We start from the raw sequence: 461,373 nt of genomic DNA, 5'->3' as shown, positions 1-461,373 counted from the left end.
TTTTCAGCTTCAGTCCATTTATCGCCGTAGTTCTCAATGGCATTTTTGCGAACAGGCTTTGTAGAAGTATGAATTAACATATCAGGAAAATAGGGCACTGATTCAGACAGAGTAATTTGCAGCGTTTTATCATCAAGTGCTTTGATACCTAATGTTTCAACCGTTGCCTCACCTGCCATTATTGCTTCTGCACCACTGACCTTGGCGTCTCCCAAATAACTGGCATACGGTGATGCCGTCTTTGGATCGACTAAACGACGCCAACTATAGACAAAATCCTCTGCCGTTACTGGATCACCATTACTCCACTGAGCATCGCGTAGCTTAAATATCCAAGTCTTATTGTCTTTGCTCTCCCAGCTCTCAGCCATACCCGGCACTGTCTTGCCTTGTCGATCCGTATCTACTAAACCAATAAACATCTGACGGATAATATTACCTTCTGGCACAGCCGATACTTTGTGAGGATCAAGAGATTCAGGCTCTGCAGTATTATTGATAACAATACTCTGGTCCTCAGCAAGCACGGTGTCATCGACTTTTTGGTTTTCTACCACTGTCTTATCGTCACACCCAACTAAAGAAATTCCCAATATAGCAGTTAGGGCTAACACCAGTGGTAATTTGACGGAAGATAGAGCTCGCGTGTCTTTAATCATAATAGTATCACTTGGTTTGCTATCGTTTATTAAAAGCGTCGCTTGCAAAGGCAGCCAAACTCAAACCCCTAGTCATGCTTGGCGATAGAAACATCTTTAATCTGCCAATTGCTTAACGGATCTTGAATAGGGAAATCAATCACGTAAGGCTTAACCATACTTAGCTTCACAATATGGAAAACGTTAAGCTGCGGCATATCCGCATCGAGCTGAGCTTCGGCTTGACGATATAATTCCGCACGCTGCTGCGGGGTTACGCCTTCTTTAAGCGTTTGCTCCATGATGCTATCGAACTTGGGACTCGAATAACCGCCCCAGTTATTACTATTGCCGGTCTTGGCAATGTTCAAGAAAGTCGATGGCTCATTATAATCGCCACACCAAGTGTAACGTGCCAGCTGATAATTACCATTGCGGAAAGTGTCCAAAAAGGTCTTCCACTCTTTGTTAATCAGATTGACATCCACAAAGCCGACCGCCTCTTTGAGTAGTGAGCTGGTCGCCACAGCCAGTTTTTTGTTGCCCTCGTTGGTGTTGTATAGCAGCTCAAACTCAAGTGGTTTTGATTCACTATACCCTGCATCATTCAGCAGCTTCTTGGCCTCGGCAATGCGCTTCTCTATACTCCAACCTTGCCACTCTGGTGTAAAAGGTGTCATGCCTTGAATAGAGGTCGGCGTGTATTGATACGCTGGCATTTGGCCCTGTCCCATCACCTTTTCGGTAATGATGTCACGATCTAGCGCAAGCGCAAGTGCACGGCGCACACGCACGTCATCAAACGGCGGCTTATTGTTATTATATTGATAATAAAAACTACATAGGCTAGGAGACACTTGGATTTGATCACCTAGCTCCGCCTTTAGAGAGTCAAATTGCTCGGTCGGCATACCACCACCGATATCAATCTCACCGGCTTTATAACGGGCAACATTGGTGGTCTCTGACTCGATAGGCAATATAGTAACGGTATTAATGGTGGTGTTGGCATCATCGTAATACGACGGATTACGCTGCAGTACGATTTTGTCATTCACTTGCCATTCGTTGATTTTATAAGGTCCATTAACCACGATATTGGCAGGGTCTGTCCATTTTGCGCCGAACTTCTCAACCGTCGCCGGATGTACTGGCGAGGTTGAGGTATGAATCAGCATATCGACAAAATAAGGGACTGGGTCGGTTAAGCGGACTTCAAGGGTTTTGTCGTCAATTGCGCTTACCCCAAGCATCTCAGGAGACTGCTCACCATTGATAATCGCCTCTGCCCCAACTACCTTGGCATCCGCTAAGTAACTGCCATAAGGAGAGGCTGTATTGGGGTCAACCACACGGCGTAGACTGTATACAAAGTCTTCGGCAGTGACAGGGTCACCATTGGACCATTTTGCATCCCGTATTTTAAAGGTCCAAACCTTGTTATCCGGACTGTCCCAACTCTCCGCCATCGCTGGAATGGTTTTACCCTCAGCATCGGTTGTCACTAACCCAACCAGCTGTTGGCGAATAATATTGGCCTCAGGAAGCCCTGAGATTTTATGTGGATCAAGTGATTCAGGCTCAGTGCCATTATTGATAACAATTTCCTGCTTTTCAGCAAGGGCGTTAGGGTCACTATTTGCTGCTTTCGTGTGCTCATTGCTAGATTGATCACTACAGCCACTAAGTAATAAGGCGCAGGCAACCGCACTACAACACACTGCTTTTTTGAAGACACGGTAAGACTGATTCATAGTCATATCCTTCAATCGCTAGTCATTTTGTAAGCCAGTTAAACAGATAAATCTCACCCTTCACTAATAGAATACGAGTGACCAATAAATATAGTCGGCGAACTTATAAAGAGTCACGGTGTTAACCTCGTTAAGCCTACTCCAGTAGTACTTGCACTCGGTTGACTTGTAACTACTTTAAAGCTCTTTGACTATAGCATTGCGGCAGGGGCTAAGTAATCTAGCCCCTGTCCAACCTAGCTTTGGTTAATCTGGTTTTGGTTAATCTAGTTATCGTTAACCAATGCTATTCAATGTTTATCATTTTATGATTATAGGTTCGGTTATTCAGGTTACAGCCATCTGGCATAACCCGAAAAAGCGTTGCATAAGCAGTTTTGCATAATTTATGCCAAAGTGTATTCGTTACCAGAGGTCTTATACTGACGTGGTGAACGATCAAGCAGACTCTAATGTTTAGCAATTTTTAGATCTTTACCTTGCCAGTTATCTAACGCGTCTTTGGTTGGGAAGCCGATAACGTATGGCTTGATAAGACGTGGGCTTACATAATGGTAAATATTGAGCAATGGCATATCTGCATCAAGCTGTTGTTCGGCTTGTTTGTACAGTTGAGCTCGCTGCTCAGGACTCACGCCTGCTTTTAAGGTTTGGGTAATGATGCTATCAAACCTAGGACTTGAGTATTTACCATGGTTATTACTGTTGCCAGATTTGACAATATTTAGGAAAGTAGAAGGCTCATTATAGTCGCCACACCAGCCTGCGCGCGATATGTCATAGTTACCATTGCGACGAGTGTCCAAATAGGTTTTCCATTCTTTATTAACCAAGTTGACATCGACAAAGTCTAACGACTGCTTCCATAGCGAGCTGGCAGCAACAGCAATCTTTTTATGGTTGTCATTGGTGTTATACAGTAGCTCAAACTTTAGAGGGTTGTTTTGGTTATAGCCAGCTTCGTTAAGCAGTTTTTTGGCTTCCTCAACCCGCTTTTCCTGACTCCAGCTTTGCCATTCAGGCTTATTATTTTCCATCGCATTAGTCGATACTGGCGTAAACTGGTAGGCAGGAGTTTGCCCTTGACCAATGACTTTATCGGTAATGGTGTCACGGTCTAGCGCCAATGCTAGCGCACGACGGACACGAACATCATCAAATGGTGGTTTGACGGTATTAAACTCATAATAGTACGTACATAGCATGGGTGACACTTGCAGCTGATCGCCCAACTGCTCTTTTAACGAGGCAAACTGCTCAGGCGGTATTTCGTTATAAGTGACATCGATTTCGCCAGACTGATAGCGTGCCACATCCGTGGTACTTGACGGAATAGCCAATAAAGTAATTTTATCTAGGGTCGTATTGGCATTGTCATAGTAGCTGTCGTTACGCGTTAATACGATTTTGTCATTTACCTGCCATTCACTGATTTTATAGGGCCCATTGACCACAATATTGGCAGGGTCAGTCCACTTATCACCAAATTGTTGCACGGCTTTAGGATTGACGGGCTTAACAGAGGTGTGAATAAGCGTATCTGGAAAATAAGGCACGGGCTCTGATAGCGTGATCTGTAGCGTTTTATCATCTAGTGCTTTGACACCCAAGGTATCTGGCTTAGCGTTACCATCAATAATATCTTGTGCCCCCACTACCTTGGCATCTGCTAAGTAGCTGGCATAAGGTGAAGCGGTAGTAGGATCAAGCACTCGGCGCATACTGTAAACAAAGTCTTCGGCGGTCACTGGATCGCCATTTGACCACTTAGCATCACGAATTTTAAAGGTCCAAACTTTATTATCAGGGCTATCCCAGCTCTCGGCCATACCCGGAATGGTTTTACCCTCAGCATCTGTTGTCGTCAACCCTACCAACATCTGACGCAGAATATTGGCTTCGGGCACCCCTGATACTTTATGCGGATCCAACGACTCTGGCTCAGCGCCGTTATTAATGACCATCTCTTGTTTGTCAGCCATCACATTGGGGTCAATATTAGCTGAGCCACTGGTATCAGCTGACTTATCACCACAACCAACTAGTGCCAATGCTAGCGCTAAAGAGGTGGGAACAAAAACGGCGTTAAATAGTGAGGTTGGTTTGAGCATGTTGACATCCTTTTAACTATGGCTAGGAAATAGTTCACGAGAACTATCGTAATCAATGAGAGGTTTAGGCGTTAAAGCAAACCCCATTAAACAGACATTTCAATCAAATATTGAAAGCAACGCTTTAAGTAAACCCAATCAAAGTAAACACAAGTAAACAAACTACAGGCGTTACATTGAGTATAAAATCTGATATCGAGTTTACTATTTATTACAGATGGTTAAAATAACAGTAATTGGCTATTGTAGGCATATTAATAAAAAAAATATATAACGTTGTCAATAAATTTTAATAGTTTTATGTTATATACAAAGCTTTTGACCTTAAGTCTAAGTATTATAGTCATGGTCAGATAAATACAAGTTAACTAGAGTTATATTGATAATAAGAATGATGCTTTGTTAGGGTTAGTAGTGAGGTTAAAAACCATACAAACGCTTTGATATAAATAGCCTCAGCCCCGCATTTATGATAATCCTCAATCATGCTAAATCCCTTTAGTATCAAAGCCCCTTCATGCTAAACCCCATTCATGCGAAATAAGGAACGTATCATGCGTAGTGCGTCTTATCATACTTTTGGCAATCCCTCTGAGGTTTTAACAGTCACCGATACCCCGATACCCGAACCTGGTCCAGATGAGATACGTGTCAAAACCATATTGGCTACTATTCATAATCATGATTTAGCCACTATCAAAGGTCAATATGGCGATAAACCCACCTTACCGGCCATCGCAGGTAGTGAAGCGTTTGGTGTGGTTGATGCCGTTGGTGAAAATGTAGAAGGATTTGCCGTTGGTGACCGAGTTGCTGCCGCCAGTGTTCAGGGTACATGGGCGGAGTATTTTACCGCTCCAGCAACAATGGTATTTACTATTCCAGAGACGCTTGAAGATCACATAGCCGCCCAGTTGATCGCTATGCCCCTGAGTGCCTTGATGCTACTTGAGTTTATGCAGTTGCAACCGGGTCAGTGGGCTATTTTAAATGCGGCAAACGGTGCGGTTGGCAAATCCTTTGCGATGCTAGCAGCAGCCCGTGGTATCCATACCATTTGTTTAGTACGCCGTGCTGAAGCTGCTCGAGAGCTTAATGAACTGGGGGTTAAACACGCGATTGATACCTCAAATCCTAACTGGAAGGATCAAGTACGCAACATCGTAGGCGAGTCTCAGATTAGTGGGGCGGCCGACTCTTTAGGGGGTAGTGCCAGTAATGAGTTGTTATCCGTATTGGGTCATGGCGGCACGTTAGTCTCATTTGGGGTGATGGCAGGTGAGCCTATGATGATAGACCCGGGCCCATTTATCTTTAAACAAGCAGTTATTAAAGGGTTTTGGGGCAGTAAAACCAGTCGCGAAATGGATCTTGAGAATAAACGTCGCCTAATCTCTGAGCTTGTCGAACGAGCCCTAAGCGAACAGTTGCTTCTTCCTGTCGAAGCTATTTATGACTTAGAGGATGTTAAAGAAGCGGTGTCGGATGAGCGCCAAAATGGTAAAAATGGCAAGGTGCTATTAAGAGTTTAAATCACACATTGTGACTTACAATTTAAACCAGCAATTTTGAGAAGTTATGACTTGCTGTTATTACTGGTGGGTTGTGAGCTTCTAAAAATAAAGGAACAACACTTGTGGTATTGCCCCTTTAACCATTTTTTATCTGAACAGTTTTTATCTAAGCAGTTTTATCTGAACAGTTTTTATCTAAACAACGACCCCAATATACCCCGCATAATCCTACCGCCTGTGGCGCCGCCCACTTGCCGTGCCACACTGGTCGCTAGCGTGCCAATGACGCGTTGTTTGATCTTTTCACGCTCTCTCTCAGCGCGTTGTTGCTCTTTTAAGGCCGCCGCTTGTTGCTTAGCCTTTAACTTATCGGCCTCTTTGGCTAGCTTCTCAGCGGCTTTAGCATCTGCTTCTGCTTGCTTAAGGGCTTCTTGCTGCTGTACTTGCTCAGTCTCTTCTTTTATGGCCTGTTGCGCCCGTTTATTGAGCAGCTCGTACGCACTTTCGCGGTCAATCGCCTCTTCATAGACCCCTGCTAGATCGCTATTATTCATAATATCCAAACGCTCGCCAGCACTAAGCGGTTTAAACTGGCTATTAGGCGCTAACATCCATACCCGCTCTACGGGCGTCGGTGTCCCTGACTCATCGAGCACACTGACTAACGCCTCACCCACCCCAAGCGTTGTTAATGCGGCTTCCACATCGACCTTAGGATTGGGTCTAAAGGTTTGCGCAGCGGCACGAATGGCCTTTTGATCTTTTGGGGTAAAGGCACGTAGCGCATGTTGAATACGGTGACCAAGCTGACCTAAAATATCATCTGGAATGTCGGTTGGGTTTTGAGTAATAAAATAGATTCCCACTCCTTTTGAGCGAATCAGACGCACCACTTGTTCAATCTTCTGTGACAATGCATCATTGGCATCTTCAAATAACAAATGCGCCTCATCGAAGAAAAATACCATTTTTGGTTTTTCCATATCGCCCACTTCAGGCAGCGTCTCATATAGCTCGGATATTAACCACAGTAATAAACAACTGTATAACTGCGGGCTCAGCATGAGCTTATCAGCGGCTAATATATTGATGATCCCGCGTCCGTGCTCGTCCGTCTGGATCAAATCATCAAGATTGAGCGCCGGCTCTCCAAAAAACTGTTCTGCTCCTTGATCCTCTAAGGTCAATAATCGACGCTGTATTGCTCCAACGCTAGCGGCTGAGATATTGCCATAACGATTGCGCAGATCTGACGCATTATCCGCGATAAACTGTAGCATCTGACGCAGATCTTTCATGTCTAGCAGTAACAGCCCCTCGTCATCTGCCACTCGAAAGGCAACGGTCAATACACCGGCCTGAGTGTCGTTTAAATTAAGCAGTTGCGCTAGGATCAAGGGCCCCATCTCACTAATGGTGGTACGAATCGGATGTCCTTGCTCCCCAAACACATCCCAAAACACACAGCGATAAGCGGTGAAACTAGGTGTAGGTAGCTGTAGTTCATCCAGCCTTTGTTGCAGCTTACTACTCATCTCGCCGGCGTGTGCCAGTCCTGAGATATCGCCTTTAACATCGGCCATAAATACCGGTACGCCTTGATCGGCAAACTGCTCAGCCAATACTTTTAGCGATACCGTTTTACCGGTGCCAGTTGCGCCGGCAATCAGTCCATGACGATTGGCCATATTTGAGCGTATAAAGAGGGGGCTGCGTTCTGTATCAGAGGTCAAGGTAGGGTATGCAATGGTTAGGTTTGCCATAGTTTAGCTCATCAGAAGGGTGTATTTAGTATCCTTAACTATAGCATTTAATGTTAATCCATCGCTACACACTATTTAAAACAATAGTGCTACGTGTTGATAACGTTTAAAATTAATAAGGACTTAAAAGAAACGAAGTTTGTAACGTTATCTTTTTATAAAAAAAGTTACTATAGTATTCAGGTTTCACGTGAAACACAGATTTTGTCATCATGGCATATACCTCATTTAGTTCAACGTTGTCATATAGTCAAAGAAGTCTAAAATGGTTACGAGGCAACCGAGTGCAAGTAGCAATTAATACGGGAGTAGGCTTAACGAGGTTAACACTGTAACCGTTTAGTAGTTCGCTGACTATAGGATTGATAATGCTACCGGACTCTATACTCCTACTATTGATAATAGCTATAATTTGTACACTATGGGAAGTGGTTTTACTGATTAAAAAGAAGGAGTTTATATTACTGCTTATCATTGTATTAACGATACTATTTTCAGATCTTAACGTGTTTTTGGCTATTTTATTATTGATCAAATTGACCCTATATTTACGTCATTGGGATGATAAGCAAGTACGATCGGTATGCTATTGTCAACTAAGCATTATTGTTATTTATTTCGCTACGATAGGTATTATTAGATTGGATAATATGAATGAGTCACGATAAACAAGACTATCTTTTGAGGCTATGTTTAAAGTGTGAGTGTTGTCCTTTTTATCCTTGAACGTCAACGTCAAAAGCGGTTTAGTCACGATTGCAACGGATATCCTGCTTATTGAGACGAATTGCAGAGGCTTGCTTTTTTCAGAAAATCGTAGATTTTCTCTTGCGTCGGGGTGAAGCAGTGCTTCACTTTATCCCTCCTCAGGCGCACGAAGTAAGCGACACCCCAAAGCTTAGCCTCTGCCTCGGATAAATAAGCAGATAGGAGTGGAAAGCGTGAATAGCTACTTGTTATTGATAAGAATTAGCAAGTAATCATTAAAAACATTAAATTTATCGTGTTATTAATGGGTTTTAAGGTATGGGTTTTAATTTTTTTGAATACAAATGTCTTGTTATTTAGCCCAATATTTAAATAACTTAAGTCGTTTAATATTTAAATAAAACCATGCAAGCACTAAGTTTATCCCCCAGGCTAATATACTTTCAGTTTGGTAGATATGAAGTGGGGTAAGCCATTCGAAGTATGGAGCGAGTTGATACAGCCCCAATTTTAGAAAACGTAAAGTAACCGCTGATAAGGTTAATGCATAGCTATAAACCATTAAGGTTCTGTGTCGTTTGAAACGTCTTTTTAAGGCGAAATAAACGCCCCCTAACGTAGTCAGTCCCCATAATAAACACAATACAGTAAAGCTAATCCGAACGGGCAGTCCACCTAGTGCTGTTAGAGCTAATACAAGCCCCGAAGGTAATGCCAATACTAGAATGATAAAGACATAACCATACCCCAATCTACGATGCCATTTTGCATAATTAGGAAAACGAACCGAGTTGAATATATTCCAAAACTGGGTAAACCCTGCCAACATGGCAATGCCACTACTATAAACATGGACTTTGAACGCAAGTCTCCACCAGTTGTACTCGACCCAACTTCTTTTTAAGATGAGAAACCCTGCTCTGTCTTCAAAGGGGATATAAATAAGTACCGTTTTGGCCATTAACCAACAAGACCAAACTAATAATCCTAAGGTAAGAAATTTTAAGGCCTTACCCAGTAATTTATGTTCAGCTTTATTAGTTGACATACAATAAGACCTTAATGGATTTTAAATGAATAATGAATTTAATTTAATTAATTTTTAATAGAATATGGTACATTAAATTTAACCTATTGATTCAATAATAATAAGAATTTTTTAAGACTTTCCAAAATTTTGCAGATGATGGATACCCTAAATCAATCTTAAGGAAAACCCATGAAAACGTTAACCCTTCCCATCGCTTTTATTGCAGTGACGTGTCTCGGCGGTATCAGCTATGCTAGTACCTATCCAACTGGTGTTTTCTCAGGCAAATTTGGTGACGGTAAAGCGACGCTATTTATTGACTCTGTCTCTAATGGCAACGTTCGGGGCAGCAGTTTATACAAACATAATAAACGCCCTTTAAACGGCACTATTAAGGCAGAAGGTAATTTTTGGCGACTGACGTTAAATGAACCTGCTACTAAGATAGGAGATGGACAATTTGATATGATGACCAATAAGAATAGTCCAGATCTGTTAATAGGAACTTGGAAAGTTTTTCCTAAAACCGATACGGCCTCTGGTTTATCAGCCAAAAGTTTTAATCTTAAACAAAAAGAATGTGGCTATAAAAAATATAAGGGTTATTATAGTGAGGCTTCAAATCGTTTGTTAACAGATGAAGAGTTGTTTACCAGTCCTTCAGATCTAGATTATATGCGTAATGAGATTTATGCTCGCCACGGCTATTCATTTAACTCTACTGAATGGGCTAAAACATTCGCTGAGGAAGATTGGTATGTGCCTTGTTATACCAATGTGGACAATAAATTAACCAGTATTGAGAAAAAGAATATTGAAAACATAAAAGCAATGCATAAATATATGGTTGCTAATCCAAGTACTTGGGGACGTTAGAGAGTCTAACTCCTTTGACTGATAAAGTTTATAATGACAAAAAAGCACCCAACTCAATGCTTTTTTTATTTATAAACTAATTCATCAAACAAAATTTAGGATTAGCAGGAGCATAATTTGAAAGGATTTAGACGTCGGTTAGGGGTTTTGTTTTCAGCTGCGTTATTGTCACTGTCAGCAATGGCGATGACCTTTTCGGAAACACAGGAGTTGGCCAACCAAGGTGATGCCACAGCTCAAAATATTCTGGGCAATATGTATATTGCTGGTGAAGGCGTACAACAAGATTATACCAAGGCATTAGAATGGTATACAAAAGCCGCTAGCCAAAGTGTTGCGCCTGCTCAATATAATCTAGGTGTAATGTACTACGAAGGTAAAGGCGTACGACAAGATTATGCCAAGGCAGTTGAATGGTACCGCAAAGCCGCTAACCAAGGTCTTGCCGAAGCTCAATCAAATTTGGGCTATATGTACGGCCAAGGTCAAGGCGTACGACAAGATTATGCCAAGGCTATTGAGTGGTACAGCAAAGCCGCTAACCAAGGTCTTGCGCATGCTCAATATCATCTGGGTATTATGTACTACGAAGGTGAAGGCGTACGACAGAATTATGCAAAAGCAATTGAATGGTTCAACAAAGCCGCTAACCAGGGTTTTGTGTATGCTCAATATAATCTAGGGGTGATGTACGACCAAGGTGAAGGAGTACGACAGGATTATGCCAAAGCCGTTGAGTGGTACACAAAAGCTGCTAACCAAGGTTATGCAGCTGCTCAAGTAATTTTAGGCTATATGTATGGTGATGGTCTAGGGGTTCGACAAGATTATGCCAAAGCTATTGAGTGGTACACAAAAGCTGCTAACCAAGATGATACGACTGCTCAATTTAATCTAGGTAGTATGTACTATAATGGTCAAGGCGTACAACAGGATTATGCCAAGACAGTTGAGTGGTACACCAAAGCGGCCAACCAAGGTCTTACGATTGCTCAATATTATCTAGGATTGATGTACAAAAACGGTGAAGGCGTACGGCAAAGTTATCACACTGCTAAAGAGTGGTTTGGCAAAGCATGTGATAACGGAGATCAAGATGGTTGCGATGAATATCAAATCTTAAAAGCTAGAGGCTTTTAAACTATATATAAGGATTTTAAAAGAAGGCTATTAAAATCAAAAAAAGCACCCAATCGGGTGCTTTTTATTTATAAACTTATCAATTGCTTAACATCAATTCTAAAAATTTGAGTAGCGAGGAAAACGAGTGACAGCACTACATCAAGTAGGCTGAACGAGTTTGACGAAGCTAATCAGATTTTTAGTTTGATGGCTAACCTCTACTCCCACTCAATCGTTGCCGGCGGCTTACTCGACACATCATAAGTCACACGCGATACGTCCGCAATTTCATTCATAATGCGGTTACTGACGGTCTCAATCAGCTCATACGGCAGATGCGCAAAGCGAGCCGTCATAAAGTCAATGGTTTCGACCGCACGTAACGCAATTACCCACGCATAGCGGCGACCATCGCCCACCACGCCAACGGATTTGACGGGGGTAAATACCGCAAAGGCTTGCGCCGTTTTTTCATACCAACCAGAGCGCTCAAGCTCTTGCATAAAGATGGCATCGGCTTGACGCAGGATATCGGCGTATTCCTTTTTGACTTCACCCAAGATACGCACCCCAAGTCCAGGACCTGGGAACGGATGACGATAAATCATCTTGTGCGGTAAGCCCAAAGCAATGCCCAACTTGCGAACTTCATCTTTGAACAAGTCACGTAATGGCTCAACCAATTCAAACGCCAAATCGTCAGGCAGACCGCCTACGTTATGATGGCTCTTAATGACATGCGCCTTGCCTTGATGCGACTTAGCAGACTCAATGACATCAGGGTAAATCGTCCCTTGCGCCAAGAACTCAACTGGCTTGCCGTCGCTACCTTGGCTCACATCACGTGCAGCATCGGCGAAGACATCAATGAAGGTTTTACCAATGATTTTTCGTTTGGCTTCAGGGTCCGCCTCGCCTGCTAGAGCACCTAAGAAGCGGTCTTCAGCATCGACACGCACCACTTTGACACCCATATTCTCAGCGAAGACTTGCATCACTTGATCGCCTTCGTGCTGACGTAATAGTCCATTGTCCACAAACACACAGGTGAGCTGATCACCAATCGCCTTATGTAATAATGCAGCGACCACTGAGCTATCCACACCGCCTGATAAGCCTAATAAAACCTGCTTGTCTCCGATCTGTTCTTTGAGCTGCTCAACACGCATATCGATGATGTTGTCTGGTGTCCAGTTGCCAGCGCAGCCGCACACTTGATGCACAAAGCGGGATAGCAACACATCACCCTGCAAGGTATGAGTCACTTCGGGATGGAACTGTAAGCCATAGTATTTTTTGTCTTCATTAACCATCACCGCAATCGGGCAACTTGGCGTGCTGGCAATCACATCAAATCCTTTTGGGGCTTCGACCACTTTGTCGCCGTGACTCATCCACACATGCAGACGACTATTGTCTTGACGCTCATCTTCAATACCGTCGAGCAAAGTGCTAGAACCCGTCACATCAATAACGGCGGCTCCAAACTCATGGACATCACTCGCCTGAACTTTACCACCGAAGTGATCCGCCATTGCCTGCATGCCATAACAAATGCCTAATATAGGCACGTCTAAATCAAATAAGGCTTGGTTAATACGAGGGCTATTGGCATCATGGACACTTTCTGGCCCCCCTGACAAAATCACCCCTTTAGCACCAAAAGCTTCAATGCGGCCCGCATCGATGTCATAAGGATACATCTCACAAAACACACCAGCCTCGCGCACACGACGTGCGATAAGTTGGCTGTACTGTGAGCCAAAGTCGATAATTAAGATACGATCTTCTTTAATGGTAGGCAGATTTTGGGTAGCGGTGCTCGGTGTGGCTATGCTCATAATGTGATCCATTTCGAGTGAAAAGTACAAAATTTAATGTGGCGTCTATTTTACCAACATTCTGCAGTATTATGGAGATTGTATCGCTAACTAATTTATTCAATGGATCATTTTAAATTAGCTGATTAAAAGCGGCTGATTAGAGGTGGCTAGTTGACAAGGCGCTTAGGGATTGTATATTGGACTGGCTCTATCATTAATTCTCGACGTTTGCTATTAACTGGACGTGTCCTGCTTTCTGCGCTATCGTAGTGATTAACGTCGCTTATCATTTTCAAAATTATCGAAGCTTAACCAACGAACAAGGTTTACCTCAATGAACATTAAAAGTGTACTGGTCTTCTTTTGTGTCGTTTTTATCCTAAACTATGTGATCAATTGGGCGATGAGTTTAGGTCAAGATTTACGGTACATCTTATTCTTGAGTCTCGTAACTACCGTTTTATTCTATCTACTGAACATTATGCGCGGTAGATGGACGAAGTAGAGTAAGTGCTAGGTGCCATATAAACTCATACAGAAAGTATTGTATGAAGGTTGCTTAGGGCTTGCTAACTACTTAACTTAATTATAAATATCATAAAAGTATTGCCACCTATCGCCTTATCAGTTCCCATTCAACCCTTGGTGTACTCGTTTTAATCCTTCCATTAATATCGACTCAGGACAAGCGACGTTCATACGCATTTTTAGATGCCCTTCGTCGCCATAGCTAATGCCTGCGTTTAACTCCACTTTTGCCTCACGCAATTTATCGTATAACGTTTTGTCGTCATCGGCATAAGCCGAACAATCTAGCCAAATGAGATAAGACGCTTCAGGGCGCATGACTTTGATATCGGGTAAATGCTCGTTTAAATAATTGATGATTAAGTCAATATTATTTTCGATATAACTCAGCACCTGCGCCAACCATTCTCCACCTTGCTCATAAGCGCTACGCATGGCGGTATAGGCAAATAAGTTTAATTCGTATTCGTCGTTTAACTGCTGTTGTTGCTTGATCTGGGTGGCTAACGCTTTGTCTTTGGCAAATATCATCGAGCCTTTAATACCGGCGATATTAAAGGTTTTGGTCATTGATGTTAGCGCCACCGTCATGTGCTCGTAGCCTTTGGCGATATTTAAAAATGGTGTAAAGGTATGACCCGTTAAGGTTAGGTCTTGATGAATCTCATCGCTCACAATAGCAACTTGATATTTTTTACAGATTTTAAAGATGGCTTGTAATTCTGACGCTGTCCATACGCGCCCGCCCGGATTATGCGGATTACACAGCAAGAAAACTTTGATTTTATGCTTTTTAATTTTGGCTTCAATATCGTCTAAATTAAAGACGTATTTGCCGTCTTGCTCGACAAGCGCAGAGCGAATAACCTGACAGCCATTAAGCTTTGTTTTGGTGACAAAAGGTGCATAAATGGGGTCGTTTATGAGTACCGCATCACCCATTTGAGTGAAAACGTTGAGCATCAACGAGATACTTGGTACCACACCGGGGGAGAATAGAATTTGCTCAGGCGTAAGATGCAAATCATAGCGACTGCCATGCCAGTTTATAATCGTTTGATATAACGCATCGGTCTGTTTGGTATAGCCCAATATGCCGTGGTTGATGATATGTTGAAGGCTATCTAACACGGGTTGGGGTGCTTTAAAATCCATATCAGCAACCCATAGCGGAATGGTATCGTCCTCATAGTGCCATTTGATCGACCCGGTATTACTTCTGTCGATGACTTCGTCAAAATTGTATTGCATTGGTGTGGTTCTCGTATTTGGCGTAAGGTGTGTTCTTTTTATTTAAATTGTTGTCTTAGGCATTTGTATTTATCACGTTATCCCTTTAATCCAATGGCCGATTCGGACTGACCTCTGCATAAGTCTTACCCTCAGGTACAGGGATACAATCAACCTCTCTTTGTGATTCAGTGGGTTTGCAAAAGTCTAGAGTTAGATACTCAGTTTTATAATCCCCTTCTTTACCGACTGGTACGGGCATAAGGTAAATTTGTCCCATATTGACATATCTTTTTTGACCATCAGCACTAGTGGTAAAGGCTAGCCCTCCGTTAGTATATGACTTGTATTCGTAGCCTTCTTTGAATATGGCAAGTCGCCCGCCTCCCCTAGACCTACGTTCCTGATAGCTTGGTCCATTGACTGTGTATTCAACCGTAGTAAATGGGACGGTGAAACGACCTTGTCCATCAGTGTAATCAAGAGCTTGACGATTGATCACAGTTTTAACCCCTTCAATAGGCTGATTGGTCTGCTTATCGATTACTTGCCCTGTGATTTCTGGTGTCGCATAAATTACTTTTGTCTGACAGGCCGTTAAGCTGGCTAGTGTAATAATAAATGTGGCTAAATATAGCGTTCTATGCTTCATGTTTTTCTTCTAATCCAACGGCTGATTGGGACTGACCTCTGCATAAGTCTTACCCTCAGGTACAGGGATACAATCAACCTCCCTTTGCGATTCAGTGGGTTTACAAAAACCTAGAGTTGGATAGTAAGTTTTGTACTCACCTTCTTTGCCAACAGGGACGGGGTTTAAATAAACCTTGCCCATATCGACATAGCGCTTTTCAGTATACAGTGTAGGTATAGACGCCAATCCTCCGTTTGCATATGACTTTATTTCATAGCCTTGTTTATAGATCATAAAACTAGAATTCCCATTAGACATAAGTTCCCGATGGCTTGGTGCATTGACTCTATACTCATAAGTACTAGGCGGCACAGTGAATCGACCATATTTATCAGTATAGTCCAAAGCCTCATCATCAATCACGGTCTTTACCCCTTCAATAGGCCGATTGGTCTGCTTATCGATTACTTGCCCTGATATTTCTGGTGTCGCATAAATCACTTTTGTTTGACAGCCTGTTAAGCTGGCTACTGAAAGAGCAAATAAAGTGAGATATAGTGTTTTGTTTTTCATATCAATCTTCCTCAAGTCTAGAGACCCATAATAAGCCTTTTACATCGGTTTCATTTGCGACTACTCGCTCATGAAAATCTAATGGTGCATTTTTTCCAGAATATTTATTTAAATCAAGTTCACCAGTAGTAGGGTAGTTATAATTACTATTAATTTTTTGCCAAAGGGTAGAACTGCCTTCATGAGTCAACGACTCCCAAGCGCCTCTATAGTCCCAAACGATTGAATGACCCATTTCGTGGGCGAAAGTTTCTTCAAAATCCCTCTGTGCCTTTACGTCATCATCATAACGCCAAGTTGAACCATACTTAATATAACCTACGTTATAAAAAACGTTCCTAAAAACAGGGAAACTGTTTGAACGCCCCCATTCGTTATTTGTATTAAAGGTCACTTTGGCTTGCGGTAGTGCATTTTGGTCAGCAATGACTGTATTAACGAATACCTCATAGGAGACCCCATTAATAGTGATACTGGGTGTGATTAAGGCATGTGTCGTACTGTTACGACTCCAATATTTATTCATCCCTGCGATGACCAAATTGCGTAACTGCTGATTGGTTTTTGTTTGATTTCTTAATATAGGCGTACTACTGGTGTATTGTGGAGAGGCCTGTATTTCAGCGATGGTACGAGCATTAGGATTGATGCCCTCAACTTGTATATTTGGATCAATATTTACCCTCATAGTCACATCAATTCGTTTTTTACTTCTATCAATGACCACATCTGCCCATTTCTCATCTTTAAACTCTGTTTCAATCTCATAAGTATGTTCGTCCGTGCCACCTGAGGCATTCACCCCTTGTACCTTAATGGCAGGACGGTTGTTTTTATCGGTAAACCATCGGCTGTCGTAAACATCATTGATAAACCCATCCCATTCTATTTCAACCGTTTGACCTGCGTTAAATGTATCGGTGCGCTCCTCAATCACATCGCTTAAGCCACTACCGCCTAAGACGGTTAATTTGCTATATGAACCTTGTTTTATCTTAATTTCGATAGTGAACTTACTGTGTTTTAAACCTTCAGCTTCAGGCTCACCAAATTTGGGCACACCTAACGGTACAAACTCGTTTTTATAAAGCGACACATCTTTAATCTCAAGGGCGGGCGACGCCTCTTTATCTTTATTAAAAAAGTCACTAAAGTTAGACTTATTAAACTGCAAAGGCTCAGGCTGCTTCATCGGCTCAATACCGCCAACCTCAAAGTCAGAGAACGCAAACGACTGCTGAATCGCAATGAGTTTTGCACCGCAACTGGTGACATCACCTTGTCTTGCTATGGGTTGACCATCCACAATAAAGGTCGGATCACCAGTAATGATAGTCGTGACCTTTTTACATTTCTTGCAGATGACTTTATCGCCTTTTCGAGCGATGGGTATACCATTATGAGTGGAATGGGGTGAGCCTGAGATAACGGTACCGCCATGCGTGGTTTTTGCACCGACTGTGATGTAGGCTGCCATAATTATCACCGTTCGACTTTAGTTGTTAAGGTATTGTTTAAAGATTAATATTAACATTAAACGTATTTAAATAGGCTAGGATTCATTAATTTTTAAGTAATATTAAAATATTAGAACAGATTATCCTATCACCTAGTTATGGCGGTAATGGCTATTTTATATGATGCACCCTATCAAGCCTCCTACAAACACTCAGAAGCTAAGCCAGAACTAAGCTATCACATACCAGCTTACGCTGAGTAGTCAGGTATCAATCCGCTCAAGCTCGATTATAGCTTGATTGCGATAATAAATATCATCACGAACGTTGAAGCCCATTTTCTCCCAAAAGGCATTACCAATATCGTTGCGCTTAAAGATAAATAAGCCGACTTTAGAAATGTGTAGATGTTTCATTTCATCCAATACCTGTTGTACCAAACGTTGTCCGATGCCTTGACTACGATAAGCAATATCTACTGCGGTATGATAGATATAACCGCGCCTACCGTCCTCGCCTGCGATAATCACTCCGACAATTTGTTTGTTGCCATTTTCATCATCGCTTTCTGCGACATAGCTTAGAGTTGGGTTGCGCTTCAGCATCCGCTTGATGCCTGATTGCGAGTCGTCAACGTCGTTAAGTCCCATGTTTGGGGTATTTATCCATAGGGTGTAGACAGCATCGTAATCATTGAGGGTCATTTGGCGGATAGTCATGAGGTTTGCCTTGCTGGTTGGCTAATGAATTGTGTTAAATACTCACCTAACTTTGGTGACTACTAAGATTTGAACCGATGCTCAAATTGGGAGGTAGGTTTGTAGCTAACTATTCCTCCTTTACGCTATCTGTTGTCACTGATAACTGTTGAATTGAGTCAACTAAAACATTCTCATTTTTCTTGATAGCAGATTTAAACTGTTGATAACTGTTTACAGCTTGCGGAACTGCCAGTTTGAATTTATAAATATCTCCACCATACCCATTTAACGTCCCCATCTTCAAATTAACATTATATTGACTAATAGTTGGGGCTATAAAACCACCACTATCTGCTTTATATAAATAGAGGTATGAGATGATTTGATTAAGGTCATCTCGACTAATTTTGTTATCTGCCATGCGCTTATATTTTGCGTCTAAGATGATATTCTTATCTTTTACAAAATCGGGATAGCGCCTTACATTATTACCCTCAAATTTCTGCACATAAGTATTGATACCGCCTTTTGATAGTTTATTCTGCGGATGATCATAGCCGATTTTAGACAATAGCGTATTTAAATACTCTTCCCACAGCCATGCACCATCAAATAAGACACCATAGGCTTTGTCTTTGCTTTTAGCATACTTAAGCCCTTCATAACGTAATAGCTGTAAGCAAATTTTTTGTAGGTGAGCATATTCTGTGAAGTAGGGATGCACGAAAGGTTTACGATTTTGATGAATAATCGCCTGCCTTTCTCGAGCATCATAAGATGGGGTGTGCTGAAATATCAAGTTAACAAAATCAAGTGTATCACTATCGCTGTGCAAAACATCCCGCACATTAGGTTTTTGTTTAATAAGCTCAATAGTATGGCGAACAAGCTGGGTTATTGGATTATCAAAGCTATATTCTCGCACCATATAAGCCATATTGCCTTGAAATGGCTGATTTCTTTTTATGTGTGTTTGAATATCAATCACACCTTTTAAACTGCTATCGTTATAACGTCTCTTTTGATATGCCTTGTATAACCCTTGCGATAGCGCCTTTTTAAGATAATAAGCAAATAAGTACACCAAAAAATCAAATATATTGGTTTGGCTACGACTATGCTTTAAGTCCAGCACATTAAACTTCAGCACTTTATGGAGCATATAGTGTAGGAAGTAATCTTCTTGACCATCATCAGATACTTTAGCAAATCGAGATTGAATTTTTAACTGGGTATCTTTAACACCAATAAATCCCATGATGTTGCCAGTCTCTAATATCGTTTTATAGCTTTGTAACCTCAATTCGAAGATAGCGCTTTTACTGATATCATCGTCATTGGCTTCAAAACTATCAGGAAATATTAAAAGCTCTGGGTGCGCTGTTGCTAGCTCAGCTATTGACTGATTAGCAAGCACTGATAAATCGGATATGACCTTTTTATGCTCTAAATCATCCGTGTTTAAAGCCAGTGATGAGTTATCTGTCGCTATGAGCATCATCAAGCCCTAATTTCAAATTATAAGCATCTTTTAAGCTTAAAAGCTGTTCTTCAGCGTCCGGATATCCTCGCAAATATTCAAATAATAATGACTCTAAATGATATGCCCATAGTTTACTAAAATCACCGTTATAGTCTGCAAGCTTTAAAAAATAAGCTGGGCCAACATGATAAGCAGCGTTAAGGCCTTGTACTGATTCAATCGCTGTATTCAGAGCAACCAAACGCTGTTCGGCTTCCTCTTTCCAAGAGTCGATTTTCTCATTCCACATGGATAATGTATCGGTAGCTTTGATTTCTTTCCATGCAAAACGGCGGCGCATCGCAAAATCAAAGGTTTCAACACTACGGTCGATATCATTCATCGTACCGATAATATAAACATTGTCTGGTATAAAAAACCCATCTTTAAATACATCTTCTTCTGTTTGCAAATTTGCATACTGAGTCGTAACCCGCCCTTTTTCTCCACGATAACCTGGGTCTATTGAAAAAAATAGCTCTCCGAATACTTTAGATATTTCAGCACGGTTAATTTCATCAAGGATGATGATAAATTTTTTATTCTCATCATCTGTACTCGACATTTTAGGATTATATTTCTCCCTGATATAATCGCAAACTGGTATTAAGTAAGGTTTCCAATCTAGAGCCTTGCCTGTCTCAAAATAGGTCTGTATTTTCTCTTTACTAAGCGTCATAGGCGTCTGCACATCGGTACTCGGCTTGGCAACAATATTTCCATTTGAGCTAACACTTATTTTAAAAGGTTTGTTTTGCACTCGAGTTTTAAGTACCAGACCATCTTCAGAGATATCATTAGCAAAATCGTGATACACCTCTTCGAAATTACTTAATTGCTGATTTCTCTGATATTTAAGCGCTCGTTTGCAAAACTGTTTAAAACTCCCATCTTTTAACTCAAAACCTACCTCTCCTTCTTCATTCTGGATGGGGCGTAACCCTTCGACAAAGTCCGTGTAGTCATAGGAGGGATGAAATTGAATCAGCTCAAACTCTGCGTTCCACGATTTAGCCAACTGCTTCGCTAAATAGGTTTTACCTGTACCTGGCGCACCGGTTAATACAAGATTTTCATTGGCTAATAACAAATCACCGACTTCTTGCATTAAAGGATCTGTTATGGTCATATCTATACCCTGTTTATGAGGTTTTCCAGCACTAGTTATTTCATTTGCTAAACTAAATATTTGTTTATACGCTTCAAACAAATCGCCTTTTAAATCATTCAGAATACTGTAATAGTCGATTAAAGGTATTGACTCATTATTGATAGGTAATTCTCTGCTAAAAAGGTGATACTCATCGTCACCCATTTTTTCTAAGTCATTTAATCCAACGTCTAATTCAAACCCTCTATTTTTAAGAGCGTTGATATAATCATTGTCCTGCAAGGCTACATATGCCTTTATAAATGGTCTCATATAGGCGAGGGGGCTTTTTTCGTTTTTAAAGGGCACATATTGGGTATTGAAACCTAGTCCATAATACAATTTCTTTTTATCATAGAAGATATGATACTGAATCTCCGTTCCACCACCCTCGTTAATCGCCCACTTTCTATCAGTTTCATCATATTTGAATAATATACTCGTTGTAGGAGACCTACCTAGATTTGCTAAACGCTTTCTTTCTTGCGCAAAACGCTTTGTGAAGTCTGATAAATCATTATTAATACAACTTACTAATACCTGTAAATCTGGAATATTTAATTTACTACTCTCAACAAAATCTAGTTCTTCGATAGCTTCAACGAGATCTTTACGTAACTGCCATTCAAACAGTCCTCCATCTACTTTTTTACCTCTCATTGTCACTAACCAAAACTTCTCTGAACCAGTTTCATCAAGAAGCTTAAACTTGTTTAATCTATCTTGAACTCGTGAGCTAAATTGAGTAATAAACCCACTGATTGACGTTGGATTAGTATTATATTTTTCGGCTAAATACTTACAGGTCGCCTTGTGTTCTGGCTCTAAGTAAAAAATACTTAGCACATATTTGTAGTTATTAGATATAAAGCTATCATCTGAGAGTATTTCGACCCATTCCTGTTTGGTAACTTGAGAGGCAATATCATAATCGCCATTTCTTACAATAATTTCTTGCACTTGAATATCCTTTTAGTAATCGCCCAGTTTGAGTATGAAGTAAGTTTGGTTATATGAGTCAATTTAATTTAGATTAGTAAATCTTGCCTTAGATGCGTCTTAGCCCCGATAGTAGCGGATATACTGCTTGGGTTAGCAAGTTGTGGGCGCTTGGCATTGGGTGGCTCGCGAAGCAAGAGACACTCAATGGCTTAGCGTACCGCCTTGCTAAGACGAGCAGATAGTAGCGGATAGCGGGATTGGCTACTAAATTATATTCCACCCAATAATGAATCTTTAGCGCCTAATGCTAACGCCCCTTAAACTCAGCCTCACGCCTTTCAACCATAGCCATTACCCCCTCTTTGGCATCTTCAGAAGCGAACAAAGGCGGTAAAAAACTATGAATGTTATCAAATGCAGTTGACGCACCATTGCGTTCGGCATCCTGTGCAGATGCCAACACCCCCTGTACCCCAAGAGGGGCAGCTTTACTGATCTGGTGTGCCCACTCAAGCGCTTTATCATACTGGCTACCTGATTCGACAACTTCGCTCACAAGATTTAGACGCTCAGCTGTCGCCGCATCAAATGGCTTTCCTGTTAACAAATACGGCATGGCTTTTTGCCAGCCTGCCGCTGCCACAAAACGCACGGTTGCGCCGCCAAACGGCATGATGCCACGCTGTACTTCCATTTGCGCAAAGTTGCAATCGCTACTGGCTACTACAACATCTGCGTTTAGCATCAGCTCAATACCAGCAGTAAAACAGGTGCCTTGTACGGCAACGACAACAGGTTTGGTGCGCTGTTTGCCTGAAATGCCCCATGGGTCAATTTTGGTGTCATCAAAATCAAACACGCCTTTATCGAGTTTGTCTTGTAGTTCCATTAAATCCAGCCCTGCGGTAAAGTGCTCGCCATGGGCAAAAATTAGCGCACAGCGTAGCTCGCTATCAGCTTCATAGCGGGTTAGGGCATCTGACAATTGCGCAATCATATGACTGTCGAAAGCGTTACGTTTGTTGGCTCTGTTCAGACCAATTAGGCAAATATAGCCATCGGTTTGATAGGTGATGCGCTCAATTTTTGCGGTGCTTGTATCATGAGCTGTCATGGGGAGCTCCTTTTTGATTTTATGGTTGTGTGGTGAAAATTGTCTGATTAATTATGTTGACTGTATCTATCCTATACTATTTAGGGCGATATAGTGCTGGGTAACTTGACGATTGAGTTAAGCGTTTAATAGTGGTAAATCTGTTAAACTAACCGTTACAGCATATTACCTACTTACCTACTTTTTGGATGTTTAAATCACAATGCCACAACCTTCGTACCCTAATCGCAAACCAATGCCTTCTAAAAGCAGCCTGCATCCGCGCAATCCGCATCAGGGTCGTTATGACTTCGAGAAATTAACCAAAGCGTTGCCTGAACTGGCGAAGCATACGATTGCGAACCCTAGCGGTGAGCCGACGATTAACTTCTCTGACGCTGACGCAGTCCTGACTCTAAATAAAGCCCTGCTGGCGCTACATTACGGCATTAAGTATTGGGATTTGCCCAAGGGTTATTTGTGTCCGCCTATTCCTGGCCGTGCTGATTATATTCACCAAGTGGCGGATTTATTGGCGGATAACAACAGCAAAAGCGTTAAAGAGCAAGAGAATAAAAAACCTCATGTGCTTGATATTGGTACAGGTGCTAGCCTGATTTATCCGATTGTCGGTAGTCAAAGCTATGGTTGGTACTTTACTGCTACCGATATTGATCCGATGTCGCTTAATACTGCCAAGACCATTTGTGATCTTAATCTTAACCTTAAAAAGTTAGTGACTGTCAAACCGCAACCCAATCCAAAAAATATATTCAAAGGTATTATCGGTGAGCATGATTACTTTGACATTACGGTGTGTAACCCGCCCTTTCATGGCTCAATGGAGGAGGTATTAGAGACCAATCGACGTAAGCAAGTTAAACTGCAAAAAAATCGTGCCCGTCGCAATCCGAACAGTCAGCTCGGCAGTAGTGCGTCGAGTCAACAAGCAAATGCGGCCAATAATCTCAATTTTGGGGGTCAAAATGCAGAGCTGTGGACCAAAGGTGGCGAGCTTGGCTTTATCAGCCAAATGATTAAAGAGAGTGTCCAGTATGCTGATCAAGTCAATTGGTTTACGACATTAGTCTCAAAAGCTGACAATCTAAAAGCACTTGATGCGCTGTTAAGAGAAGTGGGTGCCAGACAGATTAAAACCATCAATATGCAACACGGTCAAAAAGCGACGCGTATATTGGCGTGGCGTTTTAGTTAGATGTGATGCTGTTTTTTTAATATTAGGGCAGCTCAGACTCTATTTCTTGATTCATATTATACCAAAAGACACTCGTAGCCAATAATCCAAACAAGCCTATGATGATACTTGATCCAAATATATACCCTCCGTTTTGAACTCCGTTTTCAGGTATTTGTATTGGAAGCAAAAAGATCAGGATAGGCGCTATAAAACCTATCACATTAAACACTATTGGATTGTCGACGTTGCGTGATTTAAAGTACATATAGGTTGGTATAGCGATGAATAAACAACCTACTATGCCTATTAGGCTTGCAATAACGGCGACAATCGCAAATGCGCCCCCATAACTAAATATTGAAGCCGTAAGTACAAATGAGGCTGTAAAAACGCTTAAAGCACTAAAAAAGCTGGCTTTAGAATATGACATGTGGCTCCTAATCATTTAGTGTGTTTTATCTCATTTTTTTATTGAAACCGTTTTGTCTTAAACCTTTACAAACAGTAATTCTAAAAACCACCACTACGTTTTTCGCGCACTATGTATTGCCACTACACCCAAAGTGAGACGCTCGAATGCCACATCAACAAACCCAATATCTTCTATTTCTTTAGCTAACTTATCAGCAGTTGGGATATCCCGAATACCTTGAAGTAGATACCGATATACTGACCGGTCTTTTTCTGCCGTAAGGTTAGCTATAATAGGAATAATGATTGATAAGGCTTTTAGGTAACATTTATGTAGCCAAGCAATCGGAATAATGGATACTTCTATCGATATGAGTCTGCCATTTGGTTTTAGTACTCTATACACCTCTGTCAGCGCTTTTTGCCTATTGAGTAGCTTTAATCCCATTGATATGCTGACTACATCTTGGCTATTTGATGCCACATTTGTCAAATTATGCGCATCTAATACCATAAACTTAAGATACCTTTGATATTTATTAAGTTTTAATCTAGCGACATGCACCATTTCATCACTTAGGTCGGATATTATTATTTGTGGAAGCGCTGGTGTATTGCAGTGAGATGACGTTTTGAATGAGTATAGTGGCTTGTCAGCGACATGTGTATATAACTGGTTTTCAGTAGACTCTGAGAAAATTTCGGGATGTTGTGTTAATAACTTATACGCTATCTCCCCTGTTCCTGACGTGATATCTAGTAGGTTATGCCAACGTTCTTTATTTATAAACTCAATAAATCGACGTTTCCAAAGGTGATGTAAACCGAAGCTGAATAGGTTGCATATTAAGTCATAGCGACTGGCTATTCTTGTAAATACATTGTCATTTGTCGGGCTAAATTTTGAGGCGTTTTCGTTTAAATTATTCAACGCTTGTTGTTCATGTATCAGGCGTTTAGGGTGGGTTTGAGACCTATACCCCATCTGAGAATTATTATATCGCAGAAAACGAGTGCACTCGCTACAAGTCGCAGGTTCAGTGAGTTGGACAAAGTTAGGTTGTTTTTTTGAAAAGAGATGACAATTCTGCAGTTTAGTTGATCGCTGTTTTTTATTATATGGTTCAACCAGAGTGGAGGATTGCCATTTATGTTTGTGTTCTACACCTTCCATAGTGCTCGCTTTAAACATTGGATTTTCCTATACCATTTATTTTAAGTTAAGATGAATGTTAATTAACCATTTAGTAAACATATAAATAATTAGTTATTTAACTAATTAGTTAATTATTGTATTATAATATCCTAATAAATCAAGCTAATTTATTAGAAAGTTTTATATTAATGGTTAGTAGCCGTAGAAATTTATATGATATAAAGGCTTAACGGCTTATTATCATTTAAATTATTTTCTGTGGTTTGAATTTAACGGCTTGCATTCGCTATATTTAAATCCATCATCAAATCCAGAGGTTAAATATGTCTGATAATAATGAGTCAGCCAAAGTCTTTGAGGCGCTATCATCGACACCTAGACGTTTAATTCTAAGTTATCTATCGAGTGCTACGTTGACGCCAAGCGATATAGCCGAGCGTTTTGAAATGAGTAAACCTGCACTCTCTAAGCATTTAAAAATACTAGAAGGAGCAGGTTTGGTTAGAAGTGAGAAAAAAGGTCAGTATGTTTATTATTCAATCGTAGAAGATAATTTAATTTCGACATTGGTTAATTTTACTGCAAACTTTTGCCCTAAGGGTAGCCCTTTAAAAAAGGAAAGCAAACGTCTCGCTGAAAAGAATCAAACCACAGATTAACCAAAGCTTCTTTATGGTATTTTTACAAAACCATATTAACCCCAATCGCTATCAATACCAATCCTCCCAATATTTCGGCTTTATCTTCTAGCCAAGTGCCTGACTTGTATCCTAAGTAGGCTCCCACAAAGCCAAACATAGCGGTTATGATCGCAATAATAAAACAAGCAAGCAATGCATTAATATCTAGTAAATTTAAAGTAAAACCGGCAGCGAGCGCATCAATACTGGTGGCGATTGCCAGTGACAGCATTAACTTATGATTTGTTGTTATCGTGCGTATATTGTTTTCGGAACCCTTGTTGAGTTCGCTGCTTAGTAGCTCATCAGGTAGTAACTTATCAGGACCGCCACTAAACGCTTCATAAAGCATCTTGAGACCCAAACCAACCAATAGGATACCGCCTATCAATGGGGCGGCAGAGGCTAACCATCCAATTATCGCTGACCCTAATAAGTAACCTATTAAGGGCATGATGCCCTGAGCTATCCCGAAATAGAGTGCAGAGAGTAAAGCCAGTACTAGGATGGCACGATTGGGAACTGATTGGGAATGAGTATTAGATTCAGTAGTATCACTAGGGACAGCGGTGGTCTGTTTAGCCCCTAAACCAATCGAGACCGCGAAGGCATCCATCGCTAGAGCAATCGCTAATAGAATGACTTGTGTCATTATTCTGCAACCTTCTCCCAAAAGCTACGTTTTTTACCGTGTTTCTCTTTTAATGAATCAATATATATTTCATGAGAATTAATACGGATATAGCTAACGCCAAGCTTGTTAAGGCTTATATCAAGCTGATTTAGTCGGTTAAAATAACGAGCTGCTATATTATAAGCCTTGCTACGACCACTATTTAAAATATCATCAAGCAAGCTTCTATAGCATATAATCTGAATCAACTCCGTACCTTCAGGTAAGACCTCAAGTAGCTCAGTTAGCTTATTATAATGAACACCTTCAAATTCGATCTGACGGGTTACTGCCATATTGTTTGCTAGCTCAACCTCTCCCACTTCTACTAAAAGTGCCACTGAACTAATCACATTATCTTGATTTTTTGCTAATTCTAAAGCCTTTTTTCGCAATTGTGCTTGTTGGGCTGGCTTACTTATTGCCATAATATCTTTAAATCTCTGAGTAGAAGCATTTATTGCAAACGCTTCTCCTAGCATTTCTAACTGCTTATCAACATTACCTTGTTTAGCATATATTTCAGCTAACCAGTCTAGTTTTTCTACCTCATCCCTCTTACCTTGACTATGCCATTCATTGTTTAGATAGCCTAACGCTAGATCAAATTCATTTTGTTCTAACATAAACGTTAGTAAACTGTCTAATTGGCGCGGGTTAAGGGGTCTTTTAGGTCTATGCTTGAAATAAAGACGCTCAAATATAGTCACATCTTCAAGTGCTTGTGCCAAATACTCTAAGTATCTAGCAAGCTCACTTATTTTATAATCAAACTTTTTTGTATGTTCAAAATCAATATCAAAAAAATGGGTGAAATATTGATTTTTTAAGTATCGATTAGTCTTATTCTCCGTTTTTTGCTTTTGGTTTTTCTCTTTTTCTGCCTCAATAACCAAGTTATCGTAGGCTTGTTTATAGTCCTCAATTAACATTTTTATTTCATGTTTATCAAGCACTTGATTGATATTGCGTAAAATAGCATCTTTTAAGCTATATTCATTATCCTCCATGACCTTTTTTACTTTTTCTATCCAAGCTTGGCTTAAAAAATCCCGCTCAGCGGCAGATATATCTTCTTTTTCTTGCGTATAACAGACTTTTGCAAGCTGTAACCAACACTCGCTTAATTCGCAATACACATTGCCTACTTCACCATTGGAATCATCACAACGCTCTATACTTTTATTGGTAGTCTCCATAAATAAATGAATCAGGTCAAAACAGGATTTTGGATGCGTCTGTTGTAAGCTCATCACATCACGTTTTAAAAATTCAAGCTCTATTGCAAACTCACTAGATTCCCAATAGTCAATAAATTTACTGCGTCGTTTCAGTGATTTTATGGCTGTTGTTAGCTTTTTGATGAGCTTTGGTTTATCAGCTTGCAATAATAGTCGTTCTATCTTTTTATCCAATACTTTATCCACGCCGTGAGTATCGACAATAAAATCAACTAAAATAGAGTTAGGTAAACTCGCTAAAATTTTCTTTTGCTCATCATTAATCATATTGTTTGTCCCTATCAGGTTTGAATCAGTATAACCAAATTATGTTACATAGCTTAACGCTTTTATAGAGCAATAACACCGATGCTGAAAAACAACCTATCTGTTTCAAATTTACTTAGCCTATATTGGATAATGCTTTCACTCATTGTCCTTGATAGGTTTGTTTTTAGAAAGGGTATAGTAATAACTATTTCAAAGGTATTACAACAAACTAGTTTCACGTGAAACAATAAAAAGCCACCTTGAATAACAAGATGACTTTTAGTTTAGAAGGGATCAGCTAGCAGAATTGATTGACGACATTGCCGAACAAATAAGTCGGTATTCTAAATGTCTAAATTGGTCACCGTTAAAGCATTCTCTTCAATGAACTGACGGCGTGGCTCAACATCATCACCCATTAAGCACATAAATAGATGATCAGCGGCAATCGCATCTTCAATCGTTACTTTTAGCATCCGCCTATTTTCAGGATCCATCGTAGTATCCCACAATTGGTCGGCATTCATCTCACCCAAGCCTTTATAGCGCTGGACTGATAAGCCGCGGCGGGCATCTACCATCACCTGCTGCCATAAATGATCAAAGTCACGTAACAAGGTATCTTTTTCACCACGGCGAATAAACGCTGTCTCGGTTAGTAAAGTATTCCACTCTTTTGACAGGCGCATGAGTCGGGCATACTCACCCGAGTTAAAGAATCCCGAATCAAGTAAATAGTGCTGAGCAAGGTTGTGCACATAGATGGTAATACGGGGCAACCACTGTGGCTTAGTAGATAACATTTCACTATCACTGCCCTCAACTACTGTCGCATCTTCACCATCATCGTTTGGACTGTCTACTTTAGCGCCCACTTTAAACTTAAACTGATTTTGGGCATCTTTATCCGCTTCAGATAATGCATCGGTTTGCGGAGCATGGATATTATCAAGCTCAATAACCGGATGTAAATCACTACCAAAACGCTCTAATTGGGTTTGAAGAGCAACTTTCCAATCACTCATGGCCTCATGATCATAGGTCATGTCAGTGGTCAGCTTTGGCACATGCGTTAACGCATCTAACAAGACCGCAGGGTAGCGTATTTGCAAACGGGCTTTTACCAATTGCGTTTGGTTATAGTCGTTGAGTAATGTTTCTAACGCTTGTCCGGTAATAGGCGGCGCATCTTCGCTAACATGAAGCTTCATCTCATCAATGGTAGACGATAATAGATACGCCTTTAATGCCTCATCGTCTTTTAAATACAACTCTTGACGACCCTTTTTAACTTTATAAAGTGGGGGTTGGGCGATGTACACATAGCCGCGTTCAATAAGCTCTGGCGTTTGACGGAAAAAGAAAGTCAGCAGTAAGGTACGGATATGCGAACCATCCACATCCGCATCGGTCATGATAATGATTTTATGATAGCGTACTTTGTCAGGATTATATTCATCAGGGCCGATACCACAGCCTAGGGCAGTGATTAAGGTACCCACTTCTGCAGAAGACAGCATTTTGTCAAAGCGTGCACGCTCTACGTTTAGAATTTTACCTTTTAGTGGTAGAATCGCTTGCGTTTTACGGCTACGACCTTGCTTCGCAGATCCGCCAGCTGAGTCACCCTCCACAATATATAATTCAGACAATGCTGGGTCTTTCTCTTGGCAGTCGGCCAGTTTACCGGGCAAACCAGCGATATCGAGCGTGGTTTTACGACGGGTTAATTCACGGGCTTTACGGGCAGCATCACGCGCACGGGCCGCATCAATGATTTTATTAGCAATAGATTTAGCCGCCGAAGGATTCTCAAGCAGATAGTCATTAAACTTGTCGTGCATTGCTGACTCAACAGCAGATTTTACCTCGCTTGAGACCAGTTTGTCTTTGGTCTGGCTTGAGAATTTAGGGTCAGGCACTTTCACCGAGACAATAGCGGTTAATCCTTCACGCGCATCATCGCCCGTGGTATTGACCTTCTCTTTTTTCATCAGCTTCTCGTTGTCCATATAAGTATTTAGACAACGAGTGAGCGCAGAACGGAAGCCTGATAAGTGAGTACCGCCATCTTTTTGCGGGATGTTGTTGGTAAAACACAGTACTTTTTCGTTATAAGTATCGGTCCACTGCAGCGCCGCTTCGACAACGATACCATCATCTTGCTCACTGACGAAATGAAAGACCTCATTAAGCCCGTCTTTACCTGAGTTTATGTAAGCCACAAACTCGGATAGACCGCCTTTGTGCTCAAACACATGTTGTTTATCAGTACGCTCATCGGTCAGAACAATGCGCACCCCTGAGTTTAAAAACGACAGCTCGCGTAGGCGCTTGGCCAAGATATCAAACTCAAATACCGTCCCAGTGAAGACGTCTGGGCTGGGATAAAAGCGAATCTGTGTGCCTGTTCGATCCGTCTTTTCCAACTCTTGAATATCACTATCAGGCACACCATCACTATAGGTTTGCTGATAATGATGACCGTCACGCCAGATATTTAGCTCTAACTTTTTCGATAGGGCATTGACCACCGAGACACCCACCCCATGTAGGCCACCCGAGACTTTATAACTGTTGTCATCAAATTTACCGCCAGCATGCAACACGGTCATAATTACTTGTGCGGCTGACACTCCCTCTTCTGGGTGAATATCAATGGGAATACCACGCCCATTATCCATGACACTGACCGACTCATCTTCATGAATAATAATGTCAATTTGATCACAGTGACCTGCTAATGCTTCATCGATTGAGTTATCCACGACCTCAAACACCATGTGGTGTAAGCCTGTGCCGTCATCGGTATCACCAATATACATACCGGGACGTACGCGAACGGCTTCAAGCCCTCGCAAGACACGAATATTCTTAGAGCTATAATCATCTTCAGACGCAGCGACAGGTATCGCACCTTCTGGTAGCTCAGTTAACTCTATGTCGTTACCCTCTGTCAGAGCGTCTAATGGTGTCTGCTCGGTACTATGGTTTGACTCACTCATGTTCTATCCTTTCCTAAAACGGCAATACTGAATTAACAGCAATTTAAATAGCAATATGGTATGAAGCTTGATTGACAGTAACGTGTTGTTTTAGTTAGCGAACGGTTAAACAATTACGGTATCCATCTCGCTAAGTCCACGTCAGTAGTACTTGAGCAGTACTCATATACTACTGACGCTCGATAGCCTTGTCACCCTGTCCCTTTAGCGTTCTTTGACTGTAGATTTTGACCATAGATAATGGCGTCTTATTCTTACAGTAAGATTTTCTAATAATAAACACTGATTCAACCAAGCTCAACTTTGACTTTTGGCACTCCAATTTTGCCAAAACTCAAGATTTTCATGCCAATAAAATCGATACTAAAAATATTCACTATTATAGCATTTTTCGTCAAGAAAAGCATGAACCGCCCAGCGCCTAATTACCACTACATCTAGATTTTCATGGCGACTTTATAAGATAACATTGGTTAGTCATGTCCCCCTTCTATGACGTTACCTTGTTTCATGTGAAACAACTTAGCATTTGGCCAATAGTGATGTATCTGACTCATAATTGATTCATCTAAACTGGTAATGAACACTTGGCAGGATAGCCCAGAAAGCGTCTTTAAAAGTATGCTCAACGCTCGGTCGTCAAGCTCTGCGGTCACGTCATCTAATAACACCACAGGTAATATTGGGTTTTCGCCTTGGTTTTGATCAGAGTTCAAAGAAGGGTTGGGTGTTGGTAGAGAGTAAGTAGCATTATAAGAGGGGTTGGTATTGGACAGGGCAAGTAAGGGAAGTTGAGACAGTCTCAGTGCAGTAATTAATAATTTTTTCTCTCCCCGTGATAGGACATTTGCCGCTTGCTCACGCACATTGCTCGAAATAGACTCTTTATCCTCAGATGCAGGTATGCCTTCTTCTTTTTGGGCGTCATTGAGCACATTATCCTGATAATAAGTTAAATTATCCTTGATAATACCTTTGAATAACTCTGAGGAAGAGTCATTGTCCACTTTCGTATATATAGCTAAGCTTGACGTTGGATTATTATTATAATCTTTGCTATCTGTTAAGTCCGATGCGTCGTTCACTGATGACTGTTTGTGCTGCTTAGTAGCCGTTTCACGCGCGTGAACATCATCGACCCATAAGACCTGCACATCCGCACGATGACAGCCAATACGGGTATAGCCAGTTTGGCAATCTTGCTGCAAACGTTGCTTAAGAAGCTCATCCAACCCAACTTCAGTGTTATAACCGGGTGAAAATTTTAACTGGATAAAGGGTGCGTAATCGGGGAGCAGCTGCTCAATAAGGCTATTGAATAAGGGTTGCCACTCTGCAAAGGCTTCGCGCCGGTAATGCGTGATTAAACTGGCATGAGTTGCCAATCCTTTATCCCAAGCAGCCAACTCCTGCTGCTGGTAGGAAGATAAATGAGTAGATTGCTTTAATAAGGCATTACGTTGTTTTAATAACCGCTGATACGCTAACCACTGCGAATGGAAACCTGGTTTCACGTGAAACGTTATCCAATCGAGTAACTGCCTGCGACTACCACTTCCTATCTCCAGCACATCCATAGAAGAGGGGTCTATCAATAACGTAGGTAGTTGCTTTGTCAGCGCACTTTGAACATAGACAGTTTGTTGTCCTAAACGCAGTGTAGTACTGGCGTCCTGTGCCTTTTGGATAGCCATACTATGACCATCTACAAACTTTGCATGGACGGTTGTGTGCAGTGCATGATGACTAATATAACGCTTCGGCTGATGGTGGCGAAAGCTTTTACCTCGTGATAGCAAATATAAAGATTCTAATAAAGACGTTTTACCGCTGCCATTAGCGCCTATAAAAACATTACATTGCCCAACCTGAATACTGACAGACTGCAAATTGCGTAAATGATGAATACTCAGCTGGGTTAGCATAATTTAAGCACCTTATTTAAGAGCTTTATGTAAGAGCCTTATATATAAGCTTTATCTAAAAGCCCCAAGTACACTTTAAACATAAGACTTATTTGACACATTATGTTAAATAAAAACTGTATTTATTTCAGCGTTACTATGAATTCTATAAACCTAAAAAAAGCAAAATCCATAGATTTTGCTTTTTCATCTTTACTTGTACATATCCCATATTATGCAGTTCATATTGTCTAGATACGCATCGGCATGATGACGTATTGATGTTGAATATCGTTTAGCTGATTGACCAATACTGAGCTATTGGCTTGACTCATATGTAACTGAACATCACCCCCCAATACGTCTAATACATCCTGTAAATAAGCGGCATTAAAGGATAACTCTATAGGCTCGCCTTGGAATTGAACCTGCAATGCCTCCACGGCCTCGTCTTGTTCTGCATTATTAGCACGAACCTCAACATTGCCATCTTGGCTAAACTTAAAGATAACTCCGCGTGATTTCTCATTACTTAAGATAGCAACGCGTTTTAAAACATCGGTCATTTGTTCTTTATTGGCTAAGGCAACTTTATCCGTATTGGTCGGCATGACTCGGCGATAATCAGGGAATTTACCATCAATTAAACGCGCGGTAAAAGTGACTTTGACAGAGTCATCAATTTGGCCAGTACTGTCTACATTACCAAAAGGTAAGCTCACTTGCAGGAATTCACGTCCAAAACTTAAGGTTAAATTACCGTCTTTGTCTTCAACCAACTTACCCAGTTCATTCGCCAATCGCTCAAGTTCGATAACCGCTTTACGAGGTAATATAGCTTGCATCGAGAAGTCGTCAGCCACATCAATAACACTTCGTGCCAAAGCCAAACGGTGACCATCCGTTGCCACAGTGGTTAATTGTCGTTGATCTACCTCAAACAACATTCCGGTTAAATAATAACGTACGTCTTGTATTGCCATAGCAAACTGAGTCTTAGCCATTAAATCTAGCAATACCGTACGATTCAATGTCAGTGGCGTAATATTCGCAGGACGTCCCAATACGGGGAAATCTTCTGCAGGCAAAGTACCTAATACAAAGCGGCTTTTACCACTATTAATCACGCAGCGCTCATTGGCTTCAGCTTTCATATCTATCATGGTATCTTTAGGCAATAATTTGCAGATTTCATGCAATTTGGCGGCTGGTAAAGTAGTGGCACCCACTGTTCCAGTCGCGCCGTTGCCTAACTTCACTTCGGCACTCAACTCTACTTCTAAATCAGACGCCGTCAACATTAAGGCAGTCTCAGTTACTTCCAGTTTTATATTCCCTAATACCACCATGTTATGGCGTTTATCCGCTGCTTTTGCAATTAGATTAATGGCCTTTAGCAGCAATTCACGATTTATTGACAGTTGCATAATATATGGCTCTTCAATGAGGTCTTAAATTTATTTGGATTTATATTTAATGAATATCTAAGTGTGTTGTCTAACGCACTATGTTTAAAAGGGTTGTGCTTTAAAGGGTTATCACTCATAGGAATACTTTTTATAGCAGCACCATATATAGCTTATGGCATTTTATGATTTTAATATGGTCAACTCCCACTTAGTATAACTAAATATTAAACCCTCTGCACAGTTTCGACAGCTTAGTCTTACAAATGATACGTATTTCAATACGTGTCTTTTTACCTGCTAAGATTCCTATGAAAGTTAACCTTGTGGTAGCCTTTAAAAACAGCAATATTTCTTTGCGCCCTATACTCTATTCTCTATACCCTCTACGCCTGCTATCCTGCCTGTAATGTCATGGATAGGGCTTTGTATTCTTTATCCAAGACCGGATCTTCACTACGCAGCTGCGCAATCTTTTCACACGCATGCATGACTGTCGTATGATCTCGACCACCAAAAGATTGTCCGATATCAGGAAAGCTGTCTTTGGTTAATTCTCGAGCCAAAGACATGGCGATTTGACGAGGCCGAGCAATACTACGGGTACGCTTTTTACTCATCAAGTCTTTAACAGACACATCATAATACTCAGCGACTACCTTGCGTATATTATCCATACTAACGGCTTGCGAGCGTATCGCGATCACATCTTTTAGCGCATATTGCACCATATCTAAATCGATGGGATTACCCGTCAAGTTGGCATTTGCGACCACCTGATTAAGCGCGCCTTCAAGACGTCTGACATTGGATACCACATTTTGAGCGATAAATAACGCACATTCTTTTGGCAACTCCACACCGGATAAGTGGGCTTTCTTCTGTAAGATTTGCATGCGGGTTTCCATCTCAGGAGGCTCAATCGCCACGGCCAATCCAGACGAAAACCGCGAGCGAAAGCGTTCATCAAACTCGGTCATTTGCGAAGGATGGCGATCTGAAGCCAAAATCACCTGCTTGCCCTCTACCATAAAATCGGCAAATAACGATAGAAACTCACTGCTCGATTTATTCTTACCTGCCAAAACGTGCACATCATCGATAATCAAGAGATCTACACGTTTTATCTTCTTTTTAAATTGCTCAATTTTCTGATTGCGCAGCGCATATACCAGCTGATTAATAAATTTTTCAGACGAAAAATAATAAAAAGTTTTGCCAATTTTTAAGTATTTATGAGCCACTGAGTGCATTAGGTGAGTCTTACCGAGACCTGAAGCACCATATAAAAACAAAGGGTTATGGCGATTTTGCGATTGTTTTTTACCCAATTCTTGACAGGCTTTATATGCCAACATATTGGATTTACCACTAACAAACGTCTCAAAGGTAAATTGCGGATTAATATAACTTAGTGATTTATCTGAGGCCATTTGCACAGCATCGCTTACTGAACCGGCAGAACTTTTTCCATTAACGTAGTGACCCGAGCCACTCATTTCGGTGGCGTTATGCTGATCGCTTACACCATTGACAGGGTTACCATTATTTAAACGCCCTGATTTATTAGGGGAGCCCTGTTGGCTACTGCTTTCAACTTGAATGACAATATGGTTGATATCCCCATTGCTGTGCCGCTTTGCTAAGGTTTCAATTTCAGCAAAATGATGTTGCTGTACATGAGACACAAAATATTGGTTGGGGGCTAGTAACTCTAACTTATCCCCTACAATATTTGCTGATAGAGGACGCAACCACATCGTGAACTCATTTTCTTTGAGCTGATATCTTAAATCATTAAGGCATCTATCCCATAACGGCAAACTCTCTGACATGACCTGGTAACCCTACTAAAACAGATTCAAAAAGATGGATAGGATGGAAAACATCATTACGCTTAATGGCTTTTTTAAGACTCTCATTACTGTCTTTAATATGGTTCCAACCTATTTTGAAAGCCTACTTTAGCATACAAAAACGTAAATATCATCATAATTATTCTGTGGATAACTTTGTTATTAACCCTGTGGATAACTAAAAATGCAAAGTTATACAGAGTTTAATAACAGTTTATCAACAACAATAACCACAGGATAATTTACTGATATTTAATGATATTTTTGTGTTATACACAGGAATATAAGCTACTAATAATAACAAAAGAACTATTATATATATAGTTATAGAGCGTAATGCTTTCTGTGGATAAGTTTTTATTTAATGCCTGTATTCTTTTCAAACGACATCAGTTACCTTCACAAAAAAAATAATCTTGAGTTTGATTTTCATTACATATAATCAAAATTAATAACCCTTAAATCAATGTGTATAACCGTAAAGTTGGCAACCGTCAGTTATTGAATTGTCAGTTATTGAATTATCGAAACGACGACTCATAAAGTTTTGATATTATACGAACGACGACTTAAAGTTAGTTGAAAACGGCTTTAAATGATTCGAAAGCCGTTAAATTAATTTTTTAATTGTATAGCTGTTGATTTTATTAGCGCATTAGCTAGTTCCAGTATTTTAGATGTCTTTGTTTGATTAGATAAGATTGGGGTAGTTTTAAAACGGATTACTTTTAATTACTATATCAATTGACACGCCTTGTGTTCGACTTCTTTTTTATTGACAATAAGGGTTAACACTGGCATAATCGTCCGTTATTACTAATTCTTAGTGAACTCCATACACTTTATTTTCTTTGCTGTTACAGGTGATTTATGAAACGTACATTCCAGCCAAGCGTTATTAAACGTAAGCGCACTCATGGTTTCCGTGCTCGCATGGCCACTAAAAAAGGTCGCCAAGTATTGGCGCGTCGTCGTGCAAAAGGTCGTCATCGTTTAACGGTGTAATCTTAGCTACGTTATTTATATTTTAAGTTGTTTATATTTAATGACTTAGAATATGATGATAGATCTATCGATCTCTATATGTATAAAAAAGCACCTAATGATTAGGTGCTTTTTTATTATAATATTAACAATAACTATCCACGATATTCTCTACGATAATCATAGGCCGGTAAAAGAGGGTTATGGCAACCACTTTCAAGTCTGCATAGATAGATAGGCTTAATGAGGTTAATGCTTTAATTTTCTAGTTTGCCTATGCCCGACTTTTACTGGTATATGACCCTCCCATGACTGACTCTTGTGCCCAAAGCTCCCGCCCTTTAAGCCAATCTACTCCAAAGTTTGGTTACCCTAAAGCCAATAGATTGCTTAAACCTGTTGACTTTACCCCAGTATTTAATCAAGCTTTATTTAAGGTGCATCAAACGCACTTTATGGCGTTTGTTATCGACTCTAAGCACTCACAGGCACGACTGGGTATGGCTATAACTAAGAAAAAAATACCCAAAGCAGTCGCTAGAAACACCATTAAACGTATTATTCGAGAACAGTTTCGTCATAAACACTCTAAACTGCCTGGTCTAGACATTGTTTTTATCGTAAAAAAATCGACCAAAGAGTTGAGCAAAGCCCAGATTGCTGAAGAAGTCGGTATGATTTTGGATAAAGTGATCAGTAAATATCAAAGATTAAATCATAGCTAATCAAAAATTATGATCTAGGATTAGTATAACTTCACAATACCGTGGCTAGAAATAATCTAAAATAAGCAGATTGATACGTTGTTGATTGATAAGTTGTTCTGTAGAATTAGATCGATAATGGGGGTGAGTTTATATCATGATCTTAATTCTGTTGGTTCAAAAGTAACGATACAGCTTAAACCTAACGTTTATAGTTGAAACTTTATACAGTGTGATGGTTATGGTTAATGCTTTTCTTTCTCGTCTTCTATTGAGCCTTATTCAAGGCTACCAGTCTTTTATCAGTCCTGTGCTACCTGGCAGGTGCCGGTATTATCCAACGTGCTCACAATATGGCAAGCTGGCTATTCAATGGCATGGTGCGGGTAGAGGCGGGTTATTAACGGCCAAACGCATTTGTCGCTGTCATCCTTTAGGGGGACATGGCATAGATTTTGTTCCCTTACCTCTTTATAAATACTACTATACCCCTATCAAGTCTTTATCAATTAAAAAGTCATCAAACATTATGAATACTAATAGTCTAAATGTTTCACGTGGAACTATTCTAATGGAGGGTGGGGTGTATCGCGATAAAAGCAGCTATATCGCTCGGTTAAATCGTTTAATGTTATAATCGCCAATCATTTATAAAGCAGACTTTTAACATTCTAAGAAATTAACGTTTGGTAAAAGTCAAGCAAACTTAACCCTACCTTACTGCCCTCATTTATGCTCTATATCATTTAGCGTGTTTTTTTAGTAAAATACACACCATTTTGTAACCGTTTTAAGTATGATATAGCAATCTAATTTAGAGCTATTTATCAATACTGAGTGCTACTTGCTATGCTATAGCAGCAAGCTCACTACGATTACCCTATAAGTTTAAATTATTAAAACATTCATTTAGAGTTGTTTAGGACAATCTTATGCAAAAGATACTACGGGTGCTCATCATCATTGCGATGCTGATTACCGCCTACTTGTTAGTGCTAGCGTGGCAAAAAGATTATGCCAATGCGCCAGATACATCAGCAGACGCAGTAACCCCTTCTGTATCCTCAAGCACTGGATCAGACATTCCAACCAGTACAGGCACCAGTGCTATACCGGCAGCTGCAGCTACTGATGTGCCTGCCACTGATGTGACCACGCAAAGTATCCCAAGTAATGAGTCGACCGCGGCAACGCTTATTGACGTTACGACAGATTTGTACCATCTAAAAATCGATCCTACTGGGGGCGATGTGGTGTTTGCGGCATTACGTGAATATGATGCCACATTAGATAGTGAAGCACCGTTTGTATTACTCGAAGAGGATTCGCGCCGAGTCTATGTGGCTCAATCCGGCTTGAATGGTGCGAATGGTATTGATACATCAGCTGGCCGTGCAAAATATAGCTATCAGTCTGATAGTTATGTCATGCAGCCTGATCAAACAACGTTAGAGGTACCCTTAACTTATCAGCAGGATGGGGTAACGATTACCAAGACCTTTACCTTTACCCAAGGTAAATACCCTATCACCGTTAATTACAATATTAATAATGCCACAAATCAACCTTGGAATGGGCAACTCTTTGCTCAGTTAAAGCGTGATGGCAGTAAAGATCCGGGTATGGGTGATAAGGGGGCGCTAAGTATGGCCACCTATCTGGGCGGAGCCTGGGGTACGCCAGATGATGATTACAATAAGCTTAAATTTAAAGACTTTAACGATGGTAAGTTAAAAGCATCTAGTCAAGATGGCTGGGTAGGAATAGTACAGCATTATTTTGTTTCAGCGTGGACACCTGAGAACTTTCAGGGGCAATTTTATAGCTATGAAAAAGGGGGTAACTACTTCATAGGTATGAATAGTCAACCTATAGCGGTACCAGCGCTGAAGCAAAAAGATGTCACCGCAACTTTATACGCAGGTCCAAAAGATCAAGACGCTTTATTAGAAGTCGCACCTGGCTTAAATAAAACTGTCGATTATGGTTTTTTATGGCCAATTTCTAAAGTATTATTTGCGATACTAGAAGGCATACATAAAATAGTTGGCAACTGGGGTTGGTCAATTATTGCGTTAACCATCTTAGTGAAGATTGCCTTGATGTGGTTTTCAAACAAAAGCTACTATTCAATGGCAAAAATGCGTGCCATTGCACCGCGCTTAGCGGCTTTGAAAGAAGAGCATGGCGATGATCGTATGAAGATGTCGCAAGAGATGATGGCCATCTACAAAGAAGAACAAGTCAACCCAATGGCAGGGTGTTTGCCTATTTTGTTGCAAATGCCAATTTTTTTAGCCCTATACTGGGTATTGGTAGAGAGTGTTGAGCTGCGTCATGCCCCGTGGATTTTGTGGATTCAAGATTTGTCAGCGATGGATCCTTGGTTCATTCTGCCTATCTTGATGGGGGCGAGTATGTTTGCTCAGCAGATGTTCAGTCCACAACCTACTGATCCTATGCAAGCCAAAGTGATGAAATTTTTACCCATCATCTTCACCTTATTTATGCTGTTCTTCCCAGCAGGTTTGGTACTTTATTGGACCGTCAATAACTTATTTACCATGGGCCAACAGTACTTTGTCAATAAAAAAGTTGAAAGAGAGCAACAAGAAAAAGCAGCTCGCATGGCTGGATAATTAATCCCGTTTATAAGCTGCTATTAGATCATATCGAGATAGTAAGGCACCTATATAAGTCATATAGGTGCCTTAATTTTATGAAAAAGACTGTATAACAGATATTGTATTGATCAAACATTGAATATAGACGGGTTAGCACCTACTATAGTCACTGAGATGCTAATGATATCTTTTCTATAAAATAATCTATGTTTGTCAGACTCATTTAATCTACCCATGACCTTTTAATTAGAGCCATTACTTATGACAACCGTTAAAACTATCGCTGCGATTGCCACCCCTGTTGGTAGAGGGGGTGTGGGTATCATTCGCTTATCAGGGCCAAAAGCCTATACGATTGCTTGTCAGTTAACGGGGAAAACCGCGTTTAAACCGCGTTTAGCAAGCTTTTGTCGTTTTTACGGTGCCGATGACAGTGTGCTCGACGAAGGGTTGGTTTTATACTTTAAGGCCCCCCATTCTTTTACGGGTGAAGATGTGATTGAGCTGCAAGGTCATGGTGGTATGGTGCTACAAAACCAGTTATTGGCGCGCGTGTTTGAGTTAGGGGCGCATCAAGCTCAGGCTGGTGAGTTTTCGTATCGTGCTTTTGAAAATGATAAACTAGATCTGCTACAAGCGGAAGCGATTGCCGATGCTATTGATGCCACCAGTGCTGCCGCCGCGAGCAGTGCCATACGCTCCCTCACTGGAGAGTTTTCAAATAAAATTAATCAGGTGTTAGAATCATTGATAGAGCTGCGTCTATATGTAGAAGCTTCTATTGATTTCCCAGATGAGGAAGATGTTGATTTTTTGAGTGATGGTATTATTGAGAATAAGCTGAATGATATTCAAAATAAGGTAACCCACATTCTGGCTACCGCGCAGCAAGGTCAATTATTACGTGATGGGGTGCATGTGGTATTGGCAGGGCGTCCTAATGCAGGCAAATCTAGCCTTCTAAACAGTCTGGCTGGACAAGAGCGTGCCATCGTGACTGAGGTGGCGGGAACAACTCGTGATACCCTGCAAGAGACCATTGTACTAAACGGATTAACCATACATTTAACCGATACCGCTGGTCTCAGAGAGACTGATGATACGGTTGAGCGCATCGGTATACAAAGAGCCCATAACGCCATCAATCAAGCAGATTTGCTACTTTTGGTGTATGATTTATCTCAAGAAGTCGATCCTATTCAATTGGCAAAAGATTTATTTGATATTGATACCTCGGCAGCAGCAACCTCGAATTTGGATCCTGCTAGGTTATTGCTCATTGGCAATAAGCGAGATTTGGTTGACAATACCTTTATTGAAAGTTCTGTTAAAGGGGTTTCGACACAACCAAATCAAACGACCACGTTACCGGATAAAGTCACTATTAAGGGGTACGAACAAGTTAATGTTTCATGTGAAACCTCTCAAGGTTTAGATGTTCTAATTACCACATTATGTGACAAGGTCGGTTTTCACCCTCCGGAGAATAGCCTTATCGCCCGTACCCGACATATTGATGCTCTAAAACGGACACAACAACATTTGAATGAGGCTTATGAGCAACTGGTTGAGTTCCAAGCAGGTGAACTGGTGGCGGAAAGTCTACGTCAAGGTCAGTATAGCTTGGGTGAAATAACAGGAGAATTTAGTGCCGATGATCTACTAGGCCGTATTTTTGGTAGCTTCTGTATTGGTAAATAACTGATAAGTAAATTAAACAGACGCGTTTTGGCTGCCCGAGAGTCAACGGCTAGACCTTTTATTAAACCAAGAGTCCTTTACTGAGAATATATTATGCAGTGCCCTTATTGTAATGCTGGTGATACCAAGGTTATCGATTCACGCTTAGCGGCTGAAGGCGCACAAGTTCGCCGCCGCCGTCAATGTAACCAATGCCAAGAGCGCTTTACCACCTTTGAAGTCGTCGAAGTGGTTATGCCGCGTATTATCAAATCAAATGGTCGTATTGAACCCTATGATGCTCAAAAATTGAGACGTTCAATACAGCTGCCCTTACAGAAAAGACCGGTGACACTCGATGAGCAAGAGGCGATGATTAGCCGTATCGAAAAACGGATTCGTCAACTTGGAGAGCGCGAAATTAGCAGTAAGGATCTCGGTGAGGTGGTCATGAGTGAGTTAAAAGAGCTTGATGATGTGGCTTATGTACGTTTTGCCAGTGTTTATAGAGACTTTCAAGACATTGAAGCCTTTCGTCAAGAGCTACAAAATATTCGACCTGAAGATGATAAGTAATATTTTTTATCAAGCCCAATGTCCTATTTTCAAGCATCAGTTTCAGTAAGCACAATTTTATTAAGTAATGGTTTTATTCGTCCTTATACGCCTCATTAAATAAAAGTAATTTCACACTATGACCAGTCATTCCTCTAACTCGACTAAGCAAACGACGACTCTTCATTCGAATACATTAGAGCTTTCTCATAATGTTTTTGTAGCAAATAGCCCACTGCAAGTAGAAGATGATTACTATATGAATCTAGCGATTGAGGAGGCTAAAAAGGGACGATATACCACCCGTCCAAACCCTGCTGTCGGTTGTGTTATTGTTAAGAATAAATTAATAGTAGGGTCGGGGTTTCACCCTAAGGCTGGGGAGCCTCATGCGGAAGTCTTTGCGTTAAGAGAGGCTAAAGAATTAGCAGCAGGGGCGACGGCTTATGTTACTTTGGAGCCGTGTAGCCATACGGGTAAAACACCCCCGTGCGCAACTGCTTTAATCAATGCCGGTGTCGACAGAGTAGTCATTGCTGGCTTAGATCCAAATCCGCAAGTAGCCGGTCGCGGTGCATCGATGCTTAAAGAAGCCGGTATTAAAGTTACCGTTGGGGTTGGAAATGAACAGGCAGAAGCCCTCAACAAGGGCTTTCTTAAAAGTATGCGTACCCATTTGCCTTATGTGCGTCTGAAGATTGCCACAAGCTTAGATGGGCGCACCGCAATGGCCTCGGGCGAATCAAAATGGATTACTGGTTCTAAATCCCGTGAAGATGTACAGGCTATAAGAGCGCTCAGCGGCGCAATAATTACCGGCAGTCAAACCATTATTGATGATAATCCTAACCTAACGGTGCGCTCCTCTCAGTTAGGAGTATCCGCTGAGAATGTGCCCCAACCTAAAGTAGTCATATTAGACAGACGCCAGCGTTTAAAAGACAATACAAAATATAAGGTTTTACAAAGATCAGATACAGTGTTGTGGTCAGATTCTAACTTAACAGAGTTATTGCATGCGTTAGTAGAACACTACCAAATTCATGATGTTCTTATCGAAGCAGGTTCTAAAGTATCAGGAAGCTTTATTGAGGCGGGACTGGTCGATGAACTTATTGTGTATCAAGCCCCTTGTATATTAGGACATAAGGCGCAACCTATGCTGACTTTAGAGTTGGATGATCTGTCAGCACAGCACCGCTATAAAGTCGCCTCAATCACTCCCATGGGGTCTGATATAAAGATAGTGTACACCCCATATTCAACTGCTAGTCACAGGTATCCTAACTAGAAATGGGCAAACTGAAAACTTACCGCATTAACCTTATTAAAGGTTCGATCTTGCTCTATTGAACTAACTAGGTGAATAATAGCTTTTCAATAAAATAGCCTATCTTTGTTAGACTCGGTCAGGCTAATTAAGTCTTCTATTGTCGCGGTAGCGCTCAACGTTTACGATAGGTTGATCCCAATATTCAAAGGGTTTATAACTCGTCAAATGTTTATAATTATTATATTAAGGGTAAGTGTTAATTAGAGGTTATATTCAACGGCTTATTTATAACGATTTTTAGTAAATCAAGTTATCCACAATCTGAATTATTAATACACTAAATTAGGTTTTAAAACGAACAGTTTCACATGGAACTGTGGATTATTTACGTTTCACATGGAACTATAGATAACATATATATCTTGAAAACCTTGTAATACAAAGGTTTCATGTGGAACATGAGGGTTGGTAAGTAATTATAAGTTGATAAATCTAGGTTGTGGATAACTTTGGTTATAAGGCCTAATGATTACGACGTTTCGATATTTTATTTTAAGTTATCCACAGGCTAAGTTGTTTATAATATAGTTCACACACGACACATAAACCAATATAAAGTCAGTGTTTCATCACATTTAGAGGTAAATTTATGTTTACAGGTATTATAGAAAGTACAGGAACATTACAATCAATGACAGAGGTTGACGGTGATATTCGCTTAATTATTGAATCCGATAGTTTAGATTTTAGCGATGTAAAATTAGGCGACTCTATTGCTAGTAATGGCATCTGTCTTACTGTTGTTGATATTGAGAATAATAGCTATGCAGTTGATGTTTCACGTGAAACTCTAGCAAAAACGGCAATGAATAATTGGCAACAAGGCGATATTTTGAACTTAGAAAAAGCCATGCTACCTACCACCCGCTTTGGCGGTCATATGGTATCGGGTCATGTGGATGGTGTTGGCAGCGTTGAAGTCATGACAGAAGATGCGCGTTCGATCTATATTGAAATTGCCATTCCTGACGAGTTAAAAAAATACACTGCGACAAAAGGCTCAATTACAGTTGATGGTATTAGTCTGACGACCAACCTTGTTAAAGACAATATCGTCTGTCTAAATATTATTCCGCATACGGCAGAAGTGACTAATATAGCAAAGCATTGGAAAGTCGGTGGCCTTGTCAATATTGAAGTGGATCTCATTGCTCGTTATCTAGAGCGTTTGCATCACGCAGAAGCAAAATAATTTAGCACTGTCTTTTAATAAAACTTTCATTCAATTAAGCTGTAATTTAACAGCACTCTATTTTATAAGGTTATAAGGGGATGGTAGCTTATCGTGCTTTACGCTTGTCGTTAGTGGTTGGTGGTGAACAGCACCTAAACACCATCGTATTCCATTATTCAAGCGACTACGCTGGTGCAAGGCGCTGTATACACCACAAACCACTAAGCTACCGCTGCAATCACGGCTAAACCGCTCTAACTTACAAAGATTTATCTGATGTTAAAAACCCTATTTTAAAACCCTATTAATGAACCCAAACAACAAGTTAAGCAATATTATGACGACACCTAACGCAAAATATCGGGTAATTTTTGCCGGTACACCAGAGTTTGCAGCGGTCAGTTTGCAATCCCTCATTGAGCAGAAAAGTGAACTTAATATCGAGATTGTGGCTGTCTATACTCAGCCAGATCGTAAAGCCGGACGTGGTCAAAAGTTAACCGCATCACCCGTCAAACAGTTAGCGATTGAACACAACATTCCTGTAGAGCAACCTCTTAGTTTTAGTTTAAAGAAAGATACCGGTGTTGTTTCACGTGAAACCTTAAAGCAATATCAACCCGATATTATGATCGTGGCCGCTTATGGCTTAATTTTGCCATTAGGCGTGCTCAATACACCGACCCATGGCTGTCTTAATATTCATGCCTCCTTACTACCGCGTTGGCGAGGAGCGGCGCCGATTCATCGTGCTTTGTTAGCAGGTGATAAGCAGACAGGTATTACCATTATGCAGATGGATAAGGGTCTGGATACGGGCGATATGTTGTATAAGGTGGCATACGACATCGCTGCAGATGAAACTACTGCCAGTTTGCACGACAAAATGGCACAATTGGGTGCTGAGGCTATTGTTAAGGTATTAAAAGATTTACCACACTATCAAGCACAAGCTGAACAGCAGGACGATAGCTTTGCCAATTATGCCGAGAAATTGAGCAAAGAGGAAGGTGAAATTGATTGGAACAAGTCGGCGACTCATATCGAGCGTCAAATACGCGGTATGCATCCTTATCCGGGTGCTTATACCTTTTTGGCAAATTCAGAAGACAAAGGCGCGCCTAAACGTGTAAAAGTTTTATCAGTCATGTCTGTAAATCCTTCACAAACTACGGGCGAAAAGCCGGGTACAGTTATTAGTGTTGGTAAGAATGCGATTTTAGTGGCATGTGGTAAAAACAGCCCAAATGATGACGTGGCAACTACCCTGCGCCTAACCAAGTTGCAATTTGCAGGTAGCAAACCTGTCACTGCTGAGCAAATCTGTCATGGCAATCAACTAGATGATGGCGATCGATTTGTATCACAAAATTAAGTTCAATCAAGTAACCCTATATTAACCTGAGCAAATATATAATTAGGCATTCAATGAGCTATAACCAGCAGTATCAATCGAAACCAAAAAATGTGCGTGTGGCCATTATCAATACGTTGCTCGCTATTCAACAAGGTCAGTCATTAAGCACGTTATTAGATCCACTACTCAATAGTTTGGGTGGCGATGATAAAGGGTTTGCACATGCCTTATTACTCACAACTTTACGCCATTGGCATGCGACAGCACGCTTGCTAGATAGTTTAGCGGACAATCCAATTGATGAGATTGAAGTACGTACCACCATTCAATTGGGTTTGACTCAACTGTTGTACTTAAATGTCGCTGACCATGCAGCGATTCATGAAACGGTAGAAGCGGTGAAGCAGATCAAATTTGATCGGGCATCAGGTCTTGTCAATGCGGTACTTCGTAAAGTGGCTAAAAATCCAAATAAATTTCGAAAAAAGGCCAATAAAAATCACAGCCTGCCAAATTGGTTGGCGGGGCAACTCAAAGCCGATTGGCGAGAGCAGTATGATGACTTAACCCAAAGTCTGCGACAGTCGGCTCCGATGTTTTTACGGGTGAATAGCTTACAAACCGATTGTGAACGCTATTTGGCACAACTTAATGACGCCGAGATAGCAGCAGAGTTGGTAACCCTCAAAACCGCTATCAATAATGATGACGCTAAAGATACAGTTAAGATTGAACAACAGGCAATCGAGCTTATCGATAGTGTGCCGGTCAGTCAATTACCTGATTTCCAAGAGGGTATTGTCAGCGTTCAGGATGCGCATGCTCAACTAGCGGCACCTATTATTGATGCGCTACTTCAAAGGGCGATTAGTACTAATTCAGCACAAAATGTACGCTTGCTAGATGCTTGTGCTGCGCCGGGTGGTAAATTAGCTCATTGGCTTGAGCTGTTAGGCAACCAAGAGAAACAAGAAACAGGATTGTTTCACGTGAAACAGACCGACGGGCAGAATAGTCCTATTAACGAAATAGAGCTGACAGCGATTGATAATGAAGCGTCACGTATTACTCGTATTTTTGAGAACTTAGAGCGGTTACAACTGCCAGCGCCTATCGTGAATAGCAAATTGCATTTGGACATCGAATGTGTGGATGCAACCACTTGGCAAGCGAAAGATGCTACTGAACAATCAACTGGCTTTGATGCCATATTGCTTGACGCACCCTGTACCGCAACCGGTGTTATTCGTCGTCACCCTGATATTACCTTGCTGCGCACCGAGGAAGATGTGCAACATACGGCGCAGTTACAAGAGCAAATCTTAGATAACTTATGGCCACAGTTAAAGACAGGAGGTTACTTTTTATATGTAACTTGTTCGATATTAAAGCAAGAAAACGTGGAACAAATACAGGCGTTTCTTGAGCGTCATAAGGATGCGGTGGCTGTAACGTTTGATGATGGACAAACCAATTGGGGTATTGAGCAGATGGTTGGTCGTCAATGTTTGCCGTTAGAGAGTCAAAGTGGTGATGGGTTTTATTATGCGGTGTTAAGGAAGATATAAATTATTTAACAGTAATGGGTCATAGTGATTTATAACACTTTATATTCTCATCATTTAAAGATTAGATATATTGTCCGCAGCACAATAAGAACTTAGGCGCAGCGAGAACTTAGTGTCACCGACGGCGTCTGTTATATTCATAACTCTATCATATCCGCAACCTGATAGCCCAAATTACTGACTTCGAAGATTTCACCTTTATGCCCTCGCTCAATCAGCAAGTCGTTATACGCTAGCTCTTGAAGAGCGGACTCCCATTTAACAACTTCTCTTTGCTCATTTGGTTCAATTAAGTTCTTGTTATTAGTTTGTATGTCCGTTCCACCGAGGTAACGAGCATGAATTATTTGACCATGAGGGTCTAGGCTTGCTTCTTTGAGCAGAATACGGGCTTCTTGACTTAACTCTGGTAATTGAATCGTAGACTCGACTGGTGAAGAAATATTCTCTGAGTTTATATCTTTAAATAGAGGGTGTTCGTTTAATTTTAGTTGTAAATGGCCATAAAACTTTTCTCTAAAGTCTGAATGACTATCATAATCTTCATAAAGCCCGCGTTTTTGGCAGGAATTTTTAAATTCTTTCAGTTTCTCGAGCTGCTTTATGTCTACGGTGTGCATTGCAACAGGTTGGCTAGAAAAATAAAGCATGGCGGGTTTATCAGATAATATATGTTTTTCGATTTCTTCAACTGTTCCACTAGAATATTCAGATGTAGGGGTTCCAATACGAGTCCAAAATACACCAACCAGTAAATCACACTTATCTAAGACTTGCTTATTAATTATTTTTTGGGCACTTTCACCCATTTCAGGAGAAGAATGTGACTCCCAACCAACTGGCAATAGTACTATATTGCGTGTTTCAGAATGTACCGCATTCCATTCATAAATTACATCTCGAATGATTGTCCGTTCTGATGCTACGTCCCCAGGAGACGCAATCATCACGTTAAAAACTTTTGATAAGTAACTCATGCTTGAAAACTCTCCAATTAAATATAACAATTTATTATCATGTCATACTAGCATTGTATAAACCACCGATAATGTAAACACAGCATAACTGGCTTGCAATTGAATTGTTTTATCTATATCACTGATATCATAGCTATAATATTCAATATCACAAAATTAAGGGTTGTATAAGGATTTAAACACTAAAAAATACCTAATGGAATCTATTAACACGCTATGTATGTTTTAATAGGTCTTACTACATTACAAACCTTGCCTTAGGAGCGGTTTAGCCCAGATTGCAGCGGATATACTTGGTGTAGCATAAGGTTGCGGGCGCTTAGCAAGGGGCAGTATCGTGGCAGCAGGAATGCAAATTGCTATTAGCGCCCGCCCTTATGCCAACCAAGATAGTAGCGGAAAAGCTGGAATAGCTACAAAAACCAATCATATCTCTATTTAATATGGCTTATCTCTCAAAATATGCTACTCTTTTTCTAATCTAATATTATAAGACTCGTAGATAGGACAAAACATGAAATATATCTCTACCCGTGGTCAAACTGAGCCGATGGATTTTAGCGATGTGTTGTTGATGGGACTTGCGCCAGATGGTGGTTTAATGTTGCCTGAAAGCTATCCGCAGATTGATGGTGCGACATTAGATAAATGGCGTGAGCTGAGCTATCCAGAGTTGGCATTTGCGATTATGCGCCTATATGCCACGGATATTGATGACGCAGACTTAAAAGATATTATCGAGCGTACTTACACCAAAGCAATCTTTGGTAGCGATGAGATTGTGCCAGTACGTAAATTAGAAGATGATTTATATATTTTAGGGTTGTCTAATGGTCCGACGTTGGCGTTTAAAGACGTGGCAATGCAGTTTTTGGGTAATGCGTTTGAATATGTGCTCAAAACCAAAAACAAGCGTTTAACCATCATTGGTGCGACCAGTGGTGACACCGGCAGTGCAGCAGAATATGCGCTACGAGGCAAAGAAAATATCGAAGTGTTTATGATGTCGCCGCATGGCAAAATGAGTGCGTTTCAGCGTGCGCAAATGTACAGCTTGACCGATGCCAATATTCATAATATTGCGATTAAAGGCATGTTTGATGACTGTCAGGATATTGTGAAAGCCTTGCAGCAAGATGCGGATTTTAAGGCAAAATATAGCTTGGGTACGGTGAACTCGATTAACTGGGGACGTATTTTGGCGCAAATCGTTTATTATTTTAAAGCGTACTTTGCGGTAACTAACCAGACCGATAAAAACATTAGCTTTTGTATCCCCTCGGGTAACTTCGGTAATATCTGTGCTGGTCATATTGCTCGTGAAATGGGACTGCCGATTGAGCGTTTAATCGTCGCAACTAATGAAAACGATGTGTTAAATGACTTCTTTAATCAAGGAAGTTATAGCCCTCGCCCTGCGGAACAAACGTATGTGACCTCTAGCCCGTCTATGGATATTTCAAAAGCGTCTAACTTTGAACGTTTTATATTTTTATTGCTTGAAAAAGACAGTAAGCGGGTGCATGAGCTGTTCGATGGAGTTAAATCAGGTAAAGGTTTCGATTTGTCAGATGTACTTGAAGCGGTGAATACTCGCTATGGCTTTGCGGCCGGTAAGTCAACACATGAGGATAGACTCAATACCATCAAATCAGTGTATGACACATACAACGACCTGATTGATCCGCATACAGCGGATGGTGTGAAGGTTGCACGAGAGCTACAACGTGAGAATGAGGTCATTATTTGTGCTGAGACCGCCTTACCTGCTAAATTTTCCGAGACCATATTTGAAGCGGTTGGGCAGATAGAGATTGAACGTCCTGAACACACAAAAGGCCTAGAATCCTTAGAACAACATGTGACGGTATTGGACAATGATGCGAGCTTAGTGGCGGATGAGATTAAAGCGGTGGTTGCGCCTCAATAATTGTTTCAGTGCTAGAGTTCTTCGACTTTAGGTGAAGACCCTCTTTAATTTACTGCTATTAACCCCATAAGTGCCGACAAACTTATGGGGTTTTATTTATATAATATTGTCACATAAGGTATTTATATGGCTTTCGCCACATTAAACAATAGAGTCGAAGTACCTTCACAGGGTGACAGCTTTAAACTCACCGAGCTTGTTGAAGAAATATTGACACTTGCTTATTTTGAGCCACGTTTAATAGTATCTAACTATAGACGGTCTAGCCTAGACTCTTTTAAAACAGCGTTAACGTTAAGTGGGTACTCATTATGATAGACGATGTACCGCAACCGTTGCCCACAACTTAGCCCTGAGCAGTGCGCCATTTTGTTGTTATGGCAACGGGTAAATACCTCACTGTCAGCTTATGAGAAATTAAAAAAACACTTTGGATCACCTGAGAGTGCCCTACAGGCCAAACCCTCAGCATGGCGTGAATTAAAACTACATGCTAAACATATTGAGCGGCATACGCAGGCAACGGCTCAAAGCGATAGTGCGTTTATTGAGTCAATAGAGAAACGACGATTGGCCAATGATTTTCAAATCGTGTTTCAAGAGGATGCTCACTATCCACAGCAGTTGCTTTCAATATTTGATCCCCCTCCTTTACTGTTTTATCGAGGTAATATAGAGCGGTTGAATCAGCATCAAATCGCTATAGTCGGCAGTCGTAAGCCTACTCAGAAGGCACAAAAGTTTACCTTTGATTTGGCGCAATATCTGGCAAAAGTAGGGTTTGTTATTACCAGTGGTTTGGCGCAAGGGGTGGATGCACAAGCGCATTTAGGAGCATTGGCGCAGACGACAGAAGAGTCTGGACGTACGATCGGTGTTATGGGTACGGGTATCGATGTTTGTTATCCTACCCAACATCAACCTTTATTTAATAGAATGATTAGTGAAGGCGGGTGTATTATCAGTGAGCTATTTCCGGGTACGTTGCCGCATAAGCATACTTTTCCAAGACGCAATCGGCTGGTGGCAGGGCTTAGTTTGGGGACTGTGGTTACCGAAGCGGCAATCAAAAGTGGGTCATTAATTACTGCAAGGCTGACCTCTGAGCAGGGAAAGCAAGTATTTGCATTGCCCAGTAGTATTGACAACACGCATGCAGAAGGCTGTCATCATCTGATCAGAGAAGGTGCTACCTTGGTCTATCATCCTGATCAAATTATCAATGACATTTCTTGCCAGTTGATGCCCCCGATGACGGCTAAATTAGACGAGTCAAACAAGGTTCTGCTTAGTGGCGACTTTGATTCTGGCGCTCAGTCTGACGGATTGGCAGCGTCATCACTGTTTAACCAAGCTGAATCAAGTAGCTTACCGCTTACTTCTTCATCATCTACTAAGCCTGCTCTTCGACCTGATCTAAAAAAGCCGTTATCTCATCGAAATAAAAAACTAAATAATAATGTACCGAGCAACAGCAACCACCATCAGCGTCATCAAGCGGATGAACGGACTGCTCCTAGATCTGTTTCCGTATCTCAACACTTGCAGGCCTTATGGGTGCATATTGGCTTTGAGGCTCAAGATTTAGATGCGTTAATTACCAAGACCAAACTAGATACGGCTTCGGTATTAAGCCAGCTCATGGAGCTTGAATTAATCGGAGCTATCGAACAAGTGGGTGGGCGCTATAAACGTGTATAAATAAAACACCATACCGTTAAAAAAGTAGCAATTAACTCATATTAAAATACAGACTGTTACCCCATTCTCAACTCTTAACGTAGGCTGTGGCTTTAGCCCAGCATTTTTGATTAAAGGTTTTGATTTGCTGGTCTAACAGCACCAGCCTACAATGAGTTTTAATAAGTTAAGAACGAGGTACTGTTGTTCTAAAATTTTGACCTATCTATAAAGTTGTGATGTTATGAATTCAAACGCTCATTTTATTACCCAATGTCCAACAAAGGCCGCTCAATGGATTAGGCAAGGTAAGATACTGGCTTATCCGACCGAAAGTGTTTGGGGTATTGGCTGCGATGCGTATAACAAAGCAGCGGTTGAGCAGATTTTAGCGATTAAAAACAGGCCTATTGAAAAAGGAATGATCGTCGTTACTGATAGCGTTAGTCGAATTGAATCGTTGCTCGCAGGCTTAACGGATAGCTCTCGTCAGCGAATTATCGAAAGCTGGCAAAAGGATCATAACCATAACCATAACCATAACCATAACCATAACCATAACCATAACCTGAGCCGTCAAGCCTATACTTGGCTGTTACCTGTATTAAAGCAAGAAGCAGCATTAACCAAAGGACAGCTAAACTCTCATTTGCAGACGACAATCCCTAACTGGATAACAGGGCAACATGACTCTGTCGCAGTTCGGGTCATTGCCCATCCTTTAGTGCGTCAACTATGTCAAGAGTGTGTCAGCGATGTCAATCCTTATGGCTTCATCGTATCAACCAGTTGTAATCCCTCAGAGCAAGCCCCCGCCACTACGTTGGAGCAAGCCTTTGCCTATTTTGAAGACCGTATTTGTTATCTCAAAGGAGATACCTTGGGCTATACCTTACCGAGTCAAATTAGAGATGCTTTAACAGGTAAGGCGCTTCGGTAACGTATACTAACTAAGAGACAGAAGTACGAAAAAAAGGGCTATAAAGTAAAGCGACTCTGAAACAAAAAGACACGAAAGCAAATCGGCTCTAAAGGATAAAGACAATTAGCTGGTAGGTTATTAAGTCTAAAAATATGAGTACTCATAATTTTCTTTTATTTCTCTCTTGACAGAAATAAAAGAAAATAGCATACTCAAGGAAGTTATAATAATGACAACAAAAGAGACGCTTATATGATGTTAAATCCAGCTACTGAAAAGTTTGTATTACACTGGGGTGAAATGGGCTCACAATGGGGTGTCAATCGTACCATGTCGCAAATCCATGCTTTATTGTTCATTATCGGCAGACCTCTAAATGCAGAAGAAATAACCGAAACTCTTGGGGTCGCACGCTCAAATGTCTCCAATAGTATCAAAGAGCTGCAAAACTGGGGACTGGTACAAAGGGTATCGATATTAGGCGATCGCCGCGATCACTTTACTACTCATACAGATGTATGGGAGTTGGCACGTATTATAGTGGTAGAGCGTCAAAAGCGTGAGTTGACGCCCACCGTTGAGTTTCTACAACAGTTGATTGAAAGCCCTGAATTTGCTCAAGAGAATGTCGATGTACAAAGTCGTATCAAAGAGACGCAGGAGTTTGTGGATACGCTAACCAGTTGGTCCGATGAAATGTTAAAGTTGCCGACCACAACCCTAAAAAAGATATTAAAGCTTGGCGCACGAATCAAAAAGAAACTAAGTTAAATACACTAAGTTAGATAAACCGATCTAAATAAACCAGTCTAAATAAATTAGGTTAAACAAATTAAGTCAAATAAGTATAATAACACTATTGTTTTAAAAAATTTATCTAGTCATTTCTGTTATGACAGAAATTAATGAATAAAAAGTAGAGATTTATATCAAGTTATGTTTGTCTCCAGTACGGCTAGTCCGTATGACCATAGACCAATGCTATGAATCAAAACTTTCAATCAAAGCTATAAGCTAAAGGTTATGAACTACAGGTTTTTAAATAAAGGTTATGAACTAAAAATAGATGAACGAAAGATATATGGACCAAAATAAATTTCAACACAGAATGAATTAAGACTTATAAGCGCTACCATTCATAGAGAGGGACCTGACATGACACTTCTACCGGATACATTAAATAACCCGACAGTTAATCATAAGGCAAATAACGCGGCTGTGAATCATAGGGTTCGACAAGAGGTTAAGGACGTTAAGTGGCAAGACTTAAGGTCATTGACTAAGCGACAAGTCGCTTATAACCTGATTTTACCTTATCCTTTTTTAATAATATCATGGTGGTTTGCTTGGCAGTCTAGTTACGTTTTGGCGAGTGTCTGTACTTACTTATTTTTTGCCGCCGCTTTCAGACAAGCACATGATGGCTATCATCGTAGTTTGGGGGTTGGCAAGCGTAGTACGACCGTGGTTATTATGCTGCTCAGTGTCTTACTGTTGACAGGACTGCATAGTATACGAGCCACGCACATGTATCATCATAGATATACTTTAGCGGATGATGACCTCGAAGGAAATCTTGCCAAAAAGTCATGGTGGCAAGCATTAATAGGCGGTGTTCATTATCGTTTTGCACTCTATAAACGAGGTATGCAGCTTAGCTCACGCCACAACCGTCGTATCGCATGGATAGAATTTGCGTTAATAGGTTGTGTCATTGCTGGAATCATAATGGCTGCGTCAGTTATGGTTTTAGACAACTTTGTAGACAACAGTTTGTCGAATAACCTTTTGCATCGTATTCACTACTCGACTTATACACCCTTCATTCATGTGGCGGTTTATCATTTAGTAGTCATGTTATTGGCAAACGCGTTTATGGGGATTATTGCAGCTTGGAGCGTACACCATCACGTTGGAGATAATATCGCCCGTACAGAGCGTAATAAGCTGGTTAACCTACTAACATTTGGACTTTTGTTTCACGTGGAACACCATCTATTTCCGGCTGTACCTACTAACCACTTACCCATCCTTGCTAAGCGTTTAGACTTGATAGCGCCTCACTTAAGCGAAAAACGAGTGGTACCTACTAAGCAAGATGTGCTCGCTGTGCTCATACCTATATGGGATAAATTTAAAAGTAGCAGTAGCATTAGCACTAATAATAACAGGGATAAATCTGATGATACTTCTTGTCCAATACGTCGTCGATTTGCTTGATCGTAACAAATACATAACCGTCATATGATAATGACTAATAATGATAACGGATTAAATATGAATATTCTAATTAGTGGTGGGTCTGGATTTTTAGGCCGTGCGTTTAGCGAGTATGTGCAACGCCAACAAGGGGCACCTAGTAGTATTACCTGGCTGACTCGAAACGCTAATCAAGCACATCCAGATGACATTAGCATGATGAGTTATGACCAACTTCAAGTTACTCAAAAAACGTTTGATGTCGTTTTAAACCTAGCGGGTGCAGGTATTGCAGACGCACGCTGGACGGACAAGCGCAAAAGAGAGTTGTTCGAAAGCCGGCTACAACCGACTCAAGCCATTTTAGATTATATTGCCCGAATTAGCGTTAAGCCAAAGCTGTTAGTCAGCGGTTCCGCCATTGGGTGGTATGGTAATCAAGGTAAAAAACCGCTCGATGAACAAAGTCCTGCTGCATCACAAAGTCATAAAGCCGCTGGCGATACTGGTGAGGCAGACTTTGCGCATGCGTTGTGTGATCGCTGGGAAACGGAAGCCAAAGGCGCATCCGCTTTTGGAGTCGACGTTGTGTTATTACGAACCGGCGTGGTCATTCACCCTGAGGGAGGCATGTTGAGTAGGTTAATTACTCCGTTTAAATTAGGCACAGGCGGACAACTGGGAAATGGGCTGCAAATCATGAGCTGGATTAGCCGAGAGGATTGGGTTAGGGCCACTTGGTTTATCATTGAAAAGCATATGGCTGATTTGCCTTTTAAACAAGACTCAGAGTCAAGCTCTAAGCAAGCTAACGTCTATAATTTGACCAGTCCAAATCCAGTGACCAATGCGCAATTTACCAAAGCCGTCGGTCATTGGCTCAATCGCCCAACCTTTATGACCCTACCTGCTTGGGTATTAAAGACGATGTTTGGTGACATGTCGACACTGTTACTTGATGGTCAAAAGGTATTACCACAGGCTTTATTGGCTGAAGGTTTTGAGTTTAAGCACCTGAGTATCGAAAAGGCTTTAGAAGAGCAGATCTAAGCACATAATGGACACTGAATCAGTGTAGATATTCAGTGGGAAAATCATTTAAGAGGGGTCTTATGATTATCTATAAAATCAATGCAGATCACTTACCACCCTCAAAAGGCGACACTTTATCATCCTCGCCCGATGTTGATAAATCTATAACGATGTTTTTTGACAAGGAGTGCGTACTTTGTGTGAGTGAGGCGAAAAATCTTCATGCACTAAATCCAGAGGGTATTAAGCTTATACCTGTTGAGCAGGGGCTTAACACGTTAAATGAGGCGGGCTTTAGTCGCACAGAGGCACTGACCTATTTATGCGTTCAAGATAGCAGTGGCAATTGGTATACGCATATGGATGCCATACGTCTGCTACACAAAACAGCGGGTAAACCTTGGGCATCACTACTATATCTGCCTTTAATTAAACAATTAGGTGACGTCGCCTATCCTGTTATTGCTCGTAATCGATATCGATTGCCAGACTGGTTAATAAGCATTTTCTACGGTAAAAAAGCGGTATTAAACTGTCGAAAAGGGGTATGCAAGTTATCTATTGAAGATAGAGTGTCAAAAAAAGTCTAAAGTAAACCCTCCTCTATTAAATAACCAGTGTTTGTCAGGCTTACTGAGCCGATATTTGCAGCGTTTGATTAGATGCGTTTGGTTTGCTTTACTTGATTGGTTTATTTCCAGATTTGGTATAAAGTGAAAATGAGGTTTGTTAAACCCTCGCTATTTAACATAATTCTGTTAACACAATACTATTTTATGGAAATGGTTTTGCCTGCGGAATCCTTAGGTAAATCTGCTAAGCAGACAAGACTGTCATTATTAATACCACTGACCAAGAATTTATCCGAGTCCGCAAAATATTGCACGATCTCCACCGCCTCATAGGTCAGACGTTGATCTTGTCCGACAATCCATACATAGCCTTTGATAGGTGAAGTGGGTCTAGGATGCTTGTCTGAAAAGTTTTGCAGATTGGCTTCATGTATCGCCTGTTTCGGTAGTCGTACCCCTAACTCAATCTGACCATATTCGATACTCATCGCCGCATCCATCCCCGGTGCTAAAGATTCGGCACTATTTTCCCCAGGTATCAGAGGCGCTTTTACAATTAAAGTATCTGATTCTGGATCTGGGATAATATGGCTGATTTGTCCGGTAAAATCAGATTTAATGTCAAATACCGTAAAGTTTACCGGACGACCCACGGATAGTTGGGACTTAATCGATAGGGGTAGCCTGCCAATTAATTGTAGATGTTTGGTGTCAGATATAGTGATGATTGGCACATTATCGATAGCATTATAAGAGCTGCTATTCTGATTACTATTAAGCTTAGAGCTACTGAGTTCAGTATTAGGAGTCGTTTTATTCCTCTTATGGGACTCAGTTTCCAATTGACTAGAGGTGTTTAAATTGTCAGCTTCGGTTTCAGAAATAGGGTGGTTTGAGATTTGAGTTACTTCCCCTTCAATAGGCGATTTTTGCACTAAGGTCGCAGTTATAAGGGTTTCGGGAGCATTATTAGCATCAGGTTGCGCGCCATTGCTGTCATTAATAGAATGAGAGGCGGTGTTGTCAGACTTAATAGAATCTTTAGTAGCTGTTTTCGTTGCCTTGGTTTTTGGCTGAGATAATGATGGTTTTTCAGGGGCTTCGTCTGACGAACTGTTTGGGTTGTTTATGGGTTTAGGATTATCGGTGTCCATTGGGTTCAGTTCTGCCAGCGTATCTTCTTCTATTTTGTTGCCATCAATATATACTTCCGTAAAGTCACTCACCAAAGCTCTGGCTTTATGGTCATCTACCCTGACCACAAACTCCGCAACAATCTGACCTTGCTTAACGACATCGCCTTGTTTAACCAATACTTTACTGTCTATTACGCTCGACGCTAAAGAATCAGGAGCCGTTACCTCCATTTGGGTAACCGGAATAAGTGACCCTTCAAGGTTGTAACTGGGTTGGTAGCGCTCAGGAATACTGGTGTGAATCAATGATTTATCAACAATGACCGTGTCGGCAGTGATTGTCACGTTCTTTTCGTTATCGGTATTACTAACAGAAGTATCGCAGCCCACTATAATGAGATTAGACAATAAAATGGCAACCATTAAGCCCCTAACAACATGCTGTAGGTTTAGAGGACGAGTAGCGGTAATCGATGTAAAGGGCAACATACTAAGAGTAGTCCTATATAAGGTGTAAAGCGCTAAGTACTATTTAGAAGCCAAATAAATATATATTAAATCTAAATTAACATAAGCATTCTTGTAGGCTACGTTTCATACACTCAATAGTTATGCAAATTAAGACATTTAATTAGACATGTATAAGGTTCATATGACGAAGCCTACGATAGTATCTATATGTTTTTTTATTATAGTGGCCTAATATAATTAGATTTTAGAGTTATGTATATTAAAAGTGATGTACATTAAAAGAGCTGTCAAGGATACAAGGATACAACTGTCGTTTTAAAAATATTTTAGAGTATCAAATCCATAATCTTGTTGATGGTTTGTGTTTAGTTTGTGGTTAGACCTTGAAATTTTAACTAATGACCTTTATGAAGCATAAAGGTTACCTTGAGTTAAAAGCCACCTTAAGAATCCCAAAAATAGAATAAAAAATAAAATCAAAAAAAATTATGACAAATAAATGCTATGAGAGATTAAACGCCTAAGACGCTAATCAGAATTAAGCAAGTCACTCTTAAAAAGAGACCTTAAAAAAGAGACCTTAAAAAAGAGACCTTAAAAAAGAGACCTTTTATTTTAATAGTGTACTTTAATTACTGACGATAGCCCCGATATCTTATAAATGCAAATTGTTATCTTGTTCAAAGTTCCAAATTTAAAGGGTTCATAACTTAAGCTTCACTAAACCAAATTAAAAAAACGACCAAAGTAACACAGCTATCAAGAGTTTATTCATTGTTTTTAAAAGATTTGTTTTATCACACTAAGGAGACACCATGACTAATAATGATACCAATAATACAGCACCAAATCATGAGAATGACACTCAGAATCCTAATGCGGCTCAAAGTAATGTGGAGCAATCAGGCACTGTATTAAAGGAGACTTTAAACGAGTTTAACCCCCAAGCCAACGAGGGTGAAAATCAGACCGTAGATAGTGAGATCGATCTGCAAGCCTACAAAGATCGTATTGCTGAGCTTGAAGGCGAAGTAAAAGCGGCCAAAGAAGGTCAAGCTCGCGCTAATGCGGACGCTTATAATGCGCAAAAGCGTATGGAGCAGGAAACCGAAAAAAGCCGTAAATTTGCGCTACAAAAGTTTATTAAAGAGCTATTAGAAGTGGTCGATAACCTAGAGCGTGCCATCGTCAGCGTTGAAAATGATGACGATGCTGATGACGCTATTATGGAAGGGGTTAAGTTGACCCACAAAACTTTCCTAAACGTGCTAAATAAACAAGGTGTGGAAGTGGTTAATCCTGACAATGAAAAATTTGATCCTGAATTGCATGAAGCCGTGGGTATTGATCCCGAGGCGCCAGCGGATACAGTTGGAGAAGTGTTGCAAAAAGGATATACCCTAAATGGTCGCTTACTGCGCCCTGCTATGGTGAAAGTAGGACAGTAGTATCGATTGCGTAAATTTTACACTTAACTGCATATTTCACAAAAAAAGACAAAAAAATGTGGATTTGCAGGGATATTAGCTTGAAAAAGAGTCTTACTAAACCGATATATAAAGACAAGATGCAAGGCTTACTTTATAGACACAAGGTTGTCACACATGCCTTAAAAGAAAAAAGTAAGCAAATTGCGAATATTGACATAGACAAACAAAAATAAATTGGAGTTTTATATTATGGCTAAAACAATTGGTATTGATTTAGGTACAACCAACTCGTGCGTTGCAGTGATGGAAGGTGACAAAGTTAAAGTCATCGAAAATGCTGAAGGTACCCGTACTACCCCATCGATCATTGCTTATAAAGATGGTGAAATCTTAGTCGGTCAATCCGCTAAGCGTCAGGCAGTGACCAATCCAAACAACACTCTATTTGCAATCAAGCGTTTGATCGGTCGCCGCTTTGAGGACAAAGTGGTACAAAAAGACATCGGTATGGTGCCTTATAAGATCGTTAAGGCCGATAACGGTGATGCGTGGGTTGAAGTGAATGGTAAGAAAATGGCGCCACCACAGATCTCTGCCGAAATCTTAACCAAAATGAAAAAAACAGCCGAAGACTATCTTGGTGAAAAAGTAACCGATGCCGTTGTAACTGTGCCTGCTTACTTCAATGACTCACAGCGTCAAGCCACTAAAGATGCGGGTAAAATCGCGGGCCTAAACGTTAAGCGTATTATCAACGAACCCACTGCCGCTGCCCTTGCTTATGGTATGGATAAGCAACAAGGTGACCGCACTATCGCCGTTTATGACTTAGGTGGTGGTACTTTTGACGTATCAATCATCGAAATCGCTGACGTCGATGGTGAGCAACAATTTGAAGTACTGTCTACCAATGGTGACACCTTCTTAGGTGGTGAAGATTTTGACTTAGCCTTAATCGATTACTTAGTTGATGAGTTTAAAAAAGAGCAAAACTTCAACCTTAAAGGTGATCCATTAGCTATGCAGCGTCTTAAAGAAGCTGCTGAAAAAGCAAAAATCGAGTTATCAAGTGCGCAAAGTACAGATGTCAACCTACCTTATATCACCGCAGATGCGACAGGTCCTAAACATTTGGTAGTGACTATCAGCCGCTCTAAACTTGAAGCGTTAACAGAAGGTTTAGTAAAACGCACTATTGAGCCATGTAAAATTGCTTTAGAAGATGCGGGTCTAAAAGCAGGGGATATCGACGACGTTATCTTGGTTGGTGGTCAAACACGTATGCCAATGGTACAAAAAACAGTAGAAGAGTTCTTTGGTCAAGAGCCTCGCAAAGATGTGAACCCTGACGAAGCTGTAGCCGTTGGTGCAGCGATTCAAGGTGCGGTATTATCAGGCGATAAAACCGACGTTTTATTACTTGACGTAACACCGCTTACCCTTGGTATTGAAACGATGGGTGGTGTAATGACGCCAATCATCGAGAAAAACACCATGATACCTACTAAGAAGTCACAAGTATTCTCAACGGCTGAAGACAACCAACCAGCAGTGACGATTCAAGTGTATCAAGGTGAACGTAAAGTTGCGTCACAAAACAAGTTACTCGGTAACTTCAATCTAACGGATATCCCACCTGCACCACGCGGTATCCCACAAATCGAAGTAACCTTTGATATCAACGCTGATGGTATCATGAACATCTCAGCGAAAGACAAAGGTACAGGTAAAGAGCAGAGTATCCAAATTAAAGCGGACTCTGGTTTATCGGATGAAGAAATCGAGCAAATGGTACGCGATGCAGAAGCGAATGCTGCTGAAGATGAGAAATTCGCAGCACTAGCCCAAGTCCGTAACGAAGCCGATGGTCGTATCCATGCTATCCAAAAAGCCTTGAAAGAAGCTGAGGATAAAGTGACTGAAGATGAGAAGTCTGCTGTAGAATCCGCCATTAGTGAGCTTGAAGCGGCGACTAAAGAAGATGATCAAGATGACATCAAAGCGAAACTTGAAGCCTTGGATAATGCCTTCCTACCAATTAGTCAGAAGATCTATTCTGCTGGTCAAGGTGCGGAAGGGGTTGATCCTAGTCAAGCCGATGCCACTCAAGCTGACACTGCCGCAGATGATGATGTGGTCGATGCTGAGTTCACTGAAGTCAATGAAGACGATAAAAAGTAATGAGTCATTCAGTTGTCGTTATTAATGAATGACTGAATTAATGACGGGACTAATGACCGGTTATCAATAATTAGGCATCTTTAACAGCCGAGTTATTTTACGGTTTAAGAGTTACGCCTAATTATAAAAATAAAGACCATACTCTATGAGTGTGGTCTTTTTTAATTGTTTGAATTTAGAAGCTCTGAATTAGAAACCCTGAATTTAGAACAAAAGTTTCGCTTAAGTCACTGTCACTGTTAATTGTTAATTGTTTAACTCTTCGACAAGCCGAGTACAGTCAGGTGCAGTAAGCTTCGCATTCATGACTAGACGGATGCGTGCAGTGTTAATAGGGACGGTGGGCGGACGAATGGGCAACGCATAGAAACCGGCCTGTTGTAGCTGTTGCGCTTTTTGAACAGTACTAGCGTTATCGCCCAATATATAGGGGATAATCGGAGATTGGTAATCAACGTGTGTCTGTATCTCAGTATTAATGGCCTGCGAGACTTGTTGCGAAATATGGGCAAGGTGGCTTCGTAGCTGACTAAAAGAAGGCATTTTAGCCAATACAAATCTTGTCCAGCTATGGGTAATAGGAGGCAAAGCGGTACTAAAAATAAAAGAACGCATTTGATTGATCAACCAATGCTTAATAGTCGCTTCGCAAATCAGATAAGCTCCCATAGAAGCGAATGCTTTACCGAAAGTGCCGATAATATAGTCAATATCAGGCAAGGTGTTAGTTTCCTCGGCGAGCCCCAATCCATTACGACCAAGCACTCCAACCGCATGCGCTTCGTCAACATACAGCTCAATTCGTGAGTCCAGTGCTTTTAGCCTGACTAACGCTGGCAAGTCAGCACGATCACCATCCATACTAAAGATACTTTCTGTGACGATGATAATGCGTTCAATTGAGTCATCAACTTGCTCAATAATTGAAGATAAATGCTCCATATCGTTATGACGATAACGCTGATAGGTACAATGCTCTCTGTCTTTACTACTAATTAAACGAACACCATCGATAATGCTGGCATGAACCAAACTGTCTGTCAAAATTAGTGTCTTTAGCGGTAATCTAGCCAATGCGGGTAATATGCCAATATTGGCATGGTAGCCACTATTTATGACTAACACAGATTTGGATAGAGCGTCATGTTGCTCGTAAGGTATGGCAAGCTTATACCACTCTAGCAACTCGTCTTCTAATAAGGGCAGCTGTTCGTGGTTGCCTGTCAGCAGACGAGAAGAGGTTGAGCCCATTTGTGGACGCTGTGATTTGGGTAACTCTTGTAGCTGGGTCAAAAACTGCGACTGCAAGAGCGTATCACTGCCCAATCCTAGATAATCATTGCTTGAAATATTTAATAAAGGTTTGTTATTTATCTCAATCCAGCGGTCACAATGCCTCACATTTGGTAGATGGCGATATTGGTGATGTTTTTTTAGCGTATCCACCTTATCAAGGGCGCTTAAAAGTGAGGGACCTGCCATAAAAGTATCCTTAATTATGTTTTTAACCTTATAATGGAAAAAAGAGGAAAGAAATTAGAAAATAACCGCGATTTAATTAATAAAATATAGACAAAGTATTGCAGAAATCGAAACTTGTAACAAATAGTTTCATAACTCGAGAAATGTAACTCGTTAAATAACTAACCTATGCAAAAGTTAACTTTATCGCTGTCAAACAACGACAGAGTTAATGAAATATTTTGTTACTATGGGTTCATCGGAAGTCAGGCGAGATGTCTAAATAATTTAACTCGTTTGATCGTGATAATTAACTAGGAGAAAACTATGAATACTATTCAAAAAACATTACTTGCTCTAGCTGCTGGTTCATTAATGACAGCAGGCGCACAAGCTGCTGTGAACTATGGCAATGGTATGGTTGCTCAACCTTATATCGGTGCTAAAATTGGTCAATATGACGCAGACGGCGCTGACGATAAAGCATTTTCTTATGGTATCTATGGTGGTGCTAAGTTTACGCCAAACTTTGGTGTTGAAGCTGAGTATTTAACAACGAGTGATGCTGATGCTTTCAAAGATGGTACCGAAAGCGCAGAGTATAACGGTGAAGTTTATGGCCTTTATGCCACTTACGATTATGCCTTCCCTAATACTGGTGGATTATATGCCAAAGGTCGTTTAGGTGTTGCTAAAAATGAAGTCGAAGTAGATTATAAAGATACTGCTATACCAGCTGATAACGAAAAATTCAGTGAATCAGATACAGGTGTCGCTGGCGGATTAGGTTTAGGCTACAACATCGCGCCTAACGCTGCTATTGAGTTAGCTTATGATTGGTATCCTTCAATTGATGTTGATGGTGATGATCTTGATGCAAGCGGTATTACTTTAGGTGCTAACTTTAAATTCTAATTACTACCTAATCTAAACAATGTTTACTTCATTGAGTTAGAATCATTTAAATTTAAAAAACGATCGCTTCGGCGGTCGTTTTTTTTGCTTAAAATTATTCATTTTGCACAATATATGAGACTGTACAAGTTTACATTAAAAGATTGATTAATATCAAAAAACTGGATCATTAAAAGGCTTGCTCGTGAAAAGAATGGATAATATTAAAAGCACAAGGATACGCCTACGCATAAAAATGATAATATAAGGTAAGGATAAATAATAATAAATACTCTTTTAAGGATAATAGAATGTTAATGATTGAACCTTGGCATTGGTTGGTACTTGGAATGGTGCTTATCATCTCCGAGATGTTTTTGACCACATTTGCAACCTTGTGGTTTGGTGTTGCGGCCGTCATTGTGGCTTTATTGAGTTGGTTGTTTCCGTTGCCCCTATTTATGCAAATCATCTTATGGCTCATACTGTCTATCTTAATGGTAGTTATGTGGTTTAAATTTATAAAACCGCTAGCGATAGATCGTACCAAAGCAGGTTTAGGAGGCAGTGTCATTATTGGTGAAACAGGGATGATCACGGTAGCGCCTACCTTAAATCATGAAGGAACGGTACGCTTTAGTGTGCCTCTCGTGGGGGCAACAGAATGGAAATGTCTGACGCGCGGTGAGCCTCTTGAAGTGGGTCAAAGGGTGATTGTCGTTGAGGTGATTGGTAATCAGTTAGTGGTAGCACCTGCGAATACACGTGTTTAAATAAGGGCTCAAATATAGCTGTCAGCAAAAAAATACTGACAGTGTTAACCTCACTAAGCCAACTGGAGTAGCACTTGCGCTCGATTGGTTTATAACGGATCTAAATATAATAACAGGAGAGGAAAGATGGGAAGCTTTAGTATCGTAATGTTGGTATTAGTAGCACTGGTGGTATTCACCTTATTTAAAGGGGTACGCATTGTCCCTCAGGGCTATAAATGGGTAGTACAAAGGTTAGGTAAGTATCAGCAAACCTTAGAGCCAGGGCTAAATATTATTATTCCCTATGTCGACAGTGTGGCTTACAAATTAACCACGAAGGATATTGTGCTAGATATTCCATCCCAAGAGGTTATTACCAGAGATAACGTGGTCATTATTGCCAACGCCGTTGCTTATATTAGTATTGTCCAGCCAGAGAAGGCAGTTTACGGCATTGAAGATTATGAGTATGGTATTCGCAATTTGGTACAAACCTCATTACGCTCTATTATCGGTGAGATGGACTTAGACAGTGCTTTATCAAGCCGTGATCAGATTAAAGCCTTATTAAAACATGCGATATCAGAGGATATCGCGGACTGGGGCATTACTTTAAAAACAGTAGAGATTCAGGATATTAATCCATCAGATACGATGCAGACGGCAATGGAAGAGCAGGCAGCAGCAGAGCGTCAACGCCGTGCAACAGTAACCCGTGCAGATGGTCAAAAACAAGCGGCTATTTTAGAAGCGGATGGTCGTTTAGAGGCATCACGCCGCGATGCAGAAGCTCAAGTGGTGCTGGCCAAAGGTTCTGAAGAGTCTATTCGCCTAATTACTCAAGCCATGGGAGAGGAAGAGATGCCTGTGGTTTATTTACTGGGTGAGCAGTATATCAAAGCGATGCGAGAGCTTGCAGAGTCTGATAATGCCAAAACTGTGGTGCTACCTGCTGATATACTAGGTACTGTCAAAGGGATGGTGGGTAATAAGTTTAAAGTTTAGTAATGGCGCTCGATTGATTTGGTTACCTTATATCTCTTTAGGCATGTTTTTCCTTGCCTGAAATTATAGGTAGTCTGTAATATAACTAGCCTTTCATTTAAGTGGTATTATTTCAATGATATACCTCATTCACAACGCTTAACGTAGGCTGTGGCTTTAGCCAAGCATGTTTGATTAAAGGTCTTGATTTGCTGAGCTAAAAGCACTAGCCTACAGTGAATTTAAATAAGTTGAGAACGGGGTGGGATGTGCTTTACTAGCGAATTTATATAAGCTTAACCATGTAGTCAAAGAGTCGATCCGTTTAAAGTCACTAAACGGGTCGACTCTTTTTTTATTGCGACAGTATAGTGTTTTGTCGATTTTAATAGAAATCTTTAATTGGAATCATTGATTTTATCAAGTTGAGCTTAAGCAGTGACGCGTTACAATAAATATAACTAATAAGCGTATTTTGAGCATTCTCCACAGTAGCGTATAAATGATATGAGTTTATGGTTAATTAAGCTTTCGCAACTTATTAACTCTGACTATTTATCGGCTCTGACTATTTATTGGCTCAGGCAATTAGACTTTCACAACTCATTAACTGTCACACTTAAAAAAGTAATAAAGATCTAAATTTATTGACTCAGCGTCTATGAATGACTCACTCACTATCGCAATTTTAGTGACATTCATTGTCGTAAATAGGTTTGACTGCTCTCAGCTTTTCTTAAGAATTAGAAGGTGTACTACGCTTTAATTTACACATAGGTGACGGTATATAACATAATTATTATTTTGTCTATATTGATTCATTGCTAGAATTTTAGGGCAAGAAATATTTTTGTTATATGTTCACTGTTGGGTTTAACAAAAAAATTAGTCATAGCCAGACTAAAGAGTTACGGCGTTAACCTCGCTAAGCCTACTACAGTAGTACTTGCACTCGGTTGCCATGTACCTTTTTAGCTGGCTTCGACTATAGTGACATAAAATATGCTTAAATAAAAAAATTAAATTCAAAGCATATTGATTAGGTCTGCTTATTAATTAAATAGTGAATTACGCTACTAAACAAATAAAGCCAATTAAACATATAAATAAAGGAAGGAATCATGACGACTGAAAACTATACCATTGCAGATTATCTATTTGATCGTATCGCAGAAGTAGGTGTCACAGAAGTATTTGGCGTGCCAGGCGATTATAACCTGTTATTTTTAGATAATATTATTAAATCAGACAAACTACGTTGGGTAGGTAATACCAATGAATTAAACGCAGGCTATGCCGCCGATGGTTATGCGCGTGAACGCGGCTTTGCGGCTATGGTCACAACCTTTGGCGTAGGTGAGTTATCTGCCTTGAACGCAACCGCAGGCTCCTATGCAGAGTACGCACCCGTCCTTCACATTGTCGGTGCACCTAAACTAAATTATCAAGACAGAAAGTTAATTCTTCACCATAGCTTGGGTGAAGGCGAGTTTGATGATTTTATTAAAATGAGTGAGCCAGTTAACGTGGCTCAGGCTTTAATTACCCCAGATAATGCAGCAGCAGAGATTGACCGTGTCATCAGTGAGATTGTTAAAAAACAGCGCCCCGGATATATCGTGCTACCTGCGGATGTCGCAGACGTTGCTATTTATCGTCCTACCCGCCCACTTGCGCTTGAGAGAGAAAATGTTACTAGTCAGGAAGCACTGGCGGAGTTTAAGACAGCATTAAGCAACCACATTGAAGGCAAAAAAACCACTTTATTGGCAGATGTCATTGTCAAACGTTTAGGGTTGCAATCTGAGCTTAAAGCACTGGTAGCAGATACGAATATTACCTATGCGACCCAGTCTTGGGGCAAAAGCTTATTGAATGAAGACGATGAACGCTGGGCCGGCGTATATTATGGTGGTCTGTCGAACCCAGTCGTTAAGGACGCAGTCGAAAATGCTGAATGTTTGTTAATCGTCGGGGTGACCTTTACAGACACCACAAGCTCAGGCTTTAGCCATAAGATTGAGCAAGATCGCACCGTTAATATCGGCGCAGACAGTGCAATGATTGGTGACAAGACGTTTGCACCACTGAGTATGAAAGATGCGCTGCAAGCACTGCATGACGTATTGACCTCTGGAATAGATGTTGTTGCTAAGCCGTTAAGTGGCAAAATTGAGAAGCATGAGCAACAAGGTGGCGATAACGAGCCCTTATTGCAAGATGATCTATGGCATATCGTTGCGGATAGCTTAGACAATAGCAGTTTGGTATTTGCTGAGCAGGGCACGGCGTATACGGGTATGGGGCCGATCCGTTTGCCTGAAGGCGTGACCTTTTATGGTCAGCCGTTATGGGGCTCTATCGGTTATACCTTACCGGCAAGTTTAGGGGCTGGTCTAGCGTCACCTGATAAACGTACTACGTTACTCATCGGTGATGGGTCATCGTTATTGACCATTCAAGATATTGCGGTGATGCTGCGTGAAAAACTAAACCCAATTATCTTGTTGGTGAATAACTCAGGCTATACCATTGAACGCGCGATCCACGGTGAGAATGAGCTGTATAATGATATACCTAAATGCGATTGGCAGTTGATACCAAAAGCCTTTGGAGCCAATGATGACAACTGTGTTATGTTAAGTGTGAAGACGCCAAACGAGCTTAAGTCTGCGTTAGATAAAGCCAAAGCCACTGAAGATAAAATGGTATTTATTGAAGTATTTACCGAGATGATGGATATGCCACCATTATTAGAAAAAATGGCAGCGTTATTCTAATCACTGAATTAGATTGGTATAAAACCCCCTACAAGCTCAGAGCTTATAGGGGGTTTTCGTTTTGACCTAGTTTTCGACTATATGATTTACAAAGCAGAGATTGTCTATAACATAACTCTTATTTCTGCTATATTGATTCATTGCTAAAATTTTGGTGCAAGAAAGATTTTGGTTATATAACATCTATAAATATAAGTCATACCGAATCTTGAAATTAGCCTATCGAGTAAGGTAAGTCCAAACTCAATATATACACGCAACAAATAGTGGATTTAGTGAGTCTTACCAAGCCTGAAAAAGATAGGTAGTTTTATAAAAATAGTAAAAGGAATAAAGATGTCGACAGAACAATATACTATAGCTGATTATTTATTTGACCGAGTTGCTGAAGCAGGGGCAACCGAAATATTTGGGGTGCCTGGAGACTATAACTTATCTTTTTTAGATAATATTATTGCATCCGATAAGCTACGCTGGGTTGGTAATGCTAATGAGTTAAATGCGGGGTATGCGGCAGATGGTTATGCACGTGAGCGTCGATTTGCTGCTATGGTGACAACTTTTGGCGTTGGTGAATTGTCCGCAATAAATGCCACAGCAGGCTCCTTTGCAGAATACGCGCCCGTGCTACATATCGTAGGTGCGCCGAATACTAAGCTAAGAGAGGGTAGAGGCCGTCTGCATCACAGTTTGGGAGATGGAGAATTTAACCATTTTATAAAAATGGTAGAGCCTTTAAGCGTGGCCAGAGCAGAACTTACCGAAAAAAATGCCGCCTCGGAGATTGATAGGGTGATCCGAATGGTATTAAAAAAACAGCGCCCAGGCTACTTATTATTATCACCCGATGTGGCTAAATTACCCATCTATCCTCCCACCACTAAGCTTAAAGACAGCGAGGAGGATATTACTAGTCAAAAGGCATTGGTAGATTTTAAACAAGCCTTAACAGATTTTATAGCCGGTAAAGCCACGACCTTGATTGCCGACTTGATGGTTCATCGCTTAGGACTACAGCCACAACTAAAAGCGTTAATTGCAGATACTCATATCCCGTATGCGACCTTATCTTGGGGTAAGTCGTTGCTGGATGAAAATAGTGAGCGCTGGGCAGGGGTTTATGTCGGTGAGCCGTCGCAGCCTGTGGTTAAAGATGCGGTCGAAAATGCAGAGTGTTTGATTAAACTTGGGGTCAATTATACCGATACCACCACCGCAGGTTTTACTCAGAAGATTGATAGCTCACGGGTGGTCGACATCCATGAAGAGCGTGCCACGGTGGCGGATAAGATTTACTCGCCCATCGCTATGAAGGATGCACTGCAAGCCTTACATGAGGTTCTGACCTCTGGAGTCGATGTCATCCCTAAGCCTTTAATTGGACAAGTAGATGTGTATGAACAACAAGGGGGGGATGACGAGCCCTTATTGCAAAAAGATTTATGGCACCTGATCGCTGACTGCTTAGATGAGAATAATCTGGTGTTTGCTGAGCAGGGAACGGCGTACTTTGGGATGAGTGAGGTGCGCTTGCCTGAAGGGATTACGTTTTATGGTCAACCCTTATGGGGCTCTATTGGCTATACTTTACCTGCAAGCCTAGGCGCAGGCATAGCCTCTCCAAATAAGCGAAGTGTACTATTAATTGGCGATGGTTCAGCATTATTAACCGTTCAAGACTTGGCGGTGATGATACGCGAAAAATTAAACCCAGTTATCGTGCTTGTTAATAATTCTGGCTATACGGTAGAGCGCGCAATCCATGGGGAAAAACAGTCTTACAACGATATTCCTTACTGTGATTGGCAGATGATGCCTAAGTCGTTTGGTGCAAACGATGACAACTGCGTTATCCTAAAAGCGTCCACGCCCGCTGAACTGAGATCAGCGTTAGAGCAAGCAAAAATTACACAGGATAAAATGATATTTATTGAAGTGGTGACGGCCGTTATGGACATCCCACCTTTATTAGAAGATGTGGCTGCTGCACTTTAATTAGACTCAATATAGAATGAACTTAAAGCTAGATGCCATTAAAGTTCACCTATAGATAATAAAAAACCGACCCTTTTGGTCGGTTTTTTAGTGGTACAACCCCTAAATGACTTTAGAGAATCGACCTTTTTCTTTATTGGCTAAATAGCTATCAAACACCATCGCGACATTACGGGCAAGAAGGCGACCTTTGGGTAATATGCGTATACCTGCGGCATCCATGTCGATGAGTTTATCCTGTTGCATCTCACCTAACTGCTGGATTTCATTAATGAAAAAAGTAATGGCATCAATACCAAACTTTTGATTAACATCCTTAAAGTCAAGATAGTCATGACACAATAGATTCATGATGACATAACCGCGTAGACGGTCTTGAATGCTGGTTTTAATATGCTTTATCGCAGGTAGTTTACTAGCATCTACCGCCGCTTTATAGCGATCAAGGTCAGGATTATTCTGCAAGATATGAGTCGCTGCGCCGCCTTGACTGCCATAAAGCGTGCTATTGATTTGGCTTATCGCTGACACGCCAAAACCGAGTAGATCACAGTCACCTAAAATGGTATACCCTTGAAAGTTACGGTGCAGATTGCCTTCTCGCTGCGCCACTGACAATTCATCCTCAGGCTTAGCAAAGTGATCAATACCGATGTACTGATAGCCAGCTTCGGTAAGGGCCGCGATAGTATCGCTAAACATTTGTAGCTTTTGCGCAGGAGATGGTAGGTGTGCTTCTTCGATTTGACGCTGGGCTTTAAATCGATCAGGTAAATGAGCATAGTTAAAGATAGATAATCTATCTGGACTCATATCAATAATGCGCTCAACCGTATGTGCAAAGGTCGCCGGCGTTTGATGCGGTAGACCATAAATCAGATCTATATTGATCGAGTTATAGTTTAAGCGGCGTGCCTCATCCATAACGCTTTGAATCAATTCTTCAGACTGAATTCGATTAACCGCAATCTGCACTTTATCATCTAAATCTTGCACCCCAAAACTGACACGGTTAAAGCCCAATTCACGTAGTTTCTCTAAAGTAGTTTCACGCAGCTCGCGGGGATCGATTTCAATAGAGTAGTCACCTTCGCCGCCTTGCTCAGACGGGGCATCGAATTCAAACTGAGTTTGCAAAAACTTCCATAGCGCAATTAGTTCATCATCACTAAAGAAGGTTGGGGTACCGCCGCCCAAATGCAGCTGTTTTACAAACGGCTTTTTACCCAGCTCTAGGGTCGGCAATAAGGCTTGTTTTTGCTTAATTTCTGCAAATAGGTAATCAAGGTAATCACCGGCATCGCTGTTCTTTTTAGTAATAATTTTATTACAAGCGCAGTAATAGCAAAGATGACGACAAAACGGGATATGGAAATAAAGCGATAGCGGCGTTTGAGCATCACGCTGGGTCAGGATATTAAACTCCGTGCCTACTTCGATAGGCTTAAACTCAAGCGCAGTCGGATAAGAGGTATAGCGAGGGCCTGAGCGATTGTATTTTTGAATGAGCGCTTCGTCGTAGTCTAACTGAGGCACATTAGCAGACGCCTGATCAAATTGACGACGCGCATAAGGATTTGTCGGCGTAAAATCGGGACGCTCTGTGGTAGGAGGTAGGTTGGCTTGATCAGAAAAAAGGGAAGACGATGTCATAATGAAGCCTTATCGATAGACCGATAAACAAGGACACACCCTCGTACAGGGTGGGTGTTAAATAATGTGAACGTACGTTAAATCATACCTTTTCTATAAATACGCTATCTTTGTTAGATTCACTGAAGCTACTATTTGCCGCGTTTAATGGGTTGCGTTAGTACTACCCTGCCTCTATAGGTTAATTTCTAGATTTGGTATAAACAGGGTGACATAAAGGGTGACCTAAAAAGTGATTAGGTGGCTTAATTGTGACCCCATTATAACAAATAAAGGCAAGGTAACGGATACTAAGCTTGTCAGCTATGGTCAGATGTTATAGGTGTAACTATGTCGAGGTGTGACCATGCACTTGATAGTGCACTATTATTTGGGTAGATTTCACTGTGCCATAAATAATAAGCTCAATTATTTGCTAGTTGATTGTTAATCACTTATTATCAATAAAATTTTAACAATAACTATCTTTTATAAGAGAGCCTAACATGTCTTTTGCGCAAGTTAATACCCGATCGGTTGTGGGGCTACATGCGCCTAAAGTCATGGTAGAGGTTCATTTATCTCAAGGCTTACCTGCTTTGACTATTGTCGGTCTGCCAGAAGCAGCAGTGCGCGAAAGTAAAGATAGGGTTCGCTCTGCTATTATTAATTCAAACTTTCAGTTCCCCAATAGACGACTTACCATTAATTTGGCCCCTGCCGATTTGCCAAAAGATGGCGCACGACTCGACTTACCGATAGCCATGGGGATATTGGCAGCCAGTGGACAAATAGAGCCGGACTGGTTAACCGATTATGAGTTTATCGGTGAGCTGGCGTTAAATGGCAACTTACGTGCCGTAACAGGCGGTTTGGCAGTTGCCAGAGCGATTAAGACCGACAGCAATAGCAACAAAAACCAAAGTGCTGAGGGTGAGGTGGAAGACGGCACGGATAAAGAGGATAGTAAGGCTGCCGATAAGAATAAGGATACGGATGGCGACAGTGCTGTCGTGAAAAAACCGAGCCTATCTGACACTACCGTTAAGGCAAGTTGTAAGTTGATGGTGCCTAAGCTGATAGGGGTAGAGGCGAGCCGAGTAGCGGGTGTGACCGTGTATGGAGCACCAACGCTGAAAGCAGTATGCGAACATCTGCGCGCCGAGAATGAGATTAATTTTGCTAGCAATGGTCAGTCGAATACCGTTCCAGAGGGATTGCTCACCCCCATCGTGTCAAAAATACCTGTGAATAATGCCACCTATAAGGTGGATTTGGCTGATGTTAAAGGGCAGCATCATGCCAGACGGGCGCTTGAGATCGCTGCGGCGGGCGGGCATTCATTATTGTTTACGGGGCCGCCTGGCTCTGGTAAGACCCTGATGGCGTCACGACTGCCGACCATATTACCCGATCTAAGCGATGAAGAAGCATTAGAGGTGGCGAGTACGTACTCGGTTGCCGATACTGAATATCAGTATGGTACCCGACCCTTTCGCGAAATTCATCATACTATTTCAGCAGTGGCTTTAGTAGGGGGCGGCTCACGTCCAAAACCTGGCGAGATTACATTGGCGGACAAGGGCGTTTTGTTCCTTGATGAAATGCCTGAGTTTGACCGCAAAGTGTTAGAGGTGTTACGTCAACCGCTAGAATCGAAACAAATCACCATTAGTCGTGCCAATCAGCAAGCGACTTTTCCGGCCAATTTTCAGTTAGTCGCCGCTATGAACCCTTGTCCTTGTGGCTATCAAGGTGATCCCTCGGGCCGCTGTCATTGTCGTCCTGAGCAAATTCAGCGTTATCAAGATAAAATCTCAGGCCCGCTTCTAGACCGTATTGACTTACACGTAACCGTACCTGCGCTGCCCATTAGTGACCTACAAAATGCCAGTAATGGTGAACAATCAAAGATAGTACGTGCCAGAGTCACCGAAGCATATCGGCGTCAACAAACCCGTCAGAAAAAAGCCAACAGTGATCTGACGCCCAGTGAGCTTGATAGCTATACTCAACTTGGCGAGGGGGAGAAACAATTATTGGCGATTGCACAAGCCAAGCTTAATTTATCGGCTCGGGGCTACCACCGGGTATTGCGAGTGGCGCGTACTATTGCCGACTTAGCAAACAGTGTCGATATAAAAACCCCACATCTTAGTGAGGCCCTAAGCTATCGGGGGAATTAAAGGTTATCAAGGTAATTAATGGTGATCAAGTGCGTTAAAAATTATCGAGGTAATTAAAAGCTATTTAGGTGCTAAAACCACTCTATTAAGGGCTAGGATATAGCCCCTAATGTGAGGGTCACATATTCATTATATAAGCTATAGTCGGCGAACTTATAAAGAGTCACGGCGTTAACCTCGTTATGCCTACTGCAGTAGTACTTGTACACGGTTGCCTTGTAACCATTTTAGACTTCTTTGACTATAAGCATATTATATGGTAGCAGGTTTTAGAACAGCCCTGTTATGTTACCGTTATCATCTACGTCGATATTTTCTGCAGAAGGGCGCTTGGGCAATCCTGGCATTTTCATAATCGGTCCACATATCACCACAATAAAACCTGCACCATTTGATACAGTGACATCCCGAACGTGAATATTAAAGCCAGTGGGACGCCCGAGTAGCTTGGCATTATCACTTAAAGAATATTGAGTCTTGGCAATACAAATAGGCAGTTTATCTAAGCCTAAAGCCTCGAGACGGCGAATCTTAGCGAGGGCGGTACTGCTCAAGTCAATATCATTGGCACCATATACCCGCTGTGCCACTTGACGAATCTTATCGGTAATAGGCTTATCCGTATCGTATGCAAACTTAAACTGACTTGGCTCAGCATCATGGTCTTCAATTAACTCAATTAAGGTATTGGCTAACGTCTCACCGCCTGCACCGCCTTTTGCCCATACCTGAGTCAGTGCCACCTCTACTTTTAGACGTTTGCAGGCTTTACGCACCATATCTATTTCAGCATCGGTATCACTATCAAACTGATTAATCGCCACGACTACAGGCAAGCCAAATATCTCTTTCAAATTTTCAATATGCTTGGTCAAGTTAGGCAGACCTTGCTCAAGGGCGGGTAAGTTTTCAGTTGTGAGGGTGTCTTTAGCGGCTTCGCCATTATATTTTAACGCACGAATGGTAGCGACTATGACCGCAGCATCAGGGGTTAAGCCTGACAGACGACACTTAATATCACAAAACTTTTCTGCTCCAAGGTCAGCCCCAAAGCCTGCTTCGGTCAGCGTATAATCGGCCAAATGTAGAGCGGTACGGGTGGCAATCACTGAGTTACACCCATGAGCAATATTGGCAAATGGGCCACCATGCAAGATGGCAGGCGTACCTTCAATGGTTTGCACTAAATTGGGTTTGATCGCATCTTTTAATAGGGCAGCCATAGCACTGTGAGCGTTAAGATCTTTGGCATAGATAGGTTGTTTGTCTTTGGTATAAGCGACGAGTATCTCACCAAGGCGACGCTTTAAGTCAGCTAAATCGGTGGCGAGACAAAAGATAGCCATCACCTCTGAGGCAACCGTGATATCAAAACCATCTTCGCGCATTACCCCATCTGAGGTCTTGCCGATACCGCTAATAATAGTGCGTAACTGACGATCGTTCATATCCACTGCTCGTCGCCAGACTACCTGTTTTGGGTCGATATTTAGCGTATTACCTTGGTAAATATGGTTATCTACCATAGCAGCCAGCAGATTATTAGCAACCCCAATGGCGTGTAAATCGCCTGTAAAATGCAAGTTGATATCTTCCATGGGCAGAACTTGCGCATACCCACCACCGGCTGCCCCACCTTTAATGCCGAATACGGGACCGAGTGAAGGTTCACGTAGTGCTATGATGGCTGTTTGCCCGTTGTTTTTCTGTGCAAACACACGGTTCAGGGCATCTGCTAAGCCAATAGTAACCGTCGTTTTCCCTTCTCCTGCTGGGGTCGGGTTGATGGCGGTGACTAAAATTAACTTACCGTTTTGCGATTTGGCCGGCCTGTTAAATACATCATTTGGGTTAATTTTTGCTTTATAGTGGCCATAAGGTTCAATCTGCTCGGCAGATAGACCGATTTTCTCAGCAATATCAATGATGGGTTTTAAGGTTGCTTGTTGAGCAATATCGATGTCGCTAGGTGTGGTCATGGTTAGGTCTCAGTTATTCTGTCGTGTATTGTCAATTAATGGTTGTTATATCATACGACTATTTATAGATTCAAATAGTATCCCGTTTCAATAAAACAACCTATCCTTTTCAGACTCGAGCTCGGTCAGACTCATTAAACCTACTATATTGTCGCGTTTGATTGATTGATTTTGGACGTGCCTTCCTTGATAGGTTATTTTTTAATTTTAGTCATAAATATTTCTTAACCCTTCAGTAAGCGGGGGGTTAATTAAGGTTTTATTATGAATGTTGTTAAGTTATACTCAAAATACAATCTTTAATTAATGATAAGAGAAATGATTATGAAGCTTCAGCAGTCTCAATGGGTAACCGTTTCGAGTATAGCCATACTGGCCTTAGTATCAGGATGTTCGTCACAAGAAAATATGCAAGATGCGACTCGTTCGACTTCTGAAACTGAGGTAACCCCTACGCCCGTAATAGTGATTGAGCCTGCGCCAGCACAGGTCGCTGCCGAGTCAGAGCGTCTAGGTACGCAGTGGGGCGATGAGGTTGACTCAGAGGTGACTGAAGTTGATTTGCGACGTGTGGGTAGCGAACCAATTGAAAGTATTCAGGTCACTTATGCTGATAAAAACTACTCAGGTAGGGCATTAAATAGTATGTCACTCGTTGCAGGGAAGGTTGACTTTTCAGTAGAGAGTGACAGGGGACGACTGCCTATTTATCGTGATGCTGGCAATTATTATTTACAAGGTAAAGCGGGTCAGGCCTATCGTCTAACGTATCATAATAATAGTGACCATATTTATGAAATAGTGGCGAGTGTTGATGGTATTGATGTGTTAGATGGTAGCACGGCCAGTCGTTACAATAGGGGTTATGTGTTGTACCCACACGACGATTTAGTCATTGAAGGCTTTCGTAAAAGTCAAAGTGCGGTAGCATCTTTTATTTTTAGTAAACCTGAAAGCGCTTATGCCGCTAATACGCCGTCGGGATCCATACAAAATACCGGTATTATTGGTACGGTCGTATACGAGCTTTATGATCCTTCTAAACCTCGCCCTAAGCCTTATCAGCAGCCGCAAGCTTATCCTGCAGATAGTGGCTATGCACCACCCCCTCAATAATATTGACTTAAGATAAAACTACCAATCAAACAAGGTATGATATATCGAATAAGTAGAGTGGTGCACCGCTTGCGAAACCCAACACATCCGATTGTTGGGTTTCGTGCTTTAGCACTAATCAGCACTAACCTATCTACTATCTTTTTGCCGCCTCAATTTGAATATTGAGAACCACATCCTTCGTCATGCCCAATAACACGTATTTACTAATCCCCCATTGGGTACGGTCGATGACGGTCGTAAAATCACCGCCACATACTGACTTTTTAAGAACAGGACTGAGATAACAGTTAAACTTGGTGGCTTCAAGGCTGACAGGATGGGTTTCACCATGCAACGTCAAATTGCCATCGATACGAGTAACGGCGAGAGCTTCCTGACTGGTATTTGAGTCAAATAGCTTGCTAAAAAAAGAAGGCTGCTCTCCGAAATGCCATTGAGTAGACTCAAACGTCGCCGTTGGATAACGTGCCACATCAAAAAAATCACTACCTTTTAGATGTTCATCAAACTCACTATTACCGGTATTAATACTGTCTAAAGGAATGACAATAGACACTTTACCCAGCTGCTGCTTGGGGGCATATTCTATTTCACCCGTTAAGTTATAAAAACCACCAGTATTGGTCGATGTCTCGAAGTGATCAATAGCAAAGCGAACATTGGCATGAGTAGGGTCAATGTCGTAAGTGGCGGCTTGCACCGTACTCACTGTGCCTCCCATCAACAAGAGGCATGTCAAAGGATAAAAATAAACCGATTTAGAGAGGTGTATCATAAAGGTGCCTAGTTATAAAAAGTTGCCGTTATATGTCATATTGCATTATCGAGTCATAAAATCTAAAAGTGACGAAACCTAGGTTAAAACCTTAGAGTTAATGACCACAGTATGATCTTGTTTTGATTCAATAATACGCTTATCGCACAATACTTTTATCGTGCTAAAAGGCCAATTGACACTCCCCTAAGCGGTCGTATTCGCCGGTCCATTCGGACGCAACCATTTGCGTAATTGTTTTGAGATATCGTCCATAAAGGTATAGACCATAGGGATTACAATTAAGCTAAGGAGTGTTGATGTGACCAATCCACCCAGTACAGCGGCGGCCATCGGTTGACGGAAGGTAGGATCTGCCGACCCCCAACCAAACACTAGAGGCAACATTCCTGCACCCATAGCGACTGTGGTCATAATAATAGGCTGAGCACGCTTATGACATGCGTCGATCAAGGCATCAAAACGGTTCAACCCCAAGTCTTGCTCAGCGATGATGGCATAGTCCACTAACAAGATAGAGTTTTTGGTGGCAATACCCATCAGCATAATAAAACCAATCATCGATGGCATCGATAAGCTGCTATTGGTCAGTACCAAGCCGACAAAGGCACCACCAATAGACAGCGGTAAAGCCATTAGGATGGTAAAGGGCTGTAGCACCTTGCCGAATAACAGCATCAATACCCCAAAAATACAGATGATCCCTACTAGCATGGCGATAACAAAGCCACTCATGAGCTCCGCCATGCTCTCCGCTTGCCCTTGATCTATCACAGTAATGCTACTAGGCAGGCTATCAGGCTGTAATGATGGGATCGATTTAACGGCACTAATAAGCTCCCCAAGCTCTCCAGATCCAGGTTGCACACTTATTTTAATGGCGCGTTCACGGTCAAAACGACGAATCTGTGAAGGACCCGTACCAAATGATAAATCAGCAACCTCACTGATACGGGCAGGGGATGTAGTACCAGCCCGACTTGTCGGTACATATAGGTCATTCAGCTGACTGACGTTATCCTTAGCCTCATCCGTTAATCGCACCACTATGGGGACTTGTCGGGTATCTAGATTTAGCTTAGATAAGCGCTGCTCATAGTCGCCAAGTGTCGCAATGCGTAGCGTATCTGCAATGCCTTGAGTGGTAACACCGCGGTCTGCTAAAGCAACTCTATCAGGCAATACGGACAACTCTTGCATAGGTAGGCTACGGTTACTGGTTACGTTACCAGCGTTAGGTAGAGACCGTATCTCAGTCATGACTTGCTGAACGGTTTGCTCCAATATCTCAGGGCTAGCACTGGTCAAAGAAAAACTATAGCCCGTTTCGCCGCCACTCGATAAGCCGACATCAAAACGTGCACTTGGTACATCTGTAAGAACATCGGTGATTTGACGTTCAATTTGGGTTTTGCCAATACGCTCACTTCTAGGCGCTAAAATAATATCTAGACTGGCTTGGTTCTTAGCAGCGCTCTGATTTGAGCGCGAATCCATACTGGCCGCTTGAGGGTCGCCCACCACACTCAGCACATCGGTGACACCATCAACCTGCATCACCCGTTCACGTGCCAAAGCAGTAATGCGAGCGGTATCTTCCAAACTGGCATCTGGCGTCAGCTCGATACCTACGCGCGTTTGGTTAATATCATTATCAGGGATAAAGGCCGTCGGCAATAACTTAACTAAGGTTAAGGATGCCATAAACAGCACTAGAGTCACGGTAAAGGTTAACCAACGATGGCGTATCGTCCAGCTTACTGTTTTAAGATATTGACGCATGAGCCAACTGTCTTTTTCAACATAATTGTCTTCGGGTTTTAAAATATAGGCAGCCATCATTGGGGTAACCAAACGTGCCACCAGTAGCGATGCAAAGATGGCAATGGCCGCTGTCCAGCCAAATTGACGGAAAAACTGTCCTACCACTCCACTCATAAAGGCCGTCGGTAAAAATACAGCAATGAGGGTAAAGGTGGTCGCCACTACCGCCAGACCAATTTCATCAGCGGCTTCCATTGCCGCCTCATAAGGCGTTTTCCCCATCCTAAGGTGGCGCATGATGTTTTCGACTTCGACAATCGCATCATCCACCAATACCCCGATAACTAATGACAACGCCAGTAAACTGATAATATTTAAACTAAAATCGAACAAATACATCGCTAAAAAGGTAGGGATAACGGAGAGAGGTAGGGCAACGGCAGCGACGATAGTTGCACGGACATTACGGAGGAACAAAAACACCACCAGCACTGCCAGTATACCGCCTTCAATAAGCATCTTTAAGGAAGCGTGATAATCATCTGCAACAGGCGTGGCACGATCAAACACTTTAGTAATGGTGTAGTTAGGGAGCTCTTGTTGTAGTTTGGCGAGTTCAGCATCGACTTTTTCAACCACATCTACTTCACTGGCACCGCGGCTACGGGTGACATTAAACGCCACCACAGTGTCACCGTTTAATTGAGCCACAGAGTTTGGATCGGCAAAGCTATCGGTAATTTGGGCGATTGACCCTAAGCTTTGCGTGCCCCCTGTTGGCACCGTAATTTGCAGCTCATTAAGCTCACGTGCATTATCAACACCGCCAAGCACTCGTATGGTCTGAGTATGACCACCCACTTCAGCCTCACCGCCTGAAGTATCCTGTTGAATACTGGCAATTTGTTGTGAAAGCTGGGCTATAGGGATTTGTAATGCATTTAGGTTTTCAGGCTCTACGGCAACCGTAATCTCTCTATCAAGACCACCAACCCGGCTAACCGCACCGACTCCTTTGATATCTGACAAACGCTTATTAATCACATCATCGACAAACCAAGAGAGATCTACCCCGCTTACGCCTTCTGCAGAGACAGAGTAGGTCGCAACAGGAAGTCCTGCGGTAGTGCGTTTATTGATAATAGGATCATTTGCTGCCGCCGGTAACTCACCGCGTACTTCGCCCACAGCGGAGCGAACATCGTCGACGGCTTCTTGGATGTCTTTTTCTAAGACAAATTCAGTCGAGATGGTAGCAGCCCCAGTCTGCAAGGTTGAGTTAATGTGTTTAATCCCTTCGATACTGGCAATTTTATTTTCAATCTTTTTTGCCACATCATTCTCTAACTGACTCGGTGCAGCGCCCGGCAGTGTCACCGTAACGACCACAGCAGGGAAGTCAATATCAGGGAACTGCTGTACCTTCATTTGCATAAAACCATAGATACCGCCTAGAGTTAGCAGTATAAATAGTAATATGGCAACCAAAGGATTTCTGATGGAGTAGGCTGAGACATTAAGGCTCATAGAGTGCTTCCTGCGGAGAATAGGGTCAAAAATAGTTTACGGTTTTATCAGCCTAGGGCTTAACGTTTCATTAGGTCTGAGTTAGGTGGCAGGTTTGGGCATCGTTTCAGCGATACGAACGATGTCGCCATCACTTAAGAAGCTACCCCCTTGACGCACAATATTACCTTCACCTGAGAGTGGCTCAAGCAAGACCACGCGATCTCCCTGACGCTCACCAAGTTTAACTTTGACCTGTTTCACCCGGTAGATAGTATTGCGGTTGGCATCTTTAACCGCTTTTACTTGCATCACATAATCATAGCCATCTTGGGTGACCACGGCACTGACAGGGATAGTGACTTTTTGTTCACTACCTAGCTTAAACGTCCCACGCTGATACATACCTGCTCTTGCATTAGGATGAGGCGCAAGGGACGCGTAAATAGTAATTTGACGGCTACCATCTTCCGCTGTTGGTGATATGCGCGTGACTTGACCTTTGACGCTCTTGTTATTGGGCAAACTAACTTCAACAGGGCTTCCTCTATTGATTTCACCAATTTTATTGGGGTCTACTTGTGCTTGCCATTCAAGCTTACCGGACTCAATAATGGTAAATAAGGGTTCGGGACCTGGCACACTACCTACATTGGCATTTTTTTCACTGATTACCCCACTGACGGGTGCGGTCACTTGAGCATTTTTAAGATTGAGGTTTTGATTATTTAAACGCGCTTTTGAAGCCGCCACTGAGGCGGCAGCTTGATTGGCATTGGCCATATAACGGTCAGCTTCTTGTTGACTAATAGCATCGATATCTAGCAGGGGTAATACTCTATCAGCATCCCGTTTGGCAAGATTATAAGTTGACTCAGCTTCAGCAAGCTCAGCTTGGGCTTGAATTTGCTGTTGACGCATGGCCGCAGTATCAAACACTGCCAAAACTTGTCCTTTTTTTACCTGATCACCTTCTTTAACCAATACTTTATCAATGGCAAAGCCGCTCACTTTACCATTGACGGTCGAGGTGCTTTCAGGACTAATAGTGCCGTCTGCTGTTAAGTCGTTGTCTACTTTAGATTGGGTAGGAGTGACAGTTTCGACGGTCAATACAGGCTTTTGAGACCCAGACTTATCGACTTCAGTGATGCTGGTTGCGGTTGCGACTTGAGGGTTCACTGACTTTTCATCCGCAAGCTGCGCATCTGCAAGCTGTTTTTTTGCCCACATTTGTCCACCGACTAGTCCGGCCACAAGTGTGACCAAGAGCAACGGTATCATCCACAACCAGTTGGTTTTAGACTTGTGCTTGCCAGTGTAAGGGGGATACTCAACAGCACCCTCTTTACCCTTCTCATTGTGAGCTTTATTAAGGGCTTCACTAGTAGATTCACTATGAGAAGTGGCGTCATGCACAGTAACCTTATTGTCTAATGGTTTACTGTCTGATGGTTTGGTGCTGACATCCTCTGATGTCTGTTTATTGGGGTCAAAAGAACTTGTCATATTAGTCTCACAAACGGTTTCGTTTGGATGTATAGTTGCTGAATTTATAAAACGTTACCTTGCCAACCTCATTTAGCCTACCCTGGTAGACCCTTTATTCGGTTGCATGGTAATAGTCATCTTCAAATTAAAGAGCTTAGGTGCTAACTTCGTGAGGCTTACTTATGCCTTATTGGCATGCGGTTACCTCAATCTCATCATCCTGACAATGACTATATTTAAAATATGTTGACTATAGAAGAATTAAATTTTTGCAGATAGATGTTTTTGTTAAAAGACTTTCTTGTAAAGGGTTACTGCTATAGATATCAATGGTAATATAAGTTCGTCAAAATGCATTATAGATATTTAAAGTGCACATTAAATGTTATGTAGTATGATTTACAAAGCTATATAGAGGACAGCATTCACTCACGATTTCATAACAGTTCACTTTACAAATAGACTATAAACATACAACTCTCAAGTAAAATTTTACAAAGCCCTTATAAAAACAACCTACTAAGCTTTTATTATACTGTTAATATCATATCATCTAGATCGTATTATATAGGCTACTTCGGCCATCTATAAGATATTTTTAATTAATTAACACTTTAACATAAATTTTAATTTGGAGAAGCATATGATGTTTAATAATAAATCGTTAGTATTTTCAGCATTAGTTGCAAGCTTATTCGCAGTATCGGGGACAGCTGTTGCAGCAACTGGCCCTACTTATACTGGCTCTGGGATGACAGGTTATCAGGTTGGAAATCAGGACGTAGATCATGGTGTTATAAATCGAGGTAATGTTACACCGGCTAATGAACTTGAACAACCTGTTGATAATACATTGCAAAAAAAGGTAAGGGGTCAACATGGCGAGCTGTTGGCTACACAACCAGGTCGTGTTGAGATTAATCAACATACTCAACGCAGTCATAGCATGAACAATACTTCAAATAGTAATGAGAGTGTGAACCGAGTCAACGCGATTAGTACTGCACCTTTATTAAAGGGAGAAAGATCAGCCAATCAGGTAAATAGAGGCAATATAACGCCAGCTAATATGCGTACGACGCCGGCACCGATTACTCTGCAACAGAAAATCCAAGATAAGCGTGGTGAGCTTGTTGCCACTCAACCGGGTGAAGTTGAGATTCAAGAGACGCGTCATTATGGAGCGCAGTAAGCTATATTTAGTGGATAACACTTAGACTAAAAAATAGTTATATCAAAAAGGGTTGGCTTCTATGCCAACTCTTTTTTTTGTTTCACCTTTTTAATTCGATCCTTTCAATTAATGCTTATGATTTTATTTTTTTGATAGTACTTTTTTTGATAGTACTTTTTTGGATAGTACTTTTTTCCAACTTTCCTCAAGACAGTCAATAGCAAGCCATGGCTGAATGACATCGGCGTCAATAGTTTGTTTTGCGTTGGCAAGTTGCCATAGCTTGTCCAAACTTGCAAAAGGGTAGGGTCGCTCAATTAAATATACAGGCAGGTCTTGACGAATAATACCTTCTTTAACCACTTCAAAATACCAACCCGCAATACCTTGTTGGGTAAACCACGAGGCAATATTTTTATTCCTATTGCTAGTACTAGATAGCATGCCTATTTGATCGTTAATTTTATAGCAAGGCCGTCTTGGTTGCACAATACGCAGCTGAACTGCGTCTTCTGCATCTCCATACTGAAAGACATCGCCAATGCATACTGTTGATTCAGCCAAATCAGCATAACCAGGCAGCGGTACAGTGGTTAAGTTTTCACCCAATAAACCAATCGAAGTTTTTAACCCAAACTCTAGGTTAAGCTTATCATAGGTAGCTGATGGCATCTGATGAACCGCCTTTAAATGACCACCATGGTGACGTCTGTCAGCTTGCTCATCTGTGACAAGCCCCATATAGTTAACGGCAGTGGGTTCAGAGATTGGGGTTTTGTTAATAGCGCTCAGCTGTTCACGGGTGAATGGCATGGCCTTCCCAGCACGCACATGACTTAAGGTGGCGATATGAAGCGGCATTTCTTGAGTAGCAAAATCACTGATATTAGTCCTTGCATTGATACCATCATTGGTGCGCTTTTCTGGACTTTCTGGGGACAGAGTCATGGCTTATATTTCCTAATATGAATGACACCTTTATGAGTTATACCTTTCATGTAAAATAACCTATCTTAGTTAGGCTCGATTAGGGTCACTGAACCTACTATAGTCAAAGAAGTCTATAATGGATACAAGGCAACCGAGTGCAAGTAGCAAGTAATACGGAAGTAGGCTTAACGAGGTTAACACTGTAACCGTTTAGTCGTTCGCTGACTATATTTGTCGCGAATGATTTATCGGGTTTAATACGCTTTTTGAGTTTAATTCAAAGAAAACGCACATTCAATCCGAAGTTGAATGTGCGTTTATTATTGATGCGAATAATTTGCTAACTCTTGCTTAAAAATATAGGGTCTTAAACTAGAAGCGGTAACCCACACCTAAGTAAGTAATATAGGGATCTATATCAATATTCGAAACCGCTTTGATTAATTGCTCGCCATCATCGTTTTTCACCGTAATGGTAGTATCGCTGTCAAGCTTAGCGTATGACACTGAGCCTACCGCAAACCAACTTTCATCGAAGTCATAAGTCGCACCGACGGTGACGATAGGTGCCCAAACACTGTCCGCTTCAACCTTAAGTTCCATTCCACTATCAGACGGTATACCTTCAAGGGAAGCCCCTGCTTTACCATTTTTAATATTTTGAATCATATCTCCAGCTGCTACTAGGTCTTTAGCAATACCAGAGTTAAGCTCAATATCATTAAAATAAGCATACATCAAACCTGCACCGACATAGGGACGGAACTTATCAACCCCTGACTTACCAAATTGATAATGGACTTCTGCAGCCGGTAGCCAAGCACGTGCTGTGGAAGCAGTGCTACCTTGAGATAGATCGGTAATTTCAATGTCTTTTTGAACTTTAAACTCGGTTGATACAGCGGGAGAGGCTGCCTTGCCAGAAAAAGGCGCTACAACGGTACCTTTTCCTAAAATATCTACTTTAGGAGGGACACCTGCTTTAACTTCTACAGACCAGTTGTCATCAATATAATAATTAAATAACAGACCCACGGTATCTACGTCATCAGCTTCAAGCCCTGTACCAGCAGTTGCAAAACTTTCGAGACCATTAATGGTAGTTGTGCCTGACACATCGCCAATAACTGGAATATTTGAAAGATCAATATCATTAGGTAAGCTATTTAAAAGGGATAGCTGATCCAAAACGTCTTGCGGTTGACTTTGATCAACAATATCTTTGACTGTACCTGCTTTTACGCTACCATTTTGAGCTAAGGTACCATCATCGATAGCAGTGGTATTTTTAACAGGGGTCGCATCACCCGTAGGACTGGCGTGTAACCAACCTGCTGATACAGAAAATCGCTTGAAGCTACCATCTGTTTTGAAATAATCAAATTCAGCAGCAGCAGATTGACTAAACAGAATTGGCGCAGCAACGGCGCAGGCGAAAGATAGGGATTTATTCATGTTACGTCCTTGTATAATAGTAAAATGAGGTAGAAGATAAGATAACGAATCGTTAAGTCAATAGAGTGTCAAAAGCTTTGTCATAAACCAGCCTACGATGGGATGTTATAAGCAGCAAACTCTTAGGGAGTATGCTAAAGGGTAGAGGATCAAACCATCTGCTAAAATAGTGTAGAAAACCCTACTCTTAAACCGTCCTTGTATACACCCAACGTAGCCATTTAAGACAATCATGTTACACGATTATATCAGCATAGTGATAATTGTTTTAAAGGTTGCCTTATTCTAAAAAACTTGATGAGTATAGTCAAACTATTTTATTAACATAGTCCTAAGAAATTCTTACGAAAATAACAACTTAATATGTAGATTAACGCCTCACCCCTAACGCTATAGGATGTTATTTTGACCTCGTCATCTGATATACGTAATTATAAGGAAAAATATTATGAATCATACAACAGTAAAGCATTTAGAAACAAAAGATTTGGACGATTATTCTCATGATAATTTAGTGGCGTCTCATACTCATAATGGTTCAGAGCAGCGGGATGGTTATCGTGATGCCATTGCCAAGTTAAAACAACAGTTTGGTGATCAACTGAGTGTGAATTTAACCAACCGTCAGCAGCATGCACATACCATGACATGGCTACAAAACCAACCTGCGGATGCAGTACTTGTGGCACGAAATAAACATGATGTGGCAAAAGCGGTGGAGATATGTAACGCCTATCAAATGCCAGTTATCGCATTTGGTATAGGCTCGTCGTTAGAAGGTCAACTCAATGCCCCCTATGGAGGGCTGTGTATTAATATGAGCGAAATGAATGAAATTATTCAGGTGAATAATGAGGATTTGACGGTGACCGTGCAGCCGGGAGTTACCCGTGAGCAGCTCAATCACTATTTGCGCGATACCGGTTTATTTTTCCCGATAGATCCAGGTGCGAATGCCACTATTGGAGGGATGGTTGCCACCCGTGCGTCAGGCACCAATGCGGTACGTTATGGCACAATGAAAGATGTGGTACTAGCCCTAGAAGTAGTCACCGCTGACGGTACTCTTATTAAAACCGGGACCCGTGCCAAAAAATCAGCGGCAGGGTATGACTTAACCCGATTAATGATAGGCTCTGAGGGGACTTTAGGGGTTGTCACTGAAGTGACCTTAAAATTATTTGGTATTAGTGAATGTATCGGCAGTGGTATTTGTCACTTCCCAACTGTCGAAGCGGCCTGTGAAGCCACAATGTTGACGATCCAAATGTGTCTACCAATTGCCCGTATTGAGCTGTTAGATACCCTGCAAGTCAAAGCGTGCAATCAATACTCAAACCTAAATCTTAAAGAGTCGCCTACTTTATTTGTTGAATTCCATGGCAGTGAGGCCAGCGTTCAAGAGCAAGCGCAGATTTTTTCTCAGATCGTGGAGGAATGCGGGGGGTCTGACTTTGCTTGGGACAGTAATGAAGATGAGCGAAGAAAGTTATGGCATGCCCGTCACAATGCGTATCCTGCCAGCTGTGCGTTACGTCCAGAAGCCAAAGCCTTATCAACGGATGCTTGTGTGCCTATTTCAAGGTTGGCGGAGTGTGTCAGTGAGACGGCCAAAGACATTGAAGCCTCGGGCATGATAGGGCCTATCGTCGGTCATGTCGGAGATGGTAACTTTCATGTACTGCTGCTGGTAGACACTAATAACCCTGATGAGATCAAAACAGCTGAAGAGCTGGTGGGACGTTTGGCGAAGCGAGCTATTGATATGGATGGTACCTGCACCGGTGAGCATGGTATCGGACAAGGCAAACAAAAATATATGGCTTATGAACATGGTGAGGCGGTCAAAATGATGCAAGCGATCAAACAGGCGCTCGATCCTAATAATATATTAAATCCCGGTAAAGTGTGGCCTCCAAAAGACGCTGCGTGAGTGTGCCACTAAACGGAGGTGTCAAAGGATGTTGTAAAAGAGAGTGACTAATAGGGAGTGTTAAACAGCATTGATTAAAAGAGCATTAATTAAAATGTTGCTTAAGACACCCTTAATAGTAATATCCTATGTCGTTATAATCATATTGACACATTTAGGACGTAGCATGAGTGGTAATAATTTTAAAATTTATGACCTGATTTATTGCGCTCATTGTCAACTATCAATTATGAAAACTAACTTATTAAAACTAACCTGTTAAAGACAGCAAACCCACTGTCGGTTAAGCGAGTTTGACATAGATAGGTTGTTTTTCAGCATTGGTATCACTATAGGATTGTCTTGTGTCTTCACTCAGTATTGTGATTATTACTTTAAATGAAGCCGAGCGTATTAGCGGCCTACTTAGCGATTTGGTTAAGCAAACCTATCGTGATTTTGAAGTCATTCTGGTGGATTCAGACAGTGATGATGATACCTGTGATATTGCCCGTCGCTATATTAATGTGCTGCCACGCCTACGCATTGAGCAGATGCTAATAAGAGGAGTGAGCTTGGGGCGTAATACTGGCGCCGAGCTTGCTGAGAATGAAAATCTGCTATTTTTGGATGCTGATGTGAGATTAGCGCCGGATTTTCTTCAAAGAGCGATGGCCTATAAGGCAGCAAAAAAGCTCGAAGTTGCTGGGGTTTATTTATCACCTAAAGGACTACCAAAACGCTATATCCTTGGCTATCAGCTCTTTAATATGGGTATCTTTTTGACCCAGTTTACGTTTCCTACGGCAGTGGGTGCGTGTATGTTTTCAACTAAATCAGTCCACCAAGCGATCAATGGGTTTGATACCAGTATTACGCTGTGTGAGGACTGTGATTATGTGAATCGGGCCAGTCGTCACACTAAGTTTCGTATGCTACCGATAGGGTTTACCTTTGACCCTAGACGGCTTAAACAAGATGGTATCTTAAAGACGGGTAGCAAGTATTTGTATGCCAATACGCACCGTTTATTTATCGGTGAAATTCAAAATCAAAAAATCCGCTATGATTTTGGTCATTACAAGTCCAATAAATCCAAATAAACAGCGTTATACCTTACGCCAATCTCAACTTAAAGTACACGCTATAGCTTTTGCAAGCTTTAGCTCCCTTCCTTTTTCAAAGGAAGGGTTGGGGTTGGATTTTCGTTAAAAATCCCCCTAAATCCCTCTTTAGAAAAGGGGGGCTTGCAACCCTTTTCAGTATTTTTTAATAGATGAACTAAAAGTACTGTTGATAATTCAGTTATTAAGGTCGATTGTCTAAAAGCGCTTTGTACACTGCTGCATCTGCTGATGAAAAACAACAAAAAACGATGTCAGTGATCGGCAACGGTGAGTTTTCCTTAAGCGACGTCTCTATAAACTGCTGTACTGTCTTTATCGCTATCTGAGTGGCTTCTTTAATAGGGTAACCATAGACGCCCGTACTGATCGCTGGAAAGGCGATACTTTTAATATGATGATGTAGTGCTAATGTCAGCGAGTTTCTATAGCAGTTTGCCAGTAGTTCAGATTCATTGTTATTGCCGCCATGCCATACGGGTCCTACAGTATGTATGACATATTCAGCGGGCAGATTAAACCCTGGGCTAATTTTGGCCTCACCCGTTGGGCAACCCTTTAAGCCGCGGCAGTAGTCAAGTAGCTCACGGCCCGCCGCTCTATGGATCGCCCCGTCAACACCGCCTCCGCCCAATAAGCTCGAATTGGCAGCATTGACAATAGCGCCTACCTTAAGCTGGGTAATGTCCGCTTTAATGACGGATAGTCGCAGCGTATCAGGGTTAGCTCTCATCTCATCAAGCTCATGATAAGTGCTATCAGCAATGCTAAATGTCTTTTGAGCGATGGTCTCAATCTCTTTTAACGACAATGCCGTCATGGTGTTAGTCTCCGTTTGTGGTATGCTTTGATATAATTATAAACCGCCTCACAACTATGACAGCGTTGACCTCACTAATTTTAAATCGTCATTACTCAAATTAGGTCGCCATGTTAAATTTTTAAATGAGCGTCGCTGCATTTAAAATGAGCGTACTATTTTATCATTGAACCATACTTAAATTGTGACAGCGTTTAACAGATATTTAATTGACGAATATTTTTCCGTTACGACACGCCATAAGTCAGTGAGGCAAGGAAAGACAGTGTCTATAACGAATAAATCTACAAAATAAACAATTTTCAGATTCACATCTCAATACACTATCTAAGGTGACAGTCATATGGCAAAAAATGCCTTACAAGCGCAATTATTAAAAGCGGGATTGGTTGACAGCAAAAAGGCCAAAAAGATAAGCAAGCAGACGCAACATGCCAAGCGTACGGGTAATGATCCTGATGCAGAGGTTAAGAAGGCTGTGGCAGCAGCACAAGCAGAAAAGTTTGAAAAAGATCAGAAGTTAAATCAACAAAAGCAACAAGCCTTAGAAGAAAAGACCCGCTATGCCAATATTATCCAAATGATTAATCAGCATCAGATTGCCGATACCCAAGGGGATATTGAGTACCGCTTTGTCGATGATTCAAAAATCAAAAAAATTCATATTACCCAAAAGCTATTTGATCAAATAGTCGCCGGCCATGTCAGTATTGCACGCTTAGAAGAAGGCTATGCGTTACTGCCGAGGCCACTGGCGGATAGGATTAACGATAAGATGGCAGGCTTTATCGTTGAGTCGAATGATAAAGCAGTAGACGCACCAGCCGAAGATGATCCGTACGCCGCTTATGTTATTCCAGATGATTTAATGTGGTAGAGCGGCTTATAATTAGACCCGCTATATCATACCAGTTAAATTAGGCATCTTAATAGACTGGTGTAATTGACTAATAAAGGTTTGTTTCACGTGAAACAATACAATCTATTTTCTTATCAATACACTTTATGCATATTCAAACACTTATTACAGGGTGCAAACTATGTAGCATACGCCCTGCCATAATAACTAAAACCTAACCCTTTGCCATATCGGTATAGGGTTTTTTATGGGCTTAATGAAAGCTGGAGATACGCATAACCTACACAGCTTACGAAACGTTAAATCTTTCATCACCTTACTAACGCAGGAATTTGCTAAATTAAGGAGATGAAGGTATCGATATTGCTTATACATGTACATGACGTTGTAAATAATCTTATATATAACGTTTAGACATCATGTGTTTTATTATTTTAATTATTCGTTGAATTTAATGTTTAAATAAAAGGCTGGCAGTAGTTAACCATTTAACGCAATTTAGAAAACACGCCAATCTCAACTTAAAGTATTAACTGTAGCTTTTGCAAGGTTTAGCTCCCTTCCTTTTTCAAAGGAAGGGTTGGGGATGGATTTTCAGTAAAAATCCCCCTAAATCCCCCTTTAAAAAGGGGTGACTTGCCACCCTTTTAAGTATTGTTTAATAGTCGATCTAAAAGTACTGTTGATAATTCAGTTATTAATATTGCCAGATATTAACTTTATGGTGGGATTTAAAAATACCTATATATCTACAAACTCAAAAAATAAAGGAAGAAACAATATGAATATTAAAGAAACGCTAGGGAATATTAAGCAGACTCTTGGCTTTGAGCCACAAGAAATTGAAGAGGGTATATTTATCCCTGCGGAATCGGCACTCAAAATCGCCGCACCTAAAAAGAGTGACTATGATAATACCGTTTTTGATACTCCGTATAGTGGTAACAAAAAGATTATGATGGTCTGCACCGAACAAAAATATATGACCATGGAAAATGGTAAGAAGTTTGCAACGGGTAATCAGCCCATCGAGATGATGGTGCCGATGTTACATTTCAAAAAAGCAGGGTTTGAAGTTGATGTGTTCACTCCAACGGGTAAATCTGTTGAAATTGAAACGTGGGCAATGCCAAATGAAGATGACAACGTCAAAAACATTTATCAAGAATACAAAGATAAGTTTGAGTCGCCAAATAGCTTAGCAGACTTCGTTAAAAACGACATGGCAGATAGCGAAGACTATGTCGGCATCTTTATACCCGGTGGACATGGCGCGATGTTAGGTCTACCAGAAGATAAAAACTTAGGGGAAGTACTGCGTTGGGGACATAAAAAAGAGCTTGTGACTATGGTAATTTGTCACGGTCCAGCCGCTTTGTTAGCCGCTGATCTAGCGCCCGCAGATTCTACTGATAACGACTCTGAAAATAAAGCAGATGGCGACTTCATCTATAAAGGATATGATATTGTTGCGTTCCCTGATGTCATGGACAAGCAAATGCCTAAGATGGGCTATCTACCCGGTAATATGCCATGGTACTTTAACGAAAAGCTTGAAGCCTTAGGAATGACGGTTACTAATAAACTGGCAACCGGCCACACGCATCAAGATAGAAAACTAATCTCGGGTGACGGTCCACTAGCCGCCAATGACTTTGGTAAACTCGGTGTTAAAGAGCTGTTAAAAGTCGTTAGGTAGGTTATCTGAATTAATTTAATCTTTCTAACAATACGCTACTAAAACAATAAGCTACTAATACATCCAGTCATAAAAAAATAAAGACCCTTAAATACCGTTTGCCACTTAGCAAACTTTTTAAGGGTCTTTTTTATCAAGGCGCGAAATGTTTTATTTCAAGTCCTATTTTATGCATTTGCTTTAAACCGCTACCGACTTTAAACCGCTACTTGCCAAATCTTAGCCATTTGTCCTCAATTCTATGATATTTGAGCATAACGGTATCCGTTAAATAGTTATTAGTGACTAGCCATGGATAGCGGTCGCCCTGTTTAGGAAGGACGTTTTCAGCTCGTTTAATATATCCAGCTGTTAAGGAACCCATTACTGTGCCGGATTGTTTGACAGCAACTTCACCATCGTCAGCCACGGGGCTTGGCACCACAGTTGAGTAGCCATTAAGGTACATATGGCGCAATAAACGGGTAATATAGCCGCAAGCCAAATCGATTTTTAAAGTCCAAGAAGCATTGGTATAGCCAAATAATACGGCTAAGTTTGGCGCCCCATCTACCATGACAGCTTTATAAGTCATACGCTCGCTTACTTCTCTTAGCTCACCATCTATATAGACTTTTGCCCCGCCAAGCATTTGTAGCTTAAGGCCAGTCGCTGTTACTATGAGATCAGCCTCTAAATGGCGTCCTGATTCAAGTTCAATACCTGATGGCGTAAAGCATTTGATAGAATCTGTCACTATGTCAGCTCGCCCGCTTTGTATGGCTTTAAACAGATCGCCATCTGGAACCGCACACAAACGCTGATCCCAAGGATCATAATCGGGCTTAAAATGCTCAACGCTAACAACGCTTCCTTTTAGTGCTTTTTTGGCATCTCTTATTAACACGGTTTTTAACACTTTAGGGGCAACTTTAGCTAATTTATATACCCCTTGTTGAAATAAGATGTTTTTGCCACGTACAAGGCTATAGGCTGTATCCGAACTAAGTTTAAAGCGCTCTATTAACAAGGTTATGCTGTTATCCTCACTAGGTACACTACCAATATATGTGGGCGATCGCTGTAGCATCGTCACATGCGCCGCTATACGGCCCTTGGGATTAGACGCTGATATCGTCTTATCAAGTAGCGCAGGCACCAAAGTCACCGCCGTTGCCCCACTACCGATCACCACCACCCGCTTATTGTTATAGTTAATGTCATGTGTCCACTGCTGTGGATGAACGATCTGACCTTTAAACGACTCTTGTCCCTTAAACGTCGGTTGATAGCCTTCTTTATAATCGTAATAACCGGTCGCCCCGATGATAAACCGACTAGTAATCTGTTGGGTTTTACCAGTTTTAATATCGAGTACAGTTGCCGTCCAATACTTAAGCTTACTCGACCACTCAATTTTTGATACCTCTGTATTAAACTGTATTAGCGAGTCGATCCCTACATCTTCAGCGGTCTCCACGATATAGTGTTTAATAGACTCGGCATCGGCCAGCGTTTTTTTACCAAGCCAAGGCCGATGCGCAAATCCAAACGTCGTCATATCGGAGTCAGAGCGTATCCCTGGATACTTAAACAAATCCCACGTCCCACCTATAGCAGCCCGTTTCTCAATAATAGCGACTCGCCCGGTCTTGATAGACTTTGAGAGTATTTTATCGCGCTGAATATGACAGGCCATATCAATTCCTGAGACACCCGCCCCGATAATCAACATGTCATATTGCGGATGTTTGTGGGTAAAGGGCAGGCGCGGCATCAATCGCTTTGCACTAGCCAGCGCCCGCTTTGGCATATTTGGCAGTGGCGGTAATTGAGGCAGTTTTTGTTTAAGCGGAGTTTTCGGTGTTGCTGGTGGTTTAGGTGGGGTAGCGTTGGACTGCGTGAAGTCTGTCATTGAGTCACGCAATTTACGTAGCGTTGATAGCGATGGCATGGCTCATCCTTGAGAATGATAAGTTTGATAAATGATAAGTTTGACAAAAGATTGGTGTTATTCTCTATTATACCTATTATTGCGTCCTATAAAACGGCAACGCTATGAAGGGCGCTAGTAGTTAAAAGATAATGCTTATGCAGCCAATCCCGCTTTCGCTACTATCTGTTTATTTGTGCAAGGCAGTGTCACGGTGTGGGATGTCTCTTGCTTCGCGAGCCACCCCACAACCTAGCCACTGCAACGTGCCCAAACAAACAGGATATCCGCTACAATCGGGGCTAAACGACCTTGTTAGGGCGGGGGTTGTTTAATGGAGGTTCATTCTTTAATCGTCTTTTGAATAAATTAGCGGTGTTTTTATGACTTAAATCTTTAGAATAACGTGTCATGGTTATACACTATAGTCAGCGAACTACTAAACGGTTACAGTGTTAACCTTTTTAAGCCTACTCCCGTATTACATGCTACTTGCACTCGGTTGCCTTGTAACCATTTTAGACTTCTTTGACTATATCACGAGTAAGTAACCCTCAAGCTAAAAATTGATTATCCTAAATCATGTTAATCAATAGTCAAACCTAACTAAAAATATAGATGTTAATTCAAATAAAGATTTAAACGTGGGTTTCGCTGCGCTACACCACACGCTACACATTTTGCTCACTATATTTAGGGTTTGAGTATAGTAAAATAAAAATGAAATATACGATCATAAGCTGACTTTATAAAATAAAGACTTCATAATAAATGTTTATCATCTTAAGGTGGATCAAGCAAATACTAAAATCTTACCTTGCTTCCTTTTTAAAGTTCTTTCTAGTTCTATTTTTATAGAAAGCAGTAACAAGAATTTTTATTATATCTAAAAGTATATGTACGAATTGCAAGATAATAAACATTCAAACTGCTAAAATAATAATTGATATACAGTTAACTTTGAGCTAAACGATATGGTACATGCGCTAATTAATCCAAAGATAATCAGTTGGGCGATTCAACGCTCAGGATTAACTGTGTCTGAGTTATCTAAAAAACTTAAGATTGATGAAGAAAAACTAGTCGAAATTGAACAAGGTTTTACTCCGATAGCCTTTGGCAAAGCCAAATTACTCGCTAAATATACCAATACCCCTTTTGGATTTCTATTCCTTGATAGGGTGCCCGAAGAGATAAAACTGCCACTTCCAGACTTGCGTACTATAGAAAGTAGAGAAATTTCAGAGCCAAGTTATGAACTAAAGGAAATTATACGTATCAATCAAGAAAGGGTGGAGTGGTATCGTGACTATCTAAAAGAGTATGGAATTGGATACAATGACTATGTTGAGTCACTTGACGAATCAACTGTGAATGAAATGGTTGAGTTTTTAAATGAGAAACTTAACGTCAAAAGAGGTGGCGATGCTAAGGCTTATCATCGTCGACTGATTGAAGCCATCGAAAATCTTGGAATCATGGTAATACAGGACAGTAATTTAGGCCACCATTCTAGACCCTTAAATGTTGAAGAGTTTAGTGGTTTTGCTATTGCAGATAAAGTGGCGCCATTAATTTTTATTAATACTGCGGACAGTTTGAATGCCCAACTGTTTACGTTAATCCATGAATTAGCCCATATTTTGAAAGGGGAGTCTGGCATTTCTGTTAATAGTATTTGGGCAACTAATCCTATAGAGCAGTATTGTAATGCTGTTGCAGGTAAATTTCTTGTGCCTAAAGAAGATTTTAAAAATCAATGGCATAGTTTAGACATTGACCATATGGATATTGAGTTGCTTCTGAGCGATTTAGCGAAACACTTTCATGTCAGTCGTTATGTTATTGCGAGAAGAGCATTGACTCTAAAATATATAGATAAGTTGCAATATGAGAATTTCATAAAGAAGTTACGAGAAGCTTATCAAGCCGATAAAAGAAATAAATCAGATTCTGGTGGACCTAGTTACTATATTGTTAAAAACTCAAAATTGAGCTCACGGCTGTCACAAGCCGTTATCTCAGAATCTCTTTCTGGAAAAATGTTATTCAGAGAGGCAGGTTACCTACTAGGGGTTAATCCAGGTAAGCTTGAATCGTTTGCTCAAAAATCAGGCATTCAATTATGAGCTACCTTTTAGATACCAATGTTTTTGTTGAAGCCAATAAACGCTACTATGGTTTAGACTTCTGCCCCTTATTTTGGGATTGGTTACTCAAGCATGAGATTAAAGGTAATATATGTAGTATACGACCTGTCTATGACGAGATTAAAGGTTATGGTGATAATTTAGCACAATGGGTAAAATCATATGACCATTGCTTTATTTCTGTTGATGACGAAGATTGTCAGAAGAATTTTAAAACGATCGTTAATTTATGCAATGATAACTATGATTTAACGCATAGAAAAAATGAACACTTCTTGGATTCAGCAGATCCATGGCTAATTGCAAAAGCGATGACAGAGGGATCTACTGTTATTACAGAAGAGAAATACGCCCATCAAGCTAAAAAAATAATTATTCCAAATCTGTTTCAAGAACTGGGTGTTAGCTATCTCAATACCTTCGATCTAATGAGAAAGTTTGATGATTGTTTTAAATAATAAAAATTACTTAACTATCAACTGTAAAGCTATTATCACTAGTGCCTTTCATTAAATGCTCGTTACCTTTTACCCTAATCAATTTATAAATTAAGTCTTTTGTAAGTCATGCTTAAACTGTAGATTGAGTTAAGTTCTCGGCACTTGAGTATCATCAGTTAAAATTATTAGGCTTGGTACCTTGAAACCAATCTACTAAAACACCGCTTATACTTTTCTTAGACCATAAAAAAACGCATAAAAGCGTTAGGAATGACCTCCACTTTTATACGTTATGCGTATCTTAAAGAGTTGTCCTTAAGTTATGCTAGTGCAAGCCGCTATTTGCTAGCGATTAACCCTTTTATAAATTCAACCACTTTGGCGCTGTGCTCAGAGTTTTTAACTTCTTCTAGCAATTCTTCTTTTGACATATTTTTATATTTTTCAATATCAGCCATATCAAAGTCTTTTGCCATATCCATAACACCAGACAGACCACCGCCTTCTGAGTTGTCATCGCCTTTGGCCGCGCCGACAATATCCTTCATGTTAATCATTTGTGATTCCTTTTGAAAATAGTTTGTGCTTCTTGTTGAAACTGTTCAACGATTCATTTTAACTGAAATAGGCAGTAATGACTGTTTTTTTTGGAAACCGGACTAAGCATCGGAATAAACCCCATACTAAACAACATGCTAAACATTGGTATATTTACTCGCCTCAGGCATCCAGCGATGAATTAATTGGGTGACCTCAGTTTTACGTGTATCATCATTAATTAAACGTTTGGCCAAATGGCTGGCAATCATCAGTAAGTTTTCATCACGGCTAAGATCAGACACATAATAGCCCACATTACCGGTTTGACGTTTACCCAATAACTCGCCGGGCCCACGTAACTCTAAATCTTTTTGGGCAATCACAAAGCCATCATTACTGTCACGCAATACATTCAAACGCTCAATGCCCGTTTCAGACAAAGGCGTCTGATATAACAGCACACAAAAGCTTTTGGTCGAGCCACGCCCCACACGACCACGTAGCTGATGGAGCTGCGATAAACCCAAACGTTCAGCATTTTCAATGACCATTAAAGAGGCATTTGGCACATCGACGCCTACCTCAATCACGGTCGTGGCGACCAATAAATCCAGCTCGGCATTTTTAAAAGCGGCCATGATTTCCTGTTTTTCTTTGGACTTCATTTTGCCATGCACCATGCCGATGCGGATGTCCAATCGTGCGCTTAGGTCGGCAAACGTGGCTTCAGCAGCTTGAGCATTAAGGGTGCTAGAGTCCTCTACCAAAGGGCAGACCCAATACGCTTGCTTGCCCTCTTTGCAGTTTGCGGCAATACGCTCAATCACTTCGTCACGACGATTGCGATCAATCGTCACGGTAGTTATCGGAGTACGACCAGGGGGTAGTTCATCAATGATGGAAGTATCCATATCGCCATAAGCACTCATCGCCAGTGTCCGTGGAATAGGGGTGGCGGTCATAATGAGCTGATGCGGGGTGCTGTCGGCAACACCCTTGTTGGTCAGCGCCATACGCTGCTCGACCCCAAAACGGTGCTGTTCATCGATAATGGCAAGACCCAGTTTGGCAAATACCACGGTCTCTTGGAATAAGGCATGGGTACCGACAACGATTTGCACCTCATTTTCTACCACATCGGCTAAGGCCTCACGACGCTGTTTTGCGGTTTGTTTACCGGCTAGCCAACCGACACCAATCCCCAAAGGTTCAAACCAAGTTTTGAAGTTAATTAAATGCTGTTCAGCGAGGATTTCTGTCGGTGCCATGACTGCCACTTGCCAACCACTATCGAGGGCATAACAGGCGGCCAATGCGGCAACGAGTGTTTTACCCGCACCGACATCGCCTTGTACCAGACGTAACATGGGGATAGAGGTCGCCATATCGTTGGTAATCTCTTTAATCACTCGAGTTTGTGCTTTGGTTAAGTCAAAAGGTAGATTGGCAAGGAGTTTATCTGCAAGGGGACTGTTGTCATCGCATTTAGGCGCTTTGTGCTGGTGTAACTGCTTGCGGCGATACAGCATGCTTAACTGATGAGCAGTCAATTCTTCAACGATAAGACGCTGGCAGGCAGGGTGGGTACGTTCTTTTAATTGCTCAAGTTGTGCCACTTGCAGACTGATATCGGTGTGCATCGGCGGTGTATGAATGAGGGTTAACGCTTCAAATAAAGTTAGATTTTGCCAACTCGGTGCGTGTGTATTGGCGGTCGTATTCGAAGCAGTATGACTAGATGTTGACGTTATCGGCAAGCCATAAGAATTCGTCGGTAGTGGCGCAGGCAGTTGGTTAATGGCGTCCCAGTCTGAGCGGTTAAAAACACTGAGCGGTAAGCCTTGTTGATGCACGGTCTGTAATGCCAACTTCAGCAACGTACGCAGTTTGTTTTGATGAAGACCTTTGACACTCGGATAGATGGGTTGCAAACCCGTATTAATAACAGGAGCGCCAGCCGTTACCACAGTATATTCAGGGTGTGCAATTTGTACCCCATAGCGACTAAACTTTACCTCACCAAACAGTCGTAGCCGTGTCCCTAAGGTCATGGTTTGCACCAAGCCTGCATACACTTTAAAAAAGCGTAGCTGAATGGCACCCGTGGCGTCTTCTACCACCACCGTCATGCCACTACGTTTGTTATCGACATAGGTAACTTCGCCTTCAATCAAGGCGGATTGACCATCTTGTAGGTCGCGAATGTTGACCAATCGGCTACGGTCTTCATAGTCACGAGGCAGATGCAGTAATAAGTCAAACAGCCGCTCGATACTCAATTGTGCCAATTGTCCTTCAATCTTACTGCCGACACCCGCCAACACGCTCACAGGAAGGTCAACCGCACTCGCCGGTTTGTTATGAGGGGCTTGGTTGTGAGCAAGGTGTTTAGGACTGTTTGGGACATCTGGGTTGGGTGTTGTCGGCATGTTTGGATTCTTGAGTAGCGTCAATAAATGAATATAAATAGTATAGATTGAGAGTGTGGTGGTCATTATACAGATTAGATCTTATACGATGTAACTGGGTTAACCTCCCACTTAGAGTATAGAATATAACCTGTCTATGGCGTAGTGGCAATTATGCTGTGTTAACGTCAGTAGATATAGTTTAAAGCGAGAATCAGTGCCAGTGGCCTATAGGTGTTTAACGCCTGTTATTTTAATTAGTGTTATTTGCATTAGTCCTAATTGATGATGTAGGTTTGGGATTTTTTAATGTCATGCTGTTATGATACGCATAGTTAAGATGATGCTTAAAATAGTCGACGTTTTATAGACAGGTGTTTTAGCGGATTTATTTTGAGTGTTTCTTTTTTTTTCTTATGTTTTGGTTCTTTTACTTTATTTGAATTACCCAGTTACTGGAGCCGTTATGCGTGCCTCAACCCAACATGTGCAACAACGACTTAATACGTCTACATCTTCCCAGCAAGCATCACAGTTACCGATGGGTATCACTATCGTCATAGCGTGGCTGGCGGGGGCGATGTTTATGTTATCGTTGGCACCGTATGGTTATTGGATTATTGCATTGATATCGCCGGCGCTGCTGTATGCGCTGCTATTGGCGCCAATGACTAATAAGCGGGCGTTTGTCATCGGTGAAGCCTATGGTATGGGGCTGTGGTGTGTCGGGGCGTTTTGGCTGTATACCTCAATTCATGAGTATGGCTATATCTCTGTGCCGTTGTCGCTACTTGCTATAGCGGTGATGGGGCTGGGTATGGGCTTATTCCATGCGTTTATGGCAGTGATTTTCAATCGCTTTGTCGGCAAGCAGCCGTTGGCGTTCGCCGCCCTTTGGGTATTACAAGAGTGGATGAAAACGTGGCTGTTAACGGGTTTTCCTTGGTTGTTTGTGGGCTATGCCTTTACCGAGCAACCTTGGTTGTCCTCTTTGGCGCCTGTGGCAGGGGTATTTGCGGTATCGTTCGTGGCGGTGTTATTGGCGGTAAGTTTGGTGGAGGTATTTCGCAAGCGAGCCGGTTATCTACTAGTCACAGCTGTCTTATTGGCTATCAGTATCGGGTTATGGTTGCTGGATCCAGCATGGACCAAGCCCAAAGACAATACTGAAGACTTAAAAGTTTCGCTTATTCAAGGTAACATCTCGCAAGATGTTAAGTGGCTGACCGAGTTTCGGTATAAAACGCTAGAGATTTATGCCACGCTAAGTAGTACAGAGTGGGGTCAGGATTTAGTGGTCTGGCCTGAGTCGTCCATTCCGATGTACCAAACAGAGGCGCAGCCATTTATCAATGAAGTGGCGAAAGTTGCCAAAGCGTCAGATAGCGCTTGGGTAACTGGGATACCCTATAAAGATGACGCCGCTTTTAATCCTGAGACAGACAGCTATGCGCCATTTTATAACAGTGTGATGGCGCTGGGTGCGCAAGCAGAGGGTCTGTATAAAAAGCAAAACTTGGTGCCATTTGGCGAGTACATTCCTTTTCAAGGAGCGCTTGATCTATTTCCCAAATTGGCGGGTAGTGAGGAGATACTAAGCTATAGCAGTGGCTCTGCAGGTCAGGCACCCCTTAATATACAGGGTCATAACTTAGGGTCTGCAATTTGCTACGAAGTGGCGTATCCTGATACCACAAGGCGTAATGCGCAACACACAGACTTTATGTTGACTATCTCAAATGATGCTTGGTTTGGCACCTCAGCAGGTCCGCTACAACATTTGCAAATGGTGCAGATGCGCTCGCTTGAAACAGGGCGTTGGTTTATGCGTGCCACCAATACAGGGGTAACTGCCATTATTGATCACAAAGGAAAAATAGTGGCACGGGCACCGCAGTTTGAGCGTACGGTATTACGCGGTGAGGTGCAGTCTCGGACGGGTATGACCCCGTTTGTGCTTTTCGGTAATTATCCGATATTGATAGTAATAGCCTTAATGCTAGTGCTAAGTTATGCTGGCAGGAGCACATATAAGCGTTAAATTAATAACAAAGATGGCTGTCTTAAAACTAATTAAATAAAAATGTACTGTTAATCCACAAATAGGATAGGGCATTTTCACAAAATGTAGCAAATTGCGATATAATAGCAAGAAATGGACACTGCTTTTGAATGATGTGGATTAATGACACTGTCATTCAAAGAATAATATATACTCAGAAAAATAGTGACTCCCCCTAAATAAATGACAGAGGATATCATCCTCTTAAACCTTCATCACATTTTACAGATAGGTGACCTATGGCAGATGCAAGCCAAAACAAACCGAAAAAAGAATTACTCTACGCACTCGTTGGTGTTGTGGCTTTTTTGGCTATCGTACTTCTTATTGGAATTAGCGCTTTCTTACGTCCAGCGGGCGATCATATCACGCCTGAGCCTGCTGTAGATGCTACAACTGAAGAGATGTCTGCTGACACAGACGCGGCGGCAGCAAATACTACCGAAGCGACTGAAACAGAAACCGCTGAACCAACAGAAACGACGGCCGGTACGGAAACCACTGATGCGGCTGATACTGCAACAGACGGCACGGAAGCGACAGTTGATGAAACAACTGATGTCGCAGAAGCCACTGCTGAAACAACTACTGCTGAAACAACTACTGAAGGTGCTGAAGCCGCAGCGGATCAAGCAGAGGCAGCTACTGATGCTGCTGATGAAGAAGTGACTCAATAAGCAGCCGTAGTTTGCTTTAAGGTTATTTCTTAAACGAGTTTGGCTCGATGAAAACATTTTGAGCCATTACTTTCTGTATTATTAACCGCAATATTTTACTCTTAATTTAAATTCTTACGCCATTTTTAAACTTTTTTACTTTATCTGTTAGCTTTATTTTTGACCGTTTTTTAACGGATAGAGTATAAAACGTTTGCTTAAACCCGCCTAGTCTCAAGGACTCGGCGGGTTTTTTTATGTAATTTTGTCACTCAATCTTTACTCTCTTTTATCGGCATGAAACAATAGCACGTTTTTTTTATCTCATTAATTTTTAATACCTTTTTAAATCGCTTGAATTTCGATAAAGGTGAATATGAACGCTAGGATAAGTGTTAGCGTCTAACTTTGTTTTTAATAGGTTAAAGCAAATAAGGAAATGAAACTATGAGTGTAGAGCCACGGACAACGAATACGTCTGCCGAATTTAAGGCACTAGACGATGGATTTATGGGGCATCCACAGCCGTTAAGATCTTTGTTTTTTACCGAAATGTGGGAGCGGTTTTCTTATTATAGTATCAGACCCTTGTTGGTACTGTTTATGGTGGCTTCAGTCAGTAGCGGTGGTTTTGGCTTTGACGATGTTACCGCTTCGGCGATTTATGGTATCTTTGCAGGCACTTTATACTTAGCGGCTGTGCCTGGAGGGTGGCTCGCTGATAACTGGCTCGGTCAAGAGCGCGCACTGTGGTGGGGCAGTATTATTATTGCGCTAGGTCATTTGTGCATTGCTTTATCCGCCATGTTTGGTATGGCGTTGTTCTTTATTGGACTGGTGTGTATCGTACTTGGTTCTGGATTATTCAAGACCTGTATTTCAGTGATGGTAGGCGCCTTATATGGCAAGGATGACTCACGCCGTGACGGGGGATTTACCTTGTTTTATATGGGTATCAACATCGGTGCACTGTTTGCCGCCTTGATTGTCGGATTATTTCAAGAAAGACAAATGTGGCATATTGGTTTTGGGGTGGGCGGTATTGGAATGCTGATTTCATTACTGGTTTATCGCTTTGCTGCACGCAAAAATTTAAAGCGCTATGCTAATGCCAAAGGCATCACTGCTGAATGGGAACAGCCAAATACTCAATATAATCATATAGGGCGTTGGGTTGGCGTTTTTATGGCAATACTTATTGCTGTCATTGCACTGATTGCCACCGGTATCATGCCCTTTAATCCGAGTATGGTGGCCGAGTATATGACCTATACTATTGCGGGCATGGTGATACTGTACTTCCTAGTGATGTTTATCTCGCCAAAGCTTGATAAGACGGACAAAATTCGCTTACTCATTTGTTTCTTATTAATCATCGGTTCAACTTTATTCTGGTCAAGCTTCGAGCAACAACCGACCTCTTTCAACTTATTTGCAGATCGTTATACCGACCTTAATGTGATGGGCTTTACGATTCCAAGCATTTGGTTTCAGTCATTAAACCCTATATTTATCCTTATGTTAGCCCCGATTGTCAGTATCATTTGGGTAAAACTGGGCGAGCGTAATCTGGAGCCAAATAGTATGACTAAGTTTGCCATGGGTATGTTACTGGCGGCGGTTGGTTTTGGTGTGATGATTTTGGCTGCCAAACAGGTGGTGGGTCATCCAGGAACATTGGTGTCGCCACTATGGTTAACCGGTAGCTTATTACTATTAACGCTTGGTGAGCTGTGTCTGAGCCCTGTCGGCTTGTCGTCAATGACAAAGCTTGCTCCCAAAGGCATGCAAGGTCAGATGATGGGTCTATTCTTCACCTCGTATGCGATGGGTAACTTGGTTGCTGCCTTCTTTGGCGGTCATGTGTCAGCTGAGACTATTGATGGATTACCCGGCTTATTTACCACGATGGCAATCTTCTTAGTGGTGACGGCGCTAATATTATTGGCTTTATCAAAACCTATAAGAGCGATGTTAGATCGAAGTGAAGATGAGGATAAACAGACCGTTTAACGGGCCTTGACTCACGGTTAATTTAAATAAGGTTTACGAGGTTTAACCAAGTCAAAATCGCATGATAAATGAAACGTGTTACCATGATTGGTAGCACGTTTTTTATTTGAAATTGTAAAAAATAGCCCTATAAAAGTATCGGTACAATAGTGATTTTAATAATAAAGTAGACGGCAGAACAAATACACTGAGACAATAAAAATATACTGAGGTAATGAATGAGTAAACAAATTTTCCAAGACCGTATTACTAAACTGCGTCAAATCCTAAAAAACAACGAACTCAGCGCAATTATTATTCCGACCGCAGACCCGCATTTGTCCGAATATCTACCAGAGTATTGGCAGGGTCGTCAGTGGCTGACAGGATTCACAGGATCAGTCGGTACATTGGTTGTTACCCAAGATTTCGCTGGTCTTTGGACCGACAGTCGCTACTGGGTGCAAGCCGCAGACCAGCTAGAAGGCACTGGCATCAGTTTGCAAAAGCTACAAAAAGGTGCGCCAAACCATATTGATTGGCTAGCAGCAAACTTGAGTGCTGGTGATAGCGTGGCAATCGATGGCAATGTGCTATCACTTGCAGAACAAGACCGCTTATTGGACGCGTTTGAAGACGCTGCCAATGAAGACAATGTTGAAGAGCGTACTGACAAGAGTGTTACAGATGCACCAGACGAAGAGGACGGTATTCGCCTGATTACCGAGCAAGACTTCTTAGAGGAGCTATGGCAAGAGCGCCCAGCGTTACCTAGCGCCAAGCTATTTGCTCATGATGCCCAGTTTGTCTCGCAGTCGGCTCAAGATAAGCTGGCAGATGTGCGTGCTCAGATGCAGCAGCTTGGGGTCAGTCATCATCTACTCTCAAGCTTAGATGACATCGCTTGGCTGACCAACTTGCGCGGCAGTGATGTGGATTATAACCCCGTATTTTTAGCGCACATGATGATCACCCAAGACACCGCCACCTTATATGTCGATAACCGCAAGATAGAGGATGATGTCGCTAAATTATTAGCAGAGGCGGGTATTGACGTTGCAGAATACGATCATATTCAGTCGGCGCTAAGCGAGTTAACCCCTGATAATTTACTCCTGCTGGATCCCAATAAAGTCGCTGTCGGCACTCTAAAAGAGCTTGGCGATGATATCGGTATGATTGAAAGCATCGCACCTAGCACCTTGTTAAAATCTGTCAAATCAGATGCGGATATCGAGCACATCCGTGATGCCATGCGTCAAGATGGGGCAGCATTGTGTGAGTTTTTCAGTGAGTTTGAAAGTCGATTAGACCAAGGCGAGCGTCTCAGCGAGCTAGATGTCGACAGTATGCTGATAGATGTACGCAGCAAACAGCCACACTATGTCTCACCGAGCTTCCCCACCATCGCTGGCTACAATGAAAACGGCGCATTGCCTCATTATCGTGCCACCGAAGACAAGTTTAGCTACCTTGATGGTGACGGTTTATTGCTGATTGATTCAGGTGCCCAGTATCAAAACGGTACCACTGATATCACCCGTGTGGTCGGTATCGGCACGGTTAGCGAGGCTCAAAAACGTGACTTTAGTATCGTTCTAAAAGCCCACATTGCCTTGGCAAAAGCCTGTTTCCCAGACGGGATTGCTTCTCCGTTAATTGATGCCATTTGCCGTGCGCCATTATGGCAAGCGCAAATGGACTTCGGGCATGGTACCGGTCATGGCGTCGGCTACTTCCTAAACGTCCACGAAGGCCCGCAAGTCATTGCTTATAGTGCCAGCACACCGCCTGAGCGTGCGATGAAAGTGGGCATGATTACCAGTAATGAGCCCGGCTTATATCGTGAAGGCAAATGGGGGATCCGTATCGAAAACTTGGTTGTCAATCAGCCTGTACCGACCCCGCAAGAGTCAGAATTCGGTCACTATTTGCACTTCGAAACCGTAACGCTGTGCCCGATTGATACCCGTTTGGTCGATAAAGCCCTATTGAACCAAGAGGAAATCGACTGGTTAAATGCCTATCATCAGTACGTTTATAATGAGCTAAAAGACCGTGTAGAAGGGGAAGCTTTGGCTTGGTTAACTGAGCGCACAAAAGCGATTTAAGACCTTTTAACCGTATATAAAGTATGAGCAAAACCCTCTTTTAGTGATTTAAAAGAGGGTTTTTTATAGTGCCGTTTTTATTAAATATTTCGAATTGACCTATGATATTTAGGGCTGACCTAACATTAAAGTTTATGGCGAGCGCATAGTATTTATTTGCATACGTCTTAGTCTTTATAAGATTGTGTAGCTATTCCTGCTGTCCGCTTGTATCTGCTAGCCTAGGCGAGGCGTGGACTAAGGCGAGATGGGTTCCTGTTGTCTCGATACCCCTTCTCACCGAAGTCCACGCACCCCGCCAAGACTATCAGGATATCGCTACCATCAGGGCTAGCGGTTATATCGCGTATTTGCCGGTATTTATCGTGGTAAACGTTTATGCAATAACAACGTTGCCCATCCACCCTCAATATCAACCAATATTTAGATTCACGCACAATCCGTAGGCGTTAGCGAAGCGTAACCCACTAAATAGTTTAATAAGATATCATTGATAATAGTATGCGGTTAATGGTGCGCGTGGCGACACCCTACACATACATATCGTGCAAGGTGTATAGATTGGTGTTTGGTTTTGCTTTGAATGTGGTCGTAAGACGGTTTTTAGCCCCGACAGTAGCGGGTATCCTTGGTAAAGCACAGGGTTGCAGGCGCTTGGTTAGAGGCAGTCTCGTGGCGCAGGAATGACGCTAGCCTTAGTGCCTTTAGAAAATCATAGATTTTCTCTTGCGTCGGGGTAAAGCAGTGCTTTACTTAATCCCTCCTCATAGGCAAGCCAAGATATGAGCGGATGGCGGGATGGGCTACGGTTGTTACGCACACTACAACAACCACTCAATCGGTAGCAACGAACATATCCAGACCCCAATACGCGACCAGAGTGAGCTGTGGGGCTCATCGTCAAAAGTAACAAGCTGGTTATCTTCTTTCGTTTCCCAGTGCAGCTTTCCTTGCGAGGTTAGGCTGACCGCATAGCTGTAATGCATCTGATTCTTTTTCATATTATCCGCCAAATAGCTGGCCAACTCAGGGCTATCAAACACAAATCCCATTTCGGTATTTAAACGAGCTGAGCGGGGGTCTATATTAAATGAGCCGAGAAATAAGGTCTTGTTATCAACAATAAAGGTCTTGGCATGTAAGCTTGCACCGCCACGTTTGATCATGCCGCCACGATCTTTTTGAATGATAACGGTCGCCATGGGTTTGAGTTCAAATATCGAAACGCCAGATTCGAGAAGGGGTTTGCGGTATTTGGCATAGCCGGAGTGCACGGGTACCACATCCGTGGCCGCCAATGAATTGGTAAGTACGGCGACCCGTTTACCGTCCTCAGCCAAGGTGGTAAATAGTGAGTTACCTCGCTTGGTGGGCACAAAGTAGGGGGAGATGATAAGTAGCTCTTGTTGAGTTTGCTGCATCATGGGGAGGATGTCAGTCAATAAGGAGCTGGAATTCTTAGATGTCTTTAATACCTTAGCAGGGGAGTCACTAATCAGCTTGGTTTTGGTCCATATCAGAGGTATATCGCCCTGTTTGAGTTGTTTGACAAAGGCGGAGTGTTGTAAATCGTTTAAGAAGGCTTTTGTCTGTTTATCATCAGCGGGCGTCGTGTCAAAGGCTTTAGGGTTCGGAATATCTACGATACGCTCAACAGGATAAGCTGATTGACTGGCCCAATAGCGATCAAAGTCTTGCTCGACATCTTGGGCAGCAGGTCCGACTGCCAGTAGATCCAAATCGGCAAACATCACTCCGGTGCCAAAGCCAAAGTATTCATCACCGACATTACGCCCCCCACCGATGGTCATTAGGCCATCGGTGGTAAAGGTCTTATTATGCATCCGTCTATTTAAGCGAAAAAAATCACTTAAGTAGCCAAGCGGGCGAAAGCTGCGCTGCATAAAGGGATTAAACAGACGTACTTCAATATTGGGATGGGCATTGACGCTGGCGAGTAGCTCATCCATACCATCGGTGTTGTTGTCATCGAGTAGTAGCCGCACCCGTACCCCACGTTCTGCCGCTTGGTACAGGCTTTGCATCAGTAAATGTCCAGTCGTATCATCGTGCCAAATATAATACTGCACATCGAGGGTCTTTTGAGCTGCTGAGGCCAGTGCCAGCCGTGATAAAAAGGCTTCGTGACTGTTATCCAGTAAGTAGATGCCACTTTGATCAGGATGGGCCGCCATAGCAGGTAATAACCGTTTGGCAATCGGGCTATCACTATCGATAGTATTGTTATCGATAGTGCTTATATCAAGAGTGCTTATATCAACAGGTAGGTGCGTCGAGACAGGGCGATTCGTATTATCGGGTAGGTCTTGATAGGTGATGACGCCCAACAATGCTAATAGGCCAAACAGAACCAGTAGGGTAATGAGCAGTTTCTTTAATAGGCTTATCCACATAATGGGCTCAGGGTCGTTTAAAGCATAGCTGGTATAGTGTCACACCTTCAAACCAGTGACGGTGTCAACTTTATTAACCTAATGGTGTCATACTTAAGCTCGGTTACGTTGACCCTAATTTAAAGGTATATCACGATATATGAAAATGGTGAGAAGAAGTCCTTAGCCTTTGTTGGCCATATACGTCACGAACTTATAGCTCAAACCACTATTGTCATCCGAATGAGTATCAGACTCTGCTGTGACTTCAAACTCGTCTGACAGAATAGGGTAGAAAGCGGAACCATTTTCAATCTCAGTATCAATAATGGTCAGCTCAATGCGGTCAGTATACATCATGGTGTTTTTGAAAATCTTTTCACCACCGATGACCCAAATGGTATCAAACTTCAATCCATGAGCGACGTTGGCTGCATGAGTCAAAGCATCATCTATATTGTGTACGACATGCAGGTCTTCTTTTCCTTCCAGATTGTGCTCCTCCGCATAATCCATCTGGGTAGTGATCACAAAATTGACCCGTTTTGGTAAGGGTTTAGCCCCCATCGACTCAAAGGTCTTGCGTCCCATAATGACGATACCCTTGACGCCACTATCTACATAGGCATCGGTTTCAGCAGTGGTCATCGCTTTAAAATGCTTTAAATCATTAGGGATGTGCCATGGCAATTCACCATCTTTACCAATACAACGATTACTACTGATGGCGGCTATTTGGGCAATTTGAGTATGGGCATAGCTCATAAGGGCGTCCTTTAAGATAATGATTTTAATTGGTTTTTATTTGATTGTTTGTTCAGTGGAATTTTTTTGATTTTGCTAGTAAATACTATACGGCGACCGGTGCTTTAATGGCCGGATGTGATTGATAATTGTCGACGCGAATGTCATCAAATTCAAAGTCAAAAATATCTTTAATGTCAGGATTCAACCACAATGTTGGTAGCTGATAAGGCGTCCGTGACAGCTGTTCATTAACCTGTTCGAGGTGGTTTTGGTACAAATGACAGTCGCCACCTGACCAAATAAATTCACCGACCTCTAAGTCGCAAACTTGTGCAATCATATGCGTTAGTAGCGAGTAGCTGGCAATATTAAAAGGCACACCCAAAAATAAATCTGCTGAACGCTGATACAGTTGGCAAGATAGTTTGCCATCAGCAACAAAGAATTGGAATAAAGTATGGCAAGGTGGTAGGGCGACCAGATTCGCCTCTGCTGGATTCCATCCAGAAACAATCAGCCGACGTGAGTTGGGATTATTTCTAATCTGTTCAACTACTTCCATGATTTGATCGACACCATCTAGATTATAGTTGCCATCGTCATTTTTGCTGGCACCATAGTTGCGCCATTGATGACCGTATACTGGTCCAAGCTCACCCTCTGGGCGACCAAATCGAGCCGTCTGTTCCGCCGTTGACCATTCATTCCAGATACGCACGCCGTGGTCTTGGAGATATTGAACGTTGGTGTCGCCCTTTAAAAACCAAAACAACTCATAGGTAATCGACTTCATATGCACTTTTTTGGTGGTCAAAAGCGGAAAGCCGTCACTAAGATCAAAACGCATTTGCGCTCCGAAATGGCTTAGGGTGCCTGTGCCTGTTCTATCGCCTTTGGGCGTTCCATGGTCACGCACATAGCGAATAAGGTCGAGATAAGCGGCTTCGTTTTTGCTGGTGATCATAGTGATGACCCTATCATGTCGTTTAAATAATGTTGTTAAAGTACTGTTGTTTAGGTGCTGTTACTCAAGTAGTGTTATTAAAATAGTGTTGTTTAAAAATAGTGGATAACAGTGTTTGCCAATTAAAAAGTGACATTGTCGCCTATATGCTATTTTGCTGCGTACTTGCCCCAATCAAACACTTGATTGCGGTACGCTAACACCATTAGTACTAAGCCGATGATAATCATGGGTAACGTATAGAGCTGACCTTTACTCATCCAGCCAAAGATTAACTGGTAGCCTTCATCAGGCTGGCGGAAAAACTCAATGGTAAAGCGGCTAAAGCCATAGCAAAGCATAAATAAGGCCGTCACAGCCATACGCGGACGCGGTTTAGAAGAAAACCACCAGACGATAATAAAGGTCAACAATCCTTCTGCGAACGCCTCATACAATTGAGAGGGGTGACGAGGCAATAAATAATTTCCTTCAACTTGTCTCATCAATGACTGCATGGCCGGATTGGTAGTAATCAGCGCAGCGTCAAATTGGGCGGCTTGTGGGAAAAAAGTTAACCAGTTGTATCCGCCCTCTGAAACACGGCCCCATAGCTCACCATTAATATAATTACCAATACGTCCAAATAACAAACCTGTTGGCACACACGGCGCAATAAAATCTAACACGTTAAAGATAGGTTTTTTGTATTTACGTGCAAAATAAGTCATTGCCAAGGCGACGCCAATAAGGCCACCATGGAATGACATGCCACCTTCCCACACTCTAAATAAGTAAGTGGGGTTGGCTAGAAACTCCCCAAACTGATAGAGCAGAACGTAGCCGATGCGCCCACCCAATATCACGCCAAGCGCGCCGAAAAACACCAAGTCAGATACCATATCTTGGGTCCAGCCGTCACGTTTTTTACTGCGGTACGTTGCCAGTCCATAAGCGGCGGCAAATGCCAGCAAATACATAAAACCATACCAGTGCACTTGAACGGGGCCAAGCGATAGAGCAACAGGATCAAATTGGGGATGAATCATCATGGGCGAAGTCTACTGTGGGTGATAAGTATGAAAAGCTTATTTGTGATAGATCATCGTATTAAGGCGATGCTAGTGAAAGCCATAATAGCAAAAAATAGCGATGTAAGCATTACGCTCTGACGAACATTTCAACCATAGTTGTTTTTGTCTGGATTAATAAGGCATAAAAATGAGGCATAAAAAAACCGAGCACTGATGTGCTCGGTGGAGAAATTGTAATCAGCGTATAAAACGGCTTAGGACAAATTTCTAAGTTATCTGTCTACCGTATGCTAATTTAAAAAGATAGATAAGTTATAAATGTATGGTTTATGCGTGCTTAATAATACCTTTTCTATAAAACCGCTATCTTTATTAGCCCTATTAAATCCGCTATTGATAGCGTTTGATTTATACGTTTAAACTGGCCTTCCTCGGTAGGTTATTGTCTAGAAAAGGTATCACTAACGATGAATAACAGGCCACTTAAGCTTAAATCGCGACCAACTCTTGAATGTTATTTTCCGCCATCGCATCGCCAGGCCCTTGAGCGACGACTTGACCACGAGAGAGCACCGTGTAATTATCGGCAAGCTCTTCTGCAAATTCATAGAACTGCTCAACCAAAACAATCGCCATATTGCCTTGCCGTCCGAGATCTTGAATCACGCGACCTATGTCTTTAATAATAGAGGGCTGGATACCTTCAGTGGGTTCATCCAAAATTAGAACGGTTGGCTCAGATGCCAGTGCGCGAGCAATAGCAAGCTGCTGCTGCTGTCCTCCCGATAAGTCCCCGCCACGGCGATGTTTCATCTCATCGAGCACCGGAAAGATATCGTACAAATGTTTGGGTACCTTGCTCGCTTTGCGCTGTGAAAACTTTGCCATGCCGATAAGGATGTTTTCCTCAACCGTTAACGTAGAAAAAATATCACGTCCTTGAGGCACATAGGCCATGCCAGCACGTACACGTTGTTCTGGCGTCAATTTACTAATGTCTTTATCATTTAATAAAATTTCGCCGGACTTAATGGGCAAAATACCCATCAAACACTTGAGCAAGGTGGTTTTTCCGACACCATTACGGCCGAGCACCACACTACATTCGCCTATCGGAGCAGTTAAGTTGACATCACGAAGAATGTGACTACCCCCATAATATTGATTTATGGCATTCACTTGTAACATATTAAACCCTTTATTCTTGTGTATAGTGACATAGATTCAAGCCAGTTGCGGCATTAACGGTGTTCATCCAACTATTGTAGTAATGCTATTAATATCAATATCATTATCAATGTTAATACTGCTACTAATACTTGACTTACCTAACTCTACTGGACGACTCTCATTAGAAGAAAGGACACTATAGGTCTGTTTTTAAGCGGCAATATAGTCAAAGACGTCTAAAAGGGTTACAAGGCAACCGAGTGTAAGTACTACTGGAGTAGGCTTAACGAGGTTAACGCCGTGACTCTTTATAAGTTCACCGACTATAGTTCGCTGACTATAACCATTATCGGCCTAGATAGGTCTCAATCACCGCCTCATCATTTTGTACTTCAGCTAACGTGCCTTCAGCTAAAATTGCCCCATTTGCCAATACCGTGACTTTTTCACTAATGGCATCGATAAAGGTCATATCATGTTCTACAACGACTAAGGTATGATCCTTTTTAAGACGCAAGCACAGTTCAGCCGTGTGTTCGGTTTCGGCATCCGTCATGCCGGCGACAGGCTCATCAAGCAAGATGAGCTTTGGTTGCTGCATCAACAACATTCCAATCTCAAGCCACTGCTTTTGTCCATGAGATAACAGCCCAGCAGGCTTATTAATCATATCTTTTAAGCGAATTTGGCTTAGCGTAGCGTCAAGCGTATCTTGAGTGTCCGCATCAACTTTGGTAAACCAGCTTTTTGAAACCCGTTTGTCTTTTGGGGCAGCCAACATCAAGTTATCAAGTACGGTAAAGTTCTCAAACACGGTTGGTTTTTGGAACTTACGACCAATGCCCGCTTCGGCGATCTCTTCAGTAGACAGTTTTGATAAATCATGAATTTGACCAAAGAAGGCCGTTCCTTCAGTCGGACGCGTTTTCCCTGTAATGACATCCATTAAGGTGGTTTTACCCGCGCCATTAGGGCCGATGATGCAGCGTAGCTCACCTTCTTCAATATATAAAGACAAGTTGTTAAGGGCTCGAAACGAGTCAAACCAAACGCTAACTTCTTCTAAATACAGCGCAATCCCATGGCTCATATCAGGCCCTGACTTAGGTTTAGGATGCGCTAAGCCATCGCTATCGCCGTAGTCTTCTGCCAACGTTGTCACTGGGTTGTTATGAGTCGCTGATGGGTGAGTATCTACTGTCGCATTATCCGCTACAGGAGTAGTGTCTACGCTATGCGTAGAGGTCGTTGCAGTTGTAGCACCTTCTTGATTTAATTCTTGATTTAAAGACTCATTCTTAGGTGTTTTTAATAAACGCTCTGTTTTAGTTGGCTGTGCCACAGTCGTATCCGTCGTTGAATCAATAGATTGTTTTGGCATTATTCTTTTTCCTTCTTAAAGCGGTCGAGTAGGCCAATAATGCCATTCGGCATAAATAAGGTAACGACAACAAATAACCCACCTAAGATAAGTAACCAAAATTCAGGATAGGCAACTGTAAAGTAGGTTTTAATGGCATTGACCGCGCCAGCACCGACAATGGCGCCGATCAAGGTTCCACGGCCACCAGCAGCTACCCATACTGCCATCTCAATGGAGTTAACAGGATTCATCTCGCCTGGATTGATGATGCCGACTTGGGGAACATATAAGGCCCCAGCGATACCGGCGATCACCGCAGACAATACCCAAGCAGATAGCTTGTACCAAAGCGTACGATAGCCCAAATATTGCAAGCGATTTTCACTATCCCGAATGGCGCCAAGCACTCGGCCATAAGGCTGATTCATAAGATAGCGTAGTCCTAAATAGGACAGCAGCAGCGCCACAGCGGTAGTAAAGCACAGCATGGCTCGTGTTGATGACGCAGTGATGTCATACCCTAACAGCGTGGTGAAGCCAGTAAAGCCGTTGTTACCACCAAAGCCCGTTTCATTACGGAAGAATAGCAAGGCGGCAGCATAGGTCATGGCTTGGGTAATAATGGAAAAATAAACCCCTTTGATTTTTGAGCGAAAGGCAAAGAAACCAAATATAAAAGCGATCAGACCGGGGACTAACACCACAAGCGCCATCGCCCACCAGAAGTTTTGCGTTCCAGCCCAATACCACGGCATTTCTGTCCAACTTAAAAACCGCATAAAGTCAGGCAAGCCCGCGCCAGCGGTTTCTCGCGTCAAATACATCCCAAAGGCATAACCGCCTAAGGCAAAATAAAGACCATGACCTAAGCTTAGGATACCGGCATAACCCCAAACCAAGTCTAAAGCCAGTGCCACCATAGCAAGCGCCATGATCTTACCAATCAGGGTAATCCAGTAGGCAGATAGGTGCAACGCTGATGTTTCTGGCATTAAATGTAGCCAAGGTAGTATCAGTAGTACTAGGAAACACAGTCCAATAAGAATAGAGTTTCGCGGTGAATCAGATAATAGTTGGGTAATACGCATGAGGTTCTCCTTAATCCACAAAGCGGCCTTTGAGGGCGAATAAACCTTGTGGACGTTTCTGAATAAACAGAATCACAAGAACCAGTAACACAATCTTAGCCATCACAGCACCAATGCCAATTTCAAGCACCGTACCACTGACACCAAGACCTAGAGCTGCCAATACAGCGCCCCATACTTGTCCGACACCACCAACGACAACGACTAAGAAGGCATCAATAATATAAGTCTGACCTAAGTCAGGACCGACGTTACCCACTTGTGCCAATGCGCAACCAGCGAGTCCTGCTAGCCCTGAACCAAGTCCAAAAGCGAGCATGTCGATGCGAGCAGAAGGAATGCCTACGGCACGCGCCATTTGGCGGTTTTGAGTCACTGCGCGCACAAACAAACCAAAGCGGGTTTTGTTCAGCAAATACACCAGTAGCGCCAATACAATCACGGTAAAACCGATAATAGCGATACGGTTATAAGGCAGTGATAAGCTTGCGGACACCTGATAAGCACCGCTTAACCAGTCAACGTTACTCACTTCAACGTTTTGTGCGCCAAAGATCATACGCACTAATTGCATCAGAATGAGACTGACACCGAAGGTCGCCAGTAAAGTTTCAAGCTCACGACCATACAGAGGACGAATGACAACACGTTCGATAATCATTCCAATAATGGCACTGACTAAAAAGGCAACAGGGATGGCGGCAACCAGATACCAGCCTGCCATACCCGGTAAATACGCTTGAAATAGGTTTTGCACCACATAAGTGGCGTAAGCGCCGATCATAATCAGCTCACCATGCGCCATATTGATGACACCTAGTAAGCCAAAGGTGATGGCAAGACCAAGAGCGGCTAAAAGCAAGATACTGGCGGTACTCATACCAGTAAATAAATGACCCGTCCAAGTGCTGACTTTAATGCGATTGGCAACACTGCTCTCAGCTGCCACTAAGGCGCTTTTTAACGCAGGATCTAAATTGTCAGCAGTGAGAGCGGATTGAATATCAACTAGGACTTGCGGATTGTCGCTATCAGCCAGCTCATTAACGGCAGCAACTTTAGTGGCAAGATCGCCATCTCTAAAATTAATACGAGCTTGCAAGTCGGCAAGCGCCTCTTGCACCTTGCCATTATCTTCTTTAGCAGCGGCGGCTGTAATCGTCGCAGGATCTACTTGATCTATATTGTCAGATAAAATTTCTACTGCCTGTAAACGCTGAGCGGTATCGTCAGATGCAAGCTTGACCTTAGCTTGACCAAAAATAAGGGCAGAGCGTAGGGCATTGGTCAGCGTAATTTGTGATAAATCGCTGGGCCAGTCAGCAGTTTCTTGTTTATCAGGATAAGTGAATAATTGATCGTCACTATTGAGAAGATAAGTCTGACCGCCATTGCCTTGATACAGCTCATCTTTACTAATCAGCTCAACCAACGTATCTAAGCTTTCAGCTGTTCCAGGCCAGTTATTTAACATCGCTTGACGTTGAGCGAAATCAGCGGCGACAAACTGCTCAATGGCATCACCTGAGCTCGCAGTCGGGTTATCCAAGGCTGCTGGCGTGGTTAGAGAGTGCTCATTTTGATCCTGCAAGGTGTCACCATCAGTATTTACGATTTGAGAGGTAGCAGTGACCGTATCCGTTGCCGCCACTGCAGATGTCTGCTCAGCGTGCGCAGGCACCAGCAAGGTAAGGTAAGTGACAAAAAACAAGGGCAGCCACGCTAAAAAGCGGAAAAACCGTGTTATCAGCAACGGCTGCCTCTTATACGAGGGCTCTGCTATTGAGCGTGAGTTATGGCGCGGCATATGCGGCTCCTTAATGAGAATAGTATGATGTTCGACAAACCCTTGATGTCTAATCTTCTTTAATAGAGGAGTGTCTAATCGTAAAGAGATGACGTATACAGCAAGGGTTTATGGAAAATAGCCAAGTAATAAAATAGTCAGTTGTAAATAGCTTGTATGGACATAAGACGTTACTATGAAACATTTATATGAAACGCTACAACGAAGCGTTAAAATTAAAAGCTGAAATATAAGGTGGCGGTGAAAAGAGGAAGTAAACTTCCTCTTTTATTGTCCTTTATTGACCTCAGTCTTTTACCAGTTACCACTCATATCAATTTAGCGTCATGTATAAGGGTGACCAATTTGAGTTAACTAATATGAGTTACTTATGAGTTACTTAGGAATGTACTGACTCCAAGGTTCCGCACGGATTACCTCTGGCGTTTTACTAATCACATCGAACTGACCATCGGCACGGATTTGACCGATCATGACAGGCTTCCATAAGTGATGGTTTTCTTCATCCATTTTCAAGGTGTATCCAGAAGGGGCATCGAACGTTTGACCACCCATACTGATACGTACTTTATCCACATCAGTTGTGCCTGCTTTTTCAACCGCTTGTTTCCACATATTGATGCCCACATAAGTGGCTTCCATAGGATCATTAGTCACTACTTTGTCAGCATTCGGTAGTTTATGATCCAAGGCGTACTTTTTATATTTTTTGGTAAAGTCACTATTAACTGGGTTTTTAACCGACATAAAGTAGTTCCACGCTGCCAAATGCCCTTGTAATAAGCTGGTATCGATACCGCGTAGTTCTTCTTCCCCTACTGAGAATGCCATAACTGGGATATCAGATGCTTTGATACCTTGGTTGGCAAGCTCACGGTAAAATGGTACGTTTGAATCACCATTAATGGTAGAGATGACCGCTGTCTTTTTACCCGTAGAGAAGTTCTTTATGTTACCGACGATAGTCTGATAGTTGCTAAAGCCAAATGGGGTATACTCTTCCATGATGTCTTCATCTGCCACACCTTTAGACTTCAGGAAGGCGCGTAAAATCTGATTGGTGGTACGAGGATACACATAATCGGTACCCAAAAGTACGAAACGCTCAGCACTACCACCCTCAGGGCTCATTAAGTACTCAACAGCAGGGATGGCCTGCTGGTTAGGCGCTGCGCCGGTATAGAAGATGTTTTCTGACTGCTCTTGACCTTCGTACTGTACAGGGTAGAACATCAAGCCGTTCAGCTCTTCGACAACCGGTAGTACAGATTTACGAGAGACAGAGGTCCAACCCCCAAAGATGACATCTACTTTATCTTGAGTTAGCAGCTGACGCGCTTTTTCTGCAAATAACGGCCAGTCTGAAGCAGGATCAACCACGACAGGTTCAAGTTTTTTGCCTAACACACCACCATTAGCATTGATTTCATCAATGGTCATAAGCGCGGTGTCTTTTAGTGAGGTCTCAGAGATGGCCATTGTGCCAGATAAGGAGTGCAAGATACCCACTTTGATAGTGTCGCCATCTGAAGCAGGGGTAGGGGTTGTCTCGGTGCTGGTTTCTGTTTCAGTAGGGGTAGTCTCCGCAGTGGTTTCTGCAGGTTTTTGGCAGCCAATTAGGCTTAAGCTTCCGACTATCGCGACGGCTAATACAGATAAACGTGATGACACACCAGTTTTAGAAGTGCGAGGCACTAGGGCAGGTACAGTGGCTAATAAAGACATGAATTTCTCCAAGAGTAAAATAACAGCTATGTAAGCTGAGGTAATAGAAGGTTACTAACTGTTATTAATGTTTCAATATTTGTGCCAACTTTAGAGGATTAAATTTGCACCATTTTTGTTCTTTTTGACTATAACTGCCTAATTTTTGACCCAAAATCGACTATTTATTTTATCTACACGATAAGGCTCTGTTTTTTATGGAATAAAAATGAGCATAAATAGAACAATTTGATTCTACATTTAAAACCAAAGACCGACTTTTTATTTATATTTTTCATTAAACAAAGGAAATCTAATGTGTATAGCGGCTATTGCTTGGCAATTATTCGATGAGATGCCATTAGTGCTATTGTCTAACCGCGATGAGTTTTTGGCACGACCCACCACACCAGCCCATCAGTGGACAGATGAACCAATCTATGCCGGTCGTGATAATAAAAGTGGCGGAACTTGGCTTGGCGTGCACCAACAAAGCACAAAAGGAGAGGTAGTGACACAAAACGGGCGATGGGCGGCGGTGTTAAATTTTCGAGATGGCGTACAAGCAAGCGAAGACCAGCGCTCTAGAGGCGAGCTGGTTACCAGTTTTTTAATCAGCGACTTATCGCCACTAGCGTTTGCCCGTCAGCTTGATCTACAAGCCTACGCAGGATTTAATCTAATTGTTGGTGATACCCAGCAAGCAGTGATCGTCAATAACCGGGGCTATCCACCGACGCCGTTACACAGTGGTCTTCATATTATCTCAAACGGTCAACCAGACGATGCGTGGTTTAAGTCTGAGCGTTTGCGCGGACGAGTACGCCAAGAAGTGCTGCCTTTGATTAGTGAAAGTATTGAGTTTCAAAATGCAGACAAACACTATTGGCAATCGGCTGCATGGCAGGTATTGTCAGATACCCTACAAGCCCCCAGCGATCAGCTTCCGAATACGGGACTACCTAAGGCGCTTGAGCAAGCGCTGTCCTCTATCTGCATTGACACACCAGAAATGCCTAACTATGGCACCCGAACCCAAAGTATATTGACGATGAGTGTTGAATCACCTCTAGCGGCCGCTCAAACAACTCATTTAGAGTCATCAACTCATTTAGAGCCATCTAGTCCAACCTTAAAGACTGCAGTCCCCAAGCCAGTATTAACGTTAGAGAGTCGTGAGTATCCTTATCAGGGATAAGTGGCTATAAATAGAGACAGTTAAGTTACCAAAATCCATAAAAATAATGTGGCTTTAAACTTTCTTGTCATATATAAAGGGTATAGTCAAAGAAGTCTAAAATGGTTACAAGGCAACCGAGTGCAAGTACTACTTAAGTAGGCTTAACGAGGTTAACGCTGTAACCCTTTAGTAGTTCGCTGACTATATATACTAATTATAGGAACAACAGTAAAGGGAAGAGACTGTTTATCTGACACCAGAAACAGCTGCTTTGTTGATAAAAGCCAACACACAAGGAAGATATAACATGAGCATGATGAAAACGCTAATATTTGTAGAACCAGGTAAAATTGAACTCTCTGAAAAGAAAATACCAGACATCGGCCCTAATGATGCGCTGATTAAAATTACCACTACTACCATTTGCGGTACCGACATTCATATCTTTAAGGGTGAATATCCTGTGGCGCAAGGTCTCACCATCGGTCACGAGCCTGTTGGTATTATTGAGAAGCTAGGTAGTTCTGTCATGGGCTATGAAGAGGGGCAACGCGTTATTGCTGGTGCGATTTGTCCAAGCTTCACCTCATACGCATCACAAGACGGTTTCCCTTCCCAAGACGGTGGTTATATACAACCTGATGGCACCTGTCCATGTCATGGCTATAAGGCCACAGGTGGTTGGCGCTTTGGTAATATCATCGACGGTACACAAGCAGAATACGTCTTAGTGCCAGATGCACAAGCAAACTTAGCCCCAGTCCCTGATGGCTTAACCGATGAGCAAGTGCTCATGTGCCCTGACATAATGTCGACAGGCTTTAAAGGCGCTGAAAATGCCGATATCCAAATTGGTGATATCGTCGCTATTTTTGCCCAAGGGCCAATTGGCTTATGTGCCACAGCAGGCGCTAAGCTAAAAGGCGCATCAACCATTATTGCGATCGATGGTAATAACGATCGCTTGGCAATGGCCAAAAAGATGGGTGCAGATGTCACCTTAAACTTCAAAGAAGTCGATGTTGTCGATGAAGTGATGAAGCTAACAGGCGGGCGCGGTGTTGACAGCAGTATCGAAGCTCTAGGTTTGCAATCGACCTTTGAGCAGGGGCTAAAGATTCTCAAGCCGGGTGGCACATTTTCAAGCTTAGGGGTCTATTCAGAAGACTTGACCATTCCTATGGCACATTTTGCCGCAGGTCTTGGCGACCATACCATTCGCACTGCACTGTGCCCGGGGGGTAAAGAGCGTATGCGCCGTCTGATGAATGTTATTGAATCAGGTCGCATTGATTTGTCTGAAATGGTCACTCACACCTACAAGCTTGATGATATCGTTGAGGCGTATGAGTTATTTATGCATCAGCGTGATGGTGTGTTGAAGGTGGCTATCAAGCCGTAATGCTTACCCCTTTTTAACGAATATAAGCAACAAAAAAGGCCTGCATCTAATGCAGGCCTTTTTAATAAAACAAATATCATAAATAACTTAGAGTGTAATAAAAAAGAGATTAAACTTGAATCAGATGATTGGTCTGCTCAGGGATAATCAACTCTTTTTTCAAGGGTAGCTCGCGTGCCAGTTGCTGTAAAGCACGGCGATATACTCCTCGCTTAAAATGAACCACCTGACCCAATGGATACCAATAGCTCACCCATTCCCAATGGTCAAACTCTGGTTTCGCTGTATCAAAGCGGATATGTTCTGTATTCGGCTCATCTAGCTGGAGCAAAAACCACTTCTGTTTTTGCCCGATACACAGGGGATATTGCCCATGACGTATATAACGTTTGGGCAGACGATATCTTAGCCAGTTATCCGTAACTGCTAAAAGCTGAACGTGTCGAGGATATAAGCCTACCTCCTCCCACAGCTCTCGGTACATAGCATCGACAGGAGTTTCACCCGCATCGATACCACCTTGTGGAAACTGCCAAGAATCATGACCAACTCGTTTTGCCCATAGTACTTGTCCTTGTGTATTTGCCAAGATGATACCGACATTGGCTCGAAAGCCGTCTGCATCAATCATGACGAAAACCTTAAATAAAATATGTGAAAAAAAGTAATCAACCTGTCGCTTTTTATAACTCTAGATTTTTATAACCTTAGCTTTTATGGCCCTATCTTTTATGACCTAAGCTACCTATTTTCGTTTTAATCTTCAACAGGTTATAAAAAATGACAGATTGAGAATCGTTAACACTATTAAACCAGTAAATCATGTTAAATGGTAATAATATTTTGATATAAAATGTTTCACAGCACAGCGTTTGACGAGATTAGACAACTTTATAGCATCGCTTATTGATAGCTTCTTATTTTTAGAAGCTAATCCCGCTTTTTCGCTACTATCTGTCCCCCTAGGAGAGGCAGTGGCTAAGCTGTGCTGGGTATCTCTTGCTTCGCGTAGCTACCGCACAGTAAGCCACAGCAGCTCACCTAGCAGGACAGGATATCCGCTTCAATCGGGGCTAGCGGTGACATCGCATCCTTACCCCTATGTATCGTATTAAATGTTTTTATAATGCGATAGCTTAACGTGTCTCGTGTTTGATAGTGTCTCTACAGTTAATACCAATCCAAATCCTAATCCCAATCCTAATCACAATCACCATACCAAATACTCTTAAACCCACCTCAAATTACCTTATTGCACAATACAATCGCAAAGTGATTGTTTGCTTATAGCGTAAGATGTACAATCGTTCACTACCAACATATAACAATGGTAAATAACATAATAACGTCAAACAAGGAAGTCAAAATGATGCATACATTAAACCTACCCAGGCTCAATACCTTATCCAAATCTATGCTAGCGATAAGCTTGCTGATGTCCATTAGTGCGGTTGCCAGTCAAGCCCAAGCCGCTTCCCAAGAAAATGACACTTATAGTAGTGTGACCTTTTTTGGGGACAGTCTAACCGATGGCGGCTATTTTAAGCCTTTATTAGACACAGAGAACTCAGGTCAATTCACGACCAATCCAGATAATACTTGGGCGACCTCATTTGCAAATCATTTGGGCTTGACGTCGACGGCACAGACACTTGGCGGTGATGGATCAGGTAATAACTACGCCATTGGTGGTGCAAGAGCAGGCCTTGATGTCGAAAGGGAGGGGTTACCAGTCGCTTCTGCAAAAACTCAGCTAGACACCTTTCTAACCAATAACAATGTCGACCCAAAAGGACTGTACTCAGTCTGGATTGGCGCCAACGACTTATTGGCAGTAGTGAATGATTTGCCAAATGCCAATAGTATTATCACTACTGCGGTTGCTGATGAGGTGGCAACTATCCAAAAACTTCATGACAATGGCGCCAATTATATTTTAGTACCAAACATTCCAGATGTTGGGCTAACACCTTATTTAGCATCAGCTGGTAGTCAGGCTCAAGCATTCGGTACAGGGTTGTCTAACCAATATAACGATGTCTTATATACTGAGGTTACAGGTACAGGGGCCAACGTTATACCATTAGATACTTTTAGTTTATTACAAAAAGTAGCCGATAACCCATCCGCCTATGGATTTACGAATGTGACGAAAAAAGCCTGTGGTGACGTTAGCTCTCTTGAATGTGGACCTGACGACTTGGTGGAAGATAACGCCAATAATAGCTATTTTTTTGCAGATAATATTCACCCCACAGGTCGCGCACATCGTATGATTGCCGATTATGCCAGTGCTGTCGTTACAGCGCCAACTCAGGTGAGTGTATTACCGCATATTGCCACACAGGCTGGATTAGCAACCAATGAACGTTTGCAAACGCATATCAATCAGCGTCAAGCGAACAACTACGCGGCCCAAAGTGCCAGCCCCGAAGGCTGGGTGTCAGCCAATGTGAATGCGCTGGATGTGGCTGGTTTTGAAAGCAGTGGCAATGCTCAGTTATTGTTTGGACTGGACATTGCTCACAGCAGCGTACCAAATTCTATGAGCGGAATTTATGCCAATCTGAGTCAATCAGAGTTAGACAGCAAGGTACGCAATGGTCTTGATAAGGTTGATTTTGATGAGCTAGGTATTGGTCTTTATCACAGTCGTAATTTAGGTAATGTTCAGCTAAATGGTGCGCTCGGATATAGCACGATTGATATGGAAGTCAACCGTCAGGTGCGCTTAGATAACTATACTCAAAACTATAAGTCTGATGTCGATGGCAGTCGCTACTATGCCTCGTTACAAGCAGGCTATCCAATGTCATTGAATAAACTGTCTCGGTTTTCAGACATTAGTTTAACCCCTTATCTAGGTGCGACAGCCAATCGCGTGAATCTTGATGCCATTAGGGAAAGTGGATCAAGTGATCCGCTTGCTATGCAATTTGATGACCAAAAGTATAATACCGTTTATGGTACCCTGGGTGTTAAGGGCAGTAGCCGTTTGAGCAACACCTTAAATATCTTTGGGGACTTGTATTACCAAAAGCAGTTAGATGACAATCATAAAGAAGTGACTGCACGGGTAAACACCTTATCCAACATTTCATATAAAACACCTAAAGCGGATTTCGACGATGACAGTTTTGGGATAAGCCTAGGATTATCTAGTCAATTTGGTTCAGTGCTAGGAAGTGCGGGAGTCTCACTCAAAACAGGCGATGATGATGACATCACTAGTGTATTTATTGAACTCATTAAATAGGTAGTTAACTTAAATAGGTATTTACTTAAATGGGTAGTTAGCAGCATGGTATTTTTCTCTTATCAGTCATTAACCGTGTGATACGATTAAGGCTGAATAGTTCTGACTATTCAGCCTTTTTATTGTGATGCTGAAATTTGTTTTGAACGATACAAAAACAGCCAATAAGCTAAACTGAAGGTAATGATTACGCGAAGCATATTTGCATCGCACCAATAGCATGGTACGATTGGCTTCTAAAGCCCTATCAAAAAACAAAATACCAGACACATAACCAGATACAAAACAGGTTAATACAATGAGTAATGATGCGCCCACGTTAGATCCAAAATCAATGCCACTACAAGGCCAAGTGGTCTGGCAACAAGACAGACATTTTGTAGGGACGGCGCCTTCGGGCAATGTGGTACATATCGACGCTAATAAAACTGAGGGTGCAAGCCCAATGGAGTTAGTGTTATTAGGCTTAGGCGGTTGTGCGAGCTATGATGTCGTCGGTATTTTAGAAAAAGGCCGTCAAGATATTCAAGATGTACGCTGTGAGCTATCGGCAAAGCGTGCTGATACCGTACCTGCGGTATATACTGATATCCATCTACACTTTGTGGTGACAGGCAAGGATGTAAAAGAAAAACAAGTGGCTAAAGCAGTCGAGCTATCTGCCGACAAATACTGCTCAGCCAGTAAAATGCTAGCAGCGGGCGGGGTGCATATTACGCATAGCTTTGAGGTGGTCGCCGGTTAAATGTATTTATCAGACTCAGATAAAGGTCAGTATATAAGGTCAATACAAAGGTCAATACAAAGGCCCAATCAAAGGTCTATATTAAGGCCCAAAAGGATAACAAGATGAGTTGGTTTTTTGCCCTAATACCGGATACTGCCAATGTAGCGATATGGATGATGATCGTTGCCAGTCTCCTGCCTTATGTATTTGCTATGCTCGCCAAAGCGATGGGCGGAATGGGTATGGCAGACAATGCTCATCCCCGTGAGGCATTGTCAAAATTAACGGGTAGGGCAGCCCGCGCCAATGCTGCACAGCAAAACAGCTTCGAGAGCTTGCCGATATTCTTAGCGGCAGTGATTGTGGCGATGTTGTTTTTTGTGCCGCAAGTTGTGATTAACTATCTGGCAGTGATGTACGTGCTACTGCGCGTGTTATATGGCGTAGCATATCTTGGCAATTTACCGACGCTGCGCTCTATTATATGGGGACTGTCACTTGTCTGCTGCTTTATGCTGTTTTATTTGTCATTGCGGATGGCATTTTAGAGGCTGATACCCTTATTTAAAATACCATTATTAAGCCAATCTCAACTTAAAGTATAAGCTGTAGCTTTTGTAAGGGTTAGCTCCCTTCCTTTTTCAAAGGAAGGGTTGGGGATGGATTTTCGGTAAAATCCCCCTTTGAAAAAGGGGGACTTGCCACCCTTTTCAGTATCTTTCAATAGATGAACTAAAAGTACTGTTGATAATTCAGTTATTAATATTTCCAGTTATTAAGTTGAGAGTGGGATATTATTAAAAAAGGTGTGCATGAAACACACCTTTTTTTAATTTCATGGGTTAGTTTAAGACTCTGACCTCATTATACCTGCGCTTGAAGATAATCAATAATCTGTTGCTTATCTCGCACTCGTTTAATGCTCGTAAATAACGTCAAAGCTTCCTCATAGCCTTTGCTTAACATGCCTAGCCACTGTTTATAGCGACCGACTAATACCTTATCGTTTTTGGCATCACCCTTCAAAAACATAATTTGATGCGGGATAAGCTCACGCCAGCTAAGCTGTATCTCAGGTTGGTCAACTTGGGCGATTAAGTCCGGCCGGCTCACCGCACCTCGGCCTAGCATTAAATGGGCAGTATTCGATTGGTCAATACAGCGAAGCGCCTGTTCATTATTCCAGATCTCTCCATTGGCAATCACCGGAATAGGCAGTTCAGTAAAACCCGCTATTTTCTCCCAATAAGCAGGGGGTTTATAGCCTTGTGTCTTAGTGCGGGCATGTATGGTGAGCCAGTCTGCCCCACTGTCGGCGATTGCTTGTCTGATGTCATCTATGTTACTGGTATCTGTATAGCCCAAGCGGATCTTAGCCGAGACAGGCAGGTGGCTTGGTACGGCATCACGCACTGCCGAGATGATATCGCGCATTAAGCTAGGCTCATCAAGCAATACACTACCGCCTCGGTGATTATTCACTGTTTTGGCAGGACAGCCAAAGTTTAAGTCGATGGCAAGTGCACCCAGCTCGCAAGCGGCCAACGCATTGGCGGCCATCAGCTCAGGCTCACTACCAAGCAATTGAACATGAATAGGGGTGCCACTTTTAGTGTGACTGTTATTTTTTAATTCCGGCACATAGCGATAAAATACATGGTTGGGCAAGACATGCTGGGTGATCCGAATAAACTCACTGACCGACCAATCATAAGGACGACCCAAATCACTGGCAATCTGGGTCAGTATTTGCCGCATTAAGGGATCAGTAAGCCCCTCCATTGGGGCAAGCAGACGCACAGGCTTTGAGAAGAACTGGGTGGTAAACGACATATAGCTCACGTATGCAGATTTAAATGAGGTAGTATAACAGCTTATTTTTTTAGTCTCTTTTATTAGTCTCTTGGAATGAGAGACAATTAAGCAACTATTTTAATAAAGTAAAAAGTTTAATAAATTAATAAGAGAACGTTTAGTTTATTTTTTCCTAAAATAATTAGATAAAAACCAGAGTAGAAGAGTTGATGAATAAAGAAACGATAACCTTTTGGAAAGACTATAAACAAGAAACTGGTCAATATGATATTAAAGCAACGGCTTGGCAGTTTGGGTGTGAGCCAGATGAGTTATTGCAATTAGTCATAGATGGTAAAAAGACAGCGACATGTTCTTGGTACAGATTATACGAAATTGAGGGAGAGCACTTACCACAAGTCGGGTTGCACCAAATTATTTTAAACAGTGAGGACAGGCCAGTGGTTATTATTAAAACCAATGAAGTGATGCTGCAACCTATGGATAAGGTGCCTATTGAGTTTGCATTATCCGAAGGTGAAGGCGATGGTACATTTAAATATTGGTGGGAGGGGCATTTAAAGTTTTTTAATGAGCTAGCAAATGAGTTCGAGATTCCCTTTACGACTCAAGAGTTATTAGTATGCGAAACTTTCGAAGTCGTTAAAATAAACTCTAAATTTATCAATATGCCTAAAGGTATTAAGAACTCACCCTCTTAATCTTTTTTTAAAGTATTAAGTATATCTGAACCATTAGTATCATGACACTGACTGGCAGTTTGGTTTGATTGTTTTAGATAAACACCTTAAGATCCATAAATGACTTTTTTACCTGTTTTAAGACCGGATATTAAGTCTTTAATATTATGAATATCTAAGTTATCTTGCGCACGGGTACATGCCACATAGAGCAGACGTAATTCTTCAGGGCTGATCTTGACCCCATGCATCGTCACATCATAATAAAAGTCATCGTCAAGCTGTACCCGTCCCCACTCAAGCCCTTTGGCTTTGTGCGCCGTAGAGATTACGTAGTCTGCATCTCGCACATCGGTTAAGCTATTGACCGCTTTTGACAATACCTCAGTACCGTGATCGTCCACCAGCTTTACCAAAGTCTTAAGATCACTGCCTTCATTGGTTTCGGCATAGTCCTGTACATCAGACCAGTGATAAAAATAAGCCAATTCAGGCACGCCATAAGCAGATTTGCCCGCTTTTAAACTTTCAGCCGCTTTACAGAACTTCAGCATTCTATCGGCATCAGCTTGCAAAGCGACTTTATGCCCATTTTTTAACCCTGCCAATAGCTGCGACATTGCCGCTGCATTAGTACGGCATAATATGGCGTCTCTTTTACCCATGGCTAACGTTTTGTCGGTACTTGACTGTTTTTTCGGATTGCCTTTTAACGGCACCTCTTCTTGTAGCGCCTTGAGTAATAAGTTGGCCACATCGGCAATATCATCACCGAAGCGAAAAGACTGGGTTAATAAGGTTTGCGGTAGTGGCAGTTTCTTCATGGCATTGACCGCCCCTCGCCATTCATATATTTGTTGATGCGCATCTCCCACATAAATAACCTGTCTAGGCTGCTGAGTGAGAATACCCATCATCAAGGGATCTGCATCCTGCGCTTCATCAAATAATATAAAGTCAGCAGGAATAGAGGGTTTTGATAACGCCCAAAGCTTTAGATAGATGTCATGTCCGATGCCGGCAGGATGACGCGGGTCAATGGATTGTAGCCAGCGTTGTTCTACAGCCGGATAGAGCATTTCACGCAGTTGCTCGGCATCAGCATCCGTTATCCAACTGGGAAATTGCAAATGGCGCGGCGCAGGGTAGCTGGCGTGCGTACTACAAAAGTGGCTAACGGCGTCACTGACAAAACGTGCTTGGCGGGCAGGTGTTAGGTTGACATAGTTGGTTTTACCGTCCATTTGGCGGCGCACTTGTACAGTACGTAATCCCAGATCATCACCCAAGCGCTTTGGCGAAAATCTAGGCAGGGACAGCTTGGCAGTGATATCGCGAGGCACGTGGCGATAGGCGAGGGAGTGAAAGGTGCGACAATCAACATGTCCGGGGAATTTTTGTTTGGCTTCTGTCGCGATGCCTTTGTTAAAGGCTAAGTATAGACCACGCCCGCGCAGACGCTCACCGATAAGCTTTAAGGTAGTGGTTTTACCAGCCCCCGCATAGGCCACAACTTTAAAAGACTTATGGTCCATCGCCATATTTAGAGCAGCCAACTGTTCATCGGTCGGATCGCTCATATAAGCAGGCATTTGAGCGGACGCTGAATCAGTGTTGGACATACGGTTACCTACGGTGATGGGTGGACAGAGACAGTGAGCTTATATTGGTCTTAAAAGCGCTTTGACGATATTGTTTTATCAGTCTCTTATGTTATAAGAGTCTTGCTTTAGCAAGCTTGCTTGTAAAAACTGTACTGACAAAAAAACCATTGACGGGTCAATGGCATCATTTAATAACATCATTTTAAAAACGTCATTCTAAAACGTCATTCTAAAACATCATTCTAAAACATCATTTTAAAAAACAATAGCGTGCATCTAAGAGGTTTTAAAAGTAGAGGCTAGTCATACAGCTTTTAATTAGTCTCTAAAAAAAACGATTATAACAGATATTGGTTGCTAAGCTTATCTAAAAGACCTTATTTATCAGACCTTATCAATCAGGTATTATTAATCAGACAGTGTGTCATCTAATGCTGAGCCTGCCGCTAGCGCTGCTTTCTTTTCTTTTACTAGCAGACGCGCCATGAGCAAACCAAACTCAAATAACAATATCATGGGTAGAGCCAATAAAAACATAGAGGGCACATCGGGCGGCGACATCACCCCTGCCGCTGCAAAACACGCCACGATCACATAGCGCCGCTTATCCGCTAAAGCAGCGGTGGACACGATTCCAGTCACTACCAAAATAAGAACCACCACTGGTATTTCAAAAGTAAACCCAAACATCATCAACAGCTTGGTCACAAAGCTAAGATAGCTTTCGATATCCGTCATCGGTACCACACTGGAAGGAGAAAACGTAATTAAAAAGCTTAATGCCCGTTTTAATACAATAAAGTAAGCAAAGGCCACCCCAGTATAAAACAGCACAATAGAGGACAATAAAATGGGTATAGCGATCCGCTTTTCGTGCTTATACAGACCTGGCGCGATAAACGCCCAGATTTGATACAGAATAAACGGCATCGCAAAGAAGGCCGACGTTAACAGGGTCAGCCGAATAGGCGCCATAAAGTTGGCAACCGGATCAATCGCAATCATGGTAGACGCTGTTGGCAGTATGTCCACCAGGGGCTCAGCGATAAAGTCGTATAGTTCCCGTGAAAATCCGACTAACCCCAAGAATATAACAGCGACCACCACCATGATCTTGATAAGGTGGGCTCTTAGCTCAACCAAGTGCTCCGTTAGGGGCATATCCGCTAAGCTATCTTCTTTATTAGACGGGTCCTCTGCGTGGTGCATCGTATCGCTCATCGTGTCGTCTGTTGTCTGATTTTCTGAATTAAACCGAGGCTTTTTCTTTTTTGACAGCTTGTTTTTTGATAGCTTCTTTTTTAAAAGTCGCTTGTTATTGAATAAACTCATGAGTCTATCCCAGTACGACTTACCGTCCCAGTACCAGTATGGTTGGCTGAACCAGTAGACGACTGCGCCAAGTTGTACAGTAAAACATTGGCTTTATAATTGGGCAGCAGGGGTGCAGGGGGCAGGCGTCTCACCCGATCATAGTCCCCTAATAAAAACCACATATTTTCCCAAGGACGCGTCATAATTGGTTCAGGCACACTATTGACAGGTAAATCAGTAGAACCAGTCGAATTAGGTGAAAGTGTCGAATCAGGAGAATGCTTCAAGGATTCTGCTTCTGCTTGCAAGCGCGGCGAGTCCTTTGCTAGATCGTTAGAGGCTTGAGTTTGGGCGTCGGAGGCTTGAATTTGGGTGAGTGATGGATCAGGATTAACAGTAGAATCAGAGGTGGTTACAGGATGCACCCAATCTTTATCAGCAGCATGAGTGTCGGCAGACTCAGTGGCCGACGACGTACTTAAGGTTTGCTGAAGATGCGATTTTTGTTGGTGTTCATACTGCTGCATACTGCCACGCAGCTGTTCCATTTGCCGCTTCATCTGAGCTTCAGTCTGACGAATTTTGGCCAATTCTTCCTGCATCTGCTGGCGGGTTTCCGCCAAATCAAGTTCTGCCTCCATCTCAGCCTTTAACGTACCTACTGTACGCCGAAATTTGGCATAGTAAGTGCCTAACGTACGAACGGCTTGGGGTAGCTTTTCAGGGCCGAGAACTATGAGCGCGATAATACCAAATACCACGAGCTCATAAAAACTAAAGTCAAACATAACCGCTTATCGTCCTATCACAGTATTGAAGAGCAGAACTGTCGCAAAAAGCTATTAGGATTAATCAGTGTGTTTCTTCTTTGACTTTAATCTCATCGACATGCACTTTCGGTTCACTGGCAGACGCGTCATGATCTAAGACTTTATGCTGAGTCTTTTTAGCATGAGCTTCATCTTCATCTTTAACCGCATCTTTGAAGCCTTTAACCGCGCCCCCTAAGTCCTTTCCAGCATTTTTAAGCTTGGAAGTACCAAAAATAAGTAGCGCAATACCGAGTATAATTAACAACTGCATTGGAGATAGGCTCATAATCGTGTCCTTTTGTTAAACTCATCAATTTAGCAGGTCAGCATGGCTTGTTGAGTAGCCTGTCAAGAAAGCCGGTAGCGACACTCTTGGCTAAGGGTTGCGTGTTTATCTAATTTGCAAATAATTCATTTTGCATATAATGCATTTAAATAGTCGGTTAAGACCGTTTTATGACATTCGGCTATTTTTCTCTTCAATACCAGACAGTCCAAAGCGCCGAGCCAACTCCGCTAAAATGCGATCAGACCCGATATTAAACCACGCTAATGTGACTACTGTATGAAACCAAACATCCGCTATTTCATAAATTAAATCATCTTCCAGCGCCTGTCTATCAGCCTGCTGCGGCGGATTTGCTAAGTCTTTGGCAGCGATTATGGTTTCCACCGCCTCTTCGCCAACTTTTTCTAATATTTTATTAATACCTTTGGCATACAGGCTTGCGACATAAGAGCTGTCCGCATCAGCGGTCTTACGCTGCGCCAATACATTGTCTAACTGCTTAAGTACGGTTGCCGCACTCATCTCAGGGGCATCCACTTGCGGTTGAGCACCTTCTATTATAGCACTCCTTTGGGGTTTACTATCACTCCCATAAATATCTTTTGGGTCCTTAATCACAGGCGCAATCGTTTGCCAAGAGGGCTGCTCACCTGAGACATCAAGCTTACGATAGAAGCAAGACTTACGGCCCGTATGACAGGCGATACCACCCATTTGAGTCACCGTTAATACAACCACATCCGCATCACAGTCCAAATGAATATCATGCACAATTTGAGTGTGCCCTGACGTCTCTCCTTTATGCCATAACTTACCCCGTGAGCGTGAGAAATATACAGCGGTATTAGTGTCAGCAGTGAGCTGTAAAGAGTCACGGTTCATCCAAGCCATCATCAAAATATCGCCCGTCGATTTATCTTGGGCGATGGCAGGTATCAGACCGTCACTATTAAAGTGAATCTCATCTAGCCAAGAAGCCGCGGATTTACCCTGATTTTGTTCTGCTGTAGGACGCTGTGTATCTGAATGGGACATGTGGCAACACTCTTATTAACAAAGTTTCAAATAAATATCCGAATAACTCGTAGTATAAAGCTTTCTTAATCAATCATCACCCATTTAACAGGGTTTTTTAAAGGGTAGGGGCTTCTACTTATTCTTCTTATCGTTATTTCAGCTATAGTCATAGGCAACTAAATGAGATACAAGGCAACCGAGCGCAAGTACTACTCTAGTAGGCTTAGTGAGGTTAACGCTGTCGCTCTTTAATTTACCTACGACGATATAAGTAGCTATTCCCGCTTTCGCTACTATCTTGGCTGGCAACAGGGCGCGTGCTAAGCGTTATCCCGTTCCTGCTACCGCGATAACGGGGTAACGCAAGCACTTACACCCTGCTGCTAGGCCAAGGATATCCGCTACAATCGGGGCTAAACCGCTCTCACTTTTCACTGTCTTATGTAAAACCTAGCTCGTTAAGACTGCATTTTTTACGCAAATCTCATCTTAACGGATGACGATATCACCAATTTTTTGTCATAGAAGGGTTTGAGAAAGCTGGCATGATATCTGATAGCGTGTGGTATAGCGGAGCGAAACCCACGGCATGGGATTTGGCAGTAAATAATCACAACCAATATTCACACTATAAAACTGGGTGAGGCGGATTTTAGTTGGCTATTGGACACAGTTCTGCTAGAATACGCTCTTCCCACCTCAAGGCAGTGCTATTTTTGCTAACATATTGAGCTAATTTTTAATATTTTTTAAACGTTATTCAGTATCAAGCCCATTTAATACACTGACAAACAGGTTTTCCCTTGGCTGTTAATATCAGTATTGTCGTAGCGATAATGACTGAGCTTAACAACAAAGATTAAGAGGTTCTTATGAAAAAGATCAAAATGAAAACAAAACGTGGTGCCGCTAAACGTTTTAAGAAAACGGCAAACGGTATTAAGCGTAAACAAGCGTTTAAACGTCACATTTTGACCAAAAAGTCTCCTAAGCGTATTCGCCAATTACGTGGAACTAAAATGGTGCACGTTGCTGATGTAGCTGCGGTTCGCCGTATGTGCCCTTATTTATAACCCACTTAACTTATATCGTTCTTGTATTATTTTTATCAACGTTCCCTTATTGATAATATAAGTTCAGGCAAATCAATTTTTTAGGAGTATCTTATGGCCCGTGTAAAACGTGGTGTTCAAGCAAATCGTCGTCACAAAAAAATCTTAAAGCGCGCTAAAGGTTATTACGGCGCTCGTTCACGTGTTTATCGTGTAGCCGTCCAAGCGGTTACTAAAGCTGGACAATATGCGTATCGTGACCGTCGTAACAAAAAACGTTCTTTCCGTCGTTTATGGATTGCCCGTATTAACGCTGGTGCACGTTTAAATGGTTTAAATTATAGCCGCTTCATCAATGGCTTGAAAAAAGCAAACATCGAAATCGATCGTCGTGTATTAGCAGATATCGCTATGCATGATGCTGCTGCATTCACAGCCTTAACTGAAAAAGCAAAAGCGGCATTGTCTTAATTCGCTTTTTTATAAGCAGATTATTACAAGCGGATTGGGTGTGACGTAAGTATAATCTAACTCAAACCTTAAGCCGTCATCTCAAGTGTCATCACTGTTAAAAAAAGAAGCCATCGTATTGATGGCTTTTTTTGTTTTATTTGCTTACAATTACCCTAATGATTCAATAGGGCGTGTGGAACATTCGCAAATTAGCACTGCTGATAGCTAAAATCGTTCTAGACTAGGCGCAAACTGACGCTAATGTCTAGACCTTGGCTAGGTTTGTAACAACGTCTGGGGCGATTTTAGTATCAGCCCGAAGGGGCGGGACTCTTTTTTGCCAATATATGGCGAAATTTTCTAACTTAGAATGACTAAGCGTCAAAAATTTCACTGCAAATTGACTAAAAAATAGTCTCCGCCAGTGCCATGGTCGAATGTTCCACACGCCCTAGTTAAGAAAAATAATAAACAAGCTATAAATTGCGGCGAGTATCTGATTTATTTTACACGCTATGCGTTCTTCTCGATTAAAAGAACGCTCATAGCAAACAACTTCTGAGAATGCATACATGACTCAATCTGACGATTTATCCTCAAACAACACATCTAATGCTGAAAGCAGCACTGCAAGCAATGCGGTCAGCAGTGCCGAAAGCAATACAGCTAACCATCCTGCGAGCAACACTTCTGAGCCGAAACAAAGCTTAACGGCGCTGATTGCCAGTCTACCAAGCCTATCTGAGGTGTTAAGTGATCTTACCGAAGCTGAGCTACAAGACTACGCCGAAGCGGTAAAGTCTGCGATCAGTGAGATTGCGAGTGGCGCTGATTTACAGCAGATGCGGGTTAATTTAACAGGTAAAAAGAGCGCGTTAACCCAGTGGTCGAAGCAAATGGGCAAGCTTGATGCTGATGATAAGAAAACAAGGGGTGGTTGGTTACATCAGCTGCGGACGCAAATTAATGACAGCTTAAACACTCAGCAAAAGGCGCTTGATGATGCCGCGCTCGCCGCCAAACTTAATGCAGAGCGCATTGATATTACGCTACCAGCCCGTGGTCAACAAAAAGGACAACTGCATCCAGTGACAATGACCGCTCAGCGTATGCAGCTGTTCTTTACTCAAGCAGGATTCAATGTTGCTACGGGTCCAGAAGTTGAAAGCGATTATTACAATTTTGAAGCGTTAAATATTCCCTCGCATCACCCTGCACGTGCGATGCATGACACCTTTTATTTTGATGCTCATTATTTGCTGCGCACGCATACCAGTCCCGTACAAATTCGTACCATGGAAGAGGGCGCGCCGCCTATTCGCATTATTTGTCCAGGACGCGTCTACCGCAATGACTCAGATCAGACGCATTCGCCTATGTTCCATCAGCTAGAGGGGTTAATGGTGACCGAACATACCACCTTTGCTGAGCTAAAAGGACTGATCAATGAGTTCTTAGAAGCGTTTTTTGCCAAGCAGCTGACGGTTAGATTCCGCCCGTCATTTTTCCCTTTTACCGAGCCGTCTGCTGAAGTGGACATTTTAGCGGATAATGGCAAATGGCTTGAGGTCATGGGCTGTGGCATGGTACATCCAAAAGTTTTAAGCAACTGTGGAATCGATAGCGATAAATATACTGGCTTTGCCTTTGGTATGGGTATTGAGCGTTTTGCGATGCTATATTATGGCATTGACGACTTACGTTTGTTCTTCCAAAACGATGTGCGCTTTTTACGCCAATTTGGCTAAAATAAGCAGTTCTAAGTAAGTTGCTTGAGATAAGAGTCTTAAATAGTTGAATGCGCTTAAAACCTTAAAGCCATATAGACACCATAAACCCTATACAAAACAACTAAAATAATTTGAAAGCTTTTTGAGAATTCTATGAAAATTAGTGAACAGTGGTTACGCCAGTGGGTGAATCCAAATAATAATACGCAACAATTGGCCGATCAGTTAACCATGTCAGGTCTAGAGATTGACGGTATTGAAGCCGTCGCTGCTGATTTTAGTGGGGTGGTTATTGGGGAAGTACTATCTGTAGAGCCTCATCCCGATGCTGATAAATTGCGCGTTACCCAAGTAAATATCAATGCGGACGAGCCGCTACAGATCGTCTGCGGCGCCCCTAATGTGCGTGTCGGTATGCGTGCCCCCGTGGCGACAATCGGTGCCAAGTTACCAACTGACGATGGCAAAGGCTTTAAAATTAAGAAAAGCAAACTTCGGGGTGTGGAGTCACAAGGTATGCTCTGCGGTGCCTCAGAGATTGATCTGCCGGATGTGGTTGATGGTCTTCTTGAGCTACCTGAAGATGCGCCAGTGGGCACAGACATTCGTGACTACTTAGGCTTAGACAATAAGATATTAGATATCTCTATTACCCCAAATCGTGGCGACTGCTTCAGTGTGCGCGGTATTGCGCGTGAGATAGGGGTGTTAAACGGTTTGCCGGTGACAGTGCCTACGATTACCACACAAGCTAATGAGGTGGATAAGAGCCAAGACGTCGTTGTCGAAGCTGTCGAAGCTTGTCCACGCTATTTGGCACAGCCCGTCCTTAATATAGATCGCACTATCGAAACGCCTGATTGGATGCAGAAGTCTCTATTGCAAAGTGGGCAACGCTTGCATAACTTTTTAGTTGACGTTACCAATTATGTATTGCTAGAGCTTGGACAGCCTCTCCATGCTTTCGATGCGGATAAAATTGTTGGTACTATAACCGTACGCATTGCCAATGAAGGCGAACAGCTAGCGTTACTCAATGAGCAGACCGTGACGTTTAAAGGGGATGAGCTAGTTATTGCGGACGATGAGGGTATTCTGGCATTGGCGGGTATTATGGGCGGTATGCGTAGTAGCGTCACCGACGACACCACCAATATTGTGATTGAGAGTGCTTTTTTTGATCAAATCGCTATTGCAGGCCGCGCCCGTCGCTTTGGCTTACATACTGATGCGTCGCAGCGCTTTGAGCGTGGGGTTGATTTTGAATTGCCGGCCATAGCACTTAACCGCGCCGTGAATTTAATCAGTTCGATCGCATATGGTCAAGCGGGTCAGGTAACGGCTATTGAGCATTTAGAGTATTTACCACAACGTGCTACAGTAGATTTACCCCTCTCTAAAGTGGCTGAGGTCCTTGGTATTGAGATTGATAAACAGCGTATTATTGAGATTTTAAGTCACCTTGAGATTGACGTTAAAGAGTCGCAACAAGACGATCAAACCATTTTGAGCTGCTTGCCGCCTAGCCATCGATTTGACATTGAGATCAAAGAAGATCTTATCGAAGAGATTGCCCGTATTTATGGCTATGACAATATTCCTAGTACGTTGCCCAATCTTGGCGTAGACATGCGCTATGACGACAGCGCCGATTTAACCCTCCGCTTAAAGCTGGCTATGGTGGACGCAGGTTATATGGAAGCCATTAGTTTTAGCTTTAGTGATGAGAAAGTCGAAAAAGTACTGGACGATCCAAAGCTTGGTAATCTGTTGGGTTTAGCAAATCCGATCTCAGCAGACTTAGCGGTGATGCGCCGTACTTTGCTCTCAAGCTTAATTCCTTGTGTACAGTACAATCTAAATCGCCAACAACCCAGAGTTCGCTTTTTTGAGACAGGTTTAAGTTTTGTTGGAGCGACCATAGAAGAGCTGGTACAAACGCCAAGCCTTGCAATAGTCGCCACGGGGGAGGTTAATCCTGAGCAGGCTCATGATAATCGCGCCATGGATTTCTTTGATCTTAAGCATGATGTTGAGCAACTATTACCGGCCACTATGGATGAGTCGCGTATCCGCTATCAGCGCAGTGAGTTGTCCTTTTTACATCCCGGTCAGAGTGCTGAGTTGCTCATTGATGGTGACGTCGTGGGCTGGTTAGGGCAGTTACATCCTAGCGTGGCACAAAAACTAGATTTGCCAACGACTTGGGTTGCCCAGTTGGCATTAGCGCCTATTTTAGAGCAATCTCGTAGCCTACATAGTATCCAAAGCCCATCGAAATTCCCACAAGTACGCCGTGATATTGCGTTATTAGTCGATGCCGATATCCCGCGTCAAGCTTTATCAGAGACCATACGTCATGCGGGTGGTGAATTACTGCAGCAGCACTGGTTGTTCGATGTTTATCAGGGTGAGCATACCCCTCAAGGCAAGCGCTCAGTGGCGTTTGCTTTAGTATGGCAAGACATCGCCCAAACCTTGTCGGATGACGTCGTTAATAGTGCGGTTGAGAAAGTGGTGACTGCGCTTCAAAACGATCATGGCGCACAACTAAGAGACAGCTAGGCGGGGCTATAGTAGCAGATTACTTAATATTATTAATGTATGTTACAGTATATAGAACACTGACTATAAGTTAGAGCCTTTTAAAGGACAATTTAGGCTATGTTAATATGGCTATTAAATCCATGCTTATATTGGCTGTTGAGTTTGGCTGTTAGACTATGTTTCAGGATGGATTGTGAGGTTGGGTTTTTAGTCAGGTTAGGTTAAGTGATTAAATAAATCTCTTAAAAAAGATTAAGGTGCTAATCCGAATTTTTGCAGCGTTTGCATATGTCTTATTCAATATGTTAAATTTCAGGTTTGGTTTTAGAGAGTTCTTTGACTATAGCAGTTATAGTATAGTAACCGTATTTATGTATTGGTACAGTATCGACCCTGCTTTAAAACATTAATTGTATTATTAGCTCGGCTAATACGTTGTTCCAATCTTAAATGCTTAGATAAGTTTTAGTATCATCTATACAGTGCCCATTTAGCAGGATGCTGGATAGGGGACATAATTATAAATTACTGCCTTTTGCTTAAGCACTGTGTATTTTAATCCCCAGTAAAGTAAGAGGTATAGACGAAAAGGAAGCCGTAATGACAGAAATAAAAGCTGAGACATTAACCAAAGCCGACATCATTGACCATCTGGTAGGTAAATTTGGTTTTACTCGGCAGCAAGGTCGTATTTTAGTAGATTCTTTTTTTGGAGAAATTTATGACAACTTAGTGGAAGGTAGAGATGTTAAGTTGTCAGGATTTGGAAACTTTATCTTGAAAGACAAGAAAAGTAGACCAGGACGTAATCCAAAAACTGGTGAAGAAGTTGAAATATCGGCTCGACGGGTTGTAACATTTAAAGCAGGTCAAAAATTACGCCGTCAAGTGGATGACAAGCAACTACAACCGTAATTTCAAATTTAAAAACAAAAAAAAGAGAGCTAAATTAGCTCTCTTTTTTTGCATAATCAGTAATAAATTATTGAGCAACAGTTTCTTCGGTGCCATCTGCAGCAGCTTCAGCGGTAGCAGCAGCTTCGTCAGCAACTGGAGTTTCAGCTTCCATGTTGTTAGCTTCTTCAACAGCTTCAGCATCACCACTAGCAGCAGCAACTTCAGCCTCAGCAGCGGCAGCTTGGGCATCAGCTACAGCAGCTTGTTCATCAGCAACATTTGCGCCTTCAGCAGCAGCATCATTGATCTCAGCTTTTGCATCTTGTAACTCTTCTTGTGCATCATTAACGTCTTCAACAGCGTTTTCTTTGTTGCTGTCACAAGCAGCTAGGCCCATAGTAGCAGCCATTAAACCAGAAAGTGCGATTAGCTTGAAATTCATAGTATTCTCCAAATAGTGAAATATAACTGACTAAACATTTTATAAAAAGCCAAGCAGAATAAAGTATTAACTGTCATATAACTAATTACAAAACAAATATTGTAGAGTCAGAATTCGTTAGCGATTATACATCACTAATATTACATTTCAAAGTAATTTTGTTTAAATAAAATATTTAGATACATTTTTTAACGAAAACTTGCGATCTAAACCTATAAGTACCCGTTAATACCTATATTTATTGACTTGTAGAGAGTTTTTGAAAACTAAAATGATTTAAATAAATATTAAATGACATATTTATGCATAAAATAGATGCTTTTTGAAGACCTATAACTGATTATAATATAATGACATAGCTTAAAATACATTTAAAATTTTAATTAAATAGTCACTAAATGTTAAAATAAAATTTGCTTTCTTCATTATATAAATATAACTTTCTATAATACAGCAGCCTAATCTAAAACTTAAGACACACTTGAATCAAGTTTCTAGAGTTATTCTTTTAAAGTAGTACTCAAAAATGCTCTAAAGAAAGTATCTAAAAATGACCCCAAATAAAATTTAATGACATTCCGAGGCAAATACTGATGAAATGGCGTGATAGAAGACGTAGCTCAAATGTTCGTATGAGCGGTGGGAAAGCAGCTGGTGGCGGTATCTTTGGTATTATTATTGGTTTGGTTCTTTGGTTGGTATTTGGGGTGAATCCCATGACTGCTTTCCAGACGGGTCAATCAATGACTGCCGGAAGTAGCTCAACGACGCAACCGGTAGATGATAATAGTCGAGATGCACAGTTTGTTGAAACTGTTTTGGCAGATACGGAAGACGTCTGGCACCAAATTTTCCAAGAGTTTGGAGAAACTTATAAAGAACCGACATTGGTTTTATTTGAGGGAAGAGTAAACTCTGCTTGCGGTAGTGCAACCTCTGCAACTGGCCCTTTTTATTGTCCAGGAGACCAGCAACTGTATTTGGATACCTCTTTCTTTAAGGAAATGCGGCAAAATATAGGGATTGCAGGTGATCAACAGGGATCTGGTGATGCAGAAAACCAAGGTAAAGCGGGTGACTTTGCGCAAGCCTATGTCATTGCACATGAAGTGGGACATCACGTCCAAACGTTACTTGGTACCTCGCAAAAAGTCAATCAGGCGCGCCGTCAAGTCAGTGAAGCACAAGGTAATGAGTTGTCTGTGCGTCAAGAATTGCAAGCCGATTGTTATGCTGGTGTTTGGGCCAATCGCAATCAACAGCGCGTGCAATTTTTGGAAGAAGGCGATATTGATGAAGCCTTACATGCGGCTAGTCAAATCGGTGATGATCGTTTAGCAAAAGCCAGTGGGCAATCCGTAGTACCAGATAACTTTACTCATGGTACCAGTCAGCAACGGGTAAACTGGTTCACCAGAGGGCTTGAAACAGGAGATATCCGTAATTGTGATACCTTCTCTGGCGCTATATAAACGACTTTCGTCTTCATCGATAGGTTGATAGATCTGATGCAACTAAATTAACATCAATTGACCAGAGAATAAAAAAAGACCGCTGTTCATCAGTGGTCTTTTTTTTATAAGCACTTAGGTAATCGGGTGTCATCGCTCAGTTGAGCCTAATTTCTTAAGTTAAGCTTAGTTTTGCGATTTGCGCGTCATTTGATCAAAGAAATCATCGTTAGTTTTGGCTTCTTTTAATCGATCTAATAAGAACTCAGTGGCCTGAGTACCATCCATAGGTTGCAGCAGCTTGCGCAAGATCCAAACTTTACGTAGCGTGTCTTCATCAAGTAAGCGCTCTTCACGACGCGTTCCCGACTTTTTGATGTTAATCGCAGGGAAGACACGCTTTTCAGCTAAGTCTCGCTCTAGAGTGATTTCTTGGTTACCTGTCCCTTTAAACTCTTCGAAGATAACGCTGTCCATCTTACTACCGGTATCGATAAGGGCGGTTGAAATAATGGTCAAGCTACCGCCTTCCTCGATATTTCTTGCCGCACCAAAGAAGCGTTTGGGCTGAGCGAGGGCATTGGCATCCACACCACCGGTCAATACCTTACCTGAAGAGGGAACCACAGTGTTATAAGCACGAGCCAAACGGGTAATTGAGTCAAGTAAAATGACCACATCTTGTTTATGTTCAACAAGCCGTTTCGCTTTTTCAATAACCATCTCAGCAACTTGAACATGGCGCTGTGGTGGCTCATCGAAGGTTGATGCTACGACTTCTCCACGGACAGTACGCTGCATTTCGGTCACTTCCTCTGGGCGCTCATCTATAAGCAATACGATTAAGTAACATTCTGGGTTATTGCGGGTAATGGATTGTGCAATAGTTTGCAACAATACCGTTTTACCAGCTTTGGGCGGGGCAACAATGATAGAGCGCTGACCCTTACCGATAGGAGCGATAAGATCGATAACCCGGCCTGTTAAGTCTTCTGTAGTACCGTTACCCATTTCAAGTCTTAGCTGTTCTGTTGGGAATAAAGGCGTTAGGTTTTCAAAAATGAGCTTATGACGAGAGCGATCAGGGGTATCAAAGTTAATTTCACCGACTTTAAGTAAGGCAAAATAACGTTCAGAATCTTTAGGAGGACGAATGGTGCCTGCTATCGAGTCGCCTGTCTTTAAGCTAAAACGACGGATTTGACTTGGGCTTACATAAATATCGTCGGGGCCAGCTAGATAGGAGCCTTCTGAAGAACGTAGGAAGCCAAAACCGTCAGGCAGCACTTCTAGTACACCATCGCCATAGATGGCTTCCCCGTTTTTCGCATGCTTTTTTAATATAGCAAAAATGATGTCTTGTTTGCGGCTTCGAGCTAGGTTATCTAGCCCCATTTCCTTTGCGATATTAAGAAGTTCAGTAACGGAGTTCTTTTTAAGTTCAGTCAGGTTCATAGAGGTTTCGTTTGATGGTTGTTGAGTCATAGTCATTTGCCAGTACGCCAAAGTAAACTAAGCATATGCGATAAATAATAGAGGTTTAGACGATAGCGAGGTATCGCTATAGACAAGTGGAATTAACAAGTTCTGAAAGGAATAAAATAGTGTCATTAGCATGAAGCATTGGTTTAGATTTAATAAAAACTTATTTTAATAGACAGTAATATACAGACTTGTAGAGTCACCATATAAGTAAATAATGCATTATAAAACTGCTTTAATAATTGTTATTCACAATTAATGTGTTACTCGGTCAGGTTGACTTACCCTGTTAATGAAGTCTTGATGACAGTGTTTGGTGTATTAAACGTAGTCAACTTTATTGACCAAATTGACCGAGCTATCTGACTTAGACAAAGGTGGTAAATGATATCTTCGAGCAAAGATGAGGCATACTTTTTATTTAAGAAAGTGTGAAAAGATATAATGATTGTCAGTATGTGACTGAGAATATCAATACTAGATCATAAAAAAATATTAATAACTGGCGCCATATCGAGCAGAAAGCACGTTATATGGGAAGCATTAAGGCAAGGAATGATCGAGCAGAGATTGCGTGCAGATTAGGGTCTACTTGTTAAAAGGGATCAACAAAGTGCGTATTTCTAATTGCAACTCACAAATTGACAATAGGTATTCTCTAGGACTCAAACTATACGGTGTTTACCCGCTTTATGTCAATGGTTTTGTTAAACTAAAGCAAAATTTAAAAGAAAGCAGCTTAATATTGTTCCTTAAGCTAAAAATTGTTCATAAAATAGCTCTAAACAACTCTAAAAAGAATAACTTAAAAAGATAAGCCCTAAGAAGATAAACTCTAAAAATATAAAGTGACCGTTATTAAACAGTCACTTTATCATCACTGGTAAAAATGATGCCACTAGACTCTAATGATTTAAATAGAAACTTATATCAAATAGCGGTATCCATTAGTGGCTTATAAATGCTTATCTAATAGGGCAGCAAGATCCGCTTTTGGTTGTAAGCCCATGACCGTGTCTACTTTTTCGCCACCTTTAAATACCATTAACGTTGGGATGCTACGAATACCAAAACGGCTGGCTGTTTCTGGATTTTCGTCAACATCAATTTTCACAATAGTGACTTTGTCTTTATATTCGTCAGCTAATTCTTCAAGGATAGGCGCGATCGCTTTACAGGGTCCACACCAGGCTGCCCAAAAGTCTAATAATACAGGGAGCTCAGAATTAATAACGTCTTGATCGAAGTTTGCATCTGATGAGTTAATGATTAAATCTGACATGGTTGTATCCTTATGAAATAATAATAAAGTATAGAAATGAAAGGGAAGAAAGTAAATAGGTATCAAAAGATCGTATCAGTCAACCCAAGCTGTTACTGTCCAAAGTACAAGCGGGTGCTAATTGAAGAACATATTACCAATAATAAAAAAAAGGTAAGATTCGTTAAATTATACGCACTATAATACCATTATTAGATTAAATTTTTGTTCTTACCCCGTTAAGTATGGTTGATAATTGGTATTGATGTAATTGATGGTATACTCCTGCTATGGATTGGCTTAAGTATATTACCGGCAGTTAATCCTCTATTTAACCTGATACCAATTCTAGAAATTAACCTATCGAGGAAGACGCGTACAAACGCTACCAATACTAGGTTCAGCGAGACTGACAAAGATAGATTATTTTATAGAAAAGGTATTACACACCTTCAGCCATTGCGACACATTATGCCACTATCAATTGAAACCGTTAATCGACTAAATATTGAAGAAAATCAATACAACGAGCAGTTTTTTAAAGATTTTTTATCTCAAATTACCCTCTATGAAGATGAAGACATTCTACTCGTCAATAAGCCTGCAGGACTACTAAGCATTGACGGTAAGGACTTAAAGGTCAGCCTATTATCAAGACTTGAGCGGGCAATGCCTGAGGTGAAACTGATCCATCGACTGGATATGGATACCTCAGGCTTAATGATATTTGCTAAGAACAAACCAGCACAGACCCATATTAGTAAGCAGTTTATTGAGCGTATTCCCCAAAAGGAATATCAGGCCATCGTGCAAGGCACTTTAGCAATACCCGGCAAAAAAGGGGAGATCAATATTCCTGTGCGCTATGAGCCCAGTATTAAGCCCAAACATGTCGCAGATCCTGAGTGGAAAAAGCATGCCTTAACTCGTTATGAAGTCTTACATCATGAGCTTCGTAAAGGTAAACCCGTCACCCGTGTGGCCTTACATCCTGTGACGGGACGTAGCCATCAGTTGAGGGTGCATATGGTGCATTTAGGACACGTCATTATTGGCGATCCGATTTATGCAGAAGGGGAAGCATTGAGCCTAGCACCGAGACTAAATTTGCACGCGCATAAATTACGCTTAAAACACCCGACCATGAATACGTGGATGGCGTGGGAGAGTGACGTTCCCTTTTAGAGTAAGTTCTAAATTTTTAGAAAAAACTTTCTTTCGTTTGAAACAGGTAGTATTTTATAAATAGTAGTAGTTAATGGTAATAGGTGATGTCATATTTTGACGATGACCACCCATTGTTCGTGTTTAGTGTCCTTTCTGAACTCATCTTTTATTTGAAGCCAAGCTTGTGTTAGACACCAAGCTTGTATTTTAACTAAATACATCTCTTCCCTCTCATACAAGGATAGTCATATGAGTATTATTCATCCTTTCTCTCACTTTAAATCAGCCCGAGATGCCGCAAAGCCATTAGATCGGGTTGAAGATGTTCGAGGGGCTGCAACAGACTTTCGTAACACCATGCTAAGCAAGCCAAAAGTAAAGTTTTACAAAACCTTTGAGCTTATCCGTATTCCGTATCCTACTAAATACGGCTATCTGAATGCCTTCGGACTACCCACGCCCTACCTGCATATCTGTAATAAACTGTTTGTCATTCAGTTTGATAGTGAAGAAGGTATAAAAACCTTGCTCGTCAGTCCTTCTGATTGGGAACATCAACGAGATACGCCTTATTTCTACCATATGCTACAAGATACAGGTGTCTTCGCAAAACCAGTTGAGACGTTAATCGTCAAACCTAAAAACACCGTTTTGGGGGCACTTAAACAGCTTGGTCTAGATCCTGCAGATGTGGACTATATAACCTACGATCATCTGCATACTCAAAATATTACTCGGTGGTTAGGCGGTCAACGTGATGGTGAAAGTCATGCTGCTATTTTCCCTAATGCAAAATTATTGGTCATGCGAGAGGAGTGGGAAAGTACGCAAGCGCTACTGCCTTGGCAAAACCAGTGGTATTGTCCAGGAGGTATTGATGGGGTAGAGGACAGTCGTATTGAGTTGTTGGATGGGGATGTGTTCTTAGGCGACGGCTCTGTAGCGCTCATGCATACAAAAGGTCATACCGAAGGCAATCATTCGATTGTCGCGCATACCGATCAAGGACTATTGGTTACATCGGAAAATGGCGTTAGCATGGATGCTTATGCACCACAACACTCTCAAATTAAAGGATTGGCTAAATATGCAGAGTTGACTCAATCCGAAGTGGTGATGAATGGGAATACATTAGAATTTGGGGTGGATCAATACCTGTCAATGATTCAAGAAAAAACGGTAGCTGGTCCTTATCCTAAAGATGAGCGTTTCTTCAATATGGCGTTATCCTCAGAGTCAGCTGGTTTTACGCTATTTCCAGGGACTGCGCCAACGGTACGTATGGGTGAATTAGAGTTTGGTAAATTTACACCCAAAACTAAAAATAATAAAAAAAGAGGTGGGATATGGCGCAAACTTATATCGTAACGGGCGCTGCATCCGGCATTGGATACGCACTAAGTCAAAGACTACTAACATTGGGTCATAATGTCTGTGCCTGTGACCTCAATTATGAGGCGTTACAAGCGCAGTATTTGGATCACGCCTTAGCCGATAAAGGAGGTCCACTTATGTTGCAGCAATTGAATGTGCGACGTATCGAGGACTGGAAAGCGATGGTGGAGCGCGTGCTCAGTCAATGGCAAAAGATTGATGTATTGTGCAATGTTGCGGGCGTTCTTAAAGAGAATTGGATAGCAGATATTGTGGTACCAGATGACGTTGATTTTCATTTTGATATCAATGTTAAAGGCACGATATTTGGCACGCAAAGCGTGGTAGATACTATGGTTAAGCAGGGCAGTGGTCATATTATTAATATAGCATCACTCGCGGCGTTATCCCCAGTGCCTGGATTATCACTTTACAGTGCCAGTAAATATGCAGTGCGCTCGTATTCATTGGCGGCCGGTATGGAGCTGGCAGAACATGGTATTGCAGTGACAACCTTGTGCCCTGATGCGGTACAAACACCGATGCTGGATCAACAAAAAGATAAGGCGCAGGCGGCTCTTACTTTCTCTGGCAACCGTACTTTAAGTGTTGATGAAGTGGTCGATGCTATTGTTGGACCGGTATTAAAGAAACGTCCGTTAGAGATGGTATTGCCAGCGAGTCGTGGTGTGGTGGCAAAAGTTGCCAATATGTTCCCACAAACGACGGGTAGATTTGTCGATATCTTCCAAAAGCAGGGAGCGAAGCGACAAGCAAAAAGTGAATAGTAATGTTAAAAATGTGGGCTTAACAATAAACACCAAAAATAACTTATCTTTGCCAAACACTCTTAGCCAACAATGGGTTTGTTTCCAAAATAGGTTCAGTTTCAAAATAGGTTCAGTTTCAAAATAGGTGAATTTCAAAAATGCTATCAGAGTGTTCAACAGACCCTAAATAAAGGTCAATAAAAAAGCAGCCCTAATTTCTCAGGGCTGCTTTTTAGATCTCATTAAACATTATGTATATCACAATGCTCATTTAAAGAGATTATTTTTAATACCTTTTCTATAAAATAACCTATCTTTGTCAGTCTCGCTGAACCTACTATTTGTAGCGTTTGCACTCGTCTTCCTCGATAGGTTAATTTCTAGATTTGGTATAAGATCAGCGATGATTATTTACCGAAAACTTTCATACGTTTTTCGATAGATTCGAACTCTTTGTCGCCAGCTGGTGCTTCAATACCACCGAATACCATTTGAGCAACTAGATCCCAGTTTTTATCAATATTCCAAGTGCTTGCAACTTGGCTATCGATTAGTGGGTTATAGTGCTGTAAGTTCGCACCAACATTAACGCTGGCTAGTGCAGTCCAGACAACATATTGATGCATTGCATTGGTTTGCTGTGACCAAATTGGGAATTTGTTTGCATATAAAGCAAAGTTGTTTTGTAAGTACTCAACAACGCCTTGGTCTTCAAAGAATAAAACAGTACCAGCGCCAGCTTTAAAGCCTTCAAGTTTTTGTTTAGTGCCTTCGAACTGCTCGTCATCTTGTACTACTTTACGTAGCTCGTCTTCAGTGATTTGCCAAAGTTTTTTATGGTCTTCACCAAATAACACAACGATACGAGTTGATTGAGAGTTGAAAGCTGATGGGGTGTGCTTGATAGCATGCTCAACGATATCAACAACTTGTTGCTTATCAACAGGAAGTTGATCATTTAAAGCATAGATTGAACGACGAGCTTCTGCAGCGTTTTGAAGGGTTTTTAAGTCTGACATAATAAATCTCCATTTAACTAAATTGATTAATGAACAATAATCTTGTTTATAAATTGACACATTTGAAATGTATGACTCAATGTTATAAACAGACCCTAGTCTCAAGTACTAATTTTAATACTTAGTTTTTTCTTAGTTATCGTACTTTAGATCACTCAAATAACTTGAGACAATTATAAAAACTAATGCTTAGAACTGACATTGTATTTTTGTAAAAAATTTTAACAATGACCTCTCTAATTTAACTATTAATAAATAATTAAAATAGTATTTATTCTTTAAAACCCTCTGGTAAAGCAGGGGCCTCTAGACGCTTCAAATCCGAATCAACATTACCAAAGCGAGGATGATGATTATTCCAATCTTCAATGGCTTGTTCTATATCTTCTTTATTGTCTGAGACAAAGTTCCACCATAGTAGAACCTTTTGGTTGAGTGGCTCGCCCCCTAATAGCATAAATCGGGTGCCTTTCTTACCTGAAACCTTAATTGTCGTCTGCTCTGTCACGTCATCAAAACGAATTAATTCATTTTGCTCATATTGGGTACCGTTATAGTCAACACCATCGACGACCATCAATATCCCATAGTCTAAACCCGGTTCTAAGGTTAACTCAACGTCACCATCTTTAATAAGATGGACATCTACCCCAATTAATTTTGAATACTGAATAGTAGGTGCTTTATAACGATCACCTTCTGGGGTAGTGTACTCACCTGTTGTCAATACAAATTCAGCACCTTCTGCAGTCCAGCTTGGTAGCTCTGGATAATGATGGAAGTTACGTTCAATGTTCTGATCTAAAGGCAACGCAATCCATAATTGGACCATATTCATACCGCGCCATGCGTTGGCTGAACCACCAGTATCTGGAAAAACGCTTTGTTCGGTATGGCTAATGCCCTGATCTGGTCCAGTGCCTGCGGTCATGACGTTGACTTGGTTTTTGGTGATGACTTGCTTATTACCAATACTGTCTTTATGCAGTACTTCGCCATCAATCATCCAACTAAAGGTCTGCAAATTGATATGGGGGTGACGACCGACTTGCATACCCTCTTCATCTTCGCCAAATTCAGCGGGGCCGGCATGATCCATAAAGCACCACGCACCGATAGGCTCCTTGCCTTTATTAGGCAATAAACGGGCAATAGGAATACCACCAACATCGGCTAAGCGGGGTTCAAGTGTTTTAGTTTTCATATTTACCTCTAAATATTTATTATTTATGATAGCTCAATAGTATTACTAATAGGTTATAAGAATTAAAAGGTATGTATCAAAAGTTGTATGAATACCGTGTTAAAAAACATTATTAACCATATATGAGCAAGGGGAAGTAGTACAGTAGTTTATCTCACTATTTTAAAATAAGCGACTTCGTTAAAAATTGTAATACTATGTCAGGGTCTACTCGTAGCGATAGGTCACATTGCCTATACTTCAAGATATTGGGCTGATTTTGTCTATTAAACGGTTGTTATTGCACAAGACTGGTCTAAATAACGACTGTCTGAATTAGTTATCATTAAGTCGTTTATAGTGTTAGTGGCACATCCATCACCAACACTTGCGCATTTTCCAAGACATCCATGGTAAAGTTCTTGGTATCAGAAATACCGAGGCCATCTCGGCCTTCTAAAACCTGACCATGAATCACGACTTTTCCAGAAATGACAAAGACGTACGCCCCATTAAGAGGACCGCGTATGCTATAAGTCGTGGTAACGCCTTTATCGAATTGTCCCACACTAAACCAAGCGTTTTGATGAATCCAGACACCTTGATCGTCAGGGAATGGGGACAGCACTTGGCTAAATTGATTTTGCTTAAGTAATTCAACTAAGCTGACTTGTTGATAGCGAGGTTCGACATCTAAGGTATTTGGCACTACCCAAATTTGTAAAAACTTAACTGGTTGCACATCATCGCCGTTCATTTCAGAATGGGTCACCCCTGTTCCAGCAGACATGACTTGAATGTCACCACTTTCAATAACCCCGTGGTTACCCATACTATCGCCATGTTTTAACTTTCCAGACAGGGGAATACTAATAATTTCCATATTAGCATGTGAATGGTCGCCAAACCCCATTCCTCCATCAACATGATCATCATTGATCACGCGCAGTGCCCCAAAACCAACACGATCAGGATCATAATAATCCGCAAAGCTAAAAGTATGTTTACTTTTAAGCCAGCCATGATGAGCGCCCCCACGGGAGCTTGCCGCATGATAAACGGTTTTCATATTTAATCCTTAACCGGATGTTTATTTTATATTAATAAAACTTAACTAATAAGTATTAAAATTTAATATAGCTACATAATAAGGGTTTATACAAATTTTTCAAGTCCTTAGTATGTTAATGATTTAAAATATTATTTTATAGAGTTTTAGGTAGCTACACATCATCACTAGACGTTAGAGCGTTCAATAGCTATTATGAGTTAGTAAATGGGTTAATAAACCTGAAATAGCTTTAATATTTATGTTGCTAAAAAAGCAAATAAAGTGAATAAAGCAAATAACACTGAGCATTTAACTAAATAAAAAAGAGTATCACTATGACCAATAATGAACACCCTAAATACGATGTCGTTGATAATAAAGAAGCCAAACGCTTTGAGATTCATGTTGATGGACATGTCGCCTTTGAGGACTATGACTACTTTACAACCAGTGCGGGCGAAAAGGGTATTGCCTATTTACATACCGAAGTGCCAAAAGAGCTTGGTGGACGCGGAATAGCAGGATATTTGGTAAAGTATCTTTTAGACTATGCCGCTGACAATAATTTACGGGTTAAGCCAATCTGCCCTTATGTTAAGGCCTATATTGACAAGCATCCTGAGTATCAAGATAATTCTGTTTTTCACAATGCAACGCCATAAGGCGTGATTGTTCGACTAAACATACCAAATGCTCTCGCTAATTAAATGAAAAATGCCACATCTCATCAGATGTGGCATTGTCGTTTTTGATGCTAAAACAATGATGTCTTTTTTACTACTCTCTGTATCGGCTAAGCGAGTTAACCTTATACGTCTTATTTCTTGCCAGTTAACTTGTTATAGCTGTCAATAAGAGGGGCATAGGCAGGAATGTTTTCATAGAATAATTGAGTATAACCTTCCATATCCTCACGCCAGTCACGACGTAATTCATTAGACATTGCAAACCATGGCATCAGTTGCGCGCCAGCTTGTTGCATACGTAACCATGCAGAGTGACGGTTAATTTCGTTGAATGTACCTGATGCATCCGTGATAACGAATACTTCATAGCCTTCTTCAAGCGCTGCTAGGGCAGGGAATGCAACACATACTTCGGTAACAATACCAGCAATGATAATTTGCTTGCGACCTGTTTTCTTAACCGCTTTTACAAAGTCAGGGTTGTCCCAAGCACTAATTTCGCCTGGACGCGCAATATATGGCGCTTTAGGAAACTTTTCCTTAAGTTCAGGCATGATAGGACCATTTGGACCGTCTTCAAAGCTGGTCGTCAAGACTACTGGCAGATCAAAATATTCGGCACAATTGGCTAGTGCCATAACATTGCTTTTGAATTCTGCAGGTTCAATATCGCGCACTAAAGACAAAAGGCCTGCTTGATGGTCGACAAACAAGACCACGGCGTCATCTTTGTTTAAGCGATTATAAGTATATTTTTGACTATCCGATTTAGAGCTAAACATGAAAATATCCTTCGTTATAAGTTATTTTAATTTAAACAAATAAGAAAATAAATTGTATCGAAACAATGATTATTTCTAAATAGTACTTAATAAAATAGTTCTAAAAACCATTAAAACTTAAAGTTCCAATACAGATTTAGAATAGCATTGGCTAATTTAATGACCTTATAAAGTTGGTATTGTTTAGTAATGGGTTTGTAAGTTATGTATGAATTATCACAATTATTTAACCATACTAAATAAAAACCTGTCATAAAACGTAGATCTGTTGACTGCTTAAGACTCGCTATACATATTCTGATGCTTAAGATACTGGACATTGCGAGTTTTTAAAGCAAGATATAGTATGGCAATGATAAAAGGTGCAATCGACCAAAAACCAATATATAAATACAAAACAGCACCGGCAAATGCACCGAAAACAAAACTAAATACCACAGTTGAGCTGTACTTTAAGCTATCCATATTACATTGGGTGCGGTTAAAGACATAATCTGACAGATCCATTCCAAACTGAGTGGTATTACCTGTCATTAATAGAGTTGGGCGGGTTTTACCCATGACGGTTCTGTTTGCTGTGTTACGAATAGCAAACGCCATCAAACCTAAGAAACCTGTAATCGCAACATCCCACGCACCGGCAGTATCGAAGGGGCCAAACACTAAAGCGGAAATCATAAAGGCGGTTAAAAATGCAACTTCTGCAAACAAGAGTTGGCTTAAGATCGGTTGACCTGACTGTCTTAGGTGAATAATACGCTGAGTGATCATAACGGTAATGATAAATACCGGTAAGGCACCAAGTTTTATCCATAGGCCTTTATCGTCTTTAACCATCCCTGCACCAGCCATCACTAAGTTTCCTGTGACATGATTGGTGAAGAAGCCTAGCAAGGCAACAAAGCCTATCGTATTAATGGCACCGCCCACAAGGGTAAGTAAAATGGTAGACTCAAAGCGCTTCCACCAGCCCTGGTGTGCTTCGGGGTTTGAAGTAGTGCTCATGTTACTCTCCTATAAACTCGACTAGTGTATTAGCCAAGTGTGTCAAAAACATCTGAGTTCGCTCAGAGCTGACACCCTAATCATCCTATAAAGTTAAACTTGACTGTTAAAACGAGACGCTAATAGAGCGATCAGTTAGCACGCGACAATAAGTTAGCACACAATAAAAGACGACTGATATCAACCATGTCAATATCAGTCGTTTATAGTAGCTTAAAAGTCAGAAAATTATACTATATATTGTTAGATATATAGAAAGGTGTCGCTATTAAAGGGTGCGTGTTGGGCGACGATCATAGTCTTCTGGATAGGTGTATTTATCTTTATCGATTGATAAAGCGCCAGGGCCATGGCCTGCAATCATTAAGAAACCACCAGCAATAGCTAGGTTTTTCATAAAGTGCATCATTTGGTTTTGATCAGCAAAATCAGCATGGAATATGACAGCAGATGCGATGGTGAAAATAGCAAGGATCAAGGCAATCCAGCGTGCTTTAAACCCGACAAGAACAGCAATACCACCTAATATTTCTAAAGCAATGACCAAAGGAAGTAATCCTCCAGGCACACCCATAGATTCCATATAACCTTGCGTACCTTCATAGCCAGATATTTTTGACCAACCTGACATGATAAATAGTACGACTAATAATAGACGGCCTAATGGAGCAGCATAACGAAGTGCATTGTTCATAAGGTTCTCCTAACGTTAATTAATGTACATCAGTTTTTGTTTATTGTTTATACCTTTACTCTTGTGGTGCTATACTAATTGTTGACGCAGAAGAAATAAACCACTCAAATTGCAAATGATAATTCAGATTTTGAGAACAATAGCATTTAGTTTACCTTCAAAGATACTAAATCCCTTTTGATGGTTAATACCTTCTCTATAAAATTACCTGTCTCTCAGACACGTTGAACCTACTATTTGCTGAGTTCGCTCTTGCCTTCATCGATAAGATAATATCTAGATATGGTAGACAATATTTTCGGTAGTGTGCTTTTAAAGTTCTCTTCAAAACATTCTTCAACGCCAATTAATCAGGACATAAGAATATCCAGTTTATTTGAGTTACAGAGTAGTACTAAGGTTGTTATTTGGTTAATAACAGAATCTGAGAGACTATAACAGGCTTGTATTAAATTTTTTTTAAATAGCATTAAAGGTTGGACTGCGAGGAGTGGTATGGGACAGTTAGAAGATATGTCGCTGTTTGTGCGTATCGTGGAGGCGGGCAGTATTACTAAAGCTGCTGAACAATTGGATATCGCAAAATCGGCAGTGAGTCGCCGTCTAAAAGATCTAGAAGATCGATTAAAAACTCAGCTTATCAACCGCACTACGCGTAACTCGACCTTAACGGAAGCCGGTGAGCAGTATTACCAACAGGCACGCATTATTCTTGGTGATGTGGCGGTGCTTAATGAAGAAATTAGTGGCGTCAAAGCCCACATTGAAGGTACGTTGAAAATAACGGCGCCATTGTCATTCGGATTGATGCACCTTAGTGACATCATTGACAGCTACGCTATTCAGCACCCAAACTTAGATTTTGAATTGGACTTTTCAGATAGGCGAGTGGACTTGATCGAAGAGGGGTATGAGCTGGCTATTCGTATTGGAGAGCTTAAGAACTCAAGCTATCAAGCAAGACGCCTCACGGTCATTCGGTATGTTTTATGTGCCAGTCCAGACTATATTGCACAAGCAGGTATGCCCAAATCTTTAGCGGACTTGCAACAGCATTCTTTTTTACAATATGGGTTTAACAAACAAAACAGCTTGGTATTAATCGATTCAGAAGGCAAGTCTCACAAAATAGACACGACATCAAAGATGAAGGCCAATAATGGTGACTTTTTGATAAAAATGGCAGTAAAAGGTCAAGGTATTGCCTTTTTACCAACCTTCATTGCCTATGAGACGATCGCCAGTGGTGAGTTGATACCTTTGATGACGCAGTACCAACTCCCTACGTTAAATGCTTATGCCGTCTACCCTAAGAATAAATTTTTATCACAGCGTTGTCGCTGTTTTATCGATTTTATCGTTGAGCAAATAGGGGATGAACCCTATTGGGATCAACTAGCTTTTGATAACGCAAGTTTTAGCAGTGCAAGCTTCAAGTAATGCAACAGCTTAATTTTCGTTTAGTCAGTAAAACACTAATCGTTAGAACGGCGACTGTAGCCTTAAGCCTTACGTTTCGCTTGCAGCTTTAATTTTGTTAAGGATATTGATAATCTGTAAAGCCGTGAGATATCTAGGGACGGCATATGTATCACGAACTTCTTTAGCAGCAGCTTTGGCAATTTTCTTAAAGTCACTACTTTGCATACCCTTAACGGTATTATCTATATTCAACTTTTTGATTAAAGTGCTGACATGCTCGATAAAATAGTCGGCCAAATCACGATCATCTACTTTTGCGCCAGTCGTATCGATAATGCCCGTTATTTTAGCTAAGTGAGCAAGCCTTGTTTTACTGACCTCTCGATTGATATCAAGTATATAAGGCAACACAATGGCATTCGCACGACCGTGGGGTACACCATAATAAGCCCCTAACTGGTGAGCAATAGCATGCACATAACCTAAGCCCGCTTTATTAAAGGCTATACCACCGTAGTGGGCAGCAATACCCATCTGTTCCCGTGCCTTCAGGTCATTCCCATCTTTATAGGCAAGGGGTAGATACTGCATCACCGTTCTGGTGGCAGAGGCGGCATAATAGTCTGTCTCACTACTGGCGTTCACACTCATCCACGCTTCTAGCGCATGAGTCAGAACATCAATACCCGTATCCGCTGTGATATGAGGGGGCATACCTTGCATAATAGTCGGATCTATCGCGGCAGCTAAAGGCACCATTCTTGGGTCTATTGAAATGGATTTTTGATGCGTCTTATCATCTGACACTACGGCGCCAAGCGTCGCTTCCGAGCCAGTGCCTGCAGTAGTCGGGATACAATATAGCGGCATACATTTTGAAGCTTTTAGCAATCCCATCAGCTTTTGCGGCTTACGCTTTGTGGCTTGACTGATGGCCAAAATTTTGGACGCATCGATGACAGAGCCGCCACCTAACGCTAAGATTGCATCGCAGTTATGGTTTATCGAGTGATTTAGACCTTCTTCAACCACACTGAAAGTCGGATCTGGTGTGATGCCATCATACAGATGATAGTCAACATTATGCTCTTTTAAATACCGAGTTATTTTGTCAGGGATACCCAAATTGTTTAAAACAGAATCGGTCACAATCAAGATATTTGTGGCGCCTTCATTGATCATCATATCGCAAAGCTCGAAGCACGATTGTTCACCTATAAAGAGTTGCGGTCTAGGTATAGGTACTACCATGGCAAATGCTTGCAAGGCTTTGGCGCGAGTTTTGGCAATAGCAAGATAGCCGGTATGGTTTAAGGTACGTGGAGATAGTGATTTTAGGGTACTAAGAGGCTTAATTGCTGGCATGTAAAAGTCCTTTTAACGCTGCGTGCAGGGTATTTGCTTGCGTGTCAGAAAATGGTGAGTATCAAATAGCATTTAGCTCTGAGGCCTGACTACCTGTATTAAGATAGATAAAAAATTAAATGATTTAAAAGTCTTAGATAAATCAATATTTTAATAGGCGCTCTTTCATTGAGTATGCTTAATCAAAGGATATAGTAATTCTTATAACAGAACAACAAAAAACGTAACTAGACAGTATAATGCAGCGCATGACAATTTTATTTGATTAAAAAAGCCTACCACAGCTCTGCGGTAGGCCCTTATTAAGATTGACAAAGATAAATCTATTGAGAGTAATCACTCATAAATTATTTACAATTTTTTTGCTCATAAAGCTTGGTTAGGTTATTACGGCGTTCTTTAGCGGCATCGATAGCTTCTTCAGTATTAGAGTAAGTGCCAATTAACGCTGGCCAGAATAGCACCGCAGCTGCGACGTTTTTACCGGTAACTTTACGTTCATCACGTGCTTCTTTTTCAAATCTTTCCGCCTCTTCAATTTCAGAGACAATTTGCTGACATGTCAAACTTGCGTCACTAACTTTTTTAGTTTGAACCACGTGTGGTGTCGCACAGCCTTGCATTAATAGCGCCAATAAGCCAACGCTTAGAAAAACCTTTTTCATACTTCCCTCATATTATTCAATTGATTAATTAGAAAATAGAACAAAATAATGTAGTCAAAACATTCAGATTATTCGGAATGTTGAAACTATGAGTTAAGTTTTATTTATATTAATTTGTTGCTTAAATGTCAATAAATTTTTACAGAAAATTTAAGTTAGTTATTAAATATTGCTATATAGATACTTATTTAGTGAATAGTTCTCTAACAGAAAGGTATAGAACAAGAGATAAGTATATAAGGGCTAAAATAAAGGACTGAAAAGACATGATAATAAGCATTATTAAAAGTTATATGAAGGTATTAGAAAGAGATGAACTGTTTTGAAGGTCTGGAGAACATAACCCTATAATGCGGATGTGTCTTTTATTTTTAGTACTAAAAAAGACAGGAGACAATACCTAAATATGGGTCACATTAAATTCTGACAAACTTAATTAAGATAGGTCGTTTTATAGAAAAGGTATGGTTTCGATACAAGCTGATTTATAAGCAAACTTAAAACTTGGTTTGCCGAATGTGTAACGTGCGGAGTAGAGAAACAGAACCTACGGCTCAAGTTTTGAGCTTTATAATAGCAAGACTATATAATCTGATTAGGATTTTAAGGATTATGGATATAGGAAGATGAGGGTTAATTTTAATTCAACTCAACATAGCGTTGATTCAACATACTATCGGAAATGTTAGAAAAGCCAAATTAGTCATGGACAATGAATATTAAAAATATTGAGGAAATATTGGCAAGGCACTTTGTAATAAGGCACTAAGCAATAAGGAACTATGCAATATAGGGGGGAAGGGGGTTATAGAATAAAGCGAAAAACAAAATTGGCGGTGAAGGAGGGATTCGAACCCTCGATACGCTATTAACGTATACACACTTTCCAGGCGTGCGCTTTCGACCACTCAGCCACTTCACCGTTTTGAGCGATATAGTATACCTAAAGGCAAGTCAAATGTCATCCTTAGCGATCCGTTTTATTTATTGTCGGTAATTCGACCTATATTGACTCTATATTTTCACATTTGGTTCGACAAATCTGAGCATTGAGTGCGTCACCAAATGACGTTTAATTGTACTCAACGCTTTACACTTGCTATAACCATTGGTAGCATGACCTTCTTTTGCCTTTATTGACCAGCGCTATCTTATTAAAAACAAAGTTTTTTTTTGATAATTTATGACATATAACGCATATAGCTGGCACTTATAATCAAGGCGTAAAAGCAGCAGTTAACAGTAGGTAACTTGGTCAAAGTAGAGGCGGTAAACGTGGTAAGTGGTCATGACCAAACAATGCGATATAAAGTTCCCTTAATCTTAATGTCCTTATTAATAGTACGATTTTTAAAAATACCTTTATTAATACCTATATTTTTAATGCTTTTATCAGTAATCACGAGGGTATTAATAGCTGGGTTAATGGCTCTAAAGGCGGTGGTGTATTTACCTAAAGCGTCTACAATGAGCTTTCACAGAGTGTTACCGTTTTGTTTAGCATTAATGAGCAGTACGGGTCTGTCTACAGGGGCGTGGGCAACAGATTTTAGAGACTGTGATCAAAACTTTTATGCTGCCACGGCACCAGATTATATCGACGACAGGGTCATCAAACGAAGTGTCCCCTTGTGCTTTGAAGGCTTTGCTACTTTATACTCAGGCGTATCGCGCACCCCGCTGTGGTCAGCTGAACACATTACACGGAAACGACTTGATCAAGCAGAGGAAATTCCAAGAGAGGACAGCTTTCATAGTGAAAGCAGACTGCCTGAGTCTCTAAGGGCAGAAATATCAGACTACAAAAACTCAGGATTTGATCGAGGGCATCTGGCACCTAATGCAGATATGGCCAATACTCGTCAGCAATATGACAGCTTTAGTCTTGCCAATATCGTGCCTCAATCTCCTAAAAATAACCGTTATGTCTGGCGCAATATCGAATCTGTGACCCGATATTTAACTAAAAAATACGGTGAGGTTTACGTCATAACGGGTGTGGCGTTTAAAGGCAGTAAGCTGACTCAGTTACATGATCGAGTCTTGGTACCGACACATATGTTTAAAGCCATATTTATTCCTGCTACGGGTGAGGCGGGCGCCTATTATGCGCCTAATGATGATAGCGAGCGCATAGAAGTTATTAGTATTGATGAGCTCGCTCTGCGATCTGGTATTGATGTCTTTCCCGCTATTGCTTCAGAATCTAAAGCAGTCGCCATGGCATTGCCCACAAGCGTCAGTGATATTACTGATAGAGACAGTAGCACTAAAAGCTCTAATCAAGCAGATGATGAGCCTCTTTGGTATCTTGTTTTGATTGAAATCTTACGTTGGATTGTTGATAATTTTTTGTCAAAATAACCGTTTAGATAATGACGCATAAAGCACAGGTTCTTGGTAATATGGATATGACTTGTAATTTTGCGGACATTTATCCTGTACTTTTTATGGATACTTATATTGATGCGCAATTAAGGGATATGCATTATGAAACATCCAGACATTCCAGACATTCCAGACAATAAGACTGAAAACAATCCAAGCTTTGAGACAACAGCATTTTTGCCTTATCAAAATGACCATCAAAGTATGCAGATAGGGGAGTTGGTGTTTGAGAACCAAACAGATAAAGTCACTGTCTATGGGGATATAGATATTATTAAAAGTGAAGCAGGATTAGAGCAAGCGTTAAAGCTTCAGCACGTTTTTCAAGCGATAGTCGATGAGTTACAAAAGGCAAAAACCGCGGGAAACCTTCACGATACGGCAACAAAAGAGTCTATTGTAAGCGAGCAGACGCAAACCAGTAAGAAGATAGACAATCCGTTTTCATAACTCTTACACTAAAAAAAGGTAAGGGCAATAGTTTGTTGATTTAGTGCTTTTTTTTGATAAAATTATCGTTATAATCAGTTATAGCACTCATGGCAGATAAATAAAAAATATCTTGACCGCTCTACCTTGAGCCTCTAAGATATCCAAACCATGAATTACGACATAATAGATTAGCTGCTAATTATTTAGACAACTTTCAATTTTAAGCTAATCTCTCTTATGGCTTGTATTTAGTTTTAAGTACTCAAGTTAACATTTTCTCTCGAAAGGAATCGCATTATGAAATTATTAAATCAATCTGTTTTAGCTCTTTCAGCTCTAGGTCTTGCAACAGTCGCTATGGCTGCTGATCCGTTAGCCAACACGACTTGGCAAACGTATGACGATGGTGAGCCAAAAGCGCTTATCAAAATTACTGAGTCTGGTGGTGCCTTAACTGGTAAAATCATCTCTACTAACCGTGCTGAAGGTAAAAAGTATGTTGGTCGCACGGTGATCTCAGGTTTGAAAGCTGATGGTGGTGGTAAGTATAGTGGTGGTAAAATCACTGATCCAGAAAACGGTAAAACATATCGCTTAACTGCGACGCTAAGTGGTAATACTTTAAAACTTAAAGGTCACTTAGGTCCATTCTCACGTAGCCAAACGTGGAAAAAGAAATAAGTTAATCTAAAATCGTATGCTTGAAGTGTATGACTAATAGCTCATACATAATTCAACTACTATAAGCGATTAAAGACACCTTATTATAAGAAGCCAGACTCTAGAAGTCTGGCTTTTTTTGTCTGTTAGCTATGCTATACATTAGTTATTCTATAAATTAGCTTTGCTATAAATAAGTACGGTATCAATTAATGGGTGGGTGGTTCTAATAGTACTTATCTTTTAAACCTAGTCTTAGTAAACCTTAGCCGTGACTTATCGAACCTCAAAAGAGCGTGATCGACCCGAATAAGGGGTGATGGTATCGTCCCAACCGTTTTTCCAATCGCCTTGATGGACAATACGGTAGGTGCCAGTGGGCGTCTTATCAGAGATTCGCCACTCAATCGTAACCCTACTATACGCAACCCCTTCACGTTGCCAATGGTAGGTGGTATCGAAGTCTCTATCGGTAAGATAATCTACCCACTGTCCATTTATTAAGCGTTGTACCTTTAAAAAGGTATCTTCGGTACGCAGATTATTTTTTGGATGGGCGCCACGGAACACAACGTGAGCGGTCTCGCCTTTTTGATAGCTCAGTGTGGGCGGTGTTAGTACTTGTCCCCAGTGTTGATGTATCGGCTTGTCATCGTAGAGTACCCCTGGTCTTTCAGCAAACTTTTGAGCAGAACGATCAGGTGGTGCAATAGCGCTGTCTATATTAGTGTCTTCTCGTATCGCTTGCGCCAACTGGGTATATTCTTGGATAAAGGCATTACTTTGATAGGGCCCATACTCGGTGGATGCCCCTTCATAATGCTGTAAGGCGTACTCTTCAGGCGTTGTTATATAACCTGTATAGTTATTAGCGAGACCGTTTACTATTACCGTATCTACTCCTATTGGTTTTAATTGTTCAAGTACCGCAGAGCGTAGATGCCGTCCTACCATTGTGGTAGGTTCACCTGGTATGGCGACAATAGCAAGATTGCCAATGCGCATCAGTTGCACCGGTTGTTGGCTAGTGACCCAGCCCCATTGCCCCGTCGGAAGTAAGACTGGCTTTTGTGCCTGACAGTCATCTTGATTGACTGACGATACAAGGCTAAAAGCACCTCGGGTAACACTGCCGACAACAGAAGTATCTACTTTATTGACGCTATCAGAGATGCGTAAGGTATCACGAGTCATTCCTTCATATATGCCAGGGATATTTGAGGGACCATTTTCAGCACCCGCTGCAAAAGAATAGCCACGTGCCGGTAGGCATAACGTCTTGTTACCAGCGCCATCTGTAAATTTAGCATCAACCTGATAGCCATTTAAGTCGATCCAACGCGAGCGAGTCGACACAGAACCTGATACTAGTCGTCCCTTGTCCCACAGATCAAGCGCCTTGTTAAGCTGGAGTGATCCATCACGGACGACATTATCCCACTCATTATCACTGCCTTCAAAACCAGGAGCTGAGTTGGCATTACCCCCTGCAGCTACCACATCCCCTTCATCAGCATTGGCGAAAGCGGCAACAAACGGATGCCCATAGCGCTGAGCCATGGAGGATTCGATACCGAGCTGAGCCACCCCTTTGTTGTCTGCGCTCAAATATTCGAATTGGTTACTAAAGCTGGTCGGATGTATCGCAAACCAGTTGATCAGACCTAAAGGCGTACCATCTAGGGCGTCGAGGCGCAATTGGGTCATCAGCTCATTGACGTTGCTATCGTATTGCTTGGCATCAGGATTCATATTATAGGCGGATACTGAGCGATTTTTCGTAGCGCCTTGCAGTTTATCTTGAGCTATAGATAAGGTACCTGGGGTCAATGAGTGATGAGCACGCTCAATTGAAGTGACAATACCGTCAACTATGGCGTTAAAGTTTTGGCTACTATAGCCGGCACCGGTGTCGTCTTTACTGGCAATTTGATACAGTCTTTGATGAGAGTAGCCAGCATTGCCGACATGGGTATGGGTGGCCGTAAGCATGACATTACTATCGGTGTAAAGCGTGCCATATTTTGTGTGTAGCTTTTTAATGACGGCTTGTTTCACGGCAGTGAACATGGCGCCCATGTCTGCTGAAACATAAACCACACGATGCTCTGATGGATTATCTTTGTCGTTATCTTTGTCAATATTGGAATAGGTTTTTGAATTATAATGTGCGTCTGAATTAACCTTAGCGCCTGAGTCATGAGTAGTGTCTACATGATGACTTTGTTCAGACTGTAGCGACTGATGTGAGCTTGAGTTGTCTTCTGCAATAATAAAAGCATGCGCATATAAACGGTCGTTAAGACCCTCAACCACCTGTTCAGCAGCATAACCAAACATGCCTGTCTCAGCGGCAGCTCCAGTAATATCTGCTTTACCAGCACCAATTAAGTACTGGGTTGCTCTAGGCTTAGGTGTACTAGTCTCAGAGGCATTTGATTTAGAGGGATTGAAAATAGAGGAGGGTGTGGTGTGGCTAGGTAACGCTTCATATGATTGTTGGTCAAACGCTGCATTGTCAGGCTCTACTAGGTGAGGCTGTATTTTGTCAGGTGCTATTTTGTCAGGTGCTATTGGATAAGGCGCGCTGTCTTTGGATGTATAGATATTAGAGGCAGCAATAGCATTGTTGAGAGAGCCATCAAGGAGAAGGTTAACAGTATCGTTCAACGGGTCTTGTGTCTCGTTTAGTGCTGTATAACACGCAGTGGTAAGAGCAAGTGCGCTAGAACAAAGTGTATTTAGTAGCATAGTAACCGTCTCAGTTTTGTCTAACGACCCTAGTATCTGTTAGAGTTTCGTCAATGATAATGAATCGATGGTTTTATCAACATCGTTTAGAGGCTTAAAATATGATATCCAAAATCTGTCCCTGTCGCATACAGCTGACTGAGCCAAACACTCAACGTTTTGAGTCTACTACGCCCAAATCTAGTCAGGAGAGTCATGCTCTAAGAGCTCTAGACTCGAAATTAGATAAACCAAATAGTCAACTTACCTATAGTGAGTGCTGTCAGCCGTTACATGAGGGTAGGGAAGTCGCCGAAAGTGCTGAAGCCTTAATGCGCTCTCGTTATTCGGCGTTCGTCTTAGCATTCACCGACTATATCGTGTCTACGACAGTGCCTGCTCAGCAAGCATATCTTGATAGGTCAGCAATTCAGGAATGGGCGTCACAAACCGATTGGGCCGGCTTACAAATAGTGCATCACGACCCAAAGCTTGGCAAGCGTCATGCTCAAGTCGAGTTTAAAGCCTATTATCATGACTTACAGTCTGGTCAATCTGTGCTCTTAGCCCATCATGAGCGGTCCACATTTGTCAAACTAAAAGCGGGGCAAGGGGTGGCAACTACCATCGAACAATTATCAACACCATCCACAGCGCCATCCACAGCAAAGTGGTATTTTTTAGACCCAACTGTCCCAATTCGCCTGACTCAAAAACAGCCATGTCTTTGTGGTTCAGGCGAAAAGTTTAAGCGCTGCTGTCGCCAGTATCTGTGATAAGACGCTTAGGGTCTATTAGGTATGAAGGGTTAGCATAGGGTGTATAGCGATAGAGCTCACAATTATTGTGTTGCATATCTTGTGTTGCGTGACTCTTAACGATAATAGCAAGCAATATAACCGCCAATGTATAACTGCCAATAATCAACAATTAATTTTAAAGGCTCGCCCCAACCTCGCGCGCTATGGCGATACCCTCTTCAATGGTTAAATATTTGCGTAAGCTTGGTGTGTCTTGGAACAGAATGTCACCGTCACGAAATACCAAGCACTCATTGACCGCTAATTGTTGCCACTGTTCATTTTCAGTTAAAGGAACGGTTACCAAAATAGTGACTTTGTCTTTATCGGTCGTGACATCACTAAAATTAATTGATAAGTCATCATCGGCAAGCTTAGCTTCACCAAACGGCGCCTTACGTGTTAGATAAAATAATAACGAATTGGCATAAGCCAGTTGCCAGTCTCCATTAGATAACAAACAGTTAAAGAGCCCATTAGCCGCTAAATAGCGACATTGAGCGGTCAAAAATTTAAACAGCTCTTCGTCCGAAGGTCGTTTTTTATAAGTCGATTTCAAACGATTAATAAGGTAACAAAAAGCAGCTTCTGAGTCTGTGGTACCGACTGGGCGGCAATACTCACTATTACCATTATCCTGTAAACGCTGACAACGCTTAATAAAACCTTCGGTCATTTGCCCATTATGAGCGAACACCCACTGCTCGCCCCACACTTCACGAACGAAGGGGTGGGTATTAGCCAGACAATTCGTTCCTTGAGTGGCTTTGCGAATATGAGCAACTACATTTAATGCTTTGATAGGATAGTTTTTTATCAATTCAGCGACGGGCGACTCAAAGCTAGGCTTATCATCGTGAAAGACTCTAAGCCCACGGCTGCGATTTTTGGCGGTGTTAGCCTTATCAATCTCAGTAGAGTCAGTATCATTCGTGTCAGCGTCTGCATAAGTCGTACACCTATTCGGCTCAAAGAAGGCAATCCCAAAACCATCGTTATGATGGTCTGTATTACCACCTCGGTGCTGAAAACCCGAAAAACTGAATCCAATGTCTGTCGGAGTGTTGGCATTCATGCCTAATAACTGACACATTTATAACTCACCACCTTGGTCTCTAATTGGCTGATTAACATTGGTCTGATCAGCCTCATTTTCTAAGCGACTGTCTAACTCACTGTCTAAACCATTGTCTAAGTTATCGTCTAATTCGTTGGCAATAGAACCTTTATCAATATTATCTAAGATTTGTTTTGCGGTCTCTAAATCATCATTTTTAACCCAAATGACACTGCCTGAATTCATGCCAGGTATGGCACTTAACGTTTGTACAGACACAGGGATACCATTATTCTTTAATAAGTTGGCATGCAGTTCACCCTGAATATTGGTGTCATAGCTAGCCAGCTTATGCCAGTCATCAATGTGGTCGCTCATTATATTTTCCTTTTGGCAAATCAGGACCAGTCGTGCAGATCATTGATTTTGATTAATATATTTAGTCGATAGTAACGTTTGATCATAAACATCAGAGTCTGATCAAATAGACCTTACGCTTTGCAAATTGACTATTTAATTATTGTTTCACGTGAAACAAACCTTTCATTAAAAGAAGACTCTAAGTTAAAACAAACTAGGCTTAAGAGTCACTAAATCCAGAAGACCAATTGATCTCACCTAAGGGATAGGCATCAATATGAAAGCCATTCGGATAATTTTTAAAGCCCGGCTTGTCTTTAACTTTTTCTATCGCAGCCCGCGCTTGACCCTCACTAGTGAATATCCCAACAAGAGAACAATCCTCAAGGATATCATCCCTATTGTCATTTTTGAAGCGGGCATGTTCTAGCACATAGACCGTCTGCTGTTGATGACGTAATTTTTCTACCTCACCCCAATGATAAGCGGCTAAACGCTTCATCAAGTCTGGGTTTTTCACCATGATATTATCGCCAGTACGACCTTGCTCACGGTTATAATAAATCACATTTAAGCGTAGTAACCAAAAAGTAACTGCAGCCATAGCCAGCATAGTAGGCATGGCCGCTTGCTCTGCTTCATTTAAGGGACGTATACTTTGATAGCCATCAATAAAGGCGTTCATTTTTTGGGTGTTAAAGTTGACCGACTCACCATCACCCGCATCGCCCCATGTGGTACAAAAGTCATTAATGGTAATGGCAATATCCATCACATAATGTTCAATGCTAACCTCAGTAAAATCAAGCAAGCCGGTTAGCTGTTCCTTACCTTCACTAAGATCCCATAAGGTATTATCGGCAAACATGTCTAAATGACACAACCCTTGCGGTAAGCTTGATAAAGGCAAAGTCTCATAGCTTTGCCAGATATCTTGCATCAGTTTGGCTTCATCGGCTGGCATAAACTGAATTTCGCGATCACGCACTTCATGCCAAGGATACAAAGGGACTTCATAGTCTTCAGCGGGTGTCAAACTCTGAAGGCTGTTGTGCAATGTGGCCAACGCTTTTCCCATTTTGTAACACATGTTAGCGGTGGTAATGGTCGGATGGCTACCAGATAAGCAGGGCACTAATGTAATGGCTTTACCTTCATAATGGATCAAATAATCATCAAAGTCTTCAGCTTTCTCTTTAGCTTCATTGGATTGTTTGGCTAAGGGGGCTGCAACAGGTAGCGTGCCTTTAAGACGATTTAGGATAGCTGCCATTTTGGCGATATCAGAAGGGGGACGCTCCTCAAATAAGGTAAATACATACGAGTACTCACCGTCATCATCTTCTGTGGTTTGGATAAACCAGTTTGAGTTTTTGATGCCTTGAGTGATGGGAATGGCCTTGGCAAATGACACCCCAAAGGTTTGGCAAAAATCAGTAAATTGGTCATGAGACAGATGGGTATAAACAGACATGAGCTTCTCTTATGGGGCTATTAAAGATGAGTAATACCAAATCTATAAAATAATCTACCCTTGATAGAGTCGGGCAGGCTCATTATATGGACTGTGTGTCGCATTGGCATTCGCCTTCTTCGATAGGTTAATTTCAGATTTGGTATCAATTGTTTAAAGGTTTTTATTTTAGAGTGTTGTTAAAAATATTTAGATAAATAATTTGAAGATTATATAGCATATTCATACTCTCATTATATACTTAAGCTGACAAGGAGCATTTCACTCAATAATAAGTCTTAAGTGTGACGTATGATGCCTTTGACTGCATTGATGTTATCTTATTTTAAACACTGTTTTATAAAAGCAATGTTAAAACAGCTATGGTATAAAAACTGTGTTATAAAAGGTGCCCTGAATAATAGGGTCGGTGTATGACATCTATTAAAGAACTATTTTAAATAAATGGACTATTTTTAGCCACAAGATATCTACCCACCACCCACCAAGGCTAATACCTTTTCTATAAAACAACCTATCTTTGTCAGGCTCACTAAACCTATTATTTATAGCGTTTGTATTCGCCTTTCTCTATAGGTTGATTTATAGATTTGGTATAAGTTGAGGTATCACTCAATTTTAGCAAAAATCGAGTGTTTAATTTTGCTAAAATGCGGCAATAGAATACTAATAAGCTAAACGTTAACCAAGATGAATGTCATCGAACTCATAAGGCGCAACCGATGTTAGCAAAACGAATTATTCCATGTTTAGATGTTGATAATGGCCGTGTGGTAAAAGGGGTGCAGTTTGTCGATATTAAAGATGCAGGCGATCCAGTAGAAGTAGCTAAGCGTTATAATGAGCAAGGAGCAGACGAGATTACCTTTCTCGACATTACTGCCACTCACCATGGGCGAGAAACCACGTATGACATGGTCGAGCGTATTGCTGAAACGGTATTTGTCCCCCTTACTGTCGGCGGAGGCGTTCGTAAACTTGAAGATATTCGTAACTTATTAAATGCTGGAGCGGACAAAGTTGCCATCAATTCAGCCGCAGTGTTTACGCCAGAGTTTGTGGGAGAAGCGGCCGCTAAGTTTGGCAGTCAATGTATTGTGGTGGCGATTGATGCGAAGCGAGTAGAGGATATCGATGGCCAGCCAAGATGGGAGATATTTACGCACGGCGGGCGTAAACCAACAGGAATAGATGCCGTTGCTTGGTCAGAAAAAATGGCAGACTTGGGTGCAGGCGAGCTATTGGTTACCTCAATGGACGGCGATGGCACCAAAAAAGGCTATGACCTAGCACTTATGAAAGCCATCACTAGCCGTGTCAATATCCCAGTGATTGCCTCGGGCGGTGTGGGCAACTTGCAGCATTTGGCCGATGGGGTGCTCGAAGGCGGTGCGGATGCAGTATTGGCAGCCAGTATCTTTCATTTTGGTGAGTATACCGTCAGTGAAGCAAAACAGTTTATGGCAGAACAGGGCATTGAGATGCGTCTTTAAGCCATTTTCGTCATTGAAACGTCTGTTTACCAGAGATGTATATCCCTTGTTAGCCTGCTTATAAAGCGGATGATTTGTCTTGAATAACCGAACTAATAACAACAAATCACTGCTAATTTTATCCTCAAAAAATGTTATGATAACAGTCATTTTTATTCATATATATCTGCCTGCTCATATCTATCTATTTTGCTCAAATAGATCTTATTAATCATTTCATTAGGATGCCATTATGCAAGATTTACAAAAAGAACGTGACGCCATTACTCACCTTGAAGGTAATTTATATCAAAATACAGATGCCCGTATTGGTATCGTTGTTGGACGTTTTAATGCCTTTGTCGTCGAGTCATTAGTGGATGGTGCGATAGATACCTTATTACGTCATGGGGTATCTGGTAGTAATATCAGTGTGATTCGTGTACCTGGTGCTTTTGAATTGCCTTTAGCGGCGCAGCGTGCTGCTGAGTCTGATCGCTTTGATGCCATCGTGGCGCTAGGTGCAGTTATCCGAGGCAGTACGCCGCACTTTGACATCGTTGCAGGTAGCTCTGCCAATGGTCTGAGCAGTGTCTCAATGGATTACAATATTCCAGTGATTAATGGCATTATTACGACTGATAGTATCGAGCAGGCCATTGAACGCTCAGGCACTAAAGCCGGTAATAAAGGTGCTGAAGCTGCATTAGTTGCGCTTGAGATGATTGCAGTACTGTCGCAACTTGAAGTCGATTATGATGAAGACGAAGACTAGTGTAATAAGTTAAGCTGCCTGTTTGTATGGCGCTCAGATTAACGTTAGGACATGATTTAACATTAAGTTTTTATAATGCGTCAGTCTTAAAACGTTTAGCGCCAATTTCGATAGCGAGCGTTTAACACCATAGTCCGAGTCTGTTAACCCTAAAAGGCTTGCGCAGCTTTTAATTCAGCTATAGCCGATGTTTTAAAAAGACCCAAATCCATAGTCATAGTAACGTCAAAGCCCCTCTTTGATGATAGGTATTTATATCCATGAGTAATCAACATCCGGTACAACCTGCAGACACCTCTCATTCAAATCTTCAGTCAGATACTAACCCTAAGCTTGACCCTAAGTCTGACTCTAAGTCTGACTCTAAGTCTGATGATCAGTTTGATATTAGTGAATCCACGTATAAGACAAGTCACACTGCTGTGCGAAAAGCACGCCGTTTTGCATTACAAGGGTTGTATGAGTGGTTAATGACAGATCGTCGCTTTGAGCAGTCAGGTCAAGTCGAATGGAAAGAAAATCCACCCCATGATATTGCGGCGCGTACCCGTGCTACGAATGCCATGCATACCGTGCACTTGGGTTATTATCATACGATGATGCGCGAGATTCCACAGCAAATAGATGAGCTCGAAACGTTAATTGCTCAACACTTGGATCGCGGTATTGATCAGATTGATAGGGTTGAGCATGCGGTTTTACTCATTGGTGCTTATGAACTAAAGCACAGCTTACATATTCCCTATAAAGTGGTGCTCGATGAAGCGATGAAGCTCAATACCCACTTTGGGGCGACCGACGCCCATAAGCTAATCAATGCGGTAATGGACAAGCTTGCAGCAGAGCTTAGAGCAGTTGAGGTAGAAGCGGATACCGGTAGTGGCTATAAGCACAAAAAACAACAAACCAAAGCGAAGGCCAAACAACAAGAAGCGTCATCGAAAGACAACGGCTTTGACAAAGCCAAGGATGGCGACAGTCAGGTTGATAATGACACTCAGTCGCTCGATTCAGAGACAACAGCGGATACGAGCATTCCCCAAACCGAGCAGACACGCCAGCCCAAACCAAGGATTGGTCTAAAATCCAAAAAACTTAATAAGTAACTTCATAACCAATAAACCTAATAAGCAACTCTATAAATAATAAGCCTAAAAAGTAACTTAAATCAAAAGTTAACGCCTAGCCGACATTGTATGATACGGCATTTTAGTATTTTACGATAGCTTTAAAAAAAGCGCTTTTCATACTGGACTACAGTGTTTAAAGCTACAGTGTCTAAATTAAGATCAGCAGAGTGAAAGAAAGCTTTGCAGACTCTCTAAATACAGCAACAAACATTGAGAATGAGTTGTGCATTAACCCCTCTTTAAGGATGACGCAGGATGACGGAATTTGAGCTGATTGAACGTTATTTTAACCAGCAGCACCTTAATCAACAGCAAGATGACAGTCAGTCTGCTGAGCAGGCAGCAATCACCAAAGGTTTGGGTGACGATGCGGCAGTGGTGACGTTAAACGGCTCAGTCAATCAATGGGTAACCTGTGTGGATACGCTGGTTCAAGGGCGCCACTTTAGTGAGGATTGGGATCAGGTGTCATCATTGGCCTTTGCGATTGGCTATAAATCTGTGGTAGTCAATGTCTCTGATATCGCTGCTATGGGGGCGACGCCGCATAGTATTTTACTGGCTTTGGCATTACCTGAACGCTTGGCGCATCAAGATTGGCTAAGTGAATTTGCCAAGGGTTTGTTTCATGCTTGTACTCAGTATGGTGTGCGTCTGATCGGTGGTGATACGACTCGTAGTGATAAGCTGGTCATCAGTATAACTGCTAATGGCATCATGCATAAAGGGGTATCGCCAATATATCGTCATGGTGCGCAAGTGGGCGATAAAATCTATCTCTCAGGCACGGTTGGTGATGCCAGTTATGCCTTATATCACCCTGACAATGAGGTTGGTCAACACCTTGCTCATCGCTTGCATATGCCCACACCACGCGTCAAATTGGGTAAGACCTTGTCTCGTCTTTCTCAAGCAACCTCAATGATAGATATATCAGATGGATTGGTGCAGGACTTGGGTCATATCTGTCAGCAGAGCAGGGTTGCTATGCGGGTTGATTTAGAGACGTTACCTGCTAGTGAGCCTTTACAGCAGATAGAGATAAGTGAGAGACTACGGTGTCAATTGACAGGTGGTGACGATTATGAATTGGCCTTTACCTTGCCAGCATCCGTGAGTCTTTCAGATGAGTTTATGGCCTCGGTGAATACTCAAATAACTTGTATCGGTGAGGTAATAGCTTGTGATAGCACCTTGCATAATAGGGCCTCGCAAGAGTGCGCTCAAAATAGCCGCCAAACCCCAGTAGCTCCTACTTCAGATACTTTGGTTAATCCATCGATTAATCAGCGTGTAAAACTGCTGTATCAAGGTAGTGAGGTAACACAAGAAAACCCTTATCCGTTTACACAGTTACCTGACTTAAGTGGCTATCAGCATTTTATTCACTAGCACACCAAGTTTAAGGAATGCCTTTATATGTCACCTCAGTCTGCTTCAAATGATACCAAAGAGACACCGCCGAGCCATAAACCAGATATTCGCAAGGCAAATACTTGTCCGCCTTTACCGATAGGCGCAACTTTGCTTGATAAAATAGTCTATTGGCTGGGTATTGGACTGGGTAGTGGGTTACCGAAGCGTGCGCCCGGTACTTGGGGGACATTAGGCGGGCTTGTCATTGCTTTGCCGATGCTTCAGTTGGGTTTTATCGCTTTTTTAATGCTGACCATATTTGCGAGTATTATTGGCATATGGATATGTGATCGCACCTCTCATTTGATGCAAGTTCATGATGACCCGCATATTGTTTGGGATGAGTGGGCGGGTATTTGGATAAGCTTAATTCCGCTATCCTTTATTATCAGCTATGTCCCTCAGTATTTGACCCTGGGTACTTATTGGTTTGCGATCGGTTTGGCCTTTGTATTATTCCGCTTTTTTGATATTACTAAACCCAACCCTATTAGATGGGCGGATGTTAAGGTATCGGGTGGACTGGGTATCATGTTAGATGATATCTTAGCCGGTATTATGACGGTAGTCGCTTGGCTGATGATTGTGGCTAGCCTGCTGGTTTTTTACCCCTCCTCTTAAAATTTGTGTCTTTCTATTCATTGTAGACGTCAATCGCCAATTATGGGACCTAAATACAACTCGTTAAATAATGAGAACTTCACTACAGTTGTTATAAAAAGGCATATAATAAAAATGTAACCTAGCTTTGTAATAATGCCTCTTTTTTTAATTCGCAGTTTGCTACAGACCTTTTTGACATTGCTGGATTCTATATTATTCTTATTTAAAGAGCTTAGGTCTGTTTGATGATTTGTTCTTGATAGGGAGTTAAATTATCCTCAAGACTATATTTTTATAATGATGACGTGTGAATGAACAATTAGATTTTTTATTTGATAGACTTTATTTTTATCGCTTTTGTTAATAGTTGAAAACTTATGGATAACACGCTTACGACGATCATTCTTGCCGCTGGCAAAGGCACCCGCATGCAGTCAGCTAGACCTAAAGTATTGCAAACTTTAGCCAATAAACCCTTATTAGCGCATGTATTAGATACCTGCCTTAGTATCAAAGTTGATAAAACCATTGTGGTATATGGATTTGGCGGAGACCAAGTTCAAAAGGCGATGGCCGACTACAACGTGACATGGGTAGAGCAAACCGAGCAGTTAGGGACAGGTCACGCAGTGAGGGTCACGTTGGATGATTTACCCAAGGACGGTAAAAGTTTAATTCTATATGGTGATGTGCCATTGGTTGGCGCCGAGACATTAACGAAGCTAAAAGAGGCGAATACGGAAGGGCTGTCTATGCTGACCTTAACCGTAGAAAATCCTTTTGGTCTAGGTCGTATTAAACGCAATGAACAAGGTAAAATTGTCGCTATTGTTGAGCAAAAAGATGCCACTACTGAAGAGCAAGCCATACGAGAGATAAATAGTGGTATTTATTGTGTAGACAACGCTTTATTGCATAAATATCTACCTCAGTTGTCAAATGATAATGCACAACAAGAATACTATCTTACCGATATTGTGAAAATGGCCGTTGCCGATGGAGTTACTATAGCCGCTATTGAGCCTGATCGAGCGTTTGAAATTGAAGGGGTTAATAACCGTCAACAATTGGCTCAACTAGAACGCAGTTGGCAAGCAAAACTGGTCGAAGACTTGCAAGTAAAAGGGGTGCAGTTTGCAGACCCAAAACGTGTGGACATACGTGGCGAGATAAGCGTTGGTCAAGATGTGTTTGTTGATGTTAATGTGATATTTCAAGGCAACGTATCGATAGGTCATAATGTGACTATTGAGGCCGGCTGTATCATTAAAGACAGTCAAATCGGTGACAATGTGCATATAAAGCCTTACTGTGTATTGGATGAAGCTAAGATAGGGAATGAGGCTACTGTCGGTCCTTTTGCACATCTACGTCCTCATACTGTGTTGGGCGATAACACAAAAGTGGGTAACTTTGTCGAGATGAAAAAGTCGACGGTTGCTCAAGGCAGCAAAGTGAACCATTTAAGCTATATTGGCGATGCTGAAGTCGGAAGTAATGTGAATATTGGCGCAGGGACGATTACTTGTAATTATGATGGTGTCAATAAGCATAAAACCATCATTGGTGATAACTCATTCATAGGCACAAACTCATGCTTGGTTGCACCGGTAAAAATCGGTCATACTGTTACCGTAGGTGCAGGCTCAGTCATCACGAAAGATGTAGATGACAATGCACTGGCAATAGGCCGGGGACGTCAAGTACAAAAGGATAATTATCAGCGTCCTACTAAGAAATAACGTCAGTTATCCAATAAGTGCTATAAAAGAAATGTTATAAATCGAAGACGTCACAAGACAAAAAGTCAGCATACGATAACTTAAGCAATATTTAAGCAGTATACAGCCCCTAAAGGCATCGCGAACAAGTTATACAAACTAGATGACATCACGCTATCAGCGATAAGGTGCGCATCAAAAAGAATACATTGAGGATAGAATATGTGTGGAATAGTCGGCGCAATCGCTGAACGTAATATATCTAGTGTTTTATTAGAAGGTTTGAAGCGTTTAGAGTATCGAGGTTATGATTCGGCTGGATTGACGGTCATTCGTGAAGGTCAGCTCCATCGTGAGCGTCAGGTCGGTAAGGTACAAGCCTTGGTAGATGCCGTTGCCAATGATGACGCCAACTTTAAAGGTAATATAGGGATTGCTCATACACGCTGGGCAACTCACGGTGAGCCTGCTCAGCACAATGCTCATCCTCATGTATCTGGTAAAGTCGCCGTTGTGCACAACGGTATTGTGGAAAATTACGGTCCCCTTAAAGAAGAGTTGATCGAAAAAGGGTACGCCTTTACCTCTCAGACTGATACAGAAGTTGTCGCGCACTTAGTCGCCGAAGCCTATCAAGAGACCAATAATTTATTCAAAGCAGTAGAACAAGTCGTTCCGCGTTTACATGGGGCGTTTGCGTTAGGTGTCGTTCATGTCGATAATCCTGACGAACTTATTACCGTTCGTTTAGGTTCTCCCTTAGTCATCGGTGTGGGCATCGGTGAGAACTTTATTGCCTCAGATCAATTGGCATTATTACCCGTAACCAACCGCTTTATGTATTTAGAAGAAGGTGATATTGCCATCATTAGACGCGATAGCATTGAAGTGTTTGCGAATGGAAAGCCTGTCGAGCGTCATATCACTGAATTAGATGCCAAACATCATAATGCGGATAAAGGTGAGTTTAAGCACTATATGCTTAAAGAGATTTATGAGCAGCCCGATGCGGTGGCATTGACGCTTGATATGGGCATAGAAACCAACGATTTAAAGGCGGGTTTCTTACAAAGACATGAAGAGACATTGGCAGGTGTGCGTCACATACAAGTATTGGCGTGTGGTACCAGCTATCATGCAGGTATGGTGGCCAAATACTGGTTTGAAAATTTAACACGTCTGCCTTGTTCAGTAGAAGTGGCTAGTGAATACCGCTATCGTAATCCTGTGGTGATGGATGATACGCTAGTGGTATGTTTGTCTCAATCGGGTGAGACTGCCGATACGTTATCTGCATTGCGTGAATCTCAGCGCAGAGTCAAAGAAGGCGAGATTAAAGGGCTGGTGAGCTTAAGTGTCTGTAACGTCGCCACCTCATCACTGGTACGTGAGACGGATATCTTCTTGCCCACACACGCTGGGGTGGAAATCGGTGTCGCATCAACCAAAGCATTCACCACTCAACTTGCCGCTTTAATGCTATTGGTATTAAAAGTGGGTAAAGTGCAACAGCGTATTGATGCCAAAGTATTCAGCTCGATCATAGAGGGCATGCATGATTTGAAAGGCCAGCTTGATAGAAGCTTGGCGTTAGATCAGCCGATTGAGGAGATGAGTCAGAAGTTTGAAAATAAGCAAAGTACTTTATTTTTAGGCCGTGGCGTTCAGTATCCCATCGCTCTTGAGGGGGCATTAAAGCTAAAAGAGATCTCTTATATCCATGCAGAAGGTTATGCGGCCGGAGAGCTGAAACATGGTCCTTTGGCACTAGTAGATAAAGACATGCCAATCGTGGTACTCGCGCCAAAAGACAGTATGCTTGATAAGCTTAAAGCCAATATGCAAGAAGTTCACGCCCGTCATGGAGAGCTGTTTGTATTCGCCAGTGAGAGTAGCAAGTTGGTGAGTGATGAGAGACTGCATGTCATTCATGTACCGGATGTCAATGAACACTTAGCGCCTATTGTCTATAGTATCCCCGTGCAGTTTTTATCCTACCATGTGGCCGTTATGCGCGGTACGGATGTCGATCAACCTCGGAACTTAGCTAAGAGTGTCACGGTTGAGTGATGTAAGTGGATGTTGATCAAAACAATGTCAGCGAGTAATAAAGTATCATACTTTTGATTTCAGTATTACCCCTACTAAAGTTGAGGTAACTTTAGTAGGGTTTTTTTATGTCAGATTCAGTATGAGTTTATCTGTTAAAGACTCTAATGTGCCTCATAAACTGCTAAGAATAAAGTATTCTGATTTGGAATACTATATATGCGCCGAATCTGCGGACATCACATGAATTAATAAGTAGACTCCTAAACTGTTTGGGTAACAAACCTGCCCTGTATGGTCTATCATTTTCCAGTAGGAAAAAACAGAGGCTGGTGCATTCGGAGCTATAAAATCAACACATATATCTACGCTTTCACCAGGATAGGTTAGTGCTATATCTACCGTTGGCGTAGTTGTAGTAATTTGAAGTCTTTGTTTAGAAGCTAAAGGTGCTAACTGTTCAAGTGTCATTAAATCGGTATTCTGACACTGTAGTTTTCTATCTCTCCAAGTCACCTCTCCAGTGTTTTGTAGACGCCATGTCTTAGTAAATCTCTCGCCAGTTTTGACTATACTCCCGTCAGGTATTGTTTCGGAAATGAAGTATGAGCAATCAACATGATTATGGAACCATAGTTTAGGCTCTTTTAAAGGTTCTATTGGATAGACTGAGCTACCTAATGTATTAAATCGCATCCATTCAAGTTGAACTAGATATTGGGGGTGTACCTGTAGAGCGGTAGCAAGTTTAATAAGATTACTAACAGTAGGACTACCATTTCCTTCCATCCAGTTATATAAAGAACTGCGCGATATATGAGCATGATCAGCTATACGACTAATAGTAGTATGGTATTTGTGGCAATACTGATGAATATATTCTTTTAATGTCATTAAATATTTGCCTTTATTTAGAAGTCAATTACTTAATCTAATGGGATTTTATTTTTTTGTAAAGCTTATCAAAGTGCACACCAGTCGATTAATGTCCAACATATTGGACAAATTGTTTATTTCTAAATGTTAGTATTTTATTTATTCTTTGTAAAATCACGTTAAATAAATTCAATTTCTAAGACCTATCAATTTACTTAAGTCTTATGTACCAATTACTAGTTGGCGACATAGAGTTATTTAAGCTCTCGATAGACTTTGCGTAAAGCATATAAATTTTTAAGTTATTAACCTTACCTGTATTGGAATTAACAATGAACCATATCTACCGAGTCATTTTCAATAAAAGTACCAATACTTATCAAGCCGTAGCGGAGAATGCAAAAGGTCATACTAAGACCCATTCTGCAAAGGTGAGTACGTTAAGCACCTCTCCTAAGTTAATCTTAAAACCATTGACCATGTTGATAGCACTCTTATCCAGTACGATGGCTATTGCTGCTCCCAATGGTGGTCAAGTGTCTGCTGGCGAGGCTAATATTGCCCAGCAAGGTAATGTAACCAATATTAATCAGTCTAGCCAAAACGCAGCGATTAACTGGCAAAGATTCGATATTAATCCTAATGAAACCGTTAATTTCAAACAACCAAATGTCAACTCTATTACATTAAACCGTGTATTAGGTAATGAGCAGTCTGTTATTAATGGGGCGCTAAATGCGAATGGTCAAGTATTTATCCAAAACCCAAATGGGGCGTTAATTACTAAAAATGCCCAAATTAATGTCGGTGGACTAGTAGCTACCACAGCTAATATCAGCGATGCAGACTTAATGACTGGTCAGCTTAAATTTACGGGTCAAGCTGGTGGGGTTATTGAAAACTTAGGCACTATTACTGTACCTGAAGGTGGTGTCGTTGCACTGATTGCACCCATTGTAAAAAATGAAGGACAAATAGTCGCACCTAAAGCAAATGTATTATTAGCATCCGCTGAAAGTTTCAGTATTACCATGCCTACGGATGGGTTTAGTTATACTCTCGATAGAGGTACGCTCGAAGGATTGGTTGACAATGGGGGAGCAATATTAGCGGATGGTGGCCGTGTTGTGTTAACCACGTTAGGCATTGATGCTGTTAAGAAGTCTGTATTAAAGCACTCAGGTATTATTGAGGCAAATACAGTAAAAAATAATAACGGTGTTATCGAGTTGCTCGGAGATACGAGTTATAGTGATACCAAAATTACAGGTACTTTGGCAGCAAAATCAAACGGTAGTGATACAGGCGGTCATATTGAAGCTAGTGGTGCCACACTGGATATTGAAGATAGAGATAACATTCATCTCGATAAAGGCACTTTAAAGTTAAAAACACCAGGGTTAACCGTTGCTAATACAAAAGAGCATATAACAGGTGACGAAGTAGAAGAATTTTTAAAGACTAATGATGTTGTACTAGCAAGTAGTGGAGATGACAGTTTAAATATTAATAACCCAATCACTTGGGATAAAAACAAGCTGACCCTAAGTTCAGAAAATGATATTCATATTAATCAAGATATGAATGGGTCTGAGTCCGCTAAGCTTGCAATTGAATTTGGTAAAAAAGGTAAAATCGATGCTGATGTCTATCTAGGGGGTAATCAAATCAATCTGTCTGAAGGTTATAACCTTGAAGTCAAGCAACATGGCGATGATGACTTTGCTAAATACTTAGTCCTTCATTCTATGCCAACAACAGATGAGTTTCCTGAAAAGTATATCGCTATAGGCAAAGACATAGATATTAGCAATACTAAGAATCGTAGTGGCTTTAATGGATGGAACTTTCCTGCTATAGCTATAAGTCCTAACACTACAAAAAAACACGGCTATTTATGGGGATTAGGACACACGCTTGATGGACTTACTATTAATAGCAATGAAGATAATGTGGGCTTAATTCGAGAGCTTAATAAAGGGGTTATTCGAGACATCACTTTAGAAAATGTCAATGTATCTGGAAATGACAATACAGGGGCTTTAGTCGGAGAGTTCAATCACTATTATGATAAGGTTCTAGATAACAAACGGAATGAGTATTCATATATATTGAATAATAATGTTGAAGGAAAAGTTAAGGGAAGCAATGCTACAGGTGGTCTTATAGGATTTTTCAACTCTACAGGAAGATCAAATGCGTATGGTACTGTATCATCACCCCTTACCTTAGTGAATAATAATAGTATCTCATCTGAAGTAAGTGGTATTAATACAGTAGGAGGATTAATTGGCGTTGCTAATGCTTCAAGCGCAGGGGGCATTAGCCTTAATGCAACAAAAGCCGAAGGTCTTGTAAGTGGTGATGATGAAGTTGGAGGGATAATTGGCTCTGTAAGTGCGTCTGAAACAACAGTATCAATTAAGGAAAGCTATGTTTCATCAGAGGTAGAGGGTAATAAAAATGTTGGGGGCTTTTTAGGTTCTGCTGGCGCAGGTGGACATGGAGTCTCTATTATTGAAGATAGTTATTTTAAGGGCCATGTAAAAGGAGCTGAAGATATAGGAGGATTTATAGGGAGAAATTCGAATAATGGTCGTATTACAGATAGTTATATAGCAGGTACATTAGAGGGAAGAAAAAATACTGGTGCATTTGTGGGTACATACAGTTCTTATGATAGTCCTCATTATGGATATCTAACTTTAGACATATTAAACAGTTTCTATAATACGGATTCTACAAAACAACTAGATATAACGGGCAATGGTGAAGGTGGCAACTTTGTCAGTAGTGGGGGTAAGACTACGTTAGAGATGAAACAGAAAGCGACCTATGAGAATATAACTCATCCAGATCATCCTAATATATCGCATTCGTGGGACTTTGATAAAGTTTGGCGTATCGACGATGGTAACGACTATCCAAGACTACAGGCTTTAACAGAAGCGACAATCGTAGTAGATCCTACAAATATGGGGATCAAAGCTAACGACTTAACTAAAGTTTATGATGGAAAAGTTATTGAGAGCCAAGTAGATCTTGAAAAGTTAGATGGATGGAATGGTAATGGGGTCACTATAGATGGTCTCTTAGATGGCGATACTCTGACCGATGATAACGTCTTTTCAGGTGAATTACGCTTTGATGGTGAAGGTAGTAATTGGCAAGGTGCTGTAGATGCAGGTAAGTATACCATTGTTCCAACAGGTCTAGGTTCACAGAAATACGAAATTAAATTTGATAACGGTAATCTAACCATTGATAAACGTGCTATCCCTCTTGTCGGTCAAAGGGTATATGACGGTACTACTAAAGCTCGAGCCTCAGAAATTGCCTTAAATTCCTTAGACTATACACACACTACGCTCGGGGTGGTAGATTCTGATGTTAAAGATGTGTCAGTTACTGGCACAGGTACGCTTGCATCAAAAGATGTATTAGAAGGAGGTGTTAAGCTTCTTGAGAATGATTTCAAGTTAACTGGCTCAAAGTCGGGAAATTATTATCTTAAAACCGATGGATATGGCATTTGGGGAATATCAAAACGTCCATTAACCATATACACACTTCATCATATTAATCGTGAAGGTACTGAGTTTAATCGGGCCGATGTTGGTCTTGTTGCAAATGGCTTGGTTGTAGGGGAGAGAATTAGAGATATAGAGGTTACTCAAAAAGGTGACATGATTAGTCCTACAAAAGTCTCCTTATCAAAAGGTAAGCTCGGTAACTACGATGTTAAATTTAAAGGCTCAGAATTAATTACTATACCTGAGAATACTAGATTAAGAGCTAGTTTTGTATTTGATGGTGAACTGTTTGGTAATGCAGAAGATGTTCAAACCATTAGTGACTATAATCAAATAATGCAGAATATTGGTGATGAACTGATTCTTGCAGGTGATCTGGTATATAGAGAAGACTTTGGTAAAGGTAACACAGGTGATTTTAAATTTATTGATGATTATACTGATGCGACCAGTGGGTTGCAAATGGCTGCGTATAGAGATAACTCGGGTAAAAATGCCTACTACATAGTCTATAGAGGTTCAGAAAAACCTAATAGCTTTACGCTTGACTGGGTAGATAATGCCATAAGTGTACTAGAACCATCACCTCAACATAGGACTAGTTTAAATATTACTAAAAAATGGATTGATGTTATCAGGAAAAATGAGCCAAATGCAAAAATTATCTTGGCAGGGCACTCATTGGGCGGTAATTTGGCACAGTACTCAGGTGGCATATTAAATGATGGAAAAATTAAAGTAGCTACTTTTAATAGTAGTCCATTGTCTAAAGGGATTGCAAAAAAAATAGTTAAGTCTAGCGGAAGTAAAGATTATAGTCATTTCTACAATGTTATTTTCGACAATGAAATATTGCAGTACATAGCTAACGACTACTCTCCATATCTCAATGGTGTTCAAAAAATAGACTTATTTACCAATGGTACTATCAATGATCATAAATATAATCATATGGCTTTGTCTCATCAGATAATTACTGATATGGATGAAAATTACCAAATTTCTAATGATACAGATAATACGGTATTAAAGTATCCTTACTGGTGGAAAGCAGCAGATAATGATCCAAAACCAGCTGATCCAAAACCAGTCGATCCAAAACCAGTCGATCCTCCTAAGCCTGCGACACCAAACGAAGACTCCGCCATTAATAAATTAGCAGAAAATGCTTATTTCAAAGGTCTTACTAGTGCTGATGGTTTAACTGATGGTGGCGTTGTTAAGTTTATTGCTGCGTCGGGCTCTAATTCTAATGTCAATGCTAATGTAGTCAAACATTTTCACCCTACTACATCACTTGATACGAGTAAATTGCCTTTGGCATCAACGCCTAGAGGTGAAATGGCTAATTGGCTAGGTACTGGTGCAAAAGTCATTACTTACGCAAATACTGCTAATAAAGGTATGAAAGTTATCAATGCTGATGATGAAGTACGGGCGGGTGCTGTCTCTGATCTTGCAGTAGATCTTGTAAGATATGCTCCTATTCCCGCAGTTCAGTTATATGACATAAGTAGTGCTATAGCGACTGTAATCTCAGGAGGGAACATGGGAGATGCTTATAAAACATACTTAACCTCTACTTATGATCAAACAACTATATTTATGGATAAAAATGAGTTTATCGTTAAAAGTCTAGCTAGTGGACGGATAACAGAAGAGGAGGCGAAAGATCAGTTTAGCAAAAACAAGAGAGACTCGTTAATATTCCTTGATGAAAACGTAAATGCCAACGTTTTTGACTTTAACTGGGAAAGCCTAATAGCTTCAACTGTAGCAAGAATTGATGGTAATCAGCTTGATAAGGATAACTTAGCAAAAGCTGTTAAAGATAATACACACTTTATTAGAGCCCTGGATTTTACAGTAATTCGTGAATGGTCTAATAACATCAAGAAAGATCAACAAACAGGGAACTAAAGAAATGAAGAAAATTATTTTTGTTGGATTAAGTTCCATAATGTTTATATTACCTGCTTATTCGCAAGTTCCTGATGCTGGAGATGTCATTCGTGAAGTTGAGCAAGGAACAATAAATAAAAATGATCATATGGATGCACCTGTAGTTACAAAGAATAAGTTTAGTGAAGATCAAACACCTATAAAAGTTAATCATATTATATTAAATGGCAGAAGCATGCTTACTGAACAACAGCTTCAACCATTATTAAGTGAATATATAGGAAGTACGACTACATTTGGCGAGCTTCAATCTTTAGCACATAAAATTGGTCAGTTATACCGCTCGGAAGGTTACCCTCTTGCAACAGTATTTATTCCAGCGCAAAAAATAGACAATGGTGTTGTGGTATTAAATATTATAGAAGGTAAAATCAATGAGGTTGTATATCAAAACGAATCTCGAATATCTGATCAAGCATTAAAAGGATATACGGAGCACATAGCACAATCGGATCAAGCTTTAAAGCAGTCAGAGAGTGAACGTGCTTTATTATTAGTTAAGGATTTATCTGGTACAAATGAAGTCAATTATCGGCTAACTGGAACGGAAAAAGGTACAGCACTGAGTGTAGAGTTAAATCGTTCTCCCGTTGTTAATGGCTCTATAAACGTTGATAACTATGGTAGTGATTCCACTGGAGAGTGGAGAACACGTGCTGACGTTAATTTAAATAGTCCATTTGGTAGAGGTGAGCGTATATCCTTACAGTCGATGTCAAGCTTTAAAGGTGTAAATTATGCGAAATTAAGTAGCGATATTCCGTTGGGCTATGATGGTCTTAATTTAAATATAGGTGCTTCACATACCAAATATGATCTTGGTGGCGACTTTAAAGCTCTTGATGCCACGGGTACAGCAAACACCATAGAGGCAGGATTTAGGTATCCAGTTATACGAAGTAATGATATAAATGTTTGGCTAACTGCTAACGGTGAGTTTCGTGATCTAAAAGATGAAATTGGGGCAACCAATACCGTAACTGACAAAACTTTAAAAGCAGTTAAGCTAGGTGTTAACGGGTATTCGCAAGATTCGGTACTTAAGGGTGGTTATACGCAATGGAGTATTATAAATACGGTAGGAGAGCTTGATATAGACAGCGCTGATGCACGAGCGATTGATGCTGTCTCTGCTAAAACACAAGGCAGTTACCACAAAGTAAATGTAGTATTAGCACGCACTCAATACCTGACACCTCGTTTAAGTTTATATGGTGGTATACAAGGGCAGTGGTCAAATAAAAATCTAGATTCAGTAGAGCGACTTAGTTTAGGGGGCGTGGACTCTATAGCAGCATATCATTCTAATGATTTATCCGCTGATTTAGGAATGATAGGGCAGATGGAGGCTCGTTATGCATTAACGCCTAATGTTACTATAAGTGCATTTTATGATGCTGGGCGAGCTAAATTGAGAGAAACTCCCTATACAACTGATGATAATTTTATCAACTTACATGGTGGAGGCATTGGTGTTTATGCACAATACAACAAGCTATTTTTGCAAAGTAAAATAGCTTGGCAAAGTAGTAAAGATAATTTAAAAAGTGACGATGACCCACGTTTGTGGTTAAAAGCTGGATATGTGTTTTAGTTTCAGAAAGTCATTGATTTAGGCAGTGATCTAATAGATTGTATACAATTAAAGAGATTGTGCTTTGAATTTAGCAACTTACAAAAAAGAGTTATAGTCTAACACAGTATTTCTCAGTGATGACACTAATATTCTTACAATTGTTGATGCAATTTAAGCGGATTTTTTTAAGCAGTCATGTTTAAAATGATAGCTTCATTTTAAAATAACGCCTTACTAATTAGTAAGGCGTTATTGTTTTGCTTTAATTAATTCGAGATTTTTGCTTTAGTAATAAAGGCGAGTTTAAAGCTGTTTTACGAATTCAACATAGACGTTTTACTGAGCTTTAGGCACTGCTTTAAAGTGGGAGACTTGATTGTTATTAGTAATAACTAACACAGGCGTTTTCTGAGCATCTTCGCTAAGCGTATACTGGCCCTGTATAGTTGATGCTGCAGCAGTATCAAATTTGGCCTGTGGTTCAGGACATGCCTTCAGTGTAGACATAAGAGTGCCTATTTTTACAGTACCGCTGTCCACGCTATAGCTTGATGACATTCTATTACAAGTATTTATTAACGATACGATATTATGGCCATCAGCTTTTGAGAAGCTTAAGGTGAGGGGCTTAGCAGGATCAATAAATAGCTCATTAACCTTGCTACCATCATTTAGCGTAGCATCGATAAGTTGCCAGTTAGTAGCCTGTAAAGCTTGATGGGTAATTGGGTAAGTCGTTAGTTTCATAGAGGTTTGAGACGAAGATTGAGACATGCCAGTAGAGGTTTGACATCCTGTCATCAAAGCACCTATAGTAAGTATACCGGCCAAAAGTGAAGTCGATAAGATTTTCATAAAAATCCTTATATTATTAAGTGGTTAAAATGAGTCGTTATAAGATACAAATAAATCAATATGACTATCAATAGATAGCAGTAATAGACCTGCAGCTTTATGATTTCTGCTAATGTAGGACTGTATTACCATTATCTTACTAATGTTATAGTACTAAGCCTTAATCAATCTTAATTAGCCAAATTGTACCTAGATTGCATAGCTAAACAAGTCACATTAACCTATTACATACCATATCGATTAATTAAATTACTGACGAATAAGCTTAGGAAATTAAGCGATACATGGTTTTTAAGGTGAATACGTGATTATTTTTTAAGCTCATTAGCGTATAATAACCTTAAGTTTCATAGGGTAGATAGCGTTATTGTCTTAAAAAATCTGTATGCTTGCTAAATGCTTTTTATAATTAGGTCTTATTCAAGTATGTCAATTGTAGGATTAATCAGCTTAGATCAAAGCTGATCAGATGACTGGCGCTATAGAACTAACGCTAAAGTAGATTTTCCAATAAAAGGCTCGATTTTGTCATAAAATAATTAATTGTTTTTATGATTTCATTTTTTTCAATAGGAATTAGGAAAAATTATGAGTTATCAACAACAGCTTGAACGCATCAAAAATGACATTGGTTTTATCGCCGCTTTAGACCAAAGTGGGGGTAGTACACCAAAGGCTTTACGAATGTATGGGGTAGAAGAAAGCGAATACGCCAACGATGATGAAATGTTTGCAAAAGTGCATGAGATGCGTACACGTATTATGACGTGTGACTGCTTTGATAGTGGACGTGTATTGGGCGCCATTTTATTTGAAGATACTATGGATCGAGAAGTCAATGGTAAGCCAACGGCCAACTATCTTTGGGAAGATAAAAATATCGTACCATTTTTGAAGGTGGATAAAGGGTTAGCTGAACAGATAGATGGTGTACAAGTCATGAAGCCAATCCCTAATTTAAGTGCTTTGTTAGAAAAGGCAAAAAATTACCCTATCTTTGGTACCAAAATGCGTTCGGTTATCCATAAAGCAACACAACATGGTATCGAAAAAGTAGTACAGCAACAGTTTGATATTGCCAAGCAGATTTTATCTGAAGGTTTTATGCCAATCGTTGAGCCAGAAGTCAATATTCAAAGCGAAGACAAGCATGAAAGCGAAGTGCTGTTAAAAGAGGAAATTTTACGCAATTTGGATCGTTTGGATGATGATCATCAGGTTATGCTTAAGCTGACATTGCCAGAAGAGCAAGGTTTTTATAAAGAGTTAGTGGATCATCCAAAAGTACTAAAAGTGGTTGCTTTATCTGGTGGTTATAGCCGTAATGAAGCGTGTGAACGTTTACAGCAAAACCCTGGTATGATTGCAAGCTTCTCACGTGCGTTCACTGAGGGCTTATCAAAAGGTCAAACTGATCAAGAATTTAGCGATACGATCAATGCCTCTATTGAAGAGATTTATACGGCTTCAAAAGTATAGTGTTGTTCATAAAATTTGATGCATTAATTTGATCTAAGTTTATTTCATTTTACGGTAATAAAAAAAAGCTTGAGCTCCATTACGGAACTCAAGCTTTTTTACTTACACGTACAGTTAAAGCAGGCTAACTAGAACTTAGTTTCGAACACAATAGCCGCACCCTGATCATCATAATTATCACGCCACTCGCCACGATAATTAGCAGAGATCGTCGTATTAGCCGTTGGTTTGAATGCTAAACCAATGCCTGCGATACCAATGGCCTCTTTACTCTCTTGACCTTTGGTATTGAACTTAGCAGAGCCCACATCAGTAAAGCGTGCAGTGATATCAGAATAATCATCCCCATTCTCAATTGCACCTGCCAATTGACCGGTTAACGATAGGCTAGGAGTAACCGCTTGATTAAAGCGCACACCTGCTGTCAAGCGTAAAGACTCATAACTATTATCATCTACCGTTAAGTTATACGCACCGGCACCAGACTCACGATAGCCATCACTTTCTGCACGAGCATAGTTAAAGCTTGCAAACGGTGATACATTACGAGCTTCTGTTCCGACCCGATGCGACACACCAAGTCCCGCTTGCAGAGTATCGACATCATAGTCGGATTTAGCGGTTAGGGCAGACGGTAATTGGATATGACGCTCACCTTTCACGCTACTTTGACCGGCACCGGCATGGAAGTTAATACTCGTTGTATCACTTGCGGCATAGTTACCATAACCAAGGACTTGCCAGTTTTTAGCTTCCACCTCATGATTTAGCGCATGACCATCAGTATCTGCATCGTTTTCGATATAAGAGACGGCAACACCTAAGTTGAGGTCAGGATTGACAGGCATATCTAAACCGACGATAGCGCCATAATTCTCAGAGTTATAACCGGTTACATAGCCATCCGCATCATGCGTCATATCACTACCAATAGCTTTCGCCCAAAGGTTACGCTCAGGTGTGGTTTGAGCATGCTCACTGATCGCATCGCTAACAGCATAGTTGCTGTCGGTGATTAAGCGATTCGTTCCACCCATAAATAGGGGTTGAAGCTGTTCTGCTGCCTCGCCCACTTGAACGTGACTAAAGTTTTGGGTATCTGAAATTAAAGCATTGGCTAACGCATTATTGTTACTGGCGACTTTGTCAGCAATTGCATCGTCTAATACACCCGCTAAGTTCAACGCAGGGTAGTTATTGATTAGCTGAGTCGCTTCAACAAAAGTAATATCGTCGTTACTTGGCGTAGGTTCAGGAGTTGGCTCTGGTTCAGGAGTTGGTTCTGGCTCAGGAGTTGGTTCTGGTTCAGGGGTCGGCTCTGGCTCAGGAGTTGGCTCTGGCTCAGGCGTTGGTACTGGTTCAGGCGTTGGTACTGGTTCAGGCGTTGGCTCTGGTTCAGGAGTTGGTTCTGGCTCAGGAGTTGGTTCTGGCTCAGGAGTTGGTTCTGGCTCAGGAGTTGGCTCTGGCTCAGGAGTTGGTTCTGGCTCAGGCGTTGGCTCAGGCTCAGGCGTTGGCTCAGGGGTTGGTTCTGGCTCAGGGGTTGGTTCTGGCTCAGGGGTTGGTTCTGGTTCAGGGGTTGGTTCTGGCTCAGGGGTTGGCGCTACCACTTTTAAATGAACGGCATTCGCATCACTATAATCTGCTTGGAAACCTACTAAAGGGCTGTTATCAATAATGTCTTTAAACTCACCGTTTAGTTTGGTTGCGGTAACGACCTCTTTATATACTGAGTTTAACTCGGGGTTTTCAAAATATCGAGCTATATAAACCTTTAATTTTCCATCTGAAATATCTAGATTACCAATAACGGATATACTTCCATATTCGTCATTATCTATCTTACCGTCTTCATTCCAGTCAATTAATCCTACCGCTAGACTCTCGCCTTGTGGCATCTTGTAGTCACCTTTTAGTATTAATTCACCCTCACTAGCGCCCCAATCTCCTGTCCACTGCTTGTTATAGGTAGTTAGTTCTAAGCTTCCCACACCAGTTTTGACAAACCCACCAATATCATATTCATCAGTAAGATTAATATCGAGGCTACCAACATCGCCGGTAATAACTGCATTAGGATCTACTACGACCGAGATGGGCTTCGCAACATCGTCGCCACCATATTGAGGTATCTCTGAACTAATATAAGCGCCTTTAGTACCAAGATGAATTATATTTTTATCTGTGAAGTTATCGAATAGGAGTTCTTCGTCAGACGCTATCTCTATCCCACCGCCATTGATATAAATATCAGACTTAATTGAATTAGGGTTACGCCCAAGATATTCTGTTTCTAAATCTCCCGCATTATTTAAATGTAAGGTACCCGAACCTGTATTTCCAACCAATACCTTTGGACTAACATAGGTACTGTCATTAATTGTCAGACTACCTGTGGCTGTTGTGCTATCAGGACCATATCCGCCAATATAGGTAACATATCGGGCTTGAGTCAGGCCACCATGGTATGGCGTGTTCTCAATAACTATATTTCCTTGACCTTGTTTACCAATTATTAAGTTATCGGTTCCAAGATATCTATAACCAGAGACGGTTATATTACCGATTCCTGATTTTTTGTTACCCAGTATTGCATCCTTTGAAACGTATAGCCCACGATAAATATGTTGACTAGACTTTTCAGTTTGAATCATGGAGATACTACCACTGCTAGTATCTCCAATGATGACATTATTTTGGGAACTAATGCCGCTAGCTGTATTATCAAGAAGAATAACCTGACTATTATTATCTATAATCAAATTATTTTCTGCGACTATGCCTTCATCGTTACCTAGCTCAATAATCTCACCTTGATTGATTATGAAATCATTAGGATTAGTTGCAGAAAAAGCTATATTAGAACTCAACACACCGAGCATTGCTACAGACAGCGCTGTTAAATTTAACATGGATTTATGGCGTGTAGTCGCCGACTTACCCGATGACTTGCCACGAGACTTTGCAATTTCTGATACACACTGATAAACGCCTAAAGCGCGATTGAAAACGATACGGTAAACATGGTTCATATATAACACCTAAAAAAAGAATTGAGGGGCCAATTTGACTGGAGCTTGATGTTTGAGGGCTAAGTTTTGCAAGCTTATCTGTTACATAAATCTCAAAAAAAAGTGTTGTTGATATTAAAATAATACCCTATTTTAATATCAACAACACAGATTTTTTACAAAAACTAAATATGTATTAAACTATTACCGTAAAGTTAATTGGTAATTTGTTATATTTAGCTTACACCTCTTTATAAAGCTGACGTCCTTCTGTATTATACTTTTCACTCATTTCTTGCATGCCTTTTTGAACCTCATCAAAGCTTGCTTCACCTACCTGACCGACAAGTTCTGTATCCACTTGTTTAATCAGATGAGCCTCATCTTTTAAGTCGCCACTGCTCGGTGTCACAGAAGGTGTCACTGGTGTTTTTAGACCAGCGGCATATTCGCGCACGTTTTGAGTGATCTTCATTGAGCAAAACTTAGGCCCACACATTGAGCAGAAGTGTGCAGATTTATGCGCATCTTTCGGCAGCGTTTCATCATGGTATTCACGCGCCGTGTCAGGATCTAAGGCCAGATTAAACTGATCGTCCCAACGGAATTCAAAGCGCGCTTTGGACAAGGCATTGTCTCGTGCTTGAGCACCCGGATGACCTTTGGCCAAGTCAGCAGCATGGGCAGCTATCTTATAAGTGATAATGCCGTCTTTTACATCTTTTTTATTGGGTAAACCCAAGTGCTCTTTTGGGGTTACGTAACACAGCATCGCCGTACCATACCAGCCGATCATCGCCGCACCGATAGCACTGGTGATATGGTCGTAACCTGGTGCAATATCTGTGGTTAAGGGGCCAAGCGTATAGAAAGGCGCTTCATGACACATCTCAAGCTGTAGATCCATGTTCTCTTTAATACGGTTCATGGCAACATGACCCGGACCTTCAATCATCACTTGTACATCATGCTTCCAAGCAACTTGAGTAAGCTCACCTAGAGTGCGTAGCTCACCAAATTGTGCATCGTCATTAGCATCTTGAATACAACCAGGGCGCAGACCATCTCCTAAGCTAAATGCCACGTCATACTGTTTCATAATCTCGCAAATATCTTCAAAGTGAGTATATAAGAAGCTCTCTTTATGATGTGCCAAACACCACTGTGCCATGATTGAGCCGCCACGAGACACAATCCCTGTCAGTCGATTGGCCGTTAAAGGTACATAACGAAGTAGCACGCCTGCGTGAATCGTAAAGTAATCCACACCTTGTTCGGCTTGTTCGATCAACGTATCGCGGAAGATCTCCCATGTTAAGTCCTCGGCGACACCATCTACTTTTTCTAGCGCTTGATAAATAGGCACGGTACCAATAGGCACAGGAGAGTTTCGGATAATCCACTCACGGGTTTCATGAATGTGCTTACCGGTTGATAAATCCATAATGGTATCGGCGCCCCAACGAGTCGCCCATGTCATTTTGGACACCTCTTCATCAATACTTGAGCCTAATGCTGAGTTACCAATATTAGCGTTAATCTTGACTAAAAAATTACGCCCGATAATCATTGGCTCTGATTCAGGATGGTTGATGTTGTTCGGTATAATGGCACGGCCCGCGGCGACTTCATTACGGACAAATTCAGGCGTGATAATTTTTGGAGTATTAGCACCAAAGGTTTCACCATCATGTTGACGCATATCGGTTAGCTCGTGTTGTTTCTGAGTTTCGCGAATAGCGATGTATTCCATTTCTGGGGTGATAATACCTTGACGAGCGTAGTGCATTTGGGTGACATTACCAGCTTTACCATTGACAGTTTTTGCACGACGAGGCTTCTCAATATGGGCAAACCGTAGATTAGCCGTTTTGATATCACTAGCGCGCTCACGTCCATAATTGCTGGATAATCCCTCTAACTGTTCGGTATCGCCACGTTCTTCAATCCACTTTTCACGTAGCTTAGGTAAGCCTTTGGTGAGATCAATATCAACATTGGGATCGGTATATACACCCGAAGTGTCATACACATAAAACGGTGGATTTTTTTCACCATTTTCTAGACCAAACCCTCCGGTGGGGGTATCGGTTAAAGTGATTTCACGCATGGGGACTTGAATGTCTGGCCGAGAGCCTTCTATATAGACTTTTTTGGAGGCAGGTAAATTGCGGGTTAGATCTCGCGCTTCTTCATCGAAGCGTTCATCCGTTACCGAGCGGTGAGCAGGGGTTTTTATAGTATGATCAGAGTGACTCATGTGATTGTCCTTATTTTATCTAAAAGGCGTGATGCCAAATTGGTTTATCGTTTTTAGGGAGACCAAATAGCGCTATAAGCTATCAACTGTAGGGCTATAAAAAAAGAAAACCGAAGAATAAAAAAAGACTCGATGAGTGCCGTATCTTCTTAATACTTAACCACAGTGAGGCAATATTGAAATGAGTCATAAATACGTCAATTCAAAAAGCAAACTGCAAATAGAAAGGTAGCCATTTGAACAAAACTTATTTTACCAATACTTACCGTGACAGATAGAACCTCAAGCTGTACTGGCGTAATCAGCATTGATGATAACTGTTTAAATAATTACTGTTTAAGTAGGATAGATCAAATAAGGCTGACACTTTCATTTTAAGCTTGCCATAACAGCAGAGTAACTATAGTTACTTTGTTATGTATTAAGAATAAGCGATGACTTTCCTACGACGGTATTAACCGTATCAGGTTCAACGGGTGATGTCTCAGCAAACGCATCTATAAGTTGGCTTTGTAACGACGTGACAATTACTAAGGCATTATAGATGGACTGCACCCCGAGTCTTATTATGTTACCTATATTAGCAGAATAAAGTGAAAACTGCTTTGTCTAATCATACTTTCTCTACTCTTTAATAAGACAGCCACTTATATGATATTGCCTATAAAAGGCATTTGAAAAAAATAATGTCAATGAGTTGCCGTAGATTTGTTAATGAGGATTTAAATTAATTTACATTGTTTAACAAATAAAATCTAATTTCATCAAACTGTCATATTTAAGAGTCAAAATGTTGTCAATCGAGTAGGGAGAGTTTTTTTAGCTTCTTCCTGTTTTGTGATAGGACTGTTTCTGTATAAGCCTTATTAATAATATTAATTAATCCTTTGTAATTAAAAATGACAACTCTTTAGGAGAGAATATGCGTTATTCATTATTAGCTGTTGCAGTAGCAAGTGCGTTGACCTTAGCTGCTTGTGATAAAAAAACTGATGACACCGCGACCACAGGTGATGAAACAGCCACTACTGCTACATCAACAACACCTGCTGAAACGACAACTACTGCTGGTGGTGCTGATAGTTACACTGATATCGAAGGCGTAGAAATGAATATCAGTGGTGCCGGCGCTTCATTCCCAGCACCTATCTACCAAAAATGGTCTGCAGACTACCAAGCCGCTACTAAAGGCCAAGTGAACTATAACTCAATCGGTTCATCTGGTGGTGTTAAGCAAATCAAGGCAAACACAGTTGATTTCGGTGCCTCTGATAAGCCACTTAAGCCTGAAGAGCTAGAAGAAGCCGGTCTTATCCAGTTCCCAACCGTTATCGGTGGCGTTGTACCTATCGTGAACATCGAAGGCATTGAGCCTGGCGAGTTAGTATTAAGTGGCGAAGTATTGGCTGATATTTACTTAGGTAAAATCACTAAATGGAATGATCCTGCGATTACTGCATTAAACGAAGGCGTTGAGCTTCCGGATGCCAATATCACAACCGTTCACCGTTCTGACGGTTCTGGTACTACTTTCAACTTCACTTATTACTTAAATGAAGTTTCTAGTGACTGGGCTAATGTTGGTGTTGATAAGAGTGTTGAATGGCCAACTGACCAAACAGGTACTGGTGTTGGTGGTAAAGGTAACGAAGGCGTTGCTGGTATGGTAACTCAAGCACCTAACTCTATTGGTTATGTTGAATATGCTTACGCTAAGCAAAACAACATGTCACATACTTCTATGATTAATGCTGCTGGTAACCGTGTTGAGCCATCTGCTGAATCATTCGCTGCCTCTGGTAACGTTGATTGGTCAAAAGCGGAAGGCTTCTACAAAGTTATCGCTAACTCTGATACTGCCGATGCATGGCCTATCGCTGCTGCAACATTCATCTTAGTACACAAACAGCCTAAGAACCCTGAAAAAGTTGCTGGTGTATTGAACTTCTTTAACTGGGCATATAACGAAGGTGATCAAGCGGCATTAGACCTTGACTATGTTCCATTCCCAGACGAAGCCGTTGCATTATTCAAAGAAGAATGGAAGCAAGTAGTTGGTGCTGACGGTCAGCCAGTTTACAACCCTAAATAATATTCGTTAACTTGTCACTGTTAATGAACGTTAAAGCAATTGGCAAGTAAATGATATTTCATTTGCTTGCCTTTTATTAGTTAAATTATTAGTTAAATTCAGATAGTTTTATTAAAAATATTTTACTTACGTTGGGGTTACCATGTCTGACTTACACGCTCAGTTAGCAAAGCAGCGAAGAAATGACGTCTTGTTTGTTAATTTGACCAAGTTTTTTGCACTATTGGTTCTGGTCTCACTAGGCGGAATTATGGTGTCGCTGGTTATCGGAGCATGGCCAAGTATTAAAGAATTTGGTTTTGGTTTTTATACCAGTTCGAACTGGAGCACCGTCAATGATGAATATGGTGCTTTAGCACCTATTTACGGCACAATCGTGACCTCAATCATTGCTATTTTAATCGCCGTACCTGTCAGTTTCGGTATTGCTATTTTCTTAACAGAGCTTTGCCCTAAGACGTTACGCCGTCCCTTGGGCATGGCGATTGAGTTATTGGCTGGTATCCCCTCAATTATTTATGGCATGTGGGGTTTCTTTGTACTGGCACCTTTATTCGCTAAGTATGTACAACCTTTTATTATTAAAGTTATCGGTCCAGTCCCTGTTATTGGCAATTTCTTTGGTGGGCCACCACTGGGTATCGGTGTTTTTACAGCATCACTGATCCTAGCCATCATGATTATCCCCTTTATCGCAGCAACCATGCGGGATGTGTTCTCTGTAGTTCCAGAGCTATTAAAAGAATCGGCTTATGGTGCTGGAGCAACCACGTGGGAAGTCATGTACAAGATTATTCTTCCTTACACTAAAGCAGGTGTTGTCGGCGGTATTATTCTTGGGCTTGGTCGTGCCCTTGGAGAAACCATGGCAGTGACGTTCTTGGTCGGTAATACTTATAACATTAACTCTAATTTATTTGGCTCAGGGGTTACGATCACATCGTCCATTGCCAATGAATTTGCTGAAGCATCAAGTGAGATGCACGTCGCGACCTTATTACATTTAGGCTTAATTCTATTTGTTATAACTTTTGTTGTTTTATCAATATCTAAAATTATGCTGTCACGTATTGACAAGAAAGCGGGTAACTAATCTTAGTAACTAATCTTAGTAGCTAATATTAGTAGCTAGGTTTAACAGTTATTAGATATTAATGAGTCGATAACCAGCTCAAATTAGACAACACAATGATAGATATTTAGCAGGAATAATATTATGACAATGAATTCAAGTTCAACACCAGTAGCCAGTCGTTCAACCAGTTTTGAGCAGCGGATGAATAAGTCGCTATACTCGAAGCGTAAGTTTTATAACGTATTAGGTCTTATCTTTGCTTTTTTAGCGATGGGGTTCGGTCTCATATGGTTAGGTTGGATTCTGATTGATCTACTGCGTAATGGTATGGAAGCGATGTTAACGATGCCTATCTTCACTGCAGATACGCCACCCCCAAATACAATCGGTGGTTTGCGAAATGCAATCGTAGGCTCAATCATGATTGCGGGTACAGGTCTATTGATAGGCGCACCTATCGGACTCATGGCTGGCGTTTATTTAGCAGAGTTCTCTCAAGGCTCATGGCTTGGTAAAGCCACTCGATTTATTAATGATATCTTGCTATCTGCACCTTCTATCGTGATTGGTTTATTCATCTTTACGTTAATGGTGAATAACCGCAGTTTCTCAGGTTGGGCGGGCGCTATTGCATTATCACTCATTATCATTCCTGTTGTGGTACGTAGTACCGAAACCATGCTGAACTTAGTTCCAAACCAATTACGTGAAGCCTCCTATGCACTAGGTGCACCAAAATGGAAAGTGGTGACGGCGGTCACTATGAGTGCTGCAAAATCAGGCTTAATTACAGGTGTTCTTTTAGGCTTTGCACGTATCACCGGTGAGACCGCACCTTTATTATTCACAGCACTGAACAACCGATTCTTTAGCTGGGATATGGGAAGTGCGATGGCTAACTTACCAATGACTATTTATCAATTTGCTGCAGCTCCCGATGACACACAAAATATGATAGCATGGGGCGGAGCACTGCTTATCACATTTTCAGTATTGGGTCTTAACATCATTGCACGCATCGTTGGGCGGGATAAAAAGTAAGCTGACACATTGTTGAAACGTGTAAATAGATTATTGACCAACATTTATTAAAGAGTTTAAAAGGTAGTATTATGACTGATACAATTGAAAAGAAAGTAGTGGTAAAAGATACTCAAGCCTCAAGCGAGAGCATGCTTGATCAGCCAATGGAGACAGGTAATCAACAAGAACAGCCTGATACGTCTTCATTCACAAAGCAAACAGTCGCAGATTTGCCAGACAATATGCCAGATGCAAAAATGCAAATTCGTGATTTAGATTTCTTCTACGGTGATTTTAAAGCCCTAAAACAAATCAACATCGACATACCTGAAAAGAATGTCACCGCTTTTATCGGACCGTCAGGGTGTGGTAAATCGACTCTATTACGTACTTTTAACCGTATGTATGATTTGTACCCTGGTATGCATGCCGAAGGTAAAATCCTTCTTGATGGCAAAAATATCTTAGATAAAGACGTTGATGTTAATTTGTTACGTGCGCGAGTGGGTATGGTATTCCAGAAGCCAACGCCATTCCCAATGTCCATTTATGACAATGTAGCATTTGGTGTGCGTTTATACGAAAAGCTAAGCAAGTCAGAGCTTGATGATCGTGTTGAATGGGCTTTGAAAAAGTCAGCCTTATGGCCTGAAGTAAAAGACAAGCTTAAAGCTTCAGGTTTGTCATTATCTGGCGGACAGCAGCAGCGTCTATGTATTGCTCGCGGTGTAGCAACAAAACCTGAAGTATTGTTGTTAGATGAGCCAACATCGGCACTAGATCCAATTTCAACTGGTGCGATTGAAGATCTGATTGAAGATTTGAAACATGATTATACTATCGCGATTGTAACGCATAACATGCAACAAGCTGCTCGTGTTTCTGACTATACTTGCTATATGTATCTTGGCGATATGGTTGAGATGGGTGAAACCAATCAAGTATTTACCAACCCAGCTCAAAAAGCGACTGAAGACTATATCACCGGTCGTTATGGCTAAAATTGTATTGGGTTTGGTTCATCACTCAACTCTTCAAGCCAGATACTGACTAAAATAAGGTATCTGGCTTTCTGGTTTTTGGGGTGGGTAAAATGGTGCAGTCACTTAAATCTTAATAACTTAAACCTTTTCTATAAAAAAACCTATCTTTGTCAAACCTGCCTAGTCCACAATGGGTAGTACTTGCCAATATAACGTTTATTTTTCTTTATATGTTAATTTTCAAAAATGGTATATTATTTTATCGTTTAAAACTACGACTATCAGGGTGATAGATTGCATACTATGATGGCATAGGTTTAATATACTTAGGGATAGATAGTCCGAATTTAACAACACTTTGAACAGTAATTAAAAATAATTATTAAGGATATACATCCATGCCAGTTAATGAAAAACATTCGTCACGCAGCTTTGATAATGATTTAAATGAATGTTTAGATTTATTCATGCATATGGGAAATATGGCTGCCGATCATGTCACGCTTGCCACTCATGCCTTAATTGACAGTAACGAGGAAGTAGCTGTTAAAGTAATAGATGATGATAATGAGATCAATCAGATGGAGATAAAGGTTGATGAATTGCTAATTTTATTGGTAGCAAAGCGTCAACCGGCCGCTAATGACTTACGTTTAGTGATGGCGATGACCAAAGGTGTTGTGGATATCGAGCGTATTGGTGATGAAGCCAGCAAAATCGCTCGTATGGCAATTCAGTTGAAAAAAGAAGGCGTATCACCACGCGGCTATTCAGAAGTTCAACATTTATCAAATCAAGTTCGTTTAATGCTATTAAATGCTTTAGAGGCGTTTTCACAAATGGATCCTGAAAAAGCTTTTGCCGTCATGCAAAGCGATGAAAACGTCAATGTAGAATATCAATCGGCATCTAGAGCGTTAATGACTTATGTTATGGAAGACAGCCGTCATGTCTCAAAAGTGATCAATATCTTATGGGTGTTACGTGCTTTAGAGCGTATTGGCGATCACGCCCGTAATATCGCAGAATTGGTTATATACTGCATTAGCGGGAAAGATGTCCGTCATACCGACTTTTATACCATAGAGCAAGCGGTACAACTGGCTACTGATAGTATTGCAGCACGCAATGGAGATAATGGCACTGTGCCTCCCAAAATTGAAGGTGGCAACAAACCGAATGAGGATTAATCTTTGAGTTTTAAAGCCCTTATTTATAGACCATAACGTTTGATAACATCTTTAGAGCGCCAACGGTAGCAAGATACTTGTGACTTTCTATTTCAGTGAGTCCTGCCTCCTTATCGACAATCCACGATTAATGGTTTTTAATATCAGGAATGATATCGATGCGAGACAGGCGCTTCCTATTTTCTGATTTATCCTTCCGATCAGGCTGTTCAATGCGACGACGCACAATAGAGTCATGAGCATTTTGAACAAGCTCTCGCAGAGCACCAGTCTCACGCATAGCAAAAGTAGGGATAGAGGGTGTCAGTGAGTCCTTTATTTAGTAAAAGTTACTTAATGTCACCTATTTAGTCTCAGGTGACCAGCCTTCTGGACGTTGGTAATCTTCATTATCCAAGAACTTTTCACGCTGCTCATTGATGAACTTTTTAGCTTCTGGATCAATCATACTTAAGTGATTTTCATTGATTAACATGGTTTGCAGTTCTTGCCATTCATCCCATGCCTTTTTAGAAACGGTATTTTGAATCTCTTCGCCTTTCTTATTCGGGAAAGGTGGGTTTGGCATTTTAGGTAACTCTTCTTTATATTTACGGCAAAACACCAAGTTTGCTTTTGGATCAAAAGTAGCTGTCATGGTTTTATCCTATTATTGTAAATGTGAATGAAGTCTATCCGTTGTTAATCGAGAAACTTGCAAATAAATACTTAATCGACTTTAATTATCAGCGTTCTTTAATAATAAGTGTTTTAAGCGTCAGTGTTATATTTCTCAAGACGCTTACGACCACGAGCAACTGCTTGCATCACCTGATTTGGCGCAGTCCCACCGAGATGGTCACGAGCAGCAAGTGAGCCCTCTAAGGTCAAGTAATCAAACACATCCTCACCGATAGCGTCACTAAACTGTTGTAACTGAGCAAGCTTTAATTCGCTAAGATCAACGCCCTCTTTGATGGCCAGCGCGACCGCATTACCAACCACTTCATGGGCATCACGAAAGGCCACACCTCGGCGAACCAAATAATCTGCTAAGTCTGTTGCCGTGGCATAGCCTTTCATGGTTGCCGCTCGCATATTGTCTTTATTGGGCGTGATATTGGGTAGCATATCAACAAAAGCAAGTAGAGAACCGGTTAGTGTGTCTACACAGTCAAATAAGGGCTCTTTGTCTTCTTGATTGTCTTTGTTATACGCCAGTGGTTGATTTTTCATGAGAGTAAGTAGGGTAATCAGTTGACCAAAGACGCGGGCCGCTTTACCACGTACCAACTCGGGCACATCTGGGTTTTTCTTTTGCGGCATAATGGATGAGCCGGTGCAGAAGCGGTCTGGAATCTGCACAAAGCCAAACTGAGCGGACATCCATAAGATAATCTCTTCACTCATACGGGATAAGTGCATCATTAAGATAGATGCCGCAGAGGTAAACTCAATCGCAAAGTCTCTGTCTGATACAGCATCTAATGAGTTTTCGCAAATTCCTTCGAAACCCAATAACTCAGCGGTGATGCTACGATCAATGGGGAAAGTAGTACCCGCAAGGGCAGCACTGCCTAAAGGCATTTGATTAATACGGCGACGGGCATCAATAAGACGCTCAGTATCTCGGTTTAACATCTCAAACCATGCCATAACATGATGACCAAAGCTGACAGGTTGCGCCGTTTGTAAATGAGTAAAGCCTGGCATAATGGTCTCAGTATGTTGCTCCGCCAACCCGAGTAGTCCAGATTGCAACTTGACCAATAGCTCGACAATATTATCAACCTCTTCACGTAGCCAAAGGCGAATGTCTGTCGCAACTTGGTCATTACGGCTGCGTCCTGTATGTAGCTTTTTACCAACTGTACCGATGATATCGGTTAAACGTGACTCTACATTCATGTGCACGTCTTCAAGCGCAATCGACCAGTTAAACGTGCCAGCATCGATTTCTTGTTGAACGTGATGCAGTCCATCGATGATGGATTTGACCTCATCAGAGGTTAAAATATCACAGCGACCTAACATGGTCGCATGAGCGATCGAGCCTTGAATATCGTGTCTGGCAAAACGCTGGTCAAATCCGACAGAGGCTGTAAAAGCTGCCACAAAGCTGTCAGTCGCTTCGCTAAAGCGTCCGCCCCACATCTGTTGACCTTGTTGGCTTTGTTGGGGTGCGGTTGTACCTGATGTGTTTGATTGGTTTGTTAAGTTGTTACTAGAGTCGTTATTGTCAGTCATATCAGTTAAAATCCAGTAAAGTACATCGAGCAAATAGTTTATCAAAGGCAGTATAGCAAAGGACAAGGTGGCGGTGCTAGCTAAGCGGCTTTATATTAGTAAAACAGTATATTAGTAAAACAGTATATTAGTAAAACAGTTTGATTTAGCAAAAGAGTTTGCATCGTGTTTGTAATATAATTAGTTTGTGACACTCTTTATCGTTTATTAATCATTTGCATCATCTCATCTGCATCATTAAGCCTACCAGCATTGCGTCACTGTAATAATTATTGATTTATGATTAAATAAGCGGCTTTTAATTATTATTAGACTTAATCGCCTTTTTGATCCCCTAATAGAACCCTAAGAAAAGAATTTTATGACCAAATCAGCGCATAGAACCAAGTTAAAAACCCTAAAGATTGCCACCCGTAAGAGTCCATTGGCCATGTGGCAGGCAGAGCATATTAAGTCACGGTTAGAATCTTTATACCCTGATTTAGAGGTCAGCTTAGTGACAATGGTCACCAAGGGCGACAAAATTTTAGATACGCCACTGGCAAAAATTGGCGGCAAAGGTCTATTTGTTAAAGAGCTGGAGCAAGCCTTATATGATGGGCGTGCCGATATTGCGGTGCATTCTTTAAAAGATGTGCCGATGCAGTTACCCGAAGGCTTAATGCTGGGCACCTATTGTAAGCGTGAAACTCCAACTGATGCGTTTGTGTCGAATCTATATGATAATTTAGACGCTTTGCCACAAGGTGCTATAGTCGGTACAGCAAGTCTGCGTCGTCAATGTCAAATAAAAGCCTATCGTCCTGACTTAGTGATTAAATCCTTACGGGGCAATGTACAGACTCGCCTAAGCAAGCTTGATGCTGGAGAATATGACGCAATTATCTTAGCCACTAGTGGCCTCATTCGCAGTGAGCTTAGTGACCGTATTAAAGAAGAGATCGATATTGAAGTCAGTTTGCCTGCGGTAGGGCAGGGTGCACTTGCTATCGAATGTCGCAGCGATGATAAAGCGGTACTTGATTTGTTAAAACCACTAAATGACGGTCAAGCCCGAATTCGTCTGAAAGCAGAGCGTGCTTTAAACCGTCGTCTTGAAGGCGGCTGTCAGGTGCCTATCGCAGCTTTTGCCGTCATTGAAAAAGAGTCTGAAACCTCTAATGCCAAGACATTATGGCTACGGGGGCGCGTCGGCTCAGAAGATGGTCAGACGCTACTCAAAGCAGACAAACGCGTGGTCTTAAGTGGTAATCAGGCAGATCGTGAAGAGCAAGCGGAACAGTTAGGCATTGAGGTTGCAGATCAGCTTTTATCCATCGGGGCTGAAGATATCTTAAAAGCTATCTATACTGATAAAAACAAGTAAGTCTGACAAAATTAGGCAGACAAAAAAGAGTCAGATAGCTTTTTTAACAGTTAATTCCTTGAAAATGACTTCTTTAATAATTTGTCAGTAGTAATTTGTCAGCAATAATTCATCAGTATCGGTATTATAAGGTATTAATAGTTGTTGTTGGTGTCAGTCCTAGTCATGATTTCAGATGGGTTTAATGTGGTGCTATGATATTTATCAACACTCGTCCTGCTAACCGCGCGCAAGCTTTAACCTCCGCTATGCAGGATAAAGGCATGACTGTCTTAGAGCTGCCACTATTAGAGCTAGTGCCTGTTGCTATTAGTGATGGCGAACATCAGCATCAACAAGACTTCTGTCAGCAACCAGATAGTTATCAAGCCTTAGTTGTAGTAAGTCCTACTGCAGCTCAGCTAGGTCTGGCTTCCTGCCCTCAAAGCTTTGTACCAAAATGTCCTGTTATTGCGGTAGGTCATGCGACAGCCGAGGCGCTACATGTTGCAGGCTGGCAGGTTCAATGTCCTGATGAGTATAGTAATGAAGGTATGATGCGTATACCTGAATTAAATACATTGGCGCAGGGTGATAAAGTTCTGGTTTGGCGCGGTCGAGGCGGACGACGACAATTAGTCCATTTCTTACAAGGTGAAAAAGTGACCGTAGATGCTATTGAATGGTATCAAAGGCGCTGTCCCCCAGACGCCTTAGAGAACTTTAAAGCCATGCAACGTGACATTATCGAGTCAAACGCAGCATCTCCACATTCACCTGCACCGACTTCTGAGAAAAGCAACAGTCATCAACATGACACTCTCCTCGAAGAGGATGGCGCTTTCGGTTTTCAAAAATATGAAAAACCAGTGGTACTAATCAGTAGTGGTGAGGCTTTTACCAATTGGCGTTTGTTAGTCACTGAGCAAAACCAATACATACAAGACCAACGCTCGCAACATCAACGCTCAGAAACTGCTACTTTCCAGGACAGCCATCAGCCTACTGATTTAAAACCTGCGGATATTCAATTAAGCAGCTTCAACTACCTCACCTTTGGCAAACGCTTAACCCAAACGTTGCAGGATTTAGACTTAACGTGTGTGCGCATTGAGCATCTTGATACCGATGAAGTTTGGCGCGGAATAGCCTTTATACAATCAAATTATAATTAATGTCATTAGGATATTGAACACCATGAGCATCCCTAACAATACCGAAAATTTTGAAACCCCTGATGAGTTATCTAAATTCGCCAGTGTGTATGTGCAACCCGTGATTTGGAATGACATGGATGCGTTTAATCATGTTAATAACGTTGTTTATTACCGATATGCCGAGTCAGCTCGTATTAACTATCTAAACCAAACTCAGGCTTTTTCAGACGACGCAACGAATGTGTTAGCCCAGTCAAGTTGTACTTATCTCAAGCCTGTGGTGTATCCCGATACCTTGCTTATTGGCGTACGGACCAAAAAGCTCGGTAACACCAGTGTGGTGATGGAGTACCTTTATTACAGTACGGCGCAGCAGGCAGTCGTGGCGACAGGCGATTCGGTGATGGTGAGACTTAATAAAGACGCCACATCAAAAGAGCCTTGGACTGAAGCCGAACGTCAGACGATTCTCGCTTTTGAACAAAGCGCGGGTCATACCCCAGAACAGTAATGTTTTCCTTTTTCAAAACGCAGTCTAATATCCAGACTACTCCTGTGCTGCCGCATCTTGATCAGAGTCTTTATCCTATGCAGTGGTATGGGCAGGACGTTGATTCTGCGCAAACCCTGTTATTCCATGGTTTAAACAATAGAGTTTTAAACAAGCAGGCGTTAAATAATTTACAGTTGCGCAGCTTAGATCTTAATGATCTCAATACTGAATTAGATTTGAATGACGAGGTTAAAACTTCTAAACCTAAGTCAGACTTAAAGGCGGATAGACATCAGGCGTTTACTCAAACGTTAACTTCTGAGCAAACGCTGTTTAGCCAGCATCTGCAAGATAATGAGGTGTATCAAGATTGGATAAACTTTACAGTGTTTGGGCGTTATGTTCAGCGCAGTTTTAGTGCCTTTTATCGGCAACAAGAAGATGTGTTTAATGCTGATATGCCAGAGCTATTAAGGCATGAGCTTATGCGTCATACCCAGCGGCTGCCCATAGATCAAGTGTTGTTTAGTGGGGGTCAATTGCCGAATACCGTGCGTCAAGAAAAGCTATTAATGACCACTTTGAATCCATTTACGGCAATCATTGATGCTATAGGTGGTATAAACTCGGCGCTTCATCAAAAAGTAAATCAAGTGGTTCATCAGGCTGATCATCACTCTGGTTTGCACACTAGGCTAAAAACTAAAACATCTGACGCCAATAGACGACAGCCTATTCAAGTTAGTCAAGCTGACCAAGTCAGGCAACTAAAGCCAGCGCAGATGTTCATCATTAATATTATTAGCGTGACGTCTGATGCTGTTAACGCCTTTGCCGTAAAGCACAACAAGCGGACCAGGGAAGGACTTCGCAACGAGGTCATGATTTTAGATTTCAAATGGCTAACGTTAATCAAAGAGGAGCCCTTTTCGAATAATCATCAATCAGATAACGCTTACCCAGCTCAAGGTCTAATAAGATACTACAAGATAAGTTAGACGTTTTTGGCGATTCATTAACCCCAACATGACACCTTATTTTGTGCCAAATATCTTATCGCCTGCATCACCAAGACCGGGGATAATATAGCCATCTTCATTAAGATGACTGTCCAAAGAGGCGGTATAGATTTTGACATCTGGATGTGCCTCATTGACTAAACGCACACCTTCAGGCGCTGCAACCAATACCAAGGCTTTAATATCACAACAGCCTTTTTGCTTTAACATATCGATGGTCGCAACCATCGAGCCACCAGTTGCCAACATCGGATCGATAATAAGGGCAGGACGGCGGTCAACATCCGACACCAGCTTTTCAAAAAACGGAACGGGTTGTAGCGTCTCTTCATCACGTTGCAGACCCACCACAGAGATTTTAGCTGTAGGGATCAAGTCCAATACCCCGTCGAGCATACCAAGACCGGCTCGTAAAATTGGGACCACCGTGACTGTTTTACCAACGATTTGCTCACCCGTAATTTCTGTACCATCCCAGCCTTGCATGGTGATTTTTTCGATTTTAAAATCACGACACGCCTCATAAGCCATCAAGCGAGCAAGCTCTTTGGTCAACGTCCGAAACTTATAAGTACTACAGTCTTTGGCGCGAATTAAGCTTAGTTTATGGCGTACTAAAGGGTGGCTAATGATTTCAACATTTAACGTGTTCATAAGACCTCTTGGACGGGGGTAAAATTAGGGTGCACTATATTTTAGCGTTAGTCTTAATAAGTTAACGCTTTATAACTTACGTTAATTATAGCAATAAAACAAAAGCCACTGACACACTTCACCGTTTAGATAGGCTATGAAATACAATATCGAACCTCACCTATCAAACTTCATATAGGAGTAAAGCATTGAGCGACCCAAAAGATAACCTTGCCATTGATTCAGTTGACAACTCTCACAGCGAACAACCGGTCGAAAGTCACCCCTTTGGCCCCGTGCTTCCTAGCGATGCCACCATTATGATGATGGGCACTTTCCCCCCTACCTCAGACAAATGGGGCATGAGCTTTCACTATCCAAACTTTTACAATGACATGTGGCGCATCTATGGGCGCGTCTTTTTTGAGGATGGGGATTACTTTCGTGATGGTGACAACAAAGCCTTTGACCCTGAGCGCATACAAGCATTCATGCACCAGCGAGGTATCGCCTCTTGCCCGACGGTTAAAAAGGCCATCCGTGAACAAGGCAACGCCGCTGACAAACACTTGAGCATTGTTGAACCCGTTGATTTAAAACAAATCTTAAAACAAGTCCCAAAGGTGCATACCCTCTTCACCACGGGCGGCAAGGCAACCGAAATACTGATGGGCTTATTAGCAGAGGAACAGGGCAAACCTATTCCCAAATCCCAAATCCCAAAAACCAATCAACACATAGCGTTTCCCTATGCAGGACGTGACTTGACGCTGTATCGCTTACCATCTACCTCCCGCGCTTATCCATTATCATTGGATAAAAAAGTCGACGCCTATCGAACATTTTTTCAGTGGGTAGGCAAAATAGAGTAGTGTGCAAATTGAAGTACACGATAACTACACGAAAAGTGCCATAAGTAGCTCATCCCGCTTTTTGCTACTATCTGGGTGTGCATAAGGCAATGTGCTACGCTTTACCTCGTTCCTGCTTCGCGATAACGATTTAAAGCAAGCACCTTTGCCTTATACTCCACCCAGTATAGCCGCTGCAATCGGGGCTAGCGGTGCCATTCATTCAAGAACACGATGTATCGTAGTTATAATAACGCTATCATTAATAGCCTTTACTACTTTGAAAGTATGCTTATTCATAAGAACTATAGAACAGAAAATGAGTGAAAAACTGAAGGTGTTTGTTCATAGGAGGGGACGGGCAGCTCAATAATATAACAATACCTCATGCTCAACCCTTAACGTAGGCTGTGATTTTAGCCCAGTATTTTTTATTAAAGATCTTGATTTACTGGGCTAAAAGCACCAGCCTACTGTGAAATTTAAAAAGTTAAGAACGGGGTAACGATGTAAATAGATATAGTTGCGTAAATAGAACATAGCCGCGAAATTAGCACGTAAATAAGAAGGTTATAAGCTTAAAGTATTGATTTAAATTAATTTGTATAAAAGCCTTGACCAATGTTAAAAACGCTCTATAATACGCCACCTGTTTAAGAGAACAAGAGGAGAGAACAAGAGGGTAGTAAAGACCATTTTGTTCATGGATTAGTTTGCTAGATATCTGTTTAAAGATTCGTTTTCGAACATAAGGTATTGAAAAGCCATCTTAACAAAAAGTAAATTAAATCAAAAACTTCTTGACAGACAAAATAAACTGCGTATAATACGCACCTCATCAAGGCAATGAAGAATAAATACAGGCTTAACAACCCACATTTATTGCTCGTTAATTTGATAAACGATTTAAAATCAGCTTGACAGTTATTTTATATAAGATATACTAGACGGCTCGCTAAGTAAAAATGACTACTCGAATTGAGTAAGTTCTTTTGAACTTAGTACAACTTACCTTGGACGACAAGATAAGTCAACTATTTAAAAGCTAGAATCAAAGAACAACTTGTGTGGATTTTTGTTGACATAGGATGCTGAGAAATTAAAGTTGGGATTTACTCTAATCGGGTAGATGACTAACTATAAAAAAATATCATTCTTAACAGCAGAAAAACTCGAAGTTAATTCATTATATGAAACATACGAAAAGCAATTTGCTAGTAAAAGAATGAGCCAAGTTTAGAAGCTTCTTTAAAGAGCTTCATAGCAAGATTAAACTGAAGAGTTTGATCATGGCTCAGATTGAACGCTGGCGGCAGGCTTAACACATGCAAGTCGAGCGGTAACATTTCTAGCTTGCTAGAAGATGACGAGCGGCGGACGGGTGAGTAATACTTAGGAATCTGCCCAGTAGTGGGGGATAGCACGGGGAAACTCGTATTAATACCGCATACACCCTACGGGGAAAAGGGGGCGCTTGCGCTCTCGCTATTGGATGAGCCTAAGTCGGATTAGCTAGTTGGTGGGGTAAAGGCCTACCAAGGCGACGATCTGTAGCTGGTCTGAGAGGATGATCAGCCACACCGGAACTGAGACACGGTCCGGACTCCTACGGGAGGCAGCAGTGGGGAATATTGGACAATGGGGGCAACCCTGATCCAGCCATGCCGCGTGTGTGAAGAAGGCCTTTTGGTTGTAAAGCACTTTAAGCAGTGAAGAAGACCATATGGTTAATACCCATATGCGATGACATTAGCTGCAGAATAAGCACCGGCTAACTCTGTGCCAGCAGCCGCGGTAATACAGAGGGTGCAAGCGTTAATCGGAATTACTGGGCGTAAAGCGAGCGTAGGTGGCTTAATAAGTCAGATGTGAAATCCCCGGGCTTAACCTGGGAACTGCATCTGATACTGTTGGGCTAGAGTAGGTGAGAGGGAGGTAGAATTTCAGGTGTAGCGGTGAAATGCGTAGAGATCTGAAGGAATACCGATGGCGAAGGCAGCCTCCTGGCATCATACTGACACTGAGGTTCGAAAGCGTGGGTAGCAAACAGGATTAGATACCCTGGTAGTCCACGCCGTAAACGATGTCTACTAGTCGTTGGGGGACTTGATCCCTTAGTGACGCAGCTAACGCAATAAGTAGACCGCCTGGGGAGTACGGCCGCAAGGTTAAAACTCAAATGAATTGACGGGGGCCCGCACAAGCGGTGGAGCATGTGGTTTAATTCGATGCAACGCGAAGAACCTTACCTGGTCTTGACATATCTAGAATCTTGTAGAGATACGAGAGTGCCTTCGGGAATTAGAATACAGGTGCTGCATGGCTGTCGTCAGCTCGTGTCGTGAGATGTTGGGTTAAGTCCCGCAACGAGCGCAACCCTTTTCCTTAGTTACCAGCGGTTAGGCCGGGGACTCTAAGGATACTGCCAGTGACAAACTGGAGGAAGGCGGGGACGACGTCAAGTCATCATGGCCCTTACGACCAGGGCTACACACGTGCTACAATGGTAGGTACAGAGGGTAGCTACACAGCGATGTGATGCGAATCTCAAAAAGCCTATCGTAGTCCGGATTGGAGTCTGCAACTCGACTCCATGAAGTCGGAATCGCTAGTAATCGCGGATCAGAATGCCGCGGTGAATACGTTCCCGGGCCTTGTACACACCGCCCGTCACACCATGGGAGTTGATTGCACCAGAAGTGGGTAGCCTAACCTTCGGGGAGGCGCTCACCACGGTGTGGTCGATGACTGGGGTGAAGTCGTAACAAGGTAGCCGTAGGGGAACCTGCGGCTGGATCACCTCCTTATTGACGCATCCGGTCAGCAAGAATTCACAACAAGTTGTTCTTTGGTTTTAGTAGAAACAAGCTTTAGCTGTAAACGAGCAGATGCTAGTAGGCAGAACGATTAGAAAATCCCCTTTAAGAGATTTTCTCTTGCGAGCCTAATATTGCACTTATTGTTTTATAGCTTACTGAGGTATTGAGTTATTTGAAAATTCTATTTAAAGAATTTTCCTTGCGCTCGGGATGAAGCAGTGCTTCATCTATATCCTCGCTCAGGGTCTGTAGCTCAGCTGGTTAGAGCACCGTGTTGATAACGCGGGGGTCATAAGTTCAAGTCTTATCAGACCCACCATATTAGACTATGAGAGTAAGCTGAGCTTTTGAAAATCCTATTTAAAGGATTTTCCTTGCGCTCGGGTCAAAGCAGTGCTTTGACTGTATCCTCGCTCAGGGGCCATAGCTCAGTTGGTAGAGCGCCTGCCTTGCACGCAGGAGGTCAGGAGTTCGACTCTCCTTGGCTCCACCATATTTTAATAGACTCTAAAGCGAACAGTAAACAGATATAAGATAAACCAGAACTAAGCAATCAGTAAAACGATTCCTTACTTCTGTTTTATACAGAAAGCGTAAAAGATATAAATGACGATCTGATGAAGACGTCATTACTATTTAAAAACATAGATATGAGTTGTAATAAACGGTTAGACAATGAATTATTTACTGAGCCATTGTCTAACCAGTAATCAACCTTTTTAACGTCAATAGCTAGTAGAGTATTGTTGTTATCCCAAGAGGTTGATTACAAAGTAAAGAGAACTGAATCAAGCGTAAATTATCAAGGTGATATCGTTATAATTGCGGAACATATACTCTAAAGAGAAGACCCTTTGGGGTTGTATGGTCAAGTAATTAAGCGCACATGGTGGATGCCTTGGCAGTCAGAGGCGATGAAAGACGTGACAGCCTGCGATAAGCTTCGGGGAGATGGCAATAATCTGTGATCCGGAGATTTCTGAATGGGGAAACCCACCTAACGTAAGTTAGGTATCCTAATTTATTAGGAAGCGAACGAGGGGAAGTGAAACATCTCAGTACCCTTAGGAAAAGACATCAAACGAGATTCCCCTAGTAGCGGCGAGCGAACGGGGAGGAGCCGACTTAATTTTATGTAGAAGAACAGAGTGGGAAATCTGGCCATAGTGGGTGATAGCCCCGTATTCGAAACATAAATGCAAGCATATTAAGTAGTGCGGGACACGAGAAATCCTGTATGAAGATGGGGGGACCATCCTCCAAGGCTAAATACTCCTGACTGACCGATAGTGAACCAGTACCGTGAGGGAAAGGCGAAAAGAACCCCTGTGAGGGGAGTGAAATAGAACCTGAAACCGTGTGCGTACAAGCAGTGGGAGCGGACTTGATCCGTGACCGCGTACCTTTTGTATAATGGGTCAGCGACTTATATTCTGTAGCGAGGTTAACCGTTAGGGGAGCCGTAGGGAAACCGAGTCTTAATAGGGCGTTTAGTTGCAGGGTATAGACCCGAAACCGAGTGATCTATCCATGAGCAGGTTGAAAGTGCCGTAACAGGCACCGGAGGACCGAACCCACTGTCGTTGAAAAGCCAGGGGATGACTTGTGGATAGGGGTGAAAGGCTAATCAAACTCGGTGATAGCTGGTTCTCCCCGAAAGCTATTTAGGTAGCGCCTCGGACGAACACCATTGGGGGTAGAGCACTGTTTCGGCTAGGGGGTCATACCGACTTACCAAACCGATGCAAACTCCGAATACCGATGAGTGATATCCGGGAGACACACGGCGGGTGCTAACGTCCGTCGTGGAGAGGGAAACAACCCAGACCGCCAGCTAAGGCCCCAAATTCCTAGTTAAGTGGGAAACGAAGTGGGAAGGCATAGACAGCTAGGAGGTTGGCTTAGAAGCAGCCATCCTTTAAAGAAAGCGTAATAGCTCACTAGTCGAGTCGGCCCGCGCGGAAGATGTAACGGGGCTCAAACTAGGAGCCGAAGCTGCGGATTTGAACATGTTTCAAGTGGTAGGGGAGCGTTGTGTAAGCCTGTGAAGGTGTGTTGTAAGGCATGCTGGAGGTATCACAAGAGCGAATGCTGACGTGAGTAACGATAATGGGTGTGAAAAGCATCCACGCCGGAAGATCAAGGGTTCCAGTCCAACGTTAATCGGGGCTGGGTGAGTCGACCCCTAAGGCGAGGCCGAAAGGCGTAGTCGATGGGAAATCAGTTAATATTCTGATACTTGTTTATGATGTGATGGAGGGACGGAGAAGGTTATACCAGCCTGGCGATGGTTGTCCAGGTGAAAGGATGTAGGCAGACTACTTAGGTAAATCCGGGTGGTTATATGCTGAGATCTGATAGCAAGCCAGTTTACTGGCGAAGTGGTCTATACCATGCTTCCAGGAAAAGCTTCTAAACTTAAGTCATAAACGAATCGTACCCTAAACCGACACAGGTGATCAGGTAGAGAATACCAAGGCGCTTGAGAGAACTCTGCTGAAGGAACTAGGCAAAATGGTACCGTAACTTCGGGAGAAGGTACGCTGCTGGTGGTGAAGCCCTTTGCGGTGTAAGCTACTAGCAGTCGCAGATACCAGGCTGCTGCAACTGTTTATTAAAAACACAGCACTCTGCAAACACGAAAGTGGACGTATAGGGTGTGATGCCTGCCCGGTGCTGGAAGGTTAATTGATGGGGTAAGCCGTAAGGCGAAGCTCTTGATCGAAGCCCCAGTAAACGGCGGCCGTAACTATAACGGTCCTAAGGTAGCGAAATTCCTTGTCGGGTAAGTTCCGACCTGCACGAATGGCATAATGATGGCAGCGCTGTCTCCAGCAGAGACTCAGTGAAATCGAAATCGCAGTGAAGATGCTGTGTACCCGCGGCTAGACGGAAAGACCCCGTGAACCTTTACTACAGCTTTACATTGAACTTTGACCTGACTTGTGCAGGATAGGTGGGAGGCTTTGAAGCAGATACGCCAGTATTTGTGGAGCCACCCTTGAAATACCACCCTGGTCATGTTGGGGTTCTAACTCAGGTATAACAATACCGAGGACAATGTATGGTGGGTAGTTTGACTGGGGCGGTCTCCTCCTAAAGAGTAACGGAGGAGTACGAAGGTGCGCTCAGAACGGTCGGAAATCGTTCAAAGAGTATAAAGGCAAAAGCGCGCTTAACTGCGAGACCCACAAGTCGAGCAGGTACGAAAGTAGGTCTTAGTGATCCGGTGGTTCTGTATGGAAGGGCCATCGCTCAACGGATAAAAGGTACTCTGGGGATAACAGGCTGATACCGCCCAAGAGTTCATATCGACGGCGGTGTTTGGCACCTCGATGTCGGCTCATCTCATCCTAGGGCTGAAGCAGGTCCTAAGGGTATGGCTGTTCGCCATTTAAAGAGGTACGCGAGCTGGGTTTAGAACGTCGTGAGACAGTTCGGTCCCTATCTACCGTGGGCGTTGGAAATTTGAGAGGATCTGCTCCTAGTACGAGAGGACCAGAGTGGACGAACCGCTGGTGTTCGGGTTGTCATGCCAATGGCATTGCCCGGTAGCTACGTTCGGATTGGATAACCGCTGAAAGCATCTAAGCGGGAAGCCAACCTCAAGATTAGATTTCCCTTAAGAGCCGTTCAAGACTAGGACGTTGATAGGCAGGATGTGGAAGCGCAGTGATGCGTGTAGCTAACCTGTACTAATTGCTCGTTTGGCTTGACCATACAACACCCAAGTGGTTTTAGTATGTCGCCAATTATTTCGATATCACCCTGATGATTGCTTATAAATAGCAACCTTGATTCAGGTTCTTGATATATTTAGTCAATACAACGTTAAGTAAATAACTTAACCAACTCATATCTATACCCCCTTTGCTGACGACAATAGCACGATGGAACCACCTGATCCCTTCTCGAACTCAGAAGTGAAACATCGTCGCGCCAATGGTAGTGTGGTTCGCCCATGTGAGAGTAGGTCATCGTCAGCTCCCTATACCTAAAAGCCCCCGCAACTTACGTTGTGGGGGCTTTTTCCTTTGGGTTAGGATCTTTTTGGCTATAAAATATTGTTAGAAAACACAAGAGTAATATTTGCAGTTTTGAAATAATGAATACTTATAGATACTGCTTACCATCCTTATGTTTAAATGAGTTTCTAGGAGTTGGTAATGATCTTTGTAATTCGAGATAAAAGAATGGATGGATAGGTATCCTTCAGCTTATATTATAAATAGTATCTGCGAGTCTATTTAAGCTAGAAGGTTATGTATTCTAATCCATGAGTTGATGAATTAAATAGAGATACTTAGGACGATTGGATTCAGGGGATATTTAAAATAATAAGAAATCTATAGTATGAGCAGTTTTATTCTAGTAAACCTAATAGAATGTTAGAGTTTGATAGATATTAAATAAAAATCATAAAACCCCTTGACTCAAAAAATAAACCCTCTATAATACGCCCTCACTAAGACGGACATCGGGCAATAAATCGAAAGATTAGAAGCCTAACATCTTAGAAAGAAATAAAATTAAGTGTTGACAACGATATTCAAATCTATATAATAGTCAGCCTGCTAAGCGATACTGTCGTTACTTATTAATAACAGTAAAGCAAAGCAAAAGAACAAACTTACCTTGGACGACAAGATAAGTCAACTATTTAAAAGCTAAAATCAAAGAACAACTTGTGTGGATTTTTGCTGATTTAGGATGCTGAGAAATTAAAGTTGGGACTATCTCTTTTCGAGATAGTGACTAACTATAAAAATTATCATTCTTTAGAAGCAGAGAAACTCGAAGTTAATTCATTATATGAAACATACGAAAAGCAATTTGCTAGTAAAAGAATGAGCCAAGTTTAGAAGTCTCTTTAAAGGACTTCATAGCAAGATTAAACTGAAGAGTTTGATCATGGCTCAGATTGAACGCTGGCGGCAGGCTTAACACATGCAAGTCGAGCGGAAACGATAGTAGCTTGCTACTAGGCGTCGAGCGGCGGACGGGTGAGTAACACTTAGGAATCTGCCCAGTAGTGGGGGATAGCACGGGGAAACTCGTATTAATACCGCATACACCCTACGGGGAAAAGGGGGCGCTTGCGCTCTCGCTATTGGATGAGCCTAAGTCGGATTAGCTAGTTGGTGGGGTAAAGGCCTACCAAGGCGACGATCTGTAGCTGGTCTGAGAGGATGATCAGCCACACCGGAACTGAGACACGGTCCGGACTCCTACGGGAGGCAGCAGTGGGGAATATTGGACAATGGGGGCAACCCTGATCCAGCCATGCCGCGTGTGTGAAGAAGGCCTTTTGGTTGTAAAGCACTTTAAGCAGTGAAGAAGACCATATGGTTAATACCCATATGCGATGACATTAGCTGCAGAATAAGCACCGGCTAACTCTGTGCCAGCAGCCGCGGTAATACAGAGGGTGCAAGCGTTAATCGGAATTACTGGGCGTAAAGCGAGCGTAGGTGGCTTAATAAGTCAGATGTGAAATCCCCGGGCTTAACCTGGGAACTGCATCTGATACTGTTGGGCTAGAGTAGGTGAGAGGGAGGTAGAATTTCAGGTGTAGCGGTGAAATGCGTAGAGATCTGAAGGAATACCGATGGCGAAGGCAGCCTCCTGGCATCATACTGACACTGAGGTTCGAAAGCGTGGGTAGCAAACAGGATTAGATACCCTGGTAGTCCACGCCGTAAACGATGTCTACTAGTCGTTGGGGGACTTGATCCCTTAGTGACGCAGCTAACGCAATAAGTAGACCGCCTGGGGAGTACGGCCGCAAGGTTAAAACTCAAATGAATTGACGGGGGCCCGCACAAGCGGTGGAGCATGTGGTTTAATTCGATGCAACGCGAAGAACCTTACCTGGTCTTGACATATCTAGAATCTTGTAGAGATACGAGAGTGCCTTCGGGAATTAGAATACAGGTGCTGCATGGCTGTCGTCAGCTCGTGTCGTGAGATGTTGGGTTAAGTCCCGCAACGAGCGCAACCCTTTTCCTTAGTTACCAGCGGTTAGGCCGGGGACTCTAAGGATACTGCCAGTGACAAACTGGAGGAAGGCGGGGACGACGTCAAGTCATCATGGCCCTTACGACCAGGGCTACACACGTGCTACAATGGTAGGTACAGAGGGTAGCTACACAGCGATGTGATGCGAATCTCAAAAAGCCTATCGTAGTCCGGATTGGAGTCTGCAACTCGACTCCATGAAGTCGGAATCGCTAGTAATCGCGGATCAGAATGCCGCGGTGAATACGTTCCCGGGCCTTGTACACACCGCCCGTCACACCATGGGAGTTGATTGCACCAGAAGTGGGTAGCCTAACCTTCGGGGAGGCGCTCACCACGGTGTGGTCGATGACTGGGGTGAAGTCGTAACAAGGTAGCCGTAGGGGAACCTGCGGCTGGATCACCTCCTTATTGACGCATCCGGTCAGCAAGAATTCACAACAAGTTGTTCTTTGGTTTTAGTAGAAACAAGCTTTAGCTGTAAACGAGCAGATGCTAGTAGGCAGAACGATTAGAAAATCCCCTTTAAGAGATTTTCTCTTGCGAGCCTAACAAAGCAGTGCTTTGTTTTAACGGCTCTCAGGGTCTGTAGCTCAGCTGGTTAGAGCACCGTGTTGATAACGCGGGGGTCATAAGTTCAAGTCTTATCAGACCCACCATATTAGACTATGAGAGTAAGCTGAGCTTTTGAAAATCCTATTTAAAGGATTTTCCTTGCGCTCGGGTCAAAGCAGTGCTTTGACTGTATCCTCGCTCAGGGGCCATAGCTCAGTTGGTAGAGCGCCTGCCTTGCACGCAGGAGGTCAGGAGTTCGACTCTCCTTGGCTCCACCATATTTTAATAGACTCTAAAGCGAACAGTAAACAGATATAAGATAAACCAGAACTAAGCAATCAGTAAAACGATTCCTTACTTCTGTTTTATACAGAAAGCGTAAAAGATATAAATGACGATCTGATGAAGACGTCATTACTATTTAAAAACATAGATATGAGTTGTAATAAACGGTTAGACAATGAATTATTTACTGAGCCATTGTCTAACCAGTAATCAACCTTTTTAACGTCAATAGCTAGTAGAGTATTGCTGTTATCCCAAGAGGTTGATTACAAAGTAAAGAGAACTGAATCAAGCGTAAATTATCAAGGTGATATCGTTATAATTGCGGAACATATACTCTAAAGAGAAGACCCTTTGGGGTTGTATGGTCAAGTAATTAAGCGCACATGGTGGATGCCTTGGCAGTCAGAGGCGATGAAAGACGTGACAGCCTGCGATAAGCTTCGGGGAGATGGCAATAATCTGTGATCCGGAGATTTCTGAATGGGGAAACCCACCTAACGTAAGTTAGGTATCCTAATTTATTAGGAAGCGAACGAGGGGAAGTGAAACATCTCAGTACCCTTAGGAAAAGACATCAAACGAGATTCCCCTAGTAGCGGCGAGCGAACGGGGAGGAGCCGACTTAATTTTATGTAGAAGAACAGAGTGGGAAATCTGGCCATAGTGGGTGATAGCCCCGTATTCGAAACATAAATGCAAGCATATTAAGTAGTGCGGGACACGAGAAATCCTGTATGAAGATGGGGGGACCATCCTCCAAGGCTAAATACTCCTGACTGACCGATAGTGAACCAGTACCGTGAGGGAAAGGCGAAAAGAACCCCTGTGAGGGGAGTGAAATAGAACCTGAAACCGTGTGCGTACAAGCAGTGGGAGCGGACTTGATCCGTGACCGCGTACCTTTTGTATAATGGGTCAGCGACTTATATTCTGTAGCGAGGTTAACCGTTAGGGGAGCCGTAGGGAAACCGAGTCTTAATAGGGCGTTTAGTTGCAGGGTATAGACCCGAAACCGAGTGATCTATCCATGAGCAGGTTGAAAGTGCCGTAACAGGCACCGGAGGACCGAACCCACTGTCGTTGAAAAGCCAGGGGATGACTTGTGGATAGGGGTGAAAGGCTAATCAAACTCGGTGATAGCTGGTTCTCCCCGAAAGCTATTTAGGTAGCGCCTCGGACGAACACCATTGGGGGTAGAGCACTGTTTCGGCTAGGGGGTCATACCGACTTACCAAACCGATGCAAACTCCGAATACCGATGAGTGATATCCGGGAGACACACGGCGGGTGCTAACGTCCGTCGTGGAGAGGGAAACAACCCAGACCGCCAGCTAAGGCCCCAAATTCCTAGTTAAGTGGGAAACGAAGTGGGAAGGCATAGACAGCTAGGAGGTTGGCTTAGAAGCAGCCATCCTTTAAAGAAAGCGTAATAGCTCACTAGTCGAGTCGGCCCGCGCGGAAGATGTAACGGGGCTCAAACTAGGAGCCGAAGCTGCGGATTTGAACATGTTTCAAGTGGTAGGGGAGCGTTGTGTAAGCCTGTGAAGGTGTGTTGTAAGGCATGCTGGAGGTATCACAAGAGCGAATGCTGACGTGAGTAACGATAATGGGTGTGAAAAGCATCCACGCCGGAAGATCAAGGGTTCCAGTCCAACGTTAATCGGGGCTGGGTGAGTCGACCCCTAAGGCGAGGCCGAAAGGCGTAGTCGATGGGAAATCAGTTAATATTCTGATACTTGTTTATGATGTGATGGAGGGACGGAGAAGGTTATACCAGCCTGGCGATGGTTGTCCAGGTGAAAGGATGTAGGCAGACTACTTAGGTAAATCCGGGTGGTTATATGCTGAGATCTGATAGCAAGCCAGTTTACTGGCGAAGTGGTCTATACCATGCTTCCAGGAAAAGCTTCTAAACTTAAGTCATAAACGAATCGTACCCTAAACCGACACAGGTGATCAGGTAGAGAATACCAAGGCGCTTGAGAGAACTCTGCTGAAGGAACTAGGCAAAATGGTACCGTAACTTCGGGAGAAGGTACGCTGCTGGTGGTGAAGCCCTTTGCGGTGTAAGCTACTAGCAGTCGCAGATACCAGGCTGCTGCAACTGTTTATTAAAAACACAGCACTCTGCAAACACGAAAGTGGACGTATAGGGTGTGATGCCTGCCCGGTGCTGGAAGGTTAATTGATGGGGTAAGCCGTAAGGCGAAGCTCTTGATCGAAGCCCCAGTAAACGGCGGCCGTAACTATAACGGTCCTAAGGTAGCGAAATTCCTTGTCGGGTAAGTTCCGACCTGCACGAATGGCATAATGATGGCAGCGCTGTCTCCAGCAGAGACTCAGTGAAATCGAAATCGCAGTGAAGATGCTGTGTACCCGCGGCTAGACGGAAAGACCCCGTGAACCTTTACTACAGCTTTACATTGAACTTTGACCTGACTTGTGCAGGATAGGTGGGAGGCTTTGAAGCAGATACGCCAGTATTTGTGGAGCCACCCTTGAAATACCACCCTGGTCATGTTGGGGTTCTAACTCAGGTATAACAATACCGAGGACAATGTATGGTGGGTAGTTTGACTGGGGCGGTCTCCTCCTAAAGAGTAACGGAGGAGTACGAAGGTGCGCTCAGAACGGTCGGAAATCGTTCAAAGAGTATAAAGGCAAAAGCGCGCTTAACTGCGAGACCCACAAGTCGAGCAGGTACGAAAGTAGGTCTTAGTGATCCGGTGGTTCTGTATGGAAGGGCCATCGCTCAACGGATAAAAGGTACTCTGGGGATAACAGGCTGATACCGCCCAAGAGTTCATATCGACGGCGGTGTTTGGCACCTCGATGTCGGCTCATCTCATCCTAGGGCTGAAGCAGGTCCTAAGGGTATGGCTGTTCGCCATTTAAAGAGGTACGCGAGCTGGGTTTAGAACGTCGTGAGACAGTTCGGTCCCTATCTACCGTGGGCGTTGGAAATTTGAGAGGATCTGCTCCTAGTACGAGAGGACCAGAGTGGACGAACCGCTGGTGTTCGGGTTGTCATGCCAATGGCATTGCCCGGTAGCTACGTTCGGATTGGATAACCGCTGAAAGCATCTAAGCGGGAAGCCAACCTCAAGATTAGATTTCCCTTAAGAGCCGTTCAAGACTAGGACGTTGATAGGCAGGATGTGGAAGCGCAGTGATGCGTGTAGCTAACCTGTACTAATTGCTCGTTTGGCTTGACCATACAACACCCAAGTGGTTTTAGTATGTCGCCAATTATTTCGATATCACCCTGATGATTGCTTATAAATAGCAACCTTGATTCAGGTTCTTGATATATTTAGTCAATACAACGTTAAGTAAATAACTTAACCAACTCATATCTATACCCCCTTTGCTGACGACAATAGCACGATGGAACCACCTGATCCCTTCTCGAACTCAGAAGTGAAACATCGTCGCGCCAATGGTAGTGTGGTTCGCCCATGTGAGAGTAGGTCATCGTCAGCTCCTATACTTAAAAGCCCCCGCAACTTACGTTGTGGGGGCTTTTTCTTTGGGCCGATCTGGTATCTAGATAGCTTTTTCCATTCTAATTTTATGACGTCTTACTTCGATGAACCCTTTAAATCTGAGTAAGAGTCTAATTGAGTGACTTTTGCGATACTAAAGCTGTAGTATAATTATTCGAAGGTTATCTTGATTTACGTTAGCTCCCCTTAATTGAAAGCCCCCGTTCATTAGTTTGAGCGGGGGTTTTCATTTTAAGGAAAAGTCATATTTAACATAACTATTTTAGATTTTTATTAAATTAATTACTCTCTAAAAAAGCTATTAATTTTAATAGACATTGCAGAATAATATTGCTATATTTTAAATATTATCTAAATAAATACTAATAAAATATTTAAATATACTAAATCAACTAGAATTCAGGAGTCAGGAATTGATAAACAAAGTGATGCTGTCTATATTCTTATATAGTTTTATTAACGTAGCAGTTGCTGAGAATTTAAATGCTGAAAATCAACAAACATCAATCGATGTTATCTCCCCAGTTATTAAACAAGATAACCAAGGTTTTATTGATTTTATAAATAATAAATTAAGTTTTAATATTGAAGCTAATTATTATGACTGGGAAGGTGATAATAATATAAATAAAGGTAATCAGCTGTTTGTACCAATAACCCTATCCTATCGTGAAAATAACGTTGAATTAGGTCTTAGGGCTGCCTACATTGATTCAGAAAATGAGACTGAAAATCGTTCAGGGGAAGTAAAAACTGTATCCGATACTAACTTTAGTTTTGCCTATACGAACCCAATAAGTGATAAAACGAGTATAAGATTAAACACTGAATGGAATTTGCCTACTGGACAAGACTCTTTAAAGGGCAATGAGAAGAATGCAGTTATGGATGGGGCTTTAGTGAGCCAGGTAAGATTTGGGGAAGGATTAAATACGACTTTAGGTTTAAGTTTGGTACATAATTTTACGGATAGTCTGATTGTTGGTGCAGGTTATGGATATACTAGACTAGGCGAGTACGACCCTAATGCTGATTATGACTCGGATGATTTAGATCCTGGAGATCAACAGCATATAACCATTCAATCCCAATACAATGGAGGCCGATTCCTACTACTTGGTGGAGCGACCTATACCATCAGTGAAGAGACAGAGTTTGGTGGCAATCCTTACTATGAAAAAGGGGATAGATTAGATGCCAATTTGGCAGGAATCTATGCTATTACTACTAATGATCGAGTCGTGTCAGGTATCCGTTATACAACTCAAGATCCAGATAAGTTCGTCAATAGAATTTCAGGTAATTTTGAACAAGAGTCTAAAAATATTAATGGTGATAGTATTTATGCTTATGCCGAATATGCTAAAGAATATATTCCTGACCATACCATTAAAGCTAATGTAAGCTATTTGGATATTGATTCTAATAGTTACGACTTCGCAAGTGATCTATATAATGCAGGACGTCAAAAATTAACTTATGGCGTGGGCTATGATTGGAAAGCGACGGATAATACGACACTTAAATTAGGTGTTAAACGTTATGAAGTTGAAGATAAAGCAACAATAGCAACTGGAAAAGATACAGAGTATTCTGGGTGGAACACTCAATTGGGTTTGAAAACTAATTTTTAAGGATAGGAACTATGAAAACGTATAATTTTTCAGATGATAGTAAGCAATTAGTTAGAAGTTTTGCAGTTTTAGTTATAGGTGGAGTTGCATTTAATCTAGCCAGTGCTAATGAATTAAATGTAGAACAATATCAACTTCATAATATGTTAGGTAGTATAACTAATAGTAATACCTCAACTATTGGTAGCTCGATGGGGTTTGCGATTACTCCTTCTCAAGATATAACTAAAGAACTTATTAATGGACATACTAAACAGGAGCAACCTTTCGTAGCAAATGAAAACAGTATTATTATCACTGGTGCACAGCAATCAGTCTTGATCAATGATGTTACAATTGCCTCTGGTGACTGGATAGTGGTTGAAGGCGACCCGACAAAACATTTATCTATCGGTAATAATTTTGGCAGTATTGCATCTCCAAATGGTGCTGATATAACAGCTCTTAATAATGCCGATGTTCAGAAAACGGTTATGGAAAGAGTTTATTCAGTTCCTGATGGTATATATAGTGTAACTACTAGTGTTCTAGCAAACTATGTCACCACAGAATTTCCAGAATGGGTAGGTTCAGAGTTCAATGATACTGTCCAAATTGATGTTGTAACTGGTAGTGGCAATCAGTATCAAATCGATACACCGTTTAGACAAGAATTGAATAGTGCCGAACTAATAGCAGTTTCTGGATTACCAGAACCAATGCTAAAGCCTTATGCTTATGGTCCTGATGGAATGGTGGAAGAAATGGTGATAGATACTGCTCTTAACACTGGTGGACAAACGGGTTTCATACCTGTGAATATTAATAATATCCCAGTTGCAGGTGGCGGTGATATAACTATTAGAGTAACAAGCGAAAATGTTGGAGATGAGCTATTTCCTAGTGCTATATTAGTAAGTGAGAGCAACTGATTAAGACTTTCATATTAAAAATCCCAATTGTTCAAAATATAAGGTATGCATCAAGCATACCTTTTTTATTCAAACAAATCGCCAATTTCAACTTCTTCAAAATCCAATTCCATTTGCTCATCTTGGCGCTTTCTCAGTTGATCAATCTTCTTTTTGCGTCCCACAATAAGTCTTAGTACCTCTCTCTTTTCTTCATTCGTCATCTTCAACCAAAGCTGACGTTCTGGACGGCTACGCAAACAGCCAAAGCAATAGCCTTTTTTATTACTTCGGCAGATACCAATGCAAGGATTTTCAATTTCAAAAAGTTCTATTTGATTAAACATGAATGGATTACCAGTCCTTGGTTTGGACACCGAGTCTAAAAAAAAAGTATTAGTCGCATAAAACTTAATGATCACGTAGTAGAATAAGCTTTTGCCTTATTATTAATTTTATCATGATTTCATCAAGTATTTCTTTCATGATAACCTCGTACCATTAAATGCATATAAGGGATGAGTATGAAGATTATATATGTCCACGGCTTAGACAGTTCTGCAAACTCCGTAAAAGGCCAATTACTTGAACAATATTGTCAACATCATCAATCTAATATCTCTGTTATACGACCTGATTTAAACGAATCACCTGATAAAGTATTTCGACGGTTATCTCATTTTGTTCAAGAGTACAATGTTGACAATGAGAAGACAGAGGATGTTGTTCTGATAGGTAGCTCGTTAGGGGGATATTTTTGCTCATTGGTCAGTAATGAGACAGGCTGTCCTGCTATATTATTGAACCCAAGTACCCAGCCTCATATAAGTCTACAGCGTTTTGTTGATAAAGTAGACGATCAATTTACTGGCTCTAAAAATATGAGTAATACAAAAGAGGATACAGTGATCTATCGTACTTCAGGGGGATGGGACTTAACTCTTGGGGATATGGTTTGGTTTAATGAGCATAAGTTAAACAGCATTAAGTATCCAAATAAGATATTAGCCATTATTAAATCAGGTGATGAGTTGTTAGATCCTAATGTGGCTATTGATTTTTACCAGTCACAAGGTGTCGAGCTCAATATACAGCAAGGTGGCGATCATCGGATGACTGATTTCCAGGAACAGCTACCAATGATTATTACTCATTTAAATTCGCTACTGCGATAATGTTTGCCCCAATTTAAAGATTATAAAGCGGTTTTGAATTTTAGACGTCAAACAGTGTCGCTAAGCTTAATAGAAACGCAAATGTTATTATAATATTCGTTATAATAGATAACTTAAGATATAAACTGCACACATCAAAGGAAGTCATTGTGAGTAAATACACTGCTCAATCGCTTGAAGTCTTAGAAGGGTTAGAGCCTGTCCGACGTCGTCCTGGTATGTATACAGATACAACCAGACCGAACCATCTTGCTCAAGAGGTGATTGATAACTCAGTAGATGAGGCGTTAGCAGGACACGCCAAAACGATTAAGGTACAGCTTCATAGTGACGGCTCATTATCCGTTGAAGATGATGGTCGGGGTATGCCTACAGATATTCATCCAGAATTTAAACAAACCGGTGTAGAAATTATCCTAACTCGTTTACATGCTGGGGGTAAATTTAACACCAGTAATTATCAAGTGTCGGGCGGTTTGCATGGTGTTGGGATTTCAGTCGTCAATGCGTTATCCAAACGAGTCGAAGTGACAGTCTGGCGCGATGGCACTCAATATGACATTGCTTTTGAGAATGGGGCTCCGGTTACTACCTTGAGTGAATCAGTCAGCTCAAATAAGCGTAAAAGAGGCACTAAGGTTCGATTTTGGGTTGATGAGTCCTTTTTTGACAATCCGAAATTTAGCGTTAAGCAATTAAAGCATAATTTAAAGGCAAAAGCGGTATTGGCTGCGGGTTTAACCATAGAGTTCTTTGACGAGATTAATAACGATAAGGTTGTTTGGCAGTTTGATGATGGGGTCGTGGAGTATCTTAATGAGCAACTTGATGGCTTAGAAACTCTGCCTCCTGAACCCTTTTATTTTAGTTATGATGCTAAAGAAGGAGAGCGTGCTGGGGTAACGTTTGCATTGTCTTGGATACCAGAGGGTGGTGTACCTATCCAAGAAAGCTACGTTAACTTGATTCCTACTGCACAAGGTGGTACGCACGTTAATGGTCTGCGCACCGGTATTTTAGAGGCTTTACGGGAATTTTGTGATATCCATAACTTGTTGCCTAGAAGTGTTAAATTGACTGGTGAAGACGTTTGGGACGGTGTTAACTATATTTTATCCCTAAAGTTCTCTGAGCCACAGTTCTCTGGGCAAACTAAAGAGCGTCTATCGAGTCGTGAAGCTGCCGGAGCCGTTCAAGTACAAGCTAAAGATGCGTTTAGTTTGTGGCTTAATCAACATGCAGAACTAGGCACTCAAATTGCCGAATTAGCTATTTCAAAAGCGGGCAGACGATTAAAGTCTGCTAAAAAAGTGGCGCGCAAGAAGATTACTCAAGGTCCTGCGCTGCCGGGCAAACTAGCCGACTGCCGAGGGGGTGTACGAGACGGTGCAGAGTTATTCTTGGTAGAGGGGGACTCAGCAGGTGGCAGTGCAAAACAGGCTCGTGACCGTCATTTCCAAGCAATACTTCCGCTACGTGGTAAGATTCTAAACACGTGGGAAGTGTCACCTGATACGGTGCTGTCTAGTCGTGAAATCCATGATATTGCGATAGCGATAGGTGTTGATCCTGCATCAGATGATTTGTCTGAGCTACGTTATGACAAGGTATGTATCTTAGCGGATGCAGACTCTGATGGTCTGCATATTGCGACCTTGATATGTGCTTTATTTGTCAAACACTTTCCTGTTTTGGTAGACGCTGGGCATCTGTTTGTCGCCATGCCGCCTCTTTATCGCATTGATATCGGTAAAGAGGTACACTATGCGCTTGATGAAAGCGAGCTTGAGCATATTTTGGGCAATGTATCCGGTAATAAAAAACCTCAAATTACCCGATTTAAAGGTCTCGGTGAGATGAGTGCTGAGCAGTTACGTGAGACAACGATGAACCCTGATACGCGAAGATTGGTGCAGTTAGATATGGATGATATGCAACTTACCAATAATATAATGGATATGTTGCTTGCAAAGAAACGTGCCTCTGATCGCAAAACATGGCTTGAGAGCAAAGGGGATCTTGCTGATATTGTGGTATAGTCACAAGCAAAATTTATAGTGACGGTAACCTACAAAAATAACTATTTTTTGCGTTTGCAATCGCCTTGATAGGTTAATTTCAAGATTTGCTATTATAGATTTTAACTAATGGAAATAAGAGTAAGGATACAACATAATGTCTAAACGAGAAGCATCGAAAAATGCATTGGTAAACATTAGGAAGCGACTTACCCATAAGGGGTTAGGTAACAAGGTTCCTAGACGTGGAGGCATGATTGCGCCGCCTTTGTCACGTGCTATTCTTAAGGCTATGGGCTGGAAAGCGGTTGGAGATATCCCAAATGTCCCTAAAGCCGTTTTCCTTGCCCTACCTCATACTTCAAACTTTGATGGCCTCTATGCGATCCCACTGGTGCTTGGTCTCGATTTAGATATTAAACTCCTTGGTAAGGATAGCCTGTTTAAATATCCGTTATTGGCTGCTTTTTTTAAGTGGGCAGGTATTGTTCCTATCAACCGAAGCAAAAATGGTACCGTTTTACAAGCCAGTATAGATCGGTTTAACTCCAGTGAAACGCTATACTTAGGATTGGCGCCAGAGGGTACCAGAAACTATACAGATAAGTTGAGAACAGGGTTTTATTATATTGCCCATGGGGCAGGGGTGCCTATTATCCCTGTCGCGATGGATTATAAAACCAAAGAGATTCGATTTATGACGCCTGTTTATCCGACAGGGAACTATGAAGAAGATGTGGCATTTATTTTGGAACAATATAAAGGGGTGGTACCTAAGCATCCCGAAAAGATGGCTCAGCCACTACAAGATATCAATAAAATGTGACTATTAAACGATTTAGATTCTGACTAAGTTGGTTTTACTCAAATTAAAAGACCTGCAGTTAGCAGGTCTTTTTTTATAGAAATACATTTTGTATAAAATAACCTATCCTATGCTTGTTAAATTCGGCCAGACTCATGAACTTACTATTTATAGTGTTTGCTTTGTTGCGTTTGGACTTGCCTTACTCCATAGGATGATTTTAAGATTTGGTATAACGTTAACCATTAAACATTTAGAATGACTTAGTGAATTGTTAGACTAAAACCACCATCTACAGGTAGGGTCACCCCTGTAATCATACTAGCATCAGCACTCGCTAAAAAGGCTATCGCATCGGTAATGGCCTCTAGTTCTATTAACTCTCCTAACGGACTCTGAGCTAAAAATTGTGAGACGTTTACCTCCTCATCCTGGTGTTCAGTTGTTAAGCCTGCAATAACAGCATTTACCCTCATTCCTTGACGACCATATTTTAAGGCAAGCTCACTGGCTCTTTTTGTAAATTCTGTGTGATTTGAGCCATAGCCTTCTATACCCCAACCACCTTGTGTCTCTGAAATCAAGGATACATTCACTATGTTACCTTTGGTTTTGATCAGTTCAGACAATAGGGCTTGCTCAATATCAAAGTTGGTATTTAGATTAATTAAAGCGTCCACTTTTCCATATTTATCAACCACATAATTTACCAGTTGAGCAGTTTGCTGTTTATTATTAATATCGGAAGTCACGGTCAAATGGTTGCCGGCATTAATCCACGTATGATCAAGGGGCAATTCCTCAGCGATATCACTTAATACATCACTATTCATACCAATTAAAATAACGTTAGCGCCTTCTCGAGCGAGTCTTAAAGCCGTGACTCTTCCAATTTCTGAGTCTGCACCGGTTATTATCACAGCTTTATCATTAAAACGTTTCATAAAATACAAACCCTTATAGTTACCATTGACACTGCTTGTATGATTTTGACAAGAAACCGCAAGTATAGCAACCCTGTATAAAGGATAATATATACAAACCCTAGTCTTCGTTATAACTAAAGTGTGACAACGCTAACCTTACAATATAAACAGCAGTGGACTTATAAGGCAAATAAATAGACAAATAAAAAGGCAAATAAAAAGGCAAATAAAAAGGCAAATAAAAAGGCAACCCCTAAAGGCTGCCTTTTTATTCATTTGAACATTCAAAATATCGTCAAATTAACCGTTATAAACCATCAACTTAACGATAATATTTAAATGTAACCTTCAATAAATCAAATCTTCAATAACGATTACTTGTTATCAAAGTTAGGTGTTGTAGGTTCATCACCTGAGATCGTTGTAATCGAAGGCTCTTTACCTGTTTCAACTTCAGTGTTGGCGATTGCTTTTTCAGCTTTTGCTTTCTCTGCTTCAGTTTCAGCTTTATCTTGAAGTTTACGTAGGAAGCGAGCGGCTGCTTCTTGACCCCCAAGACCAAATGATAGTGCGAAGGCAACGGCAACGGCACCCAAGGTAAGACCAAAAGCAAGGTTAACAATAGAGTCAGCAATACCCATTGCTTTTAAGCCCATAGCTAACACAAGACCCATGATAAGGACGCGGATAATATTTGCAAGGAACTGTGAACCTTTATCCGAACGCTCAACTGCACCAGCAATGATGTTTGCTAACCAAAAACCGATGAATAGGATGATGGCACCTAAGATGATGTCTGCACCAAATGCGATGAACATGGTTATGATAGCGCTAATCTGTTCAAAGCCTAATAAGTCTGCAGCAAGAATACCGGCAAACAGCATAGCAAAGAATATAATAGCATGACCAACAAGATCAGATATCTTAGTATTACCCATTGTGCTGTCTAAACCAACTTTCGCTGGTAGTGCATTAACTGTCGTATTTTCAAGCAAGCCTTTAACAACATTTGCCACCATTTTCATGATGAAGTAAGTGATGATCAAGATAGCAGCTGCTGTAAAGATATTAGGTAATGCACTCATGATTTCGTTCAGCATATTCGTGGCTGGACGAGAAATCACTTCAATATTTAAGGTGTCTAGTGCAATGATAATGGTTGGAATAATAACCAATAAGAAAGCAAGTGAGCCTGCAATACTAGGCAGGCTGTTTTCACGATTATTGCTGATGCCTGCTTTCTCAGCAAAGCCTTGTAGGTTTAAGCTTGATACCATGTTGGTTACGATACCGCGTACGATTTTCGCAACGATGTAGCCCACAAAGAATACAATACCAGCCATGAAGATATTCGGTAGATATCCAATAGCTTTATGAAGCATAGCACTTAGTGGTGCAAACAATCCATCTAACTGCAATTGACCTAAAACGATGACGAGAACGAAAAGCAAGATCACCCAGTAAACCATATCAGCGATCGTACCACTCATAGGTTGAACACCAGCTTCAGCGCTTAGCTTTTCATCTAAAGTGGTTTTTGATAAGGCAGCATTAATAGCGGTACGGGCAACAGTAGCCACTACCCAACCAATCACACCAATAATCACAGCACCTAAAAGCGTTGGTATAAAGGATAAAACGCTATCAATCATATTCGCAAATGGAGCTGAAATAGCATTTAGACTAAGCATACTTAATGCACCAGATATGGCCATTAAGAAAATAAACCAAAAAACAACTTTCGAGATAATATTCTCAATATCGTATGTTTTACCCGTTGAGCTATTCATACGTTGATTTAGGTTCACGCGTGATAGCAAGTTACGAACCACACCAGCTAAGGCCATGGCAATTAACCAGCCAATGACAAAAACCAGAATAGCTGCGATAATCGAGCCAATTGGTCCGCCTAAATTATTATTAAACCAAACAAACATGTTATCCATGTTGTTACTCCTATAAAGTTTGCAAAAAGATAAAAGTGGCAAGTAGTCACACTTCTATATAATAGTTTTGTAGTTTTTAATCTAACTTTTGAATAAAATTGAAGTAGCAGTATACTAGATAAGCTAACTTCATTAAAAATAAAACAATAAATATGAGAAACCAAAGTTTCATGACAGTGTAAATCAAATCAGTTACTTAAAGTTTTTCATAATAAAATAAAACTTAACTTAAGTTAATAAAAACTATACTTTTTAGACACTGACGAAATATCGCTTATTTTACAATCGATAGTTTACACTACACTTTAGCGGAATAATTAACAATAATAAATAGCTTTCTATCAGATGTGCTTAAATATAAGCGATAAGATGTGACATAGTGCCGATATGTTAACATTTTCTATACATTAGTAGTTCTATTTAGTGCTGCTATATGGTGATTCAGTGCCAAGTTTGATAATATGACTGCCATAGTTTAAGGACATAAAATGTTATGTTGCGATAATAATCTATATAGTTTCTTCTCGCCCTTATGCCTAAATAACCTAAATAAGCTAACACCCTAACTTTACAAACTATGTTAGCGTTTCAATTCACTGTAGAGATAATGTCTTATGAAAAAAGTAATGGTTCCAAAAGTCTTAACAATAGCGATTTTGACGTCGCTCGTTTCATTTGGCTGTGCTAATAATGGCAATAAAGCAGATCAAAATGGGTCGAGCGCGACAGTAACAGAAAGCAGCTCTGAACTTGAAAAAGTAGGCTATAGTATCGGCTTTGCGACTGCTGAAAGTTATAGAGATACGTTAGACGATCTCAATCTTGAGACTTTTGAGCAAGGCTTCCGTGATGCCTATGGTGAAAAGAAGGCAGCTTTGACTAAAGAGCAAATGCAAGATGTAATGACGAAGTATGAAGAGAAGAAACAAGCCGAAATCATGGAAAAAATGAAACAATCAGCGGTTACCAATAAATCAGCCGGTGACAAGTTTCTTGCAGACAATGCTAAAAAAGAAGGCGTTAAAACCACTGAATCTGGATTACAGTATAAGGTACTAAAGCCAGGTACTGGTAAGTCAGTAAGCGAAAGTGATGTGGTAAAAATTAACTATGAAGGCAAATTGCTTGATGGCACTGTATTTGACAGCTCTTTTGACAGAGGTGAGCCTGTCGTATTCCCAGTACAAGGTATGATACCTGGGTTTACCGAAGGGTTAACTTTGATGAAAGAGGGGGGCGAGTATGAATTATACATTCCTGCTGACCTTGCATATGGGGAAACAGGAAGTCCAGGGATTGAGCCAAATAGCACCTTAATATTTAAGGTACAAATGATAGAGGTTAACCCTAAAATGCCTGAGCAACCAGATCAATAGTTTGACGGTTTTATAGTCAGCGAACTACTAAACGGTTACAGTGTTAACCTCATTAAGCCTACTACAGTAGTACTTACACTCGGTTGCCTTGTCACCATTTTAGACTTCTTTGACTATATCAAGCTTTTAGCTTCAAGATTCAAAAAAATACCTGCTTCTCATGAGCAGGTATTTTTTTGCAAGTTGTGTAAAACTTTAGAGTCTTTTTTGAAAGACTTTGGAGTTTCGACCATTATGATAAGCGGTGCGACGCGGCTCAGGTAAGGTATCCGCATTGACTTCAACAAAACCTTGTTCGACGAACCAATGAGAAGTCCGAGTGGTCAATGCAAATAGATGATGACGACCATGACTGCGGGCCTGTTGTTCTAAAAAGGCGAGTAAATCTGTCCCTCTACTGCCATTGCGATAATCTGGATGAATAGCGATAGAAGCAACTTCAGCGGAGTCCTCATCTAAAGGATATAAAGCGGCGCATCCTAAAATCATACCATCACGCTCAATAACACTATAAGACTCGATCTCTTGCTCTAATCGCTCTTTAGACCGCTGGACTAAAATACCCTGTTCTTCTAAAGGTGATAATAGCTCAAGTAGACCCACCACATCATCGATAGTCGCTCGGCGGATCTCTTCATAGGGGTCATGACTGATTAGAGTGCCAGATCCATCTCGGGTAAACAGCTCTTCAAGTAAAGCACCATCTTGAGCATAAGAAATAATATGAGTGCGGTGAATACCTGCACGGCAAGCATCGGCAGCACAATGTAAGAAATAATATATTTCACGGTCTAAATTGCGATCACGTAAGAAGCGGTCCACTTCATTTGGAATCATGGCATGTAATAAGCGACCTTCTTCATTAATACCGGTTTCACTGCCTAAGAAAATAAGTTTATCAGCATTAAGAGCAACGGCAGCCGATAAAGCAACATCTTCTCCTAGTAAGTTAAAAACTTCACCAGTTGCGGAGTAGCCCATCGAGCCTAGAATCACAATATGATTATGTATTAGGTTGTTTCTAATGGCTTCAGTGTCAATGGAGCGCACTTCACCCGTCATTTGATAGTCAACGCCATCACGAACCCCATACGGTCTAGCGGTAACGAAGTTGCCAGAAACGGCATCAATGCGTGAGCCATACATAGGTGAATTTGCCAGTCCCATCGACAGCTGTGCTTCTATCTGTAAGCGAATAGCACCGACCGCTTCAAGAATGGTAGGCATAGCCTCTTTAGGGGTGACACGGATATCATTATGCAGAGGAGAATCTACACCGAGAGCGGCTATATTTTTCTCAATTTGCGGGCGGGCACCATGAACCAGTACCAGTTTTATACCGAGGCTATGTAATAGCGCAAAATCATGGATTAAGTTACTGAAATTGGGGTGATTTACAGCTTCACCGCCAAACATGATGACGAACGTCTTGCCTCGATGCGTATTGATATAAGGGGCAGAGTTACGAAACCAATGAACATAGTCTGGAGTAATTTGTGGCATAGCAGTATCAATCATATCAAAATATCACATTAGGCTTAGGGCTAAGAAAAACTAAAAACGCTTTAACGATAGCAAAAAATACAGTGTTGAGCTATCTTTATTTGAACAAGCACACAGACAAAGACTTAATTTACACATCATATTACAGCTGAATATAGATAGTTACCTTAAATTGTTCCATACTATCGTTGCTAGCACAGTTGTTGCTAAGCATTGATATTGCTAAGAACTGTGTTTTAGATCTAACATGAGTGTCTTAAGACGTATAGTTAAATTAGTATACTTAAGTTTATAAAGGCATAACAGTTTGTTAAAGGGTCTGTTTAATATTCACCACGTAAGCTACCTTCTAAGTATAAAAGTCTAAGTATAAAAGTCTAAGTATAAAAGCTATAAGCTTAAAGCTCGTAAGCATAAAACCTATCAGCTTAAAAACAGTGTGGTTTTAAGGATAATGTTACACCAATTTTTCTTTTAGAACGCATGCTCAAACTGGCCCTTTATCATCAAATTAATCACAAGAACAGGTGCAACTTAGTCTGATAATCATTAAACTATACAAAAATATTGATCAATGCTAGTCTACATATAGGCTTAAAATAAGTATACCCTAACAATCGATATAGGAATGATCTTTTATGAAATCTTACACTTCAACCTCTTCTAGAGCTGCCTCTAAATTTGGTGGCATTACCGCCATTGCTACGCTAATGTTAGCAGGTACTCTAAGCGCTCACGCAATGTTGCCTACCCCTGAGCCAGAAATGAGCAATCCCAGCAATCAGACCAATACCCAGATTATGCAGCAGTCGCGCACCACTCAAAATCAAGCGAGTGCTATCACTACCAAAACGGTTGCTGCTTTGGTTAGTATTGATAATCAAGGTAATCCAGTATTAAAACCTATAATTGCGAATACGCGTCTACAAAAGGGTAATGTAATTGAGTATTATACCTATATTACTAATAATGGTGATGATCGTATGCGCAAAATGGACGTTACGATGAACATTCCTGATGAGTTGAAGCTGGTGGGACAAGTGTATCCAGATACCGCCTCCGCCAGTCTTGATGGCAAAAGTTTCAACCGTATGCCATTACGAGGTCGTGTGGATGGACAAGTAAAAGATGTGCCACTTGAGTATTATAAGCATTTGCGTTGGACTATCGAAGGGTTGGGTGTGAATGAGACGGCAGCAGTGAAATATCGTGCAATAGTTCGCTAATAGCTCAGGATTTAATACGAAGCGTTGAATTTATTTATATTACTTCACTTTACTAAAAAACTGATAACTGATAACTGATAACTGATTACCCACTACTCATTAGCAACATAGTAGTGGGTTTTTTTATGGTCATACCAGTTCTTTCAAATAACTTATCTTAGTCATGCTGATTAAACCGACTATTTATAGCACTTATTTTATAGCATTGATTCTTGCCTATCCTTAATAGGTAAATTTTTAGATTTGGTATACGTTTAGCGGCTACTAGAGATTCAACCTATACGTGGAGTTTGGTTTTGAGGATAATTTAACTATTATCGGTTCATTTTATTTTAGCGAATGAGTGTCCAAACCTGTCCAAATATTTAAGGTTATTAATTAATGTCATCAAGCCTTAATAAATAATGAGTATTTTGTCTTATTTGTAGAAAATTTTTACTCACTAAAATGCTCTTTAATGACATCACACTATTAAGGCTACGATGCTATGCTATTTCCTGTTACTCAATCAAAACGCACTGATTCAAAACGCAATGATGTAAAGTACAAGAACCAACTCATAAGCACCGACACGCTACCTAGAGTCTTATCCAATCGTTATTTTAGTTTAATAGGACTAACTGGATTATTAACCACTAGCCTTCTGATGTCTGCCTGTGCCAATCAGGCAACCTCTCAGCGAACTACTGGTGTGAATAAGCAATTAGATACAAGTCGTCAAAGTGCTGACTCACAACAGTATCAAAGCGTGACGTTTACCCCAGCAGGTAGCTATGTGCACGGGGCATTTGATGAGTCGGCGGCCGAAATTATCGCTTATCATCCAGCGACCCGTCGTAGCTTTGTGGTCAATGCACAAAATAAAAAAGTAGATGTGATCGATCTGTCAAATATTCACAAGCCTGTATTGGTGCGCTCATTAGCAGTATCTGATATTGGAAGTGTCGTTAATAGTGTGGCTGTGCAAGGTGATTTGATAGCCTTAGCTGTACAAGCAAATACCAAGACGGATAATGGGCATGTGGTCATCTTTGATGCCAATACCCTTGAGCGTATCCAGACAATAGAAGTAGGCGCTTTGCCTGATATGGTAACCTTTAGCCATGATGGACAATATTTATTGGTCGCCAATGAGGGTGAGCCTGACGATGATTATAAAGTCGATGCCGAAGGTTCGGTCAGTGTGATCAGTCTTAAAGATATCCGTAAGCCCGAGGTAAAAACGGCGACCTTTAATCCGTTTAATAATCAAAAGCAGTCTTTAATCAATGCTGGCGTGCGCATCTTTGGTAAAAAAGCTGATGGCACTATGAGTACCGTGGCGGAAGATTTAGAGCCAGAATATATTGTGGTCGATAAAGACAACAAGACTGCATATGTGAGTTTGCAGGAAAATAACGCCATTGCCATTATTGATATTGCGACTGCCCAAGTTAAGGCTATCAAAGCGTTAGGCGCAAAAGACCATTCTAAGGTAGGAAATGAACTGGACGTCAGTAATAAAGATGATGCCATTAATATCACCACGTGGCCAATCATGGGCATGTATATGCCAGATGCCATTGCCTATTATACGGTAAATGGTAAAGATTATATTGTTACAGCTAATGAAGGTGATGCCCGTGAATGGGGCGATTTTAAGGAAGAGATTGGCTTTAATGATGTAAAAACAGACCCTGTGAAATTTAACCGTCAAGCCTGTCATAACATGGACTGTGGTGACAAAAAAGCGCTGGGTAAAATAGACTTTTCGGCCTCGATGGGCGACAGTAATGGCGATGGCGTTTATGACTCTCTATATAGCTTTGGGGCGCGCTCGTTTAGTATTTGGGATGCTGATAATTTAACGACGCCGGTCTATGACAGTGGCAGCTTTATGGGTAAGTATACCGCGCAAAAATACCCGAAAAACTTCAATACCAGCAATGACAAAAATTCATTTGATAATCGCAGTGACAATAAAGGGGTCGAGCCTGAAGGGGTGACAATAGGACAAGTAGGATCACAAACGATAGCCTTTATTGGGCTAGAGCGTATATCAAGCGTGATGGCCTTTGATGTTACCAATCCTAAAGCAGTACGTTTCTTAGGTGAAGTTAATACTCGTACGTTTGATGATGCTAAACTAAAAGCGGCTGAAAAGGGCAGCATGCCTGCCAATGCAGATGGTGACTTAGGCCCAGAGGGCTTGACCTTTGTTTCTGCAAAAGACTCACCTTCTGGTAAGCCTCTATTATTAGTCGGGTTTGAGGTTAGTGGTAGCTCAAGAGTGTTTGAGCTAGATTTTTCGCCAGCGCTGGCTCGATAAAGCTGTGACGACATTTCAGAGCATAAAACTCATCTAAAGTTTTAGCAACAACCTAATTAAAAGTCAAACTAAAGAAGGGGACAGTATAAGTATACTGCCCCCTTCTTTGTATTTAAAAAGGAAAGCTGTCTCATTTTATAAACCATAAAGGGTTAAGGATCAATTTAATAAGCTTAATTAAAATAACGGATTAAGTAAGTGGTTATACCGAATTAAGGTTACCCAATCTAAACGCTTAACCTAATAACAAGGGCAAGGGAGGGTACAAACGCTATAAATAATATATACGTGTAAATAATAGAGGTAATGAGCCTGATAAAGACCTGATAAAGATAGGTTGATTAACGGAGTTAATTGACCGTATAGGTATTATGTTGAAGCTTAGCTTCTCTATTTGCTTGTTCAATCGCCGCTTTAATAGCAGGCATGTTTTGCTCAGTGGCCGTAACGCCTGCCGCAATTGCTTTCTCACGGTCTAGCGTATTAATAGGGCTCATATCAGCAACATCAGGACGTAACACCACAGTAGCACGGCCTATTTCTGCTTTATTAATAGCCGCATAATTTTTGGTATAGGGTCCTGATTTATGGCTTTGCGCATTGGCACTCATATAGTCATGATAGCCTTGTTCAATCAAAGACCAAATCGTCCTACTCGAAGTGCTGTTTGAGCCCTTCGCTTGTGACTCTTGTCCCACTTGCAAATCAACGGCAATAATCACATCGGCACCCATTGCTTTAGCAGTATCAACTGGCACGATGCTAACAACACCACCATCAATGTATTTTTTGCCAACCTGCCCTGATGTCTTAGGATCGGGTATGCGAGGGGCAATAAAAATATTAGGGACGCTACTTGAGGCTTGCACGATGAGACCGGCTTCTCCTTCAGTGAACACGGTTTTTTTAAGGGTATGTTTTTCGGCGGCTACTGCCCCAAAACGGATAGGAAACGACTGAATTGGTTGATTGTTTACCTGTGTATTCACAAAATTCCGTAGCTTAGTCCCTTCAATAATGCCTTGGTATGACACGGTGAAGTCTGTCAATTCACTATCTTTAGTCGTTACCGCTAGAGATTCAAGTTGCGACGCTGATTGACCACTGGCGTAGAGACTGCCAACGAAGCTACCGACACTGGTGCCGACTACTAAGTTTGGGTGGATGTTATTGGCTTCTAAAGCTTTAATAACCCCAACATGAGCAAAGCCCTTAGCGCCACCACCACCCAATACTAACGCAATGACAGGGCCTTGTTCGGTCTCGGCTTTGACAACAGGCGCACTTGTCGTTGTGGTACAAGAAGCGACAACAAGACAAGTACAGAGCCCAAGTGCTTTCCCTATGTGATTGGTCGACACTGTATTAAGACAGTGATGATGTTTTGGATCAGTCGCTAAGGTAGAAAACAAAGTCAGCATTGGTTTAATAGTCTTCTCCTACTTCAATAGTGACTGGGGTTAGTTCAAGAAGTTTAATTAAACGGGCATCTACATCGGTAATCGCGATATGCCAGCCTTGGATAACAACCGTCTGACCTTCTAAATCGCCCACATAGCCAAGCTCTTGCATCACTAGTCCACCCATGGTGTCAACCTCAGTGTCATCAAACGAGGTGTTAAGCTCTTCATTACAGTCTTCAATTAAGGTTGAGGCTTGAACGATCCAAGTATTGGGCTTATCAGGATGTGGAATAATATTATTGATGTCACTGTCTTCATTAAAGTCATCGTGCTCATCTACGATATCCCCCACAATCTCCTCTAATAGATCCTCCATGGTAACCACACCGACCATGTTACCAAACTCATCAACCACTACTGCCATATGGACTTGAGTACGCTGAAGGGAGCGTAGTAAAGTGTCAGAACGGGCCGTTTCACTGATGTAGAGGGGTTGACGAATAAGGGACTTAAGGCGAAATGAGCTATTAGCCTCATCATCTTCACGAATAATATTGACCAATAAGGGGATAAGGTCTTTAGCCAGTAAAATACCAATCACCGCATCATCATCTTGGCTATCAAAGACAGGATAGCGAGAATGACTGGTCTCGAGTATCATATCCATGATGTCTTTTAGGTTATCATGCTCTCGCACCCCTTCTACTTGTGGGCGCGGTGTCATAATTTCTCGGACTTGAGTGGCAGGGAGGTCAAGTACACCCTCTAGCATATCAACCGTATCAGGCTCTAAGAATTGGCGTGAATCTTGTACCAGCTTGATGAGTTCATCCCGAGTTTCCGGGGCAGTATTTAGCCAGCGTTTCAATCCACGCATGGACCAATTGGATGTACCAGAGTTGTCATCGGACATGGGGGAAGTATCACCTCGTATGGTTGTTAAGTTGCTCTCACTTTATCTTAAGGTGGGCTGATATTCAATGTTAAATACTAATAAATTGCTTGCTATTTTGTATAGCTATTTAATGTTGCCACTTTTAGTGACCATTAAACTTGTAATGCAACTTGAAAGTTGCTATGTGACTCGTACTACCATAAACTAAGCCCTTATTTAAGGTTATAAAGTCAAATTGTTATGTCAAAATCTAGTCTGTCTCCTGAGTCAAACTCAGTTTCTAATCTCAAACACGGCCTTATAAAGCGTACGGTGTTAAGGTTGGTCAGAGGCGTCAAGTTTGTGGCATTATCAATAGCAGCACTGTGGGCAAGCCTTGTGGCATGGGTTCAGCTTAACGATTACGCCATACTGCGCTGGCTAGCCATTATAGCTATAGTTACTCTTACCGTTGTGGTTTTTAGCTCTTTTTTAAGGCGATCCGAGCTTTGGGCTTATTGGTATAAGTGGCTGGTTTGTGTCTCACTCATACTATGGGTATTGTTGGCGGCTTGGTTTATCTGGTTACCCGCCAAGCAAGATAGAGCTTGGAAGGAAGAGGTCAGTCATCAAGTGAGTGTCACTATCGATGACGCTAACCCTGATAGGGTTACACTACACAATGTTCGTAACTTCGACTGGGTACGCAAGAGAGGTAGTGAGAAGCTAGTCCAACCTAACGAGCCGTATTATCACAGTGTCGGTGACAGTGGTCTAGATGAAGTCGCAAAAGCCCGATGGACTGATCGGACAATTGATCTGAGCAAGCTTAGCGGGGTTGATATTATCAACTCATATTGGATGGGTAAGCAAGTTGGACACACCCTGTTAAGCTTTAGATTTGAAGATGATCGACCACTGAGCTTCTCGATAGAGATTCGCAAAGAAGAAGATGAGTCTTTTTCTGCGCTGGGTGGCTTTGTTAAGCAGTTTGAAATGACGTTGATAGCGTCTGAGGAGCGCGATATTGTTTATACCCGCAGTAATGTAAGGGGTGAGCAGGTATATATCTTTCCACTGCAAGGATTAAGTTATAAAAAGGTTCGCGAACTGTTTCAGGCGTATTTACAGCAAGCTGATGCGCTAAATCAGGATGCAAAGTGGTACAACACCTTAATTGATAACTGTACGACGGTAATATTTGATATGGCTCGTGACGTCAATAAAGATAGGTTTCCATGGGATTACCGCATACTATTATCAGGTTATGTGCCCAATTACTTATATGATGAAGGTCTATTACCTCACAGCGTGGCTCATTCAGATCAGAATGATGAGAATGAAATATGGTCGATAGCGCAGTGGTATGCCAATGCGCATATCAATCCTAAGGTGGCAGACTTTGATTTTGATGCTAATCAGGATCCAGAGTTATACTCTCAAAAGATACGTCAAGGGTTGCCACAGCCGAGTCTGATAAAGGATTAATCAACTTAGAACTCTATTAAACATAGACCGTTACTATGCCTAGCGTCCATTTAGTTTCCTTCTAGCGCCCAGCTATCGTATCAGCACCTCAGGGAGCATCGCATCTTTTAATAACCACCACGTAATCGGGTCACTCACTTTGCGATAGAAGGGATCAAACGGCGGTGCAATTAAAATAAAAGTGAGTACTAACGCATACAGTCCGATGTAATAAAACCGCTGCGAGTGAGTATAGAACTTCATCGCAGTACCTGAGGAGCGCTTTAGGCGATTGTTGAGTAAATCGACGCTATAGGCTTCATCAAGACCTAAATGCACCAATGACCCCAGTAATAAAAATGCCCCGTAAAACCAGCTTACAATAGAAGAGGTCTCTAAAAGGTAATAGTTGACACAAGTTAGTCCTAGTGCCAACAATATCATATAAGGGACAGAGTGAATGATACCTCGGTGCACGGTCAGCTTTGTAAATACAGCAAAGACCGCATAACGTACAAAGACGTACCCTACCAACCAAAGCAGTAGCATAGAGAGTAGGGACAACTCGCTACGCCAATGAATAATCAACATATAAGCAAGTGCCAACGAGAGAATATCAAACCCCATTTTAATGGGTGTTGAATTATCCGAATCGATGTCTGGCAGTAGACCGCCAATCGTGCCAGTGAGTACACACATCAAAAACTCATGAGCATCGACCAGTCCTGCCTTGAATGTTATCAAGCCCAAAACCCCACTAACAGCAAAGCCGCCAGTGAGGTGGGTTTTAAAATTTGCCACAGAATATAAACCTAATGAAAGTGATAAGTAGGGTGAGAAGGGGTTATAACATTAAAAAACCTTGGGTTGAACAATTTCTTCCATACGTTTAGCAAGACGTATGTCATGACTTGAAATACCATTTAAGTCATGAGTCATAAGACGAACGCGCACTTCATTAAAGATATTAGTCCACTCTGGATGGTGTTCAAGCTCTAATGCCCGGTAAGATGCTTGAACCATAAAGCTCATTGCCTCGGCAAAATCATTAAAAACAAACGTTTTAACGATAGCATTGCCATCCTTGCTCCATCCTTTTAATTCTTGTAATTGTAGCTCTACTTGAGCGTCTGTGAGATGGCTCATAAAGCCCTCCAATATTAGGTCAAAGATAAGCTATATCATAATATAAAAGAGCAATGAAAGAATAGCCTCTAAAATAATATAATCAACCAACGTCATTTAAAGTAAAAGTAATTTAAAGTATCTGATGCAACCCGCTTTAGTTAGCGGTATTAGATGAACCAGATAATATTAACCAAAGCTAATCATCCAGAAAGAGTCATCCAAAGTTAGTCAACCAGATCTTGATACTCATCATGCTTATTAATATAGGCGGCAACAAATGAGCACTGGGGTACCACTTTTTTACCTTCCTCACGTGCATAATCCAAAGCGTGTTTTGCTAAAGCAGAGCCGACGCCTTGACCACCGAGCTCAGGTGGGACAATAGTATGGTCGTAAATGATAGTATCACCGTGATCTTGATAACTTAGAAATCCAGTATGACCGTCTATAGTGGTTTCAAAGCGGTTGTCGCTAGTATTATGGGTGATGTTAATATCGATGCTCATTGTTAGCTCCTTATGTTTTTTTATAAAAGCTATTTTTTATAAAAGCTATTTAGCCTGCCATGTTAATCAAAGAAAATAGGTCGATTAAAAAAAAGGTCGATTAAATAGTGAGTTATATATTAAGTGAACTCAAATAGGCTGGTCAGTAGAGAAATAGTAAATGACAGTATGGTATCGTCATTAGTTATGATTTAAATTGAATCATTGCAGAGGATAATTTACTTATGAGGATCTCGCTAGACCAACTCACTATCAGCCCCTTATCTACTAATGACTATAGAGCATTATTTAACTTTGAGCAACGCAATTGGGACTACTTTGCGCAATCTGTCGGTGCAAGACCTGATACTTATAAAGATTATGAGAGCTTTTGCAACGTTCAAGATGGTATTATGCAAGAGCAAGCTGACGGCACGATTGCCTTTTATCTACTATACCAAAAAGATAAAATCATTGGACGGATTAACTTGCGAAACATCAAGAATGGCAATGCTAGCTTGGGCTATCGTATATGCGAGTCCACAATCGGGCAGGGTATGGCGAGTTTTGCTGTGAGTCAGATATTACGAATAGCAAAACAGAAAGGTTTAACCCGTTTAAATGCTGAGGTAGCGGATACCAATCTGGCGTCAGAAAAAGTATTACGAAAAAACGGATTTAAATACTCACATACAGAAGTTGAAGCGGTATCTTTAAATGACAAAATGATTAATCTCAAACACTTTTATAAGATGATAACTTACCCCTGATATGCGATAATACAATGACTGTTAGTCCTAATTTCATTAACGTTATTTCATTATAAATCTTAAGACGGAGTCTTAATGGCACAATATATTTACACCATGAATAAGGTTTCGAAGCTTATTCCCCCTAAGCGTGAAATTCTTAAAGATATTAGCTTATCCTTTTTTCCTGGCGCCAAGATTGGTGTTTTAGGTATTAATGGCGCAGGTAAGTCAACCTTGCTTCGTATCATGGCTGGCGTGGATACCGAATATAGTGGTGAAGCACGTGCTCAGCCTGGTACTAAAATTGGCTACCTTCCACAAGAGCCACAACTTGATGATAGCAAAGATGTACGAGGTAATGTCGAAGATGGTATGCGTGAAGCCCTTGATGCGCTAGCACGTCTTGATGAAATCTATGCCGAATATGCCGCGCCTGATGCGGACTTTGATAAGTTGGCAGAAGAGCAGGGTAAGATGGAAGATATTATCCAAGCTTGGGATGCGCATAACCTCAATACTCAGCTAGAAAAAGCCGCTGATGCGCTGCGTCTGCCACCTTGGGATGCTGATGTTAGCAAACTCTCTGGTGGTGAGAAACGCCGTGTAGCATTGTGCCGTTTGTTGTTATCCCGTCCTGATATGTTGCTACTTGATGAGCCAACCAACCACTTAGATGCTGAGTCGGTGGCGTGGCTAGAGCAATTCTTGAAAAACTTCAGCGGTACGATTGTGGCGATTACCCACGATAGATACTTCTTAGATAACGTGGCAGAGTGGATCTTAGAGCTTGACCGTGGTTATGGCTATCCCTATGAAGGCAACTATACTGAGTGGCTTGAACAGAAAAACAAACGCTTAGAAGAACAGCAAAAGCAAGAAGAGTCGTTTGCCAAAGCGTTGAAAAAAGAGCTTGAGTGGGTCCGTAAAAACCAAAAAGGTCAACAAGCCAAATCTAAGTCTCGTATCCAGCGCTTTGAAGAGCTAAACTCGAAAGAGTTCCAACAGCGTAATGAGACTTCTGAGATCTATATTCCACCAGGTCCACGCCTAGGTAATAAAGTCATTGAGGTCAATAATATCTCAAAATCTTTTGGTGATCGTCTGCTATATGAGAACCTAAGCTTTAATGTGCCACCAGCAGGTATTGTCGGTATTATCGGTCCTAATGGTGCGGGTAAAACGACCTTGTTTAATATGATGACAGGACTTGATACGCCAGACACGGGCAGCGTTGATTTAGGCGAGAGTGTCAGTGTGGCTTATGTTGGTCAGGTACGTGATAATCTCGATGACAGCAAAACGGTGTGGGAAGAGGTGTCCGATGGTCTAGACGTTATTAAGGTTGGCGAATATGAAACGCCAAGTCGTGCTTATATCGGTCGCTTTAACTTCAAAGGTCAAGATCAGCAAAAGTTAGTTGGTAATCTATCGGGTGGTGAGCGTAACCGTCTACAGTTGGCTAAGACGCTTAAGCAAGGCGCTAACGTAATCTTACTTGATGAGCCTTCAAACGACTTAGATGTTGAGACTCTGCGAGCGCTTGAAGATGCGATCCAAGTCTTCCCAGGTACGGTACTGGTGGTTTCGCATGATCGCTGGTTCCTAGATCGTATTGCAACTCATATCCTAGCTTTCGAGCCGGAGGGTCCAGTCTGGTTTGATGGTAACTACTCTGAATATGAAGCGTACCGTAAGAAAACAATGGGTGATGACGCCGGTCCAAAACGTATGAAGTACAAGAAGATAACTAGCTAAGAGTGGGCTGATTTAATGGTTTAATAAATGATTTATAAATAGTTACCCATTGTTAAACCATCGTCTTGCATAATTTTACATTATTTACTATAGGCATAACTGCAAAAGCAGTTATGTCTTTTTTAATGGCTGTCATTTATCTATAGTTGATCCTGTATTCTATAGGTCTGCGTAATCAAATAGAGTGTTTATTAAGAGGGTCGTGTAAAAGTTCACTATAAATCAGATGATATTGTAAACAGTTTATTATCCGATAAATGTTAAGGGTTTTTCATATTTCTAATGATTTAATTGTTAAATCAACATTATTAAATTTTTCAATCCTTAATAATTTGGAGTTAGTGTTTAAGGCGCCAGTCGTTGCTAATACTTAGAATCGAGGCATATTTAAGGTAAAACTCATTAAAAATACGTTAAAAATTTTCAAATTATTTCTTTTAGAAATATCTTATAGATTATTATAAGACTATTTAAATAAGCTAATTAATTCAATGGGTTGATAGTTGATTTTGTCACATTCAGATACAAAACTAGGCTCTCCAGTACTCAAAAATTTTGATAGTTTAAGTCTTGAAGTTCAGAAAATTAGTGAAGCAGAAAACAAAGAGCAATCGTTTAAAATAAAATTTCTATTTGTAATATAAATAAAATATAAATTTGATTAGCTTATTAACCCATTGTTTTAACTTCTAATTTTAATATTATGACTTCTAGACAGCCGATCTTTTCAATATGGCATGGGCGATATCAGAATAGGGTTGGCGCAAATTGTTAAAAGTGTAGATTGTAACTACACGTTTAAAAAGGGCAAGGTTATGAAAAACAATAAAGCTTTTAAATTATCACCTCAAGGCCGGATTGCTAGCGCGGTTAGCATGGCTTTGGTATTACCCTTTATGAGTGTGGCCGCACAGGCTGATAACATCAACCCAATTGGCGATACAACCGTCAGTCAAGTTGGTAATGTGGATGTGGTAAATATTGCCAACCCAAATGCCAATGGACTGTCTCATAACCAGTATAAAGATTTTAATGTAAGCGAATCAGGCGCAGTTCTAAATAACTCATTGAGTTCAGGTAAGTCACAACTTGCCGGTCAGCTTGATGCCAATAGCAACTTAACAGGATCAGCGTCAGTGATCTTGAATGAAGTTGTGTCAAAAAACCCATCACTTCTTTTAGGGCAACAAGAAGTATTTGGGATGGCAGCTGATTATATTCTAGCGAACCCAAACGGTATTACTGGTAAAAATACTGGGTTTATTAATACCAATCGAGCCTCATTAGTGGTAGGTAAACCAACTATCGAAGAGGAGCATCTAGCGGGCTTTAGTGTCGGCGATCGCAATAATAAAACATTAGCGTTAAGCGGTGATGTGCAAGGGGCAAAACGTTTAGATTTGTTGGCACCGAAAGTCGATATCAATGGCAATATTAAGGCATCTGATGCGATCAATGTGATCTCTGGTCGAAATAATATTGATTACGATACGTTAGAAGTCAGTGCGCCTAAAAGACTTCAACCTCATGTCACTTTAGATGGACAGATCCTAGGTAGTATGCAGTCTGGTCGTATCCGTTTACATAATACTGATACCAACGCTACTCAGACCTTACAAGGTCAGTTCAGTGCCGACCAAGATTTTGATGCGGCAGCGAATACCCTAAAAGTATCTGACAGTGACATTTCGGGCAAATCAGTGTCTCTTGTTGGGGCGAAGCAGCTATCTATCGGCGGTGAGCTACAAACCGCACGTACTGATTTACCAGAGAGTAAAGAGCAGCTTGATGATAATGTCACGTTGACTCATTCTGGTTATAAAGAAACACAAGTCTTTAAAGGCTCAAAGGTTGCGGGTGATACCATAGCGCTTGGTGGTAGCAACATTGACATTGAAGGTAGTCAGTTACAAGGTAATAGCATCAATGCCGCTGGTGATAATATTAGTGTAAGCGGTGTGACCACAACCAATACCGATAGCACAACCGCAAGCAATAGCAAAGGTCTATGGTTTAATGAAAATGAAGCCTTAGATAAAGATCAGCAGTATCATCAGTCTCAGCTAAATGCGATAGATGATATCAGTTTAAATTCATCAGCAGATTTAAAAATCGTTGGTGCTGATATCCAGGGCGATAGTGTTTCTTTAAGCTCTGGTAATGATTTAGTTGCCACAAGCGCAACAACAGAAAAATCGCACAGTGATATTAACCGTTATAAAAATGAGACGGCAGATCTTAAATCAGGTGCTCGTACAATCACTCAAGCGACCCAAAGCGGAAATCAAACCACTATAAATGGCGAAAATGTAAGCTTAAATAGTGGTGGTGAACAGCGCTTAGAAGGTGTTCAGCTAACTGCGGATACGGCTAACTTAACCAGTGATGGCGCATTGACCGTAGCAAGTAGCGACACAAGTAATCGCCAAACGGATGAAGAAGACTTTAAATACTGGGGTGGTATTGGTGGTGGTGAAACCCATATCAATAACAAAACCCAAACCGCTTTAACAGGCAGTCAAATAAAGGCAAATAATGCAACATTGAGCAGTGATAGCGATGTTACAGTCAGCGCTAGTGGTATCAAAGCGGATAACGCATTGAATGTGACTGCTGCTGGTGACGTTAATATTAGTAATGGCTTTGCCACTGAGCAAGATTATGCAGAAGACCGTCATGGTACTGCGTTTAACATCACCGATAAGAAAACAGCGGTCGATCGTTTGGCTCAGAGCACTGTCGCAAGTAATGTGTCTGCAAAGGAGGTATCTTTAGCCGGTGACAATATTACTTTAACCGGTAGTGATGTAGCGGCAACGGGAGATTTTGATACGTCTGCTAAATCAGCGTTAACCACCAATGCTGCCAATGCTACTGACATTACCAAGACTGAAACGTATGATATCAGTACTGATGGCAAAGCAAGCTCTAACCTTGATCTAAAAGACGACTTTGATAAGGTGATTAAGGGCGGTGTTGACGGTGTATTAAACGGTAGCGTGACCAAGTTGGTGACTGACGGTATTGACCAATTAAAAAATCTTGAGGTTGAGGCTTCAGGCTCTATTAAAGGGGTGACAACGCTCACTACAAAAGGGTCAGGAAATGCGCGTAATAACACCATATCTGCTAATAATGCGACACTCAAAGCACAAGAGGTCAGCCTAAATGGTACAGATATCAATGCGGCTAACAATGCGGTTATTGACGGTAAGCAAGTGTCAACGGGTGCAAGCGAAGCCTTAACGGCAGTAGACAGCAAAGTCTATAAGAGCACTGGACCTGAAGCCTATGTCAGAGGCGGCGCAACGGGTGTGCAAGTCGGTGTTAGCATTGGGCACAATCAGATCATCGATGAGCACAATGAGTATCAAGCGGCTAACTCAACGATCAAAGCAGGTAATAAAGCTTCCTTAAACGCAGAAGAAAGCTTGAGCAACCAAGGTACGCAGATAACCGCTGCAACAGTAGACTTAGCGGGTCAAGACATTAATAATGATGCCTCATATGATCGAGTTGTTGATCGTAAAGTGGTCGCTGGCGGTGATGCTGCATTAGACCTATTTGCCGGTACTAATAAGCCTTTAGGCGGCGGTATCAAGTTATCGGGTGACGGTGATGGCGTTACTACCGAGGTTAAAACGGCGCATACTACAGGTATCACAGCGACTAATGATGCCAACATTGCCGCTCAAAATACAGCGGTAGATGCGGGTACTCAAATCTCTGCAAATACCATTAACATCAATGCCGATGACTATACCGGTACAGCCGCTTATGACTCAACTGTAACCACCTCTCACCGTGGTCGTGGCGACATCAATGTCACTGCGTCAACCAGTGATTTCACAGATGTAACAGTGGACGCAGGTGGTAAAGGCACGTATCAGTATCTACAAACAGGAGATGCTAAAGCCATTAAAGGTAGCTTAAAAGCAGATAATGTCACGGTAAATGGCGGTACTCGCGCCGTTGCCGCACACGATGTGACTGCGAACCAGTACAGTGTTACTGCAGGTGAAGAAGCTCGTATCGGTCAAGACAGTGATAAACAATGGAATACGGCCGGTGGCGCTGAGCTAGGTGGATCAGTTGGCGTTACGGTTATTCCAGCGGCAGTGACTACTGGGGTGGGTGTACTACCTTCTGTCTCTGCTCAAGCAGGTTTTAACTACTTAGGTGTTGAAGACCAGCAAGCCAAAGCTGCAACGGTCAATGTTAAAGACGTGAGCGTGACAGCAGATGAGCTTGCTCAAATTGATGGTGCAAACTTAACGTCTGATAACGTCACTATCAAAGGCAATAAAGCTAATATTGCGGCTGCACAAGATACACATCGTGCAGTTGGGGTATTGATGAATGGTAATGGTGGATTCGCCCCTGATCTTGCCAGTGATAAGCTTGGCTTAGGCGCAAAACTTGGTGTGGTAAATGAAACCAGCAACAAAGCACAGGGTGCAACTGTTAACACCAAGAACCTAACTGTTGCGGCTAATGAAGCGGGTGATGCGCTGTCAGTACAAGGCGCTAATATCACTGCTGATAATGTCAGCTTAACCAATGCGAATGCTAAAGGTGATGTCAACCTAGTCGCTGCTGAGTCTAAAGACTATGTGGGTAACTTTGGTATAGATGGTAACCTTGGCGGTACTGTTAGCTCAGAGAGCTTCGATAGCAGTGCGGCAGGTGCTCATCTTAATGTAGAAACCGACAATAGCAACTATTATCAATTAGGGACGGTGAAAGCTAACCGTGTTGATATTAATAGTGGCAATAATATCGGTTTGCAAAGCAATATTGAGGCAGGCACCTTAAACACAGTGGCTGGTAATGGTCTTGCGATTAACTCTGCTCAAGATAAAGTCGCTAAAGTCAATGTGAAAACAGGTTTGAGTTTTGATGGCTCTCCTATCAAGTTCGTTGATGAGGTTACTGCTGGTAATGTTATAGATGCCCTCAAAAATGACTTTGATAATGGCACTATCTTAGGCGTTAGCGTCGCCGGTGAAGCAGGATTTGATGTTGATCATGAAAAGACCACCCATCAAGCGACGGTTAATTCTGACTCTTTAAATACTACGGTTGGTAGTGGTGCTATAGACGTCAATGCTGCTAAAGTAAGCGCGAACAGCTCTAATCTTGGTGGTGCAGTAGTCAATAGCAGTAACAATGATGACTTCGTACATAAAGTTGGAGCGTCAGTAGATGGAAAATCATTTAGTGTGCCAAAATTTGTTGAAACTATTCCTAGTTTGATTAAAGATGCGTTTACTGGAAAACCAATTGATCTTGGTATCCCTGTACATGCGGATGTCAATTATGACTGGGATGACAAAGACGGCGCGAACACTAAGTCTGATGTCAATCTATAGTCGGTTCTATTGAATTCTGTAGCTATTTTATGATCAACAGACGCTACTATAAAGCAAGATAAACTCATAGATACTAGTTTACTAAGCTAAAGCCCAAACCTAAGTAGGTTTGGGCTTTTTTTATTGTATCGTCAGCGAACTACTAAACGGTTACGGCGTTAACCTCGTTAAGCCTTCTCCCGTATTACTTGCTATTTGCACTCAGTTGCCTTGTAACCATTTTAGATTTCTTTGACTAGGGCATGTGGAACATTCGCAAGTTAGCATCAGCCCTGAGAACGGATTAAGCAAAGCACTGCTTTGCCCGTTCGCAAGGCGAGAGCTATGCTCGAGTGAAGGCGGGATTCTTTTTTGCCAATATATGGCGGCTTTTAAATATTTAGGGTTCTAACTTAGAATGACTAAGCGTCAAAAATTTCACTGCATATTGACTAAAAAATAGTCTCCGCCAGTGCCATGGACGAATGGTCCACATGCCCTATATAAAACTATTCAGTGACTTCTTGTTCGTTAAGCAACTATAAATTAAATATAAATAAATTTTCTATCAAAATGTTAATGACATAAAGAATGACTGTTAAGTTTAGTTAGACGAAATTGTCCTAATAGTGATATAGGGTGATTGATAAAGCAGTAAATAATATTCATTAATTATATATTATTGAATAATTTTACTTAATTTAAAATTAATAAATATTTAATAATAATTTTAATCCGAATAGGACTAAAAATGTACTACAAAACTTTATAAATTTAAGTTTGATTGTCTTTTATACAAGTAATATGACAGTAAAATTCAAATCTATATTTATTACTTAAAACAATACCAATTCTATGAGTATTTTAAATATCTTATTAAATTAATTTAAAGTTATTATAAACATATCTGTGCATTCTAACATGTAAAGTATAGGTAACTGATTATTAAAAAAAACTTGCTAAAACCAAAATAATGTTTAAAAATAATATCTGAAATTTTTAATGAAATTATGTTTATTTTTATTGTTTTAATAAAGTCATAATTAAGTAATATTACTTTACTATATTGTGGCAGAATTAGTGATAGTCCAAGCTTATAAATAGCTTGACTTAGTAAGCTTTTTCTAAGATGGCATTTGTTTAACAACCAATCTTAATAGTCCAGACGTTACCGTAATGTGTTATCTCAATTAAGTGAGGCATAAAGCAAAATTTATGTTTGTAGCATGTTTTGAGTGACAAGTGCTGTATTGACACTGGCTTTTATGATGAAGGCTTTTACGAGCAGTTTCGATAATAACGACTTTTTTTAATAACCTAATAAGGGCAAAGCAATGAATATTAATCATTCTTTTAAGTTATCTACACAAGGTCGAGTTGCTAGTGCGGTAAGTATGGCAATGGTACTCCCGTTTATCAGTGGTGCAGCAATAGCGGGCACTGTTACCCCTGTTGGATCGACAAATGTTAATAAAGTTGGCAATGTCGATGTGGTTAATATTGCTAATCCAAACGCTAATGGATTATCACATAACCAATATACTGACTTTAATGTTAGCAAGTCAGGATTGGTTTTAAACAACTCAATGAGCTCAGGTCAATCGCAGCTTGCAGGTCAACTTGGGGCAAACAAAAATCTATCTGATACTGCTACTGTCATTCTTAATGAGGTGGTTTCAAAGAATCCCTCTTTATTACTTGGGCAGCAAGAAGTCTTTGGGATGGCAGCGGACTACGTATTAGCTAATCCGAATGGCATCACCTGTGATGACTGCGGATTTATTAATACAGATCGTGCATCTTTGGTTGTGGGTACACCGACCATTGCAGCTGATCGACTGGCTGGTTTCAATGTGGGGAATGGTCAGAATAATAAGTTGGTTGTTAAAGGTGATATTGAAAGAGCCAAGCGCCTAGACTTGCTGGCGCCAACTATTGATGTGAATGGTAATATCACTGCGTCTGACGAAATCAACATGATCTCTGGGCATAATACGGTTGATTATGACACGTTAGCAGTGAGTCAGCTGACCAATCAAGAGGAGGTGACACTTGATGGGTCGGTATTAGGTAGTATGAACTCAGGTAAGATACGTATTCATAATACCGATAAAGATGCCAGTCAGCACTTACAAGGTAAGTTCAATGCTGAAGAAGTATTTGAAGCCAATGCCGATAATTTAATCGTCAATGATAGTGATATTGAAGCAGGGTCAGTCTCCTTATTAGGGGGATCAACATTATATGTCGGTGGTGACGTAAAAATGGATCGAGACCTCACGCCAGAGACGACTAAAAGAGTGGACAATTGGGTTAAACAAACTCAATCAGCGGATACACAAAATCAGAGTTTTGAAGGTTCCACGATTCGTGGTGGCGACGTCAAGCTAGTTGGTGGTGATGTCGATATTGAAGGCAGTAAAATTGACGCAAGTACTATCACCGCTACCGGTGGCGATATTGATGTCAGCGGAATGGTCACTACCAACAAAACAACCAGTAAAGTTCGTAATACTAAAGGGACGTGGTACAACGAAACTAGAACGGAAGAAAGAACTCAACAATTCTATGATTCTAGCCTAAACGCATCTGACAGTATTGATTTATCCTCTAATGAAGACCTAACCATATCTGGTACCACTTTAGCAGGTGGCGAGGTTGCTTTAACTGCGGGTAATAATTTGACTGCCAACAGTGTGATCACTGAAAATTCCAAGTCTGATACCAATCGTTATAAAAATGAAACTGCCAAGTTAAAAACTGGTGAGAAGCTTGTTTCACAAGGTACACAGGCTGAGCACCTAACTAGTATCTCAGGTACTAATGTAACCATGAGCAGTGGTGGTGATCAGCGTCTGGAGGGCGTTCAGCTAGCAGCTGACTCGGCAGCTCTTAGCAGCGATCAATCATTAACGATTTCAAGCAGCAAAACTACCAACCATAAGACTAATGATGAAAACTTCCTCTATTGGGGAGGCATCGGTGGTGGTGAGACTAATATTGATAATGAGCAACAAACCAATCTCACAGGCTCTACTATCACGTCGAACGGCGCGTTGTCTTTATCCAGTCTTGGTGATACGACCATCTCTGGGAGTACTATTAATGCCACTGGGGATCTGAATCTTGATACTGGGAATGATCTAAAGATTAATCACGACCTTGCGGTAGAGTCTGATTACTTTGAAGATCGCCATGGCTCTGCATTTAATATTACTGATGAAAAATATGCGAAAGACCATAAGAAACAAACTGCTCAGAAGTCTATTTTAACCGGCAATAATGTGACGTTATCTGGGGATAATATTGCGATTACGGGTAGTGACATTACTGCAGCAGGCAAACTTCAAACTGATGCGACTAATGCGCTGACGACAGACATTGCAAACCCAACAGACATTACTGTCACTGAGAACTTTGACATTAGGACGGTAAACACCTCGAAAGTAACCGGTAATATCTTCGGTTGCATACAATGTGCTGATGACGTTAATTTAGAAGACTTTAGTTTTGAAGCATCTAGTGGACTTAAAGGGGTAACCACTATTACTACAACCGGTACCGGTGAAGGGATTGCCACGACTCTAACTGGGGCAGATACCACATTAACAGGTCAAGTCGTTGATTTGAAAGGTACTCAAGTAACAGGTACGAATAATGTAGATATTGACGGTACGCAAGTATCGACTGCGGTAGGTGATGCATTAACTCTCGTTGATAGTAAATTGGTGAGAAGTACAGGTCCAGAAATATATGTTAAAGGTGGGCTGACAGGTATTGAATTTGGTATTGGCCTTGGTCACGATCAAATCATTAATGAGCATCATGAATATGACGCTGTGGACTCTACGATAAATTCAGACAAAGATATCGATATCGTGGCTAATGACTCTCTTACGAACTTAGGCACCAAAATTAAAGCGGATAATGTAAATCTATCTGCTCAAGATATCGTGCAGGATGCAGGCTATGACCGCGTTGTTGATCGAGATGTGATCGCTGGTGGAGACGCTGCATTAAAACTATTTGCTAATGTAAGTCCAATCGTTGGAGCGTCTGTCGGTATTTCAGGTCAAGGCATTGGTAAGGTTACTGAGAATAAGACCGCAATTGTCACCGATATTAATGCACAAAATGAGCTAAATATTACGGCTACTAATTCTGCAATGGATGCTGGTAGCAATTTGAATGCAGATACCATTGATATTTCAGCCAACGATTACACCAGTACGGCTGCTTACGACTCTGAGGTTATTACCACGCATAGTGGTAGCGGTGAAATAAATGTCAGTGCGACGACCAGTACGTTCCAAGATGTCACTGTGGGATTAAATGGTAAAGGCGAGTATCAGTATCAACAGACTGGTGATGCCAGCGCCGTACAAGGTAATGTCACTGGTAATAATGTCAATATTAATGCAGCAACGAATGCCAACATTGCCAATAACTTTGATACCGATTCATTGAATATCAATGCTGGTCAACAAGCTATAGTGGGTCAAAACGATGATAAGCAATGGGATACGACGGGTGGTGGCTTCTTTTCTGCCACAGTAGGCCTTAACTTCTCAGCGGCATCGTGTGGTGCATCTCCTGCATTCTCTGGTGCTGGTGGCTTTAACTTCTTAGATATAAACAACACGCAAGCTAAAACGACTGCTATTAATACAGGTAGCCTAAACTTAACAGGTGGTACATTAGCCCAAGTTGCGGGTACCAATATCAATGCGGATGATAGTGTCGTCATTAAAGCAAATAAAGCCAGTATACTAGCAGCGCAAGATACCCACACCGCTTTGGGTGCTGACTTTACGGCTAAAGGTGGTTATTCTGGTTCAATTGATGCTGGTGCGACCTTAGGGGTGATCAACGAAAAGACCAATAAGGCCACATCTACTACCTTAAATGCGGCTGATCTAAGTATAACAGCCAATAGTGAAGGTGATGGGTTGGTTATAGAAGGTGCAAATATCACTGCAGACAATATTGATCTCACGAATACCAACGCCAATGGTAATGTTGACATCCATGCGGGAACCTCTAAAGATAAAGTAGGTAACTTCTACTTGGGTGCGAATGTTGGCTTATCTGGTGGCTCGGGTGGTAAGTATAGTAAAGGTTGTAGCTCCTGCTGTAGCTCTTGTGGCGGAGGCGGTAAGATGAACTATATTCCAACTAGCCTTGGTGCACAGCTAATCGTAAATTCTGATAATAGTGTCTACCATACCTTAGGATCTATCGAGGGAGGTAATGTCAATATTAATAGTGGTAACAATATTGATCTTCAAAGTAATATTGATGCAGATAATTTAACGCTAAACGCTGGAAATGATCTAAATATCAACTCTGCTCAAGATATTGTTAAAAAGGTTGATATCAATCAAGGTATCTCTGTTGGTATCGGATCTTTAAAACTAAAATCAGGTATCTCTTCTGAAGAGCTATTGAATACAGTGAATGACGGCTCGAAGATTGATAATATGGTGAATGTGAATCTAGCAGGGAAGTCAAACTTCTTGATTGATGATCAAAAGGTGACCCAGCAAGCGACGATAAATGCTGATAATTTAAATGCCACTGTAGGCAGTCAAAACATCATGGTAAATGCTGCAAATCTTAATGCCACTAATTCAAACCTAAATGGTGCGACAGTAGCGACCACTGATAATAATGACTATGTGCATACTATTGGTGCGACAGCAGAGTTTGATGCGATGAACATTCTAAAACTTAACCAATATAGTAGTGCTGAAGACTTTAAGGATGTTGTAAACATCGACTTCACTAATAACTGGAACGATGAGGATGGTGCAAACACTAAGGCTAATGTTAAACTATGATATTAGCTAAGAGAGTGTCACGGTTTTATTTTCTGGTGATACTCTCGTCTTTGTTAACAGTCCTTTCATATAGTGAGATTAAAATTAACTCATAAATATATTCAAGCCCATGCTTATCATAGTTATGGGCTTTTTATCCTTATAATATTAGTAGACTACTATGCAACCTATATGTTCAATCAAACACCTCTCCAAACCTAAATCTTGTCATAAATCGTCATTAATAGGTGACTCTAATACTGTTAATAATCAGTCTATTGACTCATCTACAACTCCTTCTATGCTGAGCAATAGAGTATGGCGTTTTGCCATTGGCATCGGAGTTGGCAGCGTTGGAGCTTTGTTACCTACACTGTCTAATGCTGCAAATGAGCTACCAGGGGTACCGATACCTGCAGCTTCTATACAAGACCCCTCTTGGCAAAACCCTATTGAACAGCAGCAAGTATGGCAAGATTCATTGCAGCAGCAACGAATTGAATCATTACGTCAGTCTCAGTCGAAATATGAGTCGCAATCTGAAAATGATTTTACCGAGAGTCAGACAGTCCCAACACCTAGTACAGATATGCCTCCACAAACACCTGAGGTTGACTGTCTACCTGTGCAGCGTGTTGAACTGGGCACATTGCCAGAGCTTGGGAAGGCCGCACAAGCTAAATTGCGACAGCAAGCTGAAAGCATTTCTGTATCATCATCCACGGTGATGAACCAAATAGATGAGACAAACCAAGCAGCAACAAACGCGACTCAACAACCCACTGAGAATAATACTCAATGTGTTACCGTTGAAGATGCGAATGTGTTGCTGCGTAGTGTTACAGAAGCTTATCTTGATGCTGGATTTTTCAAAATTTCTATTGATCCGGTAACCGTCAAGGCCAACAAGTCGATCTGGCACATCCATGTTGCCAAAATAACCGATATAGACAATCAAACTAAGCTACCGACGCCTCGTCTGATGGGTGATGTTATTGGTCAACCAGCCAATATGGCGGCTCTAGATCAGGCGGTGAGTAATGGTGAGCGAGTTATCGACGGTCAGTTGCTAGTGGATGTTTACCCTGTCGGTGAAAATGGCAAGGACGTTCGTCTTAAGGTAAGCCAACAAGGTGAAGTGGATACCGTCAGCACCGATATGGAATGGCGTTATGATCCTGATGACAGCTATGGTCATAACCAAATCAAGCTGCATAGCACACTACGCAATGTCTTAGGTCAGGCTGATTTAACCTCCTTATCCATCCAGCAAAGTCTCACTGATAAATATGGTTATGATGAGGACAACCAGCGCCGTAGCGCCAGCCTTTATACCACGATCCCGAATGGACGTTGGCAGTGGTCTGGATTGTTAGCTGCAGATGAGTATACGCGCACTACTCAATTGCCCAATTCAGTACTCGAACAAACGGGGGACAGCTGGCAGGCCAATATTCGCGGTGACTATACCTTTAATCGAGACAAAGATAGTATCTCAACCTTATATGGCCAAGTCGCCCATCAAGATGTCACCAGTGAAGTGTTGGGCAGTAAAATTGATGTGCAAAGTCCGACATTGAGTAGTGGCAGAGTTGGTATCAGCCATACCAAGCTATTTAATAAGCGCTCAGCATCAGATCCTAACAAAGTCACAACAGGTGCTTGGGTGCTAGATCTGAGTGCAGAGAAGGGGTTTGGTAACCATGACAATCCAGCGACGGAACAAGGGCTTAGCGATGATTACCTGCGTTGGTTATTATCAGGCTATTTGACTCATCAGCACCCACTATTATCATCAAGAAAAAATATCGGGTATTGGCAGATGACTCACGAGCTACAAGGCCAATATAGTGATGATCAACTCTTTGGTATCTCTCAGCAGTCTCTAGGCTCTACATACTCCGGTGTACGGGGTATTGATAATGCGTATAGTGCCGCAGAGTCAGGCATTACCTTACGTAATACCTTAAGCTTTGAGCCGATGCAGACAAGCTGGAAAAGTTTCGGTAATCAGAAAATTCGCTGGTCGCCTTATGTTGGACTAGACTATGGCGTTGTTAAATATACCGACAGTGGGCTGAATGATGATACTAGCGATGCTACCAGTGGTACATTAGGTCTAAAGCTAACAGGCTATGATTCAGATCACAGTATGCTCGATAGACGTTGGGAACTAGATGTGAGTGCCAGTAAAGCGCATACTGATTACTCCAATCAAGAGAATGACGGTACCCAAGATACTGAAGTGTCAGCAGCATGGCAGTGGTTTTTCTAAACCTGCTTGACTGATTCCTTTTTTGGTAGCGTATAAAAATAATGCCAGTCAGTTAAGCTGACTGGCATTATTCTATTAAGCACTTTTAATATTAATTTAACTCAACAAAAGGTAACTCTTAGTTTGAGGAATTAATTATTGCTTTTTGCGGGTAAATTTACTCTGTTTTTTATTGTTAATCTCACTAATGGCATGATTCAACTCATCTTCATCCAAGTTTGCGACATGCTCCAAGATCTGCATTATTTCAGGGTTTAAAATGTAATGAGCATGGCGGGCGATATTGTTAATGCGCTCGTCAAACGTCAGTAGATTAGTTTCCTCATCCTTATGCACATAGTCTAAGCGCAATAACGCACTTAAGAAGCTGGTAAACAAGGCACGATCGAAGAAATCAGGGATGTCATCTGCATACAATACGGACAGACGTTGGCCTAATAGATGACATAGGTCGACAACTTGATCAGCTGTTAAGTTGCCTGAGCCTTGTTGGGCTAATAGCGCTAGTGCCATGAAGTAGCGTTCCAGACTTTGGGAGACTGGTGCTGCGAGCATATCTAACTGTTGATATTGTTCGCTGTTTTTCTCAGGTGTCCCTAGAATGCCGTCGCCAAGCTCAACCACGACCCCAAGCTCAATTAAATTACTTAATTTTTCATCAATTAAGTGGGGTAAGTTGCGGACAGCATTGTATAAAAACAGCTCGCTTTGTAAGAAAGGGTATAGCTGGGTTACGATGCTATCTAAGTGTTTGCGCTCAATACGTCCATTACGATATACCAGCGCCGCCAAGAAGGAAGATATGATAAACACATGCAAAATATTATTACGGAAATAGCTTAATATGGCCATTTGTTTAGGCAATACTTTAATCATATCTCCTAGGATATGAGGCGTCCGTTCAATCAGCTTAAGCTTAATACCATAGTCAATAATTGACTGGGGTGCCATATCCGTGACAATCGTATCATCGGCATAAGGCGAGCCAGTGGCAATGTGTTGACATAAGGCAATTTGTTCACGACAGCTGTCTTCGTCTAAGGCAGCTTTGGGGGTCGATAGAAGGACCAGAGACAGTAAAGATATCGGGTTAACCACCGCAGCCTTGTTGATATTCTGCATGATCTTGATGGCTAGATTATCTATCATTGCGGTTGTATTATTATCAAAGGGTGTATCGGTACGGTCAGCTGGCAAGCTATTGGGCGCCACATCAAACTTGGTCATAAAGTCCTCCATATGCAGCGGCGTGCCGAAGCTTAAGTGGACATGACCAAAGATACGCTCAATCTTACGGCTGACTTTTAGCAAGCCGAGTAGCGACTCTGACTCTTTCGGTTTGCCTTTAAGTTCACCAATATAAGTGCCACCTTCCATAATACGTTCATAACCGATATAGGCAGGAATAAAGGCAAGTGGCTTGTTAGACCCACGTAAGTGACTGTGGACAGTCATCGCCAGCATGCCAAGTTTAGGCGGCAATAAACGACCTGAGCGTGAGCGCCCCCCTTCAATAAAGTATTCGATAGGCGTATTGCGCTGGATTAAGGTATGTAGATACTCACGCAATACCGCCTTATATAACTCATTGTCTTTAAAGCTCCGACGTATATAAAATGCGACAGCGTTACGCAGTAAAGGACCAATGACGGGGACATCTAAGTTATTACCAGCGGCCACGTAAGGTAGACCCAATCCACGACGAAATATCACATAGGCAAGCAAGAGATAATCGACATGGCTACGATGGCACGGCACGTATATTAACTCGTGCGTAGCGGCAAGCTCTCGAACACGCTCGAAGTGGTGAACTTCAACACCATCATATAGTTGAGTCCATAACCAAGCCAAAAAGCGCTCAAAGAAGCGAACCACTGAGTAGCTATAGTCATTGACTATTTCATTGGCATAGCCGCGGGCAAGAAGCCTAGCTTCATTAACACTAATGTTTTTTTCGTCCGCTTCTTTTTGGCACGCGATATTAATGGCAGGAGAGTGGATTAAATTATCGACCAAATTGCGTTTATCCGACAAATCCGGTCCGATCATACTCTGACGGTGACTATCGAGAAAGGCGTTTAGCTTATATTGCACTAACAAAGTTAAGCTAAAGTTGGCTTCTGTGGCAGTCAGTAAGGCCGTTGAATGCGTCAGAGACTGAGCGTCTACATGCCGTTTTGCCTGTAATAATAGGTCTTTCTCACTCTCATCTAACTGAGAGGCTTTTGCATTATCACCAAACAATTCAGCTGAGATTTGTTGGGCATTGATTTGTTGAGTATTGGGAACGTTTTGACTATCGACAACATCTTGAGTGTGTTTATGGAGGACAATATTTGAAGATGTGGTCAATGAGTCAATAATGTCATGTAGCGACTGGGGGGGATGGAACTGAACAAACGTATCGCGTCCCTTAATGCCAATATTAAACAGCTGTTTGGCGATAGTAGGTTCTTCCCAGTTATCCGCCATCAGTAGTTTAAACAGTGAGTCTTCATTATCAGGGGCACGTCCCCATAATATAGAAACAGGTACTAGATTGATCTTAAGGGTTGAATCTTGACGACAGGCATTGACCAGTCTTGCCAATCTTGGCGATACTTTATGATCATTGGCATTGGGATGATGTAAGAATATAATGGCCGCATTCTCATCGATATTATGAGCTGCATCATTGACGCCAACCAATGCTGGTGGGAACCCTTGTGCTTTGGTTTGCAAATCCACCAGGACACTGTTTGAGCGCGAATACTCACGCAATACATAAAATGTCAGTGCCCCGTTCTCATTAGTGATCTCAGGTAAGGTGCCGATTATTTTAGGCTTTACCGCCAGATCTAACGCTTGTCCAGAAACTTTGCGGTACAGCTGATTGACCGAACGACCAGATCGTGAAATAGCGGCACTCGCTTGAGCCGCTTGCTCTTGAAAGCTTGGCGCAGTCCGTTGAGAGTCGTGAGAGCGCTCTCGATTGTTTTTTTGGTTTTGGCGCTGTTTTTTTAGGCGCCTTTTTAGAGAATGCAATAAATGAGAAGGAAACATAAGTCTTAGTCAAACCTATTAAAAGAGATAGGGTTAGTTTGCCATAAAATCGGATAAAGTAATACACTTGTTCGCTGAAATTTTAATCATTTAAATCTAAAAAATAACCTATCACGTCAGACACGTCCAAAAACAACAAATTAAACACTACAAATAGAAGGTTTAGTAAGCCTGTCAAAGATAGTAGGTTTTATAACAAAGCGATAATGACTTTATTATAATGCATTTACGTAAGTGCTATGTTAAAACATTCATTTAATGACACGATTAAAGACACGATATAAATAATGACACGATATAAAGCGAATGATATAAAATGACACGATATAATAACGGTGCTAATGTTGCCGAACTAATTTTGCTCAATTAGTTTTTGCTAACGTTGGGTTTAATGAGGGCTTATTGGCCCTTCTGTTTTATTTGGCGTTCATTTAGCAATTTTGTGGTATTTTTTTAAGTTTACTTATAACCCCCTAAGGTCTTTTGGAGATGATAAATGCTTGACTGTAAACAGCTTGTAGACCAACTATTAGAGACGCTTGATTTAACGGAAGTGTCCCCAGATGAATTCGTAGGCAAAAGCTATGACTATGTTGGTAAGCGTATCTTTGGTGGTCAAGTTCTAGCACAAGCGATTATGGCAGCATCTCATACGGTAGCAGAGGATAAGCCGTGTCATTCTTTACATGGATATTTTTTGCGGGGGGGTAATATTAACCAATCTGTCACTTACAAAGTACGCCGCCTTCGAGATGGGCGTAGTCTATCCGCGCGTGAAGTAACGGCAGTGCAGTATAAAGAAGACCAAGACGGTAATAAGGTAGAGCAAGTCGTATTCTCTATGCTGGCCTCCTTTGCACCGATGGAAGGCGGTCTCGATTATCAGGAAACAATGCCCGCTTATCCACCGCCAGAAGATCTAGAGTCTGAACAATCGTTAAAAGAGCACCATGTGGGGGACGTACCCGAAGCCTTGCGGGAGCGTTTTATGCGGCCCCGTCATGTCAAGATTAAGCCTGTAAAACCCCGTAACCCTGTGCTTCCAGAGCCTATGGTGCCGAAACAAGCCAATTGGCTGCGTATTCCTAAGCTAGGCAAACGACCCGTTGCTATGCAGCAAGCGTTATTGGCATTTTCATCAGACTATTACTTGGTGGGGACAGGTCTAATGCCACATGGCATTAGCTTTATGACCAAAGGCTTGCAAGCTGCTAGTATTGACCACTCGATGCATTTTCATCGCCCGTTTGATATCAATGAATGGATTTTATATGACATGTGGTCTGATACCTCATCGCACTCAAAAGGACTCAATCACGGTCAGTTTTGGCAAAATGGCAACTTAGTGGCAACCGTGCAGCAAGAAGGCTTGATGCGCCTGCGTGATGCTTAAAAATAGTCAGCGAATTGCTTAAAAACAATCAGCGAACGACTAAACAACTATTTAAGAGTTCTGCGACTATATTTGGGTTTTGTCCATGAAAAAAGCCACTTTCTATTGCTAGAAAGTGGCGTATCAAACCGACTATAAGACTAGATGCAGTGCCTAGTCAGCGGTGCAATAAGCTAATAGAATAGCAGCTTAGTGGGCTAGCAAATTAGAAGTCTACCGAATCAGTAGTCTACCAAATCAAAGAAGAGGCACTACGCTGAGTCACAAAGCCATCAGGTGTCTGACCATTGTCTGCTTGCCAACGCGCAAAAGCGTTACGGGTATTGGTACCCATAATACCATCGATGCCTTTGGTATCGTATCCAGAAGTAGTGAGTCGTTGTTGCAGATTTCGGACCTGACCGCTGGTCAATGGTTGTTCATAACGGGGCCATGACTTTTGAATGCCAGACTGTCCATTAAGCGCACGACCCAATAAGCTCACACCCAGCGCGTAATTTGACGAATTATTATAGACCTTAATCACATCAAAGTTTGGGCTAAGTAATAAGGCAGGGCCGTCTTTACCCGCAGGTAGCCACATCTCAAACGGCGTACCCGCCTCTAAATATGAGCCATCGATGGTATTAATGCCCATTGATCGCCATGCAGAAGCAGGTAATTTTTGACCGATTACACCGTAATCAAAAGAGGCGGGAAGAGTCACCTCATAAAAAGGAGACAGCCCGCGTACCCAGCCTGAGTTACTTAGATAATTAGCGGTTGATGCCAGTGCATCAGCTGTCGTCCAAGGGTTGCGGTGTCCGTCACCATCACCATCCACACCGTGCGCAAGCCAAGTACCGGGGATAAATTGCGTCTCTCCCATACCGCCTGCCCAAGAGCCATCAAGCTGTGAGGGGTAGACATCACCGCGTTGTAGCAGCTGCATCAACGCCAAAAGCTGATCTTCGGCCCAGTTACGGCGGCGACCCTCATAAGCCAATGTTGCCAGCGAGCTAGGGATATAACTGCTTCCCGTCACCGCCCCATAAGAGGATTCCATACCCCAAATGGCCGCAACTATTTCCGCATTCACCCCATATTGAGACTCAAGACGCGATAACAGCGAACGCTGCTCATTAAACTTACTTTGACCTCTGCTCACACGGCCATCTGACACCGCAGAGTCGGCGTAATCCCAAGGCATCTTAACAAACTCAGCTTGATTATTATCCTGCGATATCACACGGTTATTCAACTGTGCCGAATCCAGTAATCGACTAACATCATAAGCATTGTAGCCTTGGCTAATGGCTCGCATACTAAAGTCGCTTTTCCACTGCGAAAAGCTGTTATAACTTGTCTCTGGACGTGGTGTTGGTGCAGGTTGAGGTTGAGGCGTTACCTTCGGTGTCTGAGGTTTGACAACAATGACTTGAGCAGGTTGTTGTTGTGGTGTTGGTTTTTGAACCGGCACCTGCCGTGCAGGTGGCTGGCTTGTACAACTGGCTAAAATAATAGCTGGTCCTAGCGTCAACACACTTTTTAGTAGGATATTTTTATTGGGTTTATCAGTAAAAGTTAGTTTATTTTGAAGCATAAAAAGGGGTCTCACGTACGTTATTGACAGTTAAAAAAAGCGTTACGGATATATTCTCAAACGAATTATAAAAAAAGTTATTATTAAAAGTTATTTTCAGAAATGTAAGGAGTAGCTATGAAAGCACTGTATCAACAAATGGCTATAAAGTCGATGGCTCATACATCTGATACCAAAAATTTATTGAATAAATTAAGTCTTAAGACAAATGAGACTGTATATAACACCCCTTTATATCGTCGATATACATAAACTTCGCCATATCAAACCGCCATACCGATGGCGAATACTGTCGAGTATCGTTTGGATATAAGCGATGAGGGCGTAATGCAATTGCGGGTTGTCAATGAGTTGATGGAGTAGTCGTTACTATAAAGGAAGCTAGAGCCACTCCCGCTTTTGCTACTATCTGCTTATCTACCCGAGGCAGTGGCTAAGATGTGGCGTGTCGCTTACTTCGTGCGCCCCACCACAGCAAGCCACTGCAACTCGTCTATCTAAACAGTATATCCGCGACAATCGGGGCTAAAAGACCTTGTTCGGGGAGAGAGTGTATAATGTATCAACACTTAGAAGTCTAGTAGGGTGGTAGAAGCCAGGTAGGTTAGCGTTGAGATTGTCACACCCAACATATTAAAATTATGTGACTTTTAGGTATCTTAATAGGTATCAAACTTCTAGGTTTCAAATTACGATATCGACTTACCATCACGCTAACCATCACAATTGCCTCATACAGGATTCGTGGGTTTCGCTTCGCTACACCGCACGCTACACATTCTGCATACTGTAATGTACGTTTGACTATAGCTAGCCTAATCAGAATCGTTAAATTTACAGTTCAAAGTAACTCTACTCTTTAACGATCTAAATAAATTCCTTTTCAATATTCATAATTCGTCCGTCAACAATGCTTTGTATCTTGTCCTCAATCTGAGCGCATAACGACTCGGCCTCACGTTTAGAGGCTTGCACCACTACAAAGGTCCATTCACTGGCATCATGCCGGTCACGCTCACCGCTTTCACAGACGGCAATAGCAGGATTTTTACCAAAGCGTTGATGTAGTCCGCCCACCCGAGTACGCTTCTCTTTCAATGAAGCGCATCCAGGCAAAGTTAAGGTTATCGTTAGGATAGCGATGTGCATATTACTCTCCGTGTTCAATCGATCTATAATCGATCCTTTAATCAAGCTGTGATTGACCTAAAAAAATTCTTAACCAACTACTTCCAATACCTTCAGCATCGCCTTCGGTAATCCTAGCGTTGCCTTTGCCTCATCAGCTGACAACCAAACCATCTTAATGTCTGCTTTTTCAAGGTGCTGTGTTAACGCTATTGTTTGCTTATTATCAAGAATAAGCTGCTTAGGTTGCAGGTACCAATGGAAATGGGTCAGGGTATGTTTAATAGGGGAGTCGTCTAATAACTCATTACTAATTGAGATGGGATTTAAGCTATTATCTGCAATCCATTTATCAACCACTTGTTCTGCAAGCGTGTTTTCACTTTCAAAAGCGTTGTCTTCGTCTGATGTGTACACGACCGTTGTTCCCAGTGTCTTTTTTTCGAACTGCAACGGCAATACCCACAGTCCGCCCCAAATACCACTATCAGGACGTTGTAGCCAAAGTATGTCGTTTTTAGGGTTAGAAACCACCAACGCATTGCTAAATTTGCTAGGTTTAGGCTTCTTTTTGGCTTTCACCGGATAGTCCATTTCACGCCCCTGAGCATGAGCGATGCAATCATTACTAACGGGGCATTGCTCACAATTGGGATTGCGACGGGTGCATAAGGTAGCGCCCATATCCATCATCGCTTGAGCAAAGTGTCCACTATCATCTTTGGGTGTCAATCGTTCTGCCAATGCCCACAACTCTTTGGTGGTGGCCGACTTCATGATATCGCCATCATTACCTGCCCAGCGAGTAATCACTCGTTTGACGTTACCATCACAAATTACCCCGTAACCATGCAGTCCCATTGCTACGATAGCGCCTGCTGTAGATGGCCCTACCCCTGAGATGGCTTCCCAACCCTCTAGGGTTTGCGGAAAATCATCTGTCTTTTCAATGATCTCGGCCAGTTGCTTAGCCCCTTTGTGCAAGTTGCGGGCACGGGCGTAGTAACCCAACCCTGCCCAATGTTCGGCAATGACATCCCACTCAGCATTGGCTAAGTCTTGCACCGTTGGAAATGAGGTCATAAACCGCTGAAAATAAGGTATAACCGTAGTGACTTGGGTTTGCTGTAGCATCACTTCTGATAACCAAACGATATAAGGGTTTGGTGTGTTGGTTTTGTGCTGTTGCCATGGCAAGTCATGGCGACCGTTTTTATCGAACCAGTTAAGAATACGGGGAGCGAAGCTGTCAAGTGCGGAGGGTGTGTGGTTAAAGGTTTGAGATTTGGAATGGGTTTTAGTTTGGGATTTTGAGTTAGCGGTTGGCTGGGTCATGGGGTCTTTTTAAATAAATTGGGTAAGAACGTATTATACCTTTTATACCTTAGGTTTAAATTTTTTTTGCATAAACCATAAGCTATAACGGACGGCAAGATAATGAATAAATAACATGGCAACTGCCTGTATCGATCTATAATAGAGCACATCAGTTTTAGTAATAAAGTTTTCTATACCAAAACTATCTGGTAGAGATTTTTTTAGTATAAAAATAAGTAAAATATCTGATAAAACCACCTCTATAAAAGCAGTTATCATACCAATATAGCTACATTCTTTCTTGTTTAGAGCTCTTTGCTGAGTTTTATTAAATAATGTAATAATAAGCGTATTCAGGACGAGTATTACAAAACTCGTTATTAATACCCAATCTAAATATAAGCCTAATTTTGATAAAAAAATAGGCAAAAAATGATAACCGATTGCATAGGGGAGAGCATATTTAAGCAGGCTCTTAAAGTTTGATGTGTCTTCGGGTACTGTAATGGCAGTATTGTTTTTTTTAGAACTAAACATACTATATAACCTGTTTACTATCTATTTTCTATAAAACTGGATTTCTGCTATTAATATGCAAGTTTGTAAATTTTATTTTATATATTTCTATCTTAGTGGAAGCAAGTCATCTGATAGGGAATGAAAGCTGGCGTAAACCACGATATATATGCAAGAACACGATGTGACCGCTAGCCCTGATAGGAGTAGTATCCTGCTGTTCTGGGCGAGTTGGGCGGAAAATCACAGATTGTCTCTTACATCGGGTTGAAGCAGTGCTTCACTTTATCCCTCCTCAAGTGGCTAGATTTTGAGGCAGTATCGAGGCAACAGTAATTCCTCAAATCGCGTTACAGCCTCGTCTAGACTGACCGATACAAGCGGATAGCAGGAATAGCTACCTTCATTGGCGCAATTGTTCAAGGTCATTCTCCCAACTCAACTCACCACGCAATTGTCTGATATCTTGTTGCTGAAGCATTTGTATTAAAAGTTTCAGTGCTTGTTCAATAGCTGCTTCAGGAGTATTTGATCCCGATAGACGCTGGGCTTCACTGATAAGCTTGTCATCAATATCAATAGTAATCTGCATGCTCCGTTTCCTATAAAATCTACTTGCGATTCTTCCTTGCCCGTTTTTTACGCAGCTTTTTCTCTTCAATCTTAGCCAGTCTTTTAAGCTCTGCTTCTTCTCGTATCCGCTCCACCAGTTTGTCTTCTTCCTCACGCATGGCAGGGGTCTCCAAAGTAATACGCCCCAATGTACCACTGCGTAACTCGTTAACCAAAATCTCAGACATACGGTAAGTATCCACCACACCGCCTTTTTTCAATAGTCCTCTATTGCGGCCTGCCACCTCGAAGAACTCCCAGTCAGTTTGCGGTAGATCCTCTATTTTATAACGCTCTTTTAATAGGTTTGGGTACGCCTGAATCAAGTATTCAGCGGTATAACTTGCCACATCCGCAAAGTCAAAGGCAGTATCTTTGATGCCACCTGTCGCCGCTAAGCGAAAGCCGGAGTTGGGATTCTCAATTTTTGGCCATAGCATGCCGGGGGTATCGTATAGCATGATGTCGTTGTCGATTTTTATCAGCTGCTGGGACTTGGTGACCGCTGGCTCGTCGCCTGTTTTGGCGATACTACGTCCTGCTAGGCTATTGATAAGCGTGGATTTTCCGACGTTGGGAATGCCCATAATCAATACTTTAATTTGTCTACCTGTGCCCGCTTTATTAGGCATAAGCTCTTTACACAGTTGTACGATGCGTTTGACATCGCTTGACTTGTTATCATCACAGGCGATGGCTTTGACTTGATCTTGTTGTTCTAAATAGTCAATCCATGCTTGGGTTTGATTGGGATCAGCAAGGTCAGCTTTGTTTAGGATTTTGATAACGGGTTTGTCGCCCCGTATCTTGTCTTTGTATAAACTGGCGACCATGGGGTTTTCGCTACTAAACGGGATGCGTGCGTCGATTACCTCGATGACCACATCCATATCGGGCATGATTTCTTTGATTTCGTTACGGGCTTTATTCATGTGGCCAGGGAACCACTGGATGTTATTGGGCTGATTGATATTGTACTGACTCATTGCTCGAACCGTCGCTTATATAGGATTGTTTGATTATATTTTACATGATAACCCGACTTTAGGTTGACTTGTTAAGCCAACCTGTAGATCGACTGTCTATTATGATTGGTGTTTATTGATTAGGGTTCATCGAGTGACGCCTATCGATTAGTCGTTAGGTGTGGCGGCTTCTTCAGGTGGCAATGGCGCTAAATACCCTATTAATAATATCAAACTACCGGCACCCAAAAAGGAGATAACTCGCCAAATGGCATCCGTCTGTGATAAGTCAACCAATACCAGTTTGACAACCACAATACCAAGCAGGCTAATTCCCGTAAACCACCAAAAGCGTCTGCCATTGCGGCTTGACATAAAGGTGGCAATCAGTGCGGTCAGCGTCCATAAAATGGTCAACCCGGTTTGTACTTTATCGCTGTTCCATGCGCCATCACTCCACAATGATGTTCCTGCATAGGTGTGCAAGGTTCGAACTAATATACTTGAGAGTACCCAAAAACCCAGCAGACCTATTATTTTTAATAGCACCGTCTTTTTTGAACTCTGTCCTAAGCTGCGGCGTAACCAATGCGTGCTTAACAAATACAGTAGAACCAGTAATACACTGATGTCGTACAAATTTAGTAGCGGTATATAAGGCAGTCCCCAAACGACACCGTCATGTTGTAAATTGCTGATTACTACCCACACAATGGCTATAGGTACAAAAAAATAAGAACTACCCAATAAGGCAGATTCCCAATTAAACCAAGAGGGTAGCATAATTTTGCTTCGTGCCTCCCAATACGCTAACCCAATGAGACATATGCTTGGGGCGATAATACCTAACACGCCCCCCGAATCTGGTAATAGATAATGTGTAAATTGCGCAATTAGAAGTATGCTCGTTGACAACCAAAGTGTAGGCTGAATGCTGCCAACGTTATGCGAGGCCTTTTGTTCAGTAATTTTATGTTCAGTTATACGGCTATCGTTATCTCTATCATGTTCTATATTTTCAATATTTGATTCATGTTCTAGATTTGCTCTATTTGTTATCACTGTTTGATCATCTTCGAACCAACTTTTTATCCATAACTGTCCTATCGTGAGACCACCAATAACAAGAAGAGCATAGATTAACCAGTTAAAGGATTCGTTTGCATAATAGCTTTCAAAGTGTTCAGGTAGGATTAAGAGGAGTGCCACATAAAATAAGCTTAGCAAACCATGATTTAATATGCTGACCTCAGACCACGTGCGATAGCGATCAATAAGATAATAAACGATAAGATTACTCAGTAGAGCAGTTGCCATAAACAAAGAGACATCTAACCTGCTCAGGTTAAACCAATTATCAAGATTTAAAGCGGTTACCAATAGTGTCCAAAACAGTCCTATTAAGGTTAATAAACGGATGAAAGCAAGAGACTGCCATATGGCTTTAAATACTGTGCTATTAGTGTTTACGCAAGACAATAAGTTCTTGTCTCGTACCGAATCAGAATGATGGGGTGAATAGGCGTGACGCAGTACAAACATCGATGCCATCCAGCATAGGGCGGACACACTCAGTGCCAAACAGCTGGCATGCGCACTCGTTAAGTCAAATCCCATGCTATCTAACAAACTTAAGATGGCAAGCGCTTGTAGCAATACCCCAAAAAGTACTGACCATGCGCGTAGTGAGCGCCGACCAAACCAGACTAAAGCGAGGCCCTGCACACTCCAACCAAATGCGACCCACTGGGCATCCAACTCAAGTGGAACAATCAACGCCAAAAACCCAAATCCTAACGCCAACATGCCTTCGGTAAGCAGCGCATAACGACGACTACGCTGTGCCAATATCCACCCCACCCCAAGATAAGTCACAGACATAACCGCACTGACTACGGTTAAACCATGAGCGACATCATCCAATAATGTCGCCAACAAGCCGAAAACTAATAAGGGGGTCGCAAACATTAGGCCTGTATCTATAGGGAATAAAACTGCCTGCTTGATGGATCGATTGGTATCAATAGACTCTATGTCAGACACGGTATGGTTATAGGCGATAATTTGCTGGGCGTAGCGAATGGCAATAAACAGGTACAGCACCCAATGTAAGCCAGTTATTAAAACCAGTGGCCATCGCTGCGCTGCAAATGTTGCAAAATTATTATTTATCGCATCTGTAAAGCCCCAATAATAGGCTAGACCAAAGGTAACCGCTGCGCCTAATAGGTTTAGCACCTTCCACGTACGATAGTGAGCAATAATGGCAATAGCGGTATTTAGCAGCAAATAATAGCTAAATAATACCGTCAAGCTACCCGCATCACTACTGGTCAATATAGGGGCTAAAAAAGCACCTGAGAATGCCAAAAGTGCTAATGGAAAAGCATTTTGGCGTATTGCCAGTGCGACCGTAATCGTCGATAGGACGCCCAATAGTACAAAACTAGGTACGCTTGGGAGGACGTGATATACCTGATAGGCAAAGAAAGTCGTTAAGTAGGCAGTACTTAGTCCAGCACCTTGCAACGTAATACCATAGCTAAAGCGCTTTTTCACTAGCTTTAACCCTAACCCTGCAACGACCAGCCCAATAATGCCGATGGATAGTAATTTAACTTCGATCGGGGTGTCAAAATACTCACTCAATAAGCGTAGCAATAGCACCACGCCCATAAGCAATACGATTGCGCCTACCCGTACTACCAAATTGCCACCAAAGAACCAGTTTTTAAAGGAGCTTAATAATGACGTCACGATAGGCAGTGACTGCTCGTCTGGTGCGGACACCTCTTTTGACACAGATTGGGACAGGTTAGAAGACGCGTTATGAGATTGGTGAATTGTTTCTTTCAGTTCAGCGTCTGCTTCAGCAGTAGTGTCGGTTGTGTGGTTTAAATAGATGCTTTTTACATCAGCTTGAGCGGTGTCCACGTCAGACTCGATTTGATTTTTAGCTTGAGTTTGATTTTTATTTTGATCGGAATGATAGGATGATAGATTGGCTGGAGTCGTCTCAAGCGATGAATATTCAAATGAGTTTTCTTCAGAGGCAGGATGTTTTAGGGTATCTGGCTTAACTAATTTATTTGAGTTATTCGAATCATTTAGTTGACTTGAGTTAATTTGCTCAGAGACGTGTTGCAGCTCTTCTTTTAATGTTGAAATGTCATTCTTTAGCGCATCAATTTTACGTTCAAGCACAACATAGAGTAGTATCACTACAACTAAAAAAATAACCCACATAAGCATCCTTACCACCGATATTAATATTTACAGCAGTGATAGTGACGCTTATGGAGCTAAAACGCAAGTCTTAGTAGCCTACATTTATAGATATATATACCTATAATTTAGACTACAATTAATTATAACGCTGTTTTCATAACGCTCTATTCATAATGGTTATGTAACTTCTCACGCATAAACGCGATCATTTTATTCCAGCTCTCATTAGCAGCTGTTTCGTTATAGCCTAAATCAATGTCGTTTTCTGCGGCACGCTTATCTGCTTCAGGATTACTAAAGCCATGTTTCGCATTATCATAGATATCGACCGTGTACGTGACATCAGCGTCATCAAGTTCTTTTTTAAGATTCTCAATGGCATCCATTGACACCATGCTATCGTCACGGCCATGAGCCACCAATACCTCTGCGTTAAATGTACTTTTTTCAGCAGGTTGTTTTGGGGCAGGATTACCATGGAAGGTTGCCACTGCTTTTAGAGGCATACCTTCACGCGCCATATCTAGGACAATTTTACCCCCAAAGCAAAAACCGATGGCTCCTAGGTTATTAACGTCGACCGGCAATTGGTCGCTAAAATCATTTAGTATTGATCGGCAACGTGCCATTAGCTTATCTGGGTCAGCCAGCATTTGCTCCATCCATTCGTTCGCTTGCGCCGCGTCAGTTGTAAGCTTACCCTCGCCATAAATATCCATAGTAATAGCCGCAAAACCTGCTCTGGCCAACTTTTCAGCAACGTGTTGCGGGTATTCTACTGAGCCCCACCATTCTGGCGCCACTAAAATACCAGGTACTGAGCTTTCATCAGTTGTATCTTCTGGAAGTGCGACATAGCTGATTAGCTCCATGCCATAGTCAGCAGTTGTTTTAAGCTCATAAGTCTTAATATCCATTGTTCTATATCCTTTTTAGTTTGGGTTTATTTTTAAGTCAATTAATCGATAGTGTTTTATTTAAATAGCCAACACTAATAAATGATTAACAGGTGCTAGCTATTCTTGTTTTACGTACGTTTTAAAATATAAGATTTACCCTGTTCTCAACTTATTTAAATTCACTGTACGCTGGTGCTTTTAGCCCAGCAAATCAAGAGCTTTAATCAAAAATGCTGGGCTAAAGCAACAGCCTACATTAAGAGTTGAGATTGAGGTAAGATTTCTAAAATTGTATACGTTCTAAAATAGCAAAGATAGGTTGCCGTTTCGATTTAAGAATTGTGAAGATGTTTTGTGTTTTAACATCGACTTTGTAGTGAAAGACACTTTTTTCAGTTTTTAATTTAAGGTGATATGCTTTTATTTTAAGGTGCTAATTTAAGATGCTATTTTAAAGTGCTAAGTGAAAAATTTAAGCCAAACGATTTTCAAAAGCCCTTTATAATAGCGTTAAATAGGATACGTTCTATTTTAAGTCCTATTTCATCGTCTCCTACTCTATCGTCTACTGTTGAGGATTAATGTGACCCAAACGGATGTACTACGCCCCAATTTTTGGCAGAACTATACGCTTAAAGAGCTGACGCTGGCTGAGTGGGAGGCACTGTGCGATGGCTGCGGCGGCTGTTGTTTGGAGAAGTTTTTAGATGATCCTGATGAGCCTTATGAGGTGGAATACACCGATGTAGCTTGTAAACTATTAGACTGTGATACGGGTTTTTGTTCTAATTATGTCAATCGCCATCAGTTTGTACCTGAATGTGTCTCTTTAACCGCTGATAAATTAAAAGACATGATGTGGCTACCCAGCAATTGCGCTTATAAGCGATTGTATTTAGGCCAGGGTCTGCCAAGTTGGCACTTATTGATCACCAAAGACGTTGAGGTGACTCAACAGGGAATGAAAGAAGCAGGGGTCGGGGTAGCAGGGCGCTGCGTTAGTGAGATTTTTGTGAACGAAGATGAATTGGAAGATAGGATTGTACGCTGGGTAAAAGCCTAGAACTATAGTCGTAGGCAAGCTAAAAAGCTACTGCGTTAACCTCATTAAGCTTACTAGAGTAGTACTTTCGCTCGGTTGCCTTGTATCTTATTTAGTTGCCTATGATTATATTACTGCGAATTTTGTTTAAACTCTTCAAAGGCTAACCCTCTTCCTTTTCTCTAAAGGAAGGGTTAGGGATGGGTTTTCTAACCAACAAAAATAGGAGCCCGTTAAGGACTCCTTTTTTGATGACTAAAGCGACACTAACTAAAACCTAAATATAAAGGACTAGTTGACAAATTCAGGATAGGCTTCTTGACCACATTCTGATAAATCACCACCTTCATACTCTTCTTCTTCTGAGATTCTAATACCCATAACGGCTTTAAGAATACCCCACACAATCAAGCTACAGACGAATACCCAAACAAAGATTGTGATAGCGCCTACAAACTGACCAAAGAAGTTAGTCTCAGGGTTGGTAAAAGGCACTAGCATAAGACCAAAGAAGCCAACCACACCATGCACTGAGATCGCACCAACCGGATCATCAATCTTCATTTTATCTAATGCTAAGATTGAGCAGACCACGATAATACCCGCCATCATACCAAAGATAGTCGCCAATAAAGGCGTCGGCGTATCTGGGCCAGCCGTGATAGCCACTAGTCCAGCCAAAGCACCATTTAATAACATGGTTAAATCCGCTTTACCAAAGATGAGGCGGGCTAGAATCAAGGCGCCAATTGCACCACCAGCAGCGGCAGCATTAGTATTAACAAATACGATAGCGACTAAGTTTGAACTGGCGATATCGCCAAGTTTCAATACTGAACCACCATTAAATCCGAACCAACCCATCCAAAGGATTAGAGTACCTAAAGCAGCTAAGGGTAAGTTAGCACCAGGAATAGCACGTATCTCTCCATTCTTACCATATTTACCCTTACGAGCACCAAGTAATAATACCCCTGCTAAGGCAGCAGCGGCACCTGCCATATGAACAATGCCAGAACCTGCAAAGTCAGTAAATCCTAAGTCACCTAGTGAGAACATTCCAAATACAGAATTGCCGCCCCACGTCCAGCTGCCTTCCATAGGATAGATAAAGCCTGTCATCACAACGGCAAAAGCAAAGAAGGCCCAAAGCTTCATACGTTCAGCAACCGCGCCCGATACGATAGACATACAGGTTGCCACAAACACAACTTGGAAAAAGAAATCGGAAGCCGATGAATAAACAGAATCACCATCAAAGCCGTTTTCTGCTGAAGCAGCTAGTGCATCTGCTACTAGTGTATCGCCTCCCATAATACCTTCTAAAAAGAAGCCACCACCATACATAAAGTGATAACCGCAAATGAGATACATGGTACAAGCAATGGCAAACAGGCCAATATTTTTGGTTAAAATTTCAGTGGTGTTTTTTGAGCGAACAAGACCTGCTTCTAACATGGCAAAACCGGCTGCCATCCACATAACTAGGGCGCCGCAGATTAAGAAATAAAAGGTGTCTATAGCATACTGTAGTTCAAAAATATAATTTAACTGATTTTCCACGATAATTCCCCCTTGGAATACAATCTAATGATGCGTGTTAATGTCTTAACCTCTGAACGTCTAAATGAAAAATGTGACGAAAAGACGACGTAAGAACACTAATTAAGTTGACTGGTTTAAATAGCGTCGGGACCTGTCTCTCCGGTACGAATACGAATCACTTGCTCAAGTGGGGAGATAAAGATTTTACCATCACCAATTTTGCCGGTACTTGCTATGCGAGTAATGGCTTCAATAGCAGGCTCCACCATTTCATCGGTGACTGCCACCTCCACTTTAACTTTAGGTAGAAAATCAACCACATATTCCGCGCCACGATATAGCTCGGTGTGTCCTTTCTGACGACCAAAGCCTTTCACCTCTGTAACCGTAACGCCCTTAACACCTATTTCAGAGAGTGCTTCACGCACATCATCTAATTTAAAGGGCTTTAATACCGCTGTAATCAATTTCATAAGAAATCCTTAATAATGATTTTGATAGTTATATAGATAGCTCGTTGGATAGTTATTGGCAATAAACCGCTGGTAAGCAGGTTATCGTTAAACTATTTATCACTTGTGAAGTCAATGTTTCAAGAATTGTGCCAACTAAAAACGAAGGGGGATAACGTTTTTAAAGCAATAAAAGTTACAAAATGGTGCATTATTTAGATTATGCACCAAATAGGTACGCACCATAACGGCTAATAACGGATTTATTATAGCGAAGTTTACCCCGATTAGGTTAGTCATTAGTTAGCAATTTGTGAAACCTTTGAAAACCATAAAATAGATAACTGACGACCCATTGGGTTATTAAACGGTGGGACATTTTAAGCAATAGAACCTGTATTCATACTCTAAATTTAAGGTATTTTAGACAATAGGTAGGTATTTTAGACAATAAGACACTTTTTTGAGTTATGCATAAAAGGATAAGTGGCGACGGCTAAACGATGAATACAACCAGGGTTAGTGACGGGGATATAGTAGATAGGGGGTGCTACTGGCCTTTAACATTTGACGTGTGTTACTGCCGTGCAATAGCTCATGTAAGCGTGACTCTCCAAACGCGCCAGTAATTAACATATCAAGTTCATTTTGACGTTGGTAATACATCAGAGCGGCTGTCACATCACGACTGTCTATTAATGCCTTCTTACACTGAATACCCGCTTGTTTAAGCTTTGCATAAGCCTCGCGTAGGGCATCTTTGTTACGTTCATTCTCTTCACCCACCATGACCACATGTAGTGTTGTGTTACGCACCAAAGCATTGCTACATAGCCACTTTAACAGTGCATGGCAAGTCGGACGATTGTCAAACGCTAATAGCGCTGTTTTTGGTGCTTTAAACGCTTCTTGGGTAACTAAGGTAGGGCAGCGACTCGCCCGAATCAATTGTGATAAAGTGTCTTTACACGTTACCTGATGACCAATAACGATCAGTTGGGCGCTATTGTTAACATAGTCCAAGCTTTCAGAGATGGAGGAGTGGCGGTGTAGAGAATAAGTCTGCTGTTTATCGAGACTCTTATGCTGTTGACAGTAATTAGCAGCTTGTTTTAGCAGTAAACGGCCTTGATTGTGACGCTTACCGTTGGTATTTTTTTCTTCTAAAGTTAACTGGTTGAGTATGGCGTCACTATCATCAGCAATTAAGCAACCTGAAAAGTCTACCGCAGCTTTAGAATGAACACTGGGTACAGAGTACAATAAGCCAATGGGGGCGTGTAACATTTTAGTAGCCCACAGGCTACCATCAAGTACGGCTTGTACATGGTCCGGACGATCCAGACAAGCGATGACACTACCAGGTTTTAAATTACTCATATCAATCACTCAATCGGGACAGCTATCGAAAAAATAAAAACAACTTAGGGTCTGTTGAGCATTCAGGCATACTAATAACACAGACTGTTTTTAATAACATTGATTTTTAATAACATGAATTTAAATTAATCAAGCAAACCGATATCACGGCGATCATGGACTGAGAACTTGTCAATGATAGTACGGCTCGCATTATTTAGTCCCATAACTTTAACATCAATCCCTTCACGTTGGAAACGAATGACTAATTTATCCAGCGTATCAACCGCCGTGATGTCCCAAAAATGAGCTTGGCTGACATCAATGACCACTTTATCTAACGCTTCTTTGGTATCAAAGCTGTCTATAAATTGCGTGCTTGAGCTAAAGAATACTTGACCTTGAACATAATAGTAGCGTGTGTTTTGGTCTTCGTCGTACTCACTGAATACACTTAAGAACTGACCAATCTTGTTTGCAAAGAACAGCGCAGACAAGAGTACACCGACTAACACACCATACGCTAAATTATGAGTAAATACGGTCGTTATAACGGTCGCTAACATCACTACGTTAAACGACATGGGGTGTGTTTTAAACTCTCGCAATGATTCCCAGTTAAAGGTACCGATTGACACCATGATCATCACAGCGACCAGTGCCGCCATAGGAATTTGGCTGACCCATTCACTCAAAAATACCACCATAATCAGCAGTACCACACCGGCAATAAGGGTCGATAATCGGGTACGACCGCCAGATTTGACATTGATAACGGATTGCCCAATCATCGCACAACCTGCCATGCCACCAAAGAAGCCTGAGGCAACATTAGCAATGCCTTGACCACGGCACTCACGGTTTTTATCACTGGGGGTATCCGTTAAGTCATCAACGATAGTTGCGGTCATCATCGATTCAAGCAAGCCCACTATCGCCAGAGCAATAGAGTAGGGCGCAATAATCAGTAATGTCTCAATAGTTAACGGAATATCTGGCAATAAAAACATCGGCAACGTATCTGGCAGCTCACCCATATCACCGACATTACGGATATCCAATCCCATGTAAAGGGCCACAATAGTCAGACCGACAATACAAATTAAGGGGGAGGGTATAATTTTACCGATCTTAGGAATAAGCGGAAAACCATAAATAATTGCAAGGCCAGCAGCGGTCATAATATAGACAGGTAGCCCTATTCGACCTGCCGCATCTGGGTTCAGGGCGGGTACAAGCTCAGGTAATTGCGCCATAAAAATTAAGATAGCTAGGGCGTTTACAAACCCTATTACGACAGAGCGTGACACAAAGCGCATCAGGTTTCCAAGCTTGAAAACCCCCATAAAAAATTGAATAACCCCGCATAATAATGTTGCGGCCAGTAAGTACTGTAAGCCGTGATCCGCCACCAAGGTAACCATCACCAAGGCCATCGCACCGGTTGCAGCAGAAATCATACCAGGGCGTCCCCCCACGAAGCTGATAACGACGGCAATACAAAAGGATGCATATAACCCAACTTTTGGGTCAACGCCCGCTATTATAGAAAAGGCAATGGCTTCAGGGATTAATGCTAGGGCGACAACTAAGCCGGATAACACATCACCGCGCACATTAGAAAACCACTCGTCGCGTATTGTATTTATTGAAGGTACTTTCATAGTATTTGGGTCGATTACTAATTTATGGGGTTAAATGTTAGGGAGTTGTCAGTATTTAGGTCCGACATAGGGTCATGTGTCATTAATAAAGTATGTTATATAGCCCCTAGGGTCATGGTAGAATAAGAAACGCAATTTAACAAAATTAATTCATCCATTATTTTATCATTGATTCTATTATGATGATTAGGGTCTGTTGAACATTCAAATGTGGAAATGTTCGACAGACCCTATAATCTGATAGGCGCTGAGTGTCGATCTCATGCTTGATTAGCTCAGATGCCCATCAAATCAAAGTTACTACAAATTAAAAGTTGTTACAAAAAATAGCTGCATCATATCACAATAAAGAAATAAGGACAGACTATGAGTACTGACCCAAGCGTTAGCCCACTGCCGAAAACAATAAACAAAGTTTCTTACAATAAGGACAGTGATTATCATCAGTCTATTAATGGTAATTTAAATAATCCTAATGCAAATAACCCTAAATCTAATAATTCTAGTTCTTATAACAATAATGCTAATAAACAGGTGCAGCAGTATAACCCTTCTTCCATAGCAGACTCAGAACAATTAATACAAAAAGGCAATGGGTTGCAAGTGGTCATTGGGCTGGGTCAGTCAGGTCTGGCAACGGCTAATTATCTTGCACGTCGAGGCTATCGTGTCGCTATCACCGATGCGAGTCCCGCGCCAATACTGGAAAATAAGCTTGATCCTAGCATTGAGATTCGGTCGTTTGGAAACCTTGATGCTGATCTGCTATTAAAGGCAAGTCGCATTATTATTAGTCCAGGGGTTCCATTGACCACACCAGCGGTCGCGCAAGCAAAGCTGGCAGATATCCCTATTGTCAGTGATATCCAGCTATTTAAAGAAGCCTGTCAGGCTCCTATAATCGCAATTACAGGCTCTAACGCTAAAAGTACGGTAACAACGCTAGTGGGACAAATGGCTCAAGATGCCGGTATTAAAGTAGGGGTAGGCGGTAATATCGGTCTGCCTGCTTTAAGCTTATTAGAGGATGACTCGTTAGGAGATAACATGGAGTTGGCAGTATTAGAGCTGTCTAGCTTCCAACTTGAAACGGTAACAAATTTAGGTGCACAAGTGGCAACCGTGCTTAATATGTCACCAGACCATTTAGACCGGCACGGAGATATGTTAGGCTATCATCAGGCAAAACATCGTATTTTCCAAGGGGCTAAATCCATTGTCGTTAATCGTGACGACGCTTTATCAAGACCTTTAATTGGTGATGATATTCCACGTCTAAGTGTGGGGTCAAATGCCCCAGATCTGGGAGAATATGGTTTAATCACTGAAGGTGATGGTAGTATATTTCTATCTAAAGGCACTCAAAAATTAATCAGTGCAGATGAGCTCAAAATTAAAGGCAAGCATAATTTAGTCAATGCTTTGGCAGCACTAGCATTAGGCGAGCTGGCCGGTATAGATAATGAGAGCATGCTGCAAACGTTGCAAGCGTTCTCTGGCCTGCCCCATCGTTGTCAATTTGTGGATAATGTATCAGGCGTTGACTATTTTAATGACTCAAAAGGCACCAATGTTGGCTCTACTTTGGCTGCTATTTCAGGGTTAGGCTCTGTTTACAGTGCCCAAACTGATGGCAAGACAAAGCTGCTTTTAATACTGGGTGGGCAAGGTAAAGGTCAGCAGTTTGGGGAGTTAACCCCTTTAATCAACAAATATGTCAGTCAGGTTTTATTGATTGGGGAAGATGAGTCTATAATCGCTGAGCATATACAGCAAGCTCAGTTGAGCGATGATGTCGAGGTATATCACTGCCACACACTTGACAATGCAATGGATAAAGCGCAGTCCTTAGTTGCGAGTAGTTTGTCGCAAATAGCCGCAGTATTGCTATCCCCTGCCTGTGCAAGCTTCGATCAGTACAGCAGTTATACTCATCGTGGTGAACACTTCTGTCAGTTAGTTGAGCAGTTACCAAGTTAATCCTATGGGCTTTATTGTCCTGTTATTATAAAACGGGCAAATATATACCTTAATAAATCGTTAAATTACAGTTGAAATCCTATGGCAAAAGACACTCCACCTGCATCAGCGTATACCCCAAATGCACTTTCCCAACGTCCCCGTAATAATACAGGTATATTTTCACTGCCTTCTGCTGGTAGTGTGTTGCTAACTAGCGTTTCTTGCTTATTAGTATTGAGTCTTATCATGGTAGCCTCGGCGTCAATCCCTTTTGCCAAAATGCATGAGATGGCACCACTTTTCTTTTTTGACCGTCATCTGTTGTATATGGGGGTTGGCCTATTTGCTGGACTGTTGTTTTATAAGCTACCACTGCGGTGGGTCTATGACATACTGTCATTAGCTTTTGGACTCGCTGTCATTGTGTGCTTGTTGGTGTTTACTCTGATATTTGGCGATGCTATTAATGGGTCTAAGCGTTGGATCGAGATAGGTTTTATTAATTTTCAGGTGGCAGAGCTGGTTAAGCTCGTCATGGTAGTGTTTACTGCAGATTTTGTGGTTCGCCGAGCCAATGAAGTACGTACTGGTATGGGTGGTATTCTCAGGATGAGCGCTTTAGTCAGTGTGTTAATTTTTCTATTAATTATGCAGCCTGACTATGGGTCGTCTGTGATTCTTACGGGTACTATCTTAGCGATTTTCTTTGTCGCTGGCGCCCCCCGCGCTCAATCTATAAGCCTTATCATTGGGGTGACAGTGTTAGGCGCAATGGGGATTATGTTTCAGGAGTATCGGTTGATACGTGCGGTATCATTCCTAGATCCCTTTGATGATATACAAGGATCAGACTATCAATTGGCACGTAGTTTGATAGCTTTTGGGCGCGGCCAAATCACTGGCGTTGGCTATGGTGAGAGTGTGCAAAAGCTTGCTCATTTACCAGAAGCGCATACTGATTTTTTATTGGCGGTGACGGGCGAAGAGTTGGGTCTGGTAGGGGTGGTAACGGTTTTAGTTCTTGAGGCTATGATGATTATGAGTATTATGCGCATTAGTTTTAATGCACTCAAACGGCGTCAAATGCGTTTAAGTTACACCGCTTTTGGTTTCGGCATTATTTTTATTGGTCAGGTAACGGTCAATGCCGGCATGAACATGGGTATTTTACCGACGAAAGGGTTAACTATGCCGTTCTTTAGCTACGGCGGCTCATCAATGTTAATCAGCTTAATCATGGTCGGACTGCTGTTAAGCATCAATAAGCATAGTCCTAATATAAAGAGTGCCTCGTGTCGTTATTATTAGAAATAGTATCTGTTGAACATTTACCACATGAGTATATGAATGGCACTGTTTTAAAATAAAAGGCAGATTTAGCAATTTTGACATAGGGTTTACGAGAAACGTTAAGTTAAAGATTAAACTTTTCCTAATACGCTTTGATACTTGAGTGGGGTGTTAGACCATTGTTGAACCGCTTGAGCCAGCATCGTTTCAGGACTGCCTATCTCAACGTCTGGTTGTTTTAATAAACGGAGCGAGTGTTGGATAAGTTGTTGGCATTTTGCAATACTATTCGTATCAATGGGCGTCGCTAAATTTTGCTTAGATAATTTCTGACCCTGATTATTTTCAACGAGTGGAAGATGATACCAATGTCCAACCGCAGGTAAGTTAAGATACGACATAATGGCAATTTGAGCCGTGGTTAGTGGCAATATATCTAAGCCTCGCATGACATGGGTAACCCCTTGTAGGCCATCATCGATACTGGCCGCTAAAAAATAGTTAATGGTGCCATCCGCTCGCCGTAACACAACATCCCCTAACGTAGTCTGAGGGTTTGCCCATTGAACCCCTTGGATACCATCAATAAAGCCCATAATATGGTTGGGCATTTGTATTCTTACTTTGTTATCACTTAATTGCTCTATGTTATGTTTATGCGGTAAATAAGAAGCTGTATCCGTAAGGTTTGATCGGAGCTTACTTTCCCTCGTTAAGCGATTATTGTTCAAGCTATTACTCGTTAAACAATATCTTGGATAGATATCGTGGCCTTGCAATTGTTTACGTGAGCAGTGACAGGCATATATACGGTCTAGAAGCTGGGTGTGTAACAGATCATTATACAGTGCCTCTCTTTGTGACTGATAGCAAACGTCGCCATCCCAGTGTAGGCCTAAACGTTCTAAATCTAGTAGTATTTGCTTTGAATACGTAGCATGGCAGCGTTGATGATCGGTATCTTCAATACGCAGTAACCAAGTGCCGCCAAGCGACTTAATATGGCAATAGCTGGCAATGGCTGTGGTCAGAGAGCCTAAATGAAGCTCACCTGTGGGGGAAGGGGCAAAACGGCCCACAATTGACCCTAATTTAGGATCAACTGAGGGCCGTTCAGGGGTATTGATAACCATAAAGAGTCACATTGTCATCTATAACAGGTCTTTGGGTCATATTTGATAAGCGATAACAAAGCTTAAATCAGTTAGTTAGATGGATATAGACAACCACCGCACGTGACCCATTATCTGTTATAAGCGTTAAGAGTGTCCCCAATTTTGACGTTCTTTAATTTCTGATAAGGTCTTGCAATCGATGCACTGAGTGGCAGTAGGACGAGCCTCTAAACGGCGCAAGCCAATTTCAATCCCACAAGTTTCGCAATAGCCATAATCACCATTACTAATTTCAGCCAGTGATTTATCGATCTTACGAATTAACTTACGTTCGCGATCACGCGTACGTAAGGCCAGTGCAAACTCTTCTTCCTGAGTCGCTCTATCATTGGTGTCTGACAATGACGTTGACTCATCTTGAATGTAGCTTTTGGTACGGTCAGCATCACCTGCAAGTTGAAGCTTCCATGCTTTTAGAATGGTTTCGAAGTGTTTTAGCTGAGCATCTGACATATATTCTTCATCTGCTTTCGCGTCATAAGGCTTAAAAATTAGGTCGTCAGTAGCAGTTTGACTCATGACAATTTCCTATATCCATTTAGAAGGGGTGCCGAAATAAAATAATTGACTCTTATATCACAATTTTATTTGATTTACTAGAAGTATTAAATAAGTTCACCTTACAAATAGTTCAAATTAAACTCAAAGAATGAAGCAGTATAAGTCGATCATAACGTTTATTAATGACACTGACACCATAGAATAATGACTTACGATATTGAGTTATCCGTCAGTCTGCTTATCCAGCTTTTAATCTCACCATTGGCAGATAGACTTAACCAACGGTAACCAGGCGCTGCATGTTGATCAATTTCGAAGTCATCTTGCTTGGGGGTAAATTGATAACACGTTGAGGGCGTGCTATATACCTCGATATTGCAATGTCTACCTTCATAATATTGATGAACATGCCCTGTCACCACCGCTTTTACCATAGGGTATTTGCCGATGGTTTGCCAAAATAGTTGTGCGTCTTGGGTAATATGAGCATCAATCCAGTCGGAGTTCATGGGTAGCACGTGATGATGCATGGCAATTATGACAGGATAATGACAGTCTGCTAGAGTTTGATGTAGCCATTGCAAGTTTTTGTCACCAACCCGCCCGTAGACCTTACCTGGTACACTGCTGTCTAACAGTAGGATATGCCAGTTATTTACCTTAATGCAGTAACGAGAAAGTAGTCTGGCATCGGGATTATGAGCCACGAACTGACGTTGATCATAGGGTAAGTCAGTGCCTAATTCATCAGTAACATCATGATTGCCGGCGATACAGGCGAAGGGAATACCTGTTTTTGACAGTATGGCATAAAGACGATCATATATTTCAGGCTTCACTTCATTGACTAAATCGCCGGTGACTAAAATCAAATCACAGCGCCGGTTCTCATTTAGTGCTTGCTTAAGACAGGCCATGAAGCTTTGATGATTATTAATGCCTGCGACGGATGTTGAGGTGTCTAAATAAAGATGAAGATCCGTTAGCTGTAGGATATTCACTTTGCCATCTGGGGTTTCAATGTTGTTTAGCGCCGCGTCATTATGCATATAATCCTGCCGGTTAGGTATAGAAAATTTGATATAAGATGGAAGGTAGAGAATTAAAAAAATAATAGGTATAAAATAAATCCATCACGTTTAAATCTTAGATACCATAAACGCACTAAAAAAGACAATTGCCAAGCCTAATACTATGGCTAGTCCTGTCGAAATATCTAGTAGAACACTGCCCCAAATGCCGGCAGTAACGGCTAATTGTGCCAGAATAATTGAGATAATTACCATCTGTTTAGGAGAGTGCGAAAAGAGACGGGCAGTCAGTGCAGGAAGGATTAAGAGTCCGCTAATCAATAAGCTGCCTACCGCTTGCAATGCCAATGCACAAAATCCTGCTAATACGCCCAAAAAGAACAAGCGTTGGCGGATCGCATTTACTCCCGCCACTTTGGCTAAGTCTGCATGAGTGGCAAGGATGACCTGAGGACGCCAGATATAAGCTAAGAAGACTATTCCAATTGCGACACAACCTGACAGTATTGGCAGATCATACCAACTAACTTCCAGTAAGTTGCCAAATAAATAGCCCATGACATTAGCCTGCATCTGGGTCAGTTGGGTTAAGCTCAATAAACCCAAACATAGCATGGTCACTGAGACAACCGCTAATAAGGCATCGTTCGGAAGTCGCTCGTCTTCAAGCCATAAAAGTCCCAATACCACAATCATACTCACGATGGCGATACCAACGGCGGAGGGTAATTGCCAGATAGCAGCTAAAGCGACGCCAAATAAAGTTCCATGTGCCAAAGCATCGGCAAAAAAAGCCATGCGTCGCCAAAGTACCAAGCAGCCTAAGGGGGCAGATAATAAAGCCAGTAGACTGCCTGCAATCCAAGCAGGCGCAACGATATCTAGCCATTCAGTCAGCATATAAAATCTATCCAAAGCGGGTATCAAAAACATTTAAAAAAGGTATAGTCAGCGAACTACTAAACGGTTACGGCGTTAACCTCGTTAAGCCTACTCCAGTAGCACTTGCACTCGGTTGCCTTGTAACCATTTTAGACTTCTTTGACTATAATGTGCAGTCTCAAATCTGGCTATTCATGATAACTGTACTTTATCGGAGTCGTAATTAGTCAATTCTATAACGCCCTTACTATAGAACTTACGTGTCAGAATTTACGTGTCATCAAAATTTGAAATCACTACGGATACCGAGATTATTGAAGGTGAGGCGCATCATGCTGGCAGTCATGGGGCTTGTGAATATAAGGTTGCTCATATTGATGACCAAATAGTTTCTTAAATTCATCAGACACTTCAAGCTCACTGGGTTGACCTTCGCAGCAAATATGTTTATTTAAACAGACTACCCGTCGACTACCACGCATTACCCAGTGTAAATCATGTGAAACCACTACCATAGCACATTGTAAAAACGAGGGCAGGTCATCAATAAACTCATACAACCAACGTTCACTTTCCGGATCTAACCCTTGCATTGGCTCATCAAGTATCAATAAATTTGGTTTTATTAACAATGAGCGAGCCAGCAACATACGCTGGGTTTCCCCACCAGAAAGATGAATAACTTGCTTTTTTAACAAGCGATTAATTGAAAGTCGATCATATAAAGCCGTTTGTTCTTCATCATTCAACTGATTTTTGGTTTGTGCTAATAAATCTTCAACCCTTAAAGGTAGAATAGAGGGGACACTGAATTTTTGTGGCACATAGCCGACTTTTAGGTCAGGATGACGACTGATATGACCGGAAGTAGGGGCTATCAGTCCTAAGATCAGCTTCATTAAAGTAGATTTTCCGGCACCATTAGGCCCAATGACACTGATTTTTTCATAAGGCAAAATTTGTAAGTCAATATTACTGAGCAGTACCTTATGTAAGGGGCTTGTATCCGCACTATCGGCTGACTTTGAAGAGCGGGCACTGCTAAGCCAGCCCTTATTTTCTAAACGGTTTGATGAACGGTCATTGAGTTGATAACCTACTGAGTCTAATGTCATTAGTATCGTATCAGCAGGCAATTTACTAGCAGACAATTTACTCGCAGACAAGGTATTAGAAGGCAATAAGCCATCGCTCTTGGCTGGGTCGGATGGATTGCCACTGGTATTAGAATGAGAACTGTCTTTGATAATCATCATTTATGATACGTCCGCAGAAAACGCTGGTGGGTTAGGCAGGCATGTATGACATACCCCTTTTAACTCCATGACGCTTTGCTGTACTTTAAAGCCAACTTGCTTTTTGACATAACCGACAATTTCTTGAACGGGTAGGCCACTAAACTCCTGAACACGCTGGCAAGCAGTGCATAATAAAAATACTGCATTGTGCTCATCACGAGGATGGCAGCAAGGGACAAAGGCATTAATTGAGGTCAATTGATGAATAAAACCAAGCTCTAATAAAAACTCTAAGGTACGGTAAATGGTTGGGGGAGCTACCATTTTAGCTTCGTTACCTTGCTGTTGGGCGCGGTTGTCTTGCAAGCTTTGGATTAAATCGTAAGCTCCCAAAGGTTTATCGGCTTGCAGTATTAATTGATAAACGGTTCGCCGCAGGGGCGTAAAACGAACCCCTTTTTTAGTACACATCTGATCAGCACTGTGCAAACGGGCCTTTATATCTTGTTCACAAAGCGCGTGTACATCGTGTAAATGCGGGCGTTTATCGTTTTCGATATTGTTATCACCTTTACTTTCTAAACAAGAATGTTCTTCACAAGAGGTATTCACATCTATATGACCCTCTGTTATTAGATCTTTCATTGTGCACCTCCTAGTATTAGATAGCGTCAAGTAAACCTCAGTAAGAGTTTAAATAATAAACATTTATTGAGTCAAAGATAGCTATTTTAGTCAAAAAATAAAAAAATGCTTAAATTATTATTTGTTATAGTATAACATAGCAAGTCATTCATCGATGATGGTTTTTCTAAAGACCACTATTGAGCCAGTTTAACGAGTCGTATGAGCCAGTTTAACGATTCGTAAGTTAGTCAAATGCTTCGATAGATCTTAATATTATAAAAAAAGAGTGTGCTATGAATATTGTCAAACCTAAAGCTAAGTCGATAAATCCATCACAGCGTTATCGCTTATTTCAGCGTGTCATGCAAAGGGTGGGTTTATCGCTACTAAGTCTCACGTCCTTATTCGCATTTTTAACCGTCCCCGCTCAGGCCGTCGATGATGTGCACCAAGAACAACATGAGCATCATGACCATCTTGATAATGAACCACAGGTGCAACACGCTAATCAGTTGTCAAATAATACAGATAAAAATCAGGCATCACGCCAGTATATAAGTATTAATGACTTACCCGCTAGTATTCGTAACAAAACGGAGGTTGCTATTAGTAACTATCCCCTGTTTTTGCTTAGTGAGGAGGTCACTAAAGGAGCGCCCTCTGGAAAGCTATTACTAGATGCCGGAGACGTAGGGCATCATGGTAGCTTAAGCCCTAGTGACATGAAATATGTCAAAGACAGTCGTTACGTGGTCTGGTTTGGAGAACAGTTGGAGTCTAATTTAGTAAAACCGCTTGCCAATAGTCCCAATACCATTAGCTTATTTGATCTAAATGCCTTTAACCGGTTGCCTGTGAGAGATGTCAAAGCGCAACCGATGGAGGGTACGCTAGATCCCCATATTTGGCTAGATCCAGATAATGCAAAGGCTATTACCCGAGCACTTGGGGCTATTTATAGTCGTGCTAATCCTAAGTACAAAGCAGTCTATGAGGCAAATGTTCGACGATTTGCTAAAGAAATGGATGCTGCAGTGGCAAAGGTGCAAGTTCAATCGGTAGCACAAAAGCCTTATTGGGCTTATCATGACGCCTTTGGCTATATTGAATCAACGTTAAACTTAACGTTATCAGGGGCATTAACCACAGATCATCATCTGCCGCCTAAGGCCAGTCAGTTTTATTGGTTGAAACAACATAGACCGCAGCAAACCATGTGTATCTTATTACAATCTGATAGCAATCAAGGCGTACTTAGCAAGTTAATGCCAGTAAAAAGTAGCGTGCAGCAAGAAGATATGAGTTCTGCTGATAGTTTTATTTCAGGTTGGTTGGCGCTGGCAGAAGATATAAATCAGTGCGTGCGTTAATTAAAATATAGAGGTTCTTTGAGATAGTCGCATATTTTGAAATAATTGATTGTCTAGTTACTTTGTTGTGAAAGACGCTCTTGTTATTAGTCATTAATATAGATGATTGTTGTAGACAGTAAATGTTCCTATGTATTTTAAAGAACAATACTAAGAACTTATACTAAAATCTGAAGGTAAGCGCTTAGTATAGTCATAGCCAGACTAAAGAGTTACAGGGTTAACCTCGCTAGGCCTACAACAGTAGAACTTGTACTCGGTTGCCTTGTACCTTTTTTAGCTGGCTTCGACTATAGTTAAGAAATAATGATACTATTTTTACATAAAATTATAAAAATAGTATTTTAGCTAATGTTGATTTTCTACTTGCTTTACTATAAAGCCATAACTATAATGGTCGGCGTTTTGTATGACAGAATTGTTATGGTAACTCCTTCAAAATCGCCGTTACGCGCCTCGCAGAGACTAGCGCTACAACGTCTCAAATTACGACAACAAGCCTACCATAGGGCCTTTGTACTCGTAATCATAATTGCAGTTGCCTGCGTGGTAGACTTTTGGGTGACAAGCAATACGGTCGATGGTTCTTTAAAGCACAATTTTGCGATAGCAAAGAGTGTCAGCTCAGGCGCAATACTAAATTGGTTTGCGCAAACGGTATTCGCTGGATTTGTCTTTAAATATACTGGCGCACCCGCTAAAAACAATATTGTGAGCTATTTATATTTAGGTCAAATAATTAAGTGGGTTATAGTCGTTGCAGGTTTTAGCTTAATATTTATGACTATTAAGTCGATTTTAGCTTCAGCGACTATTATTGGTTTCGTGGCTATGCAAGTAGGACACTTTGTTGCTTTATTAAAAATCCGTTGAAGCCAATGGTTAAAGTATTTGTGATAATCAATGCCACATTAATAAGTTAACAAAATGCGCGTCATACGAATTAAACACAACTCTGTTAGATTCAACCTTAGCTTTTATAAATTGCAAAATTAATTCGTATATAGTGTATGATATGTTGCAAATCAGTAATACAGTATTTGCTAAAGTAACAGTCAAGAAAGAGAGATTAAAAAAATAAACGTAATCTTTACAGATAAACCTCTCTACTTTAATATATGTAGAGTTTATTTTGGGGTCGGAATTTAATTAGCAAAGAGTCTATGAATGATATTTTTTGCTAAGTAAATTAAAGGTTAATACACACTTATAAGAAGCTAATATTATGGCAGCTGAAACATCCTCGTCTGATTATATTGCTCACCATTTGACAAACTGGACTTATGGCTACTTACCAGGTGAAGGCTGGAAGGTTGCGCATACTGCACAAGAAGCCAGCGACATGGGCTTTATGGCCATTCATTTGGATTCAATGCTTTGGTCAATTGGTTTGGGTATTATATTCTGTGCCTTATTTTGGTTTGTTGCAAAAAAAGCAACATCAGGCGTTCCAGGTAAGCTACAATCAGCTATCGAAATGATTGTTGAGTTTGTTGATACAAATGTTCGTGATTCATATAGCGGAACCTCAAAACTGATAGCGCCACTAGCGCTAACCATATTTGTTTGGGTCTTTTTAATGAACTTGATGGATTTAATTCCAATTGACTATATTCCTGCATTGGCACAGAAGATTGGTGCCGCAATGGGTCATGATCCTCATCACGTTTATATGAAGATTGTACCAAGCACAGATCCTAACATCACATTAGGGATGTCTTTCTCAGTTTTTGCTCTTATTATTTATTACAGCATTAAAGAGAAAGGCTTAGGCGGATTTGTTGGAGAATTAACCCTACATCCGTTTAGTGCAAAAAATCCAATCGCAAAAATTATTTTAATTCCAATCAACCTCATCTTAGAGTCTGTTACGTTAATTGCTAAACCAATTTCACTTGGTCTGCGTTTATTCGGTAACATGTACGCAGGTGAGCTGATCTTTGTATTGATTGCCTTAATGCCGTTTTGGATTCAGTGGGCACTATCAGTACCTTGGGCAATTTTCCATATCTTAGTTATTACACTTCAGGCGTTCGTATTTATGATGTTGACGATAGTTTATCTGTCATTGGCATCACAAACCGAACATTAATTAAAGTTATTTTAGGTAAATGAGGATACATCAATGGATCCAGTATTAGGTGGTTACACAGTTATCGCAGTTGCATTACTAATCGGCTTAGGTGCTTTAGGCACAGGCATTGGTTTTGCTATCTTAGGTGGTAAGTTTCTAGAAGGTGTTGCACGTCAACCAGAGCTTGGTTCACAGCTGCAAACTCGTATGTTCATTGTTGCCGGTCTATTAGATGCGGTGCCTATGATTGGTGTTGGTATTGCGATGTTATTGTTATTCGCTAACCCTCTGGCTTAATTAAATCATCAGTGACCCCTGTTGACCATTCGAGATAAAATGAGTTTTAATCAGATACCGAGTGGTCAATGCTACTGATTTTTATTTATAAAGAGGTGATCGTGTGAATATCAATCTTACCCTAATCGGTCAGAGCATAGCATTTGCAATTTTTGTTCTATTTTGCATGAAGTTTATTTGGCCTGCTTTAATGGGTGCAATTAGCGAACGTCAGCAGAAAATTGCTGATGGGCTTAATGCAGCTGAAAAGGCGAAAGCAGACTTAGCAAGTGCTGAACAGTTAGCTGAGAAAGAACTTGCAACCGCAAAAGTTAAAGCAGCAGCTTTAATTGAACAAGCTAATAAAAGCGCTAACCAACTAATCGAAGATGCTAAAGCGCAAGCTCAAGTCGAAGGCGAACGTATTCGTCAACAGGCTCGTGAATCCATAGACCTTGAGATCAATCAAGCGCGTGAGAGCTTACGTAAACAAGTTTCAGAACTTGCGGTATTGGGTGCTGAGCAGATTTTAAAAGAAAAAATCGATGCTCAAAAGCATGCCGGTATGCTTGAAGAGTTGGCAGCTAAGCTATAGTTAATCTAATTTTGAATAATGCTGACGTTCGATTTATATTGTTATCATTTGATAACCATCAAATACGTTAGAAGCTATCGTGCTATCGTAAAATTTCTATGATATTACTTAGTATCATACAGATTGTGGTTTTAACGTTACGATAGAGGTCAGAGTAGTCAATATTCAATTTTAGATATCTGGTTGTTTAATTAAGTTTTCAATAAATATGTGGCTAAGAGGACATAATGGCTGAATTATCTACACTTGCAAGACCCTATGCCAAAGCAGCATTTGACTATGCCCATGAAAACTCGGTCATTGGTGATTGGGAAGACTTCTTGTTTGTCACAAGTAGCGTGGTGAGTGATCCTGCCTTTATGCGTTTGCTAGAGAATCCTGCTACGACCGCTGATCAGAAAGCAAATTTGCTGATTAGTATTTATAACGAGCAAGTAACGACCTCAGATGCAACGGCTCTAAAGTCCCTACTATTCAGCACTCAAAATCATGCCAGAAAAGGCCAGCCCTCAGACCCGCTAGCGGCAGCATCATCTCAAATTCAAAACTTTGTGCACCAATTAGCGGAGCAAGAGCGTTTAAGCTTACTACCGCAAGTATATGAACAATATAGCTTGTATCGTGCAAAAGCGCTTAAGCAAATCGACGCATACGTCACGTCTGCATATCCCTTGAGTGAATCACAAAGAGTGATGATTCAACAACGTTTAGAACAGTCTTTAAAAGCGTCTGTTATTATCCATGAAGATGTAGATCCCAGTTTATTAGCGGGTGCCACTATCAAAATTGGCGACAAGCTTGTTGATGACTCAGTACGTGGAAAATTAAAACAGTTAAAAACCCAGCTAACTGCTTAACGCATAATTAATAATGAAAAAGTGGCTTTGGTAAATTAATGAATCTCAACCCCATCGCACACCCTCATTGAATGGCTTTCTAAAGACTGATAACAGTTACTAGAGCATTAATAAACCAGCGAGTAAGCAGGCAATCACAAATTAAAGGAAACAAGGCAATGCAACAATTGAATCCAGCAGAAATCAGTCAACTGATTAAGCAGCGAATTCAAGACCTTGATACGGGTGCAACCGCTAAGAATGAAGGCACTATTGTCAAAGTATTTGATGGTATTGTTCAGATTCATGGTCTTGAAGATGCGATGTATGGTGAGATGATTGAGTTTGAAGGCGATGTCTATGGTATGGCATTGAACCTTGAACAAGACTCCGTAGGCGCCGTTGTTTTGGGTGATTACCTCAGTCTTCAAGAAGGTCAAAAAGCTTACTGTACTGGTCGTATTCTCGAAGTACCCGTTGGTCCTGAATTATTAGGCCGTGTGGTTGATGCCTTAGGCAATCCAATCGACGGTAAAGGTCCAATTAATGCTAAATTAACGGATAAAGTTGAAAAAATTGCACCGGGTGTTATCGCGCGTCAATCAGTAGATGAGCCAGTAATGACAGGCTACAAAGCTGTTGATACGATGATTCCCATTGGTCGTGGTCAGCGTGAGCTCATCATTGGTGACCGTCAAACTGGTAAGACTGCTTTAGCCATTGACGCTATTATTGCTCAGAAAAATTCTGATATTAAATGTGTCTATGTCGCAATTGGTCAGAAACGTTCTACGATTGCTAACGTGGTACGTAAGCTTGAAGAAACGGGAGCGTTAGCCTATACCACCGTGGTGGTGGCTTCTGCTTCAGAGCCTGCAGCACTACAGTACATTGCGCCATACTCTGGCTGTACTATTGGCGAATACTTCCGTGACCGTGGTGAAGATGCTTTAATCGTATTTGATGATCTATCAAAACAAGCTGTAGCGTATCGTCAAATTTCACTATTATTACGTCGTCCGCCAGGTCGTGAAGCTTATCCAGGGGATGTATTCTATCTTCACTCACGTTTATTAGAACGTGCATCTCGTGTTAATGCTGATTATGTAGAAGAATTCACTAACGGCGAAGTTAAAGGTAAAACAGGGTCGTTAACGGCATTACCTATTATCGAAACACAGGCAGGTGACGTATCTGCATTCGTACCGACAAACGTCATCTCTATTACTGATGGTCAGATTTTCTTAGAATCAAGCTTATTTAACTCAGGTATTCGTCCTGCAGTTAACGCGGGTATTTCAGTATCTCGTGTAGGTGGCGCTGCTCAGACTAAAATCATTAAGAAATTATCGGGTGGTATCCGTACCGCTTTAGCTCAGTATCGTGAACTTGCTGCATTTGCCCAGTTCGCCTCTGATCTTGATGATGCTACTAAAAAGCAACTTGATCACGGTGAGCGCGTTACAGAGCTTATGAAACAGAAGCAGTATCAGCCAATGTCTGTTGCTGAGCAAGCTGCAGTGATTTATGCATCAAATGAAGGCTATTTATCAGATATCCCCGTTGAGAGAATCGGAGCGTGGGAAGAAGCCTATCTACGCTATATGCATGATGAACAAGCTGACTTGATGAAAGAGATTAACGACACTGCAAATTATAATGATGATATTGCGGGCCGTTTAAAAGCTTCTGTAGAAACTTTTTTGCAAAATCACTCGTTCTAATTTAATTTAGGCGACTGGTTAGACCAGTCGCCATCTTAACTAGTGTGATTATGAGATCTAACCTCATTTAAACCCCGCCGAATTGGAAATGTTATGGCAAGTTTAAAAGAAATTCGTGCTAAAGTTACCAGCATTAAGAGTACGCAGAAAATTACGCGTGCGATGCAAATGGTAGCCGCCAGTAAAATGCGCCGTGCTCAAGAGCGTATGGAAGTTGGTCGACCTTATGCTGAAAGTATGCGTCGTGTGGTTTCACACTTAGTCAATGCGTCTTCAGATTATAAGCATCCCTATATGCAAAGCCGTGCGGTAAACCGTGTAGGCTATATCTTAGTGACTTCTGATCGTGGTTTGGCAGGTGGACTAAACGTCAATTTGTTTAAGCAATTGATGCATCATGTCAAAGATTATGAAAAACAATCTGTTGAAGCTGAGTTTGCAGTCATTGGCTCTAAAGGGGTTAGCTTCTTTAAAAGCTTCGGCGGTAAAGTAACTTCGGCGGTCACTGATTATGGGGATAATCCCTCATTTGAGCAATTAAATGCACCTGTTCAAGCCATGCTTGACGATTATGCAAACGGTCACTTAGATCGCATCTATATCGTTTATAATAAATTCGTTAATGCAATGACGCAGAAGCCTTTGGTCAATCAACTTGTGCCACTTCCTGAAGAGTCTATTGATGCTAACTCCGGCTTAAATACCAACAACAATTGGGATTATATTTACGAGCCAGATGTTAAGACATTAATTGAAGGTCTTTTAGGTCGTTACATCGAATCAATTGTTTACCAAGCAGTGATGGAAAATATCGCATCAGAGCAGTCTGCACGTATGGTCGCTATGAAAGCTGCGACCGATAATGCTGGTGACCTAATCAATGATTTACAGTTAGTTTATAACAAGCTGCGTCAAGCGGCAATTACCCGAGAAATTTCGGAAATTGTTAGCGGTGCTGCTGCTGTTTCCTAATTGACCCACTTACTTTAGAAAGTCCATATTTTAGAAGTTCAAGGAGAACGCTATGAGTAGCGGTCGTATAGTACAGATTATTGGCGCAGTTATTGACGTCGAGTTTAACCGCACTGAAGTACCTCAAGTCTATGATGCCCTAGTTGTTGACGGTACTGAGACGACACTAGAAGTTCAGCAGCAGCTGGGTGATGGTGTTGTGCGTACCATTGCGATGGGATCTACCGAAGGTCTTAAACGTGGTATATCAGTTACCAATACTGGAGCCCCGATTACCGTTCCTGTTGGTGAAGCTACCTTAGGTCGTATTATGGATGTGTTGGGTCGTCCAATTGATGAGCAAGGCCCAGTGAGTTCAGAAGATCATTGGTCAATTCATCGTCCAGCACCTTCTTACGACGAACAAGCAAATAGTACTGACCTTTTAGAAACAGGCATTAAAGTCATTGACTTACTTTGCCCGTTTGCTAAAGGGGGTAAAGTTGGTCTATTCGGTGGTGCCGGTGTTGGTAAAACCGTTAATATGATGGAGTTAATTAACAACATCGCCCTTAAGCATTCAGGTTTATCTGTATTTGCGGGTGTGGGTGAGCGTACTCGTGAAGGTAATGACTTCTATCACGAGATGCAAGAGGCAGGTGTGGTTGACGTTGAGAACTTCACTAACTCTAAAGTTGCGATGGTGTATGGTCAGATGAATGAGCCACCAGGTAACCGCTTACGTGTGGCATTAACTGGCTTAACAATGGCGGAATATTTCCGTGATCAAAAAGATGAAACAGGTAAGGGTAAAGACGTACTACTATTCGTTGATAACATTTATCGTTATACACTTGCCGGTACGGAAGTATCAGCACTTCTAGGTCGTATGCCTTCTGCGGTTGGTTATCAGCCAACACTAGCAGAAGAAATGGGTGTGCTACAAGAGCGTATTACATCGACTCAAACCGGTTCTATTACTTCAATCCAAGCGGTATATGTACCGGCGGATGACTTAACGGATCCATCACCTGCAACGACCTTTGCTCACTTGGATGCGACTGTCGTATTGAGTCGTGATATTGCCTCACAAGGTATTTATCCTGCGATTGACCCGCTTGACTCTACCTCACGTCAGCTAGATCCTTTAGTGATTGGTGAAGAGCATTACGCTGTCGCCCGTGGTGTTCAGGAAGTGCTTCAGCGCTATAAAGAGCTAAAAGATATTATCGCAATCTTGGGTATGGATGAGCTGTCTGAAGAAGATAAGATGGTTGTATACCGTGCTCGTAAGATTCAGCGTTTCTTATCGCAGCCATTCCACGTTGCAGAAGTATTTACAGGGGCACCCGGTAAATATGTGACCTTACGGGATACGATTTCAAGCTTCCGTGATATTTTAGATGGTAAGTATGATGATTTACCAGAACAAGCCTTCTATATGGCGGGTAGCATTGATGAAGTGGTTGCTAAAGCTGAGAAAATGAAATCTGCAGCTTAATGTCTGCTTGATGATAGTGGGTAGTCAAACTGGGTTTTAGCAAAGTCATTGTCTTTTTAGAAATGTTTATTTTAAACTGGGTTATTTTAGACTAAATAATTTTAAACTAGCTTATTTAAGATATAGCTTGTTTAAGATTAGGTCACTTAAAGACTAAGTTAAATAGACCTTTTTAAGTGCTTTGTTAAAACCTGGACCTATGTTGCTTCATAGCAATATAACTATCTAAATAGATAAGTACCAAACTAGCGTTTTTAGATAGTAAACGTTTATATCAAATTAGTATGTTAATGACGGAGAGTCGCATGGCAACTTTACAGTGCCGAGTAGTAAGTGCTCGTGAAGAGATATATGCTGGTGAAATCAGTATGTTAATTGCGACGGGTATTGACGGCGAAGTGGGTATATTAGCTGGTCACACCCCGCTGATCACACTACTTAAACCAGGCTCAATGCGTATCCAAACCCCAGATGGTAACGAAGAAATAGTGTATGTCTCTGGCGGTGTTCTGGAAGTTCAACCTAAGATGGTAACGGTTCTTGCGGATACTGCAGTACGTGCTCACGATTTAGATGAAGCTAAAATTGTTGAGGCACGTAAGAAAGCGGAGCAAATGCTAGTTAATCAGTCCGAAACATTGCAAACCAATGCTGCATTAGCCTCATTAGCTGAGTCAGTCGCACAATTACAAACTATCAAGAAATACCGTAACCGTGCTTAGGTTATCTAACATTGACCAAGTGCAATTGCATTATAACGATATACATATTCGCTATTGAATAATAGAACAGCCTATATTAGGCTGTTTTTTTTGTGCTAATATTAGCGTTATAACTGATTACATTATGATGAAAATTATATATACTGTGCTATGAAGTGGTATTTAAAAATAAAGAATTTGAATAAATTTAATAAATTGTGATTGTGTTTTGTCAATTTTGAGGAAATGATAATGTCTAATACAGATGATGAACAAACCCCACGAATTTTAATTGTTGAAGATGATGAACGTCTTGCCATGTTAACTCAAGATTATTTGGTTAAAAATGGCATGGATGTGGCTATTGAGACAGATGGCAACCGTGCAATACGTCGTATTATCAGTGAGCAGCCTGACCTTGTGGTTTTAGATGTGATGTTACCAGGTAGTGATGGTTTAACAGTGTGCCGTGAAGTACGTCCGCATTATCATAGCCCCATTCTCATGCTAACTGCTCGTACTGAAGATATGGACCAAGTATTGGGTCTTGAGATGGGCGCCGATGATTATGTCGCCAAACCTGCTCAGCCTAGAGTATTGCTTGCCCGAATTCGTGCTCTATTGCGCCGTTCAGAAAATGCGCCTTCTGAAGAAGTACAGCAGCGTCTAGAATTTGGTGAATTGGTTATCGATAATGGTGGACGTTCTGTTACCTTAAATGGTGATTTGGTTGATTTTACCAGTGCTGAATACGATTTATTGTGGTTGTTGGCTTCTAATGCTGGTCGTATTTTATCTCGTGAAGATATTTTTGAGCGCTTACGTGGCATTGAGTATGATGGTCAAGACAGATCTATTGATGTTCGTATTTCTCGAATTCGACCAAAAATTGGCGATGATCCAGAAAATCCAAAACGTATTAAAACCGTACGAAGTAAAGGTTATCTATTCGTCAAAGAAGGTAATTAGTTTGCTATTTGAGAACAATTTGTCTGTCATATTAGGAGCTTGGAGCTTTAATACTAATCAATGTTGATAACAGTTGAATGTAAGCAATTCATAATTTTAATGACTTTGTATCAAGACATTTGTTCCAATTAATAGTAACGAAAGCCAGCTACTCAGCTGGCTTTTGGCATTTTAAAAATAGTATGGATAAATAAATTAAACAGCAGTATCAAAAAACTATAAAAAACTACATAAATTTAAAGTTAACCTTTTACAGTGCTTATAGGTTAAACCTTTTATTTAAGGTAGACTTATATCAAATAATCTAATTAGATGTCATATGCCAATATTCTCATCATTAAAACATAGTATATTCCTACGTATTTACGCTGGGTTGTTATTGGTCTGCCTGTTGGTCGCCTTATTTGCGCAGTTGTTGGTCGATACGATAAACAAGGAACGGATACAGGCCTATAGGGAAAATATCGCGACTGGTGCGTTGTATCTAGTTGGCGCGGGCCTAAAGCAACAATCAACAGAAAGTCAGCGTGAATATTGGTTGAATGATATCAGCCAGCTATTTGGTAATAACTTTAGTATACAACCCGAATCAAGTATTGATTTTAAAGCCAGTGAACTTAAACGATTAGAACAAGAGAAAACGGTAGTACGCTATGTGATGCAGCCTGCGCATGCGGATATTTTCCATCCTATTGAGGGTGAGGACAATGTTATCACGGTGCGTATTACCAAAGTAACTGAGCAACAAGTACGTGCAATGGCAGTGCTATTACTAAACGACTTGTCTTATTACAAAGGTCTTGAAAGCAAACGTCAACGATTAAAAGAGATCTCACAAAAGTTCGCTTTTCCCCTTAGTATCGAAAAAGTTGAAGACCTTGAGCTCGATGATGATCAAATGCGGCGTTTAAAACGTGATGAAGTTGTGATGTTGTTTCGTGATAGTACCAGCTCTGACGACTCTTCTATCAAAATTATCGCCCCCTCAGAACTTGAAAATATGGTGGTGGTAATTGGTCCAGTTGCTCTATTCAAATGGTTCCCATTCAACCTTATTATAAGTGTGGTGCTCATCAGTATGTTTCTGATCAGCCTTGGGGTATATGCATTAATTTTCCCCCTAGAGCGTAAGCTGCAATTGATACAATCTGGTGTTAATGAAGTCGGCGAAGGTAATTTAGAGACTCGCGTACAAGTTGTTGGTCAAGATGAGATAGCGCGATTGGCCGCGACATTTAATACTATGATCGAGCACATTAAACGCTTGATTGAATCTCAACGAGAGCTGACACGGGCAGTATCACACGAGTTAAGAACGCCAGTAGCACGTATTCGTTTTGCGGTAGATATGTTGGCCGATACTGAGGATGAAGAGTCGAGACAAAAACAAAGAGATTATATTGATGAAGATATTGAGTCTCTTAATAGCTTAATTGATGAAATCTTGACTTATGCGAAGCTTGAAGAGGGGTCACCAAAGCTTGATCTTGAGTCCGTTAACTTACGGGATTTAGTCGAGCAAATTGTTCGTGAAACGAACGCTCTGGGTAAGCCTATTGAAGTGGTTGGTATCTCTCCTTCTCCCAAAGTTAGTGCTATTGCAGATAGACGTTACTTACATCGAGTCCTTCAGAATTTAGCCGGAAATGCACTGCGCTATGCAGAATCAAAAATTGTTATAAGCGCAGGTGTCCATAAAGGAAAAGCTTTTGTTACGGTCGAAGATGATGGTCATGGGATACCTGAAGAAGACCGAGACAAGGTATTTGTGCCTTTTGCAAGACTTGATGACAGTCGTACTCGGGCTTCAGGCGGTTATGGATTAGGTTTATCTATTGTGTCAAGAATTGCGTTTTGGTTTAACGGTAAAATGTCAGTGGATGAGAGTCCTAAATTAGGCGGTGCACGGTTTACAATGAGATGGCCGGTACGACCCTTAACTCAAACCATTGCAGCCGATCAGTTAACGCAGGAAAAAGGGGCGCGAAAAATTATTGAAAGTGATGAGCAATGACGGGTAATTTTTACCATTTTTAAGCCATTACTGGACGTTTATTTCTATTTAAAACGTATTAACTTTTAACGACTAGACTGTAACGCCTATTAGTATTCACTAATAGGCGTTTTGTTTGTTAAAGGGATATATCCTCGATAGGTTAACTTCTAGAGTTGGGTGTAAAGGCTATTTTAAAGCTATAAATACCGATTCTTCTTAGACTTTTTTATAAGGTTACTCATTTTCTTGTTACTATTCTTTTGTCTTCAGCTTATTGTAACTGGGTTTCTTTGAGCTTATTTTGGAGTTATTAAGTTAAGTAAACATAAACATTGAGGTGTCGGGTACGGTTATGGCTTTAAAACCATACTACTTAGCGTCTATAGGATTAAGGCTTTGGTTTTGCTGAGTAGTGTTTTCATCTATAGATTGCGCCTCAGATAGCAACGGGATACGAACACATACTTGCAACCCGCCTTCGGGGTGATTGATCGCCTCGACAGTCCCATGATGCAGACCAGTAATGCGCTGTACGATGGCTAAACCGAGTCCACTACCTTGGGTAGTACGCGCTGACTCACCGCGCTCAAACGGCTGCATAATGCGCTCTAAATGATCTTTTGCCACCCCTGGTCCACAATCGCGAACACATAGGATAAGTTGCTCCTTGGCTTTGCGAACGATATTGGGCGTGGATACTGACTTTTCATCATCCTGATCAACCTCTTTAGAATGAAAGGTCGGGGTAATAGTGGCGGTTAAATATATGGGAGGCTTGCCATATCGTTGAGCATTAACGATTAGGTTAATGATCAGGCGTTTAATTGATAATGGTCGAACAGGGACTTCTTTGAGACCCTCTGTCTGATAAATAAATTCTAGCGGGGCGAACTGCACCATGACTTCATTAAAGATGCTGTCCAAATCAGTGAGACTAACGGCTTCATCTGAGCCGTCTTTCATGAATGAAATGAACTGCTCTAAAATGGCATCCATATCTTCAATATCATAAATGAGCCCCTCTTTAAGAAATTCATCAGGTAGCATTTCAGCGGTTAATCGCATACGGGTTAATGGGGTGCGTAGGTCATGAGAAATACCAGCCAACATGATCGTTCTCTCCTTTTGCGCCTGACTTAATGTGCTAAATAAGCGATTAAAGGCCATATTTACCCGCCGTATTTCGGTGGTGCCAGTATTGATTGGTAGCGTGGTCGCAGTACCAAGACGAATATAGTTGGTAGCGGCTTGTTGTAGTTTACGCAGGGGTCGATTTAATTGGCGTACTAACAGCAAAATGGTCAACAAGGTAAACAGCGGAATACCTAAAATGAAGAATATTAAGATACTTGGACTATATTGGGCATAAAATACCACAGGTTCCCGTATCCAAAAGTCGGGCGATGCTGTATCCTGAACCCAGAGCTGAGGGGTTGGTTTAAATTTAAAATAAACCACACTTTCGCGACCGAGCTGTTGACTGATTTCCTGCTGAATGACATCAGTAAAGAAACCAACCACAGCTTTATCTGACACATCAGGAAAATCACTTGGATCTTCGACCATGACGACATGACTATGGGAGAGAATCCATTCGGTAATATCTTTATTGTCTGCCCACTTTTCACGTGCTGCCGTAACCAACTTAAGCTCTGTCGTTAGGTATCGGGCATGATTTTTTAACTCAGGTAGATACAAACTTCGCCAAAAAAACCAAATAGATGCCACCACACTTATTGTCACCATGAGCATGACGGCAAGAGTCGTTTGCCACGTATTGGAGTAAGGTTTGAGGCGAAGCTGAGATAAAAAAGAACGGGACGAGGTGTTATTCATGAAGATATCGCTTAGTTTAAGGTAGATTGGTAATGTTTTATTAACTTAAAGGTTTCCAAGTGATTAGTAATCTGATATAATTATGCCCTTTTTGGTATACCTACGGAAGAGAGAACTCAAATGGTTGTTATTCGTTTAGCACGGGGCGGTGCCAAAAAACGCCCATTCTATCAAGTTGTTGTAGCAGATCAACGTCGCTCACGCGATGGCCGTTACATCGAAAATCTAGGTTTTTACAATCCACTAGCGAAAGGTCAAGAAGTTGAGCTTCGTCTAGACATGGAAGCGTATAATGCTTGGATCGAAAAAGGCGCGCAGCCTTCAGACCGCGTTAAAGCTTTAGCAAAGGGTTACAAGCCTGCTACTGAAGAAACTAACGCATAAAACATGGTTTCACTAAGAGATAGTATCTCATTGTGAGGCCATTTTTAGTATGTGTTTTTTATCAATAGTGGCAGAATTTTAAATCTTGACGACTTTAAATTATCGTTCTTAATTTGTCGTTGAATTTAATTTTATGCGACTGACATTAAAATGATATTTGTCTTATGACCGCACCTAATGCTGACAGTCTTATGAAGATAGGACAACTAAAAAAACCATACGGCATTAAAGGCTGGCTATGGGTTTTTAGTGAAACTGAGGATCGGGAGGCTATTTTTAGCTACTCACCTTGGTGGATGAAAACAGCGACAGGGTTTAAACCACTTACTGTCAGTCAATGGCGTAAGCAGGGAACGGGGCTTGTGGCTCAATTTGAGCAAGTACCGGATCGCAATGTCGCTGAGACTATGAACGGTGTTAGTATTTGGATCGATAAAGACAGCTTACCTGGCACTGAAGAAGACGAATATTATTGGTCTGATTTGGTTGGTTTAAAAGTTGTTAATAAGCAAGATGAGTATCTAGGTTCCATTAAAGAATTGTTCGAAACTGGCGCACATCCCATTATGAGAGTGGTGCCAACGAGTAACAGTATTGATGATGAAACCCGTTTAATACCTTGGCATAAACAAACTGTTGATGACGTTGATTTAACCACGCAACAGATTATTGTAGATTGGGAACGAGATTTTTAAGCTTATCGCCTGTTTAAAGCTATAAGCTTTTATGTCTGAGTTTAATTAAGTTTAAGTTTAAGCCTAATAACTCTAAGTTCTTTATTTACCCTATCTACTACACTGAATTTGAATGACTGTATAAAATGGAGGTGACCTGATGTACTTTGCTGTCATCACCATATTACCAGAGATGTTTACCGCGATTCGTGAGTTTGGCATTACTGGTAGAGCCGTTCAAAATCAGCAAGTGGTTATCGACTGTATAAATCCTCGCGATTTTACAACCGACAATTATCGCCGTATTGATGAACGTCCTTTTGGGGGTGGTCCAGGTATGGTGATGATGGCTGAGCCACTGGCAAAAGCGATTGACTATGCAAAGAAACTAGCCAGTCAGCATGGATGTCTTGTTGATAGCGATCATTGTCCCGTTGTCTATTTATCTCCGCAAGGAGACGCATTAGATGAAAACAAAGTGGTGTCTATGCGTGATTATGACGCTATGATTTTGTTATGTGGTCGATATGAAGGGATCGATGAGCGGTTGTTACAGCGCTACGTTAATATAGAGATCTCCATTGGAGACTACGTATTAACAGGGGGTGAGCTACCTGCAATGGTATTAATGGATAGTGTGATTCGCAGATTGCCTGATGTAATGGGTGATGCGCAGTCTGCAGAGCAAGACTCGTTTGTTGAGGGATTGCTTGATTGTCCACATTATACCAAGCCTTATAACTTTGAAGGCTTGCAAGTGCCAGAGGTACTACTCTCGGGCCATCATGCTAATATTGCAACATGGCGGTTTCAGCAACAAGTGACTCGTACGAAACAAAGGCGACCTGATCTATGGCGACGTTTTACGCCCAATAAAGAGCAGGCCCGTCTACTTAAAAAGTTGACCGATGAATAGAGCATATAGAAGATAGACTTTTTTATCTTTATTAGGCAATCGTTTTAATATTTTATTGATTTATATGTTTAGACTGACGAATTTAAAAACCCTGTTAAGGCTTTTAATGTTCGTTAAGGTTATTGACTTGATGTCAGTTACCTCTAAAAACCAGATTTTAAAGCCAAATTCCTATTCCTGTTTCCTCTTATTTCTCTAACTGAGTCGAAGAGGTTATTATTATAAACGGGTGGTACGCGCCTTAGCCTATGCCATCCCATGTGAGGAGCAATCTCATGAGTAATGCACATCCATTAGTACAAGCTGTTGAAAATTCACAACTTCTTGAGCGTCCTAACTTCTCTACTGGCGATACAGTAGTGGTTCAAGTGAAAGTACGTGAAGGGGATCGCGAACGTCTTCAGGCCTTTGAAGGTGTGGTTATTGCAAAGCGTAACCGTGGTCTAAACTCTGCCTTTACCGTTCGTAAAATCTCAAGTGGTATCGGTGTTGAGCGTGCATTCCAGCTACATTCTCCAATTATTCATAGCATCGAAGTGAAGCGCCGTGGTGCGGTACGTCGTGCGAAACTTTACTACTTACGTGAGCGTTCAGGTAAGTCTGCCCGTATTCGCGAGAAGCTCTCTGCGCGCCGTGAAGGTGTTCAAAGCAAAACGGATGCAGGTGTACCAGATGCGGTTGAAACTGCACCAGGTATTTAAGATACTAAGTATGCTATCACTTACTTGAACTTCGCTTAACGGTTAAGTTTAAGATTAAATTACCGTATACCAAAAAGAACTAATGACTGTTATGGTGATTAGAAAAGGGTCTTCAATCTATTCGATTGAAGACCCTTTTATTATTTATAACTCATACGTCTATAATCCTACGTCAGTGCTTGTAATCTGAATGATTTCTCCCCATTAATATAAAACATATACGTTACTTGTGAGCTCTTAAAAGTTATGGTTAGTAAGTCTGTAGCGACTGATGTCGATGATAAACAAGCCCGCCTAAAGCATCTGATTAAGCGCCTGCCCAATTTGCCAGGGGTGTATAAAATGCTGGGCAAAAATGGGGATATTATATATGTGGGTAAAGCAAAATCCCTAAAAAATCGGGTTAATAGTTATTTTGCTAAAACCATAGATCATCCTAAAACACGAGCATTAGTGTCACGTATTCACAACATTGAAACCATTATTACTCGTAGTGAAACAGAAGCACTCTTACTAGAACAAAACCTCATTAAGGAATATCGTCCCCCTTATAATGTCCTATTGCGCGATGATAAATCCTATTTATATGTGTTTATTTCAGCGGATAAACCCTACCCAAGACTGGCTTATGGTAGGGGGAAAGCGAAACATCAAAAAGGCAAGTTTTTCGGCCCTTTCCCTTCAGCATATGCGGCCAAAGAGACGTTAGTGCTGATGCAGAAAATGTTTCAAATGCGTCAGTGTACTAATACCTTCTTTAAGCAACGCAAACGTCCTTGTCTTGAATACCAAATAAAACGATGCCGTGCGCCTTGTGTTGGTTTAGTCTCTCCTGAAGATTATGCCGTAGATGTACAAAACACCGTCCGCTTTCTAAGGGGGGACTCAGGTGATATTCACGAGGCACTGATTAATAAAATGGAAGGGGCAGCCGACAAGCTAGATTTTGAAAAAGCAGCTTTTTATCGTGATCAGCTGTCAATGCTACGTGAGGTCCAGTCGCGTCAAGCCGTTTATACCGTACAAGGTGAGGCCGATGTAGTCTCAATCGCCAGTCAGGCAGGTATGACTTGTGTCAATGTCTTGACTGTCCGAGGTGGGCGAGTATTGGGGGGTAAAAACTACTTTCCAGATGTTGACAGCAGTGAACCCTTAAGTGATAACTTGTCTGCTTTCTTAAGCTCGTTTTATTTTCAGGTTACTGATGATTTGCCAGGTGAAATTATTATCAGTCATGAGCTACCGGATCAAATGGCTTTGCAAGAAGCCTTAAGTACCCATTTTGAGAGTAAGACGGTCATTAAGACTGCGGTACGTGAGCACCGTGCTGAGTGGTTAGATTTGGCTAAACTCAATGCTCAAAATGCGCTAAAGACTAAGTTGGGTGATTATCTCGAGCTTCATGCTAGATTTGGCGCTCTTAAAGAGGTGCTAGAGCCAGTTACACAGAAGAATATCGATAGAATTGAATGTTTTGATATCTCGCATACCATGGGAGAGGCGACCATAGCGAGCTGTGTGGTATTCGATCAGGGCGGTGCTCGCAAGCGCGATTACCGACAATATGCGATTCATGGTGTTCAAGATGGCGATGACTATGCGGCTATGGCTCAAGCGCTAACTCGTCGCTACAAAAAGCACCCATTACCAGATGTATTGTTGGTAGATGGCGGCAAAGGTCAGTTAAATATGGCCGAAGAGGTATTAACCGAGCTCAATATTCTTGATGATACACTGCTGATAGGGGTGGCAAAAGGCGAGGGGCGTAAAGCGGGTTTGGAGGTGTTGCACTTTTTGCAACATGAGCCATTAGACTTGCCGATGGACTCAAAGGCACTACATTTGATTATGAATATACGCGATGAAGCGCACCGTTTTGCGATCACCGCCCATCGCAAAAAGCGTGACAAGCGCCGTTCCTCATCAGTACTGGAGGCGATTCCAGGATTAGGAGAGAAGCGCCGGCGTGATCTACTCAATCATTTTGGTGGCTTACAGCAGCTATTGGGAGCTTCTCAACAAGAGTTAGAAGGAGTAAATGGTATTGGTAAAGTCATGGCAAATACTATTTATAAAGTATTGCATGAGTAACTATAGTCAGCGAACGACTAAACGGTTATGGGATTAATATCGCTAAGTCTATTTTAGCAGTGCTAGTTTATATAAAGATAGAAATATAAGGTAACAATCGCTCAGTATTTATATATTATTTATTGCCTAGACGAGCGTTTACCTGATCGCGTAACCAGGATTTAAGATCTTCTGACATGGCGCTCAGTTGCTCACTTAAGTAATCGTCAATACGACTTTCTAACTCTTTGAGGAACGCTTCATCAAGCTCACCTTGTGTGGTTTCGAATTCGAAGTTTGGCGGTGTGGTAGTCGCATTTGACGCCACAGATGTCATATCCTCTGAGTTATCTGGATCTATCGGATGATTACTATTATCAGCAGTAGACTCTGACGACGACAAAAGTTCTGTAGATTCTGACTCTCCAGCCTTTTCTTCTTCCTCTTTAACCGCCAGTTGCTCGTCATACAGCTTCGCAGCTTCTAGATTGGTCCTATCGTTTTCAGCGTCAACTTTTTCTGCCTCAGCTTTTTCCGCCGCCTCTTTCTCAGCTTCAAGTCTTTGGGCTTCAAGTCTTTCTGCTTCAATTCGTTGTGCTTCCAATAGGGCAGCCTGCTGTTCCGCGGCAATGTCTGTATAAATGGTATCAATATAAGCATTCAGATCGGGTTGCGAGAATTCAAACGTCTCTAAGTCAGTGTCGTTGTCCAACAACCGTACAATGTCATCAAACTCTTGTATCAAAGCGTTTTTGACCGCTTCTGGCGCATTAGACCAGCGATGAGAAAATTGGTGTGAGAATGCGACTTGTGTCATATTAGCGAGTCTCCATGTTTGATATTAGTATTGTACGTTATCCGTTATTCAGACCAACGTGAGAAAATAAGAGAACCATTGGTTCCCCCAAACCCAAAGCTATTAGACATGGTATAGGTTAAGTTAGCGACTGTCCGTGCTTGATTGGGCACATAATCCAAATGACAGTGTTCATCGATATTATCTAAATTAATAGTCGGGGGTACGACTTGTTCTTGTAATGCCAATATACTAAAAATAGCTTCTATAGCCCCTGCAGCACCCAGCAAGTGACCCGTCATTGACTTTGTTGAGCTCACCAATAGGCTGTCTTTACAAGCCTCAAATACTCCCTCAATAGCCTGCGACTCAGCGACATCACCTGCGGGAGTACTGGTGCCATGAGCATTAATGTAACCGATGTCACACGCTTTAATGCCTGCATCCTTAATGGCGTGCTGCATGGCACGAGCAGCTCCTTCACCCTTGTTTGGTGGGGCGGTAATATGATGGGCGTCGTCACTCATACCGAAGCCTGCTAATTCAGCCAATATGGTGGCACCTCGCGCTTTAGCATGCGCCAAGCTTTCAAGGACAACAACCCCAGATCCATCGCCCAACACAAAGCCATCGCGGTCTTTATCGAATGGTCTACTGGCACGGGTAGGGTCCTCATTGCGTAATGACAAAGCCCCCATGGCAGCAAATCCAGCCATTCCAAGAGGGCTAGAGCCTTTTTCACTACCACCAGCAAGCATGACGTCACAGTCTCCGTATACAATCAGTCTGGCAGCCAGACCAATGGCATGAGCCCCTGAAGTACAAGCAGTAGCAGTCGCTAAATTTGGTCCACGTAAGTTATGCTTTATGGCCACCATCCCTGCTGCCATGTTGACAATAGCACCCGGCAAGCTAAAAGGAGAGACACGGCGAACCCCTTGTTGTGCTAGCGCATCTCGTCCATTTTCTAAAGTCTGCAATCCCCCAATGCCTGAACCGATAATGACGCCGAAACGGTCAGCATCCACATGCTGTACAGGGGTAGGCTCCGAGGAGATGTTATCAATAAAACCTGCTTGTTTAAGCGCCATGCTAGAGGCTGCCACGCCATAGTGTATGAAGCTATCATAACGACGGGCTTCTTTTGCTACCATATAGTGGCTAACATCAAATCCTTCAATGGTGCCTGCAAACTGCGCGCGATAAGAGGAGGCGTCAAAGTGGCTAATAGGTCTGATGCCACTTTCACCTTGAATCAAGCGTTGCCACGTACTTTGAACATCAAGACCTAAAGGAGTAATAGCCCCCATACCTGTAATGACCACACGCTGGTCATCACGACGTTTAAAATGGGGTACCTTAGCCGTATTAGCAGTAGTTGCTTGGCTGTTTTGAGTAGACTCTGGTGATGTGATGGGCTGACTCATGGTTTTGTTGCCTTAATGCGTATTACCTTAACTATTTGATGCGAATGAAGAGTGCGAATGAAAAATGCGAATATATAACTTTTATTAACTGCTAGACGACTTATAAACCTTTTAAACCATCGTTAAACTATTCTGAATCTTTTATTAAAAAGCTACACCGCCTTGTGTATCAATCACTTCTCACCATAGACTTTAAGATTGGCGGCAAAGGCACAGTTTTTAAGTCGTGCAGATTGAACCACAGCATCTCTTTCTCCGAATAAACGGGATAATTTGGCATCACGAGCTTGAGAGTTATTACTTTTACCCAGTCCAATATTGATGTTTGGCGATACTCCCCAACGTCCTGCTGATATACCCACACCGACGCCTGTGGTGGTTATTCCAGAATAACTGCCGCTCTCATTATTAATATAAGTGGTGATGCGATTATATTCTTGCGATAAACCTGAACAGTCATAGCTTTGGTAAGTGCTTGGCGGAATATATTGCGGAGACACATTACCTGTACTGGCACAGCCAGATAACAGTAAAAAACCACCAAGTGCAACACTTGAGAGTGACAGAGATTTTAAAGTGAATTTTGACATTTTTTTTCCTAAAGGTTCCGTGTGTTTTCCATTTGAAAGTCGTGAATCAAACACAGATTTAATTAATTGGTTGTCACGTTGTTTATTTAAACAACTTATTTGGTTTTAGTGCTTACTTGTAATTTATGAAAACGCTTCATCAAAATGTCTTCTTAAAACGTTTTATCAAAAAAAGTTAGCAGGTTTGGTTATCGCTAAAACTATAATACCAATATAAGCGATAGACGCAATAAATATCCCTGCCTTTCTTTGGACAGGCGTCGCAGTCGGTCTGAATGCTTTAATACTAGCACTTATTGCCGCAATGAGTAATATAATTTTCGCACCTACCCATTGAAGAGGTGCATTGGTAGATAGCAATGGCATCACATTTAGCACACCAGACACTATTAACAAGGTATACACAATATGCGTCGCAATTTTAGCTTTTTTACTAATACTATGACCGTCCGATAGTGATAAATAGGACTGCCATATAAATAATAAGATGGTTATTACCACCATTAGGATATGAAAGTGTTTCATAATTTCCTCAAATTATTGTACATTACATTAAAAAAGTTTTAGCTTACTGTTATTATTAGCATGCTAGTTACGTTTGCTTGCGCATAGGGGGCTGGCGGGGACACTGCTCGATGTATCCGCCAACTTTTGCCACTCATCAGGCGTATAAGCATGAATCGCAAGGGCATGAACTGAGCCACCTTGGCTGGTCATCAAATCATCAACCAGGTTATAAATTAATTGGTGTCTGGCAACCAACCTTTTTCTGTCAAATTGTGTACTGACAACCGTCAATTTAAAATGGCTTTCTTTACCGTCAAAATAGCCAGAATGATTCATGGACTCATTTAAGAGGTCGACATGTTCTGGACTGAGCGATTGTAAGCGGTTTATTATTTCATTATATACTTTCAAAATAGCACTCCTAACACTTAAATAATTTTTAGACCTCTATAGTAACAGTTAATCATTATGATGCTCTATAGTCAGCGAACTACTAAACGGTTACAGTGTTAACCTCGTTAAGCCTACTCCAGTAGTACTTGCACTCGGTTGCCTTGTAACCACTTTAGACTTCTTTGACTATAGTGTGTCACTGCAACACTTCAATTTCTCAGTGTTAACTCATAAACACTGACACAAAAAAACAGCCACTGCATTGCAGAAGGCTGTTTTGAACTGGCAGAATACAAAATTATTGTTTGTATGATGATGTCACTTGCGGAATAAGCTCTTGCAAAGTCGCAATACGATTAGAGCTTGAAGGGTGAGTGCTTAAAAACTGAGGTGGCTCACCTTGGTTGGCACTTTGCATTTTTTTCCAAAGTGTAATTGCGGCATTAGGATCATAGCCTGCTCTTGCCATAAGCACTAAACCAATTTTGTCCGCTTCAGACTCTTGAGTACGACTGTGGGGACGTGCAATACCCAAATCTCCAGCAATAGTCGCCAATTGGGCTTGACCCTGTGACAGACCAAAGATACTGGCGGCAATACCGATGCCTGTCTGCGTAGCAACTTCACTCGAAATTCGTTCACGCGCATGCTCACGGATGGCATGCGCCATTTCATGCCCCATAATGGCGGCAATTTCGTCATCAGTCAGATCCAATCGATCAATGATGCCCGAGTAAAACATAATCTTACCACCCGGCAGTACGAAAGCATTTAATTCATTAGAACGAATCGTATGCACTTCCCACTTCCAAGTTTTAGCATCGCCGCGATAGAGCTCCGCTTGGTTGATTAACTTTTGGGCGATTCTGTTAAGACGGGCCAGCTGAGCTGGATTGGTATCGAGCACCCCTTCAGCACGAGCCTCTTGTAATAATTTCTGATAGCTTTGGGCTGACATCTGTAGCACTTGGTCACTGGAAACCAGCAACAGCTGTTGTCTTTCACTACCCAATACTCCAGAATTGGTGGTAGAGCTACAGCCTGATAAAGCCATTAAAGATAGCGATGCGGCTAAGGTACTGCGGATTAATATTTTTTTCATAACTGTCCTCGTTAGTAGGTATACATCCCTGATTTTAAGGGTAATTGCCATACCTCATAGATTAGCAACTGTTCATTTCGGAGCGGACTATCAGTCTATTGCAATAAATTAATGATAAGTCATTTACACAATGTAGAGTGGTTATTATTGGGTAACTTTTGAGCAATGACCTAAATAGGTCTAACGATGATCATTAGTCTAGTTCAAGAATATAATGGATACGTTGTCATCTTTTATAAACGTACATAGACAAAGTTTATCGAATAACTAACCATAATACAGCTTTAAATTGTAAACTATGTGTCAGTAGGATTAATTAAACATTCATTAAGATATTTTAAAAAGGTTAAGTCTGTTTAATTATCAGTAATTTGCAATGTATTGAACAGACAAATGATATCTAGAAAGCTTTGAATGATGTTAACGATGTGATCATATAATAATATGAAAAAAAGTGTTGACAGGATTTATATTTAATCTATAATAGCCCACCTATCAAGTTACAGTAACTTAGCTTATAGATATTAGTTATCCACTGATGTTTGAGTATAAGTTATCAGGTTTATGCGGGAATAGCTCAGCTGGTAGAGCACGACCTTGCCAAGGTCGGGGTCGCGAGTTCGAATCTCGTTTCCCGCTCCAAATTTTGTTTTTATATATCGTTTTAGCAATCTTAACTATGACAGCAACTTTAAATAAAACTTGCTTAATAGAAGAATATTAGATAATTGCTTGATATACTAGGTGTGGTATTATTTCATAGTAAAATGATAATAGCATCATCCTACCAAATGCGGGAATAGCTCAGCTGGTAGAGCACGACCTTGCCAAGGTCGGGGTCGCGAGTTCGAATCTCGTTTCCCGCTCCATATTCTAAAGAAGCCTCACTTCATAGTGAGGCTTTTTTTTGTCTTTAAAATCAGTAGGTTAATAGGGAGTTATCTATCAGATCTAAAGGACTTTATTAATCATATCTTAACATTAAAAATCTTAATAGATAGAGGCGTGACCAAAACGTGACCCTTTCGTGCCCAAGTAGTAAAACCCCAACTGTAAAATTGACCTAGACCTTCTTTAACCGTAAAGTATTAACAACCCTCAGTCACCAACTGAGCTTCACTCTAACAGTAAAGCCCAAGGTTAAGAAAGCTGTATCATAACGCTCGATGATATCGAATTAACTGACTACCCAGATTGTCTTGGTCTGACAATATTGATCAAGTGCCTCCAGCCCTTTATCTCGACCGCCAAAACCTGACTGTTTGTAGCCGCCAAAGGGAGTTGTCATATCGCCTTCAGAGAATCCATTAATAGACACTGTCCCTGCACGAATTTGACCCGCCACTCGCAGCGCTTGTTTTAAGTCTTGGGTGTAGAAAGATGCCGCTAATCCATAGTCGCTGTCATTGGCTAACTTGACCGCTTCTTCTTCTGTTTCAAAGGTGGTAATGGCTAGCAGAGGGCCAAACACTTCTTCTTGGAAGATAGACATCTGCGGCTCCACGCTATCAAAAATAGTAGGTTCAATATACCAGCCGCTGCCTAACTCCTCATGAATTTCGCCGCCGACAACGATTTTTGCGCCTTCATCTACAGTCTTATTAAGGTAACCAGCGACTTTTTCAAAGTGTGCTTTTTCAACCATAGGACCAATCGCAACGTCCTCTTCTCGAGGATCGCCCAGTTTCCAAGCTTTCAAGCCTTCTTGCAATTGTTCAATAACTTGCTGCTTAAGGCTACTATGTACCAGTAACCGAGAGCCACAGCTACAGTTTTCACTCATGTTCCAAAAAGCGGCATTTAAAATATTATCTACAGCTTCTGCATCAATTTCGGCATTTTCAAAAATAATTTGCGGGCTCTTGCCACCGCATTCTAAGACCACTTCTTTTAAGTTACTTTGAGCAGAATAAGTTAAGAACAATCTGCCAACTTCGGTTGAGCCAGTAAAGGACACCATATCAACATCGCTATGTTTACCGATGGCAGCACCCACCGTTTCACCTCGGCCACAAATCATTTGTAAGGCAGCTTTTGGTATGCCTGCTTCATAAGCAAGCTCGATCATTCGATAGGCTGATAAAGAGGTTAATTCAGCAGGCTTTACGATAACGCTGTTGCCCATAATTAGGGCCGGCGCGACTTTCCAAGCAAACATCTGCGCTGGGAAGTTCCAAGGCAACACCACACCGACCACTCCGATAGGCTCTTTGACGATCCACGACAAGGCATCACTGCCGGTCGGCGCAACTTTACCAAAGACTTTATCAATCGCTTCTGCATACCAATCAAAGGTTTCAATCGTCGCAGGTAGATCAGTATTCAGACACTCTGTAATAGGTTTGCCTGCATCGATACAGTCTAAGGCCGCAAGCTCCTCGATATTTTCTTCCATTAACCTGGCCCACTTTTGCATCAATTGCTTGCGCTGGCTAGGGGACATCGTTCGCCACTCACCTTGGTTAAACTGCTCCCGTGCTGAGGCAACTGCGATATCTACATCAGCGGCGGTCGCATCGGCAATCTTACCAATCACACTGTTGTCAATCGGGGTGGTGTTCTCTACAGTTTTAGTAGAAGACTGCCCTTCAATAAGATTCCCTGCATATAGCTTTTTTTCTTCAGCAAGTTGAAAGACCTGCTCTTTAGTGAGAGGCTGATTTGTCGTTGAGCTCTTTTTAATTGACATGGGTTACTCCATTATTTATTAAGTTTCAGGTAGATGGCAGAAATGTATTTTAAAAACCTGCGATAACTATTTTGTTTACTAAAGTTTGTTTGCAAAAGTTACGCCAAAAGGTCTCGAATAATAGTACGATTAACTTAGTATAACGGCTATTTGGCAGGCGTCTTGCAATAACTGTTAAAATTTTTTTATTCTTTTATTAACTTTTCATATGGTTATACTGCATATTACTCGTCGATGTGATGACGTATTCTAGTCGGTAATATAAAGGTTTAGAAACCCAATCAAAGCGAGAATGTTATGACGTTGCAAATTGAACAATTAAGTCCAAATATTGGTGCGCTCATCAAAGGATTTGATTTTAGCCAACCAATGACAGATGACATCAAACAGCGTATTACTGATGCCTTATTACAGCATCAAGTCATTTTCTTCAAAGATCAACCGATTACACCGACACAGCAGGTAGCGTTCGCCAAACAATTCGGCACCTTGCATATTCATCCTATTTTTCCGCATGCTGAAGACGCACGTGAAATCGTCGTGCTAGATAATCATCAGCTAGATTTGACGGATAATTCGATTTGGCATACCGATGTTACCTTTATTGAAAAGCCGCCACTGGGTAGCATTTTGGCTGCCAAAAAAGTACCTGCCATTGGGGGAGATACCGTATGGTCGAGTGGCTATGCGGCATGGGAGGCTTTATCTCCAGCGTATCAGCGCCTGTTAGAAGGACTGACCGCGACACATGAGTTTGTTAACTCTTTCCCGCTTGAAAGATTTGGTAGTACGCCAGACGCCTATAAAAAATGGATTCAGGTACAGTTAGATAACCCGCCAGTGGTTCACCCTGTGGTCAGAACGCATCCCGTTACTGGTAAGAAGCTGATATTTGTCAATGAAGGTTTTACGAGCAAGATCAATGAGGTGTCACCAGCAGAGAGCAAATCCATCTTAAATTTCCTATATCAGCATATCAATAAACCTGAGTTTACGGTACGCTGGCACTGGCAAAATAATGACATCGCCTTTTGGGACAACCGAGCAACGCAGCATTATGCGGTAGGCGACTATACTCGATCAAGTCACCGGATTATGCATAGAGCTACTATTAATGGGGATAGGCCGATTTAAAGAGAGTTTCAACCAAACTCTTTGTTCATTTTATTGTGCTTAAAATAAAGGTACTATGCGTCGTTAATTTACCCGTTCTAGATGCTTTATAAGTTCCATGACTTAATCTTTTGACTTATTTGGCAACTTGAAATGGCGACTTATAATGGAAGATTCACACAGGCACTAATGAGTTTATACATACTTAACCCTACTAGTAGCCCTATCAAAAGCCTCACAACTTTTATAAAGTCGTGAGGCTTTTATGTTTTATATTTTTATTTTATGGCGGATTTATAATTTATTTATTATTATCAAGTTAAAACAGATAGTAACATCATTATTTGTATGAACAGTAGGTTATAAGGGGTGTAGATAGCATATAGTAAGATAGTATACAGCGGTTATACCTCATATGAGAACGATTATTATTTACATTGATTTTTTTATAGTTTATCATTAGCAAAATAAATGGATAATGACCTAAAGATAATTATCTAGAAATGATATGTTATAATATAACAATATATCGTATTAAACAATATCATATTAGATAATTTCAATAGGTATATGTCAGTCACGTCAAAAGCAACTGAGTTCACTTTTTTTATAAGATTAATAGACAGCCATGACACCTGAAAACCAAAATAGAAAATCCTTATCCCTTGTTACGATAGCTACTTTTATTGCTGTTGTGGCTTTGCATGGTGGTGTGGCGACAGCATTAGCACATATGGAAGCACGAGAGATTAAGCTACCTGAAAAAAAAGAGACGCCACCAATAGAGATTGAGCTCATCAAGCCTATTGAAGAAGAACCACCAGAGCTTGTGGATATAAAAGATAGTGAGCCAACGGCCGAGAGTAAAGCTAACTCCAAAACAAATGGAAACACTAAACCTAAACCGAAGCCTAAACCAGAGCCTAAACCAGAGCCTAAACCAGAGCCTAAACCAAAGCCTAAACCAAAGCCTAAACCAAAGCCTAAACCAAAGCCTAAACCAAAGCCTAAACCAACACCTAAACCAACACCTAAACCAAAGCCTAAACCAAAGCCTAAACCAAAGCCTATACAAGAGCATGTGCCTAAAGAGTTACCAAAATCAAATCCAGAAGTAGATCAGGTAAAAGATAAAGTAGAAGATGTAGAAGATAAAGTAGATCGAACAGGGAATGATGGAGGCGGAAGTGGAGGCGGAGGTGGAAACGGACCTGGAAATGGACCTGGAAATGGACTTGGAAACGGACCTGGAAATGGACTTGGAAATGGACTTGGAAATGGACTTGGAAATGGACTTGGAAATGGACTTGGAAACGGACCCGGAAACGGACCCGGAAATGGACCCGGAAATGGACCCGGAGATGGACCCGGAGATGGACCCGGAAACGATCCAGGTCCACAGAAATTTGATGCGAGCGATGCCAAATGGAAATCCAAGCCCAAACTGAAGTTTCCTCCAAGGGTAACAAACTCTTTGGAACCTGGAAGATACACCGTCTTAATTAAGATTACAGTTGATAAACAAGGCAATGTAACTAAAGCTGAACCAGTCCGTTCTTCTGATGTAAGAAAGCTCGATAGGAGCGCTTTACAGGCGGTAAAAAAAGCTAAACTAATTCCCTTTATGAAGGGCGGTGTACCCGTAGTAGGTATTGTAACCGTACCAATAAATTACGATGTAGAATAAATCTCAGATTTAAACCGAATATTGGCATATAAAATCAAGCCAACTCAAAATTTTTCTCTAAGGATTCAGTATGGAATTTGCAAGTTATTGGCAATATACCGATATGGTCACCAAGTGTCTGTTTTTTATATTGATAACCTTATCGGTTATGTCTTGGATAACGGGCATTTTGCGTATCTATCATAGTATTATGCTCAAGCGTCAAGTCGCCACTGATCTCTCACAAGCGGTTCGTACTCAGTCGCAATCTATGTCTGTGTTAACCAGTGCTGAGCGTAAAACCGTTACCGAACAGATACTATTACAACACATCGGTCGCTATCGTTTTAAGGGCGAAAAAGGCCTGTCGCTATTAGGTACCACTGCAAGCGTTGCTCCATTTTTGGGCTTATTTGGTACGGTTTGGGGTATCTTTCATGCCCTACATAGCATCGGTGAGTCTGGGCAAGCAGGTCTTAGTCAAGTGGCGGGTCCGGTGGGCGAATCCCTGATTATGACAGGTCTTGGATTGGCAGTGGCGATACCTGCCGTCGTGTTTTATAACATTGCGGTTCGTCTAAACCGTCGAACCCTATTTACAGCCAACGACATGGCTTATAGCTTATTAGGTGAGACTGCGAAAGCTGAGCGCAAGGAGCAGACAGCGGTAGTAAATAATAGTACTGCTAAGCCAATGTCTCAACCGAAAGACAGTGGATATTCATCAAGCGACGCGTCGCCACATGCACCTTCCTCTAGTGCGCAGTCCTCCAATGCGCAGTCGTCTAATGCGCACTAATGGGTTTGATTGACTGTCTTAACTAATTGGTTTAATTGATTGTTTTAAAAGTGTCTTAATGTCATTGCTAAAACCCTTTGATTGAGAGTTGACGTTAAAGGGATTGAAACACTAAAAGAAACAAAGCGATAGGAATACAACATGGCCTTTCAATTAGGTGAAGATGATATGCAAGGTATGAGTGAAATGAACCTCATCCCTTTGATTGATATTATGCTGGTATTGATGATAATTTTCATGGTGACTGCCACGGTATTAAACCCTTCTGTCCCATTAGATCTGCCCAAAACCAGTGCCACCGTGCAACAGCAACCGCCCCAAGTCATTCAAGTCAGTGTCGATAAAGATTCTGGCGTATATTGGGATGATGAGCCTATCACATTTGATGAACTTGAAAAAAGGATGCAGGCTCAGTCAAAACTTGAGCAACAGCCCACCATTCGACTACGTGCCGATAGAAATACCCGTTATGAAACGGTTGCGGATATCTTGGCAATCGCCAGTAATGCCAAACTTAGCAAAATTGCTTTTGTTAGTGAGTAGGGGGCTATAAGAGCTTTGGTTAAACGAGATGAGCGCAATAGAGACGATGTTATAAAGAGCTAAGATTACGACTATTGACGCCAGTACACTTTAATAACTACATTTGAATGGTCTAAATCAAAGCGCTTTCGCAACATAGGTCTCAACTTTTTGACCGTACTTGCCTCTAAAGCCCCCCATATTTTATCAATTTTTAGCGGATTATAAGCCAAATAGTCCTCTAAAAATCCGTCTATAATCAATGCTAAAGCCTCACCATTAAAAGCATCACCTGTTATCAGGGGCAATATGGATATGTCAGCATCAATATTAGTATTTAAGTGAGCATCTTCAAAATACGCTTGGTCTGATTCGTCGTGGGTAAGGCATAAGATCAGTGGCGGTATTGGATTACGCCATGTTTCAATTAATCTGGCGACAGTCGGCATTGAGGTTTCATCGGCAATGAGTAACGCCTGCCCTTCAGTAAGATGCCCAGTCTTCTCTGGGAATTCACGTTTGCTTTTTATAATATCATTTGGTTGCAATGCCTTTGCCCAGTGACTCCCTGACGTATCACCGTGATCATAAACATCTACCCAAGCTTCAATAGTATCATTGGTATTGCCTGATTCTGTGGTCACTGGAAACGCTTTACGCAGAGTATAGTAGCAATGTTGCCGCTTAGGAGGATTGATGGGTTGTGGAGTAGTTAAATCAAACAGATAAGCATAACCTGCTTCGTGAGACAGTAAATTTTGAGTATCCTCATAAGTTTGTTTGCCGTTAGCAGTAGGTGTTAGCACCAGTCGTAGTATATTCTTACTCACCCGATAGCTGTCTTTAACTTTAAAGTATAGTTCAACCAGTTGAATGGTTTTTTTACCAATTTTTTTATCAGCGTGTTGTTTTAAGAGCACATACTGCATTTGCAGTTCTTCAATAGTGCTAATAGGATGCTTAAAGGCAATATAGTATGTTTTATTTGAAAGACCACCTTCAATGGCTGAGCAATCCTCTAAAGGCTTGGAGTTGACTCGTTTATATGTTTTAGGCTGCAACTCTATCCTCATCCCTTCAGCATAAATATCTGTCAGCTTTGCATCAGACCTTTTTAAATCAGTAACTTCTACGTTTTTAAATACCTGCAAAAAGTTCTGGATTTCATCCAAATAATCTTCATTGATATAAGCAATTATTGATTCTATTTCAGGGTGCAAAAATTGGGTCATCACTTTGGGTAAAACAGAATTGGATAGCGCCGTTTGTGATGCTCTAGATTTAGGTGAAGACTCTGACATAGTTAATCTCGTAAATAGTTACTAGTAAAACGGGTGTGTGAGTGACAATCATGCGTTAAAAGACGCTTTATACCTTTTCTATAAAACAAGAAATAAGCTATCTTTATCGGGATTATTAATCCTAGTTTTCTTATCGTTTGATTGGCTGCGCTAATTGCCTTTCTCGATTGGTTAATGTCTAGATTTGGTTTTATAAGTGAATATTTATACGATAATGATAATCGTTCTTATTAAAAAATACTAGATAATAATTCTATAGACGAACAGTGCTTCACTATTTAACGCTCTACTTCAATAGATTACCCATACTTTATAACTAGTTTATAGCTAGTTGATCCTGTTTTTAGCTGCTTTTAGCCTATATAAGATAGCTTCGTATCAACAACCTATTGATTACTTAAGATATATTGATTGAAAGTGCTATTGATATTGATTATCATTACAATAATTAAAATAGATGGTATCCATTCATGATTGACAATCAGTTACAAGTAAATCAGCTCAGTGTCGTGAGACAGGGTAATTTACTATTACAAGACATCAAATTTGACATTCCTACTCAGCAGTTGGTTGCTTTGGTCGGGCACAATGGCTCTGGTAAATCTACCCTTATCAAGGCGTTAGCAGGTGAGATGAAGCAAACTCAGGGTACCATTACTTTAAACAATCAGCCGCTTGAGCAATACAGTAGTAAAGAGTTGGCAAAGCAATTAGCTTATTTGCCTCAACAGTTACCCGATGCCGCTAGTTTTACCGTTAGCGAGCTTGTGATGTTGGGTCGTTATCCACATCAAAAGTGGTTACAAAAAGCTTCCGATGAAGACCATCAAAAGGTCAGAAATGCTATGGAGCTTACCCAAATTGAGGGGTTTGCAGACAGAGTTGTGGCGTCTTTATCAGGCGGAGAGAGAGCCCGAGCTTGGTTGGCCATGTGCTTAGCGCAAGATACGAATTACTTATTGCTAGATGAGCCATTAGCGGCACTGGATGTACATTATCAGATTGAAGTCGTTAGTTTAATCCGTCAGCTTGTGACGCAACAAGGTCTTGGGGTGATAATGATCGTGCACGATATTAATCTTGCGGCACAATATGCCGATCGTATTATTGCCTTAAAAGGGGGTCGTATATGCCATGATGGAACTGTCCATAGCACTATGAAACCAGAGGTTTTAAGAAATATCTTTAATGTTGATATGCAGTTGCTGACACACCCTGTCAATGGTCAACCCGTTGCGGTGGTGTAATATGAAAGAACACCCTTGTACAATTTTTAGACTACCCTCTAACAAGTCCTCAGCTAAATTTAATGACCCTCAAAATATTTTAAGCCGTTTTAGTTTAACTTTCATAGTTAGCTCACCAAAGTCGATGCTATCGGCACTCATATCATTAACGGTGCTGATATCTGGCTGTGATAGTCAACACGCATCAATCGAACACACAAGCCCTGCAAATGAGGAGATAAATGTGGTTTCTCCAGACTGGGGAAACGCCTCTACTTTAACAGCGATGGGGCATCCGCCTATTGCGACTGGGGATATCAGAGTTTGGGATCAATGGGTAGGCAAACCTGAGCTACCAAAATCAGTGACAGATCTAGGTATTCGATATCAGCCTAATGCAGAGCTCGTTGCCCAGCTACCAGTGGACATGGTAATAGATAATTTCTTCTACCAACATGCCCGTAATCTATATGGAGATGTGCCTGCTGAATCTGTTCTATTCGCTGCGAAAGAGGCAACTTCTAAATGGGAAGATTATGTTAAGCCGACGCAGAGATTAGGACAGCTTATTCATCAGTCAAATGATACCAATGCGTATATCGCTGAAAGTCGCATTGATATTGAAAAAGCGGGTCGGCGTTTACACCAGCACTATCCAAATGTCACAAAGTTTTCGGTCGTTCAGTTTGTCGATGCTAATAATATGCGAATGTACTCTTATAACAGCTTATTTAATACTGTATTTTCGATGATGGATTACGACTTTATTGCGCTTGATGACGGTAACTCGTGGGGCTTTACACCGATTCAATTAGGTGATCTTGCCAAGCTTGATGACGACGTGTGTCTACTGGTTATTGAACCCTTAAGCCCAATAACCGAAGCCCAGTTACAGCATAGTTTGGTCTGGCAACGGCTCGGCTATGGAAGTCGTCGCTGCATGGCGAAGTTAACACCAATATGGATCTATGGGGGTATACCATCCCTCACTGCTTTGGCAGATAACTTAGCCTCTGCCAAGCTAACGGGAGGCACTGCCAAATGAGTTTATCACGCTCTCCAAAAGACTCAGATCATTCGAACTCAGACCATTCAGACAACATTCACTCAAGCACTGATACCACTCATTCAAATACAGTGAACTCAAAGACTTCAAGCTTAAGTAAGTCAAAAGCAAGCCCATCAATCGCAGGGTTGTCATGTCGAATGCTTGCCTTGTTATTGCTATTAGCTTTGGGTATTAGTCTCAGTGGCTGGTCTCTAATAAGTAGCTCTTGGACACAGCCCCTTGCCAATCTATTCACGCCAAGTTATCAACTAAGTGTCGGCGATATGGCCATTCAACTGCGTCTTATTGCCACCAGTGTCGTGGCAATACTAGCAGGAGGTCTATTAGGCGTGGCAAGCATTCTACTGCAACAGCTTGTCAAAAACCCATTAGCTTCGGATACCACCTTAGCCATCGGCACCGGCGCTCAACTCGCGCTATTAATGACCACATTGTTTGTACCAAGCTTAGCGATATATGGCGGGGTATGGGTGGCAGTAATCGGGGCATTGGCCAGTTTGGGATTGGTGTTCTTACTATCAGCGCCTAGCCGATTTAATCCTTTGATTATCGTGCTAGCAGGTTTGGTCGTCAATATTTTATTGGCCGCCATAGCTGGGGTAATGGTGTTGTTCTTTACCGAACGAAGTGTGGGTATCTTATCTTGGGCAGCAGGGTTTTTAAGCCAAATTAGCTGGCAGACTAGCATTACTCTTGCCCTGACAACAGCGGTATTAGCTGTTGTGAGTATTCCCTTACTCAAACCCTTGACCTTAATGAGCTTAGATGATGCTCAAGCTAAGCGCTTAGGGGTCCCCCTTAACGCCATTCGTCTTGGTGTTGTCGGGTTAGTGGCAGTGGTCACGGCGCTGGTAATTAGTGAGGTAGGATTGATAGGCTTTATTGGTTTAGGTGCAGCAACATTGGTCAATGCACTTGGCGTGGTCCGAATTGGGCATCGATTACTGGCTTCTTTTGTCTTTGGAGGACTACTGCTTTGGCTGACCAGCAATGTCGCATTGCTTCTTGAGCCTATACTTGGCATGCCGATCCCAGCGGGTTCAATCACAGGAATATTAGGCGCGCCACTTATTATTTGGCTAGTGTTACGTCAGCGTCGACAAGGTATCGAGACTATTTCTCCTATGGTGACAAGCCAGCGAAAACCAATCCATTGGTGGCGATGGGGCGGTGTTGTGGCACTCGTTATGCTAGGGGTATGTCTTGTAGTTAATGATATAAATGGTTTTGGCATCAGTACGGATTGGGCATTGACTCAACACTATCGTCTACCTCGTACTTTAAGTGCTGCAGCGACCGGCATGATGTTAGCTATAGCTGGGGTGATTTTGCAGACACTGACTCGTAACCCGATGGCGAGTCCAGAAGTATTAGGTATCAGCTCTGGGGCAGCATTGGGGGTCATCGTCGGCTTTTTATTACTGCCGATGCTTGGGTTGGAAGCTGGAGCAGTGATGCTAATAGGCTCAGGACTGGCAGGTGCCTTGGCTGTATTACTATTGATTATATGGCTTGCTCAAAAGGTGACCCCTGCTTACTTGCTCTTGGTGGGTATTGGTATTGCGGCAATGATGGAAGGCATTATGGCGTTGGTTAAATTATCAGGTGATCCGAGGCTCGCGGCCATGCTGAGCTGGTTATCTGGTACAACCTATAGTGCCCGTCCTGAAACCACCGTCTACTTAATAGGGATAGCAACCGTATTGGTGGCGCTAAGTATGTTAATGATTACACCATTAAGAGTACTAGGTTTGGGTCGCCCGGTGGCACGTAGTTTAGGCGTTGCGGTCAATTTTCAAAGTCTTATGTTATTGGTCTTGGTGGCTTGTCTTAGTACGGCGAGTACCCTGGCTGTAGGCCCATTAAGCTTTATTGGATTAATGGTGCCTCACCTTGCGACATCACTCGGTGCAGTACAGCTCGAAAAACAACTGCCATTATCCGCCTTACTGGGCGCTGGTGTTATGGTAATAGCAGATTGGATAGGGCGGTATGTGATTTTCCCTTATGAATTACCGGCAGGTTCAGTGGCGGCCATTATTGGTGGCGTCTATTTTTTATGGTTAATACGGCAAAACTCACTTAGTGCTTTGGATACGCACTCAAAATAGACGTCATACTATTGGTAACATTTGAAACAGTTGAGAAAAAAATGAGTAAACACTTTACTCAAACTATATAAATGATTATCATTATCGTTTATTATATTCATAAGTTATCAATTAAAAAGAATGAATGCTCCATAAATTTTATTTATCACGAAAGCTATATCTTACATGTGGTATGTAGATTAGCGCTCTATAGAAAGCCTTCTACAAGCATTTATTAAGACCCAGCGTTAATTACCATCCTTTAACCGTCAATAAGGGACCACTTATGACATTATCTCGAAATCTTACTCTTTCCGTTCTGACACTATGCATTAGCCAACAGCTTTACGCACAACAGACTCAAAACCAATCTCAAAACCAAAGCATAGTGTCAGCTGATACAGAGATGCCAGTGGCCAACTTTGAAGCCATAAATGTGGTAGCAAACGCTAAAACGGGCACTGTATTGGCGCAAAAAATCAGTGAAATGCCTGCCGTCACCCAAGTTATCCATACAGAAGATATTCAAGCGCAAGCAATAGGTAACCGTACTACTGGAGATATTTTAGCGCAGCTTATTCCAAGTCTTGGGACCAGTAGTGGCTCTACCAGTAACTACGGTACAACCATGCGTGGACGTCCTGTACAGTATCTTTTAAATGGTGTGCCGTTAACGGGATCACGCAGTCTTTCAAGAGAGCTTAATAGTATAGATCCCAGTCAATTAGAGCGAGTAGAAGTGCTGTCTGGTGCTACCAGTATATATGGTGCAGGGGCAGCGGGAGGATTGATCAATTTGGTGACCAAATCAAACCAAGGCTATGGGTTTTCAGGTCAATCCAGAGTCGGCATCAGTGGTAGTCGTGATTTCGATTCAGACTCTCTAGGATATCATGTTGGCCAAAGCCTCGGCTACGGTGGTGAAAAGGTATATGGCAACTTAGATGTGGATTTTGAAAGTAAAGGCGGTAAATTTGACAGTCATGGTGATCGAGTTAGCACCGATATTTACCAGACCGACCAACAAGATACGGACTCAATCAGTGTCAATGCCAATCTAGGGGTAGACTTAACAGATACACAAACTTTGAGTCTGGCAGCCACCTATTACGACGATGAACAAGATACCGACTATGGTTTTGACTATGGTGATGGCCTATCCGTTTTATTGAAGGGAACACCACCTTCTTTAAAGGCTATTAAGGGGGCTAAAATAGACAAACAGCCCGAAACGAAAAAGACCACCGTCAACTTAAACTACAATAATAGCGATGTGCTGGGGTCTAATTTAAGTATTACGGGTTATTATCGTGATGAAAAAGGTCGTTTTTATCCTTCTGGTAAGTCAGCTGCCCCTATTGCGGCGGAAGAGCTAATGGCTATTGGATTTCCTAAAGAAAATGCCAAGAAGCTATCTGGCTATGCTGTATTAGTGGCTCAGTCTGAGGCGGACATCGAGGTAGCAGGACTGCGTGCTGCAATGCAAACCAATACGGATATAGGCGGTAAAGATACTTTATTTAGCTATGGTGTCGACTTTGAGCGTGAGAAAAGCGAACAGTACTATTACGGTCAAGACTTAGATACCTTTATTGCGAGTAGTGGCTTGGTCTCAAATCCAAATGGCATTAGCTACAATGCTGGTCCAAAAACCACCACGGATAAACTCGGTGCCTTTGTTAACGCGGATGTTGATTTGACCGACAAGTGGCAAGCCAGTGCAGGCGTTCGCTATCAGAAGCTTGAAGCGGAGACGGATGCCTTTATTCCTATTTATGAACAAGTGTTAGAAGAGTACTTTGCCAATCCAGCGGTTAGTAAATATACAGGAGGCTATACCTATAAAGCGGGTGAGGTGAAAGCCGGCGATACGGACCACGATAAGACTTTATTTAATCTAGGGACCAGCTATCAGTTAACCCCGAATGACCTGATATTTGCCAATTTCTCGCAAGGGTTTACCACCGCTGATATCCAGCGAGCACTGCGTGATGTTCGCAAAGGCTTTGTGGTCAACTCTGACAATGTTCAGCCCATCGCTATTGATAACTATGAGCTTGGTTGGCAAGGCAATTATGGCAACACCAATGCTAAATTAACAGGCTTTTATAATGAGTCTGATAAAACGGTACGCTTTACTAAAGACTATTTGGTTGAGGTTGTCGATACCGATGAGCGGGTCTATGGTGCAGAAGCATCATTAAGTCACCAGCTAAATGACCACTGGCAAGTAGGGGGTACCGCCGCTTATACAAGAGGACAGTATAAAGACAGCGGCGACTGGATAGAGCTGGATGCCGTACGTGTCACCCCGTTAAAAGGCACGGCTTTTGTACAGTATAACTTCGATGGCGGTAGCAATATGCGTCTACAAGCATTGGCTATTGATGGTACGGATAAAGCACACAAAGAGCAAACTGCGATAGATCCTAAAGCGAACGCCCAGCCAGTAACGGGCTATGCGACATTAGACTTACTGGGTCAAGTCAAGCTAGCAAAAGGTAGAGTAGATTATGGTATTTATAATTTACTTAATAAATACTATAAGACGGTATACCATCAAACCACTTATGATGCAGGTAACCGACTCCCTGCTTCAGGTTTGAACTATGGTATTAGTTATACCATTGATTATTAGGTGGGATTTGAACACGTTTAACATAAAACTTATATGTTGAGTTTTATAGTTGATAATAGTTATCATTATCATTATACTAACTGAGTAATTAAGGCTTGCTCTTGGCATCCTTGATTACACTCCAATAACAGTCTAGATAAATGGCTGTTTTCATAAAGAATAATAACAACAATAATGGCGTTTCCGTATCATCTCCAACCCGACTATCGTTATCATGGGCGATAGTCGGTTTTTTTATGTCTGTTAAAAAGAGATAAATTTATCAGTTATAATACAAATACCGACAATATCAATTCCCCAAACTCCTAACCATCCTAAACAAAATAACCAACCCCAATCCCAAACTCAAATCTAATAAAAAGAGAGCCCACTGATGATCACGGTTTCAGAGTTAAAAGCCGCCATTACCGAGCGTATTCATGCGTATAACCAGACAGATTTACCGCTAAGCCGTCGCGCCATAGAGACCCGTGATTTGCTGGCCAGTCAACATCATATACTGGCCAAAGACATTGCGTCAGACTTTGATATCCCACGGCAAAATATATCTGCGATGGATGGTTATGCGATAGTCACCGGTAGTGTGTTGGACAAAGACACCTCAATTGAGATAATCGGCGAGTCGCAAGCGGGCAGGCCTTATACGGGTAAGCTTGAGGCAGGGCAGGGCGTGCGTATTTTCACTGGCGCCGTCGTGCCCAGCGACTGTGATACCGTGGTAATGCAAGAGAATACCAACTTTGCTGATATCAAACACTCCCTCGATAAGTCGCAGCCCTATGCGATTACCCTGACCAGCACCGCAGCGCGCGACAACAATATCCGCAAGCAAGGGGAGGAGATTCAGCAGGGCGAAGTGGTATTGCATTCAGGCAAGCGCATTAATCCTGCTGACATCAGCTTACTGGCAAACTTAGGCGTGGCAGAAGTTGAGGTCTACAAGCCTCTGATAGTCGGACTTATCGCGACAGGGGATGAGTTGGTGAGCGTCGGCGAGCCTCTGCAAACCTCAGCGCAAATTTATAACTCCAACACCCCAACCCTTAAAAGCATGCTCGCCCAGTTGCCAGTTGAGATTCGCGACTACGGCATTATCCCTGACCAGCTTGAGCAGACCCGCAATGCCGTATTGACCGCCATGACCGAGTGTGATGTGGTGCTCTCTACCGCAGGCGTCTCGGTCGGCGATTATGACTTCTTAACGACGGTTATTAAAGAGCTTGGGCAGATTAATCATTACAAAGTTGCGATGAAGCCGGGTAAGCCATTCGTGTTTGGCGAGCTGTCAAAAGACATGCCCGTGCCGACTTTATATTTCGGTCTACCGGGCAATCCATTATCGACCGTGGTGGGCACGCTACAGTTTATAATTCCGGCGTTATGGCGCCTGTCGGGGATCAATACGGCTGACATGCCATTGACAATATCTCTGCAGGCCACCTTGGCTGAGGACCTAAAGAAAACACCGGGGCGCATGGATTTTCAGCGTGGCATTTTGCAACAACAGCCTGATGGCAGTTATATTGTCACCCCCGCCGGCAAGCAAGATTCGCACCGTATTAAGCAACTGAGCTATGCCAACTGTCTGATTGTATTGCCTCAAGAGTCAGGCAGCCTGCCTGCCGGTGAGACGGTGAGCGTACAGCCCTTTTCGTGGCAGTGTTCGCCCTAGGGTTAAGGACTCACAAGGTTTCGCCCATTGTCAGGTTTCATTATTTGTTGGTCACTCAGTCAGCTTTTGCTATGTCAGTAGTAGAAGGAGCATCTCGCGCTTTTCGCTACTATCTGCTTATCGATACGGCGCAGTGGCTAAGAGGTGGCGGGTCGCTTACTTCGTGCGCCCCGCCACATCAAGCCACTACAGGCCGTCTCGCTAAGCAGTATATCCGCTGCAATCACGGCTAAACCGCTCTTTTAATAAAGCCTCTCTGAAGTGTGCCAATCTTCAGCTCGCTGAGATTACCTCAGGGGGCTTATATATCAGTGGGCTTATAAAATAGTGGCTCATAAACATAAAATAGTGGCGCTATAAAACACAAGTATGGGATCATGGCAAAAACCGATAACAACATCAAAAAAACCTTAACCCTGTTCCGTAGGTCACATAGCGTTACTTAACAAGCAGATTAAGTAAGTACCTGTTAACGTCAGCGCTTGAAATCACATAACCTGTTATAATATCCCTCACACTCATGACACTCATACTTCATTCATAACCTGAGGCAACGCTTAGAGCATCCTCCATTCATTATGTTTACGGTATCCCATATGACCCTTCTAACCTCCAACCTAGGGAAAGCTGAGCTATACTTCCCGTCATCACAACCTGCTCGTTTTGAAGGTCATGGTTCTGTTAACGCTAAGCATCCTGTGAAAGATGGCCCTGTTATGACCTTGCCTCAACATCCGAGCAGTACTAAGATTAAGCGTCCTCACCAATCTAAGAACACACCTGCGACAGACACGGTTAAAAATACGCCGCAACCTAGCTCTCATTCTAGTTCTCAGTCTAATGCTCATTCTAGTAACCCTGTCTTAACTGATAAGTTCTCACGCGAGCTCACTTATTTACGTCTGTCCATTACCGATTTTTGTAATTTTCGCTGTGGCTATTGCCTGCCAAATGGCTACCAAGGCAAGCGTCCTGATAACGAGCTGACCCTTCAAGAAATAGAGATTCTCATTCAAGCTTTTGCCAAAGTCGGCACCCAAAAAGTACGTCTAACCGGCGGCGAGCCGTCTATTCGTAAGGATGTCAATCAGATTATTGAATTGGTCAAAGCAACCCCAGGTATCAACACCGTGGCGATGACCAGTAATGGCTATAAGCTTGGCAAACATATTGCCAACTGGCAGCAAGCAGGTCTCGATCAGTTAAATATCAGCATCGACAGTTTTGATCCCGCCACCTTTAAGACCATGACAGGCTTCGATATCTTGCCAACGCTACTGCGGGATATAGATACCTTGTTAGACACTACTGACATTAAGCTAAAGCTTAACGGCATTTTGATGGAAAGCACCGCCTACGACACTTTGCTATCGGCTTTAGAATACGTGAAGACGCGACCGGTCACTTACCGCTTTATCGAGTTTATGCAGACCAGTGACAACAGCGACTTATTCTTCGCACAACACGCCCAGTCGGCACTGATTACCGATTATCTCTTGCAGCGAGGCTGGCAAGCCAATGAACGAGGTCGAAGTGATGGGCCCGCGATAGAGTACAGCCACCCTGATTATGTCGGACGTATTGGCATGATTGCGCCGTATGCCGCTCATTTCTGCGACAGTTGCAACCGTTTGCGGGTCAGCAGTCTTGGCAAGGTGCATTTGTGCTTATTTGATCAAGGCAATTATGATATCCGCCCCTATTTACAACAGCAGGATGTGAATGGGCTGATTCAAGTGTTGCATGAGTTTATGCCTATCAAGCCTGAACATCATCATTTGGCAGAGTCCAATAGCGGCATTATGAATAACTTGTCTATGATTGGTGGATAGAGTGCTAAATACTAAATAAAGGCGGCTATATCGATTTATAACTATATCGGTAGCGTGCGTCCCACTCACCAATGAGATAACATATCGATATAGCCTATTGGATTAATCGGTGCGCTAGTGAGATTTTTACCGAAAATCCATCCCCAACCCTTCCTTTGAAAAAGGAAGGGAGCTAAACCTTGCAAAAGCGACAGCTTATACTTTAAGTTGAGAATGGCGTAACTATTTTAAAATCTAATTATTCTAAAAACCAATTACTCAGAAACCCAATATACATAGGTTGTATTATGTCAAAAGAAAAAGTATTCACCGCGTTAAATGTCGCCGTATTAACCGTCTCAGATAGCCGTACCTTAGCAGAAGACACCTCAGGTCAATACCTTGAGGACTCCTTAAAAGAAGCGGGTCATACTATTGCAGACCGCCAGTTAATTACCGATGATATTTACCAGATTCGGGCGGTGATCAGTACTTGGATTGCTGATCCTAATGTCCATGCGGTGATTACCACCGGCGGTACAGGCTTCTATATCCGTGACAGTATGCCCGAGGCGGTCAGCGTCTTATTTGACAAGACCGTTGACGGCTTTGGTGAGATGTTCCGCTTAATTTCAAAAGATGAAATCGGCATGTCCACCATTCAGTCGCGGGCGATCGCCGGTATCGCAAACAATACCGTGATTTTCTGTTTACCCGGCTCATCAGGTGCTTGTCGCACTGGCTGGACTCAGATTATTAAAGAGCAATTGGACAGCCGTACCGGACCTTGTAACTTTGTGCCACACCTGATGCGTGTCAATCCCGGCCATGATTGATAGTCTAGCGGGGGTTCTGATATTAGCAGGCGGTTTATCCACTCGTATGGGGCGACCAAAAGCACTGCTAACCCTGCCAACGGGTGAGACGTTGCTTGACTATCATGTGCGTCATGCCAGTCAATTTGCCGTCCCCATCTTGATTGCTGATAATGAGCAAGGGTTTACCAGCACGGTTGATGTCGCACCTCAGCAGGTTATTCATATTGCAGATTATCAGCCAAAGAGTAGTCACCCAAAAGCACAGCTAAAGCATTCTGCAGGGCCGTTAGGGGCGATATCGGCAGGTTTGCAATATCTGATGTCTACTTCTATGCCTACGTCTACGTCTATGCCTATGCCTATGAGCGATAACGTCAACGCCGCATCATGGCTATTGGTGGTCAGCTGTGACAGTCTGATCAGCGCACTGGATATTTGGCAATACTTGCAGCCTGATTTAAAGAAAACAGAGAAGAGGTTGTCAAGCACACATAGTCCACTGAATGCTTCATTGAACGATGCATTGAGCGACTCATTAAATGACTCTTTGGCTGATTGTGTGACTGATTCTGTGGCTGATTTTGGGAATAGGCCACAGGTTTTTGCTCTAAGTGATGGTCAGCGAATGTATCCTTTATTAGGAGTGTATACTCTTGCGATAACTGACGCGTTAACGTCATATTTAGATAAGGGCGAGCGTCGGGTGATGGGCTTTATAAACCCCATCTGTCATCCGGTACTGATGCCAGAGTCGTGGTACGTTTTATCTAATTTAAATACCCCGGATAGCTTTGAGCAAGCCTGTCAGTACCTCGTTACAGATAAGTCCAAGTGATAGATAAATCTTTTTGAGTAAGAGGGGTATAAAAGGGGTGGGGAGTAACTTAGAATGAGTCGCTTTTTGCGTAGCGTGCGGTGCAGCGAAGCGAAACCCACGGTTTAAGGTCTGATTATTATAATAAGAGCAACCCTATAGTTAATGCTTTTTCTCTAAAATGCCCTGTCTTCTAAACATTTAGCCTGTTATACAATCGCCTATAATATCAGTCGGCTGTTATGCCAATCTCTTAGCAACAAAAGTCAAAGGTCAAAGTCATCATGTCAAACCCTTCACAGTCATTACCAACATCAAAACAGCCCTCGTCCAAGCTGTCATCAAAACAGCTGTCGCATTTGGATGCTGATGGTGATATTCATATGGTAGATGTTGGTGATAAACAGGTCACCACTCGCGAAGCCGTGGCACAAGGTTATGTTGTTTTTCCCGCTGATATTTATCAGAACATCAAAGCCGCGGATGGCATGACCAAAAAAGGCAGCATTACGCAGACGGCGCACATTGCCGGCATTATGGCAGCAAAGCGTACCCATGATTTGATTCCCTTGTGTCATCCTTTGCCCTTAGATAAGATTGGGCTAAGTTTTGATTATGTGGATGAGCAGCAGGCGATCAAAGTCAGTGCCAGCGTACGAGTAACGCATAAAACAGGGGTTGAGATGGAAGCACTAACTGCCGTCAGTGTGGCCTGTTTGACGATATATGACATGACCAAAGCCCTATCGCACGATATTATTATCAATGATATCCGTTTAGTCACTAAAACGGGTGGCAAGTCGGACTATCAGCGGTAATGACACCGTTAAATAGCTAATACTAAGTACCAAATAACGAATACCAAATAGCTAATACTATATAACTCATACCAAATAGCTAATACTGACGAGAACCTTATGAATATTACCTTATTGTACTTTGCCAGTTTTGCCGATAAAGCCAACAAAGGCCAAGAGCAGCTGCAACTAGACGCAGACACTACCTTAACCGAGCTTTATAACCAACTGCAAGCACAGTATGGATTTAATCTAGAAGCGTCGCAGGTACGTGTTGCCATAAATGATGAGTTTTCAGAATGGGACGATAGCCTGCATGATGGCGATACGGTTGTTTTTATTCCGCCCGTTGCTGGCGGTTAGATAGACCTTTGTCTTATGAGAGTATGACAGCATTACAGTGTCAGTAAACGTATAAAAGCGCTCCCTTGATCTAGATGAGAAAGCCTTTAGATGAGAAATCCTTTAGATGAGAAAACGATACCATGTCCCAATCAAATCAACCCGCACCTGATAACGCCCATCAACACGCCAGCCACATTACTCTGAGTATAGATGAAGCCTATCAGACAGCGCAGCAACAAGGTTTTGCATTGTTGGATGTTGCGATAGATGCTCAGCGTCTCAAAGACTTTCTGCAAGACGAGCAGTGTGGGGCACTTGCGACATTTGAGGGCTGGGTACGCAATCATAACAATGACAGCAAGGTCACAAGCTTGACCTATTATGGCTACGAGCAATTGGCGATCAATCAAGGTAAGCGTATTATTGAAGAGTCCAAGCGCCGATTTGATATTGAAAATGCCGTGGCGATCCATCGTATCGGGGCGTTAGACATTGGTGATATGGCGGTTTGGGTCGGGGTTAGCTCTAGGCACCGTTATCCGGCATTTGATGCCTGTCGCTGGATACTCGATACCATAAAGGCGGATATTCCCGTCTGGAAACAAGAGTTTTACCAAGACCAGTCATCACAATGGCTTAGTAACAATGGCTAAAGTCAAGGGCTAAAGTCAAGGGCTAAAGTCAAGGGCTAAAGTCAAGGGTTAAAGGTCAGATTACGGGTGATACGTATCTCATATTATGCACGATGTGTAGCGTGTGGTGTAGCGAAGCGTAACCCACGGCTTAATGTCTGATTATTACAAAAAACATTCGCTGTACAATTTATTTATGTGTAAATTGTAATCAATAAATGCCAAAGGGCAAGGAAGACAGGACAAGAAACCCACCACACCACAATAAACCAAACCATATCATGATTCCCTCAAAGCTTTTCTTCACGCTTCTCAAGCTAGGGGTGCAGGCTAGTGATGCAGGATTGAACATAAATTATTCCTTTCTCATTTATCCCCACGCGTCAACCGATGATTTAAGCTGGCGATTAATCCTACCAATACAATTCCCAACACCACTAGCATGAGCGACATGGTATGTGCCATTTCATAATTTAATGCTTCCACTTGCTCATATATAGCGATAGAGACCACCTTGGTTTCCCCTGCAATACTACCGCCAATCATCAACACCACCCCAAACTCGCCAATGGTATGCGCAAAGCTAATTAGGCTACCTAGGATAATGCCTGTTTTAGCTTGGGGCAATGCCACCGCGGTAAAGCGCCGAAAAGCATTCGGCTCTAGCAACAGCGCCATATCACGGACACTGTTTGGAATACGCAAAAACTGCGCATACACCGGCTGCATAAAGAAGGGTAACGAGTAGACGATTGAGCCGATGACCAAACCCTGAAAGCTAAAAGCAAGAGTCGGCAGATCATGAGCGATCAGCCACTGACCTACTTGTGAATTGGGGCTCATCAGCAGCAACAGGTAAAAACCCAACACCGTCGGCGGCAGTACCAAGGGCATGGCAATCACCCCCATCAGCATAATTTTGAGGCGGGCAATCCACGCATTGTCAGAGGGTCTCGCCATCCAATACGCCACAGGGGTAGCAAATACCAGTAAGCACAGGGTAGTGATGCCGGCAAGCTTGATACTCAGCCACAAAGGAAGCAACATGTCAGAGACGTGTGGGGAGAGTAGTGACATAGGTTGGGATAAGTAAGTAACATTAGGATAGGTTTAGGCTTACAGAGTGTCGGCATAGCGTTCAGTATAGAGGATAGCGAGCGGCTTCTCAATTCAATCTGGTCTATTCACTAACTGGCGAGCTAGTTGCGCTGGGTAAACTGGTTGAGCTGGGTAAACTGGTTGAGCTGGGTGAACTGGTTGAGCTAGTTGAGTTGGGTGAACTAATTGACAAATACCCTGCCTGCTTAAACAACTGCTGAGCCGAGCGAGATTGCAGGTAATGCGCAAAGCTGACTGCCTGAGGATGCTCACTGATCACAATGCCATCTTGCAAAATAGGCGGATAACTATTAGGTGCCAACACCTGGTATTTACGAGTCGCTACTTTGGCACTCATTAATTGAGATAGCGCCACAAAGCCATAATCGGTACTGGCAGTATGCGTATATTGAAAGGCCTGACCAATATTTTCGGTCTGAATCAGTTTCTTTTGATCCTTTAACACATCATATAGCTGCATATGTTGCAAAAAGGCTTTGGCAGATGCGCCATAAGGTGCCAGATCTGGATTGGCCATGGCGATTTTGATATTGCGGTTTGCGTCGCTCAGCCACAGTTTCTCTAGGCCCGTTTTACTTAAAGCGTTGGTTAAACTACTACTTAAAGCGCTGCCTAAGTCCAAGCCGCTTAAGACATGATTGCTGCTGTACAACGCCAACTGCCCCCGCGCATAGGTGAAGGGCTGCCGCTGTGGGTCGTGACTTGGATGCGCCTTACTGTATTTCGCGGGGAACTGCTGGTCAGCGGACAAAAACACATCATAAGGAGCGCCAGCATTCATTTGCGCGTACAGTTTGCCAGATGAGGCATAAGTGACTTCTATTTGAGGCGCTTGATTCTGAGTATCTTGTTGATAACCGTCAATAATCGTGGGCAGTACGCCGGCAAGATTGGCGGCAGCCGCGATACGTATTACCTGAGTGTTATCGGTAGTGTTGTGCGGATTAGCTTGAGACTGAGATTGACTGGCAGTAGTGTCGTTATTACTTTGCATACTGTTTTGATTGCTGGCTTGATCGTTTGAGCAGCTAGCAAGCAACAAAGCCATTGGGAATAGTGCAAGTTGTTGTAGACGCACCGTCAGGGTTGTGGTTGGCTTAGAGGTTAACGCTAGTTTGGGTATGAATAGGGCGAACATGGATCACCTAGATAATATTGGAATAAGGACTAACGCAAAACAAAAATAGTTATAGTCAGCGAACTACTAAAATGTGTAGTGTGTGGTGCAGCGCAGCGAAACCCACGTATAAGTCTTTAATCGAATGAAAGTGCCTATTTTAATTAAGGATTTACTATAACAGTGTAAAGACCACAATTTGCGTAAGCCCTAGGTATAACCTAAATTCGAGATAATCAATTCATATAACTAAAGGTTATACACTCCTTTGTGACAAAGCAATGCATCTCACCTTGTAGACAAACGATCATTCATCCCTTTTTAACTTTGGAAAGGTTAGCTCCCTTCCTTTTCCAAAGGAAGGGGTGGGGATGGATTTTTAACTCAAATAAAAACAATGGCTTACTAAAATTCTTATCCCAAACTCAGGTTAGGCATACATTAGGGCTGGAGTCTCCGCCAGTGCCCTGATGGAATACGATAATCTAATACGATGGTCGAATACGCCAACACGCCCTAGATTAAAATAAAACGCGACATCACTGTTGCAGCACTTCTGCGATCGCATTAGCGACATAATCGACATTATGAGTATTTAAGCCGGCGACACACATCCGAGAAGTGGCCAATAGATAGATGGCATAGTCTTCTCGTAGGCGATCGACCTGTTCAGGGGTCAAGCCGGTGAAGCTAAACATCCCCTTTTGAGACGTCATATAATCAAAGTTATGATCAGGCAGTTTAGCTTCTAATACCGACTTGAGCTTATAGCGCATGGCTTTGATGCGATCTCGCATCGAATATAATTCACCCACCCATTGCTCATACAACGCATCGTCACTCATGACGATATTGACCACATGCTCCCCATGGAATGGTGGGGTAGAGTACAGACGGCGTACGACCAGCTTCAGTTGCCCAAATACCCGCGTTGCCTCATCCTCAGATGGGCAGACGATAGACAGGCCACCGACTCGCTCCCCATACAAAGACAGGTTCTTTGAATATGAGTTACTAACAAACACTGGCAAGCCCAACGCTACCGCTTTACGAATCGCATAAGCATCGCTGTCTAAGTCCTCACCAAAGCCTTGATAGGCAATATCCATAAAGGGGATAAGCTCACGCTCTTTCACCACATCCAGTACGGTGTCCCATTGCTCATGCGTCAAGTCAACGCCAGTGGGGTTGTGACAACACGGATGCATCAGCACCACATCGTGTTTATTCAGGCTCTTAAAGAAGGCGATCAGCGCCTCAAATTTAAGTCCGCCCGTCTCTTTGTCATAGTAAGGATAGCTACCCACTTCGACTCCGCTACCTTCAAAGATAGCAACATGATTGACCCAAGTCGGGTCGCTCACGTAGCATTTTGATTTTGGGAACCAAGCTTCGATAAATTCCGCACCGACTTTCAAAGCGCCAGAGGCTCCGACTGTGCCAATGGTTGCGACACGATTTTGTTGTAATACTTCCGCATCTTTACCAAACACTAAGTTTTGGCAGGCTTTATGAAAGCCAACCAGTCCCTCCATCGGTAGATAAGGACGCGGTACAATTGGGTTTGACAGACGCGCTTCTGCTGTCTTCACGCACTCTAGTACCGGTAGCTGACCGTGCTCATCCAAATAGATACCAACCCCCAAGTTTACTTTATTAGGATTGGTGTCCGCCAAATAATGACCCATCATTTCTAAGATGGGATCACCTGCATAAAACTCGACATGTTTAAACATTTTAGAACCTTACGTTTTACGTTGCCCTTTATTGCCCTTCATAACGTTCATGAGCCACATTGAGCAACAATAAGCCACTTTATTGATATCAATATAACTATTGGAATTATGATTTGGGTTTATGATTAAAGTATAGGTAAAATTAGTGATAATTGCTATGATGCGTCCGTAACATAGTGTCCAAACCTATCGGTAGCAATATAGGTAGCAATATAGGTAGATAGACAGCTCGACAGCATAGCTCAAAAACATAGCTCGAAAAATAGAAGACCAAATCTGACGCAACCCAAAATAGCCAAAGCAGAACAGCCGTTACAAAACAGCAAATCTATCAATAAATCCCGAAGCAAAAAATACCCGCCATTTCATTATTGGGTCAACAGGAGGAAGCGTGTATGACGACAGCGCAGACAGACACCGCTCAACAACCGTCCCCAGATCTAAACCAGACCAGCTCACCGCCCACTCAACCGCAAAGTGCGCCCCCACCACACAGCCGCCCGCCCAGTCCACCGCAAAGTCCACTACCGACGCCACTATGGGCGCTTATCATTGCTGGCCTAGTGATATTGATTATGGGTATCACTATGATAGGCTTTGGCTGGGTGCCTCACTTGTCGTTGCTATTGGCGATTTGCTTCTTATTCTTTATCGGTAAGACTCGAGGTTTGAGCTTTCAGCAGATGCAAGCCCACATGGCAGAAGGGGTGATGAGTGGTATTGGCGCCATCTATTTGTTTTTCTTTATCGGACTGATGGTCGCCGCTTTGATGATGTCTGGCGCTATTCCGACCCTCATGTATTATGGCTTTGAGCTGATCTCACCTGATTTTTATTATATCTCGGCGTTTGTGTTGACCTCGATTATCGGTATTGCCTTGGGCAGTAGTCTCACCACCGTCGCTACCTTAGGCGTTGCGTTTATCGGCATGAGCCATGCCTTCGATGCCAATGTGGCGATAGCGGCGGGTGCGGTGGTCTCTGGCGCATTCTTTGGTGATAAGATGTCGCCGCTATCAGATACGGGCACTATCGCCTCGTCTGTGGTCGGTATTGATTTATTCGAGCACCTTCGCAATATGGTATATACCACCGTACCGGCATGGCTGATCAGTGTCGCCTTATTTTGGCTATTCTCAGGGCAGACCCACAGTCCAGAATTGGCGCAAGTCACGGCATTGGCGCAAGGCGAGGTTCTCAGTCAAGCAATCGATCTTAGCCAAAGCGGCGGTCTTAGTAAAGTCACCGTCCTGCAAGCACAATTGATCGACAGCGGCTTAGTACACCCCTATGCGGTATTGCCGTTTGTGGTATTGATCGTATTGGCCCTACTGCGCGTCAACGCCATTTACACTATTATCGCCACCATCCTCACCGCGTTAGTCATTACATTTAGCCACAGCACGCTCAGCATCGAGCAATTGGGTGGTTACTTCTTTGCAGGCTATACGCCAACTGGCCCCTCTGGGCAGTCGTTAGAATTGGGTGAGGTCGGCGATATGTTGTCACGGGGCGGGGTGCAAAGTATGTTTTTTACCCAGACCATTGTGATATTGGCGTTAAGCTTAGGCGGACTGCTAAAAGCCTTGGGCATCTTACCTGCTTTGTTATCCGGGCTACGCGATACCTTAACCAATGCCGGACAAGCCATATTTGCCGCCGCCATGACCGCACTGAGTGTCAATGTATTGATTGGCGAGCAGTATTTGAGTCTGTTGCTAGCGGGCACCGCGTTTAGACCGACCTTTGAGCGTCTCAACCTCCATCCAAAGAATTTATCGCGTACCCTCGAAGATGCGGGCACAGTGATTAACCCGTTAGTGCCCTGGAGTGTCTGCGGGGTATTTATTAGCCAAGCGTTAGACGTTCCGGTATTGGATTATCTGCCTTATGCGTTCTTTTGTTACTTGTCGTTGTTATTGACCCTGATATTTGGTTTTACTGGGTTTACCATTAGTCAAAAACAACCCAAAACCCTAACCAATCCTCATAACGATCAATGACAATAACACCCAATAATAACAATCAGTTCGTCATACATAACGGGTGCAATGCATCGTATTAAGAGTATGAAGGCGATAATACAACAGGAGCTGACCCAGCTTTACGCTACTATCTGCCCGTCTGTGCAAAGCGTTGGCAAGTGGGCGTTGACTGTCACTTGCTTCGCGTGCCAGCCAACCCCCAGCCATCGCAATTTGCACCGTCAGGCAGTATATCCGCTGCAATCTGGGCTAGCGGTCACATCCTGTCGTTTACCACTATCTATCGTAATCTGAATTAATGTCTTCTTTTCTTAAAGAATGGTTGCGCTGGATTTTTTAGCCCCTTCCTTTCTCAAAGGAAGGTTGGGATGGATTACTTAAAGGAGGGCTGTGCAGGATATCATAAAACAAACAAGACGTAGCGTGCGGTGCAGCGCAGCGAAACCCACGGATATTGAATTAATTTAAGTTCAGGAAGCGATATAATTACTTCCGTAATCCATTATTTTAATTAAGCGTTTTAAATCCCTCCCCAGCCCTCCCTTTACAAAAGGGAGGTAGCTATCCTTTCTAATTACATAAAAGGTCAAAGTGTGATGAATTTTAAACACACCGTCGTTTCTCAAAGCAAGGTTGCGATGGATTTAAGCCCCCTCCTTTTTTAAAGGAGGGCTGGGGAGGATTTTTCGGTTGAGATTAACAAAAAAGGCTGAACAAATTCATTGTTCAGCCCAGATATTAAAAAATTAGAAATACCAAAAGGTTCAAGCTATTTAATTAGCATCGTCCTTTAACACTTCTGCCATCGCATTCGCTACATAGTCGATGTTACTGGTATTGAGTCCCGCCACACACATACGCGAGTTGGACACCATATATACCCCAAACTCCGCTCTTAAGCGTTCGACTTGCTCAGGTGTGAGACCAGTGAAGCTAAACATACCATTTTGGGTAGTCAGATAGTCAAAGTTACGACCCGGTACTTTCGCTTCAAGCACTGATTTAAGCTTTAAGCGCATGGCTTTGATACGGTCACGCATACCATACACTTCGCTGACCCATTGCTCATATAGCGCGTCATCGTTCATCACGATATCGACGATATGACCGCCATGTGACGGTGGGTTTGAGTAGGTACGGCGTACGGTAAATTGCAATTGACCAAACACCCGATCGGCAAGCTCAGCGGTCGGACAAACCACGGATAGACCACCGACACGCTCGCCATATAGAGATAAGTTTTTAGAAAACGAGTTACTGACAAACAGTGGCAAGCCTATATCGACCGCTTTGCGAATGGCATACACATCGCTGTCCATATCTTCACCAAAGCCTTGATAGGCGATATCCATAAACGGGATTAGTTCACGGGTTTGGATGACCTCCAGTACTTTGTCCCATTGCGCAGGTGTCAAGTCCATACCGGTAGGATTATGGCAGCAAGGATGCAGGATGACGACGTCGTTTTTATTCAAGGTTTCAAAGAACGCCACCATCTCATCAAATTTGATGCTGTTGCTGGCTTTGTCATAGTACGGATACTTAGCCACAGGCACATTGCTGTATTCAAAGATAGAGATGTGGTTGCCCCAGGTTGGGTCACTGACATAGGCTTTGGCATCAGGGAACCATTCATTGATAAATTCTGCGCCGATTTTAAGCGCCCCAGAGCCGCCCACTGTGGCAATAGTTGCCACACGTTTGTCTTCAAGTACTTGAGCGCCTTTACCAAATAATAGCTCTTGGCACGCTTTACGGTGTCCAGGCAGGCCTTCCATCGGTAAGTAAGGACGCGGAGTGATAGGGTCTGCAATACGCTGTTCTGCTGTCTTCACACAGTCCAGTACCGGCAATTTACCGTCTTCATCATAATACACGCCCACACCAAGATTGACTTTATTGGGATTTGGGTCAGTGGCAAATTTTTTATTAAGACCTAAAATGGGGTCACCAGGGTAGTAATCGACACGATCAAACATATTTTATCCTTTACAGGTTGGTGAGTCATAGCATACAAAGGATAAACCAGAATGAGGGTTAACTCAATCTAAGATTGTTTAGTTTCCTTACTTATCAACAAATAGCTTGTATAATGTAAGACGTAATGAACATAGTTATAATTAATAAATAAGTGAGAGCAATTTATGACCTTAACCAATACTGAAAATGCAACGACTGATAACAGTCAAAATAATAAGATATTAGTCACGGGTGGCGTCGGCTATATTGGCTCACACACCTGTATTGAGCTGATAGCAGCGGGCTATGATGTGGTGGTATACGACAACTTATCAAATAGCAATATTGAAGCGTTAAGACGTACTGAGCAAATCACCGGCAAGGAAATTCCTTTTATTAAAGGCGATGTACTGGACAAAACATTGCTCAATGACGTATTTGATGAGCATGATTTATTTGGAGTGATTCATTTTGCAGGGCTTAAAGCGGTGGGAGAGTCAGTCGCCAAGCCTTTACTGTATTATAAAAATAATGTCAGTGGCACGATTAACTTACTTGAGGTGATGCAAGCACATAGTGTCAATAACGTTGTTTTTTCCTCATCGGCCACGGTCTATGCTGAGGAAGAGGTCTCTCCTATTGCAGAAGATGCTTATCGTTCCAGTACTAGTCCGTACGGTCAGTCTAAGCTTATGGTGGAGCATATTTTAGAAGACTTGGTACGTTCAGATGCTCAATGGAGTATTGCCTGTTTGCGTTATTTTAATCCAGTAGGTGCTCATCCGTCAGGAATGATTGGCGAAGATCCCAATGGTATTCCTAATAACTTGATGCCTTACATTAGCCAAGTTGCAGTCGGTAAATTAGAGACCTTAAATATTTTTGGGAAAGACTATCGTACCAGTGATGGTACAGGAGTAAGGGATTATATCCATGTCGTTGATTTAGCACAGGGTCATGTTGCCGCTTTGGATTATATCAAAAGTCAGTCAATGGACACTCCCATCGGTTTTGAGGCCATTAATTTAGGAAGAGGCAAAGGGACTTCTGTACTACAGATGGTGACCGCTTTTGAAGAGTCGACAGCTCAACAAGTCCCTTATCAATTTACGGATAGGCGCCCGGGTGATATAGATGCGTATTTTGGAAATGCTGATAAAGCAAAGCAATTATTAGGCTGGCAAGCTCAGTTAACGATTGAGGATATGTGTAAAGACAGTTGGCACTGGCAAAGCAAAAACCCCGAGGGTTATGTTTAATTAACGAATTATAAAACGCTATAGATATTAGTTATCTAAAAAAAAGCTCTAAACCGTCGGTTTAGAGCTTTTTTTAGCCCCTTCCTTTTAAGCCCCTTCCTTTTTTAAAGGAAGGTTGGAATGGATTTACTCAAAGGAAAGCTAGGATAGATTTTTAAGCCCCTTCCTTTCTTAAAGGAATACGGAGATGGATTTTTAAGCCCCCTCCTTTTTTAAAGGAGGGTTGGGGAGGATTTTTAAGCTCCTTCCTTTCGTAAAGGAAGGCTGGGATGGATTTGTATCCACACTAAAAGTTAGTAAACTCAAGCCCAATACCACCGCCAATATCGGTTGAGTGGATATCAGAGTCAGAGACCCAAGCACGACTAGAGACAGACGTTTTTGGATTCACCTGATGCTCCCAAGCCACATCCAATACTTTAAGTTTGTCAGATTCAGGAAAAGCACGATTATTTCGATAAGAGCGACTACCCTCTACCCCAGACTGGTTAACTTTAGCATACTGCAGTTTAGTAGTGATAAAGTTCTGGTTATCTAGCCATAGTTTACCGCCAACAGTGATGCTTTCAGTATCACCGCCTAGCGCATAGCCTAGAGGATATCCCTGCTGATAATAACCATCGGTATAGTTTGAATGATTATATGAGATACCTTTGACATCGCCACTAGTACGGGTATCAGTCCACTCGGTATATAACTGGTAAGGCACCGCACCAAACTGTTCGGTATCGAAGCTCGCAGCATAGTCGATACCTGCTAAGTACATATTTTTAGCAGGCAGTCCACCCGCTTCATCTTCTCCGACATAGCTACCATAAAGTCCGACAGGCACATTGACTAAGGGGGCTAGATTAACACGGGCATCAAAACCAGCCAATTGGTTAGCAGGATCAGGATTACCCGTACCGCCATTATCATTGGTGCCTTCTACCGCATCCCAAAACGAATCCCAGTTTTCGGGACGACCGTCACCACCCCACATAAAGCTACGTGACGCGCCAACTTGTAGCCACTGTGTTGGATTGGCAGTCAAGCGCATCCCAATGAGTTTAGCATCGGGCACGGCATCATAGTCCTCAAGCTGTCCAGCAAACAGTTGATACTGCCAAGGTCCGACCCAGTTTAGAAAGGGTGTGGTTGGTGCGGCTTGTGTGTCCCGTTGCATCGTGACACCGATGACAGGTTTACTGGCATCGCCACGGACTAAGCTACCATCATGTCCAGGTCCCCACCAGCTCGGTATTTGACCAGCTATCAGCCATTGGTTAGCAAGCTTACCTGCAATATAAGAGCCCTCAAAACTGACGTCTTCATCATCTATAAGATCATCTTCTTTGATATTGGCTTGTATATTAACTTCCCAGTTATCTTCACTATAGCCTGCTTGGGCAGTCGCTTCGAAGTCTGCCATTTTATCGTCGGCGAAGGTTTGCGGAAGCTGAGCTCTATCGGTCTGAGCGTAGGCAGATACGGTCGTGTTAAGCAGTGACTTCGGTTGTTTGTTTAGAGTGTAACGGATAGACTGGACGATTTGTTGTTGCTCAGGGGTTTCAATACGGGCACTTTCAAGGGCACGATTGATTTCGTTAGTCGTCAGTGGCCAGGTACTGGTACTTATCTGGATCACGCCTTGAGCTTGTAACCAGTCAAGCTCTGACTTTAGGCTCATATCATTCATTTGTAGATTTTGAGCTGACGCTAAGCTGCTTATCAGACAGATGCTAACAAGGTTTAGACCAGTAACTAAACTTAAGGTGATCCGTTTAAATACTGTCTGGTTCAATGAGGTTAGATGTTTAGCCATGATAAGACGCTCTTTATAAGATATGAGTTTAATGTTGCCAATTTGATTTCGTTAGCTACAATAATGACAGCGCATATTATAACTTAATACTAAACAAAAGTTCATATTTTTAATTCAATCGCATAATTAGACCTAAGTATTTGAATGAAATACGCAACTGTAATCGTTCAATTATTAACTAATCAAAGTGTCATAAAAGTGTATTCTATTAAGCCTGTTGATCTAACTGAGTAAATACGTCATTAATGGCTTGGATAGTTTTATCAATTTCACTATCTAATAGAGTAGGGTGAACCAAGAACATCAGACTGGTTTCGCCTAACTGTCTAGCGACAGGTAGTCTCGGATCTGGACGCAGACCAGTATCATCAAAGGCTTTTTCTAAATAGACTTCAGATGCAGAGCCTGAGTAGCAAGGAACACCTAACGCATTTATCTCGTCGATAATACGATCACGCGACCAGCCTTCCGGTAAGTTCTCAAAGTTTACATAGACGTATAGTTTGTAGTAAGCATGTGTGCAGTCTTCAAAGCCTGAAGTCTCTTCCATAACAGGCACATTAAGATAGCCTTTTTCTTCCCATGGTTGGCACGCTTGCAATATAGCTTGTGCATTTTTTGTGCGCTTCGCCGTCCACTCTGGCATACGGGTTAGTTGAATACGACCAATAGCAGACTGCATTTCAGTCAGCCGCCAGTTGGTTCCGAAGCTTTCATGTAGCCAGCGATAGCCGGGTGGGTGTTCGGTTTCATAGACAGCCGAGTAGCTTTTGCCATGATCTTTATAAGCCCACATTTTACGCCAAAGTGCCTCATCATTAGTCGTCACCATGCCACCTTCACCCCCTGTGGTCATGATCTTATCCTGACAAAAGCTCCAAGCGCCAATATGACCAATACTACCCACACTGCGACCTTTATATTTAGCACCATGAGCTTGTGCACAGTCCTCAATCACATATAGGTTATGCTTTTCAGCAAGTGCCATGATGCCATCCATATCACACGGCCATCCTGCTAAGTGGACACAAACGATAGCACGTGTTTTATCAGTGATGACGGCTTCGATGGTCTCTGGAGAGATATTGCCACTATCTTTATCGATATCAGCAAATACAGGTGTCAGACCGGCATTGACCACACTAGAGATACTAGCAATAAAGGTACGTGGCGTAACGATAACTTCATCATCAGGCTGTAACTCTAGTGCTTGTAATGCCACATCCAAGGCTAACGTCCCATTACCCACAGCCACGGCGTAATCGCTATCGGCCCACTTTGCAAATTCCTTTTCAAATTCGCGACCCTCTTCTCCTGTCCAATAGTTGACTTTGTTGGATAATAGAACACGACTAACCGCATCAGCTTCTTCTTGCGTAAAACTTGGCCAAGGTTGGAATGAGGTGTTTAACATAATGACTTTGGTTACCTTTATTTTAGAAAGTTTTAACTAACGTTATTAAGGTTGGTTAGTTTGAAGTTATAGGTATCTATTATTTTTTAATCAGTGGTCTAGCAGGATTACCAACAACGACGGCACCAGCGGGTACATCTTTGGTCACTACGGCACCCATACCTACGATAGCGCCTTTACCAATGACTAATGGCTTGTCAGGAGTGCCTTGTTTAATGGTAGCACCTGTACCGATATAGGCATGGTCATGAATATGAATATTGCCATTACAGTTAACTCGAGGCGCAAAGGTGACATAATCCCCAATAATACAATCGTGAGCTATATAACTATAGATGTTGGCATGAAAGTATTTACCGACTTTGATATTAGAAGTCAAACAGGTGTGATGACATATAATACTACCCTCACCCAGCTCTACGCTATCTAAGATAGTAGCGTTATCTGCTTGTACATCAATGTTTTGAATATTATCTGCACTGAGCTTATCGGCTAATAGTTGACGTATTTTACTGTCTGCAATAGCAATAGTGACGTATTTGTTCTGAGCATTACGTTTTAAAAAGTCCTTATAGGTGATGACTTTATATCCGTTTAAATTATTTATAGCATCTGCATCATCAATAAATACAAATGCCTCTTTATTTAGGTGAGCATATTGTTGCCTAACCAAAGGCATGACTTCTCTACCAAAGCCACTAGCACCGTAAACACCGATTAGCTCATTCATCATATATCCTTAATAAATTTAACTACCAGTAAACTTGCTCATTGTGGCTTCACCTTCAGCACTAATACCATCCTTGATCAGTACTTGCTTAACTGTCTTCGCTAGAATTTTGAAGTCTAGCCACAGTGATTGGTTATCAACGTACCAAGTATCGAGTGCAAACTTTTGCTCCCAACTGATCGCATTTCGACCGTTGACTTGAGCGTAGCCTGTTACTCCTGGGCGCACTTTATGACGACGCGCCTGTTCGCTGTTATACAGAGGTAAGTACTCCATGAGCAATGGGCGAGGGCCAACTAAGCTCATATCACCTTTTAACACGTTCCAAAGCTCAGGAAGCTCATCAAGACTGGTACTACGTAGTTTTTGTCCAAAGGGTGTAAGACGCTCACTATCAGGAAGGGGGTTACCGTCTTTGTCTATGGCATCTTTCATGGTACGAAATTTGATCATTTCAAAAGGCTTACCATCTAGACCAGGTCGTGTTTGTTTAAACAACACAGGTGACCCTAAGTTTCTCTTAACTTTATAAGCGACTGTAGCTAACACAGGGGAAAGGACTACTAAAGCTGTACCACTGGCAGCTATGTCTATTAATCTCTTAATATCATGCATTACTATTAACCTGTAGATAGTTTGTTTATTAATTTATTGGCTAGTTTTTCATAAGTTAGATTCTCTAGAACAAACTTTTTCCCACGATTACCCATTTTAGAACGTTCGTTAACATTTAGAGACTTTATTTCTAAGATTGCTTTAGCTATTGCTTTAGGGTCTTCAGCCTCTACAGTAATTCCCGATGATGTCTCACGAATAAAGTCTCCTTTTCCTGAAAAAGAATGTATAACCGGTTTTGCAGAGTACATATATTCAGGAATTTTATTTGCAGCGATACCAAATTTATATAGATCTTGCTTATGCCAACCGATATAGCATACGTCAAACATATCTAACATAGATTGCACTTGGGTTTTTTCTATAGGCTCAATAAAAGAGATATTAGTTAATTTAAGATCTTTAGCTTGCTTAATGAGATGATGCTTCTGTTTACCAGAGCCAACCAGAATAAAGTGGATATCAGAATATTCTTTTAAGATAGCCGCAGCATCTAAAAGATAATGCATAGCATTTGCTTCACCGAGGGTTCCAGTGTAGCCCACAATAAATTTATTATTTGGTATCTGCTTCAAGATATGCTGTGAAAGTGGTTGTTTTTTTTCTAATTCAGCTAAAGAGATACCGTTAGGTATCCAGGTAAATTTATCCTTATTCATCCCTCTTGCTTGCATGTGTTCAACAGCATTCGCCAGGTTAGAAAAGACATGCTTTGCTTTTTGATATGCTTGGTCTTCGGTCCATTGTAATAGCTTAATAAAAGGGTGGTTTTTGGAATATCCACCGAGTTTGATTAGCGTTAAAGGCCATATATCTCGAACTTCAAATATATATTTAGCTTTCAGTTTTTTTGCTAAATAGATAGCACCGAAGTAACTAATCAATGATGGTGAGGAGTGTATAATAAAATCTGGTTTAGTAGGAGTGATATGAGTCAGTTTTGTGATTTGTTTTGCAAACAAGAACTCATTTATTATTCTTTTTTTACTATGCGCATGCTCGTATTCAGGGAGTTTAACCCAGATATATTTGAAGTTTTTATCAATATTATCAGTCAGAAAGTCAGTTTTAAAATTAATTGGGTTCTTTAATAGATGACTGTAGCTTCCAGTGATAACACTTACAGTATGACCTTGTTTAGCTAACTCCTGAGCTAAATAATAGTGTCGTCCACCCATGCCAGTTTTGGGTGTAGAGGCATATTGGTTAATAATCCAGATAGTTTTATTTTGCTGCATTGGTAGTAAACACCTTCTTATCAACTTTTTTGAGCACTTATATAAAGGTTAATTACTAGTATATCATTTGTTACGTTTGTATTTATCAATAACTTCTTTATATAGGTTAACCATAGTGGTTACGCACACATCCCAATCGTAGGTTTGACTAACATGCTGTTTACCCGCGTCACCCATAGCAATTCTTAACTGTTTGTCTAAGATCAATTCTGAAATAGCCTTTGCAGCTGCTTCAGGATTATCTTTAGGCACTATGAGGCCAGTCTTATCTTTAATAACGACTTCTGGTAACCCGCCCACGTCGGATACAACTACAGGCCTACTAGCCGCACCTGCTTCAATAATAGCCACACCAAAGCTTTCGCTATCTAGCCTGCTTAGGGCAATATAAATATCTAATTTGTTTAGTTCAAGAGGGACGTAATCACTATCCACTCGACCTATAAAGTCAACCTTATTAGATATTTCTAATTGCTGACACAGACTCTCTAGTTCAGTACGTTGAGGACCGTCGCCTACAAGGCGTAATTTAAGTTTGCTCACTATCTCAGGATGATGGTCTGTAAAGTTCCTAAGGATAATTGCGAAGGCCTTGATTAATGTATCAACACCATACTTAGGTGCTAAAGTTTTAACAGTACCAATCACTATTTCCTCTGTATTATCTCGAGCTGATAAAGAATCAGTTAAAGAGTCGTATAGTTTTGTATCAACACCGAATGGAGTGATAGCAATATTTTCTAGCTCTGGTGTAAATGATTTGGTCTCTTTAGCCATACAGTGACTGGTAGAGGCTACTTTATCTGCAGATAACAAGTTTTTACGGACTAATAGCTTATGGACTGATGATTTATTGGGGAAATCATAAACATCACTTCCCCATACCGAGAGTAACCATGGGTGATAACCTAGTAGGTGAGCGGTAGTAGCATAGCCACTGGCATAGTGTGCATTTAAAATATCCGGCTTTATCATTTTGATAAGCTTTCTTACAGCAGGAACCATCGTGAAGTAGCCTAATACCCCCCTGAAAGGCAAAATATGGACATGAACTTCTTTATCAATTGGTTCTAACTGTGGATGTTGGCTAATAACGTGGACATCTAATCCATCTCTTGCAAGGCCATTAGCCCAGCGAAGTGTATGAACTGAAGAAGCGCTGGAAAGTAAAACAATTTTCATCAAGTTTAATCCTTTTGGTATAGCTTTTCTATTTCAGAGATCTCTAAGTCAATTCTATCTTTCCAGCTCATTATATTCTTAGCAGAGTATTTTATTGCACCAGTCCTTAAAGGTTTTAAGGACATATCACCTAAAGATATTTTTTTAAGAAAATCAACTAAATCTGCAACGATATTATCTTCAGAAAGCAGGTAGCCATTATCTAGGTTTTTTACAAAAGAGGATGTGTCACCATTATTAACTGCAATGAAGGGTGTTCCTACACTCATAGACTCAAAGAAGGGGTTACCAATATTTGAAGACTCATATAGACTTAGTACCATTTCTGAATGTTTCATTAAAGAATAGACTTCTTCATTAGGTAATGCACCTAAAAAAATCACCTCGTTTAATGTATCTGAATCAGCTGCATACGTTTTTAACTTTTCAAGTTCGGGTCCATCACCCACTATAACTAACTTACGGTTGAAAGGTACATTGCTTTCTTTCAACCTTTTTAACGCTTGTAGCGCTAAATGTACTCTTTTAATCTTCACTAACCTTGAAACCATTAAAATAAAGGAGTCGTTTTGATTTAGGTTGTATTTATTGCATAAAGCTTCTTTCGGAACTATTTTAGGAGATGTGATGCCGTTGCTAAGAAATAAGAAGTTTTTAACAGATCTAGATTTAATTTTCCGTAATATCTCATCACCTCGTGTACCATCATTTGTCATGATCAATAAGTCAGATGGCAGCCACATTGCTAACAAGGTGTCTAAATTAAATAGAAGGTTAATATATCGATGGTGTTTAAAGTGCTCTTTAATATAAAAGACACCTTGAAAACGAGATATATAAAAAATATCTCTTTTAGGAAATAATATCTTTAAAAGATTGCTAGCTAAAACACCTTGCATTTCATAACCATAAACAAAACAACAGTCTTTATTCCTATACAGGTAATTAGCACCTAATATAAAAAGATTTGTTGTGACTATTAAGCTAGATAATTTATTAGCTAATAACTTCACAGGACGAGAGTTTGAATTGCGAATTCGAGCTAAAGGCCAATATTTACGGTATACACTAACGCCTTCTGGATTAATTTCATCTTCATAAAAATAGTTACCACCTTTTGATGTGTCTCTATATACAAAATAATGGACATCCCACCCTTTTTTAGCGTATTGCTTAGGGGTTTCAGATATAACTTTAATAGATTTATCCTTAAAGTCGATTCCTGATAAAAATAATATCTTTCTCACTTTTAGGTTTTCCTACTTTGTTTAATTAGTTTTAATTGTTATTGAGGCGAATTATGGAGATCTTTATGATTCTTTCTGATATGAAAAACAGCGTACATAAATAGAAATATAAACGCAAAAAAAACTAGACTAGGAGGGGAGTCAGTTCCTAATCGTAGGAGCAATGCCATAACAGCTAAGAAGCTAACAATATCTTTGCTTTTAATAAGAGTGGCCAAGAAAGCCAGAATATAGCCATACATAACAATAGCTATAATACCTAAGTGAGCATGTAGGTAGATATAACCATTATGCGGATTATTTCTAAATGAAGATATATAAGGGAGCGATGATAGGTCCATTCCAAAAAAGAATACTCTAATACTATAATTACTAAAGAACTCATCGATCATTATACTACGGTAACTGTCTTCAACTCCTCCAGAACGTAGGTACTCGAATTTAGAAAAAGTATTGAAAAAGTTCAGAAAGTACTCAAACCCTAGTGCCATAAAAATTAATGCTAAGATGCTAAATAAAATTTTAAAAATATTATTTTTAGTAAGCCTCAAAGAATATGTTTCTAAAACAGATGCGATTAAAAGTATAAAAGAAGTTATAATGCCAGAACGACCAATTGATAAAACGCAAATAATAAAAACGATAAGGTAAAATAACCTTTTGAACTTTAATCCATCTGTTGCCGGCTTATAAAAAAGAAATAGTGCACCAAAGCTAACAAATAGTTGGCCACTAAGGTTGCGACTGCCTGTCCATATATTTCCAGGCGATACACCCATAAGCAATACTGATAAAATTATTAAGGCGTATAGAAATATAAAATAATAGAGAGCTTTGAGAATAATATGTGAGCGGTCATATTTATTAGCTAAATAACCGATAATCACGCCCGATATTAACGTTGTATAGTGCCCAGAGTCTGATAAATTATGTGTAATATATTGACTAATTGTTTTAAAAGAAATAAGTAATAAAATAAGGGCAATAAGACCATATAACTCTTTATATTTTATTCTATATAAAAAAATAAGACTTAGCGAAGACAGAAAAATAAATAGGTAGCCTATATAGCTTAAAGCAGCACCTGAAAAGAACCAAAATGAGCTTAGTATAACTAATATAATAAGTATAGGAATTGAGAGAATACCATCACTATACCTTTTACTATTTTTTGTCATTGCTACATTATGCATTTTTTAGCCATAGTTAATGAAAGAGTATGAGTAATGAAACTCTCATAAACATTCTATGTGAGATAGAGTCAGTTAAGCCTGAGATAAAAGCCAATCAATAGTATCTAATTCTTCATCAATATGACTAGCTATAGCAGGTTCCATTCTTTCTGTATGTTTTACCCAGTTTAAAATCCTACCTACAGAGACAGTTTGTTTTACTAGATATTTTTTTTCAACTAGATCTTCAAATAAATTTTCATGTACTTCACCTTTTTGTAAACTTGGTGCCAATGCGAGGGTAGGGATACCAAAATAAGCAGCCTCGTAACTACACATTGAAAACATTGTAATATGCCCGGAACAGGTAGAAAGTATAGATGGAAGAGGAGAAAAAGTAGACTCTTTCCACTCACAGTTATTATGCTGGCTAACAAATGAATCCATAAACTCTAGAATCTTTTTATATCTTTTTGGTTGAGTGTATTGAACTGGATGTAGGCGGAATCTCCAATATATTTTATGTTCAGTTTCCTTGATAACATCCTCTAGCTCTTCATAAAACAACCCATTAGATAGAATGCCTTTATATTCTTCATGTTCATCTATTCCTGGAGCAAATCCCCATTGTAATGAGACAAGGATTTCCTTGTCATAACTCCTAGATGCATCATTGTTCGGGGTTAGCCAATCTTTAGGTAAGTCTTCACCAGAACCTTTAAACCTCTCTAAATAAGGATGTTTTATTTCTTTAATGATAACTCCTCTCTTTTTCAGGACATTAAATGTATGTGTTGAAATTGGGTCTAGAGATAAAATACATTGTGGTATATTTTTTTTATCAAGTGTGTCCCAGTCCCACTTTATAGACGTATAACCAATACCATGTAGTAGTTCAGCATGGAAAATTCCTAGATTTCGGGCTGCTTCGCAGAGCTCTTTGGGTGAGCCAATAGTTAGAATTACTTTTGGATTAGCTTTTTTAAACAGTCTTTCATAAAATATAACATCAGGTTGAAGTTTTGATATCTTAAGAATTCTCTTGAGTAATTTGGCAACAAAAAAGGATCCGTTAATAGCTATTGGAGAGCCATAGGCTTTTGCTCCGACCATTTTTGACCATGGATGAGCTATAGTTGTACTTGTATAGTCTTTCCCCTCTATTACATCTTTTAATGAGTCCATGAGCGGTGAGTAAGCTTGATTGTTTAAAGTTACTCCTCTGTTTGCATCATGACAAAATAGTAAGAAATCACTTTCTTTTATTTTATAACTATCATCAAGGATATTTATACGCTTAATCAGCATATTTAATACTTTCAAGTTATTTATAGTGTTAGAAATCATAAGTTGTATTCAGCCGAAATAAAATTACCTTGCGTACCTGTAGGAACCTTAAGGTCTGTTATGTAGATAAGAGAACTTTTTATTGTAAAATTATTCTAAGTAAATTCTGGCAAAATATAAATAAAGCTATTAAGATCAAATCGGAACATAGGCGTAAATTGTTTTATCGTATTAGAAAATTAAAGGGTTTAAAATAGCTCTATATCTGTATTATTTGTTAGAGGAATATATAAATAGAGTGTATTTTGCTACAGGTTAATAGTATTTACAGCTGTATGTTAATTTATTATCAAGAGAGATATAGATAAAGAAAAAGTTTGATTTTTAAGCCGACTCTGCAGTTTTAGTTGCTACTTTTATTAATAATAATATGCTAGCTTATAGGTATATTATCGCTTAAGTATCAATAATTTCATTCAAATATACTACGTAGCCTTATGTTATAGAAATCTTCTTATAATATATATCCTTTTTTTATTAGTAGCTCAGCAAAATCCCAGTCTAATGGCTCATCTATATCAATAGAAGTTATAGCATCCATAATAAAAGCTTGGATACCCTTGACATTAAAGCTTTTCACTTTTCTAAGATAATTAATATCAGCGAGATATAGAGCTCCATTAAATTCATAGGTTTTTGGCATATCTTGACGACGCCCATGCTGTTGATCTGCTAAAATAGGCTTTAAGCTATTGTCTTTTTTAAGCTTATACATAAAGCAAGGGTGTTTTTTAGATTTATTAACAGATACGGTTATTGCAGCAGTATTGTTTAAAGCCTGTTCGATAATAGAATCAATTTGTTCAGATGTTCTAAATGGAGAAGTAGGTTGTAATAATAGTAGGTAATCATAATTACCTTGAATATTATCTAAAGTATGAAAAATAACATCAATACTTGTAGCTGTATCGGTTGCTAGTTCATCAGGCCTTATAAATGGGACATCACAGCCTGCATATTGTGCAATATTAGCAATATCTTGATCGTCTGTTGATAGTATTAGACGGTCAATATAACGACTACTTCTCGCCGCGTTTATGGTCCAGTTAATCAGTGGAATTCCATTAAGAAGTTTGATGTTTTTCCTAGGTATTCCTTTGGATCCACCTCGCGCAGTTATTAGTGCTAATATTTTTTTTTGATTATACATCTTTTAAATCTCTGAAGTGTTTTTGATTGGCAATTTTCCATACTGGACTACTTAGTGCGGTCATAAATTTATCTGAACTGCTACCATCACCATAATAGGTGCAAGGCGGATATCTTTTCATTGTCTTAAATAAGTTAATTGCATTTAATATTTCTTGTTGACTAAATGCAACATCGGTAATTGATTGATAACGGAATCTATTATTTTGTCTAGACCCTATATTTATGGTAGGTACACCGTATATAGGTGCTTCATGAATACCAGCACTCGAGTTTCCAATTAAAAATAAGGCATGTTTTAAAAGAACTAAGAAATGCTCAAAACGCAAAGAAGGAAATAATTTTATATTACTTCTATTTTCTAATTTTTTATAGGCACTAAATATAAAGTGCGAACCATAATCGTTATTTGGATAAACTACGACATAATTTTGCTTACTATTAATTAGTGAGTCAACGAATATTTCAGCATTACTTTGCTGTTCATTATACTCAGTCGTAACTGGATGTAGCATAGCAATAGCGTATTTATCAAAAGGTATTAGATATCTAGCTTTAGCATCATTAAGTTGAGGTAGCTGGTCTGAAAGCATTACATCTACGTCAGGAGATCCTATAGTAAATACGGTTTTGGGATCTTCTCCTAGTTGATGTAGTCTTTTTTCAGCTGTTTCACTGGCAACAAAATGTATATGCGATAGTTTTGATATAGCATGTCGCATTAGCTCATCAACTGTACCAGATATTTCTCCACCTTCAATATGAGTAACTAAGATATTACGTAAAGCCCCTACAGTAGCACCTGCTAAAGCTTCGACACGGTCACCATGCACAATAATCATATCAATTGGGTACTCATGCAAGTATCGACTTAGTCCTGTAATAGTGTTAGCAAGAATCACTTCCATAGGTTCGCCTTCAACTTGATTCATATAGCAGAATGTCTTATCAAACCCTGATTTATGTATCTCATTAACAGTATTGCCATATTTTGAAAGTAAGTGCATACCTGTAACAAAAATTTGATATTCAAATTTATCACTTGCCTTTACAGAGCTTATTAATGGCTTTAGCTTGCCAAAGTCAGCTCTTGTACCTGTTAAGAAAAGGATTCTTTTTTTCATTTATTCAAAATCCTTCCAGGTTAAATGTTCATCAACGGCAATATCTCTAGTAGCCTTTCTCCCTATAACGCTTTCAAAAAACTCTGCTTTAATTTCTCCTGTACCAGGTCTCTTCGCCCATAAGTTGGACTCAGTAATAACTTCACCTTTTTTAATGGGTTGGATGGTAACTAGTGTGGAGAAGGCGAAATCTCTAGTGACTTGCTCTTCTTCAATGACATCGTTTTTTGAACCACCTCTTTCTTCCTTGACGATTTTTGAAGCATTAATTAGAGTTGCTAAAGCATCAGGATCCATGGAACATGAAATATCTGGACCAATTCTTTCCATAGTATCTGTAAAGTGTCTTTCTAGTATAGAAGCTCCAAGTGCAACTGCACCAATACATGCGTAGTTATCTATAGTATGATCTGATAAGCCAACAACTGCATCTGGGAAGGCTTCTAATAAATCTTTCATAGCACCCAAACGAACTAGATTTGGCGGAGTGGGGTAGAGATTTGTTGTATGTAGTAATGCATAAGGAACACCGGCTTCTCTAAATATTGTAACAGCTTTTTCTACGCCTTCTAGGTCATTCATTCCTGTACTTAAGATTATGGGTTTTTTGAATTTAGAAATATATTTAAGTAGAGGATAGTTGTTACACTCTCCTGAGCCAATTTTAAATGCAGGAATATCGAATTTCACTAGGCGATCTACCGCAGCACGTGAAAAAGGAGTGCTTATAAATATTGCTCCTTTCTGCTGAGTATATCTCATGAGTTCATACTCATCATTTTCATTTAAGGCGCATTCCTCCATAATGTCATATATGGATTTATCAGCATTACCAGGTATGGTTTGCTTTGCAAGGTGACTCATTTCATCTTCAACAATATGAGTTTGATGTTTAATAACTTCTGCTCCAGCTTCAATAGCAGCATCAACCATTTTTTTAGCAACAGATAGTGAGCCTCCATGATTAATACCTATCTCTACAATAACTAATGGATCATAGTCATAGCCGACCAATCGTCCAGCAATATTAATTTCAGGGTTTTTCATATTTAAAGACCTTCAGTATTTATAGTATGTTTTATATGATTAATAAAAAGATAAAAATATTACTTTCAGTTAATAATATTAAATATTTTTTAGTGTTAAAAGAAGTTTTTCTTAAAGATTAGTTCTTTCAATCTAAGTCACTAACTATACTAATTTTAATTTATTTAGATTAAACTGAATAGCAAGAGTTACTATTGCATAGATTTTTTTATAAAAAATATACGCAAATACTAACTATTCAACAAAAATTAATATTTCTCGCTGACTGGTTATATTGTAGTGTGCTTAAAACTGTTTTTTGAATAAAATCCATGGCATTGGATGACGCTTGTGCGCTATATACCATGTTAACAAAAATCGAATGCCCATAGATATAGCGAATGCAATAGATGCACCTTCTAAACCCAATAGTCGAATTAATATAATTAGTAATATTAAATTTAGAATACCTGAAGCTATAGACGCTATTGATAGCAAGCCTGTCTTTTTGGAATAAAATATATAGTTAGTAACCATTAAGTACATACCTTGAAAGCCTTGACCTAAAGCTAACCAGCCTATTACTTTACCTGCCTCTGCATATTCTTCCCCTGCAAACCAGACTACCAAATAGGGACCAATAACAAATGATAATAATGCGCCTAAAATTATTACAGCAAACCAAATATAAGTATATTTAACAATTTTGATTTTTTGCTGATTGTTGTTTTCTTTAAGCTTCTCAAAAAGCCAAGGAACATAGGCTTTATTAATAGCATCAAATATAATTTTCACAGTCATGGTGAGCTGCACTGCTACCATATAAATTCCTGCTTCCGCAAGTCCCATCTCTTTATTTATGACAAACCGATCGACAGTCATTAGTAGGAAAGTTCCAGCTACATGTGGGATTAGTGGAACACCAAACTTTAATGCTTCCTCTAAATACTCTTTTCGGAAAATAACAATTTTCAATAGTTTGTCTTTATATAGCAGGTATATACTAATTAATACGAATACTGAGGCTACTACTATTTGTGACTCAATACGCCCTTGTGAACCTTTAAGCATAACTACTACAAATAGAAGTGATAAAAGCATATTGAGTAAACTTTGTGAGATTTGTAAAACCCCAAATTTAACTGCCTGTTTATCAACTTGCCATTGCCTTAATCGAATGCTAATAACAGCTGTAAACGCAGCAGTAAGCACTGCAAAAAGTGTATATGTCGGGTTTAGGCCTAACCAACCTGATAGCTTATTCTGGGAAGTGAATAATATGAGAAAGACAAATGTCGAAAAAACTATAATTAATTGAATACAGGAGCCTATAAACTCAGCTAAGTCTTTACGTTGAAGATTAATATCATAATACTTTCTTCCAGCAGCTCCAACGAATACACTTCCTGTGAAAGCTGATAAAGCTCCTAGTAAGGTCTGGAACATAGCAACTTCCCCATACTCAGAAGGATTTAAATATCTGGTTAGTATGGGTAATAAAATAAAAGGAATAATACCATTTAATATATTCGATGTTAGATATATGCTCGTGCCACTAACAAAGCTGTTAGCATTTGGTTTTTTCATACTAAGACTCTATTAATGTTGCTATCTAATCAATTGGAGCAGTTATCGAGATATCCTAAATGTTTTTAATTAAATCTACTATTAACTTTTCATCTGCAACGTTCAAATATGGATGCATAGGCAAGCTCATAACTTTCTGAGCTACTGCATCACCCACAGGTAACTTAGCATCACTCGCAACAGCGGGTTGTTTGTTTAGCGGGATAGGGTAGTGTACAGCAGTAGGTATACCCTGCTCTTTAAGATTGGCTTGTAATTGTTCTCGATTTTCTACCTGAATGGTATATTGAGCCCAAGCGCTTTCATTATGCGTTTCAATTACAGGAGTAGTAGTAATATCTGCTTCATTAAGTAGCTTAGTATAAGTAGCGGCAACTTGACGACGGGCCTGCATTTCATCCTCTAATATCTCGAGCTTAGGCAGTAATATAGCTGCTTGTAACGTATCTAGCCGACTGTTTACTCCGATACGGATATGATGATAACGGCGATCTTGACCATGTCTGGCAATCTGACGAATGATAGTTGCTAACTCTTCGTCATTGGTAAATATTGCACCACCGTCACCATAACAGCCTAAAGGCTTGCTAGGGAAGAAGCTAGTACAGGCTATCGTAGTCAGATTGCAAGATTTTTTACCTTTATAAGTGGCGCCAAAGCTTTGCGCGGCATCTTCAATAACCGGTAGATTATATTTAGCAGCTATTGAATTAATAGCATCAAAATCAGCACATTGACCATATAAACTAACAGGTATTATCGCTTTAGTATGAGAAGTGATGGCAGATTCTAATAAGCTAGGATCCATATTATACGTTTTCGCATCAATATCCACATAGACTGGTTTTGCGCCTAGTAAGGCAACAGTCTCAGCGGTTGCGATATAGGTAAACCCAGGTGTAATGACTTCATCGCCAGGACCAATACCAAGCGCCATTAATGCAATTTGTAATGCATCGGTACCATTCGCACAGGTGATGCAGTATTTAGCGCCACAGTATTCGGATAGCTTTTCTTCAAGCTCTTGAACTTCTGGTCCAAGAATGTATTTTCCATGAGCCAATACCTTTTGAATATTCGCTTGTAGCTTATCTTTAATACGTTCTTGTTGCGCTGCTAAATCAATAAATTGCATGATTATACCTCTTTGGTTAGCATACCATCAGCTAACGTATATTTAGTTCCAGTGTGTTCACAAAACGCCTCGCCACTACCAGAGAGAGGTAATTCTAATCGTTCACCATACTCACTCATCCAGCCGATTTGTCGGGCTGGCACACCCACTATTAACGCATAATCTGGTACATCCTTATTGACGACACTACCAGCACCAACGAAAGCGAACTTACCAATAGTATTACCGCAGACTATGGTACAGTTTGCCCCTAATGTAGCGCCGGTTTTTACTAGAGTGCTCATAAACTCGGATTTTCTATCTACAAATGAGCGGGGGTTATATACATTGGTAAATACCATACTCGGTCCGCAAAAGACACCGTCTTCTAAGGTAACATTGTCATAGACAGAGACGTTGTTCTGAACCTTACAGTCATCACCAATGATGACTTTATTACCGACGAATACATTCTGACCTAACGAACATTTCTTACCGATAACGGCACCCCCACATATATGGACAAAGTGCCACACGCGGCTGTCTTTACCTATGGTAGCACCGTCATCAACTATTGCAGAGTCATGAATAAATACAGACTTATCTATAGAGTTTGACATTAAGTGCGCTCCGCTAACAATTTTTTGACATAAGGATGTAGTCTGGAATCGTCGCTCACCTTATCTTGTGCATGACGAATGTGTTCCACCGTTTTAACACTAAATCTTGCATCTTCTAAGCCGTAACCACGGCCTGCTAAGATTTCTTGATAGGACACCGTATGTAAGTCAGTAAATCCACCAGAGAACTCAATTTCTTCACCTTCGATATCTATCGAACGGTAAGTAGGTTGCTTGCCTTTTACGCTTTCAGGTAAGTCATTAGCGTCAATAGATAAGAACCAACGCACACGTGCTTTATCATACTCTAGATAGCCCCCAGCTTTGGTATCTCCAGTATAGTAGACCTCGCTCTCCACTAGCTCACCAAAGATGAAATGCAGCATATCAAAGAAATGCACCCCAATATTGGTTGCAATGCCAAAGGATTTATTAAGATCGCCTTTCCAGCTTTCTAAATACCATTTACCACGAGAGGTAATATAGGTTAGTTCGATATCATATTTATCTGAGCGGTTGTCATTTGCGATCTGATCCTTAAGCTTTAATATGGCGTCATGATGACGCAACTGAAGGATATTATAGACCTTCTGTCCTGTTTCATTTTCAATCTCGATCAGTTCATCTAAAATAGCTTCGGTAGGCACAAGCGGCTTTTCACAAATCACATCAGCACCCATTCTTAGTCCAGCGGCGATGTGAGGGTAGTGCAAATAATTGGGCGAACACACTGATACGATGTCAATTTTCTGATTACCAGAGCGCTTTAAGTTATAGCAGTAGTTGCTGAATGCTTCAAACTGTGTGAAAAACTCGCTGTTAGGTGAGATGCTATCTATGATACCAACAGAATCATTTATATCGTAAGCAACTTTTAGAGTGTTACCTGTTTCTTTAATGGCTTTCATATGTCTTGGGGCGATATAGCCAGCAGCACCAATTAAGGCAAAGTTTTTCATAGTAAAGTCCTAATTATGATTTTCTAAAAGATTAATATGAGTTTCTAATACACTATCTTAAGTCTAAAACAAACATAGAGATGTCTACTAAAGACGAATATCTGTTTCACCTTCATCAAACACGTATTTAACATCATAAATCACGTGATTGTCTTTAGCTAATGATCGAATATAATCGATACCTAGATCTTTATAGTCGCTATGATCAACGGCAATAACAACGCCATCGTAGTAGCCCTCTTTAAGTTCCTCAATGAGCTCAATATCATAATGATCTTTGACTTCTTGTTTGCTGGCCCAGCTATCATACACATCGACATTAATATTGAAGCTTTTTAGCTCTTTAATAATTTCAATGACTTTGGTATTACGGGTATCTGGGCAGTCGCCTTTAAAGGTAAAACCCATAACCAGAACTTTCGCCTCATCGATATGGATTTTCTTTCTAGCCAACTTCTTGACCATTTGAGTGGCTACGTATTGCCCCATACCATCATTTATACGTCTACCTGCCAGTATAACTTCAGGACGATAGCCGACTTCCTGTGCTTTATGAGTGAGATAATAAGGGTCCACGCTTATGCAATGTCCACCAACTAAGCCAGGCTTAAACTTAAGGAAATTCCACTTACTGCCAGCAGCATCTAACACTGCTTGAGTATCGATACCGATAATATTAAATATTTTGGCAAACTCATTGACAATAGCGATATTTAGATCACGTTGAGTATTTTCAATGACTTTGGCCGCTTCAGCGACTTTAATAGAGCTGGCACGATAAGTGCCTGCTTTAATGATGGAAGCATATAATCTATCAATTAAGTCGGCGGCTTCTGGCGTAGAACCTGACGTTATTTTAGTAATTTTAGTTAGTGTATTAACTTTATCACCTGGGTTAATACGCTCTGGGCTATAGCCGACATAAAAGTCTTTATTAAAAACTAACCCAGACTCTTTTTCAATGATTGGGATACACACCTCTTCCGTGGCACCTGGATATACCGTCGATTCGTATACCACAATGTCCCCTTGCTTAATGACTTTAGCTACCGCAGATGAGGCACTCTCAAGGGGTCTTAAGTCAGGCGCATTATTTTCATCAATGGGAGTAGGGACAGTAATAATGTAAAAGTTAGCGTCCGCTAAATCTTCTAAAGTTGTTGTAAACGATAGGTGATTTGCAGACTTTAATTCCTCACTTTCTACTTCTCGAGTACTGTCCGTACCATTTCTCAACTCATTGACACGAGCTTCATTGATATCATAACCAATGGTAGGGCGGTGTTTACCAAACTCAGCCGCTAAAGGAAGACCAACATAGCCTAAACCTATTACTGCAATTTTGATGTCTTCTAGTATTAACATGGATCACCTTTACGTTTAAAATTTATATGTTCTTCAAGATATCTAATAGTAGCCTGAAATTAACTCGGTTTATACCCATCTACATAATGGATAAATTGCTGCTTTAACCAATCTATATCATGCTGTTGAGAGTGAGTGTTTAACTCGTTAAGCGTCGCTTCTATTTTAGTCAAAGCAAAGCTATGCTCACGCGCTTGCATAATGAGTGGATGCTCGGTCGGCTCAACATTGTCATCACCAATAATCAGCTCTTCGTATAATTTTTCGCCCGGACGTAGACCACTAAATACGATTTCGATATCTCCATCTGGGTGCGTATTATCTTTAACCTCATAGCCACTAAGATGTATCATACGACGAGCAAGGTCAACTATCTTCACAGGCTCGCCCATATTGAGTACAAAGACTTCTCCGCCTTGCGCCATTGCCCCAGCTTGAATCACTAAATTCGCCGCTTCGGGAATAGTCATAAAGTAGCGGGTCACTTCAGGATGCGTCACCGTTATAGGGCCACCCTTGGCGATTTGTTTCGTAAATAAAGGCACGACGGATCCTGATGAACCGAGTACATTACCAAAGCGAACCATACTGATGGTCGTATTATGCTTCTGCTCACTAAACCCTTGACATACCAGCTCTGCCATTCGTTTAGATGCCCCCATCACATTGGTGGGGCGTACTGCCTTATCGGTAGAAATTAATACAAATGTTTCAACATGTGACTCCACTGCCGCTTTGACACAATGATAAGTGCCTTTGGCATTATTAATAGCCCCTTCAAAGGGATTAAATTCAACAATGGGCACGTGTTTATAAGCTGCCGCATGATACACAGTATGTATGTTATATCGATTAAATACTTTAGCTAACTTATCTTGATTGTTTACGTTTCCCAAAAGGGCGATTATATCAGTTTGATTATGATCAGGGTGTTGAGATTGCCAAGCCAGTAGATCTTGATGAATAGCATACAGTGCGTATTCAGACAGCTCATATAGGACCAAGCACTTAGGACTGTTTTTAATAATTTGCCGACATAGCTCACTGCCAATAGAGCCACCAGCACCAGTCACCAGTACATTTTTATCTCTAATGTTTTTAGCCAGTAATCTTTGATCAGGTTCTACCGTTTGCCGATCCAGAACATCAAGGATATCCACTCGGCGCATGGTACTGACCGTCACTTTACCTTCAGCGATATCATGCAGGCTAGGCAGTTGCTTGATCTTAAGGGACATCTCTGTTAAACGATCGATTATCTCGCGTCGTCGTTGGCGACTGACGGAGGGCATCGCTAGAAACACTTGAGCCACATCCAGATCTTTGACGAGTGTCTCAATCTTGGTAGAAGGATAAATTTTCTTATTTAAGATATGTCCACCGGCTAGTCGGCTGTCATCATCGACAAATGCGACGACTTGATAGCGAGGTGAGCCTTGAAGAGTGTCAAGTAGGGCAGTGCCAGAACTCCCAGCACCATAGATGATCACTTTATCTCGATCAGAAGTGCCATGACCATCATTATAATAGACAGGTTTGCCTTGCAGACGCAGCAGTAAGTCGCGGAAGAAAAGTCGACTGCCCCAGAGCCAAATTAACAACATAAATAAATAGAGCAACGGCACGGAGCGCGGAATACTACTGATGCCATCAAGCAAATAGACCAGAGTAAACAAAACCAAGATAGCCACAAACAGCAACAGCACTTTGCGCATATCCGTATCAAAGAATATACGTGTCACCCCGCGATAAAAGCCAATGGCATATAGCCCAACGATAGGGACTAAGCCATATAAACAGACCAATAAGGGACTAGCATTGACATCAAAAACCCCTTGACGTAAAGACAACGCCAAGAATAAACACAATATGGAAACCGCATAATCCACGATTAACAAAATGGCTTGCTTAGCTGGACGTGGTAACTCCAATAGCCATTCGGCAACTTTTCTTAGACCAGTAGTATCATCCATATCATTAAGCTTAGTCGTTGGGCGAACGTCTGATTCACGATGATGAGTTAGGCGCCTTTTACTACGGTCACTACCATTACTCATCGTAGTTTTATCATGACGGCTTTTATTAGGATCGTGTTGCATTGCTCTATCACTAGTTTGATGTGCCAGGCTATGAGATTAACACGTTGTAATTAAAATTTAGTGCTTAACTTACTGTAAAAGGCGCATATTTGTTTGTTAATCTTTCGAATTACCATACGCATAATTATAGTGGTAGCTATATTTATCAGTGAGTCCTTGTACCACATCATTTAGCACGATGCCATCTACAATGATATTGGCCTTATGCATTAGTTTAATCGCATAGGTGACTTGACCTTCGATCGAATCATTGTAGCGAACCACAAGTAAGACTTTATCCGCATACTGAGCCGTAATGAGCGCATCTGATACGGCTAAGATTGGCGGTGTATCAATTATAATATAGTCATAGGTACTGACCAGTTGCAACATCATAGTGGCAAATTTATCTGTTGACAATAGCGAAGCAGGGTTATTAGGATGCTTACCACGTGGCATAAAGTCGATGAAGTCATAGCTGGTCGACTGTATATAGTCTGCAAGATTAGACCCAACAGAGTCTGTTAGGTAGTCACCGAGCCCTGTATTTTGACTGACGGTAAAGATATGGTGCAACTCACCACGGCGCATATCACCATCGATGATCAGCACCTTTTTGTTTAACTGAGAGAATGTCTCTGTTAAGTTGGATGCGATAAAGGACTTACCAATACTAGGCGACTCACCACTGATGACGATGATTTTGCCCTGTGTCGTTATTTCTTCATTATTGAGTTCACTGACTTTGCGAATGCTTCGCGATCCCATGAGCGAACTAATCTTACTAACAGGAGGCATTGAAAACATCAACGCCGTACGTAAGCTTTTAATCCCTTCATAGCTCAGTCCATCATGCTCGATGGTTGCTAATAAACGTCGGCTGTTCTTGTTATTATTTTTACTCAAGTTAAATGACGTCTTAGAACGTGGGATGGTGGCGATAACCGGTACCCCAGTCTTGGCTTCCAAGCGCTCCGGATCTTTAACCGTATTACGTAGTACGCTTTTAGCCAATACTAGTAGCGAGCCAATCAAGGTACCTAGTATTAATGATAGTAGCCATATTATTAGCTTTCTTGGAGCAATAGGACGATAAGTATTAATTGGCATATCAACCACTCTGACATAGCCAATCTCACCGGCTTGCGCAATCTTAAGCTGTTCGTAGTTCTTCAACATCGTTAGATAGATTTCACGATTGATATCCATATCTTGTGACAGCTGTAAGAACTGACGCTGTACTTCAGGCAATCCTGATAAGGTGTTTTTGATCTCTTGACGTCGAGCATTAAGTACTTGTAACTGATCATTGATCTGAATGACGAGCGGATGCTCTTCGGTATAATACGTTAACAGCTCCGCTTGCTTTAAGTTAAGCTCACTCAGTTGTCGCTCTATTTGTGCGCTTTCATTGAGGAGTATCTCCGATTCTTTACTAACATCGATAGTACCGTACTTTTCGCGGAACTTATTAAATGCTTCTTCTGACTGTTCAAGCTTTTGCTTAAGCTGTGGTATCTGCGACTCCATAAACTTAATGGTAGTCGTGGTTTGCTCCGATCCACGAGCCAAGTTTTGATCGACATACGACTGCACCACATTAGATAATACTCGGCTCACTTGTTGTTGATCTTCGCCAGTGAGCGTCAACTGTACAATACCGGTTTGTTTACCGCGCTCAGAAACGGATAAATGTTGACTGAGTGCGTCAATAGCAGAGGGGGTGGATAAGTTGCTGATAGTAATCGTATGTCCGTCAGCTGGCAGTGATACCACATGCAACTTAATCTCGCCCTCTGGGGTAGCGAGTGTGACGGGTGAGCCTATAGTTCCGCTGTATTGCACGATTTCTTTATCGAGTTCAATGCTGAGATCAAAGCCCGTATCAGTCTTAACTAAGCTAAAGGGTTTACCTTGATAAGCTAATGGTACTTTAAAGTTTGCGATTTGTACTTGCCCGCCTTCGGTGTCTAATACCACCCCTTGATCAGTACTCGTTTGAGTCGGTACGCGTGACTGAGCGATACGATCTAACGCCCCTATAGCAGGATCGCTCACTCGAATATCCAAATGTAGCTGCTGAACGACTGGCTCAAGTACCATACGTGACTTGATTAACTCACGTTCCGTTTCTGCAGGACTGGTGCTTTCACCGACCAGTTCAGAGATATTACTACCAAGTGCAGCTATACCCGAAGACTTATCATCGATTTGGATTAGCGCATCGGTCTTATAAGTGGGCTGCACAAATCGGCTATAGGTGAAACCCAACACTAAACCAATCAATGCACAAGCCAGAATCGTCTTCCAGCCATTTAAGAGGGTCAACAATAGCGCAATCAGGTCGATTTCATCGTCCTGAGGAGTGGCGGTATTGGTCGCAGGGTTTGGCACTGTTTTACTCATATGGTTTCGCTATATCTAAATCAAGGGTTATATCAAGTGTGACAATTATACGAGATCAGACGGCTCTATGTTTGCAGGCCGTTTGCAGTTGGTTTGCAAGTGGTTTGCCCGTCGTATGTAGAGCAAGACATCCTACATCAGTTTGTCTTGCCAATCGTCAATACTATTAACGATGTCATTATAAGCCGTCTCAAACGCTGAGATCTCATGTTTATACGGGTCAGCAATATCTTTATCGCGCCAATGACCCATCTTAAACGTCTTACCACGACAAAACGGCCAGCGATCTTCGATCCATTTGGTTTGACTGTCTGACATCGTAAAGATCAGATCTGCTTTGCGTACCAAGTCATCATCGATTTGCTTAGCAACATGATCGCCGATGTCAATCTCATTGTGATCTGCCATAAGCTTAATAGAGGCAGGGTCTGCAGCATGTCCGACCAAGGCGCCTACACCAGCAGAGTCAATATGCTTATTGGGGAAGCGCTGTTTTAATAACGCTTCTGCCATGGGACTACGACAGATATTGCCGATACAAACTACCAATATATTGTCAAATGCCATAGGGTATCACTCAAAATATTAAAACAAATAAAAATATAAAACTTATGAAAAAAAACTAGATTTCGGTGCTTAAGGCGACTAGGGATTATTTATGAAGCCTCTGGAACTACTGTACAGCAAGCGAAAAAATGATACCCAGTCGCCACAAATTCTAACTATGCACAAGTCCTAAAATTATTAAAATACTACAAAACGCTAAAACAGTCTAAACGGCTCTAACCATCTACAGTGTCGCTATTTGACGGATCGCTGAGGTTGACGGTAAGATCGAGTTGATAAATCGAGACCAGCGCGTTAAGCCAGTCGGATCGACATAGACGATATCATTAGGCTGCATCTCAAATCGATTGGCCAACGCCAAGTTGGTCACCGTTTGTAGATTGACATAATAGATGTCGGTATAAGACGCTTGTCCATGATCGCGTACCACATACACTTTCGCCGCATTGGCAGTGAGAGAATTAAGGCCTTTCGACTCACCGATCACTTGCGACAAGCTAATGCCCTGCTCAGGGATCTCTAAAGGCTTCACTTCACCAAACTCACCTAACACATAGACCTTATTGCGATCTTGACTATTGACATGTAGGGTATCCCCATCTTGCAAATAGATCTGGCTGGCTGAGATGCCTCGATCTTGCAAGTCACGCAATCCAAGCTCGTATCGTACCCCATTACGTAGCAGCACCACACTATTTGAGTCGCCTTCAGGTGTGGCACCGCCCGCCATCGAGATAGCACCATAAATAGAGACGGGGGCATCCGCGATATTAAACTCGCCGGGTTGACGTACTTCGCCATCGATAAAGAACTTACTGCCTCGGAAGTTAACGATCTTCACCTGAGGATCAGGATACTTTAAATAACGCTGTAGTTGACTGCGTAAGCTTGCCGTAAATTGACTGACGGTGAGGCCACTAGCTTTAACGCGCCCGACCAATGGAAACTGGATATAGCCTTGTTGATCGACCGGGTAGCCTGATGCGTAGGGGTTAGATGTATTAACCGATGTCGTATTGGGAGGCGTAATTTCCGGATAGCTAATCAGGTTTATATTTAGGATATCACTGGTTGAAATACGATATTCAGAACCGCGTGGGTTTCTTAACAGCTCGTGTACCCGCGCATTTTTTAAGCCATTGCGTGAGGCATAAGTAGGGGAGGGCGGTAAATTGGCCATGCTCAACGGTTGGATATTAAACTGCATACCGTTTTCTGCAATAAACGCACCTTGAGGCGGCAATTCACCTGACTGTAAGCCTGAATTGACGGTCGCACAACCCGTCGTTACTGCAATCAGAACGGCTAGGGTGGTGTTGGCGAGCATTGATTTAGAATGTTTAATAACAGTCATGTGTACCTATCTACCTTTTGTGGATCTAGTCTAATATGTCGCTGTCGTCTATTTAATGTTTTAATCAATCGTTTATTTAATTGTTTATTTAATGGGCTATTTAGTCGCTTCTTTAACTATCTGTTGAACTATCTGCTGGTCTGTCTGCCGAATTGGCTAATGATTGCTTTAACAGTCTGATAAATAAGCCATTTTTAAAACTTAACGAGTCTACCGCCTAATTATGAAGCTTTTGAGTCAATATTAAAAATTTCGTTATTTTAGCATTAAATAAACTCAAGTACCCAATAAAATTCCGCCTTTGCCCTGTGTGTCAGTTTGCGTGATCATGACAACACTAACCATAGTAGGTGCAAGCATTTGAAAACTTTAAAAATACTGCATTCAGCATATTAAGTCAGTGCTTAGTGCTAATGTATAACCAATGTCGTGTCGTGAGCATCAGAAGAAGTTGAGAACGGGATTTTAAATATATATTATAAGAGTAGGGAATTAAAGTATAGGGCTAAATGTGAGAGGGCAGATATATTTCGCGCAGTGTCAGCCCTTAATTAACAAGACTTTTAGACGATGAATTTAAGAAATCTTAACAATGAAAGTGACTTAGCAATGAAGGGAGGCATTACTACTAAGGCTTTTAAAGTTATTTAAAGTCATTAAAAGATTTGAATATTTAACAAAATTATTAAAAGTCGTTATAAAACAATTATTTAAAAAATATATGCTTAAAGATTACCACCATTCAGGGTCATTTTCATTAGGGTTATTTAGATTTGTCATATCATCGTCTGAACGGCCGCCCTGATTAAAATGCTGGGAGCTGTCATTGTTCATGCCCTTGCCTCGGCTATTCAGCTTGCGCGCCGTGATCGCCTCTATCGTCACCCTGTCTTCTGGCACTTCACTGATAAAACGTGACACCTTATCAAAGTAACCAGCAAAGCTCGAAAAATAATCAGGGGCCGTCAAATACAAATGCGTTTTGGCACGGCTGCACGCCACATAAAACAGCTTCCGCTCTTCTTCCAACGCTTCAAACTCATGCACTGAGCGATGATGAGGCATAAGCCCATCGACCAATGCATTGACAAACACTACTGGCCATTCAAGCCCCTTGGCACTATGGATGGTCGATAGCGTCACCGCATCTTTTTCCTGTTGATCGGGCTTATTCAACACTGCCACCGAGTCATTGGGGGGATCTAACGCTAGATTTTCTAAAAACGACGTCAAGCTGCTGTGCTCTTGCGCTAAGTTTTTCAGCACTCGGAAGTCCTCTGCCCGCTCTCGCCAATTTTCCTCGACTGTTTTAAGAATCGGAATATAAAACTCAATCAAGGTCTCGAGCGTATCGGCAACGGTTGCGTGTTGCTCCGCTTTTATGAGCACATGGCATAGCTCAGTCACCTGTTCTTTATTTTTACTGAGTTTCGGGTCAAGCAATGCCTGCAGTGACTCCTCTATGGGGGACTTACCGTCATGATTAATGGCTTGCGTTATCTTAGAGGCGGTGACCTCACCCACGCCCTTAAATAGGGTAAGAATACGATGCCAAGCAATTGAGTCATTGGGGTTATACAGTATCTTGACCAGCGCCAAGATGTCTTTAATATGACGCTTTTCAATAAACTTAATCCCCCCAACCACGATAAACGGAATCTGACGCTCCATAAACTCAAGCTGGATATGGTTGGACTGATACGAGGTACGGCTTAAGATGGCAAAGTCGTTATAGTCAAGATCCGGCTTGAGCTCGACTATTTTATCGGCAATGAACTTGGCCTCTTCCGCCTCATGACTACGACGACATAATACCGGTTTATGACCTGTCATCGTCAGATCTGAAAACAACTGCTTTTGATAGCCCAGTGTGATTTGTTCAGACAATGCATTGACATAATGAAGTATCGCCGGCGTACTACGATAATTTTGCTCAAGTTTGATGAGCTTTGCCTCGGGATAACTGTCGCCAAATAACAATATATTTTCATAATTAGCCCCGCGAAACGCATAAATACTCTGATTGTCATCACCCACCACCATTAGCGACACATTATCCGGCTGACAGATATAGTCGATCAATTGCTTTTGCGGATAATTGGTATCCTGGTATTCGTCCACCATCACATGACGGTAGGTCTGTTGGATCAGCTGACGGAAGGGGGTATTGTTTTTTAAGTGATTGACCACTTGGCTAATGATGTCATCGAAGTCATACAGATGATTGGCACGTTTATAGTGATGGTATGCTTTGGCGAGTTGCTCAATCTCAGGGATATGAATCGTTAGGTCGGGGGAGTCATTTTCAATGAGATCCCGTAGCGGAATACGGCGATTGCGCGAGGTCGAAAATAAGTTTTGCAAGGTTTTTTTACGGGGGAAGGCTTGTTGAATGTTGTTGCGGGCATAGCCTTTTTCTTTCACGATAAGATCAATGGCATCTTCACTGTCACCAGTGTCCAATATGGTAAATCTTGGATTGATACCCAATAGACCCGAGTAACGGCGCAGCAGCATATGACAAAAGGAGTGAAACGTGCCACTGGTAATAGCATTAAGATCCACATTGAGGCGACTGTCTCTTTGTTGGTCTCCTAAGCTGTCTGCCAATAGCGTCTTAACCCGACCCTTGATTTCATTAGCCGCTTTACGGGTAAAGGTCAGTAGCAAGATACTGTTTGGCGCAGCGCCATTTTCAATAAGATAGCTGGTACGGTAAGTCAGCGTCTTGGTTTTACCTGAGCCCGCTCCGGCAATGACCAATACCTTACCGCTTACCGTTGTCGCTGCCAATAGTTGGCTTGGATTGAGCTCGCCAGCATAGTCCACCGTGCTTTGCTGCAGGACTGTATTGTTGTCGACTAAGGTTTTATTAAATAGTTGACTGTTAGACGCGGATGGGGGCTCTTTTGCTGATGTTGAGGCTTTTGATTTAGAGGCTTTTGCTGAAGATGAAGACTTTTCTGTTTTTTCTGCTGTTTTTTCTGCTGTTTCAGAAGCGTCTGCTGTCTGTTCTAAAATTGAAGTGGGCGTAATAAGATTCGCCTCTAAACGCGCAATAGACTGGCCCAAGCGTTTCATCTTGACCCGAATCTCATCATCAAGTCGCGGATAGCTATAATCTTGGGTCTCAAATAAAGTATCAGTCATAATAGTTTTTCATATCAGTCAGGCAAAGCAGTCAGGCAAAGCAGGATTAAAGAAGAGTGTTAAAAAAGAGATTAAAAAAGACATTATAGAAGGTATTTTGATAGATTAGTAGGTTGAATAAGCTTGGCAAAGATAGATGATTTTACAGAATATAATACCTCACTCTCAACTTAATAACTGAGTTATCAGTAGCACTTTTACTGCACCTATTGAAAGATACTGAAAAGGGTGGCAAGTCCCCCTTTTTCAAAGGGGGATTTAGGGGAATTTTTACCGAAAATCCATCCCCAACTCTCTGTAGGCTGGTGCTTTTAGCCCAGCAAATTAAAACCTTTAATCAATAATGCTGGGCTAAAGCCACAGCCTACGTCAAGAATTAAGAACGAGGTTATAAAAGAATATGATTTAAACAGGCATAGGCGGACTGAGGATTATTTATGAAACGTCTGGCTCAACCTCTCAGACAGTGTCAATAAATGATTACCTGCCGCCATAAAAGAATTACTTAAACCGGTATAGGCGGACTGGGGATTATTTATTAAATGTCTGGCTCCACCTCTCAGACAGTGTCAATAAATAATTACCAGCCGCCATAAAAGAATTACTTAAACCGGTATAGGCGACTGGGGATTATTTATTAAATGTCTGGCTTCACCTCTCAGACAGTGTCAATAAATGATTACCAGCCGCCGTAAATTATAATGCTGGTTACCTACTATCACTAATATTATCACTTAATTTTCCAATAACGACACAACACCCATCACTACTCAAACTTTCTAAACAATAAAATATATGGCACGACTAACACGTACATCACCACACTATAAATGGCCGCTGGAAGTGCAAAGGCAGGCAGAACGGTGTCGATGCTCTCTATTGACACTGCCAATAGACCCGAAAGTGCCAAGGCCATCGTGCTGTTTTGAATACCTACTTCTATCCCAATGGTTTTTGCATCACGCCAAGACAAACCAAACAGTTTCGGTAGTCCAATACCGATGGTGAATAGAGACAAAATCAAGGTAGTAATCATGATGATCATCTTACCTGTATCATCGAGCAGTACCTCGTAATTACTTAGGATTGCTAAGATCACTAACACCACAAACAGCACCAACGCCACTTTCATAAATTTATCACGGTGTTTATCAGTAAAAGTTTTGGCCTTTTCATTGACCAATATACCTAGACCAACAGGCAAGGCAGTGATTAAAAACATCTTAAGCCCCATACTCAGCATACTCACTTGCCCAGATTCTGCGCCCAAATAATAGCGATAAGCAAGGGTTGTAAAAATGGGTACCGTCACAATGGAGACCAAGCTCATCACCGAGGTCAGCGCTACCGATAAGGCCAAATTACCATTCACCAATTTACTAAGCACATTACTGGTGACACCGCCTGGGCAAAAGCTCAGTAACATAAAGCCAAACGCAAAGACAGGATCGGGTTTGAGAAGTAAGATCAGGAACAGAGTAACTAACGGTAAGATAATTAATTGAGAGATAAAACCAATGAAGAAGGGCTTAGGTGCTTTAAGGACATATTTAATATCCGTCATTTGCATCGAAAGTCCCAATGCAAACATAATAAAGCCTAACACCAGTGGCAATAATGCCACAGAAAGAGTATCCATACTTAAATCCATTTAGGTATATTCATTTGGGGATATGGTAAAGCGATCTCCAGTATAAGTAATACAGACCTATGAAACAAGGCTTAACCATCAGTAACATAAGTAGATAAGGCGGGTGAACACTTGTTTTTAAATGATTTTTTGAAAGGGTGCTTGTTTCTAGATAGTTGGTAGATGGTTTATAGACAGCTTTTAGACACAGTTTATTTTTATATCCAAACGATCGTTATCGTATGTAGAATATGTCGCGTACCCAGTAACGACACGAAACCCAAGGCTTATGCGTTGACTTATGTTAATCAAAGCATGATTATCATCTAACCTGTCTTTATTCAGTCTTTGATTAGTTTGTAAATATTAGGCTTGTAGAAACTGCTTTAAGAGACTCGCAAAGCGAATAGGGGCATCCATTGGTATCGCATGTCCAGATTCTGGTACTTCAATCACTTTAGCGGTAGGCAGGATAGAGGCTAGCTTACGTTGCCAGACGGGGTCGTAAAGTTTGGACTGACCACCGATTAATAAGGTGATGGGCGTCTCGTTATTGGGGAGGGCATTGCGGTAATCATAAGGCAACTCTAAATAAGCCTGTAGTCCGCGTAGCTTCTGCTGCCAAGTAGGGTGTTGGTACAACGCTAGCTTATGTGCAGGAAAGTAACCCGTACCTGTGATCAATAAGCGTGATGGCAACCGATCGACGGACATCAATGAAAATGCGGTTTCCATCTCAGTAATCTGACGCTTAAGAGGATAGGGCAGGTGCGAGAACTCAGAAACGTTTAGCGCATCAAGGTACGGCAGAGCAGCTTGCAGTACCTCCCTAAATTGCTCAAATATCTGGTACTGTTTGTCACCAAATACCCCGCCTTGCCAATCGGGTTGATTGTGCACGATCGGAGACTGGTCAATATTTAAATAGCGGGCTATTTTTGAGTGAGTTATTTTTGAATGAACTGATTTTGAATGGGCTGATTTTGAATGAGCTGGTTTTGAAGAATCACGACTATCTTGCTTATCACAATAGCGATTAAAATGCGCCCATACCACCAACGCCCCCATCGAGATAGCGGCAACATCCACCGCTTCTGTCTGATGTCTGTCGCAGATATGGCTCAATAGCACCTCGACATCATCAGCATACTGCTCAATAAAGTCAAACTCAGTCGACGGCGTATCAGCTGCCAAGCCAAAACCACGGAAATGTGGTAAATAAAACCGATACTGCGACACCAATGGCAAAATAAAGGGCAGGAACTGCCGAGCATCCATACCAAAGGCATGTAGTAACAATACAGGGGTGACAGGCTGACCTTGATCATCCCCCTCTTTAGGGCCTATAACGGTAACAGGAATCTTAAACCCATCATAGCTGACGATATAGTGCAACTCAGGATTATAGGGCTGCCATAGTGTCGTGGCTTTGCTAATCGGTTTAAGCTTGCGCGTCACATTAGCAGCTAGCTTACGAGTTAGCTGATTTGACAGCTTATTATTTCGCTTATTATTTAAGTCAGGCTTTGATGAGTCAAACATACGGCTTCTTGCCAAATTAAGACGCTGGCGTGTTCGGAGAGTCAATGCACTCGACCACATTAAGATCAAAGCCGGATAGCGCATTGAACTTAAGCGGTGTCGATAGCAAGCGCATGTCACGTACGCCTAAGTGACGTAAAATTTGAGCACCGACCCCAATACTGCGGTATGGCTGATTGGAGAGTGTCGATAGCGATTGGTTGTTATAAGCACGCTCAAGTACGTCGCCTAGATCGACAGGCTGATTGCTGCCGATCCATACCAGTACGCCACGTTCAGATTGGCTAATTTCTGCCAAGGCGCTTTGCACACTCCAGCCACTGCGACCGGTCTCATCTCGTTTGGCGGCAAATAAATCACGTAGGGGATGGAAGCCATGCACCCGTACCGTGCTAACGCCTTCGCTTGGATCACCTTTTACCAACGCCAAATGGGTCTCGCTAGCGCCATACTCTTTAAATTGATACAACATAAAAGTACCAAAGTCAGTCTCGATAGGGCGATGACTGACCTCATTGACCGTTTTTTCATTGGCAATGCGGTAGTTAATCAAGTCGGCAATCGTACCTATTTTGAGGTCATGCTCAGCGGCGAATTTTTCTAAATCGTCGCGGCGAGCCATGGTACCGTTAGGATTGATAATTTCAACGATGACGGCGGCAGGCTCAAGTCCTGCTAAGCGTGCCAAATCGCAACCAGCTTCAGTATGCCCTGCACGGTGTAGTACCCCGCCTTTTTGCGCCATAATCGGGAAAATATGACCAGGCTGTACGATGTCTTCCGCTTTTGCAGTGGCAGACACCGCGGCTTGTACCGTACGTGCACGATCGGCGGCAGAAATACCGGTCGTCACGCCTTCTGCGGCCTCGATTGAGACTGTAAAATTGGTACTAAATTTGGCCTGATTGCGGTCACTCATAAGCGGCAATTCAAGACGGCGACAGCGATCTTCAGTCAGCGTCAAGCAGACCAATCCACGCGCATGGGTAATCATAAAGTTAATGGCTTCACTATTCACATGAGTCGCTGCCATAATAAGATCGCCTTCATTCTCACGATCTTCATCATCCATCAATATCACCATCTTACCGGCTCGGATGTCTTCAATGATGTCTGTAATATTATTTAGTGCCATAGGGGGTCATCTCTTTTATTATGTAACTTATATTATTTAGTCACTATTTATTTAATCACTATTTATTTAATCACTATTTATTTAATCACTATTTATTTAATCACTATTTATTTTTAATACCAATGATGAAAATAATACCAAATCTAGACATTAACTTTTGAAAGGTTAGCTCCCGTCCTTTTCCCAAGGAAGGGTTGGGGATGGATTTTTAACGCAAAAAAACAATGGCCTACAAAAATTCTTATTCCGAGTTGAGGTTAACATCAGCTTGTTTTTATTGAAATTTTAATTTTCAAAAATAGTATAATAGGATTAATCGTCGGCTATTGTAACGCTTACTAACGCCGAGAGCCATTAAATGGTTTGAATCAATAGTATTGATAAAAGTGCGACGGCGTGTCTGCCTTTACAACCTCTAATCTCAGCTTAAACTCAGATGAATATTAGCAAACTTATTACTTATGTGACTTCTGTGATTGTTGTGACTTTAGCCACTGCATAAATTGTAAGCTGTGTTGTTCGCGTTGATTATCCGCATAGTGATAAAATTGAGTACCGACTAAGCTGTCGGGCAAATACTGCTGAGGATGATAATGATTGGGATAATCATGGGGATACACATAGCCTTCACCGTAGCCTTGTGACTGCATCAGCTTGGTAACGCCATTGCGTAGATGCAATGGCACAGGCGATTGATCTTGCTGTGCTAATTGCATGGCTTTATTTATCGCCATATAGGTGCTATTACTTTTGGCAGATGTCGCCAAATACACCACCACTTGACCTAAGATGATACGTGCTTCAGGCATCCCAATCATTTTCACGGAGCGCAGGGCAGCATCCGCCAGAAGTAGCGCATTGGGGTTGGCATTACCGATATCTTCACTGGCTAATATCACCAAACGACGCGCAATAAACTCCGGTGGCTCACCTGCTACCAGCATACGCGCCATCCAATATAAGGCAGCATCAGGGTCTGAGCCACGTACGGACTTAATCATCGCTGAGATGATGTCATAATGCTGATCGCCATCTTTGTCATAGCGCTGCAACGCCGTTTGCGCCACACGCGACAATAACTCGTCATCGATTAAGATAGGCGATTGGTTATGATCCGCCGCTTGTACTGCCATCTCAAGTAAATTCAGCGACTTTCGTGCATCACCGTGTGCCAGCTTTGCAATTTGCGAAGCAGCAGTGAGCTGAATGTCTAACTGCGATAATAGGGTGTCAGTTGCTAGCGCACGCTCCAATAGCTGCTCAATTTGTTCTGGATCTAGCGGTTCAAGCCGATAGATCTGGCAGCGAGACAGCAGAGCATTGTTGACACTGAAGGACGGATTTTCAGTGGTGGCGCCAATCAAGGTAATATCGCCAGACTCAACAGCACCCAGCAGCGCATCTTGTTGCGCTTTATTAAAACGGTGTATCTCATCGATAAAGACCACAGGCGGTGCAAAGTCTAGCCCTGCCTGCCCTGATTTCTGACCGGCATCCAGTACTTCACGCAGCTGTTTGACGCCCGTATTGATGGCTGACAGTGGATAAAAGGGCCGACCCACCGCATCCGCCAGTAGCATCGCAATCGTGGTCTTACCAATACCCGCCTCACCGTGTAAGATAAGCGAGGGTAAATGGCTATTCTCAACAAAGCGGCTAATAGGCGCTCCAGGCGCTAGTAAATGCGCCTGCCCAATCACTTCTTTGAGCGTCTTCGGCCGCAAGCGTTGGGCCAACGGAATATCAGAATGAGGAAGGCTCTGTGCTGACGTATTAATCGCGTTAGGAGAAGCAGTGTTAGGACGTTGAGACATGGGTTAGGTCGATGGCCTTTTAAGGAATGGTGTTATATAAATAAGTTCTAGGTAAATAGCATTGTTTAAGATTTAGGACTGACGCGACTAGCAGTATTTAAATTTTATAGGCAACTGGAGATTATTTATTAAACGTCTGGCTTTACCTTTCAGACCGTGTCAATAAATGATCCCCAGTTGCTACAAATGCTAATTCTACATAAATCCTTGTTTAGAGCAGTAGATGTATATCACTAGTCACATTAATAATAACAATATCTAGATTACAACTTAAACGCTATACAATTGCAAGTTAACGGATATTAATCCATTATGATATTTGTAATAAAAGGGGTTCTATATTTAAAATCGTAGGATACATAACAAACCTTATAAATCAGGATTTTGATCATTCACAGCGACTGGGTATTGTTTATTGCGCCTCTGGAACCACTGTACAGCAAGCATGAATACAAGCATAGATAAATAATATCCAGCCGCTACCAATCTAAATATCGTAAACTCTAAGTTTAAAGAATTAGTACAAAGCACAATTATAAAGCATCAGTTTTAAGAGAATAACATGCGATCTAATACGATTAACCGCTTAAGGTCTATCTTTAAAAAAGTTAAATTAGCACCCGCAAAAAGTCGTGCATTGACCGATGCAGAAATAGATATGGCGCATTCTGTCTTTGGCGCAGATTTTGACTTAACCGACGTACGCCTTAAGACCGCTTGGTGGGTACTAAAAAACTATGCCGTCAGTCCCAATGGTAATATCTACTTTAACCCACAAGACTGGATAGAAGACTTTAGTAAGCAGTCGCTGGGCAAAAAGAGCTGGCTAATTCACGAATTAACGCACGTGTGGCAGATACAGCAGGGTTTAAAAGTAGTACGCGGAGCAGTGCTCAACCGACGTTACGACTATGTATTAGAAGAAGGCAAATCCTTTTTTAAATACGGCATTGAACAACAAGCGCGCATGGTACAAGACTACTTCGTGCGTCGTGAGCTTGGTAAAGACTGCCAAGCGTGGCAAGCTTGCATTCCTTTTCTTCATTCTGCAGATCTTAATGAATAGCCTATTTCAACAATTCAGAGTAGGGTACACGTTGAGAGTAGAGTACACATTGAGAGTAGGATATACATTAAAAACATGGAGAAACCGCAGTGACCGATTTTAAGACAGCCGCTCTAAGCCAACAGCATCTGCCAATTCATCTAAGCATCAGCCGTTTGCCCCGATCGTTTATGTTAATTGTCTTTGCTAGTGTGCTAAGTGCTACAGGATGTCAGCCGCAACCAGATAGTGCAGATGTCGATAAAACCACCTCAGAACAGGCGCCCAATGAGGGAGAGACAGTACCCGAATCAAGCCCAATGAGTGCGGCGGCGGCTGATCATGTCGCAAGCTTTGAAGCAGAGTTTGTCAATAAAATGTTAGATCTACAACAAAGCGAGCTGGCAGAGTATGAAGCCTTACAAGCAGCCGATGAGCCAACTTCCAGCCCCAGCCCCGAACCTAAAAGTTCAGACTCTAAAAGTTCTGAGCCTGCAAACTCTAAAAGCCAACCAACAACAACATCTAATAAGAGTGCGCCAGCCTCTAACACAGCCGATACAGAGACAAAAACTCAAAGTCAGACCCAATCACAACAACAGACCAATCAAACGTCGGCTAATAGCTCTAAAGTGGCCAACAATACTGCAGCAGTGGCAGCCTCATCGGCACCAGAATCAACTGAGGTGGTCACCTTTCGGAATTGGCCACTTGCCAATGTGCCGATCGTAGAGCCAGAAGAACTGACTGCCGTTGAGATTAGCCGCCGCTATCAGGTGGCGATGCAGGCTTTATATTTACCTGATGAGGTGCCTTTACCTGCTCAAGCGGTCAATACGCTCCTCAATGTGGCCACCTTAATCCCAGATGTGTTTAACAATATGGAGCTGGCTGAGCATTTGGTGAGCAAAACACCCGCGCTGGCAAGACTGCTAAAGCAATATCAGCTTTGGGAGCAAATCGAAGCCCAGCAAAGCGCCGAGCTTGAGAGCCTACAACAAGCGCAGCGTGAGGCCCAACAGCAGCAAGCTGCTAAGTTTGATGAAGTGATTAGCGAGTTTGATGCCAAGATTAAAGGCTACGACGAGCAGATAAAAAAATATGAAGAGAAATTAAAACAGTTTGAATAAGTCACAAAAAAGACCCCTGATAGCGAAATCAAGGGTCTTTTTCATAGGTCTTATTTAGTAATACACTTTTAACCTAAAACATTTAGCGCCTAATAGATTGACACGTCAGTGCTATAGCGTAAATTGTTTATTTACGGTCTTCAAGCTTAACAAAGTCACGCTTCGTTTCGCCAGTGTATAGCTGACGTGGACGACCAATCTTGAACGGTGCACTGTGCATTTCAAGTAAGTGGCTGATCCAGCCTGAAGTACGAGCTAACGCAAAGATAACAGTAAACATAGACGTTGGGATACCGATTGCTTTTAAGATAATACCAGAGTAGAAGTCAACGTTTGGATACAGATTACGTTTAACAAAGTACTCATCTTCAAGAGCAATTTTCTCAAGCTTCATAGCAAGCTCAAGCTTAGGATCATTGATACCTAGTGCGCCTAATACTTCATCACAAGTCTCTTTCATGACTTTAGCACGTGGATCGAAGTTTTTGTAGACGCGGTGACCGAAGCCCATCAATTTCACTTCTTTACGTTTTACTTTTTCCATGAACTCATCAACGTTTTCTACGCTGCCGATTTCATCAAGCATTTTCAATACCGCTTCGTTAGCACCACCATGTGAAGGGCCCCATAAAGCAACGATACCAGCAGCGATACAGGCGTAAGGATTGGCGCCAGTTGACGCTGTTAAACGAACAGTTGAAGTCGATGCATTTTGCTCATGGTCAGCATGAAGTGTGAAGATCTTGTCCATGGCCTTGGCAATCACAGGATTGACTTTGTAGTCGACATCCGCAGGCGTTGCAAACATCATATATAAGAAGTTTTCCGCATAACTAAAGTCGTTACGAGGGTACATGAATGGTTCGCCCTTGGTGTACTTGTAGCTCATGGCAGCAAGTGTTGGCATTTTTGCGATTAAGCGAATAGCAGTGATATCACGTTGTCTTTCGTCCGTCACATCAAGGTTATCATGATAGAAGGCAGAAAGCGCACCAACCACTCCGACCATCACGGCCATCGGGTGGGCATCTCGGCGGAAGCCTTCAAAAAACTTACGTAATTGCTCATGCACACCGGTATGCGAACGGACTTTTTCATAAAAGTCTGCTTTTTGCTCAGCGTTTGGTAACTCACCGTGCAAGAGAGCGTAGCACACTTCAAGATATTCAGCGTTATCAGCAAGTTGGTCAATAGGATAACCACGATGCAGTAGTTCACCTTTTTCGCCATTAATGTAGGTAATTTTTGACTCAACAGGGGCAGTCACTTTAAAACCTGGATCATACGTCCAATAGCCTGCTTCCTGGAAGGCCGCTACATCGATGACAGAATGCCCCAGTGTACCCTTAATAATGGGTAGTGCGTACTCTTCACCATCTACCTTTAAATATGCAGTATCGTTAGCCATAAAATCCTCTTAATTGTTAGAATAAATAGTCTGCTGTTCGGAATTGATAACTAAAAAGATATCAGAAACGGGTTAGGATTTGTTCCAAAGAAGGGTCCTCACGTTTCCTTTAAAATCTAGCACTAGGCTAAATTAACATAATAATAGCTATCGGGGGATGACATGTTAAATCAATTTCAAATCTTTAAAAGACTAATGGAGTTATAAAATAGAGTCTTATCAATACATTTTAACCGGACGTTTTACATGAACCTTTTGGTTTAAAAAGTTTGAGCTTGAAACAATGTGACTTTCATACCATAGCAATACCATAACGTAGCCACACTCACTCATATACGTGTGGATAAATGTAGCCTGAGTAGCAATAGGTTATCAGTATTCGGTTATCAGCAAAGCCATAAAACGGGCTATATATTACCAGTTAATAACCACTTAATGAATAAAAATGATAAAACATTTATAACGAAATTTTAGTGCAAGCCTCATTTATAACGTAATCAGTCCGTGTTAGTCAATGGAAGTTCACTAGTAAATACGTATAGGATAAGTTAGCGACTATCACTCATTTAGCCAAACAATACACAGACCGTACTATATATTCCTCTAAACTATAGATTCCTCTTAACCATAGACTCCTTTTAAGAGTCTTTACTTAAGAAGCTTTATAACATAAGACTTATTACTACTTACAAGTTACTACTTACAAGCCTCAGTATCATGACTATTGGATTATTTAATCAAAATCAATCAGTTAAGCCAACAAAAAACAATAGTATCATGAGTAATAAACTAACTGATAACTTTTGTCACTTAGGGTTTATTCAGTATTTTATTTGTAATTACTAGCAACAAACTCTATAATTACTCCATTATAGATGCTGGTCGTCCATTTAGTTAACGCTTTTGTTGTTATTGGTTTATCTAGATTTATAATTAGTGTCACTGTTTATTTGATATTAATTATAAATTTCTCAGTAAATATGCCTGTGATAACCCCTGTTAAGTCAATGGTGACTGCCAACACCTTTCAATTATAATTGTCTTCCTTGTCGAGAACGCTGTCTGTCATTTAACAACAGATTTTTTACGGCAGTTAATGTGATTATAGAAGGTTTTTATAATAGATAACTTTTGAGTTCTATTATTATATACCTAACGAAGGTGTCAGCCTTGGCATCGTATCCAAATGCCCTAAATCTATTTGAATATCACTTAATAACACGATTAGCTACTATATATTACGCTTAGCTAATACAAAATTTGTCTATTCAAATAAATTTAGAGTACTGTAAGCTTTACAGTTCGGCTAAAGACAACTTTAGCCAGTTAGCTACTCCTTAACTTATCCGTCTCGTATATGTTTTGAGCGTCAAAACCTAAGAATTGCGATAACAAATTAAGACTGACAATGACTATTATTATAGCCTTTAATAACTCAGTGCTATGACAATGAAGTGAGTTGTTGGTCGTTGATTCAGTTGGGCGCTTAGATAGGGCATTGTGTGCTCAAACGTATCCCGAGTGTCAACCGTAAAAGGACGCCCGCTGTGAAAAGCAATCGACCGATTAATCTACCCCTTAGCCAAGTGATAAGCGTTAACAGCTCACCGACGGCTAGAGCTTCGATTTTGCATCGTATCTCAGGCATTATTCTTTTCTTATTAATCCCGGTGATGTTGTGGCTATTGCAAACGTCTTTACAGTCACCCCATCATTTCTTAGCCGTATTTGACAATATTGTTGTGCGCTTTATTGCCTGGGTATTCGTGGCAGCAACAGCCTATCATTTCGTCATGGGCATTAAGCATTTATTGGCTGATATGGGCTTAAATGAAGAACTGCAATCAGGGAAAAAAGCGTCAATTATTAGCTTTGTTATTGCCGCTATATTGATAGTGCTATCATTTATATGGGTGATGTTCTAATGAAAAATGATTCTGGAATTAAAGGTGCAACTGGCCTAACCGGTTCAGGCACACGCGATTGGGTAATGCAACGTATTAGTGCTGTGGTATTGGCAGTATACGCTGTCGTCATGGTGGGTTTTTTCTTACTCAATGGCGACGTGACTTATGAGCACTGGGTCGGCTTTATTACAAGTTTGCCAATGCGTCTCTTTAGTTTGGTGGCTATTTTGGCACTAGCAGCGCATGCTTGGGTAGGAATGTGGACCGTATTTACTGACTATGTAAAAAGTACTGGACTGCGCCTTGTACTACAAGCTGCGATGATTATTGCAATTTTGGTATATGTATTTTGGGGCATCATGATTTTCTGGAGCCCAGGAGCAATCATTTTTAATTAAGGGTTAATCCAGTCACTGTTTTTTAATTCAGTCCCTTTTATAGTCATTGATGTGATAGCGATTGTTAGTTGTTAGTAAAGTAGTTAATGCTAATGCATCTGAAGTTAAAACATATGATTTAAATGTGACTGATTATTATAGTCAGGGCAGGGTCAGCTTATCGTATATAAGTGACTTTTACACTTTGTCCCGATATTAAAGATTTAGCCCTTACTAATAAAGTGAAGATAACTGCAATTGCGACTTTAGATTTAAGTGAGCCTATCTGGTAATGTGCTGCTTTAACACCCATCAAGGTTATAGCAACCATCGCCAGCTTATATGACGACTAACGTATTCATTAGGAAAACGTAATGGCAACTAGACAAGACAATACAATTAGTAATATCAAAACCCTAAATTACGACTCTGTTATCGTTGGCGGTGGCGGCTCAGGTATGCGTGCGGCTCTGCAATTGGCAGAAAGTGGCATGAAAGTGGCTGTTATTACCAAAGTATTCCCAACCCGTTCACATACGGTTGCCGCTCAGGGCGGTATTGGCGCAAGCTTAGGTAACATGAGTGATGATAACTGGCATTTTCATTTCTATGACACCGTAAAAGGGTCTGACTGGTTAGGCGATCAAGACGCTATTGAATATATGTGCCGTGAAGCACCAAAAGTAGTGTATGAGCTTGAGCACATGGGTATGCCTTTTGATAGAAACCCAGATGGTACTATTTACCAGCGTCCATTCGGCGGTCACACCTCAAACTATGGTGAAAAGGCGGTTCAACGTGCTTGCGCTGCCGCTGACCGTACGGGTCACGCCTTATTGCATACGCTATATCAAAAGAACCTTGAAAAAGGCACTGAGTTTTTCATCGAGTGGATTGCCCTTGATTTAATCAAAGATGAAGATGGTAATATCAACGGTGTGGTTGCCATTGAGCAAGAAACGGGTACTGTGGCTGTCTTCCAAGCTAACCATACTGTTCTAGCCACGGGTGGTGCTGGTCGTATCTTCTCAGCGTCTACCAATGCCTATATCAATACAGGTGATGGTCTTGGTATGGCAGTACGTGCGGGTATTCCATTGCAAGATATGGAGTTCTGGCAGTTCCACCCAACGGGCGTATTTGGAGCGGGTGTTCTACTAACCGAAGGCTGCCGCGGTGAAGGGGCTATCTTACGTAATAAAGACGGTGAAGCCTTTATGGAGCGTTACGCCCCGACCGTTAAAGACTTGGCACCGCGTGACTTAGTATCACGCTCAATGGACCAAGAAATCAAAGAAGGTCGTGGCTGTGGTCCAAATGCCGATCATATCGTGATGGATATGACTCACTTAGGTGTTGATACCATTATGAAGCGATTGCCGTCCGTATTTGAGATTGGCAAAAACTTTGCGAACGTCGATATCACTAAAGAGCCTATTCCTGTTATTCCAACCATTCACTATATGATGGGCGGTATTCCGACCACGATTCATGGTCAAGTTATCGTTCCAGATTTGGAAGGCCCAGTGGATGAGCATGGATTATATACCGAAGGTAAAGTGGTCAAAGGCTTATATGCCATTGGCGAATGTGCCTGTGTCAGTGTCCACGGTGCGAACCGTTTAGGAACTAACTCATTACTTGACTTGGTGGTATTCGGACGCGCTGCCGGCAAACATATTACCGATGACTATAATCACGCCGATCATAACTATAAGCCGATCAATCCACGCGTGTTAGACTATACCGTTGGTCGTTTGAATAAATTACAGCAATCAACGTCAGGCTATAATGCGCAGGATGTAGCTGATGAAATTCGCGCGTTAATGCAAAAACACGCCAGTGTCTTCCGTACGCAAGCGTTAATGGATGAAGGTGTGGAAAAACTATTGGCACTGAAAGAAAAAGTAGACAATATTCATCTCGCAGATAAATCGCAAGTGTTTAATACCGCTCGTATCGAAGCGTTAGAAGTGGCTAATCTTTACGAAGTTGCTAAAGCTACAATGATATCAGCGGCGCACCGTCATGAATGCCGTGGAGCTCATACCGTCCTAGATTATGATCGTCCTGAGGATGATCCAGTCGCACCAAACGGTCGTAACGATGATGAATGGATGAAGCACACACTTTGGTACTCTGAAGGCAATAAGATCATCTATAAGCCTGTTCGTAAAGTGCCGCTTACCGTCGACTACGTAGAGCCTAAAGTACGTGTCTACTAAGTTTTGGTAACCGTGCTTAGCTTAGTACTAAAGGCTGAGCACAGCATGTTAGGCATTAGGTTATCAGTTATAGATAAACACTATTCGTTACACCTGTTTTCTTTGAATTTAACTTTTAAATTAGTAAAGCGGTTGGCAAAAAGCAATCATTCAGAAGGTTTTCACCGAGCCGCTTTACACCGTGTGGAGTTAGCATTATGAGCCGAGGTACTCGCACCATAGAGATATACCGCTACGATCCTGATAAGGACGCAGCCCCGTACATGCAAACATATACGGTTGAGCTTTTAGACTCAGATCGTATGTTACTTGATGTGTTACTACGTTTGAAAAAACAAGATGAAGGGATTACATTCCGTCGGTCATGCCGTGAAGGTATTTGTGGCTCTGACGGTATGAATATTAACGGTAAAAATGGGTTAGCATGTTTGATTAACATGAATACGCTACCTGAGAAAATTACCATTCGTCCGCTACCAGGTTTACCAGTAGTGCGTGACCTAGTGGTCGATATGAACCAGTTTTATGAGCAGTATGAAAAAGTTCATCCGTTCTTAATTAATGATCAGCCTGCGCCACCAACTGAGCGTCTACAATCTCCAGAAGAGCGTGAGAAATTAAACGGTCTGTATGAGTGTATCTTATGTGCGTGTTGTTCAACCAGTTGCCCCTCATTCTGGTGGAACCCTGATAAGTTCTTAGGACCATCTGCGCTATTGCATGCTTATCGTTTCGTTGCCGATAGTCGTGATAGTGATACCCGAGCTCGCTTAGCACGTTTAGATGATCCGTTCAGCTTATTCCGTTGCCGCGGTATTATGAACTGCGTGTCAGTATGTCCTAAAGGATTGAATCCCACTCGCGCCATCGGTCATCTACGTAACTTGCTATTAGAGCAAGCTGGCTAATGCTTTATGACACTCTTTATTAAACGGTCTATTAAACCAGCTGTTTGATAGGCTATAATAATATGGTAATTCGAGAGTTTTACTAGGGCGTGTGGAACATTCGCAAATTAGCACTGCTGATAGCTAAAATCGTTCCAGACTAGGCGCAAACTGACGCTAATGTCTAGACCTTGGCTAGGTTTGTAACAACGTCTGGAGCGATTTTAGTATCAGCCCGAAGGGGCGGGACTCTTTTTTGCCAATATATGGCGAAATTTTCTAACTTAGAATGACTAAGCGTCAAAAATTTCACTGCAAATTGACTAAAAAATAGTCTCCGCCAGTGCCATGGTCGAATGTTCCACACGCCCTAATAGTTTTTGCCCGCTTATTGTATAGTCGAAGCCAGCTAAAAAAGGTACAAGGCAACCGAGTGTAAGTACTACTGTTGTAGGCTAAGCGAGGTTAACACTGTAACTTTTTAGTCTGGCTATGATTATAGGAAATAATAAAACGACTTAAAGGGTATTGCGTGGCAGTGATGTCGTTGTGTTGCTTTACGTGAATACCACAGACCTCTATTTGTTGATAGGGGTCTTTTTTTGTTAAAATTACGCACAATGATAGGTTGAATATTTACTTTTTAAATAGTAGATATTGAGCAAATTAACCTTTAATTAATGGGTTCCATGTTACTCTTTAATTCAGTGTGCAACTGTTATCTGACCGAGTTGATTTTCTGCACTATTAACTGAATCATTTACTGTTTCATTTAATAAGTAATTGTCTATAAGTAATTATCTATAAGTAATTATCTGAATCAACATGTGAATCGATATCTGAATAATTGTCAGAGCGGTTAGTGACATATCTGATAAACTGTATGTCTTATAAACGGAATACAACATTATTGTTTTAAATATTGTGATTTTAAGTCTGTCTTTTTAATTTTTATAACCTTAACCTAATTAATGGTCATGTAACCAATAATAACTATAATATAAAACGTTATCGCTTATGATAATTAAATTAATAACTTGATATTAACGTATATTAATAAACCTATATTAATAAACGTTTATTAATGAATGAGTAAGCGAAAATAGAGTTTTGTTTAAGTTTGAATAGAGATTAATAGGGTATTAAAGGTAATAACTAAACAAAGACCTAAAAAAAGAGCTCACTAATTTAAACATATAATATGATTAAAATAAGACTGGATAAAAAGATAAGATAAAAAGTCTAGATAAAAATATAAATATCGTAAAGTTTAGGTGAAAAGATCAGATTAAAAAGAAGGTTAAGCGTTAGGCTCTCAAATTAAAATAAAATATTATATAGACTGGTATGTTTAATGCATCTTTCTTTCATATAGGCCTTAATTAACCCTCTAAATTCTCTATTCTTAACTCTCTATTCTTAATACTCTATTTGATAAAGTATAAAGTTTCCAATAATCTAATTTTTATAACAGAATGCCTAGTAACTGATTGATAATATAACGAGTTGATAAATAACTAAGTAAATAAGTAACAACCGACAATTCGCAACATATAGCCATAGCATAAACGTATGTACTTTTTTTAAATAACCCAAATGTAAATAAGAATAGACTATGAATACAATGACTAATGAAGCCTTAAAAGCTGATGCAACGGAGCTTGCAGGGGATAATGCAAGCTACATTGAGTCTCTCTATGAGCAGTACTTACAAGATCCTGATAGTGTCGATAGCGAATGGCAAACCTATTTCAAAGATTTTGAAACGGGCAACGACGCATTACATCATGCTATTCAAGACCAATTTCTATTACTTGCCCGCAATCAAACGGCCAACAAAGGTGTGATTGCTGCCTCAAGCTCAGCTCAGTCTAACAATACGGGTGATACCACCTGTGTTGATCCTCGTCAAATGAGTGTACAGAAGTTAATATCTGCATACCGTCGTCGTGGTCATCGTCGTGCTAATCTTGACCCATTAAGTCTTAAGCCACGAGCAGAGGTTGAAGATTTGTCGTTAGAATTCAACGGGCTGTCAGAAGCAGATTTAGACACAGTATTTCCAACCAGTGATTTTAACATTGGTAAGTCAGAAGCGACGCTTCGTGAAATTATTGAGATCCTAAACCGCGTCTATTGTAGTCACATAGGCATTGAGTACATGCATGTTACGACCAGTACTGAAAAGCGCTGGTTTGAAAAGTATATGGAAACTAACCTGGGCTATATCAAATTTGATAATGAAAAGAAAAAGTCGATACTTGAGCGATTGACTGCCGCTGAAGGCTTGGAGAAATATTTAGCCCGTAAATACACCGGTGTGAAGCGCTTTGGTCTAGAAGGCGGTGAAAGCTTTATCCCTGCGGTTCACGAAATTATTCAAAGTGCTGGTGGCTATGGGACCAAAGAGATTGTGATTGGTATGGCTCACCGTGGACGTCTGAATCTATTGGTTAATATATTGGGTAAAAACCCAGCAGATCTGTTTGATGAGTTTGATGGTAAAGTTATTCCACAAAAAGGGTCAGGCGACGTTAAATATCACAATGGTTATTCCTCAAATGTGATGACACCAGGTGGTGAAACGCATTTAGCCTTAGCGTTCAACCCGTCGCATCTTGAAATTGTATCGCCTGTATTAGAAGGCTCAGTACGTGCCCGTCAAGTTCGTCGTAACGATACCGATGGTAACTTAGTGCTACCGTTAGTTGTGCATGGTGATGCCGCCTTTGCCGCACAGGGCGTAGTACAAGAAACTTTCCAAATGTCACAAACGCGTGCTTATACTACTGGGGGTACGGTTCATATTGTCATCAATAACCAAGTAGGCTTTACCACCAGTCGCCAAGAAGATGCGCGCTCGACTGAATACTGTACTGATATTGCTAAAATGGTGCATGCGCCAATCTTACATGTCAATGGTGATGATCCTGAAGCCGTGGTGTTTGCCGCTAAGATGGCGCTTGATTATCGCCATGAGTTTCATAAAGATATCGTTATTGACTTATTCTGCTATCGCCGCAATGGTCATAATGAAGCAGACGAACCTTCAGCTACTCAGCCATTGATGTATTCGGTTATCAAAAAGCTACCAACCACACGCACCCAGTATGTGAAGCAACTGGTAGAAGAGGGTGTGATTAAAGAGGGTGAAGACAAGCAACTTGAAGATGAATACCGCGAGTCGCTTGATAAAGGTGAATATGTTGCTAATTCATTGGTTAAAGATCCTAATGAAGAGTTATTTGTAGACTGGAAGCCCTATTTAGGTCACGATTTAGAAGATGACTGGGACACCAGTGTCGATATCGAAAAACTAAAAGCATATGGACGCCGTATGGCTGAGATGCCAGAAGGCTTTAAGTTACAGCGTCAGGTGCAAAAAGTTGTTGAGCAGCGTTTGGCGATGCAAACCGGTGAAGAGCCACTAAACTGGGGTGCAGCCGAGACCTTGGCTTATGCGTCATTGGTTGATGAAGACTTTTTAGTGCGTATTACTGGTGAAGATGTGGGCCGTGGTACGTTTTCGCACCGTCATGCTGAAATCTTTAACACTGCAAATGGTGAGATGTACGTGCCACTCGCACATCTTAATGACACCCAAGCTCGTTTTGCCACCTATAACTCATTATTGTCTGAAGAAGCAGTATTAGCATTTGAGTATGGGTATGCAACCACGGTGCCTCAAGCATTGATCATTTGGGAAGCGCAATTTGGCGACTTTGTCAACGGTGCACAAGTGGTGATTGATCAGTTTATTTCAAGCGGTGAAACCAAATGGCAACGTGTTTGCGGTTTAACCATGTTATTGCCACATGGTTTTGAAGGTCAAGGTCCAGAGCATTCTTCTGCACGTCTTGAGCGCTTCTTACAATTATGTGCTGAAGACAATATGCAGGTGATTACGCCAACGACGCCAGCACAGATATTCCATGCGTTACGTCGTCAAGCGGTTCGTCCTATCCGTAAGCCATTAGTGGTGATGTCACCGAAGAGCTTGTTGCGTCATAAGCTGGCTGTTTCCAATTTAGAAGAGCTTGCGAACGGTAAATTTGAGACTGTATTGCCAGAGTTTGATCAATTAGATAATGACAAAGTAACTCGTCTGGTCATGTGTGGTGGTAAAGTCTACTATGACTTACTACAACAGCGCCGCGAGCTTGGCTTAGATCATGTGGCCATTATCAGGGTAGAACAGCTATATCCATTACCCGAGAAGAGAATGGTAGAAGAGGTTCAAAAGTATGCCAATCTAGAACAGATCGTGTGGTGTCAAGAAGAGCCATTAAACCAAGGGGCTTGGTACTACTTAGCACCACATATGTTCCGTATTTTTGGACCACAAGATAATGATCAGCCGCGTGTCACAAAAGCTAAGGTAGCAGATCCAGTCGCACGTCCTGCCTCTGCAGCTCCCGCCACAGGATTGCCTTCAATCCATGCGCGTCAACAACAAGAGTTGGTAGCTGGTGGGCTTGGCGTCAATGTTGATGATTTAAAATAAATTAAAAAAGGTCTAAACGGTTTTTAGTTTAGACCTTTGATATTATCCAACATAATCAAAATACGTATTACTCATCTATTAAAAACATTATATTTATAACAGGAGCAGTTCCCATGGCAGATATCAAAGCGCCCGTATTCCCAGAGTCAGTTGCTGACGGTACTATCGTAGAGTGGCATGTTAGTGAAGGTGATCAAGTCAATCGAGATGATATTTTAGCTGAAATTGAAACAGATAAAGTAGTCCTTGAAGTGGTTGCTCCTGACGATGGTGTGGTGACTAAGATTGTCAAGCAAGTTGATGATACTGTGTTATCGGATGAGCTAATTGGCGAGTTTGAAGCAGGCGCAACCGGCTCTACGTCAAGCGATGACAGCTCAGATGATAAAGAAGAGTCTAGCGATGCTGTTGAAGAAAAAGAAGCATCAGACGGTGGCGAGCCTAAGCAAGCACCTAAAGATTCTGCAGATGATCATAAAGATCAAAGCCCAGCCGTGCGTAAAGCTGCGAAAGAATCTGGTGTTGATCCTAAGCAAGTCGAAGGCAGTGGTCGTGGTGGTCGTGTCACCAAACAAGATATGGCAAATCCAACGCTTAAAACGGACAACTCAATTAAGTCTGACAGTGGCCGCCCAGTAGCCGAGTCTGTCGGTGAGCGTACTGAGAAACGTGTTGCGATGACTCGCCTACGTAAAACAGTGGCTAACCGCTTGTTATCAGCGACTCAAGAAACTGCTATGTTGACCACGTTCAACGAAGTGAACATGAAGCCATTAATGGATCTACGTGCTAAATACAAAGACGAGTTTGAAAAACGTCATGGCACTCGTCTAGGCTTTATGTCTATGTTCGTTAAAGCCGCGACAGAAGCGCTTAAACGTTTCCCAGCGGTGAATGCTTCTATCGATGGTGATGATATCGTTTATCATGGCTACTATGATGTGGGTGTGGCGGTATCTTCTGACCGTGGTCTTGTGGTCCCAGTCCTACGTGACACTGATCGTATGAGCATGGCCGATATCGAAGGCGGTATCCGTGAGTTTGCGGGTAAAGCACGCGACGGTAAGCTGTCTTTACAAGAGATGACGGGTGGCACATTTACCATTACTAATGGCGGTGTATTTGGCTCATTAATGTCAACACCTATCTTGAATCCACCTCAAACGGCTATTTTAGGTATGCACGCTATTAATGATCGTCCGATGGCAGTTAATGGTCAGGTCGAAATCTTACCAATGATGTATTTGGCGCTGTCTTATGATCACCGTATGATTGATGGTAAAGACGCGGTTCAGTTCTTAGTCACTATTAAAGAGCTTGTCGAAGATCCAGCAAAACTATTATTAGACCTATAAAGCACACAGGCTTGTATCGGAGTCAATCTGGTACAAGCTTTTTCGTTATGATGTGATTAAATGATCAGTTAATAAATGAAATGATCAATTTTTAGTAAACAGTAATGATGAATCACTGTCCAATTACTATCTTAGTGCGACAGTCATATCAGACTTGATGTTTAAAAAGACAACCCTATAAATAAAAACGTTAAGAATTATTTAATGAAAAGACGGGATAAACTATGAAAGACAATTATGATTTAATCGTTATCGGTGGCGGACCAGGTGGCTATGAAGCGGCTATCCGTGCAGGTCAGTTAGGTATGAGTGTGGCGTGTATTGAAAAGCGTGTTTACAAAGGGGAGCCAGCTTTAGGCGGTACCTGTTTGAACGTCGGTTGTATCCCGTCAAAAGCCTTATTGGATTCCTCACATCGCTTTGAGGCCACCCAACATGAGCTTCAAGATCATGGTATTTCTACTGGCGATGTTAAAATTGATGTGCCAAAAATGATTGAGCGCAAGGAAAGCATTGTTAAGCAGCTAACAGGCGGTGTTGCCATGTTGTTAAAAGGCAATGGCGTAGAGTGGCTGCAAGGCTGGGGGACACTATTAGACGGTAAAGGCGATGACAAAAAAGTTAAATTTACCGCCCTTGAAGACGAATCAGAAACCACCATTACCGCCAAAAATGTGATTTTGGCAGCGGGTTCTGTACCTATCGAAATTCCAGTTGCCAAAGTTGATGATGAGTACATTGTTGACTCAACAGGTGCTTTAGACTTCACGGAAGTCCCTAAGCGTTTAGGTGTCATCGGTGCCGGCGTGATCGGTCTTGAGCTAGGTTCAGTATGGCGCCGCTTAGGTTCAGAAGTCGTCATCTATGAAGCCATGCCAGAGTTTTTAGCAGTAGCGGACAAAGACATTGCTAAAGAAGCGGGCAAACTGCTTAAAAAGCAAGGCTTAGACATCCGTGTCGATACCAAAGTTACCAATGCTGAAGTTAAAGACGGACAAGTCGTAGTGACTAGTGAAAAAGGCGATGAATCTGCTGAAGAATCTTTCGATAAGCTTATCGTCTGTGTGGGACGCCGTGCCTATTCTGAAAAGCTATTGGGTGAAGACAGCGGTATCAAGCTGACCGAACGTGGTCTTGTCGAAGTCAATGATCAGTGTCAGACCAACCTTGATGGTGTCTATGCCATTGGTGATTTAGTGCGTGGTCCAATGCTTGCTCACAAAGCAATGGAAGAGGGCATGATGGCTGTTGAGCGCATTCATGGTGAAAAAGCTCAAGTCAACTATGACACCATTATCAATGTGATCTACACCCATCCTGAAATAGCGTGGGTCGGTTTGACAGAGCAACAAGCCGTTGAGCAAGGTTATGAAGTCAAAACAGGTTCATTTAACTTAGCAGCCAATGGCCGTGCGTTGGCGCAAGGCGAAGGACAAGGGTCTATTAAAGTTGTGGCAGATGCGAAGACGGATCGTCTATTAGGTATGCATGCCCTAGCGGCAGGCGCAGGTGATATCGTGCATCAAGGTATGATTGCGATGGAGTTTGTGTCTAGCGTTGAAGATTTACAATTGATGACATTTGCGCACCCAACGATTAGTGAAGCGGTACATGAAGCGGCGTTGTCTGCTGATGGTCGTGCAATCCATGCGATTCAGCGTAAAAAACGTAAATAGATTAATGTGCGGTCGTTGACATATACCGTTCACAATGACCGTCACTTAAACATTTAATAAATGTGACACCGTATATAACGATCATTATTACTAAAAAACAGTTATGGGCTTGATGACTAACAGATTGAGTTTGATTCAGTTTTATAAGAGTCAATCGGTATGACATCAAAGTCTATCACTAATTATGTGGTTGGCATGATATAACTCTAGGTAACGTTATTAAAATAACCACAGCGTTTGCCCAGATTATTGAACGTCAACTTTAATGAGTTAACGATAAAAACGAAAGGATAACTTTATGAATTTACATGAGTATCAAGCAAAACTATTATTAGAGAGCTACGGACTGCCAATCCAAAAAGGTATCATTGCTTACAGTGGCGATGAAGCAGCGCAAGCCTTTGATAAGACGCCTACCGACGTTGCCGTGATCAAAGCACAGGTTCATGCTGGTGGTCGTGGTAAAGCAGGTGGTGTTAAGCTTGCTAAAACCCGTGAAGAAGCCAAAGAGATTGCTGATTCACTTATTGGCACTAACTTAGTGACTTATCAAACAGATGCGGAAGGTCAACCGGTCAACTTCGTGTTAGTTGCTGAAGACATGTACCCTGTACAAACTGAATTATATCTTGGTGCTGTCGTCGATCGCTCAACCCGCCGTGTTACCTTCATGGCTTCAACTGAAGGCGGTGTTGAAATTGAGAAAGTTGCGGAAGAAACCCCAGAGAAAATCTTCAAAGTTACTGTTGATCCACTTGTCGGTTTAATGCCTTATCAAGCGCGTGAAGTGGCGTTTAAGTTAGGATTAGAAGGCAAGCAAATTAACCAGTTTGTCAAACTAATGACGGGTGCTTATCAAGCGTTTATCGACAATGATTTTGCGATGATCGAGATTAACCCATTAGCGGTTCGTGAAAATGGCGAGTTGGCCTGTGTCGATGGCAAAATTGGTATCGATTCAAACGCATTATTCCGTCAGCCAAAAATTGCTGAATTGCATGACCCGTCACAAGAAAATGAGCGTGAGCTAAAAGCCGCTGAATTTGATCTAAACTATGTGGCTCTTGAAGGGAATATCGGCTGTATGGTCAATGGTGCAGGTCTTGCGATGGCAACCATGGACATCATCAAATTGTATGGCGGTAAACCTGCTAACTTCTTGGACGTTGGTGGTGGTGCAACCAAAGATCGCGTGGTTGAAGCGTTTAAGATCATCTTAGAAGACAGCAGTGTTCAAGGTGTGTTGATTAACATCTTTGGCGGTATCGTACGTTGTGACATGATCGCTGAAGCCATCATTGCTGCGGTTAAAGAAGTGAATGTGACCGTACCTGTAGTGGTTCGCTTAGAAGGTAACAATGCTGAATTAGGCGCTAAATTGTTAGATGAATCAGACGTTAAGATTATTTCTGCGCAAGGCTTATCTGACGCTGCCCAAAAAATTGTTGACGCCGTAAAAAACGCATAATGAATAAAATTACCAAATAAGTAACCCTAATTAGGAGTAAATAATGAGTGTATTAATTGATAAAGACACCAAAGTATTGGTGCAAGGTTTTACTGGTAAAAATGGTACTTTCCATTCAGAGCAAGCCATTGAATATGGTACAAAAGTTGTGGGTGGTGTCACCCCAGGTAAAGGTGGTCAAACTCACCTAGGTCTGCCTGTATTTAACACCATGAGCGAGGCCATGGAAGCGACTAATGCAGACGCTTCTGTCATCTATGTACCTGCGCCATTTGTATTGGATTCCATCATTGAAGCCGTTGATGCGGGTGTTAAGCTTATCGTGGTGATCACCGAAGGTGTACCGACATTAGATATGCTAAAAGCCAAGCGTTATATCGAAGAAGCGGGCGATGTGAAGATGGTCGGTCCAAACTGCCCAGGCGTGATCACACCGGGTCAATGCAAAATCGGTATTATGCCAGGTCATATCCATTTACCAGGTAAAGTCGGTATCATCTCACGCTCTGGTACATTGACTTATGAAGCAGTGGCACAAACCACGAAGCTTGGCTTTGGTCAGTCAACGTGTATCGGTATTGGTGGTGACCCAATCCCAGGTATGAACCAAATTGATTGCTTAAAAATGTTCCAAGACGATCCACAAACCGAAGCTATTGTACTAATCGGTGAGATCGGTGGTACGGCTGAAGAAGAAGCCGCCGCTTATATTAAAGAGCATGTAACGAAGCCTGTCATCGGCTACATCGCTGGTGTGACAGCGCCTAAAGGTAAACGTATGGGTCATGCCGGTGCAATTATCTCTGGCGGTCAAGGTACTGCTGAAGAGAAATTCAAAGCGTTTGAAGATGCTGGCATCGCTTATACACGTGACCCTTCTAAGATCGGTGAGACCGTTAAAGAAGTTACCGGTTGGTAATTCGCTACTGATATTAATGATACGTAATTTTAAATACATTAAGAATTTTTAATGTAGTTAGAGTATTAAGAGACCTGATTACCATAACTATTAAGAGCATCCTACGGGATGCTCTTTTTTATGCTATCGTCAATAAAATCGTCATCAATGTTTGTTACAATAAGGGTTACCTCTTCTATTAAAATACAGAAAAATTGGAAAAGTAGTTAAGCTATGGATAATAATATGAGCAATAACTTGAACAATGACTCGAACAATGACTCGAACAATACAAGATCTAATAACGACAAGGTAACGCATGCCGTAATCCCCGTTGCCGGTTTTGGTACCCGTATGTTACCCCTTTCAAAATCTGTGCCCAAAGAGTTATTACCCTTAGGCAACCGTCCCGCCATACATTATGTCGTAGAGGAGGCGATTGCGGCAGGTATTAAACATATTGTGTTGGTCGGGCATGCGCAAAAAAGCGCTATTGAAAACTACTTCGATATCAATGCTGAATTAGATGCGCAGTTAAGAGCCAAAGGCAAAGATGAACTTGCAGATAGTCTCAATTGGCTACCGGATGATGTATCGGTTTCGATGATACGACAAGGCAAACCGCTAGGTTTAGGGCATGCGGTATTACAAGCTCGTCCGATTGTTGGCGATAGTCCATTTGCGGTCTTGTTACCTGATGTGGTATTAAATCCGTTTACCACCGATATGAGTCAAGATAATTTAGCCTATATGATCGAGCAATACGCCCAGTCATCGCACTCGCAAATCCTAGTCAGTGAAGTGGCCGATAGCGATGTGCAAAAATATGGCATTGCCGATCTAAAAGAGGCAGATCAGTTGGCACAACGCTCAAAGGATAACAATGCCAGCTTTGCCGTCGCTGGATTTGTGGAAAAGCCTCGTTTAGAAGATGCCCCTTCAAATTTAGCAGTGGTGGGTCGATACGTCTTTAACCCAAGTATCTTTGATTACTTAGCAGAGACTAGACCATCGGTCGGCGGTGAGATTCAGCTGACTGATGCCATTGATGCCCTGATCAGTACCCAAGGGGTGGATGTAGCGACGATGGTAGGTGAGAGCTTTGATGCCGGTGATATGACCAGCTACATGCAAGCCTTTATGTATTTTGCTCAGCAGCAGTTATAGTCCGATAAGTGGCTAAGTATAGCCTTGTGTGACCCTAATAAAATATAACCCTCAGTTGCATCATTAGTGAATGAAAACTATGTCTACCCCTCTACCCAATGATCTGCCGCAGTGGCAGAAATTACAACAGTTAGCCGATCACCACTGGTCATTGACCGATCTGTTTGCCGAAGATGCTGATAGAGCGCAGCGCTTTAGCGTCAGCGCGGAAGGACTGTATTTTGATTACTCCAAACAACTTGTTGATGAGTCCGTCAAATCGGAACTTATGGACTTGGCACGTGCCTGTCACCTTCACGATCGAATATCGGCACTATATAGAGGTGATAAAGTTAATAGCAGTGAGAAGCGTGCTGCCTTACATACTGCCCTTCGCTTGCCACCGTCTGCCCAGCTGGTGGTTGACGGACAAGATGTGGTCAAAGAAGTGCATGACAGCTTGGCTAAAGCTGCTGAACTTGTCGAGCGTATTCGCAGTGGCGTCTGGCGTGGCTATAGTGGCAAGGCGATTACTGATGTGGTCAACATTGGAGTGGGGGGGTCTGATCTAGGCCCTGTCATGACCAATAGTGCGCTTGATGAGTGGGCAGACAGCCATATTAACGTACACTTTGTGTCAAATATGGATGGCACTCAGTTGGGTAATTTGCTTGATGTCTTAAACCCTGAGACCACCTTGTTTATTGTGTCCTCCAAGTCTTTTAGTACTGTCGATACCTTGTCTAATGCGCAAACTGCTAGAGCTTGGCTATTGGCAACAGGCGCCAATCAAGCCACTGTATTGCGGCGTCATTTCATCGGGGTGTCTGCCAATCCTGAAAAAGTAAGCGAATGGGGTATCGTCGAGGCACATCAGCTCAAGTTATGGGACTGGGTCGGGGGACGCTTCTCAATGTGGTCAACCATCGGTCTTGCCGTGGCAATCCGTATCGGTATGGCGAGGTTTTATGAAATGCTCGCCGGCGCTCATGCGATGGATGAGCACTTCTTAAATGCCGACTTTGAGCAAAACTTACCCGTATTATTGGGACTGATCGGGGTGTGGAACAGTACCTTTTTGGGTATCAATGCGCATACCGTTCTACCATATGACGGACGCTTAAAGTACCTACCCAGTTATCTGACTCAATTAGAAATGGAGAGTAACGGGAAATCTGTCACACATTGCGGTGAGCCTATCCCATACTCTACCTGTCCTATTTTATGGGGGGAGATTGGCTCAAATGCCCAGCATGCGTTTTATCAGCTACTGCATCAAGGTACTCAAAAAGTATCCTGTGACTTTATTGCCTGTGTCAATTATTACGACAGCACCGATGCCGGTGAATTAAAGCACCAACATGCGCTCTCGTTAGCTAACTGTCTGGCACAAAGTCGGGTACTGGCGTTTGGTAATGACGCACTTGCTGCGTCTGAAGCCTTACAGAAAGCCGTTTCCGAGGTTGACAAATTTAAGCGATATCGCGGCAATCAGCCGTCTACTACCATTTTGCTAGATGAGCTAACCCCCAGAAGCTTTGGTGCCTTGATTGCGTTGTATGAGCACAAGGTGTTTGTGATGGCAAGTATTTGGGATATCAATCCCTTTGACCAATGGGGTGTAGAAATGGGCAAGAAGGTGGCGAATGAAGTCTTTGCCCATATTAAGACGTCAGGTCAGGTAGCTGAATCACAAACCGAGTCTCAGCAAGCCAATGAAAGTAAAGAGGGTAATGCCACTAATACAAACGATGCCACTAATACAAACGATACTCACAATGTCAATGATGCCGTTAATGCTCGACTAAAACCTGAAGATCTGTTTGACGGCTCTACTCAAGCTTTATTGCGACATATTAACCAAGAGATAGTTAAGCATCCCGATATTTGAAAATAATCGACTAAAAAAACAGCTTATTTAATGAGTTAATAAATAAAGGATAATCACTTAATGGCTACCCCAGTATCACAACTGTCAAACGCTGAGCCAAATCACTGCATCATCGTCGGCCACTCGATAGATGCTATTACTACAGCAACTGTCATGGTTAGCCTTGGCAATACTGTCAGCTTATATGCTGATCAGGATGAGCTACAGCGCACTCTTAATAATTATACATTTGAGCATCAGCAACAGGCTTTATGGCAGCTGTATCTCAGTCAGCAAACCATCCGCGTACAGCCTATCCCATCACAGGCCAGCGCTTTATTTGCTGATCCTCAGCCTAACTTATATTGGCTATTTTATCGTGACTTACCGGCGCAATGGATGGAGGCGATTGGGACCGAACAACGCTGGGTAAATCAGCTCAACGAAAGCAATGTTGCTGCTCAAATACCCTTAATCTTAAGTGGTATTAGCACGTTGGGCGTGTTTGCCGATATTGCCGAACAGTGCCTACGTCCTTGGGTGTATTATGTACCCTTTGTTTTCTTACAAGATGGTCGCACCTATCCGTCCATGCTGTCTCCGAAACTGTGGTTGATGGGCGAGAAGACCACCGACTCTATCGATAAGGTCGGCATGCTACAGCCGCTCATTGCTCAAGCTGAGCAAAGCTATATTAGTGATATTGCCACTATCGAATTCTCGCGCAGTGCGATTATGAGCATGCTTGCCACCCGCGTCAGCTTTATGAATGAGTGGTCGCGTCTTGCTGATCAACAAGGTGTTGATATCGTTGAAGTGGCGAATATTATGGGTAAAGACGCCCGCATTGGCAAAAGCTACCTTAAAGCAGGCTGGGGCTTTGGTGGCAAGACCTTACCGGCCGAAATTGAAGCTTTACAGCAAACCCTAGACGACAGCCCCGTTGAGCATCGCCTAATGCAAGCCGTTTATACCATCAATGACGATCAAAAAGAGCTTATCTTCCGTAAGTTCTGGCAATATTTTGATGGGTCGATCGATAACAAACAGGTCAGTATTTGGGGTGCCAGTTACAAAGCAGGCTCTGGGCGCACCACATCGTCAGCGATTCACCCCTTATTGCGTCTATTATGGTCATATAACATCACCACCTATGTGTATGCGTTAGAGGCAGAAAGCGAGCTGGCGGGCTTATATCCCGATCAGCCTTTATTGCAGTTTATTGAAGCGCCCACCGAGCAGCTATCAAACAGCGATTCCTTATTTGTCCTCTCTTGGCCGAGCACCCAACGCTTGCCGATTGCTGCAATTAATGACGTGGTCATTCCTGTGTTTGATGCACAAAACGCTTTTGGCAGACAGCATATTCAATCGCTTAAAGGCGATTATCAAGGTATTGGACGTCACAAATAGTCTTCGTACACGTTTGTTTTTTAGTACTAACTAACTAAAGCTGTGGCGCCATTCTCACTTCACTGTTATATACCATACGCTGGCAGGATGTTTGGTAGCGTGTGGTGTCGCGAAGCAGAACCCAGGGCATTGAATTTGACAATAACCTTGACGATAATTTTAATCAAAATCGTGGGTTTCATTTCATTGCACCCACGCCACATTCCTAAACCTAAAATTTATAACGTTTGCACCCGATTTCTTAGCACTTTTAAATTTGGGTTTGCTAGTACTCGTGAATGGTTACAAACAAAGTCTTTAAAATGACTTTTGAGTAAATATCACTTATACTAAGCATATATAGCACATAAAAGGAGCATACAAATGACCGCTGTAAATTATAGTATTCGTATTGATAAAGAACTGCGCGATGAGGCTTTTGCTGTGTTAGAGAATTATGGTTTGTCACCCTCGCAGGCTTTTAGGTTATTTTTGAAGCAAGTTGCTGGTACAGGCACTGTGCCTTTGTCTTTTGATTATGCGCAAAGCACTATCGCTTATGAGAAAAATCCAACGACTTTGCAAGCAATCGCCGACGCGAAAGCCGGTAACATGACCCGCTATAATACTGCAGAAGAGATGCTGGACGAATTGAGTGATGAGGCCAGTCAAGCATAGTGAAAGCAATTGAGGTTACAAAACAGTTTAAGCGAGATGCCAAGAAAAATTATATGGCACTAACCACACCTGAATGGATTGAGGTAATGCATTGCTTGTGTCATAGCTTGCCCGTTCCTATAAGATACAGAGACCATCAATTGACGGGAAACCTTAAAGATTTTAGGGACTGTCATATCAAGCCCGATTTGGTGCTTTTATATCGAAATGGTTCTGATGCAGTAGAGTTGATCAGATTAGGGAGCCATAGCGAACTAGGCATAGCTTAATTTAAATAGATTCAACCTATACCAACATAGAATACCCCTTTTCTTATAGAGTAAAGGGGTATTTTATTAGTTCGAAAAATCGTGATGTTTAATTAAAACTAGGTGTAATGGACAAAATTCAGGCTGACACCCCCTTTAAAGCTATATACTATAAGTATTTGCAAGGATTGAAAGCCATGAATCAAAAAACTGCCCTTTTTGTGGTGAAAAACACACTAAAAAGAATGGTTATAAATCAGGGAAACAGCAGTACAAATGCCTTGTCTGTAATCGGCAGTTTTTAGGTGGCAAAAGGCTCAATAATACAACTTTGTGGCAAGAATATACTCAAGGTAAACAGACTTATAAACAACTTGGGTGTAATGGACAAAATTCAGGCTGACACCCCCTTTAAAGCTATATACTATAAGTATTTGCAAGGATTGAAAGCCATGAATCAAAAAACTGCCCTTTTTGTGGTGAAAAACACACTAAAAAGAATGGTTATAAATCAGGGAAACAGCAGTACAAATGCCTTGTCTGTAATCGGCAGTTTTTAGGTGGCAAAAGGCTCAATAATACAACTTTGTGGCAAGAATATACTCAAGGTAAACAGACTTATAAACAACTTGCTCATAAGTATGGCTGTAGCATAAAGACCATACAAAGGCGACTAGATACTATTGAAATAAAGTCACTTAATAAGCTACCTTCTCGTGCCAACATAGTGATGGACACTACTTACTTTGGTAGAACGTTTGGCTTAATGGTATTTATGGACTATACAAGCAAAGCTGTATTGCATCACCGCATTATTCATTATGAGACCAACGCGCTGTATAAGCTAGGAATAGAGGATATAAAATCACAAGGTATTGATATAACAAGTATTACTTGCGATGGAAGACGAGGTCTTAACGCTTTATTTAAAGATATACCCATGCAAATGTGCCAGTTTCATCAGCTACAGATCATCACTCGATACTTAACTCGCCGACCTCAAAATATCGCTAGTATTGCACTCAGACAACTCGCTTTAAACATAAAGGATTATGATAAGACAACGTTCATTCAAGACTTGGATTGCTGGTATTTGACTCATGAGGGCTACTTAAATGAGCGTAGTATCAATACAGATACTGGTAAGACTTGGTACACCCATAAGCGTCTTAGAAGTGCCTATAGAAGCTTGCGAGTAAATAGTGAATGGTTATTCACTTATAGAGAATTAGATGACTTAAACATTCCAAATACGACCAATTCTCTAGAAGGTTTGTTTAGTGAGTTAAAACGCCAATTAAGCAGTCATAATGGACTTAATAAACAACGTAAGCTTAAGTTTATTAACAACTTTTTAATGACATACTCTGCGGGTTAGCCTGAATTTTGTCCATTAGAGACTAACCGCTCGTTTTTAGCCTGAATTTTGTCCATTACACCACAACTTGCTCATAAGTATGGCTGTAGCATAAAGACCATACAAAGGCGACTAGATACTATTGAAATAAAGTCACTTAATAAGCTACCTTCTCGTGCCAACATAGTGATGGACACTACTTACTTTGGTAGAACGTTTGGCTTAATGGTATTTATGGACTATACAAGCAAAGCTGTATTGCATCACCGCATTATTCATTATGAGACCAACGCGCTGTATAAGCTAGGAATAGAGGATATAAAATCACAAGGTATTGATATAACAAGTATTACTTGCGATGGAAGACGAGGTCTTAACGCTTTATTTAAAGATATACCCATGCAAATGTGCCAGTTTCATCAGCTACAGATCATCACTCGATACTTAACTCGCCGACCTCAAAATATCGCTAGTATTGCACTCAGACAACTCGCTTTAAACATAAAGGATTATGATAAGACAACGTTCATTCAAGACTTGGATTGCTGGTATTTGACTCATGAGGGCTACTTAAATGAGCGTAGTATCAATACAGATACTGGTAAGACTTGGTACACCCATAAGCGTCTTAGAAGTGCCTATAGAAGCTTGCGAGTAAATAGTGAATGGTTATTCACTTATAGAGAATTAGATGACTTAAACATTCCAAATACGACCAATTCTCTAGAAGGTTTGTTTAGTGAGTTAAAACGCCAATTAAGCAGTCATAATGGACTTAATAAACAACGTAAGCTTAAGTTTATTAACAACTTTTTAATGACATACTCTGCGGGTTAGCCTGAATTTTGTCCATTAGAGACTAACCGCTCGTTTTTAGCCTGAATTTTGTCCATTACACCTAAAACTAGCACTTGAAGTCTTCAATTTTCAACATAAGTAAAAAGACCCTCTTTTACCACTTTGTTTAAAGGGTTACGACTTAACATGCACAATAATGTCATTTAGGTGTGCACGTTACGCTAAAAATCGTATAACGTGCACAATTTTTGAGATATTTTATGCACGTTACTGCGTCTCTAGTGAATTTATATAGAAAACTCTGCTCTTCTGTTATGCGACAACCGCGCCTTGATCGGCTAACCAATGTTTAATTTCTTCGATTTTCTCATTAAGTAGCGTCTCATCACCGATGGTTTCGATGTTCAGGCGGATGAGTGGCTCGGTGTTGGAAGCTCGAATGTTAAAGCGCCAGTTACCAAAATCGAGACTTAAACCGTCTAAGGTATTAATGTCTGGGTTTTGAGACTGATAGTGCGCTTTAATACGATTAAGGATCTCATCACTCTCGACATCGGTAAGTCTAAAGTTAATTTCACCAGAGCTTGGGTAGGCGCTAATGCGTTCATTAACCAGTTGACCCAAGGTCTTACCAGTGGTAGACAATAACTCAATGGTGAGCAGCCAAGGAATCATGCCACTGTCGCAGTAAAAGAAGTCTTTAAAGTAATGGTGGGCGCTCATTTCACCGCCGTAAACCGCGCCTGATTCACGCATGACTTGCTTAATAAAAGAGTGACCAGATTTGCTGATGATCGCTTGTCCGCCGCCCTCTTTAATGATGGCGATGGTGTTGTAAATGACACGCGGATCGTAGACGATGCTAGCGCCTTGATGCTTTTGTAAAAAGGCTTGGGCCAGCATACCGACCACGTAGCTACCTTCCACAAAGTCACCTTGGGCATCGAATAAGAAACAACGATCAAAGTCGCCATCGAAGGCAATGCCTAAGTCAGCTTGGTTGTCGATAACCGCTTGTTTGGTAGACTCACGGTTTGCCAAAATCATTGGATTGGGAATGCCGTTGGGGAAGCTGCCATCTGGGGTGTGATGAACTTTGATAATCTCGATAGGGGCGTCCGCTTGTTGTAAGCGCTGTTCTAATAAGTCAACTGTAGGGCCGGCACTACCATTGCCCGAGTTAATGACAATCTTCAAGGGCTTAAGGTTGTCAGTATCAATAAAGCTGATTAAATGATCCACGTAAGCGGTTTTGTCTGGCTTGTTGATGACAGAGCTTTGCTGTGAGGCTGGGTTAAACGTGCCTTGCTGTGCAAGGGCTTGAATGTCGGCCAACCCTGTATCAGCGCTAATAGGTCTTGAGCCATCACGTACCAGTTTTAAACCATTGTAATTAATAGGATTATGGCTGGCTGTTACTTCAATACCGCCTAATGCTTGATAATGACTGGTGGCAAAATACACCTCTTCGGTACCAGTCATGCCCAAGTCAATCACATCGACCCCTGCATCCACGATGCCTCGGATAGTCGCCTGTTTAAGCGCTTCACTAGAGTCTCTGATGTCACAACCAATAACGATGCAATTGTTGACCGATTCGGCAACATTATTTTGAGTGCGCTGGTCGGCTAAGATTTGAGCAAAAGCACGGCCGATACGATAAGCAATATCATCGTCCAAATTGACGCCTAATTCGCCACGGATGTCATAGGCTTTAAAAGAGGTAATTTCTCTTTGTGGAAAGTTATCATGTGCAGGGGTCGATTGTGTTGTCATGTTTGGCCTTAAAACAAAATAGATTGGGACATCAAAATTATATTAAAGTTAATAATTTTTAAAGTTTAGCTTTTTAAAATCAGTTTTTGAGGGTGAAAACGATCATAGAGACTTAACTATAGCCAAACACGTCTCGAGAGTAAACCTTATCTTTGACGTCTTCTAGTCCATCGTGCCAACGGTTGGCAACAATTAAATCGTTTTGTTGTTTAAACTGTTCAAAGTCTTTGATAACCTCGCACTCTTCAAAAGTTGATAATTTGAGAGCAGGCTCAAAGATGGTGACTTTCAGTCCATGTTGTTTTAGGATGTCAATCACATCAAGCACCGCAGATTCTCGAAAGTTATCGGCGTCTTTTTTCATACTAAGACGGCAAATACCCACGCTTTTGGGATTTTTATCGATAATTTGACGGGCAATAAAGCGTTTGCGGGTGTTATTGGCATCGACCACGGCGTGAATCAGATTGGCTGGAATACCGGCATAATTGGCTTTAAGTTGTTGGGTATCTTTGGGTAAGCAGTAGCCACCATAGCCAAATGATGGGTTATTATAATGTTGTCCGATACGGGGGTCGAGGCCGACACCGGTGATGATCGACTGGCTATTGAGCTCATGCTTTTCAGCAAAGCTGTCTAGTTCATTAAAGAAGGCAATACGAGTCGCCAAATAGCTGTTGGCGAAAAGCTTGACTGCCTCTGCTTCTGTGGCAGGCATGATGAGCGAGGGCACCTCAGACTCTTGGCTGGCATGCTCATATAGCGCGACTAAGGCATCGGCTAGGCTGTGCTGAGATGACATTGCACCGACGATAATTCGCGACGGATGTAGGTTGTCGTATAAAGCCTGTCCTTCACGCAAAAACTCAGGCATAAATAGGATATTATCATCGAAACGCTCATGCATTGTGTCAGTAAAGCCGATAGGAACAGTCGATTTAATGACGATAGGTACCTGACTATTTTGTTCACGCACGATACTGATACTGGCTTCTACTGAAGTGGTATCAAAGTATCCTGAGGCCACATTGTAGTTGGTAGGGGTGGCAATAATGACCAAGTCGCAATGCTTATAAATACCTTCGGCACTGCCATCAATATTAGCAAACAGATCCAGCGTGGCTTTGAGGTTTAGTGGCTTGTTGGCTAAATAATCACAGATATCGGTGTCCTGCAAAGGGGATTGTTTTTTCTGCAGCTGTGCTATCTTGTGTCGGTCAATGTCAAATAACATCACCTGAGTATTTAAGTGCGGTTGTGCCAGCAATATGGCGTTGGACAGGCCGACATAGCCTGCACCAATGACCACAATTTTGTTGAGAGTTGGACCAGATTGATTGTCTTGATGCTGTGTTGCCATTGGGGCAACGTTATTATTACTATCCGTCATATTCTTTTTAATCTCTTAATATATTATTCAACATTAAAGGGTGTCGTTAAATAGCGTCATTAAATGATATTGTTAAGCGAAACGGTAAGTGAAAAGCTAAGTGACATGTTGAATAAATAAAATAGGTTTTGTGAATTTATTTTATAGAACATTTTTATAATAGGTTTTTATGACATTATTTTGACATAGTCAAGTATACCTGTTTTAACCCGTTCAAGTGATAGGTTAAAAATTAAGAGCGCAAAAACCCAAATAACCGTTCTAGATAAAGGTAAAATACGCATAATCTAGATGCAATTTTAAAAATGATACACTGCGGATATGACAGGCTAATAACACGCTGATTTTATTAATGCCTTAATGTTAATAAATCCTCTGAAAGCGTGCATCAAATGGTCACTCAAGAAGTTTAATAGACAATCCCCAATCGACTTACTTTTTTAAGCGTTTAAGCGTTTAAAGACACTCTTTTACGTTAATTCCAATCAACAGAAGTCAACAACAAGCAGCAGCAATCAAGAACCATTTATAATAATTAGATAAACAAAAATAATTAAGAACAAACTCACCAATTAGGAATAAAAATGGTACACACACAAGCACCAACACCTGTAGCAGGGTCGCCTAAACCCACCAAAAATATAGAGGATCTATTGGCGTTAATGGCAAGATTGCGCGCGGACTGCCCGTGGGATATCAAACAAACCAATCATAGCTTAATTCCTTATGCCATAGAGGAAGCATATGAGCTAGCAGAGGCCATTCAAGAAGGTGATATAGAAGACATTAAAGGTGAGCTGGGCGATGTGTTATTACAAGTTGTTTTTCACTGCCAATTATACGCTGAGCAACATCAGTTTGATCTTGGCGATGTCATTTACAATTTACAAAGTAAGCTGATTCGCCGTCATCCCCATGTATTCGAAGCCGATAAATTACCCAATGAGGAAGCCGTTAAAAAACGCTGGGATGAGATCAAGGCCCTTGAGAATGCGGAACGGGAGCATCGAGGTAAACCCAAACGTCGCTTAGACAATGTCAAAGCAGGTAGCGCTTTAATGCAGGCTCAAAGCTTACAAAAAGCGGCCAGTAAACTTGGCTTTGACTGGGACGGGGTACACGACGCGATTGCCAAGCTTGAAGAGGAAATAGACGAGCTAAAGCAAATTCTACCCAGCGCTGGCCAGAAAGCCACCGATAATGAAAAAGAGGAACTGGCAAAGGAGCTTGGCGACTGTATCTTTGGCTTGGTCAATGTGGCACGTAAGCTAGACCTCGATGCAGAAGCAGCGACACTAACCTGTGTACATAAGTTTCGATCACGGTTTTCCTATATCGAACAAGAACTGGCAAAAAAAGGTCAAACCCCAGAAAGTAGTAGTCTTGCTGAGATGGATGCACTCTGGGAGCAAGCCAAACATTTTGAATAATACGGTAGGTTTTCGGTTATCAACTAAGCTATTAAACGACTTCAAAACCGTTTTAGTTAAGAACAGTTTGCTCCTGTTTATTGGGCTCGTATGGATGAGCAATATACAGGCGGCACAGACAGCACAAACGTCAGTGCAAGTCCCACAACACTCATCTGATTATTTAAAAGAACAGCCACATGAGCCTCAGTGTTTTGGTGATGCCAAACTGGCGTATGCCTATCTGATCAATCAGCAAAGGCTACACCAACAATCACAAGAGCTAGCCAAATCACGTATAGTAGTCAATATTAATGATGCGTCTGAAGCGGAGCTAACCACCTTGCATGGTATTGGTAGCAATAAAGCCAAGCAAATTATCTTATACCGGGATGCCTTTGGGCCGTTTCGCAGTATTGATGATTTGGCAAACGTTAAGGGGATAGGCACTATGACCATCGCTAACAATAGAGCACGACTGGCAGTCAAATAGGTGATGTATTATAGGTTTCAGCGTTTAAGCAGCTAGGTTAAGCAGTTGGGTTAAAAAGCTAGGTTTAATAGCTTGGCGCAGCTTAGTCCTGACATACCGCTTGTAATAACGGATCGTCTGAAGGGAGCTTATGCCATTGTGGCGACTCAAGCTTTGTAGCAGTGCGTGTGCTATCTTCAGCGCTATTATCAGGCGTGTTGGTTTGTATAATGGCGATAGCAGGATCGCTGCAGTTAATGAGCTGCGGGATAACTTTGGTGCTGATACGTCTTTCGTATAGGTAGATATTTATGCGCTTAATAGTGTCTGTGGGGGCATATCGTTTCTGACGGATAGTGGGGCCGATAGGTTGACCTGAGTCAACTGCCATAAATCGAATGACTTGCGGCTTGACATAACTCCAAGGACGGAACCAAGAAGTCCCTTCGATGACTTTAATAACTTTGACATCGGCTGGTAGGAGATTCATCTGCTGTTCATGCCAATGGTACTCTTGATGTATTTGAAAACCAAGCATGCCTATACCAGCAAATATTGGAATAAGCCATTTTGGCGCTTGTTTACCAACAAGTTTAGACAAATGGCGAACTATCAGTGCAATGCCTGCCATCCCAAAACCGGCGGTAATGGTCGCAATAAATTCATAAATCATTAAACATATCCAAGTGCGTTGTCATTAAAGGCGGTGTGCTTATTGATGAAGGTTAAGACTAAATAAGGGTAATATTAAAGAAGGATAAGCCAGTTATCTGACTTATCCCTTTAAAGTGAGTATGATTTAAAGTCTGTTAATTTCTAGAAGAGCTATAAAATTTAGTACCCAGACTTAGTGATCAATCGCTGTACCCGCACCACGAGGTGAACGCACACTTTCTACAAGCTCTTGAATATGAGCAGGTGGCGCAGCCGTCATAGACGAGACAGCAAATGCCACCGCAAAGTTAATTAAAGCACCAATTGCCCCAAATGACAGTGGCGATACTCCAAATAACCAATACTCAGCCGTATCAGGGAAGTTGGCCGTCCCTGTTACGAAGAACCAGCCTTTGAACACAAAGATATAAACCAGTGTGGTTATCAAACCTGCCAACATACCTGATATCGCACCAATACTATTGATACGCTTAGAGAAAATACCCATCATCAATGCAGGGAACAGCGATGCCCCGGCAATACCAAAGGCGAGTGCAACCACTTGGGCGGCAAATCCTGGTGGATTAAGGCCCAAATAGGTCGCAATAACAATCGCCACACCCATAGAGATACGGGCTGCTAATAGCTCACCTTTATCAGAAATATCTGGGTTTATATTGCGTTTGATCAGATCATGACTAATGGCCGATGAAATCGCTAACAAAAGTCCAGCAGCCGTTGACAGTGCAGCAGCAAGGCCACCAGCAGCGATTAAGCCAATAACCCAAGGCGGTAGATTAGCAATTTCAGGGTTCGCTAGTACCATAATGTCTTTATTAACGTCTAGCTCATTACCTTCCCAGCCAGCGGCGTCAAATTTACCCTCTGCAATTTCACTTTGAGCAGTACGGGCCGCTTCAACAGCGGCGGTAGCGGCTGCTACATCACCGCCATTTTTTTCGGCATCTGCTAAGGCAATTTTTGCGGCGCCTAGTCCACCGTCATTGTACATCTGGATACGGCCGTCACCATTTAGATCTGAATACTGAATGAGACCTGTGTCTTCCCAAGTTTGCATCCAACTTGGACGATCTTCATAGGGTAGGGCAGGTGCATCAGTACCTTGAGGATATACGGTATCGATTAGATTTAAACGCGCCATTGAACCGACAGCGGGTGCGGTAAAATATAGCAGCGCAATAAACACCAGTGCCCATCCAGCAGACCAGCGGGCATCTGAGACTTTTGGCACTGTGAAAAAGCGAATAATCACGTGAGGTAAACCGGCAGTACCGATCATTAACGATAAGGTAAACAGCACCATATTTAATTTGTTCGGCACATCCGCGGTATAAGCGGCGAAGCCTAAGTCTGTCACCACTTGATCAAGCTTAGTTAATAGTGGTAGTCCCGACTCGGTATGAGTGGAGAACATCCCTAGACCAGGTATTGGATTGCCCGTTAGCTCAAGCGAAATAAAGACAGCCGGTACGGTATAGGCGATAATAAGTACCACATATTGAGCGACTTGGGTATAGGTGATACCTTTCATGCCACCGAGTACAGCATAGAAAAAGACCACAACCGCCGCAATAATAAGCCCGGTGGTGTTATCAACTTCCAAAAAGCGTGAGAAGGCCACGCCGGCACCCGTCATCTGTCCGATGACATAAGTGGTGGAGGCGATGATCAAACACACAACGGCTACCAAAGCCGCAGTTTTGGAATAGAAGCGGTCGCCAATAAAGTCGGGTACCGTAAATTTACCAAATTTGCGTAAGTAGGGCGCCAGTAATAAGGCTAATAGCACATAACCACCGGTCCAGCCCATAAGATAGGTCGAAGCGCCATAGCCTCCAGCGGCTAATAGACCCGCCATGGAAATAAATGACGCAGCACTCATCCAGTCTGCACCAGTTGCCATGCCATTGACTACGGGATGGACACCGCCACCTGCAACGTAAAACTCTTTAGTAGATCCTGCCCGTGCCCAAATTGCAATACCGAAGTAAAGTAAGAAGGAGGCACCAACGAACAGAATATTAATCCAAAATTGACTCATTAGGCTTACTCCTCGTCGACACCGTATTGTTTATCCAGCTTATTCATACGCCAAGCGTAAAAGAAAATGATGATGATAAAGGTCGCAATAGACCCTTGTTGGGCAAACCAAAAGCCCAAGTCAGCACCACCGAATCGAATATCTGCGAGGAGAGGTCTTAATAAAATAGCAAAGCCGTATGGGACAATTGCCCAGACCGCTAAGCACCCTAAGATGAGACGCACGTTGGCTTTCCAATAGCCGGAGGCATCATGAGTATTATTCATGTGACAAGCTCCTTTTGTCATAGAGGGGATGAACCTTATCTAATTAAACGATCGCTTCATGCAATCAATAAAATAAGTTCATTGAGTGTATAAATTATATTAAACAAACTGTTTGGATTAAGTTACACAACTATTTCAGTTTACAGATGTATGTTATGTATAGCAATACTAGAGTTTAAAATTTATTGCTTCAAAATAAATAAAAATTTTTTTCGATAAATTTAATAAAATAATTAAGTGAAGTCGTATCATTAATCCGTCACGCCTTAAAGTTAAAGTCCTCAACGTCGAGTATAAGACTTAATTATCGTAGCATTTAATGAGTTCTTATATTTTAATTTGGCATATTATATTTCATTTGAAAGTTTTTCTTAAGTTTATATAAGCTAATTCTTTATATAGTATAGTAAGGCAGAAAAAAATACCCCGCTCAATGAAGAGCAGGGTATTTTAAGAAAAAAATTAAAAAATTATATAAATTCAATAATTTATAAAAATCTACATATTGGGATAGTTTGGACCACCGCCACCTTCAGGCGTTACCCATGTAATGTTTTGCGCGGGGTCTTTAATATCACACGTCTTACAATGGACACAGTTTTGTGCATTGATGACAAACTTAGCCCCTTCGGCGTCTTTGACAATCTCATAAACGCCAGCAGGGCAATAGCGCTGAGCAGGCTCTGCATATAGAGGTAGGTTTACTTCAACCGGTACAGCAGGATCTGTCAGCTTTAAGTGCGTTGGCTGGTCTTCAGCATGGTTGGTATTAGAGATAAATACGGAAGACAGCTTATCAAAAGTAAGCTTACCATCTGGTTTTGGATACTCTGGTTGATAAGATTGGCTCGCCTTATTTAGATTATCAAAGTCAGGGGTCATGTCACGAATAGTAAGCGGCATCTTACCACCTAACAAGTTATGCTCGATGAAGGTAAATGCCCCGCCCATCAATAGCCCCATACGGTGCATCGCAGGGGAGAAGTTACGGGCAGATTTATTGTCCTCATATAACCATGACTCTTTATAACGCTGAGCGTAGCCGACTACTTCGTCATGCTGACGACCTGCCTGTAGTGCTTCAAATATAGCTTCAGCGGCTAACATACCTGACTTCATTGAGGTGTGAGTGCCTTTGATTTTAGCAGGGTTTAAGAAACCAGCATCATCACCGACCAATACCCCACCTGGGAAAGTAAACTTAGGCAAAGAGTTTAGGCCACCTTTTGTCAATGCGCGTGCGCCATAAGACAAGCGCTTACCACCCTCTAATACTTGTTTAATAACAGGATGGGTTTTTAAACGCTGCATTTCATCGAAAGGCGACATATAAGGGTTGCTATAGGATAAGTCGACAACAAGACCAAAGCTGACTTGGTTATTTTCGTCATGGTATAACCACCAGCCACCAGTAGAGCCTGTTTCGGTTAATGGCCAACCAAGACCGTGCATCACCACGCCGGGTTCATGCTTGCTTGGATCCACTTCCCAAAGCTCTTTAAGACCAATGCCGTAATGCTGCGGGTCACTGTCTTTATCGAGAGCAAAGCGGCTGATTAAGCGTTTGCCTAAATGACCGCGTGAGCCTTCAGCAAATATGGTGTATTTTGCGACAAGCTCATAACCAGGCTCGAAGCTTGGCTTATGAGAGCCATCAGCGGCCACACCCATGTCTCCAGTCAATATGCCACGTACTGAGCCATCATCATTGTATAAAATATCAGATGCCGCAAAGCCTGGGAACATCATAACCTCAAGCTCTTCTGCTTGCTCAGCCATCCAGCGCACCACATTGCCTAACGAGACAATGTAGTTTCCTTCGTTGTGCATTGGGGCAGGGACAAGGGCGTTTGGTACATTGGTTGAACGCGTCGCTGAATTTAGATAATAGATTCTATCTTCAGTCGCTGGCACATTTAGCGGTGCGCCTTTTTCTTTCCAGTCAGGAATGAGCTCGTTTAGGGCGCGAGGTTCGATGACAGCACCTGATAGCGTATGAGCACCAAACTCAGAGCCTTTTTCAACCACACAAACCATGAACCCGTCGTTACCAGCTTCAAGAGCAAGTTGACGTAGGCGAATGGCAGCGGCTAGACCTGAAGGACCACCCCCAACGATAATGACATCAAACTCCATTGACTCACGTTCTATTTGTTCATCTTGCATTTAAAACTCCTATAGCTGGCTCAATAATACCCCTGCCATGCCGTTGTCATAGCAGTGAATTATGTTAGATTTGATCGCTAGCAAACATTTGCATAAGTCTTGCAATATCTCCAGCGTAATATACCCAACTTTGCGAGGATAAGCGAGTCGCTTACTTAAACAGAGCTGGAACATAGCGTGAACATAGAATAAAAAACTTAATAACTCATGCTAGATAACTTATGCTTGCGGAAATATAAAAAAAGGGTTGCAGTTAGTTACCTATTATAAAATAAAAGTTAGTTAAAGACGACACGATTTGTGACTCAGTCGTGATAAAGTAATAAAATCCATTAATCACATTAATTAATAGTACCCATAAACCATTGAGTTGCACTGCTAAGTTATTGAATTATATCGTTAGTCAGGGGAAAATGAGTCAGTGGTCAATGAGGGAATTTAGCACCCCTATTAATTTCAAGAGCTCGCCTTAAAGCTAAGGATAACATTATAATGTCACATTCAAATAAAAATTCAGTATCGTCACAAGGTCTAGACTCGCTGTCAGAGTATATTAAACAAGAGACTAGCGATCGACGAGGGCGCTCTATCCCACCTCTTGAGAAGTGGCACCCTGAAAATGTTGGAGAGATGGATTTGGTTATTAAAGCCAATGGTGAATGGTGGCATGAAGGCAGTAGGATTATCCGTCAATCATTGGTTGATTTATTTTCAACCGTGCTATGGTCTGAAAGCTCAGATAGCAAGGGATCAGAACAAGATCGTGAATATTTTCTAAAGACACCGGTAGAAAAGCTGCGTATTCGCGTAGAAGATGTGCCATTTTTGATTACTGATGTTAATCTAATTGAAAAAGATGGTGTACAGACGATTGAATTCACAAGCAGTACGGGTGATGTGGTTAATCTTGATGAGGATCACCCCCTTGAGATGCGAGATTATCAGGGTGAAGTGCGACCTTACATCCCCGTTCGCTTTGGAATGCGAGGTTTATTAGCCCGTAGCGTGTTGATGCATCTCATTAAATTAGGTGAGTTGGTTGAGCAAGATGGTCAAACCCGCTTAACCTTAAAAAGTGGGGGTAAACACTATTCGGTTTCTGTGCCTACTATTGACTAGAACCCGAATACGATAATTAAGACAGACATTAAGATTATAAATACCGTAGCAAATCCGGCTATCAATAAGACAGCAAACCCAAAGCAATTAACACAGTTAGCAACATGGTAACTAATGAGCCCAATGGTTAATAATGAACATGCCTCCTTAAAGAATGTGTCTTCGGCGCCAATTGGGCTGTTTGATTCCGGTGTGGGCGGCCTGTCGGTGTATATGCACTTAAAAGAAGTGCTGCCTTATGAGCGCTACATTTATTATGCAGATACACTCAATGTACCCTATGGCCCGCGCTCAAGTGACGAAATTAGTCAGCTGAGTATGTCAGCGGTAGATTGGCTAGTGGCTGCCGGTTGTAAACTAATAGTGATCGCATGTAATAGTGCGTCAGCGTATGCGCTTAAGTTGGCTCGACAGAAATATCCTCATATACCGATAGTCGGGTTAGTGCCTGCCTTAAAGCCTGCTGTTTTAAACTCAATGAGCAAAAATGTTGCTGTGTTAGCGACTAAAGCCACACTCGAGGGTGAGCTTTTAAATACTGTCATTAAAGACTATGCAATACCTGCCAATGTCAATGTCATTAAATGGTTTAACCCTGATTTGGTGCCTTGGGTTGAGGCGGGTATGCCCTTAGATAGTGATACGGCTAGACGCTTAAAGCATCAGTTATATACGTTTGCTGAGCAGCGAGTAGATCATCTGGTGTTAGGCTGTACCCATTATCCTTTTTTTAGAGATTTTGTACTACAGGAAGTTGCGCATCAGCAACTAGGTATAACGGTCGTGGATTCAGGGGCAGCGATAGCAGACCGTGTTAAGGTATTGCTAGATCAACAAGCCGACTCGTTGTTAAGTCACTTATGCTTTACAGAGGACAGCCTCCAGCATGAAAGTCTTAGTCATGAAAGTCTCAAGCTTAACAATGCAGGACTGCATGTGGGTTATACCGTGACAAAAAGTGAAAGGTTGATTACTACCGATACTCTTATTGAGAAAGATAATAACGATGTTATTCCAGCACAACTGTCATTTTTTGTCTCTGATTCCAATGCAGACTTAGATGAGGTATCAACGTTAGTAAAACGTCTGATTTATCGTGAGACATTGAATGATAAACCTGCTGGCGAGCCAAATATTATTAATACAAGTGCCATTATTAATAGTCAAAACATACCGTTGTAATATAAAACATACGCATTTTATTTGTACTCTATGATTGGGTAAAGTAGAATTCTAACGATAATTTAAATGTGACATCGCTATAGATTTAAAACCGCTGCCTTTAGAAAGAGCTCATAAAAATAGTTTTGAGAATAGATTTTTAATAAAGGTTAGTAATCAGATATAAATTTTAATTTTAATAGTTTCATCGACTGCATAAGTCTAAGGATTCAAAATGAGTAACCCGAAGGACAATAATCTAAATAATGAGCTGAATGAGCTCGAAAATACTATGCATGATGCTGAGCGTCCGCATACGCTGGAAGAGCAAATTGCAGATATGAAGCGCCGTGGAATCGACCCAAGTAAAGCTTATAAAAAGTGGGACGATGACAATGAAGAGGACGACTGGGGCGATAAAACTTGGAAAGAAAATGGCAAGTGGGAGCCTAAAACGCCAGCAGATTTGGACGATAAAGCCAAAGATAAATGGGATGGTGATAATGGCAAACCGAACCCGCCGCCTATTGTTTAATAGCCAAACTAAGACGAGCATAAATAGCGTTATGTATACTGTAATATTCCACTATTGCTAACACTTTCAAGCTGTCTAAGTCCAATAATATTTATGGCTTTCAATATCATCAGTAATGAATGCTAGTATTGACAATAAAATAGACCAAACCAATAGCTATATTAGTTGACAACCTAGATATATTAAAAAGAGTCCCATTCAAAACAGTTCCATTAAAAAAGACGCCATACAGTTTGCATGGCGTCTTTTTGCATTAGGATAATCCTATTTTGACAAAGAGAGTCTATTGACCCGTATCAATACGAACCAAACGAGTCGTTCCATCGGGGCCTACCACACGGCGATAGCCGTCTTGTTTCTCAATCAGTTGCGAGATACTATCATTGGTAGCACTAGGCCGTTGGTTGTACTGATTTGGACTTTGATATTGAGTATTTGATTGATATTGAGTATTTGATTGATATTGAGTATTGGATTGGTTTTGATAAGGATAGGCATTGGTTGCAGGAGCAAACTGACCTTGGCTACCCATAATGAGACGATAGAACTTTTGTCCTGCACGGCCATCGGCTGGAAAGACACCCTTACTGGTTTGATACTGTCTGATAGCAGTGCGGGTGTTGTCACCAATAATGCCATCTACTTCGCCAATGTCGTAGCCTGCATCAAGTAGCGCCTGCTGAATTTCACGGGCTTGACGGCGACTAATACCGGGGTCATCCGTTGGCCAGGCAGTGATAAAGTCAGTCTTACTGCTGTTTTCACTTTCTATCAAGTCCGATAAGTGAGCAATGGCAAGTGCATAATTTTCTGAGGCATTATAAGAATAGAAGGTATCGAAGTTTTTACCCACTAAGAAAGCAGGACCATCCAGACCTGCAGGTAATAACAAGCCCGCACTGCTTAAATCGTAAGGAAGCGGGCGACCATCGGCTAAAGTAAAGCCCTTATCCCGCCAGTAGCTTAATGATTTTTTATTCTTGCGATCACTTGAACCCCAAAATCCTGCTGGAATCTTAACTTCATAACCCCAAGGCTCACCACTGCGGTAGCCGCGTTTTTTCAGGAAGTTTGCTGTTGACGCCAAAGCATCTGGCTTGCTGTTTACCAAATCACGGCGGCCATCTCCATCAAAATCCACCGCTAAGTCTAAGAACGTCCCCGGCATAAATTGAGTTTGACCAAAGGCACCTGCCCATGAGCCTTTCATATCACTTGGGGCAATATCACCACGTTGTACAATTTTTAAAGCATTGGCAAACTCACCACGGAAGTAGGATTGACGACGATCAAAGCAAGACAGGGTAGCAAGCGACTGAAATAAGTCTTTTTTACCCAAAGTTTGCCCGAAATTTGATTCAACACCCCACACACCCAGCACATGCTCCGCTTTTACACCATATTGGGATTCAATACGGCGCAAGGTATCTGCCATTTCACGCTTAGCCTGAATACCATCTTCAACACGCTCTTTATCAACGAGTGACGATAGATAATCCCAGACATCTTTTTGGAACTCTGGTTGATAATTTAACGATTGGATCACGCTAGGATCAGGCTCGCTAGGGCGGTAGTTGTTAAAGGTATAGCTGTCTACGCCACGGAATTTACTGGAGTTTTTAAGCCCATCTAAGCATTGTTGAAATTCGTAATTGGATAAATTTGGGGCAGGGGGCTTAGCTGCGTGTGCAGAGGTGGCAGCTAAGGCTAAGCCGAGCACTGTTGTCACGGCTGTCGTTATTTTAGAAAGTCGCATGGGTGTATCCTTTCTTATCGTTAGTTTAAATAAGGGGTTTTAAAAAATTAGAGCAAATAATCCAGTGTTCAATCACTGAAAAAGTGAAATGTGCGCTATTCGTGAATAAATAAAGTTAATACTTGAAAATAGGGTTAGCTTAGGGTAACCAATATGATGATTAAATAAAAGGTATGATGGTGATTGGTTACGATAAAATCACGAGGTGTGAGGATTTAGAGAGGTAGATCCTTCTTCCTTCTCCCTCACAAAGGCATCTTAAAAAGCTGTAAAGTAAGCTCATGACTCTCACCCGCTCCCAACTCAACCACATCCAAATGAGCATTGGCCGTCTCAATACACAACATACGTTGATAGTCGTAATTGGCAAATTGTGAGACTTGTTTTGATTTCTCAATCCAAGGATTCCAAACCACGGTGCTGTGACTACCCTTAGCGTGAAGATGAAAAGTTTGCGCTGGCGTGTTTAAAGTAATATCTGGAGCGCCATGATAAATACGGTCAACTTCAGAATTAAACCTAATATCACCTTGCTGAGTCTTGGTCTGCCAGCCGCCCTTGTCATTGTCTATCACTAAAGTATCGCTATACGATAGCCCATCAAAGCCACTAACCGTGGTTTGATTAATGTCATCAGTCGGCAGATAGGTATGCAAGGCTTGCGAAAAGGTGACAGAGTGTTCGGTGTTGTTTTGGGTAATGAGGGTAATGGCAAATCCATTGTTACTAAAAGTAAATCGCACCTTTAAACCAAGCTGATCTGTGGTCCTATCGTCATTCTCCAGTTTTAAGATCAGTTGCGACGCCTCGTCTATTTCTAGCTTATCCGAGTTTAAGTTATCTAAGTTTAAGCTATCCGAGTCTAAAACTTCATCCCTTATAATCTCACTACTTAAAACATCATCGGTTATAGACGGTTGAAACTGCTCAACAGCAAATGGCTGAGTACGCGCATAGCCATGTTGGCTGATATCAAGAGGGCAGTCTTTAAAGCTATCCTTGACGGCTTGCGGATTGGCATCAAATTGCCCAAAGACGGGCCAGCATATCGGAATACCGCCCCGTACTGAGTCGCCCAGTTTATATTCGGCTTTGTCGCTGACCCATAACCAATTGTCTGGAGAGTTTATGGAGCAGCTAGCACTCCTCAAATCAGCACACTCCTCTAAGCCGTCTTCTAAGATATCTTCATCAACTTTATTGCTATTAGTAGAAAAATAAATCAGTTGAGCACCTTGCAGTAACACCACAGCACGATAGCCCTTACCCGTTATGGTGAGTGTGTCAAGCTCATCTATTGTATGATGATGCAATTGTGTTTTTTGATTATGGATTAAACGAGACGGCATGAACGATTCCTAGTCTATGGTTGTTTGTCAGAATGTGCTAAGGGCATGAATGGAACGCAGCTAGCTTCGTTAACAACTTAAAATAGTTAAAGCTGTCTGAACGTATTTTATTAAGAGTAGTGAGAGTGACGTTTATAAGGTTTTCGGTATCAAATGCCACGCGATATTCAGCCAAGGGTTGTTGTTGTCATTGGCACGTTGGGTTCGGTAACGCTCTAATACTTCTAGCTCATAGTGGCTGTCGTAATAACTATGTATATCGACTGAAGAGATTAAGAAAGGGGGGCCAGGGTAGGTTTTGTACTCTGATTCATCCACGCCGTCTAACCCAAAGCTCAGTAGCAGCTGCGGAGCACAATGGGTTAACGCTATTAAGTGCTGTGAATATCGTACACGCAGAGAGTCAGTTTCAGTCGCTGACTCCTTGTTTGAATGCTTTGGCTCGTCATCATAGTCATCAGGGAGGGCGACTAGCGCCGCTCGGTCATAAATAGCATCGACCTGACCGATATCCTGAGCCGTCAATTTGAAAATATCTGCCACCCAGATAGTAATGGTTTGACCCCCATAGCTTCCTTCATAAATTTTGATATCAGAATGTTTGGGATGTTGAGTAATGGACGGAACAATAGCATTTTCTTCGAAAAACTCAACCACTGCCGTTTCAACAAGTTCAATCCCGATGACCTCATAACCTTGGCTGGCAAGCCAAATCATATCGATACTTTTGCCACATAATGGCACAAACACGTAGCTGCGCTTAGCGAGATTTAAAGTAGGCATATATTTAACCATCAACGGATTTGGCTTTTGTTGATTAAACCCTATTTGTTTGCTTTGCCATTTATCTTGCCAAAAGTCAGGAGTCATATGAATGCTCTACTTATTATGTGATATAGGTTTTATACGGGTATAAGTTTTAGGTGTATAAAAGAATTCTTTTTAATTGTACCGAATATCGTAAAGAGTAGGGTCTATTATAAGTCAAAAAAAGGCTGGCGTTATGATCAATAACCCCAGCCTTTGCCGATAATAGTAGTAATTTATTTCACCATATACTGTTTAAACTCTTTACGCAGCTTGCCCAATTTCGGTGGAATAACCGCTTGGCAATAGCCTTGGGTAGGATTCTTATTAAAATAGTCTTGATGATAGTCTTCTGCTGCATAAAATTCATGCACAGGATGTACCTCAGTGACTACATTCAGACCCAGCTCATCGCGTAGCTTACCAATGACTCGATCGATGGTCGGTTTTTGTTTTTCTTCATCGGTATAAAACACCACTGAGCGATATTGACTACCCACATCATTGCCTTGACGGTCAACCGTAGTAGGATCATGTGTGGCAAAAAAGATGTCCAATATGACCTCTAAAGGCACCACAGACTCATCAAAATCGACCCGTACTACTTCGATATGACCCGTTTCTCCCGTACACACATCTTTATAGTTTGCCGAAGCTTCCTCACCGCCCATATAGCCTGAGGTTACTTTTTCGACCCCTTTTACTGATTGAAAGACAGATTCGGTGCACCAAAAGCAACCGCCACCTAATACTAATGTTTGCATAAGTTATCCTTAAAATAAAACGTCAATTAATTTTCTTGTTGTGACTAAATTTTAGCAGGGCATTGCAGTGATATAAGTAACAAACAGTAATGATATAATACAATGTGTTCAAAATTAACAACACTAAATGAATAAGAGAATATCGATGTCAAATACTGGGAATCACCAATCGTCTATCATTTACGACAACGTCTTCACCACACCCCTAGACAAAGCCGCTCGGTTCTCTTTCGATGAGCAAGTGGTGGCGTGCTTTCCCGATATGATACGCCGCAGTGTTCCCGGTTACGGGCAAATGCTTGCCATGTTGCCCATATTTGCCAAACGTCACTGTCAGTTTGGGCAGACCAATGATGACGGGCAGCGTGTCAGCCGTGTCTATGATTTGGGCTGTTCGTTGGGCGGTGCGACGATGGCATTGCTCAATGACACTGGCGGATTTGCCCCGGACGAATTGCAAATCAAAGCAGTGGATATCTCTCCTGCCATGACCAAAAAAGCAGCAACGCTTCTCCACGACAACTATCCTGATTATGACATCGACGTCATTACCGCAGACATCCGCGAGCTTAAGTTTGAGCCTTGCGACATGGTGATACTCAACCTGACCTTGCAATTTTTACCGCCTGAAGATAGAACGCAAGTGCTACAAGCCGTCTATGACGCCCTAAATGACGGCGGTATTTTGGTACTCACTGAAAAAAATCACACTGGCGATGAGCAAGACGACGCTTGGCTGGTTGAGCGCTATTACGACTTCAAACGTGCCAATGGCTATAGCGAGCTTGAGATTAGCGGCAAACGCAATGCCTTAGAAAACGTGCTCATCACCGATACCTTAGTACAGCATCATCAGCGTCTGGCAGAAGTTGGCTTTCACCGTAGTCTAACGTGGTTTCAGTTTTTAAACTTCGCGTCTATTGTGGCGTTTAAATAGGGTATCGTTTAAATAGAGTGCCGTTTAAATACAATGACTCATATAGTCAAAGCTTACCTTAAAAAGCATTGTCGTAGCGTGTGGTGTAACAACACGAAACCCACGAATTCTAAGTTACTTATCCTAGTTCAAGTTACCTATCCTAGTTTAAGTTTCACCCTAGCGTGAGGCTTTAAGGAGCTCATCTCGCTTTGCACTACTATCTTGGTTTGCACTGTGGCGTGCGCTACTGGTATGTGTCGTTACTGCTACCACGATACCGCCACTTACCAAGCGCACGCACCACAGCGCTTTACCAAGTATATCCGCTACAATCGAGGCTAAACCGCACCCCAAGGCGACTATTGCTATGGTAGCAAAATCAAAACACTCGACTTAAAAAGAACGCCCCCTCCTTTTTCAAAGGAGGGTTGGGGAGGATTTATATAGCCACAGCACACGACAAGCTCTCTTATTCAAATAACTGATTGAATAGTGCATTGTGAGGTAAGTTTTTATAAGCTTTTGATGAGAGTGCAAGGTAAACGTAACCCATTATTATGTAGGTGAATTACGTAGATGAATAAAAATGGTGGGTTACGCCTCGCTAACGCCATCCTACTTAGAAATTCCTAAATTTATGAATGATTCGTTGGGCGTAGCTTATGATCCCCAAAAACCCAATATGAAGCATCACTTTCAATAAACCACAACCAAACAGCTAAAACCGTTTTATTCATTGATTTAATTGTAGAGAAAGTTGTGGCAAAAGCAGTTTGACGCAAGCTTTGGCGGAATAAATCAGTGATTGCCCGTATTATTTACCCACAGATGGAGTATTGGACGAAGATTTTGCCAAACGAGTAAACCGTCATGTTGAGGATAGAGCAGGGTCAAATATAAGGTGGACAACCATCCTGATACAGTGCGGGGAGTAAAAAAATACATAACTTTAACAAAGATTCAGGAAATCAAGGTCCCTCAAATAGTGTGAGTTTGCCTTGTTGTTTATCGTACTGATATGAAAACAATTTACCATCAGAAACAGACGCTTCAGATTGTTTAACTTGATTGGAAGTAGAATGGGTGTAGATATACTCCTCATCTAAAGCAATAATTTCATAACCTTCTTCAGGCTCAAATAAAATCTTACCTTGCCAATTTGCGATGCCTGTTAGACCATTTTGTTTTCTAAACGCTAATAAGTCCTTAGTAAAGATAATAACATTAGCATCAGCCGTCGGTTTAGGTATGGTGTCAACGACCTCATTATTTGTGTTTAATACTAAAAAATGTGCTTGATTATAAGGTGTGGCTATTGCCACAGGAGATGAGTATCGGGACAACGTATCAAACTGAGTTAAGTCTTTATAAATGAAGGGAACGACAATGTTGTTGTTGCCATCAATTGCACCAAAGTTGTCATTTTGCTGTGCAATAACTAAGCCATTTGTAAAAAAATATAGCATCTGATAAACGATTGGTATGTCAACCTTCATTGTGTCAATATTTACCATACCCCAAAACCCATTGTTCATAACACGGGTTTTATTACTGTCTAATGTAAATGGAGAAACATAATCATATACCACGCTCTCTTGAGTAGTTAGATGAGTTAGGTTATCTCTTCCATCTTCTGTTTTGGATAAAATAAGTTGACCCAACACGGTATTTTCACTTGAGTACTCAGGCGTTATTATTTTGCCACTGCCGTTGATAACACCAGTGACTTCATTATTCTTATAGGTGAACTCAATAGTTTCTGGATGAGCATTATCCAGTAGTTTCTCATAAGAGTCAGGCTGAACGGAGTCATAAATAACGGGCAATATAATCTTACCTTTTGAATTAACTAACCCCATTTTTTCGCCATTTATAGCAATCATAACGAAGTCGCTATTAACGGGAGTATCTGGACAGCCCCATAGTTCGTCATATTGATTGGTATCAAAAGATACGGTATGACAATCAGCTGCTTCTAGGGAGGCATTCGCACTGATGGGGATAAATAATGAGCAGAAGGTTAGGGCTGTCAATGCGCTAAGTTTTTTCATGTTTTTTTTCAAAATAGTCGCTATAGTTGGTTCACATAATAAAATAGATAATATGCTTGATTTTTAATCATAGCAGACAACAGTTGGTAAAGGACGATACCATGAACTTCACATTAAAAAAAGCCACTCTTGCATTGATGATGGCATCTGCTTTTTCTTTTCCTGCCCTTGCTGGTAATGACCTTTATTATAATGAGAGCGTTGAAGTCGAAGAAGGTTGCGAAAAGCCTAATATCACAGACACCATATATACAGAGGTGAGCTGTTTGTATGGAGATATCGCTGTTGTTAGAGTAGGAGACAGTTTCGAAAATACGCGTTATGGTATGGTTAATGCCGATGGAGAGGAAGTAATTGCACCAGAGTATCGTCTTTTTAAGTTCTTTTCAAATGACTTGTTTATCGCCTTTGATAAGGATTTTAAAGCAGGGCTTATTAACCGTAATGGTGAGATAGTGTTGCCTGTCATCTATGATGTTGTAGACTCCTTACAAAGCAGGATACATACTCTTGATAATCACGCCATCATTCAAGTTGGCAAAAGCGGTGATGATATTAAGACCGGAATGATTAACAGCCAAGGTCAAATTATCATCGAACCCAAATACTTTTCTATCTATAGCGCTCGTGATGATAATAATCAGCTTCTCGATGTGGGTATCAAAGTCGGCGATGGTACCGATGATGTTAAATATGGACTAGTTACCTATTCTGATGAGATTATCGCACCTTTAATATATGATTCACCGATTCACTTTGACGGTAATAAGTGGGCGAGACTGTGTCAAGATAAAAGATGCAATTTTATAAATACTAAAGGTGAGTTGTTATTGCCGTATTGGGCGTATGATGTTGGTAGCTTCTCGGAGTCGATGGCTTGGGTCAAGCAAGAGGGTCGATATGGATATATCGATGAGTCAGGGCACTTAGCGATTCCTTTTACCTATAGTAAAGCAGAGGACTTTGAGCAGGGGCGTGCTATTGTTGTTTATGATGATAACAATCTGACCTTAGCACCTATCAGGGATGAGGCGGAGCAATGGGCTACTTATGGCATCATTGATCAGGATAATCATGCCGTTGTGCCCTTTGATTATCAATGGATAAAAAGGGTACAGCCAAATTTATTTTATATCGAGAAAGCGGATAGTTTTGATTTTGTAGACAATGATGGCAAGTTAGCAACGACAAAAAAGTTTGACGAGATTGTTTCTGCTTCACTGACTAATGAATTGTTTGCAGTAAAAAAGGATGGTAAATGGGGCTATATTAATCATGACTTTGAAAAGGTGATTCCTTTTGAATATGACAAGGCTATCGAGTTTGACAATGACTTAGCCGCCGTTAAGAAAAACAATAAATTTGGTTTTATTGATAAAGAGGGTCAGATGGTTATCCCATTTGACTATGACGATCCCAATATTGATATTGAGGATTGGCGTACAAGAGTGGATAACAAATATCGGTTTGATGACAATTTAACAGCAGTACGTAAAGACGGTCGTTGGGGTGTTATTGATAAAGATAATAATATCATTGTACCTTTTGAGTATGATGATGTGATAATTGAAAGCTATTTGCGAATTAAAGCAACTAAAGAGGGTGTTTCTTATTTATTTGACCTAAATGGTAATCCGATTGAAGCGGATGATACTGAGTCTTTAGATTAACGTTATTATTTAGGCATCCACTATGAGCACAATCTCGTTCTTACTCGAACAAAAGATTCATCAAGTTATCGCCGAAAAACTGAGCCTAAAAGACTTTGAAAATTGGCTATATCAAGAAGACGATTTGGAGTCTGTAAATCCAGATTTATATTATGAGCTGATTTCTTTTGATTATAGTAATGAGGATAACCTTAAGGCTTTTTACGATAATTTTGCAAAATATGTGGATATGTATAAATTTGAGGCTGAACGCATAAATGAGATGCTACACTCGATTATTAATAGAGATGAAAACTGTGCTGATGTAACTTGTGAAATATATTATTTATATTGCCAAGGTTATGAGTTTCTATATCAGTTAGGAATCTACTATGGTCTTGATTTAGTGATAGTAGACCATAATACATCTGACTTTACAGAAAAAGCCGATAAAATCTTAGATAAATTTTATCCTAATATTGTTTATCATGCTAAAACAGTAAGTAATTGGCTTAAAGAAGAAAAAATAGTATTCAAGAATGAACATAACGATTATGGTCTCTATCAATATGACGACTTTCGTAGCGAAGAGGAACAACTAAAAGAGTAGGCGTAAGATGAAGTCTGCTATATAGTCTTTTTTGTTTCATTTCACCCTGACGTCATTACCCTTTATAATAGCCGCCTCCATTGCATCCGTAGCTAAACATACAACGAACCGTCTATGACAAATAAAACCATCGAAACCGCCGAACGTGAACTATATTTGGCACTGATTCAGCGTGCCCAATACAGACCTATTGCCACCGAATGGTTGGCTAACCTGCCACATTGGCTAAGCGACATCAAAGACAAACGACGCTATGCTCATGCCCCTGCTTATCTAGCTGCCGTCGAAAAGCTACCAAAACTTAATGTCAAAAATGTTGATTTGAACAGTGATGTGTTAACCATAGACACTCAATTGACCGAGGCACAAAACAAGCAGATTACTGCCTTGATGAAACAATTGATGCCGTGGCGAAAAGGGCCGTTTCAAATTGGGTCAGGTGAGAATAAGGTGTTTATAGACACCGAATGGCATAGTGACTGGAAATGGCAGCGTATTGCACCTCATATCGGTACTCTTGAGGGTCGTTATGTACTTGATGTGGGTGGTGGCTCAGGGTATCACGGATGGCGAATGGCGGGAGCGGGTGCTAAGCAAGTGATTGTGATTGACCCCTCGTGTTTGTTTTATCATCAATTTATGTCAATTCGTCATTTTGTCGGTGGGTTTGATGTGGATAAGGATATTGACAAGACTGGGGTAGGCTATCGCACCCATTATATTCCCGTGGGCTTAGAGGCGTTGCCTGCCAGTATAGACCAAGGCAATCAGTTGTTTGATACCGTGTTTTGTATGGGGGTGTTATACCATAGACAGTCACCCTTTGAGCATCTTAATCAGCTAAAAAATCAGCTTATCAAAGGGGGTCAGTTAATATTAGAGACCTTAGTGGTGGAAGGGGATAAAAATACGGTATTAGTACCGCATGACCGCTATGCCAAAATGAATAATGTTTATTTTATACCCTCCGTTGCGGCATTGACAGGCTGGCTTGAAAAGGTAGGGTTTAGTGCGGTGACCTGTGTTGATATTGATGTGACCTCAACTGAGGAACAACGTGCAACCGAGTGGATGACGTATCAATCGCTGAAAGACTTTTTAGATCCGAAGGATTCTACTAGGACAATTGAGGGCTATCCTGCACCGATGCGAGCGACGTTGATTGCCACAAAATAGCTCAATACGAGTCACACAATACAAGTCGCTGAATATAAGTCAATGCATACAAATAAACTTTAGCCTTTTCTGTTAATCAATTATACCGATAATGGGCTTGGGCTAACGTTGATTCGAAACTACAAGACCCATCTGGTAAATACTACCTCAAGCACTAATTTAAGTAAGAATCCTACAAAACCTGCCCCCAATGCGACAAAAATCCAAAAGGTACCTGCGCGCCCTGCGTCAGACTTTTTGGAGATGTCCCACATAATAAAAAACAAAGTAGCGATAAAGATAGGTAGTAATACGTACAGGCCCCAACTGGTGACAGTTTCAGCAGCAATAGCGAATACAGTAGCAAGCATAAGTTAATCCTAATATGAGAGTTTTTAAAGTTTTATAAGTGGTTATTGATTGAACTAGGGTCTATCGAATTATTGGGTTATTTAGCAACGTTAATAGTTAATACTAATTAGGTCATACTCAATAGATATTAGATTATTTGATTTGAGTGAAAAACTAATGAAATTATTCATCCAATACGTTGTGACGGTCACTTTCAAGTAGAATAATGTGACATAAATAGAGCTGTAGGATTCTGTCATTTAGATGAATTTTCAATGCTAAACTAGAGTTAGAGTATTATTAGATAATGAATGATAAAATCTGTCTTAAGTTATCCCATACAGCTTATTTTGAAGTCATTATAGGGTAATCAAAGTCTAAAGTGCCATGTCATAAAACAAACAGTCACAAAATACTAGTCAAGTTAAGTCCAGTAAGTAAGGTTAGGTTAAACCGATAAATCACGATTAACAGATAGCCAATCTATAGATCCTTTGACAATATGTGGAAAATAAGAGCAAAGCTTGATATATTAAAGGGTTCGTCAAGCATATTCAATGATATACCCGTTATTATTAATTAAATACCAACTCAATTAAATATCAATCATTGTAGAACACCCCTGTTAAACATCATTCATTTAAATTACGTATTCACCTAACTTTAGAGTTTATTAAATTATGTCGCAAGCTCAAATTGATGAAATCTATACATTATTAGATAGCGCAGCTAAAGCGTTGATTGCCCAAGGTATCTTACCCAATAACTGGGAAAATAACAGTCAGATTACTCGAAGTAAAAGCCCTGAGCATGGCGATTATGCAAGCAATATTGCATTAACGGCAGCCAAAGTCGCAAAAACCAATCCGCGTGCATTGGCAGAGCAATTGATAGCGGCTTTACCTGAGAATAAGAGTATTGCTAAGCTTGAGGTCGCAGGACCAGGATTTATCAATATATTTCTCAACAGCGAAGCCAAGTTTGCTGTCCTTGATGCCATTTTTGAACAAAATGAACGCTTTGGTTTAACCGATGAGTTTGCTGATAATAAGGTGCAGGTTGAGTTTGTGTCCGCGAACCCTACCTCAAGCTTACATGTCGGTCATGGCCGTGGCGCCGCTTTTGGTATGAGTGTCGCAAACTTACTAGAAGCCGTAGGCTACAAGGTGACCCGTGAGTATTATGTCAATGATGCGGGTCGTCAAATGGATATTTTGGCAGTCAGTACCTATTTAAGGTATTTGGAAATCAATGGCGAGGATATTCACTTCCCTGTTGGTGGCTACCAAGGCAACTATGTTACTGATATTGCTCAGACGCTTAAAGACCAGCATGGCGATACGTATGTCCATCCTTACAGTCAAGTTAGTGCAGATGTGGCTGAAGATGCAGTTTATCAGACCAGCGCTGATGGAGAGCAAACGTTGGTGTCGGGCGATAAAAATGCCCATATTGATGGTGTGATAGCCAACAGTAAGCAACTGCTTGGTAAGGGCTATGAGCTTTTCTTAAATGCCGCATTGACTGAGATTTTAGAAGATATAAAAGACGATCTAAACGATTTTGGCGTTCGCTTTGAGCGCTGGTTTAGTGAAAAGTCGATTGCAGAGGATATTGAGCCTGTACTAGAAGCACTTGATAGAAAAGGCTATCTGTATGAAAAGGACGGTAATACGTGGTTTCGTTCAACAGATTTCGGCGATGAGAAAGACCGTGTGGTTCGTCGTGCCAATGGTTTAACCACTTACTTTGCGTCAGACATTGCCTATCACAAAAATAAATTTGACCGTGGTTTTGATACTGTTATTAATGTCTGGGGTGCGGATCATCATGGTTATATCGCCCGTGTCCGTGCGGCATTAACGGCATTAGGTATCGATGAGAAGCGTCTAGAAGTTATCTTGGTACAGTTTGTTGCGTTATGGCGTGGGGAGGAAAAAATTCAAATGTCCTCGCGTTCAGGTAAATTTGTCACCTTGCGTGAGCTACGCGATGAAGTCGGTAACGATGCTGCAAGATTTTATTATGTAGCGCGTAAGCCTGAGGTACACATTGACTTCGATCTAGAATTAGCGAAATCTCAAAGCAAAGACAACGCGGTGTATTACATTCAATATGCACATGCCCGTGTGTGTAGCGTACTTGAGAAGCTAGATGCTAAAGGGCTGAGTGTCGATGATGCTTTAGGTTTAGCACATCAAGAATTGTTAGATGGTGAGACAGAAAGTGAGCTGCTTAAACTGTTGGCCGCATATCCTGCGACGTTAAAGCGTGCTGCTACCGGCTATGATCCGCATGTCTTGACCAACTATCTAAAAGACTTGGCCTCATTATTCCACAGTTGGTACAACGACAACCGTATTTTACCCGTTAGTATTATTGCGGATGAAACGCCAAGCAACGAAGAGCTCGACTTAATGCAGGCTCGTTTGCGCTTATCAAAAGCGGTTCGTCAAGTTTTGGCAAATGGACTGAGCCTGCTAGGGTTGTCAGCGCCCACTAGCATGTAGATTGATTCGGTTAGTGTAATGAGTACCCAGTTTTGAGTGCTCGTTATCTAAATACTTATTTTAAGCGTTACCCTTCATGTTAATGACACATACGCCGTTCAACGCGATGTATTCAAAAGCGAAGCAAGCTTCATACTAAGTCGTTTAAAGCTTAAATATCTTAAAATGCTTTGCCAATGAGATGACTTAACAGAATCATAAATGGAGAAGTCTATGTTAGCAAAAAAACCTAAGGGCGCTGTCGAGAAACGTCCAAGCAGTGGCCTTTCAAGCTTACTATGGATATTCGTTGGTTCGATATTGACGTTAATGATTGGTTTGGCATTGTATTTGTTGAACCCATTTGACATTGGCACAGAAGAAAAAGTTGAAGAGCGTACCGTTGAGCCTCTTAATCAGACTACCAATAAGGCGGATGATTACGAGTTCTATGACTTATTGCCTGGTCAGGAGATGATCAGTGTGCCTGATGAAGCGGTAATCGAAGAGTCGGAGCTTTCAACAGGCAATACAGAGCTTAGACCGGATGTTGTGGTGACTGATCCCAGTGCACAAAGTAGTGATAACAGCGCTACTAATAATCAAAACTCTGGAAACTATGGCATATCAGAGGATTCGGTTATGAACCCTATGGGATCACAACAGCCCTCAGCGACCAATGATGATCAAGATATCGTTATAGTTGAAGAGGAAGGCACTTATGATGAGCCTACCAATAATGATGCAAGTGGGCAAAATGCGCCTTCTACTTCTCAGGGAAATGTTGCCAATCAAGCAGGTGCAGGTTCCACAACAGCGGCACCAAAAAAATCAAGCTATATTTTACAAATTCACAGCTATAACACTGCTGACGAGGCGGATAAGCGTCGAGCACAAGTTTTATTAGCAGGGGTTGATGTGCGTGTGGTTAAAAATAAACGCGCCAATGGTCAGGTCATTTATCAAGTAGTGTCTGCGCCGATGACCAACCGACAAGCTGTGTTAGCTGCTCAGCAGAAGCTGCAAAACAATGGTATTGACTCGCTTATCGTAGAGCAGCGTCGTTAGAACCAACCACTTATAATGTAAGGTGTCACTGATAATGCCCAAAGTCTCATCCATTACTCGAGTACTGCAAATAATCGAAGCGGTATCCTACGCGGCAAAACCCATTACGCCTTTAGAGCTTTCAAAAGAGTTGGATATTCCGAAACCCACCATTCATCGTCTTATTCAGCAATTGGTGGATGAAGGCTTTGTCATGGTAGATATCACAGGAGGGGTTATCGCGGGCAAGCGGGTGCGAAATTTAAGCGTTGAGCTATGGCAGCAGCGCCAGTTTTATAGTGAGCGCCAAGTTGTGTTACAGCGTCTCGTCAACGATGTCAAAGAGACGTGTGGTATTGCGGTTCCGCAGAATATGAACATGGTCTATACCAACCGGGTGATCACAGAGCTACCGTTACAAATTTATCTCCCTATCGGCTCCAAGTCACCGATGTGGTGTACGGCCACGGGTAAGCTATATTTGAGTCAACTGTCATCCGATCGTCGCCATAGAATGCTGCAAAACCTGAGCTTAGATAAGTTCACTAAAAATACCATTACGGATTATGATGCCTTAAGTACAGAGCTTGAGAGTATTGCCGAAACAGGGATTGGCGTTGATAATGAAGAGTTTATCTCTGAAATGGTCGCCGTGTCTGTACCGATCTTAGATAAACAAGAGCGCTATTTAGCGTCGCTTTATCTGCATGCGCCCACGGTTCGTATTTCACTCGATGACCTGCTGCAGTATGTACCGCGGATGCGTGAGGCCGCGTTGGATATTCAGGCATTAGTGTATGAGTTACAAAGTTAAAATATTATAGTCGTAGGCAAACTAAAGAGCCACAGCGTTAACCTCGTTAAGTCTACTAGAGTAGTACTTGCGCTCGGTTGCCTTGTAACCATTTTAGTCTTCTTTGACTATAGTTGCCGATGACTATACTGGGTGAGTGACGTCTTTCATACCAGACGTAAAAATCCCAAGTCACTGACTTGGGATTTTTTCTTTGTGAAAGTCCTATCTATATAAGTTCTATCCATACACCATGAACGATTTAAGCTATTATATATATTCAAAAAAGTACGCACTAACTTTTGTAAAATAAGGTTAGGTAGGAAGCTTATAGCTCATTTAAGCTTATAGCTCATATAAATAGTAGAGAACGCCAGTATTTATGCCCAATCAGTCTATTAAGACTTAGTTAATACACTGCTATCAAAATAGGCCATGATACTTGAGAAGTCCATATCGTTAAACTGTTGATTGTGCTCCTCATATAGCTTAGCCGTCTGAGCACCCATAGGTACTTTCGCGCCCATCTCTTCTGCGGTTTGTAATGCTAAGTTTATGTCTTTGTGCATATGCTGGGTCATAAAGCCACCGGTATAGCCTCGACTCGATGGAACGTTTTCCAAAATATTAGGGTAGGGGTTATAAACTTCAAGGGTCCAGTTGCGTCCAGAGCTTTGTAGCATGATTTCAGACAAAGTGTTGGGATTAAGGCCACTTTTAACGCCAAGATTAATTGCTTCAGCAGTCCCTGCCATCAAAATGCCAAGCAGCATATTATTACAAATTTTGGCCACTTGCCCAGCCCCATTGTCACCGGCATGAAAAATATTTTTACCCATAATTTGCAATAAGGGCTTAGCACGATGAAAGGCGTCATCGCTACCACCGACAATAAAGGTCAATGTCCCTGCTTCGGCACCGGCTGTGCCACCAGATACTGGGGCATCGATAATATCTATTCCTTTATCGCTTGCAATGGTAGCGACCGCGATGGCATCGGCTGGCGCTATGGTACTGCTGTCAATAACCAGTGTGCTGCTTGATATATGTGCCAATATGCCGTTATCTGTCAGCTCAGTGGCATTAGCATCGCCTAAATAGACGGTTTTGACATGCTTGCCAGCGGGTAACATGGTAATCACGACTTCGGCATTTTTGACCGCTTCAATAGGAGAAGACGATGTCTGAGCACCAGCTTTAGCAAGGTGTTGCTGGGCGTCATCTGACAAATCATAAACGGTGACATTAAAACCACCTTTAAGTAGATTTTTGGCCATTGGACCACCCATATTACCCAGTCCAATAAAAGCAACGTTGAGGGGCATGCGATCGTTGGAGTCTTCGTTACTCTGTTTATTGTGTGTATTAGCAATCATGGTATCCTTCCTTGGTAATCATTTGATAAAAAAGTCTTTAGATAATGGGATGAATTTGAGTCACAAGTTTGATTAAGTAACTGGTTTTTGTAATTCTAGTTTTTTAAGACACAAGTTGTGAGCCATATGAGGACTTACCTAACCAGTCCTGAAATATATGGTCACCCTCAGGGTAAGGGCTGGCAAAATGACTGGCGATATAGTCTTTACCTGATGTCGCTAAACAATCCTCTAAGGTGCGTGACCAGTTAGGGTTTTTATCCTTATCAATCAGTAGCGCCCGCACACCTTCTTTGAAGTCTGGATTGTTGGCACAGTGCACGGCAACATTGGCCTCAAGTACTAAAATTTGCTCTAAAGACAAGTCTTTGACTCGGTGATATAACTCATAAGTCAAAGCGGCAGTCACGGGACAACCTCGACGGTAAGTGGTTACCGCTCGCTTGGTCCAACTGTCTTCTGCAAAGCTTGCATCTAGTTGCGCAAGCTTATTGTCATCAGTCAAAATATCATCAATCTGCTGCAAACCACCACTGACCATCAACGTCTGAATCGCTTGCCAGTGTTGCGCCAGCTTGCTCGGCGTCAACTCAGACTCAAGCTGAACCTTAGTGGCTACCTCTAACTGAGCCAAAGTATGACTGGCTGTGCGATGGGCGTGACTATAAAGTGAATCGACAGTTTGGGGTTGCTGCCAGTCAGCTTTTGCCAATGTATCTATGACTCTCGCGAAGCTATCGCTGGGTAGGGCATATTCTGCAAGACTGACAAATTTCGCATCATTAGCATTGCATAAAGCGCCAGTTAAACCCAAAAACAATCCTGTTTTGGCAGGCATGCGCTGCAAAAACCAACTACCTGAAGCGTCGGGAAATAATCCAATGCTAATCTCAGGCATGGCAAACTTAGTCGTTTCAGTGACAATACGATGACTACAGGCAGCCGTCAATCCCATACCACCGCCCATAATAATACCGTTACCCCACAAAATTAACGGTTTATTATAAAAGTGCATTTGACGATATAGCTTGTATTCACCTCCAAAAAACTGAGTAGCGTAAGGGTTCGGCATCGGCGGATTGTCTATCATGCTGTCATAAAGCTTACGAATATCACCGCCTGCACAAAACGCCTTATCACCGGCACCCCGTAATATAACCGCCACAACACGCTCATCGTCCTGCCAATGCAATAACTGCTCAGACATTAGCTGGCACATATCGACACTAAGTGCATTGAGCGACTTTGGTGAATTTAGCATCATCTCGCCAATCACATGACCTGAGTGGGTAGGGTGTTCGGTAAACAGTACTGATGCTTCTGTTGCTTGTGAGGCTTCATTTTGCATAGGGAGTCCCTTTTTATATTTTAAATTCCGTTTCTTATCACTGGCAATTATTGTTATTGGCTAGTCAGAGGTAACTCAATAAGATGATTATTTGTTTTGCCATGATGGTTTACGCTTTTCTAAAAAGGCGTTCACCCCTTCCGTTTGATCGGCGGTGTCGAATAGTTTGACAAAGGCTTCACGCTCATTGATTAAATTATAAGCAGGCGGCTGATGTCTGGCCGATTGTACCAATTGTTTTGATAAGGTGACGGCGACGGGTGATTGTTTGGTAACCTTGTTGGCTAATTCTAATGCCACTGCTAAGCCATCCCCTTTCTCGGTCACTTCTTCGACCAATCCAATGCGCAATGCGGTCTCAGCATCAACGCGTTCCCCGCATAAGATCATACGCTTTGCCCAACCTTCGCCCACTAGCCAAGGTAGGTTTTGGGTGCCACCTGCACAAGGCAATAAGCCAACGCTGGCTTCAGGCAACGCCATAACAGCATGCGCTTCAGCAATACGGATATCGCAGGCAAGAGCACATTCAAGTCCGCCGCCCATGGCATAGCCATTAATCGCAGCAATACTGACGCCACGATAGTTTGATAAAGCCTCAAAGGCTTCAGCAAAGGCAATGGCCATTGAAATAGCAATGCCTTTATCGCCGTCTGCAAAGGTATTCAAATCAGCCCCTGCAGAGAAGAACTTCTCGCCGTCACCATGGATGACGAGCGCATAAACTGAATCATTGTTATTTAAGTCATCGATTAGTTGCTTAAGTGACTGTAAGCTTGCCGCCGTCCAGGTATGAGCAGGAGGATTGTTTAGAGTTAAAGTGGCAACGTGGCCGTTAATGGATACGTTTAAATTGGTATAAGTGGTCATGATATCGCCTTTTAGTCTGATGTTACTTAGTTTGCTGATTTTAATAAGGTTACTGGTGTTGATAAGGGTACTGCTCTACAAGTATTTATTAAGCTCATGGTGTCATTTTTGGCATTAGCGAAAGCCGTCTAATCCGTCCGCATCGAGCATTTTGCGTGACACAATGACTCGCATAATCTCATTCGTGCCCTCTAAAATCTGATGCACGCGCAAATCACGCACATGGCGCTCAAGCGGATATTCATTGAGATAACCATAGCCCCCATGTAGCTGTAACGCTTGATTAGCGACCTCAAAACTTAAGTCGGTAGCCATGCGTTTTGCCATTGCACAGTAGGCAGTTGCATTGGTATCTTTCGTGTCAACTTTATTGGCAGCTAAATAGATCATTTGACGGGCGGCGACGGTTTGGGTCAGCATATCAGCAAGCTTAAATTGTACCGATTGTAGATCTGCTAGGGCACTGCCAAATTGCTTACGTTGTTGCACATAGTCCAATGCCGTCTCTAGCGCAGACTGTGCAGTACCAACCGCACAAATACCGATATTAATACGACCACCATCTAACCCTTTCATGGCAAATTTAAAGCCTTCTCCTTCTTGCCCTAACAGATGACTGGCAGGAACTTTGACGTCTTTGAAGTGAATAGTGCGGGTAGGCTGCGCTTTCCAGCCCATTTTATGCTCATTTTTACCATAGCTGATACCCTCGTTATGAGCATCTACCACAAAGGCGGAAACCCCTTTAGGACCGGCATCGCCAGTGCGTGCCATAACCACTAAGATGTCGGTAGCTCCAGCGCCTGATATGAAGGTTTTCTCACCATTTAGCAGATAATGGCTTTCTCCATTGGTATCATCGATTTGCTTAACCGCTTTGGTCGATAACGAACCAGCATCAGAGCCGGCATTAGGCTCAGTCAAACAATAGCTGGATAATAGCTCACCACTGACCAGCTTCGGTACCACCTCATGTCGCACCTCATCTTTGGCATACTCGCCAATCATCCACGTCACCATATTATGGATACTAATATAGGCTGACACTGACGTATCACCCCAAGCGAGTTGTTCAAATACGAGGGCCGCATCGAGACGTGGCAGACCTAAGCCCCCACAGTCTGGATTGGTATATAATCCTAAAAAACCAAGATCGCCGGTGCGCTTGATAACGTCAATTGGGAAATGACTTTCTCTGTCCCATGTCGCGGCATTGGGTTTTAATTCTTTTTGAGCAAATTGACGGGCAGCTTGTTGATACGCCAATTGGTCGTCGGATAATGTAAAGTCCATATCTATTCCTTGATGATCACTTGATAGTAATTTAATTCCTTTTTACGCTTTTTATTTAGCGGTTATTTATTTAGCGGTTATTTATTTAGTGGCTAACTTTTCAACTAACTACCTTACTAAAATATTCACTAACATATTCACTAACTGAGTTATTCACTAACTTGCTGACCTAACATGGCCACAAGAAACACGGACAGCGAGACTAACACGATGCCTACACTTTGAAATAATGAAATGCTACCCTCCAAAAAGACAAAGGAGAGGCCTAACGCTGATATCGGTACGAGATAAAACAAAGTTGATACCTGACTAATTGGTAACTCTCTAATTAGTGAATAAAGAAGGCTTATCGCCCCAATAGATACGATAACCGCCATCCACAATAGCGAAAACACAAATTCAGAAGTCCATTCAATATGATGGACAGGGTAGAACAACCAAACGATCGCGCAGAAAGCAAAGGAAGCGCCAGACTGTAAAAATCCGCCAAATACCAAGTGCATATTTTGACAATAATACTTCTGGTAAATGCTGCCGCATGTTGCCCCTAGTAGTCCTAATAAAGCCATAGCTAGCCCGATTAAGCTCGGTGGATTCAGCCCTCCAAACACGATCACCATAACTCCTATCAGCCCAATGACCAACCCTATCCATTGAAAGGGGGATACAGATGCTTTATACACCATCCAAGCAATCAAACTTGCTAATAATGGCTGAAAAGAGATGATTAACGCGGATGTTGACGCTGAAATACCATAGTCAATCGCTAAAAAAACACCGAGCGAGAAAACACCGACTATCAGCACACCCGCTATCGTTATGTGAACCATCTCACGCAGCGATCTAGGTAGTGTCGGTTTGATAATAAGACAGACCAGACCTAATAGCGCTGCTGTTATGGCGAACCTAATCACCAAAAATGAGACTGGGTCTGCATAGGGCAATCCGTACTGAGTGGCGACAAATCCCGAACCAAAGAGTAAAACGAATAATAAGGATAGGGATATTGTTTTCACTCAGTAGTCCTATATGGATTTCATACGTATCGCTAGACTACATCGAAATGGTAGTATTCACTTTACCTTTACTGGCCTCGTCATCAAACCATCGTGCAGTGACCGTTTTGGTTTGGGTATAAAACTGTACCGCTTGTTTGCCATAAGGACCTAAGTCGCCCAACTTGCTGGCACGAGAGCCTGAGAATGAGAACATAGGTAGTGGCACTGGAATAGGTAGGTTAATACCGACTTGACCAACGTCGATGTCTTGTTGGAACTTATGAGCCGCCGCGCCAGATTGGGTAAAGATAGCAGTACCATTACCATTCGGATTGGCATTTATCAGCTCAATCGCCTCATCCAATGAATCTGCGCGCATAATACATAGGACAGGACCGAAAATCTCCTGGCTGTAAATCTGCATCTCAGTGGTCACGTTATCGAAGATAGTCGGGCCGACAAAGTTGCCATTTTCATAGCCTTCAACCGTGATACCACGACCATCTAATAATAAGTCTGCACCTTCATCGACACCCGTTTGTATAAGATGTTCAACACGTGCTTTGGCTTGCGGGCTGATAAGTGGGCCTAAGTCTTTATCATGTTTACCAGCTGATACCACTAGGCTTTCAGCTTTGGCTTTAATATCATCGATCCAATCGCCAGCAGCACCCACTAGTACAACGACCGATAAGGCCATACAGCGTTGACCCGCCGCACCAAAGGCTGCACCGGCTAATTGATTAAGGGTTTGCTCTTTGTTGGCATCAGGTAGGATAACGGCGTGGTTTTTGGCACCCATCATGCACTGGACACGTTTACCGGCTTTACTTGCGAGATCATAGACATGATGTCCAACGCGGGTTGAGCCGACGAATGAGACCGCCTTAATATCAGGGTGATTACAAATGGCATCTACCGTTGGTTTGCCGCCATGGACGACGTTTAAAACGCCCTTAGGTACGCCAGCTTCCAGTGCCAACTCTACCAAGCGCATGGTGACCATAGGGTCTTGTTCAGAAGGTTTAAGAATAAAGGTATTGCCGGTGGCAATCGCCATTGGGAACATCCAAAGCGGAATCATGGCAGGGAAGTTAAACGGAGTAATACCTGCACAAACACCAAGCGGTTGCCAAATACTATAAGTATCAACGCCACGAGCGACATTTTCAACAAACTCGCCCATCTGTAAGTTAGCGATACCTGAGGCATGTTCGACAACTTCTAGACCACGAAACACATCACCGCGCGCATCCGCAATAGTCTTACCTTGCTCAGAGGTGAGTAATTCAGCGAGCTCATCCATATGCTCACGAATAAGCGCTTGATAGGTTAAGAAAATTCTAGAGCGGGTAGTGATGGGTGTCTTGCGCCACGTTTTAAATGCTTCTTTGGCAGCAGCTACCGCTTCATTGATCTCATCATCTGTGGTTTGAGGTACTTTGGCGATAACTTCTTGAGTGGCAGGATCGGTCAAATCGATCCATTCTTGAGTGTTTGACTCTACAAATTGTCCGTTGATGAGTTGTTTAACGTGGTGCATAGGATATCCTTATCTTAAAAGTATTAAGTTTTAAATGTGTCGGTTAGCTTTTAAATACTAATGGCTCATTTTTTATAAATAATGTCACTAATAGTGTGATTGTAAATTATTAGCCTAAATAATGAGACATTTATTCTCATTTTACAAGTGGAAATTACAAAAAATGTTGTCGTACTAGGATTTTTGAATCAATTTTTATAACTTCGTTTTATGCGATTAGAAAGAGCCAAACATAGTGCCTAATACAATTATTGCTATCGTTGCCAAAATTGGAACAACGACGGCAGTGACAAAGACGTCGACATAAGATTGTTTATGGGTCAACCCGCAAATAGTTAGCATAGTGATAACTGCTCCGTTATGGGGTAGGGCATCTAAGCCACCACAAGCCAATGAAGCGATACGATGCATCAGTTCAGGATTGATATTGTACTGCTCAGCCAAAAGCATATAGTTTTCACCCATGACCTCTAAGGCGATTCCCAGCCCCCCAGAAGCAGAACCCGTGATACCAGCAAGTACGTTAATAATAATGGCTTCAGAGATAAGAGGATTGCTTGAAGCGATTCCCATTAAGAAATGCTGAATGACCGCGAACCCTGCTAAGCCTGCAATCACTGAGCCATAACCAACCTCAGAGGCAGTATTAAATATGGGTAATAATGAACCCATTGCCCCTTCATTTAAGGTTTCAGATAAGCTTTTAATTCTAGAAAAGTTGAGCACAATAACGAAAAGACAAGCAATGGCAAGCGATATAATAATGGACCAAATACCAATTAATGAGCTAATCTCCACGCCGCCAAATTGCTCGCCTGCTAAATAGCTATTATCCCACATAGGAATAATAATTTTTGAAAACAAGTAGTTGCCTATGACCACAATGACAATAGGTACTAAGGCAAGCCAAAAGTTTTGCACCTTACCCGAGACATCAAATTCCTTTTCATTTAGGATATGCTTGCCATAGCCTTCATCTACGGCTTTCGCTTTACGAAGTTGATAATTCATCCATAACATACCACCGCCAAGCATGATGATAGCAGCAATAATTCCAAGACCAGGTGCGGCAAAGGCGTCGGTTTGGAAGTAAGGCATGGGAATGGCATTATGAATGGCAGGTGTGCCCGGTAGTGCGGTCATAGTAAAAGTAAACGCACCGATACTAATGGCACCAGGAATTAGACGTTTAGGAATATCAGCGTGTTTAAATAATGCTGCCGCAATAGGATAAACGGCAAATGCGACAACGAAAACGGAAACGCCACCATAGGTTAAGAGGGCGCACGCCAGTACAATCGCTAGTAACGCATGGTGACTGCCTAACCTATCGACGATACTTTTTGCAATACTATAGGCATACCCAGAGTCTTCCATGAGCTTACCGAAAATAGCACCAAGAATAAAAAGTGGAAAATATTTTACTGCAAAACCACCCATACCTTTCATAAAAACTTGTGTATAGATTCCCATTGATTCAGAGGCTTGACCGCTTAGTACGACAGCAAGTAACGCCAAAATAGGTGCTAAAATAAGTACACTGACGCCTTTGTAAGCGAAGTACATCAATAATCCAAGAGACAAAACAATTGCGAGAATGGTCATTTGTTGCTTCCTTGCAAAGTTATTGAATTAAAGCATTCTCAATCATCCTATTAATCTAGATCCTTCTAGATATACGTTTGAAAGATTAAGATTGCTAACTTTATAAACAGAAATTCTAGACACCTTATTCTTGTTTATTATGGGTAGTGTAAAAGCTCATTTTATTCCCAACGTTGATTTACAGATCTGGTGTTGACTGTTAATGACAAAAAACCTTAATAATTTTTCAAAGCTGATTTAACCGCTTCTATGGCAGAGGGGTCATCAAGGGTAGACATATCACCGGTTTCATGACCTTCAGCTAAAGCACGAATGGCGCGGCGTAGGATTTTTCCAGAGCGCGTTTTTGGTAAGGCAGATGGGAAATAAACAGCAGCAGGTCGTGCCAGAGACCCTAAAGACTTTGCAACGATACCAAATATCTGTTGTTCCACTCTAAACCTATTTTCGGTATCCTCAATGATAGACGGGTCGCGCAAGATACAAAAGGCAATCGGTAATTCGCCTTTTAAGTCATCCTTGATACCGACAACCCCAACTTCTGCCACTTCAGGATGCTCGCTAATCGCCGCTTCAATCTCCTGCGTACCTAAGCGGTGTCCTGCCACATTGATGACATCATCGGTACGACCAAGGATATAAAAATAACCGTCTTCATCCGTCGTTGCATAGTCGGAGCTTGAGTATTGTTTGCCATCAAATAAGCTGTAATAACTTTTGATAAAACGCGCATCATTGCCCCAAACGGTGGTTAAACAGCCCGGAGGTAGGGGCGCTGAAATGGCCAATAATCCTTTTTCACCAGGCGCGCAAGGCTCTCCCGTTTCTTCATTAAGCACCTTGGCATCATAGCCAAACATAGGGTAACCCGGTGACCCTGCTTTGTGATCTTTATGATCAAACTTAGGAACATGGCTTAAGATGGGCCAGCCTGTCTCAGTTTGCCAATAGTGATCTATAATTGGCACCCCTAAATGATCCGAGAGCCATTCGCCGGTCGGTTCATCCAATGGCTCACCCGCTAAAAAGAAGGATTTCACGCTGCTGGTGTTATAACGGGTTAACCACGATTCATCTTGTTTTTTGAGCATTCGAATGCCTGTTGGGGCAGTAAACAGAATGTTGACCTTATTGGCTTCGACGATACGCCACCAAATCCCTGGGTTTGGGTAATGGGGCAGACCTTCGTACATAATACTGGTCATACCAGCGAGCAGCGGCGCGTAAATGGTATAAGAGTGTCCGACCGCCCAGCCAATATCCGAAATGGCCCAGAATGTCTCTCCTGCCTTACCATCATAAATGTAGTCAATCGATGTGGTTAAGGCGATGGCATGTCCACCCGTATCACGCTGTACACCTTTTGGGGTGCCTGTGGTACCTGAAGTGTAGAGTAAGTAGCAAGGTTCGTTTGACTCAAGCCAGACTGGCTCAACGACGGCTTTTGCCTCACAACTAATGCGGCGCTCAGTAGCATAGTCGACATCGATGGGTTGAGGGGTGTACGGCATGATGCCACGATTTACCACCAATACTTTTTCAGGCTTCACCTGTGCTTGCTCGACACCTTGATTCACCAAGTTTTTGTAATTGATGACCTTACCGCCACGCAATCCTGCATCGACAGTGATAACCAGTTTGGCTTTGGCATCGTCCATCCGAATCGCTAAATTATGTGCCGCAAAGCCGCCAAATACCACTGAATGTACTGCGCCGATACGGGTACAGGCTAACATAGCGTAGGCTGCTTCTAAGATCATCGGCATATAAATAATAACGCGGTCGCCTTTACCAACGCCTAAGCGTTGTAGCACATCTGCGAAATAATTGACTTCTTTATATAAGCGGTTATAGGTGAGGCGACGCTTAGCATAGTCGGTGTAAAACTCAACATGATTGTCCAGCTCTTTAAAGGCCTCGGCAACACCCGGGTGATTGTCTAGTAGGTCTTGATTAATCTCGGAGGACACCCAAACAAAGGCATCTTGCTCGGCGCGCTCCTCTAAATGACGATCAACGCAGTTATAGCAGACATTGGTCTCACCACCGACAAACCATTTGGCAAAAGGTAAGTTGCTCTTATCTACAATTTGCTCAGGTGATTTGTGCCAATAGATGCGCTCGGCTTGTTTGCCCCAAAATGCTTCGGGGTTATTAATTGACGTTGAATAAAGCTGTGAAAATGATTCGGTAGAAGTAGGCTGATAATGGGTCTGGGTTTGGGTTGTGGTTTTGGCAGTAGTCATGGCGCTATCCTTAGCTATCTATGTTATGACTGTTTGATTGGGATTTTTTATTTAGAATGTTTTTATAGAGTCGATCAGGTTTTGCAAATCGTACCTCATTGCATCCTTATGGCATCATTTGCATTCCTTGCTAATGATGTTTTCTTAAAAAAGGTATATTCGATACAAAATATCTCATTTTAATTGAAATTTAATTTAACAAAGATATCTATGCTAGGTCAATACAAATTATTATTTTATAGCAAATCTAGAAATCAACCTATCAAGGAAGGCGAGTGCAAACGCTACAAATCGTAGGTTTAATAAGCCTGACAAAGATAGGTTGTTTTATAGAAAAGGTATTAGTTTGGATTATACATAGTGGCTGTACCAAAGACTCGAATTCTAATTAATTAATTGATGAGCATATAGACTAGTGCTTCTCGTCCATTACGTTTTATCAATTAATCATAAATGCGGAGCTAAACCAAAGCCAAGTCTTTCGTTAAAAGTTGGGATTAGGACAAAAGCATAATTTTGATTTACTGCTGGTTACGAGTTGAGGGGTGTTTTAATCATGCCGAATCGTGCGATTAACAGAGCCATTACTTGCATGAACAGTAGCGTCCAAACCGTATAAGTCCACTCGCCATGGGCATAAGCCAGTCCACATACCCATGCCCCAACGGTACCGCCAGCATAGTAAAACATATAGTATAAGCCTGAAGCCAGAGAGCGTCCTTCATGCACATTGGTGGCAATATAGCCGATCGTTGCAGACTGAGTAATAAATACCCCTGAGGACATGACGCTGATACCGATAATAATTAGCCATAAAGGGGCTGATAAGGTCAACAATACGCCCAACATCGACATAATAACGGCCACAACAATGGTTCGTGCTGCGCCAAAGCGTTGTAGTAGCTTGGTTGATAACGGTGTGATAATGACCCCAATTAAATACACGGTAAAAATATTGGCTAGCTGTCCCGTATTTAAATGGTAAGGCGTAGCGGCAAGGTGGAGGTTAATGAAGGTAAAGCAGCCGACTAGGGAGAAAAGTACGCAAAAACCAAGTAAACCTGCCGAGAGTACATAACGATTGGTTAGGTGACCGGCTAGCATTGTCAGTGCAGTGCGAAACTTGGGACTGGGGACAAAGTTTTTGGAGGCGGGAAGGGTCTTGGCTACCCACAGTGCTCCGGCAAAGGTTAACGCCGCCATAATATAATAAGCTATTCGCCAACCGACCCACTCATGCAGATGTCCTAAAATAAAACGCCCTGAAAAGCCGCCAAGCACGGTGCCTGACACGTAATATGCCATGAGCTCAGCAATCGCTCCGCCTTTGAACTCCTCTCCGAGATAGGCAATGGTCACCACCGTAATACCGGGAACAGATAGCCCTTGCAAAAATCGCCAAAAGGTCAAGACCTCCACGCTACTGCTATGCGCAATTAAGGCAGTAGGGACCGCTAAAAAGAGTAATGCCGTCACAATAATTGACTTACGTCCAATCGCATCAGACAACATGCCTAAAAAAGGAGACATGATCGCCACTGCCAAGACGGTCGCCCCAACTGCCATTCCGACTTGTACTTCAGTAGCTCCGAAGTCGACCATTAATACTGGTAGGATCGACTGAATAGAATACACCTGTAAAAAGGCAAATACCGCAATTAGCATTACCGTGGCTTTGAGCACCCAAGTGGTGGGTGGTGTCTTAGAAGAGGTTTTCGTTTCGGTTTGTGAGGGGGGTGTTTGCATAAAGTGACCACTGATATCCAAAGCAAAAACACAATCGGCTGGCATAAGCGCAGTCGATTTGATAACCGTTAACTATCGGTTTAAAAAGAACAGAACTGACGCAGAATTAGAAGCTACAGCAACTGGGGGTATTTATTTACACTGTCTAATGATGGTGCCAGACATTCAATAAAAAATACCCAATTGCCTTTAAGCGTTTAAAGTCTTCTTTTAAAACTCACTATTTTATAAGGCTTAACTTAAATCGGCTAGCCTATTAATGTCTCTTTAGGGTCAATAAAATTCGATTTGGTTCGTTTATTTAGCTGATTAACCCAGCTTACGCATCAGTGGGTGTCTTTTTAGTTTGGAGATGGTCTTTGACGCGCGGTTCATAACTTGCCCATAATTTGAGGGGAAAGCGCGCTGCACCAAATCAAATAATTTTGCATCATCACCGATCAGACAGCGGGGTTGATTATTGGCGACGGCCATCAATATTATTTTTGCTGCCATATCAGGGTCAAACTTCAATAATCTATTGATCTTCTCTAAGCCTTTCGCCCCTGTGGTCATTCCAAGAGAACTCACACTGTCATGTTCTCTTGCATTATTAGCAATATTGGTTTTAATACCGCCAGGATGTACAGATGTCAATGAGACGCCACACTTTTGAATATCCAGCTCTTGACGTAAGCTTTCATTAAATCCGCGAATAGCAAATTTACTGGCGTTATAAGCAGACTGAGCGGGCAGGGCGACAATACCAAACAAGCTGGATATATTAATAATATGGCCATGAGCTTGTTGATGAGTTTGCCGTTTAGAGTGAACTTGTAGCTGAATATTAGCGTCACTGACACTTTGTTTAATTAAGGGCAAAAAGGCTTTAGTACCGTACACCATGCCCCAGAAGTTCACACTCATGACCCATTCGATGTCCTCTATCGACTCACCCTCGACAGTCGACGCTAAGGCTACTCCAGCATTATTAAAGATAAAGTTGACTTTGCCATGGTCTTTGAACACGTGATCGGCCCAAGCAAACACAGCCTCTTTATTTGCCACATCCAGTTGGGTCGCCGTTACTATCACCTCATAGTCTGATAATAGAGCTTGGGTTTCGGCTAAATTCTCGCTATTAATATCGGATAAAGCCAGATGGCATCCGGCTGATGCCAAACTTAACGCCAGACTTCTGCCAATACCGGAACCTGCACCTGTAATGGCAGCTACATGATTTTGATAAAAGTTTTTCATCAATTGCTCATCAATGTGAGGTGCCATAAAAGGGGTAATAGAAGAAAGCTGCTGAGCAACTTGTTTATTTAACTTATTATTTACAGAGAATAAAATTGACATTCGGTGGCTCATCCTTGAGTGGTATTAAAATTGGAGTCAAAAAGCTAGCAAGGTAATAATTGAAAACTATAAATGCGAAAAAACATTTTTATAATAGGACACAGTGACCGTGTAAGCAATAAAAAATGCCCATCATTACTGATAGGCATCTTAAAATTTAATGACAATAACGATAAACCAGTAAGTACAGTTTAACGCTTAAACAACTTATTTTACTTAAGCAATTTTGGGTGTGACACCATCATTGATGACCGTCTCATCGACTACCACGGATTTCGCATTTTCCATAGAAGGCAATTCGTACATGGTGTCCAATAATGCGTTCTCAACGATCGACCGTAAGCCACGTGCACCAGTTTTACGCTCCATCGCTTTATGAGCAATCGCTTTTAAACCATCTTCGGTAAAGGTTAGTTCAGCGTCTTCCATCTCAAACAGATACTGATATTGTTTAACAATGGCGTTTTTAGGCTCAGTCAAAATTTGCATTAATGCATCTTCATCAAGCTCTTCAAGCGTAGCAATAACTGGCAGACGACCGATCAGCTCTGGTATCAGACCAAACTTAATCAAATCCTCTGGCTCTACTTGCTTAAATAGCTCAGAGATCTGCTTGCCTTCATCTTTTGATTTTACTTCAGCATTGAATCCAATGCCTGTTTTTTCAGTACGTTGCTGAATCACTTTATCCAGTCCTGAGAAGGCGCCGCCAACGATAATTAAGATATTGCTGGTATCGACTTGGATAAGCTCTTGGTTAGGATGCTTACGACCTCCATGAGGTGGAATGGCCGCCACTGTACCTTCAATCAGTTTTAGCAGCGCTTGCTGTACGCCTTCACCCGATACGTCACGGGTGATTGACATGTTCTCGCCTTTTTTACTGATTTTATCAATCTCATCGACATAGATGATACCTTGCTCAGCTTTCTCAACATCATAATCAGCCGCTTGTAGTAGCTTTTGTACGATGTTTTCAACGTCTTCACCCACATAACCGGCTTCGGTTAGGGTAGTGGCATCAGCCATTGCAAAAGGAACATCCAACATACGGGCTAGCGTTTGAGCCAATAAGGTCTTGCCAGAACCGGTAGGACCGATCAGCAAAATGTTACTTTTAGACAATTCAACCATGGCATCATCGGCACCAAGTTTTGCTTGTTTAACATCTTCAGCCAGTTGCGCCGCGACTTTTAAACGTTTGTAATGGTTATATACTGCAACCGATAAGGCCTTTTTAGCCGTCTCTTGACCGATCACATAGCCATCTAAGTGTTCGCGAATTTGTTTAGGGGTTGGCAGTTTTTTGGTTAGCCAAGTACTGGCTTCGTTATCGCCCTCTTCAACATCACCAAGCGCACCTTCTTCTATCAAATCAGTGCATAAGGCCACACATTCGTTACAAATATTGGCATCATCAGCGGCGATGAGCTGTTTGACTTCGTTCTTTTTTTTACCACAAAATGAACACTGTGGTGTCTTGTCCTTTGCCATAATTGGCGCTCCTTAAAATTTCTTATGCTGACGGGGGCAATTTTATTTATCTTAATAAACTAGTGTTATTCAATAAGCTCTCACTAAACGGTCTTTTACCAAATAATCTTTTTCTAACAACTATCTTTTACTTACTAGTATGTTAAGACTGACGCTCCATTAAAATTTGCAGCATCTGGGTATTATTAAGTGCTATTGTCGTCTTTAGCGTATATATCTTTAAAATTGATAACGCAATAAGCTTGGCAGTTACTTGATAGTCAACAAGATTAATACAGTTATTAGTGGCAACCTATTTTAATGAGTAACCTTTTAATTACCATGCTTTCTATCACTTCGAAGCTTTATAAGTCACTACCAAGCTTTAAAGTTTATATATAGTGGCTTATTTCATCTCTTCAGGACGACGCTCTAATACTTCGTCAACCAATCCATATTCTTTAGCTTCGAACGCATCAAGCCAATAGTCACGCTCAACATCTTTTTCGATCTTTTCTAATGGCTGACCGGTACGCTCCGCTAAGATACGGTTGAGACGATCACGGATTTTTAAGATTTCACGGGCGTTAATCTCGATATCGGTCGCTTGACCTTGTGCGCCACCAGAAGGCTGATGAATCATGACTCGAGAGTTTGCCAGTGCGTAGCGCTTGCCTTTTTCGCCTGCCGCAAGTAGGAATGATCCCATGCTATAAGCGCCGCCCATACAAATGGTAGAGACGTCCGGTTTGATAAAGTTCATGGTATCAAACATGGCAAGGCCTGCACTGACTGATCCGCCTGGAGAGTTAATATATAAGTGAATATCTTTGTCTGGGTTTTCAGCTTCTAAGAACAACATTTGAGCCACAATTAAGTTGGCCATATTGTCTTCAACCTGACCGGTTAAGAAGATAACACGCTCGCGTAATAGTCGTGAATAGATGTCAAATGAGCGCTCACCGCGTGCAGATTGTTCGACAACCATCGGTACTAATGCCGCTTGTGGGCTATTGACAGTAGCATCCTGCATGCCTCTCAACACGGCATCATGAGCCTCGATGAGAGTTTTAAAATGCGGGTTGCTTATAATACGGTCGGTGTCTTGTTGTGTGTGTTGTTGGTTCATAAATAATCCCTGTATGTAGGTAATAAGGTGAAATAGGGCTTAGCTTCTAGTAATTAGTCTTTTAATTAGCAGTATTGTCAGGATTAGCAATATATTAACGAGTAGTGATAATCATAGTTAGAAGTTATATATAGTCACAGAACGACTAAAAAAACTTCTAAACGATTAGGTTATTAACCTCGCTAAGCCTACTTTGAGTAGGCGTCACGCTGGTGCTCTTGTCACCAGTTTAGAGTTCTTCGACTAGAGACGTGCTACCAGTTTGCCTATTTTATCTCTTTATATTTTGGGGTAATAAGCAATAAATCAAGCGACTAAGTGTGATTAACGACACTATCTTACTTTATGTGCAATCATTAATACACAATTATAGCCATTAGAGTGGTTTAAGTCATAGCCATTTCATTCGATAGCTGTAGATATTTAGCTTTGTTTTAGTTTCTGTTTAGCTTTTTTTATAAGGGTAATGAGGGCTAAAAGGTTATAAGCGCTAAAAGGGTTATAAGAGATAAGTGCCATACCCGCCCTAGACAAAAATGCCCCAACACTGGGTCAGGGCACTTTGATTTTACATCTTGAACTTTAATATATTTGATTTTACCGTCTTAAGTTTTGAGCTAAGGTATCAGTGCTTCTATTGAAGCCCTTAGATATAAACCTCTTTAGCGCTCTACATCATACCTTGTTGCTGAGAGGCTAATAGCTCTTGGTAGCCTACTTCTTTATCAGTCACTTTACCTTGCTCTAATAGGAAGTCAACCACTTGATCTTCTAGTACGACTGACTCAATATTGGCGCGTTGTTCAGCATCGTTCGTGTAATAGTCGATAACTTCTTGAGGGTCTTCATAGTTTTCAGCAGTTTCTTTGATGAAGGTTTCAACGCGATCTTGGTCAACCTTGATTTCGTTTTCTTCGATAACGCGTGAAACGAGTACCCCTAAGCGAGCGGCACGGATAGCTTGCTCTTCAAACAGCTCACGTGGCAACATATCTTTATCAATGGCATTGGTATTGCCACCAAATTGCTGCGCGAAACGCTGCATCATTAAGTTGCGCTGACGGTCAACTTCTTGATCCACCATAGCACTTGGTACGTCAAACTCATTTTTCTCAAGTAGCGCATCAAAGGCCGCTTGTTTGACTTGGCTACGGGCCGCATTTTTGACTTCGCGTGTCATGTTTTTGCGAACGTCTTTCTTAAGTTGCTCAACGCCGCCTTCTGTCACACCAAATAACGCTAAGAATTCGTCATCGATTTCTGGAAGCTTAGACTCTTCAACTGTTTTAACAGTGATCTTAAACTGAGCTTCTTTACCCGCTAAGTTTTCAGCTTGATAGTCTTCTGGGAAGGTCACATCGATGGTTTTTTCTTCGCCAGCGCTTAGGCCTTTGATACCGTCTTCAAAGCCTGGAATCATTTGGCCACTACCTAAGACCAATTTAAAGTCTTCTGCTGAACCGCCTTCAAACGTCTCACCATCAATAGAGCCTTCAAAGTCGAAGGTAACTTGATCGCCCTCATCAGCAGCCCCTTCTTTTTTAGCAAACTCTTGACGCTGTTTGCGAAGGTTTTCTATCATCGTATCAACATCTTCATCACTGATAGTGGCGTTATGACGTTCAACCTCGATGTCGCTCATGCCTTCCACTTTGATTTCTGGGAAGATTTCAACGGTTGCTTGATATACCAAAAACTCGTCTTTAAGTTTCACATCATCAATGTTTGGCATACCAACAGCACGGACGTCTTCCGCTTTAATTGCTTCAAATACAGTGTCACGAATCACATCGTTGATCACTTCTTGTTGAATGCCAGCGCCATACTGAGCGCGGATATGAGAAACAGGCACTTTACCTTTACGGAAACCGTCAATCTTAGCAGTTTTGGCTACCTTACGGATGCGGCCTTCAACTTTGTTTTGGATTTGTTCGACAGGTACTTTGACTGTCAATTGAGTTTGGTTGTCGTTGACTTTGCTCGTCGTGACTTGAAGATCTTTTGCCATGGTTATAAACCCTGTATATGTCGTTTAATGTCAATGATAAACAACTGTCTGACGCTACAGATATCAAATTAATGAAATGATATCGTGACAGACAGTCCCTAAAAAATATCGCTAAAACTGGTTTTAATAAAAACGTGATATAACGTCTGAGTTCGCCTAATTCACAGTCTGTTTTGAATGACAGCTTGTCAAGCCTAATCCCTAAAGTCGATTCATAGTTTAAGGTTTAGGGCATTGGCGCATACCGCTAAACCCCATCAAATAAAGAGAGCGGGGCTATCATAGCGGTACTAACTCATTATCTAGCTGTGCAAAATCGAGTGACCTGACTTAATAGCAAGGGCACCGATATTACGGCTATAAAATTATAAAAGTAGAACAGTATAGTCTATCAGCCTACCAAAGTAAAAATAAAGTAAAAATTACTCAGTGTCATGGGATGATGCTGCAAGCTGTTGTAACAAGTGCTTCATCGCTAGACCCCGATGACTCATTTGGTTTTTTAGCTTAGGGTCAAGTTGCGCCGCAGTCTGTTGTAAGTCAGGTAACCAAAACAGGGGATCATAACCAAAGCCATTGTCGCCTTGCGGTGAAGATAGTATCTCGCCATGCCATAATCCTTGAGCTATGGTAGGCAGTGGGTCGTCTGCATGTTGTACCAATGCCAACACACACACGAAGTATCCTGGAATAGGGGAGTCGTGTCTAAAAGGCTCTAGATCTGCAACAAGCTTAGCATTGTTACTAGCATCATCACCATGGTCACCTGCATACCGCGCAGAGTATATTCCAGGGGCATTGCCTAAAACCGGCACACATAATCCGGAATCATCTGCTATAGCCGGTAACCCGCTGATACGGCTAGCATGGCGGGCCTTGATGATCGCATTTTCCACAAAGCTCAACCCATCTTCAATCGCATCTTCAATCCCCATTTCACCTTGTGGCACGATTTCAATCTTTAGGTTCGCTTGGTGGAATAAGCGTTTAAATTCTGCCAGCTTGCCTTTATTATTGCTGGCTAATATCCATTTATCATGCCTGCTAGTGAGGCTATTAGTACTATTAGAATTAGGAGAGAAGCCATCATCTTGTTGCAATGGGGTATTGTTACTAGCAAGATTTCGTGAGTTGTTTGTCATATTACCCTCTATGGACACTTTGTCCTTTATTACTACTATTATCAACGCATTATAAACATCGAAACCGTTAATATTGTAGCTATTAATATTGTAGCTATTATTATGGAAGCTATTAATTTTAAAACTATCTAAGTCCCAATTATTTAAATTCAGGCCATTAAAATTAAAGCTTAGACAGTCTTTTAGACTAATAACATTAACAATACTAAAACGTTGCTAAGATTTATTATGGCACTAAACAACTTTACTATAAGGCAATAACTTTAAAATTTATCATCCCATACCTTAAATAAAATTAAATTACGTGGTATAACATTCAGTAACTGAGTTCATTAACGTTTATTGCTATACTCAGCCACAAGACTTAGCAATCATATATCTTATCTTTTAATGAAAATTTTCATTATTTCGATAGCTATTAAAGTTTTTAATATGATTGCAGGGTTGCAAGTTTGATTTTATAAATTTTGATTTATAATTTAGGTTTGCATGTACTCTAGTCATGTAATAGACAGAGAGTAAGTCACGTATTAAAGAATCCAATAGTCAATTTTTATAGCTTTAAGTTTTATAGCTTTAAGATTGAAACGTTTAAAATTGGGCTTGATACCTCTGGTTTATTCCTCTATTACCATGTTCGGGATTTTAAATAATAACAAGCCATTTTAGCTAGAAACGCACACTATTTCAGTAGCGTTTATTCTATTTACTGTTTACTATCATTAATGGAATTTAGCTAAATCAGCCAAGGGATACAATAATATGTCAAATATCACTCTACCAGAACTACCTTATGCAAAAGACGCACTTGAGCCACATATCAGTGCTGAAACTTTAGAATTTCACCATGATAAGCACCACGCTGCATACGTCAACAAACTTAATGATTTGCTTCCTGGTTCAGGCCTAGAAGGTAAAGAATTAGATGAAATCATCAAAGCAACGGCTAAAGATGACAGCAAACAAGGTATGTTTAACCAAGCGGCTCAAGTTTGGAACCATACTTTCTACTGGAACTGCATGACTCCAAACAATGGCGGCGGTGAACCTACTGGTGATCTAAAAGCTAAAATTGAAGAAGATTTTGGTTCTTACGATAAGTTCCGTGAAGAATTCAAAAATGCAGCAACGTCTCAGTTTGGTTCAGGCTGGGCATGGTTAGTAGCTGATTCAGTCGGTGGTAAACTGTCAATTATGAAAACGGCGAACGCTGATACGCCACTTGCTCATGACAAAACAGCAGTATTAACCTGTGATGTCTGGGAACATGCTTATTACATCGATTATCGCAACCGTCGTCCAGATTATGTGGATACCTTCCTTGATAAATTAGTAAATTGGGACTATGCCAATGCTAAATATAAAGGTCAAGACGCTGGCGTTGAAGAGTAATTTAAAATAAAGCTTATGGTTTAAAAGATTTATTTTTTAAATATCAGTCTTTTAATCGTTAAAAAAGGATGCTTCGGCATCCTTTTTTGTTTTTTATCGTTCGATATTACTATGCATTCAATGTTTGCGGCCCGATCGTTTATTTTGTTCTTGGTTTATAAAACCTTAAAATTGAGCGCCATTAAAGCTTCTCTTAGCATCGCAATGTTGTAATAGGCATGGGCATTGGTAGAGTTTTGAAAAAAGATATAAAGCTCATCAAAGTGTTGACGCTGATTGGCGATCGCTTGCGCCCAAGCCTGCATCTCCTCTACTGAATAACGGTAATCATGGCGCTCACTGGCCGACATTGAATCCCACCAGTTCAGATTATTACCGTGCATACGCAAGTAGCCAGTGCGCGTAGCACCTTGTTGGACTGCTCTACACTGAGAGGTTTGGGTGAATAATAATCGTGACGGCGGTAATCCACTGACTTTGGGATAGTCGACACTACACCAAATAAGACCATGCTTTTGGAAGCTATGCTCAACTTGTGGGATATGCCAACTGGCATGACGAAATTCAATGGCTAGGGGATAATCACTGAACCAATCGGTTAATTTAGACAAATACAGACGATTGGAAACCGTTCTATCAAACCCATGTGGAAACTGAATTAATAAAGGCGCCAGACAATCGGCCTCAATAATAGACTGCATAGCCTCTATAAACGATGAGGCATGTTCCGCAGTTGCCGTCCGGGTATGGCTAAAATCTTGATGCAGCTTTACTGCAAATTTCACTTGACCGTCGGACTTTCTGAGCATCCCCTCAAACGCTTTATGACCTATTGGCGCATAAAAAGTGCTATTAATTTCAACCGCGCCATAATGTTTGGCGTATTCAGCTAAAAAATTTGTCTTTTGGGTGCCTATTGGATATAGCGTACCGAGCATATCGGTATCGCTATAGCCACCGGTACCCAAATAAACGGTAGGCTGTGCTATAGAGTGACGTGTCATAATTTTAGTGTCGGCGAAGTACTAAACGGTTACAGCGTTAACTTCTTTAAGCCTACTCCAGTAGTACTTGCTCTCGGTTGTCTTGTAACCATTTTAGACTTCTTTGACTATAGTGTCTGTTAATTAAGTTATCGATAAACGTTAAAATTGGATAAGGCTCAAGCGGCTTAAAGTCACATTTATATAGTAACCGTGATTGCAAGGGCATTCAATGATATAATCTACGGTTTTAATGCTAGTTTAGAATTGTGGTCTCAAGAATGGTTATTCAGAGCACTCTTGATATTGACTGCCAAATGCCTCATTTATGATACGAAAAGAATGCTATCTAGGGCGTGTGGAACATTCGACCATGGCACTGGCGGAGACTATTTTTTAGTCAATATGCAGTGAAATTTTTGACGCTTAGTCATTCTAAGTTAGAAAATTTCGCCATATATTGGCAAAAAAGAGTTCCGGCCTCACTCGAGCATAGCTCTCGCCTTGCGAACGGGCAAAGCAGTGCTTTGCTTAATCCGTTCTCAGGGCTGATACTAAAATCGCCCCAGACGTTGTTACAAACCTAGCCAAGGTCCAATACGCTTCGGGCATTAGCGTCAGTTTGCGCCTAGTCTGGAACGATTTTAGCTATCAGCAGTGCTAATTTGCGAATGTTCCACACGCCCTAATAAGCAGATAGAGTCTGTGAGTTTATTGTTTGGAAACTGTTTATATTGACGGTTAACTTCTTATTAATTGGTAGATCTTAAATGAATCTTGTTGTCATCGGTGTGAACCATAAAACTGCCCCCGTTGCCTTGCGTGAACGGTTAGCATTTGTGGGCGATGACTCAAAACAGGCACAAGCACAGCTACAACGAATGACTGCGGGCAGCTTGATTATCTCTACCTGTAACCGTACTGAAATCTACGCACTAGCGCCGACCCCCCAGTCTTTGTTATCGCATCAATCAACACATCAGTTATCGAATCATTTATCACAATCTTCTTCTGCGGCCGATGCGCTAACTGGAGATACTACTTCCTCTGAGTCTGTTAGCACTGTCGAATTGACAGAACAGCTGATCGCTTGGTTAGCGGAATTCAAGCAATTACCAGTTGCAGAGATTCGACCCTATTTATACGACTATATTAATGGACAAGCCTTAACCCATTTGCTGAGGGTAGCCTCAGGATTGGACTCTATGATACTTGGCGAGCCTCAGATCTTTGGTCAGATCAAGAGAGCGGTCAATGCTTCTAAAGAAGATGGATTTTTGACCAGTCAATTAAATTGGGTAGTAGAGCAGATTTTTGCCGCCGCAAAACGAGTACGGAATGAGACAGATGTTGGGACACAAGCCATATCATTAGGGTATGCTGCGGCTAAATTAGTTACCCAGATTTTTGATAAGCCGGAGCAAACCACTTTTCTTTTGATTGCAGCTGGCGAGATGAATCGTCTAGTGGCACAAAATATAGCGGCGCTTGGTATGACACGTATCCTCATCTGTAACCGATCGCCAGAACGAGCACAGCTATTAGCCGAAGAGTTGGCTCGCCCGGGGTTGCAAGTCGACGTATATCCGTTAACTAAGTTGGGGGCTTTGTTGCCGCAAGCAGATATCGTCAGTAGCTGTAGTGGTAGTATGGATACTTTAATTAATATGACGATGACCCGTAGCGCGTTAAAAAAACGTCGTTTTAAACCAATGCTGATGGTGGATCTAGCGGTACCCAGAGACATTGAGCCTAATGTGGGTAAACTTGATGATGTCTACTTATATTCAGTGGATGACTTACAACACGTGATTGCAGGAAACCTTGAAAAACGTCGTCAGGCAGCGGTCGAAGCTGAGCTGTTTGTCAGTCATTTAGTGGTTGAGATTGAGCGTCGTTATCAGGTGCGAAAAGTGGGTCAAGATATCTATGATTATCGAACAGTGGCTGAGCAAAAAGCTGCCAGTGTACTAACAGAGGCATTACATCAGTTAAATCATGCGGATGCAGATCCTGAAACGCTATTAATTGAGCTTACCCGTAGATTGACTCAAACGTTGACACATGCGCCTTCCTCCTTAATGCGCCGAGCGGCGCGGGATGGTAATCCAGAAGTATTAGATTTGGTGATTTCAGGTTTAAAAGAGGCTTATCGTTCTAAGTAGTTTTGAGTCTTAGTATGAAAGAGGAGCGCTTAGCGCTCCTTTCGACTTTAAAAAATGCTATTTATAACGTGTGCTTCTTAATTTACCTTAATTCACCTTTACTTAAAAGGTGGGATGCATAAGTGCATTGATAAAATGAGGAATCATATTTGGCGAGAGAAAAATAGTCGCTAATACCCCAAAAGCCCCACCCCATAAATGGGCTAAGTGGTTGACATTAGATCCGCCTTTATTATTGGCATAAATGCTATAGGCGACATAAGCAATCGCAAATACAATAGCAGGAATCGGCAACACAGCAAATAGATAAATCATGCTCCATGGTGCCATTAAGATAAAGGAGAACAATACAGCAGAAACACCACCTGAAGCACCTAAGCTTCGATATCTCGGGTCATTTTTATGCTTAAAATAACTGGGTAGCATTGCGACGATAATTGCCACCAAATACACCACAACAAAGCCAAATCCGCCTAAAAACTGATTAAAGAATCTTTCTACCGCACGACCGAAGAAATACAGGGTGAACATATTGAATAAAAGATGCGTGCTATCAGCATGCACAAAACCATGGGTAATAAAACGATACCATTCACCCTTGTTGACAGAGGGTGGGTGAAAAATCAGTCGATTCATCAAACTGTTATTTTGCCAAGCCATTAGGCTAACGATAACCGTAATAATGATAATAATCGTCGTATGACTGCTTAATAGACTATTCAATTTAGATCCTTTTTATCATGATTTAAGAAGTATACAGGGTAATAAATATTCGCAAACTTAATGGATACTTTTGACCTATTAAGCTAAAAATTTTGTCTAATTACCTATTAACATCCCTATTTACATCATATTGCTTAATACATTCTAGTTATAATTTTTATAAGTTTGTCACCATATCATACTTCTGTAACATGGACTAACCGATACTTTACTTTAATATAACGTAGTTTAATCTCAGATAAGGTATTGTATTATTCAAGAATGTAAAAGCAAAATATCATACACCAAAACACTTAAGTTGACCAAAATACTAAAGTTAATGTATTAGGCTAGCTCAAGTTATTAATGAGTAACGTATCAATAGATCACTCATTGATATCGTTAACCTTAATTAGTACTTAAATTAATACTGGATTTTTGTCAAAGCGATACACATTTTTAGCCAGTTGTCTTAACCTGTTTTTGTATAAGACTTTTGTAAAATAAGTTTTATAAACTCAGTGATATAGGCTGATAAATATTGTATAGGCTATTATTAGCAAGATATAAAGACAAATAAGATAACTTAAGGTAATATAATTTAACTTCTAATGGAAGTTAGATAGTTTTGGTTCTATTATATGGAGCTATGTTGTAAAAGGTTATATAAGATTGGATCACTAAGATTAAAGAAGTAACTTCAGTCATATAAAACTTGTTAATCTTTAAAAGTAGTCTCTTGGTTATTCAAATAGTATATAATCAGATTAATAATTTAACAAAATAATTTAATAAAAGTTATAAGTTGTTATAAAATTGGCATAAGTATAATACTTATCAGTCACATTAACTTTTCGCTTTTTTCATTTAACCCTTTGAATTTTTTCAAATATTTAGGAGATTTATACAATGGATATTATTGCTCACCTGGTGCGTACAGTGACTCCCGCCGTATTAGGGGATAATCGCACGCCAAAAAATGAAAGTCTTTTAAAGCAGTTTTATGCTTTATTCGTAGGCCAACTTGCCGATCAAGATTCATATAATCGTATTACAGGGAAAGACTTCAGCGGAAATGATGCTGGTTTTTTCGATCACGCTTGGACATTAGATAATAAGAAAGCCAATATTACTCGTGAATTGGCCGTTACCAATAATGTTGAAGAGTCTGATGCTCGCGATATGCTCGTTAGTGCGACACCATTAGCCTATAATGAAATTAAAGATTTAGCAGGTAGTACGCCAATACCACAGTTTTTACGTGAAAATCTATCATCATTCCGCGACCAGATCCCTGCTTGGGCAACAGTCAGCGGATTAGTTCCTGCTGGTCTTATGGCAGCGAGCGCAGCTAAACCGACTATTGCCGCTACGACATCAGCAGCAGCGGCAACACCCGTTGCTACAGAATCTGTGGTAAATGAGCCTGTTACTCCTGAGCCTGTCGTCACTGAGCCTGAAGTAGGTCATCGTATTTCAGATACTACTAGTACTGAACCTTTACATCATCATGAAAAAGAAGAGGGTGGTGGTTTCTTAAAGGCATTATTGCCTATTATTGGCTTGATTATCTTAGCGGCATTAGCTTGGGCATTGTTAAAAGGTTGCCAAGAAAAGCCAGTGACAGAAGCAGCACCTG

General features: G+C 41.6%; 346 protein-coding genes, 7 tRNA genes, 6 rRNA genes and 1 riboswitch (2 of these 360 running past the window's edge). Of the genes, 186 read left to right on the top strand and 173 right to left on the bottom strand.

Annotated elements, in window-relative coordinates; genetic code table 11:
• The 3 genes from AC21OG_RS04880 to AC21OG_RS04870 all read right to left on the bottom strand — a co-directional run.
• Positions 1-659, bottom strand: partial view of an ABC transporter substrate-binding protein gene (locus AC21OG_RS04880; RefSeq protein ID WP_487376180.1) — the 5' portion only. The gene continues 1,012 nt to the left of window position 1, outside the view; the window shows 659 of its 1,671 coding nt (coding positions 1-659); it begins with the start codon at positions 657-659; its stop codon lies off the left edge, out of view.
• 68 nt (positions 660-727) lie between these two features.
• Positions 728-2,392: an ABC transporter substrate-binding protein gene (locus AC21OG_RS04875; RefSeq protein WP_487376178.1), complete on the bottom strand. Its 1,665-nt coding sequence runs from the start codon at positions 2,390-2,392 to the stop codon at positions 728-730.
• Between the two features lie 449 nt (positions 2,393-2,841).
• Positions 2,842-4,503, bottom strand: a complete 1,662-nt coding sequence (locus tag AC21OG_RS04870; protein WP_486545390.1) for an ABC transporter substrate-binding protein — start codon at positions 4,501-4,503, stop codon at positions 2,842-2,844.
• A 554-nt stretch (positions 4,504-5,057) separates the two neighbouring features.
• On the opposite strand from AC21OG_RS04870, the gene AC21OG_RS04865 reads away from it, so the two are divergent.
• Positions 5,058-6,035, top strand: a complete 978-nt coding sequence (locus tag AC21OG_RS04865; protein ID WP_487376177.1) for a zinc-binding dehydrogenase — start codon at positions 5,058-5,060, stop codon at positions 6,033-6,035.
• Positions 6,036-6,208: 173 nt separating this feature from the next.
• On the opposite strand, the gene AC21OG_RS04860 is transcribed toward AC21OG_RS04865, so the two are convergent.
• A complete protein-coding gene (locus AC21OG_RS04860; RefSeq protein ID WP_487376176.1) occupies positions 6,209-7,780 on the bottom strand; it encodes a helicase HerA-like domain-containing protein in 1,572 nt (523 codons plus the stop codon).
• Between the two features lie 1,060 nt (positions 7,781-8,840).
• On the bottom strand, positions 8,841-9,536 hold the full coding sequence (locus AC21OG_RS04855; RefSeq protein WP_487376175.1) for a DUF2306 domain-containing protein: 696 nt from the start codon (positions 9,534-9,536) through the stop codon (positions 8,841-8,843).
• Positions 9,537-9,707: 171 nt separating this feature from the next.
• On the opposite strand from AC21OG_RS04855, the gene AC21OG_RS04850 reads away from it, so the two are divergent.
• Together AC21OG_RS04850 and AC21OG_RS04845 are read left to right on the top strand one after the other, a co-directional pair.
• Positions 9,708-10,394 carry a YARHG domain-containing protein gene (locus tag AC21OG_RS04850; RefSeq protein WP_487376174.1) on the top strand — a complete coding sequence of 229 codons (687 nt, stop codon included), beginning with the start codon at positions 9,708-9,710 and terminating at the stop codon, positions 10,392-10,394.
• A 117-nt stretch (positions 10,395-10,511) separates the two neighbouring features.
• Complete coding sequence (locus tag AC21OG_RS04845; protein WP_487376172.1) at positions 10,512-11,534, top strand: SEL1-like repeat protein; 1,023 nt, start codon at positions 10,512-10,514, stop codon at positions 11,532-11,534.
• A 200-nt stretch (positions 11,535-11,734) separates the two neighbouring features.
• On the opposite strand, the gene guaA is transcribed toward AC21OG_RS04845, so the two are convergent.
• The 9 genes from guaA to AC21OG_RS04800 form a co-directional block, all read right to left on the bottom strand.
• Entirely contained in the window at positions 11,735-13,357 is a 1,623-nt protein-coding gene (gene guaA, locus AC21OG_RS04840; protein WP_487376171.1) for a glutamine-hydrolyzing GMP synthase, read from the bottom strand.
• A 606-nt stretch (positions 13,358-13,963) separates the two neighbouring features.
• The gene (locus AC21OG_RS04835) at positions 13,964-15,118 is read right to left on the bottom strand and encodes a MalY/PatB family protein (RefSeq protein WP_487376169.1); all 1,155 of its coding nucleotides are present in this window, start codon (positions 15,116-15,118) and stop codon (positions 13,964-13,966) included.
• Positions 15,119-15,203: 85 nt separating this feature from the next.
• Complete coding sequence (locus AC21OG_RS04830; protein WP_487376167.1) at positions 15,204-15,749, bottom strand: peptidase associated/transthyretin-like domain-containing protein; 546 nt, start codon at positions 15,747-15,749, stop codon at positions 15,204-15,206.
• A 9-nt stretch (positions 15,750-15,758) separates the two neighbouring features.
• Positions 15,759-16,304 carry a peptidase associated/transthyretin-like domain-containing protein gene (locus AC21OG_RS04825; RefSeq protein WP_487376165.1) on the bottom strand — a complete coding sequence of 182 codons (546 nt, stop codon included), beginning with the start codon at positions 16,302-16,304 and terminating at the stop codon, positions 15,759-15,761.
• A gap of 1 nt (position 16,305) precedes the next feature.
• The gene (locus AC21OG_RS04820; protein ID WP_487376163.1) at positions 16,306-17,781 is read right to left on the bottom strand and encodes a PAAR domain-containing protein; all 1,476 of its coding nucleotides are present in this window, start codon (positions 17,779-17,781) and stop codon (positions 16,306-16,308) included.
• Positions 17,782-18,024: 243 nt separating this feature from the next.
• A complete protein-coding gene (locus AC21OG_RS04815) occupies positions 18,025-18,480 on the bottom strand; it encodes a GNAT family N-acetyltransferase (RefSeq protein ID WP_487376161.1) in 456 nt (151 codons plus the stop codon).
• Positions 18,481-18,589: 109 nt separating this feature from the next.
• Positions 18,590-19,963 carry a 5-methylcytosine restriction system specificity protein McrC gene (locus tag AC21OG_RS04810; RefSeq protein WP_491185058.1) on the bottom strand — a complete coding sequence of 458 codons (1,374 nt, stop codon included), beginning with the start codon at positions 19,961-19,963 and terminating at the stop codon, positions 18,590-18,592.
• The gene (locus tag AC21OG_RS04805) at positions 19,941-22,094 is read right to left on the bottom strand and encodes an McrB family protein (protein WP_487376157.1); all 2,154 of its coding nucleotides are present in this window, start codon (positions 22,092-22,094) and stop codon (positions 19,941-19,943) included. The genes AC21OG_RS04810 and AC21OG_RS04805 overlap by 23 nt, the downstream gene beginning before the upstream one ends.
• Before the next feature lie 289 nt (positions 22,095-22,383).
• Positions 22,384-23,190 carry a crotonase/enoyl-CoA hydratase family protein gene (locus AC21OG_RS04800; RefSeq protein ID WP_487376155.1) on the bottom strand — a complete coding sequence of 269 codons (807 nt, stop codon included), beginning with the start codon at positions 23,188-23,190 and terminating at the stop codon, positions 22,384-22,386.
• A 202-nt stretch (positions 23,191-23,392) separates the two neighbouring features.
• Between AC21OG_RS04800 and rlmF the strand changes: the two genes are divergently transcribed.
• Positions 23,393-24,385: a 23S rRNA (adenine(1618)-N(6))-methyltransferase RlmF gene (gene rlmF / locus AC21OG_RS04795; RefSeq protein WP_487376153.1), complete on the top strand. Its 993-nt coding sequence runs from the start codon at positions 23,393-23,395 to the stop codon at positions 24,383-24,385.
• A gap of 22 nt (positions 24,386-24,407) precedes the next feature.
• Here rlmF and AC21OG_RS04790 read toward each other — a convergent pair whose 3' ends face one another.
• Positions 24,408-24,797 carry a hypothetical protein gene (locus AC21OG_RS04790; RefSeq protein WP_487376151.1) on the bottom strand — a complete coding sequence of 130 codons (390 nt, stop codon included), beginning with the start codon at positions 24,795-24,797 and terminating at the stop codon, positions 24,408-24,410.
• Between the two features lie 93 nt (positions 24,798-24,890).
• Positions 24,891-25,970, bottom strand: coding sequence for a class I SAM-dependent methyltransferase (locus AC21OG_RS04785; RefSeq protein WP_491185057.1), 1,080 nt, complete (start codon positions 25,968-25,970; stop codon positions 24,891-24,893).
• A gap of 287 nt (positions 25,971-26,257) precedes the next feature.
• Between AC21OG_RS04785 and AC21OG_RS04780 the strand changes: the two genes are divergently transcribed.
• The gene (locus tag AC21OG_RS04780) at positions 26,258-26,593 is read left to right on the top strand and encodes an ArsR/SmtB family transcription factor (RefSeq protein WP_487376147.1); all 336 of its coding nucleotides are present in this window, start codon (positions 26,258-26,260) and stop codon (positions 26,591-26,593) included.
• Positions 26,594-26,615: 22 nt separating this feature from the next.
• Here AC21OG_RS04780 and AC21OG_RS04775 read toward each other — a convergent pair whose 3' ends face one another.
• The 6 genes from AC21OG_RS04775 to dnaA form a co-directional block, all read right to left on the bottom strand.
• Positions 26,616-27,266 (bottom strand): manganese efflux pump MntP, encoded by a 651-nt coding sequence (locus AC21OG_RS04775; RefSeq protein ID WP_487376145.1) that lies wholly within the window; start codon positions 27,264-27,266, stop codon positions 26,616-26,618.
• A complete protein-coding gene (locus AC21OG_RS04770) occupies positions 27,266-28,795 on the bottom strand; it encodes a DUF6880 family protein (RefSeq protein WP_487376143.1) in 1,530 nt (509 codons plus the stop codon). Before AC21OG_RS04770 ends, AC21OG_RS04775 begins: the two co-directional genes overlap by 1 nt.
• A 326-nt stretch (positions 28,796-29,121) precedes the next feature.
• Positions 29,122-31,782, bottom strand: coding sequence for a DNA topoisomerase (ATP-hydrolyzing) subunit B (gyrB, locus tag AC21OG_RS04765; protein ID WP_487376141.1), 2,661 nt, complete (start codon positions 31,780-31,782; stop codon positions 29,122-29,124).
• A gap of 473 nt (positions 31,783-32,255) precedes the next feature.
• A complete protein-coding gene (gene recF, locus AC21OG_RS04760; RefSeq protein ID WP_487376139.1) occupies positions 32,256-33,707 on the bottom strand; it encodes a DNA replication/repair protein RecF in 1,452 nt (483 codons plus the stop codon).
• A 230-nt stretch (positions 33,708-33,937) separates the two neighbouring features.
• A complete protein-coding gene (dnaN, locus tag AC21OG_RS04755; RefSeq protein WP_486545335.1) occupies positions 33,938-35,113 on the bottom strand; it encodes a DNA polymerase III subunit beta in 1,176 nt (391 codons plus the stop codon).
• Positions 35,114-35,487: 374 nt separating this feature from the next.
• Positions 35,488-36,927 carry a chromosomal replication initiator protein DnaA gene (gene dnaA, locus AC21OG_RS04750; RefSeq protein WP_486545334.1) on the bottom strand — a complete coding sequence of 480 codons (1,440 nt, stop codon included), beginning with the start codon at positions 36,925-36,927 and terminating at the stop codon, positions 35,488-35,490.
• Between the two features lie 891 nt (positions 36,928-37,818).
• On the opposite strand from dnaA, the gene rpmH reads away from it, so the two are divergent.
• The 11 genes from rpmH (at position 37,819) to AC21OG_RS04695 (ending at position 48,927) form a co-directional block, all read left to right on the top strand.
• A complete protein-coding gene (gene rpmH, locus AC21OG_RS04745) occupies positions 37,819-37,953 on the top strand; it encodes a 50S ribosomal protein L34 (RefSeq protein WP_007394757.1) in 135 nt (44 codons plus the stop codon).
• Between the two features lie 287 nt (positions 37,954-38,240).
• Positions 38,241-38,657, top strand: a complete 417-nt coding sequence (gene rnpA, locus AC21OG_RS04740) for a ribonuclease P protein component (RefSeq protein WP_487376136.1) — start codon at positions 38,241-38,243, stop codon at positions 38,655-38,657.
• Between the two features lie 220 nt (positions 38,658-38,877).
• Entirely contained in the window at positions 38,878-39,273 is a 396-nt protein-coding gene (gene yidD / locus AC21OG_RS04735; RefSeq protein ID WP_487376134.1) for a membrane protein insertion efficiency factor YidD, read from the top strand.
• A 295-nt stretch (positions 39,274-39,568) separates the two neighbouring features.
• The gene (gene yidC / locus AC21OG_RS04730) at positions 39,569-41,275 is read left to right on the top strand and encodes a membrane protein insertase YidC (protein ID WP_487376132.1); all 1,707 of its coding nucleotides are present in this window, start codon (positions 39,569-39,571) and stop codon (positions 41,273-41,275) included.
• Between the two features lie 246 nt (positions 41,276-41,521).
• Positions 41,522-42,961, top strand: coding sequence for a tRNA uridine-5-carboxymethylaminomethyl(34) synthesis GTPase MnmE (mnmE, locus tag AC21OG_RS04725; RefSeq protein WP_487376130.1), 1,440 nt, complete (start codon positions 41,522-41,524; stop codon positions 42,959-42,961).
• A 93-nt stretch (positions 42,962-43,054) separates the two neighbouring features.
• On the top strand, positions 43,055-43,516 hold the full coding sequence (nrdR, locus tag AC21OG_RS04720) for a transcriptional regulator NrdR (protein WP_486545326.1): 462 nt from the start codon (positions 43,055-43,057) through the stop codon (positions 43,514-43,516).
• Positions 43,517-43,754: 238 nt separating this feature from the next.
• Complete coding sequence (ribD, locus tag AC21OG_RS04715; RefSeq protein ID WP_487376444.1) at positions 43,755-44,786, top strand: bifunctional diaminohydroxyphosphoribosylaminopyrimidine deaminase/5-amino-6-(5-phosphoribosylamino)uracil reductase RibD; 1,032 nt, start codon at positions 43,755-43,757, stop codon at positions 44,784-44,786.
• 631 nt (positions 44,787-45,417) lie between these two features.
• Complete coding sequence (locus AC21OG_RS04710) at positions 45,418-46,020, top strand: riboflavin synthase (RefSeq protein ID WP_487376129.1); 603 nt, start codon at positions 45,418-45,420, stop codon at positions 46,018-46,020.
• A gap of 80 nt (positions 46,021-46,100) precedes the next feature.
• Positions 46,101-46,250 carry a hypothetical protein gene (locus tag AC21OG_RS04705; RefSeq protein ID WP_487376128.1) on the top strand — a complete coding sequence of 50 codons (150 nt, stop codon included), beginning with the start codon at positions 46,101-46,103 and terminating at the stop codon, positions 46,248-46,250.
• Between the two features lie 89 nt (positions 46,251-46,339).
• Positions 46,340-47,377, top strand: a complete 1,038-nt coding sequence (gene fmt, locus AC21OG_RS04700) for a methionyl-tRNA formyltransferase (protein WP_487376127.1) — start codon at positions 46,340-46,342, stop codon at positions 47,375-47,377.
• A 53-nt stretch (positions 47,378-47,430) separates the two neighbouring features.
• Positions 47,431-48,927, top strand: coding sequence for a transcription antitermination factor NusB (locus AC21OG_RS04695; RefSeq protein ID WP_487376125.1), 1,497 nt, complete (start codon positions 47,431-47,433; stop codon positions 48,925-48,927).
• 137 nt (positions 48,928-49,064) lie between these two features.
• Here the strand turns inward: AC21OG_RS04695 and AC21OG_RS04690 are convergent, their stop codons facing one another.
• Positions 49,065-49,904, bottom strand: a complete 840-nt coding sequence (locus tag AC21OG_RS04690; RefSeq protein WP_487376124.1) for a DUF4062 domain-containing protein — start codon at positions 49,902-49,904, stop codon at positions 49,065-49,067.
• A 514-nt stretch (positions 49,905-50,418) separates the two neighbouring features.
• On the opposite strand from AC21OG_RS04690, the gene thrC reads away from it, so the two are divergent.
• From thrC to AC21OG_RS04655, 7 genes are all read left to right on the top strand, one after another.
• Positions 50,419-51,834: a threonine synthase gene (gene thrC, locus AC21OG_RS04685; RefSeq protein ID WP_487376122.1), complete on the top strand. Its 1,416-nt coding sequence runs from the start codon at positions 50,419-50,421 to the stop codon at positions 51,832-51,834.
• Between the two features lie 321 nt (positions 51,835-52,155).
• A complete protein-coding gene (gene dprA, locus AC21OG_RS04680) occupies positions 52,156-53,535 on the top strand; it encodes a DNA-processing protein DprA (protein ID WP_487376121.1) in 1,380 nt (459 codons plus the stop codon).
• A gap of 223 nt (positions 53,536-53,758) precedes the next feature.
• On the top strand, positions 53,759-54,454 hold the full coding sequence (locus AC21OG_RS04675) for an L-threonylcarbamoyladenylate synthase (protein ID WP_487376119.1): 696 nt from the start codon (positions 53,759-53,761) through the stop codon (positions 54,452-54,454).
• A gap of 234 nt (positions 54,455-54,688) precedes the next feature.
• A complete protein-coding gene (locus tag AC21OG_RS04670) occupies positions 54,689-55,207 on the top strand; it encodes a GbsR/MarR family transcriptional regulator (protein WP_487376118.1) in 519 nt (172 codons plus the stop codon).
• A gap of 384 nt (positions 55,208-55,591) precedes the next feature.
• A complete protein-coding gene (locus AC21OG_RS04665; protein WP_487376117.1) occupies positions 55,592-56,656 on the top strand; it encodes a fatty acid desaturase in 1,065 nt (354 codons plus the stop codon).
• Between the two features lie 57 nt (positions 56,657-56,713).
• Positions 56,714-57,685 carry a TIGR01777 family oxidoreductase gene (locus AC21OG_RS04660; RefSeq protein ID WP_487376116.1) on the top strand — a complete coding sequence of 324 codons (972 nt, stop codon included), beginning with the start codon at positions 56,714-56,716 and terminating at the stop codon, positions 57,683-57,685.
• 62 nt (positions 57,686-57,747) lie between these two features.
• Positions 57,748-58,257 (top strand): thiol-disulfide oxidoreductase DCC family protein, encoded by a 510-nt coding sequence (locus tag AC21OG_RS04655; protein ID WP_487376114.1) that lies wholly within the window; start codon positions 57,748-57,750, stop codon positions 58,255-58,257.
• Between the two features lie 179 nt (positions 58,258-58,436).
• On the opposite strand, the gene AC21OG_RS04650 is transcribed toward AC21OG_RS04655, so the two are convergent.
• Positions 58,437-59,864, bottom strand: coding sequence for an efflux RND transporter periplasmic adaptor subunit (locus tag AC21OG_RS04650; protein WP_487376113.1), 1,428 nt, complete (start codon positions 59,862-59,864; stop codon positions 58,437-58,439).
• A gap of 797 nt (positions 59,865-60,661) precedes the next feature.
• On the opposite strand from AC21OG_RS04650, the gene grpE reads away from it, so the two are divergent.
• Positions 60,662-61,294 (top strand): nucleotide exchange factor GrpE, encoded by a 633-nt coding sequence (gene grpE, locus AC21OG_RS04645; protein ID WP_487376111.1) that lies wholly within the window; start codon positions 60,662-60,664, stop codon positions 61,292-61,294.
• A 231-nt stretch (positions 61,295-61,525) separates the two neighbouring features.
• Positions 61,526-63,457: a molecular chaperone DnaK gene (gene dnaK / locus AC21OG_RS04640; protein WP_487376109.1), complete on the top strand. Its 1,932-nt coding sequence runs from the start codon at positions 61,526-61,528 to the stop codon at positions 63,455-63,457.
• A 246-nt stretch (positions 63,458-63,703) separates the two neighbouring features.
• On the opposite strand, the gene AC21OG_RS04635 is transcribed toward dnaK, so the two are convergent.
• Positions 63,704-64,939 carry an 8-amino-7-oxononanoate synthase gene (locus AC21OG_RS04635; RefSeq protein WP_487376108.1) on the bottom strand — a complete coding sequence of 412 codons (1,236 nt, stop codon included), beginning with the start codon at positions 64,937-64,939 and terminating at the stop codon, positions 63,704-63,706.
• 306 nt (positions 64,940-65,245) lie between these two features.
• On the opposite strand from AC21OG_RS04635, the gene AC21OG_RS04630 reads away from it, so the two are divergent.
• From AC21OG_RS04630 to AC21OG_RS04610, 5 genes are all read left to right on the top strand, one after another.
• The gene (locus AC21OG_RS04630) at positions 65,246-65,833 is read left to right on the top strand and encodes a porin family protein (protein ID WP_487376106.1); all 588 of its coding nucleotides are present in this window, start codon (positions 65,246-65,248) and stop codon (positions 65,831-65,833) included.
• 290 nt (positions 65,834-66,123) lie between these two features.
• Complete coding sequence (locus AC21OG_RS04625) at positions 66,124-66,585, top strand: NfeD family protein (RefSeq protein WP_487376105.1); 462 nt, start codon at positions 66,124-66,126, stop codon at positions 66,583-66,585.
• A gap of 126 nt (positions 66,586-66,711) precedes the next feature.
• Positions 66,712-67,572 (top strand): SPFH domain-containing protein, encoded by an 861-nt coding sequence (locus AC21OG_RS04620; RefSeq protein ID WP_486545295.1) that lies wholly within the window; start codon positions 66,712-66,714, stop codon positions 67,570-67,572.
• 1,100 nt (positions 67,573-68,672) lie between these two features.
• Positions 68,673-70,331: an alpha-keto acid decarboxylase family protein gene (locus AC21OG_RS04615; protein ID WP_487376104.1), complete on the top strand. Its 1,659-nt coding sequence runs from the start codon at positions 68,673-68,675 to the stop codon at positions 70,329-70,331.
• A gap of 336 nt (positions 70,332-70,667) precedes the next feature.
• Complete coding sequence (locus AC21OG_RS04610; protein WP_487376103.1) at positions 70,668-72,326, top strand: alpha-keto acid decarboxylase family protein; 1,659 nt, start codon at positions 70,668-70,670, stop codon at positions 72,324-72,326.
• Positions 72,327-72,428: 102 nt separating this feature from the next.
• Here the strand turns inward: AC21OG_RS04610 and hemN are convergent, their stop codons facing one another.
• Positions 72,429-73,979, bottom strand: a complete 1,551-nt coding sequence (hemN, locus tag AC21OG_RS04605) for an oxygen-independent coproporphyrinogen III oxidase (RefSeq protein ID WP_487376102.1) — start codon at positions 73,977-73,979, stop codon at positions 72,429-72,431.
• A gap of 485 nt (positions 73,980-74,464) precedes the next feature.
• Between hemN and AC21OG_RS04600 the strand changes: the two genes are divergently transcribed.
• A complete protein-coding gene (locus AC21OG_RS04600) occupies positions 74,465-76,144 on the top strand; it encodes a YifB family Mg chelatase-like AAA ATPase (RefSeq protein ID WP_487376101.1) in 1,680 nt (559 codons plus the stop codon).
• A 269-nt stretch (positions 76,145-76,413) separates the two neighbouring features.
• On the opposite strand, the gene AC21OG_RS04595 is transcribed toward AC21OG_RS04600, so the two are convergent.
• Positions 76,414-78,123, bottom strand: coding sequence for a formate--tetrahydrofolate ligase (locus tag AC21OG_RS04595; protein WP_486545286.1), 1,710 nt, complete (start codon positions 78,121-78,123; stop codon positions 76,414-76,416).
• A 324-nt stretch (positions 78,124-78,447) separates the two neighbouring features.
• On the opposite strand from AC21OG_RS04595, the gene AC21OG_RS04590 reads away from it, so the two are divergent.
• Positions 78,448-79,239, top strand: a complete 792-nt coding sequence (locus AC21OG_RS04590; protein WP_487376099.1) for a hypothetical protein — start codon at positions 78,448-78,450, stop codon at positions 79,237-79,239.
• Between the two features lie 136 nt (positions 79,240-79,375).
• Here the strand turns inward: AC21OG_RS04590 and AC21OG_RS04585 are convergent, their stop codons facing one another.
• The 3 genes from AC21OG_RS04585 to AC21OG_RS04575 form a co-directional block, all read right to left on the bottom strand.
• Entirely contained in the window at positions 79,376-79,951 is a 576-nt protein-coding gene (locus AC21OG_RS04585; protein ID WP_487376098.1) for a YceI family protein, read from the bottom strand.
• A 252-nt stretch (positions 79,952-80,203) separates the two neighbouring features.
• A complete protein-coding gene (locus AC21OG_RS04580; protein ID WP_487376096.1) occupies positions 80,204-83,308 on the bottom strand; it encodes an efflux RND transporter permease subunit in 3,105 nt (1,034 codons plus the stop codon).
• Between the two features lie 81 nt (positions 83,309-83,389).
• Positions 83,390-84,796 (bottom strand): efflux RND transporter periplasmic adaptor subunit, encoded by a 1,407-nt coding sequence (locus tag AC21OG_RS04575; protein ID WP_487376095.1) that lies wholly within the window; start codon positions 84,794-84,796, stop codon positions 83,390-83,392.
• Between the two features lie 625 nt (positions 84,797-85,421).
• On the opposite strand from AC21OG_RS04575, the gene AC21OG_RS04570 reads away from it, so the two are divergent.
• Complete coding sequence (locus AC21OG_RS04570) at positions 85,422-85,970, top strand: hypothetical protein (RefSeq protein ID WP_487376094.1); 549 nt, start codon at positions 85,422-85,424, stop codon at positions 85,968-85,970.
• A 123-nt stretch (positions 85,971-86,093) separates the two neighbouring features.
• Here the strand turns inward: AC21OG_RS04570 and AC21OG_RS04565 are convergent, their stop codons facing one another.
• The gene (locus AC21OG_RS04565; protein ID WP_487376443.1) at positions 86,094-86,813 is read right to left on the bottom strand and encodes an MOSC domain-containing protein; all 720 of its coding nucleotides are present in this window, start codon (positions 86,811-86,813) and stop codon (positions 86,094-86,096) included.
• Between the two features lie 441 nt (positions 86,814-87,254).
• The gene (locus tag AC21OG_RS04560) at positions 87,255-88,337 is read right to left on the bottom strand and encodes an OmpW/AlkL family protein (RefSeq protein ID WP_487376092.1); all 1,083 of its coding nucleotides are present in this window, start codon (positions 88,335-88,337) and stop codon (positions 87,255-87,257) included.
• Between the two features lie 448 nt (positions 88,338-88,785).
• Here AC21OG_RS04560 and AC21OG_RS04555 point away from each other — a divergent pair, with 448 nt between their 5' ends.
• Complete coding sequence (locus AC21OG_RS04555; RefSeq protein ID WP_487376090.1) at positions 88,786-90,270, top strand: FAD-binding oxidoreductase; 1,485 nt, start codon at positions 88,786-88,788, stop codon at positions 90,268-90,270.
• 344 nt (positions 90,271-90,614) lie between these two features.
• A complete protein-coding gene (locus AC21OG_RS04550; RefSeq protein WP_487376089.1) occupies positions 90,615-91,352 on the top strand; it encodes a glycosyltransferase in 738 nt (245 codons plus the stop codon).
• 205 nt (positions 91,353-91,557) lie between these two features.
• Here the strand turns inward: AC21OG_RS04550 and AC21OG_RS04545 are convergent, their stop codons facing one another.
• Positions 91,558-92,106: an O-acetyl-ADP-ribose deacetylase gene (locus AC21OG_RS04545; protein WP_487376441.1), complete on the bottom strand. Its 549-nt coding sequence runs from the start codon at positions 92,104-92,106 to the stop codon at positions 91,558-91,560.
• Positions 92,107-92,536: 430 nt separating this feature from the next.
• On the opposite strand from AC21OG_RS04545, the gene AC21OG_RS04540 reads away from it, so the two are divergent.
• The gene (locus tag AC21OG_RS04540; RefSeq protein WP_487376088.1) at positions 92,537-93,070 is read left to right on the top strand and encodes a DUF2058 domain-containing protein; all 534 of its coding nucleotides are present in this window, start codon (positions 92,537-92,539) and stop codon (positions 93,068-93,070) included.
• Positions 93,071-93,833: 763 nt separating this feature from the next.
• The gene (locus AC21OG_RS04535; RefSeq protein ID WP_487376086.1) at positions 93,834-94,751 is read left to right on the top strand and encodes a DJ-1/PfpI family protein; all 918 of its coding nucleotides are present in this window, start codon (positions 93,834-93,836) and stop codon (positions 94,749-94,751) included.
• 205 nt (positions 94,752-94,956) lie between these two features.
• On the opposite strand, the gene AC21OG_RS04530 is transcribed toward AC21OG_RS04535, so the two are convergent.
• On the bottom strand, positions 94,957-96,543 hold the full coding sequence (locus tag AC21OG_RS04530) for a flavin-containing monooxygenase (protein WP_491185071.1): 1,587 nt from the start codon (positions 96,541-96,543) through the stop codon (positions 94,957-94,959).
• A gap of 1,157 nt (positions 96,544-97,700) precedes the next feature.
• Here AC21OG_RS04530 and AC21OG_RS04525 point away from each other — a divergent pair.
• Together AC21OG_RS04525 and AC21OG_RS04520 are read left to right on the top strand one after the other, a co-directional pair.
• A complete protein-coding gene (locus tag AC21OG_RS04525; RefSeq protein WP_487376085.1) occupies positions 97,701-98,792 on the top strand; it encodes an ImmA/IrrE family metallo-endopeptidase in 1,092 nt (363 codons plus the stop codon).
• Positions 98,789-99,271 carry a DUF4411 family protein gene (locus AC21OG_RS04520; RefSeq protein ID WP_487376084.1) on the top strand — a complete coding sequence of 161 codons (483 nt, stop codon included), beginning with the start codon at positions 98,789-98,791 and terminating at the stop codon, positions 99,269-99,271. Before AC21OG_RS04525 ends, AC21OG_RS04520 begins: the two co-directional genes overlap by 4 nt.
• 320 nt (positions 99,272-99,591) lie before the next feature.
• On the opposite strand, the gene AC21OG_RS04515 is transcribed toward AC21OG_RS04520, so the two are convergent.
• Together AC21OG_RS04515 and recG are read right to left on the bottom strand one after the other, a co-directional pair.
• On the bottom strand, positions 99,592-99,810 hold the full coding sequence (locus tag AC21OG_RS04515; protein WP_487376083.1) for a hypothetical protein: 219 nt from the start codon (positions 99,808-99,810) through the stop codon (positions 99,592-99,594).
• A gap of 138 nt (positions 99,811-99,948) precedes the next feature.
• On the bottom strand, positions 99,949-102,222 hold the full coding sequence (gene recG / locus AC21OG_RS04510; RefSeq protein WP_487376439.1) for an ATP-dependent DNA helicase RecG: 2,274 nt from the start codon (positions 102,220-102,222) through the stop codon (positions 99,949-99,951).
• A gap of 445 nt (positions 102,223-102,667) precedes the next feature.
• On the opposite strand from recG, the gene lnt reads away from it, so the two are divergent.
• The 4 genes from lnt (at position 102,668) to AC21OG_RS04490 (ending at position 109,022) form a co-directional block, all read left to right on the top strand.
• On the top strand, positions 102,668-104,242 hold the full coding sequence (gene lnt, locus AC21OG_RS04505) for an apolipoprotein N-acyltransferase (protein WP_487376082.1): 1,575 nt from the start codon (positions 102,668-102,670) through the stop codon (positions 104,240-104,242).
• 260 nt (positions 104,243-104,502) lie between these two features.
• Positions 104,503-104,940, top strand: a complete 438-nt coding sequence (locus AC21OG_RS04500) for a hypothetical protein (RefSeq protein WP_487376081.1) — start codon at positions 104,503-104,505, stop codon at positions 104,938-104,940.
• A gap of 426 nt (positions 104,941-105,366) precedes the next feature.
• A complete protein-coding gene (locus AC21OG_RS04495; protein WP_486545256.1) occupies positions 105,367-106,932 on the top strand; it encodes a peptide MFS transporter in 1,566 nt (521 codons plus the stop codon).
• 218 nt (positions 106,933-107,150) lie between these two features.
• Entirely contained in the window at positions 107,151-109,022 is a 1,872-nt protein-coding gene (locus tag AC21OG_RS04490) for an aminopeptidase P family protein (protein ID WP_487376080.1), read from the top strand.
• Positions 109,023-109,843: 821 nt separating this feature from the next.
• On the opposite strand, the gene AC21OG_RS04485 is transcribed toward AC21OG_RS04490, so the two are convergent.
• The 9 genes from AC21OG_RS04485 to urtA form a co-directional block, all read right to left on the bottom strand.
• Complete coding sequence (locus AC21OG_RS04485) at positions 109,844-111,436, bottom strand: phospholipase D family protein (RefSeq protein ID WP_487376079.1); 1,593 nt, start codon at positions 111,434-111,436, stop codon at positions 109,844-109,846.
• Between the two features lie 162 nt (positions 111,437-111,598).
• Positions 111,599-112,180 (bottom strand): dihydrofolate reductase, encoded by a 582-nt coding sequence (locus AC21OG_RS04480; protein WP_486545251.1) that lies wholly within the window; start codon positions 112,178-112,180, stop codon positions 111,599-111,601.
• Between the two features lie 85 nt (positions 112,181-112,265).
• Complete coding sequence (locus tag AC21OG_RS04475) at positions 112,266-113,126, bottom strand: thymidylate synthase (protein WP_486545249.1); 861 nt, start codon at positions 113,124-113,126, stop codon at positions 112,266-112,268.
• A 149-nt stretch (positions 113,127-113,275) separates the two neighbouring features.
• The gene (lgt, locus tag AC21OG_RS04470) at positions 113,276-114,157 is read right to left on the bottom strand and encodes a prolipoprotein diacylglyceryl transferase (RefSeq protein ID WP_487376078.1); all 882 of its coding nucleotides are present in this window, start codon (positions 114,155-114,157) and stop codon (positions 113,276-113,278) included.
• Between the two features lie 471 nt (positions 114,158-114,628).
• Positions 114,629-115,327, bottom strand: coding sequence for an urea ABC transporter ATP-binding subunit UrtE (gene urtE / locus AC21OG_RS04465; RefSeq protein WP_486545247.1), 699 nt, complete (start codon positions 115,325-115,327; stop codon positions 114,629-114,631).
• A gap of 328 nt (positions 115,328-115,655) precedes the next feature.
• Positions 115,656-116,690, bottom strand: a complete 1,035-nt coding sequence (gene urtD, locus AC21OG_RS04460) for an urea ABC transporter ATP-binding protein UrtD (RefSeq protein WP_487376076.1) — start codon at positions 116,688-116,690, stop codon at positions 115,656-115,658.
• The gene (gene urtC / locus AC21OG_RS04455; RefSeq protein WP_486545244.1) at positions 116,690-117,760 is read right to left on the bottom strand and encodes an urea ABC transporter permease subunit UrtC; all 1,071 of its coding nucleotides are present in this window, start codon (positions 117,758-117,760) and stop codon (positions 116,690-116,692) included. The genes urtD and urtC overlap by 1 nt, the downstream gene beginning before the upstream one ends.
• Before the next feature lie 10 nt (positions 117,761-117,770).
• Positions 117,771-119,567 carry an urea ABC transporter permease subunit UrtB gene (gene urtB / locus AC21OG_RS04450; protein WP_487376074.1) on the bottom strand — a complete coding sequence of 599 codons (1,797 nt, stop codon included), beginning with the start codon at positions 119,565-119,567 and terminating at the stop codon, positions 117,771-117,773.
• 375 nt (positions 119,568-119,942) lie between these two features.
• The gene (gene urtA, locus AC21OG_RS04445) at positions 119,943-121,292 is read right to left on the bottom strand and encodes an urea ABC transporter substrate-binding protein (protein WP_487376073.1); all 1,350 of its coding nucleotides are present in this window, start codon (positions 121,290-121,292) and stop codon (positions 119,943-119,945) included.
• Between the two features lie 295 nt (positions 121,293-121,587).
• Between urtA and AC21OG_RS04440 the strand changes: the two genes are divergently transcribed.
• Positions 121,588-122,469, top strand: coding sequence for an NRDE family protein (locus AC21OG_RS04440; RefSeq protein ID WP_487376071.1), 882 nt, complete (start codon positions 121,588-121,590; stop codon positions 122,467-122,469).
• A 289-nt stretch (positions 122,470-122,758) separates the two neighbouring features.
• Positions 122,759-123,853 carry an NAD(P)-dependent alcohol dehydrogenase gene (locus AC21OG_RS04435; RefSeq protein ID WP_487376069.1) on the top strand — a complete coding sequence of 365 codons (1,095 nt, stop codon included), beginning with the start codon at positions 122,759-122,761 and terminating at the stop codon, positions 123,851-123,853.
• A gap of 109 nt (positions 123,854-123,962) precedes the next feature.
• Here AC21OG_RS04435 and AC21OG_RS04430 read toward each other — a convergent pair whose 3' ends face one another.
• Positions 123,963-124,484, bottom strand: coding sequence for an RNA pyrophosphohydrolase (locus AC21OG_RS04430; protein WP_486545238.1), 522 nt, complete (start codon positions 124,482-124,484; stop codon positions 123,963-123,965).
• 241 nt (positions 124,485-124,725) lie between these two features.
• Here AC21OG_RS04430 and AC21OG_RS04425 point away from each other — a divergent pair, with 241 nt between their 5' ends.
• From AC21OG_RS04425 to AC21OG_RS04410, 4 genes are all read left to right on the top strand, one after another.
• Positions 124,726-124,968, top strand: a complete 243-nt coding sequence (locus AC21OG_RS04425) for a hypothetical protein (RefSeq protein ID WP_487376068.1) — start codon at positions 124,726-124,728, stop codon at positions 124,966-124,968.
• A gap of 251 nt (positions 124,969-125,219) precedes the next feature.
• Positions 125,220-127,109, top strand: coding sequence for an autotransporter domain-containing protein (locus AC21OG_RS04420; RefSeq protein WP_487376066.1), 1,890 nt, complete (start codon positions 125,220-125,222; stop codon positions 127,107-127,109).
• Between the two features lie 334 nt (positions 127,110-127,443).
• Complete coding sequence (locus AC21OG_RS04415; RefSeq protein WP_487376438.1) at positions 127,444-127,854, top strand: OsmC family protein; 411 nt, start codon at positions 127,444-127,446, stop codon at positions 127,852-127,854.
• Between the two features lie 104 nt (positions 127,855-127,958).
• Positions 127,959-128,384: an MAPEG family protein gene (locus AC21OG_RS04410; RefSeq protein WP_487376065.1), complete on the top strand. Its 426-nt coding sequence runs from the start codon at positions 127,959-127,961 to the stop codon at positions 128,382-128,384.
• A 316-nt stretch (positions 128,385-128,700) separates the two neighbouring features.
• Here AC21OG_RS04410 and AC21OG_RS04405 read toward each other — a convergent pair whose 3' ends face one another.
• Positions 128,701-129,669, bottom strand: a complete 969-nt coding sequence (locus AC21OG_RS04405) for a tRNA dihydrouridine synthase (protein ID WP_487376064.1) — start codon at positions 129,667-129,669, stop codon at positions 128,701-128,703.
• A 191-nt stretch (positions 129,670-129,860) separates the two neighbouring features.
• Here AC21OG_RS04405 and AC21OG_RS04400 point away from each other — a divergent pair, with 191 nt between their 5' ends.
• The gene (locus AC21OG_RS04400; RefSeq protein WP_487376062.1) at positions 129,861-130,352 is read left to right on the top strand and encodes an ASCH domain-containing protein; all 492 of its coding nucleotides are present in this window, start codon (positions 129,861-129,863) and stop codon (positions 130,350-130,352) included.
• A gap of 86 nt (positions 130,353-130,438) precedes the next feature.
• Here the strand turns inward: AC21OG_RS04400 and AC21OG_RS04395 are convergent, their stop codons facing one another.
• The 5 genes from AC21OG_RS04395 to hisIE form a co-directional block, all read right to left on the bottom strand.
• The gene (locus AC21OG_RS04395) at positions 130,439-131,953 is read right to left on the bottom strand and encodes a UvrD-helicase domain-containing protein (protein WP_487376060.1); all 1,515 of its coding nucleotides are present in this window, start codon (positions 131,951-131,953) and stop codon (positions 130,439-130,441) included.
• Positions 131,954-132,343: 390 nt separating this feature from the next.
• Positions 132,344-133,144 carry a twin-arginine translocase subunit TatC gene (gene tatC, locus AC21OG_RS04390; protein WP_487376437.1) on the bottom strand — a complete coding sequence of 267 codons (801 nt, stop codon included), beginning with the start codon at positions 133,142-133,144 and terminating at the stop codon, positions 132,344-132,346.
• 119 nt (positions 133,145-133,263) lie between these two features.
• Positions 133,264-134,037: a Sec-independent protein translocase protein TatB gene (tatB, locus tag AC21OG_RS04385; protein WP_487376058.1), complete on the bottom strand. Its 774-nt coding sequence runs from the start codon at positions 134,035-134,037 to the stop codon at positions 133,264-133,266.
• Between the two features lie 64 nt (positions 134,038-134,101).
• Positions 134,102-134,347: a twin-arginine translocase TatA/TatE family subunit gene (gene tatA / locus AC21OG_RS04380; RefSeq protein WP_486545224.1), complete on the bottom strand. Its 246-nt coding sequence runs from the start codon at positions 134,345-134,347 to the stop codon at positions 134,102-134,104.
• A gap of 168 nt (positions 134,348-134,515) precedes the next feature.
• Positions 134,516-135,385 (bottom strand): bifunctional phosphoribosyl-AMP cyclohydrolase/phosphoribosyl-ATP diphosphatase HisIE, encoded by an 870-nt coding sequence (gene hisIE / locus AC21OG_RS04375; protein ID WP_487376057.1) that lies wholly within the window; start codon positions 135,383-135,385, stop codon positions 134,516-134,518.
• A gap of 854 nt (positions 135,386-136,239) precedes the next feature.
• Here hisIE and rpmI point away from each other — a divergent pair.
• The 5 genes from rpmI (at position 136,240) to AC21OG_RS04350 (ending at position 142,064) form a co-directional block, all read left to right on the top strand.
• Positions 136,240-136,440: a 50S ribosomal protein L35 gene (gene rpmI / locus AC21OG_RS04370; protein WP_486545221.1), complete on the top strand. Its 201-nt coding sequence runs from the start codon at positions 136,240-136,242 to the stop codon at positions 136,438-136,440.
• Between the two features lie 93 nt (positions 136,441-136,533).
• Complete coding sequence (gene rplT / locus AC21OG_RS04365; protein WP_486545219.1) at positions 136,534-136,890, top strand: 50S ribosomal protein L20; 357 nt, start codon at positions 136,534-136,536, stop codon at positions 136,888-136,890.
• A gap of 554 nt (positions 136,891-137,444) precedes the next feature.
• Entirely contained in the window at positions 137,445-138,620 is a 1,176-nt protein-coding gene (pheS, locus tag AC21OG_RS04360; protein ID WP_487376055.1) for a phenylalanine--tRNA ligase subunit alpha, read from the top strand.
• A gap of 135 nt (positions 138,621-138,755) precedes the next feature.
• Positions 138,756-141,167 carry a phenylalanine--tRNA ligase subunit beta gene (pheT, locus tag AC21OG_RS04355; RefSeq protein ID WP_487376054.1) on the top strand — a complete coding sequence of 804 codons (2,412 nt, stop codon included), beginning with the start codon at positions 138,756-138,758 and terminating at the stop codon, positions 141,165-141,167.
• Positions 141,168-141,749: 582 nt separating this feature from the next.
• The gene (locus tag AC21OG_RS04350) at positions 141,750-142,064 is read left to right on the top strand and encodes an integration host factor subunit alpha (RefSeq protein WP_491185056.1); all 315 of its coding nucleotides are present in this window, start codon (positions 141,750-141,752) and stop codon (positions 142,062-142,064) included.
• Between the two features lie 67 nt (positions 142,065-142,131).
• On the opposite strand, the gene AC21OG_RS04345 is transcribed toward AC21OG_RS04350, so the two are convergent.
• Positions 142,132-142,488: a hypothetical protein gene (locus AC21OG_RS04345; RefSeq protein ID WP_486545214.1), complete on the bottom strand. Its 357-nt coding sequence runs from the start codon at positions 142,486-142,488 to the stop codon at positions 142,132-142,134.
• A gap of 593 nt (positions 142,489-143,081) precedes the next feature.
• Between AC21OG_RS04345 and ypfJ the strand changes: the two genes are divergently transcribed.
• The gene (ypfJ, locus tag AC21OG_RS04340; protein ID WP_487376053.1) at positions 143,082-143,960 is read left to right on the top strand and encodes a KPN_02809 family neutral zinc metallopeptidase; all 879 of its coding nucleotides are present in this window, start codon (positions 143,082-143,084) and stop codon (positions 143,958-143,960) included.
• 165 nt (positions 143,961-144,125) lie between these two features.
• Here the strand turns inward: ypfJ and rho are convergent, their stop codons facing one another.
• Positions 144,126-145,394: a transcription termination factor Rho gene (gene rho, locus AC21OG_RS04335; RefSeq protein ID WP_486545642.1), complete on the bottom strand. Its 1,269-nt coding sequence runs from the start codon at positions 145,392-145,394 to the stop codon at positions 144,126-144,128.
• A 982-nt stretch (positions 145,395-146,376) separates the two neighbouring features.
• Positions 146,377-146,703 (bottom strand): thioredoxin, encoded by a 327-nt coding sequence (trxA, locus tag AC21OG_RS04330; protein WP_486545211.1) that lies wholly within the window; start codon positions 146,701-146,703, stop codon positions 146,377-146,379.
• Between the two features lie 450 nt (positions 146,704-147,153).
• On the opposite strand from trxA, the gene AC21OG_RS04325 reads away from it, so the two are divergent.
• From AC21OG_RS04325 to AC21OG_RS04315, 3 genes are all read left to right on the top strand, one after another.
• The gene (locus AC21OG_RS04325; RefSeq protein ID WP_487376051.1) at positions 147,154-147,867 is read left to right on the top strand and encodes an RluA family pseudouridine synthase; all 714 of its coding nucleotides are present in this window, start codon (positions 147,154-147,156) and stop codon (positions 147,865-147,867) included.
• A gap of 231 nt (positions 147,868-148,098) precedes the next feature.
• Complete coding sequence (locus AC21OG_RS04320) at positions 148,099-149,217, top strand: MBL fold metallo-hydrolase (protein WP_487376050.1); 1,119 nt, start codon at positions 148,099-148,101, stop codon at positions 149,215-149,217.
• Positions 149,196-150,011 (top strand): SDR family NAD(P)-dependent oxidoreductase, encoded by an 816-nt coding sequence (locus AC21OG_RS04315; protein WP_487376048.1) that lies wholly within the window; start codon positions 149,196-149,198, stop codon positions 150,009-150,011. The genes AC21OG_RS04320 and AC21OG_RS04315 overlap by 22 nt, the downstream gene beginning before the upstream one ends.
• 389 nt (positions 150,012-150,400) lie before the next feature.
• On the opposite strand, the gene AC21OG_RS04310 is transcribed toward AC21OG_RS04315, so the two are convergent.
• The 3 genes from AC21OG_RS04310 to AC21OG_RS04300 all read right to left on the bottom strand — a co-directional run bounded on the left by AC21OG_RS04310 (position 150,401) and on the right by AC21OG_RS04300 (position 153,264).
• Positions 150,401-151,012, bottom strand: coding sequence for a nitroreductase family protein (locus AC21OG_RS04310; protein ID WP_487376047.1), 612 nt, complete (start codon positions 151,010-151,012; stop codon positions 150,401-150,403).
• 271 nt (positions 151,013-151,283) lie between these two features.
• Positions 151,284-152,216, bottom strand: coding sequence for a pirin family protein (locus tag AC21OG_RS04305; RefSeq protein ID WP_487376046.1), 933 nt, complete (start codon positions 152,214-152,216; stop codon positions 151,284-151,286).
• A gap of 334 nt (positions 152,217-152,550) precedes the next feature.
• Positions 152,551-153,264 carry a pirin family protein gene (locus AC21OG_RS04300; RefSeq protein ID WP_487376045.1) on the bottom strand — a complete coding sequence of 238 codons (714 nt, stop codon included), beginning with the start codon at positions 153,262-153,264 and terminating at the stop codon, positions 152,551-152,553.
• Between the two features lie 317 nt (positions 153,265-153,581).
• Here AC21OG_RS04300 and AC21OG_RS04295 point away from each other — a divergent pair, with 317 nt between their 5' ends.
• Entirely contained in the window at positions 153,582-153,908 is a 327-nt protein-coding gene (locus tag AC21OG_RS04295) for a GNAT family N-acetyltransferase (RefSeq protein WP_486545200.1), read from the top strand.
• Positions 153,909-154,063: 155 nt separating this feature from the next.
• Here AC21OG_RS04295 and ycaC read toward each other — a convergent pair whose 3' ends face one another.
• From ycaC to AC21OG_RS04280, 3 genes are all read right to left on the bottom strand, one after another.
• Positions 154,064-154,714 carry an isochorismate family cysteine hydrolase YcaC gene (gene ycaC / locus AC21OG_RS04290; RefSeq protein WP_486545198.1) on the bottom strand — a complete coding sequence of 217 codons (651 nt, stop codon included), beginning with the start codon at positions 154,712-154,714 and terminating at the stop codon, positions 154,064-154,066.
• Positions 154,715-154,990: 276 nt separating this feature from the next.
• Positions 154,991-155,719: a YoaK family protein gene (locus AC21OG_RS04285; RefSeq protein WP_487376044.1), complete on the bottom strand. Its 729-nt coding sequence runs from the start codon at positions 155,717-155,719 to the stop codon at positions 154,991-154,993.
• A 268-nt stretch (positions 155,720-155,987) separates the two neighbouring features.
• The gene (locus AC21OG_RS04280) at positions 155,988-156,413 is read right to left on the bottom strand and encodes a DoxX family protein (protein WP_487376043.1); all 426 of its coding nucleotides are present in this window, start codon (positions 156,411-156,413) and stop codon (positions 155,988-155,990) included.
• Positions 156,414-156,908: 495 nt separating this feature from the next.
• On the opposite strand from AC21OG_RS04280, the gene AC21OG_RS04275 reads away from it, so the two are divergent.
• Positions 156,909-157,853: a LysR family transcriptional regulator gene (locus AC21OG_RS04275; protein ID WP_487376042.1), complete on the top strand. Its 945-nt coding sequence runs from the start codon at positions 156,909-156,911 to the stop codon at positions 157,851-157,853.
• A gap of 69 nt (positions 157,854-157,922) precedes the next feature.
• Here AC21OG_RS04275 and AC21OG_RS04270 read toward each other — a convergent pair whose 3' ends face one another.
• From AC21OG_RS04270 to AC21OG_RS04260, 3 genes are all read right to left on the bottom strand, one after another.
• Positions 157,923-159,200 (bottom strand): iron-containing alcohol dehydrogenase, encoded by a 1,278-nt coding sequence (locus AC21OG_RS04270; RefSeq protein ID WP_487376041.1) that lies wholly within the window; start codon positions 159,198-159,200, stop codon positions 157,923-157,925.
• Between the two features lie 347 nt (positions 159,201-159,547).
• Positions 159,548-159,865: a hypothetical protein gene (locus tag AC21OG_RS04265; protein ID WP_487376040.1), complete on the bottom strand. Its 318-nt coding sequence runs from the start codon at positions 159,863-159,865 to the stop codon at positions 159,548-159,550.
• Positions 159,866-160,696: 831 nt separating this feature from the next.
• Positions 160,697-160,787: transfer RNA gene (locus AC21OG_RS04260), tRNA-Ser, on the bottom strand.
• A 545-nt stretch (positions 160,788-161,332) separates the two neighbouring features.
• Here AC21OG_RS04260 and AC21OG_RS04255 point away from each other — a divergent pair.
• From AC21OG_RS04255 to AC21OG_RS04245, 3 genes are all read left to right on the top strand, one after another.
• Entirely contained in the window at positions 161,333-162,229 is an 897-nt protein-coding gene (locus AC21OG_RS04255; RefSeq protein ID WP_487376039.1) for a DNA/RNA non-specific endonuclease, read from the top strand.
• A gap of 126 nt (positions 162,230-162,355) precedes the next feature.
• Positions 162,356-162,703, top strand: coding sequence for a hypothetical protein (locus tag AC21OG_RS04250; protein WP_487376038.1), 348 nt, complete (start codon positions 162,356-162,358; stop codon positions 162,701-162,703).
• A gap of 279 nt (positions 162,704-162,982) precedes the next feature.
• A complete protein-coding gene (locus AC21OG_RS04245; RefSeq protein WP_486545188.1) occupies positions 162,983-163,366 on the top strand; it encodes a DUF2147 domain-containing protein in 384 nt (127 codons plus the stop codon).
• A gap of 255 nt (positions 163,367-163,621) precedes the next feature.
• Here the strand turns inward: AC21OG_RS04245 and AC21OG_RS04240 are convergent, their stop codons facing one another.
• A complete protein-coding gene (locus AC21OG_RS04240) occupies positions 163,622-166,096 on the bottom strand; it encodes a neutral/alkaline non-lysosomal ceramidase N-terminal domain-containing protein (RefSeq protein WP_487376037.1) in 2,475 nt (824 codons plus the stop codon).
• 101 nt (positions 166,097-166,197) lie between these two features.
• On the opposite strand from AC21OG_RS04240, the gene AC21OG_RS04235 reads away from it, so the two are divergent.
• The gene (locus tag AC21OG_RS04235) at positions 166,198-166,851 is read left to right on the top strand and encodes a YchJ family protein (protein ID WP_487376035.1); all 654 of its coding nucleotides are present in this window, start codon (positions 166,198-166,200) and stop codon (positions 166,849-166,851) included.
• Between the two features lie 160 nt (positions 166,852-167,011).
• Here AC21OG_RS04235 and AC21OG_RS04230 read toward each other — a convergent pair whose 3' ends face one another.
• From AC21OG_RS04230 to AC21OG_RS04220, 3 genes are all read right to left on the bottom strand, one after another.
• The gene (locus AC21OG_RS04230; RefSeq protein ID WP_487376034.1) at positions 167,012-167,968 is read right to left on the bottom strand and encodes a class II glutamine amidotransferase; all 957 of its coding nucleotides are present in this window, start codon (positions 167,966-167,968) and stop codon (positions 167,012-167,014) included.
• Positions 167,969-168,310 (bottom strand): putative signal transducing protein, encoded by a 342-nt coding sequence (locus AC21OG_RS04225; protein WP_487376033.1) that lies wholly within the window; start codon positions 168,308-168,310, stop codon positions 167,969-167,971.
• 202 nt (positions 168,311-168,512) lie between these two features.
• Positions 168,513-169,766 (bottom strand): homoserine kinase, encoded by a 1,254-nt coding sequence (locus AC21OG_RS04220; RefSeq protein ID WP_487376032.1) that lies wholly within the window; start codon positions 169,764-169,766, stop codon positions 168,513-168,515.
• Between the two features lie 722 nt (positions 169,767-170,488).
• Between AC21OG_RS04220 and hisF the strand changes: the two genes are divergently transcribed.
• The 7 genes from hisF (at position 170,489) to glmS (ending at position 178,953) form a co-directional block, all read left to right on the top strand.
• A complete protein-coding gene (gene hisF, locus AC21OG_RS04215; protein ID WP_487376031.1) occupies positions 170,489-171,259 on the top strand; it encodes an imidazole glycerol phosphate synthase subunit HisF in 771 nt (256 codons plus the stop codon).
• 232 nt (positions 171,260-171,491) lie between these two features.
• Complete coding sequence (ribH, locus tag AC21OG_RS04210; RefSeq protein WP_486545178.1) at positions 171,492-172,013, top strand: 6,7-dimethyl-8-ribityllumazine synthase; 522 nt, start codon at positions 171,492-171,494, stop codon at positions 172,011-172,013.
• 260 nt (positions 172,014-172,273) lie between these two features.
• Entirely contained in the window at positions 172,274-173,119 is an 846-nt protein-coding gene (gene nusB / locus AC21OG_RS04205; protein WP_487376029.1) for a transcription antitermination factor NusB, read from the top strand.
• Positions 173,120-173,398: 279 nt separating this feature from the next.
• Positions 173,399-174,535 (top strand): thiamine-phosphate kinase, encoded by a 1,137-nt coding sequence (thiL, locus tag AC21OG_RS04200; RefSeq protein ID WP_487376028.1) that lies wholly within the window; start codon positions 173,399-173,401, stop codon positions 174,533-174,535.
• A gap of 27 nt (positions 174,536-174,562) precedes the next feature.
• Complete coding sequence (locus tag AC21OG_RS04195) at positions 174,563-175,180, top strand: phosphatidylglycerophosphatase A family protein (RefSeq protein WP_487376027.1); 618 nt, start codon at positions 174,563-174,565, stop codon at positions 175,178-175,180.
• A gap of 359 nt (positions 175,181-175,539) precedes the next feature.
• Entirely contained in the window at positions 175,540-176,904 is a 1,365-nt protein-coding gene (glmU, locus tag AC21OG_RS04190; protein WP_487376026.1) for a bifunctional UDP-N-acetylglucosamine diphosphorylase/glucosamine-1-phosphate N-acetyltransferase GlmU, read from the top strand.
• Between the two features lie 201 nt (positions 176,905-177,105).
• Positions 177,106-178,953 carry a glutamine--fructose-6-phosphate transaminase (isomerizing) gene (gene glmS / locus AC21OG_RS04185; RefSeq protein WP_487376025.1) on the top strand — a complete coding sequence of 616 codons (1,848 nt, stop codon included), beginning with the start codon at positions 177,106-177,108 and terminating at the stop codon, positions 178,951-178,953.
• A 192-nt stretch (positions 178,954-179,145) separates the two neighbouring features.
• Here the strand turns inward: glmS and AC21OG_RS04180 are convergent, their stop codons facing one another.
• Positions 179,146-179,826, bottom strand: a complete 681-nt coding sequence (locus tag AC21OG_RS04180) for an NBR1-Ig-like domain-containing protein (RefSeq protein WP_487376024.1) — start codon at positions 179,824-179,826, stop codon at positions 179,146-179,148.
• Between the two features lie 314 nt (positions 179,827-180,140).
• Between AC21OG_RS04180 and AC21OG_RS04175 the strand changes: the two genes are divergently transcribed.
• Positions 180,141-185,261, top strand: a complete 5,121-nt coding sequence (locus AC21OG_RS04175) for a two-partner secretion domain-containing protein (protein ID WP_487376022.1) — start codon at positions 180,141-180,143, stop codon at positions 185,259-185,261.
• A gap of 4 nt (positions 185,262-185,265) precedes the next feature.
• Positions 185,266-186,897 (top strand): ShlB/FhaC/HecB family hemolysin secretion/activation protein, encoded by a 1,632-nt coding sequence (locus AC21OG_RS04170; RefSeq protein ID WP_487376020.1) that lies wholly within the window; start codon positions 185,266-185,268, stop codon positions 186,895-186,897.
• Positions 186,898-187,215: 318 nt separating this feature from the next.
• Here AC21OG_RS04170 and AC21OG_RS04165 read toward each other — a convergent pair whose 3' ends face one another.
• Entirely contained in the window at positions 187,216-187,734 is a 519-nt protein-coding gene (locus tag AC21OG_RS04165) for an META domain-containing protein (RefSeq protein ID WP_487376018.1), read from the bottom strand.
• 588 nt (positions 187,735-188,322) lie between these two features.
• Here AC21OG_RS04165 and AC21OG_RS04160 point away from each other — a divergent pair.
• Positions 188,323-189,213 carry a fructose bisphosphate aldolase gene (locus tag AC21OG_RS04160; protein ID WP_486545168.1) on the top strand — a complete coding sequence of 297 codons (891 nt, stop codon included), beginning with the start codon at positions 188,323-188,325 and terminating at the stop codon, positions 189,211-189,213.
• A 128-nt stretch (positions 189,214-189,341) separates the two neighbouring features.
• On the opposite strand, the gene AC21OG_RS04155 is transcribed toward AC21OG_RS04160, so the two are convergent.
• Together AC21OG_RS04155 and thiC are read right to left on the bottom strand one after the other, a co-directional pair.
• Entirely contained in the window at positions 189,342-192,242 is a 2,901-nt protein-coding gene (locus tag AC21OG_RS04155) for an autotransporter domain-containing protein (protein ID WP_487376016.1), read from the bottom strand.
• Positions 192,243-192,462: 220 nt separating this feature from the next.
• Positions 192,463-194,481, bottom strand: a complete 2,019-nt coding sequence (gene thiC / locus AC21OG_RS04150) for a phosphomethylpyrimidine synthase ThiC (RefSeq protein WP_487376015.1) — start codon at positions 194,479-194,481, stop codon at positions 192,463-192,465.
• A gap of 423 nt (positions 194,482-194,904) precedes the next feature.
• Positions 194,905-195,050, bottom strand: a riboswitch (TPP riboswitch).
• A 353-nt stretch (positions 195,051-195,403) separates the two neighbouring features.
• On the opposite strand from thiC, the gene pstS reads away from it, so the two are divergent.
• From pstS to phoU, 5 genes are all read left to right on the top strand, one after another.
• Entirely contained in the window at positions 195,404-196,573 is a 1,170-nt protein-coding gene (gene pstS, locus AC21OG_RS04145) for a phosphate ABC transporter substrate-binding protein PstS (protein WP_487376014.1), read from the top strand.
• Between the two features lie 142 nt (positions 196,574-196,715).
• The gene (gene pstC, locus AC21OG_RS04140) at positions 196,716-197,666 is read left to right on the top strand and encodes a phosphate ABC transporter permease subunit PstC (RefSeq protein ID WP_486545161.1); all 951 of its coding nucleotides are present in this window, start codon (positions 196,716-196,718) and stop codon (positions 197,664-197,666) included.
• Positions 197,667-197,789: 123 nt separating this feature from the next.
• Positions 197,790-198,689: a phosphate ABC transporter permease PstA gene (pstA, locus tag AC21OG_RS04135; protein ID WP_487376012.1), complete on the top strand. Its 900-nt coding sequence runs from the start codon at positions 197,790-197,792 to the stop codon at positions 198,687-198,689.
• Positions 198,690-198,760: 71 nt separating this feature from the next.
• Positions 198,761-199,672: a phosphate ABC transporter ATP-binding protein PstB gene (gene pstB / locus AC21OG_RS04130; protein WP_487376010.1), complete on the top strand. Its 912-nt coding sequence runs from the start codon at positions 198,761-198,763 to the stop codon at positions 199,670-199,672.
• 380 nt (positions 199,673-200,052) lie between these two features.
• Complete coding sequence (gene phoU / locus AC21OG_RS04125) at positions 200,053-200,844, top strand: phosphate signaling complex protein PhoU (protein ID WP_486545156.1); 792 nt, start codon at positions 200,053-200,055, stop codon at positions 200,842-200,844.
• Between the two features lie 127 nt (positions 200,845-200,971).
• Here the strand turns inward: phoU and AC21OG_RS04120 are convergent, their stop codons facing one another.
• From AC21OG_RS04120 to argH, 3 genes are all read right to left on the bottom strand, one after another.
• A complete protein-coding gene (locus AC21OG_RS04120; RefSeq protein WP_487376008.1) occupies positions 200,972-201,124 on the bottom strand; it encodes an ATP-binding protein in 153 nt (50 codons plus the stop codon).
• A 63-nt stretch (positions 201,125-201,187) separates the two neighbouring features.
• On the bottom strand, positions 201,188-201,481 hold the full coding sequence (locus tag AC21OG_RS04115) for an oxidative damage protection protein (RefSeq protein ID WP_486545152.1): 294 nt from the start codon (positions 201,479-201,481) through the stop codon (positions 201,188-201,190).
• 113 nt (positions 201,482-201,594) lie between these two features.
• Entirely contained in the window at positions 201,595-203,070 is a 1,476-nt protein-coding gene (gene argH, locus AC21OG_RS04110) for an argininosuccinate lyase (protein ID WP_487376006.1), read from the bottom strand.
• A gap of 361 nt (positions 203,071-203,431) precedes the next feature.
• On the opposite strand from argH, the gene hemC reads away from it, so the two are divergent.
• The 4 genes from hemC to AC21OG_RS04090 all read left to right on the top strand — a co-directional run bounded on the left by hemC (position 203,432) and on the right by AC21OG_RS04090 (position 207,063).
• Positions 203,432-204,436, top strand: coding sequence for a hydroxymethylbilane synthase (hemC, locus tag AC21OG_RS04105; protein WP_487376005.1), 1,005 nt, complete (start codon positions 203,432-203,434; stop codon positions 204,434-204,436).
• A 194-nt stretch (positions 204,437-204,630) separates the two neighbouring features.
• Entirely contained in the window at positions 204,631-205,590 is a 960-nt protein-coding gene (locus tag AC21OG_RS04100; RefSeq protein ID WP_487376003.1) for a uroporphyrinogen-III synthase, read from the top strand.
• A gap of 22 nt (positions 205,591-205,612) precedes the next feature.
• A complete protein-coding gene (locus AC21OG_RS04095) occupies positions 205,613-206,083 on the top strand; it encodes an acyl-CoA thioesterase (protein ID WP_487376002.1) in 471 nt (156 codons plus the stop codon).
• Positions 206,083-207,063, top strand: a complete 981-nt coding sequence (locus AC21OG_RS04090; protein ID WP_487376001.1) for a hypothetical protein — start codon at positions 206,083-206,085, stop codon at positions 207,061-207,063. The genes AC21OG_RS04095 and AC21OG_RS04090 overlap by 1 nt, the downstream gene beginning before the upstream one ends.
• A 36-nt stretch (positions 207,064-207,099) precedes the next feature.
• On the opposite strand, the gene upp is transcribed toward AC21OG_RS04090, so the two are convergent.
• Positions 207,100-207,738 (bottom strand): uracil phosphoribosyltransferase, encoded by a 639-nt coding sequence (gene upp / locus AC21OG_RS04085; protein ID WP_487375999.1) that lies wholly within the window; start codon positions 207,736-207,738, stop codon positions 207,100-207,102.
• A 215-nt stretch (positions 207,739-207,953) separates the two neighbouring features.
• On the opposite strand from upp, the gene AC21OG_RS04080 reads away from it, so the two are divergent.
• From AC21OG_RS04080 to AC21OG_RS04020, 13 genes are all read left to right on the top strand, one after another.
• Positions 207,954-208,589, top strand: a complete 636-nt coding sequence (locus AC21OG_RS04080; RefSeq protein WP_487376435.1) for a DNA glycosylase — start codon at positions 207,954-207,956, stop codon at positions 208,587-208,589.
• 1,250 nt (positions 208,590-209,839) lie between these two features.
• A 16S ribosomal RNA gene (locus tag AC21OG_RS04075) occupies positions 209,840-211,375 on the top strand.
• Between the two features lie 254 nt (positions 211,376-211,629).
• Positions 211,630-211,706 (top strand) — tRNA-Ile (locus AC21OG_RS04070).
• Between the two features lie 98 nt (positions 211,707-211,804).
• Positions 211,805-211,880 (top strand) — tRNA-Ala (locus tag AC21OG_RS04065).
• Positions 211,881-212,253: 373 nt separating this feature from the next.
• Positions 212,254-215,107, top strand: a 23S ribosomal RNA gene (locus AC21OG_RS04060).
• Between the two features lie 152 nt (positions 215,108-215,259).
• A 5S ribosomal RNA gene (gene rrf / locus AC21OG_RS04055) occupies positions 215,260-215,373 on the top strand.
• Positions 215,374-216,280: 907 nt separating this feature from the next.
• Positions 216,281-217,816: ribosomal RNA gene (locus AC21OG_RS04050) — 16S ribosomal RNA — on the top strand.
• 171 nt (positions 217,817-217,987) lie between these two features.
• Positions 217,988-218,064, top strand: a tRNA-Ile gene (locus AC21OG_RS04045).
• 98 nt (positions 218,065-218,162) lie between these two features.
• Positions 218,163-218,238 (top strand) — tRNA-Ala (locus AC21OG_RS04040).
• 373 nt (positions 218,239-218,611) lie between these two features.
• Positions 218,612-221,465: ribosomal RNA gene (locus AC21OG_RS04035) — 23S ribosomal RNA — on the top strand.
• 152 nt (positions 221,466-221,617) lie between these two features.
• Positions 221,618-221,731, top strand: a 5S ribosomal RNA gene (rrf, locus tag AC21OG_RS04030).
• Together the 16S, 23S and 5S rRNA genes with 4 tRNA genes alongside form the textbook arrangement of a ribosomal RNA operon.
• A 436-nt stretch (positions 221,732-222,167) precedes the next feature.
• The gene (locus tag AC21OG_RS04025; protein WP_487377729.1) at positions 222,168-223,388 is read left to right on the top strand and encodes a TonB-dependent receptor; all 1,221 of its coding nucleotides are present in this window, start codon (positions 222,168-222,170) and stop codon (positions 223,386-223,388) included.
• Between the two features lie 11 nt (positions 223,389-223,399).
• Positions 223,400-224,299, top strand: a complete 900-nt coding sequence (locus AC21OG_RS04020; protein ID WP_487377730.1) for a hypothetical protein — start codon at positions 223,400-223,402, stop codon at positions 224,297-224,299.
• A 65-nt stretch (positions 224,300-224,364) separates the two neighbouring features.
• On the opposite strand, the gene AC21OG_RS04015 is transcribed toward AC21OG_RS04020, so the two are convergent.
• A complete protein-coding gene (locus tag AC21OG_RS04015) occupies positions 224,365-224,625 on the bottom strand; it encodes a DUF1289 domain-containing protein (RefSeq protein WP_487377731.1) in 261 nt (86 codons plus the stop codon).
• Positions 224,626-224,802: 177 nt separating this feature from the next.
• On the opposite strand from AC21OG_RS04015, the gene AC21OG_RS04010 reads away from it, so the two are divergent.
• The 3 genes from AC21OG_RS04010 (at position 224,803) to AC21OG_RS04000 (ending at position 228,297) form a co-directional block, all read left to right on the top strand.
• Complete coding sequence (locus tag AC21OG_RS04010) at positions 224,803-225,453, top strand: YqiA/YcfP family alpha/beta fold hydrolase (RefSeq protein ID WP_487377732.1); 651 nt, start codon at positions 224,803-224,805, stop codon at positions 225,451-225,453.
• 149 nt (positions 225,454-225,602) lie between these two features.
• The gene (gene parE, locus AC21OG_RS04005; RefSeq protein WP_487377733.1) at positions 225,603-227,492 is read left to right on the top strand and encodes a DNA topoisomerase IV subunit B; all 1,890 of its coding nucleotides are present in this window, start codon (positions 225,603-225,605) and stop codon (positions 227,490-227,492) included.
• 136 nt (positions 227,493-227,628) lie between these two features.
• Positions 227,629-228,297, top strand: a complete 669-nt coding sequence (locus tag AC21OG_RS04000) for a lysophospholipid acyltransferase family protein (protein WP_487377734.1) — start codon at positions 227,629-227,631, stop codon at positions 228,295-228,297.
• A gap of 242 nt (positions 228,298-228,539) precedes the next feature.
• On the opposite strand, the gene AC21OG_RS03995 is transcribed toward AC21OG_RS04000, so the two are convergent.
• Positions 228,540-229,220 carry an SDR family NAD(P)-dependent oxidoreductase gene (locus AC21OG_RS03995; RefSeq protein WP_487377735.1) on the bottom strand — a complete coding sequence of 227 codons (681 nt, stop codon included), beginning with the start codon at positions 229,218-229,220 and terminating at the stop codon, positions 228,540-228,542.
• A gap of 356 nt (positions 229,221-229,576) precedes the next feature.
• A complete protein-coding gene (locus AC21OG_RS03990; protein ID WP_486547720.1) occupies positions 229,577-231,148 on the bottom strand; it encodes a mechanosensitive ion channel in 1,572 nt (523 codons plus the stop codon).
• 614 nt (positions 231,149-231,762) lie between these two features.
• Between AC21OG_RS03990 and bamJ the strand changes: the two genes are divergently transcribed.
• Positions 231,763-232,524 (top strand): BamJ family beta-barrel-assembly machinery protein, encoded by a 762-nt coding sequence (bamJ, locus tag AC21OG_RS03985; protein WP_487377736.1) that lies wholly within the window; start codon positions 231,763-231,765, stop codon positions 232,522-232,524.
• Positions 232,525-232,719: 195 nt separating this feature from the next.
• Here bamJ and argA read toward each other — a convergent pair whose 3' ends face one another.
• The gene (gene argA, locus AC21OG_RS03980; protein ID WP_486547718.1) at positions 232,720-234,042 is read right to left on the bottom strand and encodes an amino-acid N-acetyltransferase; all 1,323 of its coding nucleotides are present in this window, start codon (positions 234,040-234,042) and stop codon (positions 232,720-232,722) included.
• Positions 234,043-234,665: 623 nt separating this feature from the next.
• Here argA and AC21OG_RS03975 point away from each other — a divergent pair.
• Positions 234,666-235,253 carry a hypothetical protein gene (locus AC21OG_RS03975; protein WP_487377737.1) on the top strand — a complete coding sequence of 196 codons (588 nt, stop codon included), beginning with the start codon at positions 234,666-234,668 and terminating at the stop codon, positions 235,251-235,253.
• Positions 235,254-235,740: 487 nt separating this feature from the next.
• Entirely contained in the window at positions 235,741-237,561 is a 1,821-nt protein-coding gene (locus AC21OG_RS03970) for a choice-of-anchor I family protein (protein ID WP_487377738.1), read from the top strand.
• A gap of 350 nt (positions 237,562-237,911) precedes the next feature.
• Here the strand turns inward: AC21OG_RS03970 and AC21OG_RS03965 are convergent, their stop codons facing one another.
• Both AC21OG_RS03965 and AC21OG_RS03960 read right to left on the bottom strand, forming a co-directional pair.
• Complete coding sequence (locus AC21OG_RS03965; protein WP_487377739.1) at positions 237,912-238,982, bottom strand: patatin-like phospholipase family protein; 1,071 nt, start codon at positions 238,980-238,982, stop codon at positions 237,912-237,914.
• A 4-nt stretch (positions 238,983-238,986) separates the two neighbouring features.
• A complete protein-coding gene (locus AC21OG_RS03960) occupies positions 238,987-239,877 on the bottom strand; it encodes a CBS domain-containing protein (RefSeq protein WP_486547714.1) in 891 nt (296 codons plus the stop codon).
• 222 nt (positions 239,878-240,099) lie between these two features.
• On the opposite strand from AC21OG_RS03960, the gene AC21OG_RS03955 reads away from it, so the two are divergent.
• Positions 240,100-241,326: an Lnb N-terminal periplasmic domain-containing protein gene (locus AC21OG_RS03955; RefSeq protein WP_487377740.1), complete on the top strand. Its 1,227-nt coding sequence runs from the start codon at positions 240,100-240,102 to the stop codon at positions 241,324-241,326.
• 72 nt (positions 241,327-241,398) lie between these two features.
• On the opposite strand, the gene AC21OG_RS03950 is transcribed toward AC21OG_RS03955, so the two are convergent.
• The 3 genes from AC21OG_RS03950 to AC21OG_RS03940 form a co-directional block, all read right to left on the bottom strand.
• The gene (locus AC21OG_RS03950; RefSeq protein ID WP_487377741.1) at positions 241,399-242,106 is read right to left on the bottom strand and encodes a metal-dependent hydrolase; all 708 of its coding nucleotides are present in this window, start codon (positions 242,104-242,106) and stop codon (positions 241,399-241,401) included.
• A 51-nt stretch (positions 242,107-242,157) separates the two neighbouring features.
• Positions 242,158-242,451, bottom strand: coding sequence for a 4a-hydroxytetrahydrobiopterin dehydratase (locus AC21OG_RS03945; protein ID WP_486547711.1), 294 nt, complete (start codon positions 242,449-242,451; stop codon positions 242,158-242,160).
• A gap of 206 nt (positions 242,452-242,657) precedes the next feature.
• Positions 242,658-242,939, bottom strand: a complete 282-nt coding sequence (locus AC21OG_RS03940) for a GNAT family N-acetyltransferase (RefSeq protein WP_487377742.1) — start codon at positions 242,937-242,939, stop codon at positions 242,658-242,660.
• Between the two features lie 224 nt (positions 242,940-243,163).
• On the opposite strand from AC21OG_RS03940, the gene AC21OG_RS03935 reads away from it, so the two are divergent.
• The 5 genes from AC21OG_RS03935 to AC21OG_RS03915 all read left to right on the top strand — a co-directional run bounded on the left by AC21OG_RS03935 (position 243,164) and on the right by AC21OG_RS03915 (position 258,870).
• Positions 243,164-243,688, top strand: a complete 525-nt coding sequence (locus tag AC21OG_RS03935) for a GNAT family N-acetyltransferase (RefSeq protein ID WP_487377743.1) — start codon at positions 243,164-243,166, stop codon at positions 243,686-243,688.
• A 75-nt stretch (positions 243,689-243,763) separates the two neighbouring features.
• Complete coding sequence (ettA, locus tag AC21OG_RS03930) at positions 243,764-245,425, top strand: energy-dependent translational throttle protein EttA (RefSeq protein ID WP_486547709.1); 1,662 nt, start codon at positions 243,764-243,766, stop codon at positions 245,423-245,425.
• Positions 245,426-246,240: 815 nt separating this feature from the next.
• Positions 246,241-250,797 carry a two-partner secretion domain-containing protein gene (locus AC21OG_RS03925; RefSeq protein ID WP_487377744.1) on the top strand — a complete coding sequence of 1,519 codons (4,557 nt, stop codon included), beginning with the start codon at positions 246,241-246,243 and terminating at the stop codon, positions 250,795-250,797.
• Between the two features lie 1,313 nt (positions 250,798-252,110).
• Positions 252,111-256,616 (top strand): two-partner secretion domain-containing protein, encoded by a 4,506-nt coding sequence (locus tag AC21OG_RS03920; protein ID WP_487377745.1) that lies wholly within the window; start codon positions 252,111-252,113, stop codon positions 256,614-256,616.
• 160 nt (positions 256,617-256,776) lie between these two features.
• Positions 256,777-258,870, top strand: coding sequence for a ShlB/FhaC/HecB family hemolysin secretion/activation protein (locus tag AC21OG_RS03915; protein ID WP_487377746.1), 2,094 nt, complete (start codon positions 256,777-256,779; stop codon positions 258,868-258,870).
• A gap of 135 nt (positions 258,871-259,005) precedes the next feature.
• On the opposite strand, the gene plsB is transcribed toward AC21OG_RS03915, so the two are convergent.
• Positions 259,006-261,912, bottom strand: coding sequence for a glycerol-3-phosphate 1-O-acyltransferase PlsB (gene plsB / locus AC21OG_RS03910; protein WP_487377747.1), 2,907 nt, complete (start codon positions 261,910-261,912; stop codon positions 259,006-259,008).
• Positions 261,913-262,408: 496 nt separating this feature from the next.
• Between plsB and AC21OG_RS03905 the strand changes: the two genes are divergently transcribed.
• Positions 262,409-263,305 carry an acyl-CoA thioesterase gene (locus AC21OG_RS03905; protein ID WP_486547704.1) on the top strand — a complete coding sequence of 299 codons (897 nt, stop codon included), beginning with the start codon at positions 262,409-262,411 and terminating at the stop codon, positions 263,303-263,305.
• 229 nt (positions 263,306-263,534) lie between these two features.
• Here the strand turns inward: AC21OG_RS03905 and AC21OG_RS03900 are convergent, their stop codons facing one another.
• Entirely contained in the window at positions 263,535-264,887 is a 1,353-nt protein-coding gene (locus AC21OG_RS03900; protein WP_487377748.1) for a lytic murein transglycosylase, read from the bottom strand.
• A gap of 117 nt (positions 264,888-265,004) precedes the next feature.
• Between AC21OG_RS03900 and AC21OG_RS03895 the strand changes: the two genes are divergently transcribed.
• Positions 265,005-265,139 carry a hypothetical protein gene (locus tag AC21OG_RS03895; protein WP_487377749.1) on the top strand — a complete coding sequence of 45 codons (135 nt, stop codon included), beginning with the start codon at positions 265,005-265,007 and terminating at the stop codon, positions 265,137-265,139.
• 615 nt (positions 265,140-265,754) lie between these two features.
• Here AC21OG_RS03895 and AC21OG_RS03890 read toward each other — a convergent pair.
• The 7 genes from AC21OG_RS03890 to AC21OG_RS03860 all read right to left on the bottom strand — a co-directional run bounded on the left by AC21OG_RS03890 (position 265,755) and on the right by AC21OG_RS03860 (position 273,570).
• A complete protein-coding gene (locus AC21OG_RS03890; protein WP_487377750.1) occupies positions 265,755-266,036 on the bottom strand; it encodes a DUF503 domain-containing protein in 282 nt (93 codons plus the stop codon).
• A 69-nt stretch (positions 266,037-266,105) separates the two neighbouring features.
• Positions 266,106-267,350 carry an A/G-specific adenine glycosylase gene (gene mutY / locus AC21OG_RS03885; RefSeq protein ID WP_487377751.1) on the bottom strand — a complete coding sequence of 415 codons (1,245 nt, stop codon included), beginning with the start codon at positions 267,348-267,350 and terminating at the stop codon, positions 266,106-266,108.
• 42 nt (positions 267,351-267,392) lie between these two features.
• A complete protein-coding gene (locus tag AC21OG_RS03880; protein ID WP_487377752.1) occupies positions 267,393-267,869 on the bottom strand; it encodes a hypothetical protein in 477 nt (158 codons plus the stop codon).
• Between the two features lie 382 nt (positions 267,870-268,251).
• Positions 268,252-268,440, bottom strand: coding sequence for a type II toxin-antitoxin system VapB family antitoxin (locus tag AC21OG_RS03875; protein WP_487377753.1), 189 nt, complete (start codon positions 268,438-268,440; stop codon positions 268,252-268,254).
• A 19-nt stretch (positions 268,441-268,459) separates the two neighbouring features.
• Complete coding sequence (gene ylqF / locus AC21OG_RS03870; RefSeq protein ID WP_487377754.1) at positions 268,460-269,446, bottom strand: ribosome biogenesis GTPase YlqF; 987 nt, start codon at positions 269,444-269,446, stop codon at positions 268,460-268,462.
• A gap of 147 nt (positions 269,447-269,593) precedes the next feature.
• Complete coding sequence (locus AC21OG_RS03865; RefSeq protein ID WP_487377755.1) at positions 269,594-272,671, bottom strand: DUF2339 domain-containing protein; 3,078 nt, start codon at positions 272,669-272,671, stop codon at positions 269,594-269,596.
• Between the two features lie 146 nt (positions 272,672-272,817).
• The gene (locus AC21OG_RS03860) at positions 272,818-273,570 is read right to left on the bottom strand and encodes a dienelactone hydrolase family protein (protein ID WP_487377756.1); all 753 of its coding nucleotides are present in this window, start codon (positions 273,568-273,570) and stop codon (positions 272,818-272,820) included.
• Positions 273,571-274,135: 565 nt separating this feature from the next.
• On the opposite strand from AC21OG_RS03860, the gene AC21OG_RS03855 reads away from it, so the two are divergent.
• Positions 274,136-274,615 carry a YcgN family cysteine cluster protein gene (locus AC21OG_RS03855; RefSeq protein WP_487377757.1) on the top strand — a complete coding sequence of 160 codons (480 nt, stop codon included), beginning with the start codon at positions 274,136-274,138 and terminating at the stop codon, positions 274,613-274,615.
• A 270-nt stretch (positions 274,616-274,885) separates the two neighbouring features.
• On the opposite strand, the gene AC21OG_RS03850 is transcribed toward AC21OG_RS03855, so the two are convergent.
• From AC21OG_RS03850 to AC21OG_RS03835, 4 genes are all read right to left on the bottom strand, one after another.
• Positions 274,886-276,157 (bottom strand): ammonium transporter, encoded by a 1,272-nt coding sequence (locus AC21OG_RS03850; RefSeq protein WP_486547693.1) that lies wholly within the window; start codon positions 276,155-276,157, stop codon positions 274,886-274,888.
• Positions 276,158-276,273: 116 nt separating this feature from the next.
• A complete protein-coding gene (locus tag AC21OG_RS03845) occupies positions 276,274-276,612 on the bottom strand; it encodes a P-II family nitrogen regulator (protein ID WP_007394533.1) in 339 nt (112 codons plus the stop codon).
• A 498-nt stretch (positions 276,613-277,110) separates the two neighbouring features.
• Positions 277,111-277,971 (bottom strand): universal stress protein, encoded by an 861-nt coding sequence (locus tag AC21OG_RS03840; RefSeq protein ID WP_486547692.1) that lies wholly within the window; start codon positions 277,969-277,971, stop codon positions 277,111-277,113.
• A gap of 125 nt (positions 277,972-278,096) precedes the next feature.
• Complete coding sequence (locus tag AC21OG_RS03835; RefSeq protein ID WP_487377758.1) at positions 278,097-279,614, bottom strand: SulP family inorganic anion transporter; 1,518 nt, start codon at positions 279,612-279,614, stop codon at positions 278,097-278,099.
• A 366-nt stretch (positions 279,615-279,980) separates the two neighbouring features.
• Between AC21OG_RS03835 and murD the strand changes: the two genes are divergently transcribed.
• A complete protein-coding gene (gene murD, locus AC21OG_RS03830; RefSeq protein WP_487377759.1) occupies positions 279,981-281,594 on the top strand; it encodes a UDP-N-acetylmuramoyl-L-alanine--D-glutamate ligase in 1,614 nt (537 codons plus the stop codon).
• An 81-nt stretch (positions 281,595-281,675) separates the two neighbouring features.
• Positions 281,676-282,884 (top strand): putative lipid II flippase FtsW, encoded by a 1,209-nt coding sequence (gene ftsW / locus AC21OG_RS03825; protein ID WP_486547689.1) that lies wholly within the window; start codon positions 281,676-281,678, stop codon positions 282,882-282,884.
• Positions 282,885-282,997: 113 nt separating this feature from the next.
• Here the strand turns inward: ftsW and AC21OG_RS03820 are convergent, their stop codons facing one another.
• The 6 genes from AC21OG_RS03820 to AC21OG_RS03795 form a co-directional block, all read right to left on the bottom strand.
• Positions 282,998-283,999, bottom strand: a complete 1,002-nt coding sequence (locus AC21OG_RS03820; RefSeq protein WP_487377760.1) for a glutamyl-Q tRNA(Asp) synthetase — start codon at positions 283,997-283,999, stop codon at positions 282,998-283,000.
• Positions 284,000-284,125: 126 nt separating this feature from the next.
• Positions 284,126-284,560, bottom strand: coding sequence for an RNA polymerase-binding protein DksA (gene dksA / locus AC21OG_RS03815; RefSeq protein WP_486547687.1), 435 nt, complete (start codon positions 284,558-284,560; stop codon positions 284,126-284,128).
• Positions 284,561-284,751: 191 nt separating this feature from the next.
• A complete protein-coding gene (locus AC21OG_RS03810) occupies positions 284,752-285,591 on the bottom strand; it encodes a metallophosphoesterase (RefSeq protein ID WP_486547686.1) in 840 nt (279 codons plus the stop codon).
• 90 nt (positions 285,592-285,681) lie between these two features.
• A complete protein-coding gene (locus AC21OG_RS03805; RefSeq protein ID WP_487377831.1) occupies positions 285,682-286,470 on the bottom strand; it encodes a metal ABC transporter permease in 789 nt (262 codons plus the stop codon).
• Positions 286,471-286,766: 296 nt separating this feature from the next.
• Positions 286,767-287,570 carry a metal ABC transporter ATP-binding protein gene (locus AC21OG_RS03800; protein ID WP_487377832.1) on the bottom strand — a complete coding sequence of 268 codons (804 nt, stop codon included), beginning with the start codon at positions 287,568-287,570 and terminating at the stop codon, positions 286,767-286,769.
• 141 nt (positions 287,571-287,711) lie between these two features.
• Positions 287,712-288,338 carry a Fur family transcriptional regulator gene (locus AC21OG_RS03795; protein ID WP_487377761.1) on the bottom strand — a complete coding sequence of 209 codons (627 nt, stop codon included), beginning with the start codon at positions 288,336-288,338 and terminating at the stop codon, positions 287,712-287,714.
• A 275-nt stretch (positions 288,339-288,613) separates the two neighbouring features.
• Here AC21OG_RS03795 and AC21OG_RS03790 point away from each other — a divergent pair, with 275 nt between their 5' ends.
• The 12 genes from AC21OG_RS03790 to AC21OG_RS03735 all read left to right on the top strand — a co-directional run bounded on the left by AC21OG_RS03790 (position 288,614) and on the right by AC21OG_RS03735 (position 301,331).
• A complete protein-coding gene (locus tag AC21OG_RS03790; protein WP_487377762.1) occupies positions 288,614-289,690 on the top strand; it encodes a metal ABC transporter solute-binding protein, Zn/Mn family in 1,077 nt (358 codons plus the stop codon).
• Between the two features lie 423 nt (positions 289,691-290,113).
• Entirely contained in the window at positions 290,114-290,563 is a 450-nt protein-coding gene (locus AC21OG_RS03785; RefSeq protein WP_487377763.1) for an ATP synthase subunit I, read from the top strand.
• A gap of 352 nt (positions 290,564-290,915) precedes the next feature.
• Positions 290,916-291,782, top strand: coding sequence for a F0F1 ATP synthase subunit A (gene atpB, locus AC21OG_RS03780; RefSeq protein WP_487377764.1), 867 nt, complete (start codon positions 290,916-290,918; stop codon positions 291,780-291,782).
• A 33-nt stretch (positions 291,783-291,815) separates the two neighbouring features.
• On the top strand, positions 291,816-292,061 hold the full coding sequence (gene atpE, locus AC21OG_RS03775; RefSeq protein ID WP_096065249.1) for a F0F1 ATP synthase subunit C: 246 nt from the start codon (positions 291,816-291,818) through the stop codon (positions 292,059-292,061).
• 103 nt (positions 292,062-292,164) lie between these two features.
• On the top strand, positions 292,165-292,635 hold the full coding sequence (locus tag AC21OG_RS03770) for a F0F1 ATP synthase subunit B (RefSeq protein WP_487377765.1): 471 nt from the start codon (positions 292,165-292,167) through the stop codon (positions 292,633-292,635).
• A 227-nt stretch (positions 292,636-292,862) separates the two neighbouring features.
• On the top strand, positions 292,863-293,492 hold the full coding sequence (locus AC21OG_RS03765) for a F0F1 ATP synthase subunit delta (protein WP_486547680.1): 630 nt from the start codon (positions 292,863-292,865) through the stop codon (positions 293,490-293,492).
• A gap of 158 nt (positions 293,493-293,650) precedes the next feature.
• The gene (gene atpA / locus AC21OG_RS03760; protein ID WP_486547679.1) at positions 293,651-295,195 is read left to right on the top strand and encodes a F0F1 ATP synthase subunit alpha; all 1,545 of its coding nucleotides are present in this window, start codon (positions 293,651-293,653) and stop codon (positions 295,193-295,195) included.
• A gap of 93 nt (positions 295,196-295,288) precedes the next feature.
• Positions 295,289-296,167 carry a F0F1 ATP synthase subunit gamma gene (atpG, locus tag AC21OG_RS03755; RefSeq protein WP_486547678.1) on the top strand — a complete coding sequence of 293 codons (879 nt, stop codon included), beginning with the start codon at positions 295,289-295,291 and terminating at the stop codon, positions 296,165-296,167.
• 52 nt (positions 296,168-296,219) lie between these two features.
• The gene (gene atpD, locus AC21OG_RS03750) at positions 296,220-297,647 is read left to right on the top strand and encodes a F0F1 ATP synthase subunit beta (RefSeq protein WP_486547677.1); all 1,428 of its coding nucleotides are present in this window, start codon (positions 296,220-296,222) and stop codon (positions 297,645-297,647) included.
• Positions 297,648-297,952: 305 nt separating this feature from the next.
• Entirely contained in the window at positions 297,953-298,369 is a 417-nt protein-coding gene (locus AC21OG_RS03745) for a F0F1 ATP synthase subunit epsilon (RefSeq protein ID WP_486547676.1), read from the top strand.
• A gap of 231 nt (positions 298,370-298,600) precedes the next feature.
• Positions 298,601-299,317 (top strand): response regulator, encoded by a 717-nt coding sequence (locus AC21OG_RS03740; protein ID WP_486547675.1) that lies wholly within the window; start codon positions 298,601-298,603, stop codon positions 299,315-299,317.
• Positions 299,318-299,636: 319 nt separating this feature from the next.
• Positions 299,637-301,331: an ATP-binding protein gene (locus AC21OG_RS03735; protein WP_486547674.1), complete on the top strand. Its 1,695-nt coding sequence runs from the start codon at positions 299,637-299,639 to the stop codon at positions 301,329-301,331.
• 351 nt (positions 301,332-301,682) lie between these two features.
• On the opposite strand, the gene AC21OG_RS03730 is transcribed toward AC21OG_RS03735, so the two are convergent.
• Positions 301,683-303,149 (bottom strand): ATP-binding protein, encoded by a 1,467-nt coding sequence (locus tag AC21OG_RS03730; protein ID WP_487377766.1) that lies wholly within the window; start codon positions 303,147-303,149, stop codon positions 301,683-301,685.
• A gap of 120 nt (positions 303,150-303,269) precedes the next feature.
• Here AC21OG_RS03730 and rpsP point away from each other — a divergent pair, with 120 nt between their 5' ends.
• The 5 genes from rpsP (at position 303,270) to uvrC (ending at position 307,915) form a co-directional block, all read left to right on the top strand.
• The gene (gene rpsP / locus AC21OG_RS03725) at positions 303,270-303,533 is read left to right on the top strand and encodes a 30S ribosomal protein S16 (protein WP_486547672.1); all 264 of its coding nucleotides are present in this window, start codon (positions 303,270-303,272) and stop codon (positions 303,531-303,533) included.
• A gap of 164 nt (positions 303,534-303,697) precedes the next feature.
• Positions 303,698-304,228 carry a ribosome maturation factor RimM gene (gene rimM / locus AC21OG_RS03720; RefSeq protein ID WP_486547671.1) on the top strand — a complete coding sequence of 177 codons (531 nt, stop codon included), beginning with the start codon at positions 303,698-303,700 and terminating at the stop codon, positions 304,226-304,228.
• 139 nt (positions 304,229-304,367) lie between these two features.
• A complete protein-coding gene (gene trmD / locus AC21OG_RS03715) occupies positions 304,368-305,123 on the top strand; it encodes a tRNA (guanosine(37)-N1)-methyltransferase TrmD (protein ID WP_487377767.1) in 756 nt (251 codons plus the stop codon).
• A 275-nt stretch (positions 305,124-305,398) separates the two neighbouring features.
• Entirely contained in the window at positions 305,399-305,824 is a 426-nt protein-coding gene (gene rplS / locus AC21OG_RS03710) for a 50S ribosomal protein L19 (RefSeq protein WP_486547669.1), read from the top strand.
• A gap of 246 nt (positions 305,825-306,070) precedes the next feature.
• The gene (gene uvrC, locus AC21OG_RS03705; protein ID WP_487377768.1) at positions 306,071-307,915 is read left to right on the top strand and encodes an excinuclease ABC subunit UvrC; all 1,845 of its coding nucleotides are present in this window, start codon (positions 306,071-306,073) and stop codon (positions 307,913-307,915) included.
• 115 nt (positions 307,916-308,030) lie between these two features.
• Here uvrC and AC21OG_RS03700 read toward each other — a convergent pair whose 3' ends face one another.
• The 6 genes from AC21OG_RS03700 to AC21OG_RS03675 form a co-directional block, all read right to left on the bottom strand.
• Entirely contained in the window at positions 308,031-308,711 is a 681-nt protein-coding gene (locus tag AC21OG_RS03700; RefSeq protein ID WP_487377769.1) for a hypothetical protein, read from the bottom strand.
• 44 nt (positions 308,712-308,755) lie between these two features.
• Entirely contained in the window at positions 308,756-310,117 is a 1,362-nt protein-coding gene (fabF, locus tag AC21OG_RS03695; RefSeq protein ID WP_487377770.1) for a beta-ketoacyl-ACP synthase II, read from the bottom strand.
• A 173-nt stretch (positions 310,118-310,290) separates the two neighbouring features.
• Complete coding sequence (locus AC21OG_RS03690) at positions 310,291-310,707, bottom strand: hypothetical protein (RefSeq protein WP_487377771.1); 417 nt, start codon at positions 310,705-310,707, stop codon at positions 310,291-310,293.
• A gap of 165 nt (positions 310,708-310,872) precedes the next feature.
• Entirely contained in the window at positions 310,873-311,232 is a 360-nt protein-coding gene (locus AC21OG_RS03685; protein WP_486547664.1) for a SirB2 family protein, read from the bottom strand.
• 63 nt (positions 311,233-311,295) lie between these two features.
• Complete coding sequence (locus AC21OG_RS03680) at positions 311,296-311,625, bottom strand: BolA family protein (protein ID WP_486547663.1); 330 nt, start codon at positions 311,623-311,625, stop codon at positions 311,296-311,298.
• A gap of 280 nt (positions 311,626-311,905) precedes the next feature.
• On the bottom strand, positions 311,906-312,709 hold the full coding sequence (locus AC21OG_RS03675; RefSeq protein WP_487377772.1) for a M48 family metallopeptidase: 804 nt from the start codon (positions 312,707-312,709) through the stop codon (positions 311,906-311,908).
• Positions 312,710-313,275: 566 nt separating this feature from the next.
• Between AC21OG_RS03675 and AC21OG_RS03670 the strand changes: the two genes are divergently transcribed.
• A tRNA-Gly gene (locus AC21OG_RS03670) sits at positions 313,276-313,351 on the top strand.
• A gap of 151 nt (positions 313,352-313,502) precedes the next feature.
• Positions 313,503-313,578, top strand: a tRNA-Gly gene (locus AC21OG_RS03665).
• 308 nt (positions 313,579-313,886) lie between these two features.
• Here the strand turns inward: AC21OG_RS03665 and AC21OG_RS03660 are convergent.
• Positions 313,887-315,398 (bottom strand): aldehyde dehydrogenase, encoded by a 1,512-nt coding sequence (locus tag AC21OG_RS03660; protein WP_487377773.1) that lies wholly within the window; start codon positions 315,396-315,398, stop codon positions 313,887-313,889.
• Between the two features lie 297 nt (positions 315,399-315,695).
• Between AC21OG_RS03660 and tauD the strand changes: the two genes are divergently transcribed.
• The 4 genes from tauD to AC21OG_RS03640 all read left to right on the top strand — a co-directional run bounded on the left by tauD (position 315,696) and on the right by AC21OG_RS03640 (position 319,519).
• Positions 315,696-316,532, top strand: a complete 837-nt coding sequence (gene tauD / locus AC21OG_RS03655) for a taurine dioxygenase (RefSeq protein ID WP_487377774.1) — start codon at positions 315,696-315,698, stop codon at positions 316,530-316,532.
• Positions 316,533-317,139: 607 nt separating this feature from the next.
• Positions 317,140-318,198, top strand: coding sequence for an energy transducer TonB (locus AC21OG_RS03650; RefSeq protein WP_487377775.1), 1,059 nt, complete (start codon positions 317,140-317,142; stop codon positions 318,196-318,198).
• A gap of 70 nt (positions 318,199-318,268) precedes the next feature.
• Positions 318,269-318,976, top strand: a complete 708-nt coding sequence (locus AC21OG_RS03645) for a MotA/TolQ/ExbB proton channel family protein (protein ID WP_487377776.1) — start codon at positions 318,269-318,271, stop codon at positions 318,974-318,976.
• Between the two features lie 141 nt (positions 318,977-319,117).
• Entirely contained in the window at positions 319,118-319,519 is a 402-nt protein-coding gene (locus AC21OG_RS03640; protein ID WP_487377777.1) for an ExbD/TolR family protein, read from the top strand.
• 71 nt (positions 319,520-319,590) lie between these two features.
• Here AC21OG_RS03640 and AC21OG_RS03635 read toward each other — a convergent pair whose 3' ends face one another.
• Positions 319,591-320,799 carry a siderophore-interacting protein gene (locus AC21OG_RS03635; protein WP_487377778.1) on the bottom strand — a complete coding sequence of 403 codons (1,209 nt, stop codon included), beginning with the start codon at positions 320,797-320,799 and terminating at the stop codon, positions 319,591-319,593.
• A 470-nt stretch (positions 320,800-321,269) separates the two neighbouring features.
• Here AC21OG_RS03635 and AC21OG_RS03630 point away from each other — a divergent pair, with 470 nt between their 5' ends.
• From AC21OG_RS03630 to AC21OG_RS03575, 12 genes are all read left to right on the top strand, one after another.
• On the top strand, positions 321,270-322,046 hold the full coding sequence (locus AC21OG_RS03630; RefSeq protein WP_487377779.1) for an ABC transporter ATP-binding protein: 777 nt from the start codon (positions 321,270-321,272) through the stop codon (positions 322,044-322,046).
• A gap of 1 nt (position 322,047) precedes the next feature.
• A complete protein-coding gene (locus tag AC21OG_RS03625) occupies positions 322,048-323,070 on the top strand; it encodes an ABC transporter substrate-binding protein (protein WP_487377780.1) in 1,023 nt (340 codons plus the stop codon).
• On the top strand, positions 323,067-325,205 hold the full coding sequence (gene fhuB / locus AC21OG_RS03620) for a Fe(3+)-hydroxamate ABC transporter permease FhuB (protein ID WP_487377781.1): 2,139 nt from the start codon (positions 323,067-323,069) through the stop codon (positions 325,203-325,205). Before AC21OG_RS03625 ends, fhuB begins: the two co-directional genes overlap by 4 nt.
• A gap of 265 nt (positions 325,206-325,470) precedes the next feature.
• Positions 325,471-327,822 (top strand): TonB-dependent receptor, encoded by a 2,352-nt coding sequence (locus tag AC21OG_RS03615; protein WP_487377782.1) that lies wholly within the window; start codon positions 325,471-325,473, stop codon positions 327,820-327,822.
• Between the two features lie 373 nt (positions 327,823-328,195).
• Entirely contained in the window at positions 328,196-329,494 is a 1,299-nt protein-coding gene (locus AC21OG_RS03610) for a molybdopterin molybdotransferase MoeA (RefSeq protein WP_487377783.1), read from the top strand.
• A gap of 71 nt (positions 329,495-329,565) precedes the next feature.
• Positions 329,566-329,727 carry a hypothetical protein gene (locus AC21OG_RS03605; RefSeq protein WP_487377784.1) on the top strand — a complete coding sequence of 54 codons (162 nt, stop codon included), beginning with the start codon at positions 329,566-329,568 and terminating at the stop codon, positions 329,725-329,727.
• 363 nt (positions 329,728-330,090) lie between these two features.
• On the top strand, positions 330,091-331,326 hold the full coding sequence (gene moaA / locus AC21OG_RS03600) for a GTP 3',8-cyclase MoaA (RefSeq protein ID WP_487377785.1): 1,236 nt from the start codon (positions 330,091-330,093) through the stop codon (positions 331,324-331,326).
• Between the two features lie 287 nt (positions 331,327-331,613).
• Positions 331,614-332,141 (top strand): molybdenum cofactor biosynthesis protein B, encoded by a 528-nt coding sequence (gene moaB, locus AC21OG_RS03595; protein WP_486546279.1) that lies wholly within the window; start codon positions 331,614-331,616, stop codon positions 332,139-332,141.
• Entirely contained in the window at positions 332,134-332,958 is an 825-nt protein-coding gene (gene mobA, locus AC21OG_RS03590) for a molybdenum cofactor guanylyltransferase (RefSeq protein ID WP_486546277.1), read from the top strand. Before moaB ends, mobA begins: the two co-directional genes overlap by 8 nt.
• A gap of 362 nt (positions 332,959-333,320) precedes the next feature.
• Positions 333,321-333,755: a cyclic pyranopterin monophosphate synthase MoaC gene (moaC, locus tag AC21OG_RS03585; RefSeq protein ID WP_491185070.1), complete on the top strand. Its 435-nt coding sequence runs from the start codon at positions 333,321-333,323 to the stop codon at positions 333,753-333,755.
• Between the two features lie 99 nt (positions 333,756-333,854).
• A complete protein-coding gene (gene moaD, locus AC21OG_RS03580) occupies positions 333,855-334,097 on the top strand; it encodes a molybdopterin converting factor subunit 1 (RefSeq protein ID WP_486546273.1) in 243 nt (80 codons plus the stop codon).
• A gap of 122 nt (positions 334,098-334,219) precedes the next feature.
• Positions 334,220-334,732, top strand: coding sequence for a molybdenum cofactor biosynthesis protein MoaE (locus AC21OG_RS03575; RefSeq protein ID WP_486546271.1), 513 nt, complete (start codon positions 334,220-334,222; stop codon positions 334,730-334,732).
• 345 nt (positions 334,733-335,077) lie between these two features.
• Here AC21OG_RS03575 and modB read toward each other — a convergent pair whose 3' ends face one another.
• The 3 genes from modB to AC21OG_RS03560 form a co-directional block, all read right to left on the bottom strand.
• Complete coding sequence (modB, locus tag AC21OG_RS03570; RefSeq protein ID WP_487377787.1) at positions 335,078-335,788, bottom strand: molybdate ABC transporter permease subunit; 711 nt, start codon at positions 335,786-335,788, stop codon at positions 335,078-335,080.
• Between the two features lie 103 nt (positions 335,789-335,891).
• The gene (gene modA, locus AC21OG_RS03565) at positions 335,892-336,968 is read right to left on the bottom strand and encodes a molybdate ABC transporter substrate-binding protein (protein WP_487377788.1); all 1,077 of its coding nucleotides are present in this window, start codon (positions 336,966-336,968) and stop codon (positions 335,892-335,894) included.
• A gap of 518 nt (positions 336,969-337,486) precedes the next feature.
• Positions 337,487-338,683 carry an amino acid aminotransferase gene (locus AC21OG_RS03560; RefSeq protein WP_487377789.1) on the bottom strand — a complete coding sequence of 399 codons (1,197 nt, stop codon included), beginning with the start codon at positions 338,681-338,683 and terminating at the stop codon, positions 337,487-337,489.
• A 395-nt stretch (positions 338,684-339,078) separates the two neighbouring features.
• Here AC21OG_RS03560 and AC21OG_RS03555 point away from each other — a divergent pair, with 395 nt between their 5' ends.
• Entirely contained in the window at positions 339,079-340,686 is a 1,608-nt protein-coding gene (locus tag AC21OG_RS03555; RefSeq protein ID WP_487377790.1) for a Na+/H+ antiporter NhaC family protein, read from the top strand.
• A 755-nt stretch (positions 340,687-341,441) separates the two neighbouring features.
• Here AC21OG_RS03555 and AC21OG_RS03550 read toward each other — a convergent pair.
• The gene (locus AC21OG_RS03550; RefSeq protein ID WP_487377791.1) at positions 341,442-342,647 is read right to left on the bottom strand and encodes an amino acid aminotransferase; all 1,206 of its coding nucleotides are present in this window, start codon (positions 342,645-342,647) and stop codon (positions 341,442-341,444) included.
• Positions 342,648-342,812: 165 nt separating this feature from the next.
• Here AC21OG_RS03550 and galE point away from each other — a divergent pair, with 165 nt between their 5' ends.
• Entirely contained in the window at positions 342,813-343,886 is a 1,074-nt protein-coding gene (gene galE / locus AC21OG_RS03545; RefSeq protein WP_487377792.1) for a UDP-glucose 4-epimerase GalE, read from the top strand.
• A gap of 286 nt (positions 343,887-344,172) precedes the next feature.
• Here the strand turns inward: galE and AC21OG_RS03540 are convergent, their stop codons facing one another.
• The 26 genes from AC21OG_RS03540 to AC21OG_RS03415 all read right to left on the bottom strand — a co-directional run bounded on the left by AC21OG_RS03540 (position 344,173) and on the right by AC21OG_RS03415 (position 379,255).
• Positions 344,173-345,690 (bottom strand): capsule assembly Wzi family protein, encoded by a 1,518-nt coding sequence (locus AC21OG_RS03540; protein WP_487377793.1) that lies wholly within the window; start codon positions 345,688-345,690, stop codon positions 344,173-344,175.
• A gap of 208 nt (positions 345,691-345,898) precedes the next feature.
• A complete protein-coding gene (locus AC21OG_RS03535; RefSeq protein WP_487377794.1) occupies positions 345,899-347,104 on the bottom strand; it encodes a DegT/DnrJ/EryC1/StrS family aminotransferase in 1,206 nt (401 codons plus the stop codon).
• Between the two features lie 79 nt (positions 347,105-347,183).
• Positions 347,184-347,834, bottom strand: a complete 651-nt coding sequence (locus tag AC21OG_RS03530; protein ID WP_487377833.1) for an acetyltransferase — start codon at positions 347,832-347,834, stop codon at positions 347,184-347,186.
• 18 nt (positions 347,835-347,852) lie between these two features.
• The gene (locus AC21OG_RS03525; RefSeq protein ID WP_487377795.1) at positions 347,853-348,449 is read right to left on the bottom strand and encodes a sugar transferase; all 597 of its coding nucleotides are present in this window, start codon (positions 348,447-348,449) and stop codon (positions 347,853-347,855) included.
• A 5-nt stretch (positions 348,450-348,454) separates the two neighbouring features.
• Positions 348,455-349,687 (bottom strand): glycosyltransferase family 4 protein, encoded by a 1,233-nt coding sequence (locus AC21OG_RS03520; RefSeq protein WP_487377796.1) that lies wholly within the window; start codon positions 349,685-349,687, stop codon positions 348,455-348,457.
• Between the two features lie 63 nt (positions 349,688-349,750).
• Positions 349,751-350,869 carry a glycosyltransferase gene (locus tag AC21OG_RS03515; RefSeq protein ID WP_487377797.1) on the bottom strand — a complete coding sequence of 373 codons (1,119 nt, stop codon included), beginning with the start codon at positions 350,867-350,869 and terminating at the stop codon, positions 349,751-349,753.
• A 5-nt stretch (positions 350,870-350,874) separates the two neighbouring features.
• Positions 350,875-352,116 (bottom strand): glycosyltransferase, encoded by a 1,242-nt coding sequence (locus tag AC21OG_RS03510; protein WP_487377798.1) that lies wholly within the window; start codon positions 352,114-352,116, stop codon positions 350,875-350,877.
• A 38-nt stretch (positions 352,117-352,154) separates the two neighbouring features.
• Positions 352,155-353,309, bottom strand: a complete 1,155-nt coding sequence (locus tag AC21OG_RS03505; protein ID WP_487377799.1) for a hypothetical protein — start codon at positions 353,307-353,309, stop codon at positions 352,155-352,157.
• Between the two features lie 72 nt (positions 353,310-353,381).
• A complete protein-coding gene (locus AC21OG_RS03500) occupies positions 353,382-354,635 on the bottom strand; it encodes a hypothetical protein (RefSeq protein ID WP_487377800.1) in 1,254 nt (417 codons plus the stop codon).
• Between the two features lie 454 nt (positions 354,636-355,089).
• On the bottom strand, positions 355,090-355,785 hold the full coding sequence (locus tag AC21OG_RS03495; protein ID WP_487377801.1) for an acylneuraminate cytidylyltransferase family protein: 696 nt from the start codon (positions 355,783-355,785) through the stop codon (positions 355,090-355,092).
• Positions 355,778-356,908, bottom strand: coding sequence for a UDP-N-acetylglucosamine 2-epimerase (neuC, locus tag AC21OG_RS03490; protein ID WP_487377802.1), 1,131 nt, complete (start codon positions 356,906-356,908; stop codon positions 355,778-355,780). Before neuC ends, AC21OG_RS03495 begins: the two co-directional genes overlap by 8 nt.
• Complete coding sequence (locus tag AC21OG_RS03485; protein ID WP_487377803.1) at positions 356,909-357,955, bottom strand: N-acetylneuraminate synthase family protein; 1,047 nt, start codon at positions 357,953-357,955, stop codon at positions 356,909-356,911. It lies immediately after the preceding gene.
• 285 nt (positions 357,956-358,240) lie between these two features.
• On the bottom strand, positions 358,241-359,521 hold the full coding sequence (locus AC21OG_RS03480; RefSeq protein ID WP_487377804.1) for a lipopolysaccharide biosynthesis protein: 1,281 nt from the start codon (positions 359,519-359,521) through the stop codon (positions 358,241-358,243).
• A gap of 55 nt (positions 359,522-359,576) precedes the next feature.
• Positions 359,577-360,659 carry a DegT/DnrJ/EryC1/StrS family aminotransferase gene (locus tag AC21OG_RS03475; RefSeq protein WP_487377834.1) on the bottom strand — a complete coding sequence of 361 codons (1,083 nt, stop codon included), beginning with the start codon at positions 360,657-360,659 and terminating at the stop codon, positions 359,577-359,579.
• The gene (locus tag AC21OG_RS03470) at positions 360,659-361,255 is read right to left on the bottom strand and encodes an acyltransferase (protein ID WP_487377805.1); all 597 of its coding nucleotides are present in this window, start codon (positions 361,253-361,255) and stop codon (positions 360,659-360,661) included. The genes AC21OG_RS03475 and AC21OG_RS03470 overlap by 1 nt, the downstream gene beginning before the upstream one ends.
• Entirely contained in the window at positions 361,255-362,214 is a 960-nt protein-coding gene (locus AC21OG_RS03465; RefSeq protein ID WP_487377806.1) for a Gfo/Idh/MocA family protein, read from the bottom strand. The genes AC21OG_RS03470 and AC21OG_RS03465 overlap by 1 nt, the downstream gene beginning before the upstream one ends.
• 87 nt (positions 362,215-362,301) lie before the next feature.
• On the bottom strand, positions 362,302-363,579 hold the full coding sequence (tviB, locus tag AC21OG_RS03460) for a Vi polysaccharide biosynthesis UDP-N-acetylglucosamine C-6 dehydrogenase TviB (protein ID WP_487377807.1): 1,278 nt from the start codon (positions 363,577-363,579) through the stop codon (positions 362,302-362,304).
• 59 nt (positions 363,580-363,638) lie between these two features.
• Positions 363,639-365,552: a polysaccharide biosynthesis protein gene (locus AC21OG_RS03455; RefSeq protein WP_487377835.1), complete on the bottom strand. Its 1,914-nt coding sequence runs from the start codon at positions 365,550-365,552 to the stop codon at positions 363,639-363,641.
• Positions 365,553-365,774: 222 nt separating this feature from the next.
• The gene (locus tag AC21OG_RS03450) at positions 365,775-368,063 is read right to left on the bottom strand and encodes a polysaccharide biosynthesis tyrosine autokinase (protein WP_487377808.1); all 2,289 of its coding nucleotides are present in this window, start codon (positions 368,061-368,063) and stop codon (positions 365,775-365,777) included.
• Positions 368,064-368,195: 132 nt separating this feature from the next.
• The gene (locus AC21OG_RS03445) at positions 368,196-368,630 is read right to left on the bottom strand and encodes a low molecular weight protein-tyrosine-phosphatase (protein WP_487377809.1); all 435 of its coding nucleotides are present in this window, start codon (positions 368,628-368,630) and stop codon (positions 368,196-368,198) included.
• 223 nt (positions 368,631-368,853) lie between these two features.
• Entirely contained in the window at positions 368,854-369,984 is a 1,131-nt protein-coding gene (locus AC21OG_RS03440; RefSeq protein ID WP_487377810.1) for a polysaccharide biosynthesis/export family protein, read from the bottom strand.
• A gap of 732 nt (positions 369,985-370,716) precedes the next feature.
• Positions 370,717-373,134 carry an ATP-dependent helicase gene (locus AC21OG_RS03435; protein ID WP_487377811.1) on the bottom strand — a complete coding sequence of 806 codons (2,418 nt, stop codon included), beginning with the start codon at positions 373,132-373,134 and terminating at the stop codon, positions 370,717-370,719.
• 766 nt (positions 373,135-373,900) lie between these two features.
• Positions 373,901-374,773, bottom strand: coding sequence for a bile acid:sodium symporter family protein (locus AC21OG_RS03430; protein ID WP_487377812.1), 873 nt, complete (start codon positions 374,771-374,773; stop codon positions 373,901-373,903).
• Between the two features lie 357 nt (positions 374,774-375,130).
• Positions 375,131-376,306, bottom strand: a complete 1,176-nt coding sequence (locus AC21OG_RS03425) for an alpha/beta fold hydrolase (protein ID WP_487377813.1) — start codon at positions 376,304-376,306, stop codon at positions 375,131-375,133.
• A 16-nt stretch (positions 376,307-376,322) separates the two neighbouring features.
• Positions 376,323-377,441, bottom strand: coding sequence for a bifunctional 3,4-dihydroxy-2-butanone-4-phosphate synthase/GTP cyclohydrolase II (gene ribBA / locus AC21OG_RS03420; protein WP_487377814.1), 1,119 nt, complete (start codon positions 377,439-377,441; stop codon positions 376,323-376,325).
• Positions 377,442-377,896: 455 nt separating this feature from the next.
• Positions 377,897-379,255 carry a replication-associated recombination protein A gene (locus AC21OG_RS03415; RefSeq protein ID WP_487377815.1) on the bottom strand — a complete coding sequence of 453 codons (1,359 nt, stop codon included), beginning with the start codon at positions 379,253-379,255 and terminating at the stop codon, positions 377,897-377,899.
• Between the two features lie 562 nt (positions 379,256-379,817).
• Between AC21OG_RS03415 and AC21OG_RS03410 the strand changes: the two genes are divergently transcribed.
• Positions 379,818-380,321: a type IV secretion protein Rhs gene (locus AC21OG_RS03410; protein WP_487377816.1), complete on the top strand. Its 504-nt coding sequence runs from the start codon at positions 379,818-379,820 to the stop codon at positions 380,319-380,321.
• Positions 380,322-380,410: 89 nt separating this feature from the next.
• Entirely contained in the window at positions 380,411-381,430 is a 1,020-nt protein-coding gene (locus AC21OG_RS03405; RefSeq protein WP_487377817.1) for a hypothetical protein, read from the top strand.
• 127 nt (positions 381,431-381,557) lie between these two features.
• Here AC21OG_RS03405 and gltA read toward each other — a convergent pair whose 3' ends face one another.
• Positions 381,558-382,838 (bottom strand): citrate synthase, encoded by a 1,281-nt coding sequence (gltA, locus tag AC21OG_RS03400; protein WP_486546223.1) that lies wholly within the window; start codon positions 382,836-382,838, stop codon positions 381,558-381,560.
• A gap of 1,547 nt (positions 382,839-384,385) precedes the next feature.
• On the opposite strand from gltA, the gene sdhC reads away from it, so the two are divergent.
• From sdhC to AC21OG_RS03310, 18 genes are all read left to right on the top strand, one after another.
• Positions 384,386-384,763: a succinate dehydrogenase, cytochrome b556 subunit gene (gene sdhC, locus AC21OG_RS03395; protein ID WP_486546221.1), complete on the top strand. Its 378-nt coding sequence runs from the start codon at positions 384,386-384,388 to the stop codon at positions 384,761-384,763.
• The gene (gene sdhD, locus AC21OG_RS03390) at positions 384,763-385,143 is read left to right on the top strand and encodes a succinate dehydrogenase, hydrophobic membrane anchor protein (protein WP_487377818.1); all 381 of its coding nucleotides are present in this window, start codon (positions 384,763-384,765) and stop codon (positions 385,141-385,143) included. The genes sdhC and sdhD overlap by 1 nt, the downstream gene beginning before the upstream one ends.
• A 353-nt stretch (positions 385,144-385,496) precedes the next feature.
• Positions 385,497-387,347: a succinate dehydrogenase flavoprotein subunit gene (gene sdhA / locus AC21OG_RS03385; protein ID WP_486546217.1), complete on the top strand. Its 1,851-nt coding sequence runs from the start codon at positions 385,497-385,499 to the stop codon at positions 387,345-387,347.
• A 197-nt stretch (positions 387,348-387,544) separates the two neighbouring features.
• Positions 387,545-388,255 carry a succinate dehydrogenase iron-sulfur subunit gene (locus tag AC21OG_RS03380; protein ID WP_486546215.1) on the top strand — a complete coding sequence of 237 codons (711 nt, stop codon included), beginning with the start codon at positions 387,545-387,547 and terminating at the stop codon, positions 388,253-388,255.
• A 1,594-nt stretch (positions 388,256-389,849) separates the two neighbouring features.
• Positions 389,850-392,738 carry a 2-oxoglutarate dehydrogenase E1 component gene (locus AC21OG_RS03375; protein WP_487377819.1) on the top strand — a complete coding sequence of 963 codons (2,889 nt, stop codon included), beginning with the start codon at positions 389,850-389,852 and terminating at the stop codon, positions 392,736-392,738.
• A 113-nt stretch (positions 392,739-392,851) separates the two neighbouring features.
• A complete protein-coding gene (gene odhB / locus AC21OG_RS03370) occupies positions 392,852-394,093 on the top strand; it encodes a 2-oxoglutarate dehydrogenase complex dihydrolipoyllysine-residue succinyltransferase (RefSeq protein ID WP_487377820.1) in 1,242 nt (413 codons plus the stop codon).
• A 224-nt stretch (positions 394,094-394,317) separates the two neighbouring features.
• Positions 394,318-395,769, top strand: a complete 1,452-nt coding sequence (gene lpdA / locus AC21OG_RS03365; protein WP_487377821.1) for a dihydrolipoyl dehydrogenase — start codon at positions 394,318-394,320, stop codon at positions 395,767-395,769.
• A 298-nt stretch (positions 395,770-396,067) separates the two neighbouring features.
• Positions 396,068-397,237: an ADP-forming succinate--CoA ligase subunit beta gene (sucC, locus tag AC21OG_RS03360; protein WP_487377822.1), complete on the top strand. Its 1,170-nt coding sequence runs from the start codon at positions 396,068-396,070 to the stop codon at positions 397,235-397,237.
• 43 nt (positions 397,238-397,280) lie between these two features.
• Positions 397,281-398,156 (top strand): succinate--CoA ligase subunit alpha, encoded by an 876-nt coding sequence (gene sucD / locus AC21OG_RS03355; protein WP_487377823.1) that lies wholly within the window; start codon positions 397,281-397,283, stop codon positions 398,154-398,156.
• 333 nt (positions 398,157-398,489) lie between these two features.
• Positions 398,490-399,302 carry a UTP--glucose-1-phosphate uridylyltransferase gene (locus AC21OG_RS03350; protein ID WP_491185069.1) on the top strand — a complete coding sequence of 271 codons (813 nt, stop codon included), beginning with the start codon at positions 398,490-398,492 and terminating at the stop codon, positions 399,300-399,302.
• Positions 399,303-399,381: 79 nt separating this feature from the next.
• Entirely contained in the window at positions 399,382-401,172 is a 1,791-nt protein-coding gene (pgi, locus tag AC21OG_RS03345) for a glucose-6-phosphate isomerase (RefSeq protein ID WP_487377825.1), read from the top strand.
• 60 nt (positions 401,173-401,232) lie between these two features.
• Positions 401,233-402,564, top strand: coding sequence for a UDP-glucose/GDP-mannose dehydrogenase family protein (locus AC21OG_RS03340; RefSeq protein WP_487377826.1), 1,332 nt, complete (start codon positions 401,233-401,235; stop codon positions 402,562-402,564).
• A gap of 363 nt (positions 402,565-402,927) precedes the next feature.
• Positions 402,928-403,221, top strand: a complete 294-nt coding sequence (locus AC21OG_RS03335; protein ID WP_487377827.1) for a type II toxin-antitoxin system RelB/DinJ family antitoxin — start codon at positions 402,928-402,930, stop codon at positions 403,219-403,221.
• A 53-nt stretch (positions 403,222-403,274) separates the two neighbouring features.
• The gene (locus tag AC21OG_RS03330) at positions 403,275-403,490 is read left to right on the top strand and encodes a type II toxin-antitoxin system RelE/ParE family toxin (protein WP_491185068.1); all 216 of its coding nucleotides are present in this window, start codon (positions 403,275-403,277) and stop codon (positions 403,488-403,490) included.
• Positions 403,491-403,597: 107 nt separating this feature from the next.
• Positions 403,598-403,774 (top strand): hypothetical protein, encoded by a 177-nt coding sequence (locus AC21OG_RS03325; RefSeq protein WP_487377829.1) that lies wholly within the window; start codon positions 403,598-403,600, stop codon positions 403,772-403,774.
• The gene (locus AC21OG_RS03320) at positions 403,775-404,029 is read left to right on the top strand and encodes a hypothetical protein (RefSeq protein WP_487377830.1); all 255 of its coding nucleotides are present in this window, start codon (positions 403,775-403,777) and stop codon (positions 404,027-404,029) included.
• Positions 403,912-404,847, top strand: coding sequence for an IS256 family transposase, variant Zn-binding type (locus AC21OG_RS03315; protein WP_487377836.1), 936 nt, complete (start codon positions 403,912-403,914; stop codon positions 404,845-404,847). The genes AC21OG_RS03320 and AC21OG_RS03315 overlap by 118 nt, the downstream gene beginning before the upstream one ends.
• A 48-nt stretch (positions 404,848-404,895) precedes the next feature.
• Entirely contained in the window at positions 404,896-405,663 is a 768-nt protein-coding gene (locus tag AC21OG_RS03310; RefSeq protein WP_491185030.1) for an IS256 family transposase, variant Zn-binding type, read from the top strand.
• A 273-nt stretch (positions 405,664-405,936) separates the two neighbouring features.
• Here AC21OG_RS03310 and AC21OG_RS03305 read toward each other — a convergent pair whose 3' ends face one another.
• Together AC21OG_RS03305 and AC21OG_RS03300 are read right to left on the bottom strand one after the other, a co-directional pair.
• Positions 405,937-407,400: a phosphohexomutase domain-containing protein gene (locus tag AC21OG_RS03305; RefSeq protein ID WP_487377158.1), complete on the bottom strand. Its 1,464-nt coding sequence runs from the start codon at positions 407,398-407,400 to the stop codon at positions 405,937-405,939.
• 112 nt (positions 407,401-407,512) lie between these two features.
• Positions 407,513-408,760 (bottom strand): nucleotide sugar dehydrogenase, encoded by a 1,248-nt coding sequence (locus AC21OG_RS03300; RefSeq protein ID WP_487377424.1) that lies wholly within the window; start codon positions 408,758-408,760, stop codon positions 407,513-407,515.
• Between the two features lie 614 nt (positions 408,761-409,374).
• Here AC21OG_RS03300 and mazG point away from each other — a divergent pair.
• Together mazG and AC21OG_RS03290 are read left to right on the top strand one after the other, a co-directional pair.
• On the top strand, positions 409,375-410,220 hold the full coding sequence (gene mazG, locus AC21OG_RS03295; protein ID WP_487377159.1) for a nucleoside triphosphate pyrophosphohydrolase: 846 nt from the start codon (positions 409,375-409,377) through the stop codon (positions 410,218-410,220).
• A 94-nt stretch (positions 410,221-410,314) separates the two neighbouring features.
• Positions 410,315-410,692: a ComEA family DNA-binding protein gene (locus tag AC21OG_RS03290; protein ID WP_487377160.1), complete on the top strand. Its 378-nt coding sequence runs from the start codon at positions 410,315-410,317 to the stop codon at positions 410,690-410,692.
• 82 nt (positions 410,693-410,774) lie between these two features.
• Here the strand turns inward: AC21OG_RS03290 and AC21OG_RS03285 are convergent, their stop codons facing one another.
• The 4 genes from AC21OG_RS03285 to AC21OG_RS03270 form a co-directional block, all read right to left on the bottom strand.
• Positions 410,775-411,344 (bottom strand): hypothetical protein, encoded by a 570-nt coding sequence (locus AC21OG_RS03285; protein ID WP_486546189.1) that lies wholly within the window; start codon positions 411,342-411,344, stop codon positions 410,775-410,777.
• Positions 411,345-411,518: 174 nt separating this feature from the next.
• Positions 411,519-413,387 (bottom strand): sodium:solute symporter family protein, encoded by a 1,869-nt coding sequence (locus AC21OG_RS03280; RefSeq protein ID WP_486546187.1) that lies wholly within the window; start codon positions 413,385-413,387, stop codon positions 411,519-411,521.
• 5 nt (positions 413,388-413,392) lie between these two features.
• Positions 413,393-413,653 carry a DUF4212 domain-containing protein gene (locus AC21OG_RS03275; RefSeq protein ID WP_487377161.1) on the bottom strand — a complete coding sequence of 87 codons (261 nt, stop codon included), beginning with the start codon at positions 413,651-413,653 and terminating at the stop codon, positions 413,393-413,395.
• 498 nt (positions 413,654-414,151) lie between these two features.
• Positions 414,152-415,819: an electron transfer flavoprotein-ubiquinone oxidoreductase gene (locus AC21OG_RS03270; RefSeq protein ID WP_487377162.1), complete on the bottom strand. Its 1,668-nt coding sequence runs from the start codon at positions 415,817-415,819 to the stop codon at positions 414,152-414,154.
• A 492-nt stretch (positions 415,820-416,311) separates the two neighbouring features.
• Here AC21OG_RS03270 and AC21OG_RS03265 point away from each other — a divergent pair, with 492 nt between their 5' ends.
• The 3 genes from AC21OG_RS03265 (at position 416,312) to AC21OG_RS03255 (ending at position 418,634) form a co-directional block, all read left to right on the top strand.
• Complete coding sequence (locus AC21OG_RS03265) at positions 416,312-416,938, top strand: DUF1285 domain-containing protein (RefSeq protein ID WP_487377163.1); 627 nt, start codon at positions 416,312-416,314, stop codon at positions 416,936-416,938.
• Between the two features lie 114 nt (positions 416,939-417,052).
• Complete coding sequence (murI, locus tag AC21OG_RS03260; RefSeq protein ID WP_487377164.1) at positions 417,053-418,120, top strand: glutamate racemase; 1,068 nt, start codon at positions 417,053-417,055, stop codon at positions 418,118-418,120.
• A gap of 214 nt (positions 418,121-418,334) precedes the next feature.
• A complete protein-coding gene (locus AC21OG_RS03255; RefSeq protein ID WP_487377165.1) occupies positions 418,335-418,634 on the top strand; it encodes a hypothetical protein in 300 nt (99 codons plus the stop codon).
• 283 nt (positions 418,635-418,917) lie between these two features.
• On the opposite strand, the gene AC21OG_RS03250 is transcribed toward AC21OG_RS03255, so the two are convergent.
• The 4 genes from AC21OG_RS03250 to msrA form a co-directional block, all read right to left on the bottom strand.
• Positions 418,918-420,390: a lytic murein transglycosylase gene (locus tag AC21OG_RS03250; protein WP_487377166.1), complete on the bottom strand. Its 1,473-nt coding sequence runs from the start codon at positions 420,388-420,390 to the stop codon at positions 418,918-418,920.
• Between the two features lie 245 nt (positions 420,391-420,635).
• A complete protein-coding gene (locus tag AC21OG_RS03245; protein WP_487377167.1) occupies positions 420,636-421,739 on the bottom strand; it encodes a D-hexose-6-phosphate mutarotase in 1,104 nt (367 codons plus the stop codon).
• Between the two features lie 132 nt (positions 421,740-421,871).
• Positions 421,872-422,609 carry a class I SAM-dependent methyltransferase gene (locus AC21OG_RS03240; protein ID WP_487377168.1) on the bottom strand — a complete coding sequence of 246 codons (738 nt, stop codon included), beginning with the start codon at positions 422,607-422,609 and terminating at the stop codon, positions 421,872-421,874.
• 173 nt (positions 422,610-422,782) lie between these two features.
• A complete protein-coding gene (gene msrA / locus AC21OG_RS03235) occupies positions 422,783-423,310 on the bottom strand; it encodes a peptide-methionine (S)-S-oxide reductase MsrA (protein WP_487377169.1) in 528 nt (175 codons plus the stop codon).
• Between the two features lie 145 nt (positions 423,311-423,455).
• Here msrA and cmoA point away from each other — a divergent pair, with 145 nt between their 5' ends.
• A complete protein-coding gene (cmoA, locus tag AC21OG_RS03230; protein ID WP_487377170.1) occupies positions 423,456-424,247 on the top strand; it encodes a carboxy-S-adenosyl-L-methionine synthase CmoA in 792 nt (263 codons plus the stop codon).
• A 159-nt stretch (positions 424,248-424,406) separates the two neighbouring features.
• Here the strand turns inward: cmoA and AC21OG_RS03225 are convergent, their stop codons facing one another.
• The gene (locus AC21OG_RS03225; protein ID WP_487377172.1) at positions 424,407-424,583 is read right to left on the bottom strand and encodes a hypothetical protein; all 177 of its coding nucleotides are present in this window, start codon (positions 424,581-424,583) and stop codon (positions 424,407-424,409) included.
• Between the two features lie 614 nt (positions 424,584-425,197).
• Positions 425,198-426,280, bottom strand: a complete 1,083-nt coding sequence (locus AC21OG_RS03220; RefSeq protein WP_487377173.1) for a WG repeat-containing protein — start codon at positions 426,278-426,280, stop codon at positions 425,198-425,200.
• A 101-nt stretch (positions 426,281-426,381) separates the two neighbouring features.
• Here AC21OG_RS03220 and AC21OG_RS03215 point away from each other — a divergent pair, with 101 nt between their 5' ends.
• The 3 genes from AC21OG_RS03215 to cmoB all read left to right on the top strand — a co-directional run bounded on the left by AC21OG_RS03215 (position 426,382) and on the right by cmoB (position 429,715).
• Positions 426,382-427,950: a WG repeat-containing protein gene (locus AC21OG_RS03215; RefSeq protein ID WP_487377174.1), complete on the top strand. Its 1,569-nt coding sequence runs from the start codon at positions 426,382-426,384 to the stop codon at positions 427,948-427,950.
• Between the two features lie 22 nt (positions 427,951-427,972).
• Positions 427,973-428,539: a hypothetical protein gene (locus AC21OG_RS03210; protein ID WP_487377176.1), complete on the top strand. Its 567-nt coding sequence runs from the start codon at positions 427,973-427,975 to the stop codon at positions 428,537-428,539.
• 114 nt (positions 428,540-428,653) lie between these two features.
• Positions 428,654-429,715 (top strand): tRNA 5-methoxyuridine(34)/uridine 5-oxyacetic acid(34) synthase CmoB, encoded by a 1,062-nt coding sequence (cmoB, locus tag AC21OG_RS03205; RefSeq protein WP_487377177.1) that lies wholly within the window; start codon positions 428,654-428,656, stop codon positions 429,713-429,715.
• A gap of 119 nt (positions 429,716-429,834) precedes the next feature.
• Here cmoB and AC21OG_RS03200 read toward each other — a convergent pair whose 3' ends face one another.
• Positions 429,835-430,065 carry a DUF2788 domain-containing protein gene (locus AC21OG_RS03200; RefSeq protein WP_486546163.1) on the bottom strand — a complete coding sequence of 77 codons (231 nt, stop codon included), beginning with the start codon at positions 430,063-430,065 and terminating at the stop codon, positions 429,835-429,837.
• Positions 430,066-430,725: 660 nt separating this feature from the next.
• Between AC21OG_RS03200 and argS the strand changes: the two genes are divergently transcribed.
• The 3 genes from argS to AC21OG_RS03185 all read left to right on the top strand — a co-directional run bounded on the left by argS (position 430,726) and on the right by AC21OG_RS03185 (position 434,395).
• Positions 430,726-432,555 carry an arginine--tRNA ligase gene (gene argS, locus AC21OG_RS03195; RefSeq protein ID WP_487377178.1) on the top strand — a complete coding sequence of 610 codons (1,830 nt, stop codon included), beginning with the start codon at positions 430,726-430,728 and terminating at the stop codon, positions 432,553-432,555.
• A gap of 213 nt (positions 432,556-432,768) precedes the next feature.
• Positions 432,769-433,602 (top strand): SPOR domain-containing protein, encoded by an 834-nt coding sequence (locus AC21OG_RS03190; RefSeq protein ID WP_486546159.1) that lies wholly within the window; start codon positions 432,769-432,771, stop codon positions 433,600-433,602.
• 34 nt (positions 433,603-433,636) lie between these two features.
• Complete coding sequence (locus AC21OG_RS03185; protein WP_486546158.1) at positions 433,637-434,395, top strand: IclR family transcriptional regulator; 759 nt, start codon at positions 433,637-433,639, stop codon at positions 434,393-434,395.
• Positions 434,396-434,772: 377 nt separating this feature from the next.
• Here the strand turns inward: AC21OG_RS03185 and mmsB are convergent, their stop codons facing one another.
• From mmsB to rdgB, 14 genes are all read right to left on the bottom strand, one after another.
• A complete protein-coding gene (gene mmsB, locus AC21OG_RS03180) occupies positions 434,773-435,699 on the bottom strand; it encodes a 3-hydroxyisobutyrate dehydrogenase (RefSeq protein ID WP_491185067.1) in 927 nt (308 codons plus the stop codon).
• 154 nt (positions 435,700-435,853) lie between these two features.
• Complete coding sequence (locus tag AC21OG_RS03175) at positions 435,854-437,098, bottom strand: enoyl-CoA hydratase/isomerase family protein (RefSeq protein ID WP_487377180.1); 1,245 nt, start codon at positions 437,096-437,098, stop codon at positions 435,854-435,856.
• Between the two features lie 87 nt (positions 437,099-437,185).
• Positions 437,186-437,968 carry an enoyl-CoA hydratase gene (locus tag AC21OG_RS03170; protein ID WP_487377181.1) on the bottom strand — a complete coding sequence of 261 codons (783 nt, stop codon included), beginning with the start codon at positions 437,966-437,968 and terminating at the stop codon, positions 437,186-437,188.
• Between the two features lie 114 nt (positions 437,969-438,082).
• Positions 438,083-439,261, bottom strand: a complete 1,179-nt coding sequence (locus AC21OG_RS03165) for an acyl-CoA dehydrogenase family protein (RefSeq protein ID WP_487377182.1) — start codon at positions 439,259-439,261, stop codon at positions 438,083-438,085.
• A 149-nt stretch (positions 439,262-439,410) separates the two neighbouring features.
• The gene (locus AC21OG_RS03160; RefSeq protein WP_487377183.1) at positions 439,411-440,277 is read right to left on the bottom strand and encodes a DMT family transporter; all 867 of its coding nucleotides are present in this window, start codon (positions 440,275-440,277) and stop codon (positions 439,411-439,413) included.
• A 37-nt stretch (positions 440,278-440,314) separates the two neighbouring features.
• Positions 440,315-441,802, bottom strand: coding sequence for a CoA-acylating methylmalonate-semialdehyde dehydrogenase (locus tag AC21OG_RS03155; protein WP_487377184.1), 1,488 nt, complete (start codon positions 441,800-441,802; stop codon positions 440,315-440,317).
• Positions 441,803-442,018: 216 nt separating this feature from the next.
• The gene (locus AC21OG_RS03150) at positions 442,019-443,407 is read right to left on the bottom strand and encodes a GntP family permease (RefSeq protein WP_487377185.1); all 1,389 of its coding nucleotides are present in this window, start codon (positions 443,405-443,407) and stop codon (positions 442,019-442,021) included.
• A gap of 215 nt (positions 443,408-443,622) precedes the next feature.
• Positions 443,623-445,653 carry a propionate--CoA ligase gene (locus tag AC21OG_RS03145; RefSeq protein ID WP_487377186.1) on the bottom strand — a complete coding sequence of 677 codons (2,031 nt, stop codon included), beginning with the start codon at positions 445,651-445,653 and terminating at the stop codon, positions 443,623-443,625.
• 531 nt (positions 445,654-446,184) lie between these two features.
• Positions 446,185-447,318 (bottom strand): MFS transporter, encoded by a 1,134-nt coding sequence (locus AC21OG_RS03140; RefSeq protein WP_487377425.1) that lies wholly within the window; start codon positions 447,316-447,318, stop codon positions 446,185-446,187.
• A 390-nt stretch (positions 447,319-447,708) separates the two neighbouring features.
• A complete protein-coding gene (locus AC21OG_RS03135) occupies positions 447,709-448,638 on the bottom strand; it encodes an SDR family NAD(P)-dependent oxidoreductase (RefSeq protein WP_487377426.1) in 930 nt (309 codons plus the stop codon).
• Between the two features lie 318 nt (positions 448,639-448,956).
• Positions 448,957-450,234, bottom strand: a complete 1,278-nt coding sequence (gene clpX, locus AC21OG_RS03130) for an ATP-dependent protease ATP-binding subunit ClpX (protein WP_487377187.1) — start codon at positions 450,232-450,234, stop codon at positions 448,957-448,959.
• Between the two features lie 385 nt (positions 450,235-450,619).
• Positions 450,620-451,246 (bottom strand): ATP-dependent Clp endopeptidase proteolytic subunit ClpP, encoded by a 627-nt coding sequence (gene clpP / locus AC21OG_RS03125; protein ID WP_486546331.1) that lies wholly within the window; start codon positions 451,244-451,246, stop codon positions 450,620-450,622.
• 766 nt (positions 451,247-452,012) lie between these two features.
• Positions 452,013-453,350: a trigger factor gene (tig, locus tag AC21OG_RS03120; RefSeq protein ID WP_487377188.1), complete on the bottom strand. Its 1,338-nt coding sequence runs from the start codon at positions 453,348-453,350 to the stop codon at positions 452,013-452,015.
• Between the two features lie 422 nt (positions 453,351-453,772).
• On the bottom strand, positions 453,773-454,492 hold the full coding sequence (rdgB, locus tag AC21OG_RS03115; RefSeq protein ID WP_487377189.1) for an RdgB/HAM1 family non-canonical purine NTP pyrophosphatase: 720 nt from the start codon (positions 454,490-454,492) through the stop codon (positions 453,773-453,775).
• Positions 454,493-455,254: 762 nt separating this feature from the next.
• Between rdgB and sodB the strand changes: the two genes are divergently transcribed.
• Positions 455,255-455,884 (top strand): superoxide dismutase SodB, encoded by a 630-nt coding sequence (sodB, locus tag AC21OG_RS03110; RefSeq protein ID WP_486541609.1) that lies wholly within the window; start codon positions 455,255-455,257, stop codon positions 455,882-455,884.
• A gap of 155 nt (positions 455,885-456,039) precedes the next feature.
• On the opposite strand, the gene AC21OG_RS03105 is transcribed toward sodB, so the two are convergent.
• Positions 456,040-456,888 carry a DUF72 domain-containing protein gene (locus AC21OG_RS03105; protein ID WP_487377191.1) on the bottom strand — a complete coding sequence of 283 codons (849 nt, stop codon included), beginning with the start codon at positions 456,886-456,888 and terminating at the stop codon, positions 456,040-456,042.
• A 749-nt stretch (positions 456,889-457,637) separates the two neighbouring features.
• Here AC21OG_RS03105 and hemA point away from each other — a divergent pair.
• A complete protein-coding gene (hemA, locus tag AC21OG_RS03100; RefSeq protein WP_487377192.1) occupies positions 457,638-459,032 on the top strand; it encodes a glutamyl-tRNA reductase in 1,395 nt (464 codons plus the stop codon).
• 102 nt (positions 459,033-459,134) lie between these two features.
• Here the strand turns inward: hemA and AC21OG_RS03095 are convergent, their stop codons facing one another.
• Positions 459,135-459,755, bottom strand: a complete 621-nt coding sequence (locus AC21OG_RS03095) for a rhomboid family intramembrane serine protease (RefSeq protein ID WP_486546140.1) — start codon at positions 459,753-459,755, stop codon at positions 459,135-459,137.
• Between the two features lie 888 nt (positions 459,756-460,643).
• Here AC21OG_RS03095 and AC21OG_RS03090 point away from each other — a divergent pair.
• Positions 460,644-461,373, top strand: partial view of an OmpA family protein gene (locus AC21OG_RS03090; RefSeq protein WP_487377193.1) — the 5' end (the start) only. 1,049 nt of this gene lie beyond the right edge of the window; 730 of the gene's 1,779 nt are visible here — the first part of the coding sequence; the start codon lies at positions 460,644-460,646; the stop codon falls past the right edge of the window.

Source organism: Psychrobacter sp. CX5, assembly GCF_057621535.2.
Note: the sequence above shows the minus strand (reverse complement) of the source record. Positions and strands in the feature narration are given on the sequence as shown.

What these genes read in the sequence shown, in the direction of transcription:
- AC21OG_RS04095 (WP_487376002.1), top strand. Translation starts at nt 205,613, where the DNA reads ATGAGCATCCCTAACAATACCGAAAATTTTGAAACCCCTGATGAGTTA.
- AC21OG_RS03615 (WP_487377782.1), top strand. Translation starts at nt 325,471, where the DNA reads ATGACATTATCTCGAAATCTTACTCTTTCCGTTCTGACACTATGCATT.
- AC21OG_RS04235 (WP_487376035.1), top strand. Translation starts at nt 166,198, where the DNA reads ATGATATCCAAAATCTGTCCCTGTCGCATACAGCTGACTGAGCCAAAC.
- tatB (WP_487376058.1), bottom strand. Translation starts at nt 134,037, where the DNA reads ATGTTTGACTTTAGTTTTTATGAGCTCGTGGTATTTGGTATTATCGCG.
- AC21OG_RS04810 (WP_491185058.1), bottom strand. Translation starts at nt 19,963, where the DNA reads ATGATGCTCATAGCGACAGATAACTCATCACTGGCTTTAAACACGGAT.
- AC21OG_RS03335 (WP_487377827.1), top strand. Translation starts at nt 402,928, where the DNA reads ATGACCGCTGTAAATTATAGTATTCGTATTGATAAAGAACTGCGCGAT.
- AC21OG_RS03185 (WP_486546158.1), top strand. Translation starts at nt 433,637, where the DNA reads ATGCCCAAAGTCTCATCCATTACTCGAGTACTGCAAATAATCGAAGCG.
- sucD (WP_487377823.1), top strand. Translation starts at nt 397,281, where the DNA reads ATGAGTGTATTAATTGATAAAGACACCAAAGTATTGGTGCAAGGTTTT.
- AC21OG_RS04015 (WP_487377731.1), bottom strand. Translation starts at nt 224,625, where the DNA reads ATGTTTAATCAAATAGAACTTTTTGAAATTGAAAATCCTTGCATTGGT.
- AC21OG_RS04275 (WP_487376042.1), top strand. Translation starts at nt 156,909, where the DNA reads ATGGGACAGTTAGAAGATATGTCGCTGTTTGTGCGTATCGTGGAGGCG.
- AC21OG_RS03275 (WP_487377161.1), bottom strand. Translation starts at nt 413,653, where the DNA reads ATGAATAATACTCATGATGCCTCCGGCTATTGGAAAGCCAACGTGCGT.
- AC21OG_RS04000 (WP_487377734.1), top strand. Translation starts at nt 227,629, where the DNA reads ATGTCTAAACGAGAAGCATCGAAAAATGCATTGGTAAACATTAGGAAG.
- AC21OG_RS04120 (WP_487376008.1), bottom strand. Translation starts at nt 201,124, where the DNA reads ATGCGTGAGACTGGTGCTCTGCGAGAGCTTGTTCAAAATGCTCATGAC.
- AC21OG_RS03575 (WP_486546271.1), top strand. Translation starts at nt 334,220, where the DNA reads ATGTCCCAATCAAATCAACCCGCACCTGATAACGCCCATCAACACGCC.
- AC21OG_RS04250 (WP_487376038.1), top strand. Translation starts at nt 162,356, where the DNA reads ATGAAACATCCAGACATTCCAGACATTCCAGACAATAAGACTGAAAAC.
- AC21OG_RS03520 (WP_487377796.1), bottom strand. Translation starts at nt 349,687, where the DNA reads ATGCAGCAAAATAAAACTATCTGGATTATTAACCAATATGCCTCTACA.
- AC21OG_RS04660 (WP_487376116.1), top strand. Translation starts at nt 56,714, where the DNA reads ATGAATATTCTAATTAGTGGTGGGTCTGGATTTTTAGGCCGTGCGTTT.
- urtC (WP_486545244.1), bottom strand. Translation starts at nt 117,760, where the DNA reads ATGCGTATTACCCAACTATTATCTGATTCACCGCGAAACTCTATTCTT.
- AC21OG_RS04500 (WP_487376081.1), top strand. Translation starts at nt 104,503, where the DNA reads ATGGCAGATGCAAGCCAAAACAAACCGAAAAAAGAATTACTCTACGCA.
- lnt (WP_487376082.1), top strand. Translation starts at nt 102,668, where the DNA reads ATGCGTGCCTCAACCCAACATGTGCAACAACGACTTAATACGTCTACA.
- AC21OG_RS03895 (WP_487377749.1), top strand. Translation starts at nt 265,005, where the DNA reads ATGAAAGCACTGTATCAACAAATGGCTATAAAGTCGATGGCTCATACA.
- AC21OG_RS04160 (WP_486545168.1), top strand. Translation starts at nt 188,323, where the DNA reads ATGAGTTATCAACAACAGCTTGAACGCATCAAAAATGACATTGGTTTT.
- lpdA (WP_487377821.1), top strand. Translation starts at nt 394,318, where the DNA reads ATGAAAGACAATTATGATTTAATCGTTATCGGTGGCGGACCAGGTGGC.
- AC21OG_RS03430 (WP_487377812.1), bottom strand. Translation starts at nt 374,773, where the DNA reads ATGGATACTCTTTCTGTGGCATTATTGCCACTGGTGTTAGGCTTTATT.
- AC21OG_RS04295 (WP_486545200.1), top strand. Translation starts at nt 153,582, where the DNA reads ATGACCAATAATGAACACCCTAAATACGATGTCGTTGATAATAAAGAA.
- AC21OG_RS03495 (WP_487377801.1), bottom strand. Translation starts at nt 355,785, where the DNA reads ATGTATAATCAAAAAAAAATATTAGCACTAATAACTGCGCGAGGTGGA.
- moaD (WP_486546273.1), top strand. Translation starts at nt 333,855, where the DNA reads ATGAATATTACCTTATTGTACTTTGCCAGTTTTGCCGATAAAGCCAAC.
- AC21OG_RS04670 (WP_487376118.1), top strand. Translation starts at nt 54,689, where the DNA reads ATGATGTTAAATCCAGCTACTGAAAAGTTTGTATTACACTGGGGTGAA.
- glmU (WP_487376026.1), top strand. Translation starts at nt 175,540, where the DNA reads ATGGATAACACGCTTACGACGATCATTCTTGCCGCTGGCAAAGGCACC.
- galE (WP_487377792.1), top strand. Translation starts at nt 342,813, where the DNA reads ATGACCTTAACCAATACTGAAAATGCAACGACTGATAACAGTCAAAAT.
- AC21OG_RS04825 (WP_487376165.1), bottom strand. Translation starts at nt 16,304, where the DNA reads ATGAAAAACAAAACACTATATCTCACTTTATTTGCTCTTTCAGTAGCC.
- AC21OG_RS04090 (WP_487376001.1), top strand. Translation starts at nt 206,083, where the DNA reads ATGTTTTCCTTTTTCAAAACGCAGTCTAATATCCAGACTACTCCTGTG.
- atpG (WP_486547678.1), top strand. Translation starts at nt 295,289, where the DNA reads ATGGCAAGTTTAAAAGAAATTCGTGCTAAAGTTACCAGCATTAAGAGT.
- AC21OG_RS03435 (WP_487377811.1), bottom strand. Translation starts at nt 373,134, where the DNA reads ATGACTGATACTTTATTTGAGACCCAAGATTATAGCTATCCGCGACTT.
- glmS (WP_487376025.1), top strand. Translation starts at nt 177,106, where the DNA reads ATGTGTGGAATAGTCGGCGCAATCGCTGAACGTAATATATCTAGTGTT.
- AC21OG_RS03890 (WP_487377750.1), bottom strand. Translation starts at nt 266,036, where the DNA reads ATGCACATCGCTATCCTAACGATAACCTTAACTTTGCCTGGATGCGCT.
- AC21OG_RS04815 (WP_487376161.1), bottom strand. Translation starts at nt 18,480, where the DNA reads ATGACTATCCGCCAAATGACCCTCAATGATTACGATGCTGTCTACACC.
- AC21OG_RS04305 (WP_487376046.1), bottom strand. Translation starts at nt 152,216, where the DNA reads ATGAAAACTAAAACACTTGAACCCCGCTTAGCCGATGTTGGTGGTATT.
- trmD (WP_487377767.1), top strand. Translation starts at nt 304,368, where the DNA reads ATGTACTTTGCTGTCATCACCATATTACCAGAGATGTTTACCGCGATT.
- AC21OG_RS03210 (WP_487377176.1), top strand. Translation starts at nt 427,973, where the DNA reads ATGAGCACAATCTCGTTCTTACTCGAACAAAAGATTCATCAAGTTATC.
- AC21OG_RS03290 (WP_487377160.1), top strand. Translation starts at nt 410,315, where the DNA reads ATGAGCAATATACAGGCGGCACAGACAGCACAAACGTCAGTGCAAGTC.
- modA (WP_487377788.1), bottom strand. Translation starts at nt 336,968, where the DNA reads ATGTTCGCCCTATTCATACCCAAACTAGCGTTAACCTCTAAGCCAACC.
- AC21OG_RS03215 (WP_487377174.1), top strand. Translation starts at nt 426,382, where the DNA reads ATGAACTTCACATTAAAAAAAGCCACTCTTGCATTGATGATGGCATCT.
- phoU (WP_486545156.1), top strand. Translation starts at nt 200,053, where the DNA reads ATGCCAGTTAATGAAAAACATTCGTCACGCAGCTTTGATAATGATTTA.
- modB (WP_487377787.1), bottom strand. Translation starts at nt 335,788, where the DNA reads ATGTCACTACTCTCCCCACACGTCTCTGACATGTTGCTTCCTTTGTGG.
- AC21OG_RS04555 (WP_487376090.1), top strand. Translation starts at nt 88,786, where the DNA reads ATGAATCATACAACAGTAAAGCATTTAGAAACAAAAGATTTGGACGAT.
- AC21OG_RS04420 (WP_487376066.1), top strand. Translation starts at nt 125,220, where the DNA reads ATGATGCATACATTAAACCTACCCAGGCTCAATACCTTATCCAAATCT.
- AC21OG_RS04545 (WP_487376441.1), bottom strand. Translation starts at nt 92,106, where the DNA reads ATGAGAGCTAACCCTGATACGCTGCGACTATCCGTCATTAAAGCGGAC.
- moaB (WP_486546279.1), top strand. Translation starts at nt 331,614, where the DNA reads ATGTCAAAAGAAAAAGTATTCACCGCGTTAAATGTCGCCGTATTAACC.
- recG (WP_487376439.1), bottom strand. Translation starts at nt 102,222, where the DNA reads ATGCCGACAACACCCAACCCAGATGTCCCAAACAGTCCTAAACACCTT.
- AC21OG_RS04565 (WP_487376443.1), bottom strand. Translation starts at nt 86,813, where the DNA reads ATGCCGCTTCATATCGCCACCTTAAGTCATGTGCGTGCTGGGAAGGCC.
- AC21OG_RS03105 (WP_487377191.1), bottom strand. Translation starts at nt 456,888, where the DNA reads ATGACACGTCACTCTATAGCACAGCCTACCGTTTATTTGGGTACCGGT.
- dnaK (WP_487376109.1), top strand. Translation starts at nt 61,526, where the DNA reads ATGGCTAAAACAATTGGTATTGATTTAGGTACAACCAACTCGTGCGTT.
- thiC (WP_487376015.1), bottom strand. Translation starts at nt 194,481, where the DNA reads ATGAGTCACTCTGATCATACTATAAAAACCCCTGCTCACCGCTCGGTA.
- rnpA (WP_487376136.1), top strand. Translation starts at nt 38,241, where the DNA reads ATGACTGACTCTTGTGCCCAAAGCTCCCGCCCTTTAAGCCAATCTACT.
- AC21OG_RS03635 (WP_487377778.1), bottom strand. Translation starts at nt 320,799, where the DNA reads ATGTCAGAGTCTTCACCTAAATCTAGAGCATCACAAACGGCGCTATCC.
- AC21OG_RS03200 (WP_486546163.1), bottom strand. Translation starts at nt 430,065, where the DNA reads ATGCTTGCTACTGTATTCGCTATTGCTGCTGAAACTGTCACCAGTTGG.
- ribBA (WP_487377814.1), bottom strand. Translation starts at nt 377,441, where the DNA reads ATGGCACTAAATAATATTACAGACATCATTGAAGACATCCGAGCCGGT.
- nrdR (WP_486545326.1), top strand. Translation starts at nt 43,055, where the DNA reads ATGCAGTGCCCTTATTGTAATGCTGGTGATACCAAGGTTATCGATTCA.
- AC21OG_RS04020 (WP_487377730.1), top strand. Translation starts at nt 223,400, where the DNA reads ATGAAAACGTATAATTTTTCAGATGATAGTAAGCAATTAGTTAGAAGT.
- cmoB (WP_487377177.1), top strand. Translation starts at nt 428,654, where the DNA reads ATGACAAATAAAACCATCGAAACCGCCGAACGTGAACTATATTTGGCA.
- AC21OG_RS04345 (WP_486545214.1), bottom strand. Translation starts at nt 142,488, where the DNA reads ATGAATTTCAAGCTAATCGCACTTTCTGGTTTAATGGCTGCTACTATG.
- AC21OG_RS03330 (WP_491185068.1), top strand. Translation starts at nt 403,275, where the DNA reads ATGGCACTAACCACACCTGAATGGATTGAGGTAATGCATTGCTTGTGT.
- rho (WP_486545642.1), bottom strand. Translation starts at nt 145,394, where the DNA reads ATGAACCTGACTGAACTTAAAAAGAACTCCGTTACTGAACTTCTTAAT.
- thrC (WP_487376122.1), top strand. Translation starts at nt 50,419, where the DNA reads ATGAAATATATCTCTACCCGTGGTCAAACTGAGCCGATGGATTTTAGC.
- AC21OG_RS03955 (WP_487377740.1), top strand. Translation starts at nt 240,100, where the DNA reads ATGTCAAAATCTAGTCTGTCTCCTGAGTCAAACTCAGTTTCTAATCTC.
- AC21OG_RS03440 (WP_487377810.1), bottom strand. Translation starts at nt 369,984, where the DNA reads ATGACTGTTATTAAACATTCTAAATCAATGCTCGCCAACACCACCCTA.
- AC21OG_RS04270 (WP_487376041.1), bottom strand. Translation starts at nt 159,200, where the DNA reads ATGCCAGCAATTAAGCCTCTTAGTACCCTAAAATCACTATCTCCACGT.
- murI (WP_487377164.1), top strand. Translation starts at nt 417,053, where the DNA reads ATGAGCCCAATGGTTAATAATGAACATGCCTCCTTAAAGAATGTGTCT.
- AC21OG_RS03690 (WP_487377771.1), bottom strand. Translation starts at nt 310,707, where the DNA reads ATGTCAAAATTCACTTTAAAATCTCTGTCACTCTCAAGTGTTGCACTT.
- mnmE (WP_487376130.1), top strand. Translation starts at nt 41,522, where the DNA reads ATGACAACCGTTAAAACTATCGCTGCGATTGCCACCCCTGTTGGTAGA.
- cmoA (WP_487377170.1), top strand. Translation starts at nt 423,456, where the DNA reads ATGTCAAATACTGGGAATCACCAATCGTCTATCATTTACGACAACGTC.
- AC21OG_RS03920 (WP_487377745.1), top strand. Translation starts at nt 252,111, where the DNA reads ATGAATATTAATCATTCTTTTAAGTTATCTACACAAGGTCGAGTTGCT.
- AC21OG_RS04245 (WP_486545188.1), top strand. Translation starts at nt 162,983, where the DNA reads ATGAAATTATTAAATCAATCTGTTTTAGCTCTTTCAGCTCTAGGTCTT.
- ettA (WP_486547709.1), top strand. Translation starts at nt 243,764, where the DNA reads ATGGCACAATATATTTACACCATGAATAAGGTTTCGAAGCTTATTCCC.
- AC21OG_RS03350 (WP_491185069.1), top strand. Translation starts at nt 398,490, where the DNA reads ATGTTACCCCTTTCAAAATCTGTGCCCAAAGAGTTATTACCCTTAGGC.
- AC21OG_RS03300 (WP_487377424.1), bottom strand. Translation starts at nt 408,760, where the DNA reads ATGGCAACACAGCATCAAGACAATCAATCTGGTCCAACTCTCAACAAA.
- AC21OG_RS03245 (WP_487377167.1), bottom strand. Translation starts at nt 421,739, where the DNA reads ATGCCGTCTCGTTTAATCCATAATCAAAAAACACAATTGCATCATCAT.
- AC21OG_RS04515 (WP_487376083.1), bottom strand. Translation starts at nt 99,810, where the DNA reads ATGATTAACATGAAGGATATTGTCGGCGCGGCCAAAGGCGATGACAAC.
- AC21OG_RS04695 (WP_487376125.1), top strand. Translation starts at nt 47,431, where the DNA reads ATGAGCTATAACCAGCAGTATCAATCGAAACCAAAAAATGTGCGTGTG.
- AC21OG_RS03480 (WP_487377804.1), bottom strand. Translation starts at nt 359,521, where the DNA reads ATGAAAAAACCAAATGCTAACAGCTTTGTTAGTGGCACGAGCATATAT.
- gyrB (WP_487376141.1), bottom strand. Translation starts at nt 31,782, where the DNA reads ATGAGTGAGTCAAACCATAGTACCGAGCAGACACCATTAGACGCTCTG.
- AC21OG_RS03270 (WP_487377162.1), bottom strand. Translation starts at nt 415,819, where the DNA reads ATGCAAGATGAACAAATAGAACGTGAGTCAATGGAGTTTGATGTCATT.
- nusB (WP_487376029.1), top strand. Translation starts at nt 172,274, where the DNA reads ATGAGTAATCAACATCCGGTACAACCTGCAGACACCTCTCATTCAAAT.
- ribH (WP_486545178.1), top strand. Translation starts at nt 171,492, where the DNA reads ATGCAAGATTTACAAAAAGAACGTGACGCCATTACTCACCTTGAAGGT.
- AC21OG_RS04620 (WP_486545295.1), top strand. Translation starts at nt 66,712, where the DNA reads ATGGGAAGCTTTAGTATCGTAATGTTGGTATTAGTAGCACTGGTGGTA.
- recF (WP_487376139.1), bottom strand. Translation starts at nt 33,707, where the DNA reads ATGCTAACCCAGCTGAGTATTCATCATTTACGCAATTTGCAGTCTGTC.
- AC21OG_RS03240 (WP_487377168.1), bottom strand. Translation starts at nt 422,609, where the DNA reads ATGACTCCTGACTTTTGGCAAGATAAATGGCAAAGCAAACAAATAGGG.
- AC21OG_RS03880 (WP_487377752.1), bottom strand. Translation starts at nt 267,869, where the DNA reads ATGTTTAGTTCTAAAAAAAACAATACTGCCATTACAGTACCCGAAGAC.
- AC21OG_RS04820 (WP_487376163.1), bottom strand. Translation starts at nt 17,781, where the DNA reads ATGGCAGCCTACATCACAGTCGGTGCAAAAACCACGCATGGCGGTACC.
- AC21OG_RS04800 (WP_487376155.1), bottom strand. Translation starts at nt 23,190, where the DNA reads ATGACAGCTCATGATACAAGCACCGCAAAAATTGAGCGCATCACCTAT.
- rplS (WP_486547669.1), top strand. Translation starts at nt 305,399, where the DNA reads ATGAGTAATGCACATCCATTAGTACAAGCTGTTGAAAATTCACAACTT.
- tatC (WP_487376437.1), bottom strand. Translation starts at nt 133,144, where the DNA reads ATGCACCACGCAGAGGACCCGTCTAATAAAGAAGATAGCTTAGCGGAT.
- AC21OG_RS03165 (WP_487377182.1), bottom strand. Translation starts at nt 439,261, where the DNA reads ATGGACTTTACATTATCCGACGACCAATTGGCGTATCAACAAGCTGCC.
- AC21OG_RS03860 (WP_487377756.1), bottom strand. Translation starts at nt 273,570, where the DNA reads ATGGATATTAAGACTTATGAGCTTAAAACAACTGCTGACTATGGCATG.
- gltA (WP_486546223.1), bottom strand. Translation starts at nt 382,838, where the DNA reads ATGGCTAACGATACTGCATATTTAAAGGTAGATGGTGAAGAGTACGCA.
- AC21OG_RS03940 (WP_487377742.1), bottom strand. Translation starts at nt 242,939, where the DNA reads ATGAGCATCGATATTAACATCACCCATAATACTAGCGACAACCGCTTT.
- fmt (WP_487376127.1), top strand. Translation starts at nt 46,340, where the DNA reads ATGACGACACCTAACGCAAAATATCGGGTAATTTTTGCCGGTACACCA.
- AC21OG_RS03945 (WP_486547711.1), bottom strand. Translation starts at nt 242,451, where the DNA reads ATGAGCCATCTCACAGACGCTCAAGTAGAGCTACAATTACAAGAATTA.
- AC21OG_RS04115 (WP_486545152.1), bottom strand. Translation starts at nt 201,481, where the DNA reads ATGACAGCTACTTTTGATCCAAAAGCAAACTTGGTGTTTTGCCGTAAA.
- AC21OG_RS03995 (WP_487377735.1), bottom strand. Translation starts at nt 229,220, where the DNA reads ATGAAACGTTTTAATGATAAAGCTGTGATAATAACCGGTGCAGACTCA.
- AC21OG_RS04440 (WP_487376071.1), top strand. Translation starts at nt 121,588, where the DNA reads ATGTGTATAGCGGCTATTGCTTGGCAATTATTCGATGAGATGCCATTA.
- AC21OG_RS03605 (WP_487377784.1), top strand. Translation starts at nt 329,566, where the DNA reads ATGTCAGTAGTAGAAGGAGCATCTCGCGCTTTTCGCTACTATCTGCTT.
- upp (WP_487375999.1), bottom strand. Translation starts at nt 207,738, where the DNA reads ATGAACACGTTAAATGTTGAAATCATTAGCCACCCTTTAGTACGCCAT.
- AC21OG_RS04595 (WP_486545286.1), bottom strand. Translation starts at nt 78,123, where the DNA reads ATGACCACACCTAGCGACATCGATATTGCTCAACAAGCAACCTTAAAA.
- urtB (WP_487376074.1), bottom strand. Translation starts at nt 119,567, where the DNA reads ATGCCGCGCCATAACTCACGCTCAATAGCAGAGCCCTCGTATAAGAGG.
- pstS (WP_487376014.1), top strand. Translation starts at nt 195,404, where the DNA reads ATGCGTTATTCATTATTAGCTGTTGCAGTAGCAAGTGCGTTGACCTTA.
- dnaA (WP_486545334.1), bottom strand. Translation starts at nt 36,927, where the DNA reads ATGTCAGAGAGTTTGCCGTTATGGGATAGATGCCTTAATGATTTAAGA.
- AC21OG_RS04775 (WP_487376145.1), bottom strand. Translation starts at nt 27,266, where the DNA reads ATGACACAAGTCATTCTATTAGCGATTGCTCTAGCGATGGATGCCTTC.
- AC21OG_RS03450 (WP_487377808.1), bottom strand. Translation starts at nt 368,063, where the DNA reads ATGAGTAAAACAGTGCCAAACCCTGCGACCAATACCGCCACTCCTCAG.
- AC21OG_RS03525 (WP_487377795.1), bottom strand. Translation starts at nt 348,449, where the DNA reads ATGCATGATATTAAGAGATTAATAGACATAGCTGCCAGTGGTACAGCT.
- AC21OG_RS03135 (WP_487377426.1), bottom strand. Translation starts at nt 448,638, where the DNA reads ATGAAAAACTTTTATCAAAATCATGTAGCTGCCATTACAGGTGCAGGT.
- AC21OG_RS04855 (WP_487376175.1), bottom strand. Translation starts at nt 9,536, where the DNA reads ATGTCAACTAATAAAGCTGAACATAAATTACTGGGTAAGGCCTTAAAA.
- argS (WP_487377178.1), top strand. Translation starts at nt 430,726, where the DNA reads ATGTCGCAAGCTCAAATTGATGAAATCTATACATTATTAGATAGCGCA.
- sodB (WP_486541609.1), top strand. Translation starts at nt 455,255, where the DNA reads ATGTCAAATATCACTCTACCAGAACTACCTTATGCAAAAGACGCACTT.
- AC21OG_RS03515 (WP_487377797.1), bottom strand. Translation starts at nt 350,869, where the DNA reads ATGAAAATTGTTTTACTTTCCAGCGCTTCTTCAGTTCATACACTTCGC.
- AC21OG_RS03640 (WP_487377777.1), top strand. Translation starts at nt 319,118, where the DNA reads ATGGCCTTTCAATTAGGTGAAGATGATATGCAAGGTATGAGTGAAATG.
- AC21OG_RS03875 (WP_487377753.1), bottom strand. Translation starts at nt 268,440, where the DNA reads ATGCAGATTACTATTGATATTGATGACAAGCTTATCAGTGAAGCCCAG.
- AC21OG_RS03305 (WP_487377158.1), bottom strand. Translation starts at nt 407,400, where the DNA reads ATGACAACACAATCGACCCCTGCACATGATAACTTTCCACAAAGAGAA.
- AC21OG_RS03410 (WP_487377816.1), top strand. Translation starts at nt 379,818, where the DNA reads ATGCGATCTAATACGATTAACCGCTTAAGGTCTATCTTTAAAAAAGTT.
- AC21OG_RS04600 (WP_487376101.1), top strand. Translation starts at nt 74,465, where the DNA reads ATGTCTTTTGCGCAAGTTAATACCCGATCGGTTGTGGGGCTACATGCG.
- mutY (WP_487377751.1), bottom strand. Translation starts at nt 267,350, where the DNA reads ATGACCCAGCCAACCGCTAACTCAAAATCCCAAACTAAAACCCATTCC.
- rpmH (WP_007394757.1), top strand. Translation starts at nt 37,819, where the DNA reads ATGAAACGTACATTCCAGCCAAGCGTTATTAAACGTAAGCGCACTCAT.
- AC21OG_RS04785 (WP_491185057.1), bottom strand. Translation starts at nt 25,970, where the DNA reads ATGTTTAAAGCGAGCACTATGGAAGGTGTAGAACACAAACATAAATGG.
- AC21OG_RS04225 (WP_487376033.1), bottom strand. Translation starts at nt 168,310, where the DNA reads ATGAGCGACCACATTGATGACTGGCATAAGCTGGCTAGCTATGACACC.
- plsB (WP_487377747.1), bottom strand. Translation starts at nt 261,912, where the DNA reads ATGTTTCCTTCTCATTTATTGCATTCTCTAAAAAGGCGCCTAAAAAAA.
- AC21OG_RS03265 (WP_487377163.1), top strand. Translation starts at nt 416,312, where the DNA reads ATGTCACATTCAAATAAAAATTCAGTATCGTCACAAGGTCTAGACTCG.
- pgi (WP_487377825.1), top strand. Translation starts at nt 399,382, where the DNA reads ATGTCTACCCCTCTACCCAATGATCTGCCGCAGTGGCAGAAATTACAA.
- dnaN (WP_486545335.1), bottom strand. Translation starts at nt 35,113, where the DNA reads ATGCAACTGTCAATAAATCGTGAATTGCTGCTAAAGGCCATTAATCTA.
- atpB (WP_487377764.1), top strand. Translation starts at nt 290,916, where the DNA reads ATGGCAGCTGAAACATCCTCGTCTGATTATATTGCTCACCATTTGACA.
- grpE (WP_487376111.1), top strand. Translation starts at nt 60,662, where the DNA reads ATGACTAATAATGATACCAATAATACAGCACCAAATCATGAGAATGAC.
- AC21OG_RS04780 (WP_487376147.1), top strand. Translation starts at nt 26,258, where the DNA reads ATGTCTGATAATAATGAGTCAGCCAAAGTCTTTGAGGCGCTATCATCG.
- AC21OG_RS03465 (WP_487377806.1), bottom strand. Translation starts at nt 362,214, where the DNA reads ATGAAAAACTTTGCCTTAATTGGTGCTGCTGGCTATATCGCCCCAAGA.
- AC21OG_RS03155 (WP_487377184.1), bottom strand. Translation starts at nt 441,802, where the DNA reads ATGCACCACGTTAAACAACTCATCAACGGACAATTTGTAGAGTCAAAC.
- AC21OG_RS04435 (WP_487376069.1), top strand. Translation starts at nt 122,759, where the DNA reads ATGAGCATGATGAAAACGCTAATATTTGTAGAACCAGGTAAAATTGAA.
- AC21OG_RS04180 (WP_487376024.1), bottom strand. Translation starts at nt 179,826, where the DNA reads ATGACATTAAAAGAATATATTCATCAGTATTGCCACAAATACCATACT.
- pheT (WP_487376054.1), top strand. Translation starts at nt 138,756, where the DNA reads ATGAAAATTAGTGAACAGTGGTTACGCCAGTGGGTGAATCCAAATAAT.
- AC21OG_RS03865 (WP_487377755.1), bottom strand. Translation starts at nt 272,671, where the DNA reads ATGTGGGTTATTTTTTTAGTTGTAGTGATACTACTCTATGTTGTGCTT.
- clpP (WP_486546331.1), bottom strand. Translation starts at nt 451,246, where the DNA reads ATGCAGGATGCTACTGTCAATAGCCCACAAGCGGCATTAGTACCGATG.
- AC21OG_RS03550 (WP_487377791.1), bottom strand. Translation starts at nt 342,647, where the DNA reads ATGTTTGATCGTGTCGATTACTACCCTGGTGACCCCATTTTAGGTCTT.
- hisIE (WP_487376057.1), bottom strand. Translation starts at nt 135,385, where the DNA reads ATGTCCCATTCAGATACACAGCGTCCTACAGCAGAACAAAATCAGGGT.
- pstC (WP_486545161.1), top strand. Translation starts at nt 196,716, where the DNA reads ATGTCTGACTTACACGCTCAGTTAGCAAAGCAGCGAAGAAATGACGTC.
- AC21OG_RS04405 (WP_487376064.1), bottom strand. Translation starts at nt 129,669, where the DNA reads ATGTCGTTTACCACCCAGTTCTTCTCAAAGCCTGTGCGTCTGCTTGCC.
- AC21OG_RS04325 (WP_487376051.1), top strand. Translation starts at nt 147,154, where the DNA reads ATGCCACTATCAATTGAAACCGTTAATCGACTAAATATTGAAGAAAAT.
- AC21OG_RS04630 (WP_487376106.1), top strand. Translation starts at nt 65,246, where the DNA reads ATGAATACTATTCAAAAAACATTACTTGCTCTAGCTGCTGGTTCATTA.
- AC21OG_RS03960 (WP_486547714.1), bottom strand. Translation starts at nt 239,877, where the DNA reads ATGTCCGATGACAACTCTGGTACATCCAATTGGTCCATGCGTGGATTG.
- AC21OG_RS04705 (WP_487376128.1), top strand. Translation starts at nt 46,101, where the DNA reads ATGGTAGCTTATCGTGCTTTACGCTTGTCGTTAGTGGTTGGTGGTGAA.
- argH (WP_487376006.1), bottom strand. Translation starts at nt 203,070, where the DNA reads ATGACTGACAATAACGACTCTAGTAACAACTTAACAAACCAATCAAAC.
- hemA (WP_487377192.1), top strand. Translation starts at nt 457,638, where the DNA reads ATGAATCTTGTTGTCATCGGTGTGAACCATAAAACTGCCCCCGTTGCC.
- yidD (WP_487376134.1), top strand. Translation starts at nt 38,878, where the DNA reads ATGGTTAATGCTTTTCTTTCTCGTCTTCTATTGAGCCTTATTCAAGGC.
- AC21OG_RS03790 (WP_487377762.1), top strand. Translation starts at nt 288,614, where the DNA reads ATGAATATTGTCAAACCTAAAGCTAAGTCGATAAATCCATCACAGCGT.
- AC21OG_RS03915 (WP_487377746.1), top strand. Translation starts at nt 256,777, where the DNA reads ATGCAACCTATATGTTCAATCAAACACCTCTCCAAACCTAAATCTTGT.
- urtA (WP_487376073.1), bottom strand. Translation starts at nt 121,292, where the DNA reads ATGTCTTTATTAGCCACTGTACCTGCCCTAGTGCCTCGCACTTCTAAA.
- ylqF (WP_487377754.1), bottom strand. Translation starts at nt 269,446, where the DNA reads ATGAGTCAGTACAATATCAATCAGCCCAATAACATCCAGTGGTTCCCT.
- AC21OG_RS03190 (WP_486546159.1), top strand. Translation starts at nt 432,769, where the DNA reads ATGTTAGCAAAAAAACCTAAGGGCGCTGTCGAGAAACGTCCAAGCAGT.
- AC21OG_RS04255 (WP_487376039.1), top strand. Translation starts at nt 161,333, where the DNA reads ATGAGCTTTCACAGAGTGTTACCGTTTTGTTTAGCATTAATGAGCAGT.
- AC21OG_RS03610 (WP_487377783.1), top strand. Translation starts at nt 328,196, where the DNA reads ATGATCACGGTTTCAGAGTTAAAAGCCGCCATTACCGAGCGTATTCAT.
- AC21OG_RS03810 (WP_486547686.1), bottom strand. Translation starts at nt 285,591, where the DNA reads ATGCATAATGACGCGGCGCTAAACAACATTGAAACCCCAGATGGCAAA.
- AC21OG_RS04170 (WP_487376020.1), top strand. Translation starts at nt 185,266, where the DNA reads ATGAAGAAAATTATTTTTGTTGGATTAAGTTCCATAATGTTTATATTA.
- AC21OG_RS03175 (WP_487377180.1), bottom strand. Translation starts at nt 437,098, where the DNA reads ATGCAAAATGAAGCCTCACAAGCAACAGAAGCATCAGTACTGTTTACC.
- AC21OG_RS04100 (WP_487376003.1), top strand. Translation starts at nt 204,631, where the DNA reads ATGATATTTATCAACACTCGTCCTGCTAACCGCGCGCAAGCTTTAACC.
- AC21OG_RS04540 (WP_487376088.1), top strand. Translation starts at nt 92,537, where the DNA reads ATGGCAAAAAATGCCTTACAAGCGCAATTATTAAAAGCGGGATTGGTT.
- AC21OG_RS04650 (WP_487376113.1), bottom strand. Translation starts at nt 59,864, where the DNA reads ATGTTGCCCTTTACATCGATTACCGCTACTCGTCCTCTAAACCTACAG.
- AC21OG_RS03285 (WP_486546189.1), bottom strand. Translation starts at nt 411,344, where the DNA reads ATGATTTATGAATTTATTGCGACCATTACCGCCGGTTTTGGGATGGCA.
- AC21OG_RS03900 (WP_487377748.1), bottom strand. Translation starts at nt 264,887, where the DNA reads ATGCTTCAAAATAAACTAACTTTTACTGATAAACCCAATAAAAATATC.
- neuC (WP_487377802.1), bottom strand. Translation starts at nt 356,908, where the DNA reads ATGAAAAAAAGAATCCTTTTCTTAACAGGTACAAGAGCTGACTTTGGC.
- AC21OG_RS04655 (WP_487376114.1), top strand. Translation starts at nt 57,748, where the DNA reads ATGATTATCTATAAAATCAATGCAGATCACTTACCACCCTCAAAAGGC.
- murD (WP_487377759.1), top strand. Translation starts at nt 279,981, where the DNA reads ATGAGTACTGACCCAAGCGTTAGCCCACTGCCGAAAACAATAAACAAA.
- tauD (WP_487377774.1), top strand. Translation starts at nt 315,696, where the DNA reads ATGACGTTGCAAATTGAACAATTAAGTCCAAATATTGGTGCGCTCATC.
- AC21OG_RS03730 (WP_487377766.1), bottom strand. Translation starts at nt 303,149, where the DNA reads ATGAATAACACCTCGTCCCGTTCTTTTTTATCTCAGCTTCGCCTCAAA.
- AC21OG_RS03250 (WP_487377166.1), bottom strand. Translation starts at nt 420,390, where the DNA reads ATGCGACTTTCTAAAATAACGACAGCCGTGACAACAGTGCTCGGCTTA.
- AC21OG_RS04315 (WP_487376048.1), top strand. Translation starts at nt 149,196, where the DNA reads ATGGCGCAAACTTATATCGTAACGGGCGCTGCATCCGGCATTGGATAC.
- AC21OG_RS03840 (WP_486547692.1), bottom strand. Translation starts at nt 277,971, where the DNA reads ATGAGTAATTTAAAACCTGGTAGTGTCATCGCTTGTCTGGATCGTCCG.
- rpmI (WP_486545221.1), top strand. Translation starts at nt 136,240, where the DNA reads ATGAAAAAGATCAAAATGAAAACAAAACGTGGTGCCGCTAAACGTTTT.
- AC21OG_RS04830 (WP_487376167.1), bottom strand. Translation starts at nt 15,749, where the DNA reads ATGAAGCATAGAACGCTATATTTAGCCACATTTATTATTACACTAGCC.
- AC21OG_RS03150 (WP_487377185.1), bottom strand. Translation starts at nt 443,407, where the DNA reads ATGACCATTCTCGCAATTGTTTTGTCTCTTGGATTATTGATGTACTTC.
- AC21OG_RS04580 (WP_487376096.1), bottom strand. Translation starts at nt 83,308, where the DNA reads ATGAGCCTTAATGTCTCAGCCTACTCCATCAGAAATCCTTTGGTTGCC.
- AC21OG_RS04230 (WP_487376034.1), bottom strand. Translation starts at nt 167,968, where the DNA reads ATGTGTCAGTTATTAGGCATGAATGCCAACACTCCGACAGACATTGGA.
- argA (WP_486547718.1), bottom strand. Translation starts at nt 234,042, where the DNA reads ATGATTGATACTGCTATGCCACAAATTACTCCAGACTATGTTCATTGG.
- AC21OG_RS04635 (WP_487376108.1), bottom strand. Translation starts at nt 64,939, where the DNA reads ATGGCAGGTCCCTCACTTTTAAGCGCCCTTGATAAGGTGGATACGCTA.
- AC21OG_RS03675 (WP_487377772.1), bottom strand. Translation starts at nt 312,709, where the DNA reads ATGAAAAAAATATTAATCCGCAGTACCTTAGCCGCATCGCTATCTTTA.
- AC21OG_RS04835 (WP_487376169.1), bottom strand. Translation starts at nt 15,118, where the DNA reads ATGCAATACAATTTTGACGAAGTCATCGACAGAAGTAATACCGGGTCG.
- thiL (WP_487376028.1), top strand. Translation starts at nt 173,399, where the DNA reads ATGACGGAATTTGAGCTGATTGAACGTTATTTTAACCAGCAGCACCTT.
- yidC (WP_487376132.1), top strand. Translation starts at nt 39,569, where the DNA reads ATGCAAAAGATACTACGGGTGCTCATCATCATTGCGATGCTGATTACC.
- uvrC (WP_487377768.1), top strand. Translation starts at nt 306,071, where the DNA reads ATGGTTAGTAAGTCTGTAGCGACTGATGTCGATGATAAACAAGCCCGC.
- AC21OG_RS04575 (WP_487376095.1), bottom strand. Translation starts at nt 84,796, where the DNA reads ATGACAAGTTCTTTTGACCCCAATAAACAGACATCAGAGGATGTCAGC.
- AC21OG_RS03505 (WP_487377799.1), bottom strand. Translation starts at nt 353,309, where the DNA reads ATGCATAATGTAGCAATGACAAAAAATAGTAAAAGGTATAGTGATGGT.
- AC21OG_RS04615 (WP_487376104.1), top strand. Translation starts at nt 68,673, where the DNA reads ATGACGACTGAAAACTATACCATTGCAGATTATCTATTTGATCGTATC.
- AC21OG_RS03740 (WP_486547675.1), top strand. Translation starts at nt 298,601, where the DNA reads ATGTCTAATACAGATGATGAACAAACCCCACGAATTTTAATTGTTGAA.
- AC21OG_RS04265 (WP_487376040.1), bottom strand. Translation starts at nt 159,865, where the DNA reads ATGAAAAAGGTTTTTCTAAGCGTTGGCTTATTGGCGCTATTAATGCAA.
- AC21OG_RS03965 (WP_487377739.1), bottom strand. Translation starts at nt 238,982, where the DNA reads ATGCTGACTTTGTTTTCTACCTTAGCGACTGATCCAAAACATCATCAC.
- AC21OG_RS03990 (WP_486547720.1), bottom strand. Translation starts at nt 231,148, where the DNA reads ATGGATAACATGTTTGTTTGGTTTAATAATAATTTAGGCGGACCAATT.
- mazG (WP_487377159.1), top strand. Translation starts at nt 409,375, where the DNA reads ATGGTACACACACAAGCACCAACACCTGTAGCAGGGTCGCCTAAACCC.
- AC21OG_RS03765 (WP_486547680.1), top strand. Translation starts at nt 292,863, where the DNA reads ATGGCTGAATTATCTACACTTGCAAGACCCTATGCCAAAGCAGCATTT.
- atpE (WP_096065249.1), top strand. Translation starts at nt 291,816, where the DNA reads ATGGATCCAGTATTAGGTGGTTACACAGTTATCGCAGTTGCATTACTA.
- AC21OG_RS04285 (WP_487376044.1), bottom strand. Translation starts at nt 155,719, where the DNA reads ATGAGCACTACTTCAAACCCCGAAGCACACCAGGGCTGGTGGAAGCGC.
- AC21OG_RS03280 (WP_486546187.1), bottom strand. Translation starts at nt 413,387, where the DNA reads ATGAGTCAATTTTGGATTAATATTCTGTTCGTTGGTGCCTCCTTCTTA.
- AC21OG_RS04625 (WP_487376105.1), top strand. Translation starts at nt 66,124, where the DNA reads ATGTTAATGATTGAACCTTGGCATTGGTTGGTACTTGGAATGGTGCTT.
- AC21OG_RS04495 (WP_486545256.1), top strand. Translation starts at nt 105,367, where the DNA reads ATGAGTGTAGAGCCACGGACAACGAATACGTCTGCCGAATTTAAGGCA.
- moaC (WP_491185070.1), top strand. Translation starts at nt 333,321, where the DNA reads ATGGTAGATGTTGGTGATAAACAGGTCACCACTCGCGAAGCCGTGGCA.
- sdhD (WP_487377818.1), top strand. Translation starts at nt 384,763, where the DNA reads ATGAAAAATGATTCTGGAATTAAAGGTGCAACTGGCCTAACCGGTTCA.
- AC21OG_RS04410 (WP_487376065.1), top strand. Translation starts at nt 127,959, where the DNA reads ATGAGTTGGTTTTTTGCCCTAATACCGGATACTGCCAATGTAGCGATA.
- AC21OG_RS03975 (WP_487377737.1), top strand. Translation starts at nt 234,666, where the DNA reads ATGAAATCTTACACTTCAACCTCTTCTAGAGCTGCCTCTAAATTTGGT.
- AC21OG_RS03170 (WP_487377181.1), bottom strand. Translation starts at nt 437,968, where the DNA reads ATGACCACTTATACCAATTTAAACGTATCCATTAACGGCCACGTTGCC.
- AC21OG_RS04490 (WP_487376080.1), top strand. Translation starts at nt 107,151, where the DNA reads ATGAGTAAACAAATTTTCCAAGACCGTATTACTAAACTGCGTCAAATC.
- AC21OG_RS03445 (WP_487377809.1), bottom strand. Translation starts at nt 368,630, where the DNA reads ATGGCATTTGACAATATATTGGTAGTTTGTATCGGCAATATCTGTCGT.
- AC21OG_RS04535 (WP_487376086.1), top strand. Translation starts at nt 93,834, where the DNA reads ATGAATATTAAAGAAACGCTAGGGAATATTAAGCAGACTCTTGGCTTT.
- lgt (WP_487376078.1), bottom strand. Translation starts at nt 114,157, where the DNA reads ATGATGATTCATCCCCAATTTGATCCTGTTGCTCTATCGCTTGGCCCC.
- AC21OG_RS03685 (WP_486547664.1), bottom strand. Translation starts at nt 311,232, where the DNA reads ATGAAACACTTTCATATCCTAATGGTGGTAATAACCATCTTATTATTT.
- AC21OG_RS03785 (WP_487377763.1), top strand. Translation starts at nt 290,114, where the DNA reads ATGGTAACTCCTTCAAAATCGCCGTTACGCGCCTCGCAGAGACTAGCG.
- AC21OG_RS03470 (WP_487377805.1), bottom strand. Translation starts at nt 361,255, where the DNA reads ATGTCAAACTCTATAGATAAGTCTGTATTTATTCATGACTCTGCAATA.
- ftsW (WP_486547689.1), top strand. Translation starts at nt 281,676, where the DNA reads ATGGCAAAAGACACTCCACCTGCATCAGCGTATACCCCAAATGCACTT.
- pstA (WP_487376012.1), top strand. Translation starts at nt 197,790, where the DNA reads ATGACAATGAATTCAAGTTCAACACCAGTAGCCAGTCGTTCAACCAGT.
- mobA (WP_486546277.1), top strand. Translation starts at nt 332,134, where the DNA reads ATGATTGATAGTCTAGCGGGGGTTCTGATATTAGCAGGCGGTTTATCC.
- sdhA (WP_486546217.1), top strand. Translation starts at nt 385,497, where the DNA reads ATGGCAACTAGACAAGACAATACAATTAGTAATATCAAAACCCTAAAT.
- AC21OG_RS03935 (WP_487377743.1), top strand. Translation starts at nt 243,164, where the DNA reads ATGAGGATCTCGCTAGACCAACTCACTATCAGCCCCTTATCTACTAAT.
- AC21OG_RS03800 (WP_487377832.1), bottom strand. Translation starts at nt 287,570, where the DNA reads ATGACATTAGACTCAGTAGGTTATCAACTCAATGACCGTTCATCAAAC.
- AC21OG_RS04530 (WP_491185071.1), bottom strand. Translation starts at nt 96,543, where the DNA reads ATGCCAAAGCGGGCGCTGGCTAGTGCAAAGCGATTGATGCCGCGCCTG.
- AC21OG_RS04350 (WP_491185056.1), top strand. Translation starts at nt 141,750, where the DNA reads ATGACAGAAATAAAAGCTGAGACATTAACCAAAGCCGACATCATTGAC.
- AC21OG_RS03905 (WP_486547704.1), top strand. Translation starts at nt 262,409, where the DNA reads ATGCTTGACTGTAAACAGCTTGTAGACCAACTATTAGAGACGCTTGAT.
- AC21OG_RS04300 (WP_487376045.1), bottom strand. Translation starts at nt 153,264, where the DNA reads ATGAAAACCGTTTATCATGCGGCAAGCTCCCGTGGGGGCGCTCATCAT.
- AC21OG_RS03820 (WP_487377760.1), bottom strand. Translation starts at nt 283,999, where the DNA reads ATGGTTATCAATACCCCTGAACGGCCCTCAGTTGATCCTAAATTAGGG.
- pheS (WP_487376055.1), top strand. Translation starts at nt 137,445, where the DNA reads ATGACTCAATCTGACGATTTATCCTCAAACAACACATCTAATGCTGAA.
- hemN (WP_487376102.1), bottom strand. Translation starts at nt 73,979, where the DNA reads ATGACATCGTCTTCCCTTTTTTCTGATCAAGCCAACCTACCTCCTACC.
- fabF (WP_487377770.1), bottom strand. Translation starts at nt 310,117, where the DNA reads ATGAGTCAGCCCATCACATCACCAGAGTCTACTCAAAACAGCCAAGCA.
- AC21OG_RS04665 (WP_487376117.1), top strand. Translation starts at nt 55,592, where the DNA reads ATGACACTTCTACCGGATACATTAAATAACCCGACAGTTAATCATAAG.
- AC21OG_RS04520 (WP_487376084.1), top strand. Translation starts at nt 98,789, where the DNA reads ATGAGCTACCTTTTAGATACCAATGTTTTTGTTGAAGCCAATAAACGC.
- ribD (WP_487376444.1), top strand. Translation starts at nt 43,755, where the DNA reads ATGAATCTAGCGATTGAGGAGGCTAAAAAGGGACGATATACCACCCGT.
- rlmF (WP_487376153.1), top strand. Translation starts at nt 23,393, where the DNA reads ATGCCACAACCTTCGTACCCTAATCGCAAACCAATGCCTTCTAAAAGC.
- AC21OG_RS03485 (WP_487377803.1), bottom strand. Translation starts at nt 357,955, where the DNA reads ATGAAAAACCCTGAAATTAATATTGCTGGACGATTGGTCGGCTATGAC.
- AC21OG_RS04165 (WP_487376018.1), bottom strand. Translation starts at nt 187,734, where the DNA reads ATGAAAATCTTATCGACTTCACTTTTGGCCGGTATACTTACTATAGGT.
- AC21OG_RS03625 (WP_487377780.1), top strand. Translation starts at nt 322,048, where the DNA reads ATGAAAGAACACCCTTGTACAATTTTTAGACTACCCTCTAACAAGTCC.
- AC21OG_RS03650 (WP_487377775.1), top strand. Translation starts at nt 317,140, where the DNA reads ATGACACCTGAAAACCAAAATAGAAAATCCTTATCCCTTGTTACGATA.
- AC21OG_RS03555 (WP_487377790.1), top strand. Translation starts at nt 339,079, where the DNA reads ATGACGACAGCGCAGACAGACACCGCTCAACAACCGTCCCCAGATCTA.
- AC21OG_RS04790 (WP_487376151.1), bottom strand. Translation starts at nt 24,797, where the DNA reads ATGTCATATTCTAAAGCCAGCTTTTTTAGTGCTTTAAGCGTTTTTACA.
- AC21OG_RS04590 (WP_487376099.1), top strand. Translation starts at nt 78,448, where the DNA reads ATGAAGCTTCAGCAGTCTCAATGGGTAACCGTTTCGAGTATAGCCATA.
- AC21OG_RS03845 (WP_007394533.1), bottom strand. Translation starts at nt 276,612, where the DNA reads ATGAAATTGATTACAGCGGTATTAAAGCCCTTTAAATTAGATGATGTG.
- AC21OG_RS04280 (WP_487376043.1), bottom strand. Translation starts at nt 156,413, where the DNA reads ATGAACAATGCACTTCGTTATGCTGCTCCATTAGGCCGTCTATTATTA.
- clpX (WP_487377187.1), bottom strand. Translation starts at nt 450,234, where the DNA reads ATGGCAAAGGACAAGACACCACAGTGTTCATTTTGTGGTAAAAAAAAG.
- AC21OG_RS04570 (WP_487376094.1), top strand. Translation starts at nt 85,422, where the DNA reads ATGATGTTTAATAATAAATCGTTAGTATTTTCAGCATTAGTTGCAAGC.
- AC21OG_RS04875 (WP_487376178.1), bottom strand. Translation starts at nt 2,392, where the DNA reads ATGAATCAGTCTTACCGTGTCTTCAAAAAAGCAGTGTGTTGTAGTGCG.
- AC21OG_RS04475 (WP_486545249.1), bottom strand. Translation starts at nt 113,126, where the DNA reads ATGATCACCAGCAAAAACGAAGCCGCTTATCTCGACCTTATTCGCTAT.
- hisF (WP_487376031.1), top strand. Translation starts at nt 170,489, where the DNA reads ATGTTAGCAAAACGAATTATTCCATGTTTAGATGTTGATAATGGCCGT.
- rimM (WP_486547671.1), top strand. Translation starts at nt 303,698, where the DNA reads ATGACCGCACCTAATGCTGACAGTCTTATGAAGATAGGACAACTAAAA.
- AC21OG_RS03970 (WP_487377738.1), top strand. Translation starts at nt 235,741, where the DNA reads ATGCTATTTCCTGTTACTCAATCAAAACGCACTGATTCAAAACGCAAT.
- guaA (WP_487376171.1), bottom strand. Translation starts at nt 13,357, where the DNA reads ATGAGCATAGCCACACCGAGCACCGCTACCCAAAATCTGCCTACCATT.
- AC21OG_RS03425 (WP_487377813.1), bottom strand. Translation starts at nt 376,306, where the DNA reads ATGTTTGACTCATCAAAGCCTGACTTAAATAATAAGCGAAATAATAAG.
- AC21OG_RS04675 (WP_487376119.1), top strand. Translation starts at nt 53,759, where the DNA reads ATGAATTCAAACGCTCATTTTATTACCCAATGTCCAACAAAGGCCGCT.
- AC21OG_RS04865 (WP_487376177.1), top strand. Translation starts at nt 5,058, where the DNA reads ATGCGTAGTGCGTCTTATCATACTTTTGGCAATCCCTCTGAGGTTTTA.
- AC21OG_RS04220 (WP_487376032.1), bottom strand. Translation starts at nt 169,766, where the DNA reads ATGTCTGTTTATACCCATCTGTCTCATGACCAATTTACTGATTTTTGC.
- AC21OG_RS03540 (WP_487377793.1), bottom strand. Translation starts at nt 345,690, where the DNA reads ATGGCTAAACATCTAACCTCATTGAACCAGACAGTATTTAAACGGATC.
- AC21OG_RS03380 (WP_486546215.1), top strand. Translation starts at nt 387,545, where the DNA reads ATGAGCCGAGGTACTCGCACCATAGAGATATACCGCTACGATCCTGAT.
- AC21OG_RS03660 (WP_487377773.1), bottom strand. Translation starts at nt 315,398, where the DNA reads ATGTCAATTAAAAAGAGCTCAACGACAAATCAGCCTCTCACTAAAGAG.
- AC21OG_RS04195 (WP_487376027.1), top strand. Translation starts at nt 174,563, where the DNA reads ATGTCACCTCAGTCTGCTTCAAATGATACCAAAGAGACACCGCCGAGC.
- mmsB (WP_491185067.1), bottom strand. Translation starts at nt 435,699, where the DNA reads ATGCCCCTCAACGTTGCTTTTATTGGACTGGGTAATATGGGTGGTCCA.
- AC21OG_RS03925 (WP_487377744.1), top strand. Translation starts at nt 246,241, where the DNA reads ATGAAAAACAATAAAGCTTTTAAATTATCACCTCAAGGCCGGATTGCT.
- AC21OG_RS03535 (WP_487377794.1), bottom strand. Translation starts at nt 347,104, where the DNA reads ATGTTAAACACCTCATTCCAACCTTGGCCAAGTTTTACGCAAGAAGAA.
- AC21OG_RS04430 (WP_486545238.1), bottom strand. Translation starts at nt 124,484, where the DNA reads ATGATTGATGCAGACGGCTTTCGAGCCAATGTCGGTATCATCTTGGCA.
- trxA (WP_486545211.1), bottom strand. Translation starts at nt 146,703, where the DNA reads ATGTCAGATTTAATCATTAACTCATCAGATGCAAACTTCGATCAAGAC.
- AC21OG_RS04770 (WP_487376143.1), bottom strand. Translation starts at nt 28,795, where the DNA reads ATGATTAATGATGAGCAAAAGAAAATTTTAGCGAGTTTACCTAACTCT.
- moaA (WP_487377785.1), top strand. Translation starts at nt 330,091, where the DNA reads ATGACCCTTCTAACCTCCAACCTAGGGAAAGCTGAGCTATACTTCCCG.
- AC21OG_RS03645 (WP_487377776.1), top strand. Translation starts at nt 318,269, where the DNA reads ATGGAATTTGCAAGTTATTGGCAATATACCGATATGGTCACCAAGTGT.
- AC21OG_RS03340 (WP_487377826.1), top strand. Translation starts at nt 401,233, where the DNA reads ATGGCTACCCCAGTATCACAACTGTCAAACGCTGAGCCAAATCACTGC.
- AC21OG_RS04320 (WP_487376050.1), top strand. Translation starts at nt 148,099, where the DNA reads ATGAGTATTATTCATCCTTTCTCTCACTTTAAATCAGCCCGAGATGCC.
- AC21OG_RS03220 (WP_487377173.1), bottom strand. Translation starts at nt 426,280, where the DNA reads ATGAAAAAACTTAGCGCATTGACAGCCCTAACCTTCTGCTCATTATTT.
- atpA (WP_486547679.1), top strand. Translation starts at nt 293,651, where the DNA reads ATGCAACAATTGAATCCAGCAGAAATCAGTCAACTGATTAAGCAGCGA.
- AC21OG_RS04010 (WP_487377732.1), top strand. Translation starts at nt 224,803, where the DNA reads ATGAAGATTATATATGTCCACGGCTTAGACAGTTCTGCAAACTCCGTA.
- AC21OG_RS03500 (WP_487377800.1), bottom strand. Translation starts at nt 354,635, where the DNA reads ATGATTTCTAACACTATAAATAACTTGAAAGTATTAAATATGCTGATT.
- tig (WP_487377188.1), bottom strand. Translation starts at nt 453,350, where the DNA reads ATGGCAAAAGATCTTCAAGTCACGACGAGCAAAGTCAACGACAACCAA.
- dprA (WP_487376121.1), top strand. Translation starts at nt 52,156, where the DNA reads ATGTACCGCAACCGTTGCCCACAACTTAGCCCTGAGCAGTGCGCCATT.
- AC21OG_RS04310 (WP_487376047.1), bottom strand. Translation starts at nt 151,012, where the DNA reads ATGTCAGACTTAAAAACCCTTCAAAACGCTGCAGAAGCTCGTCGTTCA.
- tviB (WP_487377807.1), bottom strand. Translation starts at nt 363,579, where the DNA reads ATGTTAATACTAGAAGACATCAAAATTGCAGTAATAGGTTTAGGCTAT.
- ycaC (WP_486545198.1), bottom strand. Translation starts at nt 154,714, where the DNA reads ATGTTTAGCTCTAAATCGGATAGTCAAAAATATACTTATAATCGCTTA.
- pstB (WP_487376010.1), top strand. Translation starts at nt 198,761, where the DNA reads ATGACTGATACAATTGAAAAGAAAGTAGTGGTAAAAGATACTCAAGCC.
- rplT (WP_486545219.1), top strand. Translation starts at nt 136,534, where the DNA reads ATGGCCCGTGTAAAACGTGGTGTTCAAGCAAATCGTCGTCACAAAAAA.
- AC21OG_RS03375 (WP_487377819.1), top strand. Translation starts at nt 389,850, where the DNA reads ATGAATACAATGACTAATGAAGCCTTAAAAGCTGATGCAACGGAGCTT.
- AC21OG_RS03795 (WP_487377761.1), bottom strand. Translation starts at nt 288,338, where the DNA reads ATGAAAGATCTAATAACAGAGGGTCATATAGATGTGAATACCTCTTGT.
- AC21OG_RS04860 (WP_487376176.1), bottom strand. Translation starts at nt 7,780, where the DNA reads ATGGCAAACCTAACCATTGCATACCCTACCTTGACCTCTGATACAGAA.
- hemC (WP_487376005.1), top strand. Translation starts at nt 203,432, where the DNA reads ATGACCAAATCAGCGCATAGAACCAAGTTAAAAACCCTAAAGATTGCC.
- AC21OG_RS04175 (WP_487376022.1), top strand. Translation starts at nt 180,141, where the DNA reads ATGAACCATATCTACCGAGTCATTTTCAATAAAAGTACCAATACTTAT.
- AC21OG_RS04485 (WP_487376079.1), bottom strand. Translation starts at nt 111,436, where the DNA reads ATGTGGATAAGCCTATTAAAGAAACTGCTCATTACCCTACTGGTTCTG.
- AC21OG_RS03700 (WP_487377769.1), bottom strand. Translation starts at nt 308,711, where the DNA reads ATGACACAAGTCGCATTCTCACACCAATTTTCTCATCGCTGGTCTAAT.
- msrA (WP_487377169.1), bottom strand. Translation starts at nt 423,310, where the DNA reads ATGCAAACATTAGTATTAGGTGGCGGTTGCTTTTGGTGCACCGAATCT.
- AC21OG_RS03325 (WP_487377829.1), top strand. Translation starts at nt 403,598, where the DNA reads ATGGACAAAATTCAGGCTGACACCCCCTTTAAAGCTATATACTATAAG.
- AC21OG_RS03255 (WP_487377165.1), top strand. Translation starts at nt 418,335, where the DNA reads ATGAGTAACCCGAAGGACAATAATCTAAATAATGAGCTGAATGAGCTC.
- fhuB (WP_487377781.1), top strand. Translation starts at nt 323,067, where the DNA reads ATGAGTTTATCACGCTCTCCAAAAGACTCAGATCATTCGAACTCAGAC.
- urtD (WP_487376076.1), bottom strand. Translation starts at nt 116,690, where the DNA reads ATGCCAAAACAATCTATTGATTCAACGACGGATACGACTGTGGCACAG.
- odhB (WP_487377820.1), top strand. Translation starts at nt 392,852, where the DNA reads ATGGCAGATATCAAAGCGCCCGTATTCCCAGAGTCAGTTGCTGACGGT.
- tatA (WP_486545224.1), bottom strand. Translation starts at nt 134,347, where the DNA reads ATGAGCCTATCTCCAATGCAGTTGTTAATTATACTCGGTATTGCGCTA.
- AC21OG_RS04240 (WP_487376037.1), bottom strand. Translation starts at nt 166,096, where the DNA reads ATGCTACTAAATACACTTTGTTCTAGCGCACTTGCTCTTACCACTGCG.
- AC21OG_RS04870 (WP_486545390.1), bottom strand. Translation starts at nt 4,503, where the DNA reads ATGCTCAAACCAACCTCACTATTTAACGCCGTTTTTGTTCCCACCTCT.
- sucC (WP_487377822.1), top strand. Translation starts at nt 396,068, where the DNA reads ATGAATTTACATGAGTATCAAGCAAAACTATTATTAGAGAGCTACGGA.
- AC21OG_RS03835 (WP_487377758.1), bottom strand. Translation starts at nt 279,614, where the DNA reads ATGAAAGTACCTTCAATAAATACAATACGCGACGAGTGGTTTTCTAAT.
- rdgB (WP_487377189.1), bottom strand. Translation starts at nt 454,492, where the DNA reads ATGACAAACAACTCACGAAATCTTGCTAGTAACAATACCCCATTGCAA.
- AC21OG_RS03735 (WP_486547674.1), top strand. Translation starts at nt 299,637, where the DNA reads ATGCCAATATTCTCATCATTAAAACATAGTATATTCCTACGTATTTAC.
- AC21OG_RS04690 (WP_487376124.1), bottom strand. Translation starts at nt 49,904, where the DNA reads ATGAGTTACTTATCAAAAGTTTTTAACGTGATGATTGCGTCTCCTGGG.
- atpD (WP_486547677.1), top strand. Translation starts at nt 296,220, where the DNA reads ATGAGTAGCGGTCGTATAGTACAGATTATTGGCGCAGTTATTGACGTC.
- urtE (WP_486545247.1), bottom strand. Translation starts at nt 115,327, where the DNA reads ATGTTACAAGTGAATGCCATAAATCAATATTATGGGGGTAGTCACATT.
- AC21OG_RS04560 (WP_487376092.1), bottom strand. Translation starts at nt 88,337, where the DNA reads ATGAATAAATCCCTATCTTTCGCCTGCGCCGTTGCTGCGCCAATTCTG.
- dksA (WP_486547687.1), bottom strand. Translation starts at nt 284,560, where the DNA reads ATGAGTCAAACTGCTACTGACGACCTAATTTTTAAGCCTTATGACGCG.
- AC21OG_RS04610 (WP_487376103.1), top strand. Translation starts at nt 70,668, where the DNA reads ATGTCGACAGAACAATATACTATAGCTGATTATTTATTTGACCGAGTT.
- AC21OG_RS03530 (WP_487377833.1), bottom strand. Translation starts at nt 347,834, where the DNA reads ATGAATGAGCTAATCGGTGTTTACGGTGCTAGTGGCTTTGGTAGAGAA.
- AC21OG_RS03140 (WP_487377425.1), bottom strand. Translation starts at nt 447,318, where the DNA reads ATGCTAATTGCGGTATTTGCCTTTTTACAGGTGTATTCTATTCAGTCG.
- AC21OG_RS04155 (WP_487376016.1), bottom strand. Translation starts at nt 192,242, where the DNA reads ATGAACCATGTTTACCGTATCGTTTTCAATCGCGCTTTAGGCGTTTAT.
- AC21OG_RS03415 (WP_487377815.1), bottom strand. Translation starts at nt 379,255, where the DNA reads ATGTCTCAACGTCCTAACACTGCTTCTCCTAACGCGATTAATACGTCA.
- AC21OG_RS03145 (WP_487377186.1), bottom strand. Translation starts at nt 445,653, where the DNA reads ATGACTACTGCCAAAACCACAACCCAAACCCAGACCCATTATCAGCCT.
- bamJ (WP_487377736.1), top strand. Translation starts at nt 231,763, where the DNA reads ATGAAAAAAGTAATGGTTCCAAAAGTCTTAACAATAGCGATTTTGACG.
- rpsP (WP_486547672.1), top strand. Translation starts at nt 303,270, where the DNA reads ATGGTTGTTATTCGTTTAGCACGGGGCGGTGCCAAAAAACGCCCATTC.
- AC21OG_RS03455 (WP_487377835.1), bottom strand. Translation starts at nt 365,552, where the DNA reads ATGGATGATACTACTGGTCTAAGAAAAGTTGCCGAATGGCTATTGGAG.
- AC21OG_RS04395 (WP_487376060.1), bottom strand. Translation starts at nt 131,953, where the DNA reads ATGTCCAACACTGATTCAGCGTCCGCTCAAATGCCTGCTTATATGAGC.
- AC21OG_RS03630 (WP_487377779.1), top strand. Translation starts at nt 321,270, where the DNA reads ATGATTGACAATCAGTTACAAGTAAATCAGCTCAGTGTCGTGAGACAG.
- AC21OG_RS04400 (WP_487376062.1), top strand. Translation starts at nt 129,861, where the DNA reads ATGAATAAAGAAACGATAACCTTTTGGAAAGACTATAAACAAGAAACT.
- AC21OG_RS04415 (WP_487376438.1), top strand. Translation starts at nt 127,444, where the DNA reads ATGCCACTACAAGGCCAAGTGGTCTGGCAACAAGACAGACATTTTGTA.
- AC21OG_RS03560 (WP_487377789.1), bottom strand. Translation starts at nt 338,683, where the DNA reads ATGTTTAAACATGTCGAGTTTTATGCAGGTGATCCCATCTTAGAAATG.
- AC21OG_RS04480 (WP_486545251.1), bottom strand. Translation starts at nt 112,180, where the DNA reads ATGAGCTATGCCCATACTCAAATTGCCCAAATAGCCGCCATCAGTAGT.
- ypfJ (WP_487376053.1), top strand. Translation starts at nt 143,082, where the DNA reads ATGAAATGGCGTGATAGAAGACGTAGCTCAAATGTTCGTATGAGCGGT.
- AC21OG_RS03745 (WP_486547676.1), top strand. Translation starts at nt 297,953, where the DNA reads ATGGCAACTTTACAGTGCCGAGTAGTAAGTGCTCGTGAAGAGATATAT.
- AC21OG_RS04710 (WP_487376129.1), top strand. Translation starts at nt 45,418, where the DNA reads ATGTTTACAGGTATTATAGAAAGTACAGGAACATTACAATCAATGACA.
- AC21OG_RS04850 (WP_487376174.1), top strand. Translation starts at nt 9,708, where the DNA reads ATGAAAACGTTAACCCTTCCCATCGCTTTTATTGCAGTGACGTGTCTC.